Below are 454,209 nucleotides of genomic sequence, written 5' to 3'. Positions count from 1 at the left end.
TGATGAAGGTTTGGGTCAGTTGACGGGAAACCGAATCTTGCTGGCGGGCACTGCTTTCGATGATCAGGACGCGGGACATGGCTTGTAGGCTCCATCTGAAAATGTTGTCAGTCGATGGAGTGAAGGTTAAGCGCGATCATATCGATGAAAAAGCGCAAATAATTGCTGTAATGCATCGATATTTTCGTTTATAAGCGGAGCAAGCTTTAGGACGCTGCCCCGCCGCTGGCTATTTCGGCTTGCAGGTCAGCTCGATGCGCAGCTTGATGATGTTGCGGTTGAACTTGGCGGTGGCGTTCTTGAACTTGCCGGCGGCGACTTCGATGTTGCGGGTGCGCGGCGCTTCCGGGCCGTTGCGAAACACCACCTTGCAGGCCGCATCGGTGCTGCCGTAGTTGTTGACCTGGATCGAGCCGATGTCGGCATCAGTGTCGTAGGCGTTGTAGTCGATGCTCAGGCCGTTGAGGTGTTTTTCCACGTCGATCGGGTAGGCAAAGGCAGTCAGCGGCAGCAGGGCCAGCAGCGCACAACAGATTTTTTTCATTCGGCAGTCTCCACCAAGGGACCGCCAGCTTAGGACAAGAGGAGCTCAATATGAAAGCGCCCCGCGTGACCCTTGATCAATGGCGAACGTTGCAGGCGGTGGTGGACCACGGTGGTTTCGCCCAGGCCGCCGAAGTGCTGCACCGCTCCCAATCATCGGTGAGCTACACCGTGGCCCGCATGCAGGACCAGCTCGGCGTGCCGCTGCTGCGCATCGATGGACGCAAGGCCGTGCTGACCGAGGCCGGCGGCGTATTGTTGCGCCGCTCGCGGCAACTGGTGAAGCAGGCCAGCCAACTGGAAGACCTGGCTCACCACATGGAGCAAGGTTGGGAAGCGGAGGTGCGCCTGGTGGTCGACGCGGCCTACCCGAGTGCCCGCCTCGTCCGGGCACTGACGGCGTTCATGCCGCAGAGCCGAGGCTGCCGGGTGCGGCTGCGTGAGGAAGTGTTGTCCGGCGTCGAAGAAGTGCTACTCGAAGGCGTGGCCGACCTGGCCATCAGCGGCTTCAGCATTCCCGGTTACCTGGGCGCGGAATTGAGCGACGTCGAGTTCATCGCGGTGGCCCATCCCGAGCATCCCCTGCACCGCCTCAACCGCGAGCTGAACTTCCAGGATCTGGAAAGCCACCTGCAAGTGGTCATCCGCGACTCCGGCCGCCAACAGCCCAGGGACGTCGGCTGGCTCGGCGCCGAACAACGCTGGACCGTCGGTAGCCTCGCCACTGCCGCGACTTTTGTCGGCAGTGGCCTGGGATTCGCCTGGCTGCCCCGGCACATGATCGAACGAGAACTCAAGGAAGGCTTGCTCAAGCGTCTACCCTTGGAGCAGGGAGGCAGCCGCAATTCGACCTTCTATCTGTTCTCCAACAAGGAAAAACCCCTGGGCCCGGCCACGCAAATCCTCATCGAACTGCTGCGCACCTTTGACACGGCGCCGCTGGATGCACCGTTTGCCGCCCCTGAACAAGCCTGACAAGGACTTCGCCGATGGCCTATTTTGCGCACGAAGGTTGCAACCTGCACTACGAGGAATATGGCCAAGGCGCGCCCCTGGTGTTGGTCCACGGGCTGGGTTCCAGCACACGGGACTGGGAAAAGCAGATCCCGGTGCTGTCCGCCCGCTATCGCCTGATCGTGATGGATGTGCGCGGCCACGGTCGCTCCGACAAGCCACGCGAGCGCTACAGCATCGCCGGTTTCAGCGCTGACCTGGGCGCGCTGATCGACCACCTCGACCTGGGGGCCGTGCACCTGGTGGGCTGGTCCATGGGCGGCATGATCTGTTTCCAACTGGCCGTGGACGAGCCCGAGCGGGTCAAGAGCCTGTGCATCGTCAACAGTGCCCCCGAGGTCAAGGTCCGCACGCCCGATGATTGCTGGCAATGGTTCAAGCGCTGGAGCCTGATGCGCCTGCTCAGCCTGGAAACCATCGGCAAGGCCCTCGGCGCCAAGCTGTTTCCCAAGCCCGAACAGACCGAGCTGCGCCTGGAAATGGCCCGGCGCTGGGCAACGAACGACAAACGTGCTTATCTCGCCAGCTTCGACGCCATTGTCGGCTGGGGCGTACAGGAACGCCTGGCGCAAGTTGCCTGTCCAACCCTCATTATTTGCGCCGATCACGACTACACCCCGGTGGCGCTGAAAGAGGCTTATGTAAAGCTATTGCCTGACGCACGACTGGCAGTCATCACCGATTCACGGCACGCTACGCCGCTGGATCAACCTGAACGCTTCAACCAGACCCTGCTCGAATTCTTGACCGCTATCGATTCCACTACCCAGGATCATTGAACCCATGCTGAAAAAACTCGCCCTCGCCGCCGGCTCCGTCCTCTTTGCTGCCAACCTGATGGCCGCGCAACCGGCCAAGGCGCCGCACGTCTTGCTGGACACCACCAACGGCCAGATCGAAATCGAACTGGACCCGGTGAAGGCCCCTATCAGTACCAAGAACTTCCTTGAGTACGTCGACAGCGGCTTCTACAACAACACGATTTTCCACCGCGTGATCCCGGGCTTCATGGCCCAGGGCGGCGGCTTTACCCAGCAGATGCAACAGAAAGACACCAAGGCGCCGATCAAGAACGAAGCCAGCAATGGGCTGCACAACGTGCGCGGCACCTTGTCGATGGCCCGCACCTCCAACCCGGACTCGGCCACCAGCCAGTTCTTCATCAACGTGGCCGACAACGCCTTCCTGGATCCGGGTCGCGATGCCGGCTACGCGGTGTTCGCCAAGGTGGTCAAGGGCATGGACGTGGTGGACATCATCGTCAACTCCCAGACCACCACCAAACAAGGCATGCAAAACGTGCCGATCGACCCTGTGATCATCAAGTCGGCCAAGCGCATCGACTAAACCCGCAGGGCAAGCCTGGGCGGCGTCGGCGATCCCGCGCCGCCCACAGCAAAAAAGGAGAGCCCTGCCCGGGCTATGTACCCATGGTTTATCGCCGTTTCGAAAAACTGATCGACATCTTCCGCGACGCCCCGACATCGGCCCCGCCGAACCGCGTCCTGCCCTTCTACACCTATTACCTGAAACAAGTCTGGCCCAGCTTCGCCGCGCTATTGGTGGTTGGCCTGATCGGCGCGCTGATCGAAGTGGCGCTGTTCAGCTACCTGAGCCGTATCATCGACCTGACCCAGGCGACGCCCAGCGCCGACTTCTTCAAGGTCCACGGCCTTGAACTGGCCTGGATGGCCGTGGTTGCGCTGGTGTTCAGGCCGATCTTCGTGGCCCTGCATGACCTGCTGGTCCACCAGACCCTAAGCCCGAGCATGACCAGCCTGATCCGCTGGCAGAACCACAGCTACGTGCTCAAGCAGAGCCTCAACTTCTTCCAGAACGATTTCGCCGGGCGCATCGCCCAACGCATCATGCAGACCGGCAACTCCTTGCGGGACTCGGCGGTGCAGGCCGTGGATGCGTTGTGGCACGTGCTGATCTATGCCATCAGTTCCCTGGTGCTGTTCGCCGAAGCCGATTGGCGCCTGATGATTCCGCTGTTGATGTGGATCGCGGCCTACATCGGCGCGCTGTATTACTTCGTACCCCGGGTCAAGGAACGCTCCGTGGTGTCGTCCGATGCCCGCTCCAAGCTGATGGGGCGGATCGTCGATGGCTACACCAATATCACCACCCTGAAACTGTTCGCCCACACCAACTTCGAACAGCAATACGCCCGCGAAGCCATCGAAGAACAGACCGAAAAAGCCCAACTGGCCGGCCGCGTGGTGACCAGCATGGACGTGGTCATCACCAGCATGAACGGCTTGCTGATCGCGGGCACCACGGCCCTGGCGCTGTGGTTGTGGACCCAATCGCTGATCAGCGTCGGCGCGATTGCGCTGGCCACCGGCCTGGTGATCCGCATCGTCAACATGTCTGGCTGGATCATGTGGGTGGTCACCGGCATCTTCGAAAACATCGGCATGGTCCAGGATGGCTTGCAGACCATCTCCCAACCCGTCAGCGTCACCGACCGCGAGCAGGCCAAGCCGCTCGCGGTGGCCCAGGGCGAGGTGCGCTTCGAGCACGTGGATTTCCACTACGGCAAGAAAAGCGGCGTGATCGGCGACCTGAACCTGGTGATCAAGCCGGGCGAGAAAATCGGCCTGATCGGACCATCCGGCGCAGGTAAATCGACGCTGGTGAACCTGCTGTTGCGTCTTTATGACGTCCAGGGCGGGCGCATCCTCATCGATGGCCAGGACATTGCCCACGTCGGCCAGGAAAGCCTGCGCGCGCGCATCGGCATGATCACCCAGGACACGTCGCTGCTGCACCGTTCGATCCGCGACAACCTGCTTTACGGCAAGCCCGACGCCACCGACGCGCAACTCTGGGAGGCGGTGCACAAGGCCCGGGCGGATGAGTTCATCCCGCTGCTCTCGGACGCCGAAGGCCGCACCGGTTTCGATGCCCACGTCGGCGAGCGCGGCGTGAAGCTCTCCGGCGGCCAGCGCCAGCGCATCGCCATCGCTCGGGTGCTGCTCAAGGATGCGCCGATCCTGATCATGGACGAAGCGACCTCCGCGCTGGACTCGGAAGTCGAGGCGGCGATCCAGGAAAGCCTCGAGACGCTGATGCAAGGCAAGACCGTGATCGCCATCGCCCACCGCCTCTCCACCATCGCCCGGATGGACCGGCTGGTGGTGCTGGAGAAGGGGCGCATCGCCGAGACAGGCAGCCATGCCGAGCTGTTGGCCCAGGGTGGGTTGTATGCGCGGCTGTGGCAGCATCAGACGGGTGGGTTCGTGGGGATCGATTGATCTCTATCTCCCGCTGGGGCGTAGGAGCTATGTAGGAGCTGCCGAGCGAAGCGAGGCTGCGATCTTTCCAAGGACACATGAATCCCAAGCGAAAGATCAAAACGATCAAAAGATCGCAGGCTTCGCCAGCTCCTACAGAGCCCAGCGGGAGTCAGTGCGTACCGGACTATTCAACACTGCCGATAAGGCAGTGCCGTCCTGGCCTCTTCGGCATACGCCAGCACGCCCTCGTGTTCGCGAGCTAGAAAATCCGCCACCGCCGCTTTCAGGCCTGGATGACGCAGGTAGTGCCACGAGCGCGTGATCACCGGTTCGAACCCGCGGATCAACTTGTGCTCGCCCTGGGCTCCGGCGTCAAAACGCTGCAGGCCGTTAGCAATCGCGTAGTCCATGCCCTGGTAGAAACACGTCTCGAAATGCAGGCGATCGAATTCCGCCAGGCATCCCCAGTAACGTCCATAGAAACTGTCGCCGCCCACCAGGCTGAACGCCATCGCCACGGGCCGTGAGCCTTGCTTGGCCAGCACCACGCGAATGGCCTCGGGCATACGCTCGGCCAGCACGCTGAAGAACGCACGGGTCAGATAGGGCGCCTGACGACGCACCGCGTAGGTGTTGGCGTAACAGGCGTAGACGAAATCCCACGCTGCTTCGTCCAGTTGATGGCCTTCCAGCCATTCGAAATCAATGCCCTGCCCCGCCACCTGTTCGCGCTCCTTGCGCATCTGCTTGCGCTTGCGGGAACTGAGCGCATCGAGGAAATCCTGGAAGTCCCGATAGCCGCGATTCTGCCAGTGGTATTGGCAGCCGATCCGCTGCAACCAGCCCTCCTGCCCGGCCAGTGCCGCATCGGTGAAGGCATCGGTGAAGTTGATGTGGGCGCTGGAAAGCCCCTCGATTTCCAAGTAACCCGGCAAGCTGCCCAGCAACTCCAGGCCATCCTCCGCACGCGCCGTCAACAGTCGCGGGCCACTCACCGGACTGAACGGCACCGCCGTCAGCAGCTTGGGGTAATAGTCGATGCCGGCCCGGGCGCAAGCGTCGGCCCAGCCGTGATCGAACACATACTCGCCATAGGAGTGCCATTTGCGATAGCTGGGCAACGCCGCCAGCAGCCGCCCTTCCTCGAAGTGCAGCAGGTGCTCGGGCTGCCACCCGGTATGCGAGCCCAGGCTGGCGCTGTCTTCCAGGGCGGTGAGAAAGGCGTGGCGCAGGAAGGGTTGGTTGACGGGCACCAGCGCGTCCCACTCGTGTGGCGCGATGGCGGACAGGCTGTCCAAGACGTGAAGCGGCATGCGGTTCCCCGGGATCCAGACGACGGATTGCGCGAGTATCGCCGATCCTGAGCAGACGGGGATAAAAAAACCCCGCCAGAGGCGGGGTTCAAAGGAGCTGTAACGGATGAAGATGTAGCGGTGTATCAGGTCAGCGATTTAGAACACGTACTGGGCGCGCATGACAAAACCGTCGCCGTCGTCATCGCCGTTGACGTTGGTGACCTTGTCGGTCTTGGCCTTGACGTAGGCGGCCGAGATTTTCACCGCTTCGTTGGCGTACCAGTTCACGCCCAGGTTGTGCACCTTGGCTTCGGCATCACCCACTTCGCGGGTGGCGGTCGCGGTGGTGATGTTGTCGTCTTCGACGGTCATGCTGTCGTAGCGGTAGAACACTTCCCAGGCGCCGATGGACTTGTTCTGAGGTTTGATCGCGTCGAACTTGCCGACTTTATAACCACGGGACTCGCCAGTGAGGGTGTACGCGCCCTGGACGTAGAAACCGTGGCCCTTGATGTCTTCGAAACCGTCGGCGTCAGCCTTGGTCTTGCGGGTGATGTATTCACCTTGGATCGACGCCGGGCCCATGGCGAAAGCAGCTTCCAGGCCGAACGCGGTGTCACGGTCGTACGAGCCGGCCGGGGAGTTGTTGGCGCCGCCCAGTACCGGACGGTTGCCGTTTGGACCGGCGTCATTGCCGCCCAGGGTTTCAACGCCACGCATGCCCAGGCGGGAGCGGTAGCGCGCATCGAACACGGTGTCGGACACGTCACGGGAAGCCACGTTCAGGCCGAAGTGCAGCACGTTGCCGGCGTCGTGCATCGGCGCGAAGACGAAACGGCCGTTGACCTGCTTGACGCTGTCGCCGTCAGTGTCGTCGGTGTCCTTGCTGAAGACGCCAGCCGAGGCATAGAACGAATCGGCGAAGGTGCTCGACGCCTGGAGGCCCAGGCCGTTCTGGTGGCTGTTGGCCCAGTCGATCAAGTCGTAGGCGGCGTTACGCTCTGGAGCGGTCACCCACTTGGAGCTGGTGGCTTTTTCCAGGCCGAAATCGGGGTCGAAACGACCGACTTTGATCGAAACAGGCTTGAAGCCGTTGTAGGCCAGCGACGCTTCGTCGAAGTAGCCGTTGTCGGAGTCGCCACTGTTGTGGGACATGTCGTAGTTGATGGTATAGGCCCAGTCCGTGTACAGCACGCCGGACAATTCCAGGAAGGCGCGGCGGATGTAAGCGGCGTCTGCCGAGTTGCCGTTGTCAGTGTAGATACCATCGAATTTGCTGTAGTCAGCCTGCAAACGACCGCCGAGCTTGAAGCTGAACTCTTTGTCAGTGGTAGCGACCTCCAGGCCGCCCTTGGTCTTGACCACGATATCGGCGCCGTCAGTGGTCACGGTGCCGGCGAAAGCCTGGGCGGTTACTGCCATTGCCAGTGCGCTGGCGGCAACACCTGCGAAGTGCTTACGGATCATCGAAGAATTCCCCTAGTTGGTAGTCTATGCGTTAGAAAACACGCGGAACTGGGCCCGCTGGTGTTGGGAGGGGATCTTGGCGATGGGTGATGTCAGGCGAGTTGCTATCACATAAAGGTTTTATGACAGCGGAACTTTTTACTTCGAAAGGGAATAAAAAAAGAGCAGCTTCGAGCGGGGAGCTGCGAGCGGCAAGCTAGAGCGGCGGCAGGCGTTTTGGGCGATGAAGCGCCTCCCGCTGGGCTGTAGGCGCTGCGTAGGAGCTGCGTAGGAGCTGCCGAGCGAAGCGAGGCTGCGATCTTTCCCCAGACACTTGAATCCCAAGCGAAAGATCAAAGATCAAAGATCAAAAGATCGCAGGCTTCGCCAGCTCCTACAAACCCCAGCGGGAGCAAGCTCCCTCGCCACAGGAAATCGAGCAGGGGCAGATCAACGCTTGCGCAGAATCACGCTGCCGATCGAATAGCCGGCGCCAAACGAACTGAGCACCGCGACCGAACCGCTGGGCAAGTCATCCTGGTACATGTGGAATGAAATCACCGAACCGGCCGAGCTAGTGTTGGCGTAGCGGTCGAGGATCACCGGGGCTTCCTCTTCGGTGGCTTCGCGTCCCAGCAGCTTGCGCACGATCAGCTGGTTCATGCTCAGGTTGGCCTGGTGGAGCCAGAAGCGCTTCACTTCGCCGACGTTCAGCTGGTTTTCTGCCAAATGAGCGCCGATCAGCTCAGCCACCATCGGGCAGACATCACGGAACACCTTGCGGCCTTCCTGGACGAACAGTTTGTCCCGCGTGCCGATGCCCTCTTCCGCCGCGCGGTTGAGGAAGCCGAAGTTGTTGCGGATGTTGTTGGAGAACTTGGTGAGCAGCTTGGTGCTGACCACGTCGAACTGGTACGGCGAGGTCGCCTGGTCCGCGCGCTCGATGATCACGGCCGTGGCCGCGTCGCCGAAGATGAAATGGCTGTCGCGGTCACGGAAATTCAGGTGGCCGGTGCACACTTCCGGGTTGACCATCAGGATCGCCCGGGCCTGGCCCAGTTGCACGCTGTTGGCGGCGGCCTGGATGCCGAACGTCGCCGAGGAACAGGCCACGTTCATGTCGAAACCAAAACCTTCGATGCCCAGGGCTTCCTGGACTTCGATGGCGATCGCCGGGTATGGACGCTGCAGGTTGGAGCAGGCGACGATCACGCCGTCGATGTCGGCAGCGCTGCGGCCGGCGCGCTCAAGGGCTTGTTTCGCGGCGCCGACGGCCATTTCGCAAAGCACCGACCACTCGTCGTTGGAGCGCTCGGGCAGGCGTGGGGTCATGCGCTGTGGATCGAGGATACCGTCCTTGTCCATGACAAAGCGGCTCTTGATGCCCGACGCCTTTTCGATGAACGCCGCATTGGATTCGGTCAATGCTTCCACTTCGCCGCGCTCGATGGCTTCGGCGTTATCGGCGTTGAACTGCGCGACATAGGTATTGAAAGATTGCACCAGCTCTTCGTTGGAGATGCTGTTGGCCGGGGTGTACAGGCCGGTGCCGCTGATGACGACGTTATGCATGGTCGTGTCTCTGATCTGTTCAGGCAGAAAGTATTGGCACCGACGTACCAACACACAAAGGGACTTTTCCCATCCGGGGAAGCAGCCCAGGCATCGCTTTATTCCGATCCGCCCGTGAGATTGAAGCGCAAAACCACGGGACCGGCATTTATAGGCGCGAAGTTTGCCATAAACGCTGGCGTTTGGCCCATTCTCCATTCACTACAACACCCTACCCTGTGGGAGCGAGCTTGCTCGCGATGGCGGGGGTTCAGCCTGCATTGATGTTGACTCATACACCGCTATCGCGAGCAAGCTCGCTCCCACAGGGCTTCACAGGGGGTTGATGGTGTGTGCCATCACCCCTCCACCAACCCCCACTGCTTGCCCAGGCGCTTGTCGGAAATCGGCACCTTGGTCCCCAACTGCTGGGCAAACAGCGACACGCGGTATTCTTCTAGCCACCAGCGGTACAGCTCCAATTGCGGGTCGCGCTTGCCTTCCTGGGCGTGTTTGCTGGCGCGGGCCTGGTATTGCGCCCAGAGGTTGGACAGCTCGCCGCTCCAGACCCGGTCCTTCTGCACCTGGCTGCCGAGTTTTTCGAAGCGTTGCTCGATGGCCTTGAGGTAGCGCGGCAGCTCCCTGAGCCATTGGTGCGGGGTTTCCCGCACGAAGCCCGGATACACCAAGTGGCTAAGCTGCTGCTTGATGTCATTCAGCGCCACGGCCTGGGCCAGGTCGATCTTGCCCTTGAAGCGTTTTTGCAGGCCGTGCCAGAGCTTGAGGATGTCCAGGGTCAGCTTCGCCAGGCGTTCGGCGTGCTCGGTCCAGCCGCCGCGCTTGCGTTCGGCCAGAGCCGCCAGTGCGACACCGTCACGGGGCAGGCTCGGCTCGCCTTCGAGGATGCAGCTGTCGAGGCTGGCCAGCAGGATGTCCTCCACCAGACCGTCGACGCGTCCCAGATCGCGATAAAGCAGGCCCAACTCGGTCAATCCCGGCAGCTTGCCACGGAGGAATTTCGCCGTTTCGGCGAGTTGCTGCATGAGCAAGCGCTGCAACGCGCGACGATGCTGGAACTCGGCTTCGGCCGGGGTCGGGAAGCGTCCTTCCTTGACCACGCCGCCCTCTTCCACCAACGCCGGGTAGATCGTCATCGACAACCCGGCAATCTTCTGCTGCGTTTTCTCGGCCACCGGCGCGAAGACTTTCGCCTCCACCGGCGCCTGGCTCTTGGCCGTTTGCGGCACGGCCAACGCGGCCTGGCTGGCTTCGGCAAACCGCGCGGTCAGTTCGGCCAGGTCGCGTCCCTCGCCGAGAAACTTGCCCTGGCCGTCGACGATTTCCAGGTTCATGCGCAAATGGCTGTCCACCTGCAGCGCCGCTTCGGCCCAGGCTTCGTCACTGACCCGCGCACCGGTCATGCGCAGCAGCTCACGCCCCAATGACTGCGGCAACGAGCCCTCGGCAAACGTGATGCGCTGCAGCGCCGCCTTGACGAAGTCCGGCACCGGCACGAAATTCTTGCGCAAGGCCTTGGGCAGGTTGCGCACCAGGGCGATGCACTTGGCTTCGATCATCCCCGGCACCAGCCACTCCAGGCGCTCCGGCGGCAGCATCGGCAGCAGCGGCGCAGGCACCCGCAAGGTCACGCCGTCGCGGGGATGGTTGGGCTCGAAGTGATAGCTCAACGGCAAGGTCAGGTCGCCGACGCGCAAGGTGTCGGGATACAGATTGGCCGTCACCTCGCTGGCCTCGCGGGCCAGTACGTCTTCTTCACGCATGATCAGCAGCTGCGGGTCTTTCTGGCTGTTGATCCGGTACCAGCTGTCGAACGTCGCGGTCTGGTGGATCTCGGCGGGCAGGCGCGCATCGTAGAAGGCGAACAGGGTTTCCTCGTCGGCGAGAATGTCGCGACGACGGGCCTTGGCTTCGAGTTCATCGAGCTGTTCCAGCAAGCGCGTGTTGGCGCTCAGGCACTTGGCCTTGGACTGGATCTCGCCGCGCACCAGCGCCTCGCGGATGAACAATTCGCGGGACACCACCGGGTCCACCGGCCCGTAGTGAACCGGCCGGCGACCGACGACGATGAGCCCGAACAGCGTGATCTGCTCGTAGGCCACCACTTGCCCGCGCTTCTTCTCCCAATGGGGCTCGAAGTGGTTTTTCTTGATCAGGTGCCCGGCCAGCGGTTCGATCCAGTCCGGCTCGATCTTCGCCACCATGCGTGCGTACAACTTGGTGGTTTCCACCAGCTCGGCGGTCATCAGCCACTGCGGACGCTTCTTGCCCAGGCCTGACGAGGGGTGGACCCAGAAGCGTCGCTGGCGAGCGCCGAGGTAATCGCCGTCTTCGGTTTTCTGGCCGATCTGGCTCAACAGGCCCGACAGTACGGCCTTGTGCAGTTTCGGGTAGTCGGCCGGGTCCTTGTTGAGGCTCAGCTGCATGTCGCGGCAGATCAGGCTCAACTGGCGATGGGAATCGCGCCATTCGCGCAGGCGTAGATAGTTGAGGAAATTCTTGCGGCACCAGTTGCGCAGCGGGCTGGCGGTCAAGGCCTGGCGCTGCTCTTCGAAGCCGCGCCACAGATTGACCAGCCCGGCAAAGTCCGAATCCGCATCCTTCCATTGGGCATGGGCCTGGTCGGCGGCCTGTTGGCGCTCCGGCGGACGTTCGCGCGGATCCTGGATCGACATGGCGCTGGCGACGATCAGCACTTCCTGGAGACTGCCCAGTTTCGCCGCCTCCAACAGCATGCGCCCCATGCGCGGGTCCACCGGCAAACGCGCCAGCTGCCGCCCCAACGGCGTCAGCTGGCTGTTGCGGTCCACCGCCGAGAGTTCTTGCAACAGGTTGAAACCGTCGCTGATGGCCTTGCCGTCCGGCGGCTCGATGAACGGGAAGTCGGTGATTTCGCCAAGCCGCAGGTGCAGCATCTGCAGGATCACCGCCGCCAGGTTGGTGCGCAGGATTTCCGGATCGGTGAACTCGGGACGGCTGAGGAAATCTTCCTCGCTGTACAGGCGCACGCAAATCCCCGGCTCGACCCGTCCGCAGCGGCCCTTGCGCTGGTTGGCGCTGGCCTGGGAAATGGCTTCGATGGGCAAGCGCTGGACCTTGGCCCTATAGCTGTAGCGGCTGATGCGCGCGGTGCCGCTGTCGATCACGTAGCGGATGCCCGGCACGGTCAGCGAGGTTTCGGCGACGTTGGTCGCCAGCACCACGCGACGCCCCGGGTGGGACTGGAAGATCCGTTGTTGTTCGGCAGGCGACAAGCGCGCATACAGCGGCAGGATTTCGGTGTGCTTGAGCTGGGCCTTGCGCAGCATCTCCGCGGCGTCGCGAATCTCCCGCTCGCCCGGCAGGAACACCAGCACATCGCCGGGACTGCGCCGTTCGCTGCGCTCGTAGGCGGCGATTTCGTCGAGGGTGGCGAGGATCGCCTGGTCGACGGTCAAGTCGTCCTCGACCCGGTTGCCCTCCTCATCCTGCTCCAGCGTCAGCGGGCGATACCAGGTTTCCACCGGGAAGGTGCGGCCCGAGACTTCAACGATTGGCGCGTCATCGAAATGCTTGGAGAAGCGCTCCAGGTCGATGGTCGCCGAGGTGATGATGACTTTCAGGTCCGGACGACGCGGCAGCAGGGTCTTGAGGTAGCCGAGCAGGAAGTCGATGTTCAGGCTGCGCTCGTGGGCTTCGTCGACGATGATCGTGTCGTAGCGTTCGAGGTAACGGTCGTTCTGGGTTTCGGCCAGCAGGATACCGTCGGTCATCAGCTTGATCAGGGTGTTGGCGTCGCTCTGGTCCTCGAACCGCACCTGATAACCCACCAGCGCGCCCAACGGCGTGGCCAGTTCATCAGCGACCCGGCTCGCCACGCTGCGGGCCGCGATGCGGCGCGGCTGGGTGTGGCCGATCAAGCCCTGCTGGCCGCGGCCGATTTCCAGGCAGATCTTCGGCAACTGAGTGGTTTTGCCCGAGCCGGTTTCGCCGGCGATGATCAACACCTGATGCTTGAGCAGCGCTTCCTTGATCTCGTCGCGTTTGGCGGCAATCGGCAAGTTGTCGTCGTAGCGGATCGACGGCACGCTCGCCTTGCGCGCCAGCACCTGGTCGCACGACGCCTGCATGCGCGCCACCCACTGGGCCAGCTTGGCTTCGTCGGGTTTCTTGCGCAGCTCGAGCAACTGCCGCCGCAACCGGTGCCGGTCGGCGAGCATGGCGTGATCGAGGTTTTTCAGCAGTTTGTCGATGGTGGGGGCTTGGTCGGTCATCAGGTACGCAGGGGAGTAGGAGCAGCGGCAAGTTTCAAGCTGCAAGCGACAAGTTGCAAGCGGCACCGGCCTGAAACCCGAAACTTGCCGCTTGAAGCTTGAAGCTGCTTCTACCCCTTACGCCGATACGGGAACACATCGATCACCTTCCCCGCCCGAATCGCCTCTTGCAGGCTTTTCCAGTAGTCGGCGTTGTACAGCTCGCCATGCAACTGGTCGAAGAGCTTGCGCTGGCCGGCATCGGCGAACAGGAACGGCGGGAATTCTTCGGGGAAGACGTCCAGCGGGCCGATGGAATACCAGGGCTCGGACGCCATTTCGTCTTCCGGCGTGCGGGGCTGGGGGATGTGGCGGAAGTTGGCTTCGGTGAGGAAGCAGATTTCATCGTAGTCGTAGAACACCACGCGGCCATGGCGGGTCACGCCGAAGTTCTTGAGCAGCATGTCGCCGGGGAAGATATTGGCCGCCGCCAGTTGCTTGATCGCCAGGCCATAATCTTCCAGCGCCTCGCGCACCTGGGCTTCGCTGGCGCTTTCCAGGTAGAGGTTCAGGGGCGTCATCCGGCGTTCGGTCCAGCAGTGGCGAATCAACACCGTGTCGCCCTCCACCGACACCGTGGACGGCGCCACCTCGAGCAATTCTTCAAGGCAGGCCGGCTCGAACTTGCTCAGGGGAAAGCGGAAATCGGCGAATTCCTGGGTATCGGCCATGCGCCCGACCCGGTCGACGCTTTTCACCAGTCGGTACTTCTCGATGACCGTGGCCCGATCGACATTTTTCGACGGCGAGAAACGGTCCTTGATGATCTTGAATACCGTGTTGAAGCCCGGCAGGGTAAATACGCTCATGACCATGCCGCGCACGCCCGGCGCCATGATGAACCGATCGTCGGTGTTTGCCAGGTGGTTGATCAAGGCGCGGTAGAACTCCGACTTGCCGTGCTTGTAGAAGCCAATCGAGGTGTACAGTTCGGCGATGTGCTTGCCCGGCAGGATGCGCTTGAGAAAGCCGATGAATTCTGCCGGCACCGGCACGTCCACCATGAAGTACGAGCGGGTGAACGAGAAGATGATCGACACCTGCGCCTCGTCGGTAATCAGCGCGTCGATCTGGATACCGCGACCTTCGCGGTGCAGCAGCGGGATCACCAGCGGCCATTGGTCGTCGCGGGTGTAGATGCGGCCCACCAGGTAGGCGCCCTTGTTGCGATAGAGCACCGAGGAAAACAGTTCGACCGTCAGTTCCGGGTCCTTGCAGACCCAGTCCGGCAGGTTCTCCCGCAGTTGGCTTTCGAGGCGTTGCAGGTCGCCGGCCAGGTCGGCGTAATCCTCGCTGAAGCGATAATCGGCGAAGATCGCCACCAGCATCTTGTCCAGTTGCCCTTGGGGCTTGTAGCTACGGGTCTGGGCCGCACGGGCGCGGCGCAGGCTCGGCCGGGTCGTGTGGATGAACATGGTGCCGTCGCTGATCAGGTCATGGCTGAACAGGCCGCAGAAGATCGAGTTGTACCAGGTCTCCGACAATTCGTCGTCAAAGCGCAGGTCGATCAGGCTGATGTAGGCGCTTTTCACCAGCGGCCAGCAGCCGACATCCATCAGGGATTCGGCAGCGAAGGCGTTGCGCAACCTGGCGACGGTTTCGAAGACTTTTTCTTCATACAGATTGATGCGCGCCGCCGATGCCGCTTGCGCCTCCAGCCATTGGGCCTGCTCGAACCGGGCGCGGGCGCCATCGGTGATCTGCCGGAAATGCTCACGATAATCGTCGAAGCCGTCGAGGATCGAACGGGCGATATCGGTGGCGGGCCATGGCTGCGGCATAGGGTAAACCTCGGCGGGTCATGCTTGTTATTGGCGATTGAGCTTAGAGGTCAATTGCTCGGCAACGCAACCATTGCCATCGGTGTTTGGCGGGGCGACACTTGCGGCCCGATCAAGGAAGGACACATTCGTGAACCTCGTCGATATCCTGCGTTTGCTGTCACTGGCCGCCATCTGGGGCGCGAGTTTTTTGTTCATGCGCATCATCGCCCCGGTCATCGGCACGATTCCCACGGCCTTCTTCCGCGTTTCCATCGCCTTCGTCGGCCTGTTAGTCATTCTTGCGCTGATGCGCGTCGACTGGAATTTTCGCGGCAAGCTGAAAGCCGTGATGGTACTGGGCTTGATCAACTCGGGTATTCCGGCAACGTTCTACTCCCTGGCAGCGCAAGTGTTGCCGGCCGGTTATTCGGCGATCTTCAACGCGACGACACCGCTGATGGGCGTGTTGATCGGTGGGCTGTTTTTCCGCGAGCCACTCACGGCGGCGAAGGTCAGCGGGGTCTTTCTCGGCCTGATGGGCGTCGCGATCCTTACCCGGGCCGGCCCGGTGGCGTTCGACCTGCAACTGCTGATGGGCGCCCTCGCCTGTCTGCTCGCAACCACCTGCTACGGCTTTGCCGGCTTCCTCACCCGGCGCTGGCTCGATCATCAAGGCGGCCTGGACAGTCGCCTGTCCGCCCTGGGCAGCATGTTCGGCGCCACGCTCTTCTTGCTGCCGCTGTTTGGCTACAGCGTGATCACCCAACCGCCGGCCAGTTGGGGTGGCTGGAGCGTCTGGCTGTCGCTGCTGGGCCTGGGCCTGGTGTGTACGGCGCTGGCCTACATCCTTTATTTTCGGCTGCTGAGCTCCATCGGCCCGGTCAAATCCATGACCACGACTTTTCTGATCCCGCCGTTCGGGGTGTTGTGGGGCGCGTTGTTGCTGGATGAGCCGTTGGGCATGGCGCATGTGTATGGCGGGGTGTTGATTGCGGCGGCGTTGTGGTTGGTGTTGAAGCCTGCGGTGTCTAGCCGGTAGTTCATGGGTGTAGCCGAAAAGCTTCGCGAGCAGGCTCGCTCCCACAGGGATTGCGCGTAACCTGTGGGAGCGAGCCTGCTCGCGAAAGCGATGGTGCTGCCAGCGATTAGCTATCGGCTCTTACGAAACACAAACACCAGCCCAACAATGATCAGCCCCATCCCCAGCAAGCTCAACAACGCCAACCGGTTGCCGAACACCAGGTAGTCCATGATCGCCGTCACCGCCGGCACCAGGTAGAAAAGACTGGTGACGTTGACCAGGTTGCCCCGGGCGATCAGCCGGTACAGCAGCAACGTCGCCAACACCGACACCACCAGCCCCATCCACAACACCGGCACGATGAAACCCGCGTTGTGCTCGAAGTGGAAGGGTTGGAACGGAACGAACACCGCACATAACACGAGCCCGGCCAAGTACTGGACCGGCAATGTGCCCAGCGGGTTATTGGTGATGCGCTTCTGCATGATGGACCCCGCCGTCATGCTCACCAGCGCCAACAACCCGCACAGCATGCCCGCCAGGGACATACCGGCCAGGCCGATGCCTTGGTACACCACCATGATCAAACCCACCAATCCCAGCGCCAGGCCGAACATCCGCTGCCAGGAACGCTGGCGTTCCATGAGCACCACGGTAAGGATCGGCTGCACGCCCATCAGCGTCGCCATCACCCCGGGGGTGACGTTCAGTTGCAGCGCCAGCAGATAGAAAATCTGGTAGGCACCCAACAACACCAGCCCGGTCGCCGCCGCGTACCACATCGGCTTGCCGGCTTTGGGCAACGTGAACTTCAACATGGGTATCAACAGCACCAACGCACACAGTGCGATAGCAAAACGGATCAGCAGGAAAGCGAAAGGTGACGCATGGGCCAGGCCCAGTTTGGAAAAAATCGCCCCGCTGCTCCACAGCAGAACGAACAGGCTCGTGGAAGCCATCGCCAATAAGGCGTTTTTGGAAAGGGAAAACATGAATACCACCTGTAGTCAGGCAAGAAGCCAACTCAGCCGAAGCTGAAATCCAGTCGTTTTTTCAGGCGGGCACAGGGAACGGCAACCGTTGCCGATCAGCCCTGAACGCCAACACCCGACGGTGATACGCAGGCGTATACCGGTGAGCGACTGACAGGTGGAGGGTATTGACCGATCTGCTCAGGCGACCTATTCCCGCACGGCACGACGCCAGCGTTGAACGCTGGAACCACGACCGCGGTGAAAGGGAATGCAGGCATGAGCCGATCTCTTGGGGGATGGGTCCGAAAACCGAGCGCCGACTATAACCAGCGCTCGATGCATAACGCAATATCTAGACAAACAACCAGTAGCCCAGCGCCGTGAATACGGCTACGGCCAGGACGGGACGCATGACCCGATAGGCCTTGGGGTGCTTGCGCTTGAATTGCTTGACCTTGCCACTGATGCCGTCGCTGAACGACTTGCTCCAGGCATAGGCCCGGTTGATACCGCCGACACGTTCGTCATCAAGGTTCTGCGGTGCGGTGGCCCGCCCGAGGAAGGCGCTGATGGCGCGGTTGAGCCGGGTCATCAACCGGTTGCTCAACGGCCGCTCGACATCGCAGAACAGAATCACACGCGTCTGCGATGTTTCATTCTTGACCCAATGCACATAGGTTTCATCGAACATCACGTCTTCACCGTCGCGCCAGGCGTAGATCTGCCCGTCGACGAAGATCCGGCAATCATCAGAATTGGGCGTCGACAGCCCCAGGTGGTAACGCAGGGACCCGGCGAAGGGATCGCGATGGGGGTTCAGGTGGCTGCCCCCCGGCAACAAGGCAAACATCGCGCCTCGCACATTGGGGATCTGGCTGACCAGCTCGACGGTCCGGGGGCACAGCAACTCGGCCGACGGCAGCGGTTTGTCGTACCACTTGAGGTAGAAACGCTTCCAGCCCTTCTTGAAAAACGAGCCAAAGCCGGCATCGTTGTTTTTCTCGGCGGCGCGAATGTAACCCTCGTCGAACAGTTGCATCGCTTCGTCGCGGATCACTTGCCAGTTCTCCTTGAGCACGTCCAGTTCGGGGAACTTGCTGCGATCGAGGTAAGGCTTGGAGGGCACGCCGGAAAACAGGTACATCAAGGCGTTGTAAGGGGCGAACAATGCCGAATGGTTGACGAACTGGCGCAGCACCGGCAAACGCGCCTTGCCACGCAGATGCACATACAGCGTACTGCCCAGGAAAAGCAGCAGCACCGAGGCCTTGGCGACAAACGAAACGGTCATTCTTTCAACTCCTTGTCTGGAACCACTTACGCAACGTCATCAGCCCGACGCGGCGGCCGGCCATGTTATACGTCCCTATCCCGATTAAACACCGCCGGGCGCAACATTCACTGTTGAGGATTACGCAACAAAGCCCTTGTTAACATGTGTCGCCTGAACCTTGGCTGACACCGAATCAATCTTCAGAGCAACTAAACCTATTGTGGCGAGGGGATTTATCCCCGCTGGGTCGCGAAGCGACCCCAACAAGGCCAAACAGATCCTGCAATTGATCGCAATGGGGGCTGCTCGCAGCCCAGCGGGGATAAATCCCCTCGCCACAGAAAGCCCTGCGCCACTCCCTGTGGTTACTGCTGAATCTCCTGCTCGGTAAACAAATCGCTGAACAGCATGCTCGACAGGTACCGTTCGCCCGAATCCGGCAGGATCACGACGATGGTCTTGCCCTGCATTTCCGGCTTCTCCGCCAGGCGCGCCGCCACGACCATGGCTGCGCCGCAGGAAATGCCGCAAAGAATGCCCTCTTCCTGCATCAAGCGCAGGGCCATGGCCTTGGACTCGTCATCCGTGACCCGCTCGACCTGGTCCACGATCGACAGGTCGAGGTTCTTCGGCACGAAACCCGCGCCGATCCCCTGGATCTTGTGGGGGCTGGGCTTGATCTCCTGTCCCGCCAGTGCCTGGGTGATCACCGGCGAAGCTTCGGGCTCCACCGCCACCGACAGGATCGGCTTGCCACAGGTGTTCTTGATATACCGCGAAACCCCGGTAATGGTTCCGCCGGTGCCTACGCCAGCGACCAGCACGTCTACCGCGCCATCGGTATCGTTCCAGATTTCCGGACCGGTGGTTTTCTCGTGGATCGCCGGGTTCGCCGGGTTATCGAACTGCTGCGGCATGAAATATTTCGACGGGTCGCTGGCCATGATCTCGGCGGCTTTCTCGATGGCGCCTTTCATGCCCTTGGCCGGTTCGGTGAGCACCAGCTCCGCGCCCAGGGCCTTGAGCACTTTGCGCCGCTCGATGCTCATCGAGGCGGGCATGGTCAGCGTCAGCTTGTAGCCACGGGCGGCGGCCACGAACGCCAGGCCGATACCGGTATTGCCTGAGGTCGGCTCGACAATGGTCATGCCAGGCTTGAGTTTGCCGGAGCTTTCCGCGTCCCAGATCATGTTCGCGCCGATCCGGCATTTGACCGAGTAACCCGGGTTACGCCCTTCGATCTTCGCCAGGATGGTCACGCCGCGCGGGGCGATGCGATTGATCTGCACCAATGGCGTATTGCCAATGGAATGGGCGTTGTCAGCATATATACGACTCATGGCCGGGTCCTTAATACAGAGAAAATTTAGCGTTTAAAGGTAAGCCTGTTGCCGAAGGCCGTCCAGTTGCACCGAACGTTCCCGTTGTTGCAACAGTCAATGGCATTAACAACGGAGACTACTCTTATGAAGCGTCGATACAGCTGGCCACTGTGGACATTCGTCGCCATCGTTGCGTTGCTGGTGGCCGTGCATTTCGCCTTGCCTTACCTGGTGCGCGATTACCTGAACGACAAACTGGCCAACATGGGCGATTACCACGGCCAAGTCACGGACGTCGATCTGGCCCTCTGGCGCGGCGCCTATCGGATCAATGGCCTGAAGATCACCAAGGTCGACGGCAGGGTCCCGGTGCCGTTCGTCGACGCCCCATTGGTCGACTTGTCCGTAAGCTGGCACTCGCTGTGGTATGACCATGCGGTCGTCGCCGAAGTGGAGTTCGCCCATCCAGAAGTCAACTTCGTCGACGGCGGGGCCAACCGCGAGAATTCCCAGACAGGCCGGGGCACCAACTGGCGAGAACAACTGAGCAAGCTGATGCCCATCACACTCAACGAGGTGCGTATCAATGACGGCAAGCTCACCTTTCGCAACTTCAACTCCAAGCCGCCGGTAAACCTGCGGGCCACCAACGTCAACGCCAGCTTTTATAACCTGACCAACGTGGTGGATACCGAAGGCAAGCGCGACGCCCGTTTCGAAGGCAAGGCCCTGGTGGCCGAACACGCACCACTGGAAGTCCAGGCGACATTCGACCCCTTGAGCAATTTCGAGGACTTCGACTTCCGCTTGCGCGCCACCCACATCGAGCTCAAGCGCCTGAACGATTTTGCCGCAGCCTATGGAAAATTCGACTTCAACGCCGGCCACGGCGACCTGGTGATCGAGGCCGAAGCCGACAACGCCCGGCTCAGCGGCTACATCAAGCCACTGCTGCGTGATGTGGACGTATTCGACTGGCAGCAAGACGTGGAGAACCAGAACAAGAACATCTTCCGCTCGGTCTGGGAAGCCTTGGTCGGCACAAGCGAAACCGCTCTGAAAAACCAGCGCAAGAACCAGTTTGCTACCCGGGTCGAGCTCAGTGGCAATGTCCATCAGCAGGACATCAGCGCCTTCGAAGCCTTCCTGCAGATTCTGCGCAATGGTTTCGTCCAGGCCTTCAATGCCCGCTATGAACAACCGCCACCTTCGAAGGATTAAGTCTTGGGCGTTACGCGATAGCGGCCTTTTTGCTCAGCCACTGCTCGGCCCGCTCCGCTTTGCAGCGAGTCCCAGCCCAGGCACGCCAGGGCCAGCGATCGCGGCACAGCCTCACGACCGCCGCTGTAGCGACTGATACTACGAGCACTGACCCCCAGCGCTTCGGCTGCCTTGTTCAGCGGCAAACCGGTGCGGGCGCGCCAGTCGATGAAAATGCGGGTGTTTTCATCCACGGCATTCTGCGCCAGCGCATCGAGATACAAGGTATCAGCGCCGATCTGGATATCCAGATCGGGCCATTCCACGCTCCAGCCATCGTCACCGAGGGTTGCACCCGCAAACGCGCCCTTATCCAACAAGGGCTTCAAGCCAGGGTAATGTTGCACGTCGGCGCTCAAGTCCAGCGTCAATCGCTGGCCGTCGATAAACGTCAACTCGAGACTGAACGGTAATGAAGGCTGCACGGCTAATAACCGCGGCCTTTTCATGGGTAGCATCGTTGCCAATCCTCCAGCGATTGCGCCTGATTAGCCCTGACCCAGTCCAGCGACCAAAACATAACTTTCGTGTTGCGCACTTGTGGCGAGGGAGCTTGCTCCCGCTGGGCTGCGAAGCGGCCCTAAAAAGCCCGCGAGCGCTGCGCACTCGAGCGGGAGCAAGCTCCCTCGCCACAACAGCGCTTCGCCTTTAACAAAACTTGGGCCTTAACATATCGCCAATTTGGCGATATGCAACACTGGCAAGCCGCCGAGACTGAGTCAACATGTGACGACCCATTCAGAGACTGAATACAGCGTCTGCGTTCACAGTCGGCGGGGCCTCGCGGTATAGTCGGGCACGACATTTATTTCGCGCGCCCCGCCTCGCCGGGCCGGCGACACCGTTCGAGGAATTGCAGATGAAGTTCGAAGGCACCAGCGCCTACGTGGCCACCGATGACCTGAAACTGGCCGTCAACGCCGCCATCACCCTGGAGCGACCGTTGCTGGTCAAGGGCGAGCCGGGCACCGGCAAGACCATGCTGGCCGAACAATTGGCGGAGTCCTTCGGCGCGCGCCTGATCACCTGGCACATCAAGTCCACCACCAAGGCCCACCAGGGTTTGTACGAGTACGACGCGGTCAGCCGCCTGCGCGATTCCCAGTTGGGCGTGGACAAGGTCCATGACGTGCGCAATTACTTGAAGAAGGGCAAGCTCTGGGAAGCCTTCGAGTCCGAGGAGCGGGTGATCCTGCTGATCGATGAAATCGACAAGGCCGACATCGAATTCCCCAACGACCTGCTGCAAGAACTCGACAAGATGGAGTTCTATGTCTACGAGACCGACGAAACCATCAAGGCCAAGCAGCGCCCGATCATCATCATTACCTCCAACAACGAAAAGGAACTGCCGGACGCCTTCCTGCGCCGCTGTTTCTTCCACTACATCGCCTTCCCTGACCGCGTCACCCTGCAGAAAATCGTCTATGTGCACTACCCGGACATCAAGAAGGACCTGGTCAGCGAAGCGCTGGACGTGTTCTTCGACGTGCGCAAGGTGCCCGGCCTGAAGAAAAAACCGTCCACCTCCGAACTGGTTGACTGGCTCAAACTGCTGATGGCCGACAACATCGGCGAGGCGGTGCTGCGCGAGCGCGATCCAACCAAGGCGATTCCGCCGCTGGCCGGCGCCCTGGTCAAGAACGAACAGGACGTGCAACTGCTCGAGCGCCTGGCGTTCATGAGCCGCCGCGGCACTCGCTGAGTCTCTTCGGCCAACAAGAGCGAGGGCGATTGCCATGCTGCTTAACCTGTTCAATGAGATGCGCGCCGCCAAGGTGCCCGTGTCGGTGCGTGAACTGCTGGACCTGATCAACGCGCTGAAACAGCGGGTGATCTTCGCCGACATGGACGAGTTCTATTACCTGTCCAGGGCGATCCTGGTGAAGGATGAACGGCATTTCGACAAGTTCGACCGGGCGTTCGCCGCGTACTTCAACGGCCTGGAAAAACTCGACGATCACCTCCAGGCGCTGATTCCCGAAGACTGGTTGCGCAAGGAATTCGAGCGCTCGCTGACCGACGAGGAACGGGCGCAGATCCAATCCCTGGGCGGCCTGGACAAGCTGATCGAAGCATTCAAGAAGCGTCTGGAAGAACAGAAGGAACGCCATGCCGGTGGTAACAAGTGGATCGGCACCGGCGGTACCAGCCCGTTCGGCTCCGGCGGGTTCAACCCGGAAGGCATCCGGGTCGGCGACGCCGGCAAGCGCCAGGGCAAGGCCGTCAAGGTCTGGGACCAGCGCGAGTACAAGAACCTCGACGACCAAGTGGAACTGGGCACCCGCAACATCAAGATTGCCCTGCGCCGCCTGCGCAAGTTCGCCCGCCAGGGCGCGGCCGAAGAACTGGACATCGACGGCACCATCGACCACACCGCCCGGGATGCCGGCCTGCTGAATATCCAGATGCGCCCCGAACGGCGCAACACCGTGAAGTTGTTGCTGCTGTTCGACATCGGTGGCTCGATGGATGCCCACGTGAAGATCTGCGAAGAATTGTTCTCGGCCTGCAAGACCGAGTTCAAGCACCTGGAATACTTCTACTTCCACAACTTCGTCTATGAATCGGTGTGGAAGAACAACCTGCGTCGTACCTCGGAGCGCACCTCGACCCAGGATCTGCTGCACAAATACGGCGCCGACTACAAAGTCATCTTCATTGGTGACGCGGCCATGGCGCCCTATGAAATCACCCAGGCCGGCGGCAGCGTCGAGCACTGGAACGAAGAAGCCGGTTATGTGTGGATGCAGCGCTTCATGGAGAAATACAAGAAGCTCATCTGGATCAACCCGTACCCCAAGGACACCTGGGGCTATACCGCCTCGACCAACATCGTGCGCGAGTTGGTGGAAGACCGGATGTACCCGCTGACGTTGCGGGGGTTGGAGGAAGGGATGCGGTTTCTTTCCAAGTAGGATTTTTGGTTGCCTGTACAGGCCTCATCGCGAGCAAGCTCGCTCCCACAAGGGATCTCAGGTGTGACGAAGATCTCTGTGGGAGCGAGCTTGCTCGCGATGCTTCTAGCCTTTCAAAAACACCTGCAGGCATTCAACCTGCTGCCGATGCGCAACCTCCTGCACCACCGGCCGCAACCGCACCTGCGTCCCTGGCAGGCATTGTGCCAACCGGGCCAGGGACAGCGGGGTCAAGGCGCCCAGGCGCGGATAACCGCCGATGGTTTGCCGATCGTTGAGCAGCACGATCGGCTGGCCGTCCGGCGGCACCTGCACGGCGCCCAGCGGAATGCCTTCGGAAATCATCGCCGGCCCCTGGTATTCCAGCGTCGAGCCCAACAACCGCATGCCCATGCGGTCGGCGCGACTGTCCAGCGTCCAATCGGTATTGAACGCATCAAACAGGCTACGCCCGCTGAACGCACCGTTCTGCGCGCCGAGGATGAGGTCCAGCGGCTGCACCTGCTGGAAATCAGGAATCCGCGTGTACGGCATTGGACGCGGCGTCGCCGGGCCTGAATAGCTCAAGCGGTCACCGCGACCCAGCGCTCGCCCCCGCCCATCCAGACCGCCGAGCTCTTCACGTACAACCGTCGAGCGGCTGCCCAGGACTTGCGGTGCATCGAACCCGCCAGGCGCCGCCAGGTAGGCCCGGGCGCCAAGCACGGGCTGAGTGAGCGCCAGCACCTGGCCTTTGCGCAAACTGAAGAAGCGCCACGACGCCACGCCCTGGCCGTCAATGCGCGCGCCCAGGTCCGCCCCGGCCAACGCCAGCACGCAATCGTCTTCGGCCAACACCGTGAAGCCGCCAAGGGTGATCTCCACCACCGCCGCGTCCGGCGCATTGCCGAGCATCCAATTGGCCCAGCTCATCGACAGCCAGTCCGCCGCGCCGCCCTGGGTCACGCCCAGGTGCCTCACGCCGAACCGGCCGGCGTCCTGCAACAGGCACAGCGGGGTGCTGGCCTCGATCAACAAACGGCTCATGCCTGGGCCTCCAGCGGTGTGTCGTCACCGCCCAAGGCGATGAATTCAGCGTGATCGACGGCGGCGAAACGCACCGTGTCACCGGGCTGCATCAGGCTGTAGCCGTCGCGCTCGCGGTCGAACAACTTGGCCGGGGTTCGTCCGATCAGGTTCCAGCCGCCAGGTGACACCACCGGATACGCCGCAGTCTGGCGCTCGGCAATGCCAACGCTGCCCGCCGCCACGCGCTTGCGCGGGGTGTCGAGGCGCGGTGCGGCCAGTGCTTCGTCCACCAATCCCATGAATGCAAAACCTGGCGCAAAGCCCAGGGCAAACACCTGGTATTCGCGCTCGCTGTGGCGACGGATCACCTGCTCCACCGTCAGCCCGCTGCGACTCGCCAGCACACCCAACTCGGGTCCGACGCTGGGGTCGTACCACACCGGCAGCACATGGCATTGCCCAGCAGACCGGGCATCCGGGGAAAGGTTGTTCAGCGCTTCCCCGATCAAATCGCGCGCCTGGGCCGGCGTCAGGGCAAGCAAATCGTAATGCACCATCAAGGTCGTATAGGACGGCACGAGATCGATCAGATCGTCGGCGAAAACCTGACGCAGACGCTCGCTGGCGGCGAGCATCCACGGCATGTTGGCCTCGGCGATTTCGTCGAACAGGCGCACCATCAGGCAATCCACCGCTACCCCTTCCACGCGTGGCTTCATGGCGCGCTCTGCCGGTCCAGGGCTTCGCGGATGCGTTGCACGGCGGCCACCGAACTGGCGTTGTCGCCGTGCACGCACAAGGTGTTGGCCTTCAGGTGCAAGGCGCTGCCGTCGTTGGCGGTCAACGCATCGCCGCGAGCGATCGTCAGGGCCTGCCCAATAATGATTTCGGGATCGTGGTGCACCGCGCCCGGCGCTTGCCGCGAGACCAGGCGGCCGGCGTTATCGTAGGCCCGGTCGGCAAACGCTTCGAACCACAGGGTCACGCCATATTCGTCGCCCAGGGCTTGGGCGGCGCCGTTGTCACGGGTCGCCATCAGCATCAGCGGCAGTTGCCGGTCATAGGCCGCGACGGCCTGGATCACGGCGCGCAGTTGCGCCGGGTTGGCCATCATGTCGTTGTACATCGCGCCGTGGGGCTTCACATAGCTGACGCGCCCGCCCTGGGCACGGCAGATGCCGTCGAGGGCGCCGATCTGATAGTGCAGCAGATCCTGCAGTTCCTGGGCGCCATAGGCCATGGAACGACGGCCGAAGCCCGCCAGGTCCTGATAGGCCGGGTGCGCGCCGATCCGCACGCCGTGGCCCAGGGCCAGGCTGACGGTCTTGCGCATGATGCTCGGGTCGCCGGCATGAAAGCCGCAGGCGATGTTGGCGCAGTCGATGAAGGGCATCACCTCGGCGTCCAGACCCATGGTCCAGCTGCCGAAGCTCTCGCCGATGTCGCAGTTCAATAGCAGGCGGTTCACGGTGAACGCTCCTGTAGGTTCTTTCTTCTTTGACCGTGGGATTTGCATCCCACAGGTTATCAGTTACTCGGCTTCCAACTGCTTGCCTTGGGTTTCCGGCAGGCTCAGGGCCGCCAGGATCACCACGCCGTAGGACACCGCCGCGAACGCCCCGATACCGACACTCAACGGTACCTTCTGGCTCAGGATACCGATCAACAACGGGAACAACGCCGCCACTGCCCGGCCGATGTTGTAGCAGAACCCCTGCCCTGAACCCCGGATGCGGGTCGGAAACAGTTCGGTGAGGAACGAGCCCATGCCGCTGAACATTCCCGAGGCGAAGAAGCCCAGGGGAAAGCCCAGCCAAAGCATCACGTTGTTGCTCACCGGCACCTGGGTGTACAGCAATACAATGGTGAACGAACCCACGGCGAACAGGACGAAGTTTTTCTTGCGACCGAGGATGTCGCTCAGGTACGCGCTGATCACGTAACCCACGTAAGAACCGACGATGACCATCGCCAGGTAGCCACCGGTACTCAGGACGCTCAGGCCACGCTCGTTCTTGAGGAAGGTCGGCAACCAGGACGTGATGGCGTAGTAGCCGCCCAGGGCACCGGTGGTCAACAGCGAAGCACGAAGGGTGGTGAAGAGAATGCCGGGGGCAAAGATCTCGTAGAACTTCGCCGGATTTTCTGGCGTCAGCCGCGCCTTGGTCTGGTTATAGACTTCCGGATCCTTGACCAACCGGCGAACGAAAATCACGAACACGGCAGGCACGATGCCGAGGATGAACAAGGCGCGCCAGGCGTCTTCCGGTGGCAACACCGAGAACAGCAGCGCGTACAGAATCGCCGTCATGCCCCAGCCCAGCGCCCAACCCGACTGCACCATGCCCACCGCCTTGCCGCGGTCCTTGGCACGGATCACCTCGCCCATCAACACCGCGCCAGCGGTCCATTCACCGCCGAAACCGAAGCCCATCAAGGTGCGGGCGATCAGCAGTTGTTCATAGTTTTGGGCAAAGCCGCACAGGAAGGTAAAGAAGGCGAACCACAGCACCGTCAGTTGCAACGTGCGCACCCGACCGATGCGGTCCGAGAGAATGCCGGCGACCCAGCCGCCCAAGGCCGAGGCGATCAGGGTGCTGGTGTGGATCAACCCGGCCTGTCCGGTGGTGATACCCCACATCGCAATCAGGGTCGGCACCACGAAGCTGAGCATTTGCGTGTCCATGCCGTCCAGGGCGTAGCCGATCTTGCAGCTCCAGAAGGTACGACGTTCCTGCTGGTTGATGTTGCGGTACCAATCGAACGGACCGGAACGGGCCTGGGGTTGGGGGACGCCGAGCGTGTCGGGTGCACTCATGGTGGTTCTCCACGGTTTTATTGTTGTGAGTCTCGACGACGCAGACGTGGAGACCGTTGCCCCGATTCTTGAGCGCGCAGCCAATCGCGTCCAACGAATAAAACCTTGGCCGGGTCATAAGAAAAATTTGATTGGGCAGAGCATCGCCAGGAAAAGTGGACCGCTTTTGTGGCGAGGGAGCTTGCTCCCGCTGGGCTCTGTAGGAGCTGGCGAAGCCTGCGATCTTTTGATCTTTTGATCTTTTGATCTTTTGATCTTTTGATCTTTCGCTTGAGATTCAAGTGTCCTTGGAAAGATCGCAGCCTCGCTTCGCTCGGCAGCTCCTACAGGCCCAGCGGGAGCAAGCTCCCTCGCCACAGGAAGCTCACTGAACCATCGAGTCAGAGCCCGCGCAGGTCACGCTCTTCGATCGGCCGACTCTGGCGCAGCCGCTTGCCGCCCAGCACCACCCAGTCGATCAGGCGGAACAGGCATTCCAGGCCGAACGACAGCAGCATCGCGCCGCTGATGCCCCAGATCATCGCTTCGGGGGTCAGCAGGATCTGGTAGCTGTAGCCGTTCCAGGTTTCCTTGCGAATATCCGGATCGGCCGCCAGCGCCACCTGCAACAAGCGGATGTACCACGGGCCTTGCATCGCCTGGAACTGCTTGTCCAACGCCTGCTGGCGCACCAGCAAGGTGTTCAGGCTGTCGGCGTCGCTGCGAAAGATAGGGTCCTCGCTGGCACGGTAATGGGCCACCAGGGCCTGCATGTCACCCTTGAAGAATTGATTGGCGGTGCCCTGAAAACCTTGCAGGCCGGTTTGCGCCTCGATCAGGTGTGCCTCGACCCGCTTGGCGTAATCATTGATGAAACCCGGCACCTGGACCCCAACCAACAGGCCCACCGCGAACAACACCAGCCGTAGATAACTGAGCAACATAACGTGACGTCCTTATTCGGTGCGGCCATGGCTGACGCATTCACCGCGTCGCCACAGGCTCCATTGACCCGGTTCGTAGCGGGTCCAGGTTTCGTTTTCGGTCAAGGGTTCGGTGGCGATCACCGTGACCACATCGTTGGGGGTGGTTTCAGCCTGGAAATCCACGATGACGTCGACATCCTTGAGCCGCGCCGGGCCGAACGGCGCGCGCCGGGTGATCTGGGCCAGTTTGGTCGAGCAATAGCAGAACAGCCAGTCGCCGTCGCTGAGCAGGCAATTGAACACGCCCTTGCTGCGGTATTCGCTGCAAGCCGCGATCAACGAAGGCAACAACTGCTCCACTTCCACCGGCTCGGGAAAGGCTTGGCGCACGCGGTTGAGCAAATCACAGAACGCCGCTTCGCTGTCGGTATCGCCCACCGGGCGGTAGAAGCTCACGCCCGGCTGGAAATCGGCCAGTTGGCCGTTGTGGGCGAAACACCAGTTGCGGCCCCACAACTCGCGCACGAACGGGTGTGTATTGGACAGGCAGACCTTGCCGACGTTGGCCTGGCGGATGTGCCCGATGACCACTTCGCTCTTGATCGGATAACGCTGCACCAGGTTCGCCACTTCCGACTCGCTGCTCGCAGCCGGGTCCTGGAACAGGCGCAGGCCACGGCCTTCATAGAACGCGATGCCCCAGCCGTCACGGTGCGGCCCGGTCTTGCCGCCGCGCTGCATCAGCCCGGTGAAGCTGAACACGATGTCGGTCGGCACATTGGCGCTCATGCCCAATAACTCACACATGCTCGAACCCTCGATTGATTGGGCAGCCCGGCTACAGGCGTGGTTCGATTCGCGAACGCTGGGGATTGCTCGGCACGGGTGGCCGACCGTAACGGTCGTCACCGGCTACACCGAACGGTGGCTCGTCATCCGGCTCCGCAGCGGCGGCGGCTTTCGCGGCGGCCGCCCGCTCCCTGCGAGCGTTGGCAGCGCGCTCGATGGGGAAGCGGATCAGCACGAAAATCAGATAAAGGCCGAAGGCGATCATGCCGTACATGAGCAGATCGGACGCCGCGCGCCAGACGTTGTTACCGACCTTGAACAACACGTCCAGGGCGGCGATGGCCAGCGCTGGGGCAAATTTTTCCTTCACCGGGTCCACGATGGTGGGGCTGAACAGCAGCACTGCCATCAGCAGCCGCAGCGGCTCGCGCAACCAGCGCCACATGAAGCGGGTCATGCGCATCCAAACCAGGAGGCAGCCCAGGGCGGCAAAGGCGTACAAGCCCCAGGCAATCAGATAGTCGTTCTCGGTCATGGTGTCCATGGCAAGGCAGGCAAAGAGGCGCTTATAGTAACGGCTTTTCGCTCGCCAGGCTGCCCCGGCTTCTGCAGCAGACTGATGCGGTCAAATTTCCAGCTCGGCGACCGAACCGACCCTGCAGGCCACTTGTCCCTTTTCGTATCACGCTCGAGAGTTTTTCCATGCCCCTATCTGCCCAAATTTGCGATGCCCCGATTGCCCGCAAGGACCCCGGCGTCGACCCGTATGCCTGGCTGCAGGAGCGCGACACCGATGCCGTGCTCGAATACCTCAAGGCTGAAAACAGCTATCAGGAAGCAGTGCTCGCCGACCAGGCCGAACTGCGCGAAACGCTGTTCCAGGAAATCAAGGGACGGATCCTCGAGACCGACCTGTCGCTCCCTTCACCGTGGGGCCCGTACCTTTACTACACCCGCACCACGGCCGGCGACGAATATCCGCGCCACTACCGCTGCCCGCGTCCGGCCGACGACAGCCTGACCGTCGACGAAAGCCGTGAACAGCTGCTGCTGGACCCTAACGCCCTGGCCGGTGGTGGGTTCTTTGCCCTGGGCGCGTTCAGCATCAGCCCCGATCACCAGCGCCTGGCCTACAGCCTGGACACCACGGGCGATGAGATCTACACGCTGTTCGTCAAGGAGTTGTCCAACGACAAGGTCAGCGAACTGTCCTTCGAAAACTGCGACGGCAGCATGACCTGGGCCAACGACAGCCTGACGCTGTTCTTCGGCGAGCTGGACGAGACCCATCGCCCCCATAAGCTGTTCCGCTATCGCTTGGACGGCACCGCCGCCGAAGAGGTGTTCCACGAGCCGGACGGGCGTTTTTTCCTGCATTGCTATCGCTCAAGCTCGGAGCGCCAACTGATCCTGTCCCTGGGCAGCAAGACCACCAGCGAAGTCTGGGTGCTCGACGCGACGCAACCGCAGCAGCCGTTCACCTGCGTGGCGCCACGGGTAGAGGACCATGAATACGACATCGATCATGGCCTGCTTGACGATCAATGGACCTGGTTCATCCGTAGCAACCGCGACGGTATCAACTTCGCGTTGTACCAGGCGGCCGACACAGGTGCGGCGCCGATCGAGGCTGACTGGCAGAACCTGATCCCCCACAGCGACACGGTGATGATCGACGGCCTGAGCCTGAACGCCACGGCCATGACCTTGAGCCTGCGCGAAGGTGGCCTGCCGATCATCGAAGTTCACCCACAGGGTTCGCCGAAATATCGGGTGCAATTGCCAGACGCGGCCTACAGCCTGCACGTACAGAACAGCCTGGAGTTCGTCAGTGAGCGCATCCGCCTGCGCTACGAGGCGCTGAATCGCCCGGCGCAGATCCGCCAGCTGGACCTGGCCAGCGGCAATCAGGTCGTGCTCAAGCAAACCCCGGTGCTGGGCCCGTTCGATGCCGATGCCTACGTGAGCCAACGACTCTGGGCCACCGCGCCGGACGGCACACAGGTGCCCATCAGCCTGGTGGTCAAGCGAGAATCCCTCGGCAAACCCGTGCCGCTGTACCTGTACGGCTACGGCGCCTATGGCGAAAGCCTCGACCCGTGGTTTTCCCATTCGCGGCTGAGCCTGCTGGACCGCGGCGTGGCGTTCGCCATCGCCCATGTGCGTGGTGGCGGTGAACTGGGTGAGGCCTGGTATCGCGCCGGCAAGCAAGAACACAAGCACAACACCTTCAGCGACTTCATTGCCTGCGCCGAACACCTGGTCGCCAAGGGATTGACCACCGCCGACCAGTTGGCGATCAGCGGCGGCAGTGCCGGCGGGCTGTTGATCGGCGCGGTGCTCAACCAGCGCCCGGAACTGTTCAAGGTCGCGATCGCGGAAGTGCCGTTTGTCGACGTGCTCAACACCATGCTCGATCCCGAGCTGCCATTGACCGTGACCGAATACGACGAATGGGGTAATCCCGAGGAGCCGGACGCCTATGATCGGATCAGGGCCTACGCCCCGTACGAAAACGTCCGCGCCCAGGCGTACCCGGCCATGCTGGTGATCGCCGGCTACAACGACAGCCGCGTGCAGTATTGGGAAGCGGCCAAGTGGGTCGCGAAGCTGCGGGCCACCAAGACCGATGACAACCCGCTGCTGCTCAAGACCGAACTGGGCGCCGGCCATGGCGGCATGAGCGGTCGCTACCAGGGATTGCGTGACGTAGCACTCGAATATGCGTTTGTATTGAAGGTTTTGGAAGTGGCCTGAGGAACTCTGTGGGATGGCTGGGTCTTAGCTCCATGCGCTGGGCCCCGGATGCAACACAATCCCCTGTGGGAGCGAGCTTGCTCGCGATAGCGGTGTGTCGGTCAACATTGATGCTGGCTGAGCTGACGCCATCGCGAGCAAGCTCGCTCCCACAAGGGTTTCGCCATACATTCATGACAATCCATAACCGCAAAAACGATAAGAAAAGACCGTGACGACATGTCAGAACCGACCTTACTGAACAAAGAAATTCGCGATTGGCTGATGGACTGCGGTCTGTTCGACCAATTGCTGCCCGTCGACTTTGCCGCCGCCTCGGGTTACTTCAGCATCAGCACCATCGCCCAGGGCGAGGCGATTTTCCGTGAAGGTGATGCCGGCAGCTTCATGTGCATCCTTCACACCGGCCAGGTGGCCGTGCAGAAAACCGGTCCCGACGGCCAGCCAGTGACCATCGCCACGCTGCGCAGCGGCCGGGCGTTCGGTGAAATGGCCGTGCTCGACGGCGAACGGCGCTCGGCCAGTTGCATCGCCGCCACCGATTGCCAGTTGCTTAACCTGGGCAAGGATTCCCTGGAAAAAATGCTCAACGACGCGCCCAAGATCGCCGCCAAGATCATCCGCGCCCTCGCCGTCTCCCTGTCCAAGCGCTTGCGCATGGCGGATGGACAGTTGTTGTCGCAGCAGGTCTGACCACCATTAAACCTAGCCGGAGCCCTCTGTGGGAGCGAGCTTGCTCCGGGCGGCGATCCGACGATAGCGTCAGTTCAGCCAGTATCAATGTTGACTGATACACCGATATCGCGAGCAAGCTCGCTCCCACAGGTTATTGCATTGTGTAGGCGTCCTACCCCCCCGGCGTCTTGACCTTCGGCGGCTTCGGCTCCATACCCGGTATCGGCTGGTCCTTGGGCGGCCTGGGCATTTCGATGGGCGGCAACAGGGGCGGGCCGTTCCCGGGTGCCACCTTGGGCACTCCGCTGGGTGTCACCGGCGGATAGGGCATGGGCGTGGCGGTGCCCGGCGCCCCCGGGATGCTGGGCGGGCTGACCGGAATGGTCGGCTGCTGGGCCTGGGCGCAACTTATCGAGAGCGCCGTCAGGGCAATGGCCGTTAGAATGATGCACTTCATCAATGGCTCCGTGGCTATTGTCTGCTTTCAGGCTAGCCCCTGCCGGGCCGGTCTGCTCCTTCCCCATGAGATTTCCATGAAACGTTTTGTTCTGCTCGACACCACGCCTATCCCTGACAACGGCGGCGCCCTGTGCCTGTTCGAGTACGGCGAAGATTTCGTGATCAAGATCCAGGGCGGCGACGGCGGGCAACTGATGAATACCCGCATGCACGGTTCCGAAGACGCCCTGGCCGAGATCCCCTGCCGCAAAGTCGCCGGTCGCCCCGGCTCGCGCGTGTTGATCGGCGGACTCGGCATGGGTTTCACCCTCGCCTCCGCCCTCAAGCACCTGGGCAAGAGCGCCGAAGTGGTAGTGGCCGAACTCGTGCCAGGCGTGGTGGAGTGGAATCGCGGCCCCTTGGGTGAAAAGGCCGGGCGCCCCCTGTCCGACCCGCGCACCGTGATCCGCATGGAAGACGTGGCCAAGGTGCTGCAAGCCGAGCCCCAGGGGTTCGACGCGATCATGCTCGATGTCGACAACGGTCCGGAAGGCCTGACCCAGAAAGCCAACAGCTGGCTGTATTCGGCAGGAGGCCTGGCGGCGTGCGCCAAGGCCCTGCGGCCTAAAGGCGTCCTGGCGGTGTGGTCGGCGAGCGCCGACCGGCAGTTTTCCGACAAGTTGAAGAAGGCCGGCTTCAAGGCCGAAGAAGTGCAAGTGTTCGCCCATGGCAACAAAGGCACCCGCCACACCATCTGGATTGCCGAGAAACTCAAGGGCTGAGCTAAACTCTGTCCAACCGTCATCTGTCTTTTCTACAAAGGTGAACCCATGAGTTCGTCCACCCCACCGTCCAACACCGCCAAGCTGGACCGCATCCTCGCCGACGCCCAGCGCGACCGGGAGATGGGCTACCGCGACAAAGCCCTGAAAATGTACCCCCACGTCTGCGGCCGCTGCGCCCGTGAGTTTTCCGGCAAGCGCCTGAGCGAACTGACCGTTCACCACCGCGACCACAACCACGACAACAATCCACAGGACGGCTCCAACTGGGAGCTGCTGTGCTTGTATTGCCACGACAACGAGCACTCGCGCTACACCGACCAGCAATATTTTGGCGACGGCTCCCTGAGCACGCCGAAGATTGCCAAGGCGACCCACAACCCGTTCGCCGCGTTGGCTGGCTTGATGAAGAAAGACGAGTAATCGTCATCACCCAAGCATTTTTACAGGCTGCAAGGCCGTCATCGCGAGCAAGCTCGCTCCCACAGTGGATTTTCGGCGTTCACAAAACCCTGTGGGAGCGAGCTTGCTCGCGATGGCAATCAAACAAACACCACACATCTCGAACCTGACCACCCTTCCCCATTCCCCGTATAATCGCGCCTTTTCCCAAAGGCACCCCGTCCGTGGCCAACAAACGCTACAGCTGCATCGGTCTGTTCAACCCCAAGTCGCCGGAAAACGTCGGTTCGGTCATGCGTGCCGCCGGCTGTTACGGCGTGGCGTCGGTGTTCTACACCGGCAAGCGCTATGAACGCGCCGCCGACTTCGTCACCGACACCAAGAAGGTCCATTACGACATTCCGCTGATCGGCATCGACGACTTGAAGAAGATCCTGCCCCTGGGCTGCGTGCCGGTGGCCGTCGAGCTGGTGGAAGGCGCCCGTCCGTTGCCCGAATACACCCATCCGGACCGAGCGCTGTACATCTTCGGCCCCGAGGACGGTTCGCTGGACAAAGACATCCGCGACTGGTGCGAAGACGTGATCTACATCCCCACCAACGGCTGCATGAACCTGGCGGCCACGGTCAATGTCGTGTTGTACGACCGCATGGCCAAAGGCAACAACACGCGCTCGGGCCCGCAATTCCGCTGACCGGCGGGAAATTCCATGGAACGACGGATTCGCTCTGGCAGTCAGCTTTATACAATTCCCCACACTGGAGACAGATCATGAGCGATAACAATCCGTTCGGGCCGGTGGATACCACCCCTTTCCAATCCCGCAGCCCGCAGAACGTGCACGGTTGGGAGCGCATCGGTTCATTGGCCGGTGGGGTCCTGATGATGGGCAAGGGCTTGCGCCGTGGCGGTGTGATCGGCCTGGCGCAACTGGCAATCGGTGGCATGGCCCTGGCTCGCGGGATTACCGGGCATTGTTCGGCGAAAAGCCTGCTGGAAAAAAATCGCCAACATCTGCATGACGCCCGCGCCCGCATCGAGCAGGCCGGCGACGAGCTGAGCCGCATGAAGGCCAATGCCGAGGCGGCGACTGGCACGGCTACGGTAACGGGGAATGATTCGTTGAGTTCACCTAGGGCTGGGCTCTGATTTTTGCAGTGCCGCTGATGCCCTCATCGCGAGCAAGCTCGCTCCCACATTGGATTTGTGGTGTTCGCAAGAGCCCTGTGGGAGCGAGCTTGCTCCGGGCGGCGTTCCGACGATAGCGGTATTACTGAAGTAACCGGGTATCCAACACGGTAGAGCCCTCACCCAGGATGCTCTCGCTGAGCTGCACAAACTCCGGGGTGTCCACCGTTTCCAGGCGCATCGCCCCTTGCAGCACGTCATCGAGGGAGCGCTTGTTGCGGGTCTTCAGGCGAATCTCCCGGTCCAGTTCCTGCAGCAACAGCACCGCCTTGGCGACCATCGCCGGGCTCACCTGGTCGCCGCGCAACGTCGTGACGCCCTTGCTGTCCCGGGCGAGACGAACATTCAGGGCCTGATAGCGCTCGTCGCTCATGCCGCCGGCGCGGCGCAACAGTTCGATGGCGTAGTACTCGTTCAATCCTTCGCTGATCCAGTCACTGCGATCTTGATCGTTGATGCGCACCAGCATCTGCATCAACTCCCGCAACAACGGACTGCTGCCCCGTTCGCTGACCAACGGCGGGCGGCTGTGCAGGTAGATCGATTCGTGGCCCGCCAGGACGCCACGCCACATCGGATCCCCGGCACCGACGATCAGCAGTTTGGCCGGATGACGCGGCACCACTGCCTGCACCTGCGGCCAGACAAAAGTCAGCAGCGTCAGCACATCCATCCGCCGCATGCCCTGGCCCAAGGGCGAAGCCACTGTCACTTCGGTCTCGCCCAGGCGCGTGCGGCGACTGCCGAGTTTGCCGGCGAGCATCCAGCCCGTGGGGCGATCGAACAAGCGCGAGGGGTTATCGATGCGAAAGCGTTGCTTGCCGATACGCGGCCAAGGCGTCTCGATGCTTTTCCAGCCGTTGGGCAGTTCGAACTCCAGGCGAGAGACCAACTCGATGCCGTCCTGCTGGTCCAGCTTCGCCGGTGGCACCAGGTCATCGCCGCGCAGCAGCGCCCAGCTCGGCGTCATGCGGGTTTCGAAAGAGCCGTTCTTGCGCGATTCGCTGATGCGCACGCGGTAGGTCAGGCTCGCCTTGTCGGCGGCGGGACGCCAAACGCCCCGCGATGCCTTGCCAGGCGTGAGCTGCCATTGGCCGTCCGCCTTGAATCCGCTGTAGCGACCGTCATCGCCCAGGTCGAAATCCAGGCTACGCACTGCCGAGCCTCGCGCGAGGGTCAGGCGCACTTCAGCCTGGTCGCTCTGCGGCAACAGGTGAACGTGGTAATCCAGATCAACTTTCTGTGCTGCCCACAGCGGCCCGCACACCGCCAGCAGCCCCGCCGCCAGCATCCATTTCAATCCTGCAGCCATGGGCGCTCCCTGGTGATGCGATGCCTTGTGTTCAGCCCGCGCGAAAGATCAGGTGGTCTTCCCAGTCTTCTTCGGCCACGCTGCCTTCGGCCAGCATGCGCCCGGATTGGGAAATGCGTTCGTGGTGCACGGCGTCGCGATCACCGCAGACCAGGTGGTGCCACAGCGGCAGGTCCTTGCCCTCGCTGACCAGGCGATAACCGCAGGTCGGCGGCAGCCATTTGAACTGATCGGCCTTGCCCGGCGTGAGCTGAATGCAGTCGGGAACGAAGTCGCGGCGATGGGCGTAGTCGGTGCACTGGCAGGTTTTCAGGTCCAGCAGTTTGCAGGCGATACGCGTGTAATAGACGGTGTTGTCGTCTTCATCCTCGAGCTTTTGCAGGCAGCACAGGCCGCAGCCGTCGCACAGCGATTCCCACTCTTGTGGATCGAGCTGATCGAGGGTTTTGCGTATCCAGAACGGTTCGACTTTGGCGGCCATGGCTCAAGCATCAACATCATGTGGTGAAAAGGCCGACAGTCTAGTGCCGCGACCTCCCGAGGCCAAGCATTGGCGACTGTCGGTAGAAGGGGCTTGTCAGGCCGGACGCCGGGACGTAGGTTGCTTGATCACGTTTCCGAACCCAGCCCAGGTGAGCCCATGAGCGCCAATTCCCGCATCGCCGATTACACCATCCATCCTCAATTCATCGAGCGCTGGTCGCCCCGCGCCTTCACCGGCGAGAGCATTGCCGAAGAAACCCTGCTGAGCTTTTTCGAAGCCGCGCGCTGGGCCCCTTCGGCGTACAACTCGCAACCGTGGCGCTTCTTGTACGCGCGTCGCGACACGCCGAACTGGGAGCGTTACCTGGGCCTGCTCAACGAGTTCAACCGTGGCTGGGCCCAACATGCCTCGGCGCTGGTGATCATCGCCTCGAAAACCACCTTCGCGGTGCCCGGCGCCACGGAAGAAACCCCGGCCCAGTGCCACACCTTCGACACTGGCGCGGCCTGGGGCCACCTGGCGCTGCAAGCGAGCCTCAGCGGCTGGCATACCCATGGCATGGCCGGCTTCGACCAGGAGCTGACCCGCAAGGAACTGAAGATCCCGGACGGCTACGCCCTGCACGCGGCCGTGGCGATCGGCAAGCTGGGGGACAAATCCACCTTGGCCGACTACCTCCAGGCCCGCGAAGTCCCAAGCCCGCGTCGGCCGTTGAGCGAGTTGGTGGCCGAGGGTGATTTCAGCCTATAAACACTCACGTGCGAAACCGAACCCGTGGCGAGGGAGCTTGCTCCCGCTCGGCTCTGTAGGCGCTGGCGGAGCCTGCGATCTTTTGATCTTGATCTTTCGCTTGAAATTCAAGTGACAGGGGAAAGATCGCAGCCTCGCTTCGCTCGGCAGCTCCTACTCGCAGTCCAGCGGGAGCAAGCTCCCTCGCCACGGTGGTTTACAAACCTTGAGTAAAGTTGGGCTTCAGTAACCTCGGGCGAAATCCACTTCCCCACGCAGCGCTTCGCCAGCCTGGTAGGCGCGCAGGTTCTCCAGGAACAACCGCACCATCATCGGCGGCGAGGTCGGTGCCGAGCTGTGGCCGGTCAACAGCAGGCCCCAGGCCGTCCAGAACGGATGCCGCTGCGGCAACGGCTCCTGGCGACACACGTCGATCACCGCGCCGGCCAGGTGCCCTTCCTTCAAGGCTTGCACCAGGTCCGCGTCCACAACCGCCACGCCACGGCCGACGTTGATGAACAACCCGCTGGGCTTGAATTGCTGGAACAGCGCCGCGTCGTAGATGTCATGGGTATCCGGCGTGTTCGGCAGCAGGTTGACCACGTAGTCCGCTTCGCTCACCAGACGCGGCAAATCCTTCAACGCCCCAACCTCGATAAACGGCGCCAACTCACGGGCTTCACTGGCGATGCCGTACAACTGCACGCCAAACGGCACCAGGAACTGCGCCACCCGCTGGCCGATATCGCCAGTGCCGACGATCAACACCTTGCGCCCCGCCAGGCTTTGCCCTTGGCGGTTGTCCCACTTGCGCTCCACCTGGCTGACCAACCGCGCCAGGACTTCGCGTTCATGCCCCAGCATGTAGGTGAGCACATATTCGGCCATCACCTGGCCGAATATGCCGACCGCGCGGGTCAAGCGATAATCGCGCGTCAGGCCTTCGGCCAGCAGCGGCGTGATGCCCGCCCAGGTCGATTGCAACCAACGGGGCCGGTGACCTTGACGCAACAGGGTCGCCAACAGGTCAGGCTGGCCGAGCCAGACCGGGCAATCAGTCGCCAGCCGCGACAGCTCGGCGGAATCGCCGCTGGTCAGCACTTCGATGTCGGGCGCAGCCTGACGCAAGAGTTGGGCATAGACCGCGTGGTCGTGTTCGGCAATCAGAACGCGCATGAATCAAACCTTTCCAAACAGTGCAGACGGCCGCTGACAGAGTATCGCTCCATCCATGCGGCCCATCGCCAATAATCATTTCAGTATTCAAGGGGCCCCAGGACGGGCGCCCCGAAGTATCAGACCGGGTCGTTGCGTCGCAGCAACTCTTCGGGCAGATGCTCGATGTATTCGTCTTCAGCCGGAGGCATCTGCAAGTGATAGCCCTGGGTGTCGAGGTTTTCCAGCACCTTGTTGATGTCCTCCCGGGACAGTTGCCGCTCCGGGCTCAATACCAGGTCGAAGGCATGGATGGCCTTGCCGAACGCGGCCATCAACGGCTCGGGCACGCGGGCCAATGCCTCGCTCTTGAGCACGTAGAGGTACATTTCGTTTTTCTTCGAGCTGCGGTAGATGGAGCAGATACGTTTCAAGGCTGTTCTCCGGCGGTGGCCAGGCTGTCGAGCAATGCCTGGCCCATCAACTCGCGGCGCCAGCCACGCAGCGAATCGGGCAATTGGTAAGGCCCCTCGGGAAAGCCACTCTTGATCAGGGCTTCGAGGGTTTTCTTGCGCAGCATCAGTTCCGGGGCAATGCCCAGGCGCTCGGCTTCAGCCTGCCCCAGGGCCTTGAGCCGCTTGAGCAGCGCCGAGGCCTCGATCGGCAGCGGTTCGGGCACTGCGGGCGGCCATTGTTCAGGTGGCACGCTGCCTGCGCGCTTGATCAGGTCGAGCAGGAACTCACCGTCCTGGCGCACGGTACGCGGATGCATGTCTTCGATCTTCGCCAGCGCACCGAGGTTATCTGGCTGCGTGCGGGCCAGGGGCCATAGCGAATGTTCGCGAATGATGCGGTTGCGCGGCAGGTCACGGGCGCGCGCCTCGCGCTCACGCCAGGCGCACAGTTCGCGCAGCACGGCCAATTGCGCCCGGGACAGCTTCCAGGCCAACTTGGCCTCGCGGTACACCTCGTACGGGTCGATTTCGCGGCGCAGGTTGGCCACCAGTTCGGCGCCGTCCTCCAGGACCCAGCTGTATTTTTCGTCGGACAGCTTCGGCCGCAGTTGTACGAAAACTTCCGCAAGGTGCACTGCATCCTCGGCGGCATAGCTGATCTGGGTTTCGGACAGGGGCCGCTGCAACCAGTCGGAACGGGTCTCGCCCTTGGGCAATTCGATGCCCAGCACTTCCTGCACCAACCGCGAATAACCCATGGAGAAACCCAGGTTCAGGTAGGCGGCGGCCAATTGCGTGTCGAACAGCGGCGCGGGCAGGCTGCCGGTCAGGCGCAGCAAGACTTCAAGGTCTTCGCTGCAGGCGTGCAAGACCTTGAGCACCGCCGGGTTTTCCAGCAGCGCGGCCAAGGGTTTCCAATCGTCGATGGTCAAGGGGTCGATCAGGTACGCGCTTTTGCCATCACCGATCTGCAGCAGGCCGGCAATGGGATAAAAGGTGTCGACCCGCATGAATTCGGTGTCGAGGGCGACGAACGGCAACTGTTGCCATTCGGCGCAAAACCGACCGAGGCTATCGTTGTCGCGAATCCAATGAATATCGATGGCCACACGGCTCTCCCTTGAAGAATGGCGCGCAGTATATATCGCCGTCGGCGATTGCGAGCATCTACGGAGCAAGAGCTTGAGAGAAATCGCCTGCGCGCACGTAAGAATAGTCCTACATCCGCCGTTATCCGGTCTTACGTAATACATACACCCGTTTAAATGCCAGGCCAGGCAGGAAATCCTGATGCCACACCACGCTGAAACCGGCCGCGAGAAATTCGGCTTCGACGCAGGCCTTGTCGGCCAGGTTTCGTTGCGAAGCATGGCCGAGCTTGAGACGCCCCTCGATCTGGACTGACACGATCACCGTGTCCCGGCTGACCCGGTGGAATTCCCGCAGCAAAGCCAGGCGATGTTCGCTGGCCTGGATGTGCATAAACAATTGCAGACAAAAAATGCAGTCCACCGCGTTCGCCGACAGCCCAAGGGTAAACGCCGAGCTGGGAAAAGTCTTGATCCGCTGGAGCAGCGCACCGCCATGGTGGCTGCGGGCATGATCGAGCGTATCTGGCGAGGGGTCCGCCGCGAGGATCACCCGGTTGGCATGCTCACCCAACACCGGCCAGAACCGCCCCGCCCCACACGCGACATCCAGTACCAACCCAGGCTCACCCGCGACCTTCAAGGCGTTGCGTGCCAATTGCTCATCACGCCAGAAAGTCAGGCGCAGCCGCCGAGGCGTCGGCTGACGGCAAATCTGCGCATGCTCCTGGTCATGCTGCCTGGCGAACTCAAGCTCGACGGTGGAGGGGGTTTGCCCGGGCATACTCACGGCTCACGGAAAAGGTTGGACGACAGGTTAAACAGGGCTACGTGAAAAAAAGGTGTAGGAAGATTATTCCCTGGCCAACACCCCATCGATCACTGCGCTGCGGCAACTGGCGAACATGTCCAAGTCCTGGCTGTAGACCTTGCTGTTGACTTCCAGCAGCCCGAGCATCGAATGAAACAGGTTGTCCTGGCTCAAAGGTTTATCCCGACTCATTTGCAGGCAATGCGTATCGACCGAGAAGGACTTCTGATAACTGTCGGAAAACCAGGCCAGCATCGCCACATGCTTCTGTTGCTCAGGGGCCAGCATGTAGGGCGTGCCATGGAGGAACAGGTTGTATTCGCCCAGGGACTCGCCGTGGTCCGACAGGTACAGCATGGCGGTGTCGACCTTGTCCTGGTTGGCCCGCAGCAAATCGATCAACATCGACAGCACGTGATCGGTATACACCAGCGTGTTGTCGTAGCCGTTGACGATGCTCTCGCGGCTGCAATTGTTCAGCGCGTTGCTTTCGCACACCGGGGTGAAATGCTCATATTCCTTCGGGTAGCGCTTGAAGTATTCCGGCCCATGACTGCCCATCTGGTGCAGCACCAGCACGGTGTCCTTGTCGAGGGTGTCGATGAAATGTTGCAAGCCCTGCAGCAGGATTTCGTCGCGGCACTCGCTATTGGCGCACAGGGACGGATCCTTGAGATTACTGACGTCCTGCAACGTGACCCGATCGCAGGTGCCTTTGCAGCCGGACTGATTGTCCCGCCAGATCACGTCCAGTCCAGCGCGCTTTAGCACGTCCAGCAGACCCTCTTCATTCTTGGCCTTGCTGGCGTCGTAGTTCTTGCGGCCCATGTTGGAAAACATGCACGGCACTGACACGGCCGTCTCGGTCCCGCAGGAATGCACGTCGGTGAAAGCGATCAGGCCGGCTTCCTTGTCCAGTTGCGGCGTGGTGTCGCGGTGATAGCCGAGAATGCCGAAGTTCTCGGCGCGAGCGCTTTCCCCGACCACCAGGACAGTGAGTGATTTTCGTGCATGGGTTTGCCAGGCCGGGTTGCGGCTAGCATCCTCGCCCAACGTGACGAATGGTTGCTTGGCCGACGCGACTTGCTCGCGCAAATAGCCGAACGACGCCCCGATGTAGTTGCTCGGCACCACCATGAGATGCAGTTCATGGTGGTTGCGAAACAACGAAGACAGCCCTTGATAGTTGATCATGGCCACCGCGCCGAGCACCGCAACCGAGGCCACGCCGACCAGCAACTTGCTCAATAACTCCCTCGGCCAGCGGCGATAACTAATGGGTGTCTTGAACAATAACCAGGAAGGCAAGACACCTAACAAACCGATGTAGAAGAACAACTTCAACGACAATAGATCGCGAACTTCCGTGGCATTGGTTTCGGCGAAATTTCGCAACATGCCGGCATCCATCAAGACCCCGTACTGGGCCATGAAATACGCCACGCCCGCGCTGATCATGAATAGCAACATCAACAACGGCTTGAGCACCGGGCGGAACGCCAACAACGTCAACACCAGGTTGAACGCGCAGAACACGATGACGGCAAATGCCAGGCACAGCAGCAGTCCGCGGCCATCCGCCGCAGTAATCACAAGCAGGTGCTGCCAGAGAATAAAGTTGAAGCCCACTAACAAAAAGGCACTGGCGACCAGCGTCACCCACTCGGGGCGCACGGCTTTAATAGTCAGCATGATGGTTGGAGGGTTCCTGAAGTTGCTCTTTTAAAAGAAAGTGCCGCAGGCAAATGTGAAAAATTCATTTCCTACGGCAACACAAACTTTAGGCAGCCCACCATCAATTTTTCGTGAAAAAGTTGCCAGTAAATAATTATTTAAGGGAACCTTTTCAAAACCCTCGTCAGGCTTGGTTCAGGTACCAGCGCCAGTCCTGCTCACCTACTTCCCCCATGAATTGGCGATATTCGGCGCGTTTGACTGCCAGATAGACGCCGAGAAACTCGCCGCCAAACGCTTCTCGTGCCCATGGCGAGGCCTCAAGCGCATTCAAGGCTGTAAGCCAGTCGGTGGGCAGCAACGCGGTCGCCTGGGCGTAACCATTGCCTTCCACCGGCGCGCCGGGATCACGCTGTTGCCGTATGCCGCGGTGAATCCCGGCCAATATCGCGGCGGCGGCGAGATACGGGTTGGCATCGGCGCCGCAGACGCGGTGCTCGATGTGTCGCGAAAACGCCGGGCCGCCAGGCACCCTCAGGCTGACGGTGCGATTGTCCACGCCCCAGGTCGGCGCCAGCGGCGCATAGCTGTTGCTCTGGAATCGACGGTAGGAGTTGGCGTTCGGGCAGAACATCAACAGCGAATCCAGCAGGGTATCGAGCATCCCCCCTACCGCGTGACGCAGCAGTGGCGTGCCGTCGGCGGCTTCGCTGGCAAACAGGTTGCGCCCGTCCCGGTCCGCCAGGCTGACGTGCATGTGCATGCCGGAGCCCGCCAGATGCTCGAATGGCTTGGCCATGAAACACGCCGCCATGCCGTGTCTATGCGCCACGCCCTTGACCAGGCGCTTATAGCGCACCGCCTCATCCATGGCTTGCAAGGCATCGGTGCGGTGTTCAAGCGTGATTTCGACCTGCCCCGGTGCGTATTCCGAAATAGCGGTTCGGGCCGGAATGCCCTGCTGTTTGCAGGCGGCATACAGGTCGGCCAGGAACGGCTCGATCTGCTCCAGCTCCCGCAACCCATAGACTTGCGTGGCCCGTGGCCTGCCGCCGTCAGCGTCACGCGCCGGTTGGGGCCGGCCTTGGCTGTCGCGCTGGGCATCCAACAGATAAAACTCCAGCTCCGCCGCCATTACCGGGTAATAACCGTCGGCCTGCAAGGCGTCGATCACCCGGCTGAGCAGATGGCGCGGGTCGGCCACCGCCGCAGGCATTCCTTCCTCGGGGTGCATGCCGACTTGCACGGCGGCGGTGGGAATCAACCGCCACGGCATGCGTTGCAAGCTGCCACTGACGGGGTAGGCGCGGCAATCGATGTCGCCGACATCCCACACCAACCCGGAGTTTTCGACGTCGTCGCCATTGAGGGTCAGCCCGAGCATCGTACTGGGCAGCGGTCGACCGTTTTCGTAGACCGCCAGCAACTCGTCCCGGTGCAATAACTTGCCCCGTGGCACGCCATTGTTATCAAGGATGAACAGCTCGAAGAGTTCGATATCAGGATTCTGGTCGAGAAACGCCTGGGCGTGTTGCACGGGCGCGAAAGCATTTTTGGCAAGGCTCATGGGAAGGCTCGTATTTCCATGTCGGACGGACGACCAGGCGCCGTCGGTCTGTGCTCGTCGGCGACGAACACAATGTGTGATCAACAGGAAATACGGGAATCCGGAGGACGCGCGTGGCGACAGTGCCACAAGGCCCAGAAGGCCAGCTCGGACGGCAACGCACAGAGGGACGCAGGCATGGCAAGCGTGGACCTGCCGAGCGGATCGACCGCGGCGGTTGAAAGGTATCGGAGCACCAGGGGCCAACCGTTCATGAGCGCATCACAGGGACAGTACCTGGCAAGCGTCCCACGGCCCCCACGGACCCTTAAACCTGGATTTGATGGAGCTTGGATCAGGGCGAGCTAAACATAAGCAAACGAATGACGCCGTGGGCAACATTCTCCCCAGCCTCTCGTTCCGCTAGGATCACCTACCTGGTTTGCGCAAGATCCGCGCAAGGACACAGCGAGACAGAACGGATGCTGAACAGTAACGCTCTCAGAAAGCTCGACATGCAGGACCTCATGGTGTTTAGCGCCGTGTATGAACAAGGCAGCGTCACCGGTGTGTCCGAAGCATTGTGTGTCAGTCAATCGACCGTCAGTTATTGCCTGAAGAAACTGCGCGCCTGTTTCGAAGATGAACTGTTCATCAACAGCCGTACCGGCATGCGCCCGACCTATAAAGCCGAGGGCATGTACGAGCATGTACGCGCCATCCTGCAGCGAATCAACCAGTGTCATGCCGGGTCACCTACCTTCGATCCAAGGCGCCAGGCCATCACCTTCAATATTGGCGCGCCTGAATACTTCGAACAGCTGATCCTGCCGCGACTGCTGCGGGGTTTCGATCACGCCGAGTTGCCGGTGACGGTGAACGTGAGCAAGCTCGAAGCGGACATTCCCGTCGAAGCCCTGCGCAATGGCAGCCTGGACCTGGTGATCTGCTTCGGCCCGAATTTCCACAGCAATCATGCCGACCTGAAATCCAGGCCGCTGCTGGACGACGACCTGGTCTGCGTCGTGGATAAACGGGCCGCGCCACTGGAACCGCCGCTGAGTCTCGAAACATTCCTACAGCGTCGTCACGTTTTTCCGACACCCTGGGCTTCGTCCAGCAACATGATCGACGGCTGGCTGGCGATGCAGGCGCAGCAACGCCAGATCGCCGCGCGCGCCAACAGTTACGGCGCGGCGTTAAAGATGATCGCGGGTACCGATTTGATCCTCACCCTGCCCCGCCGCATCCAGCAACTGCTCGCCAATGACGCGGGCTTCCATCACCACGACGCACCTGAAGGCTTGCCTGGCTTTACCCTGGACATGCAGTGGAGCCTGGGCGCCGATCAGGACAGCGCCAACATCTGGTTGCGTGAGCAGGTCATCGAGGCCTGCCTTGGACACTGAAGCTTAAAGACCGATGGCAGCCTTGGCGTAAGGGCCACGATCAATGTCGAGGAGTTCCACGCACAACTGCACGCTGACACCGGCGGGCCAGGGTCCCAGATCCTGGAGCACCGCCAGCAGATTGTCGGCCAACTGCTTCTTGATCTCCGCCGAGCGGCCACTGAGCAAGGCCAGTTTCAAATGCACGAACCCGCGCTCGCCGATGCCGGTGCCGACCCGAAATGTATCGATCTTCACCGCACGGCTCTTGATGTCGTGCTCAGCTGCGAACTGACCGGAGGCCACCAGTGCGTTGTTCAGGCGCAGCAGTGCGACATCGGCGTTCAGCTCAGTCAGGTTGGCGGTGTATTCCATGTGCAGGTGAGGCATGTGTTTCGACTCCGATTCGAAAAAGCGAGGGTGGGGTGACAGCTGTCGCAACGATACCTCGACTGGGTCGGGTCAGGCAGGTTTTGTTTCGTCTGCCAGCGGCATCCGTTCGCTCATGAACGCCTCCAACCGCGACCTCAGCCACCGCTCGGCCGGGTCATTGTCGACGTGGCTCAGCCAAACCATGGACAAATCCACCGTCGGCGTCTCGAAGGGAAAAGGTTCACAGAACAATTGGCCGGAAGCGGCCATGGCCGTGGCGGTGTAGTCCGGCAGGCTGGCGATCAGATCAGTGCCGGCCAGCAACGCCGGCAAGGCGCTGTACTGTGGCACCGACAGCACCACGTGGCGCTTGCGACCGATTTCGGCCAGCCATTCGTCAGCCAGGCCGGCAATGTTGGCCGTATGGGAAACCAGCACCTGTGGCCGCGCGCAGTATTCATCCAGGGTCAGCGGTGTTTCCGAGGCATCGGCCCGCAGCACGCGGGCCCTGATGTGCCGCAGCAGCTTGCGTTTGGCATTGGCCGGCAGCCCCCGGGTCTGGCTGATGCCGACCGTAATGTCGCCTGAGGCAAGCAAGTCGGGAATGCGCCAGTAATCGACATGCTGGACCACGAACACGACGTTGGGAGCTTCCTGGCGCAGGCTGCGCAACAGCGGCGGCAGCAGGCCGAATTCCACGTCGTCCGACAGGCCGATGCGAAACGTCATGGTGCTGCTGGCGGGGTCGAAATCATGGGTCAGGCTCAGCGCCACCGACAGCGAGTCCAGTGCCGGCGACAGGTGCTGGATGATTTCCTCGGCCCGCGCCGTCGGCTCCATGCGATGCCCGACGCGGATGAACAACGGGTCGTTGAACATCGCCCTGAGGCGATTGAGGGCCGAGCTGATGGTCGGTTGGCCGAGGAACAGTTTTTCCGCAGCCCGCGTCACGTTACGCTCGAGCATCAGCGTTTCGAAAACCACCATCAGGTTGATGTCGGCCTTGCGCAGTTCGTTGCGGTTCATCCATTGCTCCTGGTTCCAGTCGGTAAGGCAGGCACTGCAATTTTCTGAAATATCTCACAATCACTGGAAACGTATTCTCATTAGCGAAAATTATCAGCTTGGCTAGGCTGTGCGACGACATGTGCAGAACATGTCATGAATAAATAAATCGCATGGAGCGAACCGATGTATTTTGAAATCTATCGACAGACCCGAGGCACCCCAAGCACCGGACGAGGCCAATGGCGCTGGCGCTTGAGAGCCGGTAACCACGAAACCATCGCCAGCGGTGAATCCTACGTGAACAAGGCTGACTGCCTGCATGTCATCGGGTTGATCAAGAGCGCTCACGGCGAGACACCTGTAAAGGAAATCTGAAGCGTCCACGGGCCGACCATCTGAAGTATCGTATGCAGCGAACAGCGAGAGGTCGCGCCCATGACTCAACCCGATAACCGTAGCGACTGGCTGGTGCGCGCGCCTGAGTCGAGGAAACTGGAGCGCATCGAGGCCTATTTCAGTGGTCACGGCTACAGCGCCCACCGGCATGACACCTACGCCATCGGCTTCACCCTGTCCGGCGTCCAGAGCTTCAACTACCGGCACAGCAAACGTCATAGCCAGCCCGGTGGAACCATCGTGCTGCATCCCGATGAGGTTCATGACGGCGAAGCAGGCACCCGCGATGGCTTTCATTACCGGATGTCCTACATCGAACCCTCGTTGATCCAGCAAGTGCTGGGTGGCAGGCCCTTGCCCTTCATCGAGGGCGGACTGTCGAACGATCCCCGGCTCAACATCGCGACCCGCAGGTTGCTCAGTACACTGGAGCATCGCCTCGATCCACTGGAGGAAGACGACGCCATCTATGATGTGGCCCAGGCGCTCGCTGTCGCGGCGGGTCGCCGACGCGGGCGTCGGCTGCTGGATTACCCCGCCGCGGAGCGTGCGCGCCTGTTCATCCATGATGCCCTTGGCCAACCGATCACCCTGGACGATCTGGTCGAGGCCAGCGGTCGGGATCGCTGGAGCCTGTCACGGGATTTCCGCGCCCTGTACGGCACCAGCCCCTATCGCTACATCACCCAGCGCCGATTGAACGAAGCCCGGCGCCTGGTATTGCAGGGCCTGCCATTGAGCGAAGCTGCCCTGGCCTGTGGCTTTTTCGACCAAAGCCACATGACCCGGCTGCACACCCAGGCCTTCGGCATTTCGCCGGCACGCTGGCTGAAGATGCTGCGTTGAAATCCTGCGCCGAACGCTGTGAAAAGCTGCACGATCATCCAATACCCGCCTCACCCCGGACAGTAAGGTAGCGCTCATATACCACCACGGAGCGTGCCCCAATGAATCATTACTCCCCCATCAATTTCGCCCAGAAATACGCGCTGTTCGCCGAGCAGTGGGCGCCCAAAGTCATTGCCGAAATGAATGACTACCAGTTCAAGATCGCCCGGCTCGAAGGCGATTTCATCTGGCACGCCCATGCCGATACCGATGAAACGTTCATCGTGTTGGACGGCGAACTGCGTATCGACTTTCGTGACGGCGCCGTCATGATCGGCCCGGGCGAAATGTACGTGGTCAAGAAAGGTGTCGAGCACAAACCCAGTGCCGTGCAGGAAGTGAAACTCTTGTTGATCGAGCCTCGCGGCGTCATCAATACCGGTGAAGAGACCAACGAGCGAACGGCGGTCAATGACGTCTGGATCTGACCGGGCCAGGCTCAGTCGTACTCCGCTTCCTCGTGGTCACCGAGCAGCCGGCGCTGGCGAGGCGTCGCGGCGGCGAGTACCACGGGATTGAACTGCCAGTGCAGATAGGGCGAGAACTTCTGCGCGACCATCCGCCCGCCGTAGTGCACCTGGAGCATGTAGCGCGTGCGATCGGAGGTCCGGTTGTCGCTGCCGGCGTGCCATAGCTCGCTGCGCAATATCAAGACATCGCCCGCCCGGCATAGCACCGGCTGCGCCGAGCGCCCATTCCATTGCGTTTCGCCGGCAGCAGGCGCTCGCCCCGCCTTGTGGCTGCCGGGTATCACCCGTGTCGGGCTCAGGTCGGCATCGATGTCGTCGAGGTAGAACTGTGCGGTGAATACCTGCATCGGCAGTTCGAAATCGGGATCGGCCAACAAGCCCGGCGGCAATTCCATCGGCAGATAATCCAGATGCAGTGGAGCGCCGACGAAACCGGGATGGCAGCGCCAAGCCGTCTGGCCGATGATGTGGCAATCATCGCCCAACGCCGCCTCGGCGAGCTCGATCACCCCGCTCACCTCCAAGTAAGGCAACCAGAACGGGTCGCGATTGAACACGCATTTGTAATGATCGATGACACCGCTGTAATCCCAGTGCTGGGGTTTCAGCTGGTCGATAGCACGACGCACGTCAGCGACTTGCGCGGCATCCAACACACCAGGCATCAGGACATAACCGTCCTGATGCAGGGCTCGCAGGAGGTCGTCAGTCGACACGACACCACCCGTTTCAGGTACGGAAGCGGCCGGTCAGCTCTGCGAGGTTTCTCGACAGGCTGGAAAGCTGCTGGCTGGCGTGCATGCTCTGGGCGGAATTGGCCGCCGCTTCGTTGGACAGATCACGGATGTCGGAAATATTGCGGGCTATTTCCTCGGTGACGCTACTTTGCTCTTCACAGGCATTGGCGATTTGCGCGGCCATGTCGTTGATCCGCTGGATCGAACCACCGGTGCCGCTGAGCACCTGGTCGACACCCGCGGCGCGCTCAACGCTGTCACGAGCCTTGCTGCTGCCGACCTGCATCGCTTGGACAGCCTTGGCGACACCACTTTGCAAGCGTTCGATACGAACCTGGATGTCCTTGGTCGAATCCTGGGTACGAGCCGCGAGCGCCCTCACCTCATCGGCCACCACGGCAAAACCACGGCCCTGCTCACCGGCCCGCGCGGCTTCGATTGCAGCGTTCAGTGCCAACAGGTTGGTCTGCTCGGCGATGCCACGAATCACTTCGAGCACAGCACCGATGCTGGAAGTTTCCTGGGCCAACGCCTCGATCGTGCCCGAGGCGCTTTCGACTTCCTGGGCCAACTGGCGGATCGACTCGATGGTGCTGCTGACGACTGCGGTGCCGTCGCGAGACTGACTGCTCGCCTGTTGCGCGGCGTCCGAGGCGCTTACTGCATTATGCGCAACCTCATGCACGGCGGCGCTCATCTGGGTGGCCGCGGTACTGACTTGATCCAGTGCCGCGTGTTCGCTGCTGATCAGCCGATCATTCGTCGCAGCCATATCGGCCATGGCGCGCGCAGCGGCATCGACCTCCCCGGTCACTCGTCCCACTTCGGCAATCAGCGGTTGCAGCTTGTCGAGGAAACGGTTGAACGCACTGCCGAGCTGGCCCAACTCATCAGCCGAACGTACTTCGAGACGGCCCTTCAGATCGCCGCCGCCCTCGGCAATCTGTTCAACCCGGTGCAACAAGCGACGCATCGGACGCAACACCACCATCGGCAAGGTCACGATCAGCAGGATGCAACCGAGCAGACCGACCAACAGAATCGCTCCCTGCTGCAGGCCCACGGCTTGTCCGTGATCGATCGCCGCCTGGCCTTCCCGTTGCGATGCCTCGTCTTCCAACTCACCGAGTTTGTCGATGGCATCGCGCATGGTGTTGAACTTGCTCTCGCCATCACCAAAACTCAGCGCACTGGCCGCCTGCGGATTGCTTGCGGCTTGCTCAACGACCTGCCGCGAAATTTGCGACCACTGGGCAAAGCGGTCATTGAACTGACCGACCAGCGCCTGCGCCTCTGCACCCGGCTGCATCGCCGCGTATTTTTGTACGCGATCGTACGCTTGCTTCAGGTTGTCCCTGTGACTGGCCCGCAGCGCCTCGACATGAGTCCCCACCCCGTCGCCCAGCAAGCTCCGTTCGGCAACGAACGCCTGGTACAGGTCCCGATCCGCATTGAGCAACAGGCTGATGGCCGGCAGATAACGCTTGGTCAGCTGCGTGCTGGACTCCGTCACCTGGCCGATCCCACGCATGCCCGCGCCCCCCATCAGCACCAGCAATACAGCCAGGAACACCATCGGGAGGGTGATTTTCCAGCGAAAGCCCAAGTCGGCGAAGAACCGCAGCATGGTGTCATTCCTTACACGGGGGGATTACCTGCCTATCGGCAGCCTTGTCTTGAGCTATAGACCATTAGTCTCATTGTCACAAAGAAGTGACGAAACGACTCAACCAAGTGAGGCGCTTCGTAGGACCTTTCTGAAAACCACATTGATAGCCTTCATCTCAATACAAGCCCGTCGCACGGGTTCTCCAGCCGCGATAGGCTTCAAAGATCGCCATAGATAGCACCTTACCGTCAGGATTCGAGAGAATGTTCACCCTGGAAAACTGATATACAATAGATATCATCTTCAGGAAGGAGATGTACAGGAGCAGGACGCTCCCTTACTTGAGACCACGCTACACATGGAGCACATCATGCCCAGCATCGCTGAAAAATCCGAAAGCTTCCTGCTGCGGTTACGTAAACAGGACACACCGACGGGGGTCAGTCTCTCGACCATCGAGTTACTTATGCGTCAGACCGGCCTGAGTAAAACCGAAATCGCTCACCTCGCACTGCGTCAGCTAGCTGACCGTTATTTACCAAAGTACGAGCTGGATGACGGCCCGTTAACCCAAGAACAAATCGCCGCGATTCGTGCCGCTAGCCCTGCTACGGATATTCCGGAGGAACGCGTAACCAGAAGGCTCTATTAATGACCGTTCCTTTTCGTCCACTGCCTGCACCAGGCGATTTTGTCTGGTGCCATTTTCCAGAGGTTGTCGGGAAACCCGGCCCAAAAGCTCGACCCGGTTTAATAGTCGCTGTTTTTGATGACGACCACGCCGTAAGAATCGCCTATGGAACGACTCAAAAAACGGAGAAGCTTTACCCTGGTGAGTTTGTGTTAGATCCCGCAGATCCTGGCTTTTCTTCAAGCGGACTGACCCACCGGACAAAGTTCGACTTGAATCATGAAGTCCAGGTTTTATTCGATTCAGATTGGTTTGCACCGAACCAAAGCGTCTATGCCTGCGTCCCCTTGCCGAAGATGGGGAGGCTGGACATCAGTTACTACCCAGCCGTGCAAAAAGCCGCCAAAGCCAAACGTCAGAAATAGTGTTTATCGACTCGCCGACGCCCAGCTTACCCAAGCGGGCCGGCGTTGGATTGCTGACGACCTGCCGCAAAACTGCGACCGATACGCCGTGATTATGTAGATCCCAGAATGGGGTGGGCGCAATAAAAAGGGCGGCGGGACGCAATTGCAGAGAGGGAATTTTCTGACATTTCCAGCCCACATAATTCAGGGAATCTTCTTACGCATCATCTGATTGATGATTTCTACAGAAGGGCTCTATAGTCCAATTGTCGTTCGTAAGAGCGGCTTGGGTTTGGCGACCCATGACAAATATGCAGGAACCTCTCGCGGATTGCGGAATGCTTCCGTGCGCAATATGCTGCTTTTCGGTAGCTGTGCGTGGGAGATCTTCGGATCTGCCGGTTTTTCCATTTGTCCCGGTTCGCCAACCCGCGTACAGCTACCACCTTATTCGTTTGGCGACGATTAAGAAGGTTCTCAATCAAATGGAATTTAAAAAATGAACAGATACATGGCTCTTACCAGTAATGCCGACGATCAACCCCTCTTCGTCGATACCACTGCGCCTTTACACATCCTGCTTGACACGGCGGGCTATAGAATCCGCGCAGTGACCCAGCTTTTAGAGAACCTCGCAATGCGAGGGGACATTCCGAGCGATTCAGTGGTCCTCCAGGACTTTGCACAACTGTGCTGCATCTCCTTGAGGGATGGTTGTGACGTGCTTGATGTCATCGCCCGACGCTTGGACGCAGAGCCGGCCTAGCTCAAAGGGCCTCTCACGGGGCCCATTTCGGCAAAGCGAGCATGGTTCGATGACACCCAAACCGCGGTTTGCCCGGACCCAATTAATCACATAAGCTGATCAGCATGAATACACACACCTCGGAGGCTCCGATGGCTACCACAAAAAAAGTCGAGAAAGCGCGCAGAAAAGTCACTCACGAAGAGCTGACATTTCTTGACGTTCGACAAGCTGCACGTGATGGTCAGAAAGTGTTCGATAAATTTGTAATCACTGGCAAGCTTCCTATTACAAAGTAGGCGTGGATGCCAGACGTTAAAATTTCCGCACTTTTTGAAGAAACACAGAACTGGAAAAATTTTGCCGCACACTTTTACAATTACAAAGTGTGCGGCGAGCTTCCGGCTATCTTTGGCAGAGATGAACAGCTCGATCTGAGTGATATGTGTCACATCCATTTGGCGAGCACTGCAGAAACACAAGCTCGCTGGGCCAAAATCGACCGTCAGTACTATCGCACAGCCCTAACAGAAGACCCTGACAACGACTTCTGGCTTATCTATGCCTATGATGATTTCAAAGATGCTTACCTACTGCTAACGATCATTGGGCCAGACGCTCACAACCGTACGGAATGGGGATCGTTTTTACGTACGGTTCATAACGACATCGTGCAGCCTTGGATTGTAGGAAAAATCGTTTTTCCTGAGCTAGATGACTGACGCTATCTAACTCTCTAAGCAAAATATTCGTGCTCTCCGCTTCGAAGACCTGTATCGATATTAATTATGCCTTTCAGCCACGCTTAGTCTTCTTGGTGCTCGCGACGACGATTGGCTTCTGCCTGATTGCGAATAACTTGAATTCGCTGCAACAGGCCATGAGAGACAGGCTGAACACTCTCAGGATTGTCCTTGATGTCCCTATTGAGCAGGTCGACAGATCCTACGCCTTCCTGAGTCTTCATATTTTTTTCGGCATTATCTTTAGACATAACTTCTCTCGGACACAGAACCCTCCCGCAATATTACACATCATGACGATATTGCACCGCTCTTGCATAGTTTCTTTTACACAGTTCCAACAGTGGTTTGCTGTGAAACGGCAAGACTCTGAAGGAAACGGGAGACAGGCCAAGATTTTGAGTTCACTTTTAATCGCCCCACTTCATAATCGTGGTCTGTCTCGCGTCCCCGTTCAAAAAGCACCTTACGGATACAGACCGTCACATGCACGCTTGATCAGGATGTAAGCAATTCGGCTGGCCTTCTTTTTTCCAGCATCGAGCGTGCATTCATCTGCGGTTTTGTACCCGAAAAAATCGGTCTCCAACTTTTTTGCATAGTAAGGATATTGTTGGCAGTCCTGATCTATTGTTCGAGCGATAAAATCGTTCTGTGCGTCCGGTACATTCTTTATAACGCACCGTTGGTAAGACCAGCCGGAGTGCGAAGGGCTGTTCCGACGCATTGCCTGTAGCGCTTGCTCGGTCTCCACCTTTTGCTTCTCTGCCCGCTCCGCGTTCAGTATTGACTGGTTTCGAAAAACACAATCGAGGAATTCTTTTGAAAGACTGGTCTGTGCTGAGGAGTAGGGCTTGCAGTCTTCAAGTCGAGTCGATTGCCCCCTCGCTTGGCGAGCATCCCTTTCGCTCATAGCCTTGACAGCACGATCAGCCTCATCCTGCGTTAAGGCTTGAGCCGAGGGCATGATGGCGCCCCCGATGCTAAATATGAGCACTGCAATCATGATCTGAGTGTTCATGGCGAACGTCCCTGTTTGATTCGCACAGGTTAGCCGCAAGCATTGCAACCCGCCATCATTGCCGGAGCACCAGTCCTTAGACGGCGGCAGAGCCAAGACAGACAGGAACGTAGCGAGCGTATTACAGACGTCTGCCGGGCAGAGACTCAGGCTAAACTCGGTCACTACCACGCAAAAGGAAGTGAATATGAATGAAGCATGGAACCTGGAAGCGTTGAGGGCACAGGTTAAGATTCGCCAGCCAGAGACAAGCAAAAGGCTTGTTCAGATCATCAACTCTCTTGGTCGCTCACGCGATATCTTCACATACCACAAGTGCCTCGCTCGCGATGCCTTCACCGCATTCAACGCTGAAAACGATCCTCACGGAATAAAGTTTGCCCAACGAATACTTGGATGCGATGACGAGGACGGTGCAGTTCATGAAGCTGGCCTAGTCAGCGAGGCCAACCTGATTGCCTGCATTGCAATCACCCGCAATTCATACGACAGCTTTGGGCAGTTGCTGAATGGCCTTGTAGTGCCAGTGCCGCTGAAACGCAATTTCTATATCCAAGATGTGGAAGCCGCCCTTCCCACTGGAGAACTCAAAGATTGCCTGAGCGGCGCTCTCACTTCAGAGTGGTTTGGGTATACGCATGCCTTCATGAACATGGTCAAACATCATCAACTGATCGTTCACAATCCGTCCATTTCATTCATAGATGAGAACAGGGGAGGCAAGGTCGAAGGCTTCAGACACAGGGAGAAAGACTACCCCGCGTGCTGGGTTCGAGAGGCGTTGGAGGGAACCGTGGAGCTTCAGAATTCGCTACGGGCATGTGGTGTACTGCTCAATCGCATGTACCTTGGGGGAAATCCCGCAAACCTACCGGGATTAGTAGTACAAACGAGTAGTACAACCCAAAAAGAAAAACAACCATAACTCATTGAATCACAAGGTTTTCTAGATAATCTGAAAAAAGGAGAAACGGCGAGAAACGGGGGACAGACCACGATTTTGAGTTCACTTGTAATCGCCCTGCCGCATAATCGTGGTCTGTCCCCGTTTTCCCAGGGTTGCGGGGAATAGCAATACTTCGCCCTGCTATCACTCCCAGGGCAAGGGGCCAACCGATTCAGATGACTGAATAGGTCGCGGTATAGCGCTGCGGGCAACATCAGCTATGCCCGTACAGCGCTCTGCAAGCTCTTGCTGATAGCGCTCAAGCAAGGGTTTCTGATAAGACCGCATAACCACATTGAGCCGAGCCTTCAAAAGCTCACCATCAGGGTGACCGCAGGCCAGCAACCTTCCGACACGGCCCATTGCACGGTGATACATCGGCTCAAGCGCAGCCCAATCGTGGATCGACTCGGTGCAAAGCTCAAGCTCCCTGACTGCAGATCGTATTCGCTTCCGCTCCGACTTGGTGAGACCAGGAGAGCCATTGAAAACGCTCAATCCTGTGACCGTGACCGGCTGGAAAGTAGAGTCTTCTGCCTGAATACCCTGCCCACGTACGCGCACGTGGAGCTTGCTCCGCTTCTGATGACACCCTTTAGCAGCGAGCATCCCAGTAATGGTTGAAATAATAGTGGAAAGCTCGTCCGTCACAGGCTCACGAGCACAGGAGATGGTAATGTCATCAGCGAAGCGAGAGTACTGAAAGCCTTTCTCCAGAAGGTCTTGCACAATCTTCGGCTCCACATCCCAGAACACTAAGTTTGCGATGTAGCCGCTCGTGCTAGCCCCTTGAGGCGTACTTCCATCACGAGTACATAGCGATGACAACAATGCCGCTACAACGGCTCCGAATCCGAATAACCCTTGGAACATGGCGTCCACATGGTTTTTTGAGATGGAGGGATAGAAGTTCTTGATGTCTTGAAGAATGACGAATCTTGCACCAGCATGCACAGCAGCATTGCTATGAATACTCCTTGGAGACTTGCGGTCTTTTATGCCCCCATGCAGATACACCGGAAAGCTCGCCCTGGACAGCACTCTATCAACGATCTTTCGCTGAACCCGCTTAAGCGGCTCATGAGCATCGTAAGTGTCCCGCGTCTCGCCAGGCTTGCCTTTCTTCTCTTGAGGCACATGGCGATACATGCGGTCCGCGCGAACGGCAAGCCTTTCGAGCAACTGTTCGCTCTCACCAAGCGCTAGCGCCAAGGCTCTGATGCTGTGGATTGACCTATACGGATATACGGGGGCTTCCATCTTCCATCCCTGAAACGACGAAGGGCCGATACAGATATCGGCCCTTCAGAATTCGAATGATGTGGTTTGCTGCGTCATGAGGTTAGCACCTCAATGAGCTTGTCCGCTTTATCACAGGCAAGCTCCCAGTACTCTAGCCGGTTCTCCCAGACATCCAGAAGGACTTGGCGAATCACAAGAGCCTCGATTACATCGCGGAGGCGCTTGATACGATTACCCTTCCCTCTTTCCTTCTTTGAGTCCTGATTGTCGACTGTAACGCGGGTGTCTTGGTTATTGTGCTGTTTCAGCTCAGTCCGAGGACGAGCCGCTTTCTTTAAACGCAACATGGGTGTAGCTCCTGGTGGTGGGAATTGCCGCCGCCAAAGCATTCCGGGCCGAATGGAACTACCAAGACACCACTACAAACCACAGTTCTGCTTATCGATCTTGATTTATCAAGATCGATAAGCCGCCGCCGCCACGTATTGCTCCACGTCACCTCAAATTGCACCCATCAACGAATAGCGAAGCATTGAGCTAACGCTAATTGCATCAGCCAACGAACAGCGAAGCACCTGGCCAACGCCTAAGGCCGCAATACCGCTCAGAGCGAATGATAGGCGAAACCTTAGGACAGCAGGACTTCACGTCAGCGTACAGGTACGACGTGAGGAACGGGTCGTTGCGGAGAGGTAGCCTTGACGAACATCAAAGCCGGTCGGTTACCCGACCACCAACTGCAAGCCCAGAGAATATAACCATGTTTAAAGAGCACTTGGACGGTACGCCCAACAACCCATTTATAACCGCCACAGGACGGATATGCAAATAAAAGATGTCGTTATGCCATTAAAGACCTAAGGGGGATTGTGGGCACTTAGGCAGACCGCGAATGAGCACGTCATCCTCAAGCTTGAGGTGGCATCGCCGAGCAAAAGACCCCCACGATTCCAACATACAATTACCGCTCAGCTAGCGGTTGACGCCTACGTACAAACCCTACGTACAATCCAGAAACGAAAAAGCCCCGCAGACGTTAATCTGCGGGGCTTCTCTAAGTATGGCGGAGAGATAGGGATTTGAACCCTAGGTACTGTCGCCAGTACAACGGATTTCGAATCCGTCCCGTTCGGCCACTCCGGCATCTCTCCAGTGGCGCGCATCATACCAGCACATTCGCCGGAAGCGAACCCCCGGGCGAAATTTTTTCCGTGCTATCAGATGCTTGCGTGGATTACAGCGGTACACCCAGGCGCTGGGCGACTTCTTCGTAGGCTTCGATGACGTCACCGAGGCCCTGGCGGAAGCGGTCCTTGTCCATCTTCTTCTTGGTGTCCTTGTCCCAGAGGCGGCAGCCGTCCGGGCTGAACTCGTCGCCCAGGACGATGGAGCCGTCGCTGAATACGCCGAATTCAAGCTTGAAGTCCACCAGCAGCAGGCCGGCGTCGTCGAACAGCTTGGTCAGCACTTCGTTGACCTTGAGGGACAATTCCTTCATGCGTGCCAGTTGCTCGGCGGTGCCCCAACCGAATGCCACGACGTGGGATTCGTTGATGAACGGGTCGCCCTTGGCGTCGTCCTTCAGGAACAGCTCGAACGTGTAAGGGTTGAGCTTCATGCCCTCTTCCACGCCCAGGCGCTTGACCAGGCTGCCGGCGGCATAGTTACGCACGACGCACTCGACCGGGATCATGTCCAGCTTCTTGACCAGGCATTCGTTGTCGCCCAGCAGCTTGTCGAACTGGGTCGGCACGCCGGCGGCTTCGAGCTTCTGCATGATGAAGGCGTTGAACTTGTTGTTCACCATGCCCTTGCGGTCCAGCTGTTCGATACGCTTGCCGTCGAACGCCGAGGTGTCGTTGCGAAACAGCAGGATCAAGCGGTCAGCGTCGTCGGTCTTGTAAACCGACTTGGCTTTGCCGCGGTAGAGTTCTTCACGTTTTTCCATGATGGGCTCCGCTTGCTAAGTAGTGGGCTAGGCGATATGTCGCCAGTCGAGCCCTGAATCTTGATCGGCCAGTTGCAGCCAGTCCGGGTCGCACCCGAGGGTGTCGACAAAACATTGCCGGGCCAGCTGCGGCAGGTTGTTCTTGCTGCTCAGATGGGCCAGGACCAGGTGTTGCAGGCCTTGCCAGCCCAACTCGGCCACCAGGTACGCCGCCTGGTGGTTGTTCAAATGTCCGTGCTCCCCGCCAACCCGCTGCTTGAGGAAGTACGGGTAGTAACCACGCGCCAGCATGTCACGGCAGTGGTTGGACTCGATCATCAATGCATCGAGATCCCGGTAGCTGTCCATGACCCGGTCGCAATACGACCCCAGGTCGGTGAGCAATCCGAAGCGCCGCTCGCCGTCGCTGAACACATATTGCGTCGGCTCCCGGGCATCGTGGGCCACGCTGACCACATTGATATCCAGCCCGCCGATACGCAGTTGTTCGCCACCGGCCACGAACCCGGCTGGCTCGATGGGCTTGCGCAGGCCTTCCAGCGTCCCACGGCTCAGGTACACCGGCAGATTGTAGCGCCGAGACAGCAAACCCACGCCATGCACGTGGTCGGCATGTTCGTGGGTCACCAATATCGCGCTCAGTTGCGCCGGGTGCACACCCAGGCGCAACAGGCGCTTCTCGGTTTCCCGCAGGGAGAAACCACAATCGACCAGCACGTACGTGCCAGCACTGGCTATCAGCGTGCCGTTCCCCTGGCTACCGCTGCCGAGAACGGCAAAACGCATCGGATCAGCCCAGGTTGTCCTGAATCACGCCCAACACCTTGCGAGCCACATCGGCCGGCGCCACGGTGTTGATGTTCTTCTCGACGGTGACCTGGACGTTGTCGCCGACCTTGCTCAGGCGAACCTGGTAACGCTCGGCGCGGGCTTCGATTTCTTCCTTGTCCGGCTTGCTGCCGAACAGGCCACTGAAGAAGCCAGGCTTGTCGTCTTTCTTCTCGGCTTTTTCGGCGAGGTTGATGTAGTACAGGCCCAGGCTGCGGTTGATGTCTTCAACACGCCATTCGCCCTGCTCCAGCGCACGGCCTACGCTCGACCAGGCACGGTCGAGGTCGGAACCGACGTTGAGCACCGGGTTTCCGCTGCCGTCCTCGCTCAGGCTGACGCGGCTTGGCGTGTCGTAGTCGCGGGTGGCGAGCATCGACACCGAGCCGCCCTGCTCGGCGGTGCGGCTCATGCTAGCAAGCATGTCGTCCACCAGCGCGGCATCGAGGCCGGTGTTGACCGAACGGTTGGTGAAGGCCACGTCGGCGGTGCTGCCGGCGGGACGCTCGGCGCTGACCACGTAGATCTCACTGGTGTTGCGCTGCACGCCCGGCTCGATCCGCACGCGCACGCGGGTTTCGCTGTCGGTTGCGACACCGGCGGCGCTCAGGCGCTTGGCCATGGCGGCGGACAGTTCATCGGAACGCTGCCAGGTGGTGGTGAACTCGCCGGTCTGTGGGCGCTGCTCGTCCAGGCGGAAACCGTTGTCCTGGAAGAACTGGATTGCCACGGGCCAGACTTCGGCCGGTGGATGCTGGCCCATGACCCAGCTCGAATCGCCGCTCTTCTGCAGGGTGTAGTCGCTGGCATCGGCCACGGCCGACAGCGGCTGAGGACGCGGGACAACGTATTCGCCCTTGACGCTGTCGTCGGCGACGTTGCGCGGGATCGGCAGCAGCGGATCCAGGCGCTTGGCGACGCTGACGTCCGGCGGCAGTTGCATCGGTGCAGTCTGTTGCGCTTGCAGGTAATCGCTACCACGATCGCGGAAGTAACCTTCCGGCCCCCAGATCCATCCGCAGCCACTGGTGCTGGAGATAATCAAGGCAAGTGCGGAAAGTCCGGCCATTCGCTTCATGCGTTGTACTTCCTCAATTAAACCAGGACGCCGGACTGGCGCATGGCCTGCCGCAGCGTTTCGTGACAAGGGGTGCTCAGCCAGGTCAGTGGCAGGCGGATGCCTTCGTGCATCAGGCCCATTTCGACCAGGGCAAACTTCACCGGGATCGGGTTGGCTTCGATGAACAGGTCCCTGTGCAGCGGCATCAGTTTTTCGTTCAGTGCCCGAGCGGTCTCGGCGTCGCCATTGAGAGCGGCCTCGCACAGGTCGGCCATTTCGCGCGGGGCAACGTTGGCGGTGACGGAAATGTTGCCCTTGCCCCCCATCAGGATCAGCTCGACAGCGGTCGGATCATCACCGGACAGCACGAGGAAATCCTTGTCCACGCCATCGAGAATGGCCTTGGCGCGCTTCAGGTCGCCGGTGGCTTCCTTGATGCCGATGATGTTCGGCACGGTGGACAGGCGGATCACGGTCTCGGCCTGCATGTCGCAGGAGGTGCGGCCGGGAACGTTATAGAGGATCTGCGGGATGTCGACGGCTTCGGCAATGTGCTTGAAATGCTGGTACAAGCCTTCCTGGGTCGGCTTGTTGTAGTACGGAACGACTAGCAGGCAGGCATCGGCGCCGGCTGCCTTGGCGTTGCGGGTCAGTTCGACGGCTTCGCGGGTCGAGTTGGCGCCCGTGCCGGCGATGACCGGAATGCGTCCGGCAACCTGTTTGACCACGGCTTTGATCACGGCGATGTGTTCTTCAACATCAAGGGTTGCCGACTCGCCGGTAGTACCGACTGCGACGATGGCATGGGTGCCGCTCTTGAGGTGGAAGTCCACGAGTTTGCTGAGGCTGTCCCAGTCAAGACGCCCTTGTGCATCCATGGGAGTGACCAGTGCCACCATACTGCCCGCAATCATGAAACCGCTCCTGCCGGAAAAAGAGAGCGGTAATGGTACTGGCGCCAAGATGCTTGTACAAGCGAACTCCCATTCCCCTTGGCGACGGTTTTCGCTACCCTTCAGGCTTTGATCGGTACTGATAAGCTCATACGCCGGTTTCCAGCCTCCGTTTTCGTCGCTACAAGCCCCGATCCTGCGTTTGTCCCGGGTGTATTTGTGTTGTCCCGCAACGCACTGCCCCCTCCAGGCACAGGGCTTGAACCGTTCGTTTTCCCAGGGCTGTCACCGCGCCGAGCTGAAACGTATCGACCGCTCATCGCTTTAGGAATGCTGCATGTCCACCCCCACAGTCCGCGAACAATTCCTTGTCATCAGTGCCCTTGGCGCCAACCCCATGGAGCTGACTAACGTCCTGTGCCGCGCCAGCCATGAGAATCGCTGTGCCGTCGTGACGTCACGCCTGACTCGCCATGGCGAATGCAGCGCGCTCGTGCTGGAAATCTCCGGCAGCTGGGACGCCCTGGCCCGCCTGGAGGGCAGCCTGCCCGTACTGGCCAAGAAGCACGCGTTCACCGTCAACGTGGTCCGCAGCGCGGCACTGGAAAATCGTCCCCAGGCCCTGCCCTATGTGGCCTACGTGAGCTCGGCCTACCGCCCGGACATCATCAACGAGCTGTGCCAGTTCTTCATGGACCATCACGTCGAGCTGGAGAACCTGACCTGCGACACCTACCAGGCGCCGCAGACCGGCGGGACCATGCTCAACGCTACGTTCACCGTGACACTGCCGGCCGGCACCCAGATCAGTTGGCTGCGCGATCAGTTCCTGGATTTCGCCGACGCGATGAACCTGGATGCCCTGATCGAACCGTGGCGCCCACAAAACCCAATGTAAGGAAGCGTTCATGGCCGTTGCCGTCGACCAGCCGGTTACCGATTTCCAAGCGCCCGCCACCAGCGGGCAGACCATCAACCTCGCGGCCTTGAAGGGCAAGCAGGTGGTCATCTACTTCTACCCGAAAGACAGCACCCCCGGCTGCACCACCGAAGGCCAGGGGTTCCGCGATCAGTACGCGCAATTCCAGGCTGCCAACACCGAAGTGTTCGGCGTCTCCCGGGACAGCCTCAAGTCCCACGAGAACTTCAAGTGCAAGCAGGAGTTCCCCTTCGAGCTGATCAGCGACAAGGACGAAGCGGTTTGCCAGCTGTTCGATGTGATCAAGCTGAAAAAACTATACGGGAAGGAATACCTGGGCATTGACCGCAGCACATTCCTGATCGACAAGGATGGCGTGCTGCGCCAGGAATGGCGCGGCGTGAAAGTGCCGGGGCATGTGGATGCAGTGTTGGCGGCGGCTCAGGCCCTTAACAAGGCCTGAAATCTCGTTGCCTGTACTGGCGCTATCGCGAGCAAGCTCACTCCCACACTGGATTGTGTCGTTAATCAAATCCCTGTGGGAGCGAGCTTGCTCGCGAAGGGGCCATCAGCCTCACCAGCTCGTTCAGATTGACCGCTATAGCAACGGCGCCACCACCGGCTCCTTGCTCGGCCACGCATCCAGCACCGCCTTGAACAGCGTCGCCAGGGGGATCGCGAAGAACACCCCCCAGAACCCCCACAACCCGCCAAACAACAGCACCGCGCAGATGATCGCCACCGGATGCAGGTTCACCGCCTCGGAAAACAGCAGCGGCACCAGCACGTTGCCGTCCAGCGTCTGGATGATTCCGTAGACCGCCATCAGGTAGATGAACTGATCGCTCCAGCCCCACTGGAACAGTGCAATCAGCGCCACCGGCACCGTCACGACCACGGTGCCGACGTAAGGCACCACCACGGAAATGCCCACTAGCAAGGCCAGCAATGCCGCGTAGTTGAGGCCCAGGGCGACGAAGCCAATGTAGGTCACGCCGCCGCAAATGAAGATCTCGATGACCTTGCCGCGGATGTAATTGGCGATCTGCCGGTTCATTTCCTGGGCGACCCGGGTGATCAGCGCCCGCTCCCGGGGCAGATATCCACGCACCCAGCGCCCGATCATTTCCCGGTCCTTGAGGAAGAAAAACACCAGGATCGGCACCAGCACCAGGTAGATCATGATGTTTACCAGCAGCGGCAAGCTGGACAGGGAAAACGTCAGCGCCCACTGGCCGAACTTGCCGATCTCACCGCGCACCACTTCGATCGTCTGCAGCACCTGTTCATCCGAAACCAGATGGGGGTAGCGCTCAGGCAGTAACAGCAGCAGCGATTGCCACTTGGCGAGCATTCCTGGCAGCTCGTTGAACAGGGTCACCAACTGATGCCAGAGCAAGGGCACGATCACCACCAGGAACACCACCAGGAGGCCCATGAACAAGGCGAACACCAGCCCCACCGCCAAGGAACCCGGCAGCCGCATACGCTCCAACGTGGTCACCAGGCCTTGCATCAGGTACGCCAACACCATCCCCGCCAACACGGGTGCGAGCATGCCGCCCAGTGTCAGGACCGCAGTGAATCCGAGGAACAGCAGCACGGCCAACACCACGGCTTCTTCATCCGAGAAGTAGCGCTGGATCCAGTCGCGTAACACTTTGAACATTAAAAATCCTTATTAGGAGGGCTGTCGGCTTTCAGGCCTTTTTCAACCAGTAACGGTAGACGCCGTTGTTGTCCTCTTCGCGCAGCAGCGTATGACCGGCCAATCGCGCGAAGGTGCGGAAATCACGCTGGGAGCCCGCGTCCGTGGCGGTTACCTTGAGCACGGCACCACTGGCCAGGCGATTGAGTTCCAACTTGGCCTTGAGCAACGGCAACGGACAATTCAGGCCGCTGGCGTCCAGTTCGGCATCGTGGGCTACATCATCGGTCATTGCTTCACTCCGCAACAGGTCGTCGAGCCGCCTAGAATATCTGGTCCCGGACACGCTGTCCGGCTACAGTAAGGTCTTTGTCGACTAAGGCTTCGTGCATGACATTTCTGCGCCCCACCCTGCTGACGCTCGCTTGCCTGCTCGCCTCACCGGGCTTCGCCGACGACCTGCCGTCACTTGGCGATGCCAGTTCTGCCATCGTCTCGCCGGAACAGGAGCACCAGTTGGGTCGCGCCTGGCTGGCCCTGCTGCGTAGCCAGGTCTCGCAACTCAACGACCCGCAGCTCAAGGATTACGTCGAAACCAGCGTCTACAAACTGGTGGAAACCAGCCAGGTCAATGACCGGCGCCTGGAGTTCATCCTGATCAACAGCCCACAGCTCAACGCCTTCGCCGCACCCGGCGGAATCGTCGGGGTCAACGGCGGCCTGTTCCTCAATGCGCAGACCGAAGGCGAATACGCCTCGGTCATGGCCCACGAACTGGCGCACTTGTCGCAACGCCACTTCGCCCGTGGCGTGGAAGCCCAGCAGCGTATGCAAGTGCCAATGATGGCGGCGCTGCTGGCGGGCATCGTGGTCGCCGCGGCTGGCGGGGGCGATGCCGGGATTGCCGCCATCGCCGGGACCCAGGCCGCCGCCATCCAGGAACAACGGCGTTTCTCGCGCCAGAACGAGCAGGAGGCCGACCGCATCGGCATCCAGAATTTGGAAAAGGCCGGCTATGATCCACGGTCGATGCCGACCATGTTCGAACGGCTGATGCGCCAGTACCGGTTTGACGCCCGTCCCCCGGAGTTCCTGCTGACTCACCCGGTGACCGAGTCGCGTATCGCCGACACCCGCAACCGTGCCGAACAGGCCAAGCCGGGGGGCATCGAGGACAGCATGCGCTATCAACTGATTCGCGCGCGGGTCCAGTTGACGTATGAAGAAACCCCGGGACTGGCCGCCAAGCGCTTCCGCGCCCTGCTCGACGAAAACCCGAAGAACGACGTGGCTCGCTATGGCCTGGCAATTGCCCAGGTCAAGGGCGGCCAGTTGAATGAAGCCCGTGAAAACCTCAAGCCGCTGCTGGCCAAATCACCCAACGAAATCATCTACAACCTGGCCCAAGTGGATCTGGACATCACCAGCAACAAGCTGCCAGACGCTCAATCTCGGGTCGACCGGCTACTGGCCCAGTACCCGGGCAATTACCCGCTCAACCAGGTCCGCGTCGACCTGCTACTGAAGCAGAATCGTCCCGCCGATGCGGAAAAAGCGCTGAAAACCCTGCTCAAAAGCCGTCCGGACGATCCGGACGTCTGGTACATGGTGGCGGAGACTCGCGGCTTGTCGGGCAATATCATCGGTTTGCACCAGGCCCGTGCCGAGTATTTCGCGCTGGTTGGCGATTACCGCCAGGCCATCCAGCAACTGGACTTCGCCAAACGACGCGCGGGGAGCAATTTCCCGTTGTCGTCGCGCATCGATGCCCGACAGCGGGAGCTCATGGAACAAGAGCGGATGGTCAAGGACATGATGGGTTGAATATCCATCAGGCATAAAAAAACCGCCTCGACTCGAGGCGGTTTTTTTTCAGCTCGGCTTATTCGGCCAGTTTGAAGGTGATGAAGCTGGCACGTCCCTGACGCAGCACGCGCATCGACACCGAGCGGTTCTTCGGCAATGCCTTGGCAATGTCAGTGAACTCCTTGGCGGAGCCGATGGCCTGGTTGTTCAGGTGCGTAATGATGTCGCCAGGTTGCAGGCCGATCAGCGCAGCAGGACCGTCCTGCACCTCCTTGATCACCACGCCACCTTGCAACTCCAGGGTCCGTTTCTGCTCTTCGGTCAGCTCGACCACCGCGACACCGAGGCGATTGCTGCTGCGCTCAACGCCGGACTTGGGCTGCGATTCGAGTTCTTTACCCTCTTCCGGGATCGCGCCGACAGTCAACTCGACATTCTTGCGCTTGCCCTCGCGGATCACTTCCAGGTTGGCCTTGGCGCCAGCCTTGAGCGCGCCCACCAGATGTGGCAAGTCGGCGGACATGATGATTGGCTGGCCGTTGAGGCTGAGGATTACGTCACCCACCTGCAAGCCACCCTTGGCGGCCGGGCCACCTTCCTGAATCTGCGCAACCAACGCACCGGCGGGTTTCTCCAGCCCGAACGACTCAGCCAGATCCTTGTTCACTTCCTGGATGACCACACCCAACCAACCGCGACTGACCTTGCCCTCGCTTTTCAGCTGGTTGGATACATCCATGGCGACATCGATCGGAATGGCGAACGAAACGCCCATGAAACCGCCCGAACGGGTATAGATCTGGGAATTGATGCCCACCACTTCACCGTTGAGGTTGAACAATGGGCCACCGGAATTGCCCGGGTTGATCGGCACGTCGGTCTGGATGAAAGGCACATAGTTTTCGTTCGGCAGGCTGCGTCCGATAGCACTGACAATCCCTTGGGTCACGGTGTGGTCGAAACCGAACGGCGAACCGATTGCCACGACCCACTGGCCGGCTTTCAGATCCTGGGATTTGCCCAGCTTGAGCACCGGTAGGTCCTTGCCATCGATTTTCAACAGCGCCACATCGGAGCGCGGGTCGGTGCCGACCAGCTTGGCCTTCAGCTCGCTGCGATCGGCCAGGCGCACCAGGATCTCATCGGCATCGGCGATCACGTGGTTGTTGGTCAGGATGTAGCCATCCGACGAAATGATGAAACCTGACCCAAGGGACTGGGCTTCACGCTGGCGACCGCCCCCAGGCGAACGCGGTTGCTGCGGCATACCGCGCTCGAAGAACTCGCGCAGCATCGGCGGGAGACCTTCCAGGTCCGGCATCTGCTGGTCCGAGACACGGCGATCCGGCAACTTCTGCGTGGTACTGATATTCACGACAGCGGGCGAAGCCTGTTCAACCAGTTGTGTGAAGTCCGGTAATTCCACTGCCACGGCAGGTACGGCCTGACCGAGGACCAGCACGGTGGCAAATATGGAAAGATAGGTTTTCAAGCGTGGTATCGACATACGGCTCCCGTTACGACGAGCATGGTTAAGCGATATGGAGCAAGGACTACCGGAGAACGATACGCCGGTATTATTGTTCCGCAAACAGACAAGGCCAGAGCCGAGCGGCTCTGACCTAATAGAAAAAAATTGGTTTTTTTGCAAATGAAAATGCTGACAGGAAGTTTCGGCATTTCGATCAAGCCTTGGCGTCATCGGCCTCTTGCGCAATCGAGCCACCTGAGCACTGTGCTATTGGGCTGCCGCGACATCGGAGCGCATGGACAGCGCGATCCGTTCCGCCGTGCCAATGGGAATCTCACCTACCACCGTGACCATCATCTCGCCTTGGGGCGTGGTGAGTCGACGAGAAACAGCAGCCGTCGGACCCAGCTGGGTACGAGTGTCGGTTGCGGTGGCGCCATTCAGCGGCTCCAGGAATACCGAGAAACGAGCGAGCCCGTCGTCGTACATGAGGCTATTGACCTGGATCCTGGTATCCGGATCATTGCGTGCCACGCTGCTGGTCAATTCAAAGCCAGGCGGAAGCCAGTCTGAATGCCAGGAAGTCTTCACGGCGGTAGCTTTATTGGATTCCTGAACGACAGCCTTGCACTCGGCACTGGCCTGCAGGTCACCTTCCGAAGGCTCGGAGGTGTTCAGTCGAGTGAACTGAAAGCGTTCAAGCAATTGGCCCTTGTCATTGAGCAACAGGGACTTGAGCGGTAAACCCGTCTCTTTGTCCAGGTGCAGCTCGAAGCCATAGCGATGCTGGTCTTTAGGCGTCAGGGCGACAATGACAGCCTGACGCCCGGCCACGCGCGACTTGCCAATGACGGCAAGGTCGTACCAATTCTTGAGTTTTTGCGGATCGAGCGCACGTGCAGTGCCATCAGGCGTGTTTCCCAGCCCGGCGATCAAGGTGCCGCTGACGCATTGAGTATGTCCATCAATGCGCATGACCTCCTGTGCCGAACCGTCGAGCTGGAGCAACCGCTCGCGGACCTTGCCATCCTGGACGCGATGCCAGATGTTATGGGTAGAAAAACTACCGTTACGCTCGTAAACGAAAGTGCCCTGGAAGCTCTGCTGTTGCTCGGCCTGACTCAGACGATTGAGCCAGTCCTGAGCTTCACCGGCATAGGCTGGAGCCACACACCAGCCACCGAGCAGAAGCGAAACGAGAGGTATGGCGCGCATGGTCCTCCTTAACGGTTTTCCAGACTGGCTGCACGAGCGTATGGCAGAGCGCTTTCAGTACCTTTCAACGCAGCTTGCTGAGCATGCTGACGCAGATAGTTGGGCAGACGCTGATCGTGCCAACCAGGCTGTCCTTGCAGAACCCCATTCGTCATGGGACCTGCGGCTTCAGAACTTTCGCTGTAGCCGGCCAGAACCGCAGGACCTTTGACCTGTGGCGTCGCCAGGCTTGGCTGGTTGGACTGCTGCGCCATTTGCACGCCAGCGATCTCATCCTGGTTGTACAGGCGCACACCCGCCAGCACAGCAACGGTGACCGAAGCGGCAACAGCCAGTCGGCCCAGGCTGCGCCAGGGTCCGCGGGAGGCTTTCGCCGGTACGGCTTCATCCGCCAGTGCAGCAGAAACCGCCGCAGCGATGTCCAGACGCGGAAGCAGCAGATCCTTGTGCATGACAGCCCGGGCGATCTGGTAACGAGCCCAGGTCTCACGGGTTTCAACATCGTCAAAGGCATTCAATACCCGACGCAATTCCAATTCGTCCGCTTCGTTATCCATCACTGCGGACAGCGATTCCTGCAGGGCTTCACGACTCATGGCGTTCCTCTCTTGGCTGTCGCCGCTGTCTCAGTTTTCCTGCAACAACGGTTGCAGGGCTTTATCGATGGCCTCCCGAGCGCGGAAGATCCGGGAGCGCACGGTACCCACCGGACATTGCATGACGCTCGCAATGTCCTCGTAACTCAGACCGTCGAATTCACGTAAAGTTAAAGCCGTACGCAAATCTTCAGGCAGTTGCTGGATGGTTCGATGGACGGTGCCTTCGATCTCATCCCGCAGCAATGCACGTTCAGGTGACTCGAGGTCCTTGAGGCCATGATCGCCATCGTAGAACTCGGCATCCTCGGAACTCACATCGCTATCCGGCGGCCGGCGGCCGCGTGAAACCAGATAGTTTTTCGCCGTGTTAATGGCGATGCGGTAAAGCCACGTGTAAAACGCGCTATCCCCGCGAAAATTTCCAAGTGCGCGGTAGGCCTTGATGAAGGCTTCCTGGGCAACATCCTGGGCTTCATGGGTGTCGTGCACGAAACGCACGATCAACCCGAGAATTTTGTGCTGGTATTTCAGCACTAGCAGATCGAAAGCTCGCTTGTCGCCGCGCTGAACGCGTTCGACCAGCTGCTGATCCTCTTCCTGGGTTAGCATGAACACTCCTCGATGAGCTCGAAGGAGGCTTGCATTACCAATTGATCGGGCTTGCAAACATAGACTCGGGCTTTTCGCAAAAGTTCTCCCCCTTCAAAGCAAGTTTCCGGCGCGCTCTGATCCGGCACGCACGAAAAACGCAGCACGAGATTCCCCGGCCGCGCGAATAATCTGTCGCCGGGCCTGTCGGACGAGGATTCAGATGAATCCCTGCACCAACCCGACGCTGTTCCCTTCTGCAGACAACCGTCTATTGAACGTATGCGCTTGGCAAAAGTTCCCACTATTTATCGCTCTTCAACGCGAAGATTTAGCGACCATGACGAGATAAACAGCGTTCTGTCCTCGAAAAGGCCGCGTTGTCGCACATTCATCGAAACCTTGACCCGACGAAGCGCATCGCTTTCCTGTCACACTGGTTTCACATTGCCATGAACGCCCGGCTATTGTGCCGATCCCCCCCTCTATATACTAGTGGGCTGCGTGGCTGCCTGACCCGTCGAAGCGGTGTCTGGCGCTAACCCCGACCCGGGTCGCTTCAAGCGGAAACCATTCGAATGAGCCAACAGTTCCAACATGATGTTCTGGTAATCGGCAGCGGCGCCGCCGGGTTGAGCCTGGCCTTGACCCTGCCTGCACATTTGCGCATCGCCGTGCTGAGCAAGGGAGACCTGGCCAACGGTTCGACGTTCTGGGCCCAGGGCGGCGTCGCGGCCGTGCTGGATGACGCCGATACCGTCCAATCCCACGTCGACGACACGCTTAACGCGGGCGGCGGGCTGTGCAATCAGGAAGCGGTGCGCTTCACCGTCGAGCACAGCAAGGAAGCCATCCAGTGGCTCATCGACCAAGGCGTGCCGTTCACTCGCGATGAACAGTCCGGCACCGAAGATGGCGGCTTCGAGTTCCACCTGACCCGCGAGGGCGGACACAGCCATCGGCGAATCATCCATGCCGCCGATGCAACCGGCGCGGCCATTTTCAAGACGCTGTTGGCCCAGGCCCGGCAGCGCTCCAACATCGAATTGCTGGAGCAGCGAGTCGCGATCGACCTGATTACGGAGAAGCGCCTGGGCCTGGACGGTGATCGCTGCCTGGGCGCCTATGTGCTCAACCGCGGCACGGGAGAAGTGGACACCTACGGTGCGCGCTTCGTGATCCTGGCCTCCGGTGGCGCGGCAAAAGTCTATCTCTATACCAGCAACCCCGACGGAGCCTGTGGTGACGGCATCGCCATGGCCTGGCGCTCGGGCTGCCGGGTGGCGAACCTGGAATTCAACCAATTCCACCCCACCTGCCTGTATCACCCGCAGGCCAAGAGCTTCCTGGTGACCGAAGCCCTGCGTGGCGAAGGTGCCCATCTGAAGCTTCCCAACGGGGAGCGCTTCATGCAGCGCTTCGATCCTCGCGCCGAATTGGCACCCCGGGACATCGTCGCGCGGGCCATCGACCATGAAATGAAGCGCCTGGGCATCGACTGTGTCTATCTGGACATCAGCCATAAACCCGAGGCGTTCATCAAGAGCCATTTCCCGACGGTCTACGAGCGCTGCCTGGAATTCTCCATCGACATCACCAAGCAGCCGATCCCGGTGGTACCGGCAGCGCACTACACCTGTGGCGGGGTGATGGTTGACCAGCATGGCCGCACGGACGTGCCCGGCCTGTATGCCATTGGCGAAACCAGCTTCACCGGACTGCACGGCGCCAACCGCATGGCCAGCAACTCGTTGCTGGAATGTTTCGTCTACGCGCGCTCGGCGGCGACAGACATCCTGGCGCAATTACCTCAGATTGCCATCCCGGCCGCCCTGCCCTCGTGGGACGCCAGCCAGGTCACCGACTCGGACGAAGACGTGATCATCGCTCACAACTGGGACGAACTGCGGCGCTTCATGTGGGACTACGTCGGCATCGTGCGCACCAACAAGCGCCTGCAACGGGCGCAGCACCGGGTGCGCCTGCTACTCGATGAGATCGATGAGTTCTACAGTAACTATAAAGTCAGCCGCGACCTGATTGAACTGCGCAACCTGGCGCAGGTAGCCGAACTGATGATTCGCTCGGCCATGGAGCGCAAGGAAAGCCGCGGCCTGCATTACACGCTTGATTATCCGAACCTGCTGCCCGAGGCGCTGGACACTATCCTGGTGCCGCCCACCTACGCCGGCTGAACCGGAGCCGTACCCGCAGGCGCCGGTGGACATCCGGCGCCAGCGCGTCACGGGGCACGCACAACGAGCGGATCCGCCACTCGCCCTTGAGGCGAAAGCGCAGCACTACGATCATGGGTAATGCGAGGCTGTCAGGTCGCAGCTGCACCGCTTGCCAACCGCCGTCGATGTTCCAGAGCTGCCAACCATCGGCATCGCGACGCAAGCCACGGAAGGCCTGTCGATGGGTCAGCAGCAAATGTCGCGGCAATACCCAGGCGCCATGGCCCAGGCACAACATGATGCCAACGGCCGCGAACCCGGACGGGACCGCCAGGAGCAGCAACGAGCCCAGTGCGAACACCTGGGCCACGAGGTACGCCGCCAGCAGTTGCCCGGAGGCCCGCCAGCGACATTCGAAGCGATTACTTGGGTTGGACACGATCCAGGATCATCCGGACCATGCGTTGCAGTTCCGGGTCTTCGGATTCACTGCGCTCCATGAACCAGCCGAACATGTCCTGATCCTCGCACTCGAGCAGACGGACGTAACAGGCACGATCGACCTCGTTAAGGTGAGGATAGACCTCTTTCACGAACGGCACCAGCAGTACGTCAAGCTCAAGCATGCCGCGGCGGCTATGCCAGTAGAGGCGATTCAGTTCAACATCTTCGACCATGGAGCGCTCCTCAAATAGGGCGCAAGTATACAGGCCCCGCCGTGGCATAACAGACGGCTTTGGTCGGGCGCCGTCAATCCTTTGTGAACTACCCATTTCATGGGCGCCCCCTTATGATGTCTACCAGACTTTTTACCCTGCGATGACCCATGGCTGATTCAGCATTTTTCTGCACCCTCTCCCACGAAGGCATACTCGCGGTCCGCGGCGTGGATGCCGGCAAATTCCTGCAAGGCCAATTGACCTGCAATCTCAACTACCTCAGCGACACCCAGGCCAGCCTCGGCGCCCGCTGCACCCAGAAAGGCCGGATGCAATCGAGCTTTCGGATCGTCCTCGAAGGCGACGGCGTGCTGATGGCCATGGCCACGGAGTTGCTGGAGCCGCAACTGGCGGACCTGAAGAAATATGCGGTGTTCTCCAAATCCAAACTCACCGATGAAAGCCCGGCATGGGTTCGCTTCGGATTGGAAAACGCGGACACCGTGCTGAGCGGGCTGGGCCTGGAGCTGCCGGCCGAAACCGACAGCGTGGTTCGCCAGCAATCCCTGATCGCTATTCGCGTCTCCCCCGGCCGCGCCGAACTCTGGGCTCGCGCCGAACAGGCCGATGCACTACTGGCACAACTGCGCGAGCAACTGCCCGAAGGCGACTTGAACCGCTGGCTGCTGGGTCAGGTCCGCGCGGGAATCGGCCAGGTCATGGCGACCACGCGCGAGTTGTTCATCCCGCAGATGCTCAACCTGCAAGCCGTAGGCGGCGTGAGCTTCAAGAAAGGTTGCTACACCGGCCAGGAAATCGTCGCGCGCATGCAGTACCTGGGCAAGCTCAAGCGTCGCTTGTATCGCCTGCAACTGGAAGCGGACGAACTGCCGGCGCCAGGCACCCCGCTGTTTTCTCCCACCCATGGCAGCTCTATCGGCGAAGTCGTCATTGCCGCCCGTGCCGAGCGAAACATTGAACTGCTGGCAGTATTGCAGGCCGAAGCGGCAGAAGATGGCAATTTGCACCTCGGTGCTTTGGAAGGACCCGCGCTACAATTGCTGGACTTGCCTTACGAACTGGACCGCGACCGCGAAATCCAGCGTTGATCGCAACATTTTGTCGCAACACCTAGAGAACCGAAATGAGCGATTTGGCGGATAAGGTCCAGCGGGATTTGGTGGCGGCCATCGATAATGATGACCTAGTCTTGCCAACATTACCGGAAGTGGCCATGCAGATTCGCCGGGCCGCCGAAGACCCGGAAATCAGCGTCAGCAACTTGAGCAAAGTGATTGGCCGTGACACTGCCCTCTCGGCGCGCCTGATAAAAGTCGTCAACAGCCCTTTGCTGCGTGCCACGCAGGAAGTGACGGACCTGCATACGGCAATCACTCGGCTGGGCGTCAACTACAGCAGCAACCTGGCGATTGGCCTGGTCATGGAGCAGATTTTCCATGCCCGCTCCGAGGTCGTGGAACAGAAGATGCGCGAAGTCTGGCGCAAGAGCCTGGAAATCGCGGGTGTCAGCTACGCCCTCTGCCGCAGCTACACGCACCTCAAGCCTGATCAGGCGGCCTTGGGCGGATTGGTCCATCAGATCGGCGTCCTGCCGATCCTGACGTATGCCGAAGACAATAATGAATTGCTGTCGGACCCTATCAGCCTCAACCACGTCATCGAGACGATCCACCCGGTGCTGGGCGACAAGCTGCTCAGTGTCTGGGAATTTCCGGAAAGGTTGGTGAAGCTGCCGGGGTTGTACCTGGACTTCACCCGAGACTCCACCCAACTCGATTATGTCGACCTGGTGCAAGTCGCCGCGCTGTATTGCTACAAGGACACCGACCACCCGCTGAGCCGGATCGACGCGTTTGGAGTGCCGGCAATCAAGAAGCTGGGCATCGACCTGGACGATAAGGATCGGTGCGCGGACATTGAAGAAGCACGGACGATGTTTTATTAAACAGCCCGGACATCGAACCTGAACCTTGCATCAGTCCCGTGGCGAGGGGATAAATCTCCTCGCCACAAATAAATACCCCGCCACGACAGCATTCACCTGGGGCTTATTCTGAGCCAGGGATGAAACTCACCCGTACCTTCAGCCCACCGTCCTGACCGTCGTGAAGGCTGATCTGCGCCAGATGCGCACGACAGATTTCCCCGACGATCGCCAGCCCCAGGCCCGAGCCGGCCACTTGCTGGTTTCGCCGATAGAAGCGCTGGAACACCCGTTCCCGTTCAGTCTCGGGAATACCGGGGCCATCATCCTCGACTTCCAGCACCGCTGGCACGACGACCCGCAGGATGACGTTGCCACCCGACGGCGTGTGGGCCAGCGCGTTATCCACCAGATTGCTCAACAGCTCGTTCAATAAGGTTGGCTCGCCCCGTAACCAGACCGGCTCGTCGGCTTCCAGGGCCAGCGCGACACCACGGGCATGTGCCAGCGGGGCCATGGCCATGCCCAGCTCACGGGCCAACTGGCTCAGGTCGAGCAATTGGGCACCGCCCTCGGCAATCGCCCGGGCGCCGTTTTCCACCCGCGCCAGTGACAGCAATTGGTTCGCCAGATGGGTCAGCCGGTCGGTGCCCTGGGCCGCGGTTTCCAGGGTTTCACGCCAGGTCGCCGGCTCGCTGGCACGCAAGCCCAGTTCCAGGCGCGCCTTCAGGGCGGCCAGGGGCGTGCGCAGTTCGTGGGCGGCATCGGCGATGAATTGCGCTTGCCGCTCGAATTGGCCACGCAGGCGCTCGGTGAAATGGTTGAGCGCCCGTACCAGCGGCCATAGCTCGTGCTGGACTTCCACCAGGGGCAGCGACCGCAAATCGTCTGGCTGACGCTCTTCCACCGCCGTACGCAGGCGCTCCAGTGGACGCAACGCAGCGCTGACCGCGAACCACACCAGCAACAGCGCACCGACGGCCAGCATGCCCAGCCGCAATAGCGTATCGGCCATCAGGCCCCGGGCCATGCTGATCCGCGCTTCTTCGGTTTCCGCCACGCGGATCTCCGCCATGCCGTTCATTTCCGGCTCGCTCACGGCCTTGAGCAGGCTGACCACGCGAACGTCCTGGCCCTGGTAACGCGCGTTGTAGAAACGTGCCAACGCCGGATAATCGTCAGTGCGCGGCGTGCCGGGCGGCGGACCCGGGAGATTTTCGTACCCGGAAATCAGCTGTTGGTGGATGTCGTTGACCTGGTAGTAGATACGTCCGGCGCTGTCGTAGGCGAAGGTGTCGAGGGCCACGTAAGGCACGTCCGCGCTGAGCGTACCGTCTCGCTGTGAAAGGCCGGCGGCGATGGTCCGGGCCGAGGCCAGCAGCGTCCGGTCATAGGCGGTATCGGCGGCCTCGCGGCCGTTCCAATAAGCGCTCAGGCCACTGGCGAGCATCAGCACCACCAGCAGCGAAGCCAGGTTGCGCAGCAGCCGCCAGCGCAGGCTGTCGGGCTTATGCATCACGGGTTTCCAACAAGTAGCCCAGCCCCCGGAACGTCACGATCGCCACGGCGTGGCCGTCGAGTTTCTTGCGCAAGCGATGCACATAGATCTCGATGGCGTCGGGGCTCGCCTCTTCGTCCAGGCCGAAGACCTGGGCTGCCAGCTGCTCCTTGCTCATCACCCGCCCGGGCCTGGCAATCAGTGCCTCCAGGACAGCCTGCTCGCGAGAGGTCAACGTCATCAACTCATCGTCGAGGGTAAAGCGGCGGGTGTCCAGGTCGTAGACCAGTCCTCCGCAGCGCTGCTGGCGCTCGCCACCCAACACGCTACGACGCAGCAATGCCTTGACCCGGGCTTCCAGTTCGGTGAGTTCGAACGGCTTGGCCAGGTAATCATCGGCCCCGAGATTCAGCCCATGGACGCGGTCCTTGACGTCGCTGCGAGCGGTCAGCATCAGGACCGGCGTGGTTTTGCCCCGGGCTCGCAGGCGCGCCAGCACCTCGAAACCGTCCATGCGCGGCAGCCCGACGTCGAGGACCACCACGGCGTATTCCTCGCTGCCCAACGCCAGGTCGGCGGCCACGCCGTCGTGCAGCACGTCCACGGTCAAACCGGTGCTCTTGAGGGCTTGGGCGACACTTTCGGCGAGCTGCAGATGATCTTCGACGAGCAGAACACGCATGGTTTTTCCTCGATTCAAGGTATGGCCGACGCCATTCTTTGGCGCGGAGTTTACAGCCGCATCCGCAACTGTGAAGCCAAAAAGCATCCTGAAAGCTATTGAAAGGTTAGCGAAAGGTTGGCCGGCTAGAGTCCTGAAACGAACAGTTACGACTGCGGATCGCGTAACCGATCGCGAACGAAAAACGCCTCGAAGCGTTTTCGCCAAATAAAAACAATAAAGCGGAGTCATCACCATGCTGTCCCTACAGCTTCAGGCTTCAATGCCCGTCCGTCTTTCCAGCCTCAACCAGACTACCCTTTCCTGTGCCGTTGCCCGCGCCGATGTTCATCGACGTCAGGATGCATCCGCGCAGCGCGATCTGCCGCACCCGTGAATGCCGGTGCCGGCCGACTTCGCCCGGCCTTGGCCCTATTTTTTGCAACACACAACAACAACTCCTGTGGAGACAAAAATGAACCTATCACTGCGTAAAGTAGCCCTGGCCGTCGGATGCCTCGTGTTCGCGGGGCCGTTGCTCGCCTCTGACGCCTCCAAAGAGCCCAAGCGCCCGGAATGCATCGCACCCGCCGCACCGGGTGGCGGTTTCGACCTGACCTGCAAATTGGCGCAAAGCGCACTGGTCAACGAAAAACTGCTGACCAAGCCGATGCGTGTGACCTACATGCCCGGTGGTGTCGGCGCGGTGGCCTACAACGCGGTGGTGGCCCAGCGTCCGGCAGACGCCGGCACGCTGGTGGCCTGGTCCAGCGGTTCGCTGTTGAACCTGGCGCAAGGCAAGTTCGGCCGTTTTGATGAAACCAACGTGCGCTGGCTCGCCGCCGTCGGCACCAGCTACGGCGCCATCGCCGTGAAAAGCGATTCGCCCTACAAGAATCTCGATGACCTGGTACAGGCCCTGAAGAAAGACCCGGGCTCGGTGGTCATCGGTTCCGGCGGCACCGTCGGTAGCCAGGACTGGATGCAGACCGCATTGATCGCCAAGGCCGCCGGTATCGACCCGCGCAAACTGCGCTACGTGGCCCTTGAAGGCGGCGGCGAAATCGCCACCGCGCTGCTCGGTGGTCACATCCAGGTAGGCAGTACGGACATTTCCGACTCCATGCCCCACATCCAGAGCGGTGACATGCGTCTGTTGGCCGTGTTCTCCGACAAACGCCTGGACGAGCCGGAAATGAAGGACATTCCGACCGCCGTGGAACAAGGCTACGACATCCGCTGGCCGGTGGTACGTGGCTTCTACCTGGGCCCGAAAGTCACCGATGAAGAATACGCCTGGTGGAAAAACGCCTTCGACAAACTACTGGCCTCCGAAGAATTCGCCAAGCTGCGCGACCAGCGCGAACTGTTCCCGTTCGCCATGACCGGCCCGGAACTGGACGCCTATGTGAAAAAGCAGGTAGCCGACTACAAGGTGCTGGCCAAAGAGTTCGGCCTGATTCAGTAATCGCCTCTGTTCTCGTGGTGGCGCTGAGCTGAACTCGGCGCTACCTAGGAGTTTGTCATGCTCACCATCCAACGTATTTTTGCCTCGGTGTTGCTGCTGGCGTGCATCGGCCTGGCGCTGATGGCCTGGCCGTATCAGGCAGCTTTTTCCTACGAGCCGGTCGGCCCGCGCGCCTTTCCCTTGCTGATGCTGGGGCTGATGGGCCTGGCGCTGCTGTACATGGTGTTCCGTCCCGCGCCCATCGTGCACAGCGATGAAGACCCACAGCTGGACCGCGAAACCCTGCAGAAGATCGGCATCTGCGTGGTGCTGCTGTTGGTCTTCGCCGGAACCTTCGAACCCCTGGGGTTCATCCTCTCCAGCATTCTCATCGGCGTGCCGATGGCGCGCCTGTACGGCGGTCGCTGGGTGCCGAGCGTGGTGATCATCAGCCTGATGGCCATTGGTCTTTATCTGTTGTTCGACAAGCTGATGGACGTGCCGCTGCCCTTGGGCCTGCTCGACGTCCTGGAGAATTGATATGGATACCCTGAATTATCTCGGCCAGGGTTTTGGCGTTGCATTGACCCCGTACAACCTGGTCACGGCGTTGAGCGGTACGCTGATCGGCACCGTGGTCGGCCTGCTGCCCGGCCTGGGTCCGATCAACGGCGTGGCGCTGCTGATCCCGATTGCCTTCGCACTGGGGCTGCCGCCGGAATCGGCGTTGATCCTGCTGGCGGCGGTGTACCTGGGTTGCGAATACGGCGGGCGCATCAGCTCGATCCTGCTCAATATCCCGGGCGAAGCCTCCACCGTGATGACCACCCTCGACGGCTACCCGATGGCTCGCCAGGGCCTGGCCGGGGTGGCGTTGTCGCTGTCGGCGTGGAGTTCGTTCATCGGCGCGCTCATCGCCACCTGCGGCATGGTGTTGTTCGCACCGTTGCTGGCCAAATGGGCGATTGCCTTCGGACCGGCGGAATATTTCGTCCTGATGGTGTTCGCCATCGTCTGCCTTGGCGGCATGGCCGGTGATCGTCCGCTCAAGACCTTTATCGCCGCGCTGATCGGCCTGTTCCTCTCCAGCGTCGGGATTGACGCCAACAGCGGCGTCTACCGCTTCACCGGCGACAACATCCATTTGACCGATGGGATTCAATTCGTCGTGCTGGTGCTGGGCCTGTTCTCCATCAGCGAGATCCTGTTGCTGCTGGAAAAAACCCACCGTGGCCAGGAAGCGGTGAAGGCCACCGGGCGAATGATGTTCAACTTCAAGGAAGCGGCGTCGGTATTCGTCGTCAACCTGCGCTGTGGCGTGCTGGGCTTCATCATGGGCGTACTGCCGGGCGCCGGTGCGACGCTGGCCAGTGCCGTGGCCTACATGACCGAAAAACGTATCGCCGGTGCCAGCGGCACGTTTGGCCAGGGCGACAAGCGCGGCCTCGCGGCGCCGGAAACCGCCATTGGCGGCGCCGCCTGCGGTGCGCTGGTGCCGATGCTGACCCTCGGCGTTCCTGGCTCGGGCACCACTGCTGTGATGATCGGCGCCCTGTCGCTGTACAACATCACCCCTGGCCCGCTGCTGTTCCAGCAACAACCGGATATCGTCTGGGGCCTGATCGCCTCGTTGTTCGTCGCCAACGTCATGCTGGTGATCCTCAACATCCCGATGATCCGCATCTTCACCCGTATCCTGGCCGTGCCGAACTGGGCGCTGGTTCCGGTCATCGCCATCATCACTGGCATCGGTGTCTATGCGGTGCACGCCACCACGTTCGACCTGTTCCTGATGATCGGTATCGGCATCTTCGGCTATATCCTGCGCAAGCTGGACTTCCCGCTGTCGCCGGTCTTGCTGGGCTTCATCCTCGGCGGGCTGATGGAGCAGAACCTGCGCCGTGCGCTGTCGATCTCCAACGGTGCGCTGGAAATCCTCTGGTCGAGCCCGATCACCTTCGGTTGCTGGATCCTGACGGCGATCATGTTGTTCATGCCCCTGCTGCGAATCTGGCGTCGTCGCAGTGCCCAGCGTCGTGCCCTGGCCAATGTCTGAGGCAACAACGTTCAGGCATTGGTGGGGAACGCCGCTGGTCGGTCTGGCCGGCGGCTATCTGGCCAGCCTGATCGGCTGGCCCTTGCCCTGGATGGTCGGCTCGCTGTTGGCGATCATCCTGGTGCGCTGCCTCACACCGTGGCAATTGATGGAAATTCCCGGCGGCCGCAAATGCGGCCAATGGGTGGTGGGCATCGGCATCGGTTTGCACTTTACGCCGGTGGTGATGGAACAAGTCCTGAGCCACTTCGGCCTGATTTTCTTCGGCGCGCTGATCACCAGCGTGTCCAGCGTGGTGAGTGTCTGGCTGATGCGTCGCACCGGCGAAGACCGCGCCACCGCTTTCTTCTCCAGCATGCCGGGCGGCTCCGGCGAAATGGTCAACCTTGGCGCCCGCAACGGTGCGATGCTCAGCCATGTTGCCGCGGGCCAGAGCCTGCGGGTCCTGGTGGTGGTGCTGTGCGTGCCGGCCGCATTCAAGTATCTGTTGGGCGATGGAACCCCGGTGCAACACGCCACGACGGTGGACTGGTTGTGGCTGGCAATCCTGTTCCCGGCTGGCGCCCTGCTCGCCTGGATCTGGGAACGCTTGCGCCAACCCAACCCATGGCTGTTCGGTCCGCTGCTGGTCAGCGCGGCGGTGAGCATTGGCTGGGACCTGCACATCGGCCTGCCCCACGGTGCCAGCCAGGTCGGCCAGTGGTTAATCGGCAGTGGCTTGGGTTGCCACTTCAACCGGCAGTTCTTCCGTCGGGCGCCGTCGTTCATGGGGCGCACGCTGGTTGGCACGGTATTGACGATGCTGATCGCAACGCTTGCGGCCCTGGGCCTGAGCACCTTGACCCAACTGGACTTGCGTTCGCTGACACTGGGCATGATGCCCGGTGGCATCGCGGAAATGAGCCTGACGGCGGAAACGCTGCAATTGTCGGTGCCGTTGGTCACGGCGTTGCAGGTGATGCGGCTGTTGTTCGTGCTGTTTCTGGCGGAGCCGTTGTTCAGGTATTGGACGCGCAAGCCGGGTTCGGACTTGTAGACCGAGTTGCCCCCTTCGCGAGCAGGCTCGCTCCCACCAGGGATTTGCGGCGTACAAAAATCGGGCGGCCACTGAAGCTCAGTGTGGGAGCGAGCCTGCTCGCGAAGGGGCCAGCCCGACTAGCGCATCAAACCGGCGGCAACCGCCATTCGATCGGCTTCTCGCCATGTTGCTCGAGGAACTTGTTGGTCCGGCTGAAATGCCCGCAGCCGATGAATCCCCGATGGGCCGACAGTGGTGACGGATGCACCGAGGTCAGCACCAGATGCTTGGTCGCATCGATCAGCTTCTGCTTGCTCTGGGCATGGGCGCCCCACAACAGGAACACCAGGTGAGGCTGGTGTTCGCTGACCACCTCGATAACCCTGTCGGTAAAGTGCTGCCAACCTTTCTTGGCGTGGGCGTTGGCATTGGCGCGCTCCACGGTCAGGGTCGTGTTGAGCAGCAACACACCCTGGTCGGCCCAGCTTTGCAGGTAGCCGTGGCTGGGAATGTCGATGTTCAGGTCGCGCTTCAACTCCTTGTAGATGTTCACCAGCGAGGGTGGTGTCGGCACGCCCGGCTGCACCGAAAAGCACAAGCCATGTGCCTGGCCTGGACCGTGATACGGATCCTGGCCAAGGATCACGACCTTGACCTTGTCCAGCGGCGTGGAATTGAGGGCATTGAAGATCAACGGCGCGGGTGGGTAGATTTCCTTGCCCGCGGCGTACTCCTGGCGCAGGAATTCGCGCAACTCTGCCATGTAGGGCTGGTCGAATTCGGCACGCAGTGCCTGCTTCCAGCTCGGTTCGAGTTTGATACGGTCATCAGCAGTCATGGGCACACCCGGTAAAAACAATGGGCGCACCCTAGGAAAGCCTACAAGGCTTGTCAATTGATCTGACGCTGATCCGACACTTTCCACCACAGCAGTCATACTGATCATTCAAATTTCTGATCGAGGTCACGATGAATCTGCACTTCGAAGAACTTACGGGTATCAATGGTGCGCGGCTCGGCATCGCCACCCTGGATGCGGAAAAATCCCTGAACGCCCTGACGCTGCCGATGATCAATGCCCTGCATGATCGCCTGGATGCCTGGGCCAGGGAGCCGCAGATCGTCTGTGTCTTGCTGCGCGGCAACGGCGCCAAGGCGTTCTGTGCCGGTGGTGAAGTGCGCAGCCTGGTGGAAGCTTGCCGCGCTCATCCCGGTGAGGTGCCGCCACTGGCCGCGCAATTCTTCGCGGCTGAGTACCGCCTGGACTTCAACCTGCACACCTACCCCAAGCCGCTGCTGTGCTGGGGCCACGGCTATGTGCTGGGCGGCGGCATGGGTTTGCTGCAAGGTGCAAGCGCGCGGATCGTCACGCCGAGCAGTCGCCTGGCAATGCCGGAGACCAGCATCGGCCTGTATCCGGATGTCGGCGCCAGTTGGTTCCTGTCGCGCCTGCCGGGCAAGCTCGGGCTGTTCCTCGGCCTGACCGGTGCCCATATGAATGCACGTGACGCCATCGACCTCGGCCTGGCCGACCGTTTCCTGCTCGATGGGCAACAGGACGACCTGATCGAGGGCCTGTTGCAACTCAACTGGCAGGAACAGACCGAGATGCAGCTCAACAGTCTGCTCAAGGCCTTGCAGCAAGAAGCCCTCGCCCAACTGCCCGAAGCCCAATGGCTGCCTCGCAGGGAGAAGATCGACGAATGGCTGGATGTCAGCGATGTGCGCTGCGCCTGGAAAGCCCTGAGCTTACTGGTGGATCATCCCGATCCGCTGATCGCCCGGGCAGCCAAGACCATGACCGAAGGCTCACCGCTGACGGCGCACCTGGTCTGGGAGCAGATCCGCCGGGCGCGGCATTTGTCCTTGGCCGGTGTGTTCCGCATGGAATACACCCTGAGCCTGAACTGCTGTCGTCATCCGGAGTTCAGCGAAGGCGTGCGGGCACGGTTGATCGACAAGGACCACAAGCCCCGTTGGCACTGGCCGGACATCAATCATGTGCCCGAAGCGGCGGTGGAGGCGCATTTCCACAAGGTGTGGGAGGGGCGGCATCCGTTGGCGGATTTGTCCAATGAATAGCCGAGCTAGAAGATTCCTGTGGGAGCGAGCTTGCTCGCGACAGAGGCATGCCAGACACATCGATATTGGCTGACCCGACGCCATCGCGAGCAAGCTCGCTCCCACAGGGCGGGTTTATGCCAGGCACAAAAAAGCGGCGCTCAATGCGCCGCTTTTTCTATTGCCCTGGGATCAGCGGTGGTTGCCTCGTCCATCGCGACCACCCTGTCCGCGATCACGATCGCCGTGTCCCCAATGATCCCGGCCGCCTCGCCCCCCCCGATCGTCACGCCAGCCACCCCGGTCATGGCCACCCCAGCCACCCCGATCCGGATATGACCGATACGCGCGCGGCGGCGAGTAATAGCGTGGGCCTTGCTGGTAATACCGCGGTGCCGAGTAATAGCGTGGCGCTGGTTGGTAATACCGTGGTGCGTAATAGCCACGCGGTGCCGAATAATATCCTCCGCTGTAATAGGCCGGCCCTGGCGAGGTGTAGACCTCTGAACGGTAATAGCTCGAGTCTCCGTCGTAGTAAGGCACGCATGCCGAAAGAGTCAGACCAAGAAACGCAATGAGGAGCAGTCGTCGATACATGGCGGCCTCCTGGACCGCGAATGGGCCGCATCAGCGACGCTGATGGGCGGCAGTCAACGTTGTGTGACTGACGAATATTCAGACAGCAAAATCGGAATCTGGTGCGACATGGCAACAACTGGAAACATGTCACTCGTCGCCCTCTTCCGGTGCGCCATGGCACCACAAGCAAGCACAACTCTGCCCTCTATCATCCCTCTCCGACGCTCGCCCGCTCTGGCATGGGCCTTTGCCCGAATTGGCACGGCTCTCGCTTTAACAATCCCCGTGCAGGAGTCATCACAGGTTCGCGGCACCACAATTTGCAATGGCTGACTAGGGTTCCGGCTCGCCTCTGGCGAGTGGCTGGTCCGAGAGTTGGCGACCTCCAGTTGAGGTTACACGGCGGGACAAAAGCCCGGGAGACAAGCCACCGTTCGCGGTGCCGCGTTGCTCCTGTCCGCCCTTGATCAACTGGAGAACCACCATGTTCAAGCTTCGTCTGTCCGCCCTGCTCCTCGCCGCTCTCTCGGCCCTCATGAGCTTCTCTTGCGTCGCCGCGCAAAAAGACCACTTCAGCGTGTGCTGGACCATTTACGCCGGCTGGATGCCCTGGGAATACGCCGGCAGCCAAGGCATCGTCGATAAATGGGCGAAAAATACGGCATCACCATCGATGTCGTGCAGCTCAACGACTACGTCGAATCCATCAACCAGTACACCGCCGGTCAGTTCGACGGCTGCACCATGACCAACATGGACGCCCTGACCATCCCCGCCGCCGGTGGCGTAGACAGCACCGCGCTGATCGTCAGTGATTTCTCCAACGGCAACGACGGCATCGTCCTCAAGGGCGACGGCAAGAAAGTCGCCGACCTCAAGGGCATGGACGTCAATCTGGTGGAGCTGTCGGTGTCTCATTACCTGCTGGCCCGCGCGCTGGATTCGGTCGGCCTCGCCGAGAAAGACCTGAAAGTCGTCAACACCTCCGATGCCGACATTTCCGCCGCCTTCAACACCGACCAGGTCAAGGCCGTCACCACCTGGAACCCGATGCTCTCGGACATCAAGGCGCAGCCAGGCGTGAGCGAAGTGTTCAACTCCAGCCAGGTGCCTGGCGAGATCATGGACATGATGGTGGTCAACACCCAGACCCTCCAGGACAACCCCGCCCTGGGCAAGGCCTTGACCGGCGCCTGGTTCGAAGTGGTGGCGCTGATGAACGCCAGGAACGCCGCCGCCAATGCCGCGCTGGAACACATGGCCAAGGCCTCGGGTACCGACCTCAAGGGTTTCCAGGCGCAACTGGACACCACCAAGCTGTTCGCCACGCCCCAGGAAGCGCTGGGCTTCGCCACCAGCGATCAACTGCCTGCCACCATGGGCAAGGTGGCCGATTTCTCGTTCAAGCACGGCTTGCTGGGCGAAGGCGCCAAGGACACGAACGCGGTCGGCATGGCATTCGCCAATGGCGTGACCCGCGGCGACAAGGCCAACCTCAAGCTGCGCTTCGACCCCACCTACGTACAGCTGGCCGCCGACGCCAAGCTGTAGACCGGAGGAGCTGGCATGCGCCTGATCAACCGCTACCCGGATCGCCCCAGCCGCTTGCTGCTGGTCATCCTGCCATTCGCGCTGGTGCTGTTCGCCTATTTCATGGGCTCGGCCGAACGACTGACGGACAACCCCAACGACAAGCTGTTGCCCAGCGCCGGGCAGATGATCGATGCGGTGAAACGCCTGGCCTTCACCGCCGATGCCCGCAGTGGCGACTACCTGCTCTGGCAAGACACCGCGTCGAGCCTGCGCCGGTTGGCGATCGGCCTGGGCATCAGCGCCCTGGCCGGGCTGTGCCTGGGTATCGCCGCTGGCACGCTGCCGCTGTTCGGCGCGCCGTTGTCGCCGCTGCTGACCGTGGTCTCGATGGTGCCGCCCCTGGCGATCCTGCCGATCCTGTTCATCGTCTTCGGCCTGGGGGAGTTGTCCAAGGTGATGCTGATCGTGATCGGCGTCACGCCGTGCCTGGCGCGGGATCTGGAACAGCGCGCCCGGGAGATTCCGTCCGAACTGCTGATCAAGGCCCAGACCCTCGGCGCCTCGACCTGGACGCTGATGCTGCGCGTGGTCCTGCCGCAACTGCTGCCACGCTTGCTGATCTCGCTGAGATTGATGCTGGGTTCGGCCTGGCTGTTCCTGATTGCCGCCGAAGCCATCGCGTCCACCGATGGGCTCGGGTATCGGATTTTCCTCGTGCGTCGTTACTTGGCGATGGACGTGATCCTGCCGTACGTGGTGTGGATCACGCTGCTCGCCTGGCTGATGGACTGGGGGCTCAAGCGCCTGACCCTTCGAGCGTTCCCTTGGTACGAGGGGACAAGAGCATGAGCTTCATCACGGTAAACAACGTCTGGCAGCAATACGACGATCAGGTCGTGCTGGAACGCTTGAACCTGAACGTCGCCGAGGGTGAGTTCTGCACACTGGTGGGCGCATCGGGTTGCGGCAAGTCGACCTTCTTGCGCTTGTTGCTCGGCCAGGAGCGCGCCAGTCGCGGACAAATCCTGCTGGATGGCGAACCCTTGGCCGGCGAACCAGACGCCAGCCGGGGCGTGGTGTTCCAGCGCTATTCGGTGTTCCCACACCTCACGGTGCTGGACAACGTGGCCCTGGGCCTGGAGTTGCCGCGTTCGCCGTTGCTGGGGCGTCTGTTCGGCCGTGCCAAGCGCCAGGCTCGCGAAGAGGCTGCGCAACTGTTGGACAAGGTCGGCCTCGGCCACGCGTTGGACAAATACCCGGCGCAGCTCTCCGGCGGGATGCAGCAACGGCTGGCGATTGCCCAGGCCCTGATCATGAAGCCCCGAGTGCTGCTGCTGGATGAACCCTTCGGCGCCCTGGACCCCGGCATTCGCAAGGACATGCACGCGCTGCTGCTGGAGCTGTGGCGCGAGACCCAATTGACGGTGTTCATGGTCACTCACGACCTCTGCGAAGGTTTCAGCCTCGGCACGCGCCTGCTGGTGTTCGACAAGGTCCGCGTCGATCCCCACGCACCGGGCGCCTACGGTGCACGCATCACCTACGACATTCCATTGAACAGCGACCGCCGCACCGCCCGTGCCGCCGTCGACGCCCTGCCCGCCGAATTGGCCGGCACGTTGCGTATCGCTTGAAAGGAGTTTTTCCATGACCGATTCGATCCAGCTGTTTCCCCCCTTCGCCGAAGAACTGCTGCCCGGTGGCGGCCATCGCTCGTTCGTGCTCAAGCGCGGCCAACTGCTGCGCCTGACCGATCTGCGCGGCGGCGCCAACGTGAGCCTGACGCTGCTCAATGCCAACGAAAAAACCGAACGCCTGAACCTGCCGGACAGCCTCAAGTGCCAACACACCGCCAAGCTCACCGCCGGCCACTGCCTGTATTCGGACATGGGTCGAGTGCTGGCGGCGATCACCGCTGACACCTGTGGTTGGAGCGACAGTTTTGGTGGGTTGCTCTGCGCCGAAGAAGTGGCTGAAAAGTATGGTCAGGGTCGTTACCAGGAACTGCGCAACGGCTTCTTTCGCAACGGCACCGACAACCTGCTGGTGGAGCTGGGCAAATGGGGACTGGGCCTGTCCGACCTGCTGATGATCCTCAATCTGTTCAGCCGGGTCGATGTGGACGCGGCCGGCCACTTTCACTTCGTCGAGGGCAATTCCAAAGCCGGCGATTACATCGAGCTGTACGCGCCGATGGACACCTTGGTAGTGCTGACCGCGCTACAGCACCCGATGGACCCGAACCCGCAATACGCCCCGCAACCGCTCAAGCTCAGTTGGATGAACGCCAACCCCAGCGTCGCCGAACACTGCCGCCAATCGCGCCCGGAAAACCAGCGCGGCTTCATCAACACCGACCGCCTGTTCGCCTGAGGACCGTCACCATGTCACTCGCCATCGCCACCCCACACAAGCAACCCGAGACCGCCGTCTATCGCGCCACGATTCCCTCTGGAGAACCTTGGCTGACCGAAGTCAAGGCCGGCCAGACCCTGCGCATCCTCGACCTGGAGGGCAACCAGGCGGTCGATACGCTGTTCTACAGCCTGGCCAACCCCAGGGAACGCTATGACGTGCAGCGCACCTTGCGCCGGCAGAACAGCGTCTACCTGGGCACCGGCAGCGTGCTGTATTCCAACCTCGGCCGGCCGATGCTGACCATCGTCGAAGACACCTGCGGACGCCACGACACCCTCGGCGGCGCCTGCGCCCAGGAAAGCAACACCGTGCGCTACGCCCTGGAAAAACGCCACATGCACAGCTGCCGCGACAACTACCTGCGGGCCTGTGCCCACGACGGTCGGCTGGGCAAGGGCGACATCGGGCCGAACATCAACTTCTTCATGAACGTGCCGGTCACCGCCGATGGCGGCCTGACGTTCGAAGACGGGATCTCGGCGCCGGGCAAATACGTCGACCTGCGGGCCGAGATGGACGTGATCGTCCTGATCTCCAATTGCCCGCAATTGAATAACCCGTGCAATGCCTACAACCCCACGCCAGCGGAGCTGTTGATATGGAACTGAAATTCGTGCGCCTGCGCCGCTGGCTGTTCACGTTGTGCCAGAGCCGGTCGGGGCAGTGCATCAAATAATCGAATGGACGCCACCGGTTGCCTCTGTGGGAGCGAGCTTGCTCGCGATAGCGGTCTGTCAGTTACATCCAGGTTGAATGGGCCGCCGCTATCGCGAGCAAGCTCGCTCCCACAAGGTCTGGCGGTGTTTTTAAGGAAGGCTCGCCGCCGGGGACGACCCCGTCGGCCATCGAAAACTGCGGGACGGCCCGCATCCCAGTTCAGGCAGCACGCACGCCTGAGGGGGCAATGCCATGTTCGAAAAAATCCTCATCGCCAACCGTGGCGCCATCGCCTGCCGCATCCTGCGGACGTTGCGCGAATTGAATGTCCAAGGCGTCGCGGTGTACTCCCAAGCCGATGCTGCCAGCCTGCACATCCTCCAGGCCGACGAAGCCCACTGCCTGGGCGAAGGCGCGGCGGCCGGTACTTACCTGGCGGTGGATAAGCTGCTGGCGATCGCCAAGAGCAGCGGCGCGACGGCGATTCATCCCGGCTACGGCTTCCTCTCGGAAAACGCCGCGTTCGCCGAAGCCTGCGAGGCCGCGAATATTGCCTTCATCGGGCCGACACCGGCGCAACTGCGCGTGTTCGGTCTCAAGCACACCGCACGCGACCTCGCCCGCCGGCACGGCGTGCCGCTGCTGGAAGGCACTGAATTGCTCGACAGCCTCGACACCGCGCTGCTGGCCGGAACGCGGGTCGGTTACCCGGTCATGCTCAAAAGCACGGCGGGCGGCGGCGGAATCGGCATGCGCGTGTGCCGTAGCGCCGCCGAGTTGAGCGAATCCTTCGAAGCGGTCAAGCGCCTCGGGCAGAACAACTTCAGCGACGCCGGCGTGTTCATCGAGAAGTACATCGAGCGGGCTCGTCACCTGGAGGTGCAAATCTTCGGCGACGGCCAGGGCCAAGTGATCGCCCTGGGCGTGCGCGATTGCTCGGTGCAGCGGCGCAACCAGAAAGTCCTTGAGGAAACCCCGGCACCCAACCTGCCCGAAGGCATGGCCGAGGAACTCTGCGCGGCGGCGATCAAACTGGCCCGGGCGGTGAACTACCGCAGCGCGGGCACCGTGGAGTTCGTCTACGACAGTGACGCCGGACGCTTCTACTTCCTGGAGGTGAACACGCGGCTGCAAGTCGAGCATGGCGTCACCGAGCAGGTCTGGGACGTCGACCTGGTGCGCTGGATGGTGCAATTGGCCGCCGGTGAGCTGCCGCCACTGAGCGAACTGAGCCTGGGTTTGAAAGCCTGCGGCCACGCGATCCAGGCGCGCCTGTATGCCGAGGACCCGGGCCGAGATTTCCAGCCGAGCCCGGGCCTGCTCACCGCCGTGCAATTTCCCCGGGCCGACGGCCAAGGGCTGCGCATCGACACCTGGGTCGAGGCCGGTTGCCAGATCCCGCCCTACTTCGACCCGATGATCGCCAAGGTGATTCGCTGGGCGCCGACCCGCGAGCAGGCGCGCCTGGGCCTGCACCAAGCGTTGGAAGACTGTCTGCTATACGGCGTGGAAACCAACCGCACCTACTTGCAGCAGATTCTCCTCGACGCGCCCTTCGCAACCGGCCAGCCCTGGACGCGTTGCCTGGCGACCCTGGCCTACCGCGCCAACACGTTCGAGGTGCTCAGCCCCGGCACCCAGACCAGCGTCCAGGACTATCCCGGTCGCCTCGGTTATTGGGCAGTGGGCGTACCGCCGTCAGGACCAATGGACAGCCGCTCGCTGCGCTTGGGCAACCGCCTGCTCGGCAATGAAGAGGGTGCGGCGGCCTTGGAAATCACCATGAGCGGGCCGTTGCTGCGCTTCAACTGCGATGCCCGGGTGGCGGTGACCGGTGCGGCGATTGCCCTGGCGCTCGATGGCGACGTCGTGCCGATGAACACCCCGTTGTCAATTGCTGCCGGCTCTACCCTGGCGATCGGCAACATCGCCGGCGACGGGGCCCGCAGCTACCTGTGCCTGCAAGGCGGTGTGCAGGTGCCGGATTACCTGGGCAGCAAAAGCACCTTTACCCTCGGCCAGTTCGGTGGTCATGGCGGACGAGCGCTATGCACCGGCGACGTGCTGCACCTGGCTGCGCTGGATGAGCGCGCCGTGTGGCCGACGGTGGACGAGCCTCCTCTGCTCTTGCCAGCCGTGCGGCAGATCCGCGTGATCTACGGCCCGCATGGCGCGCCGGAATATTTCACCGAACGCTACATCCAGACGTTCTTCGACACCTCATGGGAAGTGCATTTCAACTCCAGCCGAACCGGCGTGCGGCTGATCGGGCCGAAGCCGGAATGGGTCCGGGCCGACGGCGGCGAAGCAGGCCTGCACCCCTCTAACATTCACGACAACCCGTATGCCATCGGCGCCGTGGATTTTACTGGCGACATGCCCGTCATCCTCGGCCCCGACGGCCCGAGCCTGGGTGGCTTCGTCTGCCCGGTGACGGTGATCGAGGCAGACCTGTGGCAGTTGGGGCAGCTCAAGGCGGGGGACAAGGTGCGGTTTGTGCCGGTGGATATCTCGACCGCCCGATCACTGGTCCTGCAATGCCCCCCCTGTGGGAGCGAGCTTGCTCGCGATAGCGGTCTGTCAGTCCCATCGATTCTGGATGTCCCGCCGCAATCGCGAGCAAGCTCGCTCCCACAGGGAGTGGTGTCGCCGGTGGTGTTGGATATCGGGCAGGACGATACGCGTCTGGTGGCAAGATTATCCGGCGACACCCATCTGCTGCTGGAAATCGGCGCCCCTGAACTGGACCTGGTGCTGCGCTTCCGCGCCCACGCCTTGATGCAGGCCCTGGAACAAAAGCACCTGCACGGCGTGATCGACCTGACGCCGGGCATTCGCTCGCTTCAAGTGCACTACCAGCCCGAGCAACTGCCGCTGGCCGATCTGCTGGCGATCGTCGCCGGTGAATGGGACGCCGTGTGCGCCGCGCAAGACCTGCAAGTGCCGTCGCGCATCGTCCACCTGCCGCTGTCCTGGGACGACCCGGCCTGCCAATTGGCCATCGAAAAATACATGACCACCGTGCGCAAGGACGCCCCTTGGTGCCCAAGCAATCTGGAGTTCATCCGGCGCATCAACGACCTGCCCAACCTCGACGAAGTGCAACGCACGGTATTCGACGCGAGCTATCTGGTGATGGGCCTGGGGGACGTCTACCTCGGGGCGCCAGTCGCCACGCCGCTCGACCCGCGGCATCGGCTGGTGACCACCAAATACAACCCGGCCCGTACCTGGACCGCGGAAAACTCGGTGGGCATCGGCGGCGCCTATATGTGCGTGTACGGCATGGAAGGTCCGGGCGGCTATCAGTTCGTCGGGCGCACGTTGCAGATGTGGAATCGCTACCGGGACGTGGCCGCGTTCGATGGCAAGCCCTGGCTGCTGCGGTTCTTCGACCAGATCCGCTTCTACCCGGTCAGCGCCGATGAACTGTTGCACATCCGGCGGGACTTTCCGCTGGGCCGCTTCGACCTGCACATCGAACACAGCCAGCTCAACCTCGCCGACTATCAGGGTTTCCTGACCCGGGAAGCGGACAGCATCGCCGCGTTTCGTCAGCAGCAACAACAAGCCTTCAAGGCCGAGCGCGAGCGTTGGATCGCCAGCGGCCAGGCGCATTTCGACAGCGAGGAACCGGCACCCGCGCCGAGCGAAGAGACGTTGCTGGGCGAGGACCAACTGAGCGTCGACAGCCACATCGCCGGCAATCTCTGGCAAGTCCAAATTGAAGTGGGCACGCGGGTCGCCGCCGGTGACGTGTTGGTGATCCTGGAGTCCATGAAAATGGAGATCCCGGTGCTTGCGCCGATGGCCGGCGTGGTTCGCGAGGTCCGCGTCCAACCCGGTTCGGCGGTGCGCGCCGGACAGCGTGTCGTGGTGCTGGAACGTGACTGAACTCAATCAAGGGATTAATGCGATGAACCTCTCTCTGCGCCTGGACAACCTGCGCGACGCCTACCGCAACGGCAATATCACACCGCGCAAACTGCTGCTTGCCCTGCGGGAAAAAGCCGCTGCGCTCAACCCGGACTATCACCTGTTCATCCACCTGCTGTCGCCCGAGGAGATGGAGCCCTACCTGACAGCACTGGAAAGCCGCGCCCCGGACAGCCTGCCGCTGTATGGCGTGCCGTTCGCCATCAAGGACAACATCGACCTGGCCGGCATTCCCACCACCGCCGCCTGCCCGGCGTTTGCCTACGTGCCGAAACGTTCGGCGACGGTGGTCGAGCAGTTGCTGGCGCTGGGCGCTGTTCCCCTGGGCAAGACCAACCTTGATCAATTCGCCACCGGGCTCAACGGCACCCGCACCCCCTACGGTGCCTGTCGCAACAGCGTGCTGGCGGATTATCCGTCGGGGGGCTCAAGTGCCGGCTCGCCGCTGGCGGTGGCCCTGGGTCTGACAAGTTTTGCCTTGGGCACCGACACCGCAGGCTCCGGTCGGGTGCCTGCGGCGTTGAACAATCTGGTCGGACTGAAAGCCACCAAAGGTTTGATTTCCACCGCAGGCGTGGTGCCGGCCTGCCGAACGCTGGATTGCGTGACCACGTTCACCGCGACGGCGAGGGAAGCCAGCCAGTTATTGGCACTGACTGCGCACCTCGACCCGCGCGACGAATACAGCCGCCGCAACCCGCAATGGAACGACGGCTCGGCGTTCGGCGCGCCACGACGCTTTCGCTTCGGCGTGCCCCGTTGGCAAGACCTCGAATTTTTCGGCTGTGACGAAGGCCCACGGTTGTTCCGCGAAGCCATCGAGCGCCTCGAACGCCTGGGCGGCGAAGCCGTCGAACTGGACATGTCGCCCTTCCTCGAAGCCGCACGCTTGCTCTACGAGGGGCCCTGGGTCGCCGAACGCTACAGCATCGCCGGGGAATTGATCGAGCGCGAACCCGACGCGGTGTTGCCGGTGATCCGCGCCGTCTTGGCGAAAGCGCCTACGGTGACGGGCGTCGAAACCTTCCGCGCCCAGTACCGTCTGCAAGCGCTCAAGGCCCGATGCGACCGTGCGATGGAAGCCCTCGATTGCGTGCTCACCCCGACCATCGGGCGCCCGGTGACGCTCGCCGAACTCGCTGCCGAACCGCTGCTGCGCAACGCGGAGCTGGGTTATTACACCAATTTCATGAACCTGCTGGACTACGCCGCCGTCGCCGTGCCCAGCGCTTTCATGGCCAACGGTCTGCCTTGGGGCGTCACGCTGTTCGGCCGGGCTTTCACCGATCAATACCTGCTGGGCGTGGCTGACGCCTTGCAACGCCAGCAACTGCCTGACCTGCCAACACCCGCCCATCCGGCGCGCCATGATCGGGCTCGATTAGTGGTGTGCGGCGCGCATCTGGATGGGTTGGCACTGAACGGGCAACTCAAGCAACGCGGCGCCCGCCTGATCGAGGCGACCCACAGCTCGCCGGATTACCGCCTCTACGCCCTGGCCGGCGGCCCGCCCCTGCGCCCCGGCATGCTTCGCGTCGGTGAGGGCGGCGTGGCGATTGAGGTGGAGATCTGGGAATTGCCGAGCAGTGAGGTGGGCTCGTTCCTGACCGGTATTCCCGCGCCGCTTGGGCTAGGCAAGGTGCAACTGGCCGACGGGCGTTGGGAAAGCGGTTTCATTTGCGAGCCGTATGGCCTGGACGGCGCAGAGGACATCAGTCATTTGGGCGGATGGCGGGCTTACCTGCGAAGCCTGGCATCGCGATAAAACCACGGCGAGGGGGCCCGCTCCCTCGCCATGGTTTTACAAACTGCAAATCCAAGCGCCTTTTCCCGCAAGGCCACTAAACTGATTCCATCGGGTCACTCCTGGGGAATCGCCATGTCGCTTCGCTCGCCGTTGTATTCCCAGCGCTCACCATTGCTGCTGTTGACCATTTTGCTCGGGGCCGGCTTCCTGGTGACTTCGTTGCTGGGCTATTACGCCGCCAACACCTCGCTGCGGGAAAATGCCCTCAAGGCGTTTTACCTCAATCTGCTGATCGGCCTGCTGGTGACAGCGGCAGCGCTCGTGGTGCTTTATCGGTTGATTGCCAGCTACCAGCGCCGGATCGACGCCCAAGCCATTCTCGACGGCCTGACCGAACTGCCGAATCGCCGGGGTTTCGACCTGCTGGCGGTGCAAGCCCTGCACGAAGCCCAGCGCGAGCCCAAGCCCTTGAGCGCCTTGTTGCTGGAGGTGGACAACTTCAAGCAACTGGACACCACCCATGGCCACATCGCCAGCGATCAATTGTTGACCGGCCTCGCCCGTGACCTGACCGATAACCTGCGACATTCGGACATTATCTGCCGCTGGAGCACCGATGCCTTCGCCCTGCTGCTCAAGGACACCGACGGCCAGAACGGTCGGAAGATCGCCGAGAAAATTCGCCAGCACATCGAACAGCAGCGCTATTTTTGCAGCGGCAAACAATTGCGGGTCACCATCAGCATCGGCGTCACCACGCTGCAGAATGAAGACACCTTGCACAGCCTGCTGTCCCGGGCCGATCATGCGCTGCTGCGCGCCCGACAGACCGGGAGCAATCGAACCTGCGTGGAAATGCCCCACTCCAGTTATGAATAAACCTGACCTCTGCCCGGCCTGCGGTGCTGCCAATGACTGCACGCTGGCCAACCCGAAAACCGCCGATCGCGCCTGCTGGTGCTACGGCGTGAGCATCGACCCGGCTGTGCTCCAGGCATTGCCGGCCGAGCTGCGCGACAAATCCTGCCTGTGCCCACGGTGCGCCCGAGTGGATGAGCAACTGCGCGCCAAGCCCCGACCGATCGCGTAAGATGCCCGCCCTCTATCTCCTGGCCCGTACTGTCCATGCGCGTTGACCGCTTCCTCAGCAATCTGCCGCGTTTCAACCGCCAACAGGTCCGCCTCTTGTTGGTGGAACGTCGGGTACGGATCGATGGCCAGACCGTCATCGATCCACAGGCACACGTGCGTGAGTTCAGCCGCGTCGAGGTGGATGACGAAGTGCTGCAAGCAGGGCGACCGGCGCGGTATTTCATGCTGCACAAGCCGCCCGGCTGCGTCAGCGCCACACGCGATCCGCAGCACCGTACCGTGCTCGACTTGCTCGACGAACCGGACAAGGATGACCTGCACATCGCCGGTCGCCTGGATTTCAACACCACCGGGCTGATGCTGATCACCAACGACGGCAGCTGGTCACGACGCCTGACCCAGCCGCAAACCAAGCTGCCGAAGGTCTATTACGTCGAGACCGAGCAAACCATCACCGCCGAGTACGCCGTCACCTTCGCCCAAGGCTTGTACTTCGCGTTCGAGGACCTCACCACCCAACCGGCGGAACTGACGCTGCTAGGACCGACGTCCGCACGGTTGAGCATCGTTGAAGGCCGCTACCATCAGGTCAAGCGCATGTTCGGCCACTTCAACAATAAAGTGCTGCGTCTGCATCGCGAACGGATGGGCCCGCTGGTGCTGGACGCCCATCTGGAGCCCGGCGGATATCGCGCCTTGGGCCCGGAAGAAATCTGCCTGGTCTGAAGGAATGACCGCTGGGCAGAAGTGTCGAACAATTTCCAAAGAGCACTTGCGCAACGGCCGGTCCCCTGCTTGAATCAAACCGTCGGCCGAAATGTGACCGATGAGTCACACCATACCTCTAAGAAACTTTTTGCCGGCTGGAACCCTCAGGTTCCGCCTCATGCGTCGGCAAACTGCCCGCCATAACAATACCCGTCGACCGGCTGTCATGGATCGACATGGGCTTATCTTCCAGGCGAATGCCTACCTGTCACATTGCCCGTGCAATCTCATTGCGCGCATACCCGCTTGCCAGGAGTCTTATGACATGAGGCCAGAAATCGCTGTGCTGGATATACAGGGTCAGTATCGGGTTTACACGGAGTTCTATCGCGCAGACGCCGCGCAAAAGACCATTATCCTGGTCAACGGCTCGATGGCCACCACCGCGTCGTTTGCTCAGACTGCGAAAAACCTCTACCCGCAATTCAACGTTGTGTTGTACGACCAGCCCTACGCGGGCAAGTCCAAGGCCCACAACCGCCACGAGAAAATGCTGACGAAGGAAATCGAAGGGCAGATTCTCCTGGAGTTGATCGACCACTTCGCCGCCGAGCATGTACTGTCGTTTTCCTGGGGCGGCGCCGCCACGCTGAGCGCCCTGGCGCAGCGGCCACGGCGCATCGAAAAAGCCGTGATCAGCTCGTTCTCACCGGTGCTCAACGCGCCGATGCGCGACTACCTCGAACGCGGCGTGGACTACCTGAGCAGCCTGGACGGCGACCGTGTCGGGCACCTGGTCAACAGCACCATCGGCAAGCACCTGCCGCCGCTGTTCAAACGCTTCAACTATCGCCACGTCAGCAGCCTGGCCGAGCATGAATACGGGCAGATGCATTTCCACATCAGCGACGTGCTCCACAGCGACCAGCAGTGCTACGTCAACGCGGCGAAAAAGGTCAACGTACCGGTGCTGTTCCTGAACGGTGAATTGGACGAGTACACCTCGGCCACCGACGCCCGGCTCTTTGCCGACCACGTCCAGCACAGCACCTTCACTACGCTGCAAGCCACCGGGCACTTCCTGGACATGGAACACAAAGCCGCCTGCCGCGACAGCCGCGACGCGTTGCTGGGCTTCCTCAAGCCGACCCGCCACGAAAGCCGACCGCGCTACAGCTATGTGCAGGACTACCACGCACTGGCTATCTGAAGAAAGTCATCGCGGGCGAGCCTCCGACAATGAGGCCTGTCCGCGAAGACCGCTCTGCTTTGAGGCTTGCGCAGACGGACACCCACACCGTCCGGAAAGAAAAACTTCAAATCCAAGGCGACATCTGGTACAAAGTCAGCCGCTCTGAGCGGGTGTCGTATAATGGCATTACTCCAGCTTCCCAAGCTGATAACGAGGGTTCGATTCCCTTCACCCGCTCCAATCGAATTGTGGTCCTGCGTCGTGGTGGTTTTGACGGGGGATTGAAAAAACCGGCTCTTGGTGGCCGGTTTTTTTTTGGTCCGCGATTTGTGGAATCCCAGCAAATATAGAAGGAAGCAAGGATGCACCTGATCGACTCATACCTGGCTGCGTACCAATTTCGGGAGATGCATGCCTTGGACGTTCCGACAGATCCACCCAGCGCAATGGCGGCAATCCTGGCCCATCGCCCCGAAGACGTCCGATTGTTTCGGTACGCAATCAAGCTTCGCGAGTTGCCGATGCGCCTGTTGGGCCAATCCCAATCCCAATCCCACCGCACCGGTCAATCCGCGTCATTCGGCCTGGATAACTTCACGCTGCTCCAGCGCAATGGCGACGCAGAAATTGCCTACGGGCTCGCCGGTAAGCTTTGGAAAGCCGATTACGGCCAAGTCTTCATCGCTGATGCCGAAGCGTTCGAGGCCTTCAACGAACCGGGCAATGTGAAGCTGGCGATAAACTTCACCTGCAACTCCCTACAACCGGGTCTGACAAGAGTCACTACCCAGACACGGGTACAGTGCATCGACGCTGATGCATTGCGAAGTTTTACTGCCTATTGGTATCTGATTCGTCCGGTCAGTGGCCTCATCCGTCGGCGCATGCTGAAGGCGATTGCGAGACGTTGCGCGGCAGGAGCTTTGAAGAGTACGTCAGGGGACCACACCGACGATTTGATTTAGCGAGAATCAAACATGCTTCAACGCAAAAGCGACGACTGCAAACATGGTCAGGGCAAACGCAGCACCGATGCTGAACGGCAGCAACGTAACCCGGATTCTAGTCGGGGCCGGGCGCCTCATTTCTTCGGCTAACGCTTCCACCTCTTGATGCAATTGCTCGATGCTCGCTTGATAATTACGAGGTGTGGACACGTCTGTTTCTCCTCCGGGGCTGCGGCTCGTGCTGAGTCTTTGAACTATGCCGGACAATGTGAGTGTAGTACTACCCTGGTTCAAGTACCGTAGCGCGGGTATTGGCACATCGTGGCGTACCAGCACTTAAATTCCAATCCCAAGTCCCGCAACGGCGACAATGGCGGTCACTACCGCTGCCCCAACTGCGTACGGGTACCATAAGGCTTCATGCTAGAGCTTTGTTTCCTCCGCCGTAAGCTTACGAGTCTCAGCCAACAATTTTCGGGTTTCGACCAGCAGTTTATCAAGTTCCAAATTATCGCGGTCGTTCTGGAGCATCCATCCTCCTTTTTAGAAATTAAGCCACCGCCCTAAGCGTCTCTTTCTGCGAAGCCGGGAAAACTGCCCCGCGTCAATCGCTCATGCCAGCCATTCATTTCGTCTGAGGAACACTATTTCCTATCTGCTCGGTTACGGATAGCGGGTGATTTCCGCGTGGTTTGTAGGCAAAACCAGCAAGTTGCGTACGACAGACAACGGCCTCAGTCCCCAGCCAAATGCCCCAACGGCAACGGCCCCGGCGCCTTCACCGTGTTAATCGCAAAATTGCTGCGAATATCACTCACTCCCGGCAGCTTCAGCAGCTTGCCTGTGACGAACCGGTCATAGGCCCGCAGGTCGGGCACCACCACCTGCAGCAGGAAGTCGGACTCGCCCGACACCAGGAACGCCGAGATCACCTCTGGCAACGCAGTCACTGCCTGACGAAACGCTTCGGCTCGTTCGTCGGTATGCCGTTCGACCTTGATGCCAACAAAGATCGTCATTCCGAGGCCTACTTCATCGCGGTCCAGGACAGCTTGATAGCCGCGAATCACGCCCGCTTCCTCGAGCATTCGCACGCGGCGCAGGCATGGTGACGGCGACAAGCCAATTTCTTCGGCCAATTGCACGTTGCTCAGCCGGCCGTCCCGTTGCAGTGCCGCCAGGATTTTGCGGTCGTAGGCATCAAGTTTCATGATTTGGCATTTTCCATTCATATGACTGAACCACTTGGCAGGTTATGCCAATTTCCAAAGCTTTAGAAGCTGACTACGCAACCACCTGCCCAGCCCTTCGGCCATAGACTGGCACTTTTCCAATCCACTGAATGCGGGGGGCATGCAATGACAGAACTCTGGTTGTTTTTCATGGCATTGACGGTGGCGTACCTGTTGCCTGGGCCGGACATGATCCTGGTGCTGCAAACCGGCGCCCGTCAGGGCAAGGGCGCGGCGCTGGCGACAGCGGTGGGATTGGGCGTTGCCCGGGCATGCCATGTCGCGTTGGCAGCGATGGGGCTTTCGGTGTTGTTCAAGACAGCACCCTGGACCTTTGATGTGGTGCGCCTGGCCGGGGCGGCCTATCTGGCCTGGATCGGGCTTCAATGCTTGCGGACGACGTTGTTGCCCAGCTTCGAAGGAGGCTCCGCTGCGATCGAAAAGCGGCAATGGCATCAGGCGGTCCAGCGCGGTCTGCTGACGAACCTGCTCAACCCCAAGGCCTTGCTGTTTTGCTCGGTGTTGCTGCCACAGTTCATCCATCCACAGGACGGGCCGGTGCTGGAGCAGTTCGCGATCCTGGGCATGGTGCTGGTCGGCGTCGGCCTGCTGTTCGACAGCGCCTATGCATTAGTGGGTGTCGCACTCGGGCACTGGCTCCAACGCTCGCCTTCGGCCCAGCGCGTGCAGCAGTGGTTGTTTGGTAGCCTGCTGATTGGTTTTGCGGTGCGGCTGACGTTTGTGCAGCAGTCGTAGGTCCTGTGGATGAAGGAGTCCTATTGGGGAAACGGGCTCAAAACCGGGGCTGCTTCGCAGCCCAGCGGGAGCAAGCTCCCTCGCCACGTCGATATCAGCCCCCATCTCACATCCCGAAATGAAGCCAACCCCGCCCTCTCCCGCCCTGGCCCAACACCGCTTCTAGACTTCAAGCGAAGCGCCCACCAGTCCCAACCGTCGCTCACGGTGGTTATGGTGTTGATCATTCCTTCGCAGTAGGTATAGTAACCACCAATGACACCAGGGAGGTGTTGTGAATAGCCGATTCTTGATAAGCCAAATTGTTGCGGATGGTTGGTTTCTGGTGCGTATCCGAGGCAGTCACCATCACTTCAAGCACCCGACCAAACCGGGGCTGGTCACGGTTCCTCATCCCAAGAAGGACCTGCTCAAGAAAACGGCCATCAGTATCTTGCAACAGGCCCTTCTCCAGACGGCCAGTTGCCCCGCTTTTCCGGAGGACGATTGATGCTTTACCCGATTGCGATTTCCATGGGCGATGACAAGCATGCCTGGGGTGTTGAAGTGCCGGACATTCCCGGTTGTTTTTCCGCGGGTGATGACCTGGATGAGGCCATGGCGATGGCGCGTGAGGCTATCGAGGGCCATTTTGAGATTCTGGCTGAAGACGGCTCACCGATCCCATCGGCCAATACCGTTACCCTGCACGCAGCCAATCCGCAATATGCCGGGTGCACCTGGGCGCTAGTGGATGTTGATGTGACCAAGTACCTGGGCAAGGCGCAGAAACTCAACATCACGTTGCCCGGCTACCTGCTCAACCGGATCGATGAATATGTGTTGCATCATCCTGAAGAGAAGAGCCGCTCCGGCTTTCTGGCTTCGGCAGCGCTGAAGGTGCTGCAGCAAGGCCGCTGAGCAACCGCAGACAAAACACAAACCTGTGGGGGCGAGCTTGCTCGCGATAGCGGCTAATCAGTCGACAGCGAGGCTGCTGATCTGACGCCATCGCGAGCAAGCTCGCTCCCACAGGTTTGGTCCTTATTTGCTCTCCGACTTGGACTCCTGCATCTGCACCGAGGACTTGGTGCCGTCAGTATTGTTCTTGGTCTCGTTATCCGAGTTGTCGAAGCAGCCGTGCAGGGCGAACAGGCAGCAGGCGAGGCAAAACGTGCGGGCAACATTCATGATGGACTCCGATGCTGAGGGCTTTAAGGAGTGACCTGCGAGCGTGGCAATGGTTGCGACTGTCATCGTGCCGGACGATGAACGTCGACGAACGTTTACGGTTGAAATGTAAGTAGAATTTTCACCGACTCGTTGCTGTCACACCAGACAGGTGCATCCAATAAGGAAACACGGCAATGACGTTCGCAAAAATCGCGCAAAAACTGTCCCTTTGGGCGGGGAGTCCGAAAACCTTTCTAGGCGCCATCGTGTTGTTATCAATCTGGGCCGCCAGCGGACCTTTCTTCGGCTTCAACGACACCTGGCAGCTGATCATCAACACCTCGACCACCATCATCACTTTCCTGATGGTGTTCCTGATCCAGAACACCCAGAACCGCGATACGGACATTTTGCATTTGAAAGTGGATGAATTGCTGCGGGCGTCCAAGGACGCGCAGAACGCAATGCTCGGTCTCGAGTCGCTGGACCTCAAGCAACTTGAAGCGCTGCGCAAGCAATATCAGGACATGGGAAAAGACGAAGCCAAGAGCCTTGACGGTGTGGAGCAGAAGAAAAAGATCGACTTGAACAAGTGCTGATCGGATGCGCGAGTGGTCCATGCCACTCGCGCTTTTTTTCGAGCATCAGGGCAACGGGTTGCCACCCGTCACGCCAAACACTTCCCCAGTGATATAACTCGACTCCTGCGATGCAAGCAGCACATAAAGCGGCGCGCATTCCGCTGGCTGCCCCGGACGTTTCATCGGAACCTGGGAGCCGAACGTAGGAATCTTCTCCCTAGGTTGTCCTCCGCTGGGTTGCAGCACGGTCCAGATCGGCCCCGGCGCAACCGCATTGACACGGATGCCCTTGCTGATGACCTGCCCGGCCAACGCCTTGGTAAACGCCACGATCGCTGCCTTGGTGGTGGCGTAGTCCAGCAACGTCGCGGACGGATCGTAGGATTGGATCGAGGCGGTATTGATGATGGTCGCACCGGCCGGCATCAGCGGCACCGCAGTCTTGCAGATCCAGAACATCGCATAGATGTTGGTTTTCATGGTGTCGTCGAACTGCGCGGTGGTGATGTCGGCGATGTCTTTTTGCGCCTCCTGCTTACCGGCGACATTGACCAGGATATCCAGGCCGTCGAGTTGCTGTTGCGCCATCTTGACCATTTGCGCACAGAACGCTTCGTCCTTGAGGTCGCCTGGAATGGCGATGGCCTTGCGGCCCTCAGCCTTGATCAGTTCGATGACTTGCTGGGCGTCGCGCTCTTCGCTGGGCAGGTAATTGATCGCGACATCGGCGCCTTCCCGGGCGTAGGCGATGGCGGCGGCGCGACCGATCCCGGAGTCACCGCCGGTGATCAGTGCCTTGCGCCCTTCCAGGCGGCCAAAGCCTTGATAACTTTTTTCACCATGATCGGGTTGCGGCAGCATGTCCTGGTCGATGCCTGGCGGGGACTGCGGCTGGTCCGGAAATTCCGGACGCGGGTATTGGGTCAGCGGATCCTGCATCGCGTACTGGTTGGGTTCTCGGCGTGTAGACATCGAGGTTCTCCTTTCTTGCGGGCAAAACGAGCCGGGACGTTGGCGCCCCGGTCCTGAACGTGAAACAGGTGCGGTGGATCAGCGGCTGGCCTGCAACGCCCTGGCCATCTCGAGATGGGTTTGCAGCTTGGGCAGCGTTTCGTCAGCGAACGCCTTGATCTCCGGCACGTCGGTGGTCTGGGCCTGCTGCTGGATCTGCTCGATGGCTTCTTCAGTGGCCTTGACCTGGCTGGCGGCATAAGCCGCCTCGAACGACTCACCCTCGGCCACTTGCGGCATGAGGGTCTTGGCCTTGTCCGCCACCTCTTCCCGTGGCGCGACAGGCAAGTCGAGCTTCTTGGCGATTTTCGCCAAATGTTGGTTGGCGGTGGTGCGGTCGTTGATCACCATGATGGTGTAGTCCTTGACCTCCCGCGTCTCCGCTTTCGAATGCGCCTCACGACTGGCCTCGATGTCAGCCATGCCCTTGGCGGATGCATCGTTGATGAATTCGACAGGTGACTGGGCCCAGGCACTGTTGGCACCCAGGCCCATCAGCACGACAACACTGGTGGTGCGTAAAAAGGTGGCCATCCGGCTCATGGTCGCGCCCTCCTCTGAAAGAAAATCGCGACGGAATGTCCGTCGCAGAAATCAGAACCACCGCTGGATATTCAGCGAGACGTGCGACCCGGCTTGCGGCCAATCTCGGCTTTCAGCGGGCTTTTATCGACGCTCGCGATGGTGGTTCTCCCACTTTTGCGACCTGCTTCGGACACCTTCGTTCGATCGTGAGCAATGTTTCCCGGATAAATGTTGCTTGATCCGCGCATGGCCCGGCCCTCCGTATTGCAAGAAATGACGGGCACGCATGCCCCGTATTTCATTGGAAATGGCTCAAGACTCAAGGTTTGGAAAACACGCGAGTGCCACGACGAACGGTGGCGCAGAATCAGATGCCAAAGGCTCGGTGGTTGTGACGCTTGGCTGCGTACATCGCCTCGTCGGCGTGGCGGAACAGGGTAATGTCTTCGGTGCCATGGTCGGGGAAGCACGCCACGCCGATGCTCGGTTCGATACTCAGGCAGTGGCCATCCAGCCGCAGCGGCTCAGCCAAGGCACGGCGGATTTTTCCTTGCACCCTTTCGGCGTCCGTGACGTTCTGGATGCTGTGCAGCAGCACGACGAACTCATCACCGCCAATGCGCGCCACCGTGTCGGTTTCACGTATGCAGCCCCTGAGCCGACTTGCCACCGCTTGCAACAGCATGTCGCCAACGCCGTGGCCATAGGTGTCGTTGACCTGTTTGAAACGATCCAGGTCGATATACAGCAAGGCCATCCGCCCCGACGCGGCACGGGCCGTGGCCAGCGCAGCCTTGAACCGCTCGCGCAGCAGCTCGCGATTGGGCACCTGGGTCAATGGGTCGTACTGCGCCATGTGTTGCAACCGGGTGTGCAATTGCTGGCGCTCGATGGCGAGGGTGATCTGCGCGCAGACGTATTGCAGCAGCTCCTTGTCTTGCTCAGTGTAGCGTTCGCTGTCCGAGGCACTCTTGACGATCAAGGCACCGATCGTACCGTTCTGCGAATTCAGCGGCACGCCCAGCCAACAAGGCGATTGCGGCGTCGACACAAGGTCATGGAACTCCGCGGGCAAGGCACTGCAACCGGGGGTGAGCAGGATCGGCTGACCACTGCGGATGACTTCGGCGCACAAGCGTCCGATCATCGTGCCGGGCAATTCGGGTTGTCGCTCCCGGTCGTCGACGTGGTACGCAAAGTCGATCTGCTCGCATTGCTCGTCATACAGCGCCACCGAAAAATTCAGCGCCGGCAGCCACTCGCCAATGATCAGGTGGATGCGCTTGAACAAGGCCAGCAGGTCGGCGGCAGCATGGGCTGCCTCGGAGATCGCATACAACGCCGCCTGACGGGACTCCGCCTGCTTGCGCTCGGTGATGTCACGCGCCACCGCGATGCGCAGTTGGTCAGCCTCCGACCAGCGGGCCGACCACAGGATATGCACCACGCCACCGTCCTTGCGCAGGTAGCGGTTCTCGAAGTTGAGCTTAGGCTCGCCCTCCATGATTTCCCGCGCAGCGTCGAGGGTTCGCTGGCGGTCGGCGGGATGCACCAGGTCGATCATTCGCCGGCCGATCAGCTCCTGTGGCGTGTAGCCCAGAATGCGCTCGCACGCCGCACTGACGAACACGAAACAGCCTTGGGCGTCGACGGCACATACGGCGTCCAGCAGCAAATCGAGGTAACTGGCCAGCGGCGCGGGATTTCGAGTATCCATGACGCGGTAAGCCATCCGGGTGATACAGCCATGGGAGAACCGGGCATCCGTCAATCCGCGCCGCCCTGCAGACGTGCGCAACCACCTATACCCACATTACCGATGAGGATAGCGCAGGCAATCGGACCGCCCTTGGAAAATTGACATCATTTTGCCAACACACGATGGACAGGACCGAAGCGAAATCCATATTCAATGGGTTGACCAAGCGCACAGGGTAGCAAACGCAGCAGATTCACGGGGCGAACCCCTACTCCCACGCCGCAAATGGATTCCCCGTCCATTTCCCTAGGCAAGGTCCTACGTAGAACTCTCCGATCACACTCAAACACACCGGAAACAGCCGATTCAAAGCCCTGCCCAGCAGTCTGTAAAGTCTCGACATACACACAAAGTGAAACACCCACGGACAGCAACGCATAACCAAGGAATGTACTCGAACCATGAACCAGACTGCGCTACCACCCCATCGCTTCAGCAACTATCGCAAGGTGATTTCCCTGGCGGACCAGGATTGGCAGAACGCCGACACTGGAAAAGCCACAGGACTGAATGTGGAGGTCAAGAGCCCCAATGTGCTGGTGGACCAATACGGTCGCACCCTGCATCATTTCTGTACGACCTCCTACCTGGGCCTGGATTACCACCCCGCCTTGCTGGACGGTGCCATGACGACGCTATGGGAAGCCAGAACCCTGCGCGTTGCCAACTCGAAAAATCGCTGCAAGCTGGAAATCCTCGACCAATTCGAAAGCCAGCTGTCGGAGTTGTTCGGCGCCAGTTGCCTCAGCGCATTGTCTTGCAGCGCAGCAAGCTCGGGGATACTGCCATTGCTGGCCAGCGGTGCCTTTACCGGCAATCGACCGCCGGTCATGGTGTTCGACAAGCAGGCCCACTACTCGATGAACCATATCAAGGCCGCCTGTGCGGATGAAGCCCAGGTCATCACCTGCCCGCACAACGACATGGACTTCCTCGAAGACGTCTGCAAACGCCATGCTAACGTGACCTACGTGGCGGACAGCGCCTACAGCATGGGCGGCATGGCGGACCTGGATAGCCTGATGTACCTCAAGCAGCGTCATGGCCTGTTCCTTTATCTGGACGACTCCCATGCGCTGTCCGCGGTGGGACCCTGCGGCATAGGCCTGGTGCGATCGCGAACTCCGGCGGTGGACGAACGCACCCTGATTGTCGCCTCGCTGGCCAAATCATTCGGCGCCAGCGGTGGACTGGCCATGTTTGGCAGTGAACGGCACAGGACCCTGGTGCAACGTTACGGCGGCCCAAGCAATTGGTCGCAAAGCCTGAATTCAGCCGCTATCGGCGCAGGCATGGCCTCGATCCGCGTGCACCGCAGTCCCGAATTCAGTTCGTTGCAGGAGCGTTTGCAAGCTAATATCCGCCTGTTCGACAGCCTCATCCGCACCGAACAGTACGCCAGTCCCATGGCGATTCGCCTGGTGCACTGCGGCGAGGCGGCCCTGGCCACGCGTCTCGCGGTTGAACTCGCCGAACTGGGGTATTTCACCTCAGCGGTCTTTTTCCCCGTGGTTCCACAAGACAAAGCCGCGATCCGGATCACCCTGCGTGCCGACATGGCGCCGGAGGTGATTCGTTCGTTCTGCGAGCAGGTCATTGACCTGCTGTTGGCCCACGGGCGCGACACTCGCCCTTGAATCGAGCCCTTGATGAACAACCGCACAACCCTGATCGTCACCTGCGCCACCGTTTTTCTCGCACAACTGGGCATGAGCATCTACCTGCCGGCCGTGCCTGACATTGCCCTGGACCTCAAGGCCAACGCGGCCCAGGTGTCGTGGGGATTGTCGGTCTACCTGATCGGCATGGCGCTGCCCATGCTGTTATGGGGCAGCCTGAGCCAGCGGCTCGGGCGCAAACCCGTCTTGCTCGCGGCATTGGTCCTGTACGGCCTGGGCAACCTGGCCTTGCCGTTGGGCACGTCACTGGAAGCGTTCTTGACGTTCAGGTTGATCCAGGGCATCGGTGCCAGCGGTATTTCGGTGATGGCGCGGGTGTTGATCCGCGACACGTTCAGCGGCGACCTGCTGGCCAAGGCGCTGTCGTGGATATCGATCGCCTTCGTGGTTGCCCTCGGCATCGGCCAGTACCTCGGTTCGTTGATCCAGGTCGCGTTCGGGTGGGAGGCGATTTTCCTGGGCTTGGGTGCGGTCAGCCTGGCGATGGCAGCGGCGGTGTCCAGGGCCCGGTTTCCGATATTGACCGAAGTAAGCAGCGGGCAATCGGCGTGGCACGTGTACGGCCAAATCGCCAGGCATCGCGGTTTTCTGCTACCTGCACTGGCAGGTGGGCTGGGGTATGGCGTGATCATCGCCTTCAACACCGGCGCGCCGCTGATCCTGCAGGAAAGTTTCCATTGGTCCGCCATCGAATACGGCCTGTTGGGCTGGCCGATCAGCGCGGCGTACCTGCTCGGCGCGTTGGCGGTGAATGCATTCGTGCTACGCACCGGCCAGCGTCGACTGATGGGCTGGGGCATCGCGCTCGTGCTGGGCGGCAGCGTAACCATGCTGGCGGGGAGCATTGCATTGGGCAGTGTTGCCCTGCTGTTCTGGCTCCCGTACTGCTTCGCGGTATTCGGCCAGTCGTTGAACTACCCCATCAGCCTGTCATTGGCGAACGAGGGCTCGCCGGTCGCCGGCGCATACGCCATGGCACTGAGCGGTTTCCTGCACCAGTTGATGGCCTCCGCGATCGGCGCCTTGGCCAGCCTGTTGTTGAGTCAACAGGCCTGGCCACTGGCGCTGTTGTGCACGCTGTTGGCGATGGCGGCGATGCTGTGCGTCAGGTTCATGCCGCCTCGGGTCAGTTAGAACGCGCCGCGGAAAATCTCCTCGATCTGGCGCTGGTCCGCCGCTCGCGGGTTGGTCAGGCCGCAGGCATCCTTCAAGGCGTTGGCGGCCAGTACTGGCACGTCATTGAGGCGCACGCCCAATTCACGCAAGCCAGCCGGAATATCCACATCCGCGGCCAGGCTGCGAATCGCCGCGATGGCGGATTGCGCACCTTCTTCAGGGCTGAACCCACGAATGTCGGCCCCCATGGCATGGGCAACGTCCGTCAGCCGGACGGCACAGACCGTGGCGTTGAAGCTCTGCACATGGGGCAGCAACACGGCGTTGCACACGCCATGGGGCAAGTCATAGAAGCCGCCCAACTGATGCGCCATCGCATGCACGAAACCCAGCGAAGCATTGTTGAATGCCATCCCCGCGAGAAATTGCGCATAAGCCATGTTTTCCCGTGCCGCCAAGTCATTGCCGTCCCGCACGGCCAGGCGCAGGTTGTTGCTGATCAAGGTAATCGCCTTGAGGGCGCAGGCGTCGGTGATGGGCGTGGCGGCGGTGGAGACGTAAGCCTCGATTGCATGGGTCAGCGCATCCATGCCGGTCGCGGCGGTCAATCCTTTTGGCATCGCCACCATGAGGGCCGGGTCGTTGACCGACATCAGCGGCGTGACGTTGCGGTCGACGATGGCCATTTTCACGTGACGCGCCTCGTCCGTGATGATGCAGAAACGGGTCATTTCACTGGCGGTACCTGCCGTGGTGTTGATCGCGATCAGCGGCAGTTGCGGCTTGCTGGAGCGATCGACGCCTTCGTAGTCGCGGATCTGCCCGCCATTGGTCGCGCACAACGCGATGCCCTTGGCACAATCATGGGGGGAGCCGCCACCCAGCGACACGATGAAATCGCAGCGGCTTTCCTTCAGCAAGCCGAGCCCGAGCTCGACGTTGGCGATGCTCGGGTTGGGCTTGGCACCGTCGTAGATCACCGCGTCGACATCCTGTAAGGCCAGCAGTTCGGCCACCTTGGAGGCGACGCCGGCCTTCGCCAACCCCGCATCGGTGACGATCAGCGCCTTGCGAAAGCCGTAGTTGCGGATGGCGGTCATCGCCTCGTCGAGGCAACCCAGGCCCATGATGTTCACGGCGGGAATGAAAAAAGTGCTGCTCATGGGGACACGCTCCTGAAAGAGGCCGGATCGGCAGGGGCATACAGGATTGACCGACTGGTCACAACGTATCTTGATCTGGCTCAAGACTGGGTCGTGATAAAGTCACGCCCTGCCTTTGCCACGTTTTGAGATGACTTTCGCAATGACCGATTTCCAGGAATACGACGCCCGGCTCGAAGATTGGGAGACCTTGCGCGCCGACACGGCCTTCGGTGGCCTGTTGGCAGGCAACGGCGCCAGCCGCGCCGTGTGGGACGATTTCGGCTATGACTCGTTGTTCGAAAACGCCCGTACCGTCGAGGAAAAGCCCCTGAGCGCCTCGGAGCTGAGCGTGTTCGATGCCCTGCAGACGCGCAGTTTCGAACACGTGCTCGGTGCGCTGAAAACCACCAGCCGGGTCAACAAGGCCTTGGCGGTGAGCTCCGCCGCGCCGCGCAATCGCTATTACGCGATCAAGGAAGCGCTGATCAACGCCGTGCACGCCATGCACATCCCCTGGCGGCTGGTGCAAGCGTCGACCCTGCAATGCCTGAACCAGGAACTGGGCCGCTACCGCACGGTGTTCACGACCAACTACGATTTGCTGAGCTACTGGGCGATCCAGCACGCTCCCGACACCGTCACCGACCTGTTCCTGGGGGCCGATCACAGCTTCGACCTGAGCCAGGCCAACACGGACAAACCACGCCTGCTGTACCTGCACGGTGGCTTGCACCTGGTGCGCAACCAGGACGGCACGGCGCGCAAGCTCACCTCCACCGAGGGCACCTTGCTGGGCAGTTTCGCCATCAACAACACCCTCAAGACCCTCGACGACATCCCACTGTTCGTCAACGAAGGTTCGAGCCAGGACAAACTCAAGACCCTGCGCAGCAGTGACTACCTGTCGTTCTGCTACGACCAACTCCTGCACCACGGCGACAACCTGTGCCTGTTCGGCCACGCCCTGGGCGAGCAGGACAGCCACATCGTCCATGCCCTGCGCCAGGCCGCGCCAAGGACCCTGGCCATCTCGATCTACCCGCGCAGCCAGGCCTTTATCCAGCACCAGAAACGGCATTACGCCAAGCTATTCCAAGGCCTGGACATCGAATTGCGCTTCTTCGATGCCAAGAGTCATCCGCTCGGTGATCCGAAGCTGGCGGTGCCGGTGGAGGTCTAGTCTCCTGGTGACGCCTACAGGGTAATCGCCGTGCCCAGCAACGTCAGGAACCCCGCCAACCAGTTCGGGTGCGCCGGCCAGGCCGGTGCCGTGGCCAGGTTGCCCTGGACATGGCCTTCGGTCACCGGGATGTCGATAAACGTCCCACCGGCCAAGCGCACCTCCGGGGCACACGCCGGATAGGCGCTGCACTCGCGGCCCTCCAGGATGCCCGCCGCCGCGAGCAATTGCGCACCGTGGCACACCGCGGCGATCGGCTTGCCGGCCAAATCGAAATCACGCACCAGTTGCAGGACCTCTTCATTCAAGCGCAGGTATTCCGGAGCGCGACCGCCCGGCACCAGCAGCGCATCGTAGTCGGCGGACTGGACCTTGGCGAAGTCATGGTTGAGGGCAAACAAGTGCCCCGGCTTCTCGCTGTAGGTCTGGTCGCCCTCGAAATCATGGATCGCGGTGCGGACGGTCTGCCCAGCCGTTTTATCCGGGCACACGGCATGCACCGTGTGGCCGATCATCTGCAACGCCTGGAACGGCACCATGACTTCGTAATCTTCGACGTAATCGCCGACCAGCATGAGGATTTTCTTCGCGGCCATGGAATGGGCTCCTTTGGAATGCGTGGGGGTGGACGCATTAAAGGTAGACCGGTACATCGGTAGGTGAGGGATAAGCGCTGATTACCTGACGGGCTGTACCTCTGCCCCTCGTGGGAGCGAGCTTGCTCGCGATTCAGGCGATGCGGTGTTTCAGGCACACCGCGTTATCGTTTCATCGCGAGCAAGCTCGCTCCCACGAGAGGTCAGTGCTGTGCGGCGAGGTAGCCATCCGCTCGCAGCAGCGTTTCGAGGCAGTGCTCGGTGATGTGATAGAACGCCTTGAGTTCTTCGATCCTGGCGAGCAGTTCGGCGGGATGCGCCGGTTCGGCACGCTTGACCGCGAGAATCATCTTGTTCTTGTTGGTGTGGTCCAGGGAAATGAACTCGAACACCTTGGTCTCGTAGCCGCAGGCTTCGAGGAACAACGCCCGCAAGCTGTCAGTGACCATTTCCGCCTGCTGGCCCAGGTGCAGGCCATATTGCAGCATCGGCTTGAGCAGCGCTGGGCTCTGGATCTGCAGGCGGATCTGTTTGTGGCAGCACGGCGAGCACATGATGATCGAGGCGCCCGAGCGAATGCCCATGTGGATCGCGTAGTCGGTGGCAATGTCGCAGGCGTGCAAGGCGATCATCACATCCACCGCGCTTGGCGCCACGCTGCGCACGTCACCGTGTTGGAAACTCAGGCCCGGGTGCTCCAGCCGCGCGGCGGCTTCGTTGCACAGCTTGACCATGTCTTCACGCAACTCGACACCGGTCACCACGCCTTCGGCCTGCAAGGTGTTGCGCAGGTAATCGTGGATGGCGAAGGTCAGGTAGCCCTTGCCCGAGCCGAAGTCCGAGACCCGCACCGGCTTGTCCAGGACCAGCGGCGAAGACGTCAGCGCATGGCTGAAGACCTCGATGAACTTGTTGATCTGCTTCCACTTGCGCGACATCGCCGGAATCAGTTCGTGCTTATGGTTAGTCACGCCCAGGTCAGCCAGGAATGGCCGGCTCAAGTCGAGGAAGCGGTTCTTCTCGCGGTTGTGCTCGGCCGATGGCACTTCTCGCAGTTGCTGGGGCTTGCTCTTGAACAGCGAGCTCTTGCCCTTCTTGCTGTACTCCAATTGCGCCTCATCGGTGATCGCCAGCAGATGCGCGTTCTTGAACGAAGCCGGCAACAGCGCGGCGATGGTTTCCACGCCGTCGGCCAGCGGGAAGTTCTTGGTGATATCGCGGGTCTTGTAGCGATAGACGAAGGACAGGCAAGGCTGATCCTTGACCGTAAGCTGCTTGATGATCAGCCGCTGCAGATCGGTTTCGTCACCGACGTACTTGGCCAGCACCAGCTTGATGAACGCGTTCTGCTCGAGGCTGGTTTGCAGCAGCTCGATGAACTGGGCGTGATGATCCGGCGCGGGACGGGCGGGAGTTACAGTGACGGACATGGAGAAGCAGCCTCGGGGCGGGCGGATCGGGAATGGCGGGTATTTTAGGGGGGATGGGAGGCCAGGGCACGGGGAATTTCCCCAACGGTGCGAAATGCGCAGCGCAATCTGGGTGGCAGCGCGCTTTTGTGGCGAGGGCGCTTGCTCCCGCTCGGCTCTGCAGGAGCTGGCGAAGGCTCGGGCCGCGTTCGGACGATCTTTGATCTTTCGCTTAAGACTCAAATGTCTGTGGAAAGATCGCAGCCTCGTTGCACTCGGCAGCTCCTACGCGCGGTCCAGCGGGAGCACGCGCCCTCGCCACGATGACCGGGCAAACATCAGCTTAAAACCACCAACCGATTCGGCAATTCATTACGCGCATGGGTCACCGGTACGTGCTCCTTGAGCAATTCGCCGCAGGCCTCGATGCATGTCACAAAACCCTGCAACGTCTGCCCTTGGCGAACCTGCTGGGTGAACGCCGCGACAATCGCATCCCAATGTGTATTGTCGAGTTGCTTGGAAATACCCTCGTCCACCAGGATCTCCACATAGCGCTCGGCCTCGCAGACGAAGATCAACATGCCGGTGCTGCCCACGGTATGGTGCAGGTTCTGTTCGAGAAATTGCCGGCGCGCCAGGTTGGAAGCCCGCCAGTGGCGTACGGAGCGAGGGATCAGGTGCGTGGTGACGCGAGGAATGCGAAACACCAGGCACAACACGATGAAACTGGCCCATTGCACCCACAGCAGACTGTGCAGGGTCAGCCAGCCCGTCAGGTATTGCAGGGCGCCGGGAACCACCAGTGCCAGCAGGCTGGCCCAGAGCAACGGGATGTAGGCGTAGTCATCGGCGCGGGCGGCAAGCACCGTGACCAGTTCGGCGTCGGTATCGCGCTCGACCCGGGCGATGGCCTCGGCCACTTTGCGTTGTTCGTGTTCAGTCAGTAATGCCATGTTTAAAAAAGCCCGCCCATTATTGTTGTCACCAGCCGCCCGACGAACCGCCGCCCCCGAAACTGCCGCCACCACCGCTGAAGCCACCGCCTCCGCTGCCACCGAAGCCACCACCGCCGCTTCTGTAACTGCTACCACCGGAACCGCCGCCGCTGGGCAGGATACCGAGCACTTGGCAGACGAATATCGTCAGGATGAAAAGCATCGCCAGGAAGATGAACAGCCCCGGGTGGCGCTCGACGAAATCCCTCTCGTCCTGCTCACCCGCGTTGTACGCGGCTGCCGGTTCATCGAGGGAACTGCCGCCCAGGACCACGAGCATCGCCGCCACGCCATCACTGATGCCCTTGTTGAAATTGCCCGTCTTGAACGCCGGGGTGATCACCTGGTTGATGATCACCGAACTCTGGGCGTCAGTCAGACGATCCTCCAGGCCGTAGCCCACTTCGATGCGCAGTTTACGATCATCGCGGGCGACGATCAGCAGCGCGCCGTTGTTTTTGTCTTTCTGCCCGATGCCCCAGTGGCGGCCCAATTGATAGCCGAAGTCTTCGATGCTGGCGCCCTGGAGGTTGGCCAGCGTGACGACGACCACTTGTTCACCGGTGGCCTGTTCGTGGGCCTTGAGTTGCGCATCGAGTTGCGTGCGAACCGACGGGTCGAGCATCTGGGCGGAGTCCACCACCCGCCCGGTCAATGCCGGGAAGCTCAATTCGGCCTGGGCGGTGGCTGCCAAAGCCCACAGCAACAACGCGAACAGCTTCAAGCCTCGAGCAGCAAGCCTCAAGCCGAAAGCAGTACGCGTTACCTGAGCTTGAAACTTGCAGCTTGAAACTTGAGGCTGTTTCATCAGAACTTCACTTCAGGCGCTTTTTCGGCATTCGGGCTGGTGGCCTCGAAGGTCTCGCGGATCGGCAAGTCGCTGTACATCACGCTGTGCCACAGGCGACCGGGAAAGGTGCGGATTTCGGTGTTGTATTTCTGCACCGCCAGGATGAAGTCACGACGCGCCACGGCGATGCGGTTTTCGGTGCCTTCGAGTTGCGACTGCAAGGCCAGGAAGTTCTGGTTGGCCTTCAGGTCCGGGTAGCGCTCGGACACCACCATCAAGCGGCTCAATGCGCCGCTCAACTGGTCCTGGGCTTGCTGGAACTGCTTGAGTTTTTCCGGATTGTCCAGAGTGCTGGCATCGACCTGGATCGAAGTGGCCTTGGCCCGCGCTTCGATCACTGCTGTCAGGGTTTCCTGCTCATGCTGGGCGTAGCCCTTGACCGTCTCCACCAGGTTGGGAATCAGGTCGGCGCGGCGCTGGTACTGGTTCTGCACCTGGCCCCAGGCCGCCTTGGCCTGTTCGTCGAGCGTCGGGATGTTGTTGATGCCGCAACCGGCCAGCAGTGTGGTGAACAGCATCAGGGCCAGCAGTTGCAGCGCGCTGCGGTGGTTCAGTCGTGGATTCATCAGGTGTAGCTCTCCGTTGCATCGCATTAACAAAACACCGCCACCTATCTTGCCGGTGTCTGGGGCATAATCGCCGCCGCACTGGATCGAATCGGGTCTATGGGCTAAAAGATGCGCGGTGCGAAACTAAGTTCATCGCCACAGGTTCGAAAGTGTGCTGCATTTAATTGGATAACACCCGAACAACAATAGCCGCTCCTCACATTTAGGCTGACCGGCGTGTACTGATCACCGCCCTTTAGGCTTGCGAGAAAACTATTCATGAAGAAGCTGTGTTTGCTGGGCCTGCTTGTCACCCTGGCCAGTCAATCCGTATTAGCCGACAACCCGCCAGCCCCCATAGAGAACAAGGACGCTTTCATCAGTAACCTGATGAAACAGATGACCCTTCAGGAAAAGATCGGCCAACTGCGCCTGATCAGCATCGGCCCGGAAATGCCCCGGGAGATGATCCGCAAGGAAATCGCCGCCGGCAACATCGGCGGCACGTTCAACTCCATTACCCGCGATGAAAACCGTCCGATGCAGGACGCGGCCATGCGCAGCCGGCTGAAGATCCCGATGTTCTTCGCCTACGACGTGATCCATGGCCATCGCACGATTTTCCCGATTCCCCTGGCCCTGGCCTCGAGCTGGGACATGGACGCCATCTACCGCTCCGGCCGCATCGCAGCCAAGGAAGCGGCGGCCGACAGCCTCGACATTACCTTCGCACCGATGGTCGATATTTCCCGCGACCCACGCTGGGGCCGGACCTCCGAAGGCTTTGGCGAGGACACCTACCTGGTGTCGCGCATTGCCGGGGTGATGGTCAAGGCGTTCCAGGGCAGCGGCGCCAACGCGGCCGACAGCATCATGGCCAGCGTCAAGCACTTCGCCCTGTACGGCGCGGTGGAAGGCGGCCGGGACTACAACACCGTGGACATGAGCCCGGTGAAAATGTACCAGGACTACCTGCCGCCCTACCGCGCCGCCATCGACGCTGGCGCGGGCGGCGTGATGGTCGCGCTGAACTCCATCAACGGCGTACCGGCCACCGCCAACACCTGGCTGATGAACGATCTGTTGCGCAAGGAATGGGGTTTCAAGGGCCTGGCCGTCAGCGACCACGGCGCGATTTTCGAGTTGATCAAGCATGGCGTCGCCCGGGACGGTCGCGAGGCGGCCAAACTGGCGATCAAGGCCGGCATCGACATGAGCATGAACGACTCGCTCTATGGCAAGGAACTGCCGGGGCTGCTCAAGGCTGGCGAGATCGAGCAGAGCGACATCGACAATGCGGTGCGCGAAGTGCTGGCCGCCAAGTACGACATGGGCCTGTTCAAGGACCCGTACCTGCGTATCGGCAAGGCCGAGGATGATCCTGCCGACGTCTACGCCGACAGCCGCATGCACCGCGCCGATGCCCGCGACGTGGCGCGCCGCAGCCTGGTGCTGCTGGAAAACCGCAACCAGACCCTGCCCCTGAAGAAAACCGCGAAGATCGCCCTGGTCGGCCCGCTGGCCAAGGCGCCGATCGACATGATGGGCAGTTGGGCCGCCGCCGGGCGTCCGGCGCTGTCGGTCACCGTGTACGACGGCATGGCCCGCGCATTGGGCGGCGAGTCGAAGCTGATCTACGCCCGTGGCGCCAATATCACCGGCGACAAGAAAGTGCTCGACTACCTGAACTTCCTCAACTTCGACGCCCCTGAAGTCGTGGACGACCCGCGTCCGGCCCAGGTATTGATCGATGAAGCGGTAAAAGCCGCCAAGGAAGCGGACGTGGTCGTGGCCGCCGTGGGCGAGTCCCGTGGCATGTCCCATGAATCGTCGAGCCGCACAGAGCTGAACATCCCCGCCAGCCAGCGCGAGCTGATCAAGGCCCTGAAAGCCACCGGCAAGCCGTTGGTGCTGGTGCTGATGAATGGCCGTCCGCTGTCGCTGCTCGAAGAAAGACAACAGGCCGATGCGATCCTGGAAACCTGGTTCAGCGGCACCGAAGGCGGCAATGCCATCGCGGACGTACTGTTCGGTGACTACAACCCTTCGGGCAAGTTGCCAATCACCTTCCCACGCTCCGTCGGGCAGATTCCTACCTACTACAACCACCTGAGCATCGGTCGACCGTTCACGCCGGGCAAACCAGGCAACTACACCTCGCAGTACTTCGATGACACCACCGGCCCGCTCTACCCGTTCGGCTACGGCCTGAGCTACACGACGTTCAGCCTGTCGGACATGGCCTTGTCGTCCACCACGCTGAACAAGACCGGCAAGCTCGATGCCAGCATCACCCTGGAAAACACCGGCGACCGCGACGGCGAGACCGTGGTGCAGTTGTACATCCAGGACGTGACCGGCTCGATCATCCGGCCGGTGAAAGAGCTGAAGAACTTCCGCAAGGTGATGCTCAAGGCCGGCGAGAAGAAGGTCATCCACTTCGACATCACCGAAGACGACCTGAAGTTCTACAACGCCCAGCTCAAGTACGCCGCAGAGCCGGGCAAATTCAACGTGCAGATCGGCCTGGATTCCCAGGATGTGAAGCAACAGAGTTTCGAGTTGCTCTGACCCAGCAACATTGAAATACCCTGTGGGAGCGAGCTTGCTCGCGATGAGGCCTCATCAGTCACCGCATCATCGACTGTCAGGCCGCCATCGCGAGCAAGCTCGCTCCCACATTGGTTTTGCGGTGGATGGGTTAGCCCCGCCGATCCAGCAGGTTCACCACCACCCGATCCACCAGCCCCCACAACCGCTGCTTGAAACGCTTCCACAATGGCCGGCGCTGCCACGCGTCGAGGCTCACTTGCAGGCTCTGCTCGAAGTCCCGTTCAAAACTGGCCGCCACGGCCTTGCTCAGCCCGGAGTCCAGTGCCTCCAGGTTGGCTTCGAGGTTGAAGCGCAGGTTCCAGTGGTCGAAATTGCACGAGCCGATGCTGACCCAATCGTCCACCAGCACCATTTTCAAGTGCAGGAAACAGGGTTGGTATTCGTAGATTTTCACCCCGGCCTTGAGCAGGCGCGGGTAATAGCGATGGCCGGCGTAACGCACGGACGGATGATCGGTGCGCGGGCCGGTCAGCAGCAGGCGCACATCGATGCCCCGCGCGGCGGCCTTGCGCAGCGAGCGGCGCACGTTCCAGGTCGGCAGGAAATAGGGCGTGGCCATCCAGATGCGTTTCTGGCCACTGTTCAATGCCCGGGACAGTGACTGCAGGATGTCGCGGTGCTGGCGGGCGTCGGCATACGCCACCCGGCCCATGCCCTCGCCCACCGGTGGTACGCGAGGCAGGCGCGGCAAGCCGAAATTGGACGCTGGTTTCCAGGCCCGTCGATGGCGGTTGGCGAGCCATTGGCGGTCGAACAGCAACTGCCAATCGAGCACCAGCGGACCGACGATTTCCACCATCACTTCATGCCAGTCACTGTGGTCATCCAAGGGGTTCCAGAACTCATCGGTCACCCCGGTGCCACCGACCACCGCCAAGCGTTGGTCGACCAGCAGGAGCTTGCGGTGATCGCGGTAGAGATTGCGCACCCAGCGGCGCCAACTCAGGCGATTGTAGAAACGCAGCTCCACGCCCGCCTGGACCAGGCGATTGCGCAGGCCCAGGGTAAACGCCAGGCTGCCATAGTCATCGAACAGGCAGCGCACGCGAACGCCGCGTTCGGCGGCCTGGACGAGGGCCTGGACCATCGCCTCGGCGCACGCGCCCGCCTCCACCAGGTACAACTCCAGTTCGACCTGTTCCTGGGCGCGGGCAATCTCCACCAGCATGCGCGGGAAAAACTGCGGACCGTCGATCAACAGCTCGAAGCGATTGCCTTCGCGCCAAGGGAATACCGGGCCGCTCATGTCAGCGCGCCGTGAAGATCAGTACCGCATTCACCGGCACCGACAAGCTGATGGCCGACAATCCGGCTAATGTCCGAAGCGTTTCCAAACCCGGCGCCAGATCGAAATCCGCTGCGTTGAGCACGACTGGCTCCAGGGTCACGACCTGGAAGCGACGCTCGTCCAGGCGCGTCGCCAGCAGTTGAACGTTGTATTCGTGCTGCTTGCCATGCAAATCCACCGTCACCGGCAGGCGCAGTTCCAGTTGCGCGCCATTGGCCAAATCCTGGATCGGTATCAGGTCGAGCTGCGCAGTGATGGTGGCCTCGGCGAACTGCTTGATTTCAAACAACTCGGCGCGCATGCGCTCGTCCCGCAGGGGAATGCCGCTGTTGATGGATTCGAGTTCGACCTCCAGTCGCGCAAGGCCCTTGGGCTGGACCTGGCCGTGCAGCACGAGGAAACGCTGGACCTCGGAGACGTTGCCGTTTTTGCTGCTGATAAAAGAGAGCCGTGACGACTCGCCATCCAGGTACCAATCGGCCTCGGCCGGCAGCGCGGCGCAGGCCAGCAGCAAGGTGGTGACGATATGGGAGAAAGACCGCTTGAACATACAGACTCGGGGGGCAGATAAACCTGTGGCGAACCTTAACCGGGCCGAGGGCGCTTGCAAACTGTCTTTGTAACAATGCTCCAGCTGGGCTTAGGCGCGCAGATCTATGCAGGAGCTGCGCAGGAGCCGTGTAGGAGCTGCCGAGCGAAGCGAGGCTGCGATCTCTCCCCCAGGCACTTGAATCTCAAGCGAAAGATCAAAAGATCGCAGGCTTCTCCAGCTCCTACAGAGCCCGGAGGAGCAAGCTCCCCTCGCCATTCAGGGTTCCAACCGACACCCCTGCCGCTCCCCCATCCACCGCGCACTGTGGCTGCGCCCCAAGCCGCTGACGGTGATGCGCTTGGCTTCAGGTGTGTCGAGAAAGTCGTGGGTGGGCACCGACTGCTTCACATAGCCGCGGCAATAGTCGGCCGGTTGCTGCATCACATAGCGGCACGAACAATATTCCTTGGCGGTATAGGCGCTGATGATGTCGGGAAACGCGCGCAACGCCACCCGCTCCTGCCAGAACCAACCGGACAGGGCAACCAGCAGCACCGCCATCAAGGTAAGCGACACGTTGCGCATCATGGCTGCACCGTCCCGGCGAAAGCCGCCATGGCGCGCTTGAGCAATTCGTTGTGGCGATAGCTGCCGTCGCGATCGTCGCCGTAGCGCACGATCACCAACCTGGCGCTGGGAATGATGTACAGCGCCTGGCCCCAATGCCCCAGCGCGGCGAAGGTATCCGGTGGCGCATCCCGCCACGGGCGGATCGATGGATCGGCGGCGCGATTGAGCCACCAGTGTCCGCCGGGCACGGCTTCGTCCTGGCCGGCCTGGAAGCGGGTGAAAGGCTCGCGGTTGAACGCAATCCAATCCTTGGGAATCAATTGCCGCTCGCCCCAGCGGCCATCCCGTTGCATCAACAGGCCGACACGCGCCAGGTCCCGAGCCGTGAGATAGGCATAGGACGAACCGACAAAGGTGCCGCTGGCGTCGGTTTCCCAGGTCGCGTGACGGATGCCCAAGGGATCGAACAAGGCTGTCCAGGGATAATCGGCATAGCTCGCCGGGCCGACGATATATGTAAGTGCTGCCGCCAGCAGATTGCTGTCGCCGCTGGAATAGCGGAACACCTGGCCGGGCGGGATGAAGCTGTCGTGCGCGGCGGTGAACGCCGCCATGTCTTGGCGTCCGCGGGTATAGAGCATCGCCACGACCGAAGAATTGAGCGGCGCGTATTCGTAGTCTTCTTGCCAGTCCAGGCCGGACGCCCAATGAAACAGATCGGCCAGGGTCATGCCCGGGTGTCGCTTCAGCGGCGGGTAGTACCGGGCCGCCGGGTCATCCAGGGCAAAGCGTTTTTCACCGTAGGCCACGCCGAACACCGTCGCCAGCAGGCTTTTGCTGATGGACCAGGTCAGGTGCGGGGTCTGTGCGTCAGTCGGTCCGGCGTAGCGTTCGTAGACCAGCCGACCGTCCTGGATCACCAGCAGCGCGTCGGTGCGAATGCCTTGGCGGGTGGCGTCGTCCCGTGGCACGAAGGCGTATTGCTCCAGGGCTTCGATGGCCGGCCCGGTTGGGGTCGGGCCAGTCGGCCATTGCTCGGCGGGCCAGTCTTCGGCCTGGGCCGTCAGGGTCAGCAGTAGGAACGGGAGCAACAACCAGCCTTTGGACATGCACGGGGCTCGCAGAGGTGAACCTTTAAATCCTATTCAGACTCGATGACAGTTTCGAGTGTTGGGCAGTCCCTGTGGGAGCGAACTTGCTCGCGATAGCGGTTCGGCAGTCGCCCTGTTCTTGACTGACACTCCGCCATCGCGAGCAAGCTCGCTCCCACAAGGGTCAGGTGTTTTGGAGGGCTACCCCAACGCCTTGTCCAACCGCTTGGCCCGCGCCCCCGCCGCGATGTCCATCACCGCTTTGTCACGCCCCCACATCTCACGCCACGGCGCAGGTCCACCGGCCAGGGCGTCGTTCAGTTCGGCGTCGAGCCCTTGGAACTGGGCGAACAGCCCACCCAGCAGCACATGCGTGGCAGCACTCGAAGGATTGTGGCGGCTCGCCTCCGCGCAACCGGCGAGCAATGCCAACAGACGCAACCGCAACGCCTGGGGCCAGGCGCATTCCTGGCCGACGCCATACAACCAGGCGGTCATCGCGCTGAGCACGTAAAGGTCTTCCAGGGAACGAAACGGTTTGACGTAGGCGTCCCAGCCGTCACCCGCCAGCAGTTCGCACTGCGCGCCATCCAGCAGCACCCGACCATGGCTGACATCCGGCATGAAGGGCAGGCTCGGGAGTTTTTCCAGCACCACACCCGGTTCGCCTGCGTAGGCCACCGCCAGGCTCAATCGTGCTCGCTCATCTTCCGGCGCCTCGCTTCGGGCCGCGACCAACAGCCATTCGGCCGCATCGCCCGCGGTGACGAAATCCTTGCGTCCGTTCACTCGCAAGTCGGTCAGCCGGGTCTGCATATCCGCCGGTCGCAGGCTGCGCTGCTCGGTGGCACACAACGCGCCGAGGCTTTGCGGCGCGCTCGGCCAAAGCGCCCGCAGCGCCGCCTGGTAGCCCACCAGGAACGCCAGCCCAGGCGTCGCCATCAACCGCGCCCCGACCACGGCCAACTCGAACGGCGTGACCGACCCCAGGCGGTGCAACAACGCGGCATAACCTTCAGCCAGATCCGCCCAGGCGGGCAGCCGCTCGCCGCGTTCGATCAGGGTTTGCCAAGGCATGAGGGCCTCCTTTGTGGGCTGTCATATAAGCATCACCAAAGCTTCATGGCGATGACACCGGGGCTACATAGCCTGACTTTGCACAACATGGCTGCATAAAGAAAGTCGATTGGCTCAACCCAAGACGACAGCCCGCACGGAGATTCGCTATGACCCAGATCGCCCGCATCCGCGACACCGGCAATGAACGCCGCCTGCAAGCCGAACGCCTGATCGGCGCCCAGGCCTTGCAAGAAGCACAGGCCCTGCGCTTCAACGTCTTCAGCGGCGAATTCAACGCCAAGCTCAAAGGCGCGGAAATGGGTCTGGACATGGATGACTATGATGTTCACTGCGCCCACATCGGCGTACGCGACCTGAACACCGGCCGCCTCGTGGCGACCACCCGACTGCTTGATCACCAGGCTGCCAGCAGCCTGGGCCGGTTCTACAGCGAAGAAGAATTCGCCCTCCACGGCCTGGTTCATCTGCAAGGCCCGATCCTGGAAATCGGCCGTACCTGCGTCGACCCGGCCTACCGCAACGGCGGCACCATCGCGGTGCTCTGGGGCGAACTGGCCGAAGTCCTCAACGAAGGCGGCTACAGCTACCTGATGGGTTGCGCGAGCATCCCCATGCAGGACGGCGGCATCCAGGCCCAGGCGATCATGCAGCGCCTGCGCGAACGCTACCTGTGCACCGAACACCTGCAGGCGGTGCCGAAAAAGCCCCTGCCGAGCCTGGACGTACCGTCCAACGTCATCGCCGAGATGCCACCGTTGCTCAAGGCCTACATGCGCCTGGGCGCGAAGATCTGCGGCGAGCCGTGCTGGGATGAAGATTTCCAGGTGGCCGACGTGTTCATCCTGCTCAAGCGCGACGAACTCTGCCCACGCTACGCCCGTCACTTCAAGGCTGCGGTCTGATGAGCCGGTTGCGGGTGTACGCGCGCATCGCGCGAGTATTGCTGGTGGTTGCGCTGGGCCTGGGCATGGCCAGCGTGTTCGGCCTGTTCGAACGCCTGGGCATTGCCAACTCCATGGTCCGTCGCCAGCGTTGGTCGCGATTTTTCATGACGCGGTTGACCAATGCCCTGCCCTTTTCGGTGACGGTCCACGGCCAACTGCCCCGCCAGCCGATGCTGTGGGTCAGCAACCATGTGTCCTGGACCGACATTCCGCTGCTGGGCATGCTCACGCCGCTGTCGTTCCTGTCCAAGGCCGAAGTGCGCACCTGGCCGGTGGCCGGCTGGCTGGCTGCCAAGGCCGGCAGCCTGTTCATCCGTCGCGGTTCGGGCGACAGCCAGCTGATCCGCAAACAGATGAGCCGTCATCTTGAACAGGCTCATCCGCTGTTGATGTTCCCGGAAGGCACCACCACCGATGGCCGTTCGCTGCGCACCTTCCACGGTCGCCTGTTGTCGGCGGCCATCGATGCCGACGTCGCGTTGCAACCGGTGGCGATCCGTTACCTGCGCAACGGCGAACCGGATTCACTGGCCCCGTTCATTGGTGACGATGATTTGCTGTCGCACCTGATGCGGCTGTTCGCCAATGATCGTGGCGACGTGGAAATCCATCTGCTGGAACCGATTGCCTGCCACGGCCAGGAACGCGCGGCGCTGGCGTTCCAGGCGCAGCAGGCGGTGCACAGGGCGTTGTTTGGCGAGATGCCAGAGAAGCAGCCAGTGCCGGTGCGGCCGGCGGCGATTGCGGCTTGATCCGTGTGAGATCCCTGTGGGAGCGAGCTTGCTCGCGATAGCGATTCAACATTCAGCAGATGTTCTGGCTGATATACCGCTATCGCGAGCAAGCTCGCTCCCACATGGGTTCATGGTGTGACTTGGTTTCGCACAAAATCCTGAAGCTGCGGATAGAACAACCGAAAGTCCTCGCTCAACGGCTCGTAAAGCTGGACCAACTCCCCCATCGCCCCCGCCAGCGCCTCCGGCCGTGACAAGCGCCGGGAAATGCCGCGCAGCACCTGCCCGATCACCTCGAATTCCTGATAGGACCCCAGCCAGTCATCCGCCGCCATGAACGGTGCGATGTGCGCCAGGCGCCCCGGCAACTGCGGTTCGGCGGCGAGAACCTGGTAGACGCGGGAGGTGAAGTCCATCAGCGGCCCCTCACCGTACAGCGTCCAATCCCGGGCCAGGCAATGGTCGAAAAACACATCGAGCACGATCCCGGCATAACGCCGTCGCACCGTGGAAAAGCGCGACAAGGCGATATCCACCAACGGATGGCGATCGGTGTACATGTCGATGCGTCGATGCAGGGCAATCGCTGCTTCGATCCGCGGGTCGAATTGCCCTTGCAGCGGCCCTTTGACGAAGTCGCCATAGAGGCTGCCGAGCAGTTGTTCCCGGCCAGGGCCGCCGAGGTGCAGGTGCGCGAGGTAGTTCATGGCGGGCAGCTTAGCACCACCGCGCCCATATCGTTATAACCCGATATAGCGATTTGTTCGGGGTTCAGATCAAATACATATTGGTATATCGCGAAATAACGATTTAAGGTTCGCCTCATCGCGATATAGCGTTTTACTCACCCGAGCCTGCCACCATGACCCTCGACCTCGACGAAATAATAAAAGCCCTGGCGCACCCAGTACGGCGAGACATCCTCAACTGGCTCAAGGACCCCAAGGTCCAGTTTCCCGAGCAGTTGCACAACCATGAATTCGGCATTTGTGCCGGCCAGATCGACCAGCGTTGCGGCCTGTCGCAATCCACGGTCTCCGCGCATCTGGCGGTGTTGCAACGGGCCGGGTTGATCACCAGCCAGAAGGTCGGTCAGTGGCACTTCTTCAAACGCAACGAAGACGTGATCCAGCAGTTCCTCAAGCAAATGAGCCAAGAGCTCTGACCTGACAAGGATTCGACATGCCCCTTTCCCTCTTCATCCTGGCGCTGAGCGCCTTCGCCATCGGCACGACGGAATTCGTCATCATGGGCCTGTTGCCCGATGTAGCGGCGGACCTCGGCGTGTCGATTCCCGGCGCCGGCTGGCTGGTGACCGGCTACGCCCTGGGCGTGGCGATGGGTGCGCCATTCATGGCCCTGGCCACCGCGCGGCTGCCGCGCAAGGCCGCGCTGGTGGCGCTGATGGGGATTTTCATCATTGGCAACCTGCTCTGCGCCGTCGCCAGCGACTACAACGTGCTGATGTTTGCGCGAGTCGTCACCGCCCTGTGCCACGGTGCGTTCTTCGGCATCGGTTCGGTGGTGGCGGCCGGCCTGGTGGCGCCGAACAAGCGTGCCTCGGCCGTGGCCCTGATGTTCACCGGCCTGACCCTGGCCAACGTGCTTGGCGTACCGCTGGGCACCGCGTTGGGCCAGCAAGCCGGCTGGCGTTCGACCTTCTGGGCGGTGACGATCATCGGCGTAGTCGCCCTGATCGGCCTGATTCGCTTCCTGCCGGCCAAGCGCGACGAGGAAAAACTCGACATGCGTTCGGAACTGGTGGCGCTCAAAGGGGCGGGCCTGTGGCTGTCGTTGAGCATGACCGCGCTGTTCTCCGCCTCGGTGTTCACCCTGTTCACCTATGTCGCCCCGCTGCTCGGTGAAGTGACCGGCGTATCGCCCCGTGGCGTGACGTGGACCCTGGTGCTGATCGGCCTTGGCCTGACCCTGGGCAACATCATCGGCGGCAAGCTGGCGGACAAGAGCCTGGCGAACACGCTGATGGGCGTTTTCCTGACCATGGCGGTGGTGTCCACCGTATTGAGCTGGACCAGCGTGGCGCTGATCCCGACCGAAATCACGCTGTTCCTCTGGGCCACCGCCTGTTTCGCCGCAGTGCCGGCACTGCAGGTCAACGTGGTGACCTTCGGCAAAGACGCACCCAACCTGGTGTCCACCCTGAATATCGGCGCCTTCAACATCGGCAATGCCTTGGGCGCCTGGGTCGGCGGCAGTGTCATCGACCATGGCCTGGGCCTGACTTCCGTGCCCCTGGCGGCGGGCGCGCTGGCCGTGCTCGCGCTGCTGGTGACCCTGATCACTTTCCGCCAGGGCGGCAATGCCGACCTGGCCCCTGCCACTCACTGACTTTTAATCCTTCACTTGCGAGGTTGTATTTCATGGCAACTATTTTCGACCCCATCAAACTCGGCGACATCGAGCTGAAGAACCGCATCATCATGGCCCCGCTCACCCGCTGCCGTGCTGACGCGGGCCGCGTACCCAACGCCTTGATGGCCGAGTACTACGTCCAACGCGCCTCCGCCGGCCTGATCCTCAGCGAAGCCACCTCCGTCACACCGATGGGCGTGGGCTACCCCGATACCCCAGGCATCTGGTCCAACGACCAAGTGCGTGGCTGGAGCAACATCACCAAAGCAGTCCACGGCGCTGGCGGCAAGATTTTCCTGCAACTTTGGCACGTCGGCCGGATCTCCCACCCTTCGTACTTGGACGGTGAATTGCCGGTGGCGCCGAGCGCCATCCAGCCCAAGGGCCACGTGAGCCTGGTGCGCCCGTTGGCCGACTACCCGACGCCCCGCGCCTTGGAAACCGCTGAAATCGCCGACATCATCGACGCCTACCGCGTGGGTGCCGAAAACGCCAAGGCCGCCGGTTTCGACGGCGTGGAAATCCACGGCGCCAACGGTTACCTGCTCGATCAGTTCCTGCAAAGCAGCACCAACCAGCGCACCGACAACTACGGCGGCTCCCTGGAGAACCGTGCACGCCTGCTGCTGGAAGTCACCGACGCCGCCATCGAAATCTGGGGCGCCGGCCGAGTTGGGGTGCACCTGGCGCCACGCGCAGACTCCCATGACATGGGCGACGAGAATCGTCTGGAAACCTTCAGCTACGTGGCCCGCGAACTGGGCAAGCGTGGCATTGCCTTCATCTGCTCCCGCGAGAAAGAAGGCGAAGACAGCATAGGCCCACAGCTCAAGCAAGCCTTCGGCGGCCCATACATTGCCAACGAACGCTTCACCAAAGAGAGCGCCAATGCCTGGCTGGCAGAGGGCAAGGCTGACGCCGTGGCGTTCGGCGTGCCGTTCATTGCCAATCCGGACCTCCCAGCACGCTTGAAAGCCGACGCGCCATTGAACGAGCCGCATCCCGAAACGTTCTATGGCAAGGGACCCGTGGGTTATATCGATTACCCAGTAATGTAAATAACCTGCCCCATCAAAAGCCCCGACTTCAAAGAGCCGGGGCTTTTTTATGAGTTAAATATTTAGTCAAGATCAATGAGTTTTAAAAAATACCGCCGCCCATCATATTGTTCTCGTCGACACAACAAAACGGCCGACCAACAACTTTCAATAACGATTCAGAGAGAACAAATATGAGTACTCCTCCGCAAACACCCGAACAAAACCAACTAACAGATTCTACAGAAATGGAAACGCTCCATGAACATTACGACAAGCAGATCCAGGCCCTGGAGGCGGCACCGAGCCAAGAAGGTAAAACACGCTTCATTTTAAAAATGGTCAACAATTCCGAGCACGCTTTCGATGTTAGTGAACACAGTCTTAACCTGAACGCCGACATCCTAGCCTCGCTGCAACTATCCGATAAAGATGTCACCGCCTTCGCACAGGACTTTCCTTACGTCCGTAAACTGGGTTCGCCAAGCAAGACCATGTATCGTCACTTCATCGTGTTCGGCGACCAGACATTAGGAGTACGCGTTGAATTTGGTTTGCGCGTGAACACTTCATTCGGTGTCTTTACACCAACGATTAAACCGGTGCGAACATGCAAAGTTACGTCTACCGGTTCTATTCCAATCGCTTGCACTGCCCGAATCACACGTGCATTAACGACCGATCCGTACAGCTTTAGTATGGTGGTCACGCTGGGCTGATCGATTCGTTACCCGGCATGCCGGTGGGCCAGCTGGAAGCCTGGTGGCACGTTAGCGCAACAATTCCACTACAAAATTCAGCGCCCGCTATCTATCCACGCTCTAGCATGCCCTTATAAAGTATCCCGCCCGTGGCAATTCTGGCGGGGTACGTCCGGGTCTGGTATTGACACAAACCGACTCAATTACGCATTTGTTTCATTTGCGCAGGCTGGGGCTCAGGTGCAGCATATCCAGCCCGATCTGCACCCAGCGCTCGGCCTCGCCCGCCAGCGCGAAGCTGTCGGGGGCCAGCAACCATTGATAGAGGATGCCGTCGATATAGGCATGAATGGCCACCGCAGCCCTTTCAGGGTCCAGGTCCTCCGGCAGCTGGCCGCGTTTCATGGCATTGCGCAACGACAATGCGATGCGCACGTTGCAATCGAGGCTGACCTGGCGTCGCTGTTGTCGCAAGTCGCACATTTCATCGGTGAATTCGCACTTATGGAACAAAATTTCATTGATGCGCCGGGTCTTCGGGTCCAGGGCCACTTGCTGGAACAGCCGCACCAGCAGCTTGCGCACACACCCCAAGGGATCAAGTTCCTCTTCGTTCTCGCTGGCGCGGGCCAGCTCATCGAGCGGTTCATGCAACGTATCGAGCATGGCCTGGAGCAGATCCGCCTTGTTGCTGAAATGCCAATAGATGGCACCTCGCGTCACGCCGGCCAACGTCGCGATGTCAGCCAATGTCGTACGCGCCACGCCTCGCTCGAAAAACGCTTTTTCGGCCGCTTCGAGTATCTGGTTGCGAGTCTCCAGAGCCTCCTCTTTGGTACGACGGACCATGGCAGTAAACACCTCAATCAGGATGCGTAAGCGATGCGAAAGGTTCGGCATGACAATCCATGAGGCGGCGCCCGTCGAAATGCGCTCCCGATTCGCATCGGCCTTTGTAAGGCTTTTGTAAATACGGATGGTACGCAATTTGGCTGTTTACAAACAACCGTGTACGTAAGTATATTTCTTAGCATCCTACTAATTGCTTATCTTGCTCTTTTTTACCTTCCACCTTCGAGCGCGCCTGTTACGCGCCTGGACCCGAGGATTTCCATGCAATTCAAGCCAGCTGTTACCGCTCTGGTCACTGCCATCGCCCTGGCATCGCTGCTCAGCGGATGCAAAAAGGAAGAGGCTGCGCCTGCGCCTCCTCCTCCTCAGGTCGGTGTGGTAACCCTCAAGACCCAGCCCTTTACCCTGACCTCCGAACTGCCGGGCCGCACCAGTGCGTTCCGCGTCGCGGAAGTGCGCCCGCAGGTCAACGGCATCATCCTCAAGCGTCTTTTCAAGGAAGGTGCTGACGTCAAGGCCGGCCAGCAGCTCTACCAGATCGACCCAGCCGTTTATGAAGCGACCCTCAAGAGTGCCGAGGCCAACCTGCGCTCCACCAAGTCGATTGCCGATCGCTATAAGCAGTTGGTGGACGAACAGGCTGTGAGCCGCCAGGAATACGACACGGCCGTGGCCAATCGCCTGGAGTCGGAAGCCAATCTCCAGACCGCACAGATCAACGTGCGCTACACCAAGGTCTATGCGCCGATTTCCGGTCGCATCGGTCGCTCCTCGGTGACTGAAGGCGCCTTGGTAAGCAACGGTCAGACCGATGCCTTGGCGACCATCCAACAACTGGACCCGATCTACGTTGACGTGACGCAGAGCTCCGTCGAGCTCCTGCAATTGCGCCGCGAACTGGAAAGTGGCCGCCTGCAGAAGGCTGGCGAGAACGCGGCCATGGTCAAGCTGACCCTGGAAGACGGCAGCCAGTATCCGCACGAAGGCAAACTGGAATTCTCCGAAGTCTCGGTCGACCAGACCACCGGCTCCGTGACCTTGCGCGCCGTGTTCCCCAACCCTGACCACACCCTGCTGCCGGGCATGTTCGTCCATGCACAACTACAGGCCGGCGTGAACAGCGCGGCGATCCTCGCTCCGCAGCAAGGCGTGACCCGCGACCTCAAGGGTACGCCGACCGCTTTGGTCGTTGGCGCTGACAACAAGGTCGAACTGCGTCAACTCAAGGCCAGCCGCACCGTCGGCAGCCAATGGCTGATCGAAGACGGGCTCAAGGCCGGCGATCGCGTGATCACCGAAGGGTTGCAGTTCGTACGCCCGGGCGTGGAAGTCAAAGCCACCGAGGCCACCAACGTCAATACCAAGAACCCGGCCCCCGCACAGGCAGCTGATAAAGCCGCCGGCGGCAAAGGGGAGTAAACCATGTCGAAATTCTTTATCGACCGTCCGATTTTCGCCTGGGTGATCGCCCTGGTGATCATGCTGGTCGGGGCTCTGTCGATCCTCAAGTTGCCGATCAACCAGTACCCGAGCATTGCGCCGCCGGCCATTGCGATCCAGGTGACCTACCCGGGCGCATCCGCGCAAACCGTGCAGGACACCGTGGTGCAGGTGATCGAGCAGCAGCTCAACGGCATCGACAACCTGCGTTATGTATCGTCGGAAAGTAACTCCGACGGCAGCATGACCATCACTGCCACCTTCGAGCAAGGCACCAACTCCGATACCGCGCAGGTCCAGGTCCAGAACAAGCTGAACCTGGCCACCCCGCTGCTGCCGCAAGAAGTGCAGCAACAAGGCATCCGCGTGACCAAGTCAGTGAGAAACTTCCTGATGGTGATCGGCGTGGTGTCGCGCGACGGCAGCATGACCCGGGAAGACCTGTCCAACTACATCGTGTCCAACATGCAGGACCCGATCTCGCGGACCAAGGGCGTCGGTGACTTCCAGGTCTTCGGGGCCCAGTACGCGATGCGGATCTGGCTCGACCCGGCCAAGCTGAACAACTTCAACCTGACCCCGGTGGACGTGAGCAACGCCATTTCCGCGCAGAACGTCCAGGTCTCGTCCGGCCAACTCGGCGGCTTGCCTGCCGTACCCGGTCAACAATTGAACGCCACCATCATCGGCAAGACCCGCCTGCAAACCGCCGAGCAGTTCAAGGCCATCTTGCTCAAGGTCAATCCGGACGGCTCGCAAGTGCGTGTCGGCGACGTGGCGGATGTTGGCCTGGGTGGTGAGAGCTACGCCATTAATGCCCAGTTCAACGGCCTCCCGGCCTCCGGCCTGGCGGTGCGGCTGGCCACTGGCGCCAACGCCCTCGACACGGCCAAGGCCCTGCGCCAGACCGTGGAAAATCTCAAGCCGTTCTTCCCGCAAGGCCTGGAAGTGGTGTTCCCCTACGACACCACGCCGGTGGTGAGCGAGTCGATCAAGGGTGTGGTTGAAACCCTGGTCGAAGCGGTCGCGCTGGTGTTCCTGGTCATGTTCCTGTTCCTGCAGAATTTCCGCGCCACCATCATCACCACGATGACCGTACCGGTGGTGCTGCTGGGGACCTTCGGGATCCTCGCGGCGTTCGGTTTCAGCATCAACACCTTGACCATGTTCGGCATGGTGCTGGCCATCGGCTTGCTGGTGGACGACGCCATCGTCGTGGTGGAAAACGTCGAACGGGTGATGAGCGAAGAAGGCCTGTCGCCCAAGGAAGCCACCAAGAAATCCATGGGCCAGATCCAGGGTGCCCTGGTGGGTATCGCCCTGGTGCTTTCGGCAGTACTGCTGCCGATGGCGTTCTTCGGCGGCTCCACCGGCGTGATCTACAAGCAGTTTTCCATCACTATCGTCTCGGCCATGGCCCTGTCGGTACTGGTGGCGCTTATTTTCACCCCTGCCCTGTGCGCCACCATGCTCAAAGCCATTCCAAAAGGCGAGCACGGCGTACCAAAACGCGGATTCTTCGGCTGGTTCAACCGCAACTTCGATCGTAGCGTGATGAGCTACGAACGTGGCGTTGGCAATATTCTGCGCAACAAGGCCCCGTATCTGCTGGTCTACGTAATCATCTTCGCCGGCATGATCTGGCTGTTCATGCGCATCCCCTCCTCGTTCCTCCCGGAAGAAGACCAGGGCGTGTTGTTTGCCCAAGTGCAGACACCGGCCGGGTCCAGCGCCGAGCGTACCCAGGTGGTGGTGGACAAGATGCGGGAGTTCCTGCTGCGTCCGAGCAAGGATGGCGGTGAAGGTGATGGCGTGGCCTCGGTGTTCACCGTGACCGGCTTCAACTTCGCCGGTCGAGGCCAGAGTTCCGGCCTGGCATTCATCATGCTCAAACCGTGGGAAGAGCGTAACGCTGACAACTCCGTGTTCAAGATCGCTGGCCGCGCCCAACAACATTTCTTCACCTTCCGCGACGCAATGGTGTTCGCCTTCGCTCCACCGGCGGTGATGGAACTGGGTAACGCCACCGGTTTCGACGTATTCCTGCAAGACCGTGCCGGTATCGGTCACGAAAAGTTGATGGAAGCCCGTAACCAGTTCCTGGGCATGGCATCCCAGAGCAAGGTACTGGCCCAGGTGCGTCCGAACGGCCTGAACGACGAACCGCAATACCAGTTGGAGATCGATGACGAGAAGGCCAGCGCGCTGGGCATCACCTTGTCTGATATCAACAACACCCTGTCGATTGCCCTGGGCAGTAGCTACGTGAACGACTTCATCGACCGCGGTCGGGTGAAGAAGGTGTACGTGCAAGGCCAGCCTGGTGCGCGCATGAGCCCCGAAGACCTGAAGAAGTGGTACGTGCGCAACAGCGCCGGGACCATGGTGCCATTCACTGCATTCGCCAAGGGTGAGTGGGTGTACGGATCGCCCAAGCTGGCTCGTTACAACGGTGTGGAAGCCATGGAAATCCTCGGAACCCCGGCGCCGGGCTACTCCACGGGTGAAGCCATGGCCGAAGTCGAAGCACTGGCCAAGAAGCTGCCAGCCGGTGTTGGTATTTCCTGGACGGGCCTGTCGTACGAAGAACGATTGGCTGGCTCCCAGGCACCAGCGTTGTTCGCGCTGTCCATCCTGATGGTGTTCCTGTGCCTGGCGGCGCTGTATGAAAGCTGGTCGATTCCGATCGCGGTCGTGCTCGTCGTCCCGCTGGGGATTGTCGGTGCGTTGATGGCGACCAGCCTGCGTGGTCTTTCCAACGACGTGTACTTCCTGGTAGGTCTGTTGACCACCATCGGTCTGGCAGCGAAAAACGCCATTCTGATCGTCGAGTTCGCCAAAGACCTGCATGAACAGGGCAAGAGTTTGCAGGAGGCCGCCATTGAGGCCTGCCGCATGCGTTTGCGCCCGATCATCATGACGTCCCTGGCTTTCGTCCTCGGGGTGGTGCCACTGGCCATTTCCACGGGTGCCGGCTCGGGCAGCCAACACGCCATCGGTACCGTGGTGATTGGCGGTATGATCACCGCCACCATCCTGGCTATTTTCTGGGTGCCATTGTTCTTCGTGACCGTGTCGTCGATAGGCCGTCGAAAAAATACCGACGAGCACGACACTCCTGAAACTTCCAAAGAGGCTGGCCAATGAGCAAGTCGCTACTTTCCCTGACCATCGCCGCCGTCGTGCTCAGCGGTTGCTCGCTGATCCCCGACTATCAGCGGCCCGAAGCACCGGTCGCGGCGCAGTACCCGCAAGGCCCGGCCTACGAGCCGGCCAATGCGCCCGGCCAAGCTGCCGCCGAGCAAGGCTGGAAGCAGTTTTTCCATGACCCGGCGTTGCAACAGCTGATCCAGGTCGCCCTGGAAAACAACCGCGACCTGCGCGTCGCGGCGCTGAACATCGATGCCTACGCCGCGCAATACCGCATCCAGCGCGCGGACCTGTTCCCGGCGGTCTCGGCCACCGGCTCCGGCAGCCGCCAGCGGGTACCGGCACGGGCCTCGCAAACCGGTGAAGCGGCGATCAGCAGTTCCTACTCGGCAACGCTGGGCATCAGCGCCTATGAACTGGACCTGTTCGGTCGGGTTCGCAGCCTGAGCGAGCAAGCGCTGCAAAGCTACTTCGCCACCGAAGAAGCCCGCCGCAGCACCCAGATCAGCCTGGTGGCCAACGTCGCCAACGCCTACCTGACCTGGCAGGCCGACAAGGAACTGCTCAAGTTGACCCAGGAAACCTTGGGCACCTACGAGCAGAGCCTGAAGCTGACTTCGCGCAGCGCCGAAGTCGGGGTGGCCTCGGCCCTGGACCTGAGCCAGGCGCGCACGGCGGTGGAAAACGCCCGCGTGCAACTGGCCCGCTACACCCGCCAGGTGGCCCAGGATGAAAACAGCCTGACCCTGCTGCTGGGCACCGGCCTGCCGGCGAACCTGAGCTCCCAGCCGCTGAGCGATGACCTGCTTAGCGAAGTGCCGGCCGGTCTGCCATCGGACCTGCTGCAACGTCGTCCGGACATCCTCCAGGCCGAACGCAACCTGCTCGCCGCCAACGCCAACATCGGCGCCGCGCGGGCCGCGTTCTTCCCGAGCATCAGCCTGACGGCCAACGCCGGCACCCTGAGCCCGGACCTGTCCGGCCTGTTCAAGGGCGGTTCAGGCACCTGGACCTTCGCGCCGCAGATCAACCTGCCGATCTTCAACGCCGGCAGCCTGCGGGCCAGCCTGGATTACGCCAAGATCCAGAAAGACATCAACGTCGCGCAGTACGAGAAGTCGATTCAGACGGCGTTCCAGGAAGTCTCCGACGGCCTGGCCGCGCGCCAGACCTACAACGAACAGTTGCAGGCCCAGACCGACTTCGTCGCCGCCAACCAGGACTACTACCGCCTGGCCGAGCGTCGCTACCGCATCGGCGTCGACAGCAACCTGACCTTCCTCGACGCCCAGCGCCAGTTGTTCAGCGCACAACAATCGCTGATCACCGACCGCCTTGCGCAACTGACCAGCGAGGTCAATTTGTACAAGGCCCTGGGCGGTGGCTGGAATGCCGAGACGGGCAAGAGCGAACCGGTGGCGGAGAAAGCGCCGGAGACGAAGTTGTTCTGATCTGATGCCTGAGTGTTGAAACACGAAGCCCACCGAAAGGTGGGCTTTTTGTTTGTATGCGCTTTAACGCTGGCCTATGTGGGAGCAAGGCTTGCCCGCGATGGAGGCGATGCGGGCTTTCAGGAGCCGAGGCGCCCGTTTCGCGAGCAAGCTTTGCTCCCACAGCCCAGCGGGGCGATGCGACGCTTCGCTAAATCCCCTCGCCACACTTGGTTAACGCGGGTCGACGAGATCCAGCGCTCGATTGGCCAACAACTCACTCAAGTCAATCATCTGCACCACGCCGAGCGCGACATGCCGCCGAGAGCCTTTCAGGTCGAACGCCAGGTCGTTGACCATCGCACTGGCCGAGGCCAGGGTTTCGCTGAGATTTGCCAGTAGGCACTCGGTGTCGAGGGTATCGATGACGGTGAAAACTTGAGTTGAGGTTTTGGGTTTGGGATCAGGGTGGGTGCCCAGATGGTAATCGAGTGCTCGGTCTGCGGCCTCTTGGAGCTTTTCTGGATCGGGGTCGTTGTAGGGGAAGGTGCTCTCTGATGGCGAAGAAGGATGATGTTTTTTCATAACGGCGCTCCTGCATCAATTGGAGCCCGAGACATTGGGTCCGGGCGCTGGCGCCTAACGAATTCGGCGGGCTTGCAGTCCCGGTCGCTGGATTGGCAGCGACATGAACAAGCTAGAGATACCGCTTCCGAGCAGCAACCTTAAAACTTCGTCGGAAAAGTCGCCGCGTCTGTCAGACCGGCCACAAACTCTGTGGGAGCGAGCTTGCTCGCGATAGCAATGGCTCTATCACATAGGTGCAGCGAAAGCCCCCATGCTCTTGCTCTTGCTCTTGCTCTTGCTCTTGCTTTTGATCTCAACGCCCCGTTAACCACGATGGCCGAACGCAGGCATTGTGGAGTGGGTAACCCGGCATGGATGCCGGGTTAGCCGCGCTGGGCCATGGATGGCCCTTCGCGGCGGCCCACGGAGCAATGCCGGAGTGAGGGCATGCCGAGCCTAGGCGAGGCACCGAGCGGTGGGGCAAGCCTTTTTTGCTTACTTTTTTTGGCGTCTGAAAAAAAGTGAGCCGCCGTAAGGGCGGAACCCTAAGCCGCCGTGACCGCAGCAACGGATATGTACCCGGTCAAAAATCCAGGCCAGCTGTCAGGCCGCCATCGCGAGCAAGCTCGCTCCCACAGGGGATTGCGACCATCCATTCGGTTACTTTGCCGTTCGATAATCGCCCAAAACCCGCAAATGGCAATTGAACCGATCCCAGGCCGCCCTTCACCATCCCTCGCACAAAACCAATAACAACAGGTCCGACGCCATGTCCCTACGCCCCGCCCTGTCCGGCTGATTCCGGACCGCTTTAACAACCTGGCCCCACCGAACCGTTCGCACCCAAAGGTTGCGGCAACAACTCGCTTCGTCCATAAAAAATAAGAGACAACGCCCATGAAGCCCACACAGCACCTGTTCCCCAGCCTCATCGCCGTCGCCCTGACCAGCACCGCCCTGCCCGTCCTGGCCGCGGAATCGGGATTCGTCGAAGATGCCAAGGCCACGCTGAACCTGCGCAACTTCTACTTCAACCGCAACTTCACCAACGACAACGCCGCCCAAGGCAAAGCCGAGGAATGGACCCAGAGCTTCATCCTCGACGCCAAGTCCGGCTTCACCCAGGGCGTGGTCGGTTTCGGCGTGGACGTGCTGGGGACCTACTCGATCAAGCTCGACGGCGGCAGAGGCACCGCCGGCACCCAGTTGCTGCCGGTGCATGACGACGGTCGCCCCGCCGATGACTTCGGTCGCCTGGGCGTGGCCCTGAAGGCCAAGGTCTCGAAGACTGAGCTGAAGGTCGGCGAGTGGATGCCGGTGCTGCCGATCCTGCGCTCCGACGACGGTCGTTCCCTGCCCCAGACTTTCCGTGGCGGCCAGGTGACCTCGACCGAAATCAACGGCCTGAGCCTCTATGGCGGCCAGTTCCGCGCCAACAGCCCGCGCAACGACGCGAGCATGGAAGACATGTCGATGAACGGCCGTGGCGCGTTCACTTCCGACCGCTTCAACTTCGGCGGTGGCGAATACGCCTTCAACGAAAAACGCACCCAGGTCGGCGTCTGGTACGCGGAACTGTCCGACATCTACCAGCAACAGTATTTCAACCTGACCCACAGCCAGCCGATCGGCGACTGGACCCTGGGCGCCAACCTCGGTTACTTCACCGGCAAGGAAGACGGCAGCGCACTGGCCGGCGACCTCGACAACAAAACCGCGTTCGCCATGCTTTCCGCCAAATACGGCGGCAACACCTTCTACGTCGGCCTGCAGAAAGTCGGCGGCGATGATGCCTGGATGCGCGTCAACGGCACCAGCGGCGGCACCCTGGCGAACGACAGCTACAACTCCAGCTACGACAACGCCAAGGAAAAATCCTGGCAAGTGCGCCATGACTTCAACTTCGCTGCTGTCGGCGTGCCGGGCCTGACCCTGATGAACCGCTACATCAGCGGCGACAACGTGCACACCGCCACGGTGGATGACGGCAAGGAATGGGGGCGTGAAACCGAACTGGCTTATACCGTGCAGAGCGGTGCGCTGAAGAGTCTCAACGTGAAGTGGCGCAACTCGACGATGCGCCGGGACTTCAATACCAATGAGTTCGATGAGAACCGGTTGATCGTCAGCTACCCGATCAGCCTGCTGTAGAAGCCAGACTTGGAGGGAGGCTGTACCACCGTCATCGCGAGCAAGCTCGCTCCCACAGGGGATTGATGGTGGATGCAGATGCGATGAGCGCTGGACATCAGTGTGGGAGCGAGCTTGCTCGCGATGGCGGCGGTACCTTCAGCATCATCGCAAGCTGACCCACCGCTTTCGCGAGCAGGCTCGCTCCCACAAGGGATTGATGGTGGATGCACATTCGATGAGCGCTGGACATCAGTGTGGGAGCGAGCTTGCTCGCGATGGCGGCGGTACCTTCAGCATCATCGCAAGCTGACTCACCACTTTCGCGAGCAGGCTCGCTCCCACAAGGGATTGATGGTGGATGCAGATTCGATGAGCGCTGGACATCAGTGTGGGAGCGAGCTTGCTCGCGATGGCGGCGGTACGTTCAGCATCATCGCAAGCTGACCCACCGCTTTCGCGAGCAGGCTCGCTCCCACAAGGGATTGATGGTGGACGCAGATTCGATGAGCGCTGGACATCAGTGTGGGAGCGAGCTTGCTCGCGATGGCGGCGGTACGTTCAGCATCATCGCAAGCTGACCCACCGCTTTCGCGAGCAGGCTCGCTCCCACACGGATTGGCGGTGTTTCTCAAGCCCGGGATTCGACACCCAGCTCGTCCCAGACCGATTCGGCCAGGTGGAAGGTGGCGTTGGCTGCCGGGATGCCGCAGTAGATGGCGCTCTGCATGATCACTTCCTTGATCTCGCTGCGGCTCACGCCATTGTTGGCGGCGGCGCGCAGGTGCAGCTTGAGTTCTTCATTGCGGTTCATGCCGATCAACATGGCGATTGTGATCAGGCTGCGGGTATGGTGCGGCAGTCCCGGGCGGGTCCAGATGTCGCCCCAGGCGTGGCGGGTGATCATCTCTTGGAACTCGCTGTTGAATTCGGTCAGCGCATTGAGGCTGCGATCGACATGAGCATCGCCCAGCACCGCGCGGCGCACTTGCATGCCTTCGTCGTAACGTTGTTTCTCGTCCACAGAAAACTCCTCAGGCCCGGCCAGAATCAAGCAGGAAATCCACCACCCGCGCGCTGAACGCAGCGCCGGCCTGGACGTTGGAAAGATGTGCTGCGTAAAACTCGGCGTACTCGGCCCCACTGACGCGCGCTTGGATAAAATGCCCACCCGACGGCGGCGTCACGGCATCTTCGGTACCGGCGATTATCAGCAGCGGCACGCGGATCGACGCCAACTGCTCGCGAAAATCGGCATCACGCACCGCCGCGCAGTTAGCTGCGTAACCCTGGGGCGACGTGGCGGCGAGCATGTCGGTGATTTTTTTCGCCGTCGCAGGCTGGGCCTCGGCAAAGTCCGGGGTGAACCAGCGGGCAATCGACGCATCACGCAAGGCCACCATCGCATCCTTGCCATCGCGCAGCACGGTTTCGATGCGCGGGTTCCACACCGACGGGTCGCCGATCTTGGCGGCGGTGTTGCACACCACCAATTTGTGCAGGCGCTCGCCGGCATTGATCCCCAGCCACTGGCCGATCAAGCCGCCCATGGACAAGCCGCAGAAATGCACCTTGTCGATGTTCAACTGATCCAGCATCGCCAGCACATCGCAGCCCAGTTGTTCGATGCTGTAGGGACCTTCGGTCACCAACGACTGGCCATGCCCCCGCGTATCGAAACGCAGCACGCGAAAATGCTCGCTGAAAGCCGGGATCTGCTCGTCCCACATGTGCAAGTCAGTGCCCAGGGAGTTGGAAAGCACCAACACCGGGGCGTCCTGCGGCCCGTCCATTCGGTAATTCAGATCGCCCTCGGCGAGTTTGACGAATCCCACAACAATCTCCTTTCAGGCATTCAAGGCTAGGTGTTCGGCCACGGCCCGGGCGATCCAGGCCTGGGCTAGTCCGAGGTAGTGGGCCGGGTCGAGCAGGCGGTCCAGCTCGGTCGCGGATAACTGCGCGGTGACCTGGGGTTCGTCCCCCAGCACCTCGCGCAAATGCCTCTGTTCGGCCACCGCGCGCTTGCAGCATTGTTCGAGCAAATGATGCGCAGTGTCGCGCCCCACACGCTGGGCCAGGACGATGCTCACGGCTTCCGCCAGCACCAAGCCCTGGGTCAACTCCAGGTTGCGGGCCATGCGCGCCGCATCCACTTCAAGCCCTTCGGCCAACAGCCGCGCCTGTTGCAAGGCGCCGGAGACCAGGCAGCAGATCTCCGGCAGGGTTTCCCATTCGGCGTGCCACAGGCCCAGGCTGCGCTCGTGTTCCTGGGGCATGGCGCTGAACAGCGTCGACAACAAGCCAGGCACGCGCGTCGCCGCGCTGATCAGCACCGCCGCGCCCACCGGGTTGCGCTTGTGGGGCATGGTCGATGAACCACCCTTGCCCGGCGCAGAAGGTTCGAACGCTTCGCCGGCCTCGGTCTGCATCAACAGGCTGATGTCGCGCCCCAACTTGCCCAGGCTGCCGGCGATCAAGCCCAGCACCGCGCCGAACTCCACCAGACGATCGCGCTGGGTGTGCCACGGCAGCTCCGGCAGGTTCAGTTGCAGCTCCGCGGCCAAGGCTTCGGCGACCGGTAGCGCCTGGTCGCCCAAGGCGGCGAGTGTCCCGGAGGCGCCGCCGAATTGCAGCACCAGCAAGCGCGGCTTGACCTCTTTCAAGCGCTGGCGACTGCGGGTGATCGCCCCCAGCCAACCGGCGATCTTCATACCCAGCGTTACCGGCGTGGCGTGTTGCAGCCAGGTGCGTCCGGCCATTGGCGTGGCGGCGTAGCGTTCGGCTTGTCGGGCCAGGATGACGGCCAGTTGCGCCAACTCTTCCTCGATCAGCGCCAGCGCCTGGCGCAGTTGCAGCACCAACCCGCTGTCCATCACATCTTGGCTGGTGGCGCCCAGGTGCACGTAGCGTTCAGCCTCGGCGCTCTCAGTGGCGATGCGCTTGCCCAACGCCTTGACCAGCGGGATCGCCGAATTGCCGGCGCTGGCAATCGCTTCGCTCAACGCGGAAAAATCGTACAACTGGGCACGGCAGGCGTTCTCGATCGGTGCCACCGCGTCCTGGGGGATCAACCCTACTCGCGCCTCGGCACGGGCCAGCGCGGCCTCGACATCCAGCATCGCCTGGACCCGCCCCGCATCGCAGAACACCTCGCGCATGTCGCGGGCGGTGAAGTAGGCATCGAACAGCTGATTGCCCGGTCGTTCGCTCATAAACAGTCCTTCGGAAAATGGATGCCTTTGTGGTCAACGATTGCTCCTGCTGGCTTGCCCCCCTAGAAGCTGTGTAAGAGCTGCGTAGGAGCTGCGTAGGAGCTGCCGAGTGCAACGAGGCTGCGATCTTTCCCCTGACACTTGAGTCCCAAGCGAAAGATCAAAAGATCAAAAGATCGCAGGCTTCGCCAGCTCCTACGGGGCCCAGCGGTGCAATTGCTGGCCACAATGAATCAAACCAGCCTTAAAGATCATGGTGCAAATACGCCGGCTGCTTGGGCAGGCGCAGGCTGAACAGGAACGCCACCACCATCATCACCGTGACATACCAATAAAACGCGTTCTCCATGCCTTGGGCTTTCAGGCTCAAGGCGACGTATTCGGCCGATCCGCCAAAAATCGCATTGGCCACCGCATACGCCAACCCTACGCCCAGTGCCCGCACTTCAGGTGGAAACATTTCGGCTTTCACCAGGCCACTGATGGAGGTGTAGAAACTGACGATCGCCAGCGCCAACGTGATCAGGACAAAGGCCAGGAACGGGCTGCTGATGCTTTTCAGCGTCAGCAGGATCGGCACCGTGCACAACGCCCCCAGGCCGCCGAACCAGAGCATGGAGTTACGCCGGCCGATCTTGTCCGCCAGCATGCCGAACAGCGGCTGCATGCACATATACAGGAACAGCGCGCCGGTCATGATGTAACTGGCGGTCTTGGCGTGCAGGCCCGCCGTGTTCACCAGGTATTTCTGCATGTAGGTGGTGAACGTGTAGAAAATCAACGAACCGCCCGCGGTATAGCCCAGCACGGTAATGAACGCCGCCTTGTGGTCGCGAAACAGTGCGGCGATGCTGCCGGCGTCCTTGTTCTCGCGCATTTCCTTGCTGCTGGTTTCCTTCAGCGAACGACGCAGGAACAGGGAAATCAACGCCGCCACCGCGCCCACCACGAACGGAATCCGCCAGCCGTAGGCACGCAGTTCGTCCTCGTTGAGGAACTGTTGCAGGATCACCACCAGCGACACCGCCAGCAGTTGTCCGCCAATCAACGTCACGTACTGGAACGACGCGAAGAAGCCGCGCTGGCCTTTCAGGGCGACTTCGCTCATGTAGGTGGCGGTGGTGCCGTATTCGCCGCCCACCGACAGGCCCTGCAGCAAGCGCGCGAACAACAGCAACAGCGGTGCCCAGACACCGATGTCCTTGTAGGTGGGCAGGCAGGCGATGAGCAACGAGCCGAAGCACATCATCAGCACCGAGATCATCATCGAATTCTTGCGCCCATGACGGTCCGCCACCCGCCCGAAGATCCAGCCGCCGATGGGACGCATCAGGAACCCGGCGGCGAACACACCGGCCGTATTGACCAGTTGCACCGTCGGGTTGTCCGAGGGGAAGAATGCCGGCGCGAAGTAAATCGCACAGAACGCGTAGACGTAGAAGTCGAACCATTCGACCAGGTTGCCGGATGAGGCACCGACGATGGCGAAGATGCGCTTGCTGCGCTCCTCACCGGTGTAGTGGCTGGTTGGGGTGGTCATGGGTTATTCACTCGTTGGGGACTTAACAAAGTCTAGACACACTTAGTAACAGTCCCGTTCCACAATCCTGGCACCCGTGGCGAGGGAGCTTGCTCCCGCTCGACTTGCGCCCGTAGAAGCTGCGTAGGAGCTGCGTAGGAGCTGCCGAGCGAAGCGAGGCTGCGATCTTGCCCCAGACACTTGAGTCCCAAGTGAAAGATCAAAAGATCGCAGGCTTCGCCAGCTCCTACAGAGCCAGCGGGAGCACGCTCCCTCGCCACAAGGGTTTCAATCAATAGTCGAAGAACACCGTTTCGGCATCGGTGCCCTGCAGGATCACGTTCCACTGATACACGCCCGACGCATCGGGCTTGGCGATGAGGGTGCCGCGGCGTTTCTCGGGAACGCAGCCCAGCAGCGGATCAGCTTCGTTGGCAGGTTCGCCATCGAAATAGATGCGTGTCAGCAAATGCTTGACCAACCCGCGAGCAAACACCAGCACTACAAGGTGCGGCGCCTGGGTCGTACCGCCCAGCCCTGGCACAGTGCCGGGCTTGATGGTGGTGAAGCGGAAGCGCCCTTCGGCATCCACCGGCACCCGGCCAAAGCCGTCGAAGTGCGGGTCCAGCGGCTTGTCCTGGTCGTCTTCCGGGTGGGCGTATTTGCCGGCGGCGTTGGCCTGCCAGACTTCCAGCATCGCGTCGTTGACAAACTGACCGTTACCGTCGACCACCTGCCCGGTGATCGCCACGCGCTGGCCGAGCGTTTGTGTGACGGTCAGGTCCTCGCGGTTCAGCCACGTCAGGCCGATGTGGTAGTAAGGCCCGACGGTGTGGGACGTAGTGGCGTTGAGCGTCATCTTATTTCTCCATCGGCGTGGCATCGCGGCCGCGCAAGACGATGTCCCAGCGATAACCGAGGGCGTAGTGAGGGACGGTTTTTTCCAGGTCGAAACGGGCGATCAGGCGTTCCTTGGCACTTGTGTCCGGCACGCAGTTGTAGATCGGGTCGTATTCCAGCAACGGGTCGCCGGGGAAATACATCTGCGTCACCAGGCGCGTCAGAATACTCGGCCCAAACAGCGAGAAATGGATATGCGCCGGCCGCCAGGCGTTGTGGTGGTTGCCCCACGGATAGGCGCCGGGCTTGATGGTCTGGAACTGATACCAGCCGTCGGCATCGGTGACGGTGCGCCCGGTGCCGGTGAAGTTCGGGTCCAGCGGCGCGTCATGGTCGTCACGGTCATGGTTGTAGCGGCCGGCGGCGTTGGCCTGCCAGATCTCCAAGAGGATGCCCGGCACTGGCTCGCCATGCTCATCCAGCACGCGCCCGTGAATGATGATTCGTTCACCCAACGGCTCGCCAGCATGCTGGGCGGTCAGGTCGTGATCCTTTTCTTGAATACGGTCGGCGCCGATGGTCGGGCCGGTAATTTCCGACAGCGAGTGAGGCAGGTACACCAGCGGCTTGGACGGCGAGCGCAGGTTGGTGGACTGGTACGGCGGGTGCAGATACTCCGGCTGGGTGCCCGCTTGTGGGCGACGATAACCAGGCTTGTCAGTCATGAAGCATTCCTCGGTTTCTTATGAGTAGAGCGACGCATCAGACGCGTTCGATCGCCAGCGCCAGACCTTGGCCGACGCCGACACACATGGTCGCCAAGCCTTTCTTGCCGCCTGTTTTTTCCAGGTGATGCAGCGCTGTCATCACCAACCGCGCGCCGCTCATGCCCAGCGGATGACCCAAGGCGATCGCACCACCGTTCGGGTTGACTTGCGGCGCATCGTCCGCCAGTCCCAAGTCCCGCAATACCGCCAAACCTTGGCTGGCGAAGGCTTCGTTAAGCTCGATCACATCAAAATCCGCGACGGCCAATCCCAGGCGCTCGGTGAGTTTGCGCACCGCCGGCACCGGACCGATGCCCATCACCCGTGGCGCGACGCCGGCGCTGGCCATGCCCAGCACTTTGCCGCGCGGCGTCAGGCCATGTTTTTTCACTGCTTCGGCCGACGCCAGGATCAACGCGGCCGCGCCGTCATTGACGCCCGAAGCGTTGCCGGCGGTGACCGTCTTGTCCGGACCGTTGATCGGTTTGAGTTTGCTCAGGGTTTCCAGCGTGGTGTCAGCGCGAGGATGTTCATCCTGCGCGACCACGGTTTCGCCTTTTTTATGGGCGATGCGCACCGGCACGATTTCCTCGGCGAAAAACCCTGCCGCCTGGGCCGCCGCCGTGCGCTGCTGGCTGCGCAAGGCGAAAGCGTCCTGATCGGCGCGGGACACCGCGTAGTCATCCGCCACGTTATCGGCGGTCTGCGGCATCGCGTCCACACCGTACTGGGCTTTCATCAATGGATTGATGAAACGCCAGCCGATGGTCGTGTCTTCCAGTTTCATGTTGCGGGAAAACGCCGCGTCGGCCTTGCCCATCACGAACGGGGCCCGGGACATCGATTCCACACCGCCGGCAATCGCCAGTTCCATCTCGCCGCTGGCGATGGCGCGGAACGCGGTGCCGATGGCGTCCATGCCCGAGGCGCAGAGGCGGTTGAGGGTCACGCCGGGAATGCTTTCCGGCAGGCCCGCCAACAGCAGCGCCATGCGCGCGACGTTGCGGTTATCTTCGCCGGCCTGGTTGGCGCAGCCGAGGAACACTTCGTCCACGGCACTCCAATCCACCGATGGATTGCGCTCCATCAGCGCCTTGATCGGCACGGCGGCCAGGTCATCAGCGCGAACGGCGGACAAACCGCCGCCAAACCGGCCGATGGGGGTTCGAATCGCATCACAGATATACACGTCGCGCATCAGGCTTCTCCCGGTGCCTGGCCGTGGGCCGCCGCGGTGCGAGCTTCCAGGTCGCGCAATGCGCGCAGCTCCACCTCGGTCGGCTCGGCGGTGGTCTGTACCTGGTCGGCGAAACGGATCGCCCACCCGGTGGCCGCAATGACTTGCTCGCGGGTCACGCCGGGGTGCAGCGCGGTGACCACGAATTCATGGCTGCCGGCTTCGGGCTCCATGATGCACAAGTCGGTGATAATGCCCACGGGCCCTGCGCCCGGCAGGCCCAGGCGCTTGCGCGAATCGCCGCCTTCGCCGTGACCGACCGAGGTGATGAAATCCAACTTGTCGACAAACGAACGCGCCGACTGCTTGAGGATGATCAACACACTCTTGGCCGAACCGGCGATTTCCGGCGCGCCACCGGCACCCGGCAGGCGGACTTTCGGTTGATGGTAATTGCCCACCACCGTGGTGTTGATGTTACCGAAACGGTCGACCTGGGCCGCGCCGAGGAAACCGACGTCGATACGTCCGCCCTGCAGCCAGTAGCGAAAAATCTCACCGGTCGGCACGACGGTATCGGCAGTTTCCGCCAGCTCACCGTCGCCGATGGACAGCGGCAGCACGCTGGGCTTGGCACCGATCGGGCCGGATTCGTAGATCAGCACCACGTCTGGCGACGAGGTCAGGCGCGCCAGGTTGGCCGCTTTCGACGGCAGGCCGATGCCAACGAAGCACACGGCATTGTTCTTCAAGCGACGCGCCGCGGCGACGGTCATCATTTCGTTGGTGGAGTAAGTCATGGTTGCACCTGCGAAGCGGCTGCCAGCCGGGCCTGGAATTCACTGAAGTCTTTAGTGCCATGGATGTATTCGTTGATCCAGGCGGTAAAGGTCTCACGGTCCCGGGCGATCGGATCCCACGCCTGGTAGAAACGGTTGTCACGCTCGGTGTAGCCATGGGCGTAGGACGGATGGGCGCCGCCCGGTACGTGGCAGACGGCGCTCAATGCCCAGGTCGGCAGCACGCAGGCGTTCATCGGTGCGTTCAGGTCGTCGACGATTTCTTCCACGGTGACGATGCAGCGCTTGGCCGCCAGGGCGGCTTCTTTCTGCACGCCGAGGATGCCCCACAGCAGCACGTTGCCCTTGCGGTCGGCTTTCTGGGCGTGGATCACGGTGATGTCCGGGCGCACCGAAGGCACGGCGGCCAACACTTCACCGGTGAAGGGACAGGTCACGCTCTTGATCAGCGGGTTGACCTTCGGCAGGTCGGAACCGGCGTAGGCCCGCAGCACCGCGAACGGCAGGCCGGAGGCGCCGGCGACGTAGGCGTTGGCGAGGTCGGCGTGGCTGTGTTCTTCGATCTCCAGCGGGTGCGGCCATTGTTTTTCCACGGCATCGCGTAGGCGGTGCAAGGACCCGACGCCAGGGTTGCCGCCCCAGGAGAAAATCAACTTGCGAGCACAACCGGCACCGATCAACTGGTCGTAGATCAGGTCAGGCGTCATGCGTACCAACGTCAGGTCTTTCTTGCCCTGGCGAATGATTTCATGACCCGCCGCCGTAGGAATCAGGTGCGTGAAGCCTTCGAGCGCGACGGTGTCGCCGTCGTTGACGAATTGCTTCACCGCGTCGTGCAGCGAAAGGATTTCAGCCATGGGGCAGGCTCCCGTTTTCCAGTAGACCGACGTGAAGAAAAAGGCGCGAGGTCAAGCGCCGGAGTGACTGAAGATTAAGCTTCGGGATGGCGGCAAAACAATCCGATAATCGACTAAGTGTTCGTTTATCGAACAGATTGTTGTTTGGCTATCGATTTCCCCTGCCATCGAAAACACGCGGAACCTGTGGCGAGGGAGCTTGCTCCCGCTGGGCTTGTAGGAGCTGGCGAAGGCTCGGGCCGCGTTCGGACGATCTTTTGATCTTTTAATCTTTCGCTTGATATTCAGGTGTCCTTGGAAAGATCGCAGCCTCGCTTCGCTCGGCAGCTCCTACACGCCACCCAGCGGGAGCAAGCTACCTCGCCACGGGTGAGGACTCAGGCTCGGAAAAACTCAGGTCGCATCCGCATGGCTGACCATGCCCTTGATCACCACCGCCGTGGTCGCCAGGGCCGCCGGGATGACCAACGCTGTCAGGACCTGCTCGAAGTTCCAGCCTAGGCCCAACAACGTCGCGCCCATCCAGGCGCCAAGGATCGCCCCGAACCGGCCGATGCCCAGCATCCATGAAACCCCGGTGGCCCGGCCCTGGGTCGGATAGAAGCGCGCCGCCAGGGAAGGCATCGCCGATTGCGCGCCGTTGACGCACATGCCGGCCACCAATACCAGGGTGGCGAGCAAGGTCATGTTGCCCAGGCTCTGCCCCACCGCGTAGGCAAACAACCCGGCCATCAGGTAGAAGATGCCGATGACCTTGTGCGGATTGAACCGGTCCATCGCCCAACCCACGCCGACCGCGCTCAGGACGCCGCCGAATTGAAACAACGCACCGATAAACGCGGCCTGCTCCATGCTCGCGCCGCTGTCACGCATCAGGGTCGGTAGCCAACTGGTCAGCAGATAAACAATCACCAAGCCCATGAAATATGTCAGCCACAACAACAAGGTGCCGGCGCTGTAGGTGCCGGAGAAAATCACCGCCAGCACGTTGCGCGCCTTCACGGTTTTCTGTTCCGGCACACTGAAGCTGGACGCCTGGGCAATGGTCGGCGGGTCAATTGGCGCCAAGGTCTTGCGCACTTTGTCCGTGCCACGGTTACGCACCACCAGGTAACGCGCCGACTCGGGCAACCAGAACAACAGCACTACCGCCAGGATCAGTGGCAGGACACCGCCGATCATCAACAGGCTGTGCCAGCCGAATGCCGGAATCAACTTGGCCGAAATGAACCCGCCGCCGGCCATGCCGAGGTTGAAGCCACAGAACATGCTCGTCACCAGCAACGACTTCTTGCGCTCCGGCGTGTACTCGGAGAGCAGCGTCGTGGCGTTCGGCATGCCAGCGCCCAGTCCCAACCCCGTCAGGAAACGCAGCACCAGCAATTGGTCGACATTGGTGCTGTAGGCAGAAGCCAGGCTGAATGCGCCGAACAGGGCGACGGCCCCGACCAGCACGACCTTGCGCCCGAAGCGGTCCGCCAGGGGCCCGGAACCCAACGCGCCGAAGACCATGCCGATCAACGCGGCACTCATCACCGGTCCAAGGCTGGCCCGGTCGATGCCCCAATCCTGGGACAGGGCCGGCGCGATGAAGCCCATGGCCGCCGTGTCGAGGCCGTCGAGAAAAACAATCAGGAAACAGAGAATGACCACGCGCCACTGATAGCGCGAAATCGGTTGAGCGTTGATGAAGGACTGCACATCGAGGCAAGTGCCTACGGAGGTCTGGGGCTGGTTCATTTTATTTTTATTCCAGGCAAGGGACGCCAGATGACGCTGCGCGACATTAATGACACCTGGCAAATACCGTCAATTCATCCGGGCCGACTGTGTGCGTTTATCGAACAACTTAGCTGAACACTTAACTGAACAGTTGCGCGCTGAGGTCTCGGCTGGCGCCCAGCAGGCCCGGCAGAAAGCGCTGCTCCAACTCGTTGCGGCTGACCCGTCCCGCGTGGGTACTGACATTCAGCGCCGCGACCACCTGGCCCGATGCGTCGTACACCGGCACGGCGATCGAACGCAGGCCTTGTTCCAGTTCCTGGTCGACGATGCACCAGCCCTGTTGCCGGACCTGCTGCAGGCATTCGAGCAACGCCTCGGGCGTATGCAGCGTCCGGCTGGTCTTGGCCTGCAAGTCGGCGTGGTCCAGGTAATCGCGCAACGACGCATCGTCCAGGGCCGCCAGCAGGATCCTGCCCATTGATGTGCAATACGCCGGCAGACGGCCGCCCACGGACAGATCCACGGAAATCAGCCGCTGGGTGGTGGCCGACCGGGCGATGTAGAGGATGTCGTCACCTTCGAGCGTCGCCATGTTGCAGGCCTCGTGCAGCTGCTCGCTCATGCGGTCCAGGTACGGCTGGGCGGAAACGGCCAATGGTGTCGACGACAGATAGGCGTGACCCAGGGTCAGCACCTTGGGCAGCAACGAATAGGTACGTCCGTCGGTGGTGGCGTAGCCGAGCTTGATCAAGGTATGCAGGCAACGTCTGACAGCCGCACGGGGGATTTCCGTGCGGTGGCTGATCTGGGCGATGGTCAGGTGCCGCTTGCGCTCCTGGAATGCCTGGACCACGGCCAGGCCGCGGGCCAGCGACGTCATGAAATCCGGATCGCCCGTCAACGCCTGGATCCGCTTGGCGGGCGAAGCAACGATCGGCGGCGCGACTGAAGTGAAAGCGTTGCGCAATTGGTCGTTCATGTCGGATCCTCTGCGGAATATCGGCTATTACAACGGGCGGGCCGGCAGGCGCACAAGGACGGATCGCCGACACCGTGCGATTATCGAACCGCCGATCGATAATCGCAATCAAGTGAGGATGAATCCACGTTCCGACTGACCCGCGCAGCGCTTTCGCAAGCAGCCGGCAATGGAATGTCCCCACTCGAAAATTGAACTTGTCGCTAACAATGACGTCAGGATATCGACAGTTAGGGAAATACGTCTGTTGACACAACTAGTCCATACAAATATTGATTCACTTAAACAACCAGCGGTTTTATCTTTACCGATAGTGTTCTTCCAACGGACCGCTATAATGCGTTTCAGTGACGGCGAGGCCCATTGACCTTTCCGTCCGCAGGCACGACAGTTCATCGCTGTTGTGTCGCCTGCCGGTGCCTGAAGTACCTATGGCTGCTTCCCCTGTATCGGCAACAACACGAAGCCCTGATGCTACGTCAGCTGTCAGCTCTGGTGCCGTGGCCGTCTGCATGTTTCCATGCAGTGCGTATCACCAGATTCAATTAAATAATTAGGTAACACTGTGACGAAAGACGAACTGCGCGCGGAACTTGAGCGCCAGGAACAACGTTACAAGGAAGTTTACGGCGGGGAAATCACCACCTACGCCGCGCAACCTGAACCGGAACGCAAACCTTGGCGTAAACGCGCCACCGTCCAGGATCAGGCGTTCAGCCAGGAACTTCAGAAGATGGAAAAGGAACTCAAGGCCGAAGAGAGTTAACGTCCGGGCTTGATGTTTCCTATGGACGGTATCCGGTCGCCACCCTGGCCGGCCCTCGTCGTCAAGCGCCCGCCAAAAGCGGGCCGCCATTTTCGCCTCCGCCGGTTGGGGCCGTTCATGACCGACCTCTCTTTCAGATATTTCATACACATTTTCAGGCCCCTTCCTATCCCGAGGAGAGACTTGCCCACAGGGCTTTCTGCCTTGTAAACAAAGGGTTGCAGCTCCCCGGCAAAACCATGCCAGGCACGGTTTCCTCCCGATTATTTCGTAGAAGAATGTTACCGATGAGCAGGCAATGCATCGATTACCGAGGTTTTCTGGCATAATCGCGCCCCCTTATGACCGGGTCAGAAAACCTTCATGATCGATTTATTCAGCGGACTGGATGCTTGGGTGCTTGTGAGCCTCTTGCTCGCCCTGGCTTTTGTCCTCGCCTTCGAGTTCATCAACGGCTTTCATGACACCGCTAACGCGGTTGCCACTGTTATCTACACCAAAGCCATGCCGCCTCACCTGGCGGTGTTCTTTTCCGGTGTGTTCAATTTCCTCGGCGTGCTGCTGGGCGGCGTGGGGGTGGCGTACGCCATCGTTCACTTGCTGCCGGTGGAACTGCTGATCAATGTGAACACCGGACACGGGCTGGCCATGGTGTTCTCGCTGCTCGCAGCGGCCATCACCTGGAACCTGGGCACCTGGTACTTCGGTATTCCGGCGTCCAGCTCCCACACGCTGATCGGTTCGATCCTCGGCGTCGGCCTGGCCAATGCGCTGATCAACGATATCCCGTTGGCCGACGGGGTGAACTGGCAGAAGGCGATCGATATCGGCGCTTCCCTGGTGTTCTCGCCCATGGCCGGTTTCCTGATCGCCGCCCTGGTGTTGATTGGCCTGAAATGGTGGCGTCCGCTGTCGAAGATGCACAAGACGCCAGAACAGCGTCGCAAGATCGACGACAAGAAGCACCCGCCGTTCTGGAATCGCCTGGTCCTGGTGATCTCGGCCATGGCAGTCAGCTTTGTCCACGGTTCCAACGATGGCCAAAAAGGTATCGGCCTGATCATGCTGGTGCTGATCGGTATCGTGCCGGCGCAGTTCGTACTCGACCTGACCAGCACCACCTACCAGATCGAGCGTACGCGTGACGCGACCCTTCACCTGAGCCAGTTCTACACGCGCAACAGCGACTCCCTCGGTGAGTTCCTGGCCCTGGGCAAAAGCGTCGAAGGTGATCTGCCGGAGAAATTCCGTTGCAACCCGCAACAGACCGAACCGACGATCAACGCCCTGCTCGATACCCTCAAAGGCGTGGCGGACTATCACTCGCTGCCGTCGGAAAGACGTATCGAGGTTCGTCGCTACCTGCTTTGCCTGGACGACACGGCGAAGAAGGTCGGCAAGTTGCCAGGCCTGGCGGCCCGCGAGAAAGACGACCTGAACAAGCTGCGCAAGGACCTGACCGCCACCACTGAATACGCCCCGTTCTGGGTGATCCTGGCGGTTGCCCTGGCACTCGGCCTGGGCACCATGGTCGGCTGGAAACGCGTGGTACTGACCATCGGCGAGAAGATCGGCAAGCAAGGCATGACCTATGCCCAAGGCATGTCGGCGCAGATCACCACCGCGTGCATGATTGGCGCGGCGAACATCTTCAGCCTGCCGGTTTCCACCACCCATGTGTTGTCTTCCGGCGTGGCGGGCACCATGGTCGCCAACAAGAGCGGCCTGCAAGGTGGCACCGTGCGCAACATCCTCCTGGCCTGGGTGCTGACCCTGCCAGCGACAGTCGCCCTGTCGGCCGGGCTGTTCTGGCTGGCATCCAAGGCCTTGGGCAGCTGATTCCAGCGGCTCACAAAAAAGGTGCGTTCCTTGCGGTTCGCACCTTTTTTTATGCCCTGACGTCCGACACCTGTGGGGGCGAGCTTGCTCGCGATAGCGGTATGTCTGTAGAGGCATGTGTTGACTGACCCACCGCCATCGCGAGCAAGCTCGCTCCCACAGTTGATGGGTATCGGGCCGGGAAATCACGCACAAAAAAAAGGGCGACCGAAGTCGCCCAAAATGCCTTGCGTGCTCGTTGTCGCTGGAAAGGCCTACGGCTTTTTGCGCTTGTGAGCGTCTTTCCAGATGAATAATCCGAAACCTGCGAAAAACACGAACATGAGGCCAACCGTCAATACACCGGCAAACACCACATTATCGATAAACATGACTGGCCTCCTGGTCTTGTCCCTGTTGCGATGGGTTCAAGTTAACCAATCAGGCCTGGATGAAAATTGACCGGCGTCAATAACGCCCGCAACGGGGCGCGAAGAGGGGGAAATAACTGATCTGCATCAATGGATCGAGGGGGTGTCAGCGCTTTTTCGGTTTGTTTTTCGGCTTTTTCTTCGGTTTGCCCAAAGGCATCGCCTGTTCGAAAGCCTGGCGAACTTCATTGAGGCGCTTTTCATTGAGGTCGTGAACGCGCTTGGCGCGTTCGGCACTGAAGTCGATCAGTTTGTCGTCTTGGCTCATGGCGTACGGCATCGTGCTGTAAATGGCGATGCGCCCATGATGCGGGCTGTCGGCCATATTGGCAAAGCCCGGGTCAGATCTGGATATCGACCCACAGGCCCTGGCGCGATTCACCCTCCACCAGCGGGACAACCGGCACGGTGTTATCGGCGTTCAGTTCCGTGCCGGGGACCGCCAGGTGCTCCTCGGGATCCTCATCCGCTTCACGGCGGCGCCGGTTGCGCTCCTGCTGGCGCTGCTGTTCCTCGCGCAATAGCAGCGCGGCCTCTTCCGGATCACGGTTCTGCAGGTCAATGGTGCTTTCGTTGGAGCTTTGTTGCACCGGGACCACGGGCGGTATGTCCGGTCGCTGGCGAACCGGATCCTGTTGAGCGGTGATGGGTACGGCGCTCAAAGGGAGCATGGGTGGCAACATAAAGGTCTCCTGTCTTCAGGTTGTCGGCCAAGGGAGATGCGGCTTGAACCGCTGGTCCGAAACTTGTGACCTGGTTGGCATTACGCCCCGGCAGGACACAAGCTTGTTTGATCACCGAGCCCGCTTAAGTTCCCTTGGATCACTGACGGACAAGTCGCCGCGAAGGCTGCATGCGTGCGTAAATCCTTTGGTCTGACGGAGCATTCCGTTAAGATAGCCGGCTTTTTCAAGGCGGGAGTCAGGCAGCATGGCGCAGCAGTATCAACCGGGGCAACGCTGGATCAGTGACAGCGAAGCCGAGCTGGGTTTAGGCACCGTTCTGGCACAGGACGGCCGCTTGTTGACCGTGCTCTATCCGGCCACTGGCGACACTCGCCAGTACGCGCTACGGAATGCGCCCCTCACTCGCGTGCGGTTTTCGCCGGGTGACGTGATCACTCACTTCGAAGGCTGGAAAATGACCGTGCGCGAAGTCGATGACGTCGACGGGCTGTTGGTCTATCACGGCCTCAATGCACAGAACGAAGTCGTCACGCTGCCGGAAACCCAACTGTCGAACTTCATCCAGTTCCGCCTGGCGAGCGACCGCCTGTTCGCCGGCCAGATCGATCCCCTGGCGTGGTTTTCCCTGCGCTACCACACGCTTGAACACACCAGCCGCCAATTGCAGTCCCCGCTGTGGGGGCTGGGTGGCGTACGTGCCCAGCCGATTGCCCACCAATTGCACATCGCCCGCGAAGTGGCCGACCGCATCGCGCCACGCGTATTGCTGGCGGACGAAGTGGGCCTGGGCAAGACCATCGAAGCCGGCCTGATCATTCACCGGCAGCTGCTCTCCGGCCGTGCCAACCGCATCCTGATCCTGGTGCCGGAAAACCTCCAGCACCAATGGCTGGTGGAAATGCGTCGGCGCTTCAATCTGCAGGTTGCGCTGTTCGACGAAGAGCGCTTTATCGAAAGCGATGCCAGCAACCCGTTCGAAGACACCCAACTGGCGCTGGTGGCGCTGGAGTGGCTGGTGGAGGATGAGAAGGCCCAGGACGCACTGTTTGCCGCGGGTTGGGATCTGATGGTCGTCGACGAAGCTCACCACCTGGTGTGGCACGAAGATCACGTCAGCCCCCAATATGCGCTGGTCGAGCAATTGGCCGAAACCATCCCCGGCGTGTTGCTGCTCACCGCGACCCCGGAGCAACTCGGCCAGGACAGTCACTTCGCCCGCCTGCGCCTGCTGGACCCGAATCGTTTCCATGACCTGCAGGCCTTCCGCGCCGAAAGCGAAAACTATCGCCCGGTGGCCGAGGCCGTCCAGGAGCTGCTCGACAAAGGTCGACTGTCGCCCGAAGCCCACAAGACCATCCACGGCTTCCTGGGCAATGAAGGCGAAGCACTGCTGACCGCCGTCAACGATGGCGACATCGAAGCCAGCGCCCGCCTGGTTCGCGAGCTGCTGGACCGCCACGGCACCGGCCGCGTGCTGTTCCGCAATACCCGCGCCGCCGTACAAGGCTTCCCCGAGCGCAAGCTGCACGCCTACCCACTGCCGTGCCCGGACGAATACCTCGAACTGCCGTTGGGCGATCACGCCGAGCTGTACCCGGAAGTCAGCTTCCAGGCCCAGCCCGACGCCAGCGAAGAAGAGCGCTGGTGGAAGTTCGACCCGCGCGTCGAGTGGCTGATCGACCAACTGAAAATGCTCAAGCGCACCAAGGTCCTGGTGATCTGCGCCCACGCGGAAACCGCCATGGACCTGGAGGACGCCCTGCGCGTGCGCTCCGGCATTCCTGCCACGGTTTTCCACGAAGGCATGAATATCCTCGAGCGTGACCGCGCCGCCGCCTACTTCGCCGACGAAGAGTTCGGTGCGCAAGTGCTGATCTGTTCGGAAATCGGCAGCGAAGGCCGCAACTTCCAGTTCGCTCATCACTTGGTCCTGTTCGACCTGCCATCGCACCCCGACCTGCTGGAGCAGCGGATCGGCCGCCTGGACCGGATCGGCCAGAAACACACCATCGAGCTGCACGTGCCCTACCTGGAAACCAGCCCGCAAGCGCGGCTGTTCCAGTGGTATCACGAAGCGCTGAATGCCTTCCTCAACACCTGCCCGACCGGCAACGCCTTGCAGCACCAGTTCGGTCCGCGCCTGTTGCCGTTGCTGGAAGAAGCCGACGATGGCGACTGGCAAGCGCTGATCGACGAGGCCCGCGCCGAGCGCGAGCGCCTGGAAGCCGAGCTGCACACCGGTCGCGACCGCCTGTTGGAGCTCAATTCCGGCGGCGCAGGCGAAGGTGACGCGCTGGTCGAAGCGATTCTCGAACAGGACGACCAGTTCGCCCTGCCGATCTACATGGAGACCCTGTTCGACGCCTTCGGCATCGACAGCGAGGACCACTCCGACAACGCGCTGATCCTCAAGCCGAGCGAAAAAATGCTCGACGCCAGTTTCCCGCTGGGCGACGACGAAGGCGTGACCATCACCTATGACCGCAACCAGGCGCTGTCTCGCGAAGACATGCAGTTCATCACCTGGGAGCACCCGATGGTGCAAGGCGGCATGGACCTGGTGCTGTCCGGCTCCATGGGCAATACCGCCGTGGCGCTGATCAAGAACAAGGCGCTCAAGCCCGGCACCGTGCTGCTGGAACTGCTCTACGTCAGCGAAGTGGTTGCCCCGCGCTCGCTGCAACTTGGCCGCTACCTGCCACCGGCCGCCTTGCGCTGCCTGTTGGACACCAACGGCAACGACCTGGCGGCCCGGGTCTCGTTCGAGACCTTGAATGACCAGCTCGAAAGCGTGCCTCGCGCCAGCGCCAACAAGTTCATCCAGGCCCAGCGTGACCAGCTCGCGCCGCGGATCAATGCCGGCGAAGAGAAGATCACCCCGCGTCACGCCGAACGCGTGGCCGAGGCCCAACGTCGCCTGGCGGCTGATACCGAGGAAGAACTGGCCCGCTTGACCGCGCTGCAAGCGGTGAACCCCACTGTTCGGGACAGTGAGCTGGAGGCTTTGCGCCAGCAGCGTGAGCAGGGGCTGGCGATGTTGGAGAAAGCGGCGTTACGGTTGGAGGCGATTCGGGTGTTGGTGGCGGGCTGATTTTCGGCTGGGTTATGGGTGTATACCCATTTCTTCAGCCATAAGCTGACCTGATGCTGTTTCACTGCGTTTCCCTTGTGGGAGCGAGCCTGCTTGCGAAGGGGCCGGCACATCCAGCAGCATCATCGACCGTGGCATCGCCTTCGCGAGCAAGCTCGCTCCCACACTGGTTTATCAACAGCCACTGGTCTTGCGTACGCCGCAGCCCCTGTGGGAGCGAGCCTGCTCGCGAAAGGGCCGGTACATCCAGCATCATCATCGACCGTGACATCGCCTTCGCGAGCAAGCTCGCTCCCACACTGGTTTATCAACAGCCACTGGTCTTGCGTACGCCGCTCCCACAGGGGTTCTCCAACAGTCACCAGTCTCATGTTAGAAACTCAAGGACTGTAATACCCCACCGCCACCAGGAAATGTCCTGCCTTCTTCAGATACGCATGCTTGTTTTCAACCCTCCCCGTCACCGGATTCTTCCAGCGATACTCATATTCCCCCGCGTCCTGCTTGCCGATCATGGCCAGGATCGGCTCGCCCACAGGCTTGCCGTCCGGATCCTTGATCTTGGCGAAATCGGTATTGATCAACCGCAGGTTGGTGCCGTGCCCAACATAGCGACGGGTATCGAGGTCAACGACAAATACATATAAGTCGTCCTGAAGGTAGCCGCCCTTGAGCGAGTTGATTGCCGTCAGCGTGGTTTTTTCGTTCTTCAGCAAATCACCCGCTGCTTTGTCCAACAGCGCCCTGGCCTGTTCGGCGGAGGCCCTTGGCAGGTAGTAGCCGACGGCGAGGATCCGCTCGCCGACCCGCTGGAAATACACATGCTTGCGCTCGACCTTGCCGTCCGCCCAGTTCTGCCATCGATAATCAGCTTGCTGGATACCACTGGCCTCGGGGGTTTTCAGCGCCTCTTTGAAGGCCTTGCGCAGGTCAGGTCCCAGCACCTCGGAAACGTCGCGACCGATCAACGCTGACGAAGGACCGCCGCTGGCAAGCATTACACCTTGGGTGTCGACCACGAACACGTAGCGGTCCTTGTCGACGAATTCGCCTTGGCGGCTGAACGCGGCGAACGCTTTGTCGCCGTTATCGTGGTAGTAGGCCAAGGCCTTTTCCAGCAATGCCCGGGCCGCCTGGCCGTCGTCCGGTGCGGCGGCCTGGGCCTGGGCCAATATCAGCAGTGCGGCCAGCCCGGCCAGCCTTCGAATAAACCCCATGCGCGCGCCCTCGTTCTTGTTGGTGTTTCAAGAGCGTAGACGGCGTGGGGTGAGTAGGAGCTGCCGAGTGCAACGAGGCTGCGATCTTTTCCCTGACCATTGAGTCTTGAGCGAAAGATCAAAAGATCAAAAAGATCAAAAGATCGCAGGCTTCGCCAGCTCCTACGGGGGGGGAGGCGCTGGTCAAGAGCTGCCCAGGCTTATTGGGACCGAGCGCTCAGTTGTTGCTGCAGGTACTGAATCTGCGATTGCAACGTGTTGATGTTGCGGGTGACCTGGCCACGGAACGCATCGAATTCGGCGGTGTTGCCCGAACGGTTGTCCTGCTGGCTCTTGAGCACGACCATGTCCTGCTCCAGGCGTTCGATGGCCGAGTTGGAAGTGGCTCGCTTCAGGGCCGTGATGTCGGCACCGATGCTCTTGAGCTGGGCATCCAGGGCTCCGCCCTCGCCTTGGTTCTTCAGGGCGGTCACTTCAGCCGTCAGCGTCTTGAGCTGGGCCTGGAGTTCTTTATTGGCCGCTTGCAACTGAGCGGTGGCGTTTTCCTGTGCGCTGGCCTGGGTAATGATCTGGGCCAGTTCCTTGCCCAGGTCATCGGACGGACCGAACGCGCCTTGCTGCGGCTTGTTCACTTCCTGCAACCGGCTTTCGAATTGCCGACCCTGTTCCTGCAGCTTGTTGTCCAACTGCTTGATCTGCAATTTCAGAGCTTCACTGTCGCTCATGACATTTGACTGGCCGGCGACGACCTTGCCGGAAATGTCCTGCAAGCGCCCCGCCGCATCCTCGCTGATCCGGGCGAAGCTTTCCTGGGTGGCCACCAGTTGCTGTTCCATCAGGGAAATCTGCTGGAAGCTCCACCACGCCAGGAAAGCGAAAGCACACAGCAGCGCGCCGATCAGTGCCCACAACGGCCCTGTGCTCGGCCCCTTGACCTTGGCCGCCGCCACGGGCGCCGGACGTGCTTGCACGTGGGGCTGGCGGTTGGGCATGAAGTCATCGTCATCGGGAATGTCGGCCCGCATCCGCAGGCTCGGTACATCATCGAAGTCGTCGTTGGCATCGTTACGCATGGGCATGGGTCTAACCTTTGGGAAACCGGGGATGGCTTGATGTGGCGAGTATAACCCCCTCGCCCGCCGCACCCATTGACCCCGAACCGGGCACTCGGTTCACGACGGGGCGATCAGCGGGCGTCCTGGACACGCCACCAGGCGCAAAATTCATCGAGGGCGGTCCACAAGCCGACCTGTGGATCATAATCGAGATAATGCCTGGCCCGACTGATGTCCAGGGTGAAATTCTTGTTCATGACCTGCATGCCCAGGCGCGACAGCGTCGGTTCAGGGCGACCGGGCCAAAGCGCGCACAAGCCTTCGTTCACCGCACCAAGGCTGTACGCCAGCCCGTAGGACCGATAACGCCTGACCTGTGGAACTTCCATTTTTCGCATGACGTAGTTGACCACGTCCCACAGCGGCACCGGCGTCCCGTTGCTGATGTTGTAGGCCTTGCCCAACGCCGAATCCGTGGCCAGCAGGCTGCTGAGCAGCGCTTCATTGAGGTTCTGGACGCTGGTGAAATCCACCTTGTTCAGTCCGTTGCCGACAATCGCCAGCCGACCCTTGCGCTGCATTTTCAACAGGCGCGGAAAAATGCTCATGTCTCCGGCCCCGGTGACGAAGCGCGGCCGCAGCGCCAGCACTTCCAGGCCGAATTCCTGGGCGCCGAAGACTTTCTGTTCCGCCAGGTATTTGGTGGCGGCATAGGGATGCCTGAAGCGCTTGGGCACTTGTTCTTCCGTCAGCCCCACGTGGTCACGGCCATCGAAATAAATGGACGGGGACGACAGGTGCACCATCCGCCGAACCTTCTGCTTGAGGCAAGCCTCGACAACGTTTTCGGTGAGCTGGACATTACCCAGGTGAAAATCCTGATAGCGACCCCACAGCCCTACCGAGCCGGCGCAATGCACCACCGCATCAACGTCCCGGCACAGTTCACGGGCCAGTTCCGAGTCGCTCAGGTCGCCAGGGATGAATTCGGCGCCGCGCCTCACCAGGTGCTCGACGCTTTCGGCCCGGCGGCCGTTGACCCGAACATCCAGGCCTTGCTCCAGGGCGAAACGCGCAAAGCGTCCGCCGATGAAGCCGCTCGCGCCGGTGACGAGAATTTTCATGTAGTGCTCCTAAATCAGTTTCGAGCCACAAGCCACGAGCTGTAAGCCAGTTGCGATCAGCTCACCACTTGCAGCTCGCTGCTTGCCGCTGCGATCAGTTGTTCAGTCAACAAGCCGAGCAACTGCCCGCCATTGCGCCAATGATGCCAGTACAGCGGCACATCGATCGGTTTATCTGCCACCAATTCCACCAGTTCGCCCCGCTCCAGTTGCTCACGGACTTGTAATTCAGGCACCAGCCCCCAGCCAAGTCCCGCCTCGGCAAGGCGAATGAAACCTTCGGATGAAGGGCACAGGTGATGCTCGAAACCACCTTCGACGCCGAGGGAAGCGAGGTATCGGTGCTGCAGGAAATCATCCGGGCCGAACACCAGCGCCGGCGCGCGGGCCAGTTGATCGGCGCGCACTCCATCGGGGAAATGCCGGGCGATGAAGGCCGGATTGGCAAGGGCACGGTAACGCATGGCCCCCAGCAATACGCTGCGGGCACCGGCCACGGGACGCTCGCTGGCACAAACACAAGCCGCCACTTCGCCAGCACGCATGCGCTTGAGGCCAACGGTCTGGTCCTCTACCACCAAGTCCAGCAACAGATGCTGTTCGGCGCAGAACTTCCCCACGGCACCGGCCCACCACGTCGCCAGACTGTCGGCATTCAAGGCAATCCGCAGGCGCTCGGGGAGTCCCTCCTCGTCCAATGCTGGCACCAGGCTTTGCAGATCACGCTCCAGCAACCTGACCTGCTGGACATGGTTGAGCAGACGACGGCCGATCTCGGTCGGCGCCGGCGGCGTGGCGCGCACCAGTACGGGCTGGCCAACGCGTGCCTCGAGCAATTTGATCCGCTGGGAAATCGCCGATTGCGACAATCCCAGAACCTGGGCGGCACGTTCGAAACCGGCCTGCTCGACCACGGCCGCCAGGGCGGAAAGCAATTTGTAGTCGAACATCAGTTTTCCTAATGAGCAATCAGCAAGATTGGTTTTTCTTATAACTCGACGAACCGGAGAATGGCCAGCATTGCGAACCCGGATGGAGAACTACTTATGTGGCAAAGCTATGTGAACGGCCTGCTGGTGGCCCTCGGGTTGATCATGGCAATTGGCGCCCAGAATGCCTTCGTCCTCGCCCAGAGCTTGCGCCGCGAGCATCACTTGCCCGTGGCGGCGCTCTGCGTGACCTGCGATGCGCTGTTGGTGGCTGCCGGGGTATTCGGGCTGGCAACCCTGCTGGCCCAAAGCCCGCTGCTGCTGTCGATCGCCCGCTGGGGGGGCGCCGTATTCTTGCTCTGGTACGGCAGCCAGGCATTGCGCCGGGTCTTTTCGAAACAAAGCCTGCAACGGGACGAGAAACAGGCGGCGCGCTCATTGGGCACGGTGCTGCTCAGTGCGTTGGCGGTCACGTTGCTCAACCCTCACGTCTACCTCGACACCGTGCTGCTGATCGGTTCCCTCGGCGCCCAGCAAAGCGTACCCGGTGCGTATGTCCTGGGGGCGGCCAGCGCCTCGCTGCTGTGGTTTTCCATTCTCGCCATCGGTGCCGCGTGGTTGGCGCCCTGGCTGGCCCGGCCCGCTACTTGGCGCGTCCTGGATCTTCTGGTGGCGGTAATGATGTTCACCGTGGCGATGCAGTTAATCGTCTCGGGCTGATATTCCAAACCGCTCTGGAACCTCTATCCCACACAGTTGTTGCGTGGTTATGCCGCACCCCCGGTGCTATGATCCGACTCCTGCGCCCAAAGAGTACAAACTCGCTGGCGCTAGTCTGGCCGCCCGTGATCGGCCTTGCGCTCACCGCAACTGACCTGATTAGGAGAATCACCATGGCTTTCGAATTGCCGCCGCTGCCGTACCCACACGACGCACTGGCGCCACACATCTCCAAAGAAACGCTGGAATACCACCACGACAAGCACCACAACACCTATGTCGTGAACCTGAACAACCTGGTGCCTGGCACCGAGTTCGAAGGCAAGACCCTGGAAGAAATCGTCAAGACTTCCTCGGGCGGTATTTTCAACAACGCCGCTCAGGTCTGGAACCACACCTTCTACTGGAACTGCCTGGCGCCAAACGCCGGCGGTCAACCAACCGGCGCCCTGGCTGAAGCCATCAACGCCGCCTTCGGTTCGTTTGACAAGTTCAAGGAAGAATTCAGCAAGACGTCCATCGGCACCTTCGGCTCCGGCTGGGGCTGGCTGGTCAAGAAAGCGGACGGCTCCCTGGCCCTGGCCAGCACCATCGGCGCCGGCAACCCGCTGACCAGCGGCGACACCCCGCTGCTGACCTGCGACGTCTGGGAACACGCCTACTACATCGACTACCGCAACCTTCGTCCAAAGTACGTCGAAGCGTTCTGGAACCTGGTCAACTGGAAGTTCGTGGCTGAGCAGTTCGAAGGCAAGGCCTTCACTGCGTAAGCTGTGATGCCACTAAAAACGGCGCGTTCCCGACGGGAAGGCGCCGTTTTTTTTGGGCAACTGAATTGTTTCGTGGGAGTGGGCTTGCTCGCGAAAGCGGAGTGTCAACCAACGGATAGGTTGTCTGACACACTGCCTTCGCGAGCAAGCCCGCTACCACAACAATCTTCGCGGTGAACGAGCGATCTTGCACCAGGCAAAAGACCTCGCGTCTGAAATCCAACAAAAAAACCCACCAGGCCTCAAGTTGCAGGCCCTTCCAACCGAAACAATGGTCGTAGAGTAATCACTCTGTAAACACCGTATAACGGCCAGGTTTCAGGCGAAAACCCTTGTGTTTGATTGTCCCTTTGACTGACATCACAGGATTGCCAATACTCATGGCAACTTGACGCTACCCGCACGGAACAAGGAATCTCTCTTTGAAGCTGGAACTCAAGAACAGCTTGTCTGTGAAGTTGCTCCGGGTCGTGCTCCTCTCGGCATTGATCGTTGGCTTGATCTTGAGCTGTGCCCAGATCGTGTTCGATGCCTACAAAACCAACCGGGCCGTTACTGACGACGCCCAGCGCATCCTCGATATGTTCCGCGATCCTTCTACCCAGGCGGTCTACAGCCTGGACCGGGAAATGGGCATGCAGGTGATCGAAGGGCTGTTCCGGGACGAAGCCGTGCGCATGGCGTCCATCGGCCACCCTGGTGAAACCATGCTCGCGGAAAAGACCCGGCCTTTGCAGCATTCCAGGAGCCGTTGGCTGACCGACCTGATTCTTGGCCAGGAACGAACCTTCACCACGCAGTTGGTGGGTCGTGGCCCCTACAGCGAATATTACGGCGACCTCAGCATCACCCTGGACACCGCCACCTATGGCCAGGGTTTCATCATCAGTTCGGTGATCATCTTCACTTCCGGAATGCTGCGTGCCTTGGCGATGGGCCTGGTGTTGTACCTGGTCTATCACTGGCTGTTGACCAAACCCCTGTCGCGGATTATCCAGCACCTGACCGAAATCAACCCCGACCGCCCCAGCGCGCACAAGATCCCGCAACTGCCGGGGCACGAGCACAATGAGCTGGGCCTGTGGATCAATACCGCCAATCAATTACTCGCCTCCATCGAGCGCAATACGCACCTGCGTCATGAAGCAGAGAACAGCCTGTTGCGCATGGCCCAATACGACTTCCTGACCGGCCTGCCCAATCGCCAGCAACTTCAGCAGCAATTGGACAAGATCCTGGTGGACGCCGGGCGCCTGCAACGCCGCGTAGCGGTGTTGTGCGTAGGGCTGGATGACTTCAAGAGCATCAATGAACAATTCACCTACCAGACTGGCGACCAGTTGCTCTTGGCCCTGGCCGACCGGCTGCGTGCCCACAGCGGTCGTCTCGGCGCCCTGGCGCGACTGGGCGGTGACCAGTTTGCCCTGGTCCAGGCCGATATCGAGCAACCCTACGAGGCCGCCGAACTGGCCCAGAGCATCCTCGACGACCTGGAAGCGCCGTTCGCCCTCGATGATCACGAGATTCGCCTGCGCGCCACGATTGGCATCACCCTGTTTCCCGAAGACGGCGACAGCACGGAGAAACTGCTGCAAAAAGCCGAGCAGACCATGACCCTGGCCAAGACCCGCTCGCGCAATCGCTATCAGTTCTACATCGCCAGCGTCGACAGCGAGATGCGGCGCCGCCGCGAATTGGAAAAAGACCTGCGCGAAGCCCTGGCCCGTGGACAATTCAGCTTGGTGTACCAGCCGCAGATCAGCTACCGCGACTTGCGCGTGGTGGGCACCGAAGCCTTGATTCGCTGGCATCATCCCGAACACGGCCTGGTGCCGCCGGACCTGTTCATTCCCCTCGCCGAGCAGAACGGCACCATCATCGCCATCGGCGAATGGGTGCTGGACCAGGCTTGCAAGCAATTGCGCGAGTGGCACGACCAGGGCTTCGTCGACATGCGCATGGCGGTCAACCTGTCCACCGTGCAGTTGCACCACGCCGAGCTGCCACGGGTGGTGAACAACTTCCTGCAGATGTACCGCTTGCCGCCACGGAGCCTGGAACTGGAAGTCACCGAGACCGGCCTGATGGAAGACATCACCACTGCTGCCCAGCATCTGCTGAGCCTGCGTCGCTCCGGAGCGCTGATCGCCATTGATGACTTCGGCACCGGTTATTCGTCACTGAGTTACCTCAAGAGCCTGCCGCTGGACAAGATCAAGATCGACAAGAGTTTCGTCCAGGACCTGCTCGATGACGAAGACGACGCGACCATCGTCCGTGCCATCATCCAGTTGGGCAAAAGCCTGGGGATGCAGGTCATTGCCGAAGGCGTCGAAACGATCGAGCAAGAGGCCTACATCATTTCCGAGGGCTGCCACGAAGGCCAGGGCTACTACTACAGCAAACCCCTGCCGGCCCGGGAGCTGGGCCTCTATCTGAAGCAGGCGGAGCGCATCAAGGCCTCCATCGTCTGATCCCTGCTGCCATGCACCTGTAGGAGCTGGCGAAGCCTGCGATCCCTTGATGTTCGCTTGGGATTCAAGGGTCAATCAAAGGATCGCAGCCTCGCTTCGCTCGGCAGCTCCTACAGACGCCGCCGAAAGGCGGCGATCTGCATTATCAAACAAGAAATATTTACAGCCGCACCCTTTACACATAATGCAAATCTTTCGCATTATGTCGCAGTTTTTGCGCACCCTCGCGCCAGCCCCACTCATCATCGAAGCAGGATCTACGCCATGATTCGTATGCCTCTGGCTACCGCCAGTCTGTTGGCCATCGCCATTTCCCTCGCCGGTTGCGGCGAAGGCAAGGACAAGGCCGCCGCGCCGCAAGCGCCAACGCCGGCCGCCAGCGCCGCTGCACCGGCGGCCCCCGCTGCCGCTGGCAAGATCGACGAAACCGCCGCCAAGGCTGTTGTCGCGCACTACGCCGACATCGTCTATGCCGTCTACAGCGATGCCGAATCCACCGCCAAGACCCTGCAAACCGCCGTCGACGCCTTCCTCGCCAAGCCGAATGCCGACACCCTGAAAGCCGCCAAGGCTGCCTGGGTTGCCGCGCGCGTGCCTTACCTGCAGAGCGAAGTGTTCCGCTTCGGCAACACCATCATCGATGACTGGGAAGGCCAGGTGAACGCATGGCCCCTGGACGAGGGCCTGATCGACTACGTCGACAAATCCTACGAACATGCCTTGGGCAACCCGGGCGCCACCGCCAACATCATCGCCAACACCGAAGTCCAGGTTGGCGAAGACAAGGTCGACGTCAAGGACATCACCCCGGAAAAACTCGCCAGCTTGAACGAGCTGGGTGGTTCCGAGGCCAACGTTGCCACCGGTTACCACGCCATCGAATTCCTGCTGTGGGGCCAGGATCTCAACGGTACCGGCCCTGGCGCCGGCAATCGCCCGGCCTCGGATTACCTGGAAGGCGCCGGCGCCACTGGCGGCCATAACGACCGTCGTCGTGCCTACCTGAAGTCCGTGACCCAATTGCTGGTCAACGACCTGCAGGAAATGGTCGGCAACTGGAAGCCGAACGTGGCCGACAACTACCGCGCTACCCTGGAAGCCGAACCGGCCGAAACCGGCCTGCGCAAGATGTTGTTCGGCATGGGCAGCCTGTCCTTGGGCGAACTGGCGGGCGAGCGCATGAAAGTTTCCCTGGAAGCCAACTCCCCGGAAGACGAACAGGATTGCTTCAGCGACAACACCCACAACTCGCATTTCTACGATGCCAAAGGCGTGCGTAACGTCTACCTGGGCGAATACACCCGCGTCGACGGCACCAAGATGACCGGCGCCAGCCTGTCGTCCCTCGTGGACAAGGCCGACCCGGCCGCCGACACCGTGCTCAAGACCGACCTGGCCGACACCGAAGCCAAGATCCAGGTCATGGTCGATCACGCCAACAAGGGTGAGCACTACGACCAACTGATCGCTGCTGGCAACACCGCGGGCAACCAGATCGTACGCGACGCCATCGCCGCCCTGGTCAAGCAGACCGGTTCGATCGAACAGGCCGCGGGCAAGCTGGGCATCAGCGACCTGAACCCGGACAATGCTGATCACGAGTTCTGATCCATGTTGGACGATTGAAAAAGGCGACCTTCGGGTCGCCTTTTTGTTTGAGCCCATCCAGCACGTGGACATAATGAGAACCCGTGGCGAGGGAGCTTGCTCCCGCTGGGGCGCGAAGCGGCCCTCTGCGGTGTGTCAGTTAGATCAAGGGGGCTGCCACGCAGCCCAGCGGGAGCAAGCTCCCTTGCCACGGAGCTCGGCGCCCCTCTCGGCTATCGCTGCAACCTCGCCAACCTGGCTTGGATAAACCGCCGCTCCGGCAACTGCTGCGTCAGTTCAAGCGCCCGGCGATACGCCGCCCTCGCCTCTTCCACCCGCCCCAACTGCCGACAGAACTCCGCCCGCGCCGAATGGGCCAGGTGATAGTCGGTCAATTCGCCCCGGCCCAATATCCCGTCGACCAGCTGCAGCCCCGCCTGTGGCCCGTCGCGCTTGGCCAGGGCGGCCGCCCGGTTGAGTTCGATCACCGGTGATGGCACCGCGCGCAAGAGCACGTCGTAGAGGCCGACGATCTGCGGCCAGTCGGTCTCTTGCGCCGTCGGTGCCTCGGCGTGCACCGCAGCGATCGCCGCTTGCAGGCAATAAGGCCCGAACCGCCGGGTATTGAGCGCCGCCTCGACCATGGCGCAGCCTTCGGTGATCATGGCGCGATCCCACTGCGACCGGTCCTGCTCGTCCAGCAACACCAACTCGCCGGTCAATGAGGTTCGCGCCGGCCGCCGCGACTCGTGCAAGAGCATCAATGCGAGCAGCCCCATGACTTCGGCTTCGGGCAGCAACTCCATCAACAGGCGCGCCAAACGGATGGCTTCGCGCGTCAGGTCTTCGCGGGTCAATTCGGCGCCCATCGATGCCGAATAGCCCTCGTTGAACACCAGGTAAATGACCCGAAGCACACTGTCGAGCCGCTCAGGCAGCTCCGTGCGGGACGGCACCTGATAGGGAATCTTCGCGTCGCGAATCTTTGCCTTGGCCCGCACGATGCGCTGGGCAATGGTCGCTGGCGCGGCGAGGAAGGCCCGGGCGATTTCCTCGGTGGTCAGGTCACAGACCTCACGCAGGGTCAACGGCACCTGCGCGTCAGCCGCCAGTGCCGGGTGACAACACGTGAAAATCAGCCGCAGCCGATCGTCTTCCACGTCTTCATCGCTCCACTCGGTTTGTTCCAGTTCTTCAAGCTGGGCAATCAGCATGGGCTGCGAGGCGGCGAAGCGCGCCCGCCGACGCAGGCTGTCGATTGCCTTGAAGCGTCCGGCCGATACCAGCCAGGCCCGCGGGTTATCGGGCACACCGTCACGCTGCCAGCGCTCGACCGCGATAAAGAAGGCCTCGTGCAGGGCTTCCTCAGCAAGGTCGAAATCCCCCAGCAGGCGAATCAGGGTCGCCAGGATTCGCCGCGAGTCCTGGCGATAAACCTGCTCGACCCGCGCCTTGACCGCGTCGGCGGGCATCAGGCGGACAGGCCTTGGATCACCGGCCTGATGGCTCGGCTGGAAACAGGCTCAAGCCTCATGAAAGCGCTCCCGTGGAGGATGGACGTTCAGGGATTCAATGGCCGCACAGGCCGGACCTCGACGCAGCCAACCCGGGCCGCCGGTATGTTGCCGGCGACCTGGATAGCTTCGTTCAGATCCTTGGCGTCGATCAGATAGAAGCCCGCCAGTTGCTCCTTGGTTTCGGCGAACGGGCCGTCGGTCATCGACAGCTTGCCGCCGCGCATGCGCACCGTGGTGGCGGTTTGCACCGACTCCAGGGCTTCGGCCGCGACCATCCGGCCGCTGCCCTGGATCGATTCGGCGTAGGCCATGCATTCGGCGTCCTCGGGACTGTCCGGCGAGTTATGCAGAACCTGTTCGTTGCTGTACACCAGGCATAAATACTTCATGGAAAACTCCGTGATCGGACTGATCGACAAGGATGGCAGAAGCGAACCGCAGCCGCTCAGGGCTGCAGATCGAAAATCGCCGTCCCGGCCATCGGATCGAACGGCGCCGACCAGTGCTCATGGACGATTTTCCACTGCCCGGCCGAACGCTTGTAGCACGCCGTTACGCGCATCCAGCAAGCCTGCTCCTCGCCTTTGTCATTGGTGCCGCCGCAATAGGCCAGCCAGTGGGCGAACGCAATATTCTCCGCCGGTGTGATCTGCACCTGATGGAAATCGAACTTGTGCGGGCCGGGGCACATTTCCATGCAGGCCTCCCAGTGGGCCCGGTAGGCGACCTTGCCCTTGAATTGCAGGGCCTGGATGGCGTCGAACGAAACAATATTATCGTCGTAGAGCGCCATGACTTTTTCCACGTCCTTGGCCATGACAGCCTGGCGATAGGTGTCGATCAGGGCCTGGATCTCGGTTTCGGTAGCTTGGGTGTTCATGGTGGTTCTCCGCAGGTTTTTTGTTAGAGACATCCTTTGTCGTTTGGAGAAACGGCGAATCGACAGCCAAACAAAAATAATCCAAAGAAAAAATTTCGCTAGAATCCAAGGCCCATTCTGTCGGCAAACAACGGACGTTTTGATGACCGCCCAGCTCGTGCCTTATGAAGACCTGACCCCGCTGCAACGGCAACAGGTCGAATCCATCGAAATCCACCCCGAACAAATCAAGTTTTCCGGCGACATCCACGGCGCGTTGCACACACTGCTGTCCAAGCCCGGGCCAGGGGTCAAGGGTTTCGCGCTGCTGGCGGGCGAGGTTCCGGTGGCATTCCTGTTGCTCAAGCGTCCGCCCGTGCTGCCGGCCTGGGCCAACGAACACAGCGCGACCCTGCACGCCTTGCAAGTCGACCATCGTGCCCAGGGCAAAGGCTACGGCAAGGCCTGCCTGCAAGCGCTCCCCGCCGTGGCCCGGGCGGCGTGGCCGGAAATCAAGGGATTGGAGCTTTCGGTCGATGCCGACAACGACTCGGCCATCGGCCTTTACGCCCGGCTGGGCTGGGTCGACAGCGGAGAAGCCTACAAAGGCCGCATCGGTTATGAGCGGCGGATGGGGTTGGTGTTTTGACAAACAGACTCAACGATCAATAGGCGCTAAATGTGGGAGCGAGCTTGCTCGCGATGAGGGCGTGTCAGCCGACATCGACGTTGGCTGATCCGCCGCTATCGCGAGCAAGCTCGCTCCCACAGGGAATCCCCAACGATCAGCTCGACTTGAGCGGGATCCAGATCTCCAGGGTGCCTTGGCCAGTCCTGGGGTTGAAGTCCTCGCTGTAGCGCTCGAACTCCGGCTCATCCGCCGCTTGGTGGCCGGATTGCGGCAGCCATTCCTTCCAGATGTATTGGAAGGTGTCCGGCAGTTTTTTCAGCGGCCCCTTGTGCTCGAACACCGCGTACGGCCCGGGCTGGATCTCGATCCAACGGTATTGCTCGGGCAGGTCGTCGAGGCGGCTGATTTCCACGCCGGCGATGTATTCGAAGCCGCCCTTGCCGTCCGGGTTACAGCACACCCCGTAGGTCACTTCGTCTTTCTGCCCCGGCACCTTGCCAAGCCAAGGCAGGAATTTTTCCCAGAGCTGCGGGATGTCCTGGGCAGTGTCCTGGGTAAAACGCGCGCCGAAACCGGCGATCAGCTGAAAGCGTCCCTGTTCAAAGCGCGGCTCGCCTGCGTTAACGCGTTCTTGCGTTTCCATTGCTTCAACACTCCGGAAAACTTGAAGTCGGGCTTGGCAGTATAGAAGCCAAACCGTGATTGCCAGACCGTTTCGCTTGTCAAAGTCCAGGCAGGATAGCCGTAGCGTTTTTTCCTACAAACTCGTTGTAGCCAGAAACAATCACGTAAACGGCGAAATAACAGAAGATCGCGGCGGAAGCCCAATAGGAGTAGCGCAGCAATTTGTCCCCCAACAATTTTCCGCCTTGGGTCGCCGCCAGGCACAGGCCCGCGCTCCAAAGCAACCCGGCGCTGAGGAATCCTCCCAGGAACAATGCCGAACTGAGCACAGTGCCACCACCAGAGCGGGCAATCAGCGTCCCGCCCACCGCCGCGAACCAGAGAATGGCACTTGGAGATGACATCGCGAGGAAGATACCCCGAAAGAACTCCTGCCGTGGCGAGTTGACTCGAGTTTCGCCGGCCTCGGCCAACACTGCATGATGGTAGATCGCCGAATGAACCATCTTCGCGGCGAAATACAACAACAGGACCGAGCCGCCAATCCACAGCACCCAGCGCACCGCGTCGTATTGCAACAACACAGTCATCCCGGCCAACGCCAGGACTGCGTAGATCAAATCCCCTACACAGGTGCCCAGGCCCAGGGCAAAGCCTTGGAGATAGCCACGTTGCATCGCCAGGGTGATCATCGCGATATTGGCCACGCCAATGTCCAGGCACAGCGAAAGGCTCAGCAGGAAGCCACTGGAAAATTCCATCATTCGTTCCATCAGGATTGGGTGTGCAGTGATCACCGGTCCACGGGCTTTCGATAGCACCGCAGCCGGGGGCAACAGTGTCGTCGAAAATAGTTCGATGCGGCTACTGGACAATCTGACATCAGCCCGATTATCTTGCGCCGCAGGCCACCGCAGTGGCCAACGTCGCTCGGACGGTTCCGGGCGCTCACGTATCTCGAGGCAACAATGGCCGAACAAGGTTCGCCGCGCCGCTTTGCGCGCATCGATCGACTCCCCCCGTACGTATTCAATATCACTGCCGAGCTGAAGATGGCTGCGCGTCGGCGCGGCGAAGACATCATCGACTTGAGCATGGGTAACCCCGACGGCGCCACGCCCCCACACATCGTGGAGAAACTGGTCACCGTCGCCCAGCGTGAAGACACCCACGGCTACTCCACGTCCAAAGGCATCCCACGCCTGCGCCGCGCCATTTCGCGCTGGTACAAGGACCGCTACGAAGTCGACATCGACCCGGAAAGCGAAGCCATCGTCACCATCGGTTCCAAGGAAGGCCTGGCGCACTTGATGCTGGCCACCCTGGACCAGGGCGACACGGTGCTGGTGCCCAACCCGAGCTATCCGATTCACATCTACGGCGCGGTGATCGCCGGCGCCCAGGTGCGTTCGGTGCCGCTGGTGCCTGGTGTGGATTTCTTCGATGAGCTGGAACGGGCCATTCGCGGCTCGATCCCCAAGCCGAAGATGATGATCCTCGGCTTCCCCTCCAATCCGACCGCGCAATGCGTGGAGTTGGACTTTTTCGAGCGGGTCATCGCCCTGGCCAAGCAGTACGACGTGCTGGTGATCCACGACCTGGCCTATGCCGACATCGTCTATGACGGCTGGAAAGCCCCGTCGATCATGCAGGTGCCCGGCGCGAAAGACATCGCGGTGGAATTCTTCACCCTGTCCAAGAGCTACAACATGGCTGGCTGGCGCATCGGCTTCATGGTCGGCAACCCGGAACTGGTCAGCGCCCTGGCGCGGATCAAGAGCTACCACGACTACGGCACTTTCACCCCGCTGCAAGTGGCCGCTATCGCCGCCCTCGAAGGCGACCAGCAATGCGTGCGCGATATCGCCGAGCAATACCGCCAACGCCGCAACGTGCTGGTCAAGGGCCTGCATGAGCTGGGCTGGAGGGTGGAAAACCCGAAGGCGTCGATGTACGTCTGGGCCAAGATTCCCGATGCCTATGCGCACCTGGGGTCGTTGGAATTTGCCAAGAAGCTGTTGGCCGAGGCCAAGGTCTGCGTCTCGCCCGGGGTGGGGTTCGGGGAATATGGAGATGATCACGTGCGCTTTGCGCTGATCGAGAACCAGGACCGGATTCGCCAGGCGGTGCGGGGGATCCGGGGTATGTTCCGGGCGGATGGGTTGACCGGCAAAGCCTGACAGCCAACCACAACCTCTGTGGCGAGGGAGCTTGCTCCCGCTGGGTCCTGTAGGAGCTGTGTAGGAGCTGCCGAGCGAAGCGAGGCTGCGATCTTTCGCGCGGCGCTTGAGTCTCAAGCGAAAGATCTAAAGATCGCAGGCTTCGCCAGCTCCTACAGCGTCGAGGGGGAGCAAGCTCCCTCGCCACCGTTAGCCCAGGGTGTTCTTAGATCACCAACGACAGCAGCAGGATAAAGATCAAGCCCACCACGGACAGGATGGTTTCCATCGCCGTCCAGGTCTTGAAGGTCTCGGCCACGGTCATGTTGAAGTACTGCTTGACCAGCCAGAAGCCCGCGTCGTTGACGTGGGACAGGATCAACGAACCGGCACCGGTCGCCAGCACCAGCAGCTCACGGTTTACACCCGGCATCATCCCAACGACCGGCACCACGATGCCGGCACCGGTAATGGTGGCCACGGTCGCAGAACCTGTGGCAATCCGGATCACCGCTGCCACCAGCCACGCCAACAGGATCGGCGAGATCTGCGCGCTGACCGCCATGTGGCCGATCACGTCACCCACGCCGCTGGTCACCAGCATCTGCTTGAAGCCACCACCGGCACCGATGATCAGGATGATCGCGGCCGTCGGCGCCAGGCTGGCGTCCAGCCATTTCAGTATCTGGCTGGAGCCGATGCCCTGCTTGTAGCCAAAGGTGTAGAGCGACAACAGCAACGCCAACAGCAACGCCGAGATCGGGTGGCCGATCATGTCCATCCAGGTGCGGAAGAAGTTGCCGTCCGGCAGCGTCACGTCAGCAAAAGTCTTGAGCAGCATCAGGAACACCGGCGACAGCACGGTGACCAGGGTGATGCCGAAACTCGGCAGTTCGGTGCCGTCGGTCTCGCGCGCCAGTTGATCCACCAGTTCCTGGTTCGGATGGCCGGGGATGTGCTTGGCAATGAACGTACCGAAAATCGGTCCGGCAATGATGGCGGTCGGCAGCGCGACGATCAGGCCATAGAGAATGGTCTTGCCGATGTCAGCACCAAAGATGCCGATCGCCAGCAACGGGCCCGGGTGCGGCGGCACCAGGCCATGGACTGCGGAAAGGCCGGCGAGCAACGGGATGCCAATCTTGATGATCGATACGCCAGTGCGGCGCGCAACGATGAACACCAGCGGGATCAGCAGCACGAAACCGATTTCGAAGAACAGCGGGATGCCCACCAGGAACGCGGCGAACATCATGGCCCATTGCACCTTGTCCTTGCCGAAGGCGCGGATGAGGGTCTGGGCAATCTGATCGGCCCCGCCCGACTCGGCCATCATTTTGCCGAGCATGGTGCCCAGCGCGAGGATGATGCCGACAAAGCCGAGCACGCCACCGAAGCCGTCCTGGAACGCCTTGATGATGGTGCCGATCGGCATGCCCGACGTGAGGCCGAGAAACGCGGCGGCGATGGTCAGCGCGATGAAGGGGTGGATCTTGAACTTGGTGATGAGGACGATGAGTCCGATCACCGTGACCACTGCATCAAGCAGTAGGTACGTCTCGTGGGACATGCCAAACATGGGGGGTGTCTCCTGATTTGTTGTTGTTATTGAAGCAGTTATTTATGGACCGTCGGGACAGCGCTATCTTTCTGACGCAAAAAGTTGAAACTCAACTGGCCAGCTTCAAACCGTGGGCCAGCCACCAGACGTAAGCCTGACGTGCCAATTCATCAATGCTGTGGCTGGACGCATCCAGGGCCAGGGTCAGGGGCTCGCCGACAGGGGATTCAAGGGTGGCAAACTGGCTGTCGATCAGGGTCGACGGCATGAAATGACCGGGCCGATGGGAGACGCGATCGGCGGCCACTTCCGGGGTCAATTCAAGGAATACGAAGCCCAGGCCCGGCAAGGCGCTGCGCAGACGTTCGCGATAGCTGTGCTTGAGGGCCGAGCAGGTCAGCACCGGGCGCTCGCCCGTGGCGTCGACACGGCGCAACTCATCGCACAGGCTGTCGAGCCAGCCGGCACGGTCGTCGTCGTTCAGGGGAATACCGGCGCTCATCTTCTGAATGTTGGCCGCGGGGTGGAACGTGTCGCCTTCGATGGCGGTGGCGCCGCTCAGTTGGCACAGGGCCTGGCTGACGCAAGTTTTGCCGCAACCGGCAACGCCCATGATGACCAGGGCGGTGATTGGATTATTCATGTAACACCTCAGCGCGCAGACAGCGCTACCTTTGCCAGTTATGACACCGCAGCAAAAGCAGAAGTTGCCGACGCCTTCTTGTCATTTTTGTGGTTGCAGCATGTTCGTCCACGACACCAGCGCACAGGGATCAGGCAAACCCCATCAACGTATTTGCAGCCGCGCCGAGACAGCGCTACCTTAGTGCCTTGATTTTTGTTTGGCAAGCCGCCCTGATGACCGTCACTAAAAACGATAAGAATACTCGCACCACCGGTCGCCCCACGCTCAATGAAGTCGCACGCCTGGCCGGCGTCAGCCCGATCACCGCGTCCCGTGCCTTGCGCGGCGTCAGCAGCGTGGCCGTGGAACTGGTGGAAAAGGTCCGCCAGGCTGCTCTGGAACTCAACTACGTCGTCAATCCAGCCGCCCGCGCCCTGGCCTCGGCCCAGAGCCATTCTGTGGTGGTGCTGGTGCCATCGCTGTCCAACCTGTTGTTCATCGATACCCTGGAAGCCATTCATCGGGTCTTGCGGCCCAAGGGCTTCGAAGTGGTGATCGGCAACTACCACTATTCCCGGGACGAAGAAGAAGACCTGTTGCGCAATTACATGGCCTATCAGCCCCGGGGTTTGTTGCTGACCGGGTTCGACCGAACCGAAAGCGCACGGCGCATGATCGAGGCCAGCAATATTCCCTGTGTGTACATGATGGAACTGGACCCCGGAGCCGGCCTCAACTGCGTGGGTTTTTCCCAGCTCAAGGCCGGTGAGACCGCCGCCGAGCATCTGATTTCCCGGGGGCGCAAGCGCCTGGCCTACATCGGCGCGCAATTGGACCAACGGACGTTGCTGCGCGGCGAAGGTTTTCGTCGCGCGCTGCAGAAGGTCGGGCTCTACGACCCGGACCTGGAAGTGTTGACCCCTCGCCCGTCATCGGTCGGCCTGGGCGGCGAGTTGTTCCTGCAATTGCTGGCGAGCCATCCGGACGTCGATGCGATCTTCTTCGGCAACGATGACCTGGCCCATGGCGCCCTGCTCGAAGCGTTGCGCTGTGGGATCAAGATCCCCGAACAGGTTTCGATCCTCGGTTTCAACGACCTGCCCGCCTCGGCCCACATGGTGCCGCGCCTGAGCAGCATCAGTACCCCCAGGGAAGCCGTCGGCCGCCACGCCGCGGAACAGATGCTCACCTTGATGGCCGGCAACCGCATCGCCCAGCCGGTCGTGGACCTGGGCTTCGAACTCAAGATTCGCGAAAGCACCTGAGGTTCCCGGCACGATGCGGTCGATCCATGCCGACGAACGGCAAGGATTGGCCGCCCCGTCGCACGGAATGTGCCCCGCGGCCTCCGAACTACGGGGCTTTTCACGACGGCATGGTAATTGCCTCCACACTGGCTCAGCCATCCCCTACAGGTGCATATCATGTTGGTCAGTGCAAAACAGCAAGCGATGATCCTGCCGCTCAAGCGCCCGGGTGAAGATCCAACCGCCGAGGCCGCCAGCGGCCTGCAAGGCGCCGCGTTGCAAGCGCTGCGCGACAACATCCAGGCCCAGGCCACTCAGGGCACTACTCAGGTCCAGGAATCCCTCACCGGACAAGCCACGCAACAAGTCAACGCTGCCACCACGATCAGCGACAATGTCGATGAAGCCTTCGCCAAGACCCGCGTGCAACTGCAAACCGCTGCCTCGTCAGCCTCCGAAGACGCCAGCGCTGCCCTGGCGGAATTCAAGGACTACATGAGCAAGACGCCTGAAGAGCGCCTGCGTGACAGCATCCTTGAAGAAATGGGCATTACCGAAGAGGAATACGAGGCGATGCCGCCCGAGAAACAACTGGCGGTCGGCCAGGAAATTGCCCAGCGCATGCAGGACAAGACGGCGATGGCACAGGTCGAGAAAGCCCAGGACAGCCGGGCGGATGGGAAGAATCCGGCCACGGACATGTTCCTCGCCTCGCAGTGACTCCTTCAGACAAGCGCCGGGCATACCCCGGCGCAATGTTTGTTCCCCTATAATCGCCCGCCTCCATTACACACCGCGCCTGCGCCATGCCCGAATTCCACTACACACGCCTCGACGAGCCGCTGTGGCCGTTGATGAACAAGTTCTACCGGGCCCATCAGTCGTCGATGAAAGCCGTGCGCGACGCGCGGCTTTGGGTAGCACGGCGGGAAGATATCGTCGCGGCGCTGTGCTTGCGGCCGGTTTCGGGCGGCCACTGGCTGACGGGATTGTTCGTCGACCCGGCGTACCGCGTGCAAGGCGTCGCGGGGCGGTTGATCGCCGAAGCAGTGAAAGACCTGGATGAGCCGGTGTGGTTGTTCTGCCACCCGGATCTGCGCGGCTTTTATGAGCGACGCGGGTTCAGCTTCAATCCTGAGTTGCCTTATGCGATGGCTGAACGACTGAGCCGGTATGCGCGCAGCAAGCCGATGATTGCCATGGGGTGGGTGCCTGCACAGCTCCAAGGCGCTGCACATCCCTGTGGGAGCCTGCTCGCGAATGCGATTTAAAATCCAGCAGATGATGCGGCTGATACACCGCATTCGCGAGCAAGCTCGCTCCCACAAGGGTTTTAGTGGTGGTGGGTTGTCAATCGTCGGCCATGGGGTCGAGATCCGGAAACATCACCTCGGTAAAGCCGAACTTGCTGAAATCGGTGATGCGCGACGGGTACAAGCGACCGATCAGGTGATCGCATTCATGCTGGACCACCCGGGCGTGGAAGCCTGAAGCGACGCGCACGATCGGCTCGCCCTTCGGGTCGAAACCTTCGTAGCGGATCTGCTGGTAGCGATTCACCGCGCCACGCAAGCCTGGCACCGACAAGCAGCCTTCAAAGCCTTCTTCCATCAGTGGGCTCAGCGGCGTGATCAGCGGGTTGATCAGGATGGTCTGCGGCACCGCCTCGGCATCCGGATAGCGCTCGCTGTGCTCGAAGCCAAAGATCACCAGCTGCAAATCCACGCCAATTTGCGGTGCCGCCAGCCCGACGCCACCGACACTTTCCATGGTCTGGAACATGTCGTCGATCAACTGCCACAATTCGGGACTGTCAAACATTTCCGGCGGCACCGGCGGAGCGATACGCAGCAGGCGTTCGTCGCCCATCTTCAGGATTTCACGGATCATGGTCGGGCTTCGTCAGTGTGGTTGTGATGGATGGAATGATCGCGCCCCAGGCCCGCCACATGCTGTTTCTCGTGCTCGCCCGGGCTCTTTTCGCCCGTGTCCTTGCCTTCGGCGGACATGTGTTCGATCACTGCATTCATCTCCGCGCCGAGTAGCAGCACCGCCGCCGAGATGTAGAAATACAGCAACAGCACGATGATCGCGCCGATACTGCCATACATCGCGTTGTAGTCGGCAAACGTCTTCACGTAGAACGCAAAGCCCAGGGACGCGATGATCCACACCACCACCGCCAATACCGAGCCCGGCGTGATGAAGCGAAACTCCTGCTTCACGTCGGGCATCACGTAGTAGATCAACGCCACGGCCACCATCAGCAGAAACACGATGACCGGCCAGCGCACGAGGGTCCAGACGGTAACGATGAATTCCTCCAGGCCGATCTGCGCGGCAATCCACCCCATCACCTGCGGCCCCAGCACCATCAGCGCGGCGGCGGCCAACAGCATGCCGGCGATGCCGACGGTGTACAGGATCGACAGCGGGAAACGCTTCCAGGCCGGGCGGCCCTCGACCACGTCATAAGCGGCGTTCATGGCGCTCATCATCAGGCGCACGCCAGCGGAAGCGGTCCACAACGCAACCACGATACCCACCGACAGCAAGCCGCCCTTGGATTGTTGCAACTGGTCGATCACCGGGTTGACCTGCTCCAGCGCCTGGGGCGGCAGGACCAGTTCCGACTGCAGGCGCAGCCAGGAGAAAAAATCCGGCAGGTGCAGGAAGCCGATGAGCGCGATCAGGAAAAGAATGAAGGGAAACAACGAAAACAGCATCTGGTAAGCCAGAGCGGAGGCGTAGGTCGACATCTCGTCGTCGAGAAACTCGGTCACCGTGCGCATCATCACACGGTGCAAGGGCAAGCCTTTCAAGGCCGGGAACATCATGAGCGTCTCCTTTCGCCGCAAAAAGAGGGGTCGCGTGGCGACTCAAGGGCCGTTTTCTACAACAAAGTAGCCTGTTTGGCGACTTTGGAGCAATTTCATCGTTTTACCAACTGACGCAGAATTGACCGGAGATCCACCGGGCAAGTTTCATCGTTCATGCAAGCGGGGCTTTATGTTTGGCCGGCAACCGTCGAGAATGCCCCTCGTATTCAGGCCGTGGCCCGAAGCTCCAATCCCGTAGGAACGTTATGAAACTCGATAAGAAGCAGGCCATCGCCCGCAGGAACCAGGAACTGGGCGGTGCCGTCCTGGGTGTCAACAATTGCCATTTCAGCGAATTGAACCGCAACCGCAACATCTTCTGGTTCGATATTCCGGTGGTGCGCCTGGCCATCGGTCAGTACGAATGGATTCACCTGCTGCTGCACACCCCGGCCACCGACGAACTGCTGCACCTGAAAGTGCCTACCGTGTTCCTGCGGGAAAAAATGGAAGGCCTGGAAGTGCGCAACCAGGGCAAGCGCAAGGCCGCCCTGAGCCTGGAACTGAGCGCCGACAAGGATTCCTACTTGCAGGACATGCGACCGGGTGGCACTCACCTGGATTTTTCGCAGTTTCGGTTGTAACGCCCCTACCTGCCATTGTTGCAGAAGCGCTTTTGTGGCGAGGGAGCTTGCTCCCGCTATACCCGGTAGGTGCTGTGCAGGAGCTGCCGAGTGCAACGAGGCTGCGATCTTTCCCAAGACACTTGAACCTCAAGCGAAAGATCAAAAGATCGTCCGAACGCGGCCCGAGCCTTCGCCAGCTCCTACGGGGCCCAGCGGGAGCAAGCTCCCTCGCCACAAGCGCTGCCTGCTCCCAGGGCTTCATCGCACCCACAAAAAGCCCCGCATCAGCGGGGCTTTTCATTGGCAGCGTTGTTACTTCTTCAGCCCCAACTTCCTCAGTTCTTCATCGCGCAACTCGCGCCGCAGGATCTTGCCCACATTGGTGGTCGGCAGTGCATCGCGGAACTCCACGGTCTTTGGCACCTTGTAGCCGGTGACGTTGGCGCGCATGTGCTCCATCACCTGCTCCTTGGTCAGCGTGACACCCGGACGCGCGACGATGAATATCTTGATCGCCTCGCCGGACTTCTCATCCGGCACGCCGATGGCCGCGCATTGCAGCACGCCCGGCAAGGTGGCCAATACATCCTCCAGCTCGTTCGGGTACACGTTGAAGCCAGAGATCAGGATCATGTCTTTCTTGCGATCGACGATACGCATGTAGCCGTCCGGCTGGATGACCGCAATGTCGCCGGTCTTGAGCCAGCCTTCGCTGTCGAGGATCTCGTCGGTGGCGTCCTGGCGCTGCCAATAGCCCTTCATCACCTGAGGGCCCTTCACGCACAACTCGCCGATTTCTCCCAACGGCTGCTCTTCGCCCGCGTCGTTGATCACCTTGCATAACGTCGACGGCACCGGAATGCCGATGGTGCCAACCTGGATGTTCTGGATCGGGTTGACGGTCGCCACCGGGCTCGTCTCGGTCATGCCGTAGCCTTCGCAGATCGGGCAACCGGTGACCGCTTTCCAGCGCTCCGCCGCAGCCAGTTGCAGGGCCATGCCGCCCGACAGGGTGACTTTCAACGCCGAGAAATCCAGCTTGCGGAAGGCTTCGTTGTTGCACAGCGCCACGAACAAGGTGTTAAGGCCGACGAAGCCACTGAATTTCCACTTCGACAGTTCCTTGACCATGGCCGACAAATCGCGCGGGTTGCTGATCAGGATGTTGTGGTTGCCGATCAGCATCATCGCCATGCAATGAAAGGTGAAGGCATAGATGTGGTAAAGCGGCAGCGGCGTGATCAGTACTTCGCAGCCTTCATTGAGGTTGGAGCCCATCAGCGCCTTGCACTGCAGCATGTTCGCCACCAGGTTGCGGTGGGTCAGCATCGCGCCCTTGGCCACGCCAGTGGTGCCGCCGGTATATTGCAGCACCGCCACTTCATCGCGGGCGGGGTTGGCTTCGTTCACGGGCTGGCCGTGGCCCTTGCGGAGCACATCGTTGAACTTGATGGCCTTGGGCAGGTGATACGCCGGGACCATCTTCTTGACGTACTTGATCACGCTATTGATCAACAGACGCTTGAGCGGCGGCAGCAGGTCGGCCACTTCCGTGACGATCACGTGCTTGACGCGGGTCTTGGGCACCACGTTTTCGGCCAGATGCGCCATGTTTGCCAGGCACACCAACGCCTTGGCGCCGGAGTCGTTGAACTGGTGCTCCATTTCCCGCGCGGTGTAGAGCGGGTTGGTATTGACCACGATCAGGCCGGCGCGGATGGCACCAAACACGGCGACGGGGTACTGGAGGACGTTGGGCAGTTGCACGGCGATTCGATCGCCCGGCTGCAAATCGGTATGCTGTTGCAGGTACGCGGCAAAGGCACCGGACAGCTCGTACAGCTCACCGTAGGTGATCGTCTTGCCAAGGTTGCTGAATGCCGGTTTGTCGGCGAAGCGCTGGCAGGATTGCTTCAACACCGCCTGAATATTCGGATACTCATCTGGATTGATGTCGGCAGCAATCCCAGCTGGGTACTTATCCTTCCAAAAGTCTTCGATCATGGAAGCCCCACTCCTCAGCAACGCGAATTCTCACCGCATTTGATGCGATTATTATTGGTGTTTGTTTATTGGGTGAATCTGGCTTGGATAAAGGCCGAGAAGTCACAAAAGCGCGCCGAGAGTAGCAGCTTTGCCAAGGGTCGCCTAGAGCCAAAAGTGGCCCCTACAGTCATAAACATGACTCAAGAATATGCAATGGTCATTTTTAGAGTAAAAAACCTAAGCCTTGCCTGATTGACCCGAATACATAAGAACCTGTGGGAGCGAGCTTGCTCGCGATGGCGGTGGGTCAGCCAACATTTCTGTTACTGACAGACCGCTATCGCGAGCAAGCTCGCTCCCACAGGGTTCCACTTTCACTTTCGGGCCTCAGGCGATATCGCGCAACTCCCGACGCAGGATCTTGCCCACCGGCGTCATCGGCAGCGACTCACGCAACACGATGTGCTTGGGCACCTTGTAGCCGGTGAAGTTTTCCTTGCAGTACGCCTTGAGTTCCTCGAGGCTGACCCCAGCCTCACGGGCGACCACGAACAGCTTCACCGCCTCCCCCGAGCGCTCGTCCGGCACGCCGATCACCGCGCAACTGGCGACTTTCGGATGGGCCATCACCACATCCTCGATTTCGTTCGGGTACACGTTGAAACCCGAGACAATGATCATGTCCTTCTTGCGGTCGACGATCCGCACGAACCCGTCGGGGTCGATCACCGCAATATCGCCGGACTTGAACCAGCCCTCGCTGTCCAGCACTTCGGCAGTCGCTTCGGGCTTGTTCCAATAGCCTTTCATGATCTGCGGCCCCTTGATGCAAAGCTCGCCGCGTTCACCGAGGGGCATTTCGACGCCATCGTCGTTGATGACCTTCATCAACGTACCCGGTACCGGCAGTCCCACCGTCCCCAGGCGCGACTTGCCGCCATAAGGGTTGGCACTGGCCACCGGCGAAGTTTCGGTCAGGCCATAGCCCTCGGTAATGCCGCAACCGGTGAGCTGTTTCCAACGTTCGGCGGTGGCCTTGACCAACGCGGTGCCGCCCGAGTTGGTGACCTTGAGGTTGGAGAAATCCAGCGTCTTGAAATCCGGGTGGTCCATCAGCGCCACAAACAACGTGTTCAACCCCAGCAGCAGCGAAAACCGCCAGTTCTTCAGCTCCTTGATGAAACCGCCGATGTCCCTCGGATTGGTGATCAGCACGTTGTGATTGCCGGTGACCATCATGCACATGCAGTTCGCCGTGAAAGCATAGATGTGGTACAGCGGCAGCGGCGCGATCATGACCTCCTGACCTTCGCGCAACAGTGGCTGGCCGTCGTCGCCGATCTGCCCCAGGCAGGCGCGGGCCTGTTGCATGTTGGCCACCAGGTTGCCGTGGGTCAGCATCGCGCCCTTCGCCAAGCCGGTGGTGCCACCGGTGTACTGCAACACGGCGATGTCATCGAGGCTGACATTCAACGGTTTGATGCCCTGGCCGCGTCCCAGGCGCAAGGCGCTCTTGAAGGAAATGGCCTGGGGCAGCGAATAGGCCGGGACCATTTTCTTGACCTTGCTCACCACCGTATTGACCAGCCAGCCCTTGGCGGTGGGCATCAGGTCGCCCATCTTCGCTTCGATCAGGTATTGCAGGTCAGTGTCCGGTAGCACTTCCTGGACCTTCTGCCCGAACAGGTTCATGTACACCAGCGCCCGGGCACCGGAGTCCTTGAACTGATGGCGCATTTCCCGAGGGGTGTACAACGGGTTGGTATTGACGACGATGAGTCCGGCGCGCAGGGCACCGAAAACCGCGATCGGGTATTGCAGGACATTGGGCATCTGCACCGCGATGCGATCGCCAGGCGCCAGGTCGGTATGGGCTTGCAGGTAACCGGCGAAGGCCGCGCTGTAGCGCTCGAGCTCGGCGTAGGTGAGCGTTACCCCCATGTTGCTGAACGCCGGACGATCGGCAAATTTCTTGCAGGAACGCTCGAACACCTCGATAACCGACTTGTAGGCGCCCTGCTCGATATCCGAGGGCACGCCGGCCGGGCGTTTGTCATTCCAGAAATCAGGCTGCATTGTTTTTGTCCTCTTTACCTGAACCTATCCGGGCCGCCTCTGTATCGCTCGTGGAGACGGAGCTCTTGGGACACTAGCAGCTATGGCCATTCAGGCAAATATGGCAACTTGCGTCATAGATTGTGTGAATCTTCGTGGATCGCCCTCGCCTGATCAGGCGAGACGCAACGGATGCGCTATACAATGCAGCGACGCTGCGTCTGACTTTGTGCAAAGGAAACGCCATGATCCACCAAACGTTCTGGCTGACCGCGACTGACCACAGCCGCCTGTTCGTCAATCAGTGGTTGCCCGAAGCCGCCCCGCTGGCGGTGATCATGCTGGCCCACGGCATGGCCGAACACAGCGGTCGCTATGGACGCCTGGCCCAAGCGTTGTGCGACGAAGGCTATGGTGTCTACGCGCCAGACCTGCGCGGGCATGGCAAGACCGGCGAAGCGGCCATCCTTGGGCACTTTGCGGACGAGGACGGCTGGACCAAGGTTGTGGGCGACTTGGCGAGCCTCAACCACCACATCGGCCAGCAACATCCAGAAACACCAATTCTGCTGCTGGGCCACAGCATGGGCAGCTACGTCGCCCAAGGTTACCTGTTGCACCACAGCGCCAGCCTGCATGGTGCCCTCCTCAGCGGTTCGAATTTCCAACCCGTGGCGCTTTATCGCGCGGCGCGACTGATCGCCCGCTTCGAGCGACGGCGCCAGGGGGCCACCGGACGCAGCGCCCTGATCGAATGGCTGTCTTTCGGCAGCTTCAATAAAAGATTCAAACCGACGCGCACGCCCTTCGACTGGCTCAGCCGCGACGCCGCCGAAGTGGACAAGTACGTCCGCGACCCGCTGTGCGGCTTTCGTTGCACCAATCAATTCTGGATCGACCTGCTCGGCGGGTTGCAGCAGATCAGCAAAGCGTCCAATCTCGCGCAGATCGATCCAGGCCTGCCGCTGCTGGTGATTGGCGGCGAATGTGATCCGGTGAGTGAAGGCAAGCGTCTGAAGGATCTGGCCGATGCCTTGAGCGGCGCCGGCAATCAGCATCTGCAATTGAAGATCTACCCGCAGGCCCGGCACGAATTGTTCAATGAAACCAACCGCGCTGAAGTGACTGCCGATGTGCTTGCCTGGATCGCCCAGGCCCTGAGCCACAAGCGGCCACCTCGCAGCGAATAGAACGACAGCGTTTTTCCTTTTTACCGTCACAGGAACCAGACATGACCCAGGTCACCAACATCCCTTACGAAGCCCTCGAAGTCGGCCAGACCGCCAGCTACAGCAAGACAGTCGAGGAGCGCGACATCCAGCTGTTCGCCGCGATGTCGGGCGATCACAACCCGGTGCACCTGGACGCCGAATTCGCCGCCGCCAGCATGTTCAAGGAACGCATCGCCCACGGCATGTTCAGCGGTGCGCTGATCAGCGCGGCGGTGGCGTGTGAACTGCCTGGGCCCGGCACCATCTACATCGGCCAGCAGATGAGCTTCCAGAAACCGGTGAAAATCGGCGACACCCTGACCGTCCGCCTGGAAATCCTGGAAAAGCTGCCGAAGTTCCGCGTGCGCATCGCCACCCGCGTGTTCAACCAGCGCGATGAACTGGTGGTGGACGGCGAAGCCGAAATCCTCGCTCCGCGCAAGCAGCAGACCGTGACGTTGCCGGAGTTGCCGGCGATCACCGTCGGCTGACGCCTGACGACGCTCCCGCTGGGCTCTGTAGGAGCTGTCGAGCGAAGCGAGGCTGCGATCCTTTTCAAGAGGAGCGAGGGATCTGGATCAAAAGATCGTCCGAACGCGGCCCGAGCCTTCGCCAGCTCCTACAGAGCCGAGCGGGAGCAAGCTCCCTCGCCACAAGGGATGTGCAGTGCGGCGATTACTGCTGCTCGTCCCGCACTTGCACACTCGCCGTCATCCCCGCGCTCAACGTCACCCCTTCCGGCACCTTGTCGAGCTTGATCCGCACCGGAATGCGCTGGGCCAGGCGCACCCAGTTGAAGGTCGGCTCGACCTCCGCCAGCAGTTGCGCGTCAGGGTTGGTGTTGCGATCGGTGATGCCGCGGCTGATGCTTTCCACATGACCTTCCAGCGCATGCCCGGCGCTCATCAACCAGACCTTGACCGGATCGCCCACGCGAATCCTCGGCAGTTTGGTTTCTTCGAAATAGGCCTGCACATAAAACGTCGAGTCATCGATCAGCGCCATGACCGGTTGCCCGGCATTCACGTAGTTGCCTTCGGCCAGGCGCAGGTTGGTGATGTGGCCGCTGCGGGGGGCCACTACCTGGCTGCGGGCCAGGTTCAGCTCGGCGACCTTCGCTTCGGCCTGGGCCTCGCGCAGTTCACCACGGGCGATGCCGGCGTTGATCTGGGCGTTCTCGCGCAACTCGGCACTGATGGCCTGGGGCCCCAGGGCGGCCCGGCGACTGGCTTCGTGTTCACGCAGGCTCAACTGTTGCTGACGGGTCTGGACCACCGCCCGGGCTTTCTCCACGGCGGCCTCGAAACGCTCGCGATCGATACTCAGCAATAGATCGCCGGCCTTGACCTGCTGGTTATCCACGGCCTTGAGCTCGCGCACCCAACCCGAGACGTCGGGGGCGATCACCACCACGTCGGCGCGGATTCGCGCATCACGGGTCCAGGGCGTGAGCATGTAGTACTGCCACAAATGAAACCCGGCAAAGATCGCCACGGCCACCACGCACAACGTGACGGCGACACGTACGGAGGTACGCATGTTCAACTCCTCATAACGGTCCGAGGACCAGGGTAATGACAGTCAGGACACAGACATACAGGGCGCAGTCGAACAAGGCTTCGTGCCAGATCCAGCGCCCGACCGGCAGCAGGCCGAGCAACAGGCGCAGCGCACCGGTCGCCAGCAAGGCCAGCACCACGTAAATCAGGAACGGGCTGAGCAACACCCCGCCAATCGACCACTCACGCAAGCCCATGGCTAAGCTCCCCTCGTTCGGATTCGTGCTGGCGACACCAGGCGCGCCAACTGTTCTGCAGTTGCACGACGGCGCCCTGGGCCAGTTTCAGCGCATCGCTGGAAGGGTGCTGTGCCAACACCTGCAGATAGTCGTCGCTTACCCGGGCCAACGCCTCGGCCTGGTCGCCGGCCGGACCGTGTTCCAAAACCTGTTCCAGCGTTTCGAAATAACGGCGCTGGGCTGGGCTTTCGGGGATTTGGGCAACGGCCAGGCTCAAGCGCAGATGCAAGAGTTCATCGCCGATGTCCAGGCCCAGCAAACCATCATCCCAACGGCTGCGCGCCGGCACAGGCAGTTCGGGATAGTGCCGGGCCAGTTGCAGCAAGCGGTCGGCCATGCGCCCGCCAAACCAGCTCTCGGCACCGCCCAGGTTGCGATGGGTCAGGCGCACCAGGTCATCCAGGGTCGCGGCCAACAGTCGACGACTGTGCCAGGCCGGGTTGCGCAGAATCAGCAGCTTGAACGCCAACACCGCCGCGCCGACGCCAATCATCATCGCCTGGGCATTGTTGAAAAAAGCCGCGACGTCGTACTTCATCGCGTTGAGCGGCGACACCAACACCACGAAATGCAGGCAGAACGAAGTGGCCGTGGCAAATATCGGCGGCTTGGCCATCCCCAGCGCCCCGAGGAACAGCGGCACGCCCATGGCCATGCAGAGCATCGCGAAACTGTTCCATTGCGGCAGCAGGATTTCGCCAATCACGAACGCCGTCGGCACCGCCAGCAGAATGCCCCGCAAGAAACTCATGCCGATCTGCGCGCCGTTTTCCCGGCTGGCGAACAGGCTGCACACCACGCAAGTGAGCACCAGGGCACCGGACGCGGCAGGCCAGGCGGTTGCCAGCCAGAAACACGACACCGCCAGGAATGCGAGGGCACTGCGAGCACCAAAGACCATGGCCAGGGACAAATCGCGGTGCGGCGCCAGGGTTCGCGGCGGGTCTACCGTCGCCCTGCCCTCTTGCACCGCCGCCAGCGCAGTGCAGGCAGCCAGGGCGGTATCGAGCAGCAAGGCAAACCGAGCCAGGCAATAACTTTGCGCCGAGCTGATCTGCGGGTCGTGAGAGGCGTCCCAGACCCGCGGTCGTAACGCCTGCAATGCCGAGCTGTCCGCCTCCAGGGCTTGCTGCACCTCGTCCATCCAAGGCTGAAGCGCTTCGGCTTCCTGCGGCTCCAGCTGTTTCCACTGCCTGCGCACCGAACGGGAAATACGCAACAGCATCAACAATTTCTGGCTCAAGCCGCTGATGGCCCGGGCGCGCTGGCGACCTAGGCTGCCTTCGAACCAGGCGTGTTCGCGTTGGGCGTCCACCGCGACGATCTTGCCGAGGATTTCGAGCAAACCCTTGCGCGCCTGGGCATCACCCGCCAACGTGGCGCGGGCCGCCTGCATGCCGCTCAGCCAAGCCGCACGGGCCTGATCCGCCAGCTGTCGCTCGACCCGCAGCGGCCAGAGCAACGCGCTGGCCGCCGTGGCACAGGCGATGCCCAGGCTGATTTCGGTGCAACGCGCAACGGCTTGATCAAACACCGCAAGCGGATGGGAAATGGCCGGCAAAGCGATAATCGCCACCGTGTAGCCCGCCAGCACGAATGAATAGGACCAGGCGCTGCGCAACAGCGTCGAACAGGCCGTGCACACGCCCAGCCACAGCGCCAGCGCCAGCAGGAACAACCATGGCGTCTGGGCGAACAGGCCCATGAACACCACCGACATGATGGTTCCCACCAAGGTGCCGAGCAACCGCGCCAAGCCCTTCTGCACCACCATCCCGGACAACGGCTGGGCGACGATGAATGCGGTCATCAATGCCCAGGACGGCTGCTCCAGGCCCCAGCGCAACGCCAGCCACAGCGCCAGACCGCCACCGAGCACGGTCTTGATGGCGAACTGCACAGCGAGGCGATCGGGGGCGAACAAGGCCTGGAGAGTAATGGGCACGCGAGAAACTCTTTGGGGAATGTTGTAACGATAGATCGCTGGAAAGGTGGCGCAATTATTAGCTAGCTACCTATTCGAGTCCAGAGTTGTTTGTCGACCCGTCATGGGAGGGCTTTCGTGGCGAGGGAGCTTGCTCCCGCTGGGTTGCGCAGCGACCCCTGATTTTTGGGGCTGCTGCGCAGCCCAGCGGGAGCAAGCTCCCTCGCCACAAGAGTGTTCCCCGTCAGCCTGAGTCGCTCCACACAAAAAAAAACGCCAGGCAAGCTGGCGTTTTTTTGCGTCACAGAGGCGTATCAGCTGGCACGCGCCTGGTTACGCAGCGCCTTGACCTGATCGTGGTTGCGTTGTACGCCGTGGTACTGGCGCTCGACGAGATCACGAATGCCCACCAGGTTGTGCTTGTTGATTTTCTCGATGGCTTCCTTGTAAGCCTTCAGCGCATGGTCTTCGCCGCGCTCGGCTTCGTTGAGCACCGCTTCTTCGTCCTTGCCGGTGAACATCGACTTCACGTCCACCCAACGGCGGTGCAGGTCACCGGAGACGCTGGTGGAAGTTTCGGGATCGCCGCCCAGGGAACGGACCGCAGCCTGCAGTTCGGCCGCGGCGGTTGCGCAATCGGCGGAGCGCTTGACGAACAGCGCCTTGAGTTCAGGATGCTTGATGTCTTCCGCGCAGGTCTTGAATCCTTCCTGGCCATCCTTGCTGGTCTCGATCAGGTCGTTCAAGACGGAGATGGATTCTTTGTTGATGTCAGTCATTTTTCAGTTCCTTTGCTTGGTGAATAAAAACCTGCAAGGAATATTGCATCGGCCATGCCAGCCCTTATCAACGGAATAAATCCTTAATAATCAACCAGTTAAAAAACAACGCCAAATCTGTATCCGCGTTATTTGCATGATCTGTCATTTGGCCTGCATGCAGAATGCCTGTATTTTGCCGATGGTTCCTATCAAGACAAATCGCAATGAATCCGGAAAAACTTGAGCTGCTGGTGACGCGCCAGATGCCCTTCGGCAAATACAAGGGGCGAATCCTTGCCGACTTGCCCGGTCAGTACTTGAACTGGTTCGCACGGGAGGGTTTTCCCAAGGGCGAACTGGGCGGGTTGCTGGCTTTGATGCAGGAAATCGACCACAACGGCTTGTCGGACCTGCTGGACCCGCTTCGGGCCAAACATGGCTTGCCCAAGCCTCGCCATTGACCACTGCCGCCGATTGATTGAGCCCCGCCATGCCCGAAAATACCTTGCGCGCCCACGACGAAACCTTCTGGGAAACCTTTATCGGTCGCTACGATGTCGACGCCGACGGCTTGCTCAATCTTGAAAACGGTTACTTCGGTCGGATGTCGCGCACCGTGGTCGAGGAATACCAGCGCAACATCGAACTCATCAACCGCAGCAACTCGGTGTACGTGCGCCAGCAGTTCGACCGGGAACACGGCGAAGCCATTCGCCGCCAGGTGGCGCAACTGATCCGTGCCCCCGCGTCCACCGTGGCACTGGCCAACAGCGCGGTGGATGCCCTGCAGACACTCATTCGCAACTACAACGGGCTCAAGCCTGGCGACCAGGTGCTGATCAGCGACGTGGAATACACCTCGGTCAAGAGCGCCATGCGCTGGCTGGCTCGCCAGCGCGGCGCGGAAGTCGTTGAGCTGGTCCTTCCCTACCCCGCCAGTTTCGACAGCCTGGTGGGCACCTATCGAGAAGCCTTCATCCGCTATCCGCGCCTGAAGGTGATGGCGCTGACCTACGTCAATCACCTGACTGGCCTGGTGATGCCGGTCCAGGCGATTGCCGAGGCGGCGCGGGAGTTCGAGGTCGACATCATTCTCGACGGTGCCCACGCCCTGGGGCAGATCGACTTCGACCTGAAGAAGCTCGGCATCCCGTTCGCCGGGTTCAACCTGCAGAAATGGATTGGCGGCCCCCTGGCCTTGGGCTTCCTCTACATCGCGCCACAACGGCTGGCCGACATCGACCCGGACATGGACGAAGCCAACTACCCTGCCACCGACATACGCTCACGCACGCCCCACAGCACGCCCAATATCCCCGCGTTGCTGACGTTGCCCCTGGTGTTCGAAGAACATCGCGCCCTGGGCGGTGCGTCAGCCAAAGGCGCGCGGCTCTGTTACCTGCGCGACATGTGGGTGAGCGCCGTTCGTGACGTACCGGGCATTGAAGTCATGACCCCGGATGACCGGCGCCTGTATTGCGGTATCACGTCCATGCGATTCACCGCACAGCCGGACCAGCAGGCGATGGCCGACCGACTGCTCAAGGACCATGGGATTTTCACCGTGGTGCGCGAAACCAGCGTTGGACCGTGCATTCGCATCACGCCGGGATTGATTACGTTGGCACGGGATATGGAGCGGTTGAGCCAGGCACTGCTTGAACTGAGCCATACCTAGATCCCTCGCTCCGCTGAACCCCGTAGGAGCTGGCGAAGCCTGCGATCTTTTGATCTTGATCTTGATCTTGATCTTTTGATCTTTCGCTCTCGACTCAATTGTCAGTGAAAAGATCGCAGCCTCGTTGCACTCGTCAGCTCCTACACAGCTCCTACACAACCCAGCGGGAGCAAGCTCCCTCGCCACGAGAATCCTGCGGGCGCCACAAAAAAACCGGGCAAAAAAAAACGGCGCGCCGACCAAGCGCACCGTAAAGCCGTAGAACACACAACGAAGTTCGATAAGACAATCAGTCCAGCAACGCCAGTGCCTCGGCGGTGCATTCCTGGATACGGGCCCAGTCGCCGTTCTTGATCCACTCCGGATCGAGCATCCAACTGCCACCCACGCACATCACGTTCTTCAACGCCATGTAGCTCTTGATATTCGCCGGGCTGACGCCGCCCGTCGGGCAGAATTTCACTTCGCCGAACGGTCCGCCCAAGGCCTTGATCGCCGCCACGCCACCGCTGACTTCCGCCGGGAACAACTTGAAGCGGCGATAGCCCAAGCCATAACCTTCCATGATGCCCGAGGCGTTGCTGATCCCCGGCAACAACGGGATCGGGCTCTGGACGCTGGCTTCCAGCAGATCGCGGGTGATGCCTGGGGTCACGATGAACTGCGAACCGGCTGCCTCGGCGGCGGCCAGCATGTGGCGATCAAGCACCGTGCCGGCGCCGGTCACCAGCTCCGGACGCTGTTCGCGCAGCACCTGAATGGCCTTGAGGCCGAACTGCGAGCGCAAGGTCACTTCCAACGCCGTCAGACCACCCGCGGCCAGGGCATCGGCCAGCGGCAGGATGTCCTGTTCACGGGCAATGGTGATCACCGGCAGGATCCGCGCCTTCGCGCAGAGGCTGTCGATCAGGGCAACTTTGTCCGCCATGGAAACGGTCGGGGATGGGTTTTTCATAGCGGCTGATCCTTGGTTCATGGGCACCAGTAAATCTCTAACGTAGGTTGCAGAAACGCGCGGACCGGCATTTCGGCGACATCGTCACCGGCCACCGCAGCGTTCAGGGTGGTCAATTTCGACTGACCGGAAATCGACAGCACTTTGTGTCGAGCCGAGGCCAGCAAGGCGCGGCTCATGGTCAAGCGCTGGTGCGGCACGGTCGGTGCCAGCATCGGCCAGCAACGGCGCTCGCCATCCTTATCCAAGGCCTGGGCCAGGTTCGGACTGTCGGGAAACAGCGACGCGGTATGCCCGTCATCGCCCATGCCCAGGACCAGCACATCGATCGGCGGCAGCTCGGCCAGCAGGCGGTCCGCCTGTTCGGCGGCGGCTTCCAGGTTGGCGCTGGCGCTGTAGAGGCTCAGGAACTGGGCCTTCGCCGCGGCGCCTTGCAACAGGTAACGCTTGAGCAGGCCGGCATTGCTGTCGGCATGTTCAACCGGCACCCAGCGCTCGTCGGCCAGGCTCACCACCACTTTCGACCAGTCCAGCGCCTGCTTGGCCAGGTTCTGGAAAAACGCCACGGGGCTGCGACCACCGGAAACCACCAGGGTCGCCGCGCCCTTGGCATCGATCGCGGCGCGCAGTTGCTCGGCCACGTTCAGCGCCAGTTTTTCCGCCAGCGCCACCGGGCTCTTGAACGCCAGGGCGGTGACGCCCTGGGGCAGTTGCAATTCAGATATCGCCATACCATGACCTCCCATCCCGCGTGATCAGTGCAATGGAGCTCATCGGCCCCCAGGACCCAGCGGCATACGGCTTGGGCGCATCGCCGGATTTCTTCCACCCGGCGATCAACTGGTCACACCACGTCCACGCGGCTTCGATTTCATCTTTACGGACAAACAGGTTCTGATTGCCGTTCATGACTTCCAGCAACAACCGCTCGTAGGCATCGGGAATCCGCGCGCTGCGATAGGTGTCGGAGAAGTTGAGTTGCAGCGGACCGCTGCGCAATTGCATGCCCTTGTCCAGGCCTTGCTCCTTGGTCATCACCCTCAAGGAAATCCCTTCGTCCGGTTGCAGGCGGATGATCAGTTTGTTGCTGATCTGCAGGCGCTGCTCGGGGGCGAAGATGTAGTGGGACGGTTCCTTGAAGTGGATCACGATCTGCGACAGCTTCTGCGGCATGCGCTTGCCGGTGCGCAGGTAGAACGGAACACCGGCCCAGCGCCAGTTGCGAATGTCGGCGCGCAGGGCAACAAAAGTCTCGGTGTCGCTCTGGGTGTTGGAATTCGGTTCTTCCAGGTAGCCCGGAACCGCCTTGCCTTCACTGTGGCCGGCGATGTATTGGCCGCGCACCACCTGGGTGGTCAGGCCTTCCGGGCTGATCGGCGCCAGGGCCTTGAGCACCTTGACCTTCTCGTCACGGATGCTGTCGGCGGACAGGTCGGCCGGCGGGTCCATGGCAATCAGGCAAAGCAGTTGCAGCAAGTGGTTCTGGATCATGTCCCGCAATTGGCCGGCCTTGTCGAAATAGCCCCAGCGGCCTTCGATACCGACCTTCTCGGCCACGGTGATTTCCACGTGGGAAATGTAGTTCTGGTTCCACTGGGTTTCGAACAGGCTGTTGGCGAAGCGCAGCGCGATCAGGTTCTGCACCGTCTCCTTGCCCAGGTAATGGTCGATACGGTAGGTGCGGTTTTCCGGGAAGAACTGCGCCACGGCGTCGTTGACCTTGCGCGAGGATTCCAGGTCCGAGCCGATGGGTTTTTCCAGCACGACACGGGTGTTTTCGCTCAAGCCGAATTTCGCCAGGTTTTCGCAGATCGCGCCGTAGACGGCGGCCGGCGTGGCGAAATAGGCAATGACCTGTTGCTGGGTCGAACCGGCCTGCTCGGCGAGGGCAACGTAATCCTCGGCCTTGAGGAAATCCACGTGCAGGTAAGTCAGGCGCGCCAGGAAGCGCTCGATCACGGCTTCGTTCAGGTCTTTATCGCCGACATAACGGCGCAGCTCGGTGGCGATGAACGCCAGATGCTGCTGTTCGCTGCCAGGTTCGCGGGCCAACGCCAGGATCCGCGTGTCCTCGTGCAACAGGCCGGCGCCATCGAGCTGATAAAGGGCAGGAAACAGCTTGCGCAACGCCAGGTCGCCCAACGCGCCGAACAAGGCAAAGGTGCACGGTTCAACCGTAATCGAATGCATGATGTTTGTTCTTTTATCAAGTTAAGCTACAAATACCTTTTTTCAAGGTATCACTCAAGGAAAAATGTAGTAATAACCACAACATTTTTCGAAAATACCGATTCCGAGTGGTGGTCCGTCGGAGCCATCAGTAGGATAGGCCACCGCAAAGGGTCGTATCAAAGACCCGCCTCTCTAGGAATCTTGTATGGACCGCGTGCGAAATCTACTGGAGCAGATCCAGAGTCGCCTGGAAGACCTGAACAAGGCCGAACGCAAGGTGGCCGAAGTGATCCTGCTCAACCCACAGCAGGCAACCCGTTTCAGCATCGCCGCCCTCGCCCAGGCCGCTTCGGTCAGCGAACCGACCGTCAACCGCTTCTGCCGCTCGTTCGGTGTCAGCGGTTACCCGGAGCTCAAGCTGCAGCTGGCCCAAAGCCTGGCCAGCGGCGCGGCCTATGTCAGCCGCGCGGTAGAGGCCGACGACAACCCGGAAGCCTACACCCAGAAAATCTTTGGCAGTGCCATTGCCTCATTGGACAGTGCCTGCCAGGCCCTTGATCCAAATTTGATCAGTCGCGCGGTGGATTTGCTGATCCAGGCCCGGCAGATCCACTTCTTCGGCCTCGGCGCCTCGGCCCCGGTGGCACTGGATGCCCAGCACAAGTTCTTCCGCTTCAACCTGGCGGTGACCGCCCACGCCGACGTGCTGATGCAACGCATGATCGCCTCGGTGGCCCACACCGGTGAGTTGTTCGTGATCATTTCCTACACCGGGCGCACCCGCGAGCTGGTGGAAGTGGCGCGCATCGCCCGGGAGAACGGCGCATCGGTGCTCGGACTGACCGCCGAAGGCTCGCCGCTGGCCAAGGCCAGCACCTTGAGCCTGAATATTCCGCTGCCGGAAGACACGGACATCTACATGCCAATGACGTCGCGGATCATCCAGCTCACCGTGCTGGACGTGCTCGCCACCGGCATGACCCTGCGCCGGGGCGTGGACTTCCAGCCGCACCTGCGCAAGATCAAGGAAAGCCTGAATGCCAGCCGGTATCCGGTGGGGGATGAGTTCAACTGATTCGGTCCGGAACTTTGGGTGCCTGATAGACCGTCATCGCGAGCAAGCTCGCTCCCACAGGGGTTTCATGAACGCCAGAGAACCCATGTAGGAGCGAGCTTGCTCGCGATGACGGCAGCCGCCAGACCGGAGATCCAGAGCTAAGCCCCCGCCCGCGCCTGCAAACTCAAATGCGCCCGCTCCCCCGGCGCCAGGCACAGGCTGTCGGTGCCGCCACTGGCCGCTTCGACGCAGACGAATTCGTTGACCTCATCCCAACTCACCCCCAGCAACGGCCGTGCGCCCGGATGCCAGACCACGGTGTCGGCAGTGTCACCGGTGTCGATGCACAGTTCGCGTTGCCAGGCGTGGTCCTTGAGCTGCAATTCCCCTTCGTGCTGGAACACCCGCTGGCAGCCACCGTCCACCCGCAACTCGCCTTGCTGCCGGCAAATCTCACGGTTCAATTGGTCATAACCCTGTGCACCTTCGAGCCCAGACAGCGCTACCTCACCGACGTCGCCAATACGCCAATAGGCGTGCAACGCCTGGCTCAACTGGCAAGGCAAGCTGTCCTGATGCTCGGTGCTCAAGCGCAGCTCCATGCGCTCGCCCAGGTCGGCATGCAGGTCCACTTGCCAGTCGCACAATTGCAATTGCCAGTGCAAATGCACGCCGTCGTCATCGCTGCGGCTGTCGAGCAGTTTCCAATTGATCAAACGCGCCCAGCCATGGGACGGCCAGGCATTCTCGCTCGGATGGCGGCCATACCAAGGCCAGCACACCGGTACGCCGCCGCGTATGGCACCGACCTGCGGCCACTTCGCCGCGCACCACAGCCAGGGTTTCTGGCCGCGCGGCTGGAAGTGCAGCAACTGCGCACCCTGGCGACTGAAAACCGCCTGGCACAGCGGATGATCGATGACCAACACATCACGCTGCCGATAGCGCTCCCACGCAAACACCGGACGCTCGCGCAAGGATTTGAAAAAGCGTTGTAGCGGATGCTCATGCATGGGCCGCGGTCCTGGAAATCATTGAGTTGCTCATCTGCTTTTGTGGCGAGGGAACTTGCTCCCGCTCGGCCCTGTAGGAGCTGTCGAGCGAAGCGAGGCTGCGATCTTTCCACAGCCCATTGAATCGAGAGCGAAAGATCACAATCAAAAGATCGTCCGAACGCGGCCCGAGCCTTCGCCAGCGCCTACAGAACCCAGCGGGAGCAAGCTCCCTCGCCCCAGATTCATGCCCGCCATCTCACAAAAAAAAGCGGACAGCCTTGGCCGTCCGCAAATATGCGCACATAGAGAGGAGCTTATCGCAACAGCGTTAGAACACCGACTGAATTTTCAGACCGGCGACCAAGGCGTTATCGACCTCGTCAACACCGCCCGGGTGGGTGATGTATTGCAGGTTCGGACGTACGGTCAGCCAGTTGGTCACGTGCACGCCGTAGTTGAGTTCGTAGTTGTACTCAGTGCTACGCAGTGGCGCGAACAGTGGATCGTTGTAGTCAGTGACGCCGTTGGCGGCATTGGTCAGCTCGGCGTTTCTCTTCACGTCTTCGTTGACGTGGATACGGGAGAAACCAATCCCGATGTCATCCTTCGGACGTGCGTCGAACGGCCCTTTGTACACGAACATCAACGACTGGTAGTTGTCGACGACGTTGGTGTCCTTGTCGTGGAAGGTCGCGTTGGCCGCGATGTTCAGGCCGCGGGAAGCGTCGCCGTTGTGAGTGGTGAGTTGCTGTTGCGCCACGAACCAGTAGCCGTGCTTGCTGTCGTGACTGCGGTAGGCGTTGCCGGTGGTGGCGGCATCGTTGCCGTCTTCGTCTTCACGGACGTCGTTGGCGTCAGCCGTACTCTTGTAGTAACCGACGCGGTATTCGCCCGGCAGGTTGTTGACCTTCGGCGACCAGACCAGTTCGACAGGAATGACGGTACCTTTGGTGCCGCTGCCGCTGAGCTTGAAGCCGTTGCCGTGCTCCAGCTGCGATGGGTTCTGGTTGTACGCACCGATTTGCGCGTAGAACTCAGGCGTGATGTTGTACTTCACGCGGATCGCGGCCTGGCTGACTGGCCAGTTGTACCAGATACCGGTCGCCCAGTTACCCACCTGGGAGCCGCAGAACGCCAGGTTCTGGAATTCGCAAGGGAAGGTGTTGAAGTCTTCGCCTTCGCCGAAGTAACCGGCCTTGACGTCCAGCTTGCCGTCGAGGAACTGGTGCTTGATCCACAATTGGGTCAGACGAACCATGTGGCCACGGCCGTAGACTTCCTGGGAAGAACTCAAGGTGCCCGCGCGTGGGTCACCGACACGGTCGTTGGAGATGTTCTGACCGTTACGGTTGGTCAGCTGGATCTTGGCCTGGGTGTTATCCCAGCCCCACAGCTTTTCCAGGTCCAGCGCCACGCCCAGGCCGAACTGGTCGGCGTAACGCGCGGTCTTGTCGTTGTTGTAGCCACCGTGCAAGTTGCCGCCCACCTCGCCGACGTAGTCGGCCTTGATGTCGATACCCTGCTCGATCAGTTTGGTCCGTTCACCGCCCCAGTCGCCCGTCATCCACTGCGAATCGGCGCTGAACGCGTCGGCAGCCTGTGCGCTACCGGCCAGCATCATCGCCGCAACGGCTGACAACTGGCAGATAAGCTGGGCATTGTTTTTCTTCTTCATCCCTACATCCTCGTCTTTATTGTTATTAACTGTTTTTATCTAACGCGGTTTACAACGATTGCGATGGATGGTCCCCCACTCACCGCATACTCCTTTTTCCGTGGGAGCGAGCTTGCTCGCGATAGCGGTGTGTCATTCACTTCAGCCGCAACTGATGTACCGCCATCGCGAGCAAGCTCGCTCCCACATATGTTCATCATCGGCCCTTGAACTGCGCCACATTGGCGGGCCGGTCTCCGGCCTGCGGCTGCGCGGCCACGCCGAGGCGCTCGCCGGACTTGGCGTCGAACAGCAACACTTTCGCCGGATCGAATTGCAACGTCAGGGTCTCCCCCGGCTGCGGTGCCACGTCCGGCGCCAGTCGGCAGCAGACCTTGGTGTCGTTGAGATTGACGAACACCAGGGTGTCCGGACCGGTAGGCTCGGTGACCTGGACTTCAGCGCGAATGGTTGGCAAACCGTTCGGCTCGTTGCCGGCCAGCACGATCTGCTCCGGCCGCAGGCCAAGGATCACTTCACGATCTTCCAGGCCGGCGTCCTGCATGCCCAGCGGCAACTCGCAACGGGCCTGGCCGCTGTCGAGCAAGGCCAGCAGGCGACCGTCCTTGCGTTGCAGGCGCAGCGGGATGAAGTTCATCGGCGGCGAACCGATGAAGCTCGCCACGAACAGGTTGGCCGGGTTGTTGTAGATGTCCTTCGGCGTGCCGAACTGCTGGATGATCCCGTCCTTCATCACCGCCACTTTGTCGCCCAGGGTCATCGCTTCGATCTGGTCGTGGGTCACGTAGACCGTGGTGGTTTTCAGGCGCTGGTGCATCAGTTTCATTTCGGTGCGCATCTCGACCCGCAGCTTGGCGTCGAGGTTGGACAGCGGCTCGTCGAACAGGTAGATCTTCGGCCGCCGCGCCAAGGCCCGGCCCATCGCAACGCGCTGCTGCTGGCCACCGGAGAGCTGGCCGGGCTTGCGGTTGAGCAGGTGCTCGATCTGCAACAGCTTGGCGACCCGCGCCACTTCTTCGTTGATGTCCGACTGTTTCATCTTGCGAATCTTCAGGCCGAACTCGATGTTCTCGCGCACGCTCATGGTCGGGTACAGCGCGTAGGACTGGAACACCATGGCGATGTCGCGATCCTTCGGGCTCATGCCGCTGACGTCCTGGTCGCCGATCATGATCGCGCCGCCGGTGATGGTCTCGAGGCCGGCGATGCAGTTCATCAGGGTCGATTTGCCGCAACCCGACGGGCCTACAAGGATCAGGAATTCGCCTTCCTTGATCGACAACTGGATGTCTTTCAAGGTGTCGGGCAGGCCCGCACCGTAGGTCTTGTTTACATTGCGAAGTTCAAGCGTAGCCATGATTACCCCTTGACCGCGCCAGCCGTGAGGCCGCGCACGAAATACTTGCCTGCGATCACATAGACCAGCAGGGTCGGCAGCCCGGCGATCATCGCCGCCGCCATGTCCACGTTATATTCCTTGGCCCCGGTGCTGGTGTTGACCAGGTTGTTCAGCGCCACCGTGATGGGCTGGGAGTCGCCGCTGGAGAACACCACGCCGAACAGGAAGTCGTTCCAGATCTGGGTGAACTGCCAGATCAGGCAGACCATGATGATCGGCGTCGACATCGGCAGGATGATGCGGCGGAAGATCGTGAAGAACCCGGCCCCATCGAGGCGCGCAGCCTTCACCAGCGCATCGGGAATGCTCACGTAGTAGTTGCGGAAGAACAGCGTGGTGAACGCCAGGCCGTAGACGACGTGGACAAACACCAGGCCGGTGGTGGTGCTGGCCAGGCCCATCTTGCCGAGGGTGAACGAGGCCGGCAGCAGCACGGTCTGGAACGGCAGGAAGCAACCGAACAGCAGCAGGCCGAAGAACAACTGCGACCCACGGAAGCGCCACATCGACAGCACGTACCCGTTCAACGCGCCGATGGCAGTGGAAATCAGCACCGCCGGCACGGTGATCTTGATCGAGTTCCAGAAGTAGCCGTTGACCGTGGCCCAGGCCTTGACCCAGCCGATGCCGCTGACCACGGTCGGCCAGCTCAGCAGGTTACCGGTGCTGATGTCTTCCGGCGTCTTGAAGCTGGTCAACAGCATGACCACCAGCGGCACCAGGTAAAGCAGTACCGCGAGGATCAGCACCGCGTAGATCGCGATGCGGCTCAGGCTGATGGAAGGTTTCGCAGCGAGACTAGTCATGACGCTTGGCCCTCAGCTCGGAATACAGGTAAGGCACGATGATCGCGAGGATCGCACCGAGCATCAGGATTGCACTGGCCGAGCCCATGCCCATCTGGCCGCGACTGAAGGTGAACGAGTACATGAACATCGCCGGCAAGTCGGAGGAGTAACCCGGGCCACCGGCCGTCATGGCCGCCACCAGGTCGAAGCTCTTGATTGCGATGTGTGCCAGGATCATCACGGCGCTGAAGAACACCGGACGCAAGCTCGGCAGCACCACTTTCCAGTAGATGCGCGGCATGCTCGCGCCATCGATCTGCGCGGCGCGGATGATCGACTGGTCCACGCCACGCAGGCCGGCCAGGAACATCGCCATGATGAAGCCCGAGGCCTGCCAGACGGCAGCGATCACCAGGCAATACACCACGCGATCAGGGTCGATCAGCCAGTCCAGGCGGAAGCCTTCCCAACCCCAGTCACGCAACAATTTGTCCAGGCCCATGCCCGGGTTGAGCAGCCATTTCCAGGCGGTACCGGTGACGATCATCGAGAGCGCCATCGGGTACAGGTAAATGGTGCGGATGAAACCTTCGCGACGGATACGCTGGTCGAGGAACACCGCCAGCAGCACGCCGATGACCAGGGTAATGCCGATGAACATGCCACCGAACACGGCGAGGTTCTTGCTGGCTACCCACCAGCGGTCGTTGTCCCACAGCCGTGCGTATTGCGCCAGGCCCGCCCATTTGTAGGTGGGCAGGAAAGTCGACGTGGTGAACGACAGGACGAACGTCCACAGGATGTAGCCATAGAAGCCCACCAGGACGATGAACATGCTCGGCGCCAGCACCAGTTTTGGTAGCCAGCGCTGCAATGCATCGAACGGCGAGGCCTTGCTGAACACAGCAACAGAACTCATGGGAAGATCCAAAACAAAGAATAAGGACTAAGAGCAGCTACAAGCTACAAGCTGCAAGCTAAAGCCGTGCCCACTTGCAGCTTGCAGCTTGCAGCTTGCCGCTTTACTTGGCCGACTGAACCGCTGCGCCCAATTTCTTGGCGGCATCGGCCGGGTCGGCTTTCGGGTCGTTGATGTAGTTGGTCACGACGTCAAAGAACGCGCCTTGTACCGCCAATGTGGTCGCCATGTTGTGCGCCATGCTTGGCTGCAGGCCGCCGCTCTTGGCGTCTGCCAGGAAGTCCTTGGCGGCGGTCTGGGCGCAGGAGTCGAAACCGTACTTGCCCATGTCGGCCAGCATGTCGTTGCGCACCGGGATCGAGCCCTTGTTGATGCTGAAGACTTTCTGGAAGTTCTCACCCAGCACGACCTTGGCGATATCCTGCTGCCCCGCCGAAGTGCCTGCGTCCTTCTGCTTGAACACCGCCAGGGAGTCGATGTTGTAGGTGAAGGCCTTGTCAGTGCCTGGGAACGCTACGCACTCGTAGTCCTTGCCGGCGACTTTCTTCGCCGCGGTCCACTCGCTCTTGGCCCAGTCACCCATGATCTGCATGCCGGCCTTGCCGTTGATGACCTTGGCCGCTTCCAGGTTCCAGTCCTGGCCCTTGCCGTCGGCGTCCATGTAGGTCGCGACTTTCTTCAGCTCGGTCAATGCCTTGACCATTTCCGGACCGGTCAGCGCCTTGTTGTCCAGGTCGACCAGGGCTTTCTTGTAGCCATCAGCGCCCATGACCGAGAGCACCACCGCTTCGAACACGGTGCTGTCCTGCCATGGCTGGCCACCGTGGGCCAGGGGAATGAAGCCTGCGGCCTTGAGCTTGTCACCGGCGGCGTAGAACTCTTCGAGGGTGGTCGGGTTCTTGGTGATGCCGGCTTTCTTGAAGACTTCCGGGTTGATCCACAGCCAGTTGACGCGGTGGATATTCACCGGCACGGCGACGTAGTCACCGTCGTACTTCACGGTGTCGGAGACTTTCTTGTCGAGCAGGCTGTCCCACTTTTCCGCCTTGGAAACGTCCTTGAGGACGTCGGTGTCGAGCAGGCCAGTGGTTGCCCATTCCTGGATGTCCGGACCCTTGATCTGGGCGACGCCCGGTGGGTTGCCAGCCACGGCGCGGCTCTTGAGCACGGTCATGGCAGTGGAACCGCCACCGCCGGCGACAGCGCCGTCCTTCCAGGTAAAGCCGTCTTTTTCTACCTGGGCCTTGAGCACATCGACCGCGGCTTTTTCGCCACCCGACGTCCACCAGTGGACGACTTCCACGGAACCTTTCGATTCGGCGGCCAGGGCGCTGACAGGGAATGCTGCGACGGGAAGCAAGGAAGCAAGAGAAATGACAGTAGCGAGGCGAGAAATCGCATTCATCTAGAAGTACCTTTCTTGTTGTTATGCATGCAAGTCTGGTGCTTGCGCTGCATGGATTCTAATCAGGGGTTATCCCTTCGCAGGTAACGAAGGGACGCGGATATGTCACTGCATGGTTACACAGGCGCGGGAGCGGATAACCTCGCCAACGCAGACGCCATGCTGGGCGCCAGGGGAAGCCGAGGTATCAGCACGGCTTGCCAGGCGTGGTAAAGGTCCGGCTTGCCCGGCCAGATGTCGGCGCTGGGGCGGTTTTGTGGATCGAGTTCGTGGTGCCAGCTGCCGTCGCAGCGATCGATGAAATGTTTGTCACAGAATTCCCAGAAGCGCCGGTACCAGGCTTCGTATTGTGCCTCGTCGGTACGCTTGAGCAGCGCGCTGGCGGCTGCCGCCGCTTCGGCATGCACCCAATGCAGGCGATGGCGAACCACGGCGCGGTTGTCCCAGTCCAGGGTATAAACAATGCCCGGCGCGCCATCGACGTCCCAGCCGTGGCGGCAGTTCTGGTCGAAGAGTTTTTGCGCGTCCTGGGCCAGCCAGCCCGGCGTCAGCATGCCGATCTGGACGCGCGCGGCTTCGAGGTGCAGCAGTAGCCGCGCCCATTCGAAACCATGGCCGGGCGTGGTGCCGTATGGGCGGAAACCATCGGCCGGGTTGTCGTGGTTGTACTCGCGCAGCGGCTGCCAGTGGCGGTCGAAATGCTCGACGACCCTGTAGTCGTTGGCGGCCGCATGCCCATGGATGACGCGCTCGACGATGCGCAGGGCCCGGGCCAGCCAGCGCGGGTCGTCCGTGGCATCGGCCAGGGCCAGGAAGGCTTCGGTGGCGTGCATGTTGCTGTTGGCGCCGCGATAGGCTTCTTCTTCGCGCCAGTCGCGGTTGAAGGATTCGCGCAAGGCACCCTCTTCTTCACACCAGAAATGCTCGTCGATGATCCGCACGGCTTCCTTGAGCAGGGCCTCGGCGCCGGGGCGCTGGGCCACCACCGCAGAGCTGGCGGCCAGGGCAACGAAAGCGTGCAGGTAGGCGGCTTTGCCGGTTTCGTTTTCAGCCGGATTGGCCGTGGCGAACCAACCGCCATGCTCGGCATCGCGCAGCGGCCCCATGAGGGCTTGCACGCCATGATCCACCAGCTCGACAAACCCCGGCAGGCCTTGGATGTGGGCCATGGCGAAGCTGTGGGTCATGCGCGCGGTGTTCATGGTTTCGGCGCGGGCATCGGCGGGCAGGCGACCCAGTTCGTCCAGGTTGCCGAAACCGTCCGGCAGCTTCGAGGCCTTGGCAAACGCCAGCAGCCGCAAGCCTTCGGCGGCAAGCCATTGCTGGTGGGCAGGCGCGTTCAACCAACTGCTGAACGCCGGTTGGAAGGTGTCCATCGACGTGACCTTTTTTGTTGTTTTGACCCAGGGAGTCTAAACAAGGGAGGGGCGGCGGCAGGTAACGAAAGGGGCGAGTTATGTCACCGAGCTGTGACATTTGGCTGGGAGAGATGGGTTGAGGCGACTGGCGCCATCGTCGGAACGCCGCCCGGAGCAAGCTCGCTCCCACACTGGATCTTCGGCGTTCACAAACCCTGTGGGAGCGAGCTTGCTCGCGATGAACGATGACGCGGTCCAATCAATCCACACTGCGAGGCAACTGCAACGTCACCCGCAACCCGCCCTCGCGCAGATTCTGCAGGCTGACTTCGCCGCCATGGCTGTGGGCAATGTTGCGGGCGATGCCCAGTCCCAAGCCGTAACCCTGCTGCTGCCCGGCCAGGCGAAAGTGCGGCTCGAAGACCTGTTCGAGACGCTGTTCCGGCACGCCCGGGCCTTCGTCGTCGACGTGCAGGATGAACGCTGTTTCATCGTCATCGATGTGCAGGTGGGCCCGCTGTCCGTATTTCAAGGCGTTGTCGATCAGGTTGCCGATGCAGCGCTTGAGGGCCAGCGGCTTGCCGGGATACGGCGCCAGCGCCCGACCATCCTGGGTGACCCGGCCGTTACCGTTGGGCGCCAGGTAAGGCTCCACCAGGCAATCCAGCACATGATTGAGGTCCACCGGCTCGATGTTCTCGTGGATGTCGGTGTCCTTGACGCATTGCAACGCGCCCTTGACCAGCAACTCCAGCTCGTCGAGGTCACGGCCAAACTTGGCTTGCAGGTTTTCATCCTCCAGCAGCTCGACCCGCAACCGCAGCCGCGTAATGGGCGTGCGCAAGTCATGGGAAATCGCACTGAACAACTGGCTGCGCTCGGTCAGGTAGCGGCTGATGCGCTCGCGCATGGCATTGAATGCCCGGCCGACTTCCACCACCTCACTGCCGCCACCCTCGGCCACCGGCTGCACTTCAGCGCCGAGGGACATGTCCCGCGCCGCCCGGGCCAGGCGCTTGAGTGGCCGGCTCTGCCAGTGCACCAGCAAGCCGATGAACAACAGCAACAGGCTACTGGTGAGCACGATGAAACCCACCTGCTGCTTGGGCAGGTCCTGCTCTTCGAGGCTGGTATAGGGCTCGGGCAGCAGCGAGGCGATGTACAGCCATTCACCCGGCGCCATCTGGATCTGCGTGACCAGCACCGGCGGATTCACCGGCTCAAGCGTCAGGGCGTAATGGGCCCAGGAGCGCGGCAGCTCATCGAGTTTCAGGCCGCCGTTGAAGATCCGAAGGTCTTCGGGGCTGACGAACTTGACGGAGATGTCGGCGTTGTTGCCCAGGGAGCGCCGCAGCACTTCATCCACCGCCTGGAGCACCGCCAGTTTGCGTGGCGTCACGGGCAACACGTCCATGCCCAACGGCTTGTCATTGAGGGTGACGACGAATCGTGTACCGCCCATGCTGCGCAATTGATCCAGCACCAAGGGCCGATAGGCCACCGGCAGCGAACGCAGATAGCTGACCGTGGCGGTCATCGAATGGGCGAGGCTGCGGGCGCTGGTGACCAGGCCTTCGAGCTGGGTGGCGCGCAATTGCGAAACCCAGATCAGGCTCGACAGCGTCTGGGCGAATAGCACGACCAGCAAGGTCAACAGCAGCATCCGCCCGAGCAACGAGCGCGGCACCGGTATCCGCCGGACGATTTTCCTGATCGCTTCAGTGACCATTGCTGGCAACCACACTGGCCGCCAATTGATAACCGCTGCCGCGCACCGTGCGAATCAACCGCGGCGGCTTGTCCGTGTCGCGCAGGCGCTGACGCAGGCGACTCACCGCCATGTCGACGATCCGGTCCAGGGGCATCAGTTCACGCCCCCGCGTCGCGTTGCCGATGGTGTCGCGGTCGAGGATTTCCTGGGGATGATCGAGGAACAGCTTGAGCAAGGCGAAGTCGGCGCCGGAGAGGATCACTTCTTCGCCATCGGTGTGGAACAGGCGATGGCTGATCATGTCCAGCCGCCACTCGTCGAAGGCCAGCACGTCGCCGCCCGACCGTTCCTGGCCGAACTGTGCCCGGCGCAGCAGCGCCTTGATACGCGCCTGCAATTCACGCGGGCTGAACGGCTTGCCCAGGTAATCATCGGCCCCCAGCTCCAGGCCAATGACCCGGTCGGCCTCATCGGAACTGGCGGTGAGCATGATGATCGGCACATGGGCCTGGCGCGGGTGCTCGCGAACCCAGCGGCAAAGGCTGAAGCCGTCTTCGTCGGGCAGCATCACATCGAGGATCACCAGATCGCTCGGCGCCTCGTTCAAGGCCTGGCGAAACCCGGCGCCGTCAGGCGTGGTGCGCACCTGGAAACCCGCACGGCTGAGGTAAGTGTCCAGCAGTTCGCGAATCTCCTGGTCGTCGTCGACCAACAAAATCGATTTGTTCACTGAACTCACGGGGCCTCGTCCTTGTTGTTTGGATTGGGGGCGATTATGCCTGATGGATGAGGACTACAAACACACCACAAAACACACTACAAAACCCTGTGGGAGCGAGCTTGCTCGCGATAACGGTGCATCAGTCAGCATCAATGGCGACTGACACTCCGCTATCGCGAGCAAGCTCGCTCCCACAGGGGATCATCTTTCAAACGGGAGTCGACTGCTCCAACGCCACGCCCGCGCCCATCAGGCCGGAGTACGGCGCCGTCACCAACCAGACCGGAATGCCCTTGAAATAATCGCTCATGCAGCCCTTGTCGGCGAAGGACTTGGCGAAACCGCTTTCAACGAAGAAATCGGCAAACCGCGGGACGACGCCGCCAACGATGTAGACACCGCCGCGCCCGCCCACCGTGAGTACGTTGTTGCCCGCCACGCGCCCCAGCCATCGGCAGAACTGCTCAAGGACTTCCAGCGCAACAGGGTCCCCGGCCAGGCCGGCGGCGGTAATGGATTCAGGGGTATCGAGCACCGGCTCATGACCGTCCACCGCGCAGATCGCCCGGTAGACGCGGGGCAAGCCGCTGCCACTCAGCGCGGTTTCGGCGCTGACGTGGCCGATTTCGTTGTAGATGTGTTGCCAGAGCTGGGTCTCGCGCGGACTGCTCATCGGCAGGTCGACATGGCCGCCCTCCCCCGGCAACGCCGCGAAGCGACCTTCGCCCAGGTCCAGCAGCGTCCCGACGCCCAGCCCGGTGCCCGGGCCAATCACCACCGCCGGGCGCATCGGCTCCGGCGTGCCTTGGCAGACGACCCGGTATTCATCGGGACGCAAGCAGGTCATGCCCAGGGCCATGGCGGAAAAATCGTTGACCAGCAACAGCTTCTCCACCTCCAAGGTCTTACAGAACGCCAGGTTGCTCAGTCGCCAATGGTTATTGGTGAAGCGAAACTCATCGCCACTCACGGGGCCAGCCACCGACAGGCACACCGAGCCAATCGAACCCGGCGCCATGCCCATGCCGCTCAGGTAAACCTTGATGGCATCTTCCGGGCAGGCGTAATCCGCTGTCGCCAGCACCTGGATGTTCTCCAGGTTGTGGTTCTTCCACAGGGCGAAACGCGCATTGGTCCCGCCGATGTCACCGACCAAAGCCAGTTTCAATTAATCGCCTCCAGGGCAGAAGTGAAGGCGCTGGCGCCCTGCTCTGCCGAGCTGAAGGCCATGCGCATGAAACCGAACAGCTCGCGACCGGTGCCGATGTTGTTGCCCAACAGGCCCTTGGCCGGCTCGCGCGCGGCGAATTCCTCGGCGTCCACCTTCAGTTCCAAGGTGCCTTTGACGCCATCGACGCGGATGATATCGCCCTCCTGCACCCGAGCCAACGCGCCGCCGACATAAGCTTCGGGGCTGACATGAATGGCCGCCGGGATTTTCCCCGATGCGCCGGACATGCGCCCGTCGGTGACCAGCGCCACCTTGAAGCCGCGATCCTGCAGCACGCCGAGGAACGGCGTCATTTTGTGCAGCTCAGGCATGCCGTTGGAGCGCGGGCCCTGGAAGCGCATCACCGCGACAAAATCCTTTTCCAGCAGACCGGCCTTGAACGCATCGGCCAGATCCTGCTGGTCCTGGAAGACCATGGCCGGCGCCTCGACGACCTGGTTTTCCAAGGCCACGGCCGACACCTTCATCACACCACGGCCGAGGTTGCCTTCCATCACCCGCAAGCCGCCTTCCGGCGAGAAGGCACGGGCCACCGGGCGCAGGATGTTTTCGTCGAGGCTTTCGATCGGGCCGTCGCGCCACACCAGCTCGCCATCCTCGAGGAACGGCTCCTGGGTATAGCGGCTCAAGCCGTGACCCAGCACGGTGTTGACGTTTTCGTGAAGCAGGCCGGCCTCCAGCAATTCGCGGATCAGGAAGGACATGCCGCCCGCCGCCTGGAAGTGGTTGATGTCGGCCTTGCCGTTCGGGTAGACGTGGCTCAGGGTCGGCACCACCTCGGAGAGGTCGGCCATGTCCTGCCAGGTCAGCTGGATGCCCGCCGCCATGGCAATGGCCGGCATGTGCAGGGTGTGGTTGGTGGAGCCGCCGGTGGCGTGCAGCGCAACGATGGAGTTGACCAGCGAGCGCTCGTCGACGATTTCGCCGATGGGCATGAAGTTGCCGCTCTGCTTGGTCAGGCGCGTGACCTGGAACGCCGCCTCACGGGTCAGGGCGTCGCGCAGCGGCGTGTTCGGGTTGACGAACGAAGCGCCCGGCAAGTGCAGGCCCATCACTTCCATCAGCAACTGGTTGGTGTTGGCAGTGCCGTAGAAGGTGCAGGTGCCGGGGCTGTGGTAGGACTTCATCTCCGATTCCAGCAGCTCTTCGCGGGTCGCCTTGCCTTCGGCGTAGCGCTGGCGCACGTCGGCTTTTTCCTTGTTGGAAATGCCCGAGACCATCGGCCCGCCGGGCACGAAGATCGTCGGCAGATGACCGAAGCGCAGCGCGCCCATCATCAAGCCCGGAACGATCTTGTCGCAGATGCCGAGCATCAAGGCGCCGTCGAACATGTTGTGAGACAGCGCCACCGCCGTGGACAGCGCGATCACTTCGCGGCTCGGCAGGCTCAATTCCATCCCGGCCTCGCCTTGGGTCACGCCGTCGCACATGGCCGGCGTACCGCCAGCAAACTGGCCGACCGAGCCGATCTCGCGCAGGGCTTTCTTGATTTGTTCGGGAAAGGTTTCGTACGGCTGGTGGGCCGAGAGCATGTCGTTATAGGACGACACGATGGCGATGTTGGCGGCGTTCATCATCCGCAGGTGATGCTTGTCTTCCGTGCCGCAACCGGCCACGCCATGGGCGAAGTTGGCACACTGCAGCTTGCCGCGCATCGGGCCGTCGCTGGCTGCACCGCGGATCAGTGCAAGGTAAGCCTCACGAGTAGCGCGACTGCGGGCGATAAGCCGTTCGGTGACCTCAAGTACGCGGGGATGCATAGGTAGAACTCCAGGCTAACGGGTGTGGCGACCTGATTGTCTATGCTGGTTCAAAAGCCCTTTGTACACCGCGGGAAAGACCGGGCGACAAACGGTTTTTGACCAATCGGACCAGTTGATTCAGGTCACTCGTTGTAGATAAAACAAAATATTGCCACTAAAAAGGCTTGTTTTCTATTTTTATGCGAATAATCTTGTAATTCCAACAACAAATCGACGGCGGCGCAGTTAATGACTCTTCGAATCGCAATCAATGGTTTTGGCCGCATCGGCCGCAACGTCCTCCGTGCACTGTATACCCAAGGCTATCGTCGCGACCTGCAGATCGTCGCCATCAACGACCTGGGCGACAGTGCGATCAATGCTCATCTGCTCAAGTTCGACACCGTGCACGGCACGTTCGATGCCGACGTCCAGCACGATCACGAAAGCCTGACGGTCAATGGCGACCGCATCTCGGTCAGCGCCATCCGCAACCCGGCCGAACTGCCCTGGGCCGCCGAGAAGATCGACGTGGTGTTCGAATGCACCGGCCTGTTCACCGACCGCGCCAAGGCTGCCGCCCACATCAGCGCAGGCGCCCGCAAGGTGATCATCTCGGCTCCGGCCAAGGGCGCCGATGCCACCGTCGTGTATGGCGTCAACCATGACATCCTGCGCCAGTCCCACCAGATCATCTCCAACGCGTCGTGCACCACCAACTGCCTGGCCCCGGTGGCCCAGGTGCTGCACCGCGAGCTGGGCATCGAAAGCGGCCTGATGACCACCATCCATGCCTACACCAACGACCAGAACCTGACCGACGTCTACCACAGCGACCCATACCGCGCCCGTTCGGCGACCCAGAACATGATCCCGAGCAAGACCGGCGCCGCCGAAGCGGTGGGCCTGGTGCTGCCGGAACTGGCGGGCAAGCTGACCGGCATGGCCGTGCGCGTACCGGTGATCAACGTGTCCCTGGTCGACCTCACCGTGCAGCTCAAGCGCGAAGCGTCGGCCGAAGAAGTCAACGAATTGCTGCGCCATGCCAGCCAGCATTCGAAGATCCTCGGCTACAACACCCTGCCGTTGGTCTCCAGCGATTTCAACCACAACCCGCTGTCCTCGATCTTCGACGCCAACCACACCAAGGCCAGCGGCAAGCTGCTCAAGGTATTGGCCTGGTATGACAACGAATGGGGCTTCTCCAACCGCATGCTGGATAACTGCCTGGCGTTGTGTAACGCCGAATAGTGTTCGGTACTGTAGGAGCTGCCGCAGGCTGCGATCTTTTCCGGTCCAATTGAATCGCGAGCGAAACATCAAGATCCAAAGATCGCAGCCTGCGGCAGCTCCTACAGGAAACTAGCGCTTGACCAAAAGAGTAGATGATAAGCATTATCATCTACTCGAACCGGATCGGGCCCTACCGTGAGTCAATCACGCTTTCACCACGTCTTCCTCACCCAGCGCACCCCGCTGTTGCGCACCCTCGAGCGGATGGTCAACAACCCGAGCACCGCCGAAGACTTGCTTCAGGAAACCTACTTGCGCGTCACCCGCGCCCTGAGCGAGCGCACCGTCGATCATCTCGAACCCTTTGTCTTCCAGACCGCCCGCAACCTGGCGCTGGACCATTTGCGCGCGCGGCGAATCCAGTCGCGGACCCTGGTCGATGACGTGCCGCTGGACGTCGTGAACAATGTGATCGCCCCCCAAAGCAGCGCCGAAGACGCCGCCCATGCCGAACGAATGCTCGAACGACTCAACGTCAGTTTGCGGTCCCTCAGCCCCCGCCAACAGCAAATCTTCATTCTCAGCCGGCTGCATGGCCACAGTTACCAGGACATCGCGCAACGATTGAACGTGTCCCTGAGTACCGTGCAAAAAGAATTGAAACTGATCATGGCCATCTGCGTGGGCGTGGCCGAACGCAACCCATGAATCAAGCGGCAAGCCAGGCGTTTCGGGCCGCAAGCTGGATGCAAGCTTGCCAGCCACCGCTTGCGGCTTGTAGCGTGTGCCTGCCGCCAATAATGAGAATCCACCGTGACGGACAACCATCGCCCACCTGAAGCCGCCGAGGCACAGGACACTGCCCACGCCATGGACCAGGCGCTGGACTGGTTGATCCTGCTCGACAACCCCAGCGAGGAGCAGCGCCGAGACTTCCAGGCCTGGCTGGCGGCCGATCCTCGCCATGGCGAAGCGTTCGCCAGGGCCCAGGCGATCTGGAATGGCCCGCACGTCATCGAAAGCGCCCGACAACTGCGAGACCAGCCCAAAGTCACCGCGCTGTCGCGCCTGCGTGCCCATTGGAAGCCGTTGGCAACTGCCGCCGTGCTGTTTCTCGGCCTGTTCAATTTCAGCGACTTGCCCCTGCACTTCGAAGCCGATCACCTGACGGTGGTCGGTGAGCGCCAGCGCCTGCAATTGGAAGACGGCTCCAAGGTCCTGCTCAACACCGATTCGGCGTTTTCCAGCACGTTCAGCGAACAACGGCACGTGGCCCGCCTGTATAAGGGCGAGGCATTCTTCGAAGTGCCGGGCAACCGCAACCTGCCGCTGGAAATTGATGCCGGCCCGGTCACCGCCAGCGTCAGCGACACCACATTTGCCGTGCGTTACCTCGACGGCGTGGCCCAAGTCCAGGTGCAGCGCGGCGACATCGACCTGCGGGCCACCCGGTACGACACCCACGTGCGGCTGTCGGCCGGCGAAAGCATCCGCATCGGCCCCAACGGCTTCGACCGCCCGGCGCGGCTCGATGCGGGAACGGACCTGGCCTGGGTCCAGGGGCGGCTGGTGTTCGAAAACCGGCCGCTGAGCCAAGTCCTGACAGAGTTACGACGCTACTACCCAGGCTGGATCATCAACACCAACGAACGGCTGGCCAACGTCGCGGTCACGGGTAATTACCGCCTCGACCAGCCGCTGGATGTGGTCCGCTCCCTGGCGCACATCACCTCTGCGCGGTTGCAGGAATTCCCGGCGCTGGTAATCCTGAACTAAATGAGAATTATTTTTACTCGATAACCTTCGCTGGTTCGTCTCGTTATAGCCAATGCAATTGATTCGCATCTTCACGATGCCGATCTGCACCTATAACAGATGCGACACGGAGCGCTATCGATGTCCTCTCGCCTTACTTGCCGGTTTCTCGCACCTTCCCGCGCGCTGTCATTGCTGACCGCCGCCATCCTGATGGCCGGTGCCGCACCAGCAGCCTTCGCCGTCAATGGGCAATCGCCCGCCCACAACATGGGTGACTACACCTTCAACATCGCCCGACAACCCTTGGTCTCCGCGCTCAACGCATTCACGACCGTGACGGGCTGGCAAGTCGGCTTGCCGGCTGAACTGGCCGAAGGCATTGCCTCGCCGGGTGTGAACGGCTCGCTGTCGCCGGAAAAAGCCCTGGAGCGCTTGTTGGTGGGGACCGACTTGAGCTACCGCAAACTGAGCAATAACAACATCGTTCTGGAAAAACGCAGCGCCAGCACCGTGCTGGACTTGCAGCAGGTGACCATCAGCGCCACCCGCCAGGAACAGGACATCACCAGCGTACCGAGCACCGTTTCCATCCATGATCGCCAGGAACTCGATCGCAACAACGTCAACACCCTCAAGGACCTGGTGCGCTACGAGCCCGGTGTTTCCGTGGGCGGCGCGGGCCAGCGTGGCGGCATCAGCGGCTACAACATCCGCGGCATCGACGGCAACCGGATCCTGACCCAGGTCGACGGCGTGGAAGTGCCTGGCGGTTTCTTCAACGGTCCCTATGCCAAGACCCAGCGCAACTATGTCGACCCGGAAATCATCAAGCGCGTGGAGATCCTCCGTGGCCCGGCCTCGGTGCTGTACGGCAGCAATGCCATCGGCGGTGTCGTCAGTTATTTCACCCTCGACGCGGATGACATCATCAAGCCCGGCCAGGACGTCGGCGCACGCCTGAAGACCGGCTACAGCTCCGTCGACGAGAGCTGGCTCAAGTCCTCCACTGTCGCCGGTCGCAGCGGGCCATTCGACGCGCTGCTGCACTACAGCCAGCGCGACGGTCATGAAACCGAATCCTACGGCAGCAACAACGGCACCGGCCTGGACCGCACCGCGGCCAACCCGGAAGACGTGCGCGCCAACAACGTGCTGGCCAAACTTGGCTGGAATTACAGCGATGACGCACGCCTGAGCCTGGTGTATGAGAAGTACAAGGATGATCGCGACATCGATCTGAAAAGTGCCTATGGCGGTCCCTATTCCAATGGCCGCCCGACGATTCCCGGCGCGATCCTGCCCGGCGGCATGTACCAGTGGCGCACCGGCAACGACACCATCACCCGCGAACGTTTCGGCCTGGAGCACAGCTTCGTCCTCGACAGCCTGCTGGCCGACACCATCAAGTGGAGCCTGAACCACCAGGTCGCCAAGACCGACCAGAGCACCGCCGAGTTCTACTTCCCGATCACGCGCCAGGTACTGCGCACGCGAGAAACGCTCTACGAAGAGAAGCAGTGGGTGTTCGACGCGCAACTGGACAAGTCTTTCAGCGTTGCTGACACCGATCACGCACTGACCTACGGCACCACGCTCAAGCAGCAAAAGGTCACCGGTTCGCGCAGCGGCAATGGCGTGTGCCTGGCGGTCGGCGTGGGCTGCTCCGCCGTCGGCGCGATCAGCACGCGGGACGTGCTGGCAAAAGCCAGTGACTTCCCGGACCCGACGATCAACACCTACAGCTTGTTCGCCCAGGACCAGATCAGCTGGGACAAATGGACCTTCACGCCAGCACTGCGCTACGACTACACCCGGCTCAAGCCACACCTGACCGAGGAATTCCTCAGCACCGTGGCCCCCACCGCCGGCGGCACGGTCAGTGGCCAGGACAAGACCTGGCATCGCGTCTCGCCCAAGTTCGGCCTGACCTATGACCTGACTGACCAATACACCTGGTACGGCCAGTACGCCGAAGGTTTCCGCACGCCGACCGCCAAGGCCCTGTATGGCCGTTTCGACAATGCGGGTATTGGCTACAGCGTGAAACCCAATCCCGACCTGGAACCGGAAAAAAGCAAGAGCTACGAGACTGGCTTGCGTGGGCGCTTCGATTCCGGCTCGTTCGACCTGGCGGTGTTCTACAACAAGTACCGCGACTTCATCAACGAGGACGCCATCATCCCCGGCGCCGACCAGTTGACCTTCCAGAGCAACAACATCAAGCACGCCACCATCAAGGGCATCGAAGCCAAGGGTCGCCTGGACCTGGACGTGTTCGGCGCTCCAGGGGGGCTCTATACCCAAGGCTCGGTGGCTTACCTCCATGGCCGCAACAACGACACCGGCGAACCGCTCAACAGCATCAACCCACTGACCGGCGTGTTCGGCCTGGGTTACGACCAGGCGCAGTTTGGCACCTTGCTCAGCTGGACCCTGGTGAAGAAGCAAGACCGTGTCGATGACAGCAACTTCAACTCCCCCGACGGCGTCAGCAGCCAATTCAAGACGCCGGGTTTCGGCATTGTCGACCTGAGCGGGTACTACAAGGTCACCGATGACGTCACGGTCAGCGGGGGCCTCTACAACCTCACCGACAAGAAGTACTGGCTGTGGGACGACGTTCGCGGCTACGACAGCGTCGGCGAAGCGGCGGTGCTGAACCCGGCCAATCTCGATCGCCTCACGGCGCCTGGGCGCAACTTCGCGGTCAACCTGATCTGGGATATCTGACCAGGATTTCTGTCGACAAGCCAAATGCCCTGTGGCGAGGGATCTTGCTCCCGCTGGACTGCGCAGCAGTCCCAAGAACTTGCGGTCGCTGCGCCCGAGGCGTCGGACCGACCGAGCGGGAGCAAGCTCCCTCGCCACGATGTATTTCATTCGAAGGAATTTTTCATGACCACACAACGTCCCGTTTCCCGCTCCCAACGCCTGAACCAGATCACCCACGAGCCTCACGGCAGGCTCGACGCGCTGGTCAAGGCACACGCCCCATTCGAAACCCAGGCCAGCTACGCCCGCTTCGTTGTCGCCCAGTACCAGTTCCAGTCGGAACTGGCGGCCCTGTACAACGACGCGCAACTGACCGCGCTGATTAGCGATTTGCCCGCGCGCTGCCGCGCCGAAGCGGCCAAGGCCGACCTCGCGGACCTGGACACCGAAGTGCCGGCGCCCATGGCCGGCGCGGTGAAGAACCCGACCCAGGCCGAAGCCCTCGGCTGGCTGTTCGTCTCCGAGGGATCCAAGCTTGGCGCCGCGTTCTTGATCAAGCGCGCCGTCGCCCTTGGAATGAACGAAACCTTCGGTGCCAGACACTTGGCAGAACCGGCGGGCGGGCGCGCCGAAGGCTGGAAAACCTTCACCCGGACCCTCGACGAGCTGCCCTTCACCGAACAGCAGGAAGCCGAGGCGGACAAAGGCGCGCTGGCGGCGTTCAACCGGTTTACGGTGTTGCTGGAGCAAGCCTACGCGTCGGAATTGGCCTGACTCACACCACTCCCAAAGGAGATTCATGGTGGATGCATATTCTGCAGTCACCAAGAACCCGTGTGGGAGCGAGCTTGCTCGCGATGGCGTCAGATCAGTCGACCTTCATGCGCCTGATACACCGCTATCGCGAGCGAGCTCCCGCAGGGGAAAGTGGATATCGGATAGAAATACATGAGCCGCACACCCTCGAAACTCAGCCAACTGCTCTTCGCGCTCATCGCCTACACCAGCCTGGCCATCGGCCTGGTGGCCATCGTCGTGCCCGGCTTGCCGACCACTGAGTTCATCCTGCTCGCCGCTTGGGCCGCCACCCGCAGTTCGCCGCGCCTGAGTGCCTGGCTGGAAGGCCATCGGCTGTTCGGACCGATGCTGCACAACTGGCGCAACGGCAAGGTCATCCCGCGCCGGGCCAAGATCGCGGCGACGGTCAGCATGCTGTGCTGTATGGGGTTGATGCTGCTGGTGCTCGACCACCATTGGCCGGTTTACCTCGCGCTCGCGGGCATGGGCCTGGGCAATCTCTGGATCTGGTCACGCCCGGAACACCGTGGCGAGGGAGCTTGCTCCCGCTGGGGCGGTCCGACGCCTCGGGCGTAGCGCCCCCCGATGTTCGTTTGATCTATGCTCGCTCTCTGGTTCAGGAGGGCTTCTAAATGTCAGACCTACTCACATCCATGCAAACCGCCATCGGCTTGCCCGCGACACCGATCCCCTTCACAGGCGAAGGCACCCTGCCCTCGGCCTTCGCGGTCACGGAACTGGCCAGCGCGAGCATCGGTGTGGCCGGTCAAGCGGTCGCCGCGCTCATCCACCAGCAAACCGGTCGCCTGCCGACGCTTGAAGTCGACCGGCGCCTGGCCTCGTTCTGGTTTTCCACCTCCCTGCGACCCATCGGCTGGAGCGTGCCGCCGATGTGGGATCCGGTGGCTGGCGACTATGCCACCGCCGACGGCTGGATCCGCCTGCACACCAACGCGCCGCATCATCGCCGGGCGGCGGAAAAGGTCCTCGGCGCCTGCACCGACCGCACCGACATGGCCAGCAAAGTGATCCGCTGGAACAAGGCTGAACTGGAGCAGGCCGTGGTCGACGCCGGTGGTTGCGCCGCGCAGATGCGCTCATGGCAGGCGTGGCAAATCCATCCGCAGGGCATCGCGGTCAACGCCGAGCCTCTCGTTCAGTTGGATGACGGCGTCGAAGGCTCGCCTACGCCCTGGCTCGGCTCCGTCGCCCAGCCCCTGGCGGGCCTCAAGGTGTTGGACCTGACCCGCGTGCTGGCCGGTCCGATTGCCAGCCGTTTTCTCGCCGGCCTGGGCGCCGACGTACTGCGCATCGACCCGCCGACCTGGAACGAACCCGGCGTGGTGCCGGAAGTCACCCTCGGCAAACGGTGCGCCCGCCTCGACTTGCAGCAACCCGCTGACCGCGCGACGTTCGAGGCGCTGCTCAAGGAGGCCGACATCCTGCTGCACGGCTACCGCGCCGACGCACTGGAACGCTTGGGCTATGGCGCCACGCAGCGCCAACCATTGGCCCCCGGCCTGATCGACGTGTGCCTCAACGCCTACGGCTGGAGCGGCCCCTGGCAACACCGCCGCGGATTCGACAGCCTGGTGCAGATGAGCAGCGGCATCGCCGAGGCCGGCATGGCCTGGAAACACGCCGACAAGCCGACGCCGCTGCCGGTCCAGGCGCTGGACCACGGCACCGGTTACCTGATGGCGGCCAGTGCGATCGTGTTGGTCTCCCGCCGCTTGGCCACCGGCCATGGCGGCTCGGCGCGCTTGTCCCTGGCGCGCACGGCGAAGCTGTTGATCGAGGGAGGCGCCGGCGCTCAGGTTGCGTTGCGCCCTGAAGACGAGGCTGACCAGGGGCTGCTGGTGGAACAGACGCCGTGGGGGCCGGCGCATCGTTTGCAGGTACCGCTGAAGATCACCGGAACGCCGCTGCAATGGGCGTTGCCGGCCGCGGATTTGGGGGCTCACCGGGCGCAGTGGTGATCGCCCGATCGCCATCGTCGGATCGCCGCCCGGAGCAAGCTCGCTCCCACAGGGATATGCGTGAAACTGTGGGAGCGAGCTTGCTCGCGATAGCGGCGCATGAGTCACCACCACATCCACGTCTAACAGTTACCTGACCTAGATCAGATGCCAGCCTTCCCAATCGACTTAGGCTGTTGACTCTCTTCCCCCGCATGGGAGTCATGCAATGTCCGATACCCCCGGAAAACTTCGACTGGGTGCGCTGGTCGCGCTGGTTGTGGGCTCGATGATCGGCGGCGGGATCTTTTCCTTGCCACAGAACATGGCCGCCAGCGCCGACGTCGGTGCCGTATTGATCGGCTGGGCCATTACCGCAGTGGGCATGCTGACCCTGGCTTTCGTCTTCCAGACCCTGGCCAACCGCAAGCCTGACCTGGACGGCGGCGTATACGCCTACGCCAAGGCCGGGTTCGGCGACTACATGGGTTTCTCGTCGGCCTGGGGCTACTGGATCAGCGCCTGGCTGGGCAACGTCGGCTACTTCGTGTTGCTGTTCAGCACCCTGGGTTATTTCTTCCCGATCTTTGGCGAGGGCAACACCGTCGCCGCGGTAATCGGCGCCTCGGTGTTGCTCTGGGCCGTGCATGTCCTCGTACTGCGGGGCATCAAGGAAGCCGCTTTCATCAACCTGGTGACCACCGTCGCCAAGATCGTGCCGCTGCTGTTGTTCGTGTTGATCACGGTATTCGCCTTCAAGCTGGAGATTTTTACCGCCGACATCTGGGGCCTGAAGAATCCCGACCTGGGCAGCGTGATGGACCAAGTGCGACACATGATGCTGGTGACCGTGTGGGTGTTCATCGGCATCGAGGGCGCGAGTATTTTCTCCGCCCGCGCCGAGAAACGCAGCGACGTCGGCAAGGCCACCGTCATCGGCTTCATCACCGTGCTGTTGTTCCTGGTGCTGGTGAACGTGCTGTCCCTGGGGATCATGACCCAGCCTGAACTGGCCAAGCTGCAGAACCCGTCGATGGCCGCCGTGTTGGAACACGTGGTGGGTCACTGGGGCGCGGTACTGATCAGCGTTGGCCTGATCATCTCGCTGCTCGGCGCCCTGCTGTCCTGGGTCCTGCTGTGCGCCGAGATCATGTTCGCCGCCGCCAAGGACCACACCATGCCGGCGTTCCTACGCCGGGAGAACGCCAACCATGTGCCCGCCAACGCCCTGTGGCTGACCAACGCGATGGTCCAGCTGTTCCTGGTCATCACGTTGTTTTCGGCCAGCACCTACCTGTCGCTGATCTACCTCGCCACTTCGATGATCCTGGTGCCGTATCTGTGGTCGGCCGCCTACGCGGTGCTGTTGGCGGTCCGCGGCGAGACCTATCAGAACGCCCTGGCCGAACGCCGCAAGGACCTGGCCATCGGCGCCATCGCCCTGATCTACGCCATGTGGCTGCTGTATGCCGGCGGGATCAAGTACCTGCTGCTTTCCGCCCTGCTCTATGCCCCCGGCGCGATCCTGTTCGCCAAGGCCAAGCACGAACTGGGCAAGCCGGTTTTCACCTCGGTCGAGAAGCTGATTTTCGCCGCCGTGATCGTCGGAGCCCTGGTGGCTGCCTATGGGCTCTACGCGGGTTTCCTGACCCTCTGACCGGTCAACTGTTTTATCTGGAGGATGTGTAATGACCACGGAAAAAGTGAAATACGGCGTCCATTCCGAAGCCGGAAAATTGCGCAAAGTCATGGTCTGTTCACCCGGCCTGGCCCATCAGCGGCTGACGCCGAACAATTGCGACGAGCTGCTGTTCGATGACGTGCTGTGGGTCAACCAGGCCAAGCGCGACCACTTCGATTTCGTCACCAAGATGCGCGAACGCGGGATTGATGTCCTGGAGATGCACAACCTGCTGACCGACATTGTCGTCATCCCCGAAGCCCTGGACTGGATCCTGCAACGCAAGATCACCGCCAACTCGGTGGGCCTGGGCCTGGTGAATGAAGTCGGTTCGTGGCTGCGCAGCCTGGAGCCGCGCCACATCGCCGAGTTCCTGATCGGCGGCGTCTCGGCCGATGACCTGCCCGACAGCTTCGGCGGCAAGACCCTCCAGATGTTCCGCGACTTCCTCGGGCACTCCAGCTTCATCCTGCCGCCGCTGCCCAATACCCAGTTCACCCGCGATACCACCTGCTGGATCTACGGCGGCGTGACCCTCAACCCGATGTACTGGCCGGCGCGACGCCAGGAAACCCTGCTGACCACCGCCATCTACAAATTCCACCCGGAATTCACCCATGCCGATTTCCAGATCTGGTACGGCGACCCGGACCACGACCACGGCAATGCCACCCTTGAAGGCGGCGATGTGATGCCGATCGGTAACGGCGTGGTGTTGATCGGCATGGGCGAACGCTCGTCGCGCCAGGCCATCGGCCAACTGGCGCTGAATCTGTTCAAGCACAACGCCGTGGAACGCGTGATCGTCGCAGGGCTGCCGAAATCCCGCGCAGCCATGCACCTGGACACCGTGTTCAGTTTCTGTGACCGCGACCTGGTGACGATTTTTCCGGAGGTCGTCAGCCAGATCGTGGCGTTTTCACTGCGCCCGGACGAGAGCAAACCCGGCGGCATCGACGTACGCCGCGAGGAAGGCAGCTTCCTCGATACCGTAGCCGCCGCCCTCAAGTTGCCGGCGCTGCGGATAGTGGAAACCGGCGGCAACAGCTTCGCCGCCGAACGCGAGCAATGGGACGATGGCAACAACGTGGTCGCCCTGGAGCCGGGCGTGGTGATCGGCTACGACCGCAACACCTACACCAACACCCTGCTGCGCAAGGCCGGCGTGGAAGTCATCACCATCAGCGCCAGCGAGCTGGGCCGGGGCCGGGGCGGCGGCCATTGCATGACCTGCCCGATCATCCGCGACCCTATCGATTACTGACCTTCGAGCCTGGGCCGTTTTTATCGAAAACGGCCCAGGGGATAACCGACACCCAAGGAGATCCACCATGGCGTTCAACATGCGCAACCGCAGCCTGCTGAGCTTGATGCACCACACCAACCGCGAGCTGCACTTCCTGCTGGACCTGTCCCGTGACCTCAAGCGCGCCAAATACACGGGCACCGAGCAGCCACACCTCAAGGGCAAGAACATCGCGCTGATCTTCGAAAAAACCTCGACCCGCACCCGCTGCGCCTTCGAAGTCGCGGCCCATGACCAGGGCGCCCACGTCACCTACATCGACCCGGTGTCGTCGCAGATCGGCCACAAGGAAAGCATGAAGGACACCGCCCGCGTCCTGGGGCGGATGTTCGACGCCATCGAATACCGGGGCTTCGAACAGGAAATTGTCGAAGAACTGGCCAAGTTCGCCGGGGTGCCGGTGTTCAACGGCCTGACCGCCGAATTCCACCCGACCCAAATGATCGCCGACACCCTGACCATGCGCGAGCACAGCGACAAGCCGCTGCATGACATCAGCTACGCCTACCTGGGCGATGCGCGCTACAACATGGGCAATTCGCTGCTGATGATCGGCGCCAAACTGGGCATGGACGTGCGCATCGGCGCGCCGAAAGCGCTGTGGCCGCACCCGGATTTCATCGACCAATGCCAAGCCTTCGCCGCCGAAAGCGGCGCGCGGATCACCATCACTGAAGACCCGCAAGCAGCGGTCAAGGGCGTGGATTTCATCCACACCGATATCTGGGTGTCCATGGGCGAGCCGGTGGAAGCCTGGGACGAGCGCATCGAGCAATTGCTGCCCTACCAGGTCAACACGCAGATGATGAAGGCCTCGGGCAACCCGCGGGTGAAATTCATGCACTGCCTGCCGGCGTTCCATAACAGCGAAACCAAGGTCGGCAAGGACATCGCAGCGCGTTATCCGAATCTCGCCAACGGCGTTGAAGTGACCGAGGAGGTGTTCGAGTCGCCGGCCAACATTGCCTTCGAACAGGCGGAAAACCGCATGCACACCATCAAGGCGATCCTGGTGGCGGCGTTGGCGGATATCTGAATCCGGTTGAAGTGCTTTTCATTGTGGGAGCGAGCTTGCTCGCGATGGCGGCGGCCCATCCAACATCGATGCAAGCTGACACTCCGCCATCGTCGGATCGCCGCCCGGAGCAAGCTCGCTCCCACAGGGTAACTGCATTGTTCGTTATATTTTGAAAGGACAGCACCATGCGCATCGTCGTTGCCCTGGGCGGTAACGCCCTCCTGCGTCGGGGGGAACCCATGACCGCAGACAATCAACGCAGCAACATCCGCACCGCGGCCGAACAGATCGCCAAGATCCACCCCGGCAACCAACTGGTCATCGCCCACGGCAACGGCCCGCAGGTCGGCCTGCTGTCGTTGCAGGCGGCGGCGTACACCTCGGTCACGCCGTACCCGCTGGACGTGTTGGGTGCCGAAACCGAAGGCATGATCGGCTACATCATCGAACAGGAACTGGGCAACCTGCTGGACTTCGAAGTGCCCTTCGCCACGCTGCTGACCCAGGTTGAAGTGGACGCCAACGACCCGGCGTTCCAGGCCCCGACCAAGCCCATCGGCCCGGTCTACAGCCAGCAAGAGGCGGAAAAACTCGCCGTCGAGAGAGGCTGGGCCATCGCCCCGGATGGCGACAAGTTCCGCCGCGTGGTCGCCAGCCCACGCCCCAAGCGCATCTTCGAGATCCGTCCGATCAAATGGCTGTTGGAGAAAGGCAGCATCGTGATCTGCGCCGGGGGCGGCGGCATCCCGACGCTGTATGACGCCGACGGCAAGCTGCAGGGCGTGGAAGCGGTGATCGACAAGGACCTGTGCTCGGCGCTGCTGGCCGAACAACTGGACAGCGATCTGCTGGTGATCGCCACCGACGTCAACGCCGCATTCATCGATTTTGGCAAGCCGACCCAGAAAGCCATTGCCCAGGCCCACCCCGACGACATGGAACGGCTCGGTTTCGCCGCCGGGTCCATGGGGCCGAAGGTGCAAGCCGCCTGCGAATTCGCCCGCCACACCGGCAAGGACGCGGTGATCGGATCGCTGTCGGACATCGATGCTATCGTCCAGGGCACTGCCGGCACCCGCATCAGCATGGCAACGCCGGGGATCGTTTATCGGTGACAGCAAAACTTATGCGGCAGGCGCGGTGTCTGCCGTTCTCCACGCCTTCGAAGGAGAGTCGTCAATGGCCATGTTCAAACCCGGTCACCTGCACATGGAGCGCCATGCGCTGAACAAGGATGATTACAGCTACAACCTGTGCATCGACTACGAGATTGCACAGGATCCCAAGGAGGGAACGGGCATGTCCTTCCGCCTGCACGGCACGGTGGAAGACAAGAACGTGGACGAGACGTTTTTCCTGGCCAAGGACCAGGCTTTCGACTTCGCCCGCCACGCCACGCGCATCGCCCAGCAATACGGCTTGCCCAAGACCGCCAGCATTGGCTCGATGCATAAGTACTACGACGAGATGTTCGAAGACGTGCGCCACCAACTGGACGTCAAGCCGGGGGACCCGATGAAGCCAGAGCACCTGGAATAACCCGGTTAAAAGACCACCCCAATCCCCTGTGGGAGCAAGCTTGCTCGCGATAGCGGTAGATCAGTCGACACTCAGGGTGACTGACCCGCCCTCATCGCGAGCAAGCTCGCTCCCACAAGGGATATCAGTGTTCTGAATATCGGTTAAACACCCTCACTGCCTCGCTGGCAACCCGCCACAGCTGACCTATGCTGAAAGCAGTACCCCCGGGTATTCGTTCAGAGGTCATCGCCATGAACATCAAAACAAGAAGACGCCTCGCCATCTTCATCACCTGCACCGCCACGCTTGCGTTGTACGGCACCGCGGCTTATCGGGTCGAGCAGGCCAGGCAGTTGCCCCGTGAATACGCCAGCTGCAACTTCGAACGCTGCATCCCCCACAGCGCAACCCTGAACGCCCTGCGCTGAGGCGTGGTCAGTCGTCCGGTTGATCGGTCTTGAGCCGGTCCCGGAATACCTTGGGCGAGATACCGACGCGCCGGCGAAACAGCCGGGTGAAGTTGGTCGGGTCAGAGAAGCCGAGCATCTCGGATATCTCATAGATCGTCATGCCGGTGTAGGTCAGCAGCCGTTTGGCTTCCAACAATTGCCGCTCATGCATGATCTGCAGCGCCGGCTGCCCCGCCAGTTCGCGACAGGTACCGTTGAGGTGCGACACCGAAATACCCAGGCGATGGGCCAGGTCTTCGACCTTGACGTGCTGGCGATAGGTTTCCTCCACCAGCTGGATGAAGCCGTTGAGGTATTCCCGGGCCCGTTGCGGGCGCTGGGTCGAGGTGCGCCGGCTCATCACCTGGCGACTGACCCAGACCATGATCACGCTGACCAGCGCATGCATCAGCATTTCCCGGGCCGGTTGGTGCCCGACGTACTCGGCCTGCAAGGCGCTGAACAAGCTGTTGAGATAATCGGCGTTCTCGCCGGCCGGGTAGGCTTCGGCCTGGGCCAGGATGTTCACCGAATGACCGAGCTGCCCCTGCAGGTGCGTCACCAGCGGCGCCGCCAGCGTGACTACGTAACCTTGCACATCCTCGGAAAACCGAAAGCCATGGACCGACAGCGGCGGCAGGATCTGCACCGCCGGCTCGTCGAGCCGGGTGCGCTGGCCTTCAATTTCCAGCTCTGCCTGGCCCTTGAAGACAAACAGCAACTGGCACAGGTCGGCATGCCGATGGGGTTTGATTTCCCATTGGTGCTCGCTGCTGCGGCTGGAAATGGTTTCGCAGTGCAGCAGATCCGGCGTGGGCCAATCCTGGCTTTCGCCATAGAGCTTGAACACCGGGATCGAAGGCAGCTCAGTTTTCTTCATAACGAGGATCGGCCTCGGGTTACGGGCGGTAATCGCACCGATTGGCAGAAAGTACAGGTTTCAGCGCAGTTTTCCCCTTCAACTGACAGGTCCGCAAGCGAAAAATGCACGCCAGGATTACTAAAAATAAACACCGACCCTGGTCGCGTGCTTCTTGCGAGTCATAACAACAATGAAAACCCTCAAGACCCAAGTCGCCATTATCGGCGCCGGCCCCTCTGGACTGCTGCTCGGCCAGTTGCTGCACAACGCTGGGATCGACACCGTGATCCTCGAACGGCAGGCACCCGACTACGTCCTCAGCCGCATCCGCGCCGGCGTGCTCGAACAAGGCATGGTCCAGCTGCTGCGCCAGGCCGGGGTTGGCCAGCGCATGGACGCCGAAGGCCTGCCCCACGACGGCTTTGAACTGGTCCTCAATGGTCGTCGCGTGCACATCGACCTCAAGGGGCTGACGGGCGGCCAGAACGTCATGGTCTACGGCCAGACCGAAGTCACCCGCGACCTGATGGCGGCGCGCGAGGCATCCGGCGCGCGGACGCTGTATCAGGTCGACAATGCCCAACCCCACGATCTCACGAACGATCACCCCTTCGTAACGTTCGAACACGCCGGCGAAACCTGGCGCCTGGACTGCGATTACGTGGCCGGCTGCGACGGTTTCCACGGCGTGGCGCGGCAGTCGATTCCGGCGGAAAAACTCAAGGTCTTCGAGCGCGTCTACCCGTTCGGCTGGCTCGGCATCCTCGCCGATACCCCGCCCGTCCACGAAGAACTCGTCTATGCGCGTCACGAGCGCGGCTTCGCCCTATGCAGCATGCGCTCACGGACCCGTACCCGTTATTACCTGCAGGTGCCCGCCGAGGAACACGTGGCCGACTGGCCGGACGAGCGCTTCTGGACCGAACTGAAAAACCGCCTGCCCGCCGACCTGGCCGAAACGCTGGTGACCGGTCCTTCCATCGAAAAAAGCATCGCGCCGCTGCGCAGCTTTGTGGTGGAACCGATGCAATACGGAAGGATGTTCCTGGTCGGCGACGCCGCCCACATTGTCCCGCCGACCGGTGCCAAGGGGTTGAACCTGGCTGCCAGCGATGTCAGCACGCTGTTCAATATCTTGCTCAAGGTCTATCGCGACGGTCGCGTGGATCTGCTGGAACGCTACTCCGACATCTGCCTGCGAAGGGTCTGGAAAGCCGAGCGGTTTTCCTGGTGGATGACGTCGATGCTGCACCGCTTCGATGACGATGCGTTCAACCAGCGCATCAGCGAGGCGGAACTGGAGTATTTCGTCGACTCCGAGGCCGGTCGAAAAACCATCGCGGAAAATTACGTCGGTCTTCCTTACGAGGCTATCGAATAGCCGGCTATCGATTTAAACTGCGAGCATTTCGCCGCCAGGCACGATGCCCGCAGGTTCCACCGTGACTCAGCTCAATACTCCCCAAGCCCAACAGCCCGCCATCCGCAGCGTGCTGGTGGCGCTGATGCTGGCGATTTTCCTCGGGGCATTGGACCAGACCATCGTCGCGGTCTCGATGCCGGCCATTTCCGCGCAGTTCAAGGACGTCAGCCTGCTGGCCTGGGTGATCTCCGGCTACATGGTCGCCATGACCGTTGCGGTGCCGATCTACGGCAAGCTGGGCGACTTGTATGGCCGGCGGCCGCTGATGCTGTTCGGCATGGGCCTGTTCACCCTCGCCTCGCTGTTCTGCGGGATGGCGCAGAACATGGAACAGTTGGTGCTGGCGCGGATTTTCCAGGGCATCGGCGCCGGCGGCATGATTTCCGTGAGCCAGGCGATCATCGGCGACATCATCCCGCCCCGCGAGCGCGGTCGCTACCAGGGCTATTTCAGCAGCATGTACGCAGTGGCCAGCGTCGCCGGGCCGGTGCTCGGCGGCTACATGACCGAATACCTGTCGTGGCGCTGGGTCTTCTGGATCAACCTGCCGCTGGGCCTGGGCGCCTGGCTGGTGGCCCGGCGCACGCTGGTGGGGCTGCCGGTGCCGCAACGCACGCCGATCATCGATTACCTGGGCACCGTGTTGCTGATCATCGGCCTGACCGCGCTGCTGCTGGGCATTACTCAGATCGGCCAGGGGCACGCCTGGCACAGCCGGGAAGTGCTCGGGCTGCTGGGTTGCGCGGTGGTCGTGCTGGGCCTGTTCGCCTGGCATGAACGCCGCGCCCGCGAGCCGTTGCTGCCCATGCACCTGTTCGTCAACCGCAGCGCGGTGTTGTGCTGGTGCACGGTGTTTTTCACCAGTTTCCAGGCCATCTCACTGACGGTGCTGGTGCCGTTGCGCTTCCAGAGCGTGACCGGCGCCGGCGCCGACAGTGCCGCGCTGCATTTGCTGCCGCTGGCGATGGGACTGCCGATCGGTGCTTATTTCGCCGGGCGGCGAACCTCGGTCACCGGGCGCTACAAACCGATGATCCTCAGTGGCGCCGTGCTCTTCCCGTTCGCCCTTCTCGGCATGGCTTTCACGCCACCCGGCGCGCTATGGCTCAGTGGTCTGTTCATGTTGCTCAGCGGCATCGCCTCCGGCATGCAATTTCCCACCTCGCTGGTGGGCTCGCAGAATTCGGTGCAGCAACGGGACATCGGCGTCGCCACCAGCACCACCAACCTCTTCCGCTCATTGGGCGGCGCGGTGGGCGTGGCGTTGATGTCAGCGCTGCTGCTGGCGTTGCTCCAGGATTCCGGCTTTGCCCAGCTCGCCGGTTCGTCGGTGATTGGCGAAGGGCATTCAGGCAACGTGCTGCTCGATGGCCTGAATGCCGCGCCTGGCGAGGCGCTGGACGCTTTGCGCGAAGAACTGCAGGCAACGTTCCGCCACCTGCTGATGATCAGCGCGGCGGTGTCGTTGCTGGGGCTGGCGGCGGCGGTGGCGATGCCCGATCGCCTGTTGCGCGGGCGCGAAGAAAAGGCTCGGTAGCACGGACGGCACTGAACCCTGTGGCGAGGGGATTTATCCCCGCTGGGCTCTGTAGGAGCTGGCGAAGCCTGCGATCTTTTGATCTTTTGATCTTTTGATCTTTTGATCTTTCACTTGAGATTCAAGTGTCTGGGGTAAAGATCGCAGCCTCGCTTCGCTCGGCAGCTCCTACGCAGCTCCAACGCAGCTCCAACGCGGCTCCTACGCAGCTCCTACAGACAGTCCAGCGGGCGCAAGCTCCCTCGCCACGAAAGCAATAGGGCGACCCAATCTCTCAGGCCGTCGCCACCACACCCTCCGGCTCCACCACCACACTCATCCCCTCCTTCATCCGCCGGGCATCGCGCACGAAGCAGCGAGACGCCAGGAACAGGAACACCATGGTCAGCAGCAGCGCCACCGGGATCAGGTACATCGCGTCATGCAGGCCGATGGCCTTGAACGCTTCGGTCATCTGGTCGACACCGGCGGCCGTCATGGCCGTGCGGGCGAAGTAGTCGGACAAGCCACCCACCACCACCGGCCCCAGGCCACCGCCGAGCAAATACAATCCAGCAAAATACAAGGCCATCGCCGTGGCACGCAGGCGTGGCTCCACCACATCCTGGATGGCGGTGTAGACGCAGGTGTAGAAGTTGTAGGCAAACAGCCAACCAACGCTGAACACCGCCACGAACACGCCGATCTCGATGCGCCCTGCATGCAGGGCCCACGCCGTGGTGACGGTGGAAATCGCCAGGCTGAACGCCGCAAACAGCAAGCGACCGTTGGGCACGCGTTGGTGAATCTTGTCGGCGACCCAACCGCCCAAGGTGAGCCCGAACAATCCGGTCACGCCCACCATGATGCCGGTGGCCACGGCCGCCTCGTGCAGCGGCATCCCGAAATACCGCTGCAGCATCGGCACCAGGAACGAGTTGCAGGCATAGGTGGCAAAGTTGAAGCAAAGCCCCGCCAGCACCAGCCAGAGAAAGGTCGGGATCGCCAGCACCCGGCGAACCGGTTTATCAACTTTCTCCTGGGACACCTGCACGGTTTCCGCCGCGCCGCGCTTGGGTTCCTTGATGAAAAACATGAACACCGCCAGCACCAGCCCCGGCACCGCGGCGATGAAGAACGGCGCACGCCAGCTGTCGAAGGCCTTGACCATCGCGCCAATGGTGAAGAACGCCAGCAGCAGGCCCAGCGGCAGACCCAGCATGAAAATGCCCATCGCCCGCGCCCGGCGGTGAGCCGGAAACAGATCGCCAATCAACGAGTTCGCCGCCGGTGCATAGCTGGCCTCACCGATGCCCACGCCCATGCGCACCACCAGGAACGCCCAGAAACTGCCCACCAGGCCGTTTACCGCCGTCAGGCCGCTCCAGGCCGCCAGGCCCCAGCCCATCAACTTGCTGCGCGAACCGGTATCGGCCATGCGCCCCAGCGGCAAGCCGGCAATGGCGTAGACGATGGTGAACGCGGTGCCGATGATGCCGATCTGGAAGTCGCTGAGGCTCCATTCCATACGGATCGGTTCGATGATGATCGCCGGGATGGTGCGGTCGAAGAAGTTGAACAGATTGGCCAGGAACAGCAGGAACAGAATGCGCCAGGCATTCGCCGCTTGGGTCGAGTTCTGCATGGGTCCGTCTCTTTTATTGTTATGGGCGAGGCTTCCGAGCCCGGAACCTGCAATCTAGACAGCGATGCGCAGGCTGTCTCCAATCATTCGCCTGGCTGATACCCGGCCATGGCGCCGGGCGTGTTTCATGACGGCGGTCAATTTCCTGTAACAATTGCCATCATTTCGCCTGTTTTCGATTAAAGAACGCCGTGGCATGGCCGATCCAACATGATCAGGAATAGATTCTCCCCGAGCGCTGCTCAGGCTGCAGCCCTGGACGCTTGGGTCGACATTCGCGCCATTCAAGGACGCGAGCTCCCATCCGCGACGGTTCGTCGACGAAATCGACGCACCAACCAGTTCAGGCATACGGCGCACAATGACTTCCAAAAAAACAGCCACTGCGGTTTCCGATCTGACCCTGAGCCCGGCCGCCAACGGCCCTGAAGCCTCGACGCTGTCGAGCAGCTCGCGATCCCTCGCAACCCAGCAATACCTGTATTTCACCGAGACCAACACCGACCGCATCCTCGACAACCTCGACGGCCTGCGTGATGCCGTGTTCCCGCGCCCGCCGCACCTGGTGGATGACGAGAGCGAACGCGGCCAGCAGGAATTCCCGTCGGTGTGCCTGATCGGCCTGGGGCGCTGCGGTTCCAATATCGCGCTGGACGTGGCGGAGCTGGTCTACAACGCTCGCAAGTTCTACCTCAACGAATTCAACGCCGAAGACAAGACCTACGGTGACAAGGGCTATCGCCCGGCGCAATGGATGCGCAACCTGCGCCTGGGCACCAGCAAGGCCAGCAAACCGGTGTTCCTGGTGGAGCCGCTGGTCATGCTGGGCGACCTGGACAAAGACATCGCCGGGCGTATCCGCTTTTCACGCAAAGGCGAAAAAAGCGGCTTCCTGCGCGACTACAGCAAGATGAAAATCATGGACCTGTCGGAAGTCCATGCCGGCGGCGCCGGTAACGCGCCGATCCTCGGCCAGTACCTGGCGAAGATCATCCTGAACAAGGACACCCAGCGCTTCTCCAGCCCCGACTGGAAAATGATCCACTCGTACCTGATCGACAGTTGCGGCATCAAGGCCAACCAGTCGCGCCTGTACTTCTCGATCTTCAGCGCCGGCGGCGGTACCGGTTCGGGCATGGCCTCGGAGTTCGGCCTGGCCCAGCAGTATTCGTACATGAACAAGACGTTCGACACCAAGCCGATGGACGAACACGACAGCAAGAGCGGTCATTCCTTCGTCTTCGAGCCGATCTTCACCAGTGGCATCTGCGTGCTGCCGAATATTTCCGATCACCGCAGTGAAATGTCCGAGGCCCTGCACATCAACGCCGGACGGCTGTTGTGCAAATACCTCTCGGAAGAATGGGATTTCTCGTACAACTTCGCCAACGAAGACAGCAGCGAAGCGAGCGTGATGGGGCGTATCCGTCCATGGAACGCGATGATGCTGATCTCCAACGACATCATGCGCTACGCCGAAGAAAGCGATGACGGCAACATCCAGAACATTGATGTCAATGCCATGGAAAAACACGCCAACCAGTACATTTCCCAGCAGATATTCAACATCCTGACAGCCCAGGCGGTCACCACCGACTACGACCAGAACTACTTCCGTCGCGCCGGCATCGACATCGGCGAAACCATTCGCCTGGACGCCAACGACCTGTTCATGAGCCTGGCCGGTCCGGTGGCGATTGCCTACGCCGAGTCCGTCGTCCCGGAATCCCCGGCGCCGAGCGGCGACAAGTTCAAGGTGTTCGAAAAAGAACCGCCGCGCCTGAACATCGACGATCTGTTCTTCCGCTCCATCGACCTGCCGCACTTCAACAAAGTCACCCAGGCCATCGAAGGCATCAGCCTCTTGCCCATCGAGTCCAAGCGCTACCGGGCTTCGCTTGAGCAATACAAGAACTCCGGCTACGACGCAGCGGCCCTGCATGACCTGCACTTCTTCAAGAATTGCTCGTCGGTGGTATCGATTGTCTCGTTGCCCAAGGACTACAAACTGTCCTACATGGACCTGAACCGGCTCAAGACCCACCTCAACAGCCTGTTCCCCAACACCACGCTCAAGCGCTACGCCTTGGTGATCGGCGCCTCGGCGAACCTGTCGCTGACCACCTTGATCGCCAAGAGCCCGTGTCTGTCGGACGATTTCCTGACGCTGATCGTGGCATTCATCAAGCGTTGCTTCGCCCGCACCCCGTACCGCTTCGACGAGACCCTCGACAACTCGATCCTCGACTTCATCATCAACGAAGAATTCGACGAGGCGCGCATCGACGACCTGCTCAATGAATTCGAGAACCCGGCGAAGATCCTCGACACCAACTGGTACGCGATCAAGCCGATGTACGAGAAGAAATACCGCGAGCTGATCAGCGACAAGGAGAAGTTCGTCTCGATCAACGACATTCGCCTGTCCCGTGACTGCGTGAAAAAGTCGATCAAGTACCTGCGCGAGATCTACCGTCACCGGATCGGCAAGACCAAGGTTATTTCGCTTAATAACCATACGGGCAGGACGTATTGAGGTTGGCTTGACACCGTGTCGCCTTCAATCGCGAGCAAGCTCGCTCCCACAGGGTTTTGTGCACGCAGGCCCATTGTGGGAGCGAGCTTGCTCGCGATAGCGGTCTTGAATCTCTCCCCCCGAACAACATCCAGAAACAATTGAGCAGCCAAAAGGCTGCTCAATAAACTGTTCCCGTTACGTATACGTCACCCTCCCTTGTGGCGTTTCGCCACGGCAGGCTGCCATCACGCTACTCGCCTACACACTTTCCAGCGGGCCCACGCGCGAACTCATTTGGTGCGCCGATCAATTCGATGCCCTTTCCTGGATCATGATCCACGGCGAAACCACCACGGCCCAGAGTTCTGGATCGCGCTCGAAAAGATCCAGCGCCCGCGTTTCAGACAGCTTGGCGACCTGCCCGGCGCCCAGCCAGGCGGCGACTTTGGTACCTTCGTCCTGGGCAACGGCCTCGGCGGCAGCGATCAGATCCAGTGCCGGGTCGACCCACAATAGGGCACCCTTGGCAAAGAACGGCTCCAGCTCTTTCCAGGTGATAGATGCGGTTTCACCGAGCAATTTGGCATAGAGGGTGCTAGGTTCTTGATTCATGGGAGCTGTCCGGAAAAGAAATCGGCGCGAATGATAACGTCGGTGGTCTGGCAGAAAAACCCGGTTGCAATTGCAGCACCGATTGAAAAGCGCAGCAAAGCCAAGGATTGCCGATTTGACCGGACAAACCCCGCCGCGAATCTGTCTTTTTCTTTCAATAAAGCGACACCCTCAGGTTTTGCCCCCAAGCGCCAGCTTCCCTTGCCAACAATCGGCGCTCTACACTGTACCGGTACAGTTGCCGGGGGCATTTTCCGCGAGGGTATCCAAGATATCTGACCCGGTTCTGCTGCTACGGCGCCAGGACTATAAAAACTACAACAGCATGAGTGGAGCACTATGACTAAGGCTACTAAGCAGATTTCCAAACTGTTTGCCGCTATGGTTCTGGCCGGGGTTGCCAGCCATTCGTTTGCCGCCGACACCATCAAGATCGGCATCGCCGGCCCCAAGACCGGCCCTGTAGCCCAATACGGCGACATGCAGTTCAGTGGCGCGAAAATGGCCATCGAGCAGATCAACGCCAAGGGCGGCGTCGACGGCAAGCAACTCGTCGCCGTTGAATACGATGACGCCTGTGATCCAAAACAAGCGGTCGCGGTCGCGAACAAGGTCGTCAACGACGGCGTCAAGTTCGTGGTCGGCCACCTGTGCTCCAGCTCCACCCAGCCCGCTTCGGACATCTACGAAGACGAAGGCGTGATCATGATCACGCCAGCGGCCACCAGCCCGGACATCACCGCTCGTGGCTACAAGATGATCTTCCGCACCATCGGCCTGGACAGCGCCCAAGGCCCGGCGGCCGGCAACTACATCGCCGACCACGTCAAGCCGAAAATCGTTGCGGTCCTGCACGACAAGCAGCAGTACGGTGAAGGCATCGCCAGCGCAGTGAAGAAAACCCTCGAAGGCAAAGGCGTGAAAGTAGCCGTCTTCGAAGGCGTGAACGCCGGCGACAAGGACTTCTCCTCGATGATCGCCAAGCTCAAGCAAGCCAACGTCGACTTCGTCTACTACGGCGGCTACCACCCGGAGCTGGGCCTGATCTTGCGTCAAGCCCAGGAAAAAGGCCTGAAAGCCAAGTTCATGGGTCCGGAAGGCGTGGGTAACGACTCGATCACCCAGATCGCCAAGGATGCGTCCGAAGGCCTGCTGGTGACCTTGCCGAAATCCTTCGACCAGGACCCTGCCAACGTTGCCCTGGCGGACGCGTTCAAGGCCAAGAAGGAAGACCCGAGCGGTCCGTTCGTGTTCCCGTCCTACTCGGCTGTTGAAGTGATCGCCGAAGGCATCAAGGCTGCCAAGTCCGAAGACGCCTCCAAAGTGGCTGAAGCCATTCATAAAGGCTCCTTCAAGACCCCGACCGGCGACCTGAGCTTCGACGACAAGGGCGACCTGAAGGACTTCAAGTTCGTGGTCTACGAGTGGCACAACGGCAAGCCGAAAACTGAAGTATCGCCTCAGTAAGGCCTGGCCTGACTGACTGCCAATAAAGCCCACGGCGTGCCGTGGGCTTTGTTTTAAATGTATTGGGCCGCGCTGGCGTGATCCGCCAGTCTCCCCACCTGAAAATCTCAAAACCGTCATCAGCGGTTCGCTGGCAAACCTCGTGTTCGAAGTGGATGCAGATCCACGGGGCCCGGGCGGGAAAATGACTCCACCAGTGAAATGCGTATCAGGTTTTTAGGAGCGCTGTAATGCCTGACATCTATCACTTCTTCCAGCAGCTGGTTAACGGCCTGACCGTTGGCAGCACGTATGCCCTGATCGCCATCGGCTATACGATGGTCTACGGCATCATTGGAATGATCAACTTCGCCCACGGCGAGGTGTACATGATTGGCTCCTACGTGGCGTTCATCGCCATCGCCGGGCTGGCCATGATGGGACTCGACAGTGTCCCGCTGTTGATGACCGCGGCGTTTCTCGCGAGCATCGTGGTCACCAGTGCCTATGGCTACAGCATCGAACGGATCGCCTATCGCCCGTTGCGCGGCAGCAACCGTCTGATCCCGCTGATTTCCGCCATCGGCATGTCGATCTTCCTGCAGAACACGGTTCTGCTTTCGCAAGACTCCAAGGACAAAGCAATCCCCAACCTGATTCCGGGCAACTTCGCCATCGGGCCAGGTGGGGCACATGAAGTGCTGATTTCCTACATGCAAATCGTGGTGTTCGTGGTGACCCTGGTCGCCATGCTCGGCCTGACGCTGTTCATCTCCCGTTCCCGCCTGGGCCGCGCCTGCCGCGCCTGTGCCGAGGACATCAAGATGGCCAACCTGCTGGGCATCAACACCAACAACATCATCGCCCTGACCTTCGTCATCGGTGCCGCCCTGGCGGCGATCGCCGCGGTGCTGTTGAGCATGCAATACGGCGTGATCAACCCCAACGCCGGTTTCCTGGTCGGCCTGAAAGCCTTCACCGCCGCGGTACTGGGCGGCATCGGCAGCATCCCCGGTGCAATGCTCGGCGGGCTGGTGCTGGGCGTGGCGGAAGCCTTTGGCGCCGACATCTTCGGCGATCAGTACAAAGACGTCGTGGCGTTCGGCTTGTTGGTTCTGGTTCTGTTATTCCGGCCGACCGGCATCCTGGGCCGTCCGGAGGTTGAGAAAGTATGACTAGGCATCTCAAATCGGCGCTCTTCAGCGCCCTGCTGGTCTGGGCCGTGGCCTACCCGGTACTCGGTCTCAAACTGACCATCGTCGGCATCAACCTGGAAGTGCACGGCACCAGCCCGGCCATCCTCGCCACCATCGCGATCTGCTCTGTGCTGATGTTCCTGCGCGTGCTGTTCAGCACGCAGATCAGCGCTGCGTGGAAAGCCTCGCCCGGCGTGCCGGTGATCCCGGCCAAGGCCAGCAACTTCCTGACCCTGCCGTCGACCCAGCGCTGGATCGTGCTGGGCCTGATCGTCGTGGCCCTGGTGTGGCCGTTCTTCGGTTCGCGCGGCGCGGTGGACATCGCCACTCTGATCCTGATCTACGTGATGCTCGGCCTGGGCCTGAACATCGTCGTAGGCCTGGCCGGCCTGCTGGACCTGGGCTACGTCGGTTTCTACGCCGTCGGCGCCTACAGCTACGCGCTGCTGTCGCACTACTTCGGCCTGAGCTTCTGGATCTGCCTGCCGATCGCCGGGATGATGGCCGCCACCTTCGGTTTCCTGCTGGGTTTCCCGGTCCTGCGTTTGCGCGGTGACTACCTGGCGATCGTGACCCTGGGCTTCGGCGAGATCATCCGCCTGTTCCTGCGCAACCTCACCGACATCACCGGCGGTCCGAACGGCATCAGCAACATCGAGAAACCGACGTTCTTCGGCCTGACCTTCGAGCGCAAGGCCGCCGAAGGCCTGCAGACCTTCCACGAGTACTTCGGCCTGGAATACAACTCGATCAACAAGGTGATCTTCCTCTACCTGGTTGCCCTGTTGCTGGCCCTGGCCGCGTTGTTCGTCATCAACCGCCTGCTGCGCATGCCGATCGGCCGTGCGTGGGAAGCGTTGCGCGAGGACGAAATCGCCTGTCGCGCACTGGGTCTCAACCCGACCGTGATCAAGCTGTCGGCGTTTACCCTGGGCGCTGCGTTTGCCGGTTTCGCCGGTAGCTTCTTCGCCGCCCGCCAAGGCCTGGTGACGCCGGAATCCTTCACCTTCATCGAGTCGGCGATCATCCTCGCCATCGTCGTGCTGGGTGGGATGGGCTCGCAACTGGGCGTGATCCTGGCGGCGATCGTGATGATCCTGCTGCCCGAAATGATGCGTGAATTCAGTGAATACCGCATGTTGATGTTCGGCGCCTTGATGGTGCTGATGATGATCTGGCGTCCTCAAGGTCTGCTGCCTATGCAACGCCCCCACATGGAGCTGCGCAAATGAGCCGCGAGATCCTGAAAGTCGAAAACTTGAGCATGCGCTTCGGCGGTTTGCTGGCGGTCAACGGCGTGGCCCTGACCGTGCAAGAGAAGCAGGTGGTGGCCCTGATCGGGCCTAACGGCGCGGGCAAGACCACCGTGTTCAACTGCCTGACCGGCTTCTACCAGCCCACTGGCGGTACGATCCTGCTGGACGGCGAGCCGATCCAGGGCCTGCCTGGCCATCACATCGCTCGCAAGGGCGTGGTGCGGACCTTCCAGAACGTGCGGCTGTTCAAGGACATGACGGCGGTCGAGAACCTGCTGATCGCCCAGCACCGTCACTTGAACACCAACTTCTTTGCCGGCCTGTTCAAGACCCCGTCGTTCCGCAAGAGCGAACGCGAGGCCATGGAGTACGCCGAGTATTGGCTCGACAAGGTCAACCTCACCGAGTTCGCCAACCGTACCGCCGGCACCCTGGCCTACGGTCAGCAACGGCGTCTGGAAATCGCCCGCTGCATGATGACCCGTCCGCGGATCCTCATGCTCGACGAACCGGCCGCTGGCCTGAACCCGAAGGAAACCGAAGACCTGAAGGCGTTGATCAGCGTGTTGCGCGAGGAGCACAACGTCACCGTGCTGCTGATCGAGCACGACATGAAGCTGGTCATGAGCATTTCCGACCACATCGTCGTGATCAACCAGGGCACGCCCCTGGCCGACGGCACGCCGGAACAGATCCGCGACAATCCTGAAGTGATCAAAGCCTACCTGGGGGAAGCGTAAATGCTGCAGTTCGAAAACGTTTCCACCTTCTACGGCAAGATCCAGGCGCTGCACAGCGTCAACGTCGAGGTCCGCCAGGGCGAAATCGTCACGCTGATCGGTGCCAACGGCGCCGGCAAGTCCACGCTGCTGATGACGCTCTGCGGTTCACCCCAGGCCCACAGCGGCAGCATCCGCTACATGGGTGAGGAATTGGTGGGCCAGGACTCGGCGCGCATCATGCGCAAGAGCATCGCGGTGGTGCCGGAAGGTCGTCGGGTATTTGCCCGGCTGACCGTGGAAGAAAACCTCGCCATGGGCGGGTTCTTCACCGACAAGGGCGACTATCAGGAACAGATGGACAAGGTGCTGCACCTTTTCCCACGCCTGAAAGAGCGTTTTACCCAGCGCGGCGGCACCATGTCCGGCGGCGAACAGCAAATGCTCGCCATCGGCCGTGCGCTGATGAGCAAGCCCAAGCTGCTGTTGCTCGACGAGCCTTCCCTGGGCCTGGCGCCGATCATCATCCAGCAGATCTTCGACATCATCGAACAGCTGCGCAAGGACGGCGTGACGGTGTTCCTGGTGGAGCAGAACGCCAACCAGGCGCTGAAAATCGCCGACCGGGCATACGTGCTGGAGAACGGTCGCGTGGTGATGCAAGGCACCGGTGAAGCGCTGCTGACCGATCCGAAGGTGCGCGAGGCGTACTTGGGGGGTTGAGTCTGTCGCAACGAAAAAACGGCCTTCGGGCCGTTTTTTTTTCGCCCAGATGTTGGACGTAAATCCCTGTGGCGAGGGAGCTTGCTCCCGCTGGCTGCGTAGCGGCCCCAAGATTTTGCGGTCGCTGCGCAACCGAGCGGGAGCAAGCTCCCTCGCCACGGGTACAGCGTGTTTCACCCTACAACCGATCCAACGCTTCCCCACTCCTCTTGAACCACTCAATCAAATAATCAGCCAGCACCTGCGTACGCTTGGGCAGCCCACCCTGATACGGATGCACCAGGTACATCGGCATGCGCCGGGTCTGGAAATCACGCAGCAGCCAGCGCAGGCGTCCATCGGCCAATTCCTCGTTGAGCAGGTAAGACGGCAAGCGGGCGATGCCGGCGCCCGCCAAGGCGGCTTTTTTCAACAGACTGTAATGGTTACTGGCAAACGGCCCGGACACTCGCACCCGCAGCAATTCGTGTTGCTGGTGGTACAGCCATTCCTCACGTCCGCTGTAATGACTGTTGAGCAAGCACTTGTGCTCCGCCAGGGCCTGGGGTGTTTCCGGCTCGCCGTAGCGCTCCAGATAAGCCGGGCTGGCGCAGGTCATTTCATGCCAGGCCAACAACGGGCGAGCCACCAATCGCTCATCGATCGCCGCATCGGAGCGGATCGCCAGGTCGAAGCCATCGCGGGACAGGTCGCGGTAGCCGTTGTTGAGCTCCAGCTCGATTTGCACATCGGGATAGCTGTGGGCAAATTCCGTAAGCAATCCTTCAAAGAACGTTTCGCCCAACGAAACCGGAACCGTCATACGCACGGGCCCGGAAATGTCGCCCTTCAAGCGCGCCAGTGCCTGACGCGCCCTTTCCACCTGGACCAACAATGCCTGGGCCTGGGGCAACAGCGCAGCGCCCGCCGCAGTGAGACTCAAGCGCCGGGTCGTGCGCTGGAGCAGCAGCACCGAAAACCGTTCCTCCAAAAGGCTGATGCGCTTGGACAGTTGCCCCTTGCTGCACCCCAACTGCTGCGCCGCCAAGGTGAAACTTCCAGCGTCCACCAACACGGCAAACGCGGCGAGGTCGTCTATTTCGCTCATTGGATTGTTTCCAAATGAAAACCAAAGGTTTCCCATTAGCACGCTTATCCCCAGGAAAATCCACTCTAGACTTCAACCTCGTTCAACCCTACTGAGGTACAGCCATGAAAATCCTGTTGATCGGCGCCAACGGCACCATCGGTTCAGCCATCGATAACGAGTTATCGCCGCGCCATGAAATCGTGCGCATCGGCCGCCACAGCGGTGACGTGCAGGTGGACATCAGCGACAGCGCCTCGATCCGCGCCCTGTTCGAAAAGACCGGGCGCTTCGACGCGCTGGTCTGTGCCGCGGGCAATGTCACTTTCGCGCCGCTTGGCGACATGACCGAGGACAGCTTCGCCCTCGGCTTGAAGGACAAACTGATGGGGCAGGTCAACCTGCTACTGATCGGCCGCGAATTCGCCAACGACGGTGCATCCTTCACCTTCACCACCGGCGTGCTCAGTCACGACCCCATCAAGAGCGGCGCCTCGGCGGCCCTGGTGAACGGCGCCCTCGACAGTTTCGTGCGTGCGGCGGCAATCGAATTGCCACGAGGGTTGCGGGTCAATTCAGTGAGCCCGAACGTACTGCTCGAAGCGATGGACAAATATGCCCCGTATTTCCGCGGTTATAAGCCGGTTCCTGCGGCTGATGTGGCGTTGGCCTACGCCAAGAGTGTCGAAGGCCTACAAACCGGCCAGACTTTTCATGTGGGCTAACCCCCCTTGTGATGAAGGATCAGTCTGAGTAACGTGGCGGCACCTGTCTGGAGACCCAATGATGCGTGCCGCTCGTTCCCTGTTGTGTATTGCCCTCCTCCCGCTTTTCGCCGGCTGCCAGTTGCTCGACGCCCCGCGCCAGAGTGCGTCCCATGCCGGCCAGACGCGCATGCAAGGCGAACTGACGGCGGTCGATGGCAAGCTGGTGTTCCAGCCGTGCCAGGAACAACGCCGCTACATAGTCAATGACACCGGCGGTACCAGCGTCCTGCAACAAGCCGCCACCTTGGCGGATGATAGCGGCAAGTTGTTCGCCGACCTGCGCGGTCGCATCGTTTCCAGCCCGTCGGCCGGCACCGACAGCCAGTTGGATGTTGAGCAACTGTATCGCCTGGAACCTGCGGGGGCCGCTTGCGACAACGCTGACTTCAAGCGCGTGATTCTGCGTGCAGCGGGCCACGGCCCAGAATGGACCCTCACGGCCAGCGGCAAAGGCCTGGTGCTGGACCGCGCAGGCCAGCCCCCACTGGCGGTGCCTTACGTCGAGGAGCAACTGGGCGACGGCCGCTTCAACCTCGGCACCGAAGCCAACGGCCAGAAAGTCGAGCTCTGGGTCACACCAGCGCGCTGTGTCGACAGCATCACCGGCAGCGTGCAACACATGAGTGCGGAGTTGCGGGTCAACGGCCAGGTCCAGCGCGGTTGTGCCTATTTCGGCGGCGCGCGCGACGACTGATCCGACGGGAAGCTGTTTAAACCGCACCGAAAGCGGGTTTGCAGCTTATAATCGCCGGTTTGAAACACGCCCTGGCGCAGTAGTGCGCCCCGCGAACCGGATCCCGTCATGTTACGAATCACCGAACTCAAGCTGCCGATCGACCATCCCGAAGAAGACCTGCGTCCCACCATCGTGCAACGCCTGGGCATCGCCAGCGATGACCTGCTCGACTTCACCTTGTTCAAGCGCAGCTACGACGCACGCAAGAAATCCTCCGAGCTGTGCTTCATCTACACCATCGACCTGACGGTGCGTGATGAAGCCAGCGTGCTGCGCAAGTTCGCCGATGATCGTAACGTCAACGAAGCGCCGGACATCAGCTACAAGGTGGTTGGCCAGGCACCCGCCGACCTGGGCGAACGGCCGATCGTGGTCGGCTTCGGCCCGTGCGGCATCTTCGCGGCCATGCTGCTGGCGCAGATGGGCTTCAAGCCGATCATCCTTGAGCGCGGCCCGGAAGTGCGCCAGCGCACCAAGGACACCTGGGGCCTGTGGCGCAAAAGCGTGCTCAACCCCGAATCCAACGTGCAGTTCGGCGAGGGCGGCGCGGGGACCTTCTCCGACGGCAAGCTCTACAGCCAGATCAAGGATCCGAAATTCCTCGGGCGCAAGGTCCTGCATGAGTTCGTCAAGGCCGGGGCGCCGGAAGAAATCCTCTATGTCAGCAAGCCGCACATCGGTACGTTCCGCCTGACAGGCGTCGTGGAAAACATGCGTGAGCAGATTCGCGCCCTGGGCGGCGAAGTGCGCTTCGGACAGCGGGTCTCCGATGTGCTGATCGAGGACGGCCAACTGGTCGGCGTCGAGCTGGCCAGCGGTGAACAGATCCATTCCAAACACGTGATTCTCGCCCTGGGCCACAGCGCCCGGGACACCTTCCGCATGCTCCACAGCCGTGGCGTGTACATGGAAGCCAAGCCGTTCTCGGTGGGTTTCCGCATCGAACACCCGCAATCGTTGATCGACAGCGCGCGCCTGGGCAAGTACGCCGGGCACCCGAAACTCGGCGCCGCGGACTACAAACTGGTGCACCACGCCAAGAACGGCCGTTCGGTATACAGCTTCTGCATGTGCCCGGGCGGCACCGTGGTGGCGGCGACTTCCGAGCCGAACCGGGTCGTGACCAATGGCATGAGCCAGTACTCGCGCAACGAGCGCAACGCCAACTCCGGCATCGTTGTGGGCATCACCCCGGAAGTGGATTACCCGGGTGGTCCCTTGGCAGGGATCGAGTTGCAGGAGCGCCTGGAATCCCACGCCTTCGTGCTCGGCGGCAGCAACTACGAAGCCCCTGCGCAACTGGTGGGCGATTTCATCGCCGGCAAGCCATCCACGGCGCTGGGCAGCGTCGAACCGTCCTACAAACCGGGGGTTGCCTTGGGCGACCTGGCCCTGGCCCTGCCGGACTTCGCCATCGAAGCCATTCGTGAAGCGTTGCCAGCGTTCGAAAAGCAGATCCGTGGCTACTCGCTGCATGACGCCGTGCTGACCGGGATCGAGACCCGCACGTCGTCGCCGCTGCGCATTACCCGCGACGAAACGCTGCAGAGCCTGAATGTGAAGGGTTTGTTCCCGGCGGGCGAAGGTGCCGGTTATGCGGGCGGGATCCTCTCGGCGGGCGTCGATGGAATCCGGATTGCCGAGGCGGTGGCGCGGGACATGCTCGGCCTCGAAGCCTGACACCGGACCTGTGGGAGCGAGCTTGCTCGCGATGGCGGCCCGGCATTCAACACACTTGTTGACTGATCCACCGCTATCGCGAGCAAGCTCGCTCCCACAAGAGGCCTCAGTGATTCAAATATTGGCCCGCAACACACTCTCCGGCAGTGCTTCGCCCCGCTCCACACACGCCGCCACGGCGCTGATCAACGCGTCCAATTCATACCCTTGCTCCTTGAGCCACGCCGGATCGTAATAAGTCGTGGCGTAACGCTCCCCGCCATCACACAAAATGGCCACGATCGAGCCCGATTCGCCGGCGGCCACCATGCCCTTTGCGGCAATCAGCGCGCCGATCAGGTTGGTGCCGCTGGATCCGCCGACCCGTCGTCCCAGGCGTTGGGCCAGGTAGTGCATGGCCGCGAGGGACAAGGCGTCCGGCACCTTGACCATCGCATCGATGACTTTGGGCAGGAATGACGCTTCGACCCGTGGCCGGCCGATGCCTTCGATCCGCGAACCGCAATCCAGGCGCAGGCTGGCATCGCCACTGCGGTAGTAGTCAAAGAACACCGAACGCTCGGCATCGGCACACAGCACCCGAGTGCAATGCTGGCGGTAGCGTACGTAGCGCCCCAAGGTGGCGGTCGTGCCGCCGGTGCCGGGGCTGGAAATCAGCCACGTGGGCTCAGGGTGCTGCTCGAAGCGCATCTGCTGGAAGATCGATTCGGCAATGTTGTTATTGGCTCGCCAGTCCGTGGCGCGTTCGGCGTAGGTGAATTGGTCGATGAAATGCCCGTCATACTCACGGGCCAGGCGCTCGGATTCGGCGTAAATCTGCGTAGGATCATCCACCAGATGACTCTGGCCGCCATAGAAGGCGATCTGTGCAATTTTTTCCCGGGAAGTGGTCGCGGGCATCACCGCGATGAACGGCAGGCCCAGCAATCTCGCGAAGTAAGCCTCGGAGATCGCCGTCGATCCGCTGGACGCCTCGATCACCGGCGCACCAGGCTTGAGCCAGCCGTTGCACAACGCGTAGAGAAACAGCGACCGGGCCAACCGATGCTTGAGGCTGCCGGTGGGATGACTCGACTCATCCTTGAAATACAGCGCTATGCCCGGCAACCCCGGCAACGGCAGCGGGATCAGGTGCGTATCGGCGCTGCGCTGGAAATCGGCCTCGATGATGCGAATGGCCTCGCGCGCCCACTGGCGGTGGTCGTTCATGGTGAGTGTTCTCAGTGGATCGGTACGGACGCAGGCAGACCGATGGCCGTGGGGCACGATCTGATTCGGAAATACGAGACGCAAGCTTAGGAAAAAACCGACATTCCGCACAGGTACAGCTATGGTCCAATATGGCTTGGAACTGCCTGATCACCTGACATGGCGCTTTGTAACGATATATAACAAAAAAGAATATAACTTTTGTTTTAGCAAACAACCGTACGGGTTAGGGTGTGCCATCTTTTTGAATTGATGGAATGGAGAGCAATCTTGGCTCTACGTAATTCTTTATCACGTTTTTTCCAACTGGAAGCAGCCAGTGGCCTGTTGCTCATCGCCGCCGCCGTGCTCGCCCTGGTCATCAACAACTCGCCGCTGTCCTGGCTCTATAACGGCCTGTTGGAAACGCCGGTGGTTGCGCAGGTCGGTGCGCTGAAGATCGCCAAGCCGATGCTGTTGTGGATCAATGACGGCCTCATGGCGTTGTTTTTCCTGCTCATCGGCCTGGAGGTCAAGCGTGAAGTGCTCGACGGCCAACTGTCGAGGCCGTCGCAAATCGTCTTGCCAGGCGCAGCAGCGATCGGAGGCATGCTGGTGCCGGCCCTGAGCTACTGGTTCCTCAACCGCGACAACCCCGCCGCCCTCGCTGGCTGGGCTATTCCAACCGCTACCGACATCGCCTTCGCCCTGGGCGTGCTGGCATTGCTCGGCAAGCGGGTACCGGTGTCCCTCAAACTGTTCCTGATGACCCTGGCGATCATCGATGACCTGGGCGCCATTATCATCATCGCGATCTTCTATTCGGGTGCCTTGTCGACCTTGTCGCTGGGGCTGGCGGCCGCGTGCATAGCCGGCCTGGTGGCGATGAACCGGATGGGCGTGGTCAAGCTCGGGCCGTATATGGTGGTCGGGCTGATTCTTTGGGTCTGCGTGCTCAAGAGCGGCGTCCACGCCACGCTGGCCGGTGTGACCCTGGCGTTCTGCATTCCGTTGCGCACGAAAAACGCCGAAACCTCGCCGTTGTTGACGCTGGAGCATGCCCTGCATCCTTGGGTGGCCTACGGCATCCTGCCGCTGTTTGCGTTCGCCAACGCCGGCCTGTCGCTGAGTGGCGTCACGGTGGAGAGCTTCACTCACCATGTGCCGATGGGCATTGCGATCGGTCTGTTGCTCGGCAAGGCCGTCGGCGTGTTCGGCCTGACCTGGCTGGCCGTCAAGATCGGCATCGCCAGCCTGCCCGCCGGGGCTAATTGGGGTCAGATACTGGGGGTGGCGATACTTTGCGGGATCGGCTTTACGATGAGCCTGTTCGTGGGTTCCCTGGCGTTTGAGCCGGGTGTGAGCGAGTACGCGGGCATGGATCGGATGGGGATTCTTACCGGGTCGATACTGGCGGCGTTGATTGGATATGGGGTGACGGCGATGGCCAGTCGCAGGGGTGGTGTGACGGCTTCGTGATGGTGTGCATATCCGTTTATGCGGTAACGGCTGCTGGCGGTTCCGCTCTTACAGCGGCTCACTTTTGAGAAGCCCGGAAGCCGGCCCAGTCAAAAGTAAGCAAAACGCTTTTGCCCCACCACTCGGCACCTCGCCTAGGCTCGGTGTGCCCTCACTCCGGCATTGCTCCATGGGCCCGCCGCGATGGGCCATCCATGGCCCTGCGCGGCTATCCCGGCATCCATGCCGGGATGCCCACTGCGCAATGCCTGCGTTCGGCCAGCGTGGTTTAACGGGGCATCAAGATCAAAAGCAGAGCAAGAGCAAGAGCAAGAGCAAGAGCAAGAGCAAGAGCAAGAGCAACAGCAACGGGACGTGCGTTCAGCAGTTCCGTCGCTGAGCCGTTGCTATCGCAGCAAGCTCGCTCCTACTTTTTTTAATTAGTGCGATACGCGACTCGTACCACCGACTGTGGAAATCCGCACCCGCTCACCTACGCGGAACACTTCATTCTCCTGCACCTGCTGCACATAGGCACGCATGCTGCCGTCATCTTCACGAACGGTAATTTCAACACCCTGGGTACGGGTCAAACCTTCTTCAGTGGCGGAGCCGATCAGGCCGCCGGCCACGGCGCCGATTACCGCCGCAACGATGCTGCCACGGCCACCACCGATGGCGCTGCCACCCACGCCACCGACCACCGCACCGGCAGCTCCGCCGATCGGGGTCTTGGTGCCTTCGATCTTGACCGGGCGCAGGGATTCGATGGTCCCCATGCGAATCGTCTGGACGCGACGCGCTTCATCACGGGAATAGGAGTCACCGGTCAGGCTCGACTGACAGCCAGTGAGCAACATCGCCATCGTGGAAAAGGAAGCAACCAGCAAAACAGACTTACGCATAGCATCAACTCCAAAAGACAGGGATCCATTAAACTCCCCGGCTTGACGCCTGTCACGGCTTCACCGGGAAAATTTGCTTTCATTCAGGTGGGATACAGGCGCACCCGAAAAATTCATCACACAGTAGCGCCAATTTCAAAAGTCTGCGTCACCGACCCAGGATTTTTCATGGATTACTTCATCATTATCGCGACCACCTTGGCCGGTCTGTACTTCCACTGGTGGCTGTACGTACGCATCAAACGTTGGGCGGACCGTGACCTGGCGCTGTCACTGGCGGGGCAGGACGAGCACAAGAAAAGCTACATGTTGGAACAATTGGCCCGCGCCCGTGAACAACGAATCAAGCGGCGGGACCTGCCGCAATGGCTCCAGGCCGCTGCGGCAGGTTATCCGGATGTCACGGCGCCAGGCGCTCGCGAATCCAGTCCGCCCCTTGAAGGCGGTAGTTGAGACGGTCGTGAAGGCGGCTCGGGCGGCCCTGCCAGAACTCGATACGCTCGGGCAGCAGTCGATAACCGCCCCAATGCTCGGGGCAATGGGGTTGGCTGTCGCTGAAGCGCTGCTCGGTGGCCTTGAGCAGGTCCTCAAGCTCGCCGCGCCCGGCGATTACCCGGCTCTGGGGTGAGGCCCAGGCACCGAGGCGACTGCCCAGCGGCCGAACTTGGTAGTACGCGTCCGATTCCTGCGCAGTGACTTTCACAACCTTGCCTTCGATGCGCACCTGGCGCTCCAGGGTCGGCCAGAAGAACGTCATGGCCGCGAATGGATTCGCGGCGATATGCTGCCCCTTGGCGCTGTCGTAGTTGGTGAAGAATGTGAAGCCCTGGGAATCCAGTCCCTTGAGCAGCAGGATCCGACAGTGGGGACGACCGTCCGCATCCACGGTCGCCAGGGTCATGGCGTTGGCCTCCACCGGGGCCTGTTCGGTTTTCACCGCGTCGGCGAACCATTGGTGGAAAAGCGCGAACGGCTCGCCCGGGGCTTGCGCCTCGGTCAAGCCATCGCGGGTGTAGTCACGACGCATATCAGCCAGCGCTTGGGTCATGGCGCGTTCCTTGTGATCAGCCAATCACTGTTTTGGGGTGTCGGCGGCAGCGACTTTTTTCGCATCGGTCGCAGCCTTGGCCGGCTCTGGTTTCTTCGCCGGGGTGGCCTTCTTGGCCGGGCTTTTCTTCGCAGGAGCCTTCGCGGGCGCCTTCGCAGGAGTCTTCTTGGCCGCAGCTTTCTTGGTGGTCGGGGCTGCGGCTTTTTTCGGCGTAGCGGCCGGGGCCGGGGCCGCAGGCTTCACGTCCTGGGCAGCGACCATCGTCACCGGCGCAGGGGCCGGCATGTTGTATTTGCTCAGCAAGGCAACCATGGTATTCGCCGGGGTGACCAACAACTCCACACGACGGTTCAAGGCTCGACCTTCAACACTGTCGTTGGCCGCACGTGGCGCCACCGAGCCCATGCCGCGCAGCATCAGCCGATCGCGCTGCAGTCCGCTGAGGCGGAAAATCGCAGCGACGGACTGGGCACGTTCCTGGCTGAGCTTCAGATTGGCTGGCGCCGCGCCGGACGTATCAGCGTGGCCGAGGATCAGCACGGCGGTTTTCGGATCAGCTTCAAGTACCTTGGCGACACGGGTGAACGGGCCGAGTGTCACCGGTAGCAGCATGGCCGGACGGTCAGGGTTGAACGAGCCGTCCACGGGCGCCGTGACCACCAGCACGTTATCGCGACGCTCCAGTTCAAGCTTGCTGTCCTTGATGGCGGTACGCAGCTTCGGCTCATAGTCGTCGAGCCAGGCCTGGGTGACTTTAGGGTCAGGCATCGGCACCGCCTTGGCGGTTTCCTGATCCTTGCCGCCGAATGGCCACCACCATTTGCCGTTGCTCTCGGCTTCGGCTTTCGCCTGAGGTGCAACAGCGGCGGGTTTCACAGGCGTCTCCGGGGCCGGATCCTTGCTCGCAACCTTGTCGGACGACCCGAACGGCCACCAGCCACTGCCGCCCTCGGCATCATTTTGTGGGTTTTGTGCGCAACCGGTAATAGCGAAGCACAGCGCCAGAGCGAGGGTTTTGTTCGATGACATTGGATAATCCACAAAATGATCTAAATGAAAAAACAAAGGCCATGTTCCGGCCGCATAAACAGACGCTTGGAAACCGAAAGGAACACGAGGTTCCTGTATCCACTCACCTCAGTGGCGCTTTATAGACAAGTGGCAAGCACCCTCGCAAGGTTCTGCGCACGGGGATCCATCAAGACATAGGGCCCGAGCGTATTGGTCACGAAACCGAACGCGACGTCATGCTCCGGGTCGGCAAAACCGAGGGAGCCACCCGCCCCAGGGTGACCAAACGCTCGCGGCCCCAGGCCAAAGGTCGCGTTTGGCACATCCGGTTGATCGAGCATGCAGCCCAGGCCAAAGCGGGTCTGGGTCAATAAAGTCTTGTCCTCGCCGAAACTGTGCTGGCGGGTCAGCTCGTCGAGCATTTCACCCTCCAGCAGGCTGCCGTCGAGCAGACCGGCGTAGAAACCCGCGAGACTGCGGGCGTTACCGTGGCCATTGGCTGCCGGTTGCTGCATGCGGCGCCATTCGGGCTTGTTGGTGCTGGTCATGATCGACGGCGGGTTGGTGAAGGCCCGGGTGGTCATCGCCGTGGGCTCGCGCATCGTCACTTGCAGCAAGCGCTGGGCCGCTGCGTCGCCGACGTTGCCTTTGCCCCGAGCGATATGCGCCACGCGATGAAACTCTTCGTCGGCCAGGCCAACGTGAAAATCCAGGCCCAAGGGTTTGGCGACCCGCGCCACAATGGACTCTCCCGGCCCACGCCCATCGGCCCTGCGCAGCAGTTCGCCGACCAACCAGCCGTAGGTGATCGCGGCATAACCGTGGCCTTCGCCGGGCGTCCACCAAGGCGCTTCAGCGGCCAGGGCATCGACCATGACCTGCCAGTTATAAAGTGCTTCTGGCGCCAGCAACTCCCTCAGCGCCGGTAAACCGGCCTGATGACAAAGCAACTGGCGCAGGGTGATGGATTGTTTGCCGGCCGCAGCGAATTCAGGCCAATAGCGCGCAACCGGGGCATCCAGTTGCAACTTGCCCTCGGCCACCAACTGCAGGGCCGTGACGGCGGTGAATGTCTTGGTGCAGGAGAACAGGTTGGCAAGGGTGTCGCTGTGCCAGGCCTCACTGCCATCCTTGTCGGAGCTTCCGGCCCAGATGTCGATAACGGTGCGGCCACCCACCTGGATGCACAACGCAGCGCCACGTTCCTGGGGATCGTCGAACAGCGCGGCGAATGCTTCACGCACCGACTCGAACTGAAGCTCGTAATGACCTTGAATTTGCACCCGCAACTCCGTTGAAACAAAGACTTTTTTCAGGTGGCTGGCATTGTTTCAGCCATTGGTGTTTTTGTGAACCTTCGTGAGACGGCTGGTTAAGCGCAGTCTCCTGTGGCGAGGGCGCTTGCTCCCGCTGGACTGCTTGTAGGACCTGCGTAGGAGCTGCGTAGGAGCTGCGTAGGAGCTGCGTAGGAGCTGCGTAGGAGCTGCCGAGTGCAACGAGGCTGCGATCTTTTCCCAGGCACCTGAGTTTCAAGTGAAAGTCAAAAATCAAAAGATCAAAAGATCAAAAGATCAAAAGATCGCAGCCTTCGGCAGCTCCTACAGGCCCAGGTGTACTAGGAAATCTCCCGCCGAAACGGCGGCAGCGCATTGAGGATCGCCTTGCCATAACGTTGGGTCACCAGCCTGCGGTCGAGCAAGGTGATGGTGCCGCGGTCTTCCTCGGTACGCAGCAAGCGACCGCAGGCCTGGACCAGTTTCAGCGAAGCATCCGGCACGGATATCTCCATGAACGGATTGCCGCCCCGGGCTTCGATCCATTCGGCCAGCGCGGCTTCCACCGGGTCGTCCGGGACCGAGAAAGGAATCTTGGCGATCACCACGTGTTCGCAGTAGGCGCCAGGCAGATCCACCCCTTCGGCGAAGCTGGCCAGGCCGAACAGTACGCTGGAATCGCCGCCATCGACCCGCGCCTTGTGCTTGTTCAAGGTTTCCTGCTTCGACAGGTTGCCCTGGATGAACACTTGCTTGCGCCAATCCCGGTCAAGCCCATCGAAGACGTCCTGCATCTGCTTGCGCGAGGAAAACAGCACCAGGGTGCCTCGCGATCCCTCCACCAGTTCTGGCAGGTCGCGAATGATCGCGGCCGTATGGGCGGCCGCGTCCCGTGGATCGGCCTTGATGTCCGGCACTCGCAACACACCGGCATCGGCATGATGGAATGGACTCGGGACCACAGCGGTCACGGCTTTTTTCGGCAGCCCGGCGCGCATGCGGAAGCGGTCGAACGTGCCCAGGGCCGTCAGCGTAGCGGATGTCACCAGCGCGCCGTAGGCCACGTTCCACAGGTTGCGACGCAGCATCTCCGCCGCCAGGATCGGGCTGGCATTGACCTCGATGTCGAACAGCGAACCGCTTTCGGCCAGGGTCAGCCAACGCGCCATCGGCGGGTTGTCTTCCGGGTCTTCGGTGGTGAAGGCCGTCCACAGTTCCCAGTTGCCCTGCGAGCGGGACAGCAGGCTGCCAAACAGCGGGTACCATTCCTCGGCCTGGTTGCTGGCGATGCCGATATTGACCTCTCCATCCATGCCCTCCTTGAGCAGGTCGGTCAGGCGGGTGAACAGGTCGGTCAAGCGGGCAAAGCCTTTCTTGAGCTCGATGCCCATTTCACGCATGTGCTCGGGAATCACCCCGCCGACAAACCGATGCCGTGGTCGCTCGCGGCCCTCGACATCTTCGCCGGGCTTGAAGTCCGCAACCTGTTCACAGGCAGTGAACATGAACTGCTGGTTCGTCTTGATCTCCCGCGCCAGCTCCGGCACCTGCTCGATGAACTTGCCCAGGTCACCCGGCAACGGATGCTGGGCCAGCAGTTTGGTGAGGTTCTTCGCGGTCGTTTCCAACCAGTCGGCGGTGGAACGCAGCCGGGTATAGTGGGCGAAATGGCCGATGGCCTTGTCCGGCAGGTGATGGCCTTCGTCGAACACGTAGATCGTGTCGCGCGGGTCCGGCAGCACCGCACCGCCGCCCAGGGCCAGGTCGGCCAGGACCATGTCGTGGTTGGTGACGATGACGTCGACCTTGCCCATGCCTTCGCGGGCCTTGTAGAAAGCGCACTGGCCGAAGTTCGGGCAATGGCGGTTGGTGCACTGGCTATGGTCGGTGGTCAGGCGGGACCAGTCGGCATCTTCCAGGGCCGTGGACCAACTGTCGCGGTCGCCGTCCCATTTATTGCCGGCGAGCTTCTCGATCATGCTGGTGAACAGTTTCTGGCTGGCTTCGTCGACTTCGATCTTGAAGCCTTCTTCCTCGAACAATTGCGCCGTGGCAGTCTGCGCGTGGCCTTCCTGGAGCAACATGTCGAGCTTGGACAGGCACATGTAGCGGCCGCGGCCCTTGGCCAGGGCGAAGCTGAAGTTCAGCCCGCTGTTGCGCATCAGGTCGGGCAGGTCCTTGTAGACGATCTGCTCCTGCAGGGCGACAGTGGCCGTGGCGATCACCAGGCGCTTGCCGGCAGCCTTGGCGGTAGGAATGGCCGCCAGGCTGTAGGCCACGGTCTTGCCAGTGCCGGTGCCGGCCTCCACCGCCACGACGGCCGGTTCGCCACTGCGCCGGCCTTCGTCGTCGGTGTCGATGTCACCCAGGACTTTTGCCACTTCGGCAATCATCAGGCGCTGGCCATATCGCGGCTTGAGGCTCTTGGCTTCGAGAAAACGCGAATAGGCGCCCTGGATCGTGGTTTTGAGTTCGGTGCTGATCATGAATGGTCGGGCGCAAAAAACGCTGGATAAATTTTCAGTGGTTCGGATCGGCGGCTATCATACCCCGCTAATGAATCCTGCGCAGAACGGAGTGACCCAATGACACCCTTTGCCCTTGTCTACACCCTGCATTTACTGGCGGCCCTGGTCTGGGTCGGCGGCATGTTTTTCGCCTGGATGGTCCTGCGCCCCGCCGCAATCACGGCGCTTGAAGGCCCTGCCCGGCTGAAATTGTGGGTAGAAGTGTTTCAGCGTTTTTTTGTCTGGGTCTGGATCGCCGTGGTGCTGCTGCCGATCAGCGGCGTGGGCCTGATCCACCTGCGCTTCGCCGGTTTCGAAACCGCGCCACGTTATGTCCAGGTGATGATGGGCTTGTACGTGGTGATGACGGCGCTGTTCATTCGTATCCAGGGCTTGCAACTGCCCGCGTTGCGTAACGCCGTGACAGCGCAGGACTGGCCAACGGGTGCGGCGGTACTGGGGAAGATTCGGCGATTGGTGGGGATCAATTTGCTGATTGGCTTGCTGGTGGTGGCGATTGGCGCGGCGCGACCGATGTTCTGAAGACTACATGCAACCCTGTGGGAGCGAGCTTGCTCGCGATGAGGCGTATCAGGCAACACTAGACGGACTGACACAACGCCATCGCGAGCAAGCTCGCTCCCACAAGTCCAAACGCGCTGTCTTTAGAACCGCTGCACCGTCACCGCCCCGGCCGCTCCGGCGGGCCCTGGCTGGCCATCGGCGCCAGGACGGCCGCTCTTGCCGCCGTCGGCGGTGTAGACCAGGCAACCCTTGGCCTTGCCGCCTGCGCCGGGTTTGCCACCGTGACCGGCCGGGCCACCGGCACCACCGTCCACCGTCACCTTGATTTGCTCGTCCGGGTAGGCCCGGGGCAACTCAAGTCGAACCTGCGCGCCGGCCGCGCCCGGCTGGCCATCGCCGCCATTGCTGCCGTCGGCGCCGCGGCCAGCCGAACCCCAGGTGCACCCTGGCGCCTGTCCATTGGCGCCGTCCAGGCCGACGTAACCTGGCGCCCCCGTTCCACCCCGTGCGTCCACCGACAGTAGGGGCGCGTTCAACGCATTGAAGCGCAAATTGAGATTGCGCCCCGGCCGCGCCGCCTTCGTATGGGTACCCGGCGCGCCGCGAGCCGCGATCTGGCTTCCCTCGGCCAATTCGGCCTGGACCACTTTCAATTCCAACGCCTGTTGCGCCGGCACGATCGCAATCCGCGCCTCGCGCCCCAGGTGCAATTGTCCGACGGACAGTTCCGTAACATTCGAGGGCACGAGCAACGTGCCGAAATCAGCGACGTCCAAGCGCTCCAGCGCCAGCGAGCTGGTGGTGTTGGGCAGGCGCACCAATGAGTTGCTTTCGACCTGGACCACTTGAGCGCTCGCCATTGGGCACACAAATGCTGCAAGCAGACACAATTTACGCATGGGAAGCCTCTGGCGCGGGCGGAAGGGTTTGCAGGTGGAAGATGCCGAACATCAACACTCGGAGACGATCACGACCAGGGGCGGGACGGCCACGAAAGCTGGCCCTGAACCACAGCAGTTCAAGCAGATGGAGTGCCAGCAAGAACGCACCGGCGAAATTGACCAATAGATGCAGCGGATGGACGAATGGCACGACCAGGTTAACCAGCACCACCAGCCAGAACAGCAGCGTCAGCAAACGCCCCAGCCCCCAAAACACCTTCATATGGCCCTCCGACGGACGTTATTGTTTGGCGCACATTAACGGCTTGCGCGCTGGATAAGCCAGAGGGCGGGACAAATTTAATCCTGGCGTCCACCGGCGTCCGCCGAGTCGCTCGCATCACGACCCGGCGGTGCTGAGTCAACGCAATCCATGGACTCAACGCTGAATATGCAACTCCACGCGACGGTTCTGGGCGCGCCCTTCCTCGGTCTCGTTGTCGGCCACCGGTTCGCTTTCGCCCTTGCCCTCGCTGGTGAGTTTTTCCGGAGCCAGGCCCTGGGTCAGCAAATATTCCACGACGCTGCCGGCCCGACGCTCGGACAGCCCTTTGTTATAGGCATCGGTACCGACGCTGTCGGTATGGCCGACCACGCGGATGCTGGCGACATTGGCATGGCTCAGCTTGCCCATCAGCCCATCGAGCTGACTGCGTGCTGCCGCCGTGAGATCGGATTTATCAAAATCGAACAGCACCTTGCCTGCGTCATTAAGGGTAATGACTTCACTGGCCGGCGCTTGCGGTTCGACCGGTGGAGCGCTGGCCGGATATTGCGGCAGTGGGCAGCCGTGGTGTTCGACAGGCGTATCGGCGGGTGTATCGGGACAGCGGTCGCGGCGATCGAATACACCGTCGCCGTCTTCATCGCCATCCTGGGCGTAACAGATCAAGCCGCCGCCGAGCAGCCCCAACGCCGCGCCGCCAGCGGCCCAGCCACTGCTTTCGATGGCGCCCAGCCCGCCGCCGACCAGCCCACCGATCAAACTGCAGATCGGCCAGGTGCGCTGGTTGAGAGGTGCGCTGCCGTCGCTGTGAGTGGCGCAACCGGACAACAGACCGCTGGCCAGCAGTACCGGCAAGGCAATCCTGATGAGAACCTTCATGATGAATGCTCCTGTGTCACCGGCCCATACCGGTCACACAGGAGTAAAGACCCGCATCCGCGACTGTACAAGCCGCGGATGACAAGGGTTTCAGCGGTTTATCTTGATTTCGGTACGGCGGTTCATCGCACGTCCATCGGCGGTTTTGTTATCCGCGACCGGCTGGCTTTCCCCGGCGCCCGCCACGGAGACGAAACTGGCGCGAGGCACACCGCTGTCGACCAGGTATTGAACCACTGAATTGGCCCGTTTTTCCGACAGTTTCTGGTTGTAGGCATCGCTGCCAACGCTGTCGGTGTGGCCGGTCACGCGCAATTGCGCGGTGGAGCTTTCCTGTTTCAACCGGGTCGCGATGGTGCTGAGCACGTCCTTGTCGGCCGGCGTCAGCGTGGCCTTGTTGAATTCGAAGTGCACATCGCGAACCACGATGGTTTCTTCCTTGACCACCACAGGCTCCTCGGCCATTGGCGCCGGAGCGGGCGGTGGGCAGCCGTCGGCATCGACTTGCACGCCCTTCGGCGTGCCCGGGCACTTGTCGCGGCTGTCCGGCACGCCGTCACCGTCTTCGTCGCCGTCGCCATGGGCCCAGCACCAGCCCGCCGCCACCGTGCCGGCCACCAACGCACCCGGGCCGATCCAGGAACTGCTTTCGATGGCGCCCAACCCCGCGCCGACGACACCGCCCGTGGCCGCACAGATCGGCCAGTCGGTTTTCTGCAAACCTGCGCAACCAGTCAACACACTGGTTAGCAGAACCAGGGGTAACGCTGTCCGAACTATGCTCATCGGTTTTTCTCCTTGAAGGATCGGCATCGCGCCGATTCAGGGGAGTAAAGACCCGTCTTGGAATCTGCGCCAGCCAGAGCAATCGCCGGTTTTCCCCTCGTATTTGCACAAGTTCCATGCATTCAGGGGCAGAGCGCTCTAGGCCATGATGTCCAGGCAGGCTATCTTGGCGCCTCTGACTGAGGAACTTCGATGACCGTTGCCATTTCTTCGCGTACGCCCCAGCAAGCCCTCGCCGCCGTGCTGGACCGTTATGCCCCGCAAAGCCTGCTGTTGATCGGTGCGAGCAGCTTTCCCGCACTCGAGGCATTCCAACAGGCCCACCCCGACGCCGAGGTGGTCCACGCCAGGCCCGGCGCGTTGCCGGCGGACGTGACGGCGCGGCGTTTTGACCTGGCCCTGGCGCTCGATTGCCTGGAGCATTTGCCCAAGCGCGACGGTCTGAACCTGTTGGGCGGCATTCGCAATCTCAACGCCAGCCGGATCGCGGTACTGGCGGATCTCAACGCCTGTGGCTGGCAAGAGACGGATTTCTTTTCCCTGGCCCTGCAGGCCAGCGAGCGTTTTCAGCGCGAGGACCAGGTGCTGACCCTGTTCACCTACGATCTGCTTGAATACAAACAGGTGCCCGACTGGCTCAACTCGCGCTTTTGGGCCAACCCTGAAAATTTTGGAAAATACTGGTGGTAGCTGTGGATACAAGCCTGCACTCAACCATTTGCCCCTGCGGCAGCGGCAACGCGCTGGAAGCCTGCTGTGGCCATTACCACGACGGTCATCCGGCGCCTTGCGCCGAGGCCTTGATGCGCTCGCGCTACAGCGCCTATGTGTTGGGCCTGGTGGATTACCTTGTCGGCACCACACTCCCGGCCCAGCAGGATGGCCTCGATCGCCAATCCATCGGCGACTGGAGTGCCAGCAGCACCTGGCTCGGGCTGGAAGTGGAAAGCAGCGAGGTGTTCGGTGGTCAACCGGAACATGCCTTTGTCACGTTCACCGCTCGCTGGCACGACAGCCAGGGCGAACACAGCCATCGAGAGCAGTCTTCGTTCGTGCAGAACGGCGGGCGATGGTACTTCATCGACCCCACCGTGCCGGTCAAGACTGGCCGCAACGACAGTTGCCCGTGCGGCAGCGGGCATAAATTCAAGAAATGCTGCGCCGGCTACTTCAATCGCTGATTTGCGAAACGTCCGACGCTCGTCCTCGGGTCAGCAGGACTAGACTGGGGATAAACCCGAGGTACGGACATGACCCAGACATCACGCTTGCTCCGCATCACTTGCCTGCTGTTGTTTGTCGGGCTCGGCGGTTGCGCGTCCTGGCGAGGTGAGGAGGCGCCTGAACCGCAAGTGCATCTGGTCAAGGTCGAGGTGGTGCGGGCACGACTGCTTGAGCAGAAGTTCATGCTGCACTTTCGCGTCGACAATCCCGGCGACAGCGACCTCACTGTGCGCGGCCTGACTTATCGGATCCACCTGGGCGATCTCTTGCTGAGCGAAGGAGAGCATGAGCATTGGTTCACCGTGAGCCCGCGGCACAGCGCCTATTTCAAGGTGCCGATCCGTACCAACCTGTGGCCGCAAGTCCGGGAAGTGGTGAAATTGTTGGAGAAACCGCGAGAACAGATCCCCTATCGGCTGGAAGGGGAGCTGGAAACCGGTTTATTCATCGCCGACTACGTGCACCTGGAGCGCAATGGCGTGATAATCGCCGCCGATTTTATTGCGGAGTAACCCCGATGACCCAACAGCCCCACGTCCACGGCCCTGATTGCAATCACGATCACGACCATCACCACGATCATGACCACCATCACGACCATGGCCACGTCCACGGCCCGAACTGCGGCCACGCCCACCAGGAACCCGTGCGCAACGCCCTGAAGGATGTCGGCCGCAACGACCCTTGCCCATGTGGCAACGGCAAGAAATTCAAGAAGTGCCACGGGGCTTGATGCTTCGAGCTGAAGATTTCTAGTCTGTCAGACCGCCATCGCGAGCAAGCTCGCTCCCACAGGGATTTGTGAACGTCACAGAACCAGTGTGGGAGCGAGCTTGCTCGCGATGAGGCCGGAACATCCAATACCCACGTTTCAGCCCGCCCGCAAGATCTTCTCCACGCTCACCACCGTCGCGTATTCCCCATGCAGGTTCGCCAATGACATCCCGTGCACCTCGGCAGCCGAACGGGCAACGCCAAAGTAATCGGCCTTGTCGAACGTGAAACAGGCATCTTCGGCTACCCAGGCGTCGAACCCCAGATTGCCGGCCGTGCGAGCGGTGGACTCCACCGAGTTGTTCGTCGCCACGCCAACGATCACTAATTGTCCGATTCCGGCGCTGCGCAAATCTGCCTCCAGGGTCGTGCCGCAAAAAGCATCCGGCACCTGCTTCTGGATCAATCGCTCCCCGGCTATCGGCTCGAACCGCTCCTGGACCTCCACGCCAGATTGCCCAGGCCAGAAAACCGAATCCTCGGAACGGGAAAGGTGATGGACGTGAACGACTGGCCGCGCCGAATCTCGCCAGCGGGCAAGCAATTCCAACATGCGCAACTCCGCTTCGGGGTTGTTGCGAGGGCCGAGCCTGGGGTGGAGGATGCCTTTTTGTTGGTCAATGAGGACAAGCGCTGCGTTTTCTCTTAGCTCCATGCCGGTTTTCTCATGCTCGATCGTTGGATTTTCCAACACTTGAACATCACCTTTTCATACAAGCAAGTCATCAATCGGCCCGTGAAGCCACAGGCGATTCCGGGCTTTCATCGCCAAATCAACAAATAACCCCACCGCCGGCTTGCGCGCCCTCCTCCTGCTCACTAACGTAGCGCCTTTATTGTGCCACCCCCTCCCGCAGGAGCTTTGCCATGGCCTCGCCAGCCTCGATTTCCTTCATTCCCAAGCTCGGCGTTGCCGCAGCAGTGGCCAGCATGCTCGGCTTGAGCGGTTGCCAGGCCTGGAATACCCAGGACACTGTCCCGCCCACCACCGGCGTGCAACCGCTCAAGGGGCTGGCGCAGAATGTCTCGGTTCGGCGCAACGCCACGGGCATGCCGCTGATCGAGAGCAACAGCTTCCACGACGCCCTGTTCGCACTCGGTTATGTCCACGCCAGCGACCGAATCACGCAAATGGCAACCCTGCGCCTGCTCGCCCAGGGCCGCTTGGCGGAAATGTCCGGCGCCGAACGGTTGGATATCGACCGCTACATGCGTGCAGTGAACCTGAAAAAAAGCGCTGACGAGCTGTACAAGGCATCGTCGCCACGCATCAAGCGCTTCTTTGAAGTCTATGCACGGGGCGTCAACGCCTACCTGTTCCGCTATCGCGACAAGTTGCCGTCGGACCTGGCTGCCACTGGCTACAAGCCTGAATACTGGAAACCGGAAGACTCGGCGCTGCTGTTCTGCCTGCTGAATTTCAGCCAATCGGCCAACTTGCCCGAAGAAATCTCGACCTTGGTGCTGGCCCAGGGCGTGACCAACGACAAACTGGCCTGGCTGAGCCCGTCCTACCCGGATGAGCCCCTGCCGCTGGCGGAAGGCGAAAAGCTTCAGGGCGTCCGGCTCAATGGCCAGGTTCCCGGCCTGAACGAAATCAGCAAGGCTGGCGCCCAGTTGGCCGATCTGAATCTGATGGGCTCAGCGTTTTCAAGCAACTGGGCCATTGCCCCCCAACGCAGTCGCAATGGCAAAAGCCTGTTGGCCAGCGACAGCCATGGTCCACTGGGCGTGCCGTCGCTCTGGAGCCCGGTGCAGATCCGCGCGCCCAAGTATCAGGCGGCGGGGCTTTCCGTAGCCGGTATTCCGCTGATCCTGGCGGGTTTCAACGGTAACGTGGCGTGGAGCATGAGCAGCGTTCTTGGTGACAACCAGGACCTGTTCCTGGAAAAGATCCGACGCCAGGGCAACGGGCTGTCCTACGAAGTCAATGGCAAATGGCAGCCGGTAGCCGTGCGCAACGAAACCTATTTCATCAAGGGCCAACGGACTATTCGCGAAGCCGTCTATGAAACCCGCCACGGGTCCCTGCTCAACAGTGCCCAGGGTCCGGCCATGGCCAACGGCCTGGGGCTGGCCTTGCAGCTGCCAAGTTTCACCGACGACAAAACCCTGGACGCGCTCTTTGATCTGTCGCGCTCGAAAAACGTCGAGAAAGCCTCGGATGCCAGCCGGGAAATCCGCGCGCTGGCGGTGAACATGGTGTTTGCCGACGCGCGTAACATTGGCTGGCAAGTCACCGGTCGTTATCCGAACCGTCGCGAAGGCGAGGGCCTGCTGCCGTCGCCGGGCTGGGACGGGCGCTATGATTGGGACGGCTATGCCGACCCGATGCTGCACCCGTACGACCAGGATCCGGCCCAGGGGTGGCTTGGCACCGCCAACCAGCGCGTCATCCCTCACGGCTACGGCATGCAGTTGTCCAATTCCTGGGCGACGCCGGAGCGTGGCGAGCGCCTCGCCGAACTGGCCGGCGCGGGCAAACACGACGTTCGCAGCCTGAGCGCCATGCAATATGACCAGACCACGACCTTCGCGGCCAAACTCAAGAAAGCCTTCGAAGCCCCGGGCATGGCCCAGCCGCTGAAACAGGCGATCGAAGCCTTGCCAGTGGCGGACCGGGCCAAGGCTCGCGAGGCCTATACCCGCCTGATGGCGTTCGACGGCAGGCTCAGTCCGATGTCCACCGACGCGGCGATCTATGAACTGTTCCTGCAGGAAAGCATGAAGCAGATCTTCCTCGACGAATTGGGTCCGGAAAGCAGCCCGGCGTGGAAAGCACTGGTTGCCAACGGCCAATTGTCCTACTCGGCGCAGGCCGATCATCTGCTCGGTCGGGAGGACAGCCCATTCTGGGACGACGTCCGCACGCCGCAGAAAGAAGACAAGCCGGCAATCCTCGCCCGTAGCCTCGCGGCGGCCATCAGCGTCGGCGAAACCCAGTTGGGCGGCGATCACGCTGCCTGGCAGTGGGGCAAACTGCATCGCTATGAGTGGAAAAACGCCAGCGGCCAGGTCGTACGCGGGCCGCTGGCGGCGGGTGGCGACGGCACCACGCTCAATACCGCCGCGTTCGCCTGGGGCCAGGACTTCAACACGACCGTGGCGCCGGCCACGCGTTTTCTCGTTGACTTCAGCCAACCCGAGCCATTGACCCTCCAGGGCGGCGCGGGCCAGTCGGGCAACCCGGCCAGCCCGAGCTACCTGAACGGTGTTGATCCGTGGATCAAGGGGCAATACCAGAGCGTGCCGCTGCAACCGCAGAACTTCGACCGGGCGTATGGCAAGACACGGTTGACGTTGGTGCCCGGTAAATAGATTTCCCATTGTGGCGAGGGGATTTATCCCCGCTGGGCTGCGCAGCAGCCCTAAAGCCAGACAATTCGGTGTATCAAGAATGAGCTGGGTGTCTCGAGGTCTGCTTCGCAGCCCAACGGGGCGGTGCGACGTTTCGCTAAATCCCCTCGCCACAGTTGTCCATGCTGTCGCGTGATCCCCACCCAAACCCAATCGAACTTCTCCCCCCGCCCCCGCCTCTACCGGACAAGCCCATCGCCCCGGTAACCGCATGGATCTTGTCATTGCCCGCCCCGAAGGCCTGTATTGTCCGCCGGGAGATTTCTACATCGATCCCTGGCGCCCAGTGGAACGCTCGGTCATTACCCACGCCCACGGTGACCATGCGCGCGGCGGCAACCAGCACTACCTGGCAGCGGCACCCGGCGAAGGCATCCTGCGCTCCCGGCTGGGCCAGGACATCAATCTGCAAACCCTGCCCTACGGCGAGCGCCTGCAACATCATGGCGTCACCTTGAGCTTTCATCCTGCCGGCCATGTGCTGGGCTCAGCCCAGGTGCGGCTGGAATATCAAGGCGAAGTGTGGGTGGCGTCCGGCGACTACAAGGTCGAGCCCGACGGTACCTGTGCGCCGTTCGAACCAGTGAAATGTCATACGTTCATCACCGAATCCACCTTCGGCCTGCCGATCTATCGCTGGCAACCCCAGGCGCAGATCTTCGATGAGATCAACCAGTGGTGGCGCGGGAACATTGACGCTGGGCGGGCCAGCGTGTTGCTCTGCTATTCCTTTGGCAAGGCCCAGCGAATTCTCCATGGCATCGACGCAAGCCTCGGCCCGATCCTCGCCCACGGTGCGGTGGAGCCGCTGAACCGGGTCTATCGCGAGGCCGGGGTGCTTTTGCCGCCAACCCTCTATGCCGGCGACGTCAAAAAGAACGACCCGATCATGGGCCAGTCCTTGGTCATCGCCCCGCCCTCCGCCGGTGGCAGCACCTGGATGCGTCGCTTCGGCGATTACAGCGATGCGTTTGCCAGCGGCTGGATGCGCTTGCGCGGCACGCGTCGGCGCCGTGGCGTGGACCGGGGCTTCGTATTGTCCGACCATGCCGACTGGCCAGGCCTGCTCTGGGCGATTGAACAGACCGGTGCCGAGCGGGTCATGGTGACCCATGGTTCAGTGGCCGTGCTGGTACGCCACCTGCGCGAGCAGGGCCTCGACGCCCAAGGCTTCACCACGGAGTACGGCGACGATGAAGAAGACATCGCCTCGGCGGTCGGCACGGATGAGACTGCCTCATGAAAGCTTTTGCCGAGCTGTACGCCGAACTGGACGCCACCACTTCCAGCAATGCCAAGCTGGCCGCCATGCAGGATTATTTCGCCAAGGCGCCACCCGAGGACGCCGCCTGGGCGGTTTACTTCCTGTCCGGCGGTCGGCCACGGCAGTTGGTGCCAGTGAAAATCCTTCGGGAGGTGGCGGTCCAGGTGTCCGGCTTGTCGTTGTGGCTGTTCGAGGAAAGTTACCAGGCCGTGGGCGACCTGGCCGAAACCATCTCGCTGGTGTTGCCGGAGTCGCCCCACAGTTCCGACGAAGGCCTGGCGCGGTGGATCGAAGAAAAACTGCTGCCTTTACGTGGCGAGTCGCCCGAAGTGCTGGCCGAACGATTGCCGGCGCTGTGGGCGCAGCTCGACCGGCCAAGCCTGATGCTGTGCATCAAACTCATCACCGGCAGTTTCCGCGTCGGTGTGTCCAAGCTGTTGGTGACCCGGGCACTGGCCGCAATGGCCGGCCTGGACAGCAAACGGGTGGCCCAACGATTGGTGGGCTATACCGATCTGTCCCATCGCCCCACGGCGGCCAGCTACCTCAAGCTGATCGCTATCGAATCCGCTGACGAACATGCCCAGCGCGGCGGCCAGCCTTATCCGTTCTTCCTGGCCCATGCCTTGTCGCAACCGGTGGAGCAATTCGACAGCCTGCTGGGGCCGGCCAGTGATTGGCAGGTGGAATGGAAATGGGACGGGATCCGCGCCCAGGTGATCAAGCGCGACGGACATCTGTGGGTCTGGTCGCGAGGCGAGGACTTGGTGACTGAGCGATTTCCGGAATTGCATCCACTGGCCCAGGCGTTGCCTGACGGCACGGTGATCGACGGTGAAATCGTGGTCTGGAAAGCGCCCCAATCAGTCACCGAGGACGCCTTCGACCCGGACGCGCCGCTGCAACCGGCGGTGCAGCCCTTCGCCCTGTTGCAGCAGCGGATCGGTCGCAAGACCCTGGGCAAGAAAATCCTCGACGACGCCCCCGTGGTGGTGATGGCCTACGACCTGTTGGAATGGCAAGGCGAGGACTGGCGCAGCCGGCCCCAGGCCGAGCGCCGTGAACAACTGGAGGCACTGATCGCCCACATTCACAGCCCGGTGCTGTTGCCCTCGCCGATTGTCACTGGCCAGGACTGGCTCGACCTCGCCCGCCAACGCGAAGCCTCTCGCAGCCTGGGCGTAGAAGGCATGATGCTCAAGGCCCGCAACGCGCTGTACGGCGTCGGTCGGACCAAGGACATGGGCGTGTGGTGGAAATGGAAGATCGACCCGTTCAGCGTCGACGCGGTGCTGATCTACGCCCAGCGCGGCCACGGCCGGCGGGCCAGCCTGTACAGCGACTACACCTTCGCCGTGTGGGACAACCCGCCGGGCAGTCGCGAGCGCACCCTGGTGCCGTTCGCCAAGGCCTATTCAGGGCTGACCGATGCGCAAATGCGCCAGGTCGACAGCATCGTGCGCAAGACCACGGTAGAAAAATTCGGCCCGGTGAGCAGCGTCACGCCGACCCTGGTGTTCGAACTGGGCTTCGAAGGCATCGCCTTGTCCAAGCGCCACAAGAGCGGGATCGCAGTACGTTTCCCGCGGATGTTGCGCTGGCGCCAGGATAAGACTGTCGAAGAAGCGGATACGCTGGCGACGCTTCAGGACTTGTTGAAATAAACTCTGCCAATACTCACGCTGCACAACAGTCGCATTGTTATGCCTATAACAAAAACACTGCGTACCGACGATGAACGAGATGGAATACATGGACTTCAAGCGACGTTGAAAAAACTATCGGCACCCCACCGACCGGCGATATTTCTGACGCCGTAATTACGGCGCCAGGCCATGTTCCATGAACTGAAAAACCGACTTGCTCTTTCAAAGCGCACTGCTAATGTGACATTAGATTAGCGGTCGCTGTTTTATATTGCCCTTCGCCCAGAACATCCTCCAGCCTTTCGCGCCGCCGTGAAAGAAGACCCATCACTCGGGGAGAGCGGGACGGCATCGCCACCCAGGCAAGGCCAAGCGGGGCCATTCCTGCCACCGACGGGATGAATGCCGGGGCGTGCCACTCAGAGGAGCCCTGACATGCTTGCAGAGAAGCGGTTTCAATCCTTGGATAGCTTCAGGGGACTGATGGCCATATCGGTAATGCTCTATCACTTGCGCATCAGTGGCAGTTTTACCGAATGGTTGTTATTTCGCCACGCCGAAATATTTGTCTCATTCTTTTTCGTATTAAGCGGCTTCGTATTGACGCATGCCTATGGCAACTCCGCACGGTTTAACTTTCGAAAGTTCTTCATCACCCGCACGTTCCGCCTGCTGCCCCTGCACCTCTTTATGCTGAGCATCTTTATAGCCCTGGAGTGCGGGAGATATATAGCATCCGAAAAAGGCATGAACTTCAACAACGTGCCTTTTTCAGAAAAATTTGCCCCCTCCGAAATTTTGCCCAATGCGCTGTTATTGCAATCGTGGACGCATTTGACTAATCCATTGTCGTTCAACTACCCGTCCTGGAGCATCAGTATCGAGTATTACACCTACATGATCTTCGCCCTGATACTCAGCATCGCTTTCGGGGTCAGGACGTGGGTATGGGGAGCCGTGGTATTGGTGGCCCTGGCGCAGATGTACAGGGGCAACACCTTCTTCACCATCGAATCGCTACGGGGTCTCGCCTATTTTTTCACCGGCTGCCTGGCTTATGCCGTGTACCGGCGAATCCCCCGCCCCAGCCAGGCCCGGACGGGGTTGCTGACCACCCTTGAAGTGACAGCGGTGGCAGCGGCGCTGGTTTTCGTGGTCAACGACTTTGAAGCCAAGCAACTGCTGGCCAGCCTGTTGTTCGGTGTCATCGTCGTCATATTTGCCTTTGACGGCGGTGCGGTGTCGCGGTTGTTGGCGGGACGTGGCTTCGGTTTACTCGGCAAATTGTCCTACTCCATCTACCTGACCCATGCGGCCGTTCTCTTCTGCGTAGTGTCGGCGTTCATGGTGGCGAAGAAATTTTCCGGCTTGGACATTGCCCCGGTGATCGACGGAACGCGTTACCTGGACCTCGGCAGCGTAGCGCTCAATAACCTTGTCGCGTTGCTGGTCGCAGGATCGGTCGTCCTGGTGTCCATGTTCACCTACCGGTACGTCGAGATGACCGGGCAATCTTTCGGCCGAGCGCTCAGCAACAAGACCGCCCTTGGCCCTCTATCAAGTCCCGATACCCAGCTGAAAAAAACCCCATGACAGAAACGCCAGGCGCGCCCTCGCTCCAGTAATGCCAGAAATGGGAGTCGCTCCATCCTGGTGCATATTTTGGTGTACGCTCCTTCCCGCGCACCATCGCGTTCCGTCACCCGCCGCCAGTGCTTTTAAAACACTTGTTCGGCACTATGGTTCGGAAATTGCTACCTTTATGCCGTCATACCGTTCAGACCTTCACCGGTAACAATCTTATGCGCCACAAGCGCTCAAATTGGTTTTAGGGACTCGATAATGAAAAAAGCACTGCTGACCCTTTCTGCACTGGCGTTGTGCATGGCTGCTGGCGCTGCCACGGCCAAGGAATACAAGGAACTGCGTTTTGGTGTCGACCCGTCCTACGCCCCGTTCGAATCCAAGGCCGCCGACGGCAGCCTGGTCGGTTTCGACATCGACCTGGGCAATGCGATCTGCGAAGAACTGAAGGTCAAATGCAAATGGGTCGAAAGCGATTTCGACGGCATGATTCCAGGCCTCAAGGCCAATAAATTCGACGGCGTGATCTCCTCCATGACCGTTACTCCAGCCCGCGAAAAGGCTATCGACTTCTCCAGCGAGCTGTTCTCCGGCCCAACAGCCTATGTATTCAAGAAAGGTTCGGGCCTGAGCGAAGACGTCGCCTCGCTCAAGGGCAAGACCGTCGGCTACGAGCAAGGCACCATCCAGGAAGCCTACGCCAAAGCCGTGCTGGACAAAGCCGGTGTCAAGACCCAGGCCTACCAGAACCAGGACCAGGTCTATTCCGACCTGACTTCCGGCCGCCTCGACGCGGCGATCCAGGACATGCTCCAGGCCGAGCTGGGCTTCCTGAAATCGCCAAAAGGCGAAGGCTATGAAATCAGCAAGCCGGTGGACAGCGAACTGCTGCCCGCCAAGACCGCTATCGGTATCAAGAAAGGTAACAAAGAGCTGAAGGCGCTTTTGGATAAAGGTATCAAAGCGTTACACGACGACGGCAAATACGCCGAAATCCAGAAGAAACACTTTGGCGATCTGAATCTGTACAGCGGCAAATAATGCGCGGCGCCTGCCCGGCCTCGGGTGGGCGCTTTTTTCCTGCCAAAGGCCTTCTCCATGCTCGAACAACTCCTACAAAATCTGGGGCTCTCTGCCTTCAGCCTGAAGGGCTTCGGCCCGCTGCTGATGCAAGGCACCTGGATGACGATCAAGCTGTCGGCTCTTTCCTTGCTGCTTAGTGTCCTGCTCGGCCTGCTGGGTGCCAGCGCCAAGCTGTCCAGCGTCAAACTGCTACGTATTCCCGCCCAGCTCTACACCACGTTGATTCGCGGCGTACCCGACCTGGTGCTGATGCTGCTGATTTTCTACAGCCTGCAAACCTGGCTGACTTCTTTGACTGATCTGATGGAATGGGAATACATCGAGATCGACCCATTCGGCGCCGGGGTGATCACCCTGGGCTTCATTTATGGCGCGTACTTCACCGAAACGTTTCGTGGCGCGATTCTCGCGGTGCCGCGCGGCCAGGTCGAAGCCGCCACGGCCTATGGCCTCAAGCGTGGCCAGCGTTTTCGCTTTGTGGTGTTCCCGCAGATGATGCGCTTTGCCTTGCCGGGCATCGGCAACAATTGGATGGTCATGCTCAAGGCCACCGCCCTGGTGTCGATCATCGGCCTGGCCGACCTGGTCAAGGCGGCACAAGATGCGGGCAAGAGCACTTACCAACTGTTTTATTTCCTGGTGCTGGCGGCGCTGATCTACCTGCTGATCACCAGCGCGTCCAACTTCATCCTGCGTCGACTTGAACGTCGCTACGCCGCCGGAGCCCGGGAGGCCGTGCGATGATCGAACTCCTGCAAGAATACTGGCGACCGTTCCTCTACAGCGACGGCACCAACATCACCGGCCTCGCCATGACCCTCTGGCTGCTCAGCGCCTCGCTGCTGATCGGTTTCCTGGTGTCGATCCCGCTGTCCATCGCCCGGGTTTCGCCAAAGTTCTATGTGCGTTGGCCGGTGCAGTTCTACACCTACCTGTTCCGCGGCACACCGCTCTACATCCAATTGCTGATTTGCTACACCGGCATCTACAGCATCGCCGCGATACGCGCCCAGCCCCTGCTCGACAGTTTCTTTCGCGACGCGATGAACTGCACGATCCTGGCGTTTGCGTTGAACACCTGCGCCTACACCACGGAGATCTTCGCCGGGGCGATTCGCAGCATGAACCATGGCGAAGTCGAAGCGGCCAAGGCCTACGGGCTGACCGGCTGGAAGCTCTACACTTACGTGATCATGCCGTCCGCGCTGCGGCGCTCATTGCCGTACTACAGCAACGAAGTCATCTTGATGCTGCATTCGACGACCGTGGCGTTCACCGCTACCGTTCCCGATGTACTGAAAGTCGCGCGAGATGCCAACTCGGCCACATTCCTGACGTTCCAGTCGTTCGGGATCGCCGCGTTGATCTACCTGACCGTCACGTTTGCACTGGTGGGCCTCTTCCGTCTCGCCGAACGCCGCTGGCTGGCCTTTCTCGGCCCAACCCACTAAGGCTTCCGTTCCAGGACATACACGTAAATGCGCCACCAGATCCATGACCTGCTGGCCCCGCTGCCGGGGACCGCACGCAAGATCCACAGCTTCCACTTCGGCCCGGAAAAAGCCGCTGGCAAAATCTATATCCAGTCGTCCCTGCACGCCGATGAGTTACCCGGCATGCTCGTGGCCTGGCACCTCAAGCAGCGCCTGGCCGAACTTGAAAAGTCCGGCCATCTGCGACACGAAATCGTGCTGGTGCCGGTCGCCAACCCCATCGGCCTTGAACAGGTCTTGATGGACGTGCCCCTGGGCCGCTACGAACTGGAGAGTGGGCAGAACTTCAATCGCCGCTTCGTCGACCTGAGCGAAGAGATCGGTAACGAAATCGAAGAACTGCTCACCGACGACCCGCAGCACAACCTGTTGCTCATCCGTACCAGCCTGCGTGATGCCCTGAGTCGGCAGACCGCCGGCACGCAACTGCAATCCCAGCGCCTGGTCCTGCAACGACTGGCCTGCGACGCCGACATGGTGCTCGACTTGCATTGCGACTTCGAAGCCGTGGCCCACCTCTACACCACGCCCGAAGCCTGGCCCCAGGTCGAGCCGCTGGCGCGCTACATCGGTGCCGAGGCCAGCCTGCTGGCCACCGACTCGGGCGGCCAATCGTTCGACGAGTGTTTCACACTGCTCTGGTGGCAACTCAAGGAACGTTTTGGCGAACGATTCGAAATCCCCCTGGGCAGCTTCTCGGTCACTGTCGAATTGCGCGGCCAGGGCGACGTCAACCATGGCCTGGCGAGCCTCGACTGCCAGGCCTTGATCGAATACCTGATCCGCTTCGGCGCCATCGACGGCGAACCGGTGCCGTTGCCCGACCTGCCCTACCCGGCCACGCCCCTGGCCGCCGTCGAACCGGTGGCGACGCCGGTCGGCGGCCTGCTGGTGTACAGCGCCCTGCCCGGCGAGTACATGGAGGCCGGGCAACTGATCGCCGAGATCATCGACCCGGTCAACGACACCGTTACCCCCGTTCATTGCCGTAACGCCGGGCTGCTGTATGCCCGCTCGCTGCGTCGCATGGCCACTGCCGGCATGGTCATCGCCCATGTCGCCGGGACCGAAGCCTACCGCAGCGGTTACCTACTTTCGCCTTGAGGATGCCTGCTCCATGTACAAACTGACCATTGAAGGCCTGCACAAGAGCTACGGCCAGCATGAAGTGCTCAAAGGGGTTTCGCTCAAGGCCAGGACCGGCGACGTGATCAGCCTGATCGGCGCCAGCGGTTCGGGCAAAAGTACCTTCCTGCGTTGCATCAACTTCCTCGAACAACCCAACGACGGCGCCATGAGCCTGGACGGCCAGTCGATCCAGATGATCAAGGATCACCACGGCATGCGCGTGGCTGACGCCGACGAGTTGCAGCGCATCCGAACGCGCCTGGCCATGGTGTTCCAGCACTTCAACCTGTGGAGCCACATGACCGTGCTGGAAAACATCACCATGGCGCCGCGCCGGGTGCTGGGTGTCAGCAAGCAGGAAGCCGATGACCGCGCCCGTCGCTACCTCGACAAGGTTGGCCTGCCGGCCCGCGTTGCCGAGCAATACCCGGCGTTCCTCTCCGGCGGCCAGCAACAACGCGTCGCGATTGCCCGCGCATTGGCGATGGAGCCGGAAGTCATGCTGTTCGACGAGCCGACGTCGGCGCTGGATCCGGAACTGGTGGGCGAAGTATTGAAGGTCATCCAGGGCCTGGCCGAAGAAGGCCGGACCATGATCATGGTGACCCACGAAATGAGCTTCGCCCGCAAGGTGTCCAACCAGGTGCTGTTCCTGCACCAGGGCCTGGTGGAAGAAGAAGGCGCGCCGGAAGACGTGCTGGGCAATCCCACCAGCGAACGGCTCAAGCAGTTCCTCAGTGGCAATCTGAAATAAAAGCACCGAGCCAAGCCCGTAGGCGCTGCCGAGTGCAACGAGGCTGCGATCTTTGCACTGCCACTTGAATCGTAAGCGAAAGATCAAGATCAAGATCAAAAGATCGTCCGAACGCGGCCCGAGCCTTCGGCAGCTCCTACGACCAGCGGGAGCAAGCGCCCTCGCCACAACAGCGCGCCTGCCACCACCAGGTCATAAAACCTTTCACCTCCTGCCGTGGTCTCTGAAGAAGGACTTTCAGGGCATGCACGGCACCCATGGCGACATCCAGCAACTTCGCGAAACAGTGGTTCGATGCCCGGGGCTGGAAGCCGTTCGCTTTTCAAAAACACGTGTGGGCCGCCGTCAAGCGCGGCGAGTCGGGGCTGCTGCATGCCAACACCGGTGCCGGCAAGACCTACGCCGTCTGGTTTGCCGCCCTCAATCGTTTCGCGCGCTCAGTGCCGCCACCGGATAAACCGCGCAAACGCAAACCGCCGGCGGAGCCGTTGACGGTCTTGTGGATCACGCCCATGCGGGCCTTGGCTGCCGACACCGCCAAAGCCCTCGAAGCGCCGCTCACGCCGTTGCAAATCCCTTGGAGCGTCGGCCTGCGCACTGGCGACACCAGCGCCAGCGAACGCGCCCGCCAAGGCCGGCGCCTGCCCACTGCGCTGATCACCACACCGGAAAGCCTGACGCTGATGCTGGCCCGTGCCGATGCACACACCGCCGTCTCGACCTTGCGCATGGTCGTGGTGGATGAATGGCACGAACTGCTCGGCAACAAGCGTGGCGTCCAGTTGCAATTGGCGTTGGCGCGCCTGAGACACTGGCATCCCGGGCTGATTGTGTGGGGTGTATCCGCGACCTTGGGTAATCAGGCCCACGCCGAGCAAGTCCTTATCCCGCAAGGCAACGGGGTCAGCGTGCAGGGCGCCAACGGCAAAGCCCTACAGGTCGATACGCTGTTGCCACCGACCCTCGAGCGCTTTCCGTGGGCCGGGCACATCGGCTTGAAAATGCTGCCTCAGGTTGTCGCCGAGATAGACGCCAGCGGCAGTTGCCTGGTCTTCACCAATACCCGCGCGCAATCGGAAATCTGGTACCAGGCCATTCTCGACGCGCGACCGGATTGGGCGGGGCTGATTGCGCTGCACCACAGCTCGTTGTCCCGTGATACCCGCGATTGGGTGGAGCGAGCACTGAAGGACGGCCAGCTCAAGGCCGTCGTGTGCACGTCCAGCCTGGACCTTGGCGTGGATTTCCTTCCCGTCGAACGGGTATTGCAGATCGGCTCGGCCAAAGGCGTCGCGCGATTGATGCAGCGCGCCGGGCGCTCCGGCCATGCGCCGGGACGGACCTCGCGGATAACCCTGGTGCCCACCCATAGCCTGGAGCTCGTCGAGGCTGCTGCTGCCCAAGACGCCGTGGCACAGCGACGCATCGAACCGCGGGAATCGCCCGACAAACCCTTGGATGTGCTGGTCCAGCATCTGGTCAGCATGGCCCTTGGCGGCGGTTTCATACCCGACGAGCTGTTTGACGAGGTGCGTGGTGCCTGGGCCTACCGCAACCTGAACCTGGCCGAATGGGCCTGGGCCCTGGCCTTCGTTCGTCACGGTGGGTTGTCGCTGACGGCCTACCCCGACTACCGACGGGTCGAACCGGACGAACACGGCATCTGGCGCGTCCCCGACGCCCGCCTGGCCAGGCGTCATCGCATGAGCATCGGCACCATCGTCAGCGACGCCAGCCTGCAACTGAAGTTCTGGAGCAAGGGCGGTGGCGGCAAGACCCTGGGCAGCGTGGAGGAAGGTTTCATCGCACGCCTGCGGCCCGGCGATGGTTTCCTGTTTGCCGGCCGGCTGCTGGAGTTGGTCCGGGTCGAGGACATGACCGCCTACGTGCGGCGCAGCCAGGCGAAGAAAGCCGCCGTACCGCGCTGGAACGGCGGGCGCATGCCACTTTCCAGCGAGCTCGCCGCGGCTGTCGTGGCGCGCCTGAGCGAAGCCGCCGCTGGTCATTTCGACGGCCCGGAAATGCAAGCGGCGCAGCCCATGTTGAGCACGCAACTGCGCTGGTCCGGTTTGCCCACGCAAGGCACGTTGCTGGCCGAAACCCTCAAGTCCCGGGAAGGTTGGCACCTGTTCCTGTATCCATTCGCCGGACGCCAGGTTCACCTGGGACTCGCCAGCTTGCTGGCCTGGCGCGTCAGCCAGCGGCAACCGGTGACGTTTTCCATTGCGGTCAACGACTACGGCCTGGAATTGCTCAGCGCCACCGAGCTGGATTGGTCCGCGCACCTGAACCCGACGCTGTTGCGCACCGACCACTTGCTGGGCGACGTCCTTGCCAGCCTTAACGCCGGCGAACTGGCCTTGCGCCGCTTCCGCGAGATCGCCCGGATCGCCGGGCTGGTGTTCGCCGGCTACCCCGGCGCGCCGAAGAGCACTCGGCAAGTCCAGGCGTCCAGCGGATTGTTCTTCCAGGTGTTCAAGCAATACGACGCCGACAATCTGCTGCTGGCCCAGGCCGGCGAGGAAGTCTTGCGCGAAGAACTGGATATACGCCGATTGGAGCAGACCTTGGAACGCCTCGACACCTTGAAGCTCGACCTGCATGTCATCAAGCGCCCGACCCCGCTGGGTTTCCCATTGCTGGTGGAGCGGTTCCGCGAAAGCATGAGTTCGGAAAAGCTCGCCGACCGCATCCGCCGAATGGTCAGCGAACTGGAAAGAACCGCCGATCGGGGGACCGCCTGATGGCCGCGCCCTATCCCGTCAACCTCGCCGGGGAAGCGCTCTGGCTGCTCCCGCAAAAAGCCCTGTACTGGCCCGCCCAGGAGACGTTGATGGTGGCGGATGTGCATTTCGGCAAAGCCGCCGCCTACCGCAGCCTGGGCCAGCCGGTTCCCCATGGCACGACAGCGAGCAACCTCGCGGAGCTCGATGCATTGCTGGCGAGCCTGCCCTGCCGACTGCTGATTTTCCTTGGGGATTTTCTCCATGGGCCCGGCTCCCATGCGCCGGGAACCTTAAGGGCGTTGGCGGACTGGCGTGCGCGACACCCCTCCCTGGCCATGACGCTCATACGCGGCAATCACGACAAACGTGCCGGCGACCCGCCGCCGGACCTGAATATCCGCGTCGTTCCCGAGCCGCTGCTGCTGGGCCCTTTCGCCGTGCAACACGAACCCCACCCGCATTCGAGCCGGCACGTGCTGGCCGGCCACGTGCACCCGGTCTACCACCTCAGTGGCAAAGGTCGGCAGCGGCTGCGCCTGCCGTGCTTTCGCCTCGGCAGCGACATCAGCCTGCTGCCGGCGTTTGGCGCATTCACGGGAGGCTATCGGGTCGAGCAAGAGAACGACTGCAAGATCTTCGTCATCGGCGATAACGAAATATGGCCCGTCAATTAAAGCACTCGTGCTTCAACTGACGGGCCATATTCGGATCAGGCTACGGGTGCAGGAGGTGGCTCGTCCGGAAGCGTCGGCTCACCGGGCTCGGTGGGATCCGTGGGGTTGGGATCAGGATCGGGGTCACCGGGAACGCCACCCGCCGCTTCGACAGGATGGGCCAGCAGTGACCAAGCCAGGACACCGATCTGATTGGGCTCAAGCCTTGCCAGTTCGGCACTGATTCGCGGATCGATCTTCATAGAGCTACTCCTGAGCGAAGGCCCATTGGGCTGACGCAAAAAAACGGGCAGTACACTCCATAGAGTGCCTGCCCGCTCAGGAATTCCGACAGCTCGTCAGAATCAGGTACGCGGCAGTGTCACGCCGCGCTGGCCCTGGTATTTGCCACCCCGATCCTTGTAGGACACTTCGCATTCCTCGTCGGATTCGAGGAACAGCATCTGCGCCACGCCTTCATTGGCATAGATCTTCGCCGGCAGGGTCGTGGTGTTGGAGAACTCCAGCGTCACGTGGCCTTCCCACTCGGGTTCCAACGGCGTCACGTTGACGATGATGCCGCAGCGGGCATAGGTGCTTTTGCCCAGGCAGATGGTCAATACGTTGCGCGGAATGCGGAAGTATTCGACGGTGCGGGCCAGGGCGAAGGAGTTCGGCGGAATGATGCAAACGTCGCTCTTGATGTCGACGAAGCTCTTCTCGTCGAAGTTCTTCGGGTCGACGGTGGCGGAGTTGATGTTGGTGAACACCTTGAATTCATCGGCGCAGCGTACGTCATAGCCGTAGCTGGAAACACCGAAGGAAATCAGCCGGTCGGCGCCTTCGCCACGCATCTGGCGCTCGACGAAAGGCTCGATCATGCCGTGCTCTTGCGCCATGCGGCGAATCCACTTGTCCGATTTGATGCTCATGGCGGGTTCCTGAATAGCGAGGTGGAAAAAAACTGTCCGGCATCTTACCGGGGCGCGGGTCGGGTTCAAAGTGCGCGACGCAAATCTCGCCGATCCGCCTTGATTTCCAGGCCCCGGCGGCCATCGCGCTTGCCGTCAGTCATTAAAACCGAGAAACCTTCGCAAAGACCATTGGCACGTTCAGGAAAAAGGGTTAAGGTGGCGTCACTGTGCTGCTTGTGTCACTGAGAATCTCTACACGATATGTTGAATTTCGATCCAACCATCTACAAGAATTTTTCCTGCTCTTTGCACTCAGTCTCGGCCAGGGTTCTTCCTGAGTCGCAGTTATCTTTGTTCAAGGAGTTACACCATGTCTAATCGCCAAACCGGTACCGTTAAGTGGTTCAACGATGAAAAAGGCTTCGGCTTCATCACCCCACAATCCGGTGACGATCTGTTCGTTCACTTCAAAGCTATCCAATCCGACGGCTTCAAAAGCCTGAAAGAAGGCCAACAGGTTTCTTTCATCGCTACCCGCGGTCAGAAAGGCATGCAAGCTGAAGAAGTTCAAGTTATCTAACTTGTCCTTGCTTTAGTAAGAAGCCCCGCCCTTAAAAGCGGGGCTTTTTTGTGCCTGTCGATTTTTTCAGGCACAAAAAAACCTGTGGGAGCGAGCTTGCTCGCGATAGCGATGTACCAGTCGCTACAGGTGCAACTGATCCACCGCCTTCGCGAGCAGGCTCGCTCCCACAGGGCCCGATGTCAGCTCGGGATTACCAGGTCACGCCAAACCCAGCCGTGTAGCGCGTCTTGCTCAGGTCGCTGTCTTCAGTACCCTCAATCACATCCTTCTCGGCCTTGAGGTTGAGCGACGCCCAGTCGGTCACCTTGTAGCGCAACCCGACCTCAGCGTCATAGGCGTAGTCGGCAACATCGGATAGCGGCTTGCCAACTTCGCCGTTGGTGAAGAACTCGACACGCTTGCCAATCAGGTAGCGGTTGTAATCCCACTTCATGGCGACGGAATAGAAGTTGTCCTTGCCCCCATCGCGATATTCATAATCCGTACGGTTGAGCAGCGAACCCAGCGAGAACGCGCCCAGCTCGTCGTCCCAGAATTGGTAGCCGGGACCGGTGCCCACGACGCGCTGGCGGGCCAGGTCTTCGACTTTATCGCGCTTGTAATTGAGGCGACCCTGCCAGAACCATTTGTCGGTGATGAACCGGTCGAGGGAATACTCCAGGCGCCAGTTGTCAGCCGAAACCACGTCATCCTGGAATTCGCGGTTGTACTCACCTTCAGCGGTGTGTCGCCATCTGCCGTGACGTGCCGAGGTCTTGAAGTCGATATCGTAGTCATCGGTATCGTTCTCCGCCCGCTGGTAATCCAGCGCGGCGTCGATATTGCCCTTCCATACCAAGTCTTCGACCACCGGCTTGGGCTTGAGGATCTGCTGGATACTGGCCAGTTCGACGGTCTTGGGCGCTTCACCGTTGGCCAGAATGACCTTGCCATCGTCGGCGGCCTGCAGCGATTTAGCCTTCTCGCCAGTGTAAGCATCCTGCTTGACCAGCAATTGTTGGTCGCTTTCCAGGGTCTTGACCTGTTTCCAGTCAATCGGGACCGCACCGGCGTAATCGGTCTGGATCAACAATTTGCCGCCATCGAAAACGGTAATCTTGCCGCTGAGCTTGTCGCCGTTCTTCAACCAGACGGTATCGGCAAGCAATGGCATGGAGGCGCTCGTAACAGCTAGGCACAGCAGGGTTCTGGACAACATAAGCGATAATGGGCTCAAGTTTTCGGTGAAAAGGCGGCATTATCCCCCAGGATGACACCTCAGCAACGACTGACCCACGTACGGATGATGAGTTCACTTATCAACGCGATCTGTAGGAATTAATCTACAGACGGACCTATTTCCAGGAACAACCCCGTGACTGACACCCCTGCGGACCCCGAAAATGCAGCCCAAGTCCGACGAACCACGCTCTACCTGACCCTGGCGCAGGTACCGGAAGGCAAAGTCGTCACTTATGGTCAGCTAGCCGACATGGCCGGCCTTGGCCGCGCGGCCCGCTGGGTCGGACGCACGCTCAGCCAGCTGCCGAACGACACCAAGCTGCCCTGGCATCGAGTGCTGGCGGCCGGCGGTCGGATCAGCCTGCCGGCGGGCAGCGCCTCGGGGGACGAACAACGCGCGCGCTTGCGCATGGAAGGGATCAGTGTCCTGAATAATCGTGTTGATATTCAGCGCCATGGCTGGCGCCCGGTAGAGCACAGCGGTTAGAGTGCGCGCTTTGTTTTCGCAATTTTTGAGGCAGACTCCAGCCCATGCCCCGTAAAACCTGGCGCGCCGCCCTCGCCGCCTATGCCAGTCCTTCGACGCTCGTGCTGTTGCTGCTAGGCTTCGCCGCCGGCTTGCCGTACATGTTGGTGTTTTCCACCCTCTCGGTCTGGTTGCGCGAGGCCGGCGTGGCCCGCGAAACCATCGGTTACGCGAGCCTGATCGGCCTGGCCTATGCCTTCAAATGGGTGTGGTCGCCACTGCTCGACCAATGGCGCCTTCCGTTGCTGGGCAAACTGGGGCGTCGGCGCTCATGGCTGGTACTTTCCCAAGGCCTGGTGATCCTCGGACTGGTCGGGATGAGCTTCTGCGACCCGCAAAAGCACCTGTCCTGGTTGATCGCGATTGCCGTCATCGTCGCCTTTGCCTCAGCCACCCAGGACATCGCCGTCGATGCCTATCGACTGGAAATCGTCGAAGACACCCGCCAGGCCGCGTTGGCCGCCAGCTATATGTCTGGCTATCGGGTCGCCGCGCTGCTCGCTACCGCCGGCGCGCTGTTCTTTGCCGAAGGGTTCGGCTCCACCGGGTTCAGCTACAAGCATTCGGCCTGGGCCGGCACGTACCTCCTGTTTGGCGTGTTGATGGTGCCGGCCTTGCTGACGTCACTCTTGATGCGCGAGCCCCCCGTGCCGCTGCGCACCCAGTTGCAGGCCGGGCGCTACACCTTCGTTCACCAACTGGCCTCGGTCTTCGTGCTGATCGTGCTGCTGGTGTCGGTCCCGGCGATGTTCACCCAGCTCTACAACACTGACTTCGCCAGCGTACTGTTCGAAGGCGTCAGCCTGCTCGACCTGCTGCTCGAGGATCGCGCGTTCCTGCGGGCGATCCTCTACATCCTCCTGACTGCCCTGTGCCTGTCGTCCATGGGACGTCGAGGCCTGGCGCCGGTATTGACGCCCGTCAACGACTTCATCCTGCGCTACCGCTGGCAGGCGCTCTTGCTGCTGGGACTGATCGCCACCTACCGGATGTCCGACACGGTCATGGGCGTCATGGCCAATGTGTTCTACATCGACCAAGGCTTTACCAAGGACCAGATCGCCAGCGTCAGCAAGATCTTCGGGCTGATCATGACACTGGTCGGCGCCGGGATGGGCGGCCTGCTGATCGTGCGCTTCGGGATCCTGCCGATCCTGTTCATCGGCGGCGTTTCCTCGGCCGCCACCAACATCCTGTTCCTGATGCTCACCGACATGGGCCCGAACCTGAAGATGCTGATTGTCACGATTTCCCTGGACAACTTCAGCTCCGGCCTGGCCACCTCGGCATTCGTCGCCTACCTGTCGAGCCTGACCAACCTGAAATTCTCGGCCACCCAATACGCCCTGCTCAGCTCGATCATGCTGCTGCTGCCACGCCTGATTGGCGGCTACTCGGGGGTGATGGTGGAGAAATTCGGCTATCACGACTTCTTCCTGATCACCGCCCTGCTCGGCGTACCGACCCTGCTCCTGACCGCCTTGCATTGGTACCAGGAAAATAGCCGCCAAGGCCCGACGCCAGAATCGGAGTCGGAGCCGGAATCAACGCCAACCCGGCCCGCCCAGGAGTCGTAGGCCCAAAAGTCGTAGGAAAGCTCAGCAGGCGCCGAAGAAACCGGCGCCTGGATCCGGCAACAGGCCACGCGCCTGTACGCCAGGGCATCTCGCCCGTACAATGCTGCGTCACTTCTCGTCATCAGCAACCGACAACGGCCAACCATGCGCACCAGTCAATTTTTGCTCGCCACACAGAAAGAAACGCCTTCCGACGCCGTCGTGATCAGCCATCAGCTGATGCTGCGTGCCGGCATGATCCGCAAACTCGCCTCCGGCCTGTACACCTGGCTGCCGATGGGCCTGCGGATCATGCGCAAGGTCGAAGCCATCGTCCGCGAAGAAATGGACGCCGCCGGCGCTCTGGAAGTGTTGATGCCGAGCACCCAACCGGCCGAGCTGTGGCAGGAGTCGGGGCGCTGGGAGGAATACGGTCCCGAGCTGCTGCGCATCAAGGACCGTCACGGTCGCGACTTCTGCGCGGGCCCGACCCACGAAGAAGTGATCACCGACCTGATGCGCAACGAGTTGAGCAGCTACAAGCAGTTGCCGATCAACCTGTACCAGATCCAGACCAAGTTCCGTGACGAGATCCGTCCGCGCTTCGGCCTGATGCGCGGTCGTGAGTTCATCATGAAGGACTCCTACTCGTTCCATGCCGACCTGGCCTCGCTGCAGGTCACTTATGACCGCATGCACCAGGCGTACTGCAACGTGTTCACTCGCCTGGGCCTGAAGTTCCGTCCTGTAGAAGCCGACAACGGCTCCATCGGCGGTGCCGGTTCTCATGAATTCCATGTCCTGGCCGAATCCGGCGAAGACGACATTGTCTTCAGCAACGGCTCCGATTACGCCGCAAACATCGAGAAAGCCGAAGCCGTGCCACGGGAAACCTCCCGCGCCGCGCCGGCCGAAGAGTTGCGCCTGGTGGACACGCCGAACACCAAGACCATTGCCCAACTGGTGGAAGGCTACAACCTGCCCATCGAGCGCACCATCAAGACGCTGATCGTGCGCGCGGAAGAAGAAGGCAAGCTGATTGCCCTGATCATCCGTGGCGATCACGAGCTGAATGAAATCAAGGCCGCCAACCAGCCTGGCGTCGCCAGCCCGCTGGTCATGGCCACCGATGCCGAGCTGCGCGACGCCATCGGCGCTGGCGCCGGCTCCCTCGGCCCGCTGAACCTGCCGCTGCCGATCATCATCGACCGCTCCGTGGAATTGATGAGCGACTTCGCCATCGGTGCCAACATCGATGACAAGCATTATTTCGGCGTGAACTGGGAGCGCGACCTGCCAGTTCCAACCGTCGCGGACCTGCGCAACGTCGTGGCCGGCGATCCAAGCCCGGACGGCAAGGGCACCCTGGAAATCAAGCGCGGCATCGAAGTCGGTCACATCTTCCAGCTGGGCGACAAGTACAGCAAGGCGATGAAATGCGAAGTGCTGGGCGAGAACGGCAAGCCAGTCACCCTGCAAATGGGCTGCTACGGCATCGGCGTATCCCGCGTGGTGGCCGCCGCCATCGAGCAGAACAACGACGAGAACGGGATCATCTGGAGCGACACGCTCGCGCCGTTCCAGATCGCCCTGGTACCGCTGCGTTATGAAACCGAACAGGTTCGCGAAGCCACCGACAAGCTCTACGCCGAATTGACGGCCGCCGGCTTCGAAGTGCTGCTGGACGATCGCGACAAGAAAACCAGCCCCGGCATCAAGTTCGCCGACATGGAGCTGATCGGCATCCCGCACCGGATCGTGGTCAGCGACCGTGGCCTGGCCGAAGGCAACCTGGAATACAAGAGCCGTACCGAGGCCGAGCCGCAAGCGCTGCCAGTCGCCGACGTGCTGCCCTTCCTCCAGGCCCGTATCCGCCGCTGAGACCAGATAGAGACGTCATGTTCAAGCGAAACACCTTAGGCCTCGGGGGCGCCGCACTGTGCGGCGCCCTGCTGGTCAGCGGCTGCGCCAACCAGATGTCGCAACGCAACGAGCACGAAGAACGGATCGAGCGAAAGCTGCTCGACCATAGCCTGCAGATCGATGTGGGCGAACCCAAGGTGCTCGATCTGCCGCAGCGTCGAGTTCGGATCAATGAGCAGAAGACTTTCGAAGTCACCGAATTCGAAGTCACCCGCCACTACGATCGCTACACGCCCTACCAGCCTTGGCGGGAGATCTACGAGATCCCGCTGGGCGCGGTCGCGGTGGTCGCCGGCGTCGGCGCGAACGTGGTCAATGTATTCGCCTTGGGCAGCCTCCCCGACTCCGCGACCCGCGACTGGATCAGCTACGGTTTCGCCGGGCTGAACCCGTTCATGAACGTACCTTCCAACGGTCGTGCGCAACAGAACCTGGCCGGTATCGACGAAATCCAGCGTGACAAGCGCACGGAACACTCGAGCCTGCCCTGGAGCGAGCGCCCGGTAGAAGTGAAAGCCGCCCGCCAGACGTTCGAGATGAGCACCGACCGCAATGGCGTGTTGCGCTTGAACCTGCTGGAAAGCCCTTTCGCCGAACATGACCTGAGCCAATTCGGGAAATTGCAGATCAGCGTGACCGATGCCCAGGACGAGGTGCATACCGATTCATCCCTGAGCATCAGCAGCACGCTGCGCAGCAAGTTGGTGGAGGCCCATGGGCTGATCTACGACGACTTGGAAGATGACGAAGTGAGCCAGTGGGTCCACCGGGTCAAACGCCTGTCGGAACTGGGACTTGAAGAAGAAGCCAGCGAGCTGGAACAGAGCCTGATCGAGCTGACCCGCAACGATCCGGAGTTGCAAACCGAGTTCATGAAAGCCTTGACCAAGGATGGCGGGCGGTTGGTGGCGGATCCTGGCGCCAACTGACTCCAGTTCTGATGCTCCCGTGGCGAGGGAGCTTGTTCCCGCTGGGCCGGGCTGGCGCTCCAGCGCGAAGCGGCCCCAAAAAACCGTCGGATGCGGAGCTCCAGATACGCACTCGCCGGTTCACGGCTGCTTCGCAGCCGAGCGGGAGCAAGCTCCCTCGCCACAAGGGCCCAGAGGACCTTAATGAACAGCGTTACCCTTTGGCGAGCGCTCAACGCTCGAACAACTCCAACTGCTCAAACCCGCCCCGCAAATCCTCCAACCGTACCCCTATCCCCAATAATCTCACCGGCTTGCCGCCCCGGTTGAATGCCTGGGTCAACAGCAACTGGTAGCTGCCCAAATCCCGTCCTGCCCCGGCCTGCTCCAGGGTGGTCTGGGTAAAGTCATGGAATTTCACTTTAACGAACGGCTTGCCCGGCCGGTAACTGCTGTCGATCCGCGCCATCCGCCCACTGAGGGTCTGCATCAGCTCCGGCAGCTTGTCGAGACAGCTTTTCAAATCGGGCAAATCGACGTCGTAAGTGTTTTCCACACTGATGGACTGTCGCCGGCTGTCGTTCTGCACCAGGCGCTCGTCGATCCCACGGGCAAGACTCCAGAGTCGCTCACCGAAACTGCCGAATTCGCGCACCAGCGCGAGCTTGTCCCACTGGCGCAAGTGCAGGCAATCAACGATACCCAGCCTGTTCAGTTTATCGGCGGTGACCTTGCCGACACCGTGGAGCTTGCTCACCGGCAGCGCCGAGACGAAATCCTCCACCTGATCGGGGGTTATGACGAACAAGCCGTTGGGTTTCTTCCAGTCGCTGGCGATCTTGGCGAGAAACTTGTTCGGCGCGACGCCTGCGGAGACGGTGATATGCAGTTGATTGGACACACGTCGACGGATGTCCTGGGCGATACGCGTGGCGCTGCCACCAAAGTGCGCGCTCGCGGAGACGTCCAGGTAAGCCTCGTCCAGGGACAGCGGCTCGATCAAGTCAGTGTAATCGCTGAAGATTGCGTGGATTTCCTTCGACGCTTCCCGATAGGCCTCCATCCTCGGCTTGACGATGGTCAGGTCAGGGCAGAGTTTCAGGGCATGGCCGGAAGACATGGCCGACCGCACGCCGTAGGCCCGCGCTTCGTAGTTGCAAGTAGCGATCACGCCTCGCCGGTCCGCCGAACCACCAACCGCCAGGGGCTTGCCGGCCAGCCGTGGATCATCGCGCATTTCGATAGCGGCATAGAAGCAGTCGCAGTCGACGTGGATGATTTTGCGTTGCGTCATAAAAGAAGCGGCATAGGGGACCAATCGGAGCGCCAGTATCGCATTCGTACCTGTATATAGCACCAGTAGTTTGAAATATCCTTCAGCAGACCTGGAAAATGCCTACGTAAATTTATTTCCTCAATCGCACCGAACCCGGCAATAGAGCGCGAACCCTTGCCAGGCGTGCGTCGCAGCGCTGTCACATTACCTTTCGGAAGGCTAACCAATTGAAGCGGAACAGGTTTTTCCGGATAAGGGATTGACAGTGCGCCAATCCTCTGTAGAATGCCGCCACACAGACGCGGGATGGAGCAGTCTGGTAGCTCGTCGGGCTCATAACCCGAAGGTCGTCGGTTCAAATCCGGCTCCCGCAACCAAACATCAAGAAAGGCTACTCGAAAGAGTGGCCTTTTTTGTGGGCGCCAGTTTTATACCAACCGACAGACGTCGCCGCCAGGTGCCCTGAGTTGTAGGACAATTTTCTTTTGTTTTTCGAGCATTTAGGCGAACGACCGTTAATTTGCCGCTTTGCCTTATTAACGGTTGACACGCTGGCGTTCGCCTGTAGAATGCCGCCACACAGACGCGGGATGGAGCAGTCTGGTAGCTCGTCGGGCTCATAACCCGAAGGTCGTCGGTTCAAATCCGGCTCCCGCAACCAAATATCAAGAAAGGCTGCTCGAAAGAGTGGCCTTTTTTGTGTCTGTCGAAAAAGCTGCATTACAAATATTTTGTAATTATTTTCCGCCGCAGGGATTGGTAACTTGGCTGGATACCCCCATCCTGTCGCGCATAGCTCAAGAGGTGATTGATGCGCGCCCACTCGTCTGACCCGCAAGACCCCGTTACTGCGACACAACCGATCAAGGCCGAGCGACTGCGTTGGCTGGATCGGATCAGCCAGTACCGCCAACCTATCGGTCTCGCCGTCACGCTGCTGCTGTTTGCGATCGCGTTGATCGCCTGTCGCCACCTCCTGAGCGAGCTTGATCTTTACGCGTTGCATGACTCGATCCTCGACGTGCCGAGGCCGGCGCTGCTCGGCGCAGTTGTCGCCACCGTCGCCGGCTTCGTGATTCTGCTGGGTTATGAATGGTCCGCCACCCGCTATGCGGGCGTAACGCTGCCGCCTCAAACCATGGTCCTCGGCGGTTTCACTGCGTTTGCCATTGGCAATGCCATCGGCCTCTCATTGCTGTCGGGCGGCTCGGTTCGTTATCGCTTGTATGCGCGGCATGGCCTGGGAGCAGCCGACGTCGCCCATATGACCTTGTTCGCCAGCCTGTCCCTGGGCTGCGCGCTGCCCCCCTTGGCCGCGCTGGCAACCCTGAGCAACCTGCCCGCCGCGTCTGCCGCCTTGCACCTTCCCGCCGTCTTGCTGGGTTCGATCGCCGTGGCGGTCCTGTTGCTCACCAGCGTGCTGGCCGTTGGCATCTATCGTCGTCGGTTGCCCGAGCAACCCTACCGGGACAGCCTGCTGGTCAAGGCCGGTCGCCGTACGCTGCGCCTGCCGGGCCGGCGCCTGACATTCCTGCAATTGGTCATCACGGCGCTGGATGTCGCAGCGGCCGCCACTGTGCTTTATCTGCTGTTGCCGGAAGCGCCACCGTTCGGCCCATTCCTGCTGGTGTATCTGCTCGCGCTGGCCGCCGGCGTGCTCAGCCATGTGCCGGGTGGCGTCGGGGTGTTCGAAGCGATCCTGCTGGCCGCGTTTGCCGATAAACTGGGCGCCGCGCCGCTTGCCGCCGCCCTGTTGCTGTATCGCTTGATCTACGTGCTGCTGCCGATGCTGGTGGCCTGCGTGCTGCTGCTGATCAACGAGGCGCAACGGCTGTTCCAGACGCGCCAGACCCTGCGTGCGGCGTCAGGTTTTGCCGCGCCGATCCTGGCCGTACTGGTTTTCCTGTCTGGCGTGGTGCTGCTGTTTTCCGGTGTCACCCCCGAGATCGACACGCGCCTGGAGCACATCGGCTTCCTGATCCCCCATCGGCTGGTGGACGCCTCGCACTTCGGCGCGAGCCTGGTGGGCGTGCTCTGCCTGTTGCTGGCCCAAGGCCTGCGTCGACGCCTGTCCGCCGCCTGGATGCTGACCACCGTTTTGCTGCTGGTGGGCGCCCTGCTCTCGCTGCTCAAGGGCTTTGACTGGGAAGAAGCCACGCTGCTGACCCTGACCGCTGCCTTGCTGGCAGTGTTCCGGCGCTCTTTCTATCGTCCGAGTCGCCTGACCGAACTGCCGTTCTCGCCGTTGTTCCTGATTGCCAGCCTTTGCGTGCTGGGCGCATCGATCTGGCTGCTGCTGTTTGCCTATCAGGACGTGCCCTACAGTCACCAATTGTGGTGGCAGTTCACCCTGGACGCCGATGCCCCCCGAGGCCTGCGCTCGTTGTTGGGCGCCGCCGTCCTGCTGGTGGTGGTTTCCCTGACCTGGCTGCTGCGCACGGCGCGCCCTGTGATCCATCAGCCCACGGCGGAAGAGCTGGAGCGTGCCAGGACCATTCTCATGGCGTCCTCGCAACCGGACGGTGGCCTGGCCCTGACCGGTGACAAGGCGCTGCTGTTTCATCCCAACGACGAAGCGTTCCTGATGTACGCGCGTCGCGGCCGCAGCCTGGTGGCACTGTATGATCCGATCGGACCGACCCAGCAACGGGCGGAAATGATCTGGCAGTTCCGCGACCTTTGCGATATCCACCATGCTCGCCCGGTGTTCTATCAGGTGCGAGCCGAAAACCTGCCGTACTACATGGACATCGGCCTGACCGCGATCAAGCTGGGCGAAGAAGCGCGGGTGAACCTCAAGCGTTTCGACCTCGAGGCCAAGGGCAAGGAGATGAAGGACCTGCGGTACACCTGGAACCGCGGCACCCGGGATGGCCTGTCCCTGGAGATCCACGAACCGGGGCAGGCGCCGATGGATGAGCTCAAGGTCATTTCCGATGCCTGGCTGACCGGCAAGAACGTACGTGAAAAAGGTTTTTCCCTGGGCCGCTTCAGCGACGACTACCTCAAGCATTTCCGCATCGCGGTGATTCGTTTCGAGGGCAAGCCCGTCGCGTTCGCCAACTTGTTGGAAACCCACAGCCATGAACTGGCGAGTCTCGACTTGATGCGCGCCCACCCCGAAGCGCCGAAACTGACCATGGAGTTCATGATGGTCGGCCTGATCCAACATTATAAGAACCATGACTACGCCCGCTTCAGCCTCGGCATGGTCCCGCTCTCGGGCCTGCAACCGCGTCGTGGCGCACCGTTGACCCAACGCCTGGGTTCGATGGTGTTTCGCCGTGGCGAGCAGCTCTACAATTTCCAGGGGCTGCGCCGCTTCAAGGACAAATTCCAGCCTGACTGGGAACCTCGTTACATGGCCGTGCCCGCCGGACTCGATCCGCTGGTCGCGCTGGCCGATACCGCCGCCCTGATTGCAGGCGGCCTGACTGGATTGGTGAAACGCTGATGACGCAACGCTTTTGGCGATACCTGGTAGCCAGCCTGCTGGTGCTGGCGGTGATTCTTGGTGGCGGCTACTGGTACTGGAACCGCCCCGCCCCGCAACCGCCCCTGGAACAACTGGAGCCCGCCGACGGCGTGCCGATGACCCGGGTCATTCCTGGCACCAAGTCGCGTGCCCAAGTGCTGGTGGCGGTCAATGAAGACCAGAAGCTCAGCGACACCCAACTGACGACCCTCAGCCGCAGCGGCTCGGCAGAGATCGTCCAGGTGATCCTGCCCAAGGACTGCATGTTGCAGGGCCGCGCCTTGCAGGCTGGCCTGAGACAGCTTCATGGGCCGGCCACGCTGGTCAGCGGCATCGGCCCTGGCGCCGTGCTGGCCTGGCGCTGGTTGGCGGAACAGAAGGACGACAAGGCCCAGGCCGTTTCGGTGGACCTGGCCCTGGAAAAACCCGGCTGCACGCACCTGTTGCCGAAAAGCGCCGCCCACGGTCGCTGGCTGGTGGCCTGGAACGACAACCCCGACGACACCAGTGCCGGTTTCGTGCGCGACCAGCACAACGCCGAAACCAGCATCAGTGACTACGACATCAACCTGCCGCAGGTGCTGAACAACGAGTTGCGCAAGATTCTGGTCGGTACCGAAAAGGGCAAGGGCGGCTTGAGCATCCCGGTGGTGGAAGTGCCTGCCAGCCAAACGCGCGATACCGTGACGCTGTTCCTTTCCGGTGACGGTGGCTGGCGCGACCTGGACCGCGACGTGGCCGATGAAATGGCCAAGATCGGCTACCCGGTGGTCGGCATCGACACCCTGCGCTATTACTGGCAGCACAAAAGCCCGGAACAGAGTGCGACCGACCTGACCGAACTGATGCAGCACTACCGGCAGATCTGGGGCACGAAGCGCTTCATCCTGACCGGCTACTCCTTCGGCGCCGATGTCCTGCCGGCGATCTACAATCGCCTCCCAGCCACCGAACAACAGCGGGTCGATGCGATTATCCTGCTCGCCTTCGCCCGTACCGGCAGCTTCGAGATCGAGGTCGAGGGCTGGCTTGGCAACGCCGGCACCGAAGCCGCCACGGGCCCGGAAATGGCCAAGCTGCCCGCAGAGAAAGTGGTCTGCATCTATGGCGGCGAAGAAGCCGACGAAAGTGGCTGCACCGACAAGACGGCCGTGGGTGAGGCGATCAAATTGCCGGGCGGCCACCACTTCGATGAAAATTACCCGGCCCTGGCCAAGCGGTTGATCGATGAGATCAACAAGCGGCAGAGCAAGCCTGCCGAGCAATAACCAAGGCCCGCATGACAAAAAGCCCCTGCAACCTCACGGTGCAGGGGCTTTTTTGTTGGCCGCTTGGTGCCCCTGTGGGAGCGAGCCTGCTCGCGAAGGCGGTGGCACATCCAGCGTCGAGGGTCCGCTGATCCGACGCTTTCGCGAGCAGGCTCGCTCCCACAAGGGATCCGCCTTGCCATAGGCCTTGTTACAGGTCTACATCTCGACCTGCGTCCCCAACTCGATCACCCGGTTCAACGGCAGGTTGAAGAACCGCAAGTTACCGTTGGCATTCTTCAGCATGAAGGCGAACAGCGACTCGCGCCAACGCGCCATGCCTTCGAGCTTGGAGGCGATGACGGTCTCGCGGCTGAGGAAATATGTCGTGCGCATCGGACTGAAATCCAAGTCCTCCAGGTGGCAGAGCTTGAGCGCCTCGGGCACGTCCGGTTCGTCGGTGAAACCGAAGTGCAGGATCACCCGGAAGAATCCATCGCCGTAGGCATCGACCTCGAAACGCCGCTGCGGCGGCACGCGTGGAATGTCTTCGTACACCACCGTCAGCAACACCACTTGCTCATGCAGCACCTGGTTGTGCAACAGGTTGTGCAGCAGCGCATGAGGCACGGCGTCCGAACGCGCGGTCAGGAATACCGCAGTGCCCTTGACCCGATGGGGGGGCTGGACGCGGATGCTGCTGATGAAGATCGGCAACGGCAACGCGCCCTCGTCGAGACGGTCCACCAGCAACTGCTTGCCACGCTTCCAAGTGGTCATCAGCACGAACAAGGCAATCCCGGCGATGACCGGGAAGGCGCCACCCTGAATGATTTTCGGCACGTTGGCGGCGAAATACAGCCCGTCCACCAGCAGGAAACCAACCAGAAGCGGGACCGCCAGCAGTGGTGGCCACTTCCACAACAGCAGTATCACGGCCGAAACCAGAATCGTGGTCATCAGCATCGTACCGGTCACCGCTACGCCATAGGCCGAAGCCAGCGCACCGGAGGACTCGAAGCCGATTACCAGCAACACCACGCCGACCATCAGCGACCAGTTCACCGCACCGATGTAGATCTGGCCCTGTTCGGCGCTGGAGGTGTGCTGGATGTACATGCGCGGGATGTAACCGAGCTGGATCGCCTGGCGTGTCAACGAGAACGCGCCGGAGATCACTGCCTGGGAGGCAATCACCGTGGCCAGCGTCGACAAGCCCACCAGCGGCAGCAATGCCCAACTCGGCGCCAGCAGGTAAAACGGGTTGCGCGCCGCTTCTGGATCGCCGAGCAGCAAGGCGCCTTGGCCGAAATAGTTGAGCATCAAGCCCGGCAACACCAGGAGGAACCAGGCGCGGGCAATCGGCTTGCGACCAAAGTGCCCCATGTCGGCGTAAAGCGCTTCGGCGCCCGTCAACGCCAACACCACCGCACCGAGGATCGACACGCCCATGCCCGGATGCACCACGAAGAACCGCACGGCCCAGACGGGGTTGACCGCCTGCAACACTTCCGGATGCTGGCTGATGCCATACACACCCAGCGCGCCCAGCACCAGGAACCAGGTCACCATGATCGGGCCGAACAGGATGCCGATGCGCGCGGTGCCGTGGCGCTGGATCAGGAACAGGGCCACCAGCACCACCACTGACATCGGCACTACCCAGTGGTCAATCCCATCAAATGCCAGGCCGAGCCCTTCAATCGCTGAAAGCACCGAGATCGCCGGCGTGATCATGCTGTCGCCGTAGAACAGCGCCGCGCCGATCAGGCCACACACCACCAGCAACGTCCGCAACCGCGCCCTGCCCGCTGCCGCCCGCCGCGCCAGGGCGGTAAGCGCCATAATGCCGCCCTCGCCCTGGTTGTCGGCGCGCAGGACAAACATCATGTACTTGATCGAAACGACCCAGATCAGCGACCAGAAAATCAGCGAGAGAATCCCCAGCACCCCGTCGTGGTTGACCGGTACGCCATAACCGCCGGAAAAAACTTCCTTCAGGGTGTACAGCGGGCTCGTGCCGATGTCGCCATAAACCACCCCGACCGCCGCGACCAGCATGCTCAGCGGTTTCGCTGCCGAATGCTCGGCACCCACCGCCTGACTATTTGCATGACCCATCCAACACTCCCGATTTTCCAGACCTTTCTTCTATTAGAGAAGCTGTACGCTTTTTGACGCAGCATGCACCGTTTTACGCTTGGTTACAGACGTTTTGTTGACTGTAGCAATCGCCAAAAGGCAAAGGCGCGAAGCATAGCGCAGCACTCGTCGCATTTCCCGGTATAAAGCTGGTCAAGTGCGTCGACCACGGATAGAATTGCGCACTTTTTGATCAGAGGCGCGTCAGGCGCCCTGTCTCGGCAAGAGACGATCCCCTTTACACCGAGGTTAGACATGTCCACCACTACCGCGCCAGCCAACCCGAAGGTTGGCTTCGTATCCCTGGGTTGCCCGAAGGCTCTGGTCGACTCCGAGCGCATCCTGACCCAGCTGCGCATGGAAGGTTATGACGTCGTGTCCACCTACCAGGACGCCGACGTGGTGGTGGTCAACACCTGTGGCTTCATCGATTCGGCCAAGGCCGAATCCCTTGAAGTGATCGGTGAAGCCATCAAGGAAAACGGCAAGGTCATCGTCACCGGTTGCATGGGCGTGGAAGAAGGCAACATCCGCGACGTGCACCCGAGCGTGTTGTCGGTGACCGGGCCGCAGCAGTACGAGCAAGTGGTCAACGCCGTGCACGAAGTGGTGCCGCCGCGCCAGGACCACAATCCGCTGATCGACCTGGTGCCGCCACAAGGCATCAAGTTGACCCCGCGTCACTACGCCTACCTGAAGATTTCCGAAGGCTGCAACCACAGCTGCAGCTTCTGCATCATCCCGTCGATGCGCGGCAAGCTGGTCAGCCGTCCGGTGGGCGATGTGCTCGAAGAAGCCCAGCGCCTGGTCAAGGCCGGCGTCAAGGAATTGCTGGTCATTTCCCAAGACACCAGCGCCTACGGCGTCGACGTGAAATACCGCACCGGGTTCTGGAACGGCGCGCCGGTGAAAACCCGCATGACCGAGCTGTGCGAAGCCCTCAGCACCCTCGGCGTCTGGGTCCGCCTGCATTACGTCTACCCGTACCCGCATGTCGATGAGCTGATCCCGCTGATGGCCGCCGGCAAGATCCTGCCGTACCTGGACATCCCGTTCCAGCACGCCAGCCCGAAAGTCCTCAAGGCCATGAAACGCCCGGCCTTCGAAGACAAGACCCTGGCGCGCATCAAGAACTGGCGCGAAATCTGCCCGGACCTGATCATCCGCTCGACCTTCATCGTCGGCTTCCCGGGCGAAACCGAAGAAGATTTCCAGTACCTGTTGGACTGGCTGACCGAAGCCCAGCTCGACCGCGTCGGCTGCTTCCAGTACTCGCCCGTCGAAGGCGCACCGGCCAATGACCTGAACCTGGACGTGGTGCCGGATGACGTCAAGCAGGACCGTTGGGAGCGCTTCATGGCGCACCAGCAGGCCATCAGCTCGGCGCGCCTGCAAATGCGCGTTGGCCGTGAAATCGAAGTGCTGGTGGACGAAGTCGACGAGCAAGGTGCCGTGGGCCGTAGCTTCTTCGACGCGCCGGAAATCGACGGCAACGTCTTCATCGACAACGGCAGCAACCTCAAGCCGGGCGACAAGGTCTGGTGCAAGGTCACCGACGCCGATGAATATGATTTGTGGGCTGAACAGATCGGCTGATCCGCACAAAGCGGGACCGCTGTTGTGGCGAGGGAGCTTGCTCCCGGCCTGTAGGAGCTGGCGAAGCCTGCGATCTTTTGATCTTTTGATCTTTTGATCTTTTGATCTTTCGCTTGAGATTCAAGTGTCCTCGGGAAAGATCGCAGCCTCGCTTCGCTCGGCAGCTCCTACAGTGCACCCCAGCAGGAACAAGGTCGCCACAGGTTGTTTTTCAGCCACTCACCGATCAGCCCCCAAAAAATCCTCAAGCCCCGCTCTTGTAACGAGATGCAGGGCTTTTTTACGGCTATCGTATGGAGAAACCCAGCACATCCACCACAAGGAACAGGCGGACATGCGCCAGCATTCGGTCATCCACACACCGAAACCAAGCGACTACCAGGAATTGACCCGGGTCTGGGAGGCCTCGGTACGGGCGACCCATGATTTCTTGCCGGACAGCTACATCGAGCTGCTGAAGAACCTGGTACTCACCCGTTATCTGGACGCGGTGATGCTCATCTGCACCCGGGACGCGCGCCAGCGCATTACCGGTTTCGCCGGTGTCGCGGCCGGCAAGATCGAGATGCTCTTCATCGACCCGGAACATCGGGGCCAGGGCCTGGGTAAACAGTTGCTGCGCTACGCCATGGAGAACTTGAACGCCGATCAGTTGGACGTCAATGAACAGAACCCACAGGCGCTGGGTTTCTATCTCAAGCAAGGCTTCGAAGTCGTCGGCCGTTCGGCACGCGATGGAATGGACCAGCCCTACCCGTTGCTGCACATGCGCTACAAGCAAGCGGACCTGAAGGCTGGACGCGGCTAAAAACCCCATGAGGCAAATGGACCCGCGATTAACCGGCGCCAGACAGGTACAATGCCCACCCTCTTTTTGTTACGGCCCCGTCATGACTGACCCGATTCGTCTCTCCAAGCGCCTCATCGAACTCGTCGGCTGTTCCCGTCGGGAAGCGGAGCTGTTCATCGAGGGCGGCTGGGTCACCGTCGACGGCGAAGTGATCGACGAGCCGCAGTTCAAGGTGACCACCCAAAAGGTCGAACTCGATCCCGAGGCCAAAGCCACCGCGCCGGAGCCCGTGACCCTGCTGCTGAACGTCCCGGCGGGCATGGACGTCGACACCGCCATGGCAACCCTCGGGCCACAGACCTTGAGCGAGGAGCATCGCTTCGGCAAGCGCCCACTCAAGGGCCATTTCCTGCGCCTGACTGCCAGCGCCGATCTGCAGGCCAACGCCAGCGGCCTGCTGGTGTTCACCCAGGACTGGAAGATCCTGCGCAAGCTGACCGCCGACGCCGCCAAGATCGAGCAGGAATACGTGGTGGAAGTCGAAGGCGAGATGGTCGCCCACGGCCTCAATCGCTTGAACCACGGGCTGACCTACAAAGGCAAGGAGTTGCCGGCGGTCAAGGCCAGCTGGCAGAACGAAAACCGCCTGCGCTTCGCCATGAAGAACCCGCAACCCGGCGTCATCGCGCTGTTTTGCCAGGCGGTCGGCCTGAAGGTCGTCGCCATTCGCCGCATCCGCATCGGCGGCGTGTCCATCGGCAAGGTGCCCCTGGGCCAGTGGCGCTACCTGTCTGCCAAAGAGAAATTCTAATTTTCCGGCGCCCCGCCGAACCGGGGCGCCCACTGCCGATTCATCAGGATTGCACACATGATTCACAACGACGTACTGCGCAGCGTGCGCTACATGCTCGACATCAGCGACAAGAAAGTCATCGAGATCATCAAGCTGGGCGGCCTGGATGTCTCCCTCGCGGACCTCACCGGCTACCTCAAGAAGGACGAGGAAGAAGGCTTCGTGTTCTGCCCGGACCTGGTCATGGCGCATTTTCTCGATGGCCTGGTGATTTTCAAGCGTGGCAAGGACGAAAGCCGTCCGCCGCAACCGATCGAAGTGCCGGTGACCAACAACATCATCCTGAAAAAATTGCGCGTGGCGTTCGAGCTGAAGGAAGACGACATGCACGCCATCCTCAAGGCCGCCGAATTCCCGGTGTCCAAGCCGGAACTGAGCGCGTTGTTCCGCAAATTCGGCCACACCAACTATCGCCCGTGCGGCGATCAGCTGCTGCGCAACTTTCTCAAGGGGCTGACGCTGCGCGTTCGCGGCTAATGCCGAGGCCTGCCGATTCTTGAAGCACTGCGGATGGTGGCAGAGCTTTCGTGACGAGGGAGCTTGCTCCCGCTGGGCCGTAGGGGCTGGCGAAGCCTGCGATCTTTTGATCTTCGTTTGAAATTCGAGCGTCAGAAAAAGATCGCAGCCTCGCTTCGCTCGGCAGCTCCTACAGTCCAGCGGGAGCAAGCTCCCTCGCCACAAAAGCCCGCGCCACAAAGGGCAAGACCCGCCGCCCGCGCTATGATGCCCATTCAATCCCGCGTCGATCCCAGCCCCATGACCTACAGCGTTTCCCCCATCGGCTTCGTCCGCTCCTGCTTCAAGGAGAAATTCGCCATCCCCCGCCAACCGCAACTGGCCCCGGCCGCGCGGGGGGTGCTGGAACTGGTGGCGCCGTTCGATCAGGGTGATGCGGTACAGGGCCTCGAACAGGTCAGCCATGTCTGGTTGCTGTTCCTGTTCCACCAGGCGCTGGAAGACAAGCCTCGGTTGAAAGTCCGCCCGCCACGCCTGGGGGGCAATAAATCCATGGGGGTTTTTGCCACCCGCGCGACCCATCGCCCCAACGGCATCGGCCAGTCAGTGGTAAAGCTGGAACGGGTCGAAGCCGGACGCCTCTGGCTATCAGGCATCGATCTGTTGGATGGCACTCCGGTACTCGACATCAAGCCCTACGTGCCCTATGCGGACATCATCGACTCGGCCTCCAACAGCATCGCCAGCGCAGCGCCTGAGTTGATTCCGGTGCAATGGGCGGACGCTGCCCTGCTTCAAGCGCGCGAGCATGCCACGCGCCTGGAAGAACCCTTGCTGGAGCTGATCGAACAATGTTTGGCCCAGGACCCACGCCCTGCGTACCAGGTTCCTACAGCTGAAAGGGAATATGGCGCGCAGTTCTGGGACGTGGACGTGCGTTGGCATTATCCGGAGCCTGGGACGATTCGCGTGTTGGAAGTGGTTCCTGCGGCTGGATAAAACCCGGAAACGAAAAAGCCCGCGCCGCCTTTATCAGGCGGCGCGGGCTTTTTTGTGGGGCATCAGTTGGACCGAGTCGCTGCCATCGCGAGCAAGCTCGCTCCCACACTGGATCGGGTTGAATGCAATGTTGAGTACACTCAAATCCACTGTGGGAGCGAGCTTGCTCGCGATGGTGATCTATCAGTCACCACACAGCTTACTTCTCTACAAACGCCCGCTCGATCAGGTAGTCACCCGGCTCGCGCATACGCGGCGAAACGGTCAGGCCGAAGCTGTTGAGCACTTCGCTGGTCTCGTCGAGCATGCTTGGGCTGCCGCACAGCATCGCGCGGTCGTCCTGCGGATTGATCGGCGGCAGGCCGATGTCGCGGAACAGCTTGCCGCTGCGCATCAGGTCGGTCAGGCGGCCTTCGTTCTCGAATGGCTCGCGGGTTACTGTCGGGTAGTAGATCAGCTTTTCACGCAGCGCTTCGCCGAAGAACTCGTTCTGTGGCAGGTGCTCGGTGATGAACTCGCGGTAGGCGACTTCATTGACGTAACGCACGCCGTGGCACAGGATCACCTTCTCGAAACGCTCGTAGGTTTCCGGATCCTGGATGACGCTCATGAATGGCGCCAGGCCGGTGCCGGTGCTGAGCAGGTAAAGATGCTTGCCAGGCTTGAGGTCGTCCAGCACCAGCGTACCCGTAGGCTTCTTGCTGATGATGATCTCGTCGCCTTCCTTCAAGTGCTGCAACTGCGAAGTCAGCGGACCGTCGGGAACCTTGATGCTGAAGAACTCGAGATGCTCTTCCCAGTTCGGGCTGGCAATCGAATAAGCGCGCATAAGCGGGCGGCCGTTGGGCTGCTGCAGGCCGATCATCACGAACTGACCGTTCTCGAAGCGCAGGCCCGGATCGCGGGTGCACTTGAAGCTGAACAGAGTGTCGTTCCAGTGATGAACACTGAGGACACGCTCGTGGTTCATGTTGCTCATGTACGGGGGACTCCTGGAAATGATGCCTGCGCCGATAATCTGCGCAATTGCATCGCATTCTAATGGCGGCGACAATATCTGTTAAATGGATTATTAAGATAAGGGTTATCGGTTATATAGATATGCGATTTACTCTACGTCAACTTCAAGTCTTCGTCGCCGTCGCCCAGCAGGAAAGCGTGTCCCGTGCCGCGGGCCTGCTCAATCTGTCGCAGTCGGCCGCCAGCACCTCCATTACTGAATTGGAGCGCCAATCCAGCTGCCAACTGTTCGATCGCGCCGGCAAGCGCCTGAGCCTCAACGCCCTGGGCAAGCAGTTGTTGCCCCAAGCCGTGGCATTGCTCGACCAGGCCAAGGAAATCGAAGACCTGCTCAACGGCAAGTCCGGCTTCGGCTCGCTGGCGGTCGGCGCCACGCTGACCATTGGCAATTACCTGGCGACACTGCTGATCGGTGGCTTCATGCAGCGCCATCCGGAAAGCCAGGTGAAGCTGCATGTGCAAAACACTGCCAATATCGTGCACCAGGTCGCCCATTATGAAATTGATCTGGGTCTAATCGAAGGCGACTGCAGTCATCCGGACATCGAAGTGCAGAGCTGGGTCGAGGATGAACTGGTGGTATTCTGCGCGCCCCAGCACCCGCTGGCCAAGCGTGGGCAGGCGACGATGGAGGAATTGACCCATGAGGCCTGGATCCTGCGTGAACAGGGTTCTGGCACCCGACTGACCTTCGACCAGGCCATGCGTCACCACCGCAGCGCGTTGAACATTCGCCTGGAGCTGGAACACACCGAAGCGATCAAGCGAGCCGTGGAATCCGGCCTGGGGATTGGCTGCATCTCACGACTGGCCCTGCGGGATGCATTCCGCCGCGGCAGCCTCGTGGCCGTGGAAACGCCGGACATGGACCTGGCGCGGCAGTTTTACTTCATCTGGCACAAGCAGAAATACCAGACTTCAGCCATGCGTGAATTCCTCGATCTATGCCGGGCATTCACCGCAGGGGTGCAGCGCAGCGACGAGATCGTCCTGCCGGCCATTGCCTGAGCCATCAGAGCAGCACGAGGCCCCAGACCAGGGCAATCATCGTCAGGGCGACAAGCTGGGCGGCGCTGCCCATGTCCTTGGCGTTTTTCGACAACGGGTGCAGCTCGAGGGAAATGCGGTCGATCGCCGCCTCTACGGCCGAGTTGAGCAACTCCACGATCAAGGCCAGCAGGCATACCGCGACCAGCAATGCCTGCTCGACGCGGCTGACATTCAGGAAGAACGACAACGGAATCAGGATAACGTTGAGCAGCACCAGTTGACGGAACGCGGCTTCACCGACAAAAGCTGCACGCAGCCCGTCCAGGGAATAGCCGGAAGCGTTAAGGATGCGTTTCAGGCCGGTTTGGCCTTTAAAAGGAGACATAGAATGGCAACTGGTCGAAAGGAGTGGAGAAGCTAATGCAAACGCGGTCAAAAAAGCGTGAATTCACAGGCTACGATTGCGGGGAAATTGACTCAAGTTGTTGCAGCAGCAGCGCCGCCTGGGTTCGCGTACGCACGTTGAGCTTACGAAAGATCGCCGTGACGTGAGCCTTGATGGTGGCCTCCGAAACGTTCAATTCATAGGCGATCTGTTTGTTGAGAAGGCCTTCGCAGACCATCGTCAACACCCGGAACTGCTGCGGTGTCAGGCTGGCCAATCCCTCGCTGGCAGCCTTGGCTTCCTCGGACACACTGACCGCCTCGAATGCCTGCGGCGGCCAGGATACGTCACCATTGAGGACGGCCTTGACCGCGTGCTGGATCATTTCCAGGGAACTGGATTTGGGAATGAACCCACTGGCGCCAAACTCCCGGGCCTTCACCATCACCGAGGCCTCTTCCTGCGCCGAGACCATCACCACGGGAATCTGTGGGTACTGCCCACGCAACAGCACCAGGCCGGAAAAGCCATAGGCACCGGGCATGTTCAAGTCCAGCAGCACCAGGTCCCAGTCAGCCTTCTCGGCCAATCGGGTTTCCAGTTCCGCAATGCTGGCCACCTCCGTCAACCGGACGTCCGAGCCGAGGCCCAGGGTCACTGCCTGATGCAACGCGCTGCGGAAGAGCGGGTGGTCATCGGCAATCAGGATTTCGTATGTGGCCATTTTTCAAATGATCCTGTTTTTAATGGCAGGCCCGATGCATTCGCGCCTCGCCAAACAACTCAAGACACCGCCGACAGCGGCATCCACAGGGGCACGTTCAACGCCAATCACAGCGTTTCAAACTCTGGCCGCACCCTGGTCGGCGCCAAGCATGCCCAGCGAAGCCGGGGTGGTCAAGCAGCACGGCCGCCGCTGTGTCCAGTATGGGCCACTATTAGGCCAATACCGCTTGGCCGGCACGGACAAAGGGCTGCAATTCGGCATGGGCCGGGGTCGATACGTCCACTTCCTGTTGGCGCTTGGCGCCCAGGTAATGTTGGCTGAACACATCGAAATAGGCATCCAGCGCCGACGCAGCGTCGCTGTCCCCTGCCAGTTCAAGGCACAGGGCCGCCACTTCAGCGGTGCACAGGTGTTCACTGCGCGTCGAGCGCCGCAGGCGATAACGCGACAGTTTGTCCGGCAGCAGGCTCAGGATCGGTAAACGGTCGAAATAAGGACTCTTGCGGAACATTTTCCGCGCCTCCGTCCAGGTGGCGTCCAGCAGGATGAACAATGGACGCTTGCCCTGGTCGACCTCGACCGTATGGGTGACCCGCGACGGTTCGACATACTCACCTGGAAAAACCAGGTATGGCTGCCATTGCGGATCGTTCAGCAATGCGAGCAGTTGCTCATCGACGTCGGTGCGCGACCAGATGAACGCATGGTTGTCACGCACCACATCGGCAATCAGCCAACCGGTGTTGCTCGGCTTGAAGACTTCCTTGTTGGTCATGATCAGGCAGACCCCGGAGTGGGTCTCGACGCTAGGGCGCCAGGCGCACAGGCAATGACTCTCGATGACCCGGCAAGCGCCACAGCGGGGCGCGCGCCAGCCCCGGGCCTGGAGCGGCTTGATGCCTTCATCGACACGCTGGTCGCGCAGGCGGGCTACGGCGTTAGGGGCATGATTCATCGCGGGCAATGCCCGTAGACAGGAGAACTCGACACGAACAGGACTCGGCAGAACAGTGAAGGCCGGCAGTCTACCAGAGCGCGCAAGCCTGTACCGTCCACCTGGGCTCCCCTATAATCGCCGCCACTGAACGCACAGTCACGTGGCCGGTCGAACCACCAGTCACTGAACCAGGAGAGTTTCATGCTGCGCCTTATCGTCCCTACCGTTGCCGTTCTGCTGGCGACGTCCATCAGCGCTCAGGCTGCGTCGCTGAAAGAACTCGAACTGAACAAGATGCTGCAGAACGTCGCCAAGGAAAGCAGTGTCGGTACGCCGCGGGCGATCAACGAGGACATTCTCGACCAGGGTTATACCGTTGAAGGCACCGAGCTGATCAACCACCTCAGCGTGCAAAGCAGCCATGCCCAGAAAATGCGCGCAGACCCCAAGGCGGTTTACTTCCAATTGGGTTCCACGGTGTGCACCAATCCGGGTTTCCGCAAGCTGATGGCCAAGGGCGCGACCATGCGCTACGAGTTCACTGAAGTGAAGACCAATCGCCCGGTCGCCACCGAACGCTTCCAGGAATCGGATTGCCCGAAAGCGGCCAAGACCAAGAAGTAATCAGCCCGTACGCGCGCGCCGCTGCTCTTCGTCGGCGCGCAGCTCCGCCACCAGCGCTTGCAAATAGCGCGAGCGCCACTCCCGGCCTTCCAATCGACGGCAGCACTCCTCCTCGAGGCTTACCCGATTGGCTTGGGCCGCCTCCAACAGCGTCAGGTACAACTGCCTGTCGAGTTCCAGAGTCACTCTGGTCATCTCTCCCGCCTCCCTGCCCATCCAATGCCTCACTCCATCGCGCGGACGCCCAGCCCTGGGCGTCGAATTGCTTGACACGCTTGTTATTGAGTAAATCAGAGCGGCACGTACCCAGTCGGCGATCTGACGAGCGGTACGATGTCCGAGGTGAGTTCTGATGCCCCCTGGACAATTGGGAGGAGTTGCAAACGTTCATATTCGAGCGCCATGATCAGCAACGGACTAAATTCAACGTATCACCTGATATCGGGCAGACAGAGGCTGCCCTCGCCAATACGTGACGCATGCTTGTTTTTCATCCAAGGGAAACAGCAGGACCCATTGGATCGCTTGGCCGCCTTGCTGCAAATTGCGTCGAGCCAGGTTAACGCCGGGGCACGCGCCCGGACTGACAACGGCACAGGAGGTGTCGCGGCCCTGACGAATCTCTCGTCAGGGCCGGGGGTTCTGTTCAGAAGGAGAAGCTGAATGCCGTACAAACCGAATGATCTGCTCAGCCGTCATTTTGAAAACCATGGCCACGACCTCACCCGCAAGGTCGAAGAGCAACTCAACCTGGTATCGCCCAACAGCCCCAACCTCCCCATCTACCGCGAAATGATCCTGACCGTGCTGCGCATGGCCCAGGAAGATCACAACCGCTGGAATGCCAAGATCACCCTGCAAGCACTGCGCGAACTTGAACATGCCTTTCGCACACTTGAACAGTTCAAGGGCCGCCGCAAGGTCACGGTCTTCGGCTCGGCCCGAACGCCCATCGAGCATCCGCTCTATGGACTGGCGCGAGAGCTGGGCGCGGCGCTGGCTCGCTCGGAGATGATGGTCATCACTGGCGCTGGCGGCGGCATCATGGCCGCAGCTCATGAAGGCGCGGGCCGGGAGCATAGCCTGGGATTCAACATCACCCTGCCCTTCGAACAGCACGCCAACCCGACCGTCGAGGGTACGCAGAACCTGCTGCCGTTCCACTTCTTCTTCACCCGCAAGCTTTTTTTCGTCAAGGAAGCCGACGCGCTGGTGCTCTGCCCGGGTGGTTTCGGCACCCTGGACGAAGCGCTAGAGGTTTTGACCCTGGTGCAGACGGGCAAAAGCCCATTAGTGCCAGTGGTGCTCCTGGACGCGCCCGGCGGCAAGTTCTGGCAGAGTGCCCTGGATTTCATCCGCGAACAGCTGGAGGAAAACCGCTACATCCTGCCGACCGACATGAAGTTGATGCGCCTGGTGTACAGCGCCGAGGAGGCGGTGGAGGAAATCAACCAGTTCTACCGCAACTTCCATTCCAGCCGCTGGCTCAAGCATCAATTTGTGATTCGCATGAACCACAAGCTCAATGAACAGGCGTTGCAGCAGATGCAGGTCGAATTTGCCGACCTGTGCCTGAACGACTGCTTTCATCAGCATGCCTATAGCGGCGAAGAACCCGAGGAGGCGCCTTTCAGCCATCTGACGCGATTGGCATTTACGTTCAATGCCCGGGATCACGGCCGTTTAAGGGCGCTGGTGGACTACATCAACCTGCCGGAAAACTGGGCGCAACCTTCCACCAAGGCCCACCCGCTCACCTGGGAACCGATCAAGGTCACTTAAGGCCCATAAAAAAACGGCCCGCTATCGAAATAGCGGGCCGTTTTTTATTCAATCATCCATACCGCGACCGCTGAACAAGCGATTGATCATTTCCATGGAGTATCCTCGATACGCCAGGAAGCGCCCTTGCTTGGCTCGCTCCCGTGCGTCGATCGGCAAATGGCCAGAAAATTTGCGACGCCAGGTGTCCGTTAGCTGTTCCTGCCAATCAATACCGCTTTCGCGCAAGGCAAGTTCAATATCCGGGCGTTGCAGACCACGTTGCCCAAGTTCTTCGCGAATCCGCATCGGACCGTAACCGGAGCGAGCGCGATAAGAGACAAAGCTCTCGAGGTACCGCGCTTCCGACAGCAGCCCTTCTTCCGTCAAACGGTCAAGGGCGGTATCAATCAGCTCGTCGGGAGCGCCGCGCTGACGCAGCTTACGCGTCAGCTCGACTCGACCATGCTCGCGCCTTGCGAGCAGGTCCATTGCGGTTCGCCGCACCGCGACGAGGGTATCGAGTACAGCGGTCATCGGATCGATCAGATATCAGCGTCAGCCAGGTCGTCAGCCGTCTCGCGATTGGCCACGGATTTGACGTCGGCGACCGGGCTCAACAGCTTGTCGCGCAATTGCTTCTCGAGGGCTGCCGCCACTTCCGGGTTATCCGCCAGGAACTTGGCCGAGTTGGCCTTGCCCTGACCGATCTTGGTGCCGTTGTAGGCATACCAGGCGCCGGATTTCTCGACGAAACCATGCAACACACCCAGGTCGATCATCTCGCCATTGAGGTAGATGCCCTTGCCGTACAGGATCTGGAATTCAGCCTGACGGAACGGCGATGCCACCTTGTTCTTCACGACCTTGACGCGGGTTTCGCTGCCGACAACCTCATCACCTTCTTTCACCGCGCCAGTGCGGCGGATGTCCAGGCGAACCGAGGCGTAGAACTTCAGCGCGTTACCACCGGTGGTGGTTTCAGGGCTGCCAAACATCACGCCGATCTTCATGCGGATCTGGTTGATGAAGATCACCAGGCAGTTGGCGTTCTTGATGTTACCGGTGATCTTGCGCAGCGCCTGGGACATCAGGCGAGCCTGGAGGCCCACGTGCATGTCGCCCATTTCACCTTCGATTTCGGCTTTTGGCACCAGTGCCGCCACGGAGTCGACGATGATCACGTCTACCGCGTTGGAACGCACCAGCATGTCGGTGATTTCCAGGGCCTGTTCGCCGGTGTCCGGCTGGGAAACCAGCAGGTCGTCGACGTTGACGCCCAGCTTGCCGGCGTATTCCGGATCCAGGGCGTGTTCGGCGTCGACGAAGGCGCAGGTCGCGCCGGCTTTTTGAGCCTGGGCGATCACGGACAGGGTCAGCGTGGTTTTACCGGAGGATTCAGGACCGTAGATTTCAACGATTCGGCCTTTTGGCAAGCCGCCGATGCCAAGCGCGATGTCCAGGCCCAGGGAGCCGGTGGAGATGGAAGGAATAGCCTGACGGTCCTGATCGCCCATACGCATTACGGCACCCTTGCCGAATTGACGTTCGATCTGACCCAAGGCCGCAGCCAAGGCTTTCTTCTTGTTGTCGTCCATTAAAGTCCTCACGTAATCAATAAGGCCTGACGGCCAACACCTGTATAAGTAGCCAGTATTATTCCACAGCGATCGGGGATCGCCTACCCCTGATTTGAGATTTCTCCGGCGGCATGTTGTAACAGCCCGTCTAGCGCGGCCTTCACCGTTTGTCGGCGGACCTCGTCGCGGTTGCCTGGGAAGAACTTCTGCACACTGGACACCGTCTCGCCAACGGCCCAGGCCAGCCACACGGTGCCCACCGGTTTGCTCGGCGAGCCCCCGTCCGGCCCGGCTACGCCGCTGACCGCGACGGCGAAACGCGCCAGGCTTTTCTGCTGGGCGCCCCGAGCCATGGCCTCCACCACCTCGCGACTGACCGCGCCCACTTTCTCGAACAACTCGTCGGGCACACCCAACTGCTGGGTCTTCTGGCGATTGGAATAAGTGACGAAACCGGCCTCGAACCAGGCCGAGCTTCCCGGTATCCGGGTGATCGCCTCGGCAATCCCGCCACCGGTGCAGGACTCGGCGGTGGTGACGTGGGCATTGAGCAGTTGCAAGCGCCTGCCCAATTCAGCGGCCAACTCGGTAATGTCGTCCATGATGCTCTCCTGATTCGACGCGATTGGCGCCTACCGTACACGAGCATTCGAAGCTTGCAAGGCTCGGCGGATTACTGGCGCAGCGCCCTGACATAGGCCTGGCAAGCCTGCAAGGCGATCAATCCACGGTCGCCCTCGTCGGTGACGGCGATAATTCGTCGAGCATGCGCCGGGTCAAGTCGGGCGCGTGGGGCGCCATGATCCAAGCCGCCGGTGCCGGGGGCGGCAGGCACTGCACAACCGGCGGCAACATCGTCGGCGTCGAGGAGGACTGACAGCCGGACATCGGCAGTAGCAAGGCGATCGCGCAGGCGATCCTGGTCACGTTGGGCATCACTCAGGGCTCGGTAGTGGGTTTGTTCGCTGGTGGAGAGTTGTTGTTCCAAGGCGAGACGTTTGTCCTGCTCGACCTTTTGCTGCATCGCGGCTGCCTGGGTGATCTGGTTCAGCGCCTCGGAGTGTGACTGCGCCAACTGCGCCAACTGCCTGCCGTACCGCCAGTCCTGAAGCCGCCACGCCAACATCGCCGGACCACCGATTAAAAGCATCAGCGACATCACGACACCAAGCGAGCGGAAGGAAAAAGGCATCAGGCCGAAGGGTGGCATAACACCTCCTTCGCCCGGGCCCAGAGTTGCAGGCGATCCGCCAAGCCGTTCAAGCCGCCGTTGATACGGCGAGTGATACTGTTGAACTGGTCACGATCAGCCAGTTCGTTCAAGCCATTCTGCTCCCAGAACCACGCGGCCGACTCCGCGGCCCATTGCGGTTGCTCCAGCAGTTCGGGCAAGGCCAACAAGCGCCCATCGCCAAACAATCCCAGGCTGCACCGAAGGTAATTGTCGTGGCCGGTAATCTGGATCAACCCCCGGCCGCGATACTTCTGACCATCGCCGTCGGCCTGGGGCGAGTTGCCCAGGCGCAGGGCTAATGGGCCGACGTCATATTTTGACAGATAGGCATCGTTGCCCAGCTCCCACACATAACGCAGCTGGCCGGATTCATGACCGACCTGAGCGACGAAAGCAGCGATGCGCTTCAAGCTGGTGATGTGAAAGCGGCCCATGGCAGCGTTCAGCACAGGCGCAAAAACGCCGGCATTGATGCCGGCGTTGGGAAGGATACGCAGCAGTTGTGCCTGCGTGAGTGGCATAGCGTTCTCCTTGATGCAACGGAACGGTTGGCATCACTCCCTGGCGTCCAGGCAGGTTGCGTCGATGCTGCAGCGGTAGCTTTTTTCTCGCTCGCCGCTGGCAGTGACCTTGTCAATCGACCAGCGACCACGCATGAAATCCGGCCAGGAGGGGTCCAGCAGCACGATGCCCTCGGCGGACAACCCCGGGTTGCCAGGGCATTCGATCTTCACCTTGAGCGCTTCGCGCTCCATCCGGCGCACCTCGCCTTCACCGGCTGCGCGGGCGTCGTCGGCGCTCTGGAAACGCTGGCGCAGGGTCTTGAACGGCGCGATGCCGCTCTCCTCGACCTGCAGCTTGCCGGCCGCCGCATCCCACCAACGGGTCTTGCAGCCCTGGTACTTGGCTCGGGCGGTTTCATCAAACTTGGCCGAAATGAAGGCGTGGTCGCCCGGGCGATTGTTGGTCGTTACCGACAGTTTCGTCTCGGGCAGGACCTTGCCCGACAGCGACTTCGCCTGCCCGCGCCGGGCCAGTACATACAACTCGTTGACCGGTTTGGCGACCGCGTCATAACGATGAGCCAGACGCGTCAGGAAGCCCATGTCGGTTTCGTTGGTTTGGTCAATGTGCTCGATCTTAATCAGCGAAAGCTCCGGCGCCACACGGGGCGAAAACCCGTGCCTGGAGGTCAACTGACGAAACAGCGCCCCCAGGGTCGTCGGGCCATGGCTGACGGATCGGCGTTGCTTGAAGCCCGTCTGGTCCGCCGCGCTGAACGGCGCCGCCATGGCCACCAGCACCAGTTGCAGCGGAAACAGGAACGGCGTGCGCCGGGTGATGACAAACTCACCTTTGTCCACCAGGCCCGATTCCAGGTAACCGACCCGCAGGCCGATTTTCCCACCCAGGCTGGGCAACCCTTCGACCCCTTCCAGGCTGAGGGTGAGCGTCAACTGATCGGACTCGATACCCGCCGCGTCGATATGCTCCCACTTGAGCAGACGCTCGTTGAGCAGCGCGGCGTTGGCGCCATAGATCTCGATTGCAGGCGTGAAACCCAATGACATGTCGCCTCCTTAATCCCAGGCCGAAACCGGTGGCGATGCCACCTGCTTGAGGTCCACTTCCGGCAGAACCACCCATACGCCCGCCGGCAATACCGGGCCCCATTCCGCCAATCCCGGATTGAGCAGCCAGAGCGCTTCTTCAACCGCGTCGTCACACCGCCCGAGCTCGCGGTACAGCAACAGATTCACCGAGTCACCGGCGATACTTCGAACCCTACGCATTGGCGAACTCCGTCAAATTAACCACCCAGCCGACCACCATCGCCGTACCGTCATCAATGATCTGGGTCTGGGTTTCCGTGACCTCATCGATCCGCCACAGGCCCCAGTTGCGGCCGATGCCATCGACCAACGGCAAAGGGATGCGCAGGGCTTGCAGCGCCCGTAATTCATCGAGGCGATCCATGGCAGTCGCGTACATCGATTTGCCGGTGATCGTCAGCCCTTGCAGGCCTTGGCCGACCTGGCTGGACTTGGGCTTGCTGGTGAGGATGTCGATGTTTTTCCAGCCACCGTCCGAGGTGTGCACCAGTTGGTGGTACGCAAAATTTCTCGACAGGCCAAAGATGAAACTGCCGAGTGCCATTTGTTGACGCATCACGTACCTCCGTCAGTCAGGGCCGCGTCACTGCGCATGGCGAGTGAGTTGGGCATGGTCATCAAGCCGAATTGGCCCGAGAGCTGCTGCACGACCAGGTTCGCCAATTGGCTCGCGCTGGCCTGGTCCTGGCCGTTGATGTAGATGTTCGCGGTCAGGGTGTTTTGTTGACTGCTCGCCTGGGTGCCGGTCAAGTCTTTGCTGACCTGCTCCGGGGCGGCGAGCTTGTCAGCGGGCGTAGCGAGCTTGTCACCCAGCCAGGCCCCCGCCTCCCCGCCCATCCAACTACCCGCCAAGCCGCCAACAAGCGCGCCGAGCGCCCCACCAATGGCAGTGCCGATGCCCGGCCCGAAAAAGCTACCCATCGTCGCACCCGCCGTGGCGCCTGCCGACGCACCCGCCCAGCCGCCGCCTGCGGCACCCAGTCCCTCGCCAATCATTCGGGCGTCGCCATCGATCGCGCCCCCGACGACCTCAGGGGCGGCCCCTAAAACCATCGCCTTCGGCATGAAACGAGTCACCGTACGCAATGAACTGGTCGCGCCGAGCAGAGAGCGGCCAGCGCTCACGCCAATCGCGGCTTTCGCAGCGCTCGCCGGCTCCAATATTCGCTTGGCCGCTCGACTGGTTAATTCATCCGTGAGGGCCTTGAGCAGCGCCCCCACCAGCGGTTTGAGCGCCGCTCCCACCAGTACAATCGCGGCAGTGGCTTTAGGTGAGGTTTCGGCCATCTCGCTCATGCCGTTGTTCAGCGAACCCAACCATTGCAGCGAGCTGTCCACGACGGGCGCCACGGCGTTGCCAGCGGCCACCGACACACGCTCATTGCTGGCATTGAAGACATTCCATCGACCTTGCTGGGTGTTCGACAACGCCAGCGCGTCCTGCCTCACCGAGCCCTTGTTACCCAATTGCGACGTGGCGTATCGGGCCGGGTCTTTCACCTGCCAGAACGCTGCATTCACATCATCAAGCTTCTGCGCCATGCGCAGCACCGCTTGGTCGCCCACTCCGAACAGCGAAGCGGCAAGGTTCGGGCGCTGGTCGACGGGCTGCGCATTCAAGGCCGCCAATACCGACATCACCGTACCGGGCGCAGCGTCCTTGTCACGCAGCCCACTCGCCACTTCCTTGGGGTCCAGCCCCAACTGCTTCCATGCTGCTTGCTCGGTCGCGGAGGCCTGATTGCCCTTGCCCAATGCCGTCGCGAAACTATCCAGCGCGGCGCCGGCTTCGGCTTGTTGCGAGCCCGTGTTGAGCAAGGCCGCCGTCAACGCTGCGGCTTGCGCTGGTTGCAAACCTGCCGAGGTCGCGGCCGCGCCGTCACGCTGCAAAACCGTGCCGATCTCGCTGGCTTTCGCACCGCCGGAGAGCTTGCCCAAGTGGTTGGTTGCGTCCGCCAGGTCAAAGGTTTTCTCGGCGCTGAGCTTCATGGAAGTACGCCAGCCAAGTAGCATCTCGGCGGCTTCCATGGCCGGCATCTTGAACGTCGATGCGGCGACGCCTGCATCGCTGGCGAAGCGCAACAATGCCAATTGCCGGTCCGCAACATTGGGCAGGTCACTGCCAATTCCCGCACGGGCAGCCAGGCTTTCCATCCTCACGACATCAACCGCCGTGGTCCCGCCGGCCGCCACCAACGGCGCGCTGGCGATACGCTGGGTGGGCTCAGCCATCTCGGCAATCTGGCGAGGGCTGAATTGGGCGGCCTGCTTCAGGTCGGCCATGGCCGAGTCCATCGCCATCGCGGGTTTCAGCAGTTCCGGTGGCTCGATGCCGCCGGCCGGCTTGCCCTTCGGTTCATTGGCCGCCTCGCCCTTGGCGCCAGCTCCCATTGCTTGGGAAAACAATCGTTGCGCCGAAAGCTTGATGGTCAGCGATTCGATTGCCGTGGTCAGTCGGCCGAGCTTGAGCCCGAGGTTTTCCAGGACAAGGTTGAGTCCTGGCAGCCGATCCCCAGCGGAGATGACCACACGGCTCGCGGGGTTGGCATTCGGGGCCGCCACCCCGCTGTCATTGAAGGCTGCGTATCTGAGGGAATATCTATCGTCCGCCATTCCGCTCTACTCCTTTTTCACGCCAAGGCGAGTGATCGCGATGTCGTATCGGCGCAAGGCCTTGCCGGCGTCCCATTCCAGGATTTCCGCCTCACTTACCGAGTAAATGAGCGGCACCACATCGAGGATCACTTCGATGTCGCGCTGCGAAAGAAGTCCGCCGGTTTGTTTAAAAAATCGTCGATGCGTACCTGCAGTTGCGTCCAGTCAGGCACGGTCAGCGAGGCCAGGTCGGGCAGCATCAGGCCCGTGCAATGGGCGGTGATGAACTCGGCGCGTTCCTTGGCCGTGTTCAGTTTCTTCATCGCCTTGGTGGCACGCAGCACCGGCATTTCCAGGGTCAACGAGGTCAGGCTGCGACCCGCGACGTCGAGGGGTTGCAGCAGCGGCACCTGGTCGGGATCGGCCTGTGGGTCATCCAGAAAGTACGACGCCGGGCGCGTGGACATTTCGTGCACGTATTGCGCAACGCTGACGTAGTCCGGGCGCTTGAGCTGGTCCAGCTCCTTGGCCGACAGGCCGGTGGCCAGTTTGGCCAACTCGAAGAACTGGTCGTCTTCGTCATCGCCAGCGCGGGCCAGGGCGTCTTTTTGCGCGGCGTAGTACAGCGGCTTGAGTGGCAACCGCTCGATCTGCGAGCCGTCGTCGCCGGTGATCGGCGACAACAGCTCATGTGTTGGAGGCGTCCAGGACATGAAATCAATTCCTTGGTGAATCAGAGGACAACCTGTGGGAGCGAGCTTGCTCGCGATGACGGCGGTGCGTTCAGCATCGAGGTGTCTGACACTCCGCTATCGCGAGCAAGCTCGCTCCCACAGGGACTGCATCTGCCGGCTGGCAAAGGCTTAAGGCAACAACACCGCACGGCGGGCATCGCCAAGAATGTCGACGCCGTTGAGCACGAACTTCTGGGTGCGCACGTCGATGTCGATCACCGGCACGCCGTTTTCCAGGCGGTTGTAGGTGCGGCAGGACAGCTCGAGGGTCGTGGTGGGCTTCTCGTTCATCTTCAACGCGGCTTCGTCGAGGGATTTCAACTTGCCGCCCACCGTGTGGTAGGTGAACCAGGTGTTGCCGTCCTGATCCTGGCCGGCTTCACGCATGTTCAGCAGAATGTCGTCGCCGACGCTCACGCCCAATGCCAACATAATTTCCGGCCCGACGCCTTGCAGCACCAGCTTGGCCGTCAGCACCTTGCCGCCCTTGGCCATTTCCTCGCCGATGAAGCGGCCGCCACGCATCTCTTCCATTTCGAATTCGATCTTCGGCGGGGTGAACTCTTCCACGGTCGCCGACAGCGGCAGGCCTTGCAGGGTGGCCGCGATGGCCTGTCTTACGCGGTTGGTAAACATTAGAGAACGTCCTCCAGGAACTGCTCGATGATTTCATCGCGGGCATTGAGTTGATAAATCATGTGTTCGTTCGGCGCGTAGCGACCGTAGTCGATGACCACGTACCAGGTGCCGTTCTTGTATTTCTCGACGCTGTTCAGTTCCGGGTGCAGGTACACGCTGCCGCCAGGGATGGTTTCGTCGGCGACCAGGGTTTGCAGCCAGTCGTTGATGCGCTTGACCTCCTGGTCCATGAACGACTTGGTCAGGTTCTTGGCCATGGCTTTCTGGCCGGCCTTCACCAGCTTGCGGCTGATGGCATCTTCCAGGCCGACGTAACTGATGAACTTGCCGGTGATGGAGCGGTTGCCCAGCAGCGAGAAGCCGCCGAGGATGGTGCGGGCGTAGTAGCTGACGCCGTAGCGGTTGAGCAGATCGCCCTCGGTGGAGGTGTCGAGAATGTTGTATTCGACGGTGCGCGAAACGTCCTCGGCGTAGGTCACCTGATTACCCGGGCTCTCCCACTGCTTGACCTTGGCGAGCGCGGCAATCGCCAGGCTCGACGGGGCCAGGAAGACGTTTTTCTTCGCGGCCTTGGAATACACCGCCGGCATGTTGTGCACCACCAGACAACGGTCGAAACCGAGGTCGGCGCCGCCCAGTTCCTGGCTGTAGGTCACTTGATCAGCGACCGAGGCATCCTTGCCATCCAGCACCACACGCGCCTTGATGCGCTTGCCGAACGAAGCGAACTCGCCAGCCACGGCCTTGGTGCCGGTGAAGCCCGGCGCGCCGATGATGGTCAGGTCTTCGGCCACGCCGCTCAACGCCGCCAGGCCCAACTTGCGCCCGGTCTGTGCCTCGATGCCGCCGATCACATTGTTCTGCGTGTCGGCCAGAGTCGCGCCTTCTTCGACGATGACCACGTAGACCGGCACCTTGACCACTTTGAGGATCTGGTAGACCGCGTGGAACAACGTCCCCGCCTCGGCACCGGTCGGGTCCAACTGGGCCTGGGTGGTGAAGCTGTTGATGCGGAACGGGGTGTTTTTCGGAATCAGCGGGTTGGCATTTGGCGCGGTGCCGACCAACCCGATGACGTTGTCCCCCAGGCCACCCATGGCCTCCGGGGATTCAGTGGCATTGACGGTGATGCCGTTGTGCTCGAAGTTCAAAACCTCAGCCATGGTTATTCAGCCTTTTTGGTGGTGGCCTTTTTGGCCGGGGTGATTGGGGTAGGTTGCGGGTCAACAGTCTGCTTTCGCGTATTCAGGACGCTTGTCAGCTCCAGGCGACCGGCACTGCGCAAAGCGCTGGCCTCAACATCCAACAAATCCAATGTCTGGCCAGCGCTCGACCAATGGCCGCCGCCGGTAGGAAATGGCAGCAGCACGGTGTATTGCTTACGAATGGGCATCTACGGTCTCTCCAGATGCAAAAACACAAAAGCCCCATAACGGGGCTTCGTACAGGCGAAAAAAAACCGCTCTCGAGGTCGTGGTTTACTTGACGAAATCTGGCAGCACAGGCCAGAGCAGCCTGGACGGCTCCGCATCCGTTTCGGGAATATCACGCAAGGCTTGGCGGTAAGCCTTGATCTCCGTACGCAGAGCTTCTGTCGCAGGGAAGTCAGGTAGTTGGGTGAAATCCGTGTCTCGAAGAAGTTGGTTTCGGCGCGTACGAATGGCGGCCCATTCGATCTCACGCGACGGTACGGCAAGCGGAATTTCAGGCGTGTCATTGTTGGACAAATCAAACATATTCGTTCCTTAGCTAAAAGCGACGGTATCGGCCAGTGACAACTTGGTGACCAGATCCCCAAGGCTGAATAACCGACCATTGCCCACGCGCATGGTGTCGATACGCACGGTGGTGTAATAAATATTTGGAATCAGGATCCGCATTACGATATTGCCGTTTGAATCCACATAAACAGCAGGCGTCATATTCCCGAAAGTCGAAACGTTCTGCAAAACCCGAGTGGGCTGATAGCAATACCCAACCAACGTTTCGTCAATTATTTTGGCTGTGCCGTAGCTATAGCCCTTGATGTTGAACCAGAACATCTCCGAATGGGTATTGATGTTAAGCGGCACCTTGAAATGCATATAGACGTTCGCGCTGGCGCCCAGGTTCGTCGATACGAAATCACCTTGAGCCGTAGCGCCATAGACACCACCCGTCCCATAGACATGCCCTTGCAGCAGGTTGCGACGAATCGTACCGAGTGCACTGGGATCCCCTTCTACATCCTTCTGGCTTCGCCACTCATTGAATTGCGTCAATGCTGTGGCCATGGTCGTATTGATACTGCCTATTTTTCCATTGACCACTGTGGTCAAGTTGTTGGCCGCCGATACCAGCGACGCGATAGTGGTTTCCAGACTCACATTCAGATTCCTTTTGTCTTTTTGATTATTTAGCTTCGAGCGCCATCACCCGAAACATCAGACCAACGTGCCGCGCCATGTTGTCGATATTGGCGGTAGCCAATGTGGCAATTTCTTCACTTAATAGAATGTTCAGGTTGTCGGACCCGACCACCACCGTGACGCTTTGCGCCGGCAACGGTGAAATATCCAGCGTGAACTTTTGCAAAACTCGGGCGGCGGCAGCCTTGTAGGTCAGCAGCTTTCCAGCCACCGAATACACTGCCAACAACGTACCCGTGGAAAGATAGAAACCGAACTCGCCAATTTCATATTCATCCGGCCCTTCAAACAGAGCAGCCATCCGCAGTTGCCCTGGATCCAAGTCTTCATAATCCACGATTGGCACACGCTGTCGTTCATTGCGAAGCGCCGTTTCCGATCCATTGGGATCGTAGCGGGCGGTGCCGGCCCCGATGTGAGTGATCTCACCTTTCAAGCCTTGGTTTTTCGCCTGTAACACTTCGGCCAGGCCGGCGGAAGTGAAGCGAACCAAGCGCGTAATGTCTTCTGTCATGGCTGCGCCCTGAGGTCGTAATCGTTAATGGTGTAGGGTTGGAAAAAGCCGGTGCTGATAAGCCGTATATCTAGGTCAATGGATGGCAACGCTCCGTCTAGGAACAGTTCCCCTTCGCTAATGGCCGCGTCTCCGGCTGCCGCCACCATCAAACTGCCCTTCGTGTGATGTACGAAGGTGATGGTGGCCTGGTCGCGTTCGCTCTTGGCGGCATCGATTCGCCGTATCAAGCGATTGTGATCGCCGCTCGACCAACTGCGGCCGATGACCGCTTGCACATCAAAGGTGTAGGGATGAGCAAGAGGCTGTTGCTCATACCAGGCAGTGACCTGAGGTGTGAAACCCATAGACTCGACGGCATGATTCAGCGCCTGACGCGTACCGGCCTGCCGTTGGATCTGCCAGGACAACGAAACGGTCAAGCGTTTTTCCGGTTCATTGGCCTCCGCGTCCCATTCACCGACTCCTCTATCCGCCGCCAGATACGGCAGGAACGCCAAAGGCGTTTCCTGCGGATTCATCAACTCCGGAAACGGCGGATCGATGCGCTCAAGCAATTGGGCAAACCCAAGATCCAGCGCCCGCTCCAGCGGTGAGCTGTTGACCGGCAGCAGGCCCGGGCGAGGTGTGTCGTCACTCATAACGTGTCCACCTCAACCTCGACGCCCGTGCAGTACGGGGCCTGGGAAGCGCTCGTCACAATCGGCGCAAGCGGTTCGAGAATCTGCAGCTGAACCGCGCCGGCGCTGTGCAGCGTGTAGTCGATCCAGCTCGGGTCCACGCGACCTTCCAGGCGATGGCAGGCCTCGGCGTATTCCTGCAGTTGCTGCTGGGCGGCAACCTGGGTCAGGCCTGAGTCCGGCCCGGGATTGATCTTCGCCACGACGCGGATCTTGTAGTGCTTGATTTGCGCAGGTTGGACGATGACCCGGTCGGTTTCCGGCCGTACATCCGGCCGGGCGAAATGCTCGCGGACGCCGTCGAGCAACGTTTCGGACGGCGTGCCATCGCCGTCGCGGGACAGCACCGTGACCGTGACTTCGCCAGGCGCGGTGCGGCGTCCGTTGCCATCCTTGATCTGCGCCGCGTAGCTGTCCGGGTCGAAGGTGTACGTGACCGTCACCACACCCGCCGAGGCGTTCTCGACTTTCACCACGGGACGTTGCCCCAGGGTAAAAATCTCCCGCCGATATTGCATGCGCGAGCCCGCCGCCGGCGCATGGGGCGCCAGGTAGTAGCGCAACCGCGCATCGTCGTCGCTCTCGTAGACCGGGGCGATGGGCGGGAACGCGGCCGGGTCGCCCGGGTCGAGCAATTGGCGTTCAAGGCCCATGTCCGCGAGGCGAGCGTCGAGGTTGGTGCCGGTGGCCCACCACGCCAACATCTGCTTGATGCGGGCGTTGTATTTACGTTCGTGGGCCTGCAATCGGACACAGAACGCCTCGAGGGCCAGGGTCAGCAACTCGCTTTCGTTTTCGAGGCTGTCCACCAGCTTGGCGGCGCTGGCGGGAGAGCGTGCGCCGACGTACTCCACCACGAAAGTCTTGAACTCCGCGAGCAGGTCCTCGAACGCCTCGACGGTGACGATGGCCGGTTCGGCCAGTTGGTTCTGGCCAGGTATCAGCATGCTCATGTCACCACCTCGAACGTCTGTTTGCGGTTTTTCCAGGTGCCGGCGAAACGCAGCAGCAATCCCGCACCGTGCCGGCTGGCAACGATGACCTGGGGCTCGAAATCATCGATGCCGTTGTGGGGGTTGTAGAACGCTTGGGCCGCGTGGCTTTGGGCGAGGATCAGCAGGTCGTCGCCGAGGTTCTGTCCGAGCAACTCGGTCAATGCGCAGCCATACAAAGGACGCTTCTGGCGAGTGCCTAACGGCGTGGTCAGTGCGCGGGTGGCGCGCTGCACAAATTGCAGCCAGTCGTCGACCGTCGCGCCGGTGTTGCGATCGATTCCAATCATGGGAAATCCTTTATGCGGTACTGATGACGCGCCCCTGGTGATCCACCACCGGGCCGCTCAAGTGCACACCCGCGGTGTCGAGCCGAACGCCGACGGCGCCCAGTTTTAGTTCGATGGTTTGCGGCGTCATCACCAGGCTCGATGGGCCGATGCTGAGCTGCAGGGACTCGCGGGAACCGCTGAACGCCGCCGGGCCGTTCATCCAATGCAGGACATGGCTGGCGTGGTCGTAGCCGTTTTCCGTGCCGTCCTGATAGAGGCGACGCGTCAGCGAAGCCTGGGTCGAGACGGGTGGAAACTGACCGCCGTTAAGGCCGAACAACGCGACCGCTTGGCCACCGCCGTCGCCGCCGCCATGGTTCAGCAACAGGCACTGCTCGCCCACGGACGGAATCCGCGACTCGCTCTGGGCGCCGGCGCTCGGGTTGAAGAAGCGGATCGCTGGGGTCAGCAGTCCACCATGGCTGACTTTGCAGGTGTTGCTGGCCGCGTCGACTTCCTGGCAAACGCCGATGCGGCAGAAACTCTCCGCACGTCGATGCAAGTCTTCCAACTCGGTTTCCATCTGCGCCAGACGCTCGATGATCGGCCCCAGATGCATCCGTAACAGTGCATCAAACATGGCTCAGCCCTCGAGTGCGGTGTATTGGTCCGGGTCGTCGATGTTCGAGACTTCCCAGGTGCGGGCAAACTTCGGAATACCGAGCGGGTCATCCAACAGCGTCGGGCCGAGGTACAGGGTCTGGCTGAATGAAAGGGTCCAGGCGGTGTATTGCCGCGCCGGGTGGATGAACGTGGACGGCAGGCCATCGAGCTCCGTCGGCAGATCGCATTGATCGCTGGACAGCCCCCAGCGGTTGTCCATGACCAGGTGCTTGAGTTCCGAGGCCAAGTCGCAGGCCTCCCATCCCGGCACCGCCATGACCACTTGCAGGGAAACCGTCAGGACATGGGCAATACGCCCGTCGTTGGCGCGGTGGCCTGGGGCATCGCGCTCAATGGCAATCAGCACCCAGGGTTGATCGTCGGTGCCATCGAAATCCTGGGGACTGCCGACTTTCAAGGTGGGATAAATGGCGCGCAGCGTCTGGGCAATGGCCGAGAACAGCTGCGACGGTTTTTCGAGGACGGCAGGCATCAAGGCCTCCTTGTTTATGGCGGCACGAAGGTCATGCAAGGGATCAATGCGGGTCGGAACGGGAATCGTGCGGCGGTAGCTCACTCACGCCCATCCGCTTGGCGGCCCAGCGTTCGTAAAGCCCGATGGCTACATCCGCGCCGGCCATCGCCGTCAGGCATCCGAAGGCACCCGCAGCCCAGATCGACAGGCCCATGGCGTACAAGAGCATGATCGCCGAGACACCGCAGACCATGCAGGCACCGGAACGCAGCGCCAGGCGCCGCAACAGCGACCAGCCACGGGCGCCCTCCTTGTCGGCACGCCACATCTCGCCAGTCACCCCACCCACCAGGGCGAGCGCGATGACCAGCCAGATCGGCATGTCCAGCAACGCTTGTTGCTCGTTTGTCATGTCAGGCTTCCTGGGGGTGAGTGATGAGCGTTTGGGGCGGGGGTCGTTGAAGACAGGCGACGCTCTACAGTCGCTCAACGATGACGTTGTCGATGAAAGCGAAGTTGACGTAAGGATTCTGTTCGTTGGAGAAGGCCAAAGTCGTTTGAGCCGAAGTGGCCGTGAAGTCATACGTGATGGTGCTCCACTCCACGGCGGTACCTTTCGCCGATGGCGTATTGAAGGTGACACTCTGCCCCGCCACCTTGACCTGGATGGTGCCGTCGCCGGAGCGGCTGGCGTAGCGCGAATTACCCGCGCTGAAGGTCAAACGGTACTTGGCGCCGACTGCGGTGGCGAAGTTCTGCTGAATGCCACCGCCGTTGCTATAGACATAGTTAGCCAAGTCGACAATTACGACGCCATCCGCCGCCACAGAACCGCCGATCGAGGCCGGCATATTGAAGTACTCGGCTCCAGACAGAAACGTCGTCCAACCCGTAATGAAGTTGGCTTTCGCCGGCGTATTCAATATGCAACTTGCGCTGCAGCCCGGCTGTTCGAAGCTACCGTTGACCAGAAGGTTGGCGGCGCTGGCGTTGCTCCCGACACCGAGCAGCGCAATGGACAGCAACAGCGGGGCGATATATTTCTTGAAACGATTCATGATTCACCTCTTGAGTTATCGATTGATCGCGCGGTTGATCAACAGCGCTCATCTCGCTCGCTGGCGTTCACTCGAGGCTCAACGGCCTTCACATGATTCAACGTCCCGCACCGGGAACACTTGATCTGGAGTTCGGTGTGCTCGCCCATGCGGGCCAGCAGTTTTTTGCAGTGACCGCATCTGAAATCCTTCAGCATCGAAAGCCCTCCCATTGGCGGCGGTTTGAAGTACCTCGCGGCACAGGCATTCCAAAAAGCCCGGTCGCCCAGGCTTTTCAGTAATGCGCTTGATCTTTCGGCGCGACTGGCGCGGTACGGATCCATTCAAATTGTTCCTCCGGCCGCGGTCCCTGCCCGCCGGATAACTGCTTCTGGTGCTTTACGCTGCACACCCGGGCCAGTTGCCAACCCTCTGAACCGTTAAGGCCGGTTCATCGCTGCCTGTTGGTGGAACTAAAGAGCTTTGTTGCCAGCCACTTTGTCGAGCGGCTTGGACACAGAATATGCATGGATGCATATACAGTCAATGCGCAAATGCATTTATTTATGCATACGGAATGCGCAAATGCATGAAGCCCTTGTAAGTACGGGGGTTGAGGGGTTTCAGGGAGGCGAAAAAAAACCCGCACGGCGGCGGGTTTTATCTGACAGCGGAAGGGTTAGCGGGCGTACATGCCCCACCAGAAGACGTGACCGAGGATGACGATCTGCTCGTCCTGCATTTCCTGGAAGGTGTAGTCCTCGTCCGGATGTTCATCGCGGTTGAAGCTGCGCAGGCGGATGCCGGTGGGCAGGCGATAAAGCTGCTTCACCCGCAGTTGGCCGTTGTGGTTGATGGCGTAGAGGTCACCGTCGACGATGTCGCCGATCCCGCATTTGCCCGCATTCACCCCGACCGTGGCGCCGTCGCGCAGCACTGGCAACATGCTGTTGCCGCGCACCGTCACGCACTTGGCCTGGTCGAACTGCACGCCGTTGTGGCGCAGGCTGCGCTTGCCGAACCGCAGGCTGGAGCGCTCGCTTTCCTCGATGACGAATCTTCCTGATCCAGCAGCCAATTCAACCTCGCGCAGAAAAGGGACCGACACCTCGTCTTCTTCGACGGGTGTTTCGTCGTCCCACAGGCTTATGTCCTTGAGTTCGGAATGCGGCTCGTCGCGGCGGCTGCTGCCAGCGGACGCAACATCGGCGCGCCCGCGCAACTGGTCGGTGCTCACGGCAAAATAGTCGGCGATCTTCGAGATGTGTTTATCCGAAGGATCGACGATCTTGCCGCTGAGGATCCGCGAGAGCGTGGACTGAGGCACGCCGGTACGCCGGTGAAGCTCCGTGGGGGAGATCCCGTGCTGATCGAGCAATGCTCTTAATACGGTAGAAACGTTGCGTTTTTGCATAACGCGCATAATGCTTGTTCTTTTCGCGGAAGACAAATGCCGTTTTGCATAAATATGCAATGTGTAGGAGCTGTCGAGTGCAACGAGGCTGCGATCTCTCCCCAGACACTTGAATCTCAAGCGAAAGATCAAAAGATCAAAAGATCGCAGGCTTCGCCAGCTCCTACAAAGCCAAACTCCCACACCCGGGATTTGTCCTACACGTCCCTAAGAAAAGGCTTCAAAGACGTCCTTCAACTGCGCAACACCAGGCTACGTCAACTTGCGCCTCTGCCTACAACTACGCCAGAATCCGCCGGCTTGTGCGCCTTGGATCCCATCGGTACTTTTGATCCTGTCACTGCCCATCAGTGATCGGGTTTAGTAGCCCGGCATTCCAAGAGACGCACATAGCTTCATTCAGCAAGGTAGTTCTCACCGATGCTCAATGGCAGCTGCGCGCAGGGCGCCCTCGGGCGCGCCGGTTTCTTGGATCCCCGGTCTACTAACCTGCGTACAGCTGCCGCCCATCTCGTTTAGTAGCGGATTGGTAGTGGCTCCAACTCAAGGATCCAAGACTATGACTAAGCCAACTCCGAATCCCCCTAAAAAAGAACATACATCCCGCACCCAATCGGCCAACGCCAAGAAACTCGACGACGCGGCCACCCGCGCCCTGGACTACTACCTCAAGCCGAAAACCGACAAAGAAACCTGCGACACACCCGATACCCTCTTCATCATCGCCCCCCCCAACATCGACGCCGAATGCCTGCTCGCCAACCTCAGCGAAACCCTGGCCTCGGCCAATGCCATGGTCAGCGACCTGGCATTCGACCTGAAGGGCTCGCGACGGAACATAGCGCTGGGGGTTCAGCAGATGATCGAGCTGAGCCAGTTGCTGGCGAATCGGGCGTTGGATGTGGTTGAGGTGAGGTAGGCGTTCATGGTGCAAGCCGAGACCTGAGATCAGCCCGAGCAACCACTGTGGGAGCGAGCTTGCTCGCGATGGCGGTAGTCCAGTTACAACTAAGTTGTATTGGCAGCCGTCATCGCGAGCAAGCTCGCTCCCACAATTGGATCGGGTACAGCCGGAGAGACGGGCCGGCTTGCGGGCTCTTCAAAAGTGACCCGCCGTCAGGGCGGCACCCTAAGTAGCCGTTACCGAAAAACGGATAAGCACACAGTCCTGAAAACCACTCACATATGGGTAGCACCAGACCGCCCATGTTAACCTTGCGCCCATCGCGGAAAAGCCGGGCCAACGTCCCTCCTTTTGCCTACACCCTTCAACGAGCTTTGCCTGACACCCATGAATACAGCCGTGAACGACCTGTCCTCCCACACGCCGATGATGCAGCAATACTGGCGCCTGAAGAACCAGCACCCCGATCAGCTGATGTTCTACCGCATGGGCGACTTCTACGAGATCTTCTACGAGGACGCGAAGAAGGCCGCCAAGCTGCTGGACATCACCCTGACGGCGCGTGGGCAGTCGGCGGGCATGGCGATTCCGATGTGTGGGATTCCTTACCACGCGGCGGAAGGTTACCTGGCGAAGTTGGTCAAGCTCGGCGAGTCCGTGGTGATCTGCGAGCAAGTCGGCGACCCGGCCACCAGCAAAGGGCCGGTGGAACGCCAAGTCGTGCGGATCATCACCCCGGGTACCGTCAGTGACGAAGCCTTGCTCGATGAACGCCGCGACAACCTCATTGCCGCAGTCCTCGGTGACGAGCGCCTGTTCGGCCTGGCGGTGCTGGACATCACCAGTGGCAATTTCTCGGTGCTGGAAATCAAGGGCTGGGAAAACCTGCTGGCGGAGCTGGAGCGGGTCAACCCGGTGGAGCTGTTGATTCCCGATGACTGGCCCAAAGACCTGCCGGCGGAAAAACGCCGTGGCGTGCGTCGTCGGGCGCCGTGGGATTTCGAGCGCGACTCGGCGCTGAAAAGTCTCTGCCAGCAGTTTTCCACCCAGGACCTGAAGGGCTTCGGTTGCGAGAATTTGACCCTGGCCATTGGCGCGGCCGGTTGCCTGCTGGCCTACGCCAAGGAAACCCAGCGCACCGCCCTGCCCCACTTGCGCAGCCTGCGCCATGAACGCCTGGATGACACGGTGGTGCTGGACGGCGCGAGCCGACGCAACCTGGAGCTGGACACCAACCTGGCCGGTGGGCGCGACAACACCTTGCAATCGGTGGTCGATCGCTGCCAGACCGCCATGGGCAGCCGCCTGCTGACCCGCTGGTTGAACCGTCCGCTGCGGGACCTGACGGTACTGACAGCGCGCCAGTCCTCCATTACCTGCCTGCTGGACCGTTATCGCTTCGAGCAGTTGCAACCGCAACTCAAGGAAATCGGCGACATCGAGCGGATCCTCGCCCGCATCGGCTTGCGCAACGCCCGTCCCCGCGACCTGGCGCGCCTGCGCGATGCCCTCGGCGCGCTGCCTGAATTGCAAGTGGCGATGACCGACCTCGAAGCGCCGCACCTGCAACAACTGGCGCGCATCACCAGCACCTACCCGGAGCTGGCCGCGCTGCTGGAAAAAGCCATTATCGACAACCCGCCAGCGGTGATCCGTGACGGTGGCGTGCTGAAAACCGGCTACGACGCAGAACTCGACGAGTTGCAATCGCTGAGCGAGAACGCCGGCCAGTTCCTGATCGACCTCGAAGCCCGGGAAAAAGCCCGCACCGGCCTGGCCAACCTCAAGGTCGGCTACAACCGCATCCACGGTTACTTCATCGAACTGCCGAGCAAGCAGGCCGAACAGGCCCCAGCCGACTACATCCGCCGCCAGACCCTCAAGGGTGCGGAGCGTTTCATCACGCCGGAGCTCAAGGCGTTCGAAGACAAGGCGCTGTCGGCCAAGAGCCGCGCCCTGGCCCGGGAAAAAATGCTCTACGAAGCGCTGCTCGAGGACCTGATCAGCCAGCTCCCACCGTTGCAGGACACCGCCGCTGCCCTGGCGGAACTGGACGTGCTGAGCAACCTGGCCGAGCGCGCGCTGAACCTGGACCTCAACTGCCCACGTTTCGTCAGCGAGCCGTGCATGCGCATCAGCCAGGGTCGTCACCCGGTGGTCGAGCAAGTCCTGACCACGCCGTTCGTGGCCAACGACCTGAGCCTGGACGACAATACGCGCATGCTGGTGATCACCGGTCCGAACATGGGCGGTAAATCCACCTACATGCGCCAGACCGCGTTAATCGTGCTGCTGGCTCACATTGGCAGCTTTGTGCCGGCGTCCAGCTGCGAATTGTCCTTGGTGGACCGCATCTTCACCCGGATCGGCTCCAGCGATGACTTGGCCGGTGGACGTTCGACGTTCATGGTGGAAATGAGCGAAACCGCGAACATCCTGCACAACGCCACCGAGCGCAGCCTGGTGCTGATGGACGAAGTCGGCCGCGGCACCAGCACCTTCGACGGCTTGTCCCTGGCCTGGGCTGCGGCAGAACGTCTCGCCCAGTTGCGGGCGTACACGCTGTTCGCCACGCACTACTTCGAATTGACGGTGCTGCCGGAGAGCCAACCGCTGGTGGCCAACGTTCACCTCAACGCCACCGAGCACAACGAACGCATCGTCTTCCTGCACCATGTCCTACCCGGCCCGGCGAGCCAGAGCTACGGACTGGCGGTGGCGCAGCTGGCCGGTGTGCCAAGCGACGTCATCACCCGTGCCCGCGAGCACCTGAGCCGCCTGGAAACCACCAGCCTGCCCCACGAAGCACCGCGCCCGACCAAAGGCAAACCGGCCGCGCCGCAGCAAAGCGACCTGTTTGCCAGCCTGCCGCATCCGGTGCTCGATGAACTGGCCAAGCTCGATCTGGATGACCTGACACCACGCCGTGCACTCGAATTGCTTTATACATTGAAGACACGGATCTAACGCACAGGCTTTCAAGCTGTTAGAATCTCGCGCGGTTTGGGATGCTGCTGCCTATTAGCCTGGGTTTGCAGACTATCGCTCCCAAACCCCGCGACCCCCACCGTGAAGGGGCTTCGCCGCAGCCGCCTGAGGAGAGAATTAGAAATGACCTTCGTCGTCACCGACAACTGCATCAAGTGCAAGTACACCGACTGCGTAGAAGTGTGTCCGGTGGACTGCTTTTACGAAGGGCCGAATTTCCTGGTCATTCACCCGGACGAGTGCATCGACTGCGCGCTGTGTGAACCGGAATGCCCTGCCGTGGCGATCTTCTCTGAAGATGAAGTCCCGGAAGATATGCAGGAATTCATTCAGTTGAACGTTGAGCTGGCGGAAATCTGGCCCAACATCACCGAGAAGAAAGAATCGTTGCCAGACGCTGAAGAGTGGGATGGCGTCAAAGGCAAGATCAAAGACCTCGAACGCTGATTAGCCATCGTTCGCTGAAAAGGCCCCTTGCGGGCCTTTTTGCTGCCTGGAACCAAATCGCAGGCAAAAAAAGGGGCGGTTTGACCCGCCCACATTTTTTCCCTAATCCCTTTAATCCTTTTCATCGTCCTGATGAATCGCGTCCTGCGATGTCCTTCCGTTCCCATCGTCCCTGACGGGTGTGCCTGTCCGTCGACACAGGACTGATATTAGTGTTTTCCCAGGCGGGTGCAACGCGGGTGATACAGGTGGGTTGCTCTGTCACACTATGTTCATCTATAAATTTTCCTTATAAATCAGTTAAATACAAAAAGATCACGGCGTTTATAGCGGTCTGTCCCGGTGTTGGGAAACCGATCGCTTACGCAACACTAGGCAAAAGCTTACAAGCTGAACCTATAAATGGAGCTGGGTTGGGGAAACGACCCTCTGGAAACGCAGAAGCTTCGAACCTGTTGGTGTATCGTTTTACGAAGGGGGTTCAGGGGTGGTGTGTATATCCGTTGCTGCGGTAACGGCCACTGGCGGTTCCGCTCTTACAGCGGGTCACTTTTGAAGAGCGCAAAAGTAACCAAAACGCTCTTGCCCCACCACTCGGCACCTCGCCTAGGCTCGGTGTGCCCTCACTCCGGCCAGCGTGGTTTAACGGGGCGCTCAGATCAAGATCAAGATCCAAAGCAAGAGCAAGAGCGGGGCACAGGCCGGCACTTATGTGGCTGAGCCACCGCTATCGCGAGCAAGCTCGCTCCCACATTGGATCTTCAGCAGACATAAAATTCATGCGCACCCAGCCCCTTGTGGGAGCGCGCTTGCTCGCGATGGGGCCAGCACATTCAATCATCATCGACGGTAACGCCGCCTTCGCGAGCAAGCCCGCACGCAGGGTAACGCGGTCTCACCAAGCACCAGGTCGGCTACAAGGCCACCTCGTTTTGAAACGGATATACCCCAAACCCAAGCCCAAAAAAACGGCACTTCCCATTTCTAAGAAGCACCGTTTTTTCAAACTGCACAGCATCACAGCCAGTCAGGGCGCGTTTCTGCTGCACTTGCCTTGGGTTATTGAAACAACGACTCGCTCGACAGGCCGTTCTTCTCGAGGATCTCCCGAAGGCGCTTGAGTCCTTCAACCTGAATCTGCCTGACCCGCTCACGCGTCAACCCAATCTCCAGCCCGACATCTTCAAGCGTGCTGCTTTCATGCCCCCGCAAGCCAAAGCGGCGAATCACCACTTCCCGTTGCTTGTCGGTCAGCTCCGAAAGCCACTGGTCGATGCTCTGGGACAGGTCATCATCCTGGAGCAACTCGCACGGGTCAGTCGGACGGTCGTCGGTAAGCGTATCCAGCAAGGTTTTATCCGAGTCCGGCCCCAGCGAAACGTCCACCGAGGAAACTCGCTCGTTCAGCCCCAGCATGCGCTTGACCTCGCCCACCGGTTTTTCCAACAGGTTGGCGATTTCCTCTGGCGACGGTTCGTGGTCGAGCTTCTGGGTCAGCTCACGGGCAGCCCGCAGGTAGACGTTCAGCTCCTTGACCACATGAATCGGCAACCGGATCGTCCGGGTCTGGTTCATGATCGCCCGTTCGATGGTCTGGCGGATCCACCAGGTCGCATAGGTCGAGAAACGGAAGCCACGCTCGGGGTCGAATTTCTCGACCGCGCGAATCAGTCCCAGGTTGCCCTCTTCGATCAGGTCCAGCAGCGAAAGCCCACGATTGACGTAGCGGCGGGCGATTTTCACCACCAGGCGCAGGTTGCTTTCAATCATGCGTTTTCGACCGGCCGGGTCGCCACTTTGCGACAGCCGCGCAAAATGAACTTCTTCCTCGGGGGAGAGCAGCGGCGAGAAACCGATTTCGTTGAGGTACAGCTGAGTGGCGTCCAGCGCCCGGGTGTAATCGATGTACTTATGTTGTTTAAGTGAAGCGGAGTGTTTGGATTTGGCACGAACGGAAGGTGGAGTCGCCCCTTCATCATTCGACATCGAATCCATAGCGATGCCGGTCTCCATCAGGAGAACCTCATCGTCGATGTCAAACTCCGGCACTTCTTTACTGAGAGCCATTGTTATAGTCCTTTGGTGAGTTCGACCTCAAGCTCGAGCGACGCCTTTATCCTTGGCAACGCTGGAGCCTGTTCCCTCTACGTGACGGAACAGGCTGACATGCACATCAACGACGTGGCAGGAATTGCAGCGGATCTACAGGCTTACCTTGTCGGCGAATCTCAAAATGCAGTTTCACCCGGTCTGTACCCGTCGATCCCATTTCGGCAATTGTCTGCCCGACCTTGACCTGCTGCCCCTCCCGAACCAACAGCCTGCGGTTGTGACCGTAGGCACTGACGTAGGTATCGCTGTGTTTGATGATCACGAGTTCGCCGTAGCCCCTCAAACCACTCCCGGCGTACACAACCGTGCCATCAGACGCGGCAAAAACAGGCTGTCCCAAATCCCCGGCGATATCAATTCCTTTATTCAAACTACCGTTTGAAGAGAATTTTCCAATGAGAACGCCATTAGAAGGCCATCCCCAGCCAGTCGGGGCGGGGCCCGCTGGGGGCATCGGAGCGGGTGCCGGCTTGTTCGCGACGGACGGTACAGTCGCCGTTCCAGCAGTGGCCGGACGACGAATAACGGTGGTTTTGCTCGAGGACGAAGGGGTCGAACCCGACTGCGTGACGACCGCCGTTGGCGTTGAACCACTACGACCGTCAAAGCGAATTGTCTGACCTGGGTGAATCGTATACGGCGCAGGAATGTTGTTCCGAGCCGCGAGGGCTTTGTAGTCCCAGCCGTAGCGAAAAGCGATGGAAAACAACGTATCGCCGCGACGGACTACATACTGCCCGGTCGTTACCGTAGGACGCTCTGGCGTCGCATTGTTGCGATCCACCACCCGGACATTACCCGACGGGGTACTGGAACAACCGACCAGCAAGGTACTCAAGAAAAGGCCAGTCACCAGGCGCTTAAAGCTCGTGATACCCATACGCTGCGCAATGACTGTGAGACTCACCCGCCGCTCCCTTTGTGGTGGCTGAAGATATTGAAAACTGCCTGTCCAGGCAGACATGTTGCCCCGTGGCTGGCCGATACCGTGCTTCTATAAAGGAAGCCCGAGGCACCGCCGCACACGTTTGCTCGACGCTGTTGAACGCCGTTTGGCCATTCGGCGCTGGACTCATCGGTGCTGCTATAAGACACAGCCCAGGCCGTGGAATTCAGCGCCCGTTTATAAATGCTCAGGCCAACGGCCCATTGAGCAGCGGCACGAAACGCACCGCTCCAAGGACGTGCCGCGAGAAGCCATGTTCTTCGCGCACGATCAACATCAATTGCTGGACTTCGCCCGAGCCCACCGGAATGACCAGTCGTCCGCCGGGCGCGAGCTGATCCAGAAGGGCCTGGGGTACGTCAGTAGCAACGGCCGTCACGATGATGCCGTTATAAGGCGCCAGGGCCGGCCAACCCTCCCACCCATCGCCCCAGCGAAATACCACGTTGCGCAGGTTCAACTCCACCAGGCGTTCCTTGGCGCGATCCTGCAGCACCTTGATCCGCTCCACGGAAAACACCCGCTCGACCAGCTGCGACAACACTGCGGTCTGGTAGCCCGAGCCCGTGCCGATCTCCAGCACTTTGTCCAGCGGCCCCGCCTCCAGCAGCAACTCGCTCATGCGGGCGACCATATAAGGCTGGGAAATGGTCTGGTTGTGGCCGATCGGCAATGCGGTGTCTTCGTAGGCACGATGGGCCAGGGCCTCGTCGACGAACAAATGCCGCGGGGTGCGCCGGATGACTTCCAGGACCTGGGCGTTGGACAGGCCTTCTTCGTAGAGCCGCTGGATCAATCGCTCCCGAGTACGCTGGGAGGTCATGCCGATGCCTCGGCGCAGCATATCGTCTTGTTCACGCGCCATCAGTGCAGCCCCTCCAGCCAGCCATCAAGGTGCCTGAAGGCCTCGTTGAAGGTTCGATCGAGCTGCAAGGGCGTGATCGAGACATAGCCTTGCATCACGGCATGGAAGTCCGTGCCGGGCCCGCCATCTTCGGCGTCGCCGGCAGCGGCGATCCAGTAGCCGGCCTTGCCGCGCGGATCAACGACGTGCATCGGCCTGGCGGCGCGGGCACGGTGGCCCAGGCGAGTGAGTTGGATGCCACGAATGTGATCGAGCGGCAAGTTCGGAATGTTCACGTTCAGTACCGTGCGCGGCGGCAGGTCCAGCTCACCGTGGGCCTCTACCAATTTGCGGGCAAAGTAGGCGGCGGTGGGCAAGTTGTCGACCTGCCGTGAAACAAACGAAAAGGCAAAGGACGTCTGGTTCAGGAAACGGCCTTCCAAGGCTGCGGCGACCGTGCCTGAATACAGCACATCGTCGCCCAGGTTGGCCCCCAGGTTTATACCTGAGACCACCATGTCCGGCTCGCGCTCCAACAGGCCGTTCAGGCCCAGGTGCACGCAATCGGTTGGCGTACCGTTGAGACTGATGAAGCCGTTGTCCAGATAGCACGGGTGCAGCGGACGGTCGAGCGTCAGCGAACTGCTGGCGCCGCTTTTGTCCTGGTCCGGGGCGATCACTACGCACTCGGCAAAATCCGCCAGCGCAGCATAAAGCGCGGCAAGACCGGGCGCTGTGACCCCGTCGTCGTTAGAAATCAGAATACGCATGGGCTGTCCGTCTGCCCCACCGGCACCAGATCGACGAGTTCGCGCACCAAGACAGTGGCGAAACATCCGGCCGGCAGGACGAATTCCAGTTGCAGAATGTCAGGCTCGGGATAATGCCACGACAGCCCGCCAATGGGCAGTCGCAGGATGCGACGTTCGTGACTCATTCCCGCGTTTATCAACCAATCCCGAAGGTCAGCCTCGCCTTGGGCAATCGCCTGTTCCAGCTCGAAAATATCTCCGGCGGCGGGCGAAGGCCCCTCGCCCCACTGCGGTCCAGTGGGATGCAGGTCGAGAATCGCCAGGCGCGGATCGCTGCACTCGGCCTCCCCGGCCGGAAAGAAGCTACGGCTGTCGGTGAATGCCAGCAAGTCGCCCACCCGGGCTTGTTGCCAGGTACCGTCGGCCACCCGGGCCGCCAGCACTTTGTTGAACAGGAAACTGCGCGCCGTCGACAACAGCCGCGAACGTACGTTGCGCTGTTCCGGCAAAGCCTTGCGTGCAGCCCAGGCACGCGCATCGACCACGTTTCCGCCATCGTGGCCAAAGCGCTGGGCGCCGAAATAATTGGGGATCCCCTCACGCACAATCTGCTGCAGACGCGCGTCGATGGCGTCCTTGTCGCCCTTGAACTGGGTCAGCCGCAAGGTAAAGCCGTTGGCCGAGTGCGCGCCGCGCTGCAGCTTGCGACGGTGGCGAGCGACCTTGAGGATTTTCAAGGTGTCGTTCTCTGCCGCCGACAAATCCGGATCGGCCTTGCCGGGCAATTGCACACTGAACCACTGACGGGTCAGGGCCTGACGGTCCTTGAGCCCGGCGTAGCTGACCGTTCGCAAAGGAACACCAGCGGCCTTGGCGATACGCCGGGCTGCCTCTTCGGTGTTCAAGCCACGTTTTTCCACCCAGATCCACAGGTGCTCGCCATCGCCGGTCGACGGAATGTCGAGCACTTCATCGACCTGGAAATCCTCAGCGCTGGCCTTGAGTACCGCGCTGCCCAACGACTCACCATGGGCCCGTGGCCCCAACAGTTCCAGTTCGGTCATGGGCGCAGCAACAAGGCAACGGAATGGACGGCAATACCTTCTTCGCGACCGACGAAGCCAAGCTTCTCGGTAGTGGTGGCTTTCACGTTCACTTGGTCCAGCTCAACTTGGAGATCCTCGGCAATCAACTGGCGCATCGCTTCGATGTGCGGAGCCATCTTGGGGGCTTGGGCGACGATGGTGTTGTCGACGTTGCCGACTTTCCAGCCCTTGGCGTGGATCAACGAAACCACATGACGCAGCAGCACGCGGCTGTCGGCGCCCTTGAATTGCGGGTCGGTGTCGGGGAAGTGCTTGCCGATATCGCCCAAGGCAGCCGCGCCGAGCAGTGCATCGCTCAAGGCGTGCAGCAGGACATCACCGTCAGAATGCGCGAGCAGCCCGAAGCCGTGTGCGATCCGCACGCCGCCCAGAGTAATGAAGTCGCCTTCAGCGAAACGGTGAACATCGTAGCCGTGGCCAATACGCATAAAAAAACGCCCCGATTTTTGTCAGGGCGTGATTCTACCTGCATTAGGCGTTTAGAGCGCGAGCATGATGTTGCAAGTGTTCATCGATGAAACTGGCGATGAAGAAATAGCTGTGGTCATAGCCCGGTTGCAGGCGCAGTTCCAATGGATGGCCGGCCGCTTTCGCCGCTTGTTGCAAGGCCTCGGGCTTGAGTTGGTTGGCGAGGAAATCATCGCGATCGCCCTGGTCCACCAGCAGCGGCAGCTTTTCGCCCGCCTCGGCGATCAACGCGCACGCATCCCACTCGCGCCATTTCGAGCGATCTTCCCCCAGGTAGCGAGAAAACGCTTTCTGTCCCCATGGGCAATCCATCGGATTGTTGATCGGCGAAAAAGCCGACACCGAACGGTAACGCCCAGGGTTGCGCAAGGCGCACACAAGCGCGCCATGGCCGCCCATGGAATGACCGCTGATGCCACGTTTATCCGAAGCCGGGAAATGCGCTTCGACCAGCGTCGGCAATTCCTGCACGACGTAGTCATGCATCCGATAGTGCCGCGCCCAAGGATCCTGCGTGGCGTTCAGATAGAACCCCGCCCCCAGGCCGAAGTCCCAAGCACCGTCCGGATCGCCCGGCACGTCGGCGCCACGGGGGCTGGTGTCCGGCGCGACGATGATCAGCCCCAGCTCGGCGGCCATGCGCTGGGCACCGGCCTTTTGCATGAAGTTCTCGTCGGTGCAGGTCAGCCCGGACAGCCAATACAGCACAGGAAGCTTGCCGCCCTGCTCGGCTTGCGGCGGCAGGTACACGGCAAACACCATGTCACAACCGAGCACTTCGGAACGGTGCCGGTAACGCTTATGCCAGCCGCCGAAGCTTTTCTGGCAAGAGATGTTTTCGAGGTTCATTCTTCACCTCAGCGGCAAGCGGCAAGCTTTAAGCTGCAAGAGAGGAGCATGCCCACTTGCAGCTTGTAGCTTGTAGCTTGCCGCTGCTCCTTAAAAATGAATGACGGTACGGATGCTCTTGCCTTCGTGCATCAGGTCGAACGCCTTGTTGATGTCTTCCAGGCCCATGGTGTGGGTGATGAAAGTATCCAGCGGGATCTCGCCCTTTTCGGCCATGTCCACATAGCTCGGCAACTCAGTGCGACCGCGCACGCCGCCAAACGCCGAACCACGCCAGACGCGCCCGGTCACCAGTTGGAATGGACGGGTGGCGATCTCCTGGCCAGCCCCGGCCACGCCGATGATCACCGACTCGCCCCAGCCTTTGTGGCAGCACTCCAGCGCGGCACGCATCAACTGCACATTGCCGATGCACTCGAAGGAAAAGTCCACGCCGCCGTCCGTCATATCAACGATGACTTCCTGGATCGGACGGTCGAAGTCTTTCGGGTTGACGCAATCAGTGGCGCCCAGTTGTTTGGCGATTTCGAATTTGGCCGGGTTGATGTCAATCGCGATGATGCGCGCGGCCTTGGCCTTCACGGCGCCAATCACAGCCGAAAGGCCGATGCCGCCCAGGCCGAAGATCGCCACGGTGTCACCCGGCTTGACCTTGGCGGTGTTCAACACAGCGCCGATACCCGTGGTGACGCCACAACCCAGCAGGCAGACTTTTTCCAGCGGCGCTTCCTTTGGAATCTTCGCAACGGAGATTTCCGGCAGCACGGTGTACTCAGAGAACGTCGAAGTGCCCATGTAGTGGAAAATCGTCTCGCCCTTGTAGGAAAAGCGCGACGTACCGTCCGGCATCAAGCCTTTGCCCTGGGTGGCGCGAATAGCCTGGCAGAGGTTGGTCTTGCCCGACTTGCAGAATTTGCACTGGCCGCACTCTGGCGTGTACAGCGGAATCACATGGTCGCCCACCGCCACCGACGTCACGCCTTCGCCGATGGCCTCGACAATGGCACCGCCTTCGTGGCCGAGGATCGACGGAAAAATCCCTTCCGGGTCGGCGCCGGACAACGTGTAGGCATCGGTATGGCAGACGCCCGAAGCCACGACGCGCAACAGCACTTCGCCCGCCTTGGGCATGGCCACGTCGACCTCGACGATTTCCAGGGGTTTCTTGGCCTCGAAGGCGACGGCAGCGCGGGACTTGATCATCCGGATACTCCAGCAAATAAAAACGAGTCCAGGAGTGTAATCCTCTACCAGACGAGGAATAATCCGATCAAAAGCAAAACATTATTGCCATACAGGGATAATCCTTCATGCCGGATAACCGCTGGGAAGGCATCGACGAGTTTGTGGCCGTGGCCGAATGCAGCCAGTTCACGGCCGCCGCGGAACGGCTCGGGGTTTCGTCTTCCCATATCAGTCGACAAATCGTACGGCTTGAAGAACGTCTACAGACACGACTGCTCTACCGCAGTACCCGCCGTGTGACGTTGACCGAAGCCGGGCAAACCTTTTTGCAGCACTGTCAGCGTCTCCAGGATGGACGCGAGGAAGCACTGCGGGCCGTTGGCGATTTGACCAGCGAGCCCAAGGGCATGCTGCGCATGACCTGTGCCGTGGCTTACGGCGAGCGGTTTATCGTGCCGTTGGTGACGCGATTCATGGGCCTCTATCCGCAATTGCGGGTGGACATAGAATTGAGCAATCGCCAGTTGGACCTCGTTCACGAAGGCCTGGACCTGGCGATTCGCCTTGGCCGCCTGCAGGACTCACGCTTGGTCGCCGCACGCCTGGCGCCGCGACGCATGTACCTTTGCGCTTCGCCCTCCTACCTGGAACGTTATGGTCGCCCCCACAGCTTGTCGGAATTGAGCCGCCACAACTGCCTGATCGGCAGCTCCGACATGTGGCAGCTGGAGCAGAATGGGCGGGAATTTTCCCAGCGAGTACAGGGAAACTGGCGCTGTAACAGTGGGCAGGCAGTGCTTGATGCGGCGCTGCAAGGCGTGGGTTTGTGTCAGTTGCCGGACTATTACGTGCTGGAGCATTTGAACAGCGGTGCGTTGATTTCGCTGCTGGAGGCTCATCAGCCGCCGAATACGGCTGTCTGGGCGCTGTACCCGCAGCAACGGCATCTGTCGCCGAAAGTGCGAAAGTTGGTGGATTTCTTGAAGGATGGGTTGGCTGAGCGGCCTGAATATCGGGGGTGACAGTGGTTTTTTTGTTGTCTGGGATGACGCCATCGCGAGCAAGCTCGGTCCCACAGTGGACCGGTGTGAACACACATCCATCACTCGACGATAAACCCTGTGGGAGCGAGCTTGCTCGCGATGGCGCCGGCCCAGACAATGACGATCCAACGAGGAAACAGATCCAGCTTAACGCCGATTCGCCCACCGCTGGCGCAACCACTCCAGGTCTTCCGGCCGGGTAACCTTGATGTTATCCGCCCGCCCTTCAATCAACCGAGGCGCCTGCCCCGCCCATTCCATGGCGGATGCTTCATCGGTAATCACTGCATCCGCCACCAGGCTGTCGGCCAGGGCTCGATGCAAGGCGCCGAGGCGGAACATTTGTGGCGTGTAGGCTTGCCAGACCACGCTGCGATCGACCGTTTCCAGCACGCGACCATGCTTGTCGACGCGCTTGAGGGTATCGCGCGCCGGTACACCCAGCAGGCCGCCGACCGGATCGTTCGCCAGTTCATGGAGCAAGTTATCGAGATCGTCCCGGGCCAGGTTCGGCCGTGCGGCGTCGTGTACCAGCACCCAATCGAAATCATCCGCGCCCTGCTCGTGAAGGTGCAGCAACGCATTGAGCACCGAACCCGAACGCTGCTCACCGCCATCCACGCGCTGGATGCGGGGATCGCTGGCACACGCCAGTGTCGGCCAATAGGGATCGTCAGATGCCACGCTGACCACCACGCCCTTGACGGTCGGATGATCGAGGAAACAGCCAAGGCTGTGTTCGAGAATTGTGCGTCCGCCCAGTTGCAAGTATTGCTTGGGTCGGTCCGCGGCCATACGGGCACCTATGCCCGCAGCAGGAATCACGGCCCAGAAGGCCGGTGGACGAATGCTCATTGGGCCAGTTGATAGAGGGTTTCGCCCTCTTTCACCATGCCCAGTTCATGGCGAGCCCGTTCTTCGACGGTCTCCATGCCTTTCTTCAATTCCATCACTTCGGCGTCCATCACCCGGTTACGCTCCAGCAATGCCTCGTTTTCGGCGTGCTGGTCGGCAATTTGCTGAGTCAGCTCGGCCACCTGCGCCAAGCTGCCATTACCCACCCAAAGGCGGTACTGCAGGCCGGCCAGCAACAAGAGCAAGACGAGAAACAACCAATTGGGACTGCGCATCGAATATCGGGTATCCAGTGAAAAAAGACCGCCATGCCAAACTTTGAAGCGTCTGATAGCACGAAGCCTGGAAGATCCAGGCTTGTGCTTGATAAGGCATCAGATTAGAGGCAAAACCGCCACCTTGACGACTTTTGCGACGCAATCCGCTGTCTTTTTACCATTTACTGCTTAACCGCGAAACTCGGCGCGACCGTTGTACTTGGCCTTGCCATTCAACTGCTCTTCGATGCGCAGCAGTTGGTTGTACTTGGAAACGCGGTCGGAGCGGCACAGCGAACCGGTCTTGATCTGGCCCGCCGCGGTGCCCACGGCCAGGTCGGCAATGGTCGAGTCTTCGGTTTCACCCGAGCGGTGGGAGATCACGGCGGTGTAACCGGCGGCCTTGGCCATCTGGATGGCTTCCAGGGTTTCGGTCAGGGTGCCGATCTGGTTGAACTTGATCAGGATCGAGTTGGCGATCTTCTTGTCGATGCCTTCCTTCAGGATCTTGGTGTTGGTCACGAACAGGTCGTCGCCCACCAGCTGGGTTTTCTCGCCGATCTTGTCGGTGAGAATTTTCCAGCCAGCCCAGTCGGACTCGTCCAGGCCGTCTTCGATGGAGATGATCGGGTAGCGTTCGGTCAGGCCCTTGAGGTAGTCGGCGAAACCTTCGGCGGTGAACACCTGGCCTTCGCCGGACAAGTTGTACTTGCCGTCTTCGAAGAACTCACTGGCGGCGCAGTCCAGGGCCAGGGTCACGTCGGTGCCCAGCTTGTAGCCAGCGTTGGCCACGGCTTCGGAGATCACTTTCAGTGCATCTTCGTTGGACGCCAGGTTCGGTGCGAAACCGCCTTCGTCGCCAACGGCGGTGCTCAGGCCACGGGCCTTCAGCACGGCCTTGAGGTGATGGAAAATCTCGGTGCCCATGCGCAAGCCTTCGGAGAAGGTCTTGGCGCCAACCGGCTGCACCATGAATTCCTGGATGTCGACGTTGTTATCGGCATGCTCGCCGCCGTTGATGATGTTCATCATTGGCACCGGCATCGAGTACACGCCAGGCGTACCGTTGAGGTTGGCGATGTGCGCGTACAGCGGCAGGTCCTGGTCCTGGGCAGCGGCCTTGGCAGCGGCCAGGGACACGGCGAGGATCGCGTTGGCGCCCAGGGTGGCTTTGTTTTCGGTACCGTCGAGCTTGATCATTGCCTGATCGAGGGCTTTTTGGTCGGCAGGGTCCTTGCCCAGCAACAGGTCGCGGATCGGACCGTTGATGTTGGCGACGGCCTTCAGCACGCCCTTGCCCAGGTAACGGCTCTTGTCGCCATCACGCAGCTCCAGCGCTTCGCGCGAGCCAGTGGAAGCACCGGACGGCGCGCAGGCGCTGCCGATGATGCCGTTGTCGAGAAGCACGTCCGCTTCGACAGTGGGGTTGCCACGGGAGTCGAGAACTTCACGACCTTTGATGTCGACGATTTTTGCCATTGTTGTAAACACTCCAAAGTTGACGAAAACGACGCAGCGAGAGGAAATCTTTATCGTCGGCGGGATAGAGCAGCGGGCAGGCTTGCCGACGACAACGCCCGGCCCGCAGGCCAGAGCGTTTATCGAGCGGTACTTTACCGGAGAAAATCGCGTTACGCGGTTTCTATCGTCGGAAAACCCTTGACCAGCTCATCCAGCGACTTGAGCTGAGACAGGAAAGGTTCCAGCTTGTTCAAGCGCAAGGCACAAGGGCCGTCGCACTTGGCGTTGTCAGGGTCAGGGTGGGCTTCAAGGAACAGGCCAGCCAGGGACTGGCTCATGCCGGCCTTGGCCAGGTCGGTGACCTGGGCGCGACGACCACCCGCGGAATCGGAGCGACCGCCAGGCATTTGCAGCGCGTGGGTCACGTCGAAGAACACCGGGTACTCGAACTGCTTCATGATGCCGAAACCGAGCATGTCCACCACGAGGTTGTTGTAGCCGAAGCTCGAACCCCGCTCGCAGAGGATCAACTGATCGTTGCCGGCCTCTTCGCACTTGCTCAGGATGTGTTTCATTTCCTGGGGTGCGAGGAACTGGGCTTTCTTGATGTTGATCACCGCGCCAGTCTTGGCCATCGCGACCACCAGGTCGGTCTGGCGCGACAGGAAGGCCGGCAACTGGATGATGTCGCAGACCTCGGCGACCACCGCGGCCTGGTCAGGCTCGTGGACGTCGGTGATGATCGGCACGCCGAAGGCTTGCTTGATGTCCTGGAAAATCCGCATCCCCTCTTCCAGGCCAGGACCACGGTAGGAAGTCACCGACGAACGGTTGGCCTTGTCGAAGCTGGCCTTGAAGACGTATGGAATACCCAGTTTCTGGGTAACCTTCACATACTCCTCGCAGACCTGCATCGCCATGTCGCGGCTTTCCAGCACGTTCATGCCGCCAAACAGCACCATGGGTTTGTCGTTGGCAATCTCGATGTCGCCAACGCGGATGATCTTCTGGGCCATCGTCTTATGCCTTTTTCTGGTGTTGAGCCAAAGCGGCTTTCACGAAACCACTGAACAGCGGGTGACCGTCGCGCGGTGTCGAAGTGAACTCCGGGTGGAACTGGCAGGCGACGAACCATGGATGGTCCGCAGCCTCGACCACTTCAACCAGTGCACCGTCACCGGAACGACCGGAAATCTTCAGGCCGGCTTCGATCAGTTGTGGCAGCAGGTTGTTGTTCACTTCGTAACGGTGGCGATGACGCTCGACGATCACGTCCTTGGCGTAGCAATCGTGCACCTTGGAGCCGGCTTCGAGCAGGCATTCCTGCGCGCCAAGGCGCATGGTGCCGCCCAGGTCCGAGCTTTCGGTACGCACTTCGACGGCGCCGGTGGCATCTTCCCACTCGGTGATCAGGCCCACGACCGGGTGGCCACTGGCACGATCGAATTCGGTGGAATTGGCGTCTTTCCAGCCCATCACGTTACGGGCGAACTCGATGACCGCCACTTGCATGCCCAGGCAGATGCCCAGGTACGGCACCTTGTTCTCGCGGGCGTATTGCACCGCGGTGATCTTGCCTTCCACGCCGCGCAGGCCAAAACCGCCCGGCACGAGGATCGCATCGGCGCCTTCGAGCAGGCCGGTGCCCTGGTTCTCGATGTCTTCGGAATCGATGTAGCGCAGGTTGACCTTGGTGCGGTTGCTGATGCCGGCATGACTCATCGCTTCGATCAGCGACTTGTAGGCGTCCAGCAGCTCCATGTACTTGCCGACCATGGCGATGGTGACTTCGTGCTCTGGATTGAGCTTGGCATCGACCACGGCGTCCCACTCGGACAGGTCGGCGCTTGCGCATTGCAGGCCGAAGCGCTCGACAACGAAGTCATCGAGGCCCTGGGAGTGCAGGATGCCCGGGATCTTGTAGATGGTGTCGGCATCTTCCAGCCCGATGACCGCACGTTCTTCCACGTTGGTGAACTGGGCGATCTTGCGACGCGAGGAGATGTCGATCGGGTGATCGGAGCGGCAGATCAGCACGTCCGGCTGCAGGCCGATGGAGCGCAGTTCCTTGACCGAGTGCTGGGTTGGCTTGGTCTTGGTTTCGCCGGCGGTGGCGATGTACGGCACCAGGGTCAGGTGCATCAGCATCGCGCGCTTGGCGCCGATTTCGAAACGCAACTGGCGGATGGCTTCGAGGAACGGCTGGGACTCGATGTCGCCCACGGTGCCGCCGATCTCGACCATCGCCACGTCCGCGTCGCCGGCACCCTTGATGATGCGGCGCTTGATTTCGTCGGTGATGTGCGGGATGACCTGGATGGTCGCGCCCAGGTAGTCGCCACGACGCTCTTTGCGCAGGACGTGCTCGTAGACACGGCCGGTGGTGAAGTTGTTGTTCTGGGTCATGGTCGTGCGGATGAACCGCTCGTAGTGGCCCAGGTCCAGGTCGGTCTCGGCGCCGTCGTGGGTGACGAACACTTCACCGTGCTGGAACGGGCTCATGGTGCCCGGGTCGACGTTGATGTACGGGTCCAGCTTGAGCATGGTGACCTTAAGTCCCCGCGCCTCCAGGATGGCCGCCAATGAAGCCGAGGCAATGCCTTTCCCCAATGAAGAAACAACACCGCCCGTGACGAATATGTAGCGCGTCATGAAAAACCCTAGAAGTCTGCGTTAAAGCGGTCCGAGCCGCCGGGGAAAGCGAAGGAAGGCCGAAGCCCCCGATCACCTGCATTAATCACAGTGCACCTTTCAAAAAAACCGCCGCGTCGGGACAGACCGGAGGTGAAATCACCGGTACGTTGTTCGCTACACATTTTTTGGAATCGCCCAGCAAAGACTGCTTGGTAATCGGCAACTCCTGCAATTCAGGCGAATCCACAGAAGTTGTATCAAGAAGGGAGCGTAGTCTACCGGAAAGCCCCTTTCAGCTCAAACCCAGATCTTGGCTTTCATGGCTGCCAGCTCAATTGCCAAGTGCCATCAGCCTGTGTATCGAGTCCAGCCAGGTTGGCCACCGCCAGCAATTGCTCGCCCTGATAGAGCAGCGGCAATCGGTCGCGAACGAACGCCGGCACGCCCTTTTCGTTGAGCAAACGCTTGAGATCACGATGACCACGCCCCGCCAGCACCAGCACCTCGCCGCCTTGACGATAGCGCACGACAAGCGGTCCCGTAGGCGGCTTGCCGTTGAGCACCAGATGACCGTTGTCCGGCAAGCGCAGCGCAACCGCCGGATCCGCCCAGTCGACGGCGCCTGACGGCGAAGCCAGCCAGTGGTCGGATAACCACCAGACCCGCCCGCCGGCCCGGTGCAACTCGCCGCCAGCCAGGCGCCAGACTGGCCTGGCATCGTCCGCGGCATCGCGCAACGAATCCCAGCTCGCCCAGTGATCGCTGTCGGGCAGGAGGGTCAGCGGCGCCAGCCAGTGGCTCAAGGCATTGCGTTGACGTGCCGGCGACAACGCGCGCAAAGGCGCCAGCGCCAGGGATTGCAGCCCAAGCCAGTCGAACGCACATGGAGTCGCGGCCTGGGCCAGGTCGATCCGCGCCAAGTCGTCCAGCAAGCCTTGGGCTTCGCCCATGTGCGCTGCGCTGCGAGACAGGGTTGACGAGGCTTGCGGCCAGTGCTCGGCCAGCATCGGAAAAACCCGCTGGCGCAGGTAATTGCGCGCGTACCGGTGATCGTCGTTGGACGGGTCATCGATCCAGCTCAAGCCTTGCTGCGCCGCATAGGCTTCCAGCTCGACGCGGGACACATCGAGCAACGGCCGCAGCAGATGCCCCTGGCCCAATGGCCGCTGCCGTGGCATGGCCGCCAGCCCCCTCACCCCCGCCCCCCGCAACAGGCGAAACAACAGGGTCTCCGCCTGATCATCACGGTGTTGGGCGGTGAGCAGCACTTCATGGCTGCCAATCGCCGCGACGAAGGCGGCGTAACGTGCCTCGCGCGCAGCGCGCTCGACACTGGCGCCAGGACGCACTTGTACACTCACCACGTCCAACGGCACGCCCAGGGCCGCACAGACCGAACGGCAATGCTCCGGCCACGCATCGGCCACAGCCTGAAGGCCGTGATGCACATGGATGGCGCTCAGCGCGGGCAAGGCGTGGTGTTGCGAAAGGGTCGCGAGCAGGTGCAACAGGACAGTGGAGTCGAGGCCACCGGAGAAGGCGATGCGCCAGGCGGCGGCGTTGCGCCAGGGGGATAACTGTGTGAGGAGCCGGGTTGGCAGATCAATCCTGGGCTGATTCATGGAAACTGGCCTTCACACAATCAAATGTGGGAGCGAGCTTGCTCGCGATGGCGGCGTATCAGTCAACTTATCGGTTGAATGTTAAACCGCTATCGCGAGCAAGCGCGCTCCCACACAGGGTACAGCGTTCGAATCAGAGACCGTAGCTCATCAACCGCTCGTAGCGACGGGCCAACAGGGCGTCGTTGTCGAACTTCTTGAGCATCGACAGCTGCGAGCTCAGCTCGGCGCGAATCAGCGCAGCGGCCGCAGCCGGGTCACGGTGGGCGCCGCCCACTGGCTCGTTGATCACTTTATCGACGATGCCCAGGCCTTTGAGGCGCTCGGCGGTGATGCCCATGGCTTCAGCGGCATCCGGCGCCTTCTCGGCGGTTTTCCAGAGGATCGAGGCGCAGCCTTCCGGCGAGATCACCGCGTAGGTGGAGTATTGCAGCATGTTCAACTGATCGCAGACACCGATGGCCAACGCACCGCCCGAACCGCCTTCGCCGATCACGGTGGCGATGATCGGGGTTTTCAGGCGGGCCATGACGCGCAGGTTCCAGGCGATCGCTTCGCTCTGGTTGCGCTCTTCGGCGTCGATGCCTGGGTAAGCGCCCGGGGTGTCGATGAAGGTCAGGATCGGCATCTTGAAGCGTTCGGCCATTTCCATCAGGCGGCAGGCCTTGCGGTAGCCTTCCGGACGCGGCATGCCGAAGTTGCGACGCACCTTCTCGCGCACTTCGCGGCCCTTCTGGTGACCGATCACCATCACCGGCTGGTCGTCCAGGCGGGCAACGCCGCCGACGATCGCGGCGTCGTCGGAGAAGTGACGGTCGCCGTGCAGCTCATCGAACTCGGTAAAGATGTGGTCGATGTAGTCCAGGGTATAGGGACGACGCGGGTGACGCGCCAGACGCGCGATCTGCCAGCTGGTCAGCTTGCCGAAGATGTCTTCGGTCAGCGTGCGGCTCTTGTCCTGCAGCCGAGAGATTTCATCGCCGATATTCAGCGAATTGTCGTTACCGACCAAGCGCAACTCTTCGATCTTGGCTTGAAGGTCGGCGATCGGCTGTTCGAAATCTAGAAAATTCGGGTTCATAGGCGTCCGTCTTGGGTCGACGTCCAAGAGAGCTTGGGCCGGCCGGTTGTCTATTCGCGCCCTACCTTAAGGGAGAGGCGCGTTCAGGTCGAGATTAAAAATTCGAGTCGAGGTCAGGGGCGCTCCGAATACGGAAGTGGCCCCTGGCCGTCAACGGTATTGGAGGAAGACGTTGTCTTTGCCGAACTGGTCACGCAAGGCTTGAATCAACGCATCCGCCGGATCGATCCGCCAACCTTCGCCGAACTGCAGCACGGCCTTGGCGTCGGGTCGTACATACTCCATGGTGATCGGGCAAGCACCGCGATGGCGCTTGAACAACTCGCCCAGCCAGCGTAGCTGATCGCCTTTCAGATCCTGGGTTTGCAACTTCAGGCGCAGGCTCTCGGCCAGGTTGGTACGGGCATCCTCCATGCTCATCACGCGCTTGACCCGCAGCCGCAGGCCGCCGGAAAAGTCGTCGTTGCTGACTTCGCCTTCCACGACGACCATCGCATCGGTCTGCAACAACGACTGCGCGGAATGGAACGCATCGGCGAACAACGACGCCTCGATGCGCCCGGAGCGGTCGTCCAGGGTGATGAAACCCATCTTGTCGCCCTTTTTGTTCTTCATCACCCGCAGGGCGATGATCATGCCGGCGACCGTTTGTGTATCGCGAGCCGGCTTCAGGTCGATGATGCGCTGGCGGGCGAAGCGGCGGATCTCGCCTTCGTATTCGTCGATCGGGTGACCGGTCAGGTACAGGCCCAAGGTGTCTTTCTCACCCTTGAGGCGCTCCTTGAGGGTCAGCTCCTTGGCCTTGCGATGGTTGCCATAGACGTCGGCGTCTTCCTCGACGAACAGCCCGCCAAACAGGTCGGCGTGGCCGCTGTCATGGGTACGGGCCGTCTGTTCGGCGGCCTTGATCGCTTCTTCCATCGCGGCCAGCAACACCGCGCGATTGCGATCGATGTTGGCCTGGTAGGCCTTCGGCTCATCGTGGAAATAAGGCCCCAAGCGGTCCAGCGCGCCACTGCGGATCAAACCGTCGAGGGTGCGCTTGTTGATGCGCTTGAGGTCAACCCGCGCGCAGAAATCGAACAGATCCTTGAACGGCCCGTCCTGGCGCGCTTCGGTAATCGCCTCCACCGGGCCTTCGCCCACGCCCTTGATCGCGCCGAGGCCATAGATGATGCGGCCTTCATCGTTGACCGTGAACTTGAACTCTGAGGCGTTCACGTCCGGCGCATCGAGGCGCAGCTTCATGGTCCGCACTTCTTCGATCAAGGTCACGACCTTGTCGGTGTTGTGCATGTCCGCCGACAGCACCGCCGCCATGAACGGCGCCGGGTAGTGTGCCTTCAACCATGCGGTCTGGTACGAGACCAGGCCATAGGCGGCGGAGTGGGATTTGTTGAAGCCGTAGCCGGCGAACTTTTCCACCAGGTCGAAAATGTTGCCCGCCAGGTCCGCATCGATGCCGTTATTCGCGCAACCTTCGATGAAGCCACCGCGCTGCTTGGCCATCTCCTCGGGTTTTTTCTTACCCATGGCTCGACGCAGCATGTCCGCGCCGCCGAGGGTGTAGCCAGCCATCACCTGGGCAATCTGCATCACCTGTTCCTGATACAGGATAATGCCGTAGGTCGGCGCCAGTACCGGCTTCAAGCCTTCGTACTGGTAGTCGGGGTGTGGGTACGCCAGCTCGGCGCGACCGTGCTTGCGGTTGATGAAGTCATCCACCATGCCCGATTGCAGCGGGCCCGGACGGAACAGGGCCACCAGTGCGATCAAGTCTTCCAGGCAGTCGGGCTTGAGCTTCTTGATCAGCTCCTTCATGCCTCGGGATTCAAGCTGGAACACCGCCGTGGTTTCGGCTTTCTGCAACAGGCTGTAGGTCGGCTTGTCGTCCAGCGGAATGAAGGCGATGTCCAGCGGCTCTTCACCGACCTTGGCCCGGTCGCGGTTGATGGTCTTCAGCGCCCAGTCGATGATGGTCAGGGTCCGCAGGCCGAGGAAGTCGAACTTCACCAGGCCCGCCGCCTCGACGTCGTCCTTGTCGAACTGGGTGACCAGGCCGTCGCCCTCTTCATCGCAATAGATCGGCGAGAAGTCAGTCAGCTTGGTCGGCGCGATCACCACGCCACCGGCGTGCTTGCCGACGTTACGCACCACGCCTTCGAGCTTGCGGGCCATTTCCCAGATTTCCGCAGCTTCCTCATCGACCTTGATGAAGTCCCGGAGGATTTCTTCCTGCTCGTAGGCTTTTTCCAGGGTCATGCCGACTTCGAACGGGATCATCTTCGACAGGCGATCCGCCAAGCCGTAGGACTTGCCCTGCACCCGCGCCACGTCGCGTACCACAGCCTTGGCGGCCATGGAACCGAAGGTAATGATCTGGCTCACCGCGTTGCGGCCGTATTTCTCGGCCACATAGTCGATCACCCGGTCGCGACCGTCCATGCAGAAGTCGACGTCGAAGTCGGGCATGGAAACCCGTTCCGGGTTGAGGAAACGTTCGAACAGCAGGTCATATTCCAGCGGGTCGAGGTCGGTGATCTTCTGTACGTAGGCCACCAGCGATCCGGCGCCCGACCCCCGGCCAGGCCCGACGGGTACGCCGTTGCTCTTGGCCCACTGGATAAAGTCCATCACGATCAGGAAGTAACCGGGGAAGCCCATCTGGATGATGATATCCAGCTCGAAATTCAACCGATCGACATAGACCTGGCGCTTGGCTTCGTAATCTTCGGTGGTGTCCTTGGGCAGCAGGACGCTCAGGCGCTCTTCGAGGCCGTCGAACGAGACCTTGCGGAAATATTCATCGATGGTCATGCCATCGGGAATCGGGAAGTTGGGCAAGAAGTGCTTGCCCAGCTTCACTTCGATGTTGCAACGCTTGGCGATCTCGACGGTGTTTTCCAGCGCTTCGGGCAGGTCGCTGAACAGCTCCGCCATTTCCTCGGCGCTCTTGAGGTATTGCTGGTCGCTGTAGTTCTTCGGCCGACGCGGGTCGTCAAGGGCCCGGCCCTCACCGATGCAGACGCGGGTTTCGTGGGCTTCGAAATCTTCCTGCTTGATGAACCGCACGTCGTTGGTGGCCACCAGCGGCGCACCGAGCGTGTCGGCCAGGGCTACGGCGGCGTGCAGGTGTTCTTCGTCATTGGGACGGTTGGTGCGCTGCACTTCGATGTAGAAGCGATCCGGGAACACGGCCATCCAGTCGCGGGCCAGTTGTTCGGCTTCTTCGACATTGCCGCTGAGCAAGGCCTGGCCGATTTCACCCTCCTTGGCCGCCGACAGCATGATCAGCCCTTCGCTGGCCTCGGCCACCCACTCGCGCTCGATGATGATCGAGCCATTGCGCTGGCCGTCGATAAAGCCGCGGGAAATCAGCTCGGTGAGGTTGCGGTAGCCCAAGGCGTTCATCACCAGCAGGCTGATCCGGCTCAGCGGCGCGTCCGGGTCCTTGTTCGCCAGCCACAGGTCGGCCCCGCAGATCGGCTTGATCCCTGCGCCCATGGCGTTCTTGTAGAACTTGACCAGCGAACACATGTTGTTCTGGTCGGTAACGGCCACGGCAGGCATGTTCATGCCCACCAGCGTCTTGACCAGGGGCTTGATCCGCACCAGACCGTCGACCAGGGAATATTCAGTGTGCAGGCGTAGATGAACGAATGAAGCCGGCATAGTGATCCTGCGTTAAGTCATGAAAACAACAAGGCCCGGATTGTACCGGGCCTTGGGTAAAACATGTAGGAGCTGTCGAGCGAAGCGAGGCTGCGATCTTTCCATTGCCGATTGAGTCGGGAGTGAAAGATAAGATCAAAAGATCGTCCGAACGCGGCCCGAGGCTACGCCAGCTCCTATGTATGGACTCGTCCCCACTGTCAACCTGCGTTTGAACACCGATACCCGGTTGCATCTATGTATAAGGCCTGTTCGAGGAAGCATGATCAGCTTCTGGCCAACATTGGGTGAGCTCGCGGTATGCCGATTACAGTGAGGCCTCAAGGGCCGGTAGGAGCTCAGGCATCTATCCGCGACGGTCTGACCTGGGGTCAATGTTCCTTAGCAAGGGTTGAGGCGGCTCAGCGCCCCGGTGGCACAACTCGGTAAATTAATGGTCCATCGCAGCCTCCGGACTAGACGCCGGTTGGCGACGATAGGTTTCTTCGTTTTGAAGCAATACCCAGATGATTCGTAGGTTGCGGTTGGCCAGTCGTACAGCCGCGCCTTTTTGGCCATGACGGTTCAACCAGCGCCGCAGTCGCCGATCATCTGGATGATCCGAATCCGGCCGCACCTGTTTCAACACCGCGTGCGCCCCTTGGATCGTCAAGCTTCGCAGGTAGGCATCACCACGCTTGCACATCTTGCCCAGTCTCACCGTCTGCCCGCTGCTGTGTTGTTCGGGCACTGTGCCGAAATAGGCAGCAAATTGCCGGGCATTTTGGAACCGCTCAGGTTCGGTCTGCTTGGCCAATACGGCGGTGGCGATGATGGGGCCGATGCCGCGTACCGTCATCAGCCGTTTCGCTGTTTCATCTTCACGAGCCGCGACTTCCAGCCGCCCCGTCAGCATACGGATACGTTCGCTCATCTGGCTCCACTCGCCCAGCAACTCGGCGATCAGCTCGCGCAACATGTCCGGTAATGGCTGGGTGGCATCCTCCAGTAGCCGTGGAATATTGCGGCCAAGGGAGGTTTCGCCTTGCGCAATGGCAATACCATGCTCGAGCAGCAAACCGCGCATCTGATTACCCAGGGCGGTACGCCGTCGCACGTAACCCTGCCGGGCCCGATGCAGTGCCTGCATGGCCAACTGTGCCGTACTTTTGACCGGCACGGCTGCAATGCCCTTGTCCCGACCTGCCCGCAATATCGCCAGCACATCATTTCGATCATTCTTCGCGCCGCTGCGATGCTCGGCCACACGCTGCGCTGGCAGAATCCGCACCGCATTGCCCTGTTGCTGCAACTGCCGCGCCCAGGCCTGCGCCCCTGGTCCCGTTTCCATCAACACTGTCAGGCCTGTGGGCAATTGGTGCAGGAACTTCAAAAAGGCTTCACGCGACTTGATTCGTTGTTCGTAAATCACCTGGCCGAGAGCGTCTTCTCCGGCCACCTGGAACACGTTCTTGGCAAGGTCCACCGCCATGGTCGAACAGGCCGATACATCGGCTGGAGACAGACTGGTTTTGGTCGTATGCTTCTTCACGGGCTCGCCCTCGCTGTCGTTGGCTTCTTAAGAATGCCACCGTGGCGCTACAGACGCCTCGGCTTGGGCGAGTCCATCCAATTACAGGGCATTGCGACGCTTACGCTATGTCTTTTCGACCAAGCCATCCCGCGCTTCATAAGCCAGCCGAACCGGGGCAAACGAACGCCGATGAATGGGCCTTGGGTAAAACATGTAGGAGCTGTCGAGCGAAGCGAGGCTGCGATCTTTCCATTGCCGATTGAGTCGGGAGTGAAAGATAAGATCAAAAGATCGTCCGAACGCGGCCCGAGGCTACGCCAGCTCCTACAGGGCATTGCGACGCTTACGCTATGTCTTTTCGACCAAGCCATCCCGCGCTTCATAAGCCAGCCGAACCGGGGCAAACGAACGCCGATGAATGGGCGTAGGCCCCAGGCGCGCCAAGGCCTCCAGGTGTACAGGGGTCGGATAACCCTTGTGGCTGCCGATGCCGTAGCCCGGGTAGATCAATTCAAACGCGGCCATTTCCCGGTCGCGACTGACCTTGGCCAGGATCGAAGCCGCCGCGATGGCCGGCACTTTGCCGTCGCCCTGGATGACTGCTTCGGCGCGCATCGACAGTTTCGGGCAACGATTGCCGTCGATCATCGCCAGCTTCGGCGTGATATGCAGCCCCTGCACCGCACGCTGCATGGCGAGCATGGTGGCGTGCAGGATATTGAGTTCATCGATTTCTTCGACTTCGGCCCGGGCGATGCACCAGCTCAGGGCCTTTTCGCAGATTTCGTCGTAGAGCTTCTCGCGACGGGCCTCGGTGAGCTTCTTGGAATCATCCAGACCCAGGATCGGCCGGTTCGGATCAAGGATCACCGCCGCCGTCACCACCGCACCGCACAAAGGCCCACGCCCGACTTCATCGACACCGGCGACGAGTTCTTCGACTTCAGCGACCAGGTTGAAGTCCAGGCCCATCTGTAGCTTTACGTTGCTCATGGTTTTGCGCCAATCAGGGTCAGCACCGCGTCAGCCGCCTGGTTGGAGGCATCGCGACGCAGGGTACGGTGAATTTCGTCAAAACCCCGGGTCTGCTCCTCGCCACCGTCGATCAAGGGCGACAGCGTGCTGGCCAGCGCCTCGGCGGTCGCGTCGTCTTGCAGCAGCTCAGGGACCAGCAGGCGCTGGGCCAGGAGATTGGGCAAGGAAACGTAAGGGCTCTTGACCATGCGCTTGAGAATCCAGAACGTCAGCGGCGCCAGGCGATAGGCGACCACCATTGGGCGTTTGTACAACAACGCTTCAAGGGTAGCAGTGCCTGACGCAATCAACACCGCATCACAAGCGGCCAGTGCTTGATGGGATTGGCCGTCGAGCAAGGTAACCGGCAAATCGCGCCCGGCCAGCAACGCTTCGAGCTGGACTCGCCGCTGCGCACTGGCACACGGCAGAACAAAACGTACACCGGGCCGCATCGCCCGCAGGCGTTCAGCGGCGTCGAAGAACAGGCCGCCCAGGCGACTGACCTCGCCGCCGCGGCTGCCGGGCATCAATGCCACCAGCGGCCCTGCGGGCAGATTCAGCGCCTGGCGCGCCGCCGCGCGGTCCGCCTCCAAGGGAATGGTATCGGCCAGGGTGTGTCCGACAAACCGCACCGGCACGCCTTTTTCTTCGTAGAAACGGGCTTCGAACGGCAGCAGGGTCAGCATCAGGTCGCAACCTTCGCGGATCTTCAGCACGCGCTTCTGCCGCCAGGCCCAGACCGACGGGCTGACGTAATGCACGGTCTTGATACCCGCCTGGCGCAATTTGAGTTCGATATTAAGGGTGAAATCCGGCGCATCGATGCCGATGAACACGTCCGGCTTTTCTTCGATCAGCGTCTGGATCAGCTTCTTGCGCCGGGCCAGCAGCTCCCGCAAGCGACCCAGCACTTCCACCAGGCCCATGACTGACAAGCGCTCCATGGGGAAGTAGGACTCCAGCCCTTCGGCCTGCATCAATGGCCCGCCAACCCCGATGAATTCGACTGCGGGATGCTGCGCCTTGAGCGCACGCATCAGACCGGCACCCAGAATGTCACCGGAAGCCTCTCCCGCCACCAGCGCGATACGCAGATTAGCCATGGTCAGCGCGTGATGCCGCGGGTCGACGACTGGATGGAATCACGGAATATCGCGACTTCCGGGAACTGCGTCGACGCTTCGGCCAGTTCGGCCAGCGCCTGCTCGACCGTCAGCCCCTGGCGGTACACAACCTTGTAGGCGCGGCGCAGCGCCGTAATCGCCTCTTCGCTGAAGCCACGACGACGCATGCCCTCGAAGTTCATGCTGCGGGCTTCGGCCGGGTTACCGAACACGGTGACGTACGCGGGAACGTCCTTGCCGATGGCGGTGCCCATGCCAGAGAAACTATGGGCGCCGATATGGCAATACTGGTGGACGAGGGTGAAGCCGGACAGGATCGCCCAGTCATCCACGTGCACATGGCCGGCCAATGCAGTGTTGTTGACCAGGATGCAATGGTTGCCGATGACGCTGTCGTGGCCGATGTGGGCATAGGCCATGATCAGGTTGTGGTCGCCCAGGGTCGTTTCGGAACGGTCCTGGACGGTGCCACGGTGAATCGTCACGCCTTCGCGGATCACGTTGTGATCGCCAATGACCAGGCGGGTTTCTTCACCTTTGTATTTCAGATCGGGCGTGTCCTCGCCTACCGATGAAAACTGGTAGATGCGATTGTGCCGGCCGATTCGGGTCGGCCCCTTGAGAATTACGTGGGGGCCGATCACCGTGCCCTCGCCGATTTCCACACCTGCGCCGATGATCGACCAAGGGCCAACCTCGACATCGGCGGCCAGCACGGCCGACGGATCGATGATTGCGCGAGGGTCAATCAAACTCATAGTTTGCGTTCCGCGCAGATGATTTCAGCGGAGCAGACCGGCTTGCCATCGACCGAAGCCTGGCATTCGAACTTCCAGATCTGGCGCTTGCAGCTGATGAACTTGGCCTCGAGGATCAATTGATCGCCCGGGGTCACTGGCTGGCGAAAGCGCAGTTTGTCGGAGCCGACGAAGTAGTAGAGCGTGCCATCGGCAGGCTTCACGTCGAGCATTTTGAAACCAAGGATCCCGGCAGCCTGAGCCATCGCTTCGATGATCAACACGCCCGGCATGATTGGATGCGCGGGGAAGTGGCCATTGAAGAACGGTTCGTTGATGCTGACATTCTTGTAGGCGCGAATGCGCTTGCCTTCAACATCCAGGTCCACGACCCGATCCACCAGCAGGAACGGGTAACGGTGAGGCAGGTATTCGCGAATCTCGTTGATGTCCATCATTTCGGGGGGAAGCCTATGTAAAGATTGGGAGCGCACGAGTGACGCGCACTCCGCTAGCAAATCAAGATGCCCTAACGGCTGTGCACACTTGATATGGAAATGGTATCAGCCATCTGATGAGGCATTACCGCCAGGGGTCACGTCCCCTACACGCTTTTCCACCTGCTTGAGGCGCCGCGCGATGTCGTCGAGCTGGCGGATACGCGCCGCGCTCTTACGCCATTCGGCTGCCGGCTGCATTGCCGTACCGGATGAATAGGCGCCCGGCTCGGTAATCGAGTGGGTGACCATGGTCATGCCGGTCAGGAAAACGTTGTCACAGATTTCGATGTGACCTACCAGCCCTACGCCACCGGCCAGCATGCAATGCCTGCCGATCTTGGTACTGCCGGAAATGCCCACGCAAGCGGCCATGGCGGTATGGTCGCCGACCTGGACGTTGTGGGCGATCTGGATCTGGTTGTCGAGCTTGACACCGTTACCGATGACAGTGTCGGCCAGCGCACCACGGTCGATCGCGGTATTGACGCCGATCTCCACATCATCGCCAACGGTCACGCCACCGATCTGGGCGATCTTCTGCCAGACGCCTTTCTCGTTGGCAAAACCAAACCCTTCACCACCCAGCACCGCGCCAGACTGAATCACCACCCGCTTGCCGATGCGCACATCGTGATACAGGGTAACGCGCGGAGCCAGCCAGCCACCCTCGCCGATCGCGCTACGCGCGCCGACAAAGCAGTGGGCGCCGAGGGTCACGCCAGCGCCGATCCGGGCCGCGCTTTCGATGACGACAAAAGGCCCGATGCTGGCCGTGGGGTCAACGATCGCATCCGCCGCGATGACCGCGCTGGGATGAATGCCCGCAGGCGATTTGGGCTTGGGGTCGAACAGATGGGAAATCCGTGCATACGCCAGGTAAGGATCAGCCACGATCAGCGCATCGCCGGCAAACCCTTCGGCATCACCGGCCTTCAGCAACAGCGCTGCGGCCCGGCTGTCTGCCAGGTATTTACGGTATTGGGGATTTGCCAGAAAGCTCAACTGAGCTGGGCCAGCCTCTTGCAAAGTGGCTAGCCCAGTAATTGCCTTCTCCGGGTCGCCACGCAGGGTGGCGCCGAGGAACTCAGCCAGTTGGCCGAGCTTGATAGTCGCTGTCATGGATTACTTCAGCTGGTTCATGCGCTCGATGACCTGGCGCGTGATGTCGTATTGAGGTTTGACATCGATCACCGCGCCGCGCTCGAACACCAGGTCGAAACCACCTTTCTTGATGACTTCTTCAACGGCGCTGTCGAGTTTCGGCTTGAGCTGCTTGAGCATTTCGCGGTCAGCCACGGCTTTCGCTTCGTTCAGTTCCTTGGACTGGAACTGGAAGTCGCGGGCCTTCTGCTTGAATTCCAGCTCAAGACGCTCGCGCTCGCCCTGGGCCATTTTGTCGCCACCGGCGACCAGACGGTCCTGGATACCCTTGGCGCTGCTTTCCAGGCCCTTGAGCTTGGTCAGTTGCGGGCCGAACTTCTTCTCCGCGTCCACGGCATATTTCTTCGCCGCATCGGACTCCAGCAGGGCCATCTGATAATTCAGCACGGCGATCTTCATGTCGGCAAAAGCCGGACCTGCGACCAGTACGGTCGCCAGGAGAACCAATTGAGTCAACTTACGCACGATGTACTCCTACAAAATCCATTGTCGTTATCTTGGGCCGGACACTTAGAACGTCTGGCCGAGGGAAAATTGGAACACTTGGGTTTCAGCGTCATCCGGTTTCTTGATCGGCATCGCCAGCGCGAAGCTCAACGGGCCCAGCGCGGTGACCCAGGTCACGCCCACGCCGACGGAGCTGGCAAGGTTGCTGAGGCTGATGTCGTTGCATTCTGCATTGGATGACGTGCCATTGTTGTTGGTGGCGTTATCGCAACTGGAGTCGAATACGTTACCCACGTCCCAGAATACAGAGGTACGCAGGGAGCGCTGGTCCTTGACGAACGGCATCGGGAACAGCACTTCAACCCCGCCCTGGATCAGGACGTTACCACCGAATGGCAGCGGATCCTGGTCCGGATCCCGGATGGTCCCTTGGTTGCCAGTGACGGCTGCGCCACGGCTCGGCGTACTGCGCGGCCCCAGGGTGCTGTCCTTGAAGCCGCGTACCGAGTTGAAACCACCCGCGTAGTAGTTCTCGTAGAACGGCAGGCCGTCAGTCGAACCGTAGCCATCGCCATAACCCAGCTCGGTGTGCAGGCGCATGGTGTAGTTATCGGTCAGCGGCTGGAACAGTTGGCCGCGATAATCGAGCTTGAAGAACGACAGGTCGCTGCCCGGTACGGTCGATTCAAGCACCAGGCTCTGGGAGTGACCACGTGTCGCCAATACGCCCTTGTTCAGGGTCGACTCGGACCAGCCAACAGACGCCTTGAAGTTCAGGTACTTGTCGCCTTCCTTCTCGACGAAATCGAAGATCTCGTCAACGGTATAGCGGCCGGTGCTGATCTCGTCCTGCTGGGCGGTGAGCCCGAACGTAAGACGCGAAGTCTCGCTGATTGGATAACCTACGTTGACACCGGCACCCAGGCTGTCAACTGCATAGCTGGAGACATCGGAATCGAGTTCATCGTAGTCGGTGGTGCGATAGAAGGCGTTGTAGCCCAGGCTCACGCCGTCGGCGGTCCAGTAGGGGTCCACGTAGCCGAAGTTGTAGCGGGTCTGGTATTCGCTACGGGTCAAGCCGATGCTGACCTTGTTACCGGTACCGAGGAAGTTGTTCTGGGTGATCGAACCACCCAGGATCAAGCCTGCGCTCTGGGCGAAACCGACGCTCGCGGTGATCGAACCGGAAGCCTGTTCCTCGACACTGTAGTTCACATCAACCTGGTCATCGACGCCCGGTACGGCCGGGGTCTCGACGTTGACTTCCTTGAAGAAGCCCAGGCGCTCCAGGCGGGTCTTCGATTGGTCGATCAGGTAGGTCGATGCCCAGCCACCTTCCATCTGGCGCATTTCACGGCGTAGCACTTCGTCCTCGGACTTGGTGTTGCCACGGAAGTTGATGCGGTTGACGTAGGCACGCTTGCCAGGGTCTACAGCGAAGGTGATGTCGACGGTATGGTCTTCATCGTGCGGCTGTGGCACGCCGTTGACGTTGGCGAAGGTGTAGCCCTCGTTACCCAGGCGACGGGTGATCAGCTCGGACGTGGTGGTCATCAGCTTGCGAGAGAAAACCTGGCCCTTCTGCACCAGCAGAAGCGACTTGACCTGGTCTTCAGGGACCTTCAGGTCGCCGCTGAGCTTGACGTCACGAACGGTGTATTTCTCGCCTTCGTTGACGTTGACGGTGATGTAGACGTGCTTCTTGTCCGGGGTGATCGACACCTGGGTCGAAGCGATGTCCATGTTGATGTAGCCGCGGTCCAGGTAGTAGGAACGCAGGCGCTCCAGGTCACCGGAGAGTTTTTCACGGGCGTACTTGTCGTCGTTCTTGAAGAACGACAACCAGTTGGTGGTCTTGAGTTCGAACAGGTCGATCAGGTCTTCGTCTGGGAAAACGGTGTTGCCGACCACGTTGATGTGCTGGATAGCGGCAACGGTGCCTTCGTTGATGTTCACCTTCAGGCCGACGCGGTTGCGCGGTTGCGGCACGACTTCGGTATCAACGGTGGCCGAGTAGCGCCCCTGGGCTACGTACTGGCGTTGCAACTCGTTACGAACGCCTTCGAGCGTCGCACGCTGGAAGATCTCGCCTTCGGCCAGGCCGGATTGCTTGAGGCCTTTCATCAGGTCCTCGGTGGAGATCGCCTTGTTGCCCTCGATCTCGATACTGGCGACCGATGGGCGCTCGACTACCGTGATGACCAGGACATTGCCGTCGCGGCCCAGCTGGATATCCTGAAAGAAACCGGTCTTGAACAACGCACGAGTGGATTCCACCAGGCGCCGATCATCCGCCTGCTCGCCGACGTTCAGCGGCAAGGCACCAAAGACGCTACCCGCGGAAACCCGCTGGAGGCCGTTGACGCGAATATCAGAGATAGTGAAGGACTCGGCGTGAACTTCGGCGATCATCAATACGGTGAGAACCGCAGTTAGCAGCAGACGTTTCATGAAGTCCTTTCTTATTCCAACTGGCAATAAACAAACTGCCGCAAAATGCGGCAGATTCGCAATTCAGCGAAGCGTTACAGACGACCCAGATCGTTGACCAAGGCAAGCAACATCACCCCGACCACCAAGCTGATACCGATCTGTATCCCCCAACCTTGCACCCGATCCGACAAGGGACGACCACGCGCCCACTCGATCAGATAAAACAGCAGATGCCCCCCATCCAGTACCGGGATGGGCAGCAAATTCAGAACCCCCAGGCTAATGCTCAGATAAGCAAGGAAATTCAGGAAATCAGCAACGCCCGACTGGGCAGAAGCGCCCGCCACTTTAGCAATGGTTATCGGTCCACTCAAGTTTTTTACCGAGAGCTCGCCGAACAACATTTTCTTCAGCGAGTCGAGGGTCAGGACACTCATGGTCCAAGTACGCCGCACACCCTCGCCGATTGCCGCGACGGGACCGAAGCTGACCTCGCGGATCATTTCCGGTGGCCAGTCGACCGCCTTGACGCCAGCCCCCAGGTAACCGGTCGGCGCCTTGCTCTCGCCGCGGGCAGCCAGGGCGACAGGGACGTCGATTGAAGCACCATCGCGCTCGACACGCAGCATGATTTTGGTATCAGGGCGAACACGAACCGAGTCGACGACCTGTTGCCAGTCACTGACAGGCTGGCCGTCGAATGCCAGCAAACGGTCACCGGTTTTCAGGCCAGCAGCGGTAGCCGGGCCTTTCGGATCGAGCTCGGCAAGCACCGGCGGCAACGCCGGACGCCATGGGCGAATCCCCAGGGAACGGATCGGGTCGGGCTCATCGGCGCCCTTGAGCCAGTTGTCCAGGACCAGCTCCCGAGGCGAGTCCGCCGTCGAGCCCTGTTCGCGCACCATCAATTGCAGCGAACCGCTTTCACCCAGGCGACGCACCAACTGCAAGTTGACCGCAGCCCAACCCAATGTCGGCTCGCCGTCGATGGCAACGATTTCCTGGCCCGCGCCCAACCCGGCCCGCGCCGCAACGCTGCCTGCCTCGACCGCGCCGATGACAGGCCGTACCTGCTCACTGCCCAGCATGGCCAGCGCCCAGAAAAACACCATGGCCAGCAGGAAGTTGGCAATCGGGCCCGCCGCGACGATAGCAATGCGCTGACGGACGGTCTTGCGATTGAAAGACTGATCAAGCTGATCGGCCGGGACTTCGCCTTCGCGTTCATCGAGCATCTTGACGTAGCCGCCCAGTGGGATGGCTGCCACGACGAACTCGGTGCCTTTCTTGTCATGCCAGCGCAACAACGGCATGCCGAAACCGACGGAAAAGCGCAGAACCTTGACGCCACAGCGACGCGCGACCCAGAAGTGGCCGAATTCGTGAAAAGTGACCAGCACCCCCAGTGCAACCAGGGTGCCGACAATCATATAGAGCGCGCTCATCTGTTTTCTCCACAATCCTGCCCGGGACAACCCTGGCTAACGTACCGCAGCCTTAGCGCCCGTGGCGCTGCAACCATCGGCCCGCCAGCTCGCGAGCCCTGGCATCCGCCGTGAATACCGCATCGAGATCATCGAGCGAAACCACGGCTTCGAGATTCAAGACCTCTTCGATGATACTCGCGATCTCGAGGTAGCGGACACGCCCATCGAGAAACGCTGCAACTGCCACCTCGTTGGCGGCGTTAAGCATGGCCGGCGCGCTGTTGCCCGCCTCGGCCGCCTGTCGCGCCAGGCGCAGGCAGGGAAAACGTTGCTCATCGGGCGCCTGGAAGTCCAGGCGAGCAATGGCAAACAGGTCCAAGGGGGCGACACCTGAATCAATCCGCTCTGGCCAGGCCAACGCATTGGCAATAGGTGTGCGCATGTCCGGATTACCCAACTGGGCCAGCACCGAGCCATCCACGTAGTCCACAAGGGAGTGGATAACGCTTTGTGGATGGATGACCACCTCGACCTGGGCCGGCTTTGCATCGAACAGCCAGCAGGCCTCGATCAGTTCCAGCCCCTTGTTCATCATGCTGGCCGAATCCACGGAGATCTTGCGCCCCATGGACCAGTTCGGATGAGCGCAAGCCTGGTCGGGTGAAACATGCACCAATTCTTCCAGCGGTGTCTGCCGGAAGGGACCACCAGAGGCCGTCAGAAGAATCCTCCTGACACCGACCGCACCCAGGCCACGGGAAAAATCCCGGGGCATGCATTGAAAAATCGCGTTGTGTTCGCTGTCGATAGGCAGCAGCACCGAGCCACTCTTGCGCACTGCCTGCATGAACAGCGCACCCGACATCACCAGCGCTTCCTTGTTGGCCAGCAGGATTTTCTTGCCAGCCTCCACCGCCGCCAGCGTAGGACGCAAGCCCGCCGCGCCGACAATCGCTGCCATCACGGCATCGACTTCAGGATCGGAGGCCACCTGACACAAGCCCTCCTCCCCCACCAGCACGCGCGTCTGCAAGCCGGCCGCATTCAAGTCATCCTGCAACGCCCGAGCCACGCCAGCTTCGGGCACCACGGCAAACCGCGGCACGTGGCGAATGCACAGCGCCAGCAGCTCGTTGAGGCGAGTAAAGCCGCTGAGGGCGAAGACCTGATAACGCTCCGGGTGCCGGCCGATCACATCCAGCGTACTGAGGCCTATCGAACCGGTGGCCCCCAGGACGGTAATCTGCTGGGGACGACTCACGATGCCGCCATCCACAACAGCACGGCGAAGATCGGGATCGCGGCGGTCAGGCTGTCGATGCGATCCAGCACGCCACCATGACCAGGCAGCAGGTTACTGCTGTCCTTGATTCCGGATTGGCGCTTGAACATGCTTTCGGTCAGGTCACCGACCACGGACACGAACACGATCAGGGCGGCGCCAAACAGCCCCATCAGCAATTGCGCCACCGTCCAGTCCCGCACAAAGCCGACCACGGTGGTGATCACCAGGCTCAAGGCCAGGCCGCCATAGACGCCTTCCCAGCTTTTGCCGGGACTGACCTTTGGCGCGAGTTTGCGCTTGCCGAAAGCCCGGCCGGAGAAGTAAGCCCCGACATCGGCACCCCAGACCAACACCATCACCGCCATGATCTGCCAGTTGCCCAGCGCCCCCTGCTTGATCCAGATCAGCCCTTGCCAGGCCGGCAGCAGGATCAACAGGCCGATCACCAGCTTGGTCGCCGCATTGGCCCAATGGTGTGTCGTCCGCGGATAAGTCAGGACCAGGAAAGTCGCCATCGCCCACCACAGCACCGCAGCACCCAGCACCCAAGGCGCAAGGCCAGGCACTACGTACATGATGAACAACATGGCCGCCACGGCCGCTGCGTAGGCCACGCGCGCCGACTGCGCAGGGAAACCCGCCAGCCGCGCCCATTCCCAAGCGCCCAAGGTCACGACCAGGCCGATGAACAGCGCAAAACTGCCACCCTCGAGCAGGAAAAAGCCACCCAAGGCGATGGGCAGCAGGATCAGGGCAGTGATGATTCGTTGTTTGAGCATTAAACCCGGGCTCCAGCTTCGATCTGCTCGCTCGTTTTACCGAAACGACGCTGACGGGAAGCGAAATCGGCCAGCGCGGTGCGCATGGCTTCGTGTTTGAAGTCCGGCCAGAACAGGTCGGAGAAATACAGCTCGGCGTAAGCCAGCTGCCAGAGCAGGAAATTACTGATGCGGTGTTCGCCACCGGTGCGGATGCACAAGTCGGGCAACGGCAAGTCGCCGGTCGCCAGACAGGTTTGCAACAGGTCGGGGGTGATGTCCTCGGGGCGCAGATGGCCCGCCTGGACTTCCCGGGCCAGCCGCTGGGCCGCCTGGGCGATGTCCCACTGCCCGCCATAGTTGGCGGCGATTTGCAGGACAAACCGATCAGCGCCCGCCGTGGCGGACTCGGCTTCACGCATGGCAGCTTGCAGCTCCGGATGAAAACGCGAACGATCGCCAATGATCCGCAGGCAGATCTTGTTCTCATCCAGACGCTTGGCCTCACGCCGCAACGCCTTGAGGAACAGGTCCATCAAGGCACTGACCTCATCGGCCGGACGTTGCCAGTTTTCGCTGGAAAAGGCGAACAGGGTGAGCACCTCGACCCCAGCCTCGGCGCACACCTCGATGACCGCACGAACCGCATCAACCCCAGCCTTGTGCCCGGCGACACCGGGCATGAAGCGTTTCTTGGCCCAGCGGTTATTGCCGTCCATGATGATCGCCACGTGGCGCGGCACCGCGAACGGCACGGCCTGCTTGGTCTTATCCATTAAAGCGAGACCCTTATACGGCCATCAGGTCTTTTTCTTTCTCATCCGTGGCCTTGGTGATCTGGGCCTCGGATTCCTTGGTCAACTTATCGATATCAGCGATGGCACGACGCTCTTCGTCTTCACTGATTGCCTTGTCCTTGACCAGCTTCTTCAGCTCACCCAACGCGTCACGACGGATATTGCGCACGGCAACACGCGCATCTTCCGCTGCGCTACGGGCCTGCTTGGTGAAGCCTTTGCGCGTTTCCTCGGTGAGGGCCGGCATCGGGATCAGCAGCAGCTCACCCAGGTTAGTCGGGTTGAGGTTCAGGCCGGCGCTCTGGATGGCCTTGTCTACGGCGGCGAGCATGTTGCGCTCGAAAGCCACGACCTGCAGGGTGCGCGAATCCTTCACGGTGACGTTGGCGACGCTGCTCAGCGGTGTGTCAGTGCCGTAGTAAGGCACCATGACGCTGCCGAGGATGCTCGGGTGAGCCTTGCCGGTACGAATCTGGCCGAATGCGTGGGCCAGGGACTCCAAGGACTTCTGCATGCGCTCTTGAGCGTCTTTCTTGATTTCGTTGATCATTGTTGAACTTCCTCGATCAGTGTTCCTTCGGCGCCGCCATGGACGATGTTCAGCAGGGCGCCAGGCTTGTTCATGTTGAAAACGCGCAACGGCATCTTATGGTCGCGGCACAGGCAGATAGCCGTCAGGTCCATGACACCCAGCTTGCGATCCAGCACTTCATCGTAGGTCAGATGATCGAACTTCTCGGCATGCGGGTCTTTGAACGGGTCGGCGGTATACACACCATCCACCTTGGTTGCCTTGAGCACGACATCGGCATCGATCTCGATCGCTCGCAGGCAGGCTGCGGAATCCGTGGTGAAGAACGGATTACCGGTACCGGCGGCAAAAATCACCACTTCCTTGGAGTTGAGATGGCGCATGGCTTTGCGGCGATCGTAGTGATCGGTCACGCCAACCATGGAAATGGCCGACATCACGATGGCCGAAATATTGGCACGCTCCAGTGCGTCGCGCATAGCCAGGGCGTTCATCACAGTGGCCAGCATGCCCATGTGGTCGCCCGTGACCCGATCCATGCCGGCCGCGCTCAGCGCTGCGCCACGGAACAGGTTGCCGCCGCCGATGACCAGGCCGACCTGAACGCCGATCCCGACCAACTGGCCCACTTCCAGGGCCATGCGATCCAGCACTTTCGGGTCGATCCCGAACTCCTCCGAGCCCATCAGGGCCTCGCCGCTAAGCTTGAGTAGAATGCGTTTATAGCGAGCCTGATAACCACTGCCCTGCTGAGCCATTGCGAATCTCTCCTGCGGCGTATTTTTTCAAAAAAGTTCTTAACGGACTGTTTGCAGCCTCGTTCACTCTAGCTTGACGCTGACACAGCGCCATCGGAACACGGCTTTGTAAGCCAGTTCCGACAGGAAACCAATAAAAATCGGCATCCCCATCCGAAAAGAGGCTGCGCGCGTTAAGCGGGCAGCCTCTTCTGGGCGACGTTATGGAAACCGTCTTATTGCTTGCTGGCAGCAGCTACCTGGGCAGCAACTTCTTCAGCGAAGTTGTCGACCGGCTTCTCGATGCCTTCGCCCACTTTGAAGTAGGTGAAGGAAACGATTTCAGCACCGGCTTTCTTCGCCAGGTCGCCGACCTTGATTTCCGGGTTCTTGACGAAAGCCTGCTCAACCAGGCTGGCTTCGGCGAGGAACTTGGAGATACGGCCGCTGACCATTTTCTCGGCGATTTCAGCAGGCTTGCCTTTCAGCTTCTCTTCGTTCAGCTGCAGGAAAACGCCCTTCTCGCGCTCGATCGCTTCAGCCGAAACGTCGGACGGCAGCAGGAACTCAGGGTTGGTTGCAGCTACGTGCATGGCGATGTCTTTCGCCAGTTCGGTATCGCCGCCCTTCAGGACAACTGCAACACCGATCTTGTTGCCGTGCAGGTAGGTACCGACCACGTCACCTTCAACGCGAACCAGGCGACGGATGTTGACGTTCTCGCCGGTCTTGCCAACCAGGACCAGGCGCGCTTCTTCCTGAGCTTCGATCAGCGGAGCTGCGTCGGTCAGTTTGTCAGCGAAGGCTTTGTCGACGCTGGCAGCGACGAATGCCTTGAAGTCGTCCTGCAGGGCCAGGAAGTCGGTCTGGGAGTTGACTTCCAGCAGAACGGCGGCTTTACCGTCGTCCTTGATGGCGATGGCGCCTTCAGCGGCAACGTTGCCAGCTTTCTTGGCAGCCTTGATGGCGCCCGAAGCACGCATGTCATCAATGGCTTTCTCGATGTCGCCGCCAGCCTTGGTCAAGGCTTTCTTGCAGTCCATCATGCCTTCGCCGGTACGCTCGCGCAGTTCTTTGACCAACGCTGCAGTAATCTCTGCCATTTCAAAATCCTCTTGGATAGGTTTTCAACCATTCCACCCGACCGAACGGGCGATCAATTCTTCCCGGAAAACCACTGCTTATAGGCCGCGGCAGGTTACAAACAGGTCACTGCGCTGGCGGCAAATGGTTTTCGAGGTGGCAAAAAGGGGGCCAAGCCCCCTTTTTGCTTACTGAGTCAACGCCAGGGGCGTCGATTACTCAGCGGCTGCAGCCGGAGCTTCTTCAGCTGCGAATTCAACAGTACCGCCATTCACGTTGTTGCGACCACGGATCACAGCGTCAGCCATCGAACCCATGTACAGCTGGATGGCGCGAATGGCGTCATCGTTGCCTGGGATGATGTAGTCAACGCCTTCCGGGCTGCTGTTGGTATCGACAACGCCGATGACCGGGATACCCAGCTTGTTGGCTTCGGTGATCGCGATGCGCTCGTGGTCAACGTCGATCACGAACAGTGCGTCAGGCAGACCGCCCATGTCCTTGATACCGCCCAGGGAGCGGTCCAGCTTCTCAAGATCGCGAGTGCGCATCAGCGCTTCTTTCTTGGTCAGCTTGGCGAAAGTACCGTCTTCGGACTGGACTTCAAGATCACGCAGACGCTTGATGGAAGCGCGGATGGTCTTGAAGTTGGTCAGCATGCCGCCCAACCAGCGGTGATCGACGTACGGCGAACCGCAACGTGCTGCTTCTTCAGCAACGATCTTGCCAGCGGAACGCTTGGTGCCGACGAACAGAATCTTGTTTTTGCCCTGGGCCAGGCGCTCTACGAAGGTCAGCGCTTCGTTGAACATCGGCAGGGTTTTTTCAAGGTTGATGATGTGGATCTTGTTACGCGCGCCGAAAATGTACTTGCCCATTTTCGGGTTCCAGTAACGGGTCTGGTGACCGAAGTGCACACCGGCCTTCAGCATATCGCGCATGTTGACTTGGGACATGATAGTTCCTTGATAAGTCGGGTTTGGCCTCCACGTATCCCAATGACCAACCAGCGGCTATATAAGCCGAAGGCACCCAGGTCATCGTGTCGACACGTGTGTGGATTTAAGCTTACGGGGTCATCCCCGGAAAGCGGCGCATTTTATACCACAGCAAGGGCGAAAACGGAACACGGATTCTGAAATCCTCTGTGGCAGGGGGATTTAGCGAAACATCGCACCGCCGGCCGGACTTTGTAGGAGCTGGCGAAGCCTGCGATCTTTTGATCTTTTGATCTTTCGCTCGAGACTCAAGTGCCTGGGGAAAGATCGCAGCCTCGTTGCACTCGACAGCTCCTACGGGTAGGAGGTACGGGCGCGCACCAGCGGAGTTCCCCTTGCCACAGAGTTCGGGCTGGGGAGTTCTTTGCGCCGATCGTCTGTTAGAATCGCCTCTTTCAGGGCCACGCGAGCCATCATCCGCCGCCCATTTCGTTTTGAACAGCGCCGTCGGGCGCAGAGAGAGCCTGTATGACCGTCACCCTCAAGACTCCCGAAGACATCGCCAAAATGCGCGTCGCCGGCAAACTCGCCGCCGAAGTGCTGGAAATGATCGCCGACTACGTCAAGCCGGGCGTGACCACCGAAGAGCTGGACCGCATCTGCCACGACTACATCGTCAACGAGCAGAAAGCCATCCCCGCTCCGCTCAACTATAAAGGCTTCCCGAAGTCGATCTGCACCTCGATCAACCATGTGGTCTGCCACGGTATCCCCAACGAAAAACCGTTGAAGGACGGCGACACCCTGAACATCGACGTCACCGTCATCAAGGACGGCTACCACGGTGATACCAGCCGCATGTTTCACGTCGGCAATGTCCCGGAGTGGGCCGAGCGCCTGTCCAAGGTCACCCAGGAATGCATGTACATGGCCATCGAACTGGTGAAGCCGGGCTGCCGCCTGGGGGACATCGGCGAAGTGATCCAGAAGCACGCGCAGAAGAACGGCTTCTCGGTGGTGCGTGAATTCTGTGGCCACGGCATTGGCAAGGTGTTCCATGAAGAACCGCAGATCCTGCATTACGGCCGCGCCGGCACCGGCATGGAACTGCAGGCAGGCATGACCTTCACCATCGAGCCGATGATCAACCAGGGCCGCGCCGACACCAAGGTGCTGGGCGACGGCTGGACCGCCATCACCAAGGATCGCAAGCTGTCGGCCCAATGGGAGCACACCCTGCTGGTGACCGAGACGGGCTACGAGATCTTTACCCTGCGCAGCGATGACACCATCCCTCGCGTTTCCGCCTGACCCGTAACCAGCCTATAGATATAGCTAGAAAGGAAAGCCATTCAATGCCGCAGGTGGATCCCGAACTCTTCGACCGCGGCCAGTTCCAGGCTGAACTGGCCCTGAAGGCAAGCCCCATCTCGGCGTTCAAGAAAGCGATCCGCCAGGCCCACGAAGTGCTCGACCAGCGCTTTCGCAGCGGCCGCGATATCCGCCGGCTGATCGAGGACCGCGCCTGGTTCGTCGACAACATCCTGCAAAAGGCCTGGGAGCAGTTCAACTGGAGCGAGGACGCCGACATCGCCCTGGTGGCGGTGGGCGGCTACGGGCGCGGTGAACTGCACCCTTATTCCGACATCGACCTGCTGATCCTGCTGGACAGCGCCGATCATGAGATTTTCCGCGATTCCATCGAGCGCTTCCTGACGCTGTTGTGGGACATCGGCCTGGAAGTCGGCCAGAGCGTGCGCTCGGTACAGGAATGCGCCGACGAAGCCCGCGCCGACCTGACAGTGATCACCAACCTGATGGAAAGCCGCACCGTCGCCGGCCCCGAGCGACTGCGCCAGCGCATGCTCGACGTCACCAGCACGGCGCACATGTGGCCGAGCAAGGACTTTTTCCTGGCCAAGCGCGCCGAACAGAAGGCTCGCCACCACAAGTACAACGACACCGAGTACAACCTGGAACCCAACGTCAAGGGCTCGCCCGGCGGCCTGCGGGATATCCAGACGATCCTGTGGGTAGCCCGTCGGCAGTACGGCACGCTCAATCTGCGGGCCCTGGCCGGAGAAGGTTTCCTGGTGGAAAGCGAGAATGCCCTGCTCGCCTCGTCCCAGGAATTCCTGTGGAAGGTGCGCTACGCCCTTCATATGCTCGCCGGGCGCTCCGAGGACCGCCTGCTGTTCGACCACCAGCGCTCCATCGCAGGCTTGCTGGGTTTCGAAGGCCAGGACGCCAAGCAGTCCATTGAAAACTTCATGCAGCAGTATTACCGCGTGGTGATGAGCATTGCCCAGCTCAGCGAGCTGATCATCCAGCACTTCGAAGAGGTCATTCTCGCCTCCGAGGATGAGGCGCCGCCGCAGCCGATCAATTCGCGATTCCAGCTGCACGACGGCTACATCGAGGCGCGCAACGCCAACGTGTTCCGCCGCACCCCGTTCGCCATGCTTGAGATTTTCGTGCTCATGGCCCAACAGCCGGAAATCAAGGGCGTGCGCGCCGACACCATTCGCCTGTTGCGGGAAAACCGTCATTTGATCGATGACGACTTCCGCAACGACATTCGCAACACCAGCCTGTTCATCGAGCTGTTCAAGTGCAAGATTGGCGTGCACCGCAACCTGCGCCGGATGAACCGCTACGGGATCCTCGGGCGCTACCTGCCGGAGTTCGGCCATATCGTCGGGCAGATGCAGCACGACTTGTTCCACATCTATACGGTCGACGCCCACACGCTGAACCTGATCAAGCACCTGCGCAAGCTGCAATACACCCAGGTGTCAGAGAAATTCCCGCTGGCCAGCAAACTCATGGCCAAGCTGCCCAAGCCCGAGCTGATCTACATGGCGGGGCTCTATCACGACATCGGCAAGGGCCGCCAGGGCGACCATTCCGAGATCGGCGCGGTGGATGCCGAGGCGTTCTGCCAGCGGCACCAACTGCCGGTATGGGACAGCCGGCTGATCGTCTGGCTGGTGCAAAACCACTTGATGATGTCGACCACGGCCCAGCGCAAGGACTTGTCCGACCCGCAGGTGATCCACGATTTCGCCCAGACCGTCGGCGATGAGACGCGCCTGGATTACCTCTACGTGCTGACCGTGGCCGACATCAACGCCACCAACCCGACCCTGTGGAACTCCTGGCGCGCGAGCCTGCTGCGCCAGTTGTACACCGAGACCAAGCGGGCCCTGCGTCGAGGCCTGGAAAACCCGGTAGATCGCGAAGAGCAGATCCGTCGCACCCAGAGCGCGGCCCTGGACATCCTGGTACGTGGCGGCACCGATCCGGACGATGTCGAGCAGCTCTGGTCGCAACTGGGCGATGATTATTTCCTGCGCCACACCGCCGGCGACGTGGCCTGGCACAGCGACGCGATCCTGCAGCAGCCGGCCGACGGCGGACCGCTGGTGTTGATCAAGGAAACCACCCAACGCGAGTTCGAGGGCGGCACGCAGATCTTCATCTACGCCCCGGACCAGCACGATTTCTTCGCGGTGACCGTGGCGGCGATGGACCAGCTCAACCTCAACATCCATGATGCCCGGGTCATTACGTCCACCAGCCAGTTCACCCTCGACACCTACATCGTGCTCGACACCGACGGCGATTCGATCGGTGACAACCCGGCGCGGATCAAGCAGATTCGCGATGGCCTCACCGAGGCCCTGCGCAACCCGGCGGATTACCCGACTATCATCCAGCGTCGGGTGCCGCGCCAGCTCAAGCATTTCGCCTTTGCTCCCCAGGTGACGATCCACAACGACGCCCAGCGCCAGGTCACCGTGCTGGAGCTCAGCGCGCCGGACCGCCCGGGGCTGCTGGCGCGGGTCGGCCATATCTTCCTGGAATTCGACCTGTCGCTGCAGAACGCCAAGATCGCCACGCTCGGCGAACGGGTAGAAGACGTGTTCTTCATTACCGACGCCCATAATCATCCGCTGTCCGATCCGCAACTGTGCAGCCGCTTGCAGGAAGCGATCGTCCAGCATTTGAGCGTCAACCAGGAACCCGACGCCCACCTGACACGCATCAGCATCTGAATCAATAAATCCCCCCCTGTGGGAGCGAGCTTGCTCGCGATGGCGTCGGATCATCCAGATTGATGTTGCCTGAGCCACCGCTATCGCGAGCAAGCTCGCTCCCACAGAGGGCAGTGCCCACATTGACGAGGCCCCCGATGAACAACGCTCTGAACCAGCTCCAGCCCTACCCGTTCGAGAAACTCCGCGCCCTGCTCGGCAGCGTCACGCCCAACCCGGACAAGCGCCCAATCGCGCTGTCGATCGGCGAGCCCAAGCATCGTTCGCCGAGCTTCGTGGCCGAGGCCTTGGCCAGCAATCTGGAAAAAATGGCGGTGTACCCGACCACCCTCGGTATTCCGGAACTGCGTGAAGCCATCACTGGCTGGTGCGAGCGTCGCTTCAATGTACCGAACGGTTGGCTCGACCCGGCGCGCCACGTGCTGCCGGTCAATGGCACCCGCGAAGCCTTGTTCGCCTTCACCCAGACCGTGGTCAACCGTGGCGACGACGCCCTGGTGGTAAGCCCGAACCCGTTCTACCAGATCTACGAAGGCGCGGCGTTCCTGGCCGGGGCCAAGCCGCACTACCTGCCGTGCCTGGATGCCAACGGCTTCAACCCGGATTTCGATGCCGTCTCGCCGGATATCTGGAAACGCTGCCAGATCCTGTTCCTGTGCTCCCCCGGCAACCCGACCGGCGCGCTGATTCCGGTGGACGTGCTGAAGAAACTCATCGCCCTGGCGGATGAACATGACTTCGTCATCGCCTCGGACGAGTGCTACAGCGAGCTCTACTTCGACGAACAAACCCCGCCGCCAGGCCTGCTTACCGCCTGCGTCGAACTGGGCCGCAAGGACTTCAAGCGTTGCGTGGTGTTCCACAGCCTGTCCAAGCGCTCCAACCTGCCCGGCCTGCGCTCCGGCTTCGTGACTGGCGACGCGGATATCCTCAAGGGCTTCCTGCTGTACCGCACCTATCACGGCTGCGCGATGCCGGTTCAGACTCAACTGGCAAGCATCGCCGCGTGGAACGACGAAGTCCACGTGCGGGCCAACCGTGCGCTGTACCGGGAAAAATTCGACGCCGTATTGGACATCCTCAGCCCAGTGCTGGACGTGCAACGCCCCGACGGCAGCTTCTACCTGTGGCCGAACGTGGCGGGCGATGACGCAGCCTTCTGCCGTGACCTGTTCGAACAGGAACACGTGACCGTCGTCCCAGGCTCGTACCTGTCCCGCGACGTGGACGGCGTCAACCCAGGCGCCGGTCGCGTGCGCATGGCCCTGGTCGCGCCATTGGCGGAGTGTGTGGAAGCGGCGGAGCGGATCCGCGCATTCATCCAGCGTCGGGGTTGATGGCTATATCGCACTGAAGCGGACCGCTGTTGTGGCGAGGGAGCTTGCTCCCGCTGGATCTGTAGGAGCTGACGAGCGAAGCGAGGCTGCGATTTTTTTCACTGCCAATTGAGTCTGAGCGAAGGATCAAAAGATCGCAGGCTTCGCCAGCGCCTACAGAGCCCAGCGGGAGCAAGCTCCCTCGCCACAGGTTCAGTGTTCTGTCGGGATTTTGTGGTTGTCTTTCAATTTATCGCGAGCAGGCTCGCTCCCACAGTGGGTGGATGTGTTCACAGAACTCGTGATCGACACCAGCCCTTGTGGGAGCGAGCTCCCGCTTCCGACGGACAACCTTAAAAACTTGTCGGAAACTTCGACACGTCTGACAGACCACGATCCCTGTGGCGAGGGAGCTTGCTCCCGCTGGATCTGTAGGAGCTGACGAGCGAAGCGAGGCTGCGATTTTTTTCACTGCCAATTGAGTCTGAGCGAAGGATCAAAAGATCGCAGGCTTCGCCAGCTCCTACAGAACCCAGCGGGAGCAAGCTCCCTCGCCACAATTAGCTTTGCGCCGTGACTGCTATTTCCCCAACCCCAAATTCGCCTCCGCCAAATCCAGCTCCCCCAGCACCTCCCGCAACACATCGTCGCCAATCTGGTGATGCCGACTAAGTCGATACAACTCCAGTCGCTGCGCCCGATAGGCCTTCAACCGCAGCCGACGTTCCAGCAAATCCATTTCGAACGCCAGCGCCTGGGCTTCGGCGGAGTCGTTGAACACCTCGAGCTGATGGCGATATTCGGACATCAGCCGGGCCTTGACCTCGGTCGCCAGCGCAGCCTGGGCCGCATCAGGCGCAGCGCTTGCCTCTTCGATTTCCAACGCATGGATCGCCGCTTCAGCGGTTTTGCGCCAGGCCTCGCGGACCTCGTTGCGGCGTTTGTCGTCGGGGCTTTTCTCGATACCTCGCAGCAGCAATGGCAGGGCGATGCAGGCCGCGATCAGCGACAACAGAATCACCCCGGCGGCGATGAAGATCAGCAAGTCTCGCTCCGGGAATTCAACACCGGCGCTCAACAACAACGGCACCGACAGCACGCCCGCCAGCGTCACCGCCCCACGCACCCCGCCGAAGGTCAACAACCAGCAGGAACGCGCCGTCGGCACCAGGGTCAGTTCGCGCTCACCGCGCCAACGACGCAACAGCCCGGACACGCGCCAGATGCTTTGCACCCAGACAAACCGCAGCACCAACAGCACCAGGAAAATCGCCACTACGTCCAGGCAGCGATAAAACAGCGTTGGCCACAACGTCGGCTCATGGCTGGTCACGGCCTTGATGATGTCCGGCAGTTGCAAGCCCAGCAGCAGGAAGATCAAGCCATTGAAGGCAAACTCCAACAGCGACCAGACGCTGCGATTGAGCAGGCGGGTGCCGGTCTGGCGGGGCAGCAGATCAAGCCAGCTCTGCATCATCCCCGCCGCCACCGCCGAGAGAATCCCCGAGGCACCCAAGCGTTCAGCCAGCACATAGGCGGCAAACGGCAGTAACAACATGAACACCACGTGGGTAGCCGGATCATCCCAGCCCCGGGCAATCATCCAGGCCCGCAAGCGGCCCACCAGCCAACTCAGGGCCACGCCCACCAACAGGCCGCCAACCGCCACCAGGACAAAGGCCAGGCTCGCACCCGCCAGGGAAAACACGCCGGTGATCGCCGCTGCCAGGGCGAACTTGAAGGTCACCAGGCCCGACGCATCGTTCATCAACGCCTCGCCCTGAAGCATGTGCATCAGCGGGGCGGGCAAGCGGTCCCGGGCAATTGCCGAGACCGCCACGGCGTCGGTCGGCGACAACACCGCCGCCAGGGCAAACGCCACCGGCAACGGGATACCGGGCAGCAACCAATGAATGAAATACCCCGCCCCAACGACCGTGAACAGCACCAAACCGACCGCCAGCGTCAGGATCGGCCCCCGCAGGCGCCAAAGCTCACGCTTGGGCATGCGCCAACCATCTGAGAACAGCAGCGGCGGCAGGAACAGAAACAGGAACAACTCGGGATCCAGCGCCACGTGCAACCCCAGCGAGGGCCAGGCCAGCACGGCACCGGCGCCGATCTGCACCAGGGGCAACGGCAGCGGGACCAGCCGTCCGATCAGGCGCGACACGCCCACCAGCATCAACAGGATCAGGACGGTATAGGCGCTTTGCATAACGGACTTCCAATGACAGCCATACACATCTCCGGCAACAGCTTGCCGTTGAAGTGCCATATTATCTGCCAAGGTGAACCACTGCCTTTGCACATTGGTCGCACCTCAGCGACAACAATGCGCCATCGTCCGTCGGCCGCCCCTAACCTCCACGCGGCAGGGGCGACCGGCAATCAATCAACGCTAAACCGCTCGCTCGGCGGCACTGAGGGTCGAGCGGGCCGAGACAAAATCGATGCTGTCACCCTCATTGTCGCTCTCTTCCTCGACGTGTTCGGCCACCGGCGTTTCAACCAAAGGCAACATTCCCTGCAGCTCATCCGGATGAGCGGGACCGGCGGATAGCCTGTCCAACGCAGCGGACGCCTTGTCCGCCAACGGCTGCGTCATCACCGCCGTGGTCACCCAGGCGGCGAGCACCGGGGCCATGGTGGCGGTGACGGTCGCCTTGCCCGCCGCCGCAACCCCCGCAGGCGAAATCCCGGCGTTCCTGGCCGCGTTGACAGCGGCGGTCTGGGCCATGCCGATCGCAGTAATACCGCCGGCCAACGCGCCGAGCCCACTGACCAAGCCCGTCGGCGTCACCAAGGCTTGCAGCGATTTGCTGCCATCGCGCATCGCGTCCAGCGGCAGGCTGCCGACCCGCTTGGCAATCCCCATCGCCGCACTTCCTACGCCATAATTCTTGAGATCCTTGTAGCGCTGATGCCAGTCCTGGCGCCCCAACAGGTATTCCGGGCCAATCCGGTGTTTCGATTTATCGATGGAATGTTGCAAGTCATAGGCCGCCATGCCGGAAAGCGGGGAACCGACAGCCGCCATCACCGAGTCCACCTTGCTGCCCGTTTGCGCATCGACCGTTTTTGTCACCACGGGTTGGACCACTGTGCGCAAGACGTTTCGGGCGGTGAAGGTCTGGAAGGTCAGGCTGCCTTCGACAGCCTGGGTCGTCAGGCTCGGCTTCACTGCCTGGGCGGCTTCCTGCATGACCGGCTCCAGCTCGGCATTGTCGGCCACCAGCCACTGGGTATCGCTGGTGGCTCGCTTCATCAGGCCATTGCCGACCGTGTCGGCGGCGCTGCTGACCAGGCCGGCAATCGCCGACAGCGCCAACGGCGCGGTAATCGAGCCATTGCCGGTCACCGCCGGGGCGAAGTCCAGCGCGATGGACGCCGCGCCGAAGGGAACCGAACGGAGGAATCCAACGGTGTCATGGGCTGCGCGATCCAGGCGCGAGCCCTTGGTGAGCACGGCGTCGACGCTTTCCGCGGTTTCGCCGTCATTGGCCAAGGTCCGGGAACGATCGTCGATCAGTGCTTCGAAGGCCTCGCGATTGGCGCCGTTCATATGGGGCTCGAATACCCGGGTGAGCTGGGCCTTGATGGCGACCGTCCGATTGGCCAGGTCCTGTTCAGCCGTGACTGGGCCGATCGCGATGGCCGCAGTGGTCCCGGTGGTCGACGTCGTTGAAGGGGGCGGGAGTGTTTCTTCAGTTTGATCCGTCAGTGGATGGAAGGGTGTCAGGGAGATGGAATCCATGGGCGGGGTCTCTTGTGTGGAAAGTGCTGGGTCTACCTGTGCTGTGTGGCCACCGCCTTCCGATCGGTTCCGCCTCGTCCGATCCGTCGCGACAGTCAAGGCACTGAAAGGAACGACGTGGCATAATCGTCGGCTGATTTTCAGGACGATACCGGGAACGTTTTGGGGGAGCACTCATGCCCAATGAAAACAAGCACTTACAGCTTTTCGGCATCAAAGCCTGCGATACGATGAAAAAAGCCCGCACCTGGCTCGATGAGCACGCGGTGCCCTATGACTTTCACGATTACAAAACTGCCGGCATCGACCGTGAGCACCTGACCCAATGGTGCAACGAGCATGGCTGGCAAGTGGTGTTGAACCGTGCCGGTACGACCTTTCGCAAACTCGACGACGAACGCAAAGCCGATCTCGACCAGACGAAAGCCATCGAACTGATGCTCGCCCAACCCTCGATGATCAAGCGCCCGGTGCTCGATCTCGGTGACCGAACCCTGATTGGCTTCAAGCCAGATATTTATGCGGCAGAAATCAAGTAAGCCTGCCCAGTCCATTTTGTAGAGGTAATTCCATGTCCACTACCCTGTTCAGCCTGGCCTTCGGCGTCGGCACCCAAAACCGTGAAGGCGCCTGGCTGGAAGTCTTCTACGCGCAGCCACTGCTCAAGCCGTCGGCAGAGATCGTCGCAGCCATCGCCCCGATCCTGGGCTACAGCGAAGGCAACCAGGCCATCACCTTCACCACCGCCCAGGCGTCCCAACTGGCTGAAGCACTGCGCAACGTCGACGCCACCCAAGCCGCGCTGTTGACCCGCCTGGCCGAAAGCCACAAGCCGCTGGTCGCCACCCTTCTGGCCGAAGATGCCCAACTGTCTTCCACGCCTGAGGCCTACCTCAAGCTGCACCTGCTGTCCCATCGCCTGGTCAAGCCTCATGGCCTGAACCTGGCCGGCATCTTCCCGCTGCTGCCGAACGTGGCCTGGACCAGCCAAGGCGCGATCGACCTGGCCGAACTGGCCGAGCACCAGCTCGAAGCCCGCCTGCGTGGCGAGTTGCTGGAAGTGTTCTCGGTGGACAAGTTCCCGAAAATGACCGACTACGTGGTCCCGGCCGGTGTGCGCATCGCCGATGCCGCGCGTCTGCGCCTGGGCGCCTATGTGGGCGAAGGCACCACAGTCATGCACGAAGGTTTCGTCAACTTCAACGCTGGCACCGAAGGCCCGGGCATGATCGAAGGCCGTGTCTCGGCGGGCGTGTTCGTCGGCAAGGGCTCGGACCTGGGCGGCGGCTGCTCGACCATGGGCACCCTGTCGGGTGGCGGCAACATCGTGATCAAGGTCGGCGAAGGCTGCCTGATCGGCGCGAACGCCGGCATCGGCATCCCGCTGGGCGACCGCAACACCGTGGAGTCGGGCCTGTACGTAACGGCTGGCACCAAGGTCGCCCTACTGGATGAAAACAACCAGTTGGTGAAAGTGGTCAAGGCCCGCGACCTGGCCGGCCAACCTGACCTGTTGTTCCGCCGCAATTCCGAAACCGGCGCGGTGGAATGCAAGACGCACAAGTCGGCCATCGAGCTGAACGAAGCACTGCACGCGCATAACTAAGCGGCTTCACACAGTCACCTGTGGGAGCAGGCTTCTGTGGGAGCCGAGCTTGCTCGCGATGGCAGCGACACGGTTTTACTGCAAGACCGCGTCATCGTTCATCGCGAGCAAGCTCGGCTCCCACAAAAAAGCCCGCTCCCACAGGGTCCGGCGTAACTCCAGCAGGGCCCGCAAGCATGTTGATTCAATCCCCCTGGCGTGCCGATTTCCCGGCCATCGCCGCCCTGCAAAGGCAAGGCCAGACCTATCTGGACAACGCCGCCACCACACAAAAACCCCAAGCCTTGCTCGACGCGCTGGCGCATTACTATGCCAACGGTGCGGCCAACGTACACCGTGCTCAACACCTGCCCGGCGCCCTGGCCACCCAGGCATTCGAAGACAGTCGCCTCAAGGTTTCACAATGGCTCAACGCGGGGAACTGTGGGCAGGTGGTTTTCACCCACGGCGCGACTTCGGCGCTGAACCTGCTGGCCTACGGGCTGGAACACCTGTTCAACCCGGGCGATGAGATCATCGTCAGCGCCCTGGAACATCACGCCAACCTGCTGCCCTGGCAGCAACTGGCGGAGCGTCGCGCGTTGACGCTGGTGGTGCTGCCGCTGGATGCCGATGGGGTGATCGATACGAGCGCCGCCGCCGAGCTGATCGGCCCGCGCACGCGCCTGTTGGCGGTGAGCCAGTTGTCCAACGTCCTCGGCACCTGGCAGCCGTTGCCGGCGCTGTTGGCGATGGCCAAGGCGCAGGGCGCGCTGACGGTCATCGATGGCGCCCAGGGCGTGGTCCACGGCCGCCATGATGTGGAGGCACTGGGCTGCGACTTCTACGTGTTTTCCAGCCACAAGCTCTACGGCCCCGAAGGCCTGGGGGCGCTGTTCGGTCGCAGCGAAGCGCTGGGTCAACTGCGTCATTGGCAGTTTGGCGGCGAAATGGTCCAGCAGGCCGATTACCACAGCGCCACCTTCCGCCCGGCGCCACTGGGTTTCGAGGCTGGCACACCGCCTATCGCCAGTGTGATCGGTTTGGGCGCGACGCTGGATTACCTGTCCGGTCTCGACGGGCAGGCGGTCATCGATCATGAAACCGCCCTGCACGACTATCTACTTCACGGTCTGCAGGCGCGCAACGGCGTGCGTTTGGTCGGCAGTCCGCAACGCGCGCTGGTCAGCTTCGTGGTCGATGGCATCCACAACGCCGACCTGGCGCACCTGCTGACCGAGCAAGGCATCGCCGTGCGCGCCGGGCATCATTGCGCGATGCCGTTGTTCAAGCATCTCGAGCTTTCCGGGGCGATCCGGGTGTCGCTGGCGCTGTACAACGATTCCGCCGATATCGAGCGTTTCTTCGAGGCGCTGGACCAGGCCCTGGAGATGCTGCGATGAACCTGCCTGACGATGCTGTCGCCGCACTGCAGATTTTCCAGGACGCCGCCGGGTGGGAACAACGCGCCCGGCTGTTGATGCAATGGGGCGAGCGCCTGGCGCCGCTAAGCGATGAAGATAAGTGCGACGCCAACCTTGTCAGCGGTTGTGAAAGCCAGGTGTGGTTGGTGGGTCAGTTGCAGGACGGCCACTGGCAGTTTTCCGCCAGCAGCGATGCGCGGTTGATCCGTGGCCTGGTGGCGTTGCTGCTGGCGCGGGTCAATGGCTTGTCCGCTGAAGAATTACGGCAGGTGGACTTGCCGGACTGGTTCAATCAATTGGGATTGTCGCGGCAGTTGTCGCCGTCGCGTAGCAACGGGTTGAATGCAGTGTTGAAGCGGATGCGCGAATTGACGCAATAACTGTGGCGAGGGAGCTTGCTCCCGCTTGAGTGCGCCCGTAGGAGCTGTGTAGGAGCAGTCGAGTGAAACGAGGCTGCGATCTTTTCCCTGACACTTGAATCTAATGCGAAAGATCAAGATCAAAAGATCGCAGCCTTCGGCAGCTCCTACAGAGTCCAGCGGGAGCAAGCTCCCTCGCCACAGGTTCACCACTCCCTTAGTGAGCAGCGTTGCATTACCGCCCGGGCTTGACCCGATCCGCCGGTCGCCGCACGCCCGCGACAATCTTATCCACAGCCTTGGTCGCCGCGACCATGCCGAATGTCGCCGTGACCATCATCACCGCGCCGAACCCGCCGGCGCAGTCAAGCTTGACGCCGTCGCCGACAAAACTCTTCTGCAAGCAAATACTGCCGTCCGGTTTCGGGTAGCGCAGTTGTTCGGTGGAGAACACGCAAGGCACGCTGTAATGGCGGGTCACGGTGCGGGAGAAGCCGTAGTCGCGGCGCAAGGTCGAGCGCACCTTGGAGGCCAGCGGATCGTTGAACGTACGGTTCAAGTCGCAGACCTGGATAAGCGTCGGGTCGATCTGCCCGCCCGCACCGCCGGTGGTGATGATCTGGATCTTGCGGCGCTTGCACCAGGCGATCAGCGCGGCCTTGGCGTTGACGCTGTCGATGCAGTCGATCACGCAATCGATGTTCGGCGTGATGTACTCGGCCATGGTGTCGCGGGTCACGAAGTCCGCCACTGCGTGCACCGTGCAGTCGGGATTGATGCCACGCAGCCGCTCGGCCATCACTTCGACCTTGGGCTTGCCGACAGTGCTGTCCAACGCATGTAACTGGCGGTTGGCGTTGCTGACGCAGACGTCGTCCAGGTCGAACAGCGAGATCTCGCCCACGCCGCAACGGGCGATGGCTTCCGCCGCCCAGGAACCGACGCCACCGACACCGACAATCGCCACATGGGCCGCCCGCAGGCGCGCCAGGCCTTCGATGCCATACAAACGGGCGATGCCGGCAAACCGTGGATCTTCTGTACTCATGACCATAACCCCAAAAACCGGCGCGCATTATAGGGCTTTGCCACAGCAATTCGAGCTGTTCGCGAATTGAACCCCACCAATTCCCCCTTGTGGGAGCGAGCTTGCTCGCGATGGTGTCAGTCCAGTCAATAGAGTATCGACTGATCCACCGCCATCGCGAGCAAGCTCGCTCCCACAGGTTTTGTGTTCCACCTGTCCCACGCCAGGGGCCCATGGTGGTCGTTTTGCTATAAGATAACCGCCATTTTGCGCGAGCCAGCCCGCGCCTGTACAAGCCTGCGTTCACACAATATTCCCGGAGTTTTACATGACGGCCCACGCCGACCTCTCGCCGACCCTGCAACTCGCCTGCGACCTGATCCGCCGCCCGTCCGTGACGCCGGCCGATGCCGATTGCCAGAAACTGATGATGCAGCGCCTGGGCGACGCCGGTTTCACACTGGAGCCGATGCGCATCGAGGATGTGGATAACTTCTGGGCCAGCCATGGCAAGCATGACGGCCCGGTGTTGTGCTTCGCCGGTCACACCGATGTGGTGCCGACCGGCCCGGTGCAGGCCTGGCAGCTCGACCCGTTCGATGCCGTCATCGACGAACATGGCATGCTCTGCGGCCGTGGCGCGGCGGACATGAAAGGCAGCCTGGCGGCCATGGTCGTCGCGGCCGAACGGTTCGTCGCCGACTACCCGGACCACAAGGGCTCGCTGACCTTCCTGATCACCAGCGATGAAGAAGGCCCGGCCCACCACGGCACCAAAGCCGTGGTCGAACGCCTCAAGGCCCGCCAGGAACGCCTGGACTGGTGCATCGTCGGCGAACCGTCGAGCACCACGCTGGTGGGCGATGTGGTCAAGAACGGTCGTCGTGGTTCCCTCGGCGCGAAGCTGACCGTGCGCGGCAAGCAAGGCCACGTGGCTTATCCACACCTGGCGAAGAACCCGATCCACCTCGCCGCGCCAGCCCTGGCCGAACTGGCCGCCGAGCACTGGGACCACGGCAATGATTTCTTCCCGCCAACCAGCTTCCAGATCTCCAACCTCAATTCCGGCACCGGCGCGACCAACGTGATCCCCGGCGACCTGGAGGCGGTCTTCAACTTCCGCTTCTCCACCGAATCCACCGTCGAAGGCCTGCAACAGCGCGTCGCCGCGATCCTCGACAAGCATCAATTGGACTGGCACATCGACTGGGCCTTGTCCGGCCTGCCCTTCCTCACCGAGCCGGGTGCCTTGCTGGACGCCGTGTCGTCGAGCATCAAGGACGTGACGGGCCGCGAGACCAAAGCCTCCACCAGCGGCGGCACCTCCGACGGTCGTTTCATCGCCACCATGGGCACGCAGGTCGTGGAGCTGGGGCCGGTCAACGCGACCATCCACCAGGTCAACGAACGCGTGCTGGCCGCCGATCTCGACGTGCTGACCGAGATCTACTACAAGACGCTGATCAAGTTGCTCGCCTGATGCTTGCCTGTCCGATCTGCAGTGAACCGCTGAACGCGGTGGACAACGGCGTGGTGTGCCCCGCCGGGCATCGCTTCGACCGTGCGCGGCAGGGTTACCTGAACCTGCTGCCGGTGCAGCACAAGAACAGCCGCGACCCCGGCGACAACCAGGCAATGGTCGAAGCTCGCCGCGACTTTCTCAATGCCGGCCACTACGCCCCGGTCGCCCGGCGCCTGGCCGAACTGGCCGCCGAACGCGCACCTGGGCGCTGGGTCGACATCGGTTGCGGCGAAGGCTACTACACCGCGCAAATCGCCGAAGCGTTGCCCAATGCCGATGGCTACGCCCTCGACATTTCCCGTGAAGCTATCAAACGGGCCTGCAAGCGCAACCCGCAGCTGACCTGGTTGATCGCCAGCATGGCCCGGGTGCCGTTGGCGGACGGCTGCTGCCAGTTCCTCGCCAGCGTGTTCAGCCCATTGGATTGGCAGGAGGCCAAGCGCCTGCTCAGCCCCGGCGGCGGCCTGATGAAAGTCGGCCCTACCGCCGGCCACCTGATGGAGTTGCGCGAGCGCCTGTACGACGAAGTCCGCGAATACACCGATGACAAGCACCTGGCCCTGGTACCGCCGGGCATGGTGCTGGATCACAGCGAAACCCTCGAATTCAAACTGACGCTCGATAATGGGCAGGACCGCGCCAACCTGCTGGCGATGACGCCCCACGGCTGGCGCGCCAGTGCCGAACGCCGCGCCGGCGTGATCGAGCAGGCCGAGCCGTTCGAAGTCACGGTGTCGATGCGCTACGATTATTTCATTCTTCAATAATTACTTTGGGCCCCGGGCAACTGTCCGGGGCCAGTTAAATCCGCGAATGGATTTTTCAAGACCGCAGCGAGGACATCCATGCGCCAACCCGATATCGAGATTTACCTGAAGGACGCCGACGTCGACCACAAAGCCATCGCCCACTGGCTCGGCGAAGCCCTGGGGCCGTGCAGCGACTGGGTACAGAAAGGCCAGACCTACAAATGCAAGGCCGGCGGCATTCCGGTGACCTGGTTGCCCAAGGCCGTAGGAAAATGGAACAGTCTATATCTGGAAAGCGACCAGACCCCGTGGGAAGACGACATCGCCTGCGCCCGCGCCGCTTTCGCCGCACTGAACGTCGAAGTGCGTTGCGCGCCCGGTTCTTGGGTGGAAGAAGAAGGCGAAGAATCAGCGGACCGCTGGATTCGCATCAGCGCCGATGGGGAAGAAGAGATTACCTGGAAGACGGCGTGACGCTGACCTCCAGTCCACCGAAGAGCCAATGTGGGAGCGAGCTTGCTCGCGATAGCGGTCTGCCTGAGACGGTGATGTTGAATGTAACGCCGTCTTCGCGAGCAAGCTCGCTCCCACAGGGGATATGGGGTGGGCACGAACCAGGTGGCACCCCATCCAAAACTGTGGGAGCAGGCTCGCTCCCACACTGGGTTTTGTGTTGCCAGTGAATGCGGCTTACAACCCCACCACATCCTCAGCCTGCAAGCCCTTCTGCCCTTCCACGACCGCGTACTCGACCTGCTGGCCTTCGGTCAGTGAACGGTGGCCTTCGCCACGGATCGCGCGGTAATGCACGAACACATCCGCGCCACCTTCGCGCTGGATGAAGCCATAGCCCTTGGCGTCGTTGAACCACTTCACATTGCCGGTTTCGCGTGCTGCCATGATGCTCACTCCCATTTTTATTTTGAGTCGGCTTTTCGCAGGAAAGCCGTACGAACTTAGCCACCGTCCGGTCGTCGATGTGGAAGGCCGGGGCAGTAACTGGCCGAGTATATGACACCCGGAAAAACTCTCAACTGACTTTACTTCGGCGCTTTTTTGCCGATTTTCGACGAATCCGGCACACTGGCGCCCGCGCCATCCCATTCACTCATGCAGAAGCCGTATGACCCGCTCCCCGTTCCGCCGTCTTGTGTTTGGCACCTTGCGCCGACTGTTGTATCTCTGGGTTCGCTCCGAGACGATCAACCAGTCGTCCTTTACCCTCAACCTCGACCGCAGTCGTCCCGTGTTCTACGTCCTGCAAGATCCTTCGCTCACCGACCTCGCGGTGCTCGACACCGAGTGCACCAAGGCCGGCCTGCCGCGCCCGGTGCTGCCGGTCTCGGTGGGCAACCTGCTGGAGCCGGCGGCATTCTTCTACCTGACGCCGGCGCCGGACTGGCTCGGGCGCCAGGACAAGCGTGGAGCGCCGCCCACCCTGACGCGGCTGGTCGACGTGCTGACCCACAACGCTGCCGAAGACGCGCAAATCATTCCGGTCAGTGTGTTCTGGGGCCAGTCGCCCGACAGCGAATCCAGCCCCTGGAAATTGTTGTTCGCCGACAGCTGGGCGGTCACCGGACGCCTGCGCCGCTTGCTGAGCATCATGATCCTGGGCCGCAAGACCCGCGTGCAGTTCTCCGCGCCGATCCACTTGCGTGAGCTGATCGAGCACGACAAGGGCCACGAACGCACCGTGCGCATGGCCCAGCGGATCCTGCGGGTCCACTTCCGCAACCTGAAAGCGGCGGTCATCGGCCCTGACATTTCCCATCGACGCAACCTGGTCAAGGGCCTGTTGAACCAACCGCTGGTCAAGCAGGCCATTGCCGAAGAAGCCGAGCGGGAGAAGATTTCTCCGGAAAAAGCCAAGGCCCAGGCCCTGCGCTACGGCAACGAGATCGCCTCGGACTACACCTACACCGCGATCCGTTTCCTGGAAGTGGTGCTGAGCTGGTTCTGGAACAAGATCTACGATGGCATCAAGGTCAACCACATCGAAGGCGTGCAGAACGTCGCCCAGGGCCACGAAGTCATCTACGTGCCGTGCCACCGTAGCCATATCGACTACCTGCTGCTGTCGTACCTGCTGTTTCGCAACGGCCTCACGCCACCGCACATCGCCGCGGGCATCAACCTGAACATGCCGGTGATCGGCAGCCTGCTGCGCCGTGGCGGGGCGTTCTTCATGCGCCGCACGTTCAAGGGCAACCCGCTCTACACCGCCGTTTTCAATGAATACCTGCACACGCTGTTCACCAAGGGCTTCCCGGTGGAGTATTTCGTCGAAGGTGGCCGCTCGCGCACCGGGCGCATGCTGCAGCCCAAGACCGGCATGCTCGCCATCACCTTGCGCAGCTTCCTGCGCTCGTCGCGCATGCCCATCGTGTTCGTGCCGGTGTACATCGGTTATGAGCGCGTGCTGGAAGGCCGCACCTACCTGGGCGAACTGCGCGGCGCGAGCAAGAAGAAGGAGTCGATCTTCGATATCTTCAAGGTCATCGGCGCCCTCAAGCAGCGCTTCGGCCAAGTGGCGGTGAACTTCGGCGAGCCGATCAAGCTGGCGGAATTCCTCGACGGCGAACAGCCCGATTGGCGCCAACAGGAACTGGGTCCGCAATTCAAACCAGCCTGGCTCAACGCAACCACCCACCGCCTCGGCGAACGCGTGGCGCGGCACCTGAACGAAGCCGCTGCCATCAACCCGGTCAACCTTGTCGCCCTGGCGCTGCTGTCCACCAGCCGCCTGGCCCTGGACGACCAGGCCATGGCCCGCGTGCTGGACTTGTACCTCGCGTTGCTGCGCAAAGTGCCGTATTCACCGCATACCACGCTGCCTGAGGGCGACGGCCAGGCGTTGATCGAACATGTCAAAGGCATGGACCTGCTGTCGGAACAGAGCGATGCCCTGGGCAAGATCCTGTACCTGGACGAGCAGAACGCGGTGCTGATGACCTATTACCGCAACAACGTACTCCATATCTTCGCCCTGCCGGCGCTGCTGGCGAGCTTCTTCCAAAGCAGCTCGCGCATGAGCCGCGAGCAGATCCTGCGTTATACCCGCGCGTTGTACCCGTACCTGCAATCGGAGCTGTTCATTCGCTGGTCTCTGGAAGAACTGGACGCGGTGGTCGACCAATGGCTCGAATCGTTCGTCGAGCAGGGCCTGCTGCGCTTCGAGAAAGACCTGTACCTGCGTCCTGCGCCAAGTTCACGGCATTTCGTGCTGCTGACGCTGCTATCGAAGAGCATCGCCCAGACCTTGCAACGCTTCTACATGACCGTTTCGCTGCTGCTCAACAGCGGCCAGAACAGCATCAGCGCCGAAGAGCTGGAAGACCTCTGCACCGTCATGGCCCAGCGCCTGTCGATCCTGCACGGGCTGAACGCGCCGGAGTTCTTCGACAAGAGCCTGTTCCGCCACTTCATCCAGACGATGCTCGACCTCGACGTACTGCGCCGCGATGAAGCGGGCAAGCTAAGCTATCACGAGCTGCTCGGTGAACTGGCCGAAGGTGCGGCCAAGCGCGTGCTGCCGGCGGAGATTCGTTTGTCGATCCGCCAGGTGGCGTTGCATCGCAGTGAGGAGCCCACGGATCCGAACGCGCCAGTAATCCAGGATTGACTCTCCACAGGCCCCAGCCTTTTGCTGGGGCCCACAATATGGAAATGGCCTAATGAAAAAGTTTTTTCTCGTCGCCGCCGCCACGCTGCTGAGCGCCTGCTCCAGCGCGCCGCTGGCCGGCAAGAACAGCCTCGACGGCGAAGTGTTCTATCTGCAACGCATCGCCCTGCCGCCCACGGCTACGTTGACCGTGAGCCTGCAAGACGTTTCCCTGGCCGACGCGCCAGCCGTCGTGATCGATGAGCAGCGAGGCCCGGTCAAGGGCCAGGTCCCTTTGCCGTTCCACCTCAGTTATGATCCGACACAGGTCAAGCCCGGTCATCGTTATGCCGTGAGCGCCCGCATCGAAGTCGACGGCCAGCTGATGTTCATCACCACTGAACAACACGCCGTGCAGCTCGATGGCAAAGATCCGCAGCCGTTGAAGATTCGCGTCAACGCCGCACGCTGATTCCTGTTCCACTCCTCAAGGAAGCTGCCATGCTCCGCTCTACCCTTCGTTTCACCGGCCTGTGTGCCGGCCTGTTGATCTGCGCCAACGCCATGGCCTTGTCCCTGGGCGATCTGTCCCAGAAAGACGCCACGGGTGGCCTCAAGGATGCACTGACCCAAGGTGCCCAGATCGCCGTCAAGCAACTGGGCAAGCCGGGCGGTTTCAGCAACAACCCGGACGTGAAGATCGAACTGCCAGGCAAGCTCGGCAAAGTCGCCGGCAAGATGAAAGCCTTCGGCATGGGTGACCAGGTGGATCAATTGGAAACCAGCATGAACCAGGCGGCCGAAGCCGCCGTGGTGCAGGCACAACCGATCCTGGTCGATGCCGTGAAGAACATGAGCGTGAGCGATGCCAAGGGCATCTTGAGCGGCGGCAACGATTCGGCCACGCAATACCTGAACAAGAGCAGCCGCGAACAGATTCGCGCCAAGTTCCTGCCTATCGTCAAGCAAGCCACCGACAAGGTCGGCCTGGCCCAGAAGTACAACGCCTTTGCCGGCCAAGCTGCGACGCTGGGTGTAGTGGACGCCAAGAGCGCCAACGTCGAGAACTACGTGACCGAGCAGGCGCTGGACGGTTTGTTCAAGATGATCGGCGAGCAGGAAGCCACCCTTCGCAAGAATCCGGCGGCTGCGGCCACCAGTTTGGCGAAGAAGGTTTTCGGTACGCTCTAAGTCGCAACCTGAAACAACTGTGGGAGCGAGCTTGCTCGCGATGGCGGTGTAACAGTCAACAGAAATGTTGAAGCTGATACCGCTATCGCGAGCAAGCTCGCTCCCACTTGGATCTCTGCTGGCCTCCGGACCGCGTCAGGTCTTCTTGACCCTGAACCACGCCGCATACAGCGCCGGCAGGAACAGCAGCGTCAACGCCGTCGCCACAATCAGCCCTCCCATGATCGCCACCGCCATCGGGCCGAAGAACAGGCTGCGCGACAGCGGAATCATCGCCAGCACCGCCGCCAGGGCGGTGAGTACGATCGGGCGGAACCGTCGCACCGTCGCTTCGATGATCGCCTGCCATGGCGCAAGCCCGGCCTTGATGTCCTGTTCGATCTGGTCCACCAGAATCACCGAGTTGCGCATGATCATGCCAGACAGCGCGATGGTGCCGAGCATGGCGACGAAACCGAACGGCTGGCGGAACACCAACAGAAACAGCGTGACACCAATCAACCCCAGCGGCGCGGTGAGGAACACCATCGCCGTGCGGGAGAAGCTGCGCAATTGCAGCATCAACAACGTCAGCACCACCACGATGAACAGCGGCACACCGGCGTTCACTGATTTCTGGCCACGGGCCGAATCCTCCACCGTACCACCCACTTCCAGCAGATAGCCGTCCGGCAGTTCCGCTTGAATCGCGTCCAGGGTCGGGAAGATCTGCTGCACCAGGGTCGCCGGCTGCTCCTTGCCGTAGATATCGGCTCTAACGGTCACGCTCGGCAGACGATTGCGATGCCAGATCACGCCCTCTTCGAAGCCATACTCCAGCGTTGCGATCTGCGAGAGCGCAACGCTCGCACCGTTGTCGGTGGGCACCGCCAGGCTTGGCAGTCGCGAAAGTTCGGTGCGCTCATGCACGGTGCCACGCAGCAGGATCTCGATCAGCTCGTTGTCTTCCCGATATTGGCTGACGCTGGATCCAGTCAGAGAACTTTGCAGGAAGCTCGACAGATTGGCGGTGGTCACCCCCAAGGCCCGGGCGCGGTCCTGGTCGATATTCAGATACACCACCTTGCTCGGCTCTTCCCAGTCCAGATGCACATTGGCAACGTAGGGATTTTCCCGAACCTTCGTCGCCACTTTCCGCGCCAGGGCCCGGACGACCTCGATGTGCTCGCCCGTCACGCGAAACTGCACCGGGTAGCCCACCGGCGGACCGTTCTCCAGGCGTGTCACCCGCGAGCGCAACGTCGGAAACTGCTCGTTCAGGGTGGCGATCAGCCAACTGCGCAACGGCTCACGGTCTTCGATGGTCTTGGCCAGCACCACGAATTGGGCGAAGCTTGGCGCCGGCAGTTGCTGGTCCAGCGGCAGATAGAAACGCGGTGATCCGGTGCCGACGTAGGCAACATAATTGTCGATACCGGCGTGATCCTTGAGCAGCGCTTCCAGGCGCTTGACCTGCTCGGCGGTGTTGACCAGCGAAGCGCCTTCGGCCAGTTTCAGGTCGACCATCAGCTCCAGGCGCCCCGACGCCGGGAAAAACTGCTGCGGGACAAAACGGAACAGCACCACCGAGCCCAGGAACAACAGCACGGTCAATGCGATGACGGTCTTGCGCCGGCGCACGCACCACTCCACCAGTCGCCGCACACGTTGGTAGAACGGCGTGCCGTAGGGATCTGGCTGGCCGTCGACCGTGCCATGCTTGGCCGCATGAATCTTCGCCAGGTCCGGGAGGAATTTTTCCCCCAGGTACGGCACGAACACCACCGCAGCGACCCAGGACGCCAACAGCGCAAGGGTCACCACCTGGAAAATCGAACGGGTGTATTCCCCCGTGCCCGACTGGGCGGTGGCGATCGGCAGGAACCCCGCCGCCGTGATCAAGGTGCCGGTGAGCATCGGAAACGCCGTGCTGGTCCAGGCGAAGCTGGCCGCCTTGATCCGGTCGAAGCCCTGCTCCATCTTGATCGCCATCATCTCCACCGCAATGATCGCGTCGTCCACCAGCAGCCCCAGCGCCAGGACCAGCGCGCCGAGGGAAATCTTGTGCAGGCCGATGCCCAGGTAATACATGGCCGCGAAGGTCATCGCCAGCACCAGCGGAATCGCCAGCGCCACCACCATCCCGGTGCGCAGCCCCAGGGAGAAGAAGCTCACCAGCAACACAATGGTCAGCGCTTCCACCAGCACCTGGATAAACTCACCGACGCCGGTCTTCACCGCCGCCGGCTGGTCCGAGACCTTGCGCAACTGCATGCCGGCCGGCAGCGTGTTCTGGATCCGGGCAAAGTCCACCTCGAGGGCCTTGCCCAGCACGAGGATGTCACCGCCCTCCTTCATCGCCACGGCGAGGCCGATGGCATCTTCCCCCATGAAGCGCATGCGCGGCGCGGGCGGGTCGTTGAAGCCGCGACGAACCTCCGCCACGTCGCCAATCCGGAAGGTGCGATCAGCCACGCGGATCGGAAAATTGCGGATCTCTTCCACGGTCTGGAAATTCCCGGAGACCCGTAGCTGCAATCGCTCGCTACCGGTCTCGAAGAACCCGGCGGTGGATACCGCGTTCTGCGCTTCCAAGGCTTGCTGGACGGCCGCCAACGGCAGGCCAAGGGTCGCCAGTTTCACGTTGGACAGTTCGACCCAGATCTTCTCGTCCTGCAGGCCGACCAGCTCGACCTTGCCCACGTCCTTGACCCGCTGCAGCTGGATCTGGATTCGGTCGGCGTAATCCTTGAGCACGGCGTAGTCGAAGCCTTCGCCAGTGAGTGCATAGATATTGCCAAACGTGGTGCCGAACTCATCGTTGAAGAACGGCCCCTGGATACCCGGCGGCAAGGTATGCCGGATGTCGCCGATCTTCTTGCGGATCTGGTACCACAGCTCGGGAATCTGCTTGGAGTGCAGGGAGTCGCGCGCCATGAACGTCACTTGGGATTCGCCCGGGCGCGAGAACGAAACGATCCGCTCGTAATCGCCGGTCTCCATCAGCTTCTTTTCGATGCGCTCGGTGACCTGGCGCGACACTTCCTCAGCCGTGGCGCCGGGCCAGATCGTGCGGATGACCATGGCCTTGAAGGTGAACGGCGGGTCTTCGCTCTGGCCGAGCTTGGTGTAGGAAAGTGCTCCGACGATTGCCAGCAACAGCATCAGGAACAGTACGATCTGGCGGTTGCGCAACGCCCATTCGGAAAGATTGAAACCCATCGGGGATTACTCCTTGGCCGCCAGGTTGACCACGCGGTTGGAGCGATCCACTGGACGGACCTGCTGGCCGTCGAGGAGCACATGCACGCCCGCGGCGACCACCCAATCGTTGGCGTCCAGGCCTTCAAGCACCGGCACGGTTTTTTCGCCAAAGGCACCGACACGGACCGGGACTTTCCTGAGGGTGTTGTTGGCGTTGACCACCCAGACGTAGGTCGCACCGTTTTCGGCGGTGAGGGCCGACAGCGGTACTGACAGCGGGACCTTTTCGGCATTCTGGATAAACACCCGGGCGCTCTGGCCCAGTTCCGCCGGGACGCTGCCGGCGGTGAACGCGACGCGAGCGGCGAAGGTGCGGGATTTCGGGTCGGCAGCGGGCGAGAGTTCGCGGATGTGCCCGCTGAAGCGCTGGTCGGGTTGGCTCCACAGCTCCACCGAAACCGGCTGGCCGATCTTGAACCGGCCGAAACTCTGTTCCGGCAAACTGATCAGCACCTCACGCTCACCGTCGGTGGCCAGCGTGAAGACCGTTTGCCCGGCCGACACCACCTGACCGACCTCCACCGAACGCCGGGCCACGACGCCATCCTGGGGCGCGCGCAATATCGAATAGCTGGCCTGGTTGCTGGCGACATCGAATTCAGCCTTGATCTGCTTGAGCCGCGCGGCCCCGGAGCGATAGAGATTCTCGGCGTTGTCGTATTGGGAGCGGCTGACCATCTGCCGTTCCATCAAGGTCTTGTAGCGGTCGCGCTCGGCGCGCACCAGGCTCAGGTTGGCCTCGGCGGCGGCGACCTGGGCCCGGCTCGCTTCCAGTTGCAGGCGTACATCTTCAGGATCGAGTTCAGCCAACGGTTGATTGGCCTTGACCCGCTGCCCCTCTTCGACCAGCCGTCGGCTCACCTTGCCGCCAATACGAAACGCCAGGTCCGGTTCGAACCGCGCCCGCACTTCGCCGGGATAACTGTCCATGGCCAGGGCCGAAGGCTCTGGCTTGACCACCATGGCGGGGCGGACGACAACGGCGACCGGTTCATCGTGGCCACACGCAGACAATAAAAAAGCCAGGCTGACTGGCACGGCGAGGGGCAGGACATAGCGGAACATGGTGGATGACCTTTCGCTAATGGTGCTTGGAATAATTATACTGGCGAGTATGTTATTAATAGCAAACTCACCAGTCCAGTATTAAAAGCGAATAATGTCGAACAATCCTCTCCCTCCCAGCGGCCCCGGCCGTCCAAAGGATCTGGCCAAGCGCCAAGCCATTCTCGACGCCGCGAAACGTCTTTTCCTGAGCCTGGGTTACGCCAGCACCAGCATGGACGCGGTGGCGACCGAGGCCGGCGTGTCCAAGCTGACGGTCTACAGTCACTTCAACGACAAGGAAACCCTGTTTGCCGCCGCGGTGATTGCCAAGTGCGAGGAGCAGGTACCGACGCTTTTTTTCGAATGGCCTGATGGCGTTCCCATTGAGCACGTGTTGCTGAACATCGCCCGTGGTTTCAATCAACTGATCAACAGCGACGAATCGGTCAACCTGCATCGGTTGATGATTGCCTTGGGCAGCCAGGATCCGAAGCTTTCGACGATTTTCTACGAGGCCGGCCCGCAGCGCATGCTCTCAGGCATGGAGCGGTTGCTGACCAAGGTCAACCAGAGCGGCGCCTTGAGCATCGACAAAACGCGAAATGCCGCCGAGCACTTTTTCTGCCTGATCAAGGGCGCGGCGAATTTCCGGTTGCTGTACGGCTGCGACGGGCCGCAGGACGCCGAGGCGGCCGAGGCTCACGTGCAGGAAGTGGTGGGGTTGTTTGTGCGGGCTTATCGGCCCTAGCTCGACCGGCAGCCTTGCGCTTGCCGTCAGGGCCTCATCGTCGGAACGCCGCCCGGAACAAGCTCGCTCCCACATTGGATCTGTGGTGCTCATCAAACCCTGTGGGAGCGAGCTCGCTCGCGATGCAGACGACCCGGTCTCAAGCCTTGAGCGCTTTCTTGGGATAGATGTCGTACCGACTGGACTTGCCCTCCAACCCATGGCTCGGCTTCGGCCCTTCGATGCAAGGCGCCTTGCGCGGGCGCTTGACCACCACCCGGTGGGTCGCCAGCGCGAGTGCCGCAGCCAGCAGCGCCGGGGCGTCATTGTCATCGCCCACCAGCGGCCGGAACAGGCGCATCTCTTTTTTCACCAAGGCAGTTTTCTCCCGATGAGGGAACATCGGGTCCAGGTAGATTACCTGGGGCGGCTCGCCCTCCCAGTTGCGCATCAGCTCGATGGAATTGCCCTTGAGCAAACGCATGCGCGCCACGATCGGCGCCACGTCGAAATCCTCCGCGCCCCGGGCCAGGCCATCTTCCAGCAAGGCGCCGATCAACGGCTGGCGCTCGATCAGGCTCATTTCGCAGCCCAGGCTCGCCAGCACGAACGCGTCCTTGCCCAGCCCAGCCGTGGCATCGAGTACCCGAGGACGCACGCCTTGGGCGACACCGACGGCCTTGGCGATCATCTGGCCGCTGCCGCCGCCGTACAAACGCCGATGGGCCGCGCCACCCTCGACGAAGTCCACCCGCACCGGTCCCGGCGCGTCCGGACCCCATTGCTGCAACTGCAATCCTTGCTCGCCAACCTGCAAGGCAAACTCGCCGTCGTCCACTTGCAACGGCAGGCCAAGCCGCTCGGCCCATTGCTCGGCTTGCGCCTGGAAGGCCGGGGCCAGGGCCTCGACATGGATGCGGCAGGCCGCAGGTTGCTCAATCATGAAAACACGCTCAAAAAATTAAGGATCGGCGAAAACGGCCGATAACAACGGTGAACGGCATTTTGCCAGAGCTGAGCGTCGACCGAGAAAAATGTCAGACATTCAATCCACATCGATAGGCGTTATCTCCCCTTACGGCGATTACAGCCTGCGTAACACCCAAGCCCTGAGCGGCGTCAGTCACCTGTGGCAGGATTTTTTCGCCCGGGCCCTGGCCGATCAGTTGGGTGAAAACGCACCGGCGCCTGGCAGCTACCAGCCCGTCGCCCTCGATGAAGCGGTTGAACCGACCCTCGGTGCCGAGCTGCTGGACCACATTGTCAGCCAACGCACCTGCGACGTGACAGAAACCCAGGTCAAGCCACCCGAGCCGTTGTTCCTGCCGATCGCCGAATTCGAACTCGACTTGCTGGACAAGCCGTTCCCACCCTTCCCGCCGGAAGAAATCGTCGCCCAGCAAAAGCAGCAGACCTTCGAAAGCAATTGGGTCCGCCCGATCGTTCTCACCGCCGGCCAGCCCCTGCCAGAACCGGGCCCGGCACCACAACCGCGTCCGTTGCACCTGCCGATTGCCGAGTTCGAACTTGACCTGCTGGACAAGCCATTCCCGCCGTTCCCGGAAGAGGAACTGGTGGCGCAGCAGAAACAACTCGATTTCGATACCCGTTGGGCACGTCCAATCGTGTTGCAGAACCTGCGCATCGCCGCCTGAATCTTACCGACAGATCCACCACGGTCCGACATCCAAATGGAAATGGTTGCGGTGGGCCGCGTTGTAGTCCGGACTCAACACCACGCTGAACATGTCGCAGGCGCCGTCGCGCACCTGCCGCAGGAACTGCGCATCGGTATTGTCCTTCGGCCAATCCTTGAGCACGCTGACCGCGCGACCATCGGCCAGGCGAAACCCGGCAATGTCGAGCGCGCTGGCGGTGGCATGCTGGCTGCGCGCGCCGCTTTCACGGCCGTACATGTTGCGACAGGCAAAGCTGCCCAAGTGATCGACGCGCGTGACCTTCTGCCCATAGGCCGCCGTTGCCGCCGGCTGCAGCGCATGACGCTCGAACAACGCGAAAGCCACGGCCAGCGGGCAGCTGGCCAGGAAGCTGCTGCTCAATGCCACCTCGCCGCCCTGCACCCGCAACACATTGGTCAACGGACACGTCGTGTTGGCGCCGCTGTCCGCCTGGCGAGCGGTGCGAAGCCCTGACGTCGCAAGCGCCTGGTCGCACAGTTGCGGGTCGTTGCGCAGGGCCATCAGCTTGTAGCGGGTCAGCAGGTTCGGCGGGACGTTGACGTCCAGCGGCGCCCAGGGATTCCACTCCGGCGGCACCGACAACCAGCCGCGCCAAACGCTGAACACTGCGGCACCCACAACCAGCGCCAATACCATCAACACTTTGAAAAACCGCACGACAACGCCTCGGGCATCAACCCTTGAATAATTGATTGGCCTGACTGTACGGCATCGAACGACGAGTGAAGGTGAACGTGCCCTGCTGCTGGATTTCCTCGGCAGCGCGGAAGAACTCGCCGTAGGCCGCCAGTGCCAGGGCCGATCCGACGCTGATGCGCTTGACGCCCAGTTCGCTCAATTGCGCCACGGTGAGGTCCAGCGCGCCGGACATCAGCACGTTCACCGGCTTGGGCGCCACGGCCCGGACCACCGCGAGGACTTGATCGGCGCTGCTCAACCCCGGCGCGTAGAGCACGTCGGCGCCGGCGTCGGCGAACGCCTTCAAGCGCCGGATCGTATCGTCCAGGTCGGGCTTGCCGTGCAGGAAATTCTCCGCCCGGGCGGTCAGCAGGAACGGGAACGGCAAGCTGCGCACCGCGTCAGCCGCGGCCTTGACTCGCGCCACGGCGTGATCAAAGCAATAGATCGGACTGTCCGGGCGCCCAGTGGCGTCTTCGATCGAGCCCCCCACTGCCCCGGCTTCCGCTGCGCGAAGCAGGCTCTGGGCACACGCTTCGGGCGCATCGGCAAAACCATTTTCCAGGTCGACGGCCACTGGCAGATCCGTGGCCGCCACGATCGCCCGCACGTTAGCCAGCGTGTCATCCAGGGCAAGCCCGCCATCGGGTCGCGCCAGGGAAAAAGCGTAGCCGGCACTGGTGGTGGCCAAGGCTTCGAAGCCAAGGCTGGCCAGCATTTTGGCCGAACCGGCATCCCATGGGTTGGGAATGACAAACGCCCCTTCGCGCTCGTGCAAGGCCTTGAACGCCTGGGCTCGCCGGGTTTGTGCATCCATGAGAATCGCTCCTGAACTAGGGAAGAGATCGCCTCAGAGCAAACCCAGTTGCTCGGCGGCGGGTTCTCTATATAGCTCAGGCAGGGCCGGCAAGCCAGGCAAACGGCTCATCAAGCGGCTGTGAAAATGCATCGCGAGTCTTGCCGCCAGGAGGTTGTCGGCGGTGTGCAGGAACATGTACGGCGTGCGCCCTTCTTCGATCCACTCGGCGATTTTCTCCACCCAAGGCGCCAGGAACGGCTCGTTGGCTTCCACCACGGGATGGCCGACGAAGCGCACCTGCGGGCTTTGAGTGAACGCTGCCGGCCGCGTAGGCACCCGTGGTTTTTTGTATTGGGCATGGATCACTGACGGATCGGTCGAGGCACAGCTGAACAAGCCTCGCGGATCGAGGCAGATACGTTCCACGCCGCGATCGAGCAACAGGCGATTGAGCTGGCGCTCGGCATCACCCTTGGCGAAGAACTCATCGTGACGAACCTCGACGGCCAGCGGTCGCGGGAACGCGTCGATGAAAGCTGCCAGCTCTGATAGCCGATTGGGCGTGAACGCCTTGGACAGTTGCAGCCAGAACGGCGAAACCCGATCACCCAGCGGGCTGAGCAATTGAACGAAGGTTTCGGTGGCGGTCAGGTGTTCGCGCAAGTCACCGCCGTGACTGATGTCGCCCGGAATCTTGGCCGTGAAACGAAAGTGTTCGGGCATGATTTCCGCCCAGCGCTGGACGGTGGCCGCAGACGGGCTCGCATAGAAGGTCGTGTTGCCTTCCACGGCATTGAAAACCTGGCTATAGAGATTCAGGAAGTCGGAGCTTTTGGCATCCTGGGGATAAAGATAATCGCGCCAGGCGTTTTCGCTCCAGGACGGGCAGCCGAGGAAATAAGGCAGCCGCATCAGATGTAGAGGTCGAGCCCCAGTACTTCCATATCCCAGTCGACAAAACCGGCAGTGCTCAAATAACTGGCAAGGGCCGTGGCGACACTGCGGCTCATGGCGCGGTGGTACAGCATGTCTTGCTGGCGGGCGGGGAGATTGCTCAGGCGTTGCGCAGAGGCCTTGGCGGCACGGGCGGCCAGTTGCTCTTCGGACGGAAGTTCCAGGTCGCCATCGATGTCATCAAAAGTTTCCGGCTCAGCGGCTTTACCCGCACGAGGCCGACGCTTGATGGGATAGGACTGTGATGAAACGCCGTCTATACGCATGACAAAATGCTCGGTATCAATGATGGCAATTTAGCGGCACATTCGCAGCCGCGCAAATGCGCAAGTGATAACTAGAACACATAAAGTCAAAAAGGTTTAAAAACGAGCTGAAAAAGTGACGACTGGCAAGGTTGGGTGTGACTTATGCAGGCGCAAATGAATTTTGGAACGCCGGCTCCAAGGTCAACCGAACGCCTTTGTGGCGAGGCCGCTTGCTCCCGCTGGGCTGCGCCTGTAGGAGCTGCCGAGTGCAACGAGGCTGCGATCTTGTGCCAGTCAATTGCGTCTCAAAGGTCTAGATCAAAAGATCGCAGGCTACGCCAGCTCCTACAGAGCCGAGCGAGAGCAAGTTCGCTTGAAATGAGGTCAGGGTCGCTCGGACTTTGGCGTCGCGACCTTGTCCCGCAGGTAAACCGGCTGCGCCTCATCTGCCGCAATGGCCTCGCCGCGTTCCCAGGCGAAGCGTGCGAGCGCCAGCAGGTCTTCGGCATGAGGCAGCATCGATGCGTCCTGCCCGACAATGCGGGCGCCTATCCGCTCGTCATAACCCCACCCGGTACCGGCGCCGAACCAATCGCCACTCGCCTCATCCGGCAATGCCGCCGACTCGGGTGGCAATACCGCTTCACGGCCCACCAGGCGCATCTCGCCATCGGTTTCGCGGTAGCACCCCCAGTACACCTCGTCCATGCGTGCATCAATGGCAGCCGCCACCTGGCGCGCGCCGTGTTCGCGCAAGGCACGCTGGGCCAGCACTGCCAGGTTCGACACCGGCAATACCGGGCGTTCGAGGGCAAAGGCCAAGCCCTGCACGACACCAATGGCGATCCGCACGCCAGTGAACGCGCCAGGCCCACGGCCAAAGGCAATTGCGTCAACCGCTTGCAAGGTCGTCCCGGCGTCGCTTAGCAATTGCTGGATCATCGGCAGCAATTTCTGCGCGTGCAGGCGCGGGATCACCTCGTAATGGCTCGTGACCTTGCCGTTGTGCAGCAAGGCAACGGAGCAAGCTTCGGTCGCGGTGTCCAGGGCCAGCAAGGTGCTCATCGATGTGTCCGTAAATCAGGTGGGAAAAAAGTGCGCCAGTATAAACAACTACGGCCCGCAAGCGGGCCGTGTTTGTTGCAACTGATCAGGCTTTTCAGCTCAGCGCTTCAAGCACCTTGCCAGTGATCGCATCGACCGAGCCAACGCCCGGGATGTGGCTGTACTTCGGCTTGCCCTGGGCAGCGGACAGCTTCTGGTAGAAGTCCACCAGCGGCTTGGTCTGGGAATGGTAGACCGACAGGCGATGACGCACGGTTTCTTCAGTGTCGTCCTTGCGTTGCACCAGCTCGTCGCCCGTCACGTCGTCCTTGCCGGCGACCTTTGGCGGATTGTAGACGGTGTGATAGACACGACCGGACGCTTCGTGAACGCGACGGCCGGCAATACGCTGGACGATTTCCTCGTCGTCTACCGCGATTTCGACCACGTGATCGAGTTCCACACCGGCACTCACCAAGGCTTCAGCCTGGGGAATGGTGCGCGGGAAACCGTCGAACAGGAAGCCATTGGCGCAGTCCGGTTGAGCGATGCGATCCTTGACCAGGGCGATGATCAGGTCATCCGACACCAGGCCGCCGGCATCCATGATGCTCTTGGCTTGAACGCCCAATGGGGTGCCAGCCTTGACCGCGGCACGCAGCATGTCGCCGGTGGAGATTTGCGGGATACCGAATTTTTCGGTGATGAACTTTGCCTGAGTACCTTTACCGGCCCCGGGAGCTCCCAGCAGAATGACGCGCATCGATGTGCTCCTCAATTTTTTTATGTAAAACGCTCGGATTCGCCTCGTGGGGCCAATCTTCGAAAAACAGGATCGTGACCGCCCAAACGGTCAAAGGCTGCTCAAGATACACAGCAGGCCCGAGCCACACAAGCCGCCGAAAGTCGGAGGAACCCGCGCCCGACGCGACCTTTGTATGAGGTGGCGAGAGTCGCAACCGGGCAACAAACTGTCGCCTGGTCGACCTGCCCTTCCCCGCAAACGGCTACGCCCGGACGAACCGGGCGAGCTGTTTTGTGCAACGACCCGACGTCAGCCGGTGTTGCGCAAACCGGCGGCGATCCCTGCCACAGACACCAGCAACGCCTGTTCCAGGGGGCTGCCCTGGGCAACGTCCTGCTGTCGCGAACGCGCCAACAGTTCGGCCTGCAACAGGTGCAGCGGGTCGAGGTAGGTGTTGCGCAGGCGAATGAACTCCAGCGTGTCTGGGCTATGTGCCAGTAGCTGCGACTGGCCGGTCAACCCCAGGACCACCGAGCACGCCTGCGACAATAGGTCGCGTAAATGCTCACCCAAAGGCAGCAACGCCGGTTCCACCAGACGCTCATCATAGGACTGGGCAATGTCAGCGTCGGCCTTGGCCAGCACCATCTCGAGCATGTCGATGCGGGTACGGAAGAACGGCCATTGCTCGCGCATCTGCCCGAGCAACTCACCCTCGCCGCGCTCCAGCGCCTTGCCCAGGGCGGTTTCCCAACCGAGCCAGGCCGGCAGCATCAGGCGCGTCTGGGTCCAGCCGAAGATCCACGGAATCGCCCGCAGGCTCTCGATCCCCCCGGCGCGGCGCTTGGCCGGACGACTGCCCAGGGGCAGCCGGCCCAATTCCTGCTCCGGCGTGGACTGGCGGAAATACTCGACGAATTGCGGATTTTCCCGCACCACGGCGCGATAGGCACGGACGCCGTCGGCGGCCAGCTCGTCCATCAAATGACGCCATTCTGGCGTGGGCGGCGGCGGTGGCAGCAGGGTCGCCTCCAGCACCGCAGCGAGATAAAGGTTGAGGTTCTGTTCGGCGATGTCTGGCAGGCCAAATTTGAAACGAATCATTTCGCCCTGTTCAGTGGTGCGGAACCGACCGGCCACCGAACCCGGCGGCTGGGACAGGATCGCCGCGTGCGCCGGGCCACCGCCACGACCGACCGTGCCCCCGCGACCGTGGAACAGCAGCAGTTCGACTTGCTGCTCACGGCAGATGTCCACCAAGCGCTCCTGCGCCCGATATTGCGCCCAGGCCGCCGCCGTGGTGCCGGCATCCTTGGCCGAATCGGAATAGCCGATCATCACTTCCTGCGGCCCTTGCAGGCGCGCGCGATAGCCTGGCAGCGACAAAAGACGCTCCATCACCGGCCCGGCGTTGTCCAGGTCGGCGAGGGTTTCGAACAGTGGCACCACCCGCATCGGTCGCAGCACGCCGGCTTCCTTGAGCAACAGCTGCACCGCCAGCACATCGGAAGCCGCGCCGGCCATGGAAATCACGTAGGAGCCCAGGGACGCCGCCGGCGCCGCCGCGACTTCCCGGCAGGTCGCCAGGACTTCGGCGGTATCGGCCGACGGCTTGAAATGCGGCGGCAACAACGGGCGACGGTTATTCAGTTCGTCCAGCAAGAAACCGATGCGCTGCTCTTCGTTCCATTCTTCATAGCGCCCAAGCCCGAGGTAATCGGTGATTTCGGTCATGGCCATCGTATGGCGAGTCGAATCCTGGCGCACATCGAGGCGCACCAGGAACAGCCCGAACGTCACTGCGCGGCGCAGGCAATCAAGCAGCGGCCCATCGGCAATCACGCCCATGCCGCATTCGTGCAGGGACTGGTAGCACAGCTCCAACGGATCGAGCAGCTCGCGGTTGTTCTGCAACACCTCGGCGCTGGCCGGCGTCGTGGCTTTCAGCGAGGCCTGGGCCCAGTTGCGCGTGGCCCGCAGGCGCTCACGCAATTGCTTGAGCACCGCACGATAGGGTTCGGCGCTGTCGCCGGCCTGGGCGCGCAAAGCCGCGCTGGCGTTTTGCATGGACAGGTCGGCCGCCAGGTGATCGACATCGCGCAGATAAAGGTCCGCCGCCATCCAACGCGCCAGCAACAGCACCTCACGGGTGACTGCGGCGGTGACGTTCGGGTTGCCGTCACGGTCGCCGCCCATCCACGAGGCAAAGCGGATCGGCGCGGCTTCCAGCGGCAAGCGCAGCCCGGTGGCGGCGTGCAAGGCCTGGTCGGCCTTGCGCAGGTAATTGGGGATGGCGTGCCACAGCGAATGCTCGATCACTGCGAAGCCCCACTTGGCCTCGTCCACGGGCGTGGGCCGGGTCCGGCGAATTTCTTCGGTGTGCCAGGCTTCGGCGATCAACCGCTGCAAGCGCTGGTGGATTTGCGCGCGCTCGGCGCTGGTGAGGTCACGGTGATCCTGGGCGGCCAATTGCGCAGCAATGGCGTCGTATTTCTGGATCAGCGTACGCCGGGCGACTTCGGTGGGGTGGGCGGTGAGAACCAGTTCGATGTCCAGCCGGCCCAATTGCCTGGCCAGCGATTCAGCGCTGTGGCCCTCAGCACGCAGGCGCGCCAGCAGTTCGGGCAGCACTCGCGCTTCGAACGGTGCAGGCTTGGATTCTTCGCGCCGATGAATCAACTGGTATTGCTCGGCGATGTTGGCCAGGTTGAGAAACTGGTTGAACGCCCGCGCCACCGGCAGCAGTTCATCCTCGCTCAACTGGTTGAGGCTGGCGCTCAGCTCGGCGTCCATGGAACCACGGCGATCAGCCTTGGCGCCCTTGCGGATCTGCTCGATCTTGTCGAGAAAGGTATCCCCGTACTGGTCGCGAATGGTGTTGCCCAGCAGTTCGCCGAGCAGGTGGACGTCCTCGCGCAAGCGGGCATCGATATCGGTCATCAGCAGTTCTCCAGCAAAAAGGTCCGGACAGCTTTGTAGGAGAGAGTGCCGATGCCAGTCGTTAATGACAAGCGACGAAGGGACTTTAAACCTTGTCGGACAAAGCTAGTCTCATGGATAAGCCACACGACGGCTTGTCACTATCGCGCCCGCCAAAAGCAGGGCTATTGAGGTCATCATGAAAATCCGTGAGCTTGCCCAGCATTGGGAAGAAAACGCCAAGGGTCGCCTGACCCAGACCGGCTACACGATTCATCTCGACGTCGAGGCTGCGGCACGCCTGGCGGCCATCTGCGACATGTACCCCAAGCGCCACCCTGAAGAGTTGCTCGGTGAACTCATCGGCGCGGCACTGGAAGAGCTGGAAGCCAGCTTTCCCTACGTCAGGGGATCGCAGGTAGTGGCCACCGATGAAGAAGGCGATCCGCTGTACGAAGACGTGGGACCGACCCCGCGGTTCCTCGCATTGTCCCGCCGCCATCTGCACGAACTCTCCTCGCAGAACGACAAATCCAAACACTGACTCCTGCATTGACTCCTGTAGGAGCTGGCGAGCGAAGCGAGGCTGCGATCTTTTGATCTTTCACTCGGAATTCAAGTGTCAGGCGAAAGATCGCAGCCTCGCTTCGCTCGGCAGCTCCTACACGCGCATCGCGCCAAAAAATGCACGTCTCACGGCGCTCGGAATACCGCTGCACGCCTTGAAAGTTCAGCTTTTTTACCCCTGACCGATCAGTCAGCAATTCTTTTGGCGAATGGCCATCCTTGCCTGAACTTTTGAAAAACGCCTCGGGTCACACCGAGTAACCATACTGGAACGGCCGTTTAAATAAACGCGCCCTGGCGCCCGCGCCAAAACAGACGTCACGGCTTCGGTCCCAGCATGGATTCGTGTTTTTTCAGGAGTTTTCCAATGGAGTTGAAGCCTATGAATACCTGCACTGCCAAACCCTCATCCACTGGCCTGCGCGGCCTGAAGTTGGCTGCCCTGGCTATCGGTAGCAGCTTCATCCTGGCCGGTTGTGCCGGCAATCCACCTTCGGAGCAATACGCGGTCACGCAATCGGCGGTCAACAGCGCCGTCAGCGCCGGTGGTACCGAGTTCGCCGCGGTGGAAATGAAATCGGCCCAGGACAAACTCAAGCAAGCCGAAATCGCCATGCACGACGAGAACTACGAAGAGGCCAAGCGTCTGGCCGAACAGGCCGAATGGGATGCCCGCGTCGCTGAGCGCAAGGCCCAGGCCGCCAAGGCCGAACAGGCTCTCAAGGACTCTCAGAAAGGGGTTCAGGAACTGCGTCAGGAAGGCATGAACAAGGTTCAGTAAACCGCTCACGCCACGACGTATTTCTCATCGATAAAAGGACGACAGACTATGACGCACAAACATTTCATGATGCCCGCCCTGCTTGCCGCCTGCGTAGCCCTGGCCGCTTGCTCCCACGATCCGAACGCCAACCTGGAACAGGCGCGCACCAACTACAACGGCCTGCAGGCCGATCCGGCGGCGACTAAAGTGGCTGCGCTGGAAACCAAGGACGCCGCCGATTTCCTGGCCAAGGCCGACAAGGCCTACCTGGATAACGAAGACGAAGCCAAGGTCGACCAGTTGGCCTACCTGACCAACCAGCGCGTCGAAGTGGCCAAGCAGACCATCGCCCTGCGCAACGCCGAAGCCGAGCTGAAAAACGCCGGTGACGAACGCGCCCGTGCATTGCTGGAAGCCCGTAACGCGCAGATCAAGCAGCTGCAGGACAGCCTCAACGCCAAGCAGACCGAGCGCGGTACCCTGGTGACCTTCGGCGACGTGCTGTTTGCCACCAACAAATCCGACCTGCGCGCCAGCGGCATGACCAACGTGAGCAAGCTTGCGCAGTTCCTCCAGGAAAACCCGGATCGCAAGGTGATCATCGAAGGCTACACCGACAGCACCGGCTCGGACTCGTACAACCAGTCGCTGTCCGAGCGCCGTGCCAGCTCCGTGCGCACGGCCCTGGTGAAAATGGGCGTCGATCCAGCCCGCATCGTGACCCAGGGTTATGGCAAGGAATTCCCGGTCGCCGACAACACCAGCGTCTCGGGCCGCGCCATGAACCGTCGCGTGGAAGTGACCATCTCCAACGACAACCAGCCCGTCGCCCCGCGCTCGACCATGAGCGCCAACTGATCGGTTGAATGAAACGAAAAGCCCCGCCTGAGTGGGTCAGGCGGGGCTTTTCCATGGCTGAAGATATTTGGCTGTATACAATCCCTGTGGGAGCGAGCTTGCTCGCGATAGCGGCAGGTCAGTCGACATAGGCCTTGACAGATCCACCGCTATCGCGAGCAAGCTCGCTCCCACAAGGGATAGCGGTGTCCTTGAGATTGGATTACGGCTGCAGTTTTTGTGGGGTTTCCTGCCCCATGCACCGCACCGCACGCTTCTTCTCGTTGATCAGCACGCCGGTCAGGCCTTTCTGCTCGGTGTCGAACAACACCAGCACGCCATCGATGCACTGGGCGACCTGCGGCGCCGGCTCCAGGGAGACTTTGTAGTCCTCGCCCGGCACGGTCTTGAGCATGGTGAACTGGTTGAGCAGCAACGCATCCTCGGGCTTGGCGAAATGCAGGTAGCCGTAGTACCACAGCACCGCGACGGTGCCGAGGATGCTGCAGATACCGGTGATGATCAGGGGGATGGCGTTACGTTCTTCGCTCATTGCGGGTTCTCGGATGAGTCAACGGGGGATTTCGGGTAGTTCGGAATTTCGCCCAGGCGGCGCAGGCCATCGAAGTGCCGGGGGTCGTCGAGGTAGCGCAACATCACCGTTCGCCAAGTCGGGTCGGCGAAGGTCTGCACATGCCCGCCGCGTGTCAGTTGCAACACCCTGGGCGGCGGCGCAGCTTGATACAAGCGGATGCCGTTGGAAAGGGGCACGATCGGGTCATCGAGGCTGTGGTAGATCAGTTTTGGCACACCGTTCAATTGCGCGATCGAGCCGATGGCGCTGTCACCGTCCGGCACCAGCCACGACAGCGGCACCTGGAACGCCCAGGTCAGCCATGACGTACTCAGGGCAAAACGCCCGACATCGCGATAACTGGCGGGTACGCCATCGAGCACCAACGCCTTGATCTGTTGCTGGCGCTGGGGATGCTCGACCAGGTAATGCACCGCCAATGCGCCGCCCAGGCTCTGGCCGAGCAGCACCAACGGCTTGCCCTGGACCTCGGGCGACTGGTCGAGCCATTTGAAGGCTGCGTCGATGTCCTGGTAAATCGCCGGCAGGCTCGGCTCGCCTTCGGACACGCCGTAACCCCGGTAATCGACCATCAACACCTGATAGCCCTGCTCCGGCAGCCACCAGCTTCCACCGAGGTGCCAGGCCAGGTTGCCGCCATTGCCGTGCAGATGCAGCACCGTGCCCTTGACTTCGACACCCGGTTTAACCGGCAGCCACCAGCCATGCAGCTTCAACCCGTCAGCGGTGGCCAGGGTGACGTCGCGGTACTCGAGCCGGGCCCGTTCCGGCGTGAAGGGCAGGCCGCGTTCCGGGTAGAACAGCAAGGAGCTGCAGCCGGTCAGGGCCAGCAGCAGGCAAATGATGCCGAGGGTTCGCATCCGGTGAAGCCTCGTAAAAATCAGAAGTTATACCCCCCTTGTGGGAGCGAGCTTGCTCCGGGCGGCGATCCGACGATAGCGGTGTGTCTGAGACGATGATGTTGAATTTGATGGCCTCTTCGCGAGCAAGCTCGCTCCCACAGGGATTGGTGGTGCGATTAGAGGATATTGGAATAATCCGCTTCGATCCGATCCAGGCTCAGGTGGTTCAAGAAGTTGGAGAAGCACATCCAGGCCGACAGCGCGTTCATGTCACGGAACTGCTCGGGCAGGTACTTGGGCGGTACGACGAGGCCTTCATCCACCAACTGGCGCAACGTACGCATGTCCTCCAGGGTGGTCTTGCCGCAGAACAGCAGCGGCACCTGCTCCAGCTTGCCTTTGCGCACGGCGAGCTGAATGTAGTTGTAAACCATGATGAAGCCCTTGAGGTAGGACAAGTCTTTGGTGAATGGCAGACCGGTCGGCACCGAGCCACGGAACACCCGGCTGGCGTTGCCGTAGCTTTCGGCCATTTCAAAACCCTGCTCGCGGAAGAACTCGAAGACCTGCAGGAAATCGGCGCCCTCTTCCACCATATGAATGGCCCGGGTGCGGTTGGTGAGCTTGCGCAGGCGACTCGGGTAGGACGCGAAGGTGATGATCTCCATGAGGATCGCCAGGCCTTCCTGGGTCACCGTCGACGAGGGCGGGCCTTTGGACAGGAAGGTGCAGATCGGCTGGTTCAAGCCGTTGAGGGTGGTGCCGACGTGCACCAGCCCTTCGTGGACCTCAAGTGCACGCACGTCGCGCTCGTTGAACATCGCGTCAGTGCGGATCTTGATGTAGTCGGCGCCCGCCGCCGCGTCAGCGACGATGCCGTCGGACTCGAACACGCGGATGGTTTCCTCGGCCTCGCCGAACACCCGGTTGAGGCGGTGTTGCAACAGGCCGACGGCTTCCTTGGCGCTGAGCACCTTGGGCTCGTCCTTGAGGTCGCCACGGCCGTCGATGTTGTTCAGGTAATCGGACAGCATCAAGCCCAGGTCGGCCAGGGTCGGGTCGCCAGCGTGGAAGGCGTCGGAGGCGGCGCCGTACAGTTCCTGGGAGATCAGCCCGAAATCCTCGGTGCCACGCGCTTCGAGCATGCGCACCACCATGCGGTATTCCTTGCACATGCGACGCATGATCTGGCCAACCGGGTTGAACTGCCCGAGCTGGCGCGTGATGTCGCGCTCGATGTTCTGGAACTCCAGCTTCACTTTGCTGGAGTCGAACGACAGGGGTCGGTTGAGGTAATAATCGCGGTCAACCGCCGGCAGTTCCTTGCCCTTGGCCTTGAGAAACCCCTTGCGGATGTTCTCGTCCCACTTCACCGCGTCGAGAATGCGAATCGGCGTCTGCGCCAGCACAATGCGATCGGACAAGGTGCGTATCGTCTGCTGGTAATCGTCCACCCGGAACTCCTGTGAAAAAACGTCCGCTTGTAACCGTTATTGGGATTTGACCAGTCGCTGGTAGCGCACGGCTTCCGAAAAAACGTCGGAATTGGCCGGGTCATCGAGGTAGCTGAAAACTGTGTTCATGTCGCTGTCCACCAGCACACCATCACCCTCTTCGCTCGGGTTGGGCTGGCCGCTGAGGCGTTTCTGGCCGATGGCCTGGTTGATCTGTTCCATGTCCAGGTTGTAGACCACCAGTTCCTGCTTGTCGGTCAGTTCGAAACCGGCGATGACGAAATGTCCGCCAAACCGGGCCGGCACTTTTGCCGACAGGTACCAGCGGCTGCCGTGGCGAGAGACCGTCAGGGGAATGGCTTCGCGTTCCTGGGGCTTGGCCCTGAAGTAACTGATGGCCTGGTAATGGTGCTTGCCGACTTCCGTCAGTTCCAGGTTCAACGGCTCGCCCCAGGCGTTGGTGCTGGTCCAGTGGCCGAGCAGGCCCTTGGGCGCGGCTTCGCTGTCGGGCAATGGCGCCTTGAACGACACCAGGCAACCACTGAGCAACAGCAACGACAGGGCCAGGACAACGGCACGCCAGGCTTTCATTGAAACTCCCTATGGTCTGTGGCGAGGGGATTTAGCGAAACGTCGCACCGCCCCGCTGGGTTGCTGTAGAAGCTGCCGAAGGCTCGGGCCGCGTTCGGACGATCTTTTGATCTTTCGCTTGAGACTCAAGTGTCTGGGGAAAGATCGCAGCCTCGTTGCACTCGACAGCTCCTACGGCCCAGCGGGAACAAGCTCCCTCGCCACAAGGGCTGTGGTGAACCCATCTGGGCTACACCGACGCCAGTACCAGGTGCATGTAGCGGGTCAGGATGCCGAGCATGTCTTCGTCGGCTACCGGCTCGGCGCCATTGAGCAAGCCCTGATATTCCATCCGTCCGATAATCGCCGTCAACACTTTGGCATCCTGTTGCGGCTCGCGCGAGCCCAGAACCTGGAAAAACTGACACGTGCCGTGCAACAGGATTTGCTGATGGGAGCGTACCAGCACCGCCAGTCGCGGGTTGAGCAACGCTTCCTGGCGGAACGCTTGTTCGGCCATCAGATAGTCGCGACGGCTCTGCAGTTGATGCTGCACGTAATCAGCGGTCATCCGCGCGATGTCGTCGGCCAATTGCGAGCGCGACTCGGCGCTGCCGTCCCCATAGGCGACCATTTCGCGCAGCAGGCCCTCGTTATTGGCCCACAACTTGGCCATGAAGGCTGCGCTGCGCTCCACGTATTGGGCGAACGTGTCGGTGAGCAGGTCGTCGATGTCCTTGAAGTAATACGTAGTGGCCGACAGCGGCACGCCCGCTTCGGCGGCCACCGCGCGGTGTCGCACCGCCCGTACGCCATCGCGCACGACAATGCGCATGGCCGCGTCGAGAATCTTCTGTCGGCGCTGTTCACTGCCCTGTCGGCTGGCCTTGCGACCTTGGTACTGAACACTTTCAGCCACAGCAGTGGCGACGCCCGCTGCACCTTCTTGAGCCATTGCACGATTCACGACAGGTCTTTCCTCGCTATTTCAGAAGTAACCAATTGATACGTTTGTACCAGACAGGCAATAAAAAGCCGCCCATCGAGGCGGCTTTTTATTTGAATCACTTACGCTTGGGGCCGCATGTGCGGGAAGAGAATGACATCGCGGATCGACGGTGAGTTGGTCAGCAACATCACCAGGCGATCGATGCCGATCCCTTCGCCGGCCGTTGGCGGCATGCCGTACTCCAGGGCACGCACGAAGTCGGCATCGTAGTGCATGGCTTCGTCGTCGCCGGCGTCCTTGTCGGCCACCTGGGCCATGAAGCGCTCGGCCTGGTCTTCCGCGTCATTGAGCTCGGAGTAGGCGTTGGCGATTTCACGACCACCGATGAACAGCTCGAAGCGGTCGGTCACGCTTGGGTTCTCGTCGTTGCGACGGGCCAGCGGCGACACTTCGAACGGGTACTGGGTGATGAAGTGCGGCTGCTCCAGCTTGTGCTCGACCAGTTCTTCGAAAATCATCACTTGCAGCTTGCCCAGGCCTTCGAAGCCGAGCACCTTGGCGCCGGCCTTCTTGGCAATGGCACGGGCCTTGTCGATGTCTTGCAGGTCGGCGGCGGTGATTTCCGGGTTGTACTTGAGGATCGAGTCGAACACCGACAGGCGCACGAACGGCTCGCCGAAGTGGAACACCTTGTCGCCGTACGGCACGTCGGTGCTGCCCAAGACCAACTGCGCCAGCTCGCGGAACAGTTCCTCGGTCAGGTCCATGTTGTCTTCGTAGTCGGCGTAGGCCTGGTAGAACTCGAGCATGGTGAACTCGGGGTTGTGCCGGGTCGAAACGCCTTCGTTACGGAAGTTGCGGTTGATCTCGAAGACTTTCTCGAAGCCACCCACAACCAGGCGCTTGAGGTACAGCTCCGGCGCGATACGCAGGAACATTTCCATGTCCAGGGCGTTGTGGTGGGTTTCGAACGGCTTGGCCGCCGCGCCGCCAGGGATGGTCTGCAGCATCGGCGTCTCGACTTCGAGGAAGTCACGCTTCATCAGGAAGCTGCGGATGTGGGCGATGACTTGCGAACGCACGCGGAAGGTCTGGCGCACGTCTTCGTTGACGATCAGGTCGACGTAGCGCTGGCGATAGCGCTGCTCGGTGTCGGTCAGGCCGTGGTGCTTGTCCGGCAATGGGCGCAGGGACTTGGTCAGCAAGCGCACGTTGGTCATTTCGACGTAAAGGTCGCCCTTGCCGGAGCGGGCCAGGGTGCCTTCGGCGGCGATGATGTCGCCCAGGTCCCAGGTCTTGACGGCGGCCAGGGTTTCTTCCGGCAGGGTCTTGCGATTGACGTAGACCTGGATGCGCCCGGTCATGTCCTGGATCACCATGAACGAACCACGGTTGAGCATGATGCGACCGGCAACCTTGACCGGAATCGCCGCCTCGGCCAGCTCTTCCTTGGTCTTGTCCGCGTACTTCTTCTGCAGGACGTCGCAATAGGCGTCGCGGCGGAAGTCGTTGGGGAAGGCCTGGCCCTTGGCGCGCTCGGCAGCAAGCTTTTCCTTGCGCAGGGCGATCAGGGAGTTTTCTTCCTGTTGCAGGGCTTGCGGGTCGAGTTCTAGGTCGCTCATGTCTTTAAGGTTTCCATCACAGGTTCGTTGCCCCCGGCCCCGGGGCCGGAGTTTGCGGGCAGGCCTCGCTCCCAGGGAAGCGTGCCTGCCCACCGCGTGGGTGTCGCGTTACAGCCCTTGCTTGAGGCTGGCGATCAGGTATTCATCGATGTCGCCGTCGAGCACTTTGTCGCAGTCGCTGCGTTCGATGCTGGTGCGCAGGTCCTTGATCCGCGAGGCGTCGAGCACGTACGAGCGGATCTGGTGACCCCAGCCGATGTCGGACTTGGTGTCTTCCAGGGCCTGGGACGCGGCGTTGCGCTTCTGCACTTCCTGCTCGTACAAGCGGGCCCGCAGCATCTTCATCGCGGTGTCTTTGTTCGCGTGCTGGGAACGTTCGTTCTGGCAACTGACCACGGTGTTGGTCGGTACGTGGGTGATCCGCACGGCCGAGTCAGTGGTGTTGACGTGCTGGCCACCGGCCCCGGAGGAACGGTAGGTGTCGATGCGCAGGTCGGCCGGGTTGATCTCGATCTCGATGTTGTCATCGATTTCCGGCGAGACAAATACCGCCGAGAACGAGGTGTGGCGACGGTTGCCGGAGTCGAACGGGCTCTTGCGCACCAGGCGGTGCACACCGATCTCGGTCCGCAGCCAGCCAAAGGCGTATTCACCCTTGATGTGCACGGTGGCGCCCTTGATCCCGGCGACTTCACCGGCCGACAGCTCCATGATGGTCGCGTCGAAACCGCGTTTGTCGGCCCAGCGCAGGTACATGCGCAGCAGGATGTTGGCCCAGTCCTGGGCTTCGGTGCCGCCGGAACCGGCCTGGATGTCCAGGTAGGCGTTGTTCATGTCCATCTCGCCGCTGAACATGCGACGGAATTCCAGCTTGGCGAGGTTCTCGTCCAGGCGCGTCAGCTCGGCGACGACATCGCCGACCGCGCCTTCGTCGTTCTCTTCGACAGCCATGTCCAGCAGGTCGCGGCAGTCGGCCAGGCCGCTGGACAATTCGTCCAGGGTCTCGACGATCTGCGCCAGCGCAGCACGCTCGCGGCCCAGTTCCTGGGCGTACGAAGGGTTGTTCCAGACATTCGGATCTTCAAGCTCGCGATTGACTTCGGTCAGGCGCTCATGCTTTTGATCGTAGTCAAAGATACCCCCGAATAGTTTCGGAGCGCTCGGACAGGTCCTTGATGGTGTTCAGGATCGGGTTGATTTCCATGGCGGGCAGCACTCGTTGGCGAACTTTTGAAAGCCGGCGAGTATAACGTAATCAAGCGTCAGCGGCAGCCCGCCTGGCGGCTTTAGGGGGAATGAACATTCAACACCGCCCCCGTGGCGAGGGAGCCTGCTCCCGCTGGGCTGTAGGAGCTGCGTAGGAGCTGCCGAGTGCAACGAGGCTGCGATCTTTCCCCAGACACTTGAATACCAAGCGAAAGATCAAAAGATCGTCCGAACGCGGCCCGAGGCTTCGCCAGCGCCTACGACCCAGCGGGAGCAGGCGCCCTCGCCACAACAGCCATCTCGCAGAGGCCTATTCGACGCCAACCCGATTCCGCCCATTGTGCTTGGCCATGTACAGCCCCTTGTCCGCCGCCAGGATCAACTCCCGGCAATCGCTGCCCTGCTGCGGGGTGAAGGTCGAGACGCCGATGCTGATGGTCAGGTTCTCGCCTCCGTCAGGCGTGGTGTGGGGGATTTTCAGGGCGACGACGCTCTGGCGCAGTTTTTCGGCCATCAGCCGCGCACCGCCAGGGGACGTGCCAGGCAAGACCAGCGCGAATTCCTCGCCGCCATAGCGGGCCGGCAGGTCGGAAGGCCGGCTGCATGAGTCGCGGATCGCCGTGGCGACCTTGCGCAGCGCTTCATCACCCTCGAGGTGGCCGAAATTGTCGTTGTAGGACTTGAAGTAATCCACGTCGATCATCAACAGCGACAATTGGGACTGGTCCCGCAGCGCCCTTCTCCACTCCAGTTCCAGGTATTCATCGAAGTGCCGGCGGTTCGACAGGCCGGTCAGGCCATCGGAATTCATCAGCCGTTGCAGCACCAGATTGGTGTCCAGCAACTGCTGCTGGCTGACCCGCAATGCACGAAAGGCCGCGTCGCGCTGCAAGAGCATCTTGTAGGAGCGGGAGTGATAGCGAATGCGCGCCACCAGTTCGATGTTGTCCGGCAACTTGACCAGATAGTCATTGGCCCCGGCGGCGAACGCCGCGCTCTTGATCAACGGGTCCTCCTTGGTCGACAGGACAATGATCGGAATGTCGCGGGTCGCCGGATGACTGCGGTACTCGCGAACCAGGCTCAGGCCGTCGAGGCCTGGCATCACCAAGTCCTGGAGAATCACCGTCGGCTTGATTCGCACGGCGTGGGCGATGGCCTGGTGCGGATCGGAGCAGAAGTGGAAATCGATGTTCTGTTCGTTCGACAGCCCGCGTCGCACCGCCTCGCCGATCATCGCCTGGTCGTCGACGAGCAACACCATCGCGGCATTCTCATCGCGCTTGAAATCGTCGAGCTGTAGATCATTCATGGGGGCTCACCTGAATACTGCCTAGGGTGCGGGGGTTGGTCATTGGGTGAAAATCTCCACCAAGCGTGGCGCTATTTTATCCAGCGCCAGGATCTGCGCAGCCGCGTCGATGGCCGCCGCCGCCTTGGGCATGCCGTATACCGCGCTGCTCTGCTGGTCCTGGGCGATGGTCACGCAGCCCTGCTGACGCATGAGTTTAAGCCCTTGCGCACCGTCGCGGCCCATGCCGGTGAGCAAGACGCCCACCGCATCACCGCTCCAGAAGTTGGCGACACTCTCGAAAAACACATCGATGGAAGGCCGATAGATCTCATTGACCGGCTCGGCGGTGTAGGCCAGCGTGCCATTTTTCAACAGGCGCAAATGATGATTGGTCCCGGCCAACAGCACCGTGCCGCTTTGCGGCGTCTCGCCCTGGCGAGCCAGGCGGACGTCGAGTCCCGACACACCGCTGAGCCACTCGGCCATGCCGGCGGCGAACACTTCGTCCACATGCTGGACCAGCACGATCGCCGGGGCGAAGTCGCGCGGCAGGCCCTTGAGCAGCACTTCCAGCGCCGCCGGGCCGCCAGCCGACGAGCCGATCGCCACCAGGCTGTTGCGTGACACCGAGGCCCGCTGTGCAGCCGGCACGGCGCGTTCGCGGTTGCCACGTTCGCCGATCAGCCAGCCGATGTTGGCGATCTTGCGCAACAGCGGTGCCGCGGCGTCCTCGGGCCTGCCGACGCCCAGGGCCGGGGTGTCGACCACATCGAGTGCACCGTGGCCCATGGCCTCGAACACGCGATGGACGTTCTGCTGGCTGTCGCCGGTGACGATCACGATGGCGCATGGCGTGTCGGCCATGATCCGCCGGGTCGCCTCCACGCCATCCATGATCGGCATGAACAGGTCCATCAGGATCAGGTCCGGCGTGTATTCATGGCAACGCTGCACGGCCTCGGCGCCGTTGACGGCCACCCAGACCAGCTGATGCGCGGGCTCGAACGCCAGCGCGCGGCGCAAGGCCTCGACCGCCAGGGGCATGTCATTGACGATGGCGATCTTCAAGCGCGTGCTCCTCCGATCAATTCGACCACGGCGTCGAGCAAGGCGTCGTCATGGAAACTCGCCTTGGCTAGATAATAGTCGGCGCCGGCGTCCAGGCCACGGCGGCGATCTTCTTCGCGATCCTTGTAGGAAACCACCATCACCGGCAGCGATTGCAAGCGGTTGTCGCGCCGCAGCAGCGACACCAGTTCGATACCGTCCATGCGCGGCATGTCGATGTCGGTAATGAGCAAGTCGAAATCCTCCGAGCGCAACGCGTTCCAACCGTCCATGCCGTCCACGGCCACCGCCACATCGTAGCCGCGATTGAGCAGCAGCTTGCGCTCCAGTTCGCGCACGGTCAGGGAATCATCGACCACCAGGATCCGCTTGCGCGGGGCCTGGGCTTCGTTTTGCCGGGCGATGCGTTCCAGTCGTCCGGTATCGAGCAGCTTGTCCACCGAGCGCAGCAGGTCTTCTACGTCGACAATCAGCACCACCGAGCCGTCGTCGAGCAAGGCGCCGGCGGAAATGTCCTGGACCTTGCCCAGGCGCTCGTCCAAAGGCAACACCACGAGGGTTCGTTCACCGATGAACCGTTCCACCGCCACGCCATAGATGACCTCCCGTTCGCGGATCACCACGACCTTGAGGACCTGGCCGTTGTTGGGCGTCACCGGGCGATTGAGCAACTGCGTGGCGGCCACCAAGCCAACATGGCGACCTTCATGCCAGAAGTGCTGGCGGCCTTCGACCTGGACGATGTCTTGCGGCGCGAGGTCGCACATGCGCTCGATATGGGCCAAGGGGAACGCGTAGGCTTCGCCGCCGACTTCCACCACCAGGCTGCGCACCACCGACAGCGTCAGCGGCACTTCCAGGTGGAAACGACTGCCGGCGCCCGCCGTCTGCTCCAACACCACCGCGCCGCGCAACTGCCGGACCATATGCTGGACCGCATCCAGGCCGACTCCGCGCCCGGACACTTCAGTGACCTTGTCCCGCAGGCTGAAGCCCGGCAGGAACAGGAAGGTCAGCAGTTCCTCTTCGCTCAGGCTGGCGGCGGTCTGCTCGGGAGAAAGCCCGCGCTCGACAATCGTGCGTCGCACCCGCTCCAGGTCCACGCCGGCGCCATCATCCGCCAGCTCCAGCACCAACAGGCCGGCCTGATGGGAGGCGCGCAGGCGAATCAAGCCTTCGGCGGGCTTGCCTGCCAGCACCCGTTGCTCGGGCATCTCGATGCCGTGGTCGACGGCGTTACGCAGCAGATGCGTCAGCGGTGCCTCGAGTTTTTCCAGTACGTCGCGATCGACCTGGGTTTTCTCGCCTTCGATTTCCAGGCGCACCTGTTTGCCCAGGCTGCGCCCCAAGTCCCGCACCATCCGCGCCTGCCCCGCAAGCACATCGGCAAACGGTCGCATGCGACAGGCCAGTGCCGTGTCGTACAACACTTGTGCCCGCTGGCTGGCCTGCCAGGCGAACTCATCCAGCTCTGCGGTCTTCTGCGCGAGCATCTGTTGGGTTTCGGCCAGCAGCCGCCGCGCATCGTTGAGGGCTTCCTGGGCTTGCAGGCTCAGCGCGTGATCCTTGAGATGCACGTTCAGGTCTTCGAGGGCGCGCAGGCCATTGCTTTGCTGGCGCCTGATCCGTTGCATCGTCGCCAGCCAGGGCTTGAGGCGCTGGGTCTCGACGAGGGATTTGCTCGACAGGTCCAACAGGCTGTTGAGGCGTCCGGCCGTGACCCGCAAGACGCGCTCGCCGCCCTCGGTGGTGCGTTTTTTCTTGGCGGTCGGTTCCAGCGGCTCCATGGACGTCGGCTCGGGCGCTTCGCTACGCACGGGTTCGGCGGGTATCTCGATGGTCGGCGCCGTGACCGTGGGAGCCGGAGCCGGGGCCGGCGTTGCGGACGGATCCAGCAGGTGCCCCAACAACCCGACATAGGCCTCGATGTCCTCGGCAGACACGCTGTTGCCGGGGGTCGCGATACGCGTCAGCAAGTCAGTGCCCTGCAGCAGCGCGTCGATATGCTCGGCGCGCAAGACCAGCCGCCGCTCTTGGGCGCTGACCAGGCAATCTTCCATCACATGGGCCACGCTGACGCCGGCATCGACCCCGACGATTCGCGCCGCGCCCTTGAGCGAATGGGCCGCACGCATGCACGATTCCAGGTGATCGGCCTGGGTCGGATCGCGCTCCAGGGCCAGCAAACCGGCGCTCAGGACCTGGGTCTGGGCTTCAGCTTCCAGGCTGAACAGCTCCAGCAACGAGGCATCGCGCATCTGGTCGGGGGTCATGACAGGCTCCGGGACACGGCGGACAGCAGTTGCTCTTCATCCAGCCAACGCAGGCTGCGTCCTTTGAATTGCAGCACGCCACGGGTGTATTTGCCCGTCGATGGCGAAGCGTTCGCCAGGATGCGTTCGTCGATGGCATGGATGCCGTCCACTTCATCGACCGGCATCAGTACCGGCCCGCCCTGCGCGGCGACGATCAGCATGCGTGGCATGATCCGCCCACCGGAGGGCGCCGGCGAACCCGGCTCCAACCCCAGCAGTTCCACCAACAACAGGCAGGCCACCAAGGCACCGCGTACATTCGCCACGCCCAGCAGGGCTCGTGAACGCTGGTGGGGCAACGAATGGATCGCCTGCAAGGGCGCCACTTCCACCAGGCTGCGGGTGCTCAGGCCGAGCCACTCTTCCCCCAGGCGGAACATCAGCAGCGAACGCGTGACAATATCGCTGTCGACCGGGACATAAACCAGCTCCCGATCATCCTGGCGCAGCGCATATCGGTCGAGCAAACGGGTGGCCGCCGCCGAATACACCGAGCAATTGCGGCAATGGATGTGCTCGGCCAGCAAGGGACAGGATTTGTCGCCATGCACGCCGATGCGGTTCCAGCAGTCGTCGATGGCCTGGGCGTCGTCATGGGTCACGTTATAGGAAGCCGAACCGCTCATCGTTTGTGCTCACTGTCTGCCGCGCGACCACTGCGGGCCGCGCGTTCCTGCAATCGACGGGCGCCGACCGCGTCTCCCTGGGAAGCCAGCAGCGCCGCCAGATGCACCAGGGCCTCGGCGTGTTGCGGCTCAAGATAGAGCGCCTTGCGATAAAACCCCTGGGCCTCCAGCGCATTGCCGGCCATGTCACTGAGCAGGCCCAGCCAATAGAAAACCTGGGCGTTTGGCGCGTGGCTGCGCAGATATTCTTCGCACACCGCACGCGCCTCGGCGCTCTTGCCACCGTTGGCCAGGGCGGCGATGTTGGCCAGCAACGTCGCGGCGTCGCTGCTTTTCGGTTCGGTAATCGGCGTCACACTCGCGGCGAACGGGCGCGGCCGACTCACGGGCGCTGCGACGCGCGATGGCGGCTGGCGGATCGGCAGCGGCGTCGGCATCAACGTGGGCAACGGCTGCGGCTCCGGTGCGCCCTGGCGGCTGAAGGCGAACGACTGGGCAATGCCGATCGAACGCATGCCCAGCCGCCCGAGCAAACTGCCCTCGGCGGGACCGATGAACAGCACGCCGTCCTGATGGGTCAGGCGCTTGAGCACCTCGAACACCTGCTGCTGGGTCGGCTGGTCGAAATAGATCAGCAGGTTGCGGCAGAACACGAAGTCGTAGGGTGCCTCGTTTACCAGCAACGCCGGATCCAGCACGTTCCCCGTTTGCAGGCGCACCTGTTCGCGTACCCGCTCGTCGAGACGATAGCCTTCGTCCTCGGCAGTGAAATATCGCTCCCGAAAGCCAATGTCCGCGCCACGGAAAGAGTTGCGGCCGTAACGCGCCTGCCTGGCCTTGTCCACGGACAAGGGACTGACGTCCATGCCATCGACCTTGAACTGATGCGGCCCCAGGCCTGCATCGAACAAAGCCATGGCGATCGAGTACGGTTCCTCGCCAGTGGAACACGGCAGGCTGAGGATACGCAGGGCACGCAGGTGCTTGATGTCGGCCAGGCGCTGGGTTGCCAGCCGGGCCAGCGTCGCGAAGGACTCGGGGTAGCGAAAGAACCAGGTCTCCGGAACGATCACTGCTTCAATCAGCGCCTGTTGCTCCTGGGCGGAGTGCTGCAAGCTTTGCCAGTAGTCATCGGTGGTTCGACCGGGCACGGCAAGGACGCGCTGGCGCACAGCCCGCTCGATAATGGCGGGGCCGACGGAGGTCACGTCCAGGCCGATGCGTTCCTTGAGGAAGTCGAAGAATCGCTGGTCGCTGTTCATGCCCGTTCCTCGACGTCATCGGGACTCAGCGGCGGCGAGGGAAACAGCAGCGCGCGAACGGATTCGTCGAGCAAGTCGTTGACCCGCACCCATTGCATCATTCCTTGTGCATCTTCGCGTACCGGACCGAGGTAAGGCGCCTGGCGATTGTCCAGGCCAAAGGGTTTGAAATCCGCCGGATCACAGCGCAAGGTGTCGGTGGCCTGCTCCAATATCAAGCCCAGCACCTGCCCGGCCTGCTGCGCCCCCGGCCGATATTGCACCAGTACCAGCCGGGTGCTGGTGCGCGCCTCGGCGCTCTGGCCGAAGGTCAACGCGCACAGATCGATCACCGGCACCACCACGCCGCGCCAGGCAAATACCCCCGCGACCCAGGACGGCGTCCGGGCAATTGGCTTGAGCGGCAGGCGCGGCAACACTTCCACCACATCGGTGGCTTGCAGGGCGTAGCGCTCGTTACCGATGCAAAACATCAGGAACAACGTCTGCCGGGCCGCCGAAACGGCGCCACGGCGGGCTTCTGGCTCGCTCATCAGACTTTGAAACGCGAGACGCCGCTGCGCAGTCCCACGGCTACCTGACTGAGTTCGTCGATGGCGGAACTGGCCTGGCGCAGGGACTCCACGGTCTGGCTGCTGGCATCACCCAATTGCACCAGCGCGTGGTTGATCTGCTCGGCTCCGGTGGCCTGGGCCTGCATGCCCTCGTTGACCATCAGTACCCGCGGCGCCAGGGCCTGGACCTGATGGATGATCTGCGACAACTGCTCGCCCACCTGCTGCACTTCGGCCATGCCACGGCGCACTTCCTCGGAGAACTTGTCCATGCCCATCACGCCGGCCGAAACAGCGGACTGGATTTCGCGGACCATCTGCTCGATGTCATAGGTGGCAACGGCGGTCTGGTCGGCCAGGCGGCGTACTTCGGTGGCAACCACGGCAAACCCGCGACCGTACTCACCCGCTTTTTCAGCCTCGATGGCGGCGTTGAGGGACAACAGGTTGGTCTGGTCGGCCACTTTGACGATGGTCACTACCACCTGGTTGATGTTGCCGGCCTTCTCGTTGAGGATCGCCAGCTTCGCGTTGACCAGGTCGGCGGCGCCCATCACCGAATGCATGGTGTCTTCCATGCGCGCCAGGCCTTGCTGTCCGGAGCCGGCGGCGACCGAGGCCTGGTCGGCGGCGGTGGACACTTCAGTCATGGTGCGCACCAGGTCGCGGGACGTCGCGGCGATTTCTCGGGAGGTCGCACCGATCTCGGTGGTGGTCGCTGCGGTTTCAGTGGCTGTGGCCTGTTGCTGCCGGGACGTCGCGGCGATCTCGGTCACCGACGTGGTGACCTGGACAGACGAGCGCTGGGCCTGGGACACCAGGGCAGTCAGCTCGGCCATCATGTCGTTGAAGCCGGTCTCCACCGCACCGAATTCGTCTTTGCGCGCCAGGTCCAGGCGTCCGCTCAGGTCACCGCTGCGCATCACTTCGAGGATCTCGACGATGCGGCTCATCGGCGCCATGATCGCGCGCATCAACAACAGGCCACACAACAAGGCGATGACCAGCGCAACCAGGAATGACAGGCCCATGGCGACCTTGGCAGCCGTCACCGCATCATCAATGGTTTGCGTGGCCGTTTCAGCCAGGTCACGGTTGCGGTCGATAATCTGATTCAAATGTCCGCGGCCACCCAACCATGCAGGCGTCAGCTCTTTATCCAACGCCAGCCGCGCCCCTTCGTAATCCTTGCGCTGGTAAAGATCCAGGACCTTGGCCACGGCCTGGTTGAAGGCTTGGTGATAGCCCTCGAACTCATCGAACGACGCCTGGTCGGCAGGGTTCTGTATCAGGACTTTATAGTTCTGGATTTCTTCCCGCAGGTGCTGCTCGAAGCCTTGATAGCGGGCCTTGTCCTCCGCAGTGATTTCCCGGTTCCCGGAGAGGCCGACGATCTGCTGGGTCAAGACATAGCTGTCCACCCAGCCGCCACGGATCATGGAGCTGTAGTAAACCCCTGGCACCGCATCGACCCGCACCTTTTCTTCACTTTCCTGGATCTTCCACAACCGTGAAAACGAGACAACCACCATCAGCAGCATGATGGCGATGATCACCGCAAAACTCGCCAGGATGCGTTGGCGCAATGTCCAATTCTTCACAGTAAAACCTCGGGACGCTTTGAATTGCCGGGAGTATAGCCGAGGGAGGCTGTGCGTCTGCATGGCGGTTGCGGGAGATTTTTGAAACCGTTTGCTCAAGCGTGAAACACGCACCGTGGCGAGCGAGCTCGCTCCCGCTCGGCTGTAGGAGCTGCGTAGGAGCTGCCGAGTGCAACGAGGCTGCGATCTTTCCCCAGACACTTGAATCCCAAGCGAAAGATCAAAAGATCGTCCGAACGCGGCCCGAGGCTTCGCCAGCTCCTACGACCCAGCGGGAGCAAGCTCCCTCGCCACGGTGCGGTGAACTCAACAACATTGGCCAACACAACACCATTGAGGGAGATCAGGCGCAAGCCTGGCGCACCTGTTTCTCCAGTTCAGCCTTCAACCCCGGCTCCAGCTTGAGCTGGCGCGCCAGTTCGTCGAGGTAGGATTTCTCCATGAAATTTTCCTCGTCCACCAGCATCACGCTGGCGATGTACATTTCCGAGGCAATTTCCGGCGTGCTGGCCGCTCGGGCCACATCGGTGGGGTCCAGGGGTTTGTTGAGTTCGGCGTGCAACCAGTGCTGCAGTTCCTGATCGTTGTCGAGCTTGGTGAATTCACCTTCGATCAATTGCCGCTCGCGCTCGTCCACATGGCCGTCAGCCTTGGCCGCCGCGACCAGGGCCTTGAGGATCGCCTGGCTGTGTTGCTCGACTTGCCCCGCCGGGACGCGGTCCAGGGTCTGCGGCTCGGTCTTCGGCGCGTTGCCCTGCTGGGCCTGCCAGTTGCCATAAGCCTTGTAGGCAATCACCCCCAACGCAGCCAAGCCGCCATAAGCCAAGGCCTTGCCACCGAAGTTGCGGGCCTTCTTGTTGCCCAGCAGCAATCCCATGGCCCCGGCGGCCAACGCTCCGCCGCCCGCGCCGGAAAGCATTCCGCCCAGGTTGCCAGAGCCGCCGAGCAACCCGCCCAGTCCACCAGACGGCTTGCCCTGCGCACCGCCCGCCTTGTTCTGCAGCAGTTCCTGGCCGGACTTGAGAAGCTGATCGAGCAATCCACGGGTGTTCATTTGTTGCCTCCACGTCTTCAGGTCAACTTGAGGCCACCAGCCTAGATCGAAAGTGCCCTGTCGCCCTTGGCGAGATTGCTTCCAGATGTTGCCTGACGCTTCCAGTGCCTGCGCCAACTCGCCTTCTAAAAAAACGATATACACTCCGAGACATCGATAAATTCGCCCTCGGATAGCCCACCATGATGACGCTGCGCCAGATCCGCCATTTCATTGCCGTGGCTGAAACCGGATCGATCTCCGCCGCCGCGCAAACTGCGTTCATCTCCCAATCAACCCTGACCCTGGCCATCCAGCAATTGGAAGAAGAGATTGGCGTCAGCCTGTTCAGCCGGCACGCCAAGGGCATGACATTGACGCACCAGGGGCACCAATTCCTGCGCCAGGCCCACCTGATCCTGGCCACCGTCGACAATGCCAAGCGCAGCCTGCAACAAAGCACCGACCAGGTGGCTGGCCAAGTCACCGTCGGCGTGACCAGCCTCGTCGCCGGTTACTACCTGGCGGACCTCTTGACCCGTTTCCAGCGCGCCTACCCCAACGTGGCGATCCGCGTCATGGAAGACGAACGACCCTATATCGAGCATTTGCTGGTCAGCGGCGAAATCGATGTCGGCGTCCTGATCCTGTCCAACCTCGAAGACCGCCACGCCCTGCAGACCGAGGTGTTGACCCACTCACCGTATCGCTTGTGGCTGCCGGCCCAACACCCGTTGCTGGAACACGACAGCATCAACCTGGCGGACGTGGCCCGGGAGCCACTGATCCAGCTGAACGTCGACGAGATGGATCGCAATGCGCAACGCCTCTGGCGCGGCGCCGGCTTGCAACCGCAGGTCACGCTGCGCACCGCCTCGACCGAAGCGGTGCGCAGCCTGGTGGCCGCCGGGCTGGGCGTGTCGATCCAGCCGGACATGACCTATCGTCCGTGGTCGCTGGAGGGCGACATCATCGAGGCACGCCCGATTGCCGACCTCAACCAGACGCTCGACGTCGGCCTGGCGTGGCGCCGGGGCACGGCGCGACCGGCGTCGGTCGATCCATTCCTGACCGTCGCTCGGGAGCAACGCCCAGGTGGGCGCAAGCCATCTATTTAATCGAACGCAGCCTTGAGTATTTCGAATTTGTCGGCCTTGCGGCTGGGCACTAGTCTTGCTGCATCGCCACAATCCCTTGTGTGAGAACAATCCATTGTGGGAGTGAGCTTGCTCGCTCCCACAGGTTCTTTGTTTCAACTGAGACCTATAAAAAATGGCTGGCACGCAAAACCCGTTCTGTACCGCGTTGCTGATCGACGGAGCGTTGGTCCCGGGTGAAGGCGTTGTCGAGCCGATCCTCAACCCCGCCACCGGTGAAGTACTCGTCCACATCGCCGAGGCCAGCCTCGAACAGGTCGAGACCGCGATCCTCGCCGCCCACCACGCCTTCCCCGACTGGTCACGCACCACGCCGCAACAGCGCTCGAACCTGCTGCTGGAAATCGCCAGCGCCATCGAAAAAAACGCCAGCGAGTTGGCCCGCCTCGAATCCCTGAACTGCGGCAAGCCGCTGCACCTGGCCCGCCAGGATGATTTGAGCGCCACGGTGGACGTGTTCCGTTTCTTTGCTGGCGCCGTGCGCTGTCAGACCGGCCAGCTCAGCGGTGAATACCTGCCCGGCTACACCAGCATGGTGCGCCGCGACCCGCTGGGCGTGGTGGCATCGATTGCGCCGTGGAACTACCCGATCATGATGGCGGCCTGGAAAATCGCCCCGGCCCTGGCCGCCGGCAACACCTTGGTGTTCAAGCCTTCGGAGCACACGCCGCTGTCGATCCTGGCCCTGGCGTCAACACTGGCGGAGATCCTGCCGCGCGGCGTCATCAATATCATCTGCGGTGGCGGTGAAGGCGTCGGCAGCCATCTGGTCAGCCATCCGAAGGTGCGCATGGTCTCGTTGACGGGGGATATCGTCACCGGGCAGAAGATCCTCCAGGCCGCGGCGAAAACCCTCAAGCGCACGCACCTCGAACTGGGCGGCAAGGCCCCGGTGATTGTCTGTGACGACGCCGACCTGCGGGCAGTGGTCGAGGGCGTGCGCACCTATGGTTATTACAACGCCGGCCAGGATTGCACCGCGGCCTGCCGGATCTACGCCCAGGCTGGGATTCATGACCAGCTGGTGGCCGAGCTCGGCGCGGCGGTCGGCAGCCTGCGCTTTGCCGGCAAGCGCGACGCCGACAACGAAATCGGCCCGCTGATCAGCGTCCGCCAACGCGACCGGGTCGCCAGTTTTGTCGAGCGTGCCCTCGGCCAGCCGCATATCGAACGCATCACAGGTGCGGCGGTGCATTCCGGCGCCGGTTTCTTTTACCAGCCGACACTGCTGGCCGGCTGCAAGCAAAGTGATGAAATCGTCCAGCGCGAGGTATTCGGCCCGGTCGTCACCGTGACCCGCTTCGACGAACTCAGCCAGGCGGTGGATTGGGCCAATGATTCGGAATATGGCCTGGCGTCCTCGGTGTGGACCCAGAACCTCGACAAGGCGATGCAGGTGGCGGCGCGGCTGCAATACGGCTGCACTTGGATCAACAGCCATTTCATGCTGGTCAGCGAAATGCCCCACGGCGGACTGAAACGTTCGGGCTATGGGAAAGACCTGTCCAGCGATTCGCTCCAGGACTACAGCGTGGTGCGCCATATTATGGCCCGGCATGGCCGGGAGCTTTGAGCTGCAAGCTTAAAGCTGCAAGCCCTGCGCTACCTGCTTTTGCTTGCAGCTTGCAGCTTGCAGCTTGCAGCTAAGCTAAAACAATAACCAGCGACACATTTCTCAAAAAACTGCCCCGACCATAATTAAAGCAAGAGGGATTTCCATGTACGCGCACAAGACCGTATTGCTCAGTGCAATCACCACGGCGTTGCTGACCAGCGTCAGCCTGCAGGCCGCCGAACCGCTCAAGGCCGTTGGTGCTGGCGAAGGCCAACTGGATATCGTCGCCTGGCCGGGCTACATCGAACGCGGTGAAAGCGACAAGGCCTACGACTGGGTCACCGGCTTCGAGAAGGAAACCGGCTGCAAGGTCAATGTGAAAACCGCCGCGACGTCCGATGAAATGGTCAGCCTGATGACCAAGGGCGGCTACGACCTGGTGACCGCCTCGGGCGACGCGTCGTTGCGGCTGATTGCCGGCAAGCGCGTACAACCGATCAACACCGCGCTGATCGCCAACTGGAAGAACCTCGACCCGCGCCTCAAGGATGCGCCGTGGTACGTGGTCAACCAACAGACCTACGGCACCCCGTACCAATGGGGCCCGAATGTGCTGATGTACAACACCAGCGTGTTCAAGCAGGCACCGACCAGTTGGAGTGTGCTGTTCAACGCCCAGGATTTGCCCGACGGCAAGCCGAACAAGGGCCGCGTGCAAGCCTACGATGGCCCGATCTACATCGCCGACGCGGCGCTGTACCTCAAGACCGCCAAGCCTGAGCTGGGTATCAAGGACCCGTACCAACTCGACGAGGCCCAATACAAGGCGGTGCTCGAATTGCTGCGGGGCCAACAGCCGTTGATCCACCGCTACTGGCATGACACCACCGTGCAAATGAGCGATTTCAAGAACGAAGGCGTGGTGGCGTCCGGCGCCTGGCCGTATCAGGTCAACGGCCTGATGAACGAGAAACAGCCGATCGCCTCGACCATTCCGAAAGAAGGCGCCACCGGCTGGGCCGACACGACGATGCTGCATGCCGAGGCCAAGCACCCGAACTGCGCGTACAAGTGGATGGATTGGTCGCTGCAACCGAACGTCCAGGGTGACGTCGCCGCGTGGTTCGGTTCCTTGCCTGCGGTGCCCGCGGCGTGCAAGGCCAGCGAACTGCTGGGCGCCGAAGGTTGCACGACCAACGGCTTCGATCAGTTCGACAAGATCGCGTTCTGGAAAACCCCACAGGCCGAGGGCGGCAAGTTCGTGCCGTACAGCCGCTGGACCCAGGATTACATTGCGATCATGGGCGGACGCTAACCCGGCGTAACCCGTGGCGAGGGAGCTTGCTCCCGCTGGTGCGTAGGAGCTGGCGAAGCCTCGGGCCGCGTTCGGACGATCTTTTGATCTTGATCTTCTGATCTTGATCTTCTGATCTTGATCTTTCGCGCTCGATTCAATGGGTAGCGGAAAGATCGCAGCCTCGTTGCACTCGACAGCTCCTACCGTCGCCATCCAGCGGGAGCAAGCTCCCTCGGCCACAGGCCTGCATTTCAATATTCATAGCGCCCCGTTTTGTGGAGCCCCGTACCATGACGCTTGCAGTCCAGTTCACCCACGTTTCCCGTCAGTTCGGCGAGGTGAAGGCCGTTGACCGGGTCTCCATCGATATCCAGGACGGCGAGTTCTTTTCCATGCTGGGCCCTTCCGGCTCGGGCAAGACCACGTGCCTGCGGCTGATCGCCGGGTTCGAGCAGCCCAGTGCCGGTTCGATCCGTATCCACGGTGAAGAAGCCACCGGGCTCGCACCCTATCAGCGCGACGTCAACACGGTTTTCCAGGACTACGCCCTCTTCCCCCACATGAACGTGCGCGACAACGTGGCCTACGGCTTGAAAGTCAAAGGCGTGGCCAAGGCAGAACGAATCAAGCGCGCCGACGAAGCATTGGAGATGGTCGCCCTGGGTGGCTACGGCGAGCGCAAGCCGGTGCAGCTTTCAGGCGGCCAGCGCCAACGCGTCGCCCTGGCCCGCGCGCTGGTCAATCGTCCTCGGGTGTTGCTGCTGGATGAACCGCTGGGCGCCCTCGACCTGAAGTTGCGCGAACAAATGCAGGGCGAGTTGAAGAAGCTGCAACGCCAGCTGGGCATCACCTTCATTTTCGTCACCCACGACCAGACCGAAGCGCTGTCGATGTCGGATCGCGTCGCGGTGTTCAACAAAGGCCGGATCGAACAAGTCGATACCCCACGCAACCTCTATATGAAACCGGCGACTACTTTCGTTGCCGAGTTCGTCGGCACCTCCAACGTGATCCGTGGCGAACTGGCCCGGCAATTGAGCGGTCATCCACAGCCGTTCTCGATTCGCCCGGAGCATGTGCGTTTCGCCGAAGGCCCGCTGGCCGGCCATGAAATCGAAATCCAGGGCCTGCTCCATGACATCCAGTACCAGGGCAGCGCCACGCGTTACGAGCTGAAACTCGACAACGGCCAGACCCTGAACCTCAGCCAGGCCAATACCCAATGGGTGGACAACGCGACGCAATACCAGACCGGCCAGCAGCTCACCGTGCGCTGGGCCCGCGAGGCAATGATCGCCCTGAATGACACCGGGGCCGAGGTCTGAAAATGAATACCTTGGCTCTCACGCGAACGCCCGCCCCCGGCTCACCGCTGCGGCGTTTTTCCAACGTGCTGTACCGACGCCCCAACCTGTACCTGTCGATGTTGCTGGTGCCGCCGCTGATCTGGTTCGGCGCAATCTACCTGGGTTCGCTGCTGACCTTGCTGTGGCAGGGTTTCTACACCTTCGACGACTTCACCATGGCGGTCACGCCGGACCTGACCCTGGCGAATTTCGCGGCGTTGTTCCAGCCGTCGAATTTCGACATCATCGTGCGCACCCTGGCCATGGCAATCGTGGTGTCCATCGCCAGCGCCATCGTCGCTTTCCCGATTGCCTATTACATGGCGCGCTACACCAGCGGCAAGACGAAGGCGTTTTTCTACATCGCGGTCATGCTGCCGATGTGGGCCAGCTACATCGTCAAGGCCTATGCCTGGACGCTGCTGCTGGCCAAGGGCGGCGTGGCACAGTGGTTCGTCCAGCACCTGGGCCTGGGCCCTGTGTTGCAGTTCGTGCTGGGGATTCCCGGCGTGGGCGGCAGCACCTTGTCCACCTCGCACCTGGGGCGCTTCCTGGTGTTCGTCTACATCTGGTTGCCGTTCATGATCCTGCCGATCCAGGCGTCCCTGGAGCGTCTGCCGCCGTCGCTGCTGCAAGCCTCGGCGGACCTTGGCGCCAAGCCCCGCCAGACGTTCATGCAAGTGATCCTGCCGTTGTCGATCCCGGGAATTGCCGCCGGCTCGATCTTCACGTTCTCGCTGACCCTGGGGGATTTCATCGTGCCGCAACTGGTGGGCCCGCCAGGGTATTTCGTCGGCAGCATGGTCTACGCCCAGCAAGGCGCCATCGGCAACATGCCCATGGCCGCGGCATTCACGTTGGTGCCCATCGTGCTGATCGCCCTCTACCTTTCCATCGTCAAGCGACTGGGGGCTTTCGATGCACTCTGACTCTCAAGCGTCGTGGGGCTTGCGGATCGCGGCATGGGGCGGGCTGGTGTTCCTGCACTTCCCGATCCTGATCATCTTCCTTTACGCCTTCAATACCGAAGACGCTGCGTTCAGCTTCCCGCCCAAGGGGCTGACATTGAAGTGGTTCAGCGTGGCCTTCTCGCGCCCCGACGTGCTGGAGGCGATCAAGCTGTCCTTGCAGGTCGCCGCTGTCGCGACGCTGATTGCCATGGTGCTCGGCACATTGGCCTCGGCGGCGCTGTACCGCCGTGACTTCTTCGGGAAACAGGGCATTTCGCTGATGCTGATCCTGCCGATCGCCTTGCCGGGGATCATCACCGGTATCGCCCTGTTGGCGACGTTCAAGACCCTGGGCATCGAGCCCGGGATGTTCACCATCATCGTCGGGCACGCGACCTTTTGCGTGGTGATCGTCTACAACAACGTCATCGCCCGCCTGCGCCGCACGTCCCACAGCCTGATCGAGGCGTCGATGGACCTGGGTGCCGACGGCTGGCAGACCTTTCGCTACATCGTCTTGCCTAACCTGGGGTCGGCGCTGCTGGCCGGCGGGATGCTGGCGTTTGCCCTGTCATTCGATGAAATCATCGTCACCACGTTCACCGCTGGCCACGAGCGCACCTTGCCGCTCTGGTTGCTCAACCAGCTCAGCCGCCCGCGGGACGTGCCCGTGACCAACGTGGTGGCGATGCTGGTGATGATGGTGACGATGTTGCCGATCCTCGGCGCGTATTACCTGACGCGCGGGGGTGAAAGCGTGGCCGGGAGCGGCGGGAAGTAATCAACGAAGCTCGCTCATCGCAGGCACCGTAACCCTGTGGGAGCGAGCTTGCTCGCGAATGCGTCGTGTCAGTCGCTGCAACGGTGAATGACCCACCGCTATCGCGAGCAAGCTCGCTCCCACAGGAGACTTGGAAACCATTCAAGAGGACAAGGACATGCAAACCAAACTGCTGATCAACGGCCATCTGGTCAACGGCGAAGGCCCTGGCCAGGCGGTATTCAATCCGGCCCTGGGTCGAGTACTGGTGGAAATCAATGAAGCCAGCGAGGCCCAGGTCGATGCCGCCGTGCGTGCCGCCGACAGCGCCTTCGAATCCTGGTCGCAAGTGCCACCCAAGGACCGCTCCCTGTTGCTGCTCAAGCTGGCCGACGCCATCGAAGCCAACGGCGAAGAACTGGCGAAGCTGGAATCGGACAACTGCGGCAAACCCTTCAGCGCCGCGTTGAACGACGAGATCCCGGCGATTGCCGACGTGTTCCGTTTCTTTGCCGGCGCCAGCCGCTGCATGAGCGGTTCGGCGGGCGGCGAATACCTGCCGGGACACACGTCGATGATCCGTCGTGATCCGGTGGGCGTCATCGCTTCCATCGCGCCGTGGAATTACCCGTTGATGATGGTCGCCTGGAAAATCGCTCCAGCCCTGGCCGCCGGCAACACCGTGGTGCTCAAGCCGTCGGAGCAGACCCCGCTGACAGCCTTGCGCCTGGCGGAACTGGCCGCGCAGATTTTCCCCGCCGGCGTGCTCAACGTGGTCTTCGGTCGCGGGCCAACCGTCGGCAGTCCGCTGGTCACCCACCCGAAAGTGCGGATGGTGTCGCTGACCGGTTCCATCGCCACCGGTTCGAACATCATTTCCAGCACCGCCGACAGCGTCAAGCGCATGCACATGGAGCTGGGCGGAAAAGCCCCGGTGATCATCTTCGATGACGCCGACATCGACGCAGCCGTGGAAGGCATCCGTACCTTCGGCTTCTACAACGCCGGCCAGGATTGCACCGCCGCTTGTCGCATCTACGCCCAACAAGGCATCTATGACCGGTTCGTCGAGAAACTCGGCGCTGCGGTCAGCAGCATCAAGTACGGTTTGCAGAACGAGCCCGACACCGAAATGGGCCCGCTGATCACCGCCCAGCATCGCGACCGCGTGGCCGCTTTCGTCGAGCGGGCCATCGCCCAGCCGCATATCCGCCTGATCACCGGTGGCAAGGCCGTGGACGGCAACGGTTTCTTCTTTGAACCCACGGTGCTGGCCGACGCCCAGCAAGACGACGAAATCGTCCGCCGCGAAGTCTTCGGCCCGGTGGTGTCCGTCACCCCCTTCCTTGATGAAGCGCAAGTACTGGCGTGGGCCAACGACTCGGACTACGGATTGGCGTCATCGGTATGGACCGCCGACGTCGGCCGTGCCCATCGCCTGTCAGCGCGACTGCAATACGGCTGCACCTGGGTGAACACTCACTTCATGCTCGTCAGCGAAATGCCCCACGGCGGTCAGAAACGCTCCGGCTACGGCAAGGACATGTCCATGTATGGGCTGGAGGATTACACGGTGGTGCGGCATGTGATGTTCAAGCACTGAGCCGAAATACAATTGACTCACGACCGGACGCCAGTGTCTGGTCGTGTTTTTTTATGGCCATGGCGACACACTCACTTCATTTATATCTGGCAGGCAATCGCGCCATCAACTCACCCGTACGCTGCTTCATCTTCGCCCTGCCATGGGTGACTTCGAAGCAATCCTGGGCCCAATCCCTTGCCACAGGGTGCCTCACGGCACGTAGCACCACTTCGCCAAGCGCATTGATGCTGAATTCGACAGCACACCCCGGGACCAATTGCAGGGCCTCGCGAATAGCCTTGGGAATGGTCACCCGTCCGTTGCTTGCTACCGTTGACGACATAGCGTTCTCCTTTGAAATAGCGTGTTCAAAACTGCGAAACACGCCGCATCGCGTCTACGAGGTAACGCATGGCGATCCGGTCGTTTTCCGATAATTCTCGATAGCGCTCGACCAATCTCAATTCTTCCAGGCTAAGCCGGCGCGACCGACGCTTGGTGCCCAGGCCGGGAAAAACGCCCAGCATTTCGGTGATGCCCTGTAATTTCGTCATGACTTGTCCTTCGTTGCGTCGTGTTGGCCTGATAGCGCCTGGTGAACGGTTATGTCGGCTATCTCGCTAAAGAATAAGGAGGATTCCAAGCGTGAAAAGCGTTTTTTAGAGTAATTAGTCAAAAAACACCGAAACGCCGTAAAAAAAAGAAAACTCTGTAAGAAAGTTTGACCGAACCCCGCATTGCCATCTCTCGATTCCATCATTTGCCCTATGATTTTGCGCCTCGGTGAACCGATCCAGCTCTCAGGTATCTGTTCTAACGTCCGTCGCGTTTGGCCAAAGGCATGTCCGAACCCTAATACCAATCCCTGTTCCCAGGATCGGCGCGGGATTGTTTCGATAGAAGGTTGTATTTATGCACCGCAGGAATCTGCTCAAGGCCTCCATGGCCTTTGCCGCCTACACCGGGCTCTCAGCTTCCGGGCTCATGGCTGCACGCGCCTGGGCGGCCGATCAGGCAGCCGATGGCGAAGCCCGGCCGTTCGATTTCGATGCGCTGAAAGACCAGGCCCGGCAGTTGGCCAGGAGCCCCTACACCGACACCAAGCAAGTCCTGCCACCCACCCTGGCGCAGATGTCGCCCCTGCAATTCAACGCCATCAAGTACGACGCCAACCATTCGCTGTGGAACGCGGTGGACGGCCAGCTGGATGTCCAGTTCTTCCACGTCGGCATGGGTTTCAAGCAGCCGGTGCGCATGTACAGCGTCGATGCGAAGACGCGCATGGCCCGCGAGGTGCATTTCCGTCCGGAGCTGTTCAATTACGAGAAGACCACGGTCAACACCTCGCAACTGACCGGTGACCTGGGTTTCGCCGGGTTCCGGGTGTTCAAGGCACCGGAGCTGGACCGCCACGATATCGTTTCCTTCCTAGGCGCCAGTTATTTCCGCGCCGTCGACGCCAGCGGCCAGTACGGCTTGTCAGCCCGTGGCCTGGCCATCGACACCTACGCCAAGAAGCGCGAGGAGTTTCCGGATTTCACCAAGTTCTGGTTCGAAACCCCGGACAAGAACAGCACCCGTTTCGTGGTCTATGCCTTGCTCGACTCGCCTAGCGCCACCGGTGCCTATCGTTTTGACATCGACTGCCAACCGACGCGGGTCGTCATGGAAATCGACGCGCATATCAACGCCCGTACCCCCATCGAGCAACTGGGCATCGCGCCAATGACCAGCATGTTCAGTTGCGGCACCGTCGAACGACGCATGTGCGACACCATTCACCCGCAAATTCACGATTCCGACCGGCTGGCCATGTGGCGCGGCAACGGTGAGTGGGTCTGCCGCCCGCTGAACAATCCCGCCACCCTGCAATTCAACGCCTTCGCCGACAAGAACCCGAAAGGCTTCGGCCTGGTGCAGACCGACCATGACTTCGACAGTTACCAGGACACCGTGGACTGGTACAGCAAACGTCCAAGCCTGTGGGTAGAACCTACGACCGCCTGGGGCGAGGGCTCGGTCGATCTGCTGGAGATTCCCACCACCGGCGAAACCCTCGACAACATCGTCGCGTTCTGGACACCGAAAAAACCCGTCGCCGCCGGTGATTCGCTGAACTACGGCTACAAGCTCTACTGGAGCGCCTTGCCTCCGGTCAGCACGGACCTGGCGCACGTCGATGCGACCCGATCCGGCATGGGCGGCTTCATCGAAGGCTGGGCACCCGGCGAGCATTACCCGACCGTCTGGGCGCGGCGTTTTGCCGTGGACTTCAGCGGCGGCGGCCTCGACCAGTTGCCGCCGGGCACCGGCATCGAACCGGTGGTGACTTGCTCCCACGGCGAAGTGAAGGATTTCAACGTACTGGTGCTGGACTCGATCAAGGGTTATCGCATTACCTTCGACTGGTACCCGACCGACGATCGCGTGGACCCGGTGGAGATGCGGCTGTTCATTCGCTCCAAGGACCGGACCTTGAGCGAAACCTGGTTGTACCAGTACTTTCCGCCGGCGCCGGATAAGCGCAAGTATCCCTGATAGTAATCGAGTGTCTGGACTGGCCCAATCGTCGGATCGCCGCCCGACGATGAGGTCGGTCCAGCCACCGAATCATCCAGCCCGATAAACAAAAGCCCCGGCCAATCGACCGGGGCTTTTTGTTTTATCAGGCCCTCAATCCCGCAAGTCCGACTCATGGATCGGCTGGTCCCGATGCGTCGCCCGCTGGTACTGCGCCGGCCAGGTGGCCTTGCGTCCGCCCAGGTCATCATCGGCATGCAGCGCCCAATACGGATCGCGCAACAGCTCCCGAGCCAGGAAGATGATGTCGGCCTGGCAGGTGCGCAAAATGTGCTCGGCCTGGGCCGGCTCGGTAATCATGCCCACGGTGCCGGTGGCGATTTCCGACTCCTTGCGCACCCGCTCGGCGAAGCGCGTCTGATAGCCCGGGCCGGTGGGAATTTCCGCATTCGCGGCGGTACCGCCCGACGACACGTCAATCAAGTCCACCCCCAGCATCCTGAAGCGTCGCGCCAACTCCACGGTTTCATCCGGGTTCCAGCCGTCTTCGACCCAGTCGGTGGCGGAGACACGCACGAATACCGGGAGCTCTTCAGGCCAGACAGCCCTGACCGCTTCGGTCACTTGCAACACCAGCCGGATGCGATTTTCGAACGACCCGCCATATTGATCGCGGCGCTGATTGCTCAACGGCGAAAGGAATTGATGCAGCAGATAGCCATGGGCCGCATGGACCTCGACGACCTTGAAGCCGGCGGTCAAGGCGCGCTTGGCCGCGTCCACGAACGCTTGGATGACGTCGGCGATCTGCTCCTCGTCCAGCTGGACCGGTTGGGTGTGCTGCGGATCGAAGGCGATCGGCGACGGGCCGACCGGCACCCAGCCACCGTCCTCCAGCTTGACGCTGCCATGCTTGCCCAGCCACGGCCGCCAGGTGCTGGCCTTGCGACCGGCGTGGGCGAGTTGAATGCCGGGCACGGCCCCTTGTGCGGTGATGAACCGGGTGATGCGCTGTAGGGGCTCGATCTGTTCGTCGTTCCACAAGCCCAGGTCCTGGGCAGTAATGCGACCATCGGCGGTGACGGCGGTGGCTTCAGTGAAGACCAGCCCGGCGCCCCCCACGGCGCGGCTGCCGAGGTGCACCAGATGCCAATCGTTGGCCAAGCCATCGGCGCTCGAATACTGGCACATCGGCGACACGGCGATGCGATTGGGCAGGGTCAGTTGACGAAGGGTATAGGGTTCCAGCAGCAGACTCATGGGGCACCTCTCGAATCAGTGGGCAGGCTCCAGGGTTCTGTTTGAAAAGTCGACGAGTGACAAAAGGTGCAACACCCGCCCCCGCGGGCAAAGAAACAGACAAGACGTCACAAGGGCTATCAAGCAGTGCTTAGAGACTAGTAGGAGCTGGCGAAGCCTGCGATCTTTTATTCTTTCGCCCGAGATTCAACGGACCAAGGAAAGATCGCAGCCTCGCTTCGCTCGACAGCTCCTACAGACCCCGCTGGACCCTGTAGGAGCTGGCGAAGCCTGCGATCTTCTTTCGCCCCAGATTCAACGGGCTATGGAAAGATCGCAGCCTCGCTTCGCTCGGCAGCTCCTACAGACCCCGCCGGACCCTGTAGGAGCTGGCGAAGCCTGCGATCTTTTATTCTTTCGACCGAGATTCAACGGGCTATGGAAAGATCGCAGCCTCGCTTCGCTCGGCAGCTCCTACAGACCCCGCCGGACCCTGTAGGAGCTGGCGAAGCCTGCGATCTTTTATTCTTTCGCCCCAGATTCAACGGGCTATGGAAAGATCGCAGCCTCGCTTCGCTCGGCAGCTCCTACAGACCCCGCCGGACCCTGTAGGAGCTGGCGAAGCCTGCGATCTTTTATTCTTTCGCCCGAGATTCAACGGGCTATGGAAAGATCGCAGCCTCGCTTCGCTCGGCAGCTCCTACAGACCCCGCCGGACCCTGTAGGAGCTGGCGAAGCCTGCGATCTTTTATTCTTTCGCCCCAGATTCAACGGGCTATGGAAAGATCGCAGCCTCGCTTCGCTCGGCAGCTCCTACAGACCCCGCCGGACCCTGTAGGAGCTGGCGAAGCCTGCGATCTTTTATTCTTTCGCCCGAGATTCAACGGGCCATGGAAAGATCGCAGCCTCGCTTCGCTCGGCAGCTCCTACAGACCCCGCTGGACCCTGTAGGAGCTGGCGAAGCCTACGATCTTTTATTCTTTCGCCCCAGATTCAACGGGCTATGGAAAGATCGCAGCCTCGCTTCGCTCGGCAGCTCCAGGACCAGCCAGCTTGCCTGCCAAAGAGGCAGATAAGCTTATCGGCTACCGCGGTTCGATATGGGCAATCATCAACTGCACCGTTTCCTGGCCGCGGAACTCGTTGAGGTCGAGCTTGTAGGCGAGTTCGACCCAGCGCACCGTAGGGTTTGGCCAGATCTCGCGGTCGATGCCGAAGGCAATGCCATCGAGCTTCACCGAGCCGCACTCGCTCTTGAGGATGACCTTCAGGTGCCGCTCGCCCACCACGCGCTGCTCGACCAACTGGAACACGCCATGGAACATCGGCTCGGGGAAATGCTGGCCCCAAGGGCCGGCGTGACGCAGCGCCCGGGCCAGTTCCAGGTGGAACTCTTCCACCGCCAGGGTGCCGTCCGACAAGAGTCGGCCAGTCAGGTCTTCTTCGCGCAATTGCCTGCGCACTTCCGCATCAAACGCCTCGGCAAACAACGGAAAGTTCGCCTCCGGCAACGTCAGCCCCGCCGCCATGGCATGACCGCCGTATTTGCTGATCAGCGTCGGATGCTGCGCGGCGACGACGCTCAGCGCATCGCGAATATGAAAACCCGGCACCGAGCGGCCGGAGCCTTTGAGCAATCCGTCCCCGGCATCGGCAAAGGCAATGGTCGGACGGAAATACCGCTCTTTCATCCGCGAGGCGAGGATGCCGATGACCCCTTGGTGCCACTGCGGATCGAACAGGCACAAACCGAACGGCATCGACTCCACCGGCAAATCCTTGAGCTGGGCCAGCGCTTCGCGCTGCATGCCCTGTTCGATGGATTTGCGGTCCTGGTTCATGCCGTCCAGTTGCGCCGCCATTTCCCGCGCCAGCGTCGGGTCATCGGTGAGCAGGCATTCGATGCCCAGGCTCATGTCGTCCAGGCGCCCCGCCGCATTCAGTCGCGGGCCGAGAATGAAACCGAGGTCGGTGGACGTGATACGCGACGGGTCGCGCTTGGCCACTTCGAGGATCGCCTTGATCCCGGGACGGGCGCGGCCGGCGCGAATACGCTCCAGGCCCTGGTGCACCAGGATCCGGTTATTGGCGTCCAAAGGAACCACGTCGGCGACGCTGCCCAGCGCCACCAGGTCCAGCAGTTCGCCGATGTTCGGTTGGGGCTTGGTGGCATACCAGCCCAGGCTGCGCAAGCGTGCCCGCAGGGCCATCAGCACGTAAAAAATCACGCCGACGCCCGCCAGTGCCTTGCTGGGAAAATCACAACCCGGTTGGTTCGGGTTGACGATGGCATCAGCCGCCGGCAATTCGAGACCGGGCAAGTGGTGGTCGGTGACCAGCACTTTGAGACCCGCCGCTTTCGCCGCCGCCACGCCTTCGACGCTGGAGATGCCGTTGTCCACGGTGATCAGCAGTTGCGGCTCGCGCTCCAGGGCGACCTCAACGATTTCCGGGGTCAGCCCGTAGCCATATTCGAAGCGGTTGGGCACCAGGTAATCGACATGGGCCGCACCGAGCAGGCGCAGGCCCAATACCCCTACCGTGCTGGCAGTTGCACCGTCCGCATCGAAATCGCCGACGATCAGGATGCGCTGACGTTGCTCCAGCGCCGTCACCAGCAGGTCCACGGCGGCGTCGATCCCCTTGAGCTGCTGGTAAGGGATCAGGCGTGCCAGGCTTTTATCCAGCTCAACCGCCGATTGCACGCCTCGGGCGGCGTACAGGCGGGTCAACAGCGGCGGCAGGTCACCGAGGAATGGCAGGGTGTCGGGTAACTGGCGGGGTTCTATGCGCATGGGGGAACGATTTTTCTCTATATTTTGGGGCATCTGGACGGTGGCGAGGGCGCTTGCCTGCGATGGGCTCTGTAGGAGCTGCCGAAGGCGCGGGCCGCGTTCGGACGATCTTTTGATCTTTCCCTCCAGACTCAAGCGTCAGGGAAAGATCGCAGCCTCGCTTCGCTCGGCAGCGCCTACAGGCTCAACCACGCTCGCCGAGCAACCACTGTAGCTGCACTTCGTGCTGGCCACGGTCGTCGGTCACGAAAATCGTCCCTTCGCTGATCATCACGTCCCACTTGATGACCCGAGGCATGTCCTGGGCCAGGGTCTCGAGGACTTCCTGGGGCACGGCGGCGATGTTCACGTTCTTCAACGTCTTCACGGCGGGAATCACCTTGCCTTCCCAGACACGCAGGCTGCCATAGGCCAGCAGGCTGGTGCGCTCGGTGCGGCGCGAGCACCAGGTCAGGCGCTCGGCGTCCGGCTGGCCGACTTCGATCCAATGCAGCACACGATCGTCCAGGCTTTTTTCCCACAAGGCGGGCTCATCGACGTCTGACAGACCACGACCGAACGACAGCAGCTCGTTGTACCAGAACGCGTAGGCCAGCAGGCGCACGGTCATGCGCTCCTCGGTTTCCGAAGGATGGCGGGCGATGGTTTGCTTCACGTTCTCGTACACGTTGCGGTCGAGGTCGGTGAGGTTCAGTTCAAACTTGTAGGTCGTGGACGGCTGGGCCATGAACGGGCTTCTTGATACGGGGAAAGGCGGCAAGTCTAACCGATGACAAGGGCAATCCACGAATTGCCGACCATCAACCTGCGGCGACTGACCTTGGCCTATGATAAAACGCTGTTCTCGTTCCGCCTTTGTCCTACAAGGATTCGTTATGTCGCTTACTGCCAAACCCCTTGCCGGCGTCAAGGTCATCGAACTCGGCACCCTGATCGCCGGCCCTTTCGCCTCGCGCATCTGCGGTGAATTCGGCGCCGAGGTGATCAAGGTCGAATCGCCCGACGGCGGCGATCCGCTGCGTAAATGGCGCAAGCTTTATGAAGGCACGTCCTTGTGGTGGTTTGTCCAGGCGCGCAACAAAAAGTCCCTGACGTTGAATCTCAAGCATCCCGAAGGCCTGGCGATCCTCAAACAGCTGATCGGTGAAGCAGACATCCTGATCGAGAACTTTCGCCCCGGCGTGCTGGAAAAGCTCGGCCTGGGCTGGGACGTGTTGCATGCACTGAACCCGAAACTGGTGATGGTCCGGCTTTCAGGTTTCGGCCAGACCGGACCAATGAAGGACCAACCCGGTTTTGGCGCCGTTGGCGAATCCATGGGCGGCCTGCGCTACATCACCGGTTTCGAGGATCGCCCACCCGTGCGTACAGGAATTTCCATCGGCGACTCCATTGCCGCGCTCTGGGGCGTGATCGGTGCGCTGATGGCCTTGCGTCATCGCGAGGTGAATGGCGGAACCGGACAAGTGGTGGACGTGGCGCTGTATGAAGCGATATTCGCCATGATGGAAAGCATGGTGCCGGAATTCGATGTGTTCGGTTTCATTCGCGAACGCACCGGCAACATCATGCCCGGCATCACCCCATCGTCCATCCATACCAGCGCCGACGGCAAGCACGTGCAGATCGGCGCCAACGGTGACGCCATCTTCAAGCGTTTCATGCAAATCATTGGCCGTGACGACCTGGCCAACGACCCGCAACTGGCCAGCAATGATGGACGCGACAGTCGCCGCGACGAGCTTTATGGCGTGATCGATCGTTGGGTCAACTCACTGCCGCTGGAGGCTGTCATCGAACAGTTGAACCAGGCTGGAGTCCCGGCCAGTCGGATCTTCAGTGCCGAAGACATGTTCAGCGACCCGCAATTTCTCGCCCGCGAAATGTTCCTGCAGGCCAAGCTGCCGGACGGCAAGGCGTTCAAGATGCCTGGGATCATCCCGAAGCTCTCGGAAACACCTGGCACGTCCGAATGGGTCGGGCCGGCGTTGGGCGAGCACAATGCGCTGGTGCTCGGTGAGCTTGGCTACGATGCACAGCAAATCGCCAGACTGCGGGCCGATGGCGCTATTTGAAATCCGCAGCGAAAAATTAATCGGAGTTTAACTGTGGGAGCGAGCCTGCTCGCGAAGGCAAGGTTTCAGTCAATACATCATTGACCGGCCCTTCGCATTCGCGAGCAGGCTCGCTCCCACAAAGGTTCGACGCCGCTCAGAGAGAGAACAAGCCGGACCATAAATCCGAGGCAAAAAGAAACCCCGAGAAGTGGGGAGACAACTCGGGGTTAAACGTGACCATTCAGGTCCGTACAACAAGCGACAAGCACCGGAGCACAATGCTTGCTCTTGTTGGTAAAAGGTCTGACTCACCAGGATGTAGGAAGGTTCCCTAGGAAATGTCGCTCAATTCGGGACGGTCATGACCTTGTCGCGCGCCAGGTTACGCAATGCCGCGATCACACAAGGCTCCAAGCGACCTTCGGCAATCATCACGTCACGATGCAGGCCATCGACCACGTCAGTCAGTTGGCGCTTGTCGGCCAACTGGGCCTGATTGAACGCTCGCTCGACGATGATGGCGCCCGAGCGGTTCTTCAGCGTCACCAGGCACTCGCCCTTGGTACCGGAGGGAGTGAGCGTGACCTGGTACGGGCTCAAGGCTTCATTCAGCAACAGGCTGATACTTTCCATTCGATCACCCTTCATTAGTCCGAAAAAACAACTGCACAGTAAGTGACCGTTGGGCCTGGCGGAAAGTTCGCCAGCGCAACGAAGCGCCACACCCGAGGCCTGTTCAAACGAGCATGCGCGTCCAATGTGACAGGCAGACAACAGCCATTGCCCGTTGTCGGACTTACGCCAGAAACCGGTTCGAATGCCGCCACCGCCGCCCGACGTCGATCCATCCCCCCAGGAGTCCCCGCAATTGCCCATCGGCGCCATAAAACGGCACCGACCAGTGGTAGATGTCCCGTAATCCGCAGTTGAACATCAGTTGACGGTCAACAAATCGCGGCTTGCGGGTTTGCAATTGCTCCATCAGTTCATCATGCAGCAGCTCGGCAGTCGCCAATGGAAAGGCCGAATAGTCTGTCAAACGCGTCCCTCGCAGTTTTTCGAAGCGGGTCGAAAACTGTTCCTCGTAACTTCTGTTGCACATGATCAGCCGTCCCTCGAGGTCACGAATGAAGATCGGATCGGGAATGGCGTCCATCAGGGCTCGCTGGAGGGTCAACTGGTCGTTGAGCACCGCCTCGGCCTTGAGACGCTGATCGATCTGCGCCTGCAGGCGACGGCTCCACAGCAGGGACAACAGGCCGAACACCCCCGCCCCGACCACACACCAATAGCTCCACTGGGAAACACGTGTCCAGAGCGACGGTACCTGGCGCGGGGCAATGCCTGCCAGCCACTTGGCGCGCAGCGCGCGCATTTCTTCGATCGGGAATGCTTCCAGCGCCTTGTTCAATATGCCCAGCAAAGGTCGCAGATCCTGGCGCACAGCCAGATAATCGGGTTCCCATCGACCTTCGAGGTTGCTACCCACCTGCAGCTGCCCCGCAGGATAAAGGTGCGCGACGGTTTCATTCTCGATGGTGGCATGGGCTTCCCGGCTCTCCACCAGCGCCCTCGCCTCACCGTAGGTCATGACCGTGCGCAGTTCGATCGCCGGATGGTCGCGCTTGATCTGCGCTTCCAACGCGTGGCGTGCCGGCAATGCCAGGACCTTGCCGTTGAGCTGCTCCAGCGAACGAAGCAGCGGCGCGCCGTTGCGCCCGACGAAGACCCAGCCGGCGCCTCCGAAGGCATGGCTGAAACTCAGGAATTCCCGGCGCTCGTCGTTCATCGCCAGGGTGGTCGTCATGTCGGCCTCGCCGTTTTGCAACATCGCGATCAATTGATCGGGAGAGAACGATTCCCGATGGACAAACTCAAGCCCGGTCATGTGCGCGATACGCCGCAGAATATCCTCGTTCAGCCCATTCCATCGCCCGCGCTCATCTTGGAACAGGTACAGCGGGAACTGCATCGAGGCGACGACGACACGCGGATTTTCCCTGATCCACCGCAACTCCTCGGCATCAAGCGCCAGCCGCCCGCCCGGCTCGAACGGTGGTTGACCGGAGGTCGCCAGTTGGGCCGCGCCGCCCCACTGGGTCCAGTACATCAGGACCAGGCCCATCATCCAGCCCAGCACTGGTTTGCATCGGATAAAGAACAACATCTGCACTTCCTTCGAAATTACCCGCCCATCCCTCCAAGGGCGAAAACCCGACCAGTTTGGCATGTAGAAACAAAAAAGCCCGTCAGGAGACGGGCTTCAAAATGTGACAGGTTAGCGCCGTCAGAGAGGCTTGCCGCGATTGCCATGCTGGCTGACAAAGGCCTGCACGGCTTTCAAGTCGTTCGGCAACACCGTGCAACGCTCGTTTCGCTCAAACAAATCAGAAAGATGTGCTGGTAGTTCGAGCGCTTTTCCTACGCCCGCTTTCTCCACGGCTTCGGGAAACTTGACCGGGTGTGCGGTGCCCAGGATGACCATGGGGATGTCCAGGCTGCGACGGCACTCGCGCGCGGCCCTCACGCCAATGGCGGTGTGTGGGTCGAGCAACTCACCGCTTTGCCCGAACACCTCGGCGATGGTCTCGCAGGTCTGCGCGTCATCCACGGCCAGGGAATCGAACAGCTTGCGGGCTTCGGTCCAACGCTCGGCCTCGACGCTGAAACCGCCGCCCTGCCGGAAGCTGTCCATCAGGCTGGCGATCGCCGCGCCGTTGCGGCCGTGCAGATCGAACAACAGGCGTTCGAAGTTCGACGACACCATGATGTCCATCGACGGCGACAGCGTGGCGTGCAGGGTTTCCTTCACGTACTGGTTGCCGCTCATGAAGCGGTGCAGGATGTCGTTGCGGTTGGTGGCGACGATCAGTTGGTTGATCGGCAGGCCCATGTTGCGCGCCAGGTAGCCGGCGAAGATATCGCCGAAATTGCCGGTCGGCACCGAGAACGATACCGAACGGGCCGGGCCGCCCAATTGCAGGGCCGCGTGGAAGTAATAGACGATCTGGGCCATGATCCGCGCCCAGTTGATCGAGTTCACCGCCACCAGCCGAGTGCCCTTGAGGAAACCCTGGTCGGCGAAGCTCGCCTTGACCATTTCCTGGCAGTCATCGAAGTTGCCTTCGATGGCAATGTTGTGGATGTTTTCGCCGAAGATGGTCGTCATCTGCCGGCGCTGTACTTCCGAGACGCGGTTGTGCGGGTGCAGGATGAAAATGTCGACGTTCTCGCAATGCTTGCAGCCTTCGATGGCAGCCGAACCGGTATCGCCGGACGTTGCGCCGACGATCACCACGCGCTCGCCACGCTTTTGCAGCACATAGTCCAGCAGGCGACCGAGCAGTTGCAAGGCGAAATCCTTGAACGCCAGGGTCGGACCGTGGAACAACTCCATGACCCATTCGTTACCGTTGAGCTGACGCAACGGAGCGATGGCATTGTGGGAAAAGACCCCATAGGTCTCTTCGAGGATCTTCTTGAAATCGGCGTCCGGAATGCTGCCGGCAACAAACGGGCGCATCACGCGGAAGGCCAGCTCGTGATACGGCAGGCCGGCCCAGGAGGCGATTTCTTCCTGGGTGAAACGCGGCAGGTTCTCCGGCACATAGAGACCGCCATCGGTGGCCAGGCCGGCCAGCAGGACATCTTCGAAATTCAGGGCCGGTGCCTGGCCGCGAGTACTGATATAGCGCATAGGGGCAAACCTTCGGTTTGAGCGGCGAGCTGCAAGCTGCAAGCCACAAGTAAAAGCGGGTCTGCTTTAACTTGTAGCTCTCAGCTTGCAGCTTGCAGCTGCTTAGTTCAAATGTTCGACGCGGATACGGACCACTGGGCCAACGACGCCCTGCAGCGCTTCCAACGCGGCGATCGCGTCGTTGATGCGCTGCTCGACCACGCGATGGGTCAGCAGGATCATCGGCACCAAGCCGTCGTGCTCCTCGACTTCCTTCTGCATGATCGATTCGATGTTGATGCCACGCTCCGAAAGGATGCTCGCCACCTGGGCCAACACGCCCGGATGGTCCTTCGCCTGGATGCGCAAGTAGTAGGCACTTTCGCAGGCGTCGATCGGAAGAATCGGATGAGCCGACAACGAATCCGGCTGGAAGGCCAGGTGCGGCACGCGGTTTTCCGGGTCCGAGGTCATGGCGCGAACCACATCCACCAGGTCGGCGATTACCGAGGATGCAGTCGGCTCCATGCCGGCGCCAGCCCCGTAGAACAGCGTCGAGCCGGAGGCATCGCCATTGACCATCACCGCATTCATCACGCCGTTGACGTTGGCGATCAGGCGATCCGCCGGGATCAGCGTCGGGTGCACACGCAATTCGATGCCGCTGGCCGTGCTGCGCGCCACGCCCAGGTGCTTGATGCGGTAGCCCAGGGCTTCGGCGTAGTTCACGTCGGCGGTGGTCAGCTTGGTGATGCCTTCGGTGTAGGCCTTGTCGAATTGCAGCGGGATGCCAAAGGCGATGGAAGCCAGGATCGTCAGCTTGTGTGCCGCGTCGATGCCTTCCACGTCGAAGGTCGGATCGGCCTCGGCGTACCCCAGGGCCTGGGCCTCGGTGAGCACGTCCTCGAAGGTGCGCCCTTTTTCGCGCATTTCGGTGAGGATGAAGTTACCAGTGCCGTTGATGATCCCCGCAACCCAGTTGATGCGGTTGGCCGAGAGGCCTTCACGAATCGCCTTGATCACCGGAATACCCCCGGCCACGGCGGCTTCGAACGCAACGATCACGCCTTTCTCGCGCGCCTTGGCGAAAATTTCATTACCGTGAACGGCGATGAGCGCCTTGTTCGCGGTGACCACATGCTTGCCATTCTCGATGGCCTTGAGTACCAGCTCTCGGGCAACGGTATAGCCGCCCATCAGCTCTATCACGATGTCGATCTCAGGGTTCGTGGCCACTTCGAAGACATCGTTGGTAATCGCAATACCGGTCGTCTGGAACTGAGGCTTTGGCGTGCGCATGGCAATTTGTGCCACTTCGATTCCACGCCCGGCACGACGAGCAATTTCCTCGGCGTTGCGCTGAAGTACGTTGAAGGTGCCGCCACCGACGGTACCTAACCCACAGATGCCTACTTTGACCGGATTCACTCTTGACTCCCCATGAAACGGCCGACGCAAGGTCGGCCGTGAAATACAGCCGCGCAGCAACGCGACTTTGTGTTTAACGGCCCGACGAAGGTTTTCGCCGAGCCGTGATCTTCAAAAGCCGATCGACCCTGGTCATTTTGCGCTCAGGGCCAGTTTGGCGACTTGCGGCGCCGGCTGATAGCCCGGAATCACCTGGCCGTCCGCCAAAACGATGGCCGGCGTGCCATTCACGCCGATGGACTGACCAAGGGCGAACTGCTTGGAAACCGGATTCTCGCACTTGGCGGCCTTGATTTCCTTGCCGTCGACCATCTTGTCCATGGCCGCCTTCTTGTCCTTGGAGCACCAGACCGCCTGCAGCTGCTCGTCACCCGGCGAACCCAGGCCCTGGCGCGGGAACGCCACGTAGCGCACTTCGATACCGCGCTTGTTCAGCTCCGGCACTTCAGCGTGCAACTTGTGGCAATACGGGCAGGTGGTGTCGGTGAATACGGTGATGTGCGACTTGGTCTCGCCAATAGCCGGATAGACCACGGTCTCGGCAACCGGGATGCCGTTGATCAGTTTGGAGATGCCCTGGCGCTCGGTGATCTCGGTGAGATTGACCGGCTTGCCATCCTTGAGCGCGAACAGGTTGCCCTGGACGATGTACTGGCCGTCGGCACTGGCGTACAGCACGCGACTGCCCTTGAGCTTGACTTCATAGAGGCCGGACATCGGGCTGGCGGTAATGGCTTCGATCGGCACTTCGAGCTCAAGGTTGGCCAGGCTCTTGCGGATAGCCTGGTCGGCCGCGTCATCGGCGATGGCAAAGGTACTGGCCAGCGCGAGGGCGGCGGCGGTGAACATCTGGATCAAACGCATGGGGACTCCTGAGGCGAACAAATGGGACGAGGAAACGCCGACCCGCAGATTCGGGTTCCAGCCGCCCACTGTGCAAACCGGGAAAGCCTACCACATAAGGGTGGCGTGGCCGAATGCCGGTGATGCAAGACGCTTTGAGGATTGATGCAGGCTGACACACCGCCATCGCGAGCAAGCTCGCTCCCACATTTGATCTTCGGTGCGACATAGATCTCCTGTGGGAGCGAGCTTGCTCGCGATGGCGGCAGCACTGACAACATCGCGGCAGATTTCAGCCGCGCGGATGGTGTTTGGCATGCAGCTCCTGCAACCGCGCCCGGGCCACATGGGTGTAGATCTGGGTGGTGGACAGGTCGCTATGCCCCAGCAGCATCTGCACCACCCGCAGGTCGGCGCCGTGATTGAGCAAGTGCGTGGCGAAGGCATGCCGCAAGGTGTGCGGGGAAAGCGATTTACTGATCCCCGCCACCTTGGCCTGGTGCTTGATACGGTGCCAGAAGGTCTGGCGGGTCATCTGCTCGCCGCGCAGGCTGGGAAACAGCACATCGCTGGGGCGCCCGCCCAGCAGATCATGACGGGCATCACGCATATAACGCTCGACCCAGATGATCGCTTCCTCGCCCATCGGCACCAGGCGCTCCTTGCTGCCCTTGCCCATTACCCGCAGCACGCCCTGGCGCAGGTTCACCTGTTCCAGCGTCAGGCTGATCAACTCGGTAACACGCAAGCCACAGGCATACAGGACCTCCAGCATGGCTCGATCACGCTGGCCGATGGGGTCGCTGAGGTCGGGAGCCGCCAGCAATGCTTCCACATCTGCCTCCGACAAGGATTTGGGCAGCGGACGCCCCAGTTGCGGCATCTCCACACGCAAGGTCGGATCCACCGGGATCAACTTTTCCCTCAGCAAATAGCGATAAAACCCACGCAAACCGGAGAGAAATCGGGCAGTGGAGCGCGGTTTGTAGTTCTGCTCCAGGCGCCACGCCAGATGATCGAGGATCAGTTCCCGGCCGGCGTTTACCAACGCCAGGTTCTTTTCCTGCAACCAACCGTTGAACAGGGCCAGGTCGCTGCGATAGGCGCCGCGGGTGTTATCGGACAGCCCCTTCTCCAGCCACAGGGCGTCGAGAAACTGGTCTATCAGCGGATGATCGATAGCGGGCATAAAAACTCTTGAAAGATACGGGCACACACGGCGTCGAAAAGGGACATGAAGCTATGCAGGGTGCTCAAAGCGCAAATCGCAGGCAACAAAAAAGCAGCCCGCAGGCTGCTTTTTTTGCATCGGAAGCTGGACTTAAGCCAGTTTTTCCTTGATGCGAGCTGCTTTACCCGACAGGTCACGCAGGTAGTACAGTTTGGCTTTACGTACGTCACCGCGACGCTTCACAGCCATGCTGTCGATTTGCGGGCTGTAGGTCTGGAAAGTACGCTCTACGCCAACACCGTTGGAGATCTTACGAACGGTGAATGCACTGTTTACGCCGCGGTTACGCTTGGCGATAACAACGCCTTCGAACGCTTGCAGACGTGCACGGTCGCCTTCCTTCACTTTCACCTGAACGACAATGGTGTCGCCCGGGGCAAAGGTAGGGATCTCTTTGGTCATCTGCTCTGCTTCGAGTGCAAGGATGATTTTGTTAGTCATGCTGTGCTCCTAAGGCAAGTCATCGGACTTACCATCGATACGTTGTTAACTATCGTCCCGCTCGCGGATGTATTCCTCGAGCAGCTTCTTCTCTTCTCCAGAAAGCGAGCGGCTTTCCAGAAGATCGGCGCGTCGTTCATAGGTCCGACCAAGGGACTGCTGTAAACGCCAACGCCGGATATGCGCGTGGTTGCCACTCAGCAACACGTCGGGAACACGCTGATCCGCATACACCTCCGGTCGGGTGTAGTGCGGGCAATCCAGCAGACCATCCGTAAAGGAATCTTCCTCGGCGGAATCCGCATGCCCTAAAGCTCCAGGCAGCAGTCGTGTAACCGCATCGATCAGGACCATCGCCGGCAGCTCGCCGCCAGACAGTACATAGTCGCCAATCGACCACTCTTCATCGACATGAGCTTCAATGAAACGCTCGTCAATGCCTTCATAACGGCCGGCAATCAGGATCAATGCATCCGAATTCGCCAGCTCGCGTACCGCCGACTGAGTCAGCTGGCGGCCTTGGGGCGACAGGTAGATTACCTTCGCCGCCTCCCCGGCTGCTGCCTTGGCCTGAACCAGTGCATCTTCCAGGGGCTTGATCTTCATCACCATGCCCGGACCACCGCCAAACGGGCGATCGTCCACAGTGTGATGCCGATCCGTGGTGTAGTCTCGCGGATTCCAACAGGTGAGCTGCAACAGCTCCTGTTTCACCGCGCGGCTGGTTATGCCGTATTCGCTGATGGCGGAAAACATCTCGGGAAACAGCGTGATGACTTCAACGCGCAAATTAGCCACGTTTAGAAATCCGCATCCCATTCCACCTTCATCTCGCCTGCTTCAAGGTCGACGGCCAACACGCATTGCTCGGTATAGGGCAACAGGCGTTCGCGATCATCCAGGCTGCCGACGCAAGGCTTGACCACCATGACATCGTTCGAACCGGTCTCGAGCAGGTGATCGATCTTCCCGAGCAATTGCCCGAGGTGGTCGATGACCTTCAGACCCACCAGCTGGTACCAGTAGTACTCGCCGTCGGTCAGTTCAGGGAACAGGTTGCGCGGCACGCAGATCTCATAACCGGCCAGAAGACGTGCTTCTTCACGATCATCGAGATCCTTGAGCTTTGCGACCAGGAACTTGTCGTTCCCGCGTCCGCTGACCAGCTCCACCTGTTTCACGCTACCTTCGCGCTTGAGCGTCCAGGTTTTGTAGTCCAACAGGTTCTTGATCGGATCAGTAAAGGAATACACCTTCACTTCGCCGCGAACGCCATGTACAGAGTAGATCTTGCCGACAACGATCAAATCACCGGCATCTTTTGGCGTCGCGTTCATATTGCTCAGGCCGCGGCCTTAGCCGATTCCTTCAACAACTGAGCAACGCGCTCAGAAGGTTGTGCACCAACGCTCAGCCAGTAGGCTACGCGCTCTTGGTTCACGGACAGACGAACTTCCTGACCACGGGCAACAGGGTTGAAGAAACCAACCTGCTCCTTGTGGGAACCGTCACGCGGATTGCGGCTGTCGGTTACGGTCAGGTGGTAAAACGGGCGCTTTTTGGAGCCGCCAAGGGCAAGACGGATTGTTAGCATGTGAACATCGTTCCTGTAGTCGGTGCTGCAAATCTAAATGCACAGCGGGCATAGGTGCCCGAAAGGCCGCATATTCTAAGGAATATCCGGACTTTTGCAAATGACTTTTTCCGGCGCCTGGTGCCGTGCAATCAAGATCTGCCATGAAGCCGTCATTAAAAACGGCAGGTCAGCTCCCGCCTGGCGCGGGTTTGCTGGAGATCCCCGCGTCCGTGCGGGGCAACGCCGACATGACAGCCGGCGCAGATTCTTTACATTTTCGGCATGCCGCCGCCGGGCAACATACCGCCCATGCCGCGCATCATCTTGGCCATCCCGCCCTTGGCGGAGAACTTCTTCATCATCTTCTGCATCTGCTTGTGTTGCTTGATCAAGCGACCGATGTCCTGCACCTGGGTGCCGGAACCCATGGCGATGCGACGCTTGCGCGAACCGCTGATCAGCTCAGGGTCGCGGCGCTCGGCCGGGGTCATGGAGTTGATGATGGCTTCCATCTGCTTGAACTGTTTTTCCGCCGCGCCCTGGGCATTGCCCATCTGCGCCAGGTTTACGCCACCGATGTTCGGCAGTTTGTCCATGAGGCCGCCGAGGCCGCCCATGTTCTTCATTTGTTGCAACTGGTCGCGGAAGTCCTCGAGGTCGAAGCCCTTGCCCTTCTTCAGCTTCTTGGCCAGTTTGTCGGCCTTGTCCTTGTCGAGGGTCGCTTCCGCCTGTTCGATCAGGCTGAGCACGTCGCCCATGCCGAGGATGCGCGAAGCGATACGCTCAGGATGGAACGGCTCGAGCGCTTCGCTCTTCTCGCCCATGCCGATGAACTTGATCGGCTTGCCGGTGATGGCGCGTACCGACAACGCGGCACCGCCACGGGCGTCGCCGTCGACCTTGGTCAGGATCACGCCGGTCAGCGGCAGTGCATCACCGAAGGCCTTGGCGGTGTTGGCCGCGTCCTGGCCGGTCATGGCATCGACGACAAACAGGGTTTCCACCGGATTGATCGCGGCATGCAGCGCCTTGATCTCGCCCATCATCTCTTCATCGATGTGCAGGCGACCGGCGGTATCGACGATGACCACGTCGATGAACTTCAGTTTTGCTTCTTTAATAGCCGCCTGGGCGATGTCCACCGGCTTCTGGCTCAGGTCGGACGGGAAGAACGTCACGCCGATGTCGTTGGCCAGGGTTTCCAGCTGCTTGATCGCCGCCGGACGGTAGATGTCCGCGGACACCACCATCACCGACTTCTTCTTGCGCTCGTTAAGGAAGCGCGCCAGTTTGCCGGCCGTGGTGGTCTTGCCCGCGCCTTGCAGACCGGCCATCAGCACCACCGCTGGCGGTACGGCGCTCAGGTTCAGGTCTTCGTTGGCCGCGCCCATCAGGCTTTCGAGCTCGGCCTGGACGATCTTCACGAAGGCCTGGCCCGGTGTCAGGCTGCGCGACACTTCGGTGCCGACGGCGCGTTCCTTCACCGAATTGACGAAGTCCTTGACCACCGGCAGGGCGACGTCGGCTTCGAGCAACGCCATGCGCACTTCGCGCAAGGTGTCTTTGATGTTGTCCTCGGTCAGTTTCGCCTTGCCGGTGACATGGCGCAGCGTCTGCGAGAGACGGTCGGTTAGGTTTTCAAACATGCGCGATCCTTTCAGGCCCAGATGAGACCGGGATAATGGCGGCCCAGACCGTGAAATATGTGCTCGGCGAGCCTGCGGCGTGGGCAGGTCGCGGATTATAGCGAAGAAGCGTGCGGCGTACACCTTGCTGTGGTCTTTCGTGTGGAGGGGGTTCTATGCCAAACTCAGCGCCTTTCGGGCTTGCCTAACAGGACTTATGCTCCCCTTGTCACCCAGTTTGCTTGCTTCCCTCGCCGCCGCCTGCCTGTACGCCGCTGCGACCCTCTATCAAGGCACCCGCCTGGCCTCCGGCGCCAAGGCGAACAAACGCCTGCTGGTCACGCTTGGCGTGCTGGCGGTGCTCGGCCACGCAGCCAGCCTTTTTACTCACTTGATGACGCCGATCGGCCTGGGCCTGGACTTTTTCAACGCCGCCAGCCTGATTGCCGTCGCGGTGATTGCCCTGACGCTGCTGGCTTGCTCGCGCATACCCGTGGAAAACCTGCTGGTGCTGTTGTTCCCGCTGGGGCTGGCCACGGTGCTGCTGGCGCAGTTCGCGCCGTCGGGCACGGTGCAGATCATCGACGAAGAGCCGGGCATCCTCGCCCATATCCTGCTGTCGATCCTCGCCTACGGCCTGTTTACCATCGCGGTATTCCAGGCGCTGCTCCTGCTGGTGCAGGACCATCAACTCAAGCACAAGCACCCGTCCGGGCTGATCCGCAATTTCCCTCCGCTGCAAACCATGGAAAGCCTGCTGTTCGGTTTCCTCTGGGCCGGCTGGACCCTGCTGTCGCTGTCGCTGATCTCCGGTTGGCTGTTCGTCGAGAACCTGTTCGCCCAACACCTTGTGCACAAGACCTTGCTGGCGTGCCTGGCCTGGGTGGTGTTCAGCGTGCTGCTGTGGGGCCGCAACCGTCTCGGCTGGCGTGGCCACAAGGCGATTCGCTGGACACTGGCGGGGTTCTGCCTGCTGATGCTGGCGTACTTCGGCAGCAAGTTGGTCCGCGAATATATCCTGCATATCTGACGGACGAGTCTGATGGAGAGCCTGCCCGTAGGGCCCATGTTTGCGGTAATGGTCGTGCTGATCCTCTGGTCGGCCCTGTTCACGGCCATCGAAGCTGCCCAGCAACACTTGCTGGCCCAGCGCCGGGCCTCGCGCGCCAGTGACAAACCGCTGGCACGCCTGAGCTTCCCCTTGGCCAGCCTGATCCTGTGCAATACCTTCTGCCGTACCCTGGCCGTGGTCATCGCCACGTTGCTGGCACTCTTCACCTGGCTGGAAAACGGCCCCTGGCTGGCCTGGCTCGGCACCAGTGCGGCCCTGCTGGTGTTCGCCGATTACCTGCCTCGCACCTTGGCGAGCCGTTTTCCCGATGCCGTGCTGGGCTTGGGCAACACCTTGCTCGGCGTACCGTTGAAAATGCTCTACCCCGCCGCCTGGCTGCTCAATGGCCTCAGCCAATTGTTGCTACGCCCCTTTGCCCGCAAGGCCCGCGCAGTCCAGCAAAGCGACGATGAACCACCCGCAACACCCCGCGCCGAACAGGAACAGGAGCAGGGCAACGGTCGGATACACCCGATTTCCGGCATCCATGCGCTGGACAACATCACGGTCAACGACATCCTCGTGCCCCGCAGCGAGGTGGACGGGATCAACCTGGACGACCCCATCGGCGAGATCATCGAGCAGTTGCGCCTGAACCGGCGCACCCGGCTGCCGGTGTTCCACAGCGACATCAACCAGGTCGAAGCAGTGCTCAACACCCGGCAGATCCGTCATATGCTGGCGGATGCGAGCCTGACCCAGGAGGCGCTGCTCGCCGCCTGCCACGAGCCGTACTTCGTACCTGAAAGCACACCGCTGCAATTGCAGTTGCTCAACTTCCACAAACAGCAGCGGCGCCTGGGCATGGTGGTGGACGAATATGGCGAGGTGCTGGGCATCGTGACCCTGGAGGACATCCTCGAAGAAATCGTCGGCGAGTTCGAAAGCGAGCACAGTCTCGACAACCCGCATGTCCATCCCCAACCCGATGGGCGCTTGATGATCGATGGCGCGGCATCGATCCGCGAACTGAACAAGACCCTCGGCTGGCACCTGCCCTGCGACGGCCCCAAGACCCTCAACGGCTTGGTGACCGAAGCGTTGGAGACCATCCCGGAAAGCCCGGTCTGCCTGAAGATCGGCCGCTATCGGCTGGAAATCATCGAAACCGTCGACAACCGCGTCAGCCAGGTGCTGGTGTGGCATAACAGCACCGTGCCTACTGTTTCCTGAATCCCTGTTTCGACCGGACAACCCTTGTGGCGAGGGAGCTTGCTCCCGCTGGGCTGCGTGTAGGAGCTGCCGAAGGCTGCGATCTTTTGATCTGGATCTGGATCTGGATCTTTCGCTTGCGATTCAATTGTCTGGGACAAGATCGCAGCCTCGTTGCACTCGACAGCTCCTACACAGCTCCTACAGCGCAGCCCAGCGGGAGCAAGCTCCCTCGCCACAAAAAAGCTCAGCGCACGCTTCAATATTGTGTGCGAGCGCTCTTGTTGATTCGTTAGCCTCCTTCTTATACTCAATTCGCTTATCCAGCCCCGCCCAAGCCCCGAGCCTACCCTGCGCACGGAAGGTTGCGGGTCGTTCACCGCAATATCCGCTTCATCCCTGCGACTGTTCCTACCCGGAACAGCGACAGCGCCCACCCCACATCCCTGGGTGTTCGACCATAATAATTCGCTCCAACGGAGCACATGACTGTCAGGGATAACCGCATGACAACCACCACCTGCAACGACGCCGTGCCTGTCCAGCCGACCAATTCGGCCAGCCGCGTGGCGACCGCGAGCTTCATCGGCACCGCCATCGAGTTCTACGACTTCTACGTCTATGCCACCGCCGCCGCCCTGGTGATCGGGCCGGTATTCTTTCCGCAGACCTCGGGCACGGCACAAATGCTGTCGTCCTTCCTGACCTTCGGCATCGCCTTCCTTGCCCGTCCGCTGGGCTCGGCGCTGTTCGGCCATTTCGGCGACCGCATCGGGCGCAAGTCGACCCTCGTGGCATCGCTGCTGCTGATGGGCATCTGCACGACCCTCATCGGTGTGCTGCCCGGCTACGCCAGCATCGGCGCCTGGGCCCCCATCCTCCTGTGCCTGCTGCGTTTCGGCCAAGGGCTGGGGCTTGGCGGCGAATGGGGCGGCGCGGCCTTGCTGGCCACCGAGAACGCGCCCAAAGGCAAGCGCGCCTGGTTCGGCATGTTCCCCCAACTGGGCCCGTCCATCGGCTTCCTGGCGGCGAACGGGCTGTTCCTGACCCTGGCCATGACCCTGGATGACGAGCAGTTCCGGTCCTGGGGCTGGCGGATTCCGTTCCTGCTCAGCGCCGTACTGGTGATTGTCGGCCTCTACGTACGCCTCAAGCTCCATGAGACGCCGGTGTTCGCCAGCGCCATGGCCCGCCAGGAACGGGTGAAAATCCCTTTGGTCGAGCTCTTCAGCCAGTACTGGGCGCCCACATTGCTCGGCGCGGCCGCGATGGTGGTGTGTTACGCCCTGTTCTACATCTCCACGGTGTTTTCCCTGAGCTATGGCGTTGCGAGCCTGGGCTACAGTCGCGAAACGTTCCTTGGCCTGCTGTGCTTTGCGGTGTTGTTCATGGCCGCCGCGACACCGCTGTCGGCCTGGGCCAGCGACCGATTTGGCCGCAAGCCAGTGTTGATCGGCGGCGGCCTGCTGGCGGTGGCCTCGGGCTTCCTCATGGAGCCGTTGCTGACCCAGGGCTCCACTGGCGGCGTGGCGCTGTTCCTTTGCATCGAGCTGTTCCTGATGGGCGTGACCTTCGCCCCGATGGGCGCTTTGCTGCCGGAGCTGTTTCCTACGCACGTGCGCTACACCGGTGCTTCAGCGGCCTACAACCTGGGCGGCATCGTCGGCGCCTCCGCCGCACCGTTCTTCGCCCAGAAGCTGGTGGCGATGGGTGGCCTGAGCTACGTCGGCGGGTACGTTTCCGGAGCCGCCGTGCTCAGCGTGATCGCAGTGATGTGCCTGAAGGAAACGCGTCATAACGACTTGAACCGGGTCGCCTGACCCGCCTCTGTAGGAGCTGCCGCAGGCTGCGATCTTTTGATCTTTTGATCCTTTGATCTTTCGCTTGAAACTCAAGCATCAGGAGAAAGATCGCAGCCTCGCTTCGCTCGGCAGCGCCTACGGGCCAACGCCCTCCAATGAAATAGCCGTTAACAATCGCCGCCCATTGAAACCACCCCCCACCTGCCCCATCTAAGACCCCATACCCCATTGCGCAGGTGCCCCATGAGCGACCAGCACTCTACTGAAGCCACGAACGAATACGCTGAATCCGAGCACATCGAACACACTTCCTCCGGCACCGGCCTGGCCCTGCCTGGCCAGAGCCTGCCGGACAAGGTCTACATCATTCCAATCCACAATCGCCCGTTCTTCCCGGCCCAGGTGCTGCCGGTCATCGTCAACGAAGAACCGTGGGCCGAAACCCTGGAACTGGTGGCCAAGTCCGAACATCACTCCCTGGCGCTGTTCTTCATGGACAGTCCCCAGGAAGACCCGCGTCATTTCGACACCTCGAAGCTGCCGCTGTACGGCACGCTGGTGAAGGTCCACCACGCCAGCCGTGAAGCCGGCAAGTTGCAGTTCGTCGCCCAGGGCCTGACCCGCGTGCGCATTCGCACCTGGCTCAAGCATCATCGCCCGCCGTACCTCGTGGAAGTCGAGTACCCGCACCAGCCAAGCGAGCCGACCGATGAGGTCAAGGCCTACGGCATGGCGCTGATCAACGCGATCAAGGAGCTGCTGCCGCTCAACCCACTGTACAGCGAAGAGCTGAAGAACTACCTCAACCGCTTCAGCCCCAACGATCCATCGCCGCTGACGGACTTCGCCGCCGCGCTCACCTCCGCCACCGGCAGCGAGCTGCAGGAAGTGCTCGATTGCGTGCCGATGCTCAAGCGCATGGAAAAAGTGCTGCCGATGCTGCGCAAGGAAGTCGAGGTCGCGCGGCTGCAAAAAGAGATTTCCGCCGAGGTAAACAGCAAGATCGGCGAACATCAGCGCCAGTTCTTCCTCAAGGAACAGCTCAAGGTCATCCAGCAGGAGCTGGGGCTGACCAAGGACGACCGCAGCGCCGATCTCGAACAGTTCGAGCAGCGCCTGGAAGGCAAGGTCCTGCCGGCCCAAGCGCAGAAGCGCATCGAAGAGGAAATGAACAAGCTCTCGATCCTGGAGACCGGTTCACCGGAATACGCCGTCACGCGCAATTACCTGGATTGGGCGACGTCGGTGCCGTGGGGCGTGTACGGTCAGGACAAGCTCGACCTCAAGCACGCCCGCAAGGTGCTCGACCAGCATCACGCCGGCCTGGACGACATCAAGGACCGCATCCTCGAATTCCTCGCCGTGGGCGCCTATAAAGGCGAAATCAGCGGTTCCATCGTCCTGCTGGTGGGCCCACCGGGCGTGGGCAAGACCAGCGTAGGCAAATCGATCGCCGAATCCCTCGGGCGACCGTTCTACCGTTTCAGCGTCGGCGGCATGCGCGACGAAGCCGAGATCAAGGGCCACCGGCGCACCTACATCGGCGCCCAGCCGGGCAAGTTGGTGCAGGCGCTCAAGGATGTCGAAGTGATGAACCCGGTGATCATGCTCGACGAAATCGACAAGATGGGCCAGAGCTACCAAGGCGACCCGGCGTCCGCGCTGCTGGAAACCCTCGATCCCGAGCAGAATGTCGAATTCCTCGACCATTACCTGGACATGCGCCTGGACCTCTCGAAAGTGCTTTTCGTGTGCACCGCCAACACCCTGGACTCGATCCCCGGCCCACTGCTGGACCGCATGGAAGTGATTCGCCTGTCGGGCTACATCACCGAAGAAAAAGTAGCCATCGCCAAGCGCCATCTGTGGCCCAAGCAACTGGCCAAGGCCGGCGTGTCCAAGGGCAGCCTGAGCATCAACGACAGCGCCCTGAAGGCCCTTATCGACGGCTACGCCCGTGAAGCCGGGGTGCGCCAGTTGGAAAAGCAACTGGGCAAACTGGTGCGCAAAGCCGTGATGAAACTGATCGATGATCCGAAAGCGGTGATCAAGCTCGGACCGAAGGACCTTGAGGCCTCCCTGGGCAAACCGGTGTTCCGCAACGAGCAGGTGCTGTCCGGCGTCGGGGTGATCACCGGCCTGGCCTGGACCAGCATGGGTGGTGCCACGTTGCCGATCGAAGCGACGCGCATCCACACGCTCAACCGCGGCTTCAAGCTGACCGGGCAACTGGGCGAGGTGATGAAGGAATCGGCGGAAATTGCCCACAGTTATGTCAGCTCGCACCTGAAGCAGTTCGGCGGTGACCCGAAGTTTTTCGACGAGGCCTTTGTCCACCTCCACGTGCCGGAAGGCGCCACGCCGAAGGACGGGCCGAGTGCCGGCGTAACCATGGCCAGCGCCCTGCTGTCCCTGGCGCGCAACCAGCCTCCGAAGAAAGGCGTGGCCATGACTGGCGAACTGACCTTGACCGGACACGTGCTGCCGATTGGCGGCGTACGCGAGAAAGTCATCGCGGCGCGACGACAGAAGATCAACGAACTGATCCTGCCGGACGCCAACCGAGGTAACTTCGAGGAACTGCCGGATTATCTGAAGGAAGGCGTCACGGTGCATTTCGCCAAGCGGTTTGCGGATGTGGCGAAGGTGTTGTTCTGATCATCATCGGGTGGCTGTAAGGCGCCATTCGCGAGCAGGCTCGCTCCCACAGGAGATAGGTGTGGCTCACTGAACTTATGATCCACACCAAACCCTTGTCGGAGCGAGCCTGCTCGCGAAGGCGTCATCAGCACCAGCCCCTCTCCAACCTGACACACCCAGTAGCATCTTCGGTTATGCTCGCCGCTCGTCGTGAATGCCGGAGTCTTTATGTCCCTTACCCGCCTGCTCGTCCCGGTCAGCCTCGCCCTGCTGAGCGCCTGCGCCACACAGCCTAAACAAAACGTGACGCTCGAAAAGCAAAGTCAGTGCCCTGTACGACTAAACAGCGGGCAGAACCTGATCCTGAGCCTGCCGAGCAACCCCACCACAGGCTATCGCTGGAGCATCCAGGACTCGGCCGGCGGCGTTCTGAAAGGCCTCGGCCCGGAGGTCTATCGCAACCCAGAAGACGCTGGCGTAGTCGGCGCCGCCGGCGTATCGACCTGGCGTTTCCAGGCGTTCGCGGGTGGCAGCGGGCGCTTGCGCCTGACTTATCAACAGCCGTGGGCACCGGAAGTGCCGCCCGTGGAAACCTTTGATTGCGCCATTTCGGTGAATTGAGCAGCGTTGGCTGATAGGCAAACGGCCATTTGAAAGCCGCACAGAACCGATGATTTTCTGGTTAAAATGCCGGCCTTTTCGCCCTCCAGCCGCTGGAACCGCCGTGAGCAAAGAACCCGATCGCCTATTTGCCCAACCCTTGGCCCAGGTCCCCGACTTCGCCTTCAATGAAGACGTGGTGCGGGTGTTCCCGGACATGATCAAGCGTTCGGTGCCCGGCTACCCGACCATCGTCGAGAACCTTGGTGTGCTCGCGGCGCAATTTGCCCAGCCCAACAGCGTGCTGTATGACCTGGGATCATCCCTCGGCGCGGTGACCCAGGCCCTGCGCCGCCATGTGCGGACCGACGGTTGCCGGGTGATCGCGGTGGATAACTCGGCGGCCATGGTCGAGCGTTGCCGCGAATACCTCAACGGCCAGGACTCGATGTTCCAGGAATTGCTGCCAGTAGAGGTGATCGAGGGCGACATCCTGGCCCTGGCGTTCCAGCCGGCCTCGGTGGTGGCGTTGAACTTCACCCTGCAATTCATCGCGCCGGACCAGCGTACCGCGCTGCTGACCCGCATCCGCCAATCGTTGCTGCCCGGTGGCGCCCTGATCCTTTCGGAGAAGCTGCGCTTCAACGATGCCGAGGAACACGCGTTGCTCACCGACCTGCACGTGGCGTTCAAACGCGCCAACGGCTACAGCGAGCTGGAAATCGCCCAGAAACGCAGTGCCATCGAAAATGTCATGAAGCCCGACAGCCTCGAAGAACACCGCGAACGCCTATTGGCGGCCGGGTTCTCGAAAGTCGTGCCGTGGTTCCAGTGTCTAAACTTCGCCTCGTTGATTGCCTTGCCATGATTGATCTGTCTCCCCTCGCCCGCCATCTGGCCGGCACGCCCCTGGCCGATTGGGCCGCGACGCTGCAGGCGCAGCTGGACGCCAAGATGGAAAAGGGTCATGGCGATCTGGAGCGGTGGCAAAGCGCGCTCGATGCGCTACCGGTCTTGCAGCCGACCACGGTGGATCTGCTGAATGGCCTGACCCTCGACACCGATTGTTCCGACGAAACCCGGACGCAAATGCGTACCGCGTTGATGGGCCTGTCGCCATGGCGCAAAGGGCCTTTCGACCTGTTTGGCGTGCACGTCGACACCGAATGGAGCTCGGACTGGAAATGGTCGCGCGTCGCCCCGCATCTCGATCTCAAGGGCAAGCGCATCCTCGATGTGGGCTGCGGCAATGGCTACTACATGTGGCGCATGCTGGGTGCCGGGGCGGACACGGTGATCGGCGTCGACCCCAACTGGCTGTTTTTTTGCCAGTTCCAGGCGGTGCAGCGCTACCTGTCGCAGCCCAACGCCTGGCACCTGCCGTTCCCCTTCGAAGCCCTGCCGCCGGAGCTTGAAGGCTTCGACACGGTGTTTTCCATGGGCGTGTTCTACCACCGCCGATCGCCGATCGAGCATTTGCTTGCCTTGAAGGATTGCCTGGTCAAGGGCGGTGAACTGGTGCTGGAGACCTTGGTGATCGAGGGCGACGAACACCAGGTGCTCGTGCCCGAGGACCGCTACGCGCAGATGCGCAACGTATGGTTCCTGCCGTCCGTGCCGGCACTGGAACGCTGGCTGCGCCGCGCCGGGTTCAGCGATGTGCGCTGCGTGGACGTGAGCCTGACCACCGTCGAAGAACAACGCAGTACCGAGTGGATGAAATATCAGTCGCTGAGCGACTTCCTCGACCCTGAAGACCACAGCAAGACCATCGAAGGCCTGCCGGCGCCGATGCGGGCGGTGATTGTGGCGCGGAAATAGCCAGGCATCACAAATCCGAAAACCACCGATCACTGTGGCGAGGGAGCTTGCTCCCGCTCGGCTCTGTAGGAGCTGGCGAAGCCTGCGATCTTTTGATCTTTGGCTTGAGACTCAAGTGCCTGGGGAAAGATCGCAGCCTCGTTTCACTCGGCAGCTCCTACAGGCGCAGCCCAGCGGGAGCAAGCACCCTCGCCACCGGTTTTGTGTTCAGTCTTGAGGCTTGGCTCTTCGGGCCTTGAAAAACTCGCTCAGCACCGTGCTGCACTCCTCAGCCAACACACCGCCCTCGAACATTACCCGATGGTTCAGGAAGCCCTGGCTGAAAAACTGTCCCTGGCTCTGCACGATGCCGGCCTTGGGCTCCAGCGCCCCATAGACCACCCGGGCGATGCGTGAGTGAACGATGAGGCCGGCGCACATACTGCACGGTTCCAGCGTCACATAGAGGGTGCTGCCGGGCAGGCGATAGTTGCTCACCGCCTGGGCGGCGGCGCGGATCGCGACCATTTCCGCGTGGGCGCTGGGGTCGTGGCCGCTGATCGGGCAGTTGAAGCCGCGCCCGATGACCTCGCCATCCTGCACCAGCACCGCGCCCACCGGCACTTCACCGAGGGCTGCGCCTTGTGCGGCGAGGGCCAAGGCTTCGCGCATGAAGTCCTGGTCGCGGCTGCGGTCAATGATCCTGGCGGGGCGAATCTGGCGCATCACGCCACCTCGATGGCGGCCATCAGGCCGGTTTCCATGTGGTCGATCACATGACAATGGAACATCCACACGCCCGGATTATCCGCCACCAATGCCACCTGCGCCCGCTCGTTCTTGCCCAGCAGGTAGGTGTCGGTGAAATACGGGATGACTTTGTGGCGGTTCGACGCGATCACCTTGAAGCTCATGCCGTGCAAATGGATCGGATGCTGGTACTGGGTCATGTTCTTCAATTCAAAAATGTAGCTCTGGCCTTTCTTCAGCGTGGCGATCGGCCGGTCGGCGCAGGTTTTGTCGGTGATATCCCAAGCCTTGCCGTTGATCTGCCAGAGGCTCGGTGGCTTGCCGTTGTCCGTGTTGACCGACACCGAGCCGACCCATTCGAAATTGAAGTTGAGTTTCTCGGCCTTGGCCAGGTCCGGCTCCGACACCGGATTGGGCGGCAATGCAGGCGGCCATGGGGTCGGCGCGTCGCTATTGGGCACCGAACGCAAGGTCCCCAGGCGTACCGGGCCATTGCGCAACGACAATTCTTCGCCGGCCGGCGGCGCCTTGATCGCCAGGCAGATGCGCATGCCCGGCCCCAGCCAATATTCCTTGCCTAACGGGCGCGGCTCGATGGGGTTACCGTCCAGCGCATAGATCTGCGCTTCAACGCCAGGAATGTTGATGCGATAAGTGAGCGTGTTGTCGAGGTTGAGCAAGCGCACGCGAGTGATCTGCCCGGCCGGCAAATCGATGACCGCCTGCGGCACACCGTTGATGGTCGACAACCGCCCGGCCGTGCCACCACGCGCCGCCTCGCGAGGGATGCTGAACTCGACGAACTGGCCTTGCTCGTCCACGTGCCAGCTCTTGAGGCTCAATGTCTGTTCGAACTTGAAACCGGTCGGCTCGCGCTCTTCGATGATCAGCGGCCCGACCAACCCTCGCCCGAGTTCTTCGCTGCTGTTGACGTGGGGGTGGTACCAATAACTGCCGGCGTCCGGTACGCGGAACTTGTAGTCGAAATATTCGCCCGGCAACACCGGAAGCTGCGAGACGTACGGCACGCCGTCCATTTCCAGTGGCAAGCGGATGCCGTGCCAATGAATCGTGGTCGCGACCGGCAGGTGATTGATAAAACGCACCCGCAGCCATTCGCCCTGGCGCACCCGCAACTCGGTGCCCGGCGCCGACGGACCAAACGCCCAGGCCTGGGTCTTGTGCCCGGCCACCAGTTCCACGTCCAAAGGCGCGGCGATCAATTCATAATCGTGACCGGCCTCGGCATCGGCCATCTTGCCCAACCAGTACCGCGACGCGCCGCCTGCACCCACACCTACGACAACAAGACCGGCCAGGCCACCGAGAATTTGGCGACGGGTAAAGGACATGAACGCGACTACCTCTGCATCTGCGACGGACCGGTGGGCCCGCAAAAGGCGAATACGATACACCCGCAGATGAGAAACGGTAAGGAAACCAAGATGAAAAAAACGTGCGGCGGTCTTTTTCCGACAGGACAATGACCCGAGCGGTCAGCGTGTTTTCACACCGCGAGGCGTAAAAAAGGCCAGCGCCGCCGCGACGACAAACAAGGCCGGCACATCGCCGAGCAAATGCCCGTAGTGCGACATCCCGTCCATCCCGACGCCAAACGACTGCACGGCCATGATCGCGCCATGCACGACGCTCGACCACACGGTGAACCCGATCAGGCTCAGGTGTTTCATCGGCTCGCGGGACGCCCTCAGCAGGAACACGCCGAGCGTCGCGTAGATGCCGACAATCATCAGCGGATAGTCGGAATGGCCGCTGTGCCACGCCCAGCCGGACGGCCACAGGATCATCAGCGGCCAGATCGCGAAAACGGCAATCAGACCAACCAGGATCAAGACGATGCGCAGGGCGGCGAGTTTTTGAGTGTCGTTCATGACGGCTCCTTATTGCGATGTGTTTGCCACCGCAATGGCTGCCAGGAGTATAGAACGCGCCTGGAACCCACGCCGATCTCCCATGTGGAGAGGACGCTTGCTCCCGTTGGGCTGCATGTAGGAGCTGCCGAAGGCTGCGATCTTTTGATCTTAAACTTGATCTTTCGCTTGCGACTCAATTGTCTGGGACGAGATCGCAGCCTCGTTGCACTCGGCAGCTCCTACATAGCTCCTACATAGTTCCTACACAGTTTCTACGGCGGTTCAGCCTTGCAAGCCGGTAATCAGATGCACCACGCCGTTGTCGAGCGTCATCACGCCCGCCACACCGGCCTCGCTCAACCCGACCCGGTCTATCCGTGCCACATCCCGCAATTCCACCCGCAGCCGCGTCAACGCCACGGGCTGATGGGACTTGAGGTTTGCCGCGCGGCGGTGAAGTCGGCGGTGGCCGCTTGAGCGGCGGACAGGGCATGATTGAGTGGTTCAATCTAGGTTGCTGTTTCCTTTGAAACGTTAGTTGCCCACTGCATCACGAACGCGGCCACCCGTTGTTCGATATGGCTTTCGACGGTACGCAAACGCAGTAAAGAAATACCGCTTTTGCGCAAGATGCTGTTTTTCAATGCATCGAGTTCCGCCTGCTGTGGCGTGTCATGGCTGCCGCCGTCGACCTCTATCACTCCCAGCGGCGTTTTCCCGACTTTGAAATAGAGCACGAAATCACAACTGGCACCGTTGGCCATGAACGCCAGTTCTCTCGGTGTCAGACTCGCATTCGCGGCCGAAGCCACCAGGTTCAATGCAATCTGCGAATGGAACTTGAGCCCCCGGCAAACCTCCTGATCCAGGGTGTCACGCAGTATCTGCGCCACAATCTGCTCGGACTTGTAAACGGAGTCTTCCTGCCGTAACCGCTTGTTGAGGCGCTCAAGCGACAGGTCGTACTCCTCGTAGAGCAGGTCGAAGGCTGATATCACTGGCGCGCGATGCAGCTGCCTGTCCTCTGCGTAGTATTCGATGTAGCGCACCAGCGCCGCGATATGTCCGTTGTTCGCAGAGAAAACATCGTCTCCCGTGACCAGAGTAAAACGATTTTTAGCACGGGACATCGCTACATTGACCATGCGCGGATCATCCACGAACTCCAGGAATTTCGGGGTAATACTCTTTTTGTCCAATACGGTGGAGAAGACGATCTCGTCGCACTCACGGCCCTGGAATTTGTGAACGGTGTCATTGACGAAGTCAGCCGGCAAAAGCGTGCCCGACAGCGTGGCCTGTGCCCTGAACGGCGCAATGAAGCCCCTGCCGTCCTCGCCCTCCCATGCACCTTCGCCCTCACTATCAAGTATCACCAGCAGAGAATCCAGCTCCCGCAGGTTAGTTGTCTTTCGCGTGTGATTGCCTTTGGCGGTGACCAGCAGCGACAACGGCTTTTCCCCGCTGTCCTTCGTCATCGGGATCAACTGGTTATCGTAGAACTGCTGATTGCAGAACTGGATGATTCGCGGGTGACAGCGATAGTGTTCTTTGAGCAGCGTCACCGGAATAGAACCGCTGAATACATTGACGCACGAATCGAGCAGGCTGTGCTTCTCGCAATCGTAGTCATCCTTGGGGGCTGTGAGGCCCAGCTTTGCCGGGATATGCGCCAACTGTTTTCTATCGCCAACGATAATCAGGTTTTTAGCGCAGCCCAACGCCAATATTCCCGGAACGATATCTTGTTGCGAAGCCTCGTCGATAATCACGTAGTCAAGCATCGCCCCTGCTTGAAGGGAGTTGATGATTGAATGCGTGCTGCTGGAAATAATCGGGTAACGCTTAACAAACTCATCGAATCTGCGCTTGTAGTCCTTGGCGTCAAAGGGTTCAGGCGTGGGCACATGCTGATGCAGGTGCTGCTTGAGATACTTCATTGAAGCGCTGGTCAGTTCCTCTAGAAGCGCTTGGTAATTGCCAAGTCGCAACGTTTGCTGAAGGCTTTCCAGTGCCGTGCTTTTTTCCTGCAATGCCTTGTCGTAGTAGTGGAGTTGCAGGCCATAGAACATCGACTTGCGCTTTTCCCAGTTATCGAATGGCCTGATGCGCAGAATCCTGAAATTGAACAGCAGCTCAATCCTGTCCTTTACCCTGACGCGGCCGCCCGCAAGATGGGCCAGATAAGCCATCAGGTCAGCGGCCTTTTGCGGGGTGAGCTTGTACTTGTCCAGAACCGGTATCTGCACGCCGTTATCCTGCTGCCATTGCCGCAGATAACGCCGCTCCACCTCCAGCTCATCGATTTCAATCTGCAACCGTGCCACCGCATTGCGAGCATGTAGATGCCCTTGGAGTTGCTGCAGGACAGCCTGGATGTGCTCCATCGAGGGTGCTACCTCGGGAACCGCTGAGGGCCGGGAGCATGGCTTGGCGAAAAATGTTTCGCGGTTGTCTTTACTGCCTAATTCAGCGACCAGGTAATTGAGGCCAGACTTGCCCAGCTTTTCACAAACATTCGCGACAGCTGAGTTGTTGTTGGAGACCACCGCCACGGTTTTTCCACGCAGCAGGATATTGGCGATGATATTCAGAATGGTCTGGGTCTTGCCTGTACCTGGAGGACCTTCAATCAGGCTGACTTGGGAGGTGAACGCCCGTTCGACGGCTTGGAGCTGACTTTCATTGATGCCAAATGGAAAAATGAAATGACCCGCTTGCGCCTGCTGTCCATTCTGCCCGAAGCAATATGCGTGCAACGCCGTGCCTGCAACTGAAGGTATTGCGTTCAACTGCCGCAGTACATTTTCGGCGATCTCTTTGTCGCCAGGTTTCACGCCGTTATCGACCCGGCCAATGGCGATGGAGCGGAAATATTGAAAGATCGGGTCGTCCTTGATTTGCGTCGACTCGACTAGCTCGATGGAGTCCAACCTGAACACATACTTTGTCGTCTTCCCGGCATACTGAATAACCGCATATCTCTCGCCGTAGATCACAGCGCTCTCGATGGGATTGACCACTGCACTGCCCGTCCTGCGCAGAAGCTGGCCACTCTCCACTCGGGTAGGAACGATCTCACAATCTTCAAGCGGCCAGGAATAGCTCTTGCCGGAAGGAAAGCAGCCGGTCAACAAGAGCCCACCGCTCCTGTCACTTTTGATTTTCCAATCGCTGAACTGTCGGGTCTTGTCTTCACCGCATACGCTGATAGAAACCATATATTCCTTTATTCAGGCTCGTTGAAAGCCTGGGACACGTCCATGTTGTCGGGGTCCTACTTCAGCGACTCCCTAGGGGGCTGTCACCCAACCAAAGCTTCCAGCTCTTTGGAAACCCTACCGGGAAACCGCCG

427 protein-coding genes, 4 tRNA genes, 5 pseudogenes and 1 riboswitch (2 of these 437 cut by a window edge) are annotated in these 454,209 nt (G+C 61.2%); of the genes and pseudogenes, 182 read left to right on the top strand and 254 right to left on the bottom strand.

Translation table 11 applies throughout. The annotated features are described in order from the left end of the window. Nucleotides 1-79, bottom strand: partial view of an FMN-dependent NADH-azoreductase gene (locus tag M8Q45_RS04565; protein ID WP_249873741.1) — the 5' end (the start) only. Its footprint begins 521 nt before the window's first position; 79 of the gene's 600 nt are visible here — the first part of the coding sequence; the start codon lies at nt 77-79; its stop codon lies beyond the left edge, outside the window. Between the two features lie 150 nt (nt 80-229). Next, a complete protein-coding gene (locus M8Q45_RS04560) occupies nt 230-544 on the bottom strand; it encodes a hypothetical protein (RefSeq protein WP_030141160.1) in 315 nt (104 codons plus the stop codon). A 50-nt stretch (nt 545-594) separates the two neighbouring features. Here M8Q45_RS04560 and M8Q45_RS04555 point away from each other — a divergent pair, with 50 nt between their 5' ends. From M8Q45_RS04555 to M8Q45_RS04540, 4 genes are all read left to right on the top strand, one after another. Continuing rightward, the gene (locus tag M8Q45_RS04555) at nt 595-1,518 is read left to right on the top strand and encodes a PA3225 family LysR-type transcriptional regulator (RefSeq protein ID WP_030141161.1); all 924 of its coding nucleotides are present in this window, start codon (nt 595-597) and stop codon (nt 1,516-1,518) included. Nucleotides 1,519-1,532: 14 nt separating this feature from the next. Next, the gene (locus M8Q45_RS04550; RefSeq protein ID WP_249873740.1) at nt 1,533-2,336 is read left to right on the top strand and encodes an alpha/beta fold hydrolase; all 804 of its coding nucleotides are present in this window, start codon (nt 1,533-1,535) and stop codon (nt 2,334-2,336) included. Between the two features lie 4 nt (nt 2,337-2,340). Next, nucleotides 2,341-2,904, top strand: coding sequence for a peptidylprolyl isomerase (locus M8Q45_RS04545; RefSeq protein ID WP_217860101.1), 564 nt, complete (start codon nt 2,341-2,343; stop codon nt 2,902-2,904). Between the two features lie 83 nt (nt 2,905-2,987). Continuing rightward, a complete protein-coding gene (locus M8Q45_RS04540) occupies nt 2,988-4,820 on the top strand; it encodes an ABC transporter ATP-binding protein (protein ID WP_198797172.1) in 1,833 nt (610 codons plus the stop codon). A gap of 170 nt (nt 4,821-4,990) precedes the next feature. Here M8Q45_RS04540 and M8Q45_RS04535 read toward each other — a convergent pair whose 3' ends face one another. The 5 genes from M8Q45_RS04535 to aceK all read right to left on the bottom strand — a co-directional run bounded on the left by M8Q45_RS04535 (nt 4,991) and on the right by aceK (nt 15,185). Further along, the gene (locus M8Q45_RS04535; protein ID WP_249873739.1) at nt 4,991-6,115 is read right to left on the bottom strand and encodes a GNAT family N-acetyltransferase; all 1,125 of its coding nucleotides are present in this window, start codon (nt 6,113-6,115) and stop codon (nt 4,991-4,993) included. 138 nt (nt 6,116-6,253) lie between these two features. Further along, a complete protein-coding gene (locus M8Q45_RS04530; RefSeq protein ID WP_249873738.1) occupies nt 6,254-7,564 on the bottom strand; it encodes an OprO/OprP family phosphate-selective porin in 1,311 nt (436 codons plus the stop codon). A 429-nt stretch (nt 7,565-7,993) separates the two neighbouring features. Next, nucleotides 7,994-9,115, bottom strand: coding sequence for a beta-ketoacyl-ACP synthase III (locus M8Q45_RS04525; protein WP_249873737.1), 1,122 nt, complete (start codon nt 9,113-9,115; stop codon nt 7,994-7,996). A gap of 338 nt (nt 9,116-9,453) precedes the next feature. Beyond that, nucleotides 9,454-13,365, bottom strand: a complete 3,912-nt coding sequence (gene hrpA, locus M8Q45_RS04520) for an ATP-dependent RNA helicase HrpA (protein WP_249873736.1) — start codon at nt 13,363-13,365, stop codon at nt 9,454-9,456. Nucleotides 13,366-13,475: 110 nt separating this feature from the next. After that, entirely contained in the window at nt 13,476-15,185 is a 1,710-nt protein-coding gene (gene aceK, locus M8Q45_RS04515; RefSeq protein WP_249873735.1) for a bifunctional isocitrate dehydrogenase kinase/phosphatase, read from the bottom strand. Nucleotides 15,186-15,315: 130 nt separating this feature from the next. Between aceK and M8Q45_RS04510 the strand changes: the two genes are divergently transcribed. Further along, complete coding sequence (locus M8Q45_RS04510) at nt 15,316-16,206, top strand: DMT family transporter (protein WP_249873734.1); 891 nt, start codon at nt 15,316-15,318, stop codon at nt 16,204-16,206. A 110-nt stretch (nt 16,207-16,316) separates the two neighbouring features. Here M8Q45_RS04510 and M8Q45_RS04505 read toward each other — a convergent pair whose 3' ends face one another. From M8Q45_RS04505 to cysK, 3 genes are all read right to left on the bottom strand, one after another. Then, nucleotides 16,317-17,180 (bottom strand): DMT family transporter, encoded by an 864-nt coding sequence (locus M8Q45_RS04505; protein ID WP_249873733.1) that lies wholly within the window; start codon nt 17,178-17,180, stop codon nt 16,317-16,319. A gap of 334 nt (nt 17,181-17,514) precedes the next feature. Beyond that, a complete protein-coding gene (locus tag M8Q45_RS04500; protein ID WP_249873732.1) occupies nt 17,515-18,453 on the bottom strand; it encodes an aspartyl/asparaginyl beta-hydroxylase domain-containing protein in 939 nt (312 codons plus the stop codon). A 347-nt stretch (nt 18,454-18,800) separates the two neighbouring features. Beyond that, complete coding sequence (gene cysK / locus M8Q45_RS04495) at nt 18,801-19,775, bottom strand: cysteine synthase A (protein ID WP_030141173.1); 975 nt, start codon at nt 19,773-19,775, stop codon at nt 18,801-18,803. A gap of 126 nt (nt 19,776-19,901) precedes the next feature. On the opposite strand from cysK, the gene M8Q45_RS04490 reads away from it, so the two are divergent. Beyond that, nucleotides 19,902-20,978, top strand: a complete 1,077-nt coding sequence (locus M8Q45_RS04490) for a DUF748 domain-containing protein (RefSeq protein ID WP_249873731.1) — start codon at nt 19,902-19,904, stop codon at nt 20,976-20,978. Here M8Q45_RS04490 and M8Q45_RS04485 read toward each other — a convergent pair. Next, nucleotides 20,975-21,475, bottom strand: coding sequence for a DUF2442 domain-containing protein (locus M8Q45_RS04485; RefSeq protein ID WP_249873730.1), 501 nt, complete (start codon nt 21,473-21,475; stop codon nt 20,975-20,977). The genes M8Q45_RS04490 and M8Q45_RS04485 overlap by 4 nt on opposite strands. A gap of 401 nt (nt 21,476-21,876) precedes the next feature. On the opposite strand from M8Q45_RS04485, the gene M8Q45_RS04480 reads away from it, so the two are divergent. Continuing rightward, the gene (locus M8Q45_RS04480) at nt 21,877-22,722 is read left to right on the top strand and encodes an AAA family ATPase (protein WP_249873729.1); all 846 of its coding nucleotides are present in this window, start codon (nt 21,877-21,879) and stop codon (nt 22,720-22,722) included. 34 nt (nt 22,723-22,756) lie between these two features. Beyond that, a complete protein-coding gene (locus M8Q45_RS04475; RefSeq protein WP_249873728.1) occupies nt 22,757-23,935 on the top strand; it encodes a vWA domain-containing protein in 1,179 nt (392 codons plus the stop codon). 105 nt (nt 23,936-24,040) lie between these two features. Here M8Q45_RS04475 and M8Q45_RS04470 read toward each other — a convergent pair whose 3' ends face one another. The 7 genes from M8Q45_RS04470 to M8Q45_RS04440 form a co-directional block, all read right to left on the bottom strand. Next, nucleotides 24,041-24,961 carry a 5-oxoprolinase subunit C family protein gene (locus M8Q45_RS04470; protein ID WP_249873727.1) on the bottom strand — a complete coding sequence of 307 codons (921 nt, stop codon included), beginning with the start codon at nt 24,959-24,961 and terminating at the stop codon, nt 24,041-24,043. Next, the gene (pxpB, locus tag M8Q45_RS04465) at nt 24,958-25,662 is read right to left on the bottom strand and encodes a 5-oxoprolinase subunit PxpB (protein ID WP_249873726.1); all 705 of its coding nucleotides are present in this window, start codon (nt 25,660-25,662) and stop codon (nt 24,958-24,960) included. Before pxpB ends, M8Q45_RS04470 begins: the two co-directional genes overlap by 4 nt. Then, the gene (locus M8Q45_RS04460; RefSeq protein WP_249873725.1) at nt 25,659-26,411 is read right to left on the bottom strand and encodes a 5-oxoprolinase subunit PxpA; all 753 of its coding nucleotides are present in this window, start codon (nt 26,409-26,411) and stop codon (nt 25,659-25,661) included. Before M8Q45_RS04460 ends, pxpB begins: the two co-directional genes overlap by 4 nt. 63 nt (nt 26,412-26,474) lie before the next feature. After that, on the bottom strand, nt 26,475-27,761 hold the full coding sequence (locus M8Q45_RS04455) for an MFS transporter (RefSeq protein WP_198797160.1): 1,287 nt from the start codon (nt 27,759-27,761) through the stop codon (nt 26,475-26,477). 380 nt (nt 27,762-28,141) lie between these two features. Further along, entirely contained in the window at nt 28,142-28,684 is a 543-nt protein-coding gene (locus M8Q45_RS04450) for a DUF2937 family protein (protein WP_003184238.1), read from the bottom strand. A gap of 12 nt (nt 28,685-28,696) precedes the next feature. After that, a complete protein-coding gene (locus M8Q45_RS04445; RefSeq protein WP_030141181.1) occupies nt 28,697-29,473 on the bottom strand; it encodes a class II glutamine amidotransferase in 777 nt (258 codons plus the stop codon). Nucleotides 29,474-29,504: 31 nt separating this feature from the next. After that, nucleotides 29,505-29,999: a hypothetical protein gene (locus M8Q45_RS04440; protein ID WP_030141182.1), complete on the bottom strand. Its 495-nt coding sequence runs from the start codon at nt 29,997-29,999 to the stop codon at nt 29,505-29,507. A 158-nt stretch (nt 30,000-30,157) separates the two neighbouring features. On the opposite strand from M8Q45_RS04440, the gene M8Q45_RS04435 reads away from it, so the two are divergent. Together M8Q45_RS04435 and M8Q45_RS04430 are read left to right on the top strand one after the other, a co-directional pair. Further along, the gene (locus M8Q45_RS04435; protein WP_249873724.1) at nt 30,158-32,212 is read left to right on the top strand and encodes a S9 family peptidase; all 2,055 of its coding nucleotides are present in this window, start codon (nt 30,158-30,160) and stop codon (nt 32,210-32,212) included. Nucleotides 32,213-32,431: 219 nt separating this feature from the next. Then, entirely contained in the window at nt 32,432-32,905 is a 474-nt protein-coding gene (locus M8Q45_RS04430) for a cyclic nucleotide-binding domain-containing protein (RefSeq protein WP_030141184.1), read from the top strand. 154 nt (nt 32,906-33,059) lie between these two features. On the opposite strand, the gene M8Q45_RS04425 is transcribed toward M8Q45_RS04430, so the two are convergent. After that, nucleotides 33,060-33,344 (bottom strand): hypothetical protein, encoded by a 285-nt coding sequence (locus M8Q45_RS04425; protein ID WP_249873723.1) that lies wholly within the window; start codon nt 33,342-33,344, stop codon nt 33,060-33,062. A 76-nt stretch (nt 33,345-33,420) separates the two neighbouring features. On the opposite strand from M8Q45_RS04425, the gene M8Q45_RS04420 reads away from it, so the two are divergent. From M8Q45_RS04420 to M8Q45_RS04405, 4 genes are all read left to right on the top strand, one after another. Next, a complete protein-coding gene (locus tag M8Q45_RS04420; RefSeq protein WP_030141186.1) occupies nt 33,421-34,107 on the top strand; it encodes a spermidine synthase in 687 nt (228 codons plus the stop codon). A gap of 48 nt (nt 34,108-34,155) precedes the next feature. Then, nucleotides 34,156-34,530, top strand: coding sequence for a YajD family HNH nuclease (locus M8Q45_RS04415; protein ID WP_003184246.1), 375 nt, complete (start codon nt 34,156-34,158; stop codon nt 34,528-34,530). A 203-nt stretch (nt 34,531-34,733) separates the two neighbouring features. Then, nucleotides 34,734-35,204: an RNA methyltransferase gene (locus M8Q45_RS04410; RefSeq protein ID WP_030141187.1), complete on the top strand. Its 471-nt coding sequence runs from the start codon at nt 34,734-34,736 to the stop codon at nt 35,202-35,204. Between the two features lie 77 nt (nt 35,205-35,281). After that, the gene (locus tag M8Q45_RS04405) at nt 35,282-35,659 is read left to right on the top strand and encodes a YgaP family membrane protein (protein ID WP_249873722.1); all 378 of its coding nucleotides are present in this window, start codon (nt 35,282-35,284) and stop codon (nt 35,657-35,659) included. A gap of 121 nt (nt 35,660-35,780) precedes the next feature. Here M8Q45_RS04405 and M8Q45_RS04400 read toward each other — a convergent pair whose 3' ends face one another. Both M8Q45_RS04400 and M8Q45_RS04395 read right to left on the bottom strand, forming a co-directional pair. Next, the gene (locus M8Q45_RS04400; RefSeq protein WP_249873721.1) at nt 35,781-37,010 is read right to left on the bottom strand and encodes a hypothetical protein; all 1,230 of its coding nucleotides are present in this window, start codon (nt 37,008-37,010) and stop codon (nt 35,781-35,783) included. A gap of 31 nt (nt 37,011-37,041) precedes the next feature. After that, a complete protein-coding gene (locus tag M8Q45_RS04395; RefSeq protein WP_030141190.1) occupies nt 37,042-37,491 on the bottom strand; it encodes a YcgN family cysteine cluster protein in 450 nt (149 codons plus the stop codon). Between the two features lie 159 nt (nt 37,492-37,650). Here M8Q45_RS04395 and M8Q45_RS04390 point away from each other — a divergent pair, with 159 nt between their 5' ends. Beyond that, on the top strand, nt 37,651-38,244 hold the full coding sequence (locus M8Q45_RS04390) for a nitroreductase family protein (RefSeq protein ID WP_249873720.1): 594 nt from the start codon (nt 37,651-37,653) through the stop codon (nt 38,242-38,244). 222 nt (nt 38,245-38,466) lie between these two features. On the opposite strand, the gene M8Q45_RS04385 is transcribed toward M8Q45_RS04390, so the two are convergent. The 6 genes from M8Q45_RS04385 to M8Q45_RS04360 all read right to left on the bottom strand — a co-directional run bounded on the left by M8Q45_RS04385 (nt 38,467) and on the right by M8Q45_RS04360 (nt 44,973). Further along, the gene (locus M8Q45_RS04385; protein ID WP_249873719.1) at nt 38,467-39,399 is read right to left on the bottom strand and encodes a D-2-hydroxyacid dehydrogenase; all 933 of its coding nucleotides are present in this window, start codon (nt 39,397-39,399) and stop codon (nt 38,467-38,469) included. A 119-nt stretch (nt 39,400-39,518) separates the two neighbouring features. Then, complete coding sequence (locus M8Q45_RS04380) at nt 39,519-39,812, bottom strand: YcgL domain-containing protein (protein ID WP_030141193.1); 294 nt, start codon at nt 39,810-39,812, stop codon at nt 39,519-39,521. Further along, nucleotides 39,809-40,942, bottom strand: a complete 1,134-nt coding sequence (rnd, locus tag M8Q45_RS04375) for a ribonuclease D (RefSeq protein WP_249873718.1) — start codon at nt 40,940-40,942, stop codon at nt 39,809-39,811. Before rnd ends, M8Q45_RS04380 begins: the two co-directional genes overlap by 4 nt. Before the next feature lie 121 nt (nt 40,943-41,063). Further along, nucleotides 41,064-41,705 carry a class I SAM-dependent methyltransferase gene (locus M8Q45_RS04370; RefSeq protein WP_249873717.1) on the bottom strand — a complete coding sequence of 214 codons (642 nt, stop codon included), beginning with the start codon at nt 41,703-41,705 and terminating at the stop codon, nt 41,064-41,066. Between the two features lie 69 nt (nt 41,706-41,774). After that, a complete protein-coding gene (locus M8Q45_RS04365) occupies nt 41,775-43,424 on the bottom strand; it encodes a phosphoethanolamine transferase (protein WP_249873716.1) in 1,650 nt (549 codons plus the stop codon). Between the two features lie 166 nt (nt 43,425-43,590). Beyond that, the gene (locus M8Q45_RS04360; protein ID WP_249873715.1) at nt 43,591-44,973 is read right to left on the bottom strand and encodes a glutamine synthetase family protein; all 1,383 of its coding nucleotides are present in this window, start codon (nt 44,971-44,973) and stop codon (nt 43,591-43,593) included. 461 nt (nt 44,974-45,434) lie between these two features. Here M8Q45_RS04360 and M8Q45_RS04355 point away from each other — a divergent pair, with 461 nt between their 5' ends. After that, complete coding sequence (locus M8Q45_RS04355; protein WP_249873714.1) at nt 45,435-46,361, top strand: LysR family transcriptional regulator; 927 nt, start codon at nt 45,435-45,437, stop codon at nt 46,359-46,361. Between the two features lie 3 nt (nt 46,362-46,364). Here M8Q45_RS04355 and M8Q45_RS04350 read toward each other — a convergent pair whose 3' ends face one another. Together M8Q45_RS04350 and M8Q45_RS04345 are read right to left on the bottom strand one after the other, a co-directional pair. After that, complete coding sequence (locus M8Q45_RS04350) at nt 46,365-46,730, bottom strand: 5-carboxymethyl-2-hydroxymuconate Delta-isomerase (RefSeq protein ID WP_181286693.1); 366 nt, start codon at nt 46,728-46,730, stop codon at nt 46,365-46,367. Between the two features lie 72 nt (nt 46,731-46,802). Then, complete coding sequence (locus M8Q45_RS04345) at nt 46,803-47,738, bottom strand: LysR substrate-binding domain-containing protein (protein WP_181286692.1); 936 nt, start codon at nt 47,736-47,738, stop codon at nt 46,803-46,805. Between the two features lie 165 nt (nt 47,739-47,903). Between M8Q45_RS04345 and M8Q45_RS04340 the strand changes: the two genes are divergently transcribed. The 3 genes from M8Q45_RS04340 to M8Q45_RS04330 all read left to right on the top strand — a co-directional run bounded on the left by M8Q45_RS04340 (nt 47,904) and on the right by M8Q45_RS04330 (nt 49,432). Further along, nucleotides 47,904-48,095: a YegP family protein gene (locus tag M8Q45_RS04340; protein WP_249873713.1), complete on the top strand. Its 192-nt coding sequence runs from the start codon at nt 47,904-47,906 to the stop codon at nt 48,093-48,095. 60 nt (nt 48,096-48,155) lie between these two features. Further along, on the top strand, nt 48,156-48,962 hold the full coding sequence (locus M8Q45_RS04335) for an AraC family transcriptional regulator (protein ID WP_249873712.1): 807 nt from the start codon (nt 48,156-48,158) through the stop codon (nt 48,960-48,962). A 101-nt stretch (nt 48,963-49,063) separates the two neighbouring features. Next, entirely contained in the window at nt 49,064-49,432 is a 369-nt protein-coding gene (locus M8Q45_RS04330) for a cupin domain-containing protein (RefSeq protein ID WP_249873711.1), read from the top strand. A gap of 11 nt (nt 49,433-49,443) precedes the next feature. On the opposite strand, the gene M8Q45_RS04325 is transcribed toward M8Q45_RS04330, so the two are convergent. The 3 genes and pseudogenes from M8Q45_RS04325 to M8Q45_RS28515 form a co-directional block, all read right to left on the bottom strand. Next, complete coding sequence (locus tag M8Q45_RS04325; protein WP_249873710.1) at nt 49,444-50,190, bottom strand: phytanoyl-CoA dioxygenase family protein; 747 nt, start codon at nt 50,188-50,190, stop codon at nt 49,444-49,446. Between the two features lie 13 nt (nt 50,191-50,203). Beyond that, complete coding sequence (locus M8Q45_RS28520; protein WP_502940528.1) at nt 50,204-50,983, bottom strand: methyl-accepting chemotaxis protein; 780 nt, start codon at nt 50,981-50,983, stop codon at nt 50,204-50,206. 78 nt (nt 50,984-51,061) lie between these two features. Continuing rightward, nucleotides 51,062-51,838: pseudogene (locus M8Q45_RS28515) on the bottom strand (MCP four helix bundle domain-containing protein); the annotation flags it as partial. Between the two features lie 352 nt (nt 51,839-52,190). Between M8Q45_RS28515 and M8Q45_RS04315 the strand changes: the two are divergent. From M8Q45_RS04315 to M8Q45_RS04300, 4 genes are all read left to right on the top strand, one after another. Next, complete coding sequence (locus M8Q45_RS04315; RefSeq protein ID WP_186636004.1) at nt 52,191-52,472, top strand: hypothetical protein; 282 nt, start codon at nt 52,191-52,193, stop codon at nt 52,470-52,472. After that, nucleotides 52,472-52,876 carry a hypothetical protein gene (locus M8Q45_RS04310; protein WP_186643715.1) on the top strand — a complete coding sequence of 135 codons (405 nt, stop codon included), beginning with the start codon at nt 52,472-52,474 and terminating at the stop codon, nt 52,874-52,876. The genes M8Q45_RS04315 and M8Q45_RS04310 overlap by 1 nt, the downstream gene beginning before the upstream one ends. Before the next feature lie 481 nt (nt 52,877-53,357). Next, entirely contained in the window at nt 53,358-53,624 is a 267-nt protein-coding gene (locus tag M8Q45_RS04305; RefSeq protein WP_249873708.1) for a short-chain dehydrogenase, read from the top strand. Between the two features lie 284 nt (nt 53,625-53,908). Continuing rightward, nucleotides 53,909-54,325 (top strand): type II toxin-antitoxin system YafO family toxin, encoded by a 417-nt coding sequence (locus M8Q45_RS04300; protein ID WP_249873707.1) that lies wholly within the window; start codon nt 53,909-53,911, stop codon nt 54,323-54,325. Nucleotides 54,326-54,408: 83 nt separating this feature from the next. On the opposite strand, the gene M8Q45_RS04295 is transcribed toward M8Q45_RS04300, so the two are convergent. Together M8Q45_RS04295 and M8Q45_RS04290 are read right to left on the bottom strand one after the other, a co-directional pair. Next, nucleotides 54,409-54,597 carry an AbrB/MazE/SpoVT family DNA-binding domain-containing protein gene (locus M8Q45_RS04295; RefSeq protein ID WP_249873706.1) on the bottom strand — a complete coding sequence of 63 codons (189 nt, stop codon included), beginning with the start codon at nt 54,595-54,597 and terminating at the stop codon, nt 54,409-54,411. Between the two features lie 215 nt (nt 54,598-54,812). After that, nucleotides 54,813-55,367, bottom strand: coding sequence for a hypothetical protein (locus tag M8Q45_RS04290; protein WP_249873705.1), 555 nt, complete (start codon nt 55,365-55,367; stop codon nt 54,813-54,815). 187 nt (nt 55,368-55,554) lie between these two features. Between M8Q45_RS04290 and M8Q45_RS04285 the strand changes: the two genes are divergently transcribed. Beyond that, nucleotides 55,555-56,292 carry a hypothetical protein gene (locus M8Q45_RS04285; RefSeq protein ID WP_249873704.1) on the top strand — a complete coding sequence of 246 codons (738 nt, stop codon included), beginning with the start codon at nt 55,555-55,557 and terminating at the stop codon, nt 56,290-56,292. Between the two features lie 165 nt (nt 56,293-56,457). Here M8Q45_RS04285 and M8Q45_RS04280 read toward each other — a convergent pair whose 3' ends face one another. From M8Q45_RS04280 to dapA, 7 genes are all read right to left on the bottom strand, one after another. Next, nucleotides 56,458-57,573 carry a reverse transcriptase family protein gene (locus tag M8Q45_RS04280; RefSeq protein ID WP_249873703.1) on the bottom strand — a complete coding sequence of 372 codons (1,116 nt, stop codon included), beginning with the start codon at nt 57,571-57,573 and terminating at the stop codon, nt 56,458-56,460. 74 nt (nt 57,574-57,647) lie between these two features. After that, entirely contained in the window at nt 57,648-57,902 is a 255-nt protein-coding gene (locus tag M8Q45_RS04275; RefSeq protein ID WP_249873702.1) for a hypothetical protein, read from the bottom strand. A 714-nt stretch (nt 57,903-58,616) separates the two neighbouring features. Next, nucleotides 58,617-58,706: transfer RNA gene (locus M8Q45_RS04270), tRNA-Ser, on the bottom strand. A gap of 83 nt (nt 58,707-58,789) precedes the next feature. After that, nucleotides 58,790-59,503 carry a phosphoribosylaminoimidazolesuccinocarboxamide synthase gene (purC, locus tag M8Q45_RS04265; RefSeq protein WP_025212375.1) on the bottom strand — a complete coding sequence of 238 codons (714 nt, stop codon included), beginning with the start codon at nt 59,501-59,503 and terminating at the stop codon, nt 58,790-58,792. A gap of 27 nt (nt 59,504-59,530) precedes the next feature. Further along, on the bottom strand, nt 59,531-60,289 hold the full coding sequence (locus M8Q45_RS04260) for an MBL fold metallo-hydrolase (RefSeq protein ID WP_249873701.1): 759 nt from the start codon (nt 60,287-60,289) through the stop codon (nt 59,531-59,533). Nucleotides 60,290-60,293: 4 nt separating this feature from the next. Further along, the gene (gene bamC, locus M8Q45_RS04255) at nt 60,294-61,409 is read right to left on the bottom strand and encodes an NlpB/DapX family lipoprotein (protein WP_249873700.1); all 1,116 of its coding nucleotides are present in this window, start codon (nt 61,407-61,409) and stop codon (nt 60,294-60,296) included. A gap of 17 nt (nt 61,410-61,426) precedes the next feature. Continuing rightward, a complete protein-coding gene (gene dapA / locus M8Q45_RS04250) occupies nt 61,427-62,305 on the bottom strand; it encodes a 4-hydroxy-tetrahydrodipicolinate synthase (protein ID WP_249873699.1) in 879 nt (292 codons plus the stop codon). Between the two features lie 316 nt (nt 62,306-62,621). Between dapA and M8Q45_RS04245 the strand changes: the two genes are divergently transcribed. Both M8Q45_RS04245 and M8Q45_RS04240 read left to right on the top strand, forming a co-directional pair. Beyond that, complete coding sequence (locus tag M8Q45_RS04245; protein WP_003184325.1) at nt 62,622-63,182, top strand: glycine cleavage system transcriptional repressor; 561 nt, start codon at nt 62,622-62,624, stop codon at nt 63,180-63,182. Between the two features lie 10 nt (nt 63,183-63,192). Then, on the top strand, nt 63,193-63,666 hold the full coding sequence (locus M8Q45_RS04240) for a peroxiredoxin (protein ID WP_249873698.1): 474 nt from the start codon (nt 63,193-63,195) through the stop codon (nt 63,664-63,666). Nucleotides 63,667-63,801: 135 nt separating this feature from the next. Here M8Q45_RS04240 and M8Q45_RS04235 read toward each other — a convergent pair whose 3' ends face one another. Then, nucleotides 63,802-64,872, bottom strand: coding sequence for an AI-2E family transporter (locus M8Q45_RS04235; protein ID WP_181286681.1), 1,071 nt, complete (start codon nt 64,870-64,872; stop codon nt 63,802-63,804). Between the two features lie 31 nt (nt 64,873-64,903). Next, the gene (locus M8Q45_RS04230) at nt 64,904-65,143 is read right to left on the bottom strand and encodes a sulfurtransferase TusA family protein (protein ID WP_249873697.1); all 240 of its coding nucleotides are present in this window, start codon (nt 65,141-65,143) and stop codon (nt 64,904-64,906) included. A gap of 98 nt (nt 65,144-65,241) precedes the next feature. On the opposite strand from M8Q45_RS04230, the gene M8Q45_RS04225 reads away from it, so the two are divergent. Then, the gene (locus M8Q45_RS04225; RefSeq protein ID WP_249873696.1) at nt 65,242-66,675 is read left to right on the top strand and encodes a M48 family metalloprotease; all 1,434 of its coding nucleotides are present in this window, start codon (nt 65,242-65,244) and stop codon (nt 66,673-66,675) included. A gap of 58 nt (nt 66,676-66,733) precedes the next feature. Here the strand turns inward: M8Q45_RS04225 and M8Q45_RS04220 are convergent, their stop codons facing one another. From M8Q45_RS04220 to rpoE, 4 genes are all read right to left on the bottom strand, one after another. Further along, nucleotides 66,734-68,164, bottom strand: a complete 1,431-nt coding sequence (locus M8Q45_RS04220) for a DegQ family serine endoprotease (RefSeq protein WP_249873695.1) — start codon at nt 68,162-68,164, stop codon at nt 66,734-66,736. 231 nt (nt 68,165-68,395) lie between these two features. Next, nucleotides 68,396-69,343 carry a MucB/RseB C-terminal domain-containing protein gene (locus tag M8Q45_RS04215; RefSeq protein ID WP_249873694.1) on the bottom strand — a complete coding sequence of 316 codons (948 nt, stop codon included), beginning with the start codon at nt 69,341-69,343 and terminating at the stop codon, nt 68,396-68,398. 8 nt (nt 69,344-69,351) lie between these two features. Beyond that, nucleotides 69,352-69,939 carry a sigma-E factor negative regulatory protein gene (locus M8Q45_RS04210; protein ID WP_030138292.1) on the bottom strand — a complete coding sequence of 196 codons (588 nt, stop codon included), beginning with the start codon at nt 69,937-69,939 and terminating at the stop codon, nt 69,352-69,354. Between the two features lie 30 nt (nt 69,940-69,969). Continuing rightward, nucleotides 69,970-70,551: an RNA polymerase sigma factor RpoE/AlgU gene (gene rpoE, locus M8Q45_RS04205; RefSeq protein ID WP_003172477.1), complete on the bottom strand. Its 582-nt coding sequence runs from the start codon at nt 70,549-70,551 to the stop codon at nt 69,970-69,972. 557 nt (nt 70,552-71,108) lie between these two features. Between rpoE and nadB the strand changes: the two genes are divergently transcribed. Further along, nucleotides 71,109-72,725 carry an L-aspartate oxidase gene (nadB, locus tag M8Q45_RS04200; RefSeq protein ID WP_249873693.1) on the top strand — a complete coding sequence of 539 codons (1,617 nt, stop codon included), beginning with the start codon at nt 71,109-71,111 and terminating at the stop codon, nt 72,723-72,725. Here the strand turns inward: nadB and M8Q45_RS04195 are convergent. Together M8Q45_RS04195 and M8Q45_RS04190 are read right to left on the bottom strand one after the other, a co-directional pair. Further along, nucleotides 72,694-73,146: a protein YgfX gene (locus tag M8Q45_RS04195; protein WP_249873692.1), complete on the bottom strand. Its 453-nt coding sequence runs from the start codon at nt 73,144-73,146 to the stop codon at nt 72,694-72,696. The genes nadB and M8Q45_RS04195 overlap by 32 nt on opposite strands. Further along, complete coding sequence (locus M8Q45_RS04190; protein ID WP_003184348.1) at nt 73,130-73,384, bottom strand: FAD assembly factor SdhE; 255 nt, start codon at nt 73,382-73,384, stop codon at nt 73,130-73,132. Before M8Q45_RS04190 ends, M8Q45_RS04195 begins: the two co-directional genes overlap by 17 nt. 149 nt (nt 73,385-73,533) lie before the next feature. Here M8Q45_RS04190 and ygfZ point away from each other — a divergent pair, with 149 nt between their 5' ends. Together ygfZ and M8Q45_RS04180 are read left to right on the top strand one after the other, a co-directional pair. Further along, nucleotides 73,534-74,475: a CAF17-like 4Fe-4S cluster assembly/insertion protein YgfZ gene (gene ygfZ, locus M8Q45_RS04185; RefSeq protein WP_249873691.1), complete on the top strand. Its 942-nt coding sequence runs from the start codon at nt 73,534-73,536 to the stop codon at nt 74,473-74,475. A gap of 35 nt (nt 74,476-74,510) precedes the next feature. Next, nucleotides 74,511-75,332 carry an HDOD domain-containing protein gene (locus M8Q45_RS04180; protein ID WP_249873690.1) on the top strand — a complete coding sequence of 274 codons (822 nt, stop codon included), beginning with the start codon at nt 74,511-74,513 and terminating at the stop codon, nt 75,330-75,332. Nucleotides 75,333-75,435: 103 nt separating this feature from the next. Here M8Q45_RS04180 and tctE read toward each other — a convergent pair whose 3' ends face one another. Beyond that, nucleotides 75,436-76,827: a two-component system sensor histidine kinase TctE gene (tctE, locus tag M8Q45_RS04175; RefSeq protein WP_249873689.1), complete on the bottom strand. Its 1,392-nt coding sequence runs from the start codon at nt 76,825-76,827 to the stop codon at nt 75,436-75,438. Then, on the bottom strand, nt 76,820-77,491 hold the full coding sequence (tctD, locus tag M8Q45_RS04170) for a two-component system response regulator TctD (RefSeq protein ID WP_030138298.1): 672 nt from the start codon (nt 77,489-77,491) through the stop codon (nt 76,820-76,822). The genes tctE and tctD overlap by 8 nt, the downstream gene beginning before the upstream one ends. 454 nt (nt 77,492-77,945) lie before the next feature. On the opposite strand from tctD, the gene M8Q45_RS04165 reads away from it, so the two are divergent. Genes M8Q45_RS04165 through M8Q45_RS04150 form a run of 4 tightly spaced genes read left to right on the top strand, consistent with a single transcriptional unit; the run spans nt 77,946 to nt 82,009 of the window. Continuing rightward, on the top strand, nt 77,946-78,938 hold the full coding sequence (locus tag M8Q45_RS04165) for a Bug family tripartite tricarboxylate transporter substrate binding protein (protein WP_249873688.1): 993 nt from the start codon (nt 77,946-77,948) through the stop codon (nt 78,936-78,938). A gap of 57 nt (nt 78,939-78,995) precedes the next feature. Then, nucleotides 78,996-79,457, top strand: coding sequence for a tripartite tricarboxylate transporter TctB family protein (locus tag M8Q45_RS04160; RefSeq protein ID WP_249873687.1), 462 nt, complete (start codon nt 78,996-78,998; stop codon nt 79,455-79,457). Between the two features lies 1 nt (nt 79,458). Further along, complete coding sequence (locus tag M8Q45_RS04155; RefSeq protein WP_181286669.1) at nt 79,459-80,973, top strand: tripartite tricarboxylate transporter permease; 1,515 nt, start codon at nt 79,459-79,461, stop codon at nt 80,971-80,973. Then, nucleotides 80,966-82,009 carry an AbrB family transcriptional regulator gene (locus M8Q45_RS04150; protein WP_249873686.1) on the top strand — a complete coding sequence of 348 codons (1,044 nt, stop codon included), beginning with the start codon at nt 80,966-80,968 and terminating at the stop codon, nt 82,007-82,009. The genes M8Q45_RS04155 and M8Q45_RS04150 overlap by 8 nt, the downstream gene beginning before the upstream one ends. Before the next feature lie 127 nt (nt 82,010-82,136). Here the strand turns inward: M8Q45_RS04150 and ung are convergent, their stop codons facing one another. Next, on the bottom strand, nt 82,137-82,829 hold the full coding sequence (gene ung, locus M8Q45_RS04145; RefSeq protein ID WP_249873685.1) for a uracil-DNA glycosylase: 693 nt from the start codon (nt 82,827-82,829) through the stop codon (nt 82,137-82,139). A gap of 131 nt (nt 82,830-82,960) precedes the next feature. Here ung and dspII point away from each other — a divergent pair, with 131 nt between their 5' ends. Beyond that, entirely contained in the window at nt 82,961-84,073 is a 1,113-nt protein-coding gene (gene dspII, locus M8Q45_RS04140) for an enoyl-CoA hydratase/isomerase DspII (RefSeq protein WP_249873684.1), read from the top strand. Between the two features lie 171 nt (nt 84,074-84,244). Here the strand turns inward: dspII and M8Q45_RS04135 are convergent, their stop codons facing one another. Next, complete coding sequence (locus M8Q45_RS04135; protein WP_249873683.1) at nt 84,245-84,649, bottom strand: hypothetical protein; 405 nt, start codon at nt 84,647-84,649, stop codon at nt 84,245-84,247. A gap of 304 nt (nt 84,650-84,953) precedes the next feature. After that, a riboswitch (guanidine-I (ykkC/yxkD leader) is annotated at nt 84,954-85,055 on the top strand. A gap of 60 nt (nt 85,056-85,115) precedes the next feature. On the opposite strand from M8Q45_RS04135, the pseudogene M8Q45_RS04130 reads away from it, so the two are divergent. From M8Q45_RS04130 to M8Q45_RS04070, 13 genes and pseudogenes are all read left to right on the top strand, one after another. Beyond that, nucleotides 85,116-86,182, top strand: a pseudogene (locus tag M8Q45_RS04130) (putative urea ABC transporter substrate-binding protein). Between the two features lie 15 nt (nt 86,183-86,197). Further along, complete coding sequence (locus tag M8Q45_RS04125) at nt 86,198-87,013, top strand: ABC transporter permease (RefSeq protein ID WP_249873682.1); 816 nt, start codon at nt 86,198-86,200, stop codon at nt 87,011-87,013. Next, nucleotides 87,010-87,798, top strand: a complete 789-nt coding sequence (locus M8Q45_RS04120) for an ABC transporter ATP-binding protein (protein ID WP_249873681.1) — start codon at nt 87,010-87,012, stop codon at nt 87,796-87,798. Before M8Q45_RS04125 ends, M8Q45_RS04120 begins: the two co-directional genes overlap by 4 nt. Before the next feature lie 13 nt (nt 87,799-87,811). Next, the gene (locus tag M8Q45_RS04115) at nt 87,812-88,537 is read left to right on the top strand and encodes an urea amidolyase associated protein UAAP1 (RefSeq protein ID WP_249873680.1); all 726 of its coding nucleotides are present in this window, start codon (nt 87,812-87,814) and stop codon (nt 88,535-88,537) included. An 11-nt stretch (nt 88,538-88,548) separates the two neighbouring features. Further along, entirely contained in the window at nt 88,549-89,190 is a 642-nt protein-coding gene (locus M8Q45_RS04110) for an urea amidolyase associated protein UAAP2 (RefSeq protein WP_249873679.1), read from the top strand. A gap of 301 nt (nt 89,191-89,491) precedes the next feature. Further along, nucleotides 89,492-93,133, top strand: a complete 3,642-nt coding sequence (gene uca / locus M8Q45_RS04105; protein ID WP_249873678.1) for an urea carboxylase — start codon at nt 89,492-89,494, stop codon at nt 93,131-93,133. A 22-nt stretch (nt 93,134-93,155) separates the two neighbouring features. Beyond that, nucleotides 93,156-94,940, top strand: coding sequence for an allophanate hydrolase (gene atzF, locus M8Q45_RS04100; protein ID WP_249873677.1), 1,785 nt, complete (start codon nt 93,156-93,158; stop codon nt 94,938-94,940). Nucleotides 94,941-95,189: 249 nt separating this feature from the next. Beyond that, nucleotides 95,190-95,801 (top strand): annotated as a pseudogene (locus M8Q45_RS04095) (GGDEF domain-containing protein); the annotation flags it as partial. Continuing rightward, a complete protein-coding gene (locus M8Q45_RS04090; protein WP_249873676.1) occupies nt 95,794-96,012 on the top strand; it encodes a cysteine-rich CWC family protein in 219 nt (72 codons plus the stop codon). The pseudogene M8Q45_RS04095 and the gene M8Q45_RS04090, both read left to right, overlap by 8 nt. Before the next feature lie 35 nt (nt 96,013-96,047). Further along, the gene (locus M8Q45_RS04085) at nt 96,048-96,740 is read left to right on the top strand and encodes a pseudouridine synthase (protein ID WP_249873675.1); all 693 of its coding nucleotides are present in this window, start codon (nt 96,048-96,050) and stop codon (nt 96,738-96,740) included. A 307-nt stretch (nt 96,741-97,047) separates the two neighbouring features. Continuing rightward, nucleotides 97,048-97,932 (top strand): alpha/beta fold hydrolase, encoded by an 885-nt coding sequence (locus M8Q45_RS04080; RefSeq protein WP_249873674.1) that lies wholly within the window; start codon nt 97,048-97,050, stop codon nt 97,930-97,932. A gap of 148 nt (nt 97,933-98,080) precedes the next feature. After that, nucleotides 98,081-98,154 (top strand) — tRNA-Gly (locus M8Q45_RS04075). Between the two features lie 122 nt (nt 98,155-98,276). Next, a complete protein-coding gene (locus M8Q45_RS04070) occupies nt 98,277-98,879 on the top strand; it encodes a hypothetical protein (protein WP_249873673.1) in 603 nt (200 codons plus the stop codon). Between the two features lie 6 nt (nt 98,880-98,885). Here M8Q45_RS04070 and M8Q45_RS04065 read toward each other — a convergent pair whose 3' ends face one another. From M8Q45_RS04065 to M8Q45_RS04055, 3 genes and pseudogenes are all read right to left on the bottom strand, one after another. Further along, nucleotides 98,886-99,071 carry a hypothetical protein gene (locus tag M8Q45_RS04065; RefSeq protein WP_249873672.1) on the bottom strand — a complete coding sequence of 62 codons (186 nt, stop codon included), beginning with the start codon at nt 99,069-99,071 and terminating at the stop codon, nt 98,886-98,888. 126 nt (nt 99,072-99,197) lie between these two features. After that, nucleotides 99,198-99,392 (bottom strand): annotated as a pseudogene (locus M8Q45_RS04060) (hypothetical protein). Between the two features lie 203 nt (nt 99,393-99,595). Then, complete coding sequence (locus M8Q45_RS04055; RefSeq protein WP_249873671.1) at nt 99,596-100,072, bottom strand: Lrp/AsnC family transcriptional regulator; 477 nt, start codon at nt 100,070-100,072, stop codon at nt 99,596-99,598. A 147-nt stretch (nt 100,073-100,219) separates the two neighbouring features. On the opposite strand from M8Q45_RS04055, the gene M8Q45_RS04050 reads away from it, so the two are divergent. From M8Q45_RS04050 to M8Q45_RS04040, 3 genes are all read left to right on the top strand, one after another. Continuing rightward, entirely contained in the window at nt 100,220-100,849 is a 630-nt protein-coding gene (locus tag M8Q45_RS04050) for a LysE family translocator (RefSeq protein ID WP_249873670.1), read from the top strand. Between the two features lie 274 nt (nt 100,850-101,123). Continuing rightward, a complete protein-coding gene (locus M8Q45_RS04045) occupies nt 101,124-101,339 on the top strand; it encodes a type II toxin-antitoxin system HicA family toxin (RefSeq protein WP_249873669.1) in 216 nt (71 codons plus the stop codon). After that, complete coding sequence (locus tag M8Q45_RS04040) at nt 101,339-101,749, top strand: type II toxin-antitoxin system HicB family antitoxin (RefSeq protein ID WP_249873668.1); 411 nt, start codon at nt 101,339-101,341, stop codon at nt 101,747-101,749. Before M8Q45_RS04045 ends, M8Q45_RS04040 begins: the two co-directional genes overlap by 1 nt. Before the next feature lie 123 nt (nt 101,750-101,872). Here M8Q45_RS04040 and M8Q45_RS04035 read toward each other — a convergent pair whose 3' ends face one another. Further along, complete coding sequence (locus tag M8Q45_RS04035) at nt 101,873-102,019, bottom strand: hypothetical protein (RefSeq protein WP_249873667.1); 147 nt, start codon at nt 102,017-102,019, stop codon at nt 101,873-101,875. A 176-nt stretch (nt 102,020-102,195) separates the two neighbouring features. Between M8Q45_RS04035 and M8Q45_RS04030 the strand changes: the two genes are divergently transcribed. After that, complete coding sequence (locus M8Q45_RS04030; RefSeq protein WP_249873666.1) at nt 102,196-102,600, top strand: low affinity iron permease family protein; 405 nt, start codon at nt 102,196-102,198, stop codon at nt 102,598-102,600. Between the two features lie 45 nt (nt 102,601-102,645). Here M8Q45_RS04030 and M8Q45_RS04025 read toward each other — a convergent pair whose 3' ends face one another. The 3 genes from M8Q45_RS04025 to M8Q45_RS04010 all read right to left on the bottom strand — a co-directional run bounded on the left by M8Q45_RS04025 (nt 102,646) and on the right by M8Q45_RS04010 (nt 105,835). Then, nucleotides 102,646-103,554 (bottom strand): SDR family oxidoreductase, encoded by a 909-nt coding sequence (locus tag M8Q45_RS04025; protein WP_249873665.1) that lies wholly within the window; start codon nt 103,552-103,554, stop codon nt 102,646-102,648. A 78-nt stretch (nt 103,555-103,632) separates the two neighbouring features. Continuing rightward, complete coding sequence (locus M8Q45_RS04020) at nt 103,633-104,136, bottom strand: DUF4142 domain-containing protein (protein WP_249873664.1); 504 nt, start codon at nt 104,134-104,136, stop codon at nt 103,633-103,635. A 349-nt stretch (nt 104,137-104,485) separates the two neighbouring features. Continuing rightward, entirely contained in the window at nt 104,486-105,835 is a 1,350-nt protein-coding gene (locus M8Q45_RS04010) for a sensor domain-containing protein (RefSeq protein WP_249873662.1), read from the bottom strand. 443 nt (nt 105,836-106,278) lie between these two features. On the opposite strand from M8Q45_RS04010, the gene M8Q45_RS04005 reads away from it, so the two are divergent. Together M8Q45_RS04005 and M8Q45_RS04000 are read left to right on the top strand one after the other, a co-directional pair. Continuing rightward, entirely contained in the window at nt 106,279-107,514 is a 1,236-nt protein-coding gene (locus M8Q45_RS04005) for an aminotransferase class I/II-fold pyridoxal phosphate-dependent enzyme (RefSeq protein WP_249873661.1), read from the top strand. Nucleotides 107,515-107,526: 12 nt separating this feature from the next. Then, nucleotides 107,527-108,690 carry an MFS transporter gene (locus M8Q45_RS04000; RefSeq protein WP_249873660.1) on the top strand — a complete coding sequence of 388 codons (1,164 nt, stop codon included), beginning with the start codon at nt 107,527-107,529 and terminating at the stop codon, nt 108,688-108,690. Here M8Q45_RS04000 and yiaY read toward each other — a convergent pair. Beyond that, nucleotides 108,687-109,835, bottom strand: coding sequence for an L-threonine dehydrogenase (gene yiaY / locus M8Q45_RS03995; protein ID WP_249873659.1), 1,149 nt, complete (start codon nt 109,833-109,835; stop codon nt 108,687-108,689). The genes M8Q45_RS04000 and yiaY overlap by 4 nt on opposite strands. A 142-nt stretch (nt 109,836-109,977) precedes the next feature. Here yiaY and M8Q45_RS03990 point away from each other — a divergent pair, with 142 nt between their 5' ends. Then, on the top strand, nt 109,978-110,997 hold the full coding sequence (locus tag M8Q45_RS03990) for a DUF4917 family protein (protein WP_249873658.1): 1,020 nt from the start codon (nt 109,978-109,980) through the stop codon (nt 110,995-110,997). Nucleotides 110,998-111,011: 14 nt separating this feature from the next. Here M8Q45_RS03990 and M8Q45_RS03985 read toward each other — a convergent pair whose 3' ends face one another. The 5 genes from M8Q45_RS03985 to M8Q45_RS03960 form a co-directional block, all read right to left on the bottom strand. Next, complete coding sequence (locus M8Q45_RS03985) at nt 111,012-111,593, bottom strand: DJ-1/PfpI family protein (protein ID WP_249873657.1); 582 nt, start codon at nt 111,591-111,593, stop codon at nt 111,012-111,014. Nucleotides 111,594-111,796: 203 nt separating this feature from the next. Next, the gene (locus M8Q45_RS03980) at nt 111,797-113,023 is read right to left on the bottom strand and encodes a class I SAM-dependent methyltransferase (protein ID WP_249873656.1); all 1,227 of its coding nucleotides are present in this window, start codon (nt 113,021-113,023) and stop codon (nt 111,797-111,799) included. A 317-nt stretch (nt 113,024-113,340) separates the two neighbouring features. Next, nucleotides 113,341-113,958 (bottom strand): TPM domain-containing protein, encoded by a 618-nt coding sequence (locus M8Q45_RS03975; RefSeq protein ID WP_249873655.1) that lies wholly within the window; start codon nt 113,956-113,958, stop codon nt 113,341-113,343. 28 nt (nt 113,959-113,986) lie between these two features. Continuing rightward, nucleotides 113,987-114,724 carry a TPM domain-containing protein gene (locus tag M8Q45_RS28365; protein ID WP_283939004.1) on the bottom strand — a complete coding sequence of 246 codons (738 nt, stop codon included), beginning with the start codon at nt 114,722-114,724 and terminating at the stop codon, nt 113,987-113,989. A gap of 83 nt (nt 114,725-114,807) precedes the next feature. Beyond that, complete coding sequence (locus M8Q45_RS03960; protein ID WP_249873654.1) at nt 114,808-115,416, bottom strand: LemA family protein; 609 nt, start codon at nt 115,414-115,416, stop codon at nt 114,808-114,810. Nucleotides 115,417-115,677: 261 nt separating this feature from the next. Here M8Q45_RS03960 and bglX point away from each other — a divergent pair, with 261 nt between their 5' ends. Continuing rightward, nucleotides 115,678-117,969 (top strand): beta-glucosidase BglX, encoded by a 2,292-nt coding sequence (gene bglX / locus M8Q45_RS03955; RefSeq protein WP_249873653.1) that lies wholly within the window; start codon nt 115,678-115,680, stop codon nt 117,967-117,969. 130 nt (nt 117,970-118,099) lie between these two features. Here bglX and M8Q45_RS03950 read toward each other — a convergent pair whose 3' ends face one another. From M8Q45_RS03950 to M8Q45_RS03930, 5 genes are all read right to left on the bottom strand, one after another. Then, nucleotides 118,100-119,257: a phospholipase D-like domain-containing protein gene (locus tag M8Q45_RS03950; RefSeq protein WP_249873652.1), complete on the bottom strand. Its 1,158-nt coding sequence runs from the start codon at nt 119,255-119,257 to the stop codon at nt 118,100-118,102. Nucleotide 119,258: 1 nt separating this feature from the next. Continuing rightward, nucleotides 119,259-119,849: a YceI family protein gene (locus M8Q45_RS03945; RefSeq protein WP_249873651.1), complete on the bottom strand. Its 591-nt coding sequence runs from the start codon at nt 119,847-119,849 to the stop codon at nt 119,259-119,261. Between the two features lie 258 nt (nt 119,850-120,107). Then, nucleotides 120,108-120,419, bottom strand: coding sequence for an amidase (locus M8Q45_RS03940; protein WP_249873650.1), 312 nt, complete (start codon nt 120,417-120,419; stop codon nt 120,108-120,110). Further along, entirely contained in the window at nt 120,416-121,510 is a 1,095-nt protein-coding gene (locus tag M8Q45_RS03935) for a serine hydrolase domain-containing protein (protein WP_249873649.1), read from the bottom strand. The genes M8Q45_RS03940 and M8Q45_RS03935 overlap by 4 nt, the downstream gene beginning before the upstream one ends. A gap of 183 nt (nt 121,511-121,693) precedes the next feature. Beyond that, nucleotides 121,694-122,569: an acyl-CoA dehydrogenase family protein gene (locus M8Q45_RS03930; protein ID WP_249873648.1), complete on the bottom strand. Its 876-nt coding sequence runs from the start codon at nt 122,567-122,569 to the stop codon at nt 121,694-121,696. A gap of 149 nt (nt 122,570-122,718) precedes the next feature. Between M8Q45_RS03930 and olsB the strand changes: the two genes are divergently transcribed. After that, nucleotides 122,719-123,474 carry an L-ornithine N(alpha)-acyltransferase gene (olsB, locus tag M8Q45_RS03925; protein WP_249873647.1) on the top strand — a complete coding sequence of 252 codons (756 nt, stop codon included), beginning with the start codon at nt 122,719-122,721 and terminating at the stop codon, nt 123,472-123,474. Next, entirely contained in the window at nt 123,474-124,268 is a 795-nt protein-coding gene (locus M8Q45_RS03920) for a lysophospholipid acyltransferase family protein (RefSeq protein ID WP_181286588.1), read from the top strand. The genes olsB and M8Q45_RS03920 overlap by 1 nt, the downstream gene beginning before the upstream one ends. Before the next feature lie 110 nt (nt 124,269-124,378). Here the strand turns inward: M8Q45_RS03920 and M8Q45_RS03915 are convergent, their stop codons facing one another. Next, nucleotides 124,379-124,957 (bottom strand): acyl carrier protein phosphodiesterase, encoded by a 579-nt coding sequence (locus tag M8Q45_RS03915; protein WP_249873646.1) that lies wholly within the window; start codon nt 124,955-124,957, stop codon nt 124,379-124,381. Nucleotides 124,958-125,112: 155 nt separating this feature from the next. On the opposite strand from M8Q45_RS03915, the gene M8Q45_RS03910 reads away from it, so the two are divergent. From M8Q45_RS03910 to M8Q45_RS03895, 4 genes are all read left to right on the top strand, one after another. Next, a complete protein-coding gene (locus M8Q45_RS03910; protein WP_014336977.1) occupies nt 125,113-125,415 on the top strand; it encodes an ArsR/SmtB family transcription factor in 303 nt (100 codons plus the stop codon). Between the two features lie 17 nt (nt 125,416-125,432). Further along, nucleotides 125,433-126,599 carry an MFS transporter gene (locus M8Q45_RS03905; protein ID WP_249873645.1) on the top strand — a complete coding sequence of 389 codons (1,167 nt, stop codon included), beginning with the start codon at nt 125,433-125,435 and terminating at the stop codon, nt 126,597-126,599. Between the two features lie 32 nt (nt 126,600-126,631). Continuing rightward, the gene (locus M8Q45_RS03900; RefSeq protein WP_249873644.1) at nt 126,632-127,681 is read left to right on the top strand and encodes an alkene reductase; all 1,050 of its coding nucleotides are present in this window, start codon (nt 126,632-126,634) and stop codon (nt 127,679-127,681) included. 173 nt (nt 127,682-127,854) lie between these two features. Continuing rightward, a complete protein-coding gene (locus M8Q45_RS03895; protein WP_249873643.1) occupies nt 127,855-128,379 on the top strand; it encodes a hypothetical protein in 525 nt (174 codons plus the stop codon). A gap of 198 nt (nt 128,380-128,577) precedes the next feature. Here M8Q45_RS03895 and M8Q45_RS03890 read toward each other — a convergent pair whose 3' ends face one another. Next, on the bottom strand, nt 128,578-129,210 hold the full coding sequence (locus tag M8Q45_RS03890) for a TetR family transcriptional regulator (protein ID WP_249873642.1): 633 nt from the start codon (nt 129,208-129,210) through the stop codon (nt 128,578-128,580). 264 nt (nt 129,211-129,474) lie between these two features. Here M8Q45_RS03890 and M8Q45_RS03885 point away from each other — a divergent pair, with 264 nt between their 5' ends. From M8Q45_RS03885 to adeC, 3 genes are read left to right on the top strand one after another with little or no spacing between them, the layout of a single operon-like run. Beyond that, entirely contained in the window at nt 129,475-130,632 is a 1,158-nt protein-coding gene (locus M8Q45_RS03885) for an efflux RND transporter periplasmic adaptor subunit (RefSeq protein WP_249873641.1), read from the top strand. Between the two features lie 3 nt (nt 130,633-130,635). Beyond that, nucleotides 130,636-133,800 carry an efflux RND transporter permease subunit EmhB gene (gene emhB, locus M8Q45_RS03880; RefSeq protein ID WP_249873640.1) on the top strand — a complete coding sequence of 1,055 codons (3,165 nt, stop codon included), beginning with the start codon at nt 130,636-130,638 and terminating at the stop codon, nt 133,798-133,800. Continuing rightward, nucleotides 133,797-135,254, top strand: coding sequence for an AdeC/AdeK/OprM family multidrug efflux complex outer membrane factor (gene adeC / locus M8Q45_RS03875; RefSeq protein ID WP_249873639.1), 1,458 nt, complete (start codon nt 133,797-133,799; stop codon nt 135,252-135,254). The genes emhB and adeC overlap by 4 nt, the downstream gene beginning before the upstream one ends. A gap of 213 nt (nt 135,255-135,467) precedes the next feature. On the opposite strand, the gene M8Q45_RS03870 is transcribed toward adeC, so the two are convergent. Then, a complete protein-coding gene (locus M8Q45_RS03870; protein WP_249873638.1) occupies nt 135,468-135,818 on the bottom strand; it encodes a DUF6124 family protein in 351 nt (116 codons plus the stop codon). 879 nt (nt 135,819-136,697) lie between these two features. Here M8Q45_RS03870 and M8Q45_RS03865 point away from each other — a divergent pair. Then, nucleotides 136,698-137,951 carry an OprD family porin gene (locus tag M8Q45_RS03865; protein ID WP_249873637.1) on the top strand — a complete coding sequence of 418 codons (1,254 nt, stop codon included), beginning with the start codon at nt 136,698-136,700 and terminating at the stop codon, nt 137,949-137,951. A gap of 610 nt (nt 137,952-138,561) precedes the next feature. Here the strand turns inward: M8Q45_RS03865 and pcaC are convergent. From pcaC to pcaR, 11 genes are all read right to left on the bottom strand, one after another. Then, nucleotides 138,562-138,954, bottom strand: coding sequence for a 4-carboxymuconolactone decarboxylase (pcaC, locus tag M8Q45_RS03860; protein ID WP_249873636.1), 393 nt, complete (start codon nt 138,952-138,954; stop codon nt 138,562-138,564). Between the two features lie 10 nt (nt 138,955-138,964). Then, a complete protein-coding gene (gene pcaD, locus M8Q45_RS03855; protein WP_249873635.1) occupies nt 138,965-139,765 on the bottom strand; it encodes a 3-oxoadipate enol-lactonase in 801 nt (266 codons plus the stop codon). Between the two features lie 12 nt (nt 139,766-139,777). Continuing rightward, nucleotides 139,778-141,142: a 3-carboxy-cis,cis-muconate cycloisomerase gene (locus tag M8Q45_RS03850; protein ID WP_249873634.1), complete on the bottom strand. Its 1,365-nt coding sequence runs from the start codon at nt 141,140-141,142 to the stop codon at nt 139,778-139,780. Between the two features lie 244 nt (nt 141,143-141,386). After that, the gene (locus tag M8Q45_RS03845) at nt 141,387-142,682 is read right to left on the bottom strand and encodes an MFS family transporter (protein WP_249873633.1); all 1,296 of its coding nucleotides are present in this window, start codon (nt 142,680-142,682) and stop codon (nt 141,387-141,389) included. Nucleotides 142,683-142,953: 271 nt separating this feature from the next. Then, entirely contained in the window at nt 142,954-143,520 is a 567-nt protein-coding gene (pcaG, locus tag M8Q45_RS03840; protein ID WP_249873632.1) for a protocatechuate 3,4-dioxygenase subunit alpha, read from the bottom strand. Nucleotide 143,521: 1 nt separating this feature from the next. Then, complete coding sequence (pcaH, locus tag M8Q45_RS03835) at nt 143,522-144,226, bottom strand: protocatechuate 3,4-dioxygenase subunit beta (RefSeq protein ID WP_249873631.1); 705 nt, start codon at nt 144,224-144,226, stop codon at nt 143,522-143,524. A gap of 37 nt (nt 144,227-144,263) precedes the next feature. Further along, nucleotides 144,264-145,469 (bottom strand): 3-oxoadipyl-CoA thiolase, encoded by a 1,206-nt coding sequence (gene pcaF, locus M8Q45_RS03830; protein ID WP_249877263.1) that lies wholly within the window; start codon nt 145,467-145,469, stop codon nt 144,264-144,266. Next, nucleotides 145,466-146,245 (bottom strand): CoA-transferase subunit beta, encoded by a 780-nt coding sequence (locus M8Q45_RS03825; RefSeq protein ID WP_249873630.1) that lies wholly within the window; start codon nt 146,243-146,245, stop codon nt 145,466-145,468. The genes pcaF and M8Q45_RS03825 overlap by 4 nt, the downstream gene beginning before the upstream one ends. Then, a complete protein-coding gene (locus M8Q45_RS03820; protein WP_249873629.1) occupies nt 146,242-147,102 on the bottom strand; it encodes a CoA transferase subunit A in 861 nt (286 codons plus the stop codon). The genes M8Q45_RS03825 and M8Q45_RS03820 overlap by 4 nt, the downstream gene beginning before the upstream one ends. Nucleotides 147,103-147,495: 393 nt before the next feature. Then, nucleotides 147,496-148,842 carry a 4-hydroxybenzoate transporter PcaK gene (pcaK, locus tag M8Q45_RS03815; protein WP_249873628.1) on the bottom strand — a complete coding sequence of 449 codons (1,347 nt, stop codon included), beginning with the start codon at nt 148,840-148,842 and terminating at the stop codon, nt 147,496-147,498. Between the two features lie 121 nt (nt 148,843-148,963). Further along, a complete protein-coding gene (gene pcaR, locus M8Q45_RS03810; RefSeq protein WP_030142301.1) occupies nt 148,964-149,806 on the bottom strand; it encodes a pca regulon transcriptional regulator PcaR in 843 nt (280 codons plus the stop codon). A gap of 565 nt (nt 149,807-150,371) precedes the next feature. On the opposite strand from pcaR, the gene M8Q45_RS03805 reads away from it, so the two are divergent. Both M8Q45_RS03805 and M8Q45_RS03800 read left to right on the top strand, forming a co-directional pair. Next, nucleotides 150,372-150,572: a hypothetical protein gene (locus M8Q45_RS03805; RefSeq protein ID WP_030142302.1), complete on the top strand. Its 201-nt coding sequence runs from the start codon at nt 150,372-150,374 to the stop codon at nt 150,570-150,572. A gap of 363 nt (nt 150,573-150,935) precedes the next feature. Continuing rightward, nucleotides 150,936-152,411 (top strand): inorganic phosphate transporter, encoded by a 1,476-nt coding sequence (locus M8Q45_RS03800; protein ID WP_198798223.1) that lies wholly within the window; start codon nt 150,936-150,938, stop codon nt 152,409-152,411. 254 nt (nt 152,412-152,665) lie between these two features. Here the strand turns inward: M8Q45_RS03800 and ccoM are convergent, their stop codons facing one another. The 3 genes from ccoM to M8Q45_RS03790 all read right to left on the bottom strand — a co-directional run bounded on the left by ccoM (nt 152,666) and on the right by M8Q45_RS03790 (nt 153,504). After that, complete coding sequence (gene ccoM / locus M8Q45_RS28360; protein ID WP_030139315.1) at nt 152,666-152,782, bottom strand: cytochrome c oxidase subunit CcoM; 117 nt, start codon at nt 152,780-152,782, stop codon at nt 152,666-152,668. A 145-nt stretch (nt 152,783-152,927) separates the two neighbouring features. After that, complete coding sequence (locus M8Q45_RS03795) at nt 152,928-153,146, bottom strand: hypothetical protein (protein ID WP_249877405.1); 219 nt, start codon at nt 153,144-153,146, stop codon at nt 152,928-152,930. 16 nt (nt 153,147-153,162) lie between these two features. Beyond that, nucleotides 153,163-153,504, bottom strand: a complete 342-nt coding sequence (locus M8Q45_RS03790) for a hypothetical protein (RefSeq protein ID WP_030139316.1) — start codon at nt 153,502-153,504, stop codon at nt 153,163-153,165. A 247-nt stretch (nt 153,505-153,751) separates the two neighbouring features. On the opposite strand from M8Q45_RS03790, the gene rapA reads away from it, so the two are divergent. Further along, a complete protein-coding gene (rapA, locus tag M8Q45_RS03785; RefSeq protein WP_249873627.1) occupies nt 153,752-156,598 on the top strand; it encodes an RNA polymerase-associated protein RapA in 2,847 nt (948 codons plus the stop codon). 380 nt (nt 156,599-156,978) lie between these two features. Here the strand turns inward: rapA and M8Q45_RS03780 are convergent, their stop codons facing one another. The 4 genes from M8Q45_RS03780 to M8Q45_RS03765 form a co-directional block, all read right to left on the bottom strand. Beyond that, entirely contained in the window at nt 156,979-157,815 is an 837-nt protein-coding gene (locus tag M8Q45_RS03780) for a cache domain-containing protein (RefSeq protein WP_249873626.1), read from the bottom strand. Nucleotides 157,816-158,015: 200 nt separating this feature from the next. Then, complete coding sequence (locus M8Q45_RS03775; RefSeq protein ID WP_030139319.1) at nt 158,016-158,894, bottom strand: hypothetical protein; 879 nt, start codon at nt 158,892-158,894, stop codon at nt 158,016-158,018. Between the two features lie 107 nt (nt 158,895-159,001). Continuing rightward, nucleotides 159,002-159,994 (bottom strand): NAD-dependent epimerase/dehydratase family protein, encoded by a 993-nt coding sequence (locus M8Q45_RS03770; RefSeq protein WP_249873625.1) that lies wholly within the window; start codon nt 159,992-159,994, stop codon nt 159,002-159,004. Nucleotides 159,995-160,050: 56 nt separating this feature from the next. After that, complete coding sequence (locus M8Q45_RS03765; RefSeq protein WP_249873624.1) at nt 160,051-160,944, bottom strand: LysR family transcriptional regulator ArgP; 894 nt, start codon at nt 160,942-160,944, stop codon at nt 160,051-160,053. Between the two features lie 96 nt (nt 160,945-161,040). Between M8Q45_RS03765 and M8Q45_RS03760 the strand changes: the two genes are divergently transcribed. From M8Q45_RS03760 to M8Q45_RS03745, 4 genes are all read left to right on the top strand, one after another. Further along, on the top strand, nt 161,041-161,643 hold the full coding sequence (locus M8Q45_RS03760; RefSeq protein ID WP_249873623.1) for a LysE/ArgO family amino acid transporter: 603 nt from the start codon (nt 161,041-161,043) through the stop codon (nt 161,641-161,643). 173 nt (nt 161,644-161,816) lie between these two features. Continuing rightward, nucleotides 161,817-162,413 carry a superoxide dismutase gene (locus M8Q45_RS03755; protein ID WP_030139323.1) on the top strand — a complete coding sequence of 199 codons (597 nt, stop codon included), beginning with the start codon at nt 161,817-161,819 and terminating at the stop codon, nt 162,411-162,413. A gap of 422 nt (nt 162,414-162,835) precedes the next feature. Beyond that, on the top strand, nt 162,836-164,887 hold the full coding sequence (locus tag M8Q45_RS03750; protein WP_249873622.1) for a putative bifunctional diguanylate cyclase/phosphodiesterase: 2,052 nt from the start codon (nt 162,836-162,838) through the stop codon (nt 164,885-164,887). A 264-nt stretch (nt 164,888-165,151) separates the two neighbouring features. After that, complete coding sequence (locus M8Q45_RS03745) at nt 165,152-166,495, top strand: imelysin family protein (protein WP_249873621.1); 1,344 nt, start codon at nt 165,152-165,154, stop codon at nt 166,493-166,495. A gap of 212 nt (nt 166,496-166,707) precedes the next feature. Here the strand turns inward: M8Q45_RS03745 and M8Q45_RS03740 are convergent, their stop codons facing one another. The 3 genes from M8Q45_RS03740 to M8Q45_RS03730 all read right to left on the bottom strand — a co-directional run bounded on the left by M8Q45_RS03740 (nt 166,708) and on the right by M8Q45_RS03730 (nt 168,871). Further along, nucleotides 166,708-167,946: an RNA polymerase sigma factor gene (locus tag M8Q45_RS03740; protein ID WP_249873620.1), complete on the bottom strand. Its 1,239-nt coding sequence runs from the start codon at nt 167,944-167,946 to the stop codon at nt 166,708-166,710. Between the two features lie 89 nt (nt 167,947-168,035). Continuing rightward, entirely contained in the window at nt 168,036-168,380 is a 345-nt protein-coding gene (locus M8Q45_RS03735) for a YciI family protein (protein ID WP_249873619.1), read from the bottom strand. Between the two features lie 56 nt (nt 168,381-168,436). Next, a complete protein-coding gene (locus M8Q45_RS03730) occupies nt 168,437-168,871 on the bottom strand; it encodes a YybH family protein (RefSeq protein ID WP_249873618.1) in 435 nt (144 codons plus the stop codon). Nucleotides 168,872-169,013: 142 nt separating this feature from the next. Here M8Q45_RS03730 and M8Q45_RS03725 point away from each other — a divergent pair, with 142 nt between their 5' ends. Next, a complete protein-coding gene (locus M8Q45_RS03725; RefSeq protein ID WP_249873617.1) occupies nt 169,014-169,499 on the top strand; it encodes a GNAT family N-acetyltransferase in 486 nt (161 codons plus the stop codon). 136 nt (nt 169,500-169,635) lie between these two features. On the opposite strand, the gene M8Q45_RS03720 is transcribed toward M8Q45_RS03725, so the two are convergent. Further along, nucleotides 169,636-170,124, bottom strand: coding sequence for a GyrI-like domain-containing protein (locus M8Q45_RS03720; RefSeq protein ID WP_249873616.1), 489 nt, complete (start codon nt 170,122-170,124; stop codon nt 169,636-169,638). Nucleotides 170,125-170,203: 79 nt separating this feature from the next. Continuing rightward, on the bottom strand, nt 170,204-170,866 hold the full coding sequence (locus M8Q45_RS03715) for a LysE family translocator (RefSeq protein ID WP_249873615.1): 663 nt from the start codon (nt 170,864-170,866) through the stop codon (nt 170,204-170,206). A 207-nt stretch (nt 170,867-171,073) separates the two neighbouring features. Between M8Q45_RS03715 and alaC the strand changes: the two genes are divergently transcribed. Continuing rightward, nucleotides 171,074-172,285, top strand: coding sequence for an alanine transaminase (gene alaC / locus M8Q45_RS03710; protein ID WP_249873614.1), 1,212 nt, complete (start codon nt 171,074-171,076; stop codon nt 172,283-172,285). A gap of 205 nt (nt 172,286-172,490) precedes the next feature. On the opposite strand, the gene M8Q45_RS03705 is transcribed toward alaC, so the two are convergent. Both M8Q45_RS03705 and M8Q45_RS03700 read right to left on the bottom strand, forming a co-directional pair. Next, the gene (locus M8Q45_RS03705; protein ID WP_198797698.1) at nt 172,491-173,843 is read right to left on the bottom strand and encodes a GntP family permease; all 1,353 of its coding nucleotides are present in this window, start codon (nt 173,841-173,843) and stop codon (nt 172,491-172,493) included. A 91-nt stretch (nt 173,844-173,934) separates the two neighbouring features. Further along, on the bottom strand, nt 173,935-174,468 hold the full coding sequence (locus M8Q45_RS03700; RefSeq protein WP_030139335.1) for a gluconokinase: 534 nt from the start codon (nt 174,466-174,468) through the stop codon (nt 173,935-173,937). Nucleotides 174,469-174,683: 215 nt separating this feature from the next. Here M8Q45_RS03700 and gntR point away from each other — a divergent pair, with 215 nt between their 5' ends. The 3 genes from gntR to M8Q45_RS03685 all read left to right on the top strand — a co-directional run bounded on the left by gntR (nt 174,684) and on the right by M8Q45_RS03685 (nt 176,968). Further along, on the top strand, nt 174,684-175,715 hold the full coding sequence (gene gntR / locus M8Q45_RS03695; protein WP_249873613.1) for an HTH-type transcriptional regulator GntR: 1,032 nt from the start codon (nt 174,684-174,686) through the stop codon (nt 175,713-175,715). Between the two features lie 159 nt (nt 175,716-175,874). Next, the gene (locus M8Q45_RS03690; protein WP_249873612.1) at nt 175,875-176,417 is read left to right on the top strand and encodes a hypothetical protein; all 543 of its coding nucleotides are present in this window, start codon (nt 175,875-175,877) and stop codon (nt 176,415-176,417) included. 86 nt (nt 176,418-176,503) lie between these two features. After that, entirely contained in the window at nt 176,504-176,968 is a 465-nt protein-coding gene (locus tag M8Q45_RS03685) for a GNAT family N-acetyltransferase (protein WP_249873611.1), read from the top strand. Nucleotides 176,969-177,047: 79 nt separating this feature from the next. Here M8Q45_RS03685 and def read toward each other — a convergent pair whose 3' ends face one another. Next, nucleotides 177,048-177,587 (bottom strand): peptide deformylase, encoded by a 540-nt coding sequence (gene def, locus M8Q45_RS03680; protein ID WP_198797696.1) that lies wholly within the window; start codon nt 177,585-177,587, stop codon nt 177,048-177,050. Continuing rightward, nucleotides 177,584-178,534 carry a YihY/virulence factor BrkB family protein gene (locus M8Q45_RS03675; RefSeq protein WP_249873610.1) on the bottom strand — a complete coding sequence of 317 codons (951 nt, stop codon included), beginning with the start codon at nt 178,532-178,534 and terminating at the stop codon, nt 177,584-177,586. Before M8Q45_RS03675 ends, def begins: the two co-directional genes overlap by 4 nt. A gap of 248 nt (nt 178,535-178,782) precedes the next feature. Between M8Q45_RS03675 and M8Q45_RS03670 the strand changes: the two genes are divergently transcribed. Then, on the top strand, nt 178,783-179,160 hold the full coding sequence (locus M8Q45_RS03670; RefSeq protein ID WP_249873609.1) for a hypothetical protein: 378 nt from the start codon (nt 178,783-178,785) through the stop codon (nt 179,158-179,160). A gap of 294 nt (nt 179,161-179,454) precedes the next feature. Here the strand turns inward: M8Q45_RS03670 and fadD1 are convergent, their stop codons facing one another. Both fadD1 and fadD2 read right to left on the bottom strand, forming a co-directional pair. Further along, entirely contained in the window at nt 179,455-181,146 is a 1,692-nt protein-coding gene (gene fadD1 / locus M8Q45_RS03665; RefSeq protein WP_249873608.1) for a long-chain-fatty-acid--CoA ligase FadD1, read from the bottom strand. Between the two features lie 369 nt (nt 181,147-181,515). Beyond that, nucleotides 181,516-183,204: a long-chain-fatty-acid--CoA ligase FadD2 gene (fadD2, locus tag M8Q45_RS03660; RefSeq protein ID WP_249873607.1), complete on the bottom strand. Its 1,689-nt coding sequence runs from the start codon at nt 183,202-183,204 to the stop codon at nt 181,516-181,518. A 224-nt stretch (nt 183,205-183,428) separates the two neighbouring features. Here fadD2 and M8Q45_RS03655 point away from each other — a divergent pair, with 224 nt between their 5' ends. After that, entirely contained in the window at nt 183,429-184,373 is a 945-nt protein-coding gene (locus M8Q45_RS03655) for an alpha/beta hydrolase (RefSeq protein WP_249873606.1), read from the top strand. 41 nt (nt 184,374-184,414) lie between these two features. Then, complete coding sequence (locus M8Q45_RS03650) at nt 184,415-184,885, top strand: MaoC family dehydratase (protein WP_030139345.1); 471 nt, start codon at nt 184,415-184,417, stop codon at nt 184,883-184,885. A 184-nt stretch (nt 184,886-185,069) separates the two neighbouring features. Here the strand turns inward: M8Q45_RS03650 and M8Q45_RS03645 are convergent, their stop codons facing one another. The 4 genes from M8Q45_RS03645 to M8Q45_RS03630 all read right to left on the bottom strand — a co-directional run bounded on the left by M8Q45_RS03645 (nt 185,070) and on the right by M8Q45_RS03630 (nt 188,895). After that, nucleotides 185,070-185,933, bottom strand: a complete 864-nt coding sequence (locus M8Q45_RS03645) for an efflux RND transporter periplasmic adaptor subunit (protein WP_249873605.1) — start codon at nt 185,931-185,933, stop codon at nt 185,070-185,072. Nucleotides 185,934-185,943: 10 nt separating this feature from the next. After that, nucleotides 185,944-186,150 (bottom strand): DUF1656 domain-containing protein, encoded by a 207-nt coding sequence (locus tag M8Q45_RS03640; RefSeq protein WP_249873604.1) that lies wholly within the window; start codon nt 186,148-186,150, stop codon nt 185,944-185,946. After that, a complete protein-coding gene (locus M8Q45_RS03635; RefSeq protein ID WP_249873603.1) occupies nt 186,137-188,137 on the bottom strand; it encodes an FUSC family protein in 2,001 nt (666 codons plus the stop codon). The genes M8Q45_RS03640 and M8Q45_RS03635 overlap by 14 nt, the downstream gene beginning before the upstream one ends. Nucleotides 188,138-188,430: 293 nt before the next feature. Next, nucleotides 188,431-188,895, bottom strand: coding sequence for a PA2169 family four-helix-bundle protein (locus tag M8Q45_RS03630; protein WP_030139349.1), 465 nt, complete (start codon nt 188,893-188,895; stop codon nt 188,431-188,433). 206 nt (nt 188,896-189,101) lie between these two features. Here M8Q45_RS03630 and M8Q45_RS03625 point away from each other — a divergent pair, with 206 nt between their 5' ends. Further along, nucleotides 189,102-189,338: a DUF3820 family protein gene (locus tag M8Q45_RS03625; RefSeq protein WP_053119117.1), complete on the top strand. Its 237-nt coding sequence runs from the start codon at nt 189,102-189,104 to the stop codon at nt 189,336-189,338. A 29-nt stretch (nt 189,339-189,367) separates the two neighbouring features. Next, nucleotides 189,368-190,555, top strand: a complete 1,188-nt coding sequence (locus tag M8Q45_RS03620; RefSeq protein WP_249873602.1) for an aminotransferase class V-fold PLP-dependent enzyme — start codon at nt 189,368-189,370, stop codon at nt 190,553-190,555. A gap of 289 nt (nt 190,556-190,844) precedes the next feature. On the opposite strand, the gene M8Q45_RS03615 is transcribed toward M8Q45_RS03620, so the two are convergent. From M8Q45_RS03615 to zwf, 3 genes are read right to left on the bottom strand one after another with little or no spacing between them, the layout of a single operon-like run. Continuing rightward, the gene (locus tag M8Q45_RS03615) at nt 190,845-191,510 is read right to left on the bottom strand and encodes a bifunctional 4-hydroxy-2-oxoglutarate aldolase/2-dehydro-3-deoxy-phosphogluconate aldolase (protein ID WP_181289337.1); all 666 of its coding nucleotides are present in this window, start codon (nt 191,508-191,510) and stop codon (nt 190,845-190,847) included. Nucleotides 191,511-191,527: 17 nt separating this feature from the next. Then, nucleotides 191,528-192,241, bottom strand: a complete 714-nt coding sequence (pgl, locus tag M8Q45_RS03610) for a 6-phosphogluconolactonase (RefSeq protein WP_249873601.1) — start codon at nt 192,239-192,241, stop codon at nt 191,528-191,530. Further along, the gene (gene zwf / locus M8Q45_RS03605; protein ID WP_249873600.1) at nt 192,228-193,700 is read right to left on the bottom strand and encodes a glucose-6-phosphate dehydrogenase; all 1,473 of its coding nucleotides are present in this window, start codon (nt 193,698-193,700) and stop codon (nt 192,228-192,230) included. The genes pgl and zwf overlap by 14 nt, the downstream gene beginning before the upstream one ends. A gap of 196 nt (nt 193,701-193,896) precedes the next feature. Here zwf and M8Q45_RS03600 point away from each other — a divergent pair, with 196 nt between their 5' ends. Next, entirely contained in the window at nt 193,897-194,757 is an 861-nt protein-coding gene (locus M8Q45_RS03600; protein WP_181289374.1) for a MurR/RpiR family transcriptional regulator, read from the top strand. Nucleotides 194,758-194,897: 140 nt separating this feature from the next. Here M8Q45_RS03600 and M8Q45_RS03595 read toward each other — a convergent pair whose 3' ends face one another. From M8Q45_RS03595 to edd, 11 genes are all read right to left on the bottom strand, one after another. After that, nucleotides 194,898-195,752: a D-hexose-6-phosphate mutarotase gene (locus M8Q45_RS03595; RefSeq protein ID WP_249873599.1), complete on the bottom strand. Its 855-nt coding sequence runs from the start codon at nt 195,750-195,752 to the stop codon at nt 194,898-194,900. 310 nt (nt 195,753-196,062) lie between these two features. Beyond that, complete coding sequence (locus M8Q45_RS03590) at nt 196,063-197,409, bottom strand: carbohydrate porin (RefSeq protein ID WP_249873598.1); 1,347 nt, start codon at nt 197,407-197,409, stop codon at nt 196,063-196,065. 196 nt (nt 197,410-197,605) lie between these two features. Continuing rightward, nucleotides 197,606-198,766, bottom strand: coding sequence for an ABC transporter ATP-binding protein (locus M8Q45_RS03585; protein WP_249873597.1), 1,161 nt, complete (start codon nt 198,764-198,766; stop codon nt 197,606-197,608). Nucleotides 198,767-198,768: 2 nt separating this feature from the next. Continuing rightward, nucleotides 198,769-199,614: a carbohydrate ABC transporter permease gene (locus M8Q45_RS03580; RefSeq protein ID WP_030139359.1), complete on the bottom strand. Its 846-nt coding sequence runs from the start codon at nt 199,612-199,614 to the stop codon at nt 198,769-198,771. Further along, the gene (locus M8Q45_RS03575; RefSeq protein ID WP_030139360.1) at nt 199,607-200,515 is read right to left on the bottom strand and encodes a carbohydrate ABC transporter permease; all 909 of its coding nucleotides are present in this window, start codon (nt 200,513-200,515) and stop codon (nt 199,607-199,609) included. Before M8Q45_RS03575 ends, M8Q45_RS03580 begins: the two co-directional genes overlap by 8 nt. A gap of 103 nt (nt 200,516-200,618) precedes the next feature. Beyond that, nucleotides 200,619-201,920 (bottom strand): ABC transporter substrate-binding protein, encoded by a 1,302-nt coding sequence (locus tag M8Q45_RS03570; RefSeq protein WP_249873596.1) that lies wholly within the window; start codon nt 201,918-201,920, stop codon nt 200,619-200,621. 116 nt (nt 201,921-202,036) lie between these two features. Further along, entirely contained in the window at nt 202,037-203,296 is a 1,260-nt protein-coding gene (locus M8Q45_RS03565; RefSeq protein ID WP_249873595.1) for a D-mannose isomerase, read from the bottom strand. A 241-nt stretch (nt 203,297-203,537) separates the two neighbouring features. Further along, on the bottom strand, nt 203,538-205,007 hold the full coding sequence (locus M8Q45_RS03560; RefSeq protein WP_283939003.1) for an ATP-binding protein: 1,470 nt from the start codon (nt 205,005-205,007) through the stop codon (nt 203,538-203,540). Then, nucleotides 204,997-205,728 carry a response regulator gene (locus M8Q45_RS03555; protein ID WP_249873594.1) on the bottom strand — a complete coding sequence of 244 codons (732 nt, stop codon included), beginning with the start codon at nt 205,726-205,728 and terminating at the stop codon, nt 204,997-204,999. Before M8Q45_RS03555 ends, M8Q45_RS03560 begins: the two co-directional genes overlap by 11 nt. Nucleotides 205,729-205,918: 190 nt before the next feature. Then, a complete protein-coding gene (locus M8Q45_RS03550) occupies nt 205,919-206,878 on the bottom strand; it encodes a glucokinase (RefSeq protein ID WP_249873593.1) in 960 nt (319 codons plus the stop codon). Then, on the bottom strand, nt 206,875-208,701 hold the full coding sequence (gene edd, locus M8Q45_RS03545; RefSeq protein ID WP_030139367.1) for a phosphogluconate dehydratase: 1,827 nt from the start codon (nt 208,699-208,701) through the stop codon (nt 206,875-206,877). The genes M8Q45_RS03550 and edd overlap by 4 nt, the downstream gene beginning before the upstream one ends. A gap of 231 nt (nt 208,702-208,932) precedes the next feature. Between edd and gap the strand changes: the two genes are divergently transcribed. The 13 genes from gap to M8Q45_RS03480 all read left to right on the top strand — a co-directional run bounded on the left by gap (nt 208,933) and on the right by M8Q45_RS03480 (nt 223,096). Then, the gene (gene gap / locus M8Q45_RS03540; RefSeq protein WP_003184623.1) at nt 208,933-209,934 is read left to right on the top strand and encodes a type I glyceraldehyde-3-phosphate dehydrogenase; all 1,002 of its coding nucleotides are present in this window, start codon (nt 208,933-208,935) and stop codon (nt 209,932-209,934) included. Between the two features lie 177 nt (nt 209,935-210,111). Beyond that, nucleotides 210,112-210,624: an RNA polymerase sigma factor gene (locus M8Q45_RS03535; protein WP_249873592.1), complete on the top strand. Its 513-nt coding sequence runs from the start codon at nt 210,112-210,114 to the stop codon at nt 210,622-210,624. A gap of 105 nt (nt 210,625-210,729) precedes the next feature. Then, nucleotides 210,730-211,692, top strand: coding sequence for a FecR family protein (locus M8Q45_RS03530; RefSeq protein WP_249873591.1), 963 nt, complete (start codon nt 210,730-210,732; stop codon nt 211,690-211,692). A gap of 120 nt (nt 211,693-211,812) precedes the next feature. Next, complete coding sequence (locus M8Q45_RS03525) at nt 211,813-214,404, top strand: TonB-dependent receptor (protein WP_249873590.1); 2,592 nt, start codon at nt 211,813-211,815, stop codon at nt 214,402-214,404. A 165-nt stretch (nt 214,405-214,569) separates the two neighbouring features. Beyond that, nucleotides 214,570-215,160 (top strand): biliverdin-producing heme oxygenase, encoded by a 591-nt coding sequence (locus tag M8Q45_RS03520; protein WP_249873589.1) that lies wholly within the window; start codon nt 214,570-214,572, stop codon nt 215,158-215,160. Between the two features lie 174 nt (nt 215,161-215,334). Next, a complete protein-coding gene (locus M8Q45_RS03515) occupies nt 215,335-215,760 on the top strand; it encodes a YbaN family protein (protein ID WP_249873588.1) in 426 nt (141 codons plus the stop codon). 56 nt (nt 215,761-215,816) lie between these two features. Beyond that, a complete protein-coding gene (locus tag M8Q45_RS03510) occupies nt 215,817-217,163 on the top strand; it encodes a CoA transferase (RefSeq protein ID WP_249873587.1) in 1,347 nt (448 codons plus the stop codon). 208 nt (nt 217,164-217,371) lie between these two features. Beyond that, the gene (gene arcD / locus M8Q45_RS03505) at nt 217,372-218,799 is read left to right on the top strand and encodes an arginine-ornithine antiporter (protein ID WP_249873586.1); all 1,428 of its coding nucleotides are present in this window, start codon (nt 217,372-217,374) and stop codon (nt 218,797-218,799) included. Between the two features lie 31 nt (nt 218,800-218,830). Beyond that, complete coding sequence (arcA, locus tag M8Q45_RS03500) at nt 218,831-220,087, top strand: arginine deiminase (protein ID WP_249873585.1); 1,257 nt, start codon at nt 218,831-218,833, stop codon at nt 220,085-220,087. 67 nt (nt 220,088-220,154) lie between these two features. Then, nucleotides 220,155-221,165: an ornithine carbamoyltransferase gene (locus tag M8Q45_RS03495; RefSeq protein ID WP_249873584.1), complete on the top strand. Its 1,011-nt coding sequence runs from the start codon at nt 220,155-220,157 to the stop codon at nt 221,163-221,165. 167 nt (nt 221,166-221,332) lie between these two features. After that, entirely contained in the window at nt 221,333-222,262 is a 930-nt protein-coding gene (gene arcC, locus M8Q45_RS03490) for a carbamate kinase (protein WP_249873583.1), read from the top strand. A 64-nt stretch (nt 222,263-222,326) separates the two neighbouring features. Next, entirely contained in the window at nt 222,327-222,686 is a 360-nt protein-coding gene (locus M8Q45_RS03485) for a DUF5064 family protein (RefSeq protein WP_249873582.1), read from the top strand. 233 nt (nt 222,687-222,919) lie between these two features. Then, nucleotides 222,920-223,096 (top strand): hypothetical protein, encoded by a 177-nt coding sequence (locus tag M8Q45_RS03480; RefSeq protein WP_249873581.1) that lies wholly within the window; start codon nt 222,920-222,922, stop codon nt 223,094-223,096. A gap of 7 nt (nt 223,097-223,103) precedes the next feature. On the opposite strand, the gene M8Q45_RS03475 is transcribed toward M8Q45_RS03480, so the two are convergent. Then, nucleotides 223,104-223,997, bottom strand: a complete 894-nt coding sequence (locus tag M8Q45_RS03475; RefSeq protein ID WP_249873580.1) for a helix-turn-helix domain-containing protein — start codon at nt 223,995-223,997, stop codon at nt 223,104-223,106. Nucleotides 223,998-224,169: 172 nt separating this feature from the next. Between M8Q45_RS03475 and pobA the strand changes: the two genes are divergently transcribed. Together pobA and M8Q45_RS03465 are read left to right on the top strand one after the other, a co-directional pair. Next, nucleotides 224,170-225,360, top strand: a complete 1,191-nt coding sequence (gene pobA, locus M8Q45_RS03470; protein ID WP_249873579.1) for a 4-hydroxybenzoate 3-monooxygenase — start codon at nt 224,170-224,172, stop codon at nt 225,358-225,360. 61 nt (nt 225,361-225,421) lie between these two features. Further along, on the top strand, nt 225,422-226,939 hold the full coding sequence (locus M8Q45_RS03465; protein WP_249873578.1) for an MDR family MFS transporter: 1,518 nt from the start codon (nt 225,422-225,424) through the stop codon (nt 226,937-226,939). Between the two features lie 274 nt (nt 226,940-227,213). Here the strand turns inward: M8Q45_RS03465 and M8Q45_RS03460 are convergent, their stop codons facing one another. After that, nucleotides 227,214-228,563, bottom strand: a complete 1,350-nt coding sequence (locus tag M8Q45_RS03460) for a spinster family MFS transporter (RefSeq protein ID WP_249873577.1) — start codon at nt 228,561-228,563, stop codon at nt 227,214-227,216. 361 nt (nt 228,564-228,924) lie between these two features. On the opposite strand from M8Q45_RS03460, the gene M8Q45_RS03455 reads away from it, so the two are divergent. Then, entirely contained in the window at nt 228,925-231,099 is a 2,175-nt protein-coding gene (locus M8Q45_RS03455; RefSeq protein ID WP_249873576.1) for a hypothetical protein, read from the top strand. Nucleotides 231,100-231,387: 288 nt separating this feature from the next. On the opposite strand, the gene M8Q45_RS03450 is transcribed toward M8Q45_RS03455, so the two are convergent. Then, entirely contained in the window at nt 231,388-231,693 is a 306-nt protein-coding gene (locus tag M8Q45_RS03450; protein WP_249873575.1) for a DUF2288 domain-containing protein, read from the bottom strand. A gap of 30 nt (nt 231,694-231,723) precedes the next feature. Between M8Q45_RS03450 and M8Q45_RS03445 the strand changes: the two genes are divergently transcribed. From M8Q45_RS03445 to M8Q45_RS03420, 6 genes are all read left to right on the top strand, one after another. After that, entirely contained in the window at nt 231,724-231,972 is a 249-nt protein-coding gene (locus tag M8Q45_RS03445) for a hypothetical protein (protein WP_249873574.1), read from the top strand. Nucleotides 231,973-232,032: 60 nt separating this feature from the next. Further along, nucleotides 232,033-233,160, top strand: coding sequence for a branched-chain amino acid ABC transporter substrate-binding protein (locus tag M8Q45_RS03440; RefSeq protein ID WP_249873573.1), 1,128 nt, complete (start codon nt 232,033-232,035; stop codon nt 233,158-233,160). A 230-nt stretch (nt 233,161-233,390) separates the two neighbouring features. Beyond that, nucleotides 233,391-234,314 (top strand): high-affinity branched-chain amino acid ABC transporter permease LivH, encoded by a 924-nt coding sequence (livH, locus tag M8Q45_RS03435; RefSeq protein ID WP_181289305.1) that lies wholly within the window; start codon nt 233,391-233,393, stop codon nt 234,312-234,314. Further along, the gene (locus M8Q45_RS03430; protein ID WP_181289304.1) at nt 234,311-235,567 is read left to right on the top strand and encodes a high-affinity branched-chain amino acid ABC transporter permease LivM; all 1,257 of its coding nucleotides are present in this window, start codon (nt 234,311-234,313) and stop codon (nt 235,565-235,567) included. Before livH ends, M8Q45_RS03430 begins: the two co-directional genes overlap by 4 nt. Beyond that, nucleotides 235,564-236,331: a high-affinity branched-chain amino acid ABC transporter ATP-binding protein LivG gene (livG, locus tag M8Q45_RS03425; RefSeq protein ID WP_249873572.1), complete on the top strand. Its 768-nt coding sequence runs from the start codon at nt 235,564-235,566 to the stop codon at nt 236,329-236,331. The genes M8Q45_RS03430 and livG overlap by 4 nt, the downstream gene beginning before the upstream one ends. Next, on the top strand, nt 236,332-237,033 hold the full coding sequence (locus tag M8Q45_RS03420) for an ABC transporter ATP-binding protein (protein WP_003184675.1): 702 nt from the start codon (nt 236,332-236,334) through the stop codon (nt 237,031-237,033). It begins immediately after the preceding gene. A gap of 178 nt (nt 237,034-237,211) precedes the next feature. On the opposite strand, the gene M8Q45_RS03415 is transcribed toward M8Q45_RS03420, so the two are convergent. Next, complete coding sequence (locus M8Q45_RS03415; RefSeq protein WP_249873571.1) at nt 237,212-238,120, bottom strand: LysR family transcriptional regulator; 909 nt, start codon at nt 238,118-238,120, stop codon at nt 237,212-237,214. Between the two features lie 104 nt (nt 238,121-238,224). Between M8Q45_RS03415 and M8Q45_RS03410 the strand changes: the two genes are divergently transcribed. From M8Q45_RS03410 to M8Q45_RS03400, 3 genes are all read left to right on the top strand, one after another. Then, a complete protein-coding gene (locus tag M8Q45_RS03410) occupies nt 238,225-238,824 on the top strand; it encodes a short chain dehydrogenase (protein ID WP_030139388.1) in 600 nt (199 codons plus the stop codon). Nucleotides 238,825-238,885: 61 nt separating this feature from the next. Further along, the gene (locus M8Q45_RS03405; protein ID WP_249873570.1) at nt 238,886-239,560 is read left to right on the top strand and encodes a hypothetical protein; all 675 of its coding nucleotides are present in this window, start codon (nt 238,886-238,888) and stop codon (nt 239,558-239,560) included. 108 nt (nt 239,561-239,668) lie between these two features. After that, nucleotides 239,669-241,282 (top strand): NAD(P)/FAD-dependent oxidoreductase, encoded by a 1,614-nt coding sequence (locus M8Q45_RS03400; protein ID WP_249873569.1) that lies wholly within the window; start codon nt 239,669-239,671, stop codon nt 241,280-241,282. Nucleotides 241,283-241,396: 114 nt separating this feature from the next. Here M8Q45_RS03400 and M8Q45_RS03395 read toward each other — a convergent pair whose 3' ends face one another. After that, on the bottom strand, nt 241,397-242,491 hold the full coding sequence (locus M8Q45_RS03395; RefSeq protein WP_249873568.1) for a PLP-dependent cysteine synthase family protein: 1,095 nt from the start codon (nt 242,489-242,491) through the stop codon (nt 241,397-241,399). Between the two features lie 270 nt (nt 242,492-242,761). Here M8Q45_RS03395 and nhaA point away from each other — a divergent pair, with 270 nt between their 5' ends. Next, the gene (gene nhaA / locus M8Q45_RS03390; RefSeq protein ID WP_249873567.1) at nt 242,762-243,949 is read left to right on the top strand and encodes a Na+/H+ antiporter NhaA; all 1,188 of its coding nucleotides are present in this window, start codon (nt 242,762-242,764) and stop codon (nt 243,947-243,949) included. 419 nt (nt 243,950-244,368) lie between these two features. On the opposite strand, the gene M8Q45_RS03385 is transcribed toward nhaA, so the two are convergent. Then, nucleotides 244,369-244,833 (bottom strand): outer membrane lipoprotein, encoded by a 465-nt coding sequence (locus M8Q45_RS03385; RefSeq protein ID WP_024776354.1) that lies wholly within the window; start codon nt 244,831-244,833, stop codon nt 244,369-244,371. A 168-nt stretch (nt 244,834-245,001) separates the two neighbouring features. Here M8Q45_RS03385 and M8Q45_RS03380 point away from each other — a divergent pair, with 168 nt between their 5' ends. Continuing rightward, on the top strand, nt 245,002-245,286 hold the full coding sequence (locus M8Q45_RS03380) for a hypothetical protein (protein ID WP_249873566.1): 285 nt from the start codon (nt 245,002-245,004) through the stop codon (nt 245,284-245,286). Here M8Q45_RS03380 and pdxH read toward each other — a convergent pair. The 4 genes from pdxH to dinG form a co-directional block, all read right to left on the bottom strand. Next, on the bottom strand, nt 245,234-245,881 hold the full coding sequence (gene pdxH / locus M8Q45_RS03375; RefSeq protein WP_249873565.1) for a pyridoxamine 5'-phosphate oxidase: 648 nt from the start codon (nt 245,879-245,881) through the stop codon (nt 245,234-245,236). The two genes, M8Q45_RS03380 and pdxH, sit on opposite strands and share 53 nt — an antisense overlap. A gap of 24 nt (nt 245,882-245,905) precedes the next feature. Further along, a complete protein-coding gene (locus tag M8Q45_RS03370; protein WP_249873564.1) occupies nt 245,906-246,910 on the bottom strand; it encodes an OmpA family protein in 1,005 nt (334 codons plus the stop codon). A gap of 119 nt (nt 246,911-247,029) precedes the next feature. After that, nucleotides 247,030-248,175, bottom strand: a complete 1,146-nt coding sequence (locus tag M8Q45_RS03365; protein WP_249873563.1) for a serine hydrolase domain-containing protein — start codon at nt 248,173-248,175, stop codon at nt 247,030-247,032. Nucleotides 248,176-248,507: 332 nt separating this feature from the next. Further along, complete coding sequence (gene dinG, locus M8Q45_RS03360; protein WP_249873562.1) at nt 248,508-250,652, bottom strand: ATP-dependent DNA helicase DinG; 2,145 nt, start codon at nt 250,650-250,652, stop codon at nt 248,508-248,510. 99 nt (nt 250,653-250,751) lie between these two features. Here dinG and M8Q45_RS03355 point away from each other — a divergent pair, with 99 nt between their 5' ends. Continuing rightward, the gene (locus tag M8Q45_RS03355) at nt 250,752-251,216 is read left to right on the top strand and encodes a CopD family protein (RefSeq protein ID WP_249873561.1); all 465 of its coding nucleotides are present in this window, start codon (nt 250,752-250,754) and stop codon (nt 251,214-251,216) included. A 122-nt stretch (nt 251,217-251,338) separates the two neighbouring features. Here M8Q45_RS03355 and M8Q45_RS03350 read toward each other — a convergent pair whose 3' ends face one another. The 4 genes from M8Q45_RS03350 to M8Q45_RS03335 form a co-directional block, all read right to left on the bottom strand. Then, a complete protein-coding gene (locus tag M8Q45_RS03350; protein ID WP_249873560.1) occupies nt 251,339-252,097 on the bottom strand; it encodes a collagen-like protein in 759 nt (252 codons plus the stop codon). Next, on the bottom strand, nt 252,090-252,362 hold the full coding sequence (locus M8Q45_RS03345) for a DUF1145 domain-containing protein (protein ID WP_249873559.1): 273 nt from the start codon (nt 252,360-252,362) through the stop codon (nt 252,090-252,092). The genes M8Q45_RS03350 and M8Q45_RS03345 overlap by 8 nt, the downstream gene beginning before the upstream one ends. A gap of 156 nt (nt 252,363-252,518) precedes the next feature. Then, entirely contained in the window at nt 252,519-253,244 is a 726-nt protein-coding gene (locus tag M8Q45_RS03340) for a PA1041 family peptidoglycan-binding anchor lipoprotein (RefSeq protein WP_249873558.1), read from the bottom strand. Between the two features lie 90 nt (nt 253,245-253,334). Continuing rightward, on the bottom strand, nt 253,335-254,030 hold the full coding sequence (locus M8Q45_RS03335) for a PA1041 family peptidoglycan-binding anchor lipoprotein (protein WP_249873557.1): 696 nt from the start codon (nt 254,028-254,030) through the stop codon (nt 253,335-253,337). A gap of 192 nt (nt 254,031-254,222) precedes the next feature. Between M8Q45_RS03335 and M8Q45_RS03330 the strand changes: the two genes are divergently transcribed. The 4 genes from M8Q45_RS03330 (at nt 254,223) to M8Q45_RS03315 (ending at nt 255,987) form a co-directional block, all read left to right on the top strand. Further along, nucleotides 254,223-254,720, top strand: a complete 498-nt coding sequence (locus tag M8Q45_RS03330) for a DUF6231 family protein (protein ID WP_249873556.1) — start codon at nt 254,223-254,225, stop codon at nt 254,718-254,720. A 14-nt stretch (nt 254,721-254,734) separates the two neighbouring features. Next, entirely contained in the window at nt 254,735-255,211 is a 477-nt protein-coding gene (locus tag M8Q45_RS03325; protein WP_249877261.1) for a YchJ family protein, read from the top strand. Nucleotides 255,212-255,280: 69 nt separating this feature from the next. After that, nucleotides 255,281-255,766 (top strand): LEA/WHy family protein, encoded by a 486-nt coding sequence (locus M8Q45_RS03320; protein ID WP_249873555.1) that lies wholly within the window; start codon nt 255,281-255,283, stop codon nt 255,764-255,766. A 5-nt stretch (nt 255,767-255,771) separates the two neighbouring features. Beyond that, nucleotides 255,772-255,987, top strand: coding sequence for an SEC-C metal-binding domain-containing protein (locus tag M8Q45_RS03315; protein WP_249873554.1), 216 nt, complete (start codon nt 255,772-255,774; stop codon nt 255,985-255,987). Nucleotides 255,988-256,125: 138 nt separating this feature from the next. Here M8Q45_RS03315 and M8Q45_RS03310 read toward each other — a convergent pair whose 3' ends face one another. Further along, nucleotides 256,126-256,683: a cysteine hydrolase family protein gene (locus M8Q45_RS03310; RefSeq protein WP_249877260.1), complete on the bottom strand. Its 558-nt coding sequence runs from the start codon at nt 256,681-256,683 to the stop codon at nt 256,126-256,128. A gap of 212 nt (nt 256,684-256,895) precedes the next feature. Here M8Q45_RS03310 and M8Q45_RS03305 point away from each other — a divergent pair, with 212 nt between their 5' ends. From M8Q45_RS03305 to pdeM, 11 genes are all read left to right on the top strand, one after another. Next, nucleotides 256,896-259,346: a penicillin acylase family protein gene (locus M8Q45_RS03305; protein WP_249873553.1), complete on the top strand. Its 2,451-nt coding sequence runs from the start codon at nt 256,896-256,898 to the stop codon at nt 259,344-259,346. Nucleotides 259,347-259,596: 250 nt separating this feature from the next. Then, nucleotides 259,597-260,628 (top strand): ligase-associated DNA damage response exonuclease, encoded by a 1,032-nt coding sequence (locus tag M8Q45_RS03300; RefSeq protein WP_249873552.1) that lies wholly within the window; start codon nt 259,597-259,599, stop codon nt 260,626-260,628. Next, nucleotides 260,625-262,313, top strand: coding sequence for an ATP-dependent DNA ligase (locus M8Q45_RS03295; protein WP_249873551.1), 1,689 nt, complete (start codon nt 260,625-260,627; stop codon nt 262,311-262,313). The genes M8Q45_RS03300 and M8Q45_RS03295 overlap by 4 nt, the downstream gene beginning before the upstream one ends. 417 nt (nt 262,314-262,730) lie before the next feature. Beyond that, nucleotides 262,731-263,888 carry an acyltransferase family protein gene (locus tag M8Q45_RS03290; RefSeq protein ID WP_249873550.1) on the top strand — a complete coding sequence of 386 codons (1,158 nt, stop codon included), beginning with the start codon at nt 262,731-262,733 and terminating at the stop codon, nt 263,886-263,888. 249 nt (nt 263,889-264,137) lie between these two features. Then, nucleotides 264,138-264,920 carry a transporter substrate-binding domain-containing protein gene (locus tag M8Q45_RS03285; RefSeq protein WP_030139411.1) on the top strand — a complete coding sequence of 261 codons (783 nt, stop codon included), beginning with the start codon at nt 264,138-264,140 and terminating at the stop codon, nt 264,918-264,920. A 57-nt stretch (nt 264,921-264,977) separates the two neighbouring features. Further along, nucleotides 264,978-265,706: an ABC transporter permease gene (locus M8Q45_RS03280; RefSeq protein ID WP_249873549.1), complete on the top strand. Its 729-nt coding sequence runs from the start codon at nt 264,978-264,980 to the stop codon at nt 265,704-265,706. Continuing rightward, on the top strand, nt 265,703-266,413 hold the full coding sequence (locus tag M8Q45_RS03275; RefSeq protein ID WP_030139413.1) for an ABC transporter permease: 711 nt from the start codon (nt 265,703-265,705) through the stop codon (nt 266,411-266,413). The genes M8Q45_RS03280 and M8Q45_RS03275 overlap by 4 nt, the downstream gene beginning before the upstream one ends. A 27-nt stretch (nt 266,414-266,440) precedes the next feature. Further along, the gene (locus M8Q45_RS03270; protein WP_249873548.1) at nt 266,441-267,559 is read left to right on the top strand and encodes a succinylglutamate desuccinylase/aspartoacylase family protein; all 1,119 of its coding nucleotides are present in this window, start codon (nt 266,441-266,443) and stop codon (nt 267,557-267,559) included. Between the two features lie 13 nt (nt 267,560-267,572). After that, on the top strand, nt 267,573-268,337 hold the full coding sequence (locus M8Q45_RS03265; RefSeq protein ID WP_249873547.1) for an ABC transporter ATP-binding protein: 765 nt from the start codon (nt 267,573-267,575) through the stop codon (nt 268,335-268,337). A 257-nt stretch (nt 268,338-268,594) separates the two neighbouring features. Continuing rightward, a complete protein-coding gene (locus M8Q45_RS03260; RefSeq protein ID WP_249873546.1) occupies nt 268,595-271,081 on the top strand; it encodes a ligase-associated DNA damage response DEXH box helicase in 2,487 nt (828 codons plus the stop codon). Next, nucleotides 271,081-271,737 carry a ligase-associated DNA damage response endonuclease PdeM gene (gene pdeM, locus M8Q45_RS03255; RefSeq protein WP_249873545.1) on the top strand — a complete coding sequence of 219 codons (657 nt, stop codon included), beginning with the start codon at nt 271,081-271,083 and terminating at the stop codon, nt 271,735-271,737. The genes M8Q45_RS03260 and pdeM overlap by 1 nt, the downstream gene beginning before the upstream one ends. 35 nt (nt 271,738-271,772) lie before the next feature. Here the strand turns inward: pdeM and M8Q45_RS03250 are convergent, their stop codons facing one another. Then, nucleotides 271,773-271,979, bottom strand: a complete 207-nt coding sequence (locus M8Q45_RS03250) for a hypothetical protein (protein WP_249873544.1) — start codon at nt 271,977-271,979, stop codon at nt 271,773-271,775. Between the two features lie 102 nt (nt 271,980-272,081). Next, nucleotides 272,082-272,648 (bottom strand): dCTP deaminase, encoded by a 567-nt coding sequence (gene dcd / locus M8Q45_RS03245; protein WP_017126297.1) that lies wholly within the window; start codon nt 272,646-272,648, stop codon nt 272,082-272,084. A 352-nt stretch (nt 272,649-273,000) separates the two neighbouring features. On the opposite strand from dcd, the gene M8Q45_RS03240 reads away from it, so the two are divergent. After that, complete coding sequence (locus M8Q45_RS03240; protein WP_002554837.1) at nt 273,001-273,210, top strand: cold-shock protein; 210 nt, start codon at nt 273,001-273,003, stop codon at nt 273,208-273,210. Between the two features lie 193 nt (nt 273,211-273,403). Here M8Q45_RS03240 and M8Q45_RS03235 read toward each other — a convergent pair whose 3' ends face one another. Then, nucleotides 273,404-274,411: a DUF481 domain-containing protein gene (locus tag M8Q45_RS03235; protein WP_249873543.1), complete on the bottom strand. Its 1,008-nt coding sequence runs from the start codon at nt 274,409-274,411 to the stop codon at nt 273,404-273,406. Nucleotides 274,412-274,567: 156 nt separating this feature from the next. Here M8Q45_RS03235 and M8Q45_RS03230 point away from each other — a divergent pair, with 156 nt between their 5' ends. The 4 genes from M8Q45_RS03230 to M8Q45_RS03215 all read left to right on the top strand — a co-directional run bounded on the left by M8Q45_RS03230 (nt 274,568) and on the right by M8Q45_RS03215 (nt 279,368). Next, entirely contained in the window at nt 274,568-274,921 is a 354-nt protein-coding gene (locus M8Q45_RS03230; RefSeq protein ID WP_249873542.1) for an MGMT family protein, read from the top strand. A 44-nt stretch (nt 274,922-274,965) separates the two neighbouring features. Continuing rightward, on the top strand, nt 274,966-276,537 hold the full coding sequence (locus M8Q45_RS03225) for an AmpG family muropeptide MFS transporter (RefSeq protein ID WP_249873541.1): 1,572 nt from the start codon (nt 274,966-274,968) through the stop codon (nt 276,535-276,537). A gap of 144 nt (nt 276,538-276,681) precedes the next feature. Beyond that, on the top strand, nt 276,682-278,397 hold the full coding sequence (locus M8Q45_RS03220) for a proline--tRNA ligase (RefSeq protein ID WP_249873540.1): 1,716 nt from the start codon (nt 276,682-276,684) through the stop codon (nt 278,395-278,397). Nucleotides 278,398-278,414: 17 nt separating this feature from the next. Continuing rightward, nucleotides 278,415-279,368: a YceB family lipoprotein gene (locus M8Q45_RS03215; protein WP_249873539.1), complete on the top strand. Its 954-nt coding sequence runs from the start codon at nt 278,415-278,417 to the stop codon at nt 279,366-279,368. Nucleotides 279,369-279,579: 211 nt separating this feature from the next. On the opposite strand, the gene dinB is transcribed toward M8Q45_RS03215, so the two are convergent. Further along, nucleotides 279,580-280,641, bottom strand: a complete 1,062-nt coding sequence (gene dinB / locus M8Q45_RS03210) for a DNA polymerase IV (protein ID WP_249873538.1) — start codon at nt 280,639-280,641, stop codon at nt 279,580-279,582. A gap of 282 nt (nt 280,642-280,923) precedes the next feature. On the opposite strand from dinB, the gene M8Q45_RS03205 reads away from it, so the two are divergent. From M8Q45_RS03205 to M8Q45_RS03190, 4 genes are all read left to right on the top strand, one after another. Continuing rightward, nucleotides 280,924-281,000: transfer RNA gene (locus M8Q45_RS03205), tRNA-Met, on the top strand. 207 nt (nt 281,001-281,207) lie between these two features. After that, nucleotides 281,208-281,284 (top strand) — tRNA-Met (locus M8Q45_RS03200). Between the two features lie 150 nt (nt 281,285-281,434). Beyond that, nucleotides 281,435-284,077: a bifunctional lysylphosphatidylglycerol flippase/synthetase MprF gene (gene mprF / locus M8Q45_RS03195; protein ID WP_249873537.1), complete on the top strand. Its 2,643-nt coding sequence runs from the start codon at nt 281,435-281,437 to the stop codon at nt 284,075-284,077. Further along, nucleotides 284,077-285,366, top strand: coding sequence for a virulence factor family protein (locus M8Q45_RS03190; RefSeq protein ID WP_249873536.1), 1,290 nt, complete (start codon nt 284,077-284,079; stop codon nt 285,364-285,366). The genes mprF and M8Q45_RS03190 overlap by 1 nt, the downstream gene beginning before the upstream one ends. Before the next feature lie 198 nt (nt 285,367-285,564). Here M8Q45_RS03190 and M8Q45_RS03185 read toward each other — a convergent pair whose 3' ends face one another. Beyond that, the gene (locus tag M8Q45_RS03185) at nt 285,565-287,406 is read right to left on the bottom strand and encodes a potassium transporter Kup (protein WP_502940525.1); all 1,842 of its coding nucleotides are present in this window, start codon (nt 287,404-287,406) and stop codon (nt 285,565-285,567) included. A 336-nt stretch (nt 287,407-287,742) separates the two neighbouring features. On the opposite strand from M8Q45_RS03185, the gene rimO reads away from it, so the two are divergent. The 5 genes from rimO to tsaA all read left to right on the top strand — a co-directional run bounded on the left by rimO (nt 287,743) and on the right by tsaA (nt 292,181). Then, nucleotides 287,743-289,083: a 30S ribosomal protein S12 methylthiotransferase RimO gene (gene rimO / locus M8Q45_RS03180; RefSeq protein ID WP_249873534.1), complete on the top strand. Its 1,341-nt coding sequence runs from the start codon at nt 287,743-287,745 to the stop codon at nt 289,081-289,083. Between the two features lie 334 nt (nt 289,084-289,417). Continuing rightward, nucleotides 289,418-289,891: a GNAT family N-acetyltransferase gene (locus tag M8Q45_RS03175; protein WP_249873533.1), complete on the top strand. Its 474-nt coding sequence runs from the start codon at nt 289,418-289,420 to the stop codon at nt 289,889-289,891. An 82-nt stretch (nt 289,892-289,973) separates the two neighbouring features. Continuing rightward, nucleotides 289,974-290,684, top strand: coding sequence for an rRNA pseudouridine synthase (locus M8Q45_RS03170; RefSeq protein ID WP_249873532.1), 711 nt, complete (start codon nt 289,974-289,976; stop codon nt 290,682-290,684). Nucleotides 290,685-290,741: 57 nt separating this feature from the next. Next, nucleotides 290,742-291,203, top strand: coding sequence for a YehS family protein (locus tag M8Q45_RS03165; protein WP_249873531.1), 462 nt, complete (start codon nt 290,742-290,744; stop codon nt 291,201-291,203). 279 nt (nt 291,204-291,482) lie between these two features. Next, a complete protein-coding gene (tsaA, locus tag M8Q45_RS03160; protein WP_249877259.1) occupies nt 291,483-292,181 on the top strand; it encodes a tRNA (N6-threonylcarbamoyladenosine(37)-N6)-methyltransferase TrmO in 699 nt (232 codons plus the stop codon). A 199-nt stretch (nt 292,182-292,380) separates the two neighbouring features. Here the strand turns inward: tsaA and fpr are convergent, their stop codons facing one another. Continuing rightward, the gene (gene fpr / locus M8Q45_RS03155) at nt 292,381-293,160 is read right to left on the bottom strand and encodes a ferredoxin-NADP reductase (RefSeq protein ID WP_003198368.1); all 780 of its coding nucleotides are present in this window, start codon (nt 293,158-293,160) and stop codon (nt 292,381-292,383) included. A 122-nt stretch (nt 293,161-293,282) separates the two neighbouring features. On the opposite strand from fpr, the gene M8Q45_RS03150 reads away from it, so the two are divergent. Beyond that, nucleotides 293,283-294,209 (top strand): LysR family transcriptional regulator, encoded by a 927-nt coding sequence (locus tag M8Q45_RS03150; protein WP_039594356.1) that lies wholly within the window; start codon nt 293,283-293,285, stop codon nt 294,207-294,209. 4 nt (nt 294,210-294,213) lie between these two features. Here M8Q45_RS03150 and M8Q45_RS03145 read toward each other — a convergent pair whose 3' ends face one another. The 3 genes from M8Q45_RS03145 to M8Q45_RS03135 form a co-directional block, all read right to left on the bottom strand. Continuing rightward, on the bottom strand, nt 294,214-294,576 hold the full coding sequence (locus tag M8Q45_RS03145; protein ID WP_030139434.1) for a diacylglycerol kinase: 363 nt from the start codon (nt 294,574-294,576) through the stop codon (nt 294,214-294,216). Between the two features lie 70 nt (nt 294,577-294,646). After that, nucleotides 294,647-295,300 carry a response regulator transcription factor ErdR gene (gene erdR, locus M8Q45_RS03140; protein WP_181289262.1) on the bottom strand — a complete coding sequence of 218 codons (654 nt, stop codon included), beginning with the start codon at nt 295,298-295,300 and terminating at the stop codon, nt 294,647-294,649. 214 nt (nt 295,301-295,514) lie between these two features. Then, entirely contained in the window at nt 295,515-296,258 is a 744-nt protein-coding gene (locus tag M8Q45_RS03135) for a tRNA-uridine aminocarboxypropyltransferase (RefSeq protein ID WP_249873530.1), read from the bottom strand. Nucleotides 296,259-296,441: 183 nt separating this feature from the next. Here M8Q45_RS03135 and M8Q45_RS03130 point away from each other — a divergent pair, with 183 nt between their 5' ends. Next, a complete protein-coding gene (locus M8Q45_RS03130; RefSeq protein WP_030139437.1) occupies nt 296,442-296,864 on the top strand; it encodes a quorum-sensing-regulated virulence factor family protein in 423 nt (140 codons plus the stop codon). On the opposite strand, the gene M8Q45_RS03125 is transcribed toward M8Q45_RS03130, so the two are convergent. Further along, a complete protein-coding gene (locus M8Q45_RS03125) occupies nt 296,865-297,059 on the bottom strand; it encodes a hypothetical protein (RefSeq protein WP_030139438.1) in 195 nt (64 codons plus the stop codon). 468 nt (nt 297,060-297,527) lie between these two features. Between M8Q45_RS03125 and M8Q45_RS03120 the strand changes: the two genes are divergently transcribed. Beyond that, a complete protein-coding gene (locus tag M8Q45_RS03120) occupies nt 297,528-298,646 on the top strand; it encodes an LOG family protein (RefSeq protein ID WP_249873529.1) in 1,119 nt (372 codons plus the stop codon). A 48-nt stretch (nt 298,647-298,694) separates the two neighbouring features. On the opposite strand, the gene recX is transcribed toward M8Q45_RS03120, so the two are convergent. The 25 genes from recX to M8Q45_RS02995 all read right to left on the bottom strand — a co-directional run bounded on the left by recX (nt 298,695) and on the right by M8Q45_RS02995 (nt 315,475). Next, entirely contained in the window at nt 298,695-299,162 is a 468-nt protein-coding gene (gene recX, locus M8Q45_RS03115) for a recombination regulator RecX (protein ID WP_249873528.1), read from the bottom strand. 8 nt (nt 299,163-299,170) lie between these two features. Then, nucleotides 299,171-300,223, bottom strand: a complete 1,053-nt coding sequence (gene recA / locus M8Q45_RS03110) for a recombinase RecA (RefSeq protein ID WP_003198351.1) — start codon at nt 300,221-300,223, stop codon at nt 299,171-299,173. An 83-nt stretch (nt 300,224-300,306) separates the two neighbouring features. Then, nucleotides 300,307-300,807 carry a CinA family protein gene (locus tag M8Q45_RS03105; RefSeq protein WP_249873527.1) on the bottom strand — a complete coding sequence of 167 codons (501 nt, stop codon included), beginning with the start codon at nt 300,805-300,807 and terminating at the stop codon, nt 300,307-300,309. A 71-nt stretch (nt 300,808-300,878) separates the two neighbouring features. After that, nucleotides 300,879-301,415, bottom strand: a complete 537-nt coding sequence (locus tag M8Q45_RS03100) for a lysis system i-spanin subunit Rz (RefSeq protein WP_249873526.1) — start codon at nt 301,413-301,415, stop codon at nt 300,879-300,881. Further along, complete coding sequence (locus tag M8Q45_RS03095; protein WP_249873525.1) at nt 301,397-301,960, bottom strand: glycoside hydrolase family 19 protein; 564 nt, start codon at nt 301,958-301,960, stop codon at nt 301,397-301,399. The genes M8Q45_RS03100 and M8Q45_RS03095 overlap by 19 nt, the downstream gene beginning before the upstream one ends. A 33-nt stretch (nt 301,961-301,993) precedes the next feature. Continuing rightward, entirely contained in the window at nt 301,994-303,010 is a 1,017-nt protein-coding gene (locus M8Q45_RS03090; RefSeq protein WP_249873524.1) for a contractile injection system protein, VgrG/Pvc8 family, read from the bottom strand. A 9-nt stretch (nt 303,011-303,019) separates the two neighbouring features. Then, on the bottom strand, nt 303,020-303,232 hold the full coding sequence (locus tag M8Q45_RS03085; protein WP_249873523.1) for a tail protein X: 213 nt from the start codon (nt 303,230-303,232) through the stop codon (nt 303,020-303,022). Next, nucleotides 303,225-303,608: a phage tail protein gene (locus M8Q45_RS03080; protein ID WP_249873522.1), complete on the bottom strand. Its 384-nt coding sequence runs from the start codon at nt 303,606-303,608 to the stop codon at nt 303,225-303,227. Before M8Q45_RS03080 ends, M8Q45_RS03085 begins: the two co-directional genes overlap by 8 nt. Continuing rightward, on the bottom strand, nt 303,608-305,665 hold the full coding sequence (locus M8Q45_RS03075) for a phage tail tape measure protein (RefSeq protein ID WP_249873521.1): 2,058 nt from the start codon (nt 305,663-305,665) through the stop codon (nt 303,608-303,610). Before M8Q45_RS03075 ends, M8Q45_RS03080 begins: the two co-directional genes overlap by 1 nt. Nucleotides 305,666-305,793: 128 nt before the next feature. Beyond that, nucleotides 305,794-306,360 (bottom strand): phage tail assembly protein, encoded by a 567-nt coding sequence (locus M8Q45_RS03070; protein ID WP_249873520.1) that lies wholly within the window; start codon nt 306,358-306,360, stop codon nt 305,794-305,796. Nucleotides 306,361-306,510: 150 nt separating this feature from the next. After that, nucleotides 306,511-307,017 (bottom strand): phage major tail tube protein, encoded by a 507-nt coding sequence (locus M8Q45_RS03065; protein ID WP_249873519.1) that lies wholly within the window; start codon nt 307,015-307,017, stop codon nt 306,511-306,513. Then, nucleotides 307,017-308,183, bottom strand: coding sequence for a phage tail sheath protein (locus tag M8Q45_RS03060; protein ID WP_030139450.1), 1,167 nt, complete (start codon nt 308,181-308,183; stop codon nt 307,017-307,019). The genes M8Q45_RS03065 and M8Q45_RS03060 overlap by 1 nt, the downstream gene beginning before the upstream one ends. A gap of 2 nt (nt 308,184-308,185) precedes the next feature. After that, entirely contained in the window at nt 308,186-308,413 is a 228-nt protein-coding gene (locus tag M8Q45_RS03055) for a hypothetical protein (protein ID WP_249873518.1), read from the bottom strand. Between the two features lie 85 nt (nt 308,414-308,498). Then, a complete protein-coding gene (locus M8Q45_RS03050; protein ID WP_249873517.1) occupies nt 308,499-308,756 on the bottom strand; it encodes a tail fiber assembly protein in 258 nt (85 codons plus the stop codon). Nucleotides 308,757-308,765: 9 nt separating this feature from the next. Beyond that, a complete protein-coding gene (locus tag M8Q45_RS03045) occupies nt 308,766-309,386 on the bottom strand; it encodes a hypothetical protein (RefSeq protein ID WP_249873516.1) in 621 nt (206 codons plus the stop codon). A gap of 25 nt (nt 309,387-309,411) precedes the next feature. Beyond that, on the bottom strand, nt 309,412-309,942 hold the full coding sequence (locus M8Q45_RS03040; RefSeq protein ID WP_198796358.1) for a hypothetical protein: 531 nt from the start codon (nt 309,940-309,942) through the stop codon (nt 309,412-309,414). Next, a complete protein-coding gene (locus M8Q45_RS03035; RefSeq protein ID WP_249873515.1) occupies nt 309,939-310,583 on the bottom strand; it encodes a phage tail protein I in 645 nt (214 codons plus the stop codon). Before M8Q45_RS03035 ends, M8Q45_RS03040 begins: the two co-directional genes overlap by 4 nt. Then, nucleotides 310,580-311,575 (bottom strand): baseplate J/gp47 family protein, encoded by a 996-nt coding sequence (locus M8Q45_RS03030; RefSeq protein ID WP_249873514.1) that lies wholly within the window; start codon nt 311,573-311,575, stop codon nt 310,580-310,582. The genes M8Q45_RS03035 and M8Q45_RS03030 overlap by 4 nt, the downstream gene beginning before the upstream one ends. Further along, nucleotides 311,572-311,904: a phage baseplate protein gene (locus M8Q45_RS03025; RefSeq protein ID WP_186635076.1), complete on the bottom strand. Its 333-nt coding sequence runs from the start codon at nt 311,902-311,904 to the stop codon at nt 311,572-311,574. The genes M8Q45_RS03030 and M8Q45_RS03025 overlap by 4 nt, the downstream gene beginning before the upstream one ends. Nucleotides 311,905-311,914: 10 nt before the next feature. Beyond that, nucleotides 311,915-312,526 carry a phage baseplate assembly protein V gene (locus M8Q45_RS03020; protein ID WP_249873513.1) on the bottom strand — a complete coding sequence of 204 codons (612 nt, stop codon included), beginning with the start codon at nt 312,524-312,526 and terminating at the stop codon, nt 311,915-311,917. Nucleotides 312,527-312,529: 3 nt separating this feature from the next. Next, nucleotides 312,530-313,042, bottom strand: coding sequence for a hypothetical protein (locus M8Q45_RS03015; RefSeq protein ID WP_249873512.1), 513 nt, complete (start codon nt 313,040-313,042; stop codon nt 312,530-312,532). A gap of 43 nt (nt 313,043-313,085) precedes the next feature. Next, nucleotides 313,086-313,436 (bottom strand): phage holin family protein, encoded by a 351-nt coding sequence (locus M8Q45_RS03010; RefSeq protein ID WP_249873511.1) that lies wholly within the window; start codon nt 313,434-313,436, stop codon nt 313,086-313,088. 64 nt (nt 313,437-313,500) lie between these two features. Further along, nucleotides 313,501-314,082: a DUF642 domain-containing protein gene (locus M8Q45_RS03005; protein ID WP_249873510.1), complete on the bottom strand. Its 582-nt coding sequence runs from the start codon at nt 314,080-314,082 to the stop codon at nt 313,501-313,503. Between the two features lie 38 nt (nt 314,083-314,120). After that, complete coding sequence (locus M8Q45_RS03000; protein ID WP_080942481.1) at nt 314,121-314,279, bottom strand: Com family DNA-binding transcriptional regulator; 159 nt, start codon at nt 314,277-314,279, stop codon at nt 314,121-314,123. A 461-nt stretch (nt 314,280-314,740) separates the two neighbouring features. Beyond that, a complete protein-coding gene (locus tag M8Q45_RS02995; RefSeq protein ID WP_249877258.1) occupies nt 314,741-315,475 on the bottom strand; it encodes an XRE family transcriptional regulator in 735 nt (244 codons plus the stop codon). Between the two features lie 559 nt (nt 315,476-316,034). Here M8Q45_RS02995 and M8Q45_RS02990 point away from each other — a divergent pair. From M8Q45_RS02990 to fdxA, 3 genes are all read left to right on the top strand, one after another. Beyond that, nucleotides 316,035-316,394 (top strand): DUF6124 family protein, encoded by a 360-nt coding sequence (locus M8Q45_RS02990; protein ID WP_249873509.1) that lies wholly within the window; start codon nt 316,035-316,037, stop codon nt 316,392-316,394. Nucleotides 316,395-316,778: 384 nt separating this feature from the next. Continuing rightward, nucleotides 316,779-319,346, top strand: a complete 2,568-nt coding sequence (mutS, locus tag M8Q45_RS02985) for a DNA mismatch repair protein MutS (protein WP_249873508.1) — start codon at nt 316,779-316,781, stop codon at nt 319,344-319,346. Nucleotides 319,347-319,490: 144 nt separating this feature from the next. Beyond that, nucleotides 319,491-319,814: a ferredoxin FdxA gene (fdxA, locus tag M8Q45_RS02980; RefSeq protein ID WP_003222178.1), complete on the top strand. Its 324-nt coding sequence runs from the start codon at nt 319,491-319,493 to the stop codon at nt 319,812-319,814. A gap of 1,059 nt (nt 319,815-320,873) precedes the next feature. Here the strand turns inward: fdxA and rpoS are convergent. From rpoS to M8Q45_RS02940, 8 genes are all read right to left on the bottom strand, one after another. Next, entirely contained in the window at nt 320,874-321,881 is a 1,008-nt protein-coding gene (rpoS, locus tag M8Q45_RS02975; protein ID WP_003198289.1) for an RNA polymerase sigma factor RpoS, read from the bottom strand. A 106-nt stretch (nt 321,882-321,987) separates the two neighbouring features. After that, a complete protein-coding gene (locus tag M8Q45_RS02970) occupies nt 321,988-322,833 on the bottom strand; it encodes a peptidoglycan DD-metalloendopeptidase family protein (RefSeq protein WP_030139465.1) in 846 nt (281 codons plus the stop codon). A 226-nt stretch (nt 322,834-323,059) separates the two neighbouring features. Further along, complete coding sequence (locus tag M8Q45_RS02965) at nt 323,060-323,695, bottom strand: protein-L-isoaspartate(D-aspartate) O-methyltransferase (RefSeq protein ID WP_175361775.1); 636 nt, start codon at nt 323,693-323,695, stop codon at nt 323,060-323,062. 41 nt (nt 323,696-323,736) lie between these two features. After that, entirely contained in the window at nt 323,737-324,486 is a 750-nt protein-coding gene (gene surE / locus M8Q45_RS02960) for a 5'/3'-nucleotidase SurE (protein ID WP_181289191.1), read from the bottom strand. Beyond that, nucleotides 324,474-325,532, bottom strand: a complete 1,059-nt coding sequence (gene truD, locus M8Q45_RS02955) for a tRNA pseudouridine(13) synthase TruD (protein WP_249873507.1) — start codon at nt 325,530-325,532, stop codon at nt 324,474-324,476. Before truD ends, surE begins: the two co-directional genes overlap by 13 nt. Then, the gene (gene ispF, locus M8Q45_RS02950; protein ID WP_003184863.1) at nt 325,529-326,002 is read right to left on the bottom strand and encodes a 2-C-methyl-D-erythritol 2,4-cyclodiphosphate synthase; all 474 of its coding nucleotides are present in this window, start codon (nt 326,000-326,002) and stop codon (nt 325,529-325,531) included. The genes truD and ispF overlap by 4 nt, the downstream gene beginning before the upstream one ends. A 43-nt stretch (nt 326,003-326,045) precedes the next feature. Next, nucleotides 326,046-326,891, bottom strand: a complete 846-nt coding sequence (gene fghA, locus M8Q45_RS02945) for an S-formylglutathione hydrolase (RefSeq protein WP_249873506.1) — start codon at nt 326,889-326,891, stop codon at nt 326,046-326,048. 90 nt (nt 326,892-326,981) lie between these two features. Next, the gene (locus M8Q45_RS02940; protein WP_030139471.1) at nt 326,982-328,094 is read right to left on the bottom strand and encodes an S-(hydroxymethyl)glutathione dehydrogenase/class III alcohol dehydrogenase; all 1,113 of its coding nucleotides are present in this window, start codon (nt 328,092-328,094) and stop codon (nt 326,982-326,984) included. Between the two features lie 107 nt (nt 328,095-328,201). Between M8Q45_RS02940 and M8Q45_RS02935 the strand changes: the two genes are divergently transcribed. Beyond that, nucleotides 328,202-329,098 (top strand): LysR family transcriptional regulator, encoded by an 897-nt coding sequence (locus tag M8Q45_RS02935; RefSeq protein ID WP_249873505.1) that lies wholly within the window; start codon nt 328,202-328,204, stop codon nt 329,096-329,098. A 168-nt stretch (nt 329,099-329,266) separates the two neighbouring features. On the opposite strand, the gene ispD is transcribed toward M8Q45_RS02935, so the two are convergent. The 24 genes from ispD to rpsB form a co-directional block, all read right to left on the bottom strand. Next, nucleotides 329,267-329,974, bottom strand: a complete 708-nt coding sequence (gene ispD, locus M8Q45_RS02930; RefSeq protein ID WP_249873504.1) for a 2-C-methyl-D-erythritol 4-phosphate cytidylyltransferase — start codon at nt 329,972-329,974, stop codon at nt 329,267-329,269. Further along, a complete protein-coding gene (gene ftsB / locus M8Q45_RS02925) occupies nt 329,971-330,249 on the bottom strand; it encodes a cell division protein FtsB (protein WP_030139474.1) in 279 nt (92 codons plus the stop codon). Before ftsB ends, ispD begins: the two co-directional genes overlap by 4 nt. A 171-nt stretch (nt 330,250-330,420) precedes the next feature. After that, nucleotides 330,421-331,710: a phosphopyruvate hydratase gene (eno, locus tag M8Q45_RS02920; RefSeq protein WP_045155188.1), complete on the bottom strand. Its 1,290-nt coding sequence runs from the start codon at nt 331,708-331,710 to the stop codon at nt 330,421-330,423. Between the two features lie 152 nt (nt 331,711-331,862). Beyond that, nucleotides 331,863-332,708 carry a 3-deoxy-8-phosphooctulonate synthase gene (gene kdsA / locus M8Q45_RS02915; protein WP_030139476.1) on the bottom strand — a complete coding sequence of 282 codons (846 nt, stop codon included), beginning with the start codon at nt 332,706-332,708 and terminating at the stop codon, nt 331,863-331,865. Nucleotides 332,709-332,712: 4 nt separating this feature from the next. Further along, nucleotides 332,713-334,344, bottom strand: coding sequence for a CTP synthase (gene pyrG / locus M8Q45_RS02910; RefSeq protein WP_030139477.1), 1,632 nt, complete (start codon nt 334,342-334,344; stop codon nt 332,713-332,715). A gap of 299 nt (nt 334,345-334,643) precedes the next feature. After that, nucleotides 334,644-335,948, bottom strand: coding sequence for a tRNA lysidine(34) synthetase TilS (gene tilS, locus M8Q45_RS02905; protein ID WP_249873503.1), 1,305 nt, complete (start codon nt 335,946-335,948; stop codon nt 334,644-334,646). A 133-nt stretch (nt 335,949-336,081) separates the two neighbouring features. Continuing rightward, nucleotides 336,082-337,029 (bottom strand): acetyl-CoA carboxylase carboxyltransferase subunit alpha, encoded by a 948-nt coding sequence (locus tag M8Q45_RS02900; protein WP_024779026.1) that lies wholly within the window; start codon nt 337,027-337,029, stop codon nt 336,082-336,084. 150 nt (nt 337,030-337,179) lie between these two features. Continuing rightward, a complete protein-coding gene (dnaE, locus tag M8Q45_RS02895; protein WP_249873502.1) occupies nt 337,180-340,701 on the bottom strand; it encodes a DNA polymerase III subunit alpha in 3,522 nt (1,173 codons plus the stop codon). A 430-nt stretch (nt 340,702-341,131) separates the two neighbouring features. Further along, nucleotides 341,132-342,172, bottom strand: coding sequence for an IS110 family RNA-guided transposase (locus M8Q45_RS02890; protein ID WP_249877257.1), 1,041 nt, complete (start codon nt 342,170-342,172; stop codon nt 341,132-341,134). A 390-nt stretch (nt 342,173-342,562) separates the two neighbouring features. Then, on the bottom strand, nt 342,563-343,207 hold the full coding sequence (gene rnhB, locus M8Q45_RS02880) for a ribonuclease HII (protein ID WP_249873501.1): 645 nt from the start codon (nt 343,205-343,207) through the stop codon (nt 342,563-342,565). Further along, the gene (lpxB, locus tag M8Q45_RS02875; protein WP_249873500.1) at nt 343,204-344,334 is read right to left on the bottom strand and encodes a lipid-A-disaccharide synthase; all 1,131 of its coding nucleotides are present in this window, start codon (nt 344,332-344,334) and stop codon (nt 343,204-343,206) included. The genes rnhB and lpxB overlap by 4 nt, the downstream gene beginning before the upstream one ends. A 2-nt stretch (nt 344,335-344,336) precedes the next feature. Next, nucleotides 344,337-345,113: an acyl-ACP--UDP-N-acetylglucosamine O-acyltransferase gene (lpxA, locus tag M8Q45_RS02870; RefSeq protein ID WP_030139482.1), complete on the bottom strand. Its 777-nt coding sequence runs from the start codon at nt 345,111-345,113 to the stop codon at nt 344,337-344,339. Then, a complete protein-coding gene (fabZ, locus tag M8Q45_RS02865; protein ID WP_003184897.1) occupies nt 345,110-345,550 on the bottom strand; it encodes a 3-hydroxyacyl-ACP dehydratase FabZ in 441 nt (146 codons plus the stop codon). Before fabZ ends, lpxA begins: the two co-directional genes overlap by 4 nt. Before the next feature lie 105 nt (nt 345,551-345,655). Further along, on the bottom strand, nt 345,656-346,711 hold the full coding sequence (gene lpxD / locus M8Q45_RS02860; protein ID WP_249873499.1) for a UDP-3-O-(3-hydroxymyristoyl)glucosamine N-acyltransferase: 1,056 nt from the start codon (nt 346,709-346,711) through the stop codon (nt 345,656-345,658). A 3-nt stretch (nt 346,712-346,714) separates the two neighbouring features. Next, nucleotides 346,715-347,218, bottom strand: a complete 504-nt coding sequence (locus M8Q45_RS02855) for an OmpH/Skp family outer membrane protein (RefSeq protein WP_003184901.1) — start codon at nt 347,216-347,218, stop codon at nt 346,715-346,717. A 45-nt stretch (nt 347,219-347,263) separates the two neighbouring features. After that, the gene (bamA, locus tag M8Q45_RS02850) at nt 347,264-349,651 is read right to left on the bottom strand and encodes an outer membrane protein assembly factor BamA (RefSeq protein ID WP_030139484.1); all 2,388 of its coding nucleotides are present in this window, start codon (nt 349,649-349,651) and stop codon (nt 347,264-347,266) included. Nucleotides 349,652-349,725: 74 nt separating this feature from the next. Continuing rightward, a complete protein-coding gene (gene rseP / locus M8Q45_RS02845; protein ID WP_249873498.1) occupies nt 349,726-351,078 on the bottom strand; it encodes an RIP metalloprotease RseP in 1,353 nt (450 codons plus the stop codon). Nucleotides 351,079-351,130: 52 nt separating this feature from the next. Further along, nucleotides 351,131-352,321, bottom strand: coding sequence for a 1-deoxy-D-xylulose-5-phosphate reductoisomerase (ispC, locus tag M8Q45_RS02840; RefSeq protein WP_249873497.1), 1,191 nt, complete (start codon nt 352,319-352,321; stop codon nt 351,131-351,133). Beyond that, nucleotides 352,318-353,124 (bottom strand): phosphatidate cytidylyltransferase, encoded by an 807-nt coding sequence (locus M8Q45_RS02835; protein ID WP_030139487.1) that lies wholly within the window; start codon nt 353,122-353,124, stop codon nt 352,318-352,320. The genes ispC and M8Q45_RS02835 overlap by 4 nt, the downstream gene beginning before the upstream one ends. Beyond that, nucleotides 353,124-353,879 carry a polyprenyl diphosphate synthase gene (uppS, locus tag M8Q45_RS02830; protein ID WP_249873496.1) on the bottom strand — a complete coding sequence of 252 codons (756 nt, stop codon included), beginning with the start codon at nt 353,877-353,879 and terminating at the stop codon, nt 353,124-353,126. The genes M8Q45_RS02835 and uppS overlap by 1 nt, the downstream gene beginning before the upstream one ends. Before the next feature lie 13 nt (nt 353,880-353,892). Continuing rightward, nucleotides 353,893-354,450, bottom strand: coding sequence for a ribosome recycling factor (frr, locus tag M8Q45_RS02825; protein WP_249873495.1), 558 nt, complete (start codon nt 354,448-354,450; stop codon nt 353,893-353,895). After that, nucleotides 354,447-355,190: a UMP kinase gene (gene pyrH, locus M8Q45_RS02820; RefSeq protein WP_003198235.1), complete on the bottom strand. Its 744-nt coding sequence runs from the start codon at nt 355,188-355,190 to the stop codon at nt 354,447-354,449. The genes frr and pyrH overlap by 4 nt, the downstream gene beginning before the upstream one ends. Before the next feature lie 215 nt (nt 355,191-355,405). Then, the gene (gene tsf / locus M8Q45_RS02815; protein ID WP_030139490.1) at nt 355,406-356,272 is read right to left on the bottom strand and encodes a translation elongation factor Ts; all 867 of its coding nucleotides are present in this window, start codon (nt 356,270-356,272) and stop codon (nt 355,406-355,408) included. A 195-nt stretch (nt 356,273-356,467) separates the two neighbouring features. Next, entirely contained in the window at nt 356,468-357,208 is a 741-nt protein-coding gene (rpsB, locus tag M8Q45_RS02810) for a 30S ribosomal protein S2 (protein ID WP_249873494.1), read from the bottom strand. A gap of 510 nt (nt 357,209-357,718) precedes the next feature. Here rpsB and map point away from each other — a divergent pair. The 3 genes from map to dapC all read left to right on the top strand — a co-directional run bounded on the left by map (nt 357,719) and on the right by dapC (nt 362,585). Continuing rightward, complete coding sequence (gene map, locus M8Q45_RS02805; RefSeq protein ID WP_030139491.1) at nt 357,719-358,501, top strand: type I methionyl aminopeptidase; 783 nt, start codon at nt 357,719-357,721, stop codon at nt 358,499-358,501. Nucleotides 358,502-358,545: 44 nt separating this feature from the next. Beyond that, entirely contained in the window at nt 358,546-361,248 is a 2,703-nt protein-coding gene (locus M8Q45_RS02800) for a [protein-PII] uridylyltransferase (protein ID WP_249873493.1), read from the top strand. A gap of 137 nt (nt 361,249-361,385) precedes the next feature. Beyond that, nucleotides 361,386-362,585: a succinyldiaminopimelate transaminase gene (dapC, locus tag M8Q45_RS02795; protein WP_249873492.1), complete on the top strand. Its 1,200-nt coding sequence runs from the start codon at nt 361,386-361,388 to the stop codon at nt 362,583-362,585. Nucleotides 362,586-363,144: 559 nt separating this feature from the next. On the opposite strand, the gene M8Q45_RS02790 is transcribed toward dapC, so the two are convergent. Both M8Q45_RS02790 and M8Q45_RS02785 read right to left on the bottom strand, forming a co-directional pair. After that, nucleotides 363,145-364,782, bottom strand: a complete 1,638-nt coding sequence (locus M8Q45_RS02790; RefSeq protein ID WP_249873491.1) for a Na+/H+ antiporter — start codon at nt 364,780-364,782, stop codon at nt 363,145-363,147. A gap of 183 nt (nt 364,783-364,965) precedes the next feature. Beyond that, nucleotides 364,966-366,321: a type III effector protein RopAA gene (locus tag M8Q45_RS02785; RefSeq protein ID WP_249873490.1), complete on the bottom strand. Its 1,356-nt coding sequence runs from the start codon at nt 366,319-366,321 to the stop codon at nt 364,966-364,968. A gap of 176 nt (nt 366,322-366,497) precedes the next feature. On the opposite strand from M8Q45_RS02785, the gene M8Q45_RS02780 reads away from it, so the two are divergent. The 4 genes from M8Q45_RS02780 (at nt 366,498) to M8Q45_RS02765 (ending at nt 369,710) form a co-directional block, all read left to right on the top strand. Then, nucleotides 366,498-366,860 (top strand): ArsC family reductase, encoded by a 363-nt coding sequence (locus M8Q45_RS02780; protein ID WP_249873489.1) that lies wholly within the window; start codon nt 366,498-366,500, stop codon nt 366,858-366,860. A gap of 32 nt (nt 366,861-366,892) precedes the next feature. Next, nucleotides 366,893-367,927 carry a 2,3,4,5-tetrahydropyridine-2,6-dicarboxylate N-succinyltransferase gene (gene dapD / locus M8Q45_RS02775; protein WP_249873488.1) on the top strand — a complete coding sequence of 345 codons (1,035 nt, stop codon included), beginning with the start codon at nt 366,893-366,895 and terminating at the stop codon, nt 367,925-367,927. A 176-nt stretch (nt 367,928-368,103) separates the two neighbouring features. Continuing rightward, complete coding sequence (locus M8Q45_RS02770; protein WP_249873487.1) at nt 368,104-369,309, top strand: aminotransferase class V-fold PLP-dependent enzyme; 1,206 nt, start codon at nt 368,104-368,106, stop codon at nt 369,307-369,309. Further along, the gene (locus M8Q45_RS02765; RefSeq protein WP_249873486.1) at nt 369,306-369,710 is read left to right on the top strand and encodes a SufE family protein; all 405 of its coding nucleotides are present in this window, start codon (nt 369,306-369,308) and stop codon (nt 369,708-369,710) included. The genes M8Q45_RS02770 and M8Q45_RS02765 overlap by 4 nt, the downstream gene beginning before the upstream one ends. 214 nt (nt 369,711-369,924) lie before the next feature. Here M8Q45_RS02765 and tcdA read toward each other — a convergent pair whose 3' ends face one another. Next, nucleotides 369,925-370,743 (bottom strand): tRNA cyclic N6-threonylcarbamoyladenosine(37) synthase TcdA, encoded by an 819-nt coding sequence (gene tcdA, locus M8Q45_RS02760; RefSeq protein ID WP_249873485.1) that lies wholly within the window; start codon nt 370,741-370,743, stop codon nt 369,925-369,927. 301 nt (nt 370,744-371,044) lie between these two features. Between tcdA and dapE the strand changes: the two genes are divergently transcribed. The 3 genes from dapE (at nt 371,045) to M8Q45_RS02745 (ending at nt 373,461) form a co-directional block, all read left to right on the top strand. Next, nucleotides 371,045-372,196, top strand: a complete 1,152-nt coding sequence (gene dapE, locus M8Q45_RS02755; RefSeq protein ID WP_249873484.1) for a succinyl-diaminopimelate desuccinylase — start codon at nt 371,045-371,047, stop codon at nt 372,194-372,196. Continuing rightward, nucleotides 372,196-373,005 (top strand): putative RNA methyltransferase, encoded by an 810-nt coding sequence (locus M8Q45_RS02750; protein ID WP_249873483.1) that lies wholly within the window; start codon nt 372,196-372,198, stop codon nt 373,003-373,005. Before dapE ends, M8Q45_RS02750 begins: the two co-directional genes overlap by 1 nt. 78 nt (nt 373,006-373,083) lie before the next feature. Beyond that, nucleotides 373,084-373,461, top strand: a complete 378-nt coding sequence (locus M8Q45_RS02745) for a hypothetical protein (protein ID WP_039592001.1) — start codon at nt 373,084-373,086, stop codon at nt 373,459-373,461. A gap of 216 nt (nt 373,462-373,677) precedes the next feature. On the opposite strand, the gene M8Q45_RS02740 is transcribed toward M8Q45_RS02745, so the two are convergent. After that, nucleotides 373,678-373,887 carry a cold-shock protein gene (locus M8Q45_RS02740; RefSeq protein ID WP_003184959.1) on the bottom strand — a complete coding sequence of 70 codons (210 nt, stop codon included), beginning with the start codon at nt 373,885-373,887 and terminating at the stop codon, nt 373,678-373,680. A 223-nt stretch (nt 373,888-374,110) separates the two neighbouring features. Here M8Q45_RS02740 and plsB point away from each other — a divergent pair, with 223 nt between their 5' ends. The 3 genes from plsB to M8Q45_RS02725 are packed head-to-tail and all read left to right on the top strand — an operon-like array spanning nt 374,111 to nt 377,782. After that, nucleotides 374,111-376,612, top strand: coding sequence for a glycerol-3-phosphate 1-O-acyltransferase PlsB (gene plsB, locus M8Q45_RS02735; protein WP_249873482.1), 2,502 nt, complete (start codon nt 374,111-374,113; stop codon nt 376,610-376,612). Between the two features lie 52 nt (nt 376,613-376,664). After that, on the top strand, nt 376,665-377,063 hold the full coding sequence (locus M8Q45_RS02730; protein WP_249873481.1) for a YbaY family lipoprotein: 399 nt from the start codon (nt 376,665-376,667) through the stop codon (nt 377,061-377,063). A 29-nt stretch (nt 377,064-377,092) separates the two neighbouring features. Continuing rightward, nucleotides 377,093-377,782: a DUF4197 domain-containing protein gene (locus tag M8Q45_RS02725; RefSeq protein WP_249873480.1), complete on the top strand. Its 690-nt coding sequence runs from the start codon at nt 377,093-377,095 to the stop codon at nt 377,780-377,782. Nucleotides 377,783-377,917: 135 nt separating this feature from the next. Here M8Q45_RS02725 and M8Q45_RS02720 read toward each other — a convergent pair whose 3' ends face one another. After that, entirely contained in the window at nt 377,918-380,983 is a 3,066-nt protein-coding gene (locus tag M8Q45_RS02720) for an efflux RND transporter permease subunit (RefSeq protein WP_249873479.1), read from the bottom strand. 6 nt (nt 380,984-380,989) lie between these two features. After that, entirely contained in the window at nt 380,990-382,090 is a 1,101-nt protein-coding gene (locus M8Q45_RS02715) for an efflux RND transporter periplasmic adaptor subunit (RefSeq protein ID WP_249873478.1), read from the bottom strand. A 94-nt stretch (nt 382,091-382,184) separates the two neighbouring features. Between M8Q45_RS02715 and M8Q45_RS02710 the strand changes: the two genes are divergently transcribed. After that, nucleotides 382,185-382,820 (top strand): TetR/AcrR family transcriptional regulator, encoded by a 636-nt coding sequence (locus M8Q45_RS02710; protein ID WP_249873477.1) that lies wholly within the window; start codon nt 382,185-382,187, stop codon nt 382,818-382,820. Nucleotides 382,821-382,959: 139 nt separating this feature from the next. Here M8Q45_RS02710 and M8Q45_RS02705 read toward each other — a convergent pair whose 3' ends face one another. Next, nucleotides 382,960-383,742, bottom strand: coding sequence for a class I SAM-dependent methyltransferase (locus tag M8Q45_RS02705; protein ID WP_283938999.1), 783 nt, complete (start codon nt 383,740-383,742; stop codon nt 382,960-382,962). Nucleotides 383,743-383,833: 91 nt separating this feature from the next. On the opposite strand from M8Q45_RS02705, the gene M8Q45_RS02700 reads away from it, so the two are divergent. Then, a complete protein-coding gene (locus M8Q45_RS02700) occupies nt 383,834-384,454 on the top strand; it encodes a hypothetical protein (protein ID WP_039592013.1) in 621 nt (206 codons plus the stop codon). Between the two features lie 3 nt (nt 384,455-384,457). On the opposite strand, the gene M8Q45_RS02695 is transcribed toward M8Q45_RS02700, so the two are convergent. From M8Q45_RS02695 to ppc, 7 genes are all read right to left on the bottom strand, one after another. Continuing rightward, nucleotides 384,458-385,156 (bottom strand): extensin-like domain-containing protein, encoded by a 699-nt coding sequence (locus tag M8Q45_RS02695; protein WP_249873476.1) that lies wholly within the window; start codon nt 385,154-385,156, stop codon nt 384,458-384,460. Between the two features lie 16 nt (nt 385,157-385,172). After that, on the bottom strand, nt 385,173-385,994 hold the full coding sequence (locus M8Q45_RS02690) for an isocitrate lyase/PEP mutase family protein (protein WP_249873475.1): 822 nt from the start codon (nt 385,992-385,994) through the stop codon (nt 385,173-385,175). A 33-nt stretch (nt 385,995-386,027) separates the two neighbouring features. After that, nucleotides 386,028-386,888, bottom strand: a complete 861-nt coding sequence (locus M8Q45_RS02685) for a DUF72 domain-containing protein (RefSeq protein ID WP_249873474.1) — start codon at nt 386,886-386,888, stop codon at nt 386,028-386,030. After that, entirely contained in the window at nt 386,888-387,196 is a 309-nt protein-coding gene (locus tag M8Q45_RS02680) for a hypothetical protein (RefSeq protein WP_030139518.1), read from the bottom strand. The genes M8Q45_RS02685 and M8Q45_RS02680 overlap by 1 nt, the downstream gene beginning before the upstream one ends. 366 nt (nt 387,197-387,562) lie before the next feature. Next, a complete protein-coding gene (gene tsaB, locus M8Q45_RS02675) occupies nt 387,563-388,243 on the bottom strand; it encodes a tRNA (adenosine(37)-N6)-threonylcarbamoyltransferase complex dimerization subunit type 1 TsaB (RefSeq protein WP_249873473.1) in 681 nt (226 codons plus the stop codon). A 94-nt stretch (nt 388,244-388,337) separates the two neighbouring features. Next, entirely contained in the window at nt 388,338-388,985 is a 648-nt protein-coding gene (gene adk / locus M8Q45_RS02670; RefSeq protein WP_249873472.1) for an adenylate kinase, read from the bottom strand. A 291-nt stretch (nt 388,986-389,276) separates the two neighbouring features. Further along, entirely contained in the window at nt 389,277-391,907 is a 2,631-nt protein-coding gene (gene ppc, locus M8Q45_RS02665; protein ID WP_249873471.1) for a phosphoenolpyruvate carboxylase, read from the bottom strand. A gap of 178 nt (nt 391,908-392,085) precedes the next feature. Here ppc and M8Q45_RS02660 point away from each other — a divergent pair, with 178 nt between their 5' ends. From M8Q45_RS02660 to lptF, 3 genes are all read left to right on the top strand, one after another. Then, nucleotides 392,086-392,430, top strand: a complete 345-nt coding sequence (locus tag M8Q45_RS02660; RefSeq protein WP_030139522.1) for a hypothetical protein — start codon at nt 392,086-392,088, stop codon at nt 392,428-392,430. A 390-nt stretch (nt 392,431-392,820) separates the two neighbouring features. Beyond that, nucleotides 392,821-393,234, top strand: a complete 414-nt coding sequence (locus tag M8Q45_RS02655; protein WP_014336761.1) for a DUF4398 domain-containing protein — start codon at nt 392,821-392,823, stop codon at nt 393,232-393,234. Nucleotides 393,235-393,282: 48 nt separating this feature from the next. After that, nucleotides 393,283-394,074 carry a lipotoxin F family OmpA-related lipoprotein LptF gene (gene lptF / locus M8Q45_RS02650; RefSeq protein WP_039592023.1) on the top strand — a complete coding sequence of 264 codons (792 nt, stop codon included), beginning with the start codon at nt 393,283-393,285 and terminating at the stop codon, nt 394,072-394,074. Nucleotides 394,075-394,276: 202 nt separating this feature from the next. On the opposite strand, the gene M8Q45_RS02645 is transcribed toward lptF, so the two are convergent. The 15 genes from M8Q45_RS02645 to M8Q45_RS02575 all read right to left on the bottom strand — a co-directional run bounded on the left by M8Q45_RS02645 (nt 394,277) and on the right by M8Q45_RS02575 (nt 411,065). Further along, nucleotides 394,277-394,606 (bottom strand): PA3694 family proteiin, encoded by a 330-nt coding sequence (locus M8Q45_RS02645; protein ID WP_030139524.1) that lies wholly within the window; start codon nt 394,604-394,606, stop codon nt 394,277-394,279. Further along, nucleotides 394,603-395,508 carry an alpha/beta hydrolase gene (locus tag M8Q45_RS02640; protein WP_249873470.1) on the bottom strand — a complete coding sequence of 302 codons (906 nt, stop codon included), beginning with the start codon at nt 395,506-395,508 and terminating at the stop codon, nt 394,603-394,605. Before M8Q45_RS02640 ends, M8Q45_RS02645 begins: the two co-directional genes overlap by 4 nt. Nucleotides 395,509-395,666: 158 nt before the next feature. Continuing rightward, nucleotides 395,667-396,944 carry a flavohemoglobin expression-modulating QEGLA motif protein gene (locus M8Q45_RS02635; protein ID WP_181289143.1) on the bottom strand — a complete coding sequence of 426 codons (1,278 nt, stop codon included), beginning with the start codon at nt 396,942-396,944 and terminating at the stop codon, nt 395,667-395,669. Between the two features lie 36 nt (nt 396,945-396,980). Beyond that, a complete protein-coding gene (locus M8Q45_RS02630) occupies nt 396,981-397,535 on the bottom strand; it encodes a hypothetical protein (RefSeq protein WP_249873469.1) in 555 nt (184 codons plus the stop codon). 229 nt (nt 397,536-397,764) lie between these two features. Then, entirely contained in the window at nt 397,765-398,481 is a 717-nt protein-coding gene (locus M8Q45_RS02625; RefSeq protein ID WP_249873468.1) for a TetR/AcrR family transcriptional regulator, read from the bottom strand. Nucleotides 398,482-398,582: 101 nt separating this feature from the next. Beyond that, entirely contained in the window at nt 398,583-400,085 is a 1,503-nt protein-coding gene (lysS, locus tag M8Q45_RS02620) for a lysine--tRNA ligase (protein WP_249873467.1), read from the bottom strand. Nucleotides 400,086-400,193: 108 nt separating this feature from the next. Next, nucleotides 400,194-401,289, bottom strand: a protein-coding gene (gene prfB / locus M8Q45_RS02615) for a peptide chain release factor 2 (protein ID WP_152632816.1) whose coding sequence is annotated in 2 segments (ribosomal slippage) — nt 400,194-401,216 and nt 401,218-401,289 — 1,095 coding nt in all. Because the reading frame shifts where the segments join, the coding sequence is not laid out codon by codon here. Nucleotides 401,290-401,601: 312 nt separating this feature from the next. Beyond that, nucleotides 401,602-402,603, bottom strand: a complete 1,002-nt coding sequence (locus tag M8Q45_RS02610) for a response regulator (protein WP_249873466.1) — start codon at nt 402,601-402,603, stop codon at nt 401,602-401,604. A gap of 39 nt (nt 402,604-402,642) precedes the next feature. Further along, nucleotides 402,643-403,653 carry a chemotaxis response regulator protein-glutamate methylesterase gene (locus M8Q45_RS02605; protein WP_249873465.1) on the bottom strand — a complete coding sequence of 337 codons (1,011 nt, stop codon included), beginning with the start codon at nt 403,651-403,653 and terminating at the stop codon, nt 402,643-402,645. Next, complete coding sequence (locus tag M8Q45_RS02600; RefSeq protein ID WP_249873464.1) at nt 403,650-405,926, bottom strand: hybrid sensor histidine kinase/response regulator; 2,277 nt, start codon at nt 405,924-405,926, stop codon at nt 403,650-403,652. The genes M8Q45_RS02605 and M8Q45_RS02600 overlap by 4 nt, the downstream gene beginning before the upstream one ends. Next, nucleotides 405,923-406,594, bottom strand: a complete 672-nt coding sequence (locus tag M8Q45_RS02595; protein WP_249873463.1) for a chemotaxis protein CheW — start codon at nt 406,592-406,594, stop codon at nt 405,923-405,925. Before M8Q45_RS02595 ends, M8Q45_RS02600 begins: the two co-directional genes overlap by 4 nt. After that, a complete protein-coding gene (locus M8Q45_RS02590) occupies nt 406,591-407,856 on the bottom strand; it encodes a CheR family methyltransferase (protein WP_249873462.1) in 1,266 nt (421 codons plus the stop codon). Before M8Q45_RS02590 ends, M8Q45_RS02595 begins: the two co-directional genes overlap by 4 nt. After that, on the bottom strand, nt 407,853-408,389 hold the full coding sequence (locus M8Q45_RS02585) for a chemotaxis protein CheW (protein WP_249873461.1): 537 nt from the start codon (nt 408,387-408,389) through the stop codon (nt 407,853-407,855). Before M8Q45_RS02585 ends, M8Q45_RS02590 begins: the two co-directional genes overlap by 4 nt. After that, a complete protein-coding gene (locus M8Q45_RS02580; RefSeq protein ID WP_249873460.1) occupies nt 408,389-410,011 on the bottom strand; it encodes a methyl-accepting chemotaxis protein in 1,623 nt (540 codons plus the stop codon). The genes M8Q45_RS02585 and M8Q45_RS02580 overlap by 1 nt, the downstream gene beginning before the upstream one ends. Nucleotides 410,012-410,354: 343 nt before the next feature. Then, entirely contained in the window at nt 410,355-411,065 is a 711-nt protein-coding gene (locus tag M8Q45_RS02575; RefSeq protein ID WP_249873459.1) for a tellurite resistance TerB family protein, read from the bottom strand. Between the two features lie 182 nt (nt 411,066-411,247). Here M8Q45_RS02575 and M8Q45_RS02570 point away from each other — a divergent pair, with 182 nt between their 5' ends. The 7 genes from M8Q45_RS02570 (at nt 411,248) to M8Q45_RS02540 (ending at nt 419,712) form a co-directional block, all read left to right on the top strand. Then, nucleotides 411,248-412,162, top strand: a complete 915-nt coding sequence (locus M8Q45_RS02570) for a LysR family transcriptional regulator (RefSeq protein ID WP_249873458.1) — start codon at nt 411,248-411,250, stop codon at nt 412,160-412,162. Between the two features lie 154 nt (nt 412,163-412,316). Next, a complete protein-coding gene (locus tag M8Q45_RS02565) occupies nt 412,317-413,774 on the top strand; it encodes a gamma-aminobutyraldehyde dehydrogenase (protein WP_249873457.1) in 1,458 nt (485 codons plus the stop codon). Nucleotides 413,775-413,919: 145 nt separating this feature from the next. Then, on the top strand, nt 413,920-415,071 hold the full coding sequence (gene ydcS, locus M8Q45_RS02560) for a putative ABC transporter substrate-binding protein YdcS (RefSeq protein ID WP_249873456.1): 1,152 nt from the start codon (nt 413,920-413,922) through the stop codon (nt 415,069-415,071). Between the two features lie 272 nt (nt 415,072-415,343). Next, a complete protein-coding gene (locus M8Q45_RS02555; protein WP_030139541.1) occupies nt 415,344-416,378 on the top strand; it encodes an ABC transporter ATP-binding protein in 1,035 nt (344 codons plus the stop codon). Between the two features lie 2 nt (nt 416,379-416,380). Then, nucleotides 416,381-417,328 carry an ABC transporter permease gene (locus M8Q45_RS02550; RefSeq protein WP_249873455.1) on the top strand — a complete coding sequence of 316 codons (948 nt, stop codon included), beginning with the start codon at nt 416,381-416,383 and terminating at the stop codon, nt 417,326-417,328. Further along, nucleotides 417,318-418,130 (top strand): ABC transporter permease, encoded by an 813-nt coding sequence (locus M8Q45_RS02545; protein WP_030139543.1) that lies wholly within the window; start codon nt 417,318-417,320, stop codon nt 418,128-418,130. The genes M8Q45_RS02550 and M8Q45_RS02545 overlap by 11 nt, the downstream gene beginning before the upstream one ends. A 157-nt stretch (nt 418,131-418,287) precedes the next feature. Further along, a complete protein-coding gene (locus tag M8Q45_RS02540; protein ID WP_249873454.1) occupies nt 418,288-419,712 on the top strand; it encodes a gamma-aminobutyraldehyde dehydrogenase in 1,425 nt (474 codons plus the stop codon). 76 nt (nt 419,713-419,788) lie between these two features. Here M8Q45_RS02540 and M8Q45_RS02535 read toward each other — a convergent pair whose 3' ends face one another. Both M8Q45_RS02535 and M8Q45_RS02530 read right to left on the bottom strand, forming a co-directional pair. Continuing rightward, nucleotides 419,789-420,037, bottom strand: a complete 249-nt coding sequence (locus M8Q45_RS02535; RefSeq protein ID WP_249873453.1) for an AbrB/MazE/SpoVT family DNA-binding domain-containing protein — start codon at nt 420,035-420,037, stop codon at nt 419,789-419,791. Nucleotides 420,038-420,062: 25 nt separating this feature from the next. Next, nucleotides 420,063-420,248, bottom strand: coding sequence for a hypothetical protein (locus M8Q45_RS02530; RefSeq protein ID WP_249873452.1), 186 nt, complete (start codon nt 420,246-420,248; stop codon nt 420,063-420,065). Nucleotides 420,249-420,606: 358 nt separating this feature from the next. On the opposite strand from M8Q45_RS02530, the gene M8Q45_RS02525 reads away from it, so the two are divergent. Continuing rightward, entirely contained in the window at nt 420,607-422,232 is a 1,626-nt protein-coding gene (locus M8Q45_RS02525) for a glucan biosynthesis protein D (RefSeq protein WP_249873451.1), read from the top strand. 135 nt (nt 422,233-422,367) lie between these two features. Here M8Q45_RS02525 and M8Q45_RS02520 read toward each other — a convergent pair whose 3' ends face one another. From M8Q45_RS02520 to M8Q45_RS02510, 3 genes are all read right to left on the bottom strand, one after another. Continuing rightward, nucleotides 422,368-423,474, bottom strand: coding sequence for an NADH:flavin oxidoreductase/NADH oxidase (locus M8Q45_RS02520; RefSeq protein WP_249873450.1), 1,107 nt, complete (start codon nt 423,472-423,474; stop codon nt 422,368-422,370). 1,064 nt (nt 423,475-424,538) lie between these two features. Further along, the gene (gene recJ / locus M8Q45_RS02515; RefSeq protein WP_249873449.1) at nt 424,539-426,248 is read right to left on the bottom strand and encodes a single-stranded-DNA-specific exonuclease RecJ; all 1,710 of its coding nucleotides are present in this window, start codon (nt 426,246-426,248) and stop codon (nt 424,539-424,541) included. 184 nt (nt 426,249-426,432) lie between these two features. Next, nucleotides 426,433-426,975, bottom strand: coding sequence for a YaeQ family protein (locus M8Q45_RS02510; RefSeq protein ID WP_249873448.1), 543 nt, complete (start codon nt 426,973-426,975; stop codon nt 426,433-426,435). Between the two features lie 148 nt (nt 426,976-427,123). On the opposite strand from M8Q45_RS02510, the gene M8Q45_RS02505 reads away from it, so the two are divergent. Next, nucleotides 427,124-428,323: a CaiB/BaiF CoA transferase family protein gene (locus M8Q45_RS02505; RefSeq protein WP_249873447.1), complete on the top strand. Its 1,200-nt coding sequence runs from the start codon at nt 427,124-427,126 to the stop codon at nt 428,321-428,323. Nucleotides 428,324-428,650: 327 nt separating this feature from the next. Here the strand turns inward: M8Q45_RS02505 and M8Q45_RS02500 are convergent, their stop codons facing one another. From M8Q45_RS02500 to ffh, 11 genes are all read right to left on the bottom strand, one after another. Beyond that, nucleotides 428,651-428,938, bottom strand: coding sequence for a DUF3509 domain-containing protein (locus M8Q45_RS02500; RefSeq protein ID WP_249873446.1), 288 nt, complete (start codon nt 428,936-428,938; stop codon nt 428,651-428,653). Nucleotides 428,939-429,101: 163 nt separating this feature from the next. After that, a complete protein-coding gene (locus M8Q45_RS02495; protein WP_249873445.1) occupies nt 429,102-430,472 on the bottom strand; it encodes a transporter substrate-binding domain-containing protein in 1,371 nt (456 codons plus the stop codon). 120 nt (nt 430,473-430,592) lie between these two features. Then, nucleotides 430,593-432,002, bottom strand: coding sequence for a threonine synthase (thrC, locus tag M8Q45_RS02490; protein ID WP_249873444.1), 1,410 nt, complete (start codon nt 432,000-432,002; stop codon nt 430,593-430,595). Between the two features lie 102 nt (nt 432,003-432,104). Then, a complete protein-coding gene (locus M8Q45_RS02485) occupies nt 432,105-433,409 on the bottom strand; it encodes a homoserine dehydrogenase (protein WP_030139555.1) in 1,305 nt (434 codons plus the stop codon). 132 nt (nt 433,410-433,541) lie between these two features. Continuing rightward, on the bottom strand, nt 433,542-434,273 hold the full coding sequence (locus tag M8Q45_RS02480; RefSeq protein WP_249873443.1) for a DsbC family protein: 732 nt from the start codon (nt 434,271-434,273) through the stop codon (nt 433,542-433,544). A gap of 271 nt (nt 434,274-434,544) precedes the next feature. Further along, nucleotides 434,545-435,441 carry a site-specific tyrosine recombinase XerD gene (gene xerD, locus M8Q45_RS02475; RefSeq protein ID WP_249873442.1) on the bottom strand — a complete coding sequence of 299 codons (897 nt, stop codon included), beginning with the start codon at nt 435,439-435,441 and terminating at the stop codon, nt 434,545-434,547. Nucleotides 435,442-435,573: 132 nt separating this feature from the next. Next, a complete protein-coding gene (rplS, locus tag M8Q45_RS02470; RefSeq protein ID WP_030139558.1) occupies nt 435,574-435,924 on the bottom strand; it encodes a 50S ribosomal protein L19 in 351 nt (116 codons plus the stop codon). Between the two features lie 45 nt (nt 435,925-435,969). After that, nucleotides 435,970-436,743: a tRNA (guanosine(37)-N1)-methyltransferase TrmD gene (gene trmD / locus M8Q45_RS02465; protein ID WP_187293314.1), complete on the bottom strand. Its 774-nt coding sequence runs from the start codon at nt 436,741-436,743 to the stop codon at nt 435,970-435,972. Beyond that, nucleotides 436,725-437,261, bottom strand: a complete 537-nt coding sequence (gene rimM / locus M8Q45_RS02460) for a ribosome maturation factor RimM (RefSeq protein WP_030139560.1) — start codon at nt 437,259-437,261, stop codon at nt 436,725-436,727. Before rimM ends, trmD begins: the two co-directional genes overlap by 19 nt. A gap of 5 nt (nt 437,262-437,266) precedes the next feature. Next, nucleotides 437,267-437,518 (bottom strand): 30S ribosomal protein S16, encoded by a 252-nt coding sequence (rpsP, locus tag M8Q45_RS02455; RefSeq protein WP_003198088.1) that lies wholly within the window; start codon nt 437,516-437,518, stop codon nt 437,267-437,269. A 251-nt stretch (nt 437,519-437,769) separates the two neighbouring features. Then, nucleotides 437,770-439,146, bottom strand: coding sequence for a signal recognition particle protein (gene ffh, locus M8Q45_RS02450; protein WP_249873441.1), 1,377 nt, complete (start codon nt 439,144-439,146; stop codon nt 437,770-437,772). Between the two features lie 196 nt (nt 439,147-439,342). On the opposite strand from ffh, the gene M8Q45_RS02445 reads away from it, so the two are divergent. From M8Q45_RS02445 to cmoB, 7 genes are all read left to right on the top strand, one after another. After that, a complete protein-coding gene (locus M8Q45_RS02445; RefSeq protein ID WP_030139562.1) occupies nt 439,343-440,155 on the top strand; it encodes a cytochrome C assembly family protein in 813 nt (270 codons plus the stop codon). A 12-nt stretch (nt 440,156-440,167) separates the two neighbouring features. Continuing rightward, nucleotides 440,168-441,409, top strand: a complete 1,242-nt coding sequence (locus M8Q45_RS02440; RefSeq protein WP_249873440.1) for a CNNM domain-containing protein — start codon at nt 440,168-440,170, stop codon at nt 441,407-441,409. A gap of 485 nt (nt 441,410-441,894) precedes the next feature. Beyond that, nucleotides 441,895-443,208, top strand: coding sequence for an MFS transporter (locus M8Q45_RS02435; protein WP_249873439.1), 1,314 nt, complete (start codon nt 441,895-441,897; stop codon nt 443,206-443,208). A gap of 225 nt (nt 443,209-443,433) precedes the next feature. Then, on the top strand, nt 443,434-445,848 hold the full coding sequence (gene lon, locus M8Q45_RS02430; RefSeq protein WP_030139565.1) for an endopeptidase La: 2,415 nt from the start codon (nt 443,434-443,436) through the stop codon (nt 445,846-445,848). Nucleotides 445,849-446,058: 210 nt separating this feature from the next. Then, nucleotides 446,059-446,451, top strand: coding sequence for a protease inhibitor I42 family protein (locus M8Q45_RS02425; RefSeq protein WP_249873438.1), 393 nt, complete (start codon nt 446,059-446,061; stop codon nt 446,449-446,451). Between the two features lie 103 nt (nt 446,452-446,554). Next, nucleotides 446,555-447,298 (top strand): carboxy-S-adenosyl-L-methionine synthase CmoA, encoded by a 744-nt coding sequence (gene cmoA / locus M8Q45_RS02420; protein ID WP_249873437.1) that lies wholly within the window; start codon nt 446,555-446,557, stop codon nt 447,296-447,298. Beyond that, nucleotides 447,295-448,251 (top strand): tRNA 5-methoxyuridine(34)/uridine 5-oxyacetic acid(34) synthase CmoB, encoded by a 957-nt coding sequence (gene cmoB, locus M8Q45_RS02415; protein ID WP_249873436.1) that lies wholly within the window; start codon nt 447,295-447,297, stop codon nt 448,249-448,251. Before cmoA ends, cmoB begins: the two co-directional genes overlap by 4 nt. A 207-nt stretch (nt 448,252-448,458) precedes the next feature. Here the strand turns inward: cmoB and tadA are convergent, their stop codons facing one another. From tadA to M8Q45_RS02385, 6 genes and pseudogenes are all read right to left on the bottom strand, one after another. Further along, the gene (gene tadA / locus M8Q45_RS02410) at nt 448,459-448,956 is read right to left on the bottom strand and encodes a tRNA adenosine(34) deaminase TadA (RefSeq protein WP_249873435.1); all 498 of its coding nucleotides are present in this window, start codon (nt 448,954-448,956) and stop codon (nt 448,459-448,461) included. Continuing rightward, complete coding sequence (locus M8Q45_RS02405; protein ID WP_249873434.1) at nt 448,956-450,332, bottom strand: multicopper oxidase family protein; 1,377 nt, start codon at nt 450,330-450,332, stop codon at nt 448,956-448,958. Before M8Q45_RS02405 ends, tadA begins: the two co-directional genes overlap by 1 nt. Nucleotides 450,333-450,476: 144 nt before the next feature. Further along, complete coding sequence (locus tag M8Q45_RS02400; protein ID WP_249873433.1) at nt 450,477-450,872, bottom strand: DUF6632 domain-containing protein; 396 nt, start codon at nt 450,870-450,872, stop codon at nt 450,477-450,479. Nucleotides 450,873-451,136: 264 nt separating this feature from the next. After that, nucleotides 451,137-451,295 (bottom strand): annotated as a pseudogene (locus tag M8Q45_RS02395) (PTS sugar transporter subunit IIB); the annotation flags it as partial. Nucleotides 451,296-451,363: 68 nt separating this feature from the next. Next, on the bottom strand, nt 451,364-454,075 hold the full coding sequence (locus tag M8Q45_RS02390) for a DEAD/DEAH box helicase (protein WP_249873432.1): 2,712 nt from the start codon (nt 454,073-454,075) through the stop codon (nt 451,364-451,366). An 83-nt stretch (nt 454,076-454,158) separates the two neighbouring features. Beyond that, on the bottom strand, nt 454,159-454,209 hold the 3' end of the coding sequence (locus tag M8Q45_RS02385) for a helix-turn-helix transcriptional regulator (RefSeq protein ID WP_249873431.1). Its footprint extends 474 nt past the window's final position; 51 of the gene's 525 nt are visible here — the last part of the coding sequence; its start codon lies off the right edge, out of view; its stop codon occupies nt 454,159-454,161.

It is taken from the genome of Pseudomonas sp. T1.Ur (genome assembly GCF_023516725.1).
Lineage (GTDB): Bacteria > Pseudomonadota > Gammaproteobacteria > Pseudomonadales > Pseudomonadaceae > Aquipseudomonas > Aquipseudomonas alvandae.
Note: the sequence above shows the minus strand (reverse complement) of the source record. Positions and strands in the feature narration are given on the sequence as shown.

What these genes read in the sequence shown, in the direction of transcription:
- M8Q45_RS03690 (WP_249873612.1), top strand. Translation starts at nt 175,875, where the DNA reads ATGTTGGTCAGTGCAAAACAGCAAGCGATGATCCTGCCGCTCAAGCGC.
- M8Q45_RS03130 (WP_030139437.1), top strand. Translation starts at nt 296,442, where the DNA reads ATGCTGCGCCTTATCGTCCCTACCGTTGCCGTTCTGCTGGCGACGTCC.
- M8Q45_RS03495 (WP_249873584.1), top strand. Translation starts at nt 220,155, where the DNA reads ATGGCGTTCAACATGCGCAACCGCAGCCTGCTGAGCTTGATGCACCAC.
- M8Q45_RS03385 (WP_024776354.1), bottom strand. Translation starts at nt 244,833, where the DNA reads ATGCGTAAGTCTGTTTTGCTGGTTGCTTCCTTTTCCACGATGGCGATG.
- dcd (WP_017126297.1), bottom strand. Translation starts at nt 272,648, where the DNA reads ATGAGCATCAAATCGGACAAGTGGATTCGCCGCATGGCGCAAGAGCAC.
- M8Q45_RS03035 (WP_249873515.1), bottom strand. Translation starts at nt 310,583, where the DNA reads ATGAGTGACGACACACCTCGCCCGGGCCTGCTGCCGGTCAACAGCTCA.
- M8Q45_RS02785 (WP_249873490.1), bottom strand. Translation starts at nt 366,321, where the DNA reads ATGGATTCCATCTCCCTGACACCCTTCCATCCACTGACGGATCAAACT.
- pyrH (WP_003198235.1), bottom strand. Translation starts at nt 355,190, where the DNA reads ATGGCTCAGCAGGGCAGTGGTTATCAGGCTCGCTATAAACGCATTCTA.
- M8Q45_RS03870 (WP_249873638.1), bottom strand. Translation starts at nt 135,818, where the DNA reads ATGAAAAAACATCATCCTTCTTCGCCATCAGAGAGCACCTTCCCCTAC.
- M8Q45_RS03405 (WP_249873570.1), top strand. Translation starts at nt 238,886, where the DNA reads ATGCGTGCCGCTCGTTCCCTGTTGTGTATTGCCCTCCTCCCGCTTTTC.
- M8Q45_RS02900 (WP_024779026.1), bottom strand. Translation starts at nt 337,029, where the DNA reads ATGAACCCGAATTTTCTAGATTTCGAACAGCCGATCGCCGACCTTCAA.
- M8Q45_RS03415 (WP_249873571.1), bottom strand. Translation starts at nt 238,120, where the DNA reads ATGAGCGAAATAGACGACCTCGCCGCGTTTGCCGTGTTGGTGGACGCT.
- M8Q45_RS03720 (WP_249873616.1), bottom strand. Translation starts at nt 170,124, where the DNA reads ATGGAAACGCAAGAACGCGTTAACGCAGGCGAGCCGCGCTTTGAACAG.
- M8Q45_RS03630 (WP_030139349.1), bottom strand. Translation starts at nt 188,895, where the DNA reads ATGACTGACATCAACAAAGAATCCATCTCCGTCTTGAACGACCTGATC.
- dapA (WP_249873699.1), bottom strand. Translation starts at nt 62,305, where the DNA reads ATGATTGCGGGCAGTATGGTGGCACTGGTCACTCCCATGGATGCACAA.
- M8Q45_RS03060 (WP_030139450.1), bottom strand. Translation starts at nt 308,183, where the DNA reads ATGGCTGAGGTTTTGAACTTCGAGCACAACGGCATCACCGTCAATGCC.
- M8Q45_RS04400 (WP_249873721.1), bottom strand. Translation starts at nt 37,010, where the DNA reads ATGGCTGCAGGATTGAAATGGATGCTGGCGGCGGGGCTGCTGGCGGTG.
- tsf (WP_030139490.1), bottom strand. Translation starts at nt 356,272, where the DNA reads ATGGCAGAGATTACTGCAGCGTTGGTCAAAGAACTGCGCGAGCGTACC.
- M8Q45_RS02610 (WP_249873466.1), bottom strand. Translation starts at nt 402,603, where the DNA reads ATGAATGATCTACAGCTCGACGATTTCAAGCGCGATGAGAATGCCGCG.
- M8Q45_RS02745 (WP_039592001.1), top strand. Translation starts at nt 373,084, where the DNA reads ATGCGCCAACCCGATATCGAGATTTACCTGAAGGACGCCGACGTCGAC.
- M8Q45_RS02595 (WP_249873463.1), bottom strand. Translation starts at nt 406,594, where the DNA reads ATGAGCGGTTCGGCTTCCTATAACGTGACCCATGACGACGCCCAGGCC.
- M8Q45_RS04120 (WP_249873681.1), top strand. Translation starts at nt 87,010, where the DNA reads ATGAGCTTCATCACGGTAAACAACGTCTGGCAGCAATACGACGATCAG.
- yiaY (WP_249873659.1), bottom strand. Translation starts at nt 109,835, where the DNA reads ATGAGCAGCACTTTTTTCATTCCCGCCGTGAACATCATGGGCCTGGGT.
- M8Q45_RS04030 (WP_249873666.1), top strand. Translation starts at nt 102,196, where the DNA reads ATGACGTTCGCAAAAATCGCGCAAAAACTGTCCCTTTGGGCGGGGAGT.
- M8Q45_RS03910 (WP_014336977.1), top strand. Translation starts at nt 125,113, where the DNA reads ATGACCCTCGACCTCGACGAAATAATAAAAGCCCTGGCGCACCCAGTA.
- M8Q45_RS02480 (WP_249873443.1), bottom strand. Translation starts at nt 434,273, where the DNA reads ATGCGTTTGATCCAGATGTTCACCGCCGCCGCCCTCGCGCTGGCCAGT.
- M8Q45_RS02940 (WP_030139471.1), bottom strand. Translation starts at nt 328,094, where the DNA reads ATGATCAAGTCCCGCGCTGCCGTCGCCTTCGAGGCCAAGAAACCCCTG.
- M8Q45_RS03165 (WP_249873531.1), top strand. Translation starts at nt 290,742, where the DNA reads ATGATTCACAACGACGTACTGCGCAGCGTGCGCTACATGCTCGACATC.
- adk (WP_249873472.1), bottom strand. Translation starts at nt 388,985, where the DNA reads ATGCGCGTCATTCTGCTGGGAGCTCCCGGGGCCGGTAAAGGTACTCAG.
- M8Q45_RS03315 (WP_249873554.1), top strand. Translation starts at nt 255,772, where the DNA reads ATGACCCAACAGCCCCACGTCCACGGCCCTGATTGCAATCACGATCAC.
- M8Q45_RS04445 (WP_030141181.1), bottom strand. Translation starts at nt 29,473, where the DNA reads ATGTGTGAGTTATTGGGCATGAGCGCCAATGTGCCGACCGACATCGTG.
- M8Q45_RS02725 (WP_249873480.1), top strand. Translation starts at nt 377,093, where the DNA reads ATGCTCCGCTCTACCCTTCGTTTCACCGGCCTGTGTGCCGGCCTGTTG.
- trmD (WP_187293314.1), bottom strand. Translation starts at nt 436,743, where the DNA reads ATGGGATGCGGATTTCTAAACGTGGCTAATTTGCGCGTTGAAGTCATC.
- rnhB (WP_249873501.1), bottom strand. Translation starts at nt 343,207, where the DNA reads ATGAGCAACGTAAAGCTACAGATGGGCCTGGACTTCAACCTGGTCGCT.
- M8Q45_RS04285 (WP_249873704.1), top strand. Translation starts at nt 55,555, where the DNA reads ATGAATGAAGCATGGAACCTGGAAGCGTTGAGGGCACAGGTTAAGATT.
- M8Q45_RS04480 (WP_249873729.1), top strand. Translation starts at nt 21,877, where the DNA reads ATGAAGTTCGAAGGCACCAGCGCCTACGTGGCCACCGATGACCTGAAA.
- M8Q45_RS02990 (WP_249873509.1), top strand. Translation starts at nt 316,035, where the DNA reads ATGACTAAGCCAACTCCGAATCCCCCTAAAAAAGAACATACATCCCGC.
- M8Q45_RS04135 (WP_249873683.1), bottom strand. Translation starts at nt 84,649, where the DNA reads ATGTATCGACGACTGCTCCTCATTGCGTTTCTTGGTCTGACTCTTTCG.
- M8Q45_RS03100 (WP_249873526.1), bottom strand. Translation starts at nt 301,415, where the DNA reads ATGCCACCCTTCGGCCTGATGCCTTTTTCCTTCCGCTCGCTTGGTGTC.
- M8Q45_RS04260 (WP_249873701.1), bottom strand. Translation starts at nt 60,289, where the DNA reads ATGCGTTTTGCCGTTCTCGGCAGCGGTAGCCAGGGGAACGGCACGCTG.
- rimO (WP_249873534.1), top strand. Translation starts at nt 287,743, where the DNA reads ATGTCCACCACTACCGCGCCAGCCAACCCGAAGGTTGGCTTCGTATCC.
- adeC (WP_249873639.1), top strand. Translation starts at nt 133,797, where the DNA reads ATGAGCAAGTCGCTACTTTCCCTGACCATCGCCGCCGTCGTGCTCAGC.
- M8Q45_RS04300 (WP_249873707.1), top strand. Translation starts at nt 53,909, where the DNA reads ATGCCAGACGTTAAAATTTCCGCACTTTTTGAAGAAACACAGAACTGG.
- M8Q45_RS02655 (WP_014336761.1), top strand. Translation starts at nt 392,821, where the DNA reads ATGGAGTTGAAGCCTATGAATACCTGCACTGCCAAACCCTCATCCACT.
- M8Q45_RS04295 (WP_249873706.1), bottom strand. Translation starts at nt 54,597, where the DNA reads ATGTCTAAAGATAATGCCGAAAAAAATATGAAGACTCAGGAAGGCGTA.
- rpoS (WP_003198289.1), bottom strand. Translation starts at nt 321,881, where the DNA reads ATGGCTCTCAGTAAAGAAGTGCCGGAGTTTGACATCGACGATGAGGTT.
- M8Q45_RS03730 (WP_249873618.1), bottom strand. Translation starts at nt 168,871, where the DNA reads ATGAACACCCAAGCTACCGAAACCGAGATCCAGGCCCTGATCGACACC.
- M8Q45_RS04115 (WP_249873680.1), top strand. Translation starts at nt 87,812, where the DNA reads ATGACCGATTCGATCCAGCTGTTTCCCCCCTTCGCCGAAGAACTGCTG.
- M8Q45_RS03235 (WP_249873543.1), bottom strand. Translation starts at nt 274,411, where the DNA reads ATGTTGTCCAGAACCCTGCTGTGCCTAGCTGTTACGAGCGCCTCCATG.
- M8Q45_RS03135 (WP_249873530.1), bottom strand. Translation starts at nt 296,258, where the DNA reads ATGAATCATGCCCCTAACGCCGTAGCCCGCCTGCGCGACCAGCGTGTC.
- M8Q45_RS03040 (WP_198796358.1), bottom strand. Translation starts at nt 309,942, where the DNA reads ATGACAGAAGACATTACGCGCTTGGTTCGCTTCACTTCCGCCGGCCTG.
- eno (WP_045155188.1), bottom strand. Translation starts at nt 331,710, where the DNA reads ATGGCAAAAATCGTCGACATCAAAGGTCGTGAAGTTCTCGACTCCCGT.
- M8Q45_RS03975 (WP_249873655.1), bottom strand. Translation starts at nt 113,958, where the DNA reads ATGGCATTACTGACTGAACACGAACAACGCAAAGTGGCCGAGGCCATC.
- M8Q45_RS02690 (WP_249873475.1), bottom strand. Translation starts at nt 385,994, where the DNA reads ATGGATGCACAAACCCGGCGAGCCCAGGCGTTCAAGGCCTTGCACGAG.
- M8Q45_RS02405 (WP_249873434.1), bottom strand. Translation starts at nt 450,332, where the DNA reads ATGTCCTTTACCCGTCGCCAAATTCTCGGTGGCCTGGCCGGTCTTGTT.
- M8Q45_RS02510 (WP_249873448.1), bottom strand. Translation starts at nt 426,975, where the DNA reads ATGGCCCAGCCGTCCACGACCTACAAGTTTGAACTGAACCTCACCGAC.
- M8Q45_RS03170 (WP_249873532.1), top strand. Translation starts at nt 289,974, where the DNA reads ATGACTGACCCGATTCGTCTCTCCAAGCGCCTCATCGAACTCGTCGGC.
- rplS (WP_030139558.1), bottom strand. Translation starts at nt 435,924, where the DNA reads ATGACTAACAAAATCATCCTTGCACTCGAAGCAGAGCAGATGACCAAA.
- M8Q45_RS03715 (WP_249873615.1), bottom strand. Translation starts at nt 170,866, where the DNA reads ATGGAATTTTCCAGTGGCTTCCTGCTGAGCCTTTCGCTGTGCCTGGAC.
- M8Q45_RS03685 (WP_249873611.1), top strand. Translation starts at nt 176,504, where the DNA reads ATGCCCGAATTCCACTACACACGCCTCGACGAGCCGCTGTGGCCGTTG.
- nadB (WP_249873693.1), top strand. Translation starts at nt 71,109, where the DNA reads ATGAGCCAACAGTTCCAACATGATGTTCTGGTAATCGGCAGCGGCGCC.
- M8Q45_RS04435 (WP_249873724.1), top strand. Translation starts at nt 30,158, where the DNA reads ATGCCCCTATCTGCCCAAATTTGCGATGCCCCGATTGCCCGCAAGGAC.
- cysK (WP_030141173.1), bottom strand. Translation starts at nt 19,775, where the DNA reads ATGAGTCGTATATATGCTGACAACGCCCATTCCATTGGCAATACGCCA.
- dapD (WP_249873488.1), top strand. Translation starts at nt 366,893, where the DNA reads ATGTCCACTACCCTGTTCAGCCTGGCCTTCGGCGTCGGCACCCAAAAC.
- M8Q45_RS03055 (WP_249873518.1), bottom strand. Translation starts at nt 308,413, where the DNA reads ATGCCCATTCGTAAGCAATACACCGTGCTGCTGCCATTTCCTACCGGC.
- M8Q45_RS04370 (WP_249873717.1), bottom strand. Translation starts at nt 41,705, where the DNA reads ATGCCCGGGCAAACCCCCTCCACCGTCGAGCTTGAGTTCGCCAGGCAG.
- M8Q45_RS03300 (WP_249873552.1), top strand. Translation starts at nt 259,597, where the DNA reads ATGGATCTTGTCATTGCCCGCCCCGAAGGCCTGTATTGTCCGCCGGGA.
- M8Q45_RS03095 (WP_249873525.1), bottom strand. Translation starts at nt 301,960, where the DNA reads ATGCCACTCACGCAGGCACAACTGCTGCGTATCCTTCCCAACGCCGGC.
- M8Q45_RS04440 (WP_030141182.1), bottom strand. Translation starts at nt 29,999, where the DNA reads ATGGACACCATGACCGAGAACGACTATCTGATTGCCTGGGGCTTGTAC.
- lpxA (WP_030139482.1), bottom strand. Translation starts at nt 345,113, where the DNA reads ATGAGTTTGATTGACCCTCGCGCAATCATCGATCCGTCGGCCGTGCTG.
- pyrG (WP_030139477.1), bottom strand. Translation starts at nt 334,344, where the DNA reads ATGACGCGCTACATATTCGTCACGGGCGGTGTTGTTTCTTCATTGGGG.
- M8Q45_RS03215 (WP_249873539.1), top strand. Translation starts at nt 278,415, where the DNA reads ATGTTCAAGCGAAACACCTTAGGCCTCGGGGGCGCCGCACTGTGCGGC.
- M8Q45_RS03400 (WP_249873569.1), top strand. Translation starts at nt 239,669, where the DNA reads ATGTTACGAATCACCGAACTCAAGCTGCCGATCGACCATCCCGAAGAA.
- M8Q45_RS03960 (WP_249873654.1), bottom strand. Translation starts at nt 115,416, where the DNA reads ATGAATCCACGACTGAACCACCGCAGCGCGCTGCAACTGCTGGCCCTG.
- M8Q45_RS03005 (WP_249873510.1), bottom strand. Translation starts at nt 314,082, where the DNA reads ATGAATCGTTTCAAGAAATATATCGCCCCGCTGTTGCTGTCCATTGCG.
- M8Q45_RS03565 (WP_249873595.1), bottom strand. Translation starts at nt 203,296, where the DNA reads ATGGACACCTTCCAACCGGCGTTCAGCAGTTGGTTGAACGCGCCTGCC.
- M8Q45_RS03145 (WP_030139434.1), bottom strand. Translation starts at nt 294,576, where the DNA reads ATGTCTCCTTTTAAAGGCCAAACCGGCCTGAAACGCATCCTTAACGCT.
- M8Q45_RS03420 (WP_003184675.1), top strand. Translation starts at nt 236,332, where the DNA reads ATGCTGCAGTTCGAAAACGTTTCCACCTTCTACGGCAAGATCCAGGCG.
- tctD (WP_030138298.1), bottom strand. Translation starts at nt 77,491, where the DNA reads ATGCGTGTTCTGCTCGTCGAAGATCATCTGCAGCTCGCCGAAAGTGTC.
- ffh (WP_249873441.1), bottom strand. Translation starts at nt 439,146, where the DNA reads ATGTTTGAAAACCTAACCGACCGTCTCTCGCAGACGCTGCGCCATGTC.
- M8Q45_RS03725 (WP_249873617.1), top strand. Translation starts at nt 169,014, where the DNA reads ATGACCGCCCAGCTCGTGCCTTATGAAGACCTGACCCCGCTGCAACGG.
- M8Q45_RS03795 (WP_249877405.1), bottom strand. Translation starts at nt 153,146, where the DNA reads ATGGCCGACAGCCCGCATCATGGGCGCATCGCCATTTACAGCACGATG.
- M8Q45_RS02400 (WP_249873433.1), bottom strand. Translation starts at nt 450,872, where the DNA reads ATGAACGACACTCAAAAACTCGCCGCCCTGCGCATCGTCTTGATCCTG.
- M8Q45_RS03120 (WP_249873529.1), top strand. Translation starts at nt 297,528, where the DNA reads ATGCCGTACAAACCGAATGATCTGCTCAGCCGTCATTTTGAAAACCAT.
- rpsB (WP_249873494.1), bottom strand. Translation starts at nt 357,208, where the DNA reads ATGTCCCAAGTCAACATGCGCGATATGCTGAAGGCCGGTGTGCACTTC.
- M8Q45_RS03085 (WP_249873523.1), bottom strand. Translation starts at nt 303,232, where the DNA reads ATGCGTAGGGTTCGAAGTATCGCCGGTGACTCGGTGAATCTGTTGCTG.
- M8Q45_RS04080 (WP_249873674.1), top strand. Translation starts at nt 97,048, where the DNA reads ATGAGGCCAGAAATCGCTGTGCTGGATATACAGGGTCAGTATCGGGTT.
- M8Q45_RS02730 (WP_249873481.1), top strand. Translation starts at nt 376,665, where the DNA reads ATGAAAAAGTTTTTTCTCGTCGCCGCCGCCACGCTGCTGAGCGCCTGC.
- M8Q45_RS04545 (WP_217860101.1), top strand. Translation starts at nt 2,341, where the DNA reads ATGCTGAAAAAACTCGCCCTCGCCGCCGGCTCCGTCCTCTTTGCTGCC.
- M8Q45_RS03025 (WP_186635076.1), bottom strand. Translation starts at nt 311,904, where the DNA reads ATGATTGGAATCGATCGCAACACCGGCGCGACGGTCGACGACTGGCTG.
- M8Q45_RS04420 (WP_030141186.1), top strand. Translation starts at nt 33,421, where the DNA reads ATGAAACGTTTTGTTCTGCTCGACACCACGCCTATCCCTGACAACGGC.
- M8Q45_RS03515 (WP_249873588.1), top strand. Translation starts at nt 215,335, where the DNA reads ATGAGCCGCACACCCTCGAAACTCAGCCAACTGCTCTTCGCGCTCATC.
- M8Q45_RS03015 (WP_249873512.1), bottom strand. Translation starts at nt 313,042, where the DNA reads ATGCCTGCCGTCCTCGAAAAACCGTCGCAGCTGTTCTCGGCCATTGCC.
- M8Q45_RS04240 (WP_249873698.1), top strand. Translation starts at nt 63,193, where the DNA reads ATGGCCGTTGCCGTCGACCAGCCGGTTACCGATTTCCAAGCGCCCGCC.
- M8Q45_RS04310 (WP_186643715.1), top strand. Translation starts at nt 52,472, where the DNA reads ATGACCGTTCCTTTTCGTCCACTGCCTGCACCAGGCGATTTTGTCTGG.
- M8Q45_RS03615 (WP_181289337.1), bottom strand. Translation starts at nt 191,510, where the DNA reads ATGAAAAACCCATCCCCGACCGTTTCCATGGCGGACAAAGTTGCCCTG.
- M8Q45_RS04225 (WP_249873696.1), top strand. Translation starts at nt 65,242, where the DNA reads ATGACATTTCTGCGCCCCACCCTGCTGACGCTCGCTTGCCTGCTCGCC.
- surE (WP_181289191.1), bottom strand. Translation starts at nt 324,486, where the DNA reads ATGCGTATTCTGATTTCTAACGACGACGGGGTCACAGCGCCCGGTCTT.
- M8Q45_RS04125 (WP_249873682.1), top strand. Translation starts at nt 86,198, where the DNA reads ATGCGCCTGATCAACCGCTACCCGGATCGCCCCAGCCGCTTGCTGCTG.
- M8Q45_RS02705 (WP_283938999.1), bottom strand. Translation starts at nt 383,742, where the DNA reads ATGATTGAGCAACCTGCGGCCTGCCGCATCCATGTCGAGGCCCTGGCC.
- hrpA (WP_249873736.1), bottom strand. Translation starts at nt 13,365, where the DNA reads ATGACCGACCAAGCCCCCACCATCGACAAACTGCTGAAAAACCTCGAT.
- M8Q45_RS28520 (WP_502940528.1), bottom strand. Translation starts at nt 50,983, where the DNA reads ATGGCTGCGACGAATGATCGGCTGATCAGCAGCGAACACGCGGCACTG.
- M8Q45_RS03355 (WP_249873561.1), top strand. Translation starts at nt 250,752, where the DNA reads ATGACACCCTTTGCCCTTGTCTACACCCTGCATTTACTGGCGGCCCTG.
- tctE (WP_249873689.1), bottom strand. Translation starts at nt 76,827, where the DNA reads ATGCATAAGCCCGACAGCCTGCGCTGGCGGCTGCTGCGCAACCTGGCT.
- M8Q45_RS03295 (WP_249873551.1), top strand. Translation starts at nt 260,625, where the DNA reads ATGAAAGCTTTTGCCGAGCTGTACGCCGAACTGGACGCCACCACTTCC.
- xerD (WP_249873442.1), bottom strand. Translation starts at nt 435,441, where the DNA reads ATGCCCGCTATCGATCATCCGCTGATAGACCAGTTTCTCGACGCCCTG.
- rpoE (WP_003172477.1), bottom strand. Translation starts at nt 70,551, where the DNA reads ATGCTAACCCAGGAAGAGGATCAGCAGCTGGTCGAACGCGTTCAGCGC.
- M8Q45_RS02565 (WP_249873457.1), top strand. Translation starts at nt 412,317, where the DNA reads ATGGCTGGCACGCAAAACCCGTTCTGTACCGCGTTGCTGATCGACGGA.
- M8Q45_RS03370 (WP_249873564.1), bottom strand. Translation starts at nt 246,910, where the DNA reads ATGTCATCGAACAAAACCCTCGCTCTGGCGCTGTGCTTCGCTATTACC.
- M8Q45_RS04555 (WP_030141161.1), top strand. Translation starts at nt 595, where the DNA reads ATGAAAGCGCCCCGCGTGACCCTTGATCAATGGCGAACGTTGCAGGCG.
- M8Q45_RS03460 (WP_249873577.1), bottom strand. Translation starts at nt 228,563, where the DNA reads ATGCAGAACTCGACCCAAGCGGCGAATGCCTGGCGCATTCTGTTCCTG.
- M8Q45_RS04160 (WP_249873687.1), top strand. Translation starts at nt 78,996, where the DNA reads ATGCTCACCATCCAACGTATTTTTGCCTCGGTGTTGCTGCTGGCGTGC.
- M8Q45_RS02685 (WP_249873474.1), bottom strand. Translation starts at nt 386,888, where the DNA reads ATGCGGCTGCCTTATTTCCTCGGCTGCCCGTCCTGGAGCGAAAACGCC.
- M8Q45_RS02740 (WP_003184959.1), bottom strand. Translation starts at nt 373,887, where the DNA reads ATGGCAGCACGCGAAACCGGCAATGTGAAGTGGTTCAACGACGCCAAG.
- M8Q45_RS03705 (WP_198797698.1), bottom strand. Translation starts at nt 173,843, where the DNA reads ATGTTTGGCATGTCCCACGAGACGTACCTACTGCTTGATGCAGTGGTC.
- M8Q45_RS03330 (WP_249873556.1), top strand. Translation starts at nt 254,223, where the DNA reads ATGACCGTTGCCATTTCTTCGCGTACGCCCCAGCAAGCCCTCGCCGCC.
- M8Q45_RS03335 (WP_249873557.1), bottom strand. Translation starts at nt 254,030, where the DNA reads ATGAGCATAGTTCGGACAGCGTTACCCCTGGTTCTGCTAACCAGTGTG.
- M8Q45_RS03270 (WP_249873548.1), top strand. Translation starts at nt 266,441, where the DNA reads ATGCGCCACCAGATCCATGACCTGCTGGCCCCGCTGCCGGGGACCGCA.
- M8Q45_RS04390 (WP_249873720.1), top strand. Translation starts at nt 37,651, where the DNA reads ATGAGCGCCAATTCCCGCATCGCCGATTACACCATCCATCCTCAATTC.
- M8Q45_RS02570 (WP_249873458.1), top strand. Translation starts at nt 411,248, where the DNA reads ATGATGACGCTGCGCCAGATCCGCCATTTCATTGCCGTGGCTGAAACC.
- M8Q45_RS04525 (WP_249873737.1), bottom strand. Translation starts at nt 9,115, where the DNA reads ATGCATAACGTCGTCATCAGCGGCACCGGCCTGTACACCCCGGCCAAC.
- lptF (WP_039592023.1), top strand. Translation starts at nt 393,283, where the DNA reads ATGACGCACAAACATTTCATGATGCCCGCCCTGCTTGCCGCCTGCGTA.
- M8Q45_RS02780 (WP_249873489.1), top strand. Translation starts at nt 366,498, where the DNA reads ATGCCCAATGAAAACAAGCACTTACAGCTTTTCGGCATCAAAGCCTGC.
- bamC (WP_249873700.1), bottom strand. Translation starts at nt 61,409, where the DNA reads ATGAAGCGAATGGCCGGACTTTCCGCACTTGCCTTGATTATCTCCAGC.
- M8Q45_RS02440 (WP_249873440.1), top strand. Translation starts at nt 440,168, where the DNA reads ATGGAGAGCCTGCCCGTAGGGCCCATGTTTGCGGTAATGGTCGTGCTG.
- uca (WP_249873678.1), top strand. Translation starts at nt 89,492, where the DNA reads ATGTTCGAAAAAATCCTCATCGCCAACCGTGGCGCCATCGCCTGCCGC.
- zwf (WP_249873600.1), bottom strand. Translation starts at nt 193,700, where the DNA reads ATGCATTCGATTACGGTTGAACCGTGCACCTTTGCCTTGTTCGGCGCG.
- M8Q45_RS03350 (WP_249873560.1), bottom strand. Translation starts at nt 252,097, where the DNA reads ATGCGTAAATTGTGTCTGCTTGCAGCATTTGTGTGCCCAATGGCGAGC.
- thrC (WP_249873444.1), bottom strand. Translation starts at nt 432,002, where the DNA reads ATGCGCTATATCAGTACTCGCGGCCAGGCACCGGCCCTGAATTTCGAA.
- M8Q45_RS03260 (WP_249873546.1), top strand. Translation starts at nt 268,595, where the DNA reads ATGGCGACATCCAGCAACTTCGCGAAACAGTGGTTCGATGCCCGGGGC.
- pobA (WP_249873579.1), top strand. Translation starts at nt 224,170, where the DNA reads ATGAAAACCCTCAAGACCCAAGTCGCCATTATCGGCGCCGGCCCCTCT.
- M8Q45_RS03775 (WP_030139319.1), bottom strand. Translation starts at nt 158,894, where the DNA reads ATGCCCATGCGTAACGATGCCAACGACGACTTCGATGATGTACCGAGC.
- lpxD (WP_249873499.1), bottom strand. Translation starts at nt 346,711, where the DNA reads ATGACAGCGACTATCAAGCTCGGCCAACTGGCTGAGTTCCTCGGCGCC.
- M8Q45_RS02495 (WP_249873445.1), bottom strand. Translation starts at nt 430,472, where the DNA reads ATGTTGTTCTTTATCCGATGCAAACCAGTGCTGGGCTGGATGATGGGC.
- M8Q45_RS03070 (WP_249873520.1), bottom strand. Translation starts at nt 306,360, where the DNA reads ATGTCCTGGACGCCTCCAACACATGAGCTGTTGTCGCCGATCACCGGC.
- M8Q45_RS03485 (WP_249873582.1), top strand. Translation starts at nt 222,327, where the DNA reads ATGGCCATGTTCAAACCCGGTCACCTGCACATGGAGCGCCATGCGCTG.
- M8Q45_RS02435 (WP_249873439.1), top strand. Translation starts at nt 441,895, where the DNA reads ATGACAACCACCACCTGCAACGACGCCGTGCCTGTCCAGCCGACCAAT.
- M8Q45_RS03030 (WP_249873514.1), bottom strand. Translation starts at nt 311,575, where the DNA reads ATGAGCATGCTGATACCTGGCCAGAACCAACTGGCCGAACCGGCCATC.
- M8Q45_RS04210 (WP_030138292.1), bottom strand. Translation starts at nt 69,939, where the DNA reads ATGAGTCGTGAAGCCCTGCAGGAATCGCTGTCCGCAGTGATGGATAAC.
- dapE (WP_249873484.1), top strand. Translation starts at nt 371,045, where the DNA reads ATGACGGCCCACGCCGACCTCTCGCCGACCCTGCAACTCGCCTGCGAC.
- M8Q45_RS03735 (WP_249873619.1), bottom strand. Translation starts at nt 168,380, where the DNA reads ATGAAGTATTTATGCCTGGTGTACAGCAACGAACAGGTTCTGCATAAC.
- M8Q45_RS03980 (WP_249873656.1), bottom strand. Translation starts at nt 113,023, where the DNA reads ATGTCCGTCACTGTAACTCCCGCCCGTCCCGCGCCGGATCATCACGCC.
- M8Q45_RS02550 (WP_249873455.1), top strand. Translation starts at nt 416,381, where the DNA reads ATGAATACCTTGGCTCTCACGCGAACGCCCGCCCCCGGCTCACCGCTG.
- M8Q45_RS03395 (WP_249873568.1), bottom strand. Translation starts at nt 242,491, where the DNA reads ATGAACGACCACCGCCAGTGGGCGCGCGAGGCCATTCGCATCATCGAG.
- tsaA (WP_249877259.1), top strand. Translation starts at nt 291,483, where the DNA reads ATGACCTACAGCGTTTCCCCCATCGGCTTCGTCCGCTCCTGCTTCAAG.
- M8Q45_RS03745 (WP_249873621.1), top strand. Translation starts at nt 165,152, where the DNA reads ATGATTCGTATGCCTCTGGCTACCGCCAGTCTGTTGGCCATCGCCATT.
- M8Q45_RS04275 (WP_249873702.1), bottom strand. Translation starts at nt 57,902, where the DNA reads ATGTTGCGTTTAAAGAAAGCGGCTCGTCCTCGGACTGAGCTGAAACAG.
- dspII (WP_249873684.1), top strand. Translation starts at nt 82,961, where the DNA reads ATGAATCTGCACTTCGAAGAACTTACGGGTATCAATGGTGCGCGGCTC.
- M8Q45_RS04560 (WP_030141160.1), bottom strand. Translation starts at nt 544, where the DNA reads ATGAAAAAAATCTGTTGTGCGCTGCTGGCCCTGCTGCCGCTGACTGCC.
- M8Q45_RS03865 (WP_249873637.1), top strand. Translation starts at nt 136,698, where the DNA reads ATGAAGCCCACACAGCACCTGTTCCCCAGCCTCATCGCCGTCGCCCTG.
- M8Q45_RS03250 (WP_249873544.1), bottom strand. Translation starts at nt 271,979, where the DNA reads ATGAAGATCGATCCGCGAATCAGTGCCGAACTGGCAAGGCTTGAGCCC.
- M8Q45_RS02965 (WP_175361775.1), bottom strand. Translation starts at nt 323,695, where the DNA reads ATGACCTCCCAGCGTACTCGGGAGCGATTGATCCAGCGGCTCTACGAA.
- M8Q45_RS03755 (WP_030139323.1), top strand. Translation starts at nt 161,817, where the DNA reads ATGGCTTTCGAATTGCCGCCGCTGCCGTACCCACACGACGCACTGGCG.
- M8Q45_RS04215 (WP_249873694.1), bottom strand. Translation starts at nt 69,343, where the DNA reads ATGCGCGCCATACCTCTCGTTTCGCTTCTGCTCGGTGGCTGGTGTGTG.
- erdR (WP_181289262.1), bottom strand. Translation starts at nt 295,300, where the DNA reads ATGGCCACATACGAAATCCTGATTGCCGATGACCACCCGCTCTTCCGC.
- M8Q45_RS04350 (WP_181286693.1), bottom strand. Translation starts at nt 46,730, where the DNA reads ATGCCTCACCTGCACATGGAATACACCGCCAACCTGACTGAGCTGAAC.
- M8Q45_RS02505 (WP_249873447.1), top strand. Translation starts at nt 427,124, where the DNA reads ATGTCGCTTACTGCCAAACCCCTTGCCGGCGTCAAGGTCATCGAACTC.
- M8Q45_RS02590 (WP_249873462.1), bottom strand. Translation starts at nt 407,856, where the DNA reads ATGAACAGCGACCAGCGATTCTTCGACTTCCTCAAGGAACGCATCGGC.
- M8Q45_RS04070 (WP_249873673.1), top strand. Translation starts at nt 98,277, where the DNA reads ATGCACCTGATCGACTCATACCTGGCTGCGTACCAATTTCGGGAGATG.
- pxpB (WP_249873726.1), bottom strand. Translation starts at nt 25,662, where the DNA reads ATGAAGCCACGCGTGGAAGGGGTAGCGGTGGATTGCCTGATGGTGCGC.
- M8Q45_RS03790 (WP_030139316.1), bottom strand. Translation starts at nt 153,504, where the DNA reads ATGTTGCCACCCATGCTCCCTTTGAGCGCCGTACCCATCACCGCTCAA.
- M8Q45_RS03240 (WP_002554837.1), top strand. Translation starts at nt 273,001, where the DNA reads ATGTCTAATCGCCAAACCGGTACCGTTAAGTGGTTCAACGATGAAAAA.
- rpsP (WP_003198088.1), bottom strand. Translation starts at nt 437,518, where the DNA reads ATGCTAACAATCCGTCTTGCCCTTGGCGGCTCCAAAAAGCGCCCGTTT.
- M8Q45_RS02750 (WP_249873483.1), top strand. Translation starts at nt 372,196, where the DNA reads ATGCTTGCCTGTCCGATCTGCAGTGAACCGCTGAACGCGGTGGACAAC.
- rapA (WP_249873627.1), top strand. Translation starts at nt 153,752, where the DNA reads ATGGCGCAGCAGTATCAACCGGGGCAACGCTGGATCAGTGACAGCGAA.
- M8Q45_RS04025 (WP_249873665.1), bottom strand. Translation starts at nt 103,554, where the DNA reads ATGTCTACACGCCGAGAACCCAACCAGTACGCGATGCAGGATCCGCTG.
- M8Q45_RS04035 (WP_249873667.1), bottom strand. Translation starts at nt 102,019, where the DNA reads ATGAATGTTGCCCGCACGTTTTGCCTCGCCTGCTGCCTGTTCGCCCTG.
- ygfZ (WP_249873691.1), top strand. Translation starts at nt 73,534, where the DNA reads ATGGCTGATTCAGCATTTTTCTGCACCCTCTCCCACGAAGGCATACTC.
- arcD (WP_249873586.1), top strand. Translation starts at nt 217,372, where the DNA reads ATGTCCGATACCCCCGGAAAACTTCGACTGGGTGCGCTGGTCGCGCTG.
- M8Q45_RS04530 (WP_249873738.1), bottom strand. Translation starts at nt 7,564, where the DNA reads ATGATCCGTAAGCACTTCGCAGGTGTTGCCGCCAGCGCACTGGCAATG.
- M8Q45_RS03900 (WP_249873644.1), top strand. Translation starts at nt 126,632, where the DNA reads ATGGCAACTATTTTCGACCCCATCAAACTCGGCGACATCGAGCTGAAG.
- M8Q45_RS02680 (WP_030139518.1), bottom strand. Translation starts at nt 387,196, where the DNA reads ATGCGTATAGACGGCGTTTCATCACAGTCCTATCCCATCAAGCGTCGG.
- M8Q45_RS04405 (WP_249873722.1), top strand. Translation starts at nt 35,282, where the DNA reads ATGAGCGATAACAATCCGTTCGGGCCGGTGGATACCACCCCTTTCCAA.
- M8Q45_RS04470 (WP_249873727.1), bottom strand. Translation starts at nt 24,961, where the DNA reads ATGAGCCGTTTGTTGATCGAGGCCAGCACCCCGCTGTGCCTGTTGCAG.
- M8Q45_RS03560 (WP_283939003.1), bottom strand. Translation starts at nt 205,007, where the DNA reads ATGGTCACTGAAGCGATCAGGAAAATCGTCCGGCGGATACCGGTGCCG.
- M8Q45_RS04455 (WP_198797160.1), bottom strand. Translation starts at nt 27,761, where the DNA reads ATGAGTGCACCCGACACGCTCGGCGTCCCCCAACCCCAGGCCCGTTCC.
- M8Q45_RS03430 (WP_181289304.1), top strand. Translation starts at nt 234,311, where the DNA reads ATGACTAGGCATCTCAAATCGGCGCTCTTCAGCGCCCTGCTGGTCTGG.
- plsB (WP_249873482.1), top strand. Translation starts at nt 374,111, where the DNA reads ATGACCCGCTCCCCGTTCCGCCGTCTTGTGTTTGGCACCTTGCGCCGA.
- gap (WP_003184623.1), top strand. Translation starts at nt 208,933, where the DNA reads ATGACTCTTCGAATCGCAATCAATGGTTTTGGCCGCATCGGCCGCAAC.
- M8Q45_RS03150 (WP_039594356.1), top strand. Translation starts at nt 293,283, where the DNA reads ATGCGATTTACTCTACGTCAACTTCAAGTCTTCGTCGCCGTCGCCCAG.
- M8Q45_RS04005 (WP_249873661.1), top strand. Translation starts at nt 106,279, where the DNA reads ATGAACCAGACTGCGCTACCACCCCATCGCTTCAGCAACTATCGCAAG.
- M8Q45_RS04540 (WP_198797172.1), top strand. Translation starts at nt 2,988, where the DNA reads ATGGTTTATCGCCGTTTCGAAAAACTGATCGACATCTTCCGCGACGCC.
- M8Q45_RS03575 (WP_030139360.1), bottom strand. Translation starts at nt 200,515, where the DNA reads ATGAGTTCTGTTGCTGTGTTCAGCAAGGCCTCGCCGTTCGATGCATTG.
- rseP (WP_249873498.1), bottom strand. Translation starts at nt 351,078, where the DNA reads ATGAGCGCGCTCTATATGATTGTCGGCACCCTGGTTGCACTGGGGGTG.
- M8Q45_RS04040 (WP_249873668.1), top strand. Translation starts at nt 101,339, where the DNA reads ATGCTTTACCCGATTGCGATTTCCATGGGCGATGACAAGCATGCCTGG.
- ftsB (WP_030139474.1), bottom strand. Translation starts at nt 330,249, where the DNA reads ATGCGCAGTCCCAATTGGTTGTTTCTCGTCTTGCTCTTGTTGCTGGCC.
- M8Q45_RS02520 (WP_249873450.1), bottom strand. Translation starts at nt 423,474, where the DNA reads ATGAGTCTGCTGCTGGAACCCTATACCCTTCGTCAACTGACCCTGCCC.
- M8Q45_RS03380 (WP_249873566.1), top strand. Translation starts at nt 245,002, where the DNA reads ATGGATTACTTCATCATTATCGCGACCACCTTGGCCGGTCTGTACTTC.
- M8Q45_RS03645 (WP_249873605.1), bottom strand. Translation starts at nt 185,933, where the DNA reads ATGCGTACCTCCGTACGTGTCGCCGTCACGTTGTGCGTGGTGGCCGTG.
- M8Q45_RS03440 (WP_249873573.1), top strand. Translation starts at nt 232,033, where the DNA reads ATGACTAAGGCTACTAAGCAGATTTCCAAACTGTTTGCCGCTATGGTT.
- recA (WP_003198351.1), bottom strand. Translation starts at nt 300,223, where the DNA reads ATGGACGACAACAAGAAGAAAGCCTTGGCTGCGGCCTTGGGTCAGATC.
- M8Q45_RS03850 (WP_249873634.1), bottom strand. Translation starts at nt 141,142, where the DNA reads ATGAGCGAACGACCGGGCAATCAGCTGTTCGATGCCTACTTCACCGCC.
- M8Q45_RS02630 (WP_249873469.1), bottom strand. Translation starts at nt 397,535, where the DNA reads ATGAAAGCCTGGCGTGCCGTTGTCCTGGCCCTGTCGTTGCTGTTGCTC.
- M8Q45_RS03985 (WP_249873657.1), bottom strand. Translation starts at nt 111,593, where the DNA reads ATGGCCGCGAAGAAAATCCTCATGCTGGTCGGCGATTACGTCGAAGAT.
- M8Q45_RS04290 (WP_249873705.1), bottom strand. Translation starts at nt 55,367, where the DNA reads ATGAACACTCAGATCATGATTGCAGTGCTCATATTTAGCATCGGGGGC.
- M8Q45_RS02710 (WP_249873477.1), top strand. Translation starts at nt 382,185, where the DNA reads ATGTCGAACAATCCTCTCCCTCCCAGCGGCCCCGGCCGTCCAAAGGAT.
- M8Q45_RS02790 (WP_249873491.1), bottom strand. Translation starts at nt 364,782, where the DNA reads ATGCAAAGCGCCTATACCGTCCTGATCCTGTTGATGCTGGTGGGCGTG.
- rimM (WP_030139560.1), bottom strand. Translation starts at nt 437,261, where the DNA reads ATGAACGCGACGCCAAAAGATGCCGGTGATTTGATCGTTGTCGGCAAG.
- M8Q45_RS03990 (WP_249873658.1), top strand. Translation starts at nt 109,978, where the DNA reads ATGACCGATTTCCAGGAATACGACGCCCGGCTCGAAGATTGGGAGACC.
- fabZ (WP_003184897.1), bottom strand. Translation starts at nt 345,550, where the DNA reads ATGATGGACATCAACGAGATTCGCGAATACCTGCCTCACCGTTACCCG.
- M8Q45_RS03290 (WP_249873550.1), top strand. Translation starts at nt 262,731, where the DNA reads ATGCTTGCAGAGAAGCGGTTTCAATCCTTGGATAGCTTCAGGGGACTG.
- M8Q45_RS03640 (WP_249873604.1), bottom strand. Translation starts at nt 186,150, where the DNA reads ATGGGCTTGCGTGAGTGGTCGATTGGCGGGGTGTTGCTCAGCCCGTTC.
- M8Q45_RS03760 (WP_249873623.1), top strand. Translation starts at nt 161,041, where the DNA reads ATGTGGCAAAGCTATGTGAACGGCCTGCTGGTGGCCCTCGGGTTGATC.
- livG (WP_249873572.1), top strand. Translation starts at nt 235,564, where the DNA reads ATGAGCCGCGAGATCCTGAAAGTCGAAAACTTGAGCATGCGCTTCGGC.
- atzF (WP_249873677.1), top strand. Translation starts at nt 93,156, where the DNA reads ATGAACCTCTCTCTGCGCCTGGACAACCTGCGCGACGCCTACCGCAAC.
- dnaE (WP_249873502.1), bottom strand. Translation starts at nt 340,701, where the DNA reads ATGCCGGCTTCATTCGTTCATCTACGCCTGCACACTGAATATTCCCTG.
- M8Q45_RS03285 (WP_030139411.1), top strand. Translation starts at nt 264,138, where the DNA reads ATGAAAAAAGCACTGCTGACCCTTTCTGCACTGGCGTTGTGCATGGCT.
- map (WP_030139491.1), top strand. Translation starts at nt 357,719, where the DNA reads ATGACCGTCACCCTCAAGACTCCCGAAGACATCGCCAAAATGCGCGTC.
- M8Q45_RS04345 (WP_181286692.1), bottom strand. Translation starts at nt 47,738, where the DNA reads ATGAACCGCAACGAACTGCGCAAGGCCGACATCAACCTGATGGTGGTT.
- tcdA (WP_249873485.1), bottom strand. Translation starts at nt 370,743, where the DNA reads ATGGTCATGAGTACAGAAGATCCACGGTTTGCCGGCATCGCCCGTTTG.
- uppS (WP_249873496.1), bottom strand. Translation starts at nt 353,879, where the DNA reads ATGGATAAGACCAAGCAGGCCGTGCCGTTCGCGGTGCCGCGCCACGTG.
- gntR (WP_249873613.1), top strand. Translation starts at nt 174,684, where the DNA reads ATGACCGTCACTAAAAACGATAAGAATACTCGCACCACCGGTCGCCCC.
- bamA (WP_030139484.1), bottom strand. Translation starts at nt 349,651, where the DNA reads ATGAAACGTCTGCTGCTAACTGCGGTTCTCACCGTATTGATGATCGCC.
- dapC (WP_249873492.1), top strand. Translation starts at nt 361,386, where the DNA reads ATGAACAACGCTCTGAACCAGCTCCAGCCCTACCCGTTCGAGAAACTC.
- lon (WP_030139565.1), top strand. Translation starts at nt 443,434, where the DNA reads ATGAGCGACCAGCACTCTACTGAAGCCACGAACGAATACGCTGAATCC.
- kdsA (WP_030139476.1), bottom strand. Translation starts at nt 332,708, where the DNA reads ATGGCCCAGAAGATCATCCGCGTTGGCGACATCGAGATTGCCAACGAC.
- M8Q45_RS03945 (WP_249873651.1), bottom strand. Translation starts at nt 119,849, where the DNA reads ATGTTCAAGCGGTCTTTCTCCCATATCGTCACCACCTTGCTGCTGGCC.
- M8Q45_RS02995 (WP_249877258.1), bottom strand. Translation starts at nt 315,475, where the DNA reads ATGCAAAAACGCAACGTTTCTACCGTATTAAGAGCATTGCTCGATCAG.
- M8Q45_RS03890 (WP_249873642.1), bottom strand. Translation starts at nt 129,210, where the DNA reads ATGGTCCGTCGTACCAAAGAGGAGGCTCTGGAGACTCGCAACCAGATA.
- livH (WP_181289305.1), top strand. Translation starts at nt 233,391, where the DNA reads ATGCCTGACATCTATCACTTCTTCCAGCAGCTGGTTAACGGCCTGACC.
- M8Q45_RS04415 (WP_003184246.1), top strand. Translation starts at nt 34,156, where the DNA reads ATGAGTTCGTCCACCCCACCGTCCAACACCGCCAAGCTGGACCGCATC.
- M8Q45_RS03320 (WP_249873555.1), top strand. Translation starts at nt 255,281, where the DNA reads ATGACCCAGACATCACGCTTGCTCCGCATCACTTGCCTGCTGTTGTTT.
- M8Q45_RS02835 (WP_030139487.1), bottom strand. Translation starts at nt 353,124, where the DNA reads ATGCTCAAACAACGAATCATCACTGCCCTGATCCTGCTGCCCATCGCC.
- purC (WP_025212375.1), bottom strand. Translation starts at nt 59,503, where the DNA reads ATGGAAAAACGTGAAGAACTCTACCGCGGCAAAGCCAAGTCGGTTTAC.
- M8Q45_RS03310 (WP_249877260.1), bottom strand. Translation starts at nt 256,683, where the DNA reads ATGGAGCTAAGAGAAAACGCAGCGCTTGTCCTCATTGACCAACAAAAA.
- M8Q45_RS03895 (WP_249873643.1), top strand. Translation starts at nt 127,855, where the DNA reads ATGAGTACTCCTCCGCAAACACCCGAACAAAACCAACTAACAGATTCT.
- M8Q45_RS04050 (WP_249873670.1), top strand. Translation starts at nt 100,220, where the DNA reads ATGACAGAACTCTGGTTGTTTTTCATGGCATTGACGGTGGCGTACCTG.
- M8Q45_RS03950 (WP_249873652.1), bottom strand. Translation starts at nt 119,257, where the DNA reads ATGAGCGGCCCGGTATTCCCTTGGCGCGAAGGCAATCGCTTCGAGCTG.
- M8Q45_RS03475 (WP_249873580.1), bottom strand. Translation starts at nt 223,997, where the DNA reads ATGAAGAAAACTGAGCTGCCTTCGATCCCGGTGTTCAAGCTCTATGGC.
- M8Q45_RS03825 (WP_249873630.1), bottom strand. Translation starts at nt 146,245, where the DNA reads ATGACTTACTCCACCAACGAAATGATGACCGTCGCCGCGGCGCGTCGC.
- M8Q45_RS04340 (WP_249873713.1), top strand. Translation starts at nt 47,904, where the DNA reads ATGTATTTTGAAATCTATCGACAGACCCGAGGCACCCCAAGCACCGGA.
- M8Q45_RS04475 (WP_249873728.1), top strand. Translation starts at nt 22,757, where the DNA reads ATGCTGCTTAACCTGTTCAATGAGATGCGCGCCGCCAAGGTGCCCGTG.
- M8Q45_RS03655 (WP_249873606.1), top strand. Translation starts at nt 183,429, where the DNA reads ATGATCCACCAAACGTTCTGGCTGACCGCGACTGACCACAGCCGCCTG.
- M8Q45_RS02890 (WP_249877257.1), bottom strand. Translation starts at nt 342,172, where the DNA reads ATGGCGGTGGACCTTGCCAAGAACGTGTTCCAGGTGGCCGGAGAAGAC.
- M8Q45_RS04230 (WP_249873697.1), bottom strand. Translation starts at nt 65,143, where the DNA reads ATGACCGATGATGTAGCCCACGATGCCGAACTGGACGCCAGCGGCCTG.
- tsaB (WP_249873473.1), bottom strand. Translation starts at nt 388,243, where the DNA reads ATGAGCACCTTGCTGGCCCTGGACACCGCGACCGAAGCTTGCTCCGTT.
- recX (WP_249873528.1), bottom strand. Translation starts at nt 299,162, where the DNA reads ATGACCGCTGTACTCGATACCCTCGTCGCGGTGCGGCGAACCGCAATG.
- ppc (WP_249873471.1), bottom strand. Translation starts at nt 391,907, where the DNA reads ATGACCGATATCGATGCCCGCTTGCGCGAGGACGTCCACCTGCTCGGC.
- M8Q45_RS03050 (WP_249873517.1), bottom strand. Translation starts at nt 308,756, where the DNA reads ATGTTTGATTTGTCCAACAATGACACGCCTGAAATTCCGCTTGCCGTA.
- tadA (WP_249873435.1), bottom strand. Translation starts at nt 448,956, where the DNA reads ATGCGCCAGATTCGCCCCGCCAGGATCATTGACCGCAGCCGCGACCAG.
- ydcS (WP_249873456.1), top strand. Translation starts at nt 413,920, where the DNA reads ATGTACGCGCACAAGACCGTATTGCTCAGTGCAATCACCACGGCGTTG.
- M8Q45_RS02700 (WP_039592013.1), top strand. Translation starts at nt 383,834, where the DNA reads ATGTCAGACATTCAATCCACATCGATAGGCGTTATCTCCCCTTACGGC.
- dinG (WP_249873562.1), bottom strand. Translation starts at nt 250,652, where the DNA reads ATGATCAGCACCGAACTCAAAACCACGATCCAGGGCGCCTATTCGCGT.
- M8Q45_RS03455 (WP_249873576.1), top strand. Translation starts at nt 228,925, where the DNA reads ATGACTTCCAAAAAAACAGCCACTGCGGTTTCCGATCTGACCCTGAGC.
- M8Q45_RS04425 (WP_249873723.1), bottom strand. Translation starts at nt 33,344, where the DNA reads ATGAAGTGCATCATTCTAACGGCCATTGCCCTGACGGCGCTCTCGATA.
- M8Q45_RS04430 (WP_030141184.1), top strand. Translation starts at nt 32,432, where the DNA reads ATGTCAGAACCGACCTTACTGAACAAAGAAATTCGCGATTGGCTGATG.
- M8Q45_RS03175 (WP_249873533.1), top strand. Translation starts at nt 289,418, where the DNA reads ATGCGCCAGCATTCGGTCATCCACACACCGAAACCAAGCGACTACCAG.
- M8Q45_RS03340 (WP_249873558.1), bottom strand. Translation starts at nt 253,244, where the DNA reads ATGAAGGTTCTCATCAGGATTGCCTTGCCGGTACTGCTGGCCAGCGGT.
- M8Q45_RS02660 (WP_030139522.1), top strand. Translation starts at nt 392,086, where the DNA reads ATGAAAATCCGTGAGCTTGCCCAGCATTGGGAAGAAAACGCCAAGGGT.
- fghA (WP_249873506.1), bottom strand. Translation starts at nt 326,891, where the DNA reads ATGAACCTCGAAAACATCTCTTGCCAGAAAAGCTTCGGCGGCTGGCAT.
- pgl (WP_249873601.1), bottom strand. Translation starts at nt 192,241, where the DNA reads ATGGCGATATCTGAATTGCAACTGCCCCAGGGCGTCACCGCCCTGGCG.
- emhB (WP_249873640.1), top strand. Translation starts at nt 130,636, where the DNA reads ATGTCGAAATTCTTTATCGACCGTCCGATTTTCGCCTGGGTGATCGCC.
- M8Q45_RS04355 (WP_249873714.1), top strand. Translation starts at nt 45,435, where the DNA reads ATGCTGAACAGTAACGCTCTCAGAAAGCTCGACATGCAGGACCTCATG.
- M8Q45_RS04090 (WP_249873676.1), top strand. Translation starts at nt 95,794, where the DNA reads ATGAATAAACCTGACCTCTGCCCGGCCTGCGGTGCTGCCAATGACTGC.
- fadD2 (WP_249873607.1), bottom strand. Translation starts at nt 183,204, where the DNA reads ATGCAGCCTGATTTCTGGAATGACAAACGCCCGGCCGGCGTGCCCTCG.
- alaC (WP_249873614.1), top strand. Translation starts at nt 171,074, where the DNA reads ATGGCCGAACAAGGTTCGCCGCGCCGCTTTGCGCGCATCGATCGACTC.
- tilS (WP_249873503.1), bottom strand. Translation starts at nt 335,948, where the DNA reads ATGAATCAGCCCAGGATTGATCTGCCAACCCGGCTCCTCACACAGTTA.
- ispF (WP_003184863.1), bottom strand. Translation starts at nt 326,002, where the DNA reads ATGCGTATTGGCCACGGCTACGATGTTCACCGTTTCGCTGAAGGCGAC.
- M8Q45_RS03590 (WP_249873598.1), bottom strand. Translation starts at nt 197,409, where the DNA reads ATGAAGAAGAAAAACAATGCCCAGCTTATCTGCCAGTTGTCAGCCGTT.
- M8Q45_RS02770 (WP_249873487.1), top strand. Translation starts at nt 368,104, where the DNA reads ATGTTGATTCAATCCCCCTGGCGTGCCGATTTCCCGGCCATCGCCGCC.
- M8Q45_RS02935 (WP_249873505.1), top strand. Translation starts at nt 328,202, where the DNA reads ATGCCGGATAACCGCTGGGAAGGCATCGACGAGTTTGTGGCCGTGGCC.
- M8Q45_RS04315 (WP_186636004.1), top strand. Translation starts at nt 52,191, where the DNA reads ATGCCCAGCATCGCTGAAAAATCCGAAAGCTTCCTGCTGCGGTTACGT.
- recJ (WP_249873449.1), bottom strand. Translation starts at nt 426,248, where the DNA reads ATGCGCATAGAACCCCGCCAGTTACCCGACACCCTGCCATTCCTCGGT.
- M8Q45_RS04235 (WP_181286681.1), bottom strand. Translation starts at nt 64,872, where the DNA reads ATGTTCAAAGTGTTACGCGACTGGATCCAGCGCTACTTCTCGGATGAA.
- M8Q45_RS04365 (WP_249873716.1), bottom strand. Translation starts at nt 43,424, where the DNA reads ATGCTGACTATTAAAGCCGTGCGCCCCGAGTGGGTGACGCTGGTCGCC.
- M8Q45_RS03510 (WP_249873587.1), top strand. Translation starts at nt 215,817, where the DNA reads ATGTCAGACCTACTCACATCCATGCAAACCGCCATCGGCTTGCCCGCG.
- lpxB (WP_249873500.1), bottom strand. Translation starts at nt 344,334, where the DNA reads ATGGCTAATCTGCGTATCGCGCTGGTGGCGGGAGAGGCTTCCGGTGAC.
- M8Q45_RS03920 (WP_181286588.1), top strand. Translation starts at nt 123,474, where the DNA reads ATGAGCCGGTTGCGGGTGTACGCGCGCATCGCGCGAGTATTGCTGGTG.
- M8Q45_RS03935 (WP_249873649.1), bottom strand. Translation starts at nt 121,510, where the DNA reads ATGTCCAAAGGCTGGTTGTTGCTCCCGTTCCTACTGCTGACCCTGACG.
- pcaR (WP_030142301.1), bottom strand. Translation starts at nt 149,806, where the DNA reads ATGAACGACCAATTGCGCAACGCTTTCACTTCAGTCGCGCCGCCGATC.
- M8Q45_RS02445 (WP_030139562.1), top strand. Translation starts at nt 439,343, where the DNA reads ATGCTCCCCTTGTCACCCAGTTTGCTTGCTTCCCTCGCCGCCGCCTGC.
- M8Q45_RS03765 (WP_249873624.1), bottom strand. Translation starts at nt 160,944, where the DNA reads ATGTTCGACTACAAATTGCTTTCCGCCCTGGCGGCCGTGGTCGAGCAG.
- M8Q45_RS03800 (WP_198798223.1), top strand. Translation starts at nt 150,936, where the DNA reads ATGATCGATTTATTCAGCGGACTGGATGCTTGGGTGCTTGTGAGCCTC.
- M8Q45_RS03525 (WP_249873590.1), top strand. Translation starts at nt 211,813, where the DNA reads ATGTCCTCTCGCCTTACTTGCCGGTTTCTCGCACCTTCCCGCGCGCTG.
- M8Q45_RS04535 (WP_249873739.1), bottom strand. Translation starts at nt 6,115, where the DNA reads ATGCCGCTTCACGTCTTGGACAGCCTGTCCGCCATCGCGCCACACGAG.
- M8Q45_RS03520 (WP_249873589.1), top strand. Translation starts at nt 214,570, where the DNA reads ATGACCACACAACGTCCCGTTTCCCGCTCCCAACGCCTGAACCAGATC.
- M8Q45_RS02535 (WP_249873453.1), bottom strand. Translation starts at nt 420,037, where the DNA reads ATGTCGTCAACGGTAGCAAGCAACGGACGGGTGACCATTCCCAAGGCT.
- M8Q45_RS04305 (WP_249873708.1), top strand. Translation starts at nt 53,358, where the DNA reads ATGAACAGATACATGGCTCTTACCAGTAATGCCGACGATCAACCCCTC.
- M8Q45_RS03275 (WP_030139413.1), top strand. Translation starts at nt 265,703, where the DNA reads ATGATCGAACTCCTGCAAGAATACTGGCGACCGTTCCTCTACAGCGAC.
- M8Q45_RS04110 (WP_249873679.1), top strand. Translation starts at nt 88,549, where the DNA reads ATGTCACTCGCCATCGCCACCCCACACAAGCAACCCGAGACCGCCGTC.
- olsB (WP_249873647.1), top strand. Translation starts at nt 122,719, where the DNA reads ATGACCCAGATCGCCCGCATCCGCGACACCGGCAATGAACGCCGCCTG.
- M8Q45_RS03020 (WP_249873513.1), bottom strand. Translation starts at nt 312,526, where the DNA reads ATGTTTGATGCACTGTTACGGATGCATCTGGGGCCGATCATCGAGCGT.
- M8Q45_RS03225 (WP_249873541.1), top strand. Translation starts at nt 274,966, where the DNA reads ATGCCCCGTAAAACCTGGCGCGCCGCCCTCGCCGCCTATGCCAGTCCT.
- M8Q45_RS04085 (WP_249873675.1), top strand. Translation starts at nt 96,048, where the DNA reads ATGCGCGTTGACCGCTTCCTCAGCAATCTGCCGCGTTTCAACCGCCAA.
- M8Q45_RS04335 (WP_249873712.1), top strand. Translation starts at nt 48,156, where the DNA reads ATGACTCAACCCGATAACCGTAGCGACTGGCTGGTGCGCGCGCCTGAG.
- M8Q45_RS03770 (WP_249873625.1), bottom strand. Translation starts at nt 159,994, where the DNA reads ATGAAAATTCTCGTCACCGGCGCGAGCGGCTTCATCGGCGGACGCTTT.
- M8Q45_RS04190 (WP_003184348.1), bottom strand. Translation starts at nt 73,384, where the DNA reads ATGGTCGAAGATGTTGAACTGAATCGCCTCTACTGGCATAGCCGCCGC.
- M8Q45_RS02720 (WP_249873479.1), bottom strand. Translation starts at nt 380,983, where the DNA reads ATGGGTTTCAATCTTTCCGAATGGGCGTTGCGCAACCGCCAGATCGTA.
- mprF (WP_249873537.1), top strand. Translation starts at nt 281,435, where the DNA reads ATGCGCGCCCACTCGTCTGACCCGCAAGACCCCGTTACTGCGACACAA.
- M8Q45_RS04485 (WP_249873730.1), bottom strand. Translation starts at nt 21,475, where the DNA reads ATGCTACCCATGAAAAGGCCGCGGTTATTAGCCGTGCAGCCTTCATTA.
- M8Q45_RS03265 (WP_249873547.1), top strand. Translation starts at nt 267,573, where the DNA reads ATGTACAAACTGACCATTGAAGGCCTGCACAAGAGCTACGGCCAGCAT.
- M8Q45_RS04000 (WP_249873660.1), top strand. Translation starts at nt 107,527, where the DNA reads ATGAACAACCGCACAACCCTGATCGTCACCTGCGCCACCGTTTTTCTC.
- M8Q45_RS02600 (WP_249873464.1), bottom strand. Translation starts at nt 405,926, where the DNA reads ATGACCCCCGACCAGATGCGCGATGCCTCGTTGCTGGAGCTGTTCAGC.
- M8Q45_RS03670 (WP_249873609.1), top strand. Translation starts at nt 178,783, where the DNA reads ATGAAACTCGATAAGAAGCAGGCCATCGCCCGCAGGAACCAGGAACTG.
- M8Q45_RS03080 (WP_249873522.1), bottom strand. Translation starts at nt 303,608, where the DNA reads ATGCGTCAACAAATGGCACTCGGCAGTTTCATCTTTGGCCTGTCGAGA.
- M8Q45_RS03105 (WP_249873527.1), bottom strand. Translation starts at nt 300,807, where the DNA reads ATGGACGACATTACCGAGTTGGCCGCTGAATTGGGCAGGCGCTTGCAA.
- M8Q45_RS03625 (WP_053119117.1), top strand. Translation starts at nt 189,102, where the DNA reads ATGAATCCGGAAAAACTTGAGCTGCTGGTGACGCGCCAGATGCCCTTC.
- M8Q45_RS04330 (WP_249873711.1), top strand. Translation starts at nt 49,064, where the DNA reads ATGAATCATTACTCCCCCATCAATTTCGCCCAGAAATACGCGCTGTTC.
- M8Q45_RS04220 (WP_249873695.1), bottom strand. Translation starts at nt 68,164, where the DNA reads ATGTCGATACCACGCTTGAAAACCTATCTTTCCATATTTGCCACCGTG.
- M8Q45_RS04280 (WP_249873703.1), bottom strand. Translation starts at nt 57,573, where the DNA reads ATGGAAGCCCCCGTATATCCGTATAGGTCAATCCACAGCATCAGAGCC.
- bglX (WP_249873653.1), top strand. Translation starts at nt 115,678, where the DNA reads ATGAAGAAGCTGTGTTTGCTGGGCCTGCTTGTCACCCTGGCCAGTCAA.
- M8Q45_RS02530 (WP_249873452.1), bottom strand. Translation starts at nt 420,248, where the DNA reads ATGACGAAATTACAGGGCATCACCGAAATGCTGGGCGTTTTTCCCGGC.
- M8Q45_RS03905 (WP_249873645.1), top strand. Translation starts at nt 125,433, where the DNA reads ATGCCCCTTTCCCTCTTCATCCTGGCGCTGAGCGCCTTCGCCATCGGC.
- M8Q45_RS03650 (WP_030139345.1), top strand. Translation starts at nt 184,415, where the DNA reads ATGACCCAGGTCACCAACATCCCTTACGAAGCCCTCGAAGTCGGCCAG.
- ung (WP_249873685.1), bottom strand. Translation starts at nt 82,829, where the DNA reads ATGACTGCTGATGACCGTATCAAACTCGAACCGAGCTGGAAGCAGGCA.
- pcaH (WP_249873631.1), bottom strand. Translation starts at nt 144,226, where the DNA reads ATGACTGACAAGCCTGGTTATCGTCGCCCACAAGCGGGCACCCAGCCG.
- ispD (WP_249873504.1), bottom strand. Translation starts at nt 329,974, where the DNA reads ATGAGCATTCGTCCACCGGCCTTCTGGGCCGTGATTCCTGCTGCGGGC.
- fadD1 (WP_249873608.1), bottom strand. Translation starts at nt 181,146, where the DNA reads ATGATCGAAGACTTTTGGAAGGATAAGTACCCAGCTGGGATTGCTGCC.
- M8Q45_RS02525 (WP_249873451.1), top strand. Translation starts at nt 420,607, where the DNA reads ATGCACCGCAGGAATCTGCTCAAGGCCTCCATGGCCTTTGCCGCCTAC.
- M8Q45_RS03580 (WP_030139359.1), bottom strand. Translation starts at nt 199,614, where the DNA reads ATGACTAGTCTCGCTGCGAAACCTTCCATCAGCCTGAGCCGCATCGCG.
- M8Q45_RS03190 (WP_249873536.1), top strand. Translation starts at nt 284,077, where the DNA reads ATGACGCAACGCTTTTGGCGATACCTGGTAGCCAGCCTGCTGGTGCTG.
- ccoM (WP_030139315.1), bottom strand. Translation starts at nt 152,782, where the DNA reads ATGTTTATCGATAATGTGGTGTTTGCCGGTGTATTGACGGTTGGCCTC.
- cmoB (WP_249873436.1), top strand. Translation starts at nt 447,295, where the DNA reads ATGATTGATCTGTCTCCCCTCGCCCGCCATCTGGCCGGCACGCCCCTG.
- M8Q45_RS03595 (WP_249873599.1), bottom strand. Translation starts at nt 195,752, where the DNA reads ATGCATGAGCATCCGCTACAACGCTTTTTCAAATCCTTGCGCGAGCGT.
- edd (WP_030139367.1), bottom strand. Translation starts at nt 208,701, where the DNA reads ATGCATCCCCGCGTACTTGAGGTCACCGAACGGCTTATCGCCCGCAGT.
- pcaK (WP_249873628.1), bottom strand. Translation starts at nt 148,842, where the DNA reads ATGAACCAGCCCCAGACCTCCGTAGGCACTTGCCTCGATGTGCAGTCC.
- M8Q45_RS02500 (WP_249873446.1), bottom strand. Translation starts at nt 428,938, where the DNA reads ATGGAAAGTATCAGCCTGTTGCTGAATGAAGCCTTGAGCCCGTACCAG.
- M8Q45_RS02390 (WP_249873432.1), bottom strand. Translation starts at nt 454,075, where the DNA reads ATGGTTTCTATCAGCGTATGCGGTGAAGACAAGACCCGACAGTTCAGC.
- M8Q45_RS04450 (WP_003184238.1), bottom strand. Translation starts at nt 28,684, where the DNA reads ATGTTGCTCAGTTATCTACGGCTGGTGTTGTTCGCGGTGGGCCTGTTG.
- def (WP_198797696.1), bottom strand. Translation starts at nt 177,587, where the DNA reads ATGATCCGTGAAATCCTGAAGATGGGCGACGAACGCCTGCTGCGTATC.
- dinB (WP_249873538.1), bottom strand. Translation starts at nt 280,641, where the DNA reads ATGACGCAACGCAAAATCATCCACGTCGACTGCGACTGCTTCTATGCC.
- arcC (WP_249873583.1), top strand. Translation starts at nt 221,333, where the DNA reads ATGCGCATCGTCGTTGCCCTGGGCGGTAACGCCCTCCTGCGTCGGGGG.
- M8Q45_RS03305 (WP_249873553.1), top strand. Translation starts at nt 256,896, where the DNA reads ATGGCCTCGCCAGCCTCGATTTCCTTCATTCCCAAGCTCGGCGTTGCC.
- M8Q45_RS03930 (WP_249873648.1), bottom strand. Translation starts at nt 122,569, where the DNA reads ATGCCTTGGCAAACCCTGATCGAACGCGGCGAGCGGCTGCCCGCCTGG.
- M8Q45_RS03185 (WP_502940525.1), bottom strand. Translation starts at nt 287,406, where the DNA reads ATGCTGGTCGCGGCGGTCGGGGTGGTTTATGGCGACATCGGCACGAGC.
- M8Q45_RS03125 (WP_030139438.1), bottom strand. Translation starts at nt 297,059, where the DNA reads ATGACCAGAGTGACTCTGGAACTCGACAGGCAGTTGTACCTGACGCTG.
- M8Q45_RS03010 (WP_249873511.1), bottom strand. Translation starts at nt 313,436, where the DNA reads ATGACAAACGAGCAACAAGCGTTGCTGGACATGCCGATCTGGCTGGTC.
- M8Q45_RS02645 (WP_030139524.1), bottom strand. Translation starts at nt 394,606, where the DNA reads ATGAGCGAAGAACGTAACGCCATCCCCCTGATCATCACCGGTATCTGC.
- M8Q45_RS03675 (WP_249873610.1), bottom strand. Translation starts at nt 178,534, where the DNA reads ATGATGTTCCCGGCCTTGAAAGGCTTGCCCTTGCACCGTGTGATGATG.
- M8Q45_RS04165 (WP_249873688.1), top strand. Translation starts at nt 77,946, where the DNA reads ATGAACCTATCACTGCGTAAAGTAGCCCTGGCCGTCGGATGCCTCGTG.
- aceK (WP_249873735.1), bottom strand. Translation starts at nt 15,185, where the DNA reads ATGCCGCAGCCATGGCCCGCCACCGATATCGCCCGTTCGATCCTCGAC.
- M8Q45_RS04490 (WP_249873731.1), top strand. Translation starts at nt 19,902, where the DNA reads ATGAAGCGTCGATACAGCTGGCCACTGTGGACATTCGTCGCCATCGTT.
- M8Q45_RS03075 (WP_249873521.1), bottom strand. Translation starts at nt 305,665, where the DNA reads ATGGCGGACGATAGATATTCCCTCAGATACGCAGCCTTCAATGACAGC.
- M8Q45_RS04360 (WP_249873715.1), bottom strand. Translation starts at nt 44,973, where the DNA reads ATGAGCCTTGCCAAAAATGCTTTCGCGCCCGTGCAACACGCCCAGGCG.
- M8Q45_RS02540 (WP_249873454.1), top strand. Translation starts at nt 418,288, where the DNA reads ATGCAAACCAAACTGCTGATCAACGGCCATCTGGTCAACGGCGAAGGC.
- M8Q45_RS02425 (WP_249873438.1), top strand. Translation starts at nt 446,059, where the DNA reads ATGTCCCTTACCCGCCTGCTCGTCCCGGTCAGCCTCGCCCTGCTGAGC.
- M8Q45_RS03090 (WP_249873524.1), bottom strand. Translation starts at nt 303,010, where the DNA reads ATGTCATTGGGTTTCACGCCTGCAATCGAGATCTATGGCGCCAACGCC.
- M8Q45_RS03620 (WP_249873602.1), top strand. Translation starts at nt 189,368, where the DNA reads ATGCCCGAAAATACCTTGCGCGCCCACGACGAAACCTTCTGGGAAACC.
- M8Q45_RS03700 (WP_030139335.1), bottom strand. Translation starts at nt 174,468, where the DNA reads ATGAATAATCCAATCACCGCCCTGGTCATCATGGGCGTTGCCGGTTGC.
- M8Q45_RS03885 (WP_249873641.1), top strand. Translation starts at nt 129,475, where the DNA reads ATGCAATTCAAGCCAGCTGTTACCGCTCTGGTCACTGCCATCGCCCTG.
- arcA (WP_249873585.1), top strand. Translation starts at nt 218,831, where the DNA reads ATGACCACGGAAAAAGTGAAATACGGCGTCCATTCCGAAGCCGGAAAA.
- M8Q45_RS02575 (WP_249873459.1), bottom strand. Translation starts at nt 411,065, where the DNA reads ATGAACACCCGTGGATTGCTCGATCAGCTTCTCAAGTCCGGCCAGGAA.
- pdxH (WP_249873565.1), bottom strand. Translation starts at nt 245,881, where the DNA reads ATGACCCAAGCGCTGGCTGATATGCGTCGTGACTACACCCGCGATGGC.
- pdeM (WP_249873545.1), top strand. Translation starts at nt 271,081, where the DNA reads ATGGCCGCGCCCTATCCCGTCAACCTCGCCGGGGAAGCGCTCTGGCTG.
- fdxA (WP_003222178.1), top strand. Translation starts at nt 319,491, where the DNA reads ATGACCTTCGTCGTCACCGACAACTGCATCAAGTGCAAGTACACCGAC.
- M8Q45_RS02800 (WP_249873493.1), top strand. Translation starts at nt 358,546, where the DNA reads ATGCCGCAGGTGGATCCCGAACTCTTCGACCGCGGCCAGTTCCAGGCT.
- M8Q45_RS03780 (WP_249873626.1), bottom strand. Translation starts at nt 157,815, where the DNA reads ATGGGGTTTATTCGAAGGCTGGCCGGGCTGGCCGCACTGCTGATATTG.
- M8Q45_RS04155 (WP_181286669.1), top strand. Translation starts at nt 79,459, where the DNA reads ATGGATACCCTGAATTATCTCGGCCAGGGTTTTGGCGTTGCATTGACC.
- M8Q45_RS04055 (WP_249873671.1), bottom strand. Translation starts at nt 100,072, where the DNA reads ATGAAACTTGATGCCTACGACCGCAAAATCCTGGCGGCACTGCAACGG.
- M8Q45_RS02640 (WP_249873470.1), bottom strand. Translation starts at nt 395,508, where the DNA reads ATGCGAACCCTCGGCATCATTTGCCTGCTGCTGGCCCTGACCGGCTGC.
- M8Q45_RS03000 (WP_080942481.1), bottom strand. Translation starts at nt 314,279, where the DNA reads ATGCTGAAGGATTTCAGATGCGGTCACTGCAAAAAACTGCTGGCCCGC.
- M8Q45_RS03280 (WP_249873549.1), top strand. Translation starts at nt 264,978, where the DNA reads ATGCTCGAACAACTCCTACAAAATCTGGGGCTCTCTGCCTTCAGCCTG.
- M8Q45_RS02545 (WP_030139543.1), top strand. Translation starts at nt 417,318, where the DNA reads ATGCACTCTGACTCTCAAGCGTCGTGGGGCTTGCGGATCGCGGCATGG.
- M8Q45_RS04010 (WP_249873662.1), bottom strand. Translation starts at nt 105,835, where the DNA reads ATGGATACTCGAAATCCCGCGCCGCTGGCCAGTTACCTCGATTTGCTG.
- M8Q45_RS02765 (WP_249873486.1), top strand. Translation starts at nt 369,306, where the DNA reads ATGAACCTGCCTGACGATGCTGTCGCCGCACTGCAGATTTTCCAGGAC.
- M8Q45_RS03570 (WP_249873596.1), bottom strand. Translation starts at nt 201,920, where the DNA reads ATGAATGCGATTTCTCGCCTCGCTACTGTCATTTCTCTTGCTTCCTTG.
- M8Q45_RS03585 (WP_249873597.1), bottom strand. Translation starts at nt 198,766, where the DNA reads ATGGCTACGCTTGAACTTCGCAATGTAAACAAGACCTACGGTGCGGGC.
- M8Q45_RS03845 (WP_249873633.1), bottom strand. Translation starts at nt 142,682, where the DNA reads ATGACCACCCCAACCAGCCACTACACCGGTGAGGAGCGCAGCAAGCGC.
- M8Q45_RS03820 (WP_249873629.1), bottom strand. Translation starts at nt 147,102, where the DNA reads ATGGCTGAAATCCTTTCGCTGCACGACGCGGTGAAGCAATTCGTCAAC.
- M8Q45_RS03220 (WP_249873540.1), top strand. Translation starts at nt 276,682, where the DNA reads ATGCGCACCAGTCAATTTTTGCTCGCCACACAGAAAGAAACGCCTTCC.
- M8Q45_RS03940 (WP_249873650.1), bottom strand. Translation starts at nt 120,419, where the DNA reads ATGATGCGCAACGTGTCGCTTACCTTGATGGCGGTGCTGCTGGTTGCC.
- frr (WP_249873495.1), bottom strand. Translation starts at nt 354,450, where the DNA reads ATGATCAACGAAATCAAGAAAGACGCTCAAGAGCGCATGCAGAAGTCC.
- M8Q45_RS03740 (WP_249873620.1), bottom strand. Translation starts at nt 167,946, where the DNA reads ATGCCCGCCGACGCGGTCAAGGCGCGGGTCGAGCAGGTTTATCGCCAG.
- M8Q45_RS04505 (WP_249873733.1), bottom strand. Translation starts at nt 17,180, where the DNA reads ATGTTTTCCCTTTCCAAAAACGCCTTATTGGCGATGGCTTCCACGAGC.
- M8Q45_RS03445 (WP_249873574.1), top strand. Translation starts at nt 231,724, where the DNA reads ATGATAACGTCGGTGGTCTGGCAGAAAAACCCGGTTGCAATTGCAGCA.
- M8Q45_RS02715 (WP_249873478.1), bottom strand. Translation starts at nt 382,090, where the DNA reads ATGTTCCGCTATGTCCTGCCCCTCGCCGTGCCAGTCAGCCTGGCTTTT.
- M8Q45_RS04020 (WP_249873664.1), bottom strand. Translation starts at nt 104,136, where the DNA reads ATGAGCCGGATGGCCACCTTTTTACGCACCACCAGTGTTGTCGTGCTG.
- lysS (WP_249873467.1), bottom strand. Translation starts at nt 400,085, where the DNA reads ATGAGCGACCTAGAACTCGACCCGCAAGCCCTGCAACAGGAAGAAAAC.
- M8Q45_RS02585 (WP_249873461.1), bottom strand. Translation starts at nt 408,389, where the DNA reads ATGAGCGAGCCAGAAGCCCGCCGTGGCGCCGTTTCGGCGGCCCGGCAG.
- M8Q45_RS04500 (WP_249873732.1), bottom strand. Translation starts at nt 18,453, where the DNA reads ATGACCGTTTCGTTTGTCGCCAAGGCCTCGGTGCTGCTGCTTTTCCTG.
- M8Q45_RS04180 (WP_249873690.1), top strand. Translation starts at nt 74,511, where the DNA reads ATGAGCGATTTGGCGGATAAGGTCCAGCGGGATTTGGTGGCGGCCATC.
- M8Q45_RS03065 (WP_249873519.1), bottom strand. Translation starts at nt 307,017, where the DNA reads ATGTTTACCAACCGCGTAAGACAGGCCATCGCGGCCACCCTGCAAGGC.
- M8Q45_RS03915 (WP_249873646.1), bottom strand. Translation starts at nt 124,957, where the DNA reads ATGAACTACCTCGCGCACCTGCACCTCGGCGGCCCTGGCCGGGAACAA.
- M8Q45_RS02555 (WP_030139541.1), top strand. Translation starts at nt 415,344, where the DNA reads ATGACGCTTGCAGTCCAGTTCACCCACGTTTCCCGTCAGTTCGGCGAG.
- M8Q45_RS04395 (WP_030141190.1), bottom strand. Translation starts at nt 37,491, where the DNA reads ATGGCCGCCAAAGTCGAACCGTTCTGGATACGCAAAACCCTCGATCAG.
- M8Q45_RS04550 (WP_249873740.1), top strand. Translation starts at nt 1,533, where the DNA reads ATGGCCTATTTTGCGCACGAAGGTTGCAACCTGCACTACGAGGAATAT.
- M8Q45_RS03345 (WP_249873559.1), bottom strand. Translation starts at nt 252,362, where the DNA reads ATGAAGGTGTTTTGGGGGCTGGGGCGTTTGCTGACGCTGCTGTTCTGG.
- M8Q45_RS03450 (WP_249873575.1), bottom strand. Translation starts at nt 231,693, where the DNA reads ATGAATCAAGAACCTAGCACCCTCTATGCCAAATTGCTCGGTGAAACC.
- fpr (WP_003198368.1), bottom strand. Translation starts at nt 293,160, where the DNA reads ATGAGCAACATGAACCACGAGCGTGTCCTCAGTGTTCATCACTGGAAC.
- M8Q45_RS04245 (WP_003184325.1), top strand. Translation starts at nt 62,622, where the DNA reads ATGTCCACCCCCACAGTCCGCGAACAATTCCTTGTCATCAGTGCCCTT.
- M8Q45_RS04385 (WP_249873719.1), bottom strand. Translation starts at nt 39,399, where the DNA reads ATGCGCGTTCTGATTGCCGAACACGACCACGCGGTCTATGCCCAACTC.
- truD (WP_249873507.1), bottom strand. Translation starts at nt 325,532, where the DNA reads ATGACCGAACTGGAACTGTTGGGGCCACGGGCCCATGGTGAGTCGTTG.
- M8Q45_RS03480 (WP_249873581.1), top strand. Translation starts at nt 222,920, where the DNA reads ATGAACATCAAAACAAGAAGACGCCTCGCCATCTTCATCACCTGCACC.
- M8Q45_RS03410 (WP_030139388.1), top strand. Translation starts at nt 238,225, where the DNA reads ATGAAAATCCTGTTGATCGGCGCCAACGGCACCATCGGTTCAGCCATC.
- M8Q45_RS04150 (WP_249873686.1), top strand. Translation starts at nt 80,966, where the DNA reads ATGTCTGAGGCAACAACGTTCAGGCATTGGTGGGGAACGCCGCTGGTC.
- pcaG (WP_249873632.1), bottom strand. Translation starts at nt 143,520, where the DNA reads ATGACGCTCAACGCCACTACGTCCCACACCGTCGGGCCTTACTACCAC.